The 461,373-nt window shown below is 59.7% G+C and carries 387 protein-coding genes, 1 tRNA gene, 2 other RNA genes and 3 pseudogenes (2 of these 393 cut by a window edge); 196 read left to right on the top strand and 197 right to left on the bottom strand.

Annotated features, from left to right (window positions below; translation table 11 throughout):
• From OHL14_RS19435 to OHL14_RS19415, 5 genes are all read right to left on the bottom strand, one after another.
• Positions 1-1,338: the 5' portion of an Nramp family divalent metal transporter gene (locus OHL14_RS19435; RefSeq protein ID WP_263381031.1), read on the bottom strand. The gene continues 84 nt to the left of window position 1, outside the view; only the first 1,338 of its 1,422 coding nucleotides appear in the window; the start codon lies at positions 1,336-1,338; its stop codon lies off the left edge, out of view.
• A gap of 134 nt (positions 1,339-1,472) precedes the next feature.
• Positions 1,473-1,811, bottom strand: coding sequence for a hypothetical protein (locus OHL14_RS19430; RefSeq protein ID WP_263381030.1), 339 nt, complete (start codon positions 1,809-1,811; stop codon positions 1,473-1,475).
• A gap of 151 nt (positions 1,812-1,962) precedes the next feature.
• Positions 1,963-2,415 carry a dUTP diphosphatase gene (dut, locus tag OHL14_RS19425; RefSeq protein WP_263381029.1) on the bottom strand — a complete coding sequence of 151 codons (453 nt, stop codon included), beginning with the start codon at positions 2,413-2,415 and terminating at the stop codon, positions 1,963-1,965.
• A 25-nt stretch (positions 2,416-2,440) separates the two neighbouring features.
• Positions 2,441-3,487, bottom strand: a complete 1,047-nt coding sequence (locus tag OHL14_RS19420) for an NAD-dependent epimerase/dehydratase family protein (protein WP_263381028.1) — start codon at positions 3,485-3,487, stop codon at positions 2,441-2,443.
• Between the two features lie 52 nt (positions 3,488-3,539).
• Entirely contained in the window at positions 3,540-4,895 is a 1,356-nt protein-coding gene (locus tag OHL14_RS19415) for a hypothetical protein (RefSeq protein ID WP_263381027.1), read from the bottom strand.
• Positions 4,896-5,191: 296 nt separating this feature from the next.
• Between OHL14_RS19415 and rplU the strand changes: the two genes are divergently transcribed.
• Both rplU and rpmA read left to right on the top strand, forming a co-directional pair.
• Complete coding sequence (rplU, locus tag OHL14_RS19410; RefSeq protein WP_263381026.1) at positions 5,192-5,515, top strand: 50S ribosomal protein L21; 324 nt, start codon at positions 5,192-5,194, stop codon at positions 5,513-5,515.
• A 119-nt stretch (positions 5,516-5,634) separates the two neighbouring features.
• Positions 5,635-5,904: a 50S ribosomal protein L27 gene (gene rpmA, locus OHL14_RS19405; RefSeq protein WP_263381025.1), complete on the top strand. Its 270-nt coding sequence runs from the start codon at positions 5,635-5,637 to the stop codon at positions 5,902-5,904.
• Positions 5,905-5,995: 91 nt separating this feature from the next.
• Here the strand turns inward: rpmA and OHL14_RS19400 are convergent, their stop codons facing one another.
• A complete protein-coding gene (locus OHL14_RS19400) occupies positions 5,996-6,469 on the bottom strand; it encodes a ferritin-like domain-containing protein (protein WP_263381024.1) in 474 nt (157 codons plus the stop codon).
• Positions 6,470-6,672: 203 nt separating this feature from the next.
• On the opposite strand from OHL14_RS19400, the gene OHL14_RS19395 reads away from it, so the two are divergent.
• On the top strand, positions 6,673-6,987 hold the full coding sequence (locus OHL14_RS19395) for a hypothetical protein (protein WP_263381023.1): 315 nt from the start codon (positions 6,673-6,675) through the stop codon (positions 6,985-6,987).
• Between the two features lie 149 nt (positions 6,988-7,136).
• On the opposite strand, the gene OHL14_RS19390 is transcribed toward OHL14_RS19395, so the two are convergent.
• Entirely contained in the window at positions 7,137-7,655 is a 519-nt protein-coding gene (locus OHL14_RS19390; RefSeq protein ID WP_263381022.1) for a gamma carbonic anhydrase family protein, read from the bottom strand.
• A gap of 232 nt (positions 7,656-7,887) precedes the next feature.
• Between OHL14_RS19390 and rpsU the strand changes: the two genes are divergently transcribed.
• The 5 genes and pseudogenes from rpsU to OHL14_RS19365 all read left to right on the top strand — a co-directional run bounded on the left by rpsU (position 7,888) and on the right by OHL14_RS19365 (position 11,243).
• Positions 7,888-8,085 (top strand): 30S ribosomal protein S21, encoded by a 198-nt coding sequence (gene rpsU, locus OHL14_RS19385; protein ID WP_014267628.1) that lies wholly within the window; start codon positions 7,888-7,890, stop codon positions 8,083-8,085.
• A gap of 367 nt (positions 8,086-8,452) precedes the next feature.
• A pseudogene (locus OHL14_RS19380) lies at positions 8,453-8,743 on the top strand (zinc-ribbon domain containing protein); the annotation flags it as partial.
• Positions 8,744-8,951: 208 nt separating this feature from the next.
• Positions 8,952-9,914 (top strand): MBL fold metallo-hydrolase, encoded by a 963-nt coding sequence (locus tag OHL14_RS19375; RefSeq protein WP_263381021.1) that lies wholly within the window; start codon positions 8,952-8,954, stop codon positions 9,912-9,914.
• A gap of 15 nt (positions 9,915-9,929) precedes the next feature.
• Positions 9,930-10,580 carry a flavin reductase family protein gene (locus OHL14_RS19370; protein ID WP_263381020.1) on the top strand — a complete coding sequence of 217 codons (651 nt, stop codon included), beginning with the start codon at positions 9,930-9,932 and terminating at the stop codon, positions 10,578-10,580.
• Between the two features lie 66 nt (positions 10,581-10,646).
• Positions 10,647-11,243: a hypothetical protein gene (locus OHL14_RS19365; RefSeq protein ID WP_263381019.1), complete on the top strand. Its 597-nt coding sequence runs from the start codon at positions 10,647-10,649 to the stop codon at positions 11,241-11,243.
• 31 nt (positions 11,244-11,274) lie between these two features.
• Here OHL14_RS19365 and OHL14_RS19360 read toward each other — a convergent pair whose 3' ends face one another.
• Complete coding sequence (locus tag OHL14_RS19360; RefSeq protein ID WP_263381018.1) at positions 11,275-11,595, bottom strand: hypothetical protein; 321 nt, start codon at positions 11,593-11,595, stop codon at positions 11,275-11,277.
• Positions 11,595-12,251 (bottom strand): RNA polymerase sigma factor, encoded by a 657-nt coding sequence (locus tag OHL14_RS19355; protein WP_263381017.1) that lies wholly within the window; start codon positions 12,249-12,251, stop codon positions 11,595-11,597. Before OHL14_RS19355 ends, OHL14_RS19360 begins: the two co-directional genes overlap by 1 nt.
• A 221-nt stretch (positions 12,252-12,472) precedes the next feature.
• Between OHL14_RS19355 and OHL14_RS19350 the strand changes: the two genes are divergently transcribed.
• Positions 12,473-12,943 carry a DUF6249 domain-containing protein gene (locus OHL14_RS19350; protein WP_263381016.1) on the top strand — a complete coding sequence of 157 codons (471 nt, stop codon included), beginning with the start codon at positions 12,473-12,475 and terminating at the stop codon, positions 12,941-12,943.
• A gap of 194 nt (positions 12,944-13,137) precedes the next feature.
• Positions 13,138-14,850, top strand: coding sequence for a histidine--tRNA ligase (gene hisS / locus OHL14_RS19345; RefSeq protein ID WP_263381015.1), 1,713 nt, complete (start codon positions 13,138-13,140; stop codon positions 14,848-14,850).
• Positions 14,851-14,906: 56 nt separating this feature from the next.
• Here hisS and OHL14_RS19340 read toward each other — a convergent pair whose 3' ends face one another.
• Positions 14,907-15,488 carry a hypothetical protein gene (locus OHL14_RS19340; RefSeq protein WP_263381014.1) on the bottom strand — a complete coding sequence of 194 codons (582 nt, stop codon included), beginning with the start codon at positions 15,486-15,488 and terminating at the stop codon, positions 14,907-14,909.
• Positions 15,489-15,626: 138 nt separating this feature from the next.
• Here OHL14_RS19340 and OHL14_RS19335 point away from each other — a divergent pair, with 138 nt between their 5' ends.
• Together OHL14_RS19335 and aspS are read left to right on the top strand one after the other, a co-directional pair.
• Complete coding sequence (locus OHL14_RS19335) at positions 15,627-16,799, top strand: FUSC family protein (protein WP_263381013.1); 1,173 nt, start codon at positions 15,627-15,629, stop codon at positions 16,797-16,799.
• A 7-nt stretch (positions 16,800-16,806) separates the two neighbouring features.
• The gene (gene aspS, locus OHL14_RS19330; protein WP_263381012.1) at positions 16,807-18,666 is read left to right on the top strand and encodes an aspartate--tRNA ligase; all 1,860 of its coding nucleotides are present in this window, start codon (positions 16,807-16,809) and stop codon (positions 18,664-18,666) included.
• A 71-nt stretch (positions 18,667-18,737) separates the two neighbouring features.
• On the opposite strand, the gene OHL14_RS19325 is transcribed toward aspS, so the two are convergent.
• On the bottom strand, positions 18,738-19,685 hold the full coding sequence (locus OHL14_RS19325; RefSeq protein ID WP_263381011.1) for an aldo/keto reductase: 948 nt from the start codon (positions 19,683-19,685) through the stop codon (positions 18,738-18,740).
• On the opposite strand from OHL14_RS19325, the gene OHL14_RS19320 reads away from it, so the two are divergent.
• Positions 19,684-21,060 carry an MFS transporter gene (locus OHL14_RS19320; RefSeq protein ID WP_263381010.1) on the top strand — a complete coding sequence of 459 codons (1,377 nt, stop codon included), beginning with the start codon at positions 19,684-19,686 and terminating at the stop codon, positions 21,058-21,060. The two genes, OHL14_RS19325 and OHL14_RS19320, sit on opposite strands and share 2 nt — an antisense overlap.
• 7 nt (positions 21,061-21,067) lie before the next feature.
• Here the strand turns inward: OHL14_RS19320 and OHL14_RS19315 are convergent, their stop codons facing one another.
• On the bottom strand, positions 21,068-21,907 hold the full coding sequence (locus tag OHL14_RS19315; RefSeq protein ID WP_263381009.1) for a rhomboid family intramembrane serine protease: 840 nt from the start codon (positions 21,905-21,907) through the stop codon (positions 21,068-21,070).
• Between the two features lie 20 nt (positions 21,908-21,927).
• A complete protein-coding gene (locus OHL14_RS19310; protein WP_263381008.1) occupies positions 21,928-23,487 on the bottom strand; it encodes a M20/M25/M40 family metallo-hydrolase in 1,560 nt (519 codons plus the stop codon).
• 203 nt (positions 23,488-23,690) lie between these two features.
• Here OHL14_RS19310 and OHL14_RS19305 point away from each other — a divergent pair, with 203 nt between their 5' ends.
• The 5 genes from OHL14_RS19305 to OHL14_RS19285 all read left to right on the top strand — a co-directional run bounded on the left by OHL14_RS19305 (position 23,691) and on the right by OHL14_RS19285 (position 28,724).
• Positions 23,691-23,900 carry a hypothetical protein gene (locus tag OHL14_RS19305; RefSeq protein ID WP_263381007.1) on the top strand — a complete coding sequence of 70 codons (210 nt, stop codon included), beginning with the start codon at positions 23,691-23,693 and terminating at the stop codon, positions 23,898-23,900.
• Positions 23,848-24,273 carry a carboxypeptidase regulatory-like domain-containing protein gene (locus OHL14_RS19300; protein ID WP_263381006.1) on the top strand — a complete coding sequence of 142 codons (426 nt, stop codon included), beginning with the start codon at positions 23,848-23,850 and terminating at the stop codon, positions 24,271-24,273. Before OHL14_RS19305 ends, OHL14_RS19300 begins: the two co-directional genes overlap by 53 nt.
• Positions 24,274-24,385: 112 nt before the next feature.
• Positions 24,386-25,762, top strand: a complete 1,377-nt coding sequence (locus tag OHL14_RS19295) for a DNA polymerase Y family protein (RefSeq protein WP_263381005.1) — start codon at positions 24,386-24,388, stop codon at positions 25,760-25,762.
• A gap of 157 nt (positions 25,763-25,919) precedes the next feature.
• Positions 25,920-27,266, top strand: a complete 1,347-nt coding sequence (locus OHL14_RS19290) for an amidohydrolase family protein (RefSeq protein WP_263381004.1) — start codon at positions 25,920-25,922, stop codon at positions 27,264-27,266.
• Positions 27,267-28,724 carry an amidohydrolase family protein gene (locus OHL14_RS19285; protein ID WP_263381003.1) on the top strand — a complete coding sequence of 486 codons (1,458 nt, stop codon included), beginning with the start codon at positions 27,267-27,269 and terminating at the stop codon, positions 28,722-28,724. It begins immediately after the preceding gene.
• Between the two features lie 106 nt (positions 28,725-28,830).
• Here the strand turns inward: OHL14_RS19285 and OHL14_RS19280 are convergent, their stop codons facing one another.
• Positions 28,831-29,379 carry an RDD family protein gene (locus OHL14_RS19280; protein WP_263381002.1) on the bottom strand — a complete coding sequence of 183 codons (549 nt, stop codon included), beginning with the start codon at positions 29,377-29,379 and terminating at the stop codon, positions 28,831-28,833.
• A gap of 143 nt (positions 29,380-29,522) precedes the next feature.
• Here OHL14_RS19280 and OHL14_RS19275 point away from each other — a divergent pair, with 143 nt between their 5' ends.
• The 5 genes from OHL14_RS19275 to lipA all read left to right on the top strand — a co-directional run bounded on the left by OHL14_RS19275 (position 29,523) and on the right by lipA (position 34,675).
• Positions 29,523-30,452, top strand: a complete 930-nt coding sequence (locus tag OHL14_RS19275; RefSeq protein WP_263381001.1) for an ABC transporter ATP-binding protein — start codon at positions 29,523-29,525, stop codon at positions 30,450-30,452.
• 72 nt (positions 30,453-30,524) lie between these two features.
• Complete coding sequence (locus OHL14_RS19270; protein WP_263381000.1) at positions 30,525-31,331, top strand: ABC transporter permease; 807 nt, start codon at positions 30,525-30,527, stop codon at positions 31,329-31,331.
• Positions 31,332-31,525: 194 nt separating this feature from the next.
• A complete protein-coding gene (locus tag OHL14_RS19265) occupies positions 31,526-32,713 on the top strand; it encodes a sensor histidine kinase (RefSeq protein WP_263380999.1) in 1,188 nt (395 codons plus the stop codon).
• A gap of 241 nt (positions 32,714-32,954) precedes the next feature.
• Entirely contained in the window at positions 32,955-33,572 is a 618-nt protein-coding gene (locus OHL14_RS19260) for a response regulator transcription factor (RefSeq protein ID WP_263380998.1), read from the top strand.
• A 170-nt stretch (positions 33,573-33,742) separates the two neighbouring features.
• The gene (gene lipA, locus OHL14_RS19255) at positions 33,743-34,675 is read left to right on the top strand and encodes a lipoyl synthase (protein ID WP_263380997.1); all 933 of its coding nucleotides are present in this window, start codon (positions 33,743-33,745) and stop codon (positions 34,673-34,675) included.
• On the opposite strand, the gene OHL14_RS19250 is transcribed toward lipA, so the two are convergent.
• Positions 34,672-35,571 (bottom strand): SDR family oxidoreductase, encoded by a 900-nt coding sequence (locus OHL14_RS19250; RefSeq protein ID WP_317890440.1) that lies wholly within the window; start codon positions 35,569-35,571, stop codon positions 34,672-34,674. The two genes, lipA and OHL14_RS19250, sit on opposite strands and share 4 nt — an antisense overlap.
• A 52-nt stretch (positions 35,572-35,623) precedes the next feature.
• Complete coding sequence (locus OHL14_RS19245; RefSeq protein WP_263380996.1) at positions 35,624-37,795, bottom strand: molybdopterin-containing oxidoreductase family protein; 2,172 nt, start codon at positions 37,793-37,795, stop codon at positions 35,624-35,626.
• 49 nt (positions 37,796-37,844) lie between these two features.
• On the opposite strand from OHL14_RS19245, the gene OHL14_RS19240 reads away from it, so the two are divergent.
• The 3 genes from OHL14_RS19240 to OHL14_RS19230 all read left to right on the top strand — a co-directional run bounded on the left by OHL14_RS19240 (position 37,845) and on the right by OHL14_RS19230 (position 39,610).
• The gene (locus OHL14_RS19240; protein ID WP_263380995.1) at positions 37,845-38,306 is read left to right on the top strand and encodes a YybH family protein; all 462 of its coding nucleotides are present in this window, start codon (positions 37,845-37,847) and stop codon (positions 38,304-38,306) included.
• A gap of 69 nt (positions 38,307-38,375) precedes the next feature.
• Positions 38,376-38,828, top strand: coding sequence for a YybH family protein (locus OHL14_RS19235; protein ID WP_263380994.1), 453 nt, complete (start codon positions 38,376-38,378; stop codon positions 38,826-38,828).
• Positions 38,828-39,610 (top strand): ATP-binding cassette domain-containing protein, encoded by a 783-nt coding sequence (locus tag OHL14_RS19230; RefSeq protein ID WP_263380993.1) that lies wholly within the window; start codon positions 38,828-38,830, stop codon positions 39,608-39,610. The genes OHL14_RS19235 and OHL14_RS19230 overlap by 1 nt, the downstream gene beginning before the upstream one ends.
• Positions 39,611-39,613: 3 nt before the next feature.
• Here OHL14_RS19230 and OHL14_RS19225 read toward each other — a convergent pair whose 3' ends face one another.
• The 15 genes from OHL14_RS19225 to OHL14_RS19155 form a co-directional block, all read right to left on the bottom strand.
• Complete coding sequence (locus tag OHL14_RS19225) at positions 39,614-40,039, bottom strand: DUF971 domain-containing protein (protein ID WP_263380992.1); 426 nt, start codon at positions 40,037-40,039, stop codon at positions 39,614-39,616.
• Between the two features lie 19 nt (positions 40,040-40,058).
• On the bottom strand, positions 40,059-40,847 hold the full coding sequence (locus OHL14_RS19220; protein WP_263380991.1) for a sulfite exporter TauE/SafE family protein: 789 nt from the start codon (positions 40,845-40,847) through the stop codon (positions 40,059-40,061).
• A gap of 38 nt (positions 40,848-40,885) precedes the next feature.
• Positions 40,886-41,434 carry an LOG family protein gene (locus OHL14_RS19215; protein WP_263380990.1) on the bottom strand — a complete coding sequence of 183 codons (549 nt, stop codon included), beginning with the start codon at positions 41,432-41,434 and terminating at the stop codon, positions 40,886-40,888.
• A 72-nt stretch (positions 41,435-41,506) separates the two neighbouring features.
• Positions 41,507-41,854: a cytochrome C oxidase subunit IV family protein gene (locus tag OHL14_RS19210; protein ID WP_263380989.1), complete on the bottom strand. Its 348-nt coding sequence runs from the start codon at positions 41,852-41,854 to the stop codon at positions 41,507-41,509.
• A 45-nt stretch (positions 41,855-41,899) separates the two neighbouring features.
• A complete protein-coding gene (locus tag OHL14_RS19205; protein ID WP_263380988.1) occupies positions 41,900-42,670 on the bottom strand; it encodes a cytochrome c oxidase subunit 3 family protein in 771 nt (256 codons plus the stop codon).
• Positions 42,663-44,330 (bottom strand): cytochrome c oxidase subunit I, encoded by a 1,668-nt coding sequence (locus OHL14_RS19200; protein ID WP_263380987.1) that lies wholly within the window; start codon positions 44,328-44,330, stop codon positions 42,663-42,665. The genes OHL14_RS19205 and OHL14_RS19200 overlap by 8 nt, the downstream gene beginning before the upstream one ends.
• On the bottom strand, positions 44,327-45,388 hold the full coding sequence (gene coxB, locus OHL14_RS19195; RefSeq protein ID WP_263380986.1) for a cytochrome c oxidase subunit II: 1,062 nt from the start codon (positions 45,386-45,388) through the stop codon (positions 44,327-44,329). The genes OHL14_RS19200 and coxB overlap by 4 nt, the downstream gene beginning before the upstream one ends.
• A 9-nt stretch (positions 45,389-45,397) precedes the next feature.
• On the bottom strand, positions 45,398-46,321 hold the full coding sequence (locus OHL14_RS19190; protein WP_317890439.1) for an SCO family protein: 924 nt from the start codon (positions 46,319-46,321) through the stop codon (positions 45,398-45,400).
• 74 nt (positions 46,322-46,395) lie between these two features.
• A complete protein-coding gene (locus tag OHL14_RS19185) occupies positions 46,396-47,058 on the bottom strand; it encodes a hypothetical protein (protein ID WP_263380985.1) in 663 nt (220 codons plus the stop codon).
• Complete coding sequence (locus OHL14_RS19180; RefSeq protein WP_263380984.1) at positions 47,048-48,403, bottom strand: hypothetical protein; 1,356 nt, start codon at positions 48,401-48,403, stop codon at positions 47,048-47,050. The genes OHL14_RS19185 and OHL14_RS19180 overlap by 11 nt, the downstream gene beginning before the upstream one ends.
• A 54-nt stretch (positions 48,404-48,457) precedes the next feature.
• A complete protein-coding gene (locus OHL14_RS19175) occupies positions 48,458-49,234 on the bottom strand; it encodes a c-type cytochrome (protein ID WP_263380983.1) in 777 nt (258 codons plus the stop codon).
• A 14-nt stretch (positions 49,235-49,248) separates the two neighbouring features.
• On the bottom strand, positions 49,249-49,791 hold the full coding sequence (locus tag OHL14_RS19170) for a DUF3341 domain-containing protein (protein WP_263380982.1): 543 nt from the start codon (positions 49,789-49,791) through the stop codon (positions 49,249-49,251).
• Positions 49,791-51,239 carry an NrfD/PsrC family molybdoenzyme membrane anchor subunit gene (gene nrfD, locus OHL14_RS19165; protein WP_263380981.1) on the bottom strand — a complete coding sequence of 483 codons (1,449 nt, stop codon included), beginning with the start codon at positions 51,237-51,239 and terminating at the stop codon, positions 49,791-49,793. The genes OHL14_RS19170 and nrfD overlap by 1 nt, the downstream gene beginning before the upstream one ends.
• Positions 51,239-54,412 carry a TAT-variant-translocated molybdopterin oxidoreductase gene (locus OHL14_RS19160; protein WP_263380980.1) on the bottom strand — a complete coding sequence of 1,058 codons (3,174 nt, stop codon included), beginning with the start codon at positions 54,410-54,412 and terminating at the stop codon, positions 51,239-51,241. The genes nrfD and OHL14_RS19160 overlap by 1 nt, the downstream gene beginning before the upstream one ends.
• Complete coding sequence (locus OHL14_RS19155) at positions 54,409-55,314, bottom strand: cytochrome c3 family protein (RefSeq protein WP_263380979.1); 906 nt, start codon at positions 55,312-55,314, stop codon at positions 54,409-54,411. Before OHL14_RS19155 ends, OHL14_RS19160 begins: the two co-directional genes overlap by 4 nt.
• A 474-nt stretch (positions 55,315-55,788) precedes the next feature.
• On the opposite strand from OHL14_RS19155, the gene OHL14_RS19150 reads away from it, so the two are divergent.
• Both OHL14_RS19150 and OHL14_RS19145 read left to right on the top strand, forming a co-directional pair.
• Positions 55,789-56,529, top strand: a complete 741-nt coding sequence (locus OHL14_RS19150; RefSeq protein WP_263380978.1) for a DNA-3-methyladenine glycosylase family protein — start codon at positions 55,789-55,791, stop codon at positions 56,527-56,529.
• Positions 56,530-56,695: 166 nt separating this feature from the next.
• Positions 56,696-59,338, top strand: a complete 2,643-nt coding sequence (locus OHL14_RS19145; protein ID WP_263380977.1) for a DUF3536 domain-containing protein — start codon at positions 56,696-56,698, stop codon at positions 59,336-59,338.
• A gap of 33 nt (positions 59,339-59,371) precedes the next feature.
• On the opposite strand, the gene OHL14_RS19140 is transcribed toward OHL14_RS19145, so the two are convergent.
• The 3 genes from OHL14_RS19140 to OHL14_RS19130 form a co-directional block, all read right to left on the bottom strand.
• Entirely contained in the window at positions 59,372-59,965 is a 594-nt protein-coding gene (locus OHL14_RS19140) for a porin family protein (RefSeq protein ID WP_263380976.1), read from the bottom strand.
• A complete protein-coding gene (locus OHL14_RS19135; RefSeq protein ID WP_263380975.1) occupies positions 59,962-65,391 on the bottom strand; it encodes an Ig-like domain repeat protein in 5,430 nt (1,809 codons plus the stop codon). Before OHL14_RS19135 ends, OHL14_RS19140 begins: the two co-directional genes overlap by 4 nt.
• 120 nt (positions 65,392-65,511) lie before the next feature.
• Positions 65,512-69,051 carry a TonB-dependent receptor gene (locus OHL14_RS19130; RefSeq protein WP_263380974.1) on the bottom strand — a complete coding sequence of 1,180 codons (3,540 nt, stop codon included), beginning with the start codon at positions 69,049-69,051 and terminating at the stop codon, positions 65,512-65,514.
• 131 nt (positions 69,052-69,182) lie between these two features.
• On the opposite strand from OHL14_RS19130, the gene OHL14_RS19125 reads away from it, so the two are divergent.
• Positions 69,183-70,547 (top strand): alkaline phosphatase family protein, encoded by a 1,365-nt coding sequence (locus tag OHL14_RS19125; protein WP_263380973.1) that lies wholly within the window; start codon positions 69,183-69,185, stop codon positions 70,545-70,547.
• Here OHL14_RS19125 and OHL14_RS19120 read toward each other — a convergent pair.
• Positions 70,544-71,707, bottom strand: coding sequence for a GntR family transcriptional regulator (locus tag OHL14_RS19120; RefSeq protein ID WP_263380972.1), 1,164 nt, complete (start codon positions 71,705-71,707; stop codon positions 70,544-70,546). The two genes, OHL14_RS19125 and OHL14_RS19120, sit on opposite strands and share 4 nt — an antisense overlap.
• 309 nt (positions 71,708-72,016) lie before the next feature.
• Between OHL14_RS19120 and OHL14_RS19115 the strand changes: the two genes are divergently transcribed.
• The 4 genes and pseudogenes from OHL14_RS19115 to OHL14_RS19100 all read left to right on the top strand — a co-directional run bounded on the left by OHL14_RS19115 (position 72,017) and on the right by OHL14_RS19100 (position 76,740).
• Positions 72,017-73,912, top strand: a complete 1,896-nt coding sequence (locus tag OHL14_RS19115; protein ID WP_263380971.1) for a CRTAC1 family protein — start codon at positions 72,017-72,019, stop codon at positions 73,910-73,912.
• A gap of 30 nt (positions 73,913-73,942) precedes the next feature.
• Positions 73,943-75,838, top strand: a pseudogene (locus tag OHL14_RS19110) (multiheme c-type cytochrome); the annotation flags it as partial.
• A 128-nt stretch (positions 75,839-75,966) separates the two neighbouring features.
• A pseudogene (locus OHL14_RS19105) lies at positions 75,967-76,284 on the top strand (tetratricopeptide repeat protein); the annotation flags it as partial.
• 9 nt (positions 76,285-76,293) lie between these two features.
• Positions 76,294-76,740, top strand: a complete 447-nt coding sequence (locus OHL14_RS19100; protein WP_263380970.1) for a c-type cytochrome — start codon at positions 76,294-76,296, stop codon at positions 76,738-76,740.
• A 77-nt stretch (positions 76,741-76,817) separates the two neighbouring features.
• Here OHL14_RS19100 and OHL14_RS19095 read toward each other — a convergent pair whose 3' ends face one another.
• From OHL14_RS19095 to OHL14_RS19075, 5 genes are all read right to left on the bottom strand, one after another.
• Positions 76,818-78,533, bottom strand: coding sequence for a CRTAC1 family protein (locus OHL14_RS19095; protein ID WP_263380969.1), 1,716 nt, complete (start codon positions 78,531-78,533; stop codon positions 76,818-76,820).
• On the bottom strand, positions 78,530-80,413 hold the full coding sequence (locus tag OHL14_RS19090; protein ID WP_263380968.1) for a CRTAC1 family protein: 1,884 nt from the start codon (positions 80,411-80,413) through the stop codon (positions 78,530-78,532). The genes OHL14_RS19095 and OHL14_RS19090 overlap by 4 nt, the downstream gene beginning before the upstream one ends.
• A 56-nt stretch (positions 80,414-80,469) precedes the next feature.
• Positions 80,470-82,767, bottom strand: coding sequence for a CRTAC1 family protein (locus OHL14_RS19085; RefSeq protein ID WP_263380967.1), 2,298 nt, complete (start codon positions 82,765-82,767; stop codon positions 80,470-80,472).
• 115 nt (positions 82,768-82,882) lie between these two features.
• Positions 82,883-83,947: a tetratricopeptide repeat protein gene (locus OHL14_RS19080; protein WP_263380966.1), complete on the bottom strand. Its 1,065-nt coding sequence runs from the start codon at positions 83,945-83,947 to the stop codon at positions 82,883-82,885.
• A 100-nt stretch (positions 83,948-84,047) separates the two neighbouring features.
• Positions 84,048-87,794: a TonB-dependent receptor gene (locus OHL14_RS19075; RefSeq protein ID WP_263380965.1), complete on the bottom strand. Its 3,747-nt coding sequence runs from the start codon at positions 87,792-87,794 to the stop codon at positions 84,048-84,050.
• 467 nt (positions 87,795-88,261) lie between these two features.
• Between OHL14_RS19075 and OHL14_RS19070 the strand changes: the two genes are divergently transcribed.
• Together OHL14_RS19070 and OHL14_RS19065 are read left to right on the top strand one after the other, a co-directional pair.
• The gene (locus tag OHL14_RS19070; RefSeq protein ID WP_263380964.1) at positions 88,262-90,061 is read left to right on the top strand and encodes a glycoside hydrolase family 13 protein; all 1,800 of its coding nucleotides are present in this window, start codon (positions 88,262-88,264) and stop codon (positions 90,059-90,061) included.
• 324 nt (positions 90,062-90,385) lie between these two features.
• Positions 90,386-92,164: a glycoside hydrolase family 13 protein gene (locus OHL14_RS19065; protein WP_263380963.1), complete on the top strand. Its 1,779-nt coding sequence runs from the start codon at positions 90,386-90,388 to the stop codon at positions 92,162-92,164.
• A 185-nt stretch (positions 92,165-92,349) separates the two neighbouring features.
• On the opposite strand, the gene OHL14_RS19060 is transcribed toward OHL14_RS19065, so the two are convergent.
• The 3 genes from OHL14_RS19060 to OHL14_RS19050 form a co-directional block, all read right to left on the bottom strand.
• Positions 92,350-93,930, bottom strand: a complete 1,581-nt coding sequence (locus tag OHL14_RS19060; protein ID WP_263380962.1) for an alpha-L-fucosidase — start codon at positions 93,928-93,930, stop codon at positions 92,350-92,352.
• A 189-nt stretch (positions 93,931-94,119) separates the two neighbouring features.
• Positions 94,120-96,282, bottom strand: a complete 2,163-nt coding sequence (locus OHL14_RS19055; protein WP_263380961.1) for a tRNA uridine-5-carboxymethylaminomethyl modification enzyme MnmG/GidA — start codon at positions 96,280-96,282, stop codon at positions 94,120-94,122.
• Positions 96,283-96,740: 458 nt separating this feature from the next.
• Positions 96,741-98,762: a lysophospholipase gene (locus tag OHL14_RS19050; protein ID WP_263380960.1), complete on the bottom strand. Its 2,022-nt coding sequence runs from the start codon at positions 98,760-98,762 to the stop codon at positions 96,741-96,743.
• A 360-nt stretch (positions 98,763-99,122) separates the two neighbouring features.
• Between OHL14_RS19050 and OHL14_RS19045 the strand changes: the two genes are divergently transcribed.
• The 3 genes from OHL14_RS19045 to OHL14_RS19035 all read left to right on the top strand — a co-directional run bounded on the left by OHL14_RS19045 (position 99,123) and on the right by OHL14_RS19035 (position 104,113).
• Positions 99,123-99,842, top strand: a complete 720-nt coding sequence (locus OHL14_RS19045) for a YceH family protein (protein WP_263380959.1) — start codon at positions 99,123-99,125, stop codon at positions 99,840-99,842.
• A 280-nt stretch (positions 99,843-100,122) separates the two neighbouring features.
• Positions 100,123-102,966 carry a M16 family metallopeptidase gene (locus OHL14_RS19040; protein WP_263380958.1) on the top strand — a complete coding sequence of 948 codons (2,844 nt, stop codon included), beginning with the start codon at positions 100,123-100,125 and terminating at the stop codon, positions 102,964-102,966.
• Between the two features lie 121 nt (positions 102,967-103,087).
• Positions 103,088-104,113 (top strand): SDR family oxidoreductase, encoded by a 1,026-nt coding sequence (locus tag OHL14_RS19035; protein WP_263380957.1) that lies wholly within the window; start codon positions 103,088-103,090, stop codon positions 104,111-104,113.
• A 51-nt stretch (positions 104,114-104,164) separates the two neighbouring features.
• Here the strand turns inward: OHL14_RS19035 and OHL14_RS19030 are convergent, their stop codons facing one another.
• The 9 genes from OHL14_RS19030 to OHL14_RS18990 all read right to left on the bottom strand — a co-directional run bounded on the left by OHL14_RS19030 (position 104,165) and on the right by OHL14_RS18990 (position 122,341).
• Complete coding sequence (locus OHL14_RS19030) at positions 104,165-106,921, bottom strand: TonB-dependent receptor (protein WP_263380956.1); 2,757 nt, start codon at positions 106,919-106,921, stop codon at positions 104,165-104,167.
• A 379-nt stretch (positions 106,922-107,300) separates the two neighbouring features.
• Positions 107,301-108,890: a GMC family oxidoreductase gene (locus OHL14_RS19025; protein ID WP_263380955.1), complete on the bottom strand. Its 1,590-nt coding sequence runs from the start codon at positions 108,888-108,890 to the stop codon at positions 107,301-107,303.
• Positions 108,890-110,290 carry an alpha/beta hydrolase gene (locus OHL14_RS19020; RefSeq protein WP_263380954.1) on the bottom strand — a complete coding sequence of 467 codons (1,401 nt, stop codon included), beginning with the start codon at positions 110,288-110,290 and terminating at the stop codon, positions 108,890-108,892. The genes OHL14_RS19025 and OHL14_RS19020 overlap by 1 nt, the downstream gene beginning before the upstream one ends.
• A 133-nt stretch (positions 110,291-110,423) precedes the next feature.
• A complete protein-coding gene (locus OHL14_RS19015) occupies positions 110,424-110,561 on the bottom strand; it encodes a hypothetical protein (RefSeq protein WP_263380953.1) in 138 nt (45 codons plus the stop codon).
• Positions 110,562-110,694: 133 nt separating this feature from the next.
• On the bottom strand, positions 110,695-111,792 hold the full coding sequence (locus OHL14_RS19010) for an ACP S-malonyltransferase (protein ID WP_263380952.1): 1,098 nt from the start codon (positions 111,790-111,792) through the stop codon (positions 110,695-110,697).
• A 503-nt stretch (positions 111,793-112,295) separates the two neighbouring features.
• Positions 112,296-113,765 (bottom strand): hypothetical protein, encoded by a 1,470-nt coding sequence (locus tag OHL14_RS19005; protein WP_263380951.1) that lies wholly within the window; start codon positions 113,763-113,765, stop codon positions 112,296-112,298.
• A 545-nt stretch (positions 113,766-114,310) separates the two neighbouring features.
• Positions 114,311-117,787, bottom strand: coding sequence for an efflux RND transporter permease subunit (locus OHL14_RS19000; protein ID WP_263380950.1), 3,477 nt, complete (start codon positions 117,785-117,787; stop codon positions 114,311-114,313).
• Positions 117,784-121,002 carry an efflux RND transporter permease subunit gene (locus tag OHL14_RS18995; RefSeq protein ID WP_263380949.1) on the bottom strand — a complete coding sequence of 1,073 codons (3,219 nt, stop codon included), beginning with the start codon at positions 121,000-121,002 and terminating at the stop codon, positions 117,784-117,786. Before OHL14_RS18995 ends, OHL14_RS19000 begins: the two co-directional genes overlap by 4 nt.
• A 7-nt stretch (positions 121,003-121,009) precedes the next feature.
• Positions 121,010-122,341 carry an efflux RND transporter periplasmic adaptor subunit gene (locus OHL14_RS18990; RefSeq protein WP_263380948.1) on the bottom strand — a complete coding sequence of 444 codons (1,332 nt, stop codon included), beginning with the start codon at positions 122,339-122,341 and terminating at the stop codon, positions 121,010-121,012.
• A gap of 235 nt (positions 122,342-122,576) precedes the next feature.
• Here OHL14_RS18990 and OHL14_RS18985 point away from each other — a divergent pair, with 235 nt between their 5' ends.
• The 16 genes from OHL14_RS18985 to OHL14_RS18910 all read left to right on the top strand — a co-directional run bounded on the left by OHL14_RS18985 (position 122,577) and on the right by OHL14_RS18910 (position 137,134).
• Positions 122,577-124,109, top strand: coding sequence for a UbiA family prenyltransferase (locus tag OHL14_RS18985; RefSeq protein WP_263380947.1), 1,533 nt, complete (start codon positions 122,577-122,579; stop codon positions 124,107-124,109).
• A gap of 26 nt (positions 124,110-124,135) precedes the next feature.
• Positions 124,136-124,330: a type II toxin-antitoxin system HicA family toxin gene (locus OHL14_RS18980; protein ID WP_263380946.1), complete on the top strand. Its 195-nt coding sequence runs from the start codon at positions 124,136-124,138 to the stop codon at positions 124,328-124,330.
• A complete protein-coding gene (locus tag OHL14_RS18975) occupies positions 124,327-124,569 on the top strand; it encodes a type II toxin-antitoxin system HicB family antitoxin (RefSeq protein WP_263380945.1) in 243 nt (80 codons plus the stop codon). The genes OHL14_RS18980 and OHL14_RS18975 overlap by 4 nt, the downstream gene beginning before the upstream one ends.
• A 9-nt stretch (positions 124,570-124,578) precedes the next feature.
• The gene (gene pheS, locus OHL14_RS18970) at positions 124,579-125,679 is read left to right on the top strand and encodes a phenylalanine--tRNA ligase subunit alpha (protein ID WP_263380944.1); all 1,101 of its coding nucleotides are present in this window, start codon (positions 124,579-124,581) and stop codon (positions 125,677-125,679) included.
• 68 nt (positions 125,680-125,747) lie between these two features.
• Complete coding sequence (locus tag OHL14_RS18965; protein ID WP_263380943.1) at positions 125,748-126,080, top strand: hypothetical protein; 333 nt, start codon at positions 125,748-125,750, stop codon at positions 126,078-126,080.
• Positions 126,081-126,114: 34 nt separating this feature from the next.
• On the top strand, positions 126,115-127,704 hold the full coding sequence (locus OHL14_RS18960) for a M28 family peptidase (RefSeq protein WP_263380942.1): 1,590 nt from the start codon (positions 126,115-126,117) through the stop codon (positions 127,702-127,704).
• A 74-nt stretch (positions 127,705-127,778) separates the two neighbouring features.
• Entirely contained in the window at positions 127,779-128,996 is a 1,218-nt protein-coding gene (locus OHL14_RS18955) for an ATP-binding protein (protein ID WP_263380941.1), read from the top strand.
• Between the two features lie 17 nt (positions 128,997-129,013).
• Positions 129,014-131,086, top strand: a complete 2,073-nt coding sequence (gene pheT, locus OHL14_RS18950; protein WP_263380940.1) for a phenylalanine--tRNA ligase subunit beta — start codon at positions 129,014-129,016, stop codon at positions 131,084-131,086.
• A 191-nt stretch (positions 131,087-131,277) separates the two neighbouring features.
• On the top strand, positions 131,278-131,631 hold the full coding sequence (locus tag OHL14_RS18945) for a hypothetical protein (protein ID WP_263380939.1): 354 nt from the start codon (positions 131,278-131,280) through the stop codon (positions 131,629-131,631).
• An 83-nt stretch (positions 131,632-131,714) separates the two neighbouring features.
• Positions 131,715-132,125: a cell division protein ZapA gene (locus OHL14_RS18940; protein ID WP_263380938.1), complete on the top strand. Its 411-nt coding sequence runs from the start codon at positions 131,715-131,717 to the stop codon at positions 132,123-132,125.
• A gap of 132 nt (positions 132,126-132,257) precedes the next feature.
• Positions 132,258-132,446: non-coding RNA, 6S RNA (gene ssrS / locus OHL14_RS18935), on the top strand.
• A 248-nt stretch (positions 132,447-132,694) separates the two neighbouring features.
• Positions 132,695-133,498, top strand: coding sequence for a prolipoprotein diacylglyceryl transferase (locus OHL14_RS18930; protein ID WP_263380937.1), 804 nt, complete (start codon positions 132,695-132,697; stop codon positions 133,496-133,498).
• Positions 133,499-134,926, top strand: coding sequence for an RluA family pseudouridine synthase (locus OHL14_RS18925; protein ID WP_317890438.1), 1,428 nt, complete (start codon positions 133,499-133,501; stop codon positions 134,924-134,926).
• A gap of 84 nt (positions 134,927-135,010) precedes the next feature.
• A complete protein-coding gene (locus OHL14_RS18920; protein ID WP_263380936.1) occupies positions 135,011-135,223 on the top strand; it encodes a YgaP family membrane protein in 213 nt (70 codons plus the stop codon).
• A 149-nt stretch (positions 135,224-135,372) separates the two neighbouring features.
• Positions 135,373-136,380: a VWA domain-containing protein gene (locus OHL14_RS18915; RefSeq protein WP_263380935.1), complete on the top strand. Its 1,008-nt coding sequence runs from the start codon at positions 135,373-135,375 to the stop codon at positions 136,378-136,380.
• Positions 136,381-136,489: 109 nt separating this feature from the next.
• Complete coding sequence (locus tag OHL14_RS18910; RefSeq protein ID WP_263380934.1) at positions 136,490-137,134, top strand: hypothetical protein; 645 nt, start codon at positions 136,490-136,492, stop codon at positions 137,132-137,134.
• 195 nt (positions 137,135-137,329) lie between these two features.
• Here OHL14_RS18910 and OHL14_RS18905 read toward each other — a convergent pair whose 3' ends face one another.
• Both OHL14_RS18905 and OHL14_RS18900 read right to left on the bottom strand, forming a co-directional pair.
• On the bottom strand, positions 137,330-137,872 hold the full coding sequence (locus OHL14_RS18905; protein ID WP_263380933.1) for an ImmA/IrrE family metallo-endopeptidase: 543 nt from the start codon (positions 137,870-137,872) through the stop codon (positions 137,330-137,332).
• Positions 137,869-138,273, bottom strand: coding sequence for a helix-turn-helix domain-containing protein (locus OHL14_RS18900; RefSeq protein ID WP_263380932.1), 405 nt, complete (start codon positions 138,271-138,273; stop codon positions 137,869-137,871). The genes OHL14_RS18905 and OHL14_RS18900 overlap by 4 nt, the downstream gene beginning before the upstream one ends.
• A 277-nt stretch (positions 138,274-138,550) precedes the next feature.
• Here OHL14_RS18900 and OHL14_RS18895 point away from each other — a divergent pair, with 277 nt between their 5' ends.
• Complete coding sequence (locus OHL14_RS18895) at positions 138,551-138,913, top strand: DUF3892 domain-containing protein (RefSeq protein WP_263380931.1); 363 nt, start codon at positions 138,551-138,553, stop codon at positions 138,911-138,913.
• Between the two features lie 1,343 nt (positions 138,914-140,256).
• Positions 140,257-140,346 (top strand) — tRNA-Ser (locus OHL14_RS18890).
• A gap of 110 nt (positions 140,347-140,456) precedes the next feature.
• Here OHL14_RS18890 and OHL14_RS18885 read toward each other — a convergent pair.
• Together OHL14_RS18885 and OHL14_RS18880 are read right to left on the bottom strand one after the other, a co-directional pair.
• Positions 140,457-142,478: a glutaminase family protein gene (locus tag OHL14_RS18885; protein WP_263380930.1), complete on the bottom strand. Its 2,022-nt coding sequence runs from the start codon at positions 142,476-142,478 to the stop codon at positions 140,457-140,459.
• A 155-nt stretch (positions 142,479-142,633) separates the two neighbouring features.
• Positions 142,634-145,780 (bottom strand): TonB-dependent receptor, encoded by a 3,147-nt coding sequence (locus tag OHL14_RS18880; RefSeq protein ID WP_263380929.1) that lies wholly within the window; start codon positions 145,778-145,780, stop codon positions 142,634-142,636.
• Positions 145,781-146,063: 283 nt separating this feature from the next.
• Between OHL14_RS18880 and OHL14_RS18875 the strand changes: the two genes are divergently transcribed.
• Positions 146,064-146,702, top strand: a complete 639-nt coding sequence (locus OHL14_RS18875) for a response regulator transcription factor (protein WP_263380928.1) — start codon at positions 146,064-146,066, stop codon at positions 146,700-146,702.
• Positions 146,703-146,711: 9 nt separating this feature from the next.
• Here OHL14_RS18875 and OHL14_RS18870 read toward each other — a convergent pair whose 3' ends face one another.
• Together OHL14_RS18870 and OHL14_RS18865 are read right to left on the bottom strand one after the other, a co-directional pair.
• Positions 146,712-148,250 carry a family 16 glycoside hydrolase gene (locus tag OHL14_RS18870; RefSeq protein WP_263380927.1) on the bottom strand — a complete coding sequence of 513 codons (1,539 nt, stop codon included), beginning with the start codon at positions 148,248-148,250 and terminating at the stop codon, positions 146,712-146,714.
• A gap of 271 nt (positions 148,251-148,521) precedes the next feature.
• The gene (locus OHL14_RS18865) at positions 148,522-150,894 is read right to left on the bottom strand and encodes a winged helix-turn-helix domain-containing protein (RefSeq protein ID WP_263380926.1); all 2,373 of its coding nucleotides are present in this window, start codon (positions 150,892-150,894) and stop codon (positions 148,522-148,524) included.
• Positions 150,895-151,550: 656 nt separating this feature from the next.
• On the opposite strand from OHL14_RS18865, the gene OHL14_RS18860 reads away from it, so the two are divergent.
• Both OHL14_RS18860 and OHL14_RS18855 read left to right on the top strand, forming a co-directional pair.
• Positions 151,551-151,679: a hypothetical protein gene (locus OHL14_RS18860; RefSeq protein ID WP_263380925.1), complete on the top strand. Its 129-nt coding sequence runs from the start codon at positions 151,551-151,553 to the stop codon at positions 151,677-151,679.
• 75 nt (positions 151,680-151,754) lie between these two features.
• Positions 151,755-156,242: a choice-of-anchor D domain-containing protein gene (locus OHL14_RS18855; protein ID WP_263380924.1), complete on the top strand. Its 4,488-nt coding sequence runs from the start codon at positions 151,755-151,757 to the stop codon at positions 156,240-156,242.
• Between the two features lie 73 nt (positions 156,243-156,315).
• On the opposite strand, the gene OHL14_RS18850 is transcribed toward OHL14_RS18855, so the two are convergent.
• Positions 156,316-156,483 (bottom strand): hypothetical protein, encoded by a 168-nt coding sequence (locus OHL14_RS18850; RefSeq protein ID WP_263381166.1) that lies wholly within the window; start codon positions 156,481-156,483, stop codon positions 156,316-156,318.
• Here OHL14_RS18850 and lnt point away from each other — a divergent pair.
• Entirely contained in the window at positions 156,464-157,945 is a 1,482-nt protein-coding gene (gene lnt / locus OHL14_RS18845) for an apolipoprotein N-acyltransferase (protein ID WP_263381159.1), read from the top strand. The genes OHL14_RS18850 and lnt overlap by 20 nt on opposite strands.
• 195 nt (positions 157,946-158,140) lie before the next feature.
• Positions 158,141-158,302, top strand: a complete 162-nt coding sequence (locus tag OHL14_RS18840; protein WP_263380923.1) for a DUF3309 domain-containing protein — start codon at positions 158,141-158,143, stop codon at positions 158,300-158,302.
• Between the two features lie 51 nt (positions 158,303-158,353).
• Here the strand turns inward: OHL14_RS18840 and add are convergent, their stop codons facing one another.
• Entirely contained in the window at positions 158,354-159,397 is a 1,044-nt protein-coding gene (add, locus tag OHL14_RS18835; protein WP_263380922.1) for an adenosine deaminase, read from the bottom strand.
• A 119-nt stretch (positions 159,398-159,516) separates the two neighbouring features.
• On the opposite strand from add, the gene OHL14_RS18830 reads away from it, so the two are divergent.
• Complete coding sequence (locus OHL14_RS18830; RefSeq protein ID WP_263380921.1) at positions 159,517-160,479, top strand: FAD:protein FMN transferase; 963 nt, start codon at positions 159,517-159,519, stop codon at positions 160,477-160,479.
• Positions 160,480-160,511: 32 nt separating this feature from the next.
• Entirely contained in the window at positions 160,512-161,765 is a 1,254-nt protein-coding gene (locus tag OHL14_RS18825; RefSeq protein ID WP_263380920.1) for a Gfo/Idh/MocA family protein, read from the top strand.
• Positions 161,766-162,092: 327 nt separating this feature from the next.
• On the opposite strand, the gene OHL14_RS18820 is transcribed toward OHL14_RS18825, so the two are convergent.
• The 3 genes from OHL14_RS18820 to OHL14_RS18810 form a co-directional block, all read right to left on the bottom strand.
• Positions 162,093-162,839 carry a YqjF family protein gene (locus tag OHL14_RS18820; protein WP_263380919.1) on the bottom strand — a complete coding sequence of 249 codons (747 nt, stop codon included), beginning with the start codon at positions 162,837-162,839 and terminating at the stop codon, positions 162,093-162,095.
• Between the two features lie 152 nt (positions 162,840-162,991).
• Positions 162,992-163,822: a tRNA glutamyl-Q(34) synthetase GluQRS gene (gene gluQRS / locus OHL14_RS18815; RefSeq protein ID WP_263380918.1), complete on the bottom strand. Its 831-nt coding sequence runs from the start codon at positions 163,820-163,822 to the stop codon at positions 162,992-162,994.
• A gap of 75 nt (positions 163,823-163,897) precedes the next feature.
• On the bottom strand, positions 163,898-164,239 hold the full coding sequence (locus OHL14_RS18810) for a hypothetical protein (protein ID WP_263380917.1): 342 nt from the start codon (positions 164,237-164,239) through the stop codon (positions 163,898-163,900).
• A gap of 234 nt (positions 164,240-164,473) precedes the next feature.
• Here OHL14_RS18810 and OHL14_RS18805 point away from each other — a divergent pair, with 234 nt between their 5' ends.
• Positions 164,474-167,380, top strand: coding sequence for an ATP-dependent helicase (locus OHL14_RS18805; RefSeq protein WP_396271420.1), 2,907 nt, complete (start codon positions 164,474-164,476; stop codon positions 167,378-167,380).
• Positions 167,381-167,418: 38 nt separating this feature from the next.
• Positions 167,419-167,574 carry a hypothetical protein gene (locus OHL14_RS18800; protein WP_263380916.1) on the top strand — a complete coding sequence of 52 codons (156 nt, stop codon included), beginning with the start codon at positions 167,419-167,421 and terminating at the stop codon, positions 167,572-167,574.
• Between the two features lie 81 nt (positions 167,575-167,655).
• Here the strand turns inward: OHL14_RS18800 and OHL14_RS18795 are convergent, their stop codons facing one another.
• On the bottom strand, positions 167,656-167,913 hold the full coding sequence (locus OHL14_RS18795) for a hypothetical protein (RefSeq protein ID WP_263380915.1): 258 nt from the start codon (positions 167,911-167,913) through the stop codon (positions 167,656-167,658).
• 172 nt (positions 167,914-168,085) lie between these two features.
• Between OHL14_RS18795 and OHL14_RS18790 the strand changes: the two genes are divergently transcribed.
• The gene (locus OHL14_RS18790) at positions 168,086-169,594 is read left to right on the top strand and encodes an amino acid permease (protein WP_263381157.1); all 1,509 of its coding nucleotides are present in this window, start codon (positions 168,086-168,088) and stop codon (positions 169,592-169,594) included.
• A gap of 150 nt (positions 169,595-169,744) precedes the next feature.
• Here OHL14_RS18790 and OHL14_RS18785 read toward each other — a convergent pair whose 3' ends face one another.
• On the bottom strand, positions 169,745-169,945 hold the full coding sequence (locus OHL14_RS18785; RefSeq protein WP_263380914.1) for a hypothetical protein: 201 nt from the start codon (positions 169,943-169,945) through the stop codon (positions 169,745-169,747).
• 229 nt (positions 169,946-170,174) lie between these two features.
• Here OHL14_RS18785 and OHL14_RS18780 point away from each other — a divergent pair, with 229 nt between their 5' ends.
• Positions 170,175-171,161 carry a transaldolase gene (locus OHL14_RS18780; RefSeq protein ID WP_263380913.1) on the top strand — a complete coding sequence of 329 codons (987 nt, stop codon included), beginning with the start codon at positions 170,175-170,177 and terminating at the stop codon, positions 171,159-171,161.
• Between the two features lie 66 nt (positions 171,162-171,227).
• On the opposite strand, the gene OHL14_RS18775 is transcribed toward OHL14_RS18780, so the two are convergent.
• Genes OHL14_RS18775 through hslV form a run of 4 tightly spaced genes read right to left on the bottom strand, consistent with a single transcriptional unit; the run spans position 171,228 to position 175,245 of the window.
• Positions 171,228-172,787 (bottom strand): glycosyltransferase 87 family protein, encoded by a 1,560-nt coding sequence (locus tag OHL14_RS18775; protein WP_263380912.1) that lies wholly within the window; start codon positions 172,785-172,787, stop codon positions 171,228-171,230.
• 30 nt (positions 172,788-172,817) lie between these two features.
• Entirely contained in the window at positions 172,818-172,943 is a 126-nt protein-coding gene (locus OHL14_RS18770) for a TetR family transcriptional regulator C-terminal domain-containing protein (RefSeq protein ID WP_263380911.1), read from the bottom strand.
• Between the two features lie 31 nt (positions 172,944-172,974).
• Positions 172,975-174,618 carry an ATP-dependent protease ATPase subunit HslU gene (hslU, locus tag OHL14_RS18765; protein ID WP_263380910.1) on the bottom strand — a complete coding sequence of 548 codons (1,644 nt, stop codon included), beginning with the start codon at positions 174,616-174,618 and terminating at the stop codon, positions 172,975-172,977.
• On the bottom strand, positions 174,619-175,245 hold the full coding sequence (gene hslV / locus OHL14_RS18760) for an ATP-dependent protease subunit HslV (RefSeq protein ID WP_263380909.1): 627 nt from the start codon (positions 175,243-175,245) through the stop codon (positions 174,619-174,621).
• Positions 175,246-175,392: 147 nt separating this feature from the next.
• Here hslV and OHL14_RS18755 point away from each other — a divergent pair, with 147 nt between their 5' ends.
• Complete coding sequence (locus OHL14_RS18755) at positions 175,393-175,827, top strand: DUF3592 domain-containing protein (protein ID WP_263380908.1); 435 nt, start codon at positions 175,393-175,395, stop codon at positions 175,825-175,827.
• A 63-nt stretch (positions 175,828-175,890) separates the two neighbouring features.
• On the opposite strand, the gene OHL14_RS18750 is transcribed toward OHL14_RS18755, so the two are convergent.
• A complete protein-coding gene (locus tag OHL14_RS18750; protein WP_263380907.1) occupies positions 175,891-176,286 on the bottom strand; it encodes a hypothetical protein in 396 nt (131 codons plus the stop codon).
• A 26-nt stretch (positions 176,287-176,312) separates the two neighbouring features.
• Positions 176,313-176,693, bottom strand: coding sequence for a hypothetical protein (locus OHL14_RS18745; protein ID WP_263380906.1), 381 nt, complete (start codon positions 176,691-176,693; stop codon positions 176,313-176,315).
• A 205-nt stretch (positions 176,694-176,898) separates the two neighbouring features.
• Between OHL14_RS18745 and OHL14_RS18740 the strand changes: the two genes are divergently transcribed.
• The 8 genes from OHL14_RS18740 to OHL14_RS18705 all read left to right on the top strand — a co-directional run bounded on the left by OHL14_RS18740 (position 176,899) and on the right by OHL14_RS18705 (position 187,340).
• Complete coding sequence (locus tag OHL14_RS18740; RefSeq protein ID WP_317890437.1) at positions 176,899-177,924, top strand: aldo/keto reductase; 1,026 nt, start codon at positions 176,899-176,901, stop codon at positions 177,922-177,924.
• An 81-nt stretch (positions 177,925-178,005) separates the two neighbouring features.
• Positions 178,006-178,383 carry a carboxypeptidase-like regulatory domain-containing protein gene (locus OHL14_RS18735; RefSeq protein WP_263380905.1) on the top strand — a complete coding sequence of 126 codons (378 nt, stop codon included), beginning with the start codon at positions 178,006-178,008 and terminating at the stop codon, positions 178,381-178,383.
• Positions 178,384-178,461: 78 nt separating this feature from the next.
• Positions 178,462-179,388 (top strand): intradiol ring-cleavage dioxygenase, encoded by a 927-nt coding sequence (locus tag OHL14_RS18730; protein ID WP_263380904.1) that lies wholly within the window; start codon positions 178,462-178,464, stop codon positions 179,386-179,388.
• A gap of 35 nt (positions 179,389-179,423) precedes the next feature.
• Positions 179,424-180,386: an NAD-dependent epimerase/dehydratase family protein gene (locus OHL14_RS18725; protein WP_263380903.1), complete on the top strand. Its 963-nt coding sequence runs from the start codon at positions 179,424-179,426 to the stop codon at positions 180,384-180,386.
• On the top strand, positions 180,383-181,741 hold the full coding sequence (locus OHL14_RS18720; protein WP_263380902.1) for a nucleotide sugar dehydrogenase: 1,359 nt from the start codon (positions 180,383-180,385) through the stop codon (positions 181,739-181,741). Before OHL14_RS18725 ends, OHL14_RS18720 begins: the two co-directional genes overlap by 4 nt.
• 57 nt (positions 181,742-181,798) lie before the next feature.
• Positions 181,799-182,242 (top strand): DUF1772 domain-containing protein, encoded by a 444-nt coding sequence (locus tag OHL14_RS18715; protein ID WP_263380901.1) that lies wholly within the window; start codon positions 181,799-181,801, stop codon positions 182,240-182,242.
• A 121-nt stretch (positions 182,243-182,363) separates the two neighbouring features.
• Positions 182,364-186,812, top strand: a complete 4,449-nt coding sequence (locus OHL14_RS18710; protein ID WP_263380900.1) for a choice-of-anchor D domain-containing protein — start codon at positions 182,364-182,366, stop codon at positions 186,810-186,812.
• Positions 186,813-186,833: 21 nt separating this feature from the next.
• Positions 186,834-187,340 carry an MgtC/SapB family protein gene (locus OHL14_RS18705; RefSeq protein WP_263380899.1) on the top strand — a complete coding sequence of 169 codons (507 nt, stop codon included), beginning with the start codon at positions 186,834-186,836 and terminating at the stop codon, positions 187,338-187,340.
• A gap of 9 nt (positions 187,341-187,349) precedes the next feature.
• Here OHL14_RS18705 and OHL14_RS18700 read toward each other — a convergent pair whose 3' ends face one another.
• Positions 187,350-188,567 carry a BaiN/RdsA family NAD(P)/FAD-dependent oxidoreductase gene (locus OHL14_RS18700; RefSeq protein ID WP_263380898.1) on the bottom strand — a complete coding sequence of 406 codons (1,218 nt, stop codon included), beginning with the start codon at positions 188,565-188,567 and terminating at the stop codon, positions 187,350-187,352.
• 86 nt (positions 188,568-188,653) lie between these two features.
• On the opposite strand from OHL14_RS18700, the gene OHL14_RS18695 reads away from it, so the two are divergent.
• Together OHL14_RS18695 and OHL14_RS18690 are read left to right on the top strand one after the other, a co-directional pair.
• Positions 188,654-188,980 (top strand): CsbD family protein, encoded by a 327-nt coding sequence (locus OHL14_RS18695; RefSeq protein ID WP_263380897.1) that lies wholly within the window; start codon positions 188,654-188,656, stop codon positions 188,978-188,980.
• 45 nt (positions 188,981-189,025) lie between these two features.
• Entirely contained in the window at positions 189,026-190,792 is a 1,767-nt protein-coding gene (locus tag OHL14_RS18690) for a glycoside hydrolase family 13 protein (protein ID WP_263380896.1), read from the top strand.
• Between the two features lie 34 nt (positions 190,793-190,826).
• On the opposite strand, the gene OHL14_RS18685 is transcribed toward OHL14_RS18690, so the two are convergent.
• Positions 190,827-192,542 (bottom strand): NAD-dependent malic enzyme, encoded by a 1,716-nt coding sequence (locus OHL14_RS18685; protein WP_263380895.1) that lies wholly within the window; start codon positions 192,540-192,542, stop codon positions 190,827-190,829.
• 54 nt (positions 192,543-192,596) lie between these two features.
• Positions 192,597-193,553: an alpha/beta fold hydrolase gene (locus OHL14_RS18680; RefSeq protein ID WP_263380894.1), complete on the bottom strand. Its 957-nt coding sequence runs from the start codon at positions 193,551-193,553 to the stop codon at positions 192,597-192,599.
• Between the two features lie 134 nt (positions 193,554-193,687).
• Here OHL14_RS18680 and OHL14_RS18675 point away from each other — a divergent pair, with 134 nt between their 5' ends.
• Genes OHL14_RS18675 through OHL14_RS18660 form a run of 4 tightly spaced genes read left to right on the top strand, consistent with a single transcriptional unit; the run spans position 193,688 to position 196,575 of the window.
• Positions 193,688-194,248 carry a CGNR zinc finger domain-containing protein gene (locus OHL14_RS18675; protein WP_263380893.1) on the top strand — a complete coding sequence of 187 codons (561 nt, stop codon included), beginning with the start codon at positions 193,688-193,690 and terminating at the stop codon, positions 194,246-194,248.
• A 46-nt stretch (positions 194,249-194,294) separates the two neighbouring features.
• Positions 194,295-194,795, top strand: coding sequence for a heme-degrading domain-containing protein (locus OHL14_RS18670; RefSeq protein WP_263380892.1), 501 nt, complete (start codon positions 194,295-194,297; stop codon positions 194,793-194,795).
• A 37-nt stretch (positions 194,796-194,832) separates the two neighbouring features.
• Positions 194,833-196,083 carry a class I SAM-dependent rRNA methyltransferase gene (locus OHL14_RS18665; RefSeq protein WP_263380891.1) on the top strand — a complete coding sequence of 417 codons (1,251 nt, stop codon included), beginning with the start codon at positions 194,833-194,835 and terminating at the stop codon, positions 196,081-196,083.
• Between the two features lie 54 nt (positions 196,084-196,137).
• A complete protein-coding gene (locus OHL14_RS18660) occupies positions 196,138-196,575 on the top strand; it encodes a DUF2147 domain-containing protein (RefSeq protein ID WP_263381155.1) in 438 nt (145 codons plus the stop codon).
• Between the two features lie 10 nt (positions 196,576-196,585).
• On the opposite strand, the gene OHL14_RS18655 is transcribed toward OHL14_RS18660, so the two are convergent.
• Together OHL14_RS18655 and OHL14_RS18650 are read right to left on the bottom strand one after the other, a co-directional pair.
• Positions 196,586-197,728 (bottom strand): alpha/beta hydrolase family protein, encoded by a 1,143-nt coding sequence (locus OHL14_RS18655; RefSeq protein ID WP_263380890.1) that lies wholly within the window; start codon positions 197,726-197,728, stop codon positions 196,586-196,588.
• A gap of 10 nt (positions 197,729-197,738) precedes the next feature.
• Positions 197,739-199,214, bottom strand: a complete 1,476-nt coding sequence (locus OHL14_RS18650) for a deoxyribodipyrimidine photo-lyase (RefSeq protein ID WP_263380889.1) — start codon at positions 199,212-199,214, stop codon at positions 197,739-197,741.
• Positions 199,215-199,286: 72 nt separating this feature from the next.
• Here OHL14_RS18650 and OHL14_RS18645 point away from each other — a divergent pair, with 72 nt between their 5' ends.
• The 3 genes from OHL14_RS18645 (at position 199,287) to rpoD (ending at position 202,266) form a co-directional block, all read left to right on the top strand.
• The gene (locus OHL14_RS18645) at positions 199,287-199,898 is read left to right on the top strand and encodes a GNAT family N-acetyltransferase (protein WP_263380888.1); all 612 of its coding nucleotides are present in this window, start codon (positions 199,287-199,289) and stop codon (positions 199,896-199,898) included.
• A gap of 24 nt (positions 199,899-199,922) precedes the next feature.
• On the top strand, positions 199,923-200,213 hold the full coding sequence (locus tag OHL14_RS18640) for a hypothetical protein (protein ID WP_263380887.1): 291 nt from the start codon (positions 199,923-199,925) through the stop codon (positions 200,211-200,213).
• 337 nt (positions 200,214-200,550) lie between these two features.
• Entirely contained in the window at positions 200,551-202,266 is a 1,716-nt protein-coding gene (rpoD, locus tag OHL14_RS18635; RefSeq protein WP_263380886.1) for an RNA polymerase sigma factor RpoD, read from the top strand.
• A 77-nt stretch (positions 202,267-202,343) separates the two neighbouring features.
• Here rpoD and OHL14_RS18630 read toward each other — a convergent pair whose 3' ends face one another.
• Genes OHL14_RS18630 through OHL14_RS18620 form a run of 3 tightly spaced genes read right to left on the bottom strand, consistent with a single transcriptional unit; the run spans position 202,344 to position 207,219 of the window.
• A complete protein-coding gene (locus OHL14_RS18630) occupies positions 202,344-204,095 on the bottom strand; it encodes a M20/M25/M40 family metallo-hydrolase (protein ID WP_263380885.1) in 1,752 nt (583 codons plus the stop codon).
• A gap of 21 nt (positions 204,096-204,116) precedes the next feature.
• On the bottom strand, positions 204,117-206,075 hold the full coding sequence (locus OHL14_RS18625) for a pyrroloquinoline quinone-dependent dehydrogenase (protein WP_263380884.1): 1,959 nt from the start codon (positions 206,073-206,075) through the stop codon (positions 204,117-204,119).
• A gap of 1 nt (position 206,076) precedes the next feature.
• A complete protein-coding gene (locus OHL14_RS18620; protein WP_396271416.1) occupies positions 206,077-207,219 on the bottom strand; it encodes a Rieske 2Fe-2S domain-containing protein in 1,143 nt (380 codons plus the stop codon).
• A gap of 94 nt (positions 207,220-207,313) precedes the next feature.
• Here OHL14_RS18620 and OHL14_RS18615 point away from each other — a divergent pair, with 94 nt between their 5' ends.
• The gene (locus OHL14_RS18615; protein WP_263380883.1) at positions 207,314-209,251 is read left to right on the top strand and encodes an ArnT family glycosyltransferase; all 1,938 of its coding nucleotides are present in this window, start codon (positions 207,314-207,316) and stop codon (positions 209,249-209,251) included.
• Between the two features lie 53 nt (positions 209,252-209,304).
• Positions 209,305-210,165 carry a DUF1003 domain-containing protein gene (locus tag OHL14_RS18610; RefSeq protein ID WP_263380882.1) on the top strand — a complete coding sequence of 287 codons (861 nt, stop codon included), beginning with the start codon at positions 209,305-209,307 and terminating at the stop codon, positions 210,163-210,165.
• Positions 210,166-210,172: 7 nt separating this feature from the next.
• Here the strand turns inward: OHL14_RS18610 and hpnI are convergent, their stop codons facing one another.
• From hpnI to OHL14_RS18595, 3 genes are read right to left on the bottom strand one after another with little or no spacing between them, the layout of a single operon-like run.
• Entirely contained in the window at positions 210,173-211,372 is a 1,200-nt protein-coding gene (gene hpnI, locus OHL14_RS18605; protein ID WP_263380881.1) for a bacteriohopanetetrol glucosamine biosynthesis glycosyltransferase HpnI, read from the bottom strand.
• 26 nt (positions 211,373-211,398) lie between these two features.
• Entirely contained in the window at positions 211,399-212,649 is a 1,251-nt protein-coding gene (locus tag OHL14_RS18600; RefSeq protein WP_317890436.1) for an ABC transporter permease, read from the bottom strand.
• A gap of 2 nt (positions 212,650-212,651) precedes the next feature.
• On the bottom strand, positions 212,652-213,854 hold the full coding sequence (locus tag OHL14_RS18595) for an ABC transporter permease (RefSeq protein ID WP_317890435.1): 1,203 nt from the start codon (positions 213,852-213,854) through the stop codon (positions 212,652-212,654).
• Between the two features lie 174 nt (positions 213,855-214,028).
• Here OHL14_RS18595 and rnpB point away from each other — a divergent pair.
• The 4 genes from rnpB to OHL14_RS18575 all read left to right on the top strand — a co-directional run bounded on the left by rnpB (position 214,029) and on the right by OHL14_RS18575 (position 218,793).
• An RNA gene (gene rnpB, locus OHL14_RS18590) (RNase P RNA component class A) lies at positions 214,029-214,453 on the top strand.
• A 113-nt stretch (positions 214,454-214,566) separates the two neighbouring features.
• On the top strand, positions 214,567-216,615 hold the full coding sequence (locus tag OHL14_RS18585) for an NHL repeat-containing protein (RefSeq protein WP_263380879.1): 2,049 nt from the start codon (positions 214,567-214,569) through the stop codon (positions 216,613-216,615).
• Positions 216,616-216,781: 166 nt separating this feature from the next.
• On the top strand, positions 216,782-217,495 hold the full coding sequence (locus OHL14_RS18580) for a glycoside hydrolase family 75 protein (RefSeq protein ID WP_263380878.1): 714 nt from the start codon (positions 216,782-216,784) through the stop codon (positions 217,493-217,495).
• Between the two features lie 242 nt (positions 217,496-217,737).
• On the top strand, positions 217,738-218,793 hold the full coding sequence (locus OHL14_RS18575; RefSeq protein ID WP_263380877.1) for an aldo/keto reductase: 1,056 nt from the start codon (positions 217,738-217,740) through the stop codon (positions 218,791-218,793).
• 68 nt (positions 218,794-218,861) lie between these two features.
• Here OHL14_RS18575 and OHL14_RS18570 read toward each other — a convergent pair whose 3' ends face one another.
• Positions 218,862-219,449 carry a type 1 glutamine amidotransferase domain-containing protein gene (locus tag OHL14_RS18570; protein ID WP_263380876.1) on the bottom strand — a complete coding sequence of 196 codons (588 nt, stop codon included), beginning with the start codon at positions 219,447-219,449 and terminating at the stop codon, positions 218,862-218,864.
• Positions 219,450-219,646: 197 nt separating this feature from the next.
• On the opposite strand from OHL14_RS18570, the gene OHL14_RS18565 reads away from it, so the two are divergent.
• Entirely contained in the window at positions 219,647-220,381 is a 735-nt protein-coding gene (locus OHL14_RS18565; RefSeq protein WP_263380875.1) for a DUF72 domain-containing protein, read from the top strand.
• 86 nt (positions 220,382-220,467) lie between these two features.
• On the opposite strand, the gene OHL14_RS18560 is transcribed toward OHL14_RS18565, so the two are convergent.
• The 3 genes from OHL14_RS18560 to OHL14_RS18550 form a co-directional block, all read right to left on the bottom strand.
• Positions 220,468-222,129 (bottom strand): DHA2 family efflux MFS transporter permease subunit, encoded by a 1,662-nt coding sequence (locus OHL14_RS18560; protein ID WP_317890434.1) that lies wholly within the window; start codon positions 222,127-222,129, stop codon positions 220,468-220,470.
• A gap of 262 nt (positions 222,130-222,391) precedes the next feature.
• Positions 222,392-222,715 (bottom strand): hypothetical protein, encoded by a 324-nt coding sequence (locus OHL14_RS18555; RefSeq protein ID WP_263380874.1) that lies wholly within the window; start codon positions 222,713-222,715, stop codon positions 222,392-222,394.
• 33 nt (positions 222,716-222,748) lie between these two features.
• Positions 222,749-223,918 (bottom strand): sialidase family protein, encoded by a 1,170-nt coding sequence (locus OHL14_RS18550; protein WP_263380873.1) that lies wholly within the window; start codon positions 223,916-223,918, stop codon positions 222,749-222,751.
• A 103-nt stretch (positions 223,919-224,021) separates the two neighbouring features.
• Here OHL14_RS18550 and OHL14_RS18545 point away from each other — a divergent pair, with 103 nt between their 5' ends.
• Positions 224,022-224,816, top strand: a complete 795-nt coding sequence (locus tag OHL14_RS18545) for a zinc ribbon domain-containing protein (RefSeq protein ID WP_263380872.1) — start codon at positions 224,022-224,024, stop codon at positions 224,814-224,816.
• 66 nt (positions 224,817-224,882) lie between these two features.
• Here OHL14_RS18545 and OHL14_RS18540 read toward each other — a convergent pair whose 3' ends face one another.
• Entirely contained in the window at positions 224,883-225,683 is an 801-nt protein-coding gene (locus tag OHL14_RS18540; RefSeq protein ID WP_263380871.1) for a helix-turn-helix domain-containing protein, read from the bottom strand.
• A gap of 369 nt (positions 225,684-226,052) precedes the next feature.
• Between OHL14_RS18540 and OHL14_RS18535 the strand changes: the two genes are divergently transcribed.
• Complete coding sequence (locus OHL14_RS18535; protein ID WP_263380870.1) at positions 226,053-227,099, top strand: fibronectin type III domain-containing protein; 1,047 nt, start codon at positions 226,053-226,055, stop codon at positions 227,097-227,099.
• An 88-nt stretch (positions 227,100-227,187) separates the two neighbouring features.
• On the opposite strand, the gene OHL14_RS18530 is transcribed toward OHL14_RS18535, so the two are convergent.
• Both OHL14_RS18530 and OHL14_RS18525 read right to left on the bottom strand, forming a co-directional pair.
• A complete protein-coding gene (locus tag OHL14_RS18530; RefSeq protein ID WP_263380869.1) occupies positions 227,188-228,852 on the bottom strand; it encodes a M28 family peptidase in 1,665 nt (554 codons plus the stop codon).
• 44 nt (positions 228,853-228,896) lie between these two features.
• Positions 228,897-229,955 (bottom strand): A/G-specific adenine glycosylase, encoded by a 1,059-nt coding sequence (locus OHL14_RS18525; RefSeq protein WP_263380868.1) that lies wholly within the window; start codon positions 229,953-229,955, stop codon positions 228,897-228,899.
• A gap of 126 nt (positions 229,956-230,081) precedes the next feature.
• Between OHL14_RS18525 and OHL14_RS18520 the strand changes: the two genes are divergently transcribed.
• The gene (locus OHL14_RS18520) at positions 230,082-231,935 is read left to right on the top strand and encodes a PAS domain-containing protein (protein WP_263380867.1); all 1,854 of its coding nucleotides are present in this window, start codon (positions 230,082-230,084) and stop codon (positions 231,933-231,935) included.
• Here OHL14_RS18520 and OHL14_RS18515 read toward each other — a convergent pair.
• On the bottom strand, positions 231,932-232,306 hold the full coding sequence (locus OHL14_RS18515; protein ID WP_263380866.1) for a hypothetical protein: 375 nt from the start codon (positions 232,304-232,306) through the stop codon (positions 231,932-231,934). The genes OHL14_RS18520 and OHL14_RS18515 overlap by 4 nt on opposite strands.
• A gap of 195 nt (positions 232,307-232,501) precedes the next feature.
• On the opposite strand from OHL14_RS18515, the gene OHL14_RS18510 reads away from it, so the two are divergent.
• Positions 232,502-233,200, top strand: coding sequence for a Crp/Fnr family transcriptional regulator (locus tag OHL14_RS18510; protein ID WP_263380865.1), 699 nt, complete (start codon positions 232,502-232,504; stop codon positions 233,198-233,200).
• A 28-nt stretch (positions 233,201-233,228) separates the two neighbouring features.
• On the opposite strand, the gene OHL14_RS18505 is transcribed toward OHL14_RS18510, so the two are convergent.
• Genes OHL14_RS18505 through OHL14_RS18495 form a run of 3 tightly spaced genes read right to left on the bottom strand, consistent with a single transcriptional unit; the run spans position 233,229 to position 235,559 of the window.
• Positions 233,229-233,960: a DUF5995 family protein gene (locus OHL14_RS18505; protein WP_263380864.1), complete on the bottom strand. Its 732-nt coding sequence runs from the start codon at positions 233,958-233,960 to the stop codon at positions 233,229-233,231.
• Between the two features lie 56 nt (positions 233,961-234,016).
• Positions 234,017-235,084, bottom strand: coding sequence for a glycoside hydrolase family 43 protein (locus OHL14_RS18500; protein ID WP_263380863.1), 1,068 nt, complete (start codon positions 235,082-235,084; stop codon positions 234,017-234,019).
• A gap of 46 nt (positions 235,085-235,130) precedes the next feature.
• The gene (locus OHL14_RS18495) at positions 235,131-235,559 is read right to left on the bottom strand and encodes a winged helix-turn-helix transcriptional regulator (RefSeq protein WP_263380862.1); all 429 of its coding nucleotides are present in this window, start codon (positions 235,557-235,559) and stop codon (positions 235,131-235,133) included.
• 107 nt (positions 235,560-235,666) lie between these two features.
• On the opposite strand from OHL14_RS18495, the gene OHL14_RS18490 reads away from it, so the two are divergent.
• On the top strand, positions 235,667-236,524 hold the full coding sequence (locus OHL14_RS18490; protein WP_263380861.1) for an SDR family oxidoreductase: 858 nt from the start codon (positions 235,667-235,669) through the stop codon (positions 236,522-236,524).
• Between the two features lie 49 nt (positions 236,525-236,573).
• On the opposite strand, the gene OHL14_RS18485 is transcribed toward OHL14_RS18490, so the two are convergent.
• The 6 genes from OHL14_RS18485 to OHL14_RS18460 form a co-directional block, all read right to left on the bottom strand.
• Positions 236,574-237,209, bottom strand: a complete 636-nt coding sequence (locus OHL14_RS18485; RefSeq protein ID WP_263380860.1) for a YdeI/OmpD-associated family protein — start codon at positions 237,207-237,209, stop codon at positions 236,574-236,576.
• Between the two features lie 60 nt (positions 237,210-237,269).
• Positions 237,270-238,376, bottom strand: a complete 1,107-nt coding sequence (locus OHL14_RS18480; protein ID WP_263380859.1) for an NAD(P)/FAD-dependent oxidoreductase — start codon at positions 238,374-238,376, stop codon at positions 237,270-237,272.
• Between the two features lie 4 nt (positions 238,377-238,380).
• Positions 238,381-239,112, bottom strand: a complete 732-nt coding sequence (locus tag OHL14_RS18475) for a methyltransferase domain-containing protein (RefSeq protein ID WP_263380858.1) — start codon at positions 239,110-239,112, stop codon at positions 238,381-238,383.
• The gene (locus tag OHL14_RS18470; protein ID WP_263380857.1) at positions 239,102-240,172 is read right to left on the bottom strand and encodes a type III polyketide synthase; all 1,071 of its coding nucleotides are present in this window, start codon (positions 240,170-240,172) and stop codon (positions 239,102-239,104) included. The genes OHL14_RS18475 and OHL14_RS18470 overlap by 11 nt, the downstream gene beginning before the upstream one ends.
• A 224-nt stretch (positions 240,173-240,396) precedes the next feature.
• Positions 240,397-241,551, bottom strand: a complete 1,155-nt coding sequence (locus tag OHL14_RS18465; RefSeq protein ID WP_263380856.1) for an MFS transporter — start codon at positions 241,549-241,551, stop codon at positions 240,397-240,399.
• A 91-nt stretch (positions 241,552-241,642) separates the two neighbouring features.
• A complete protein-coding gene (locus tag OHL14_RS18460; protein WP_263380855.1) occupies positions 241,643-243,754 on the bottom strand; it encodes a radical SAM protein in 2,112 nt (703 codons plus the stop codon).
• A 378-nt stretch (positions 243,755-244,132) separates the two neighbouring features.
• On the opposite strand from OHL14_RS18460, the gene OHL14_RS18455 reads away from it, so the two are divergent.
• Positions 244,133-244,654, top strand: coding sequence for a hypothetical protein (locus OHL14_RS18455; protein ID WP_263380854.1), 522 nt, complete (start codon positions 244,133-244,135; stop codon positions 244,652-244,654).
• Between the two features lie 153 nt (positions 244,655-244,807).
• Here OHL14_RS18455 and OHL14_RS18450 read toward each other — a convergent pair whose 3' ends face one another.
• Positions 244,808-247,261: an endonuclease MutS2 gene (locus OHL14_RS18450; protein ID WP_263380853.1), complete on the bottom strand. Its 2,454-nt coding sequence runs from the start codon at positions 247,259-247,261 to the stop codon at positions 244,808-244,810.
• A 90-nt stretch (positions 247,262-247,351) separates the two neighbouring features.
• On the opposite strand from OHL14_RS18450, the gene OHL14_RS18445 reads away from it, so the two are divergent.
• The gene (locus tag OHL14_RS18445; protein WP_263380852.1) at positions 247,352-247,876 is read left to right on the top strand and encodes a zinc ribbon domain-containing protein; all 525 of its coding nucleotides are present in this window, start codon (positions 247,352-247,354) and stop codon (positions 247,874-247,876) included.
• A 35-nt stretch (positions 247,877-247,911) separates the two neighbouring features.
• A complete protein-coding gene (hemB, locus tag OHL14_RS18440) occupies positions 247,912-248,898 on the top strand; it encodes a porphobilinogen synthase (protein WP_263380851.1) in 987 nt (328 codons plus the stop codon).
• 198 nt (positions 248,899-249,096) lie between these two features.
• Here hemB and OHL14_RS18435 read toward each other — a convergent pair whose 3' ends face one another.
• The 3 genes from OHL14_RS18435 to OHL14_RS18425 all read right to left on the bottom strand — a co-directional run bounded on the left by OHL14_RS18435 (position 249,097) and on the right by OHL14_RS18425 (position 253,364).
• The gene (locus OHL14_RS18435; protein WP_263380850.1) at positions 249,097-250,062 is read right to left on the bottom strand and encodes a nucleoside hydrolase; all 966 of its coding nucleotides are present in this window, start codon (positions 250,060-250,062) and stop codon (positions 249,097-249,099) included.
• A 25-nt stretch (positions 250,063-250,087) separates the two neighbouring features.
• On the bottom strand, positions 250,088-252,751 hold the full coding sequence (locus tag OHL14_RS18430) for a hypothetical protein (protein ID WP_263380849.1): 2,664 nt from the start codon (positions 252,749-252,751) through the stop codon (positions 250,088-250,090).
• 91 nt (positions 252,752-252,842) lie between these two features.
• Positions 252,843-253,364 (bottom strand): Uma2 family endonuclease, encoded by a 522-nt coding sequence (locus tag OHL14_RS18425; protein WP_263380848.1) that lies wholly within the window; start codon positions 253,362-253,364, stop codon positions 252,843-252,845.
• Positions 253,365-253,567: 203 nt separating this feature from the next.
• Here OHL14_RS18425 and lpdA point away from each other — a divergent pair, with 203 nt between their 5' ends.
• From lpdA to OHL14_RS18400, 5 genes are all read left to right on the top strand, one after another.
• Positions 253,568-255,031, top strand: a complete 1,464-nt coding sequence (gene lpdA, locus OHL14_RS18420) for a dihydrolipoyl dehydrogenase (protein ID WP_263380847.1) — start codon at positions 253,568-253,570, stop codon at positions 255,029-255,031.
• A gap of 100 nt (positions 255,032-255,131) precedes the next feature.
• Positions 255,132-255,329, top strand: a complete 198-nt coding sequence (locus OHL14_RS18415) for a type II toxin-antitoxin system HicB family antitoxin (RefSeq protein ID WP_263380846.1) — start codon at positions 255,132-255,134, stop codon at positions 255,327-255,329.
• Between the two features lie 211 nt (positions 255,330-255,540).
• Positions 255,541-256,272, top strand: coding sequence for a lipoyl(octanoyl) transferase LipB (lipB, locus tag OHL14_RS18410; RefSeq protein WP_263380845.1), 732 nt, complete (start codon positions 255,541-255,543; stop codon positions 256,270-256,272).
• A gap of 121 nt (positions 256,273-256,393) precedes the next feature.
• Positions 256,394-258,034, top strand: coding sequence for a 2-oxo acid dehydrogenase subunit E2 (locus OHL14_RS18405; RefSeq protein ID WP_263380844.1), 1,641 nt, complete (start codon positions 256,394-256,396; stop codon positions 258,032-258,034).
• A 164-nt stretch (positions 258,035-258,198) separates the two neighbouring features.
• Entirely contained in the window at positions 258,199-259,530 is a 1,332-nt protein-coding gene (locus OHL14_RS18400) for an alpha-amylase domain-containing protein (protein WP_317890433.1), read from the top strand.
• A gap of 26 nt (positions 259,531-259,556) precedes the next feature.
• On the opposite strand, the gene OHL14_RS18395 is transcribed toward OHL14_RS18400, so the two are convergent.
• Positions 259,557-259,724, bottom strand: coding sequence for a hypothetical protein (locus tag OHL14_RS18395; RefSeq protein WP_263380843.1), 168 nt, complete (start codon positions 259,722-259,724; stop codon positions 259,557-259,559).
• Positions 259,725-260,044: 320 nt separating this feature from the next.
• Here OHL14_RS18395 and OHL14_RS18390 point away from each other — a divergent pair, with 320 nt between their 5' ends.
• Together OHL14_RS18390 and OHL14_RS18385 are read left to right on the top strand one after the other, a co-directional pair.
• A complete protein-coding gene (locus OHL14_RS18390; RefSeq protein ID WP_263380842.1) occupies positions 260,045-260,401 on the top strand; it encodes a hypothetical protein in 357 nt (118 codons plus the stop codon).
• A gap of 3 nt (positions 260,402-260,404) precedes the next feature.
• The gene (locus tag OHL14_RS18385; protein ID WP_263380841.1) at positions 260,405-260,599 is read left to right on the top strand and encodes a hypothetical protein; all 195 of its coding nucleotides are present in this window, start codon (positions 260,405-260,407) and stop codon (positions 260,597-260,599) included.
• 570 nt (positions 260,600-261,169) lie between these two features.
• Here OHL14_RS18385 and OHL14_RS18380 read toward each other — a convergent pair.
• Positions 261,170-261,388, bottom strand: a complete 219-nt coding sequence (locus tag OHL14_RS18380; protein WP_263380840.1) for a hypothetical protein — start codon at positions 261,386-261,388, stop codon at positions 261,170-261,172.
• A 160-nt stretch (positions 261,389-261,548) separates the two neighbouring features.
• On the opposite strand from OHL14_RS18380, the gene OHL14_RS18375 reads away from it, so the two are divergent.
• Positions 261,549-261,761: a hypothetical protein gene (locus tag OHL14_RS18375; RefSeq protein WP_263380839.1), complete on the top strand. Its 213-nt coding sequence runs from the start codon at positions 261,549-261,551 to the stop codon at positions 261,759-261,761.
• Between the two features lie 2 nt (positions 261,762-261,763).
• A complete protein-coding gene (locus tag OHL14_RS18370) occupies positions 261,764-262,834 on the top strand; it encodes a Gfo/Idh/MocA family protein (RefSeq protein ID WP_263380838.1) in 1,071 nt (356 codons plus the stop codon).
• A 69-nt stretch (positions 262,835-262,903) separates the two neighbouring features.
• Here OHL14_RS18370 and OHL14_RS18365 read toward each other — a convergent pair whose 3' ends face one another.
• From OHL14_RS18365 to mltG, 3 genes are all read right to left on the bottom strand, one after another.
• Positions 262,904-263,797: a DUF4292 domain-containing protein gene (locus tag OHL14_RS18365; protein ID WP_263380837.1), complete on the bottom strand. Its 894-nt coding sequence runs from the start codon at positions 263,795-263,797 to the stop codon at positions 262,904-262,906.
• Positions 263,798-264,072: 275 nt separating this feature from the next.
• Entirely contained in the window at positions 264,073-264,690 is a 618-nt protein-coding gene (locus OHL14_RS18360; protein WP_263380836.1) for a sigma-70 region 4 domain-containing protein, read from the bottom strand.
• 696 nt (positions 264,691-265,386) lie between these two features.
• The gene (gene mltG / locus OHL14_RS18355; protein ID WP_263380835.1) at positions 265,387-266,373 is read right to left on the bottom strand and encodes an endolytic transglycosylase MltG; all 987 of its coding nucleotides are present in this window, start codon (positions 266,371-266,373) and stop codon (positions 265,387-265,389) included.
• 50 nt (positions 266,374-266,423) lie between these two features.
• On the opposite strand from mltG, the gene ruvX reads away from it, so the two are divergent.
• From ruvX to OHL14_RS18330, 5 genes are all read left to right on the top strand, one after another.
• Positions 266,424-266,912 (top strand): Holliday junction resolvase RuvX, encoded by a 489-nt coding sequence (ruvX, locus tag OHL14_RS18350; RefSeq protein WP_263380834.1) that lies wholly within the window; start codon positions 266,424-266,426, stop codon positions 266,910-266,912.
• 47 nt (positions 266,913-266,959) lie between these two features.
• Positions 266,960-267,436, top strand: a complete 477-nt coding sequence (locus tag OHL14_RS18345; RefSeq protein WP_263380833.1) for a GreA/GreB family elongation factor — start codon at positions 266,960-266,962, stop codon at positions 267,434-267,436.
• Between the two features lie 61 nt (positions 267,437-267,497).
• Positions 267,498-268,085 (top strand): hypothetical protein, encoded by a 588-nt coding sequence (locus OHL14_RS18340; RefSeq protein WP_263380832.1) that lies wholly within the window; start codon positions 267,498-267,500, stop codon positions 268,083-268,085.
• A gap of 54 nt (positions 268,086-268,139) precedes the next feature.
• On the top strand, positions 268,140-268,775 hold the full coding sequence (locus OHL14_RS18335; RefSeq protein WP_263380831.1) for a CDP-alcohol phosphatidyltransferase family protein: 636 nt from the start codon (positions 268,140-268,142) through the stop codon (positions 268,773-268,775).
• A gap of 120 nt (positions 268,776-268,895) precedes the next feature.
• Positions 268,896-269,663: an endonuclease III domain-containing protein gene (locus OHL14_RS18330; protein ID WP_263380830.1), complete on the top strand. Its 768-nt coding sequence runs from the start codon at positions 268,896-268,898 to the stop codon at positions 269,661-269,663.
• A gap of 112 nt (positions 269,664-269,775) precedes the next feature.
• On the opposite strand, the gene OHL14_RS18325 is transcribed toward OHL14_RS18330, so the two are convergent.
• A complete protein-coding gene (locus OHL14_RS18325; RefSeq protein ID WP_263380829.1) occupies positions 269,776-270,525 on the bottom strand; it encodes a hypothetical protein in 750 nt (249 codons plus the stop codon).
• Between the two features lie 86 nt (positions 270,526-270,611).
• On the opposite strand from OHL14_RS18325, the gene OHL14_RS18320 reads away from it, so the two are divergent.
• The 4 genes from OHL14_RS18320 (at position 270,612) to OHL14_RS20310 (ending at position 273,442) form a co-directional block, all read left to right on the top strand.
• On the top strand, positions 270,612-271,532 hold the full coding sequence (locus tag OHL14_RS18320; protein ID WP_263380828.1) for a D-hexose-6-phosphate mutarotase: 921 nt from the start codon (positions 270,612-270,614) through the stop codon (positions 271,530-271,532).
• A 228-nt stretch (positions 271,533-271,760) separates the two neighbouring features.
• Entirely contained in the window at positions 271,761-272,321 is a 561-nt protein-coding gene (locus OHL14_RS18315) for a Maf family protein (protein WP_263380827.1), read from the top strand.
• A 179-nt stretch (positions 272,322-272,500) separates the two neighbouring features.
• Positions 272,501-272,803, top strand: a complete 303-nt coding sequence (locus tag OHL14_RS18310) for a hypothetical protein (RefSeq protein WP_263380826.1) — start codon at positions 272,501-272,503, stop codon at positions 272,801-272,803.
• A gap of 189 nt (positions 272,804-272,992) precedes the next feature.
• Positions 272,993-273,442 carry a DUF3592 domain-containing protein gene (locus OHL14_RS20310; RefSeq protein ID WP_449727811.1) on the top strand — a complete coding sequence of 150 codons (450 nt, stop codon included), beginning with the start codon at positions 272,993-272,995 and terminating at the stop codon, positions 273,440-273,442.
• A 95-nt stretch (positions 273,443-273,537) separates the two neighbouring features.
• Here the strand turns inward: OHL14_RS20310 and OHL14_RS18305 are convergent, their stop codons facing one another.
• Positions 273,538-274,665, bottom strand: coding sequence for a M20 family metallopeptidase (locus OHL14_RS18305; protein WP_263380825.1), 1,128 nt, complete (start codon positions 274,663-274,665; stop codon positions 273,538-273,540).
• A gap of 145 nt (positions 274,666-274,810) precedes the next feature.
• Here OHL14_RS18305 and lpxC point away from each other — a divergent pair, with 145 nt between their 5' ends.
• Positions 274,811-275,761, top strand: coding sequence for a UDP-3-O-acyl-N-acetylglucosamine deacetylase (gene lpxC / locus OHL14_RS18300; RefSeq protein ID WP_263381150.1), 951 nt, complete (start codon positions 274,811-274,813; stop codon positions 275,759-275,761).
• Positions 275,754-276,230: a 2-amino-4-hydroxy-6-hydroxymethyldihydropteridine diphosphokinase gene (gene folK / locus OHL14_RS18295; RefSeq protein WP_263380824.1), complete on the top strand. Its 477-nt coding sequence runs from the start codon at positions 275,754-275,756 to the stop codon at positions 276,228-276,230. The genes lpxC and folK overlap by 8 nt, the downstream gene beginning before the upstream one ends.
• A 60-nt stretch (positions 276,231-276,290) precedes the next feature.
• Here the strand turns inward: folK and OHL14_RS18290 are convergent, their stop codons facing one another.
• The 4 genes from OHL14_RS18290 to OHL14_RS18275 form a co-directional block, all read right to left on the bottom strand.
• Positions 276,291-276,674, bottom strand: a complete 384-nt coding sequence (locus OHL14_RS18290; protein WP_263380823.1) for a hypothetical protein — start codon at positions 276,672-276,674, stop codon at positions 276,291-276,293.
• A 146-nt stretch (positions 276,675-276,820) separates the two neighbouring features.
• Positions 276,821-278,554 (bottom strand): NAD(P)/FAD-dependent oxidoreductase, encoded by a 1,734-nt coding sequence (locus OHL14_RS18285; protein WP_263381149.1) that lies wholly within the window; start codon positions 278,552-278,554, stop codon positions 276,821-276,823.
• Between the two features lie 146 nt (positions 278,555-278,700).
• Positions 278,701-281,346, bottom strand: a complete 2,646-nt coding sequence (gene clpB / locus OHL14_RS18280; protein WP_263380822.1) for an ATP-dependent chaperone ClpB — start codon at positions 281,344-281,346, stop codon at positions 278,701-278,703.
• A gap of 213 nt (positions 281,347-281,559) precedes the next feature.
• Positions 281,560-282,063, bottom strand: a complete 504-nt coding sequence (locus tag OHL14_RS18275; RefSeq protein ID WP_263380821.1) for an Hsp20/alpha crystallin family protein — start codon at positions 282,061-282,063, stop codon at positions 281,560-281,562.
• Positions 282,064-282,451: 388 nt separating this feature from the next.
• Between OHL14_RS18275 and OHL14_RS18270 the strand changes: the two genes are divergently transcribed.
• Positions 282,452-283,198 (top strand): hypothetical protein, encoded by a 747-nt coding sequence (locus OHL14_RS18270; RefSeq protein WP_263380820.1) that lies wholly within the window; start codon positions 282,452-282,454, stop codon positions 283,196-283,198.
• A gap of 83 nt (positions 283,199-283,281) precedes the next feature.
• On the opposite strand, the gene asnS is transcribed toward OHL14_RS18270, so the two are convergent.
• Positions 283,282-284,619 carry an asparagine--tRNA ligase gene (gene asnS, locus OHL14_RS18265; RefSeq protein WP_263380819.1) on the bottom strand — a complete coding sequence of 446 codons (1,338 nt, stop codon included), beginning with the start codon at positions 284,617-284,619 and terminating at the stop codon, positions 283,282-283,284.
• A gap of 251 nt (positions 284,620-284,870) precedes the next feature.
• Here asnS and OHL14_RS18260 point away from each other — a divergent pair, with 251 nt between their 5' ends.
• On the top strand, positions 284,871-285,086 hold the full coding sequence (locus tag OHL14_RS18260; RefSeq protein ID WP_263380818.1) for a hypothetical protein: 216 nt from the start codon (positions 284,871-284,873) through the stop codon (positions 285,084-285,086).
• 92 nt (positions 285,087-285,178) lie between these two features.
• Here the strand turns inward: OHL14_RS18260 and OHL14_RS18255 are convergent, their stop codons facing one another.
• Together OHL14_RS18255 and relB are read right to left on the bottom strand one after the other, a co-directional pair.
• Positions 285,179-285,448, bottom strand: a complete 270-nt coding sequence (locus OHL14_RS18255) for a type II toxin-antitoxin system RelE family toxin (protein ID WP_263380817.1) — start codon at positions 285,446-285,448, stop codon at positions 285,179-285,181.
• Positions 285,432-285,644, bottom strand: a complete 213-nt coding sequence (gene relB / locus OHL14_RS18250) for a type II toxin-antitoxin system RelB family antitoxin (protein WP_263380816.1) — start codon at positions 285,642-285,644, stop codon at positions 285,432-285,434. The genes OHL14_RS18255 and relB overlap by 17 nt, the downstream gene beginning before the upstream one ends.
• A 119-nt stretch (positions 285,645-285,763) precedes the next feature.
• On the opposite strand from relB, the gene dcp reads away from it, so the two are divergent.
• A complete protein-coding gene (dcp, locus tag OHL14_RS18245; RefSeq protein WP_263380815.1) occupies positions 285,764-287,893 on the top strand; it encodes a peptidyl-dipeptidase Dcp in 2,130 nt (709 codons plus the stop codon).
• A gap of 83 nt (positions 287,894-287,976) precedes the next feature.
• On the opposite strand, the gene OHL14_RS18240 is transcribed toward dcp, so the two are convergent.
• Entirely contained in the window at positions 287,977-288,858 is an 882-nt protein-coding gene (locus OHL14_RS18240; RefSeq protein WP_263380814.1) for a sugar phosphate isomerase/epimerase family protein, read from the bottom strand.
• A 141-nt stretch (positions 288,859-288,999) separates the two neighbouring features.
• Between OHL14_RS18240 and OHL14_RS18235 the strand changes: the two genes are divergently transcribed.
• Complete coding sequence (locus OHL14_RS18235; protein WP_263380813.1) at positions 289,000-289,743, top strand: SGNH/GDSL hydrolase family protein; 744 nt, start codon at positions 289,000-289,002, stop codon at positions 289,741-289,743.
• Between the two features lie 44 nt (positions 289,744-289,787).
• On the opposite strand, the gene ggt is transcribed toward OHL14_RS18235, so the two are convergent.
• The gene (gene ggt / locus OHL14_RS18230) at positions 289,788-291,584 is read right to left on the bottom strand and encodes a gamma-glutamyltransferase (RefSeq protein WP_263380812.1); all 1,797 of its coding nucleotides are present in this window, start codon (positions 291,582-291,584) and stop codon (positions 289,788-289,790) included.
• A 109-nt stretch (positions 291,585-291,693) separates the two neighbouring features.
• Positions 291,694-292,173, bottom strand: a complete 480-nt coding sequence (locus OHL14_RS18225; RefSeq protein WP_317890432.1) for a response regulator — start codon at positions 292,171-292,173, stop codon at positions 291,694-291,696.
• A 237-nt stretch (positions 292,174-292,410) separates the two neighbouring features.
• Between OHL14_RS18225 and OHL14_RS18220 the strand changes: the two genes are divergently transcribed.
• On the top strand, positions 292,411-292,704 hold the full coding sequence (locus OHL14_RS18220) for a hypothetical protein (protein ID WP_263380811.1): 294 nt from the start codon (positions 292,411-292,413) through the stop codon (positions 292,702-292,704).
• Positions 292,705-292,950: 246 nt separating this feature from the next.
• Complete coding sequence (locus OHL14_RS18215) at positions 292,951-293,871, top strand: YHYH protein (protein ID WP_263380810.1); 921 nt, start codon at positions 292,951-292,953, stop codon at positions 293,869-293,871.
• Between the two features lie 9 nt (positions 293,872-293,880).
• Here OHL14_RS18215 and ilvA read toward each other — a convergent pair whose 3' ends face one another.
• From ilvA to ychF, 3 genes are all read right to left on the bottom strand, one after another.
• Positions 293,881-295,116, bottom strand: coding sequence for a threonine ammonia-lyase (gene ilvA / locus OHL14_RS18210; RefSeq protein ID WP_317890431.1), 1,236 nt, complete (start codon positions 295,114-295,116; stop codon positions 293,881-293,883).
• An 18-nt stretch (positions 295,117-295,134) separates the two neighbouring features.
• Positions 295,135-296,244, bottom strand: a complete 1,110-nt coding sequence (locus OHL14_RS18205) for a D-alanine--D-alanine ligase family protein (RefSeq protein WP_263380809.1) — start codon at positions 296,242-296,244, stop codon at positions 295,135-295,137.
• Positions 296,245-296,345: 101 nt separating this feature from the next.
• Positions 296,346-297,446: a redox-regulated ATPase YchF gene (gene ychF / locus OHL14_RS18200; RefSeq protein WP_263380808.1), complete on the bottom strand. Its 1,101-nt coding sequence runs from the start codon at positions 297,444-297,446 to the stop codon at positions 296,346-296,348.
• A 127-nt stretch (positions 297,447-297,573) separates the two neighbouring features.
• Here ychF and OHL14_RS18195 point away from each other — a divergent pair, with 127 nt between their 5' ends.
• A complete protein-coding gene (locus OHL14_RS18195) occupies positions 297,574-298,599 on the top strand; it encodes an LLM class flavin-dependent oxidoreductase (RefSeq protein ID WP_263380807.1) in 1,026 nt (341 codons plus the stop codon).
• 157 nt (positions 298,600-298,756) lie between these two features.
• Here OHL14_RS18195 and dnaN read toward each other — a convergent pair whose 3' ends face one another.
• The 5 genes from dnaN to rpmH form a co-directional block, all read right to left on the bottom strand.
• The gene (gene dnaN, locus OHL14_RS18190) at positions 298,757-299,926 is read right to left on the bottom strand and encodes a DNA polymerase III subunit beta (RefSeq protein WP_263380806.1); all 1,170 of its coding nucleotides are present in this window, start codon (positions 299,924-299,926) and stop codon (positions 298,757-298,759) included.
• Positions 299,927-300,772: 846 nt separating this feature from the next.
• Complete coding sequence (gene yidC / locus OHL14_RS18185) at positions 300,773-302,629, bottom strand: membrane protein insertase YidC (RefSeq protein WP_263380805.1); 1,857 nt, start codon at positions 302,627-302,629, stop codon at positions 300,773-300,775.
• Between the two features lie 166 nt (positions 302,630-302,795).
• The gene (gene yidD / locus OHL14_RS18180; protein ID WP_263380804.1) at positions 302,796-303,068 is read right to left on the bottom strand and encodes a membrane protein insertion efficiency factor YidD; all 273 of its coding nucleotides are present in this window, start codon (positions 303,066-303,068) and stop codon (positions 302,796-302,798) included.
• A gap of 11 nt (positions 303,069-303,079) precedes the next feature.
• Positions 303,080-303,475 (bottom strand): ribonuclease P protein component, encoded by a 396-nt coding sequence (gene rnpA, locus OHL14_RS18175; RefSeq protein WP_263380803.1) that lies wholly within the window; start codon positions 303,473-303,475, stop codon positions 303,080-303,082.
• A 111-nt stretch (positions 303,476-303,586) separates the two neighbouring features.
• Positions 303,587-303,742 carry a 50S ribosomal protein L34 gene (gene rpmH / locus OHL14_RS18170; RefSeq protein WP_263380802.1) on the bottom strand — a complete coding sequence of 52 codons (156 nt, stop codon included), beginning with the start codon at positions 303,740-303,742 and terminating at the stop codon, positions 303,587-303,589.
• Positions 303,743-304,369: 627 nt separating this feature from the next.
• Between rpmH and dnaA the strand changes: the two genes are divergently transcribed.
• A complete protein-coding gene (gene dnaA, locus OHL14_RS18165; protein WP_263380801.1) occupies positions 304,370-305,773 on the top strand; it encodes a chromosomal replication initiator protein DnaA in 1,404 nt (467 codons plus the stop codon).
• Positions 305,774-305,865: 92 nt separating this feature from the next.
• Here dnaA and OHL14_RS18160 read toward each other — a convergent pair whose 3' ends face one another.
• Positions 305,866-306,789: an NADP-dependent oxidoreductase gene (locus tag OHL14_RS18160; protein WP_263380800.1), complete on the bottom strand. Its 924-nt coding sequence runs from the start codon at positions 306,787-306,789 to the stop codon at positions 305,866-305,868.
• Between the two features lie 89 nt (positions 306,790-306,878).
• Here OHL14_RS18160 and OHL14_RS18155 point away from each other — a divergent pair, with 89 nt between their 5' ends.
• Positions 306,879-307,457 carry a hypothetical protein gene (locus OHL14_RS18155; protein ID WP_263380799.1) on the top strand — a complete coding sequence of 193 codons (579 nt, stop codon included), beginning with the start codon at positions 306,879-306,881 and terminating at the stop codon, positions 307,455-307,457.
• Here the strand turns inward: OHL14_RS18155 and OHL14_RS18150 are convergent.
• Positions 307,454-307,999 carry an SRPBCC family protein gene (locus OHL14_RS18150; RefSeq protein ID WP_263380798.1) on the bottom strand — a complete coding sequence of 182 codons (546 nt, stop codon included), beginning with the start codon at positions 307,997-307,999 and terminating at the stop codon, positions 307,454-307,456. The two genes, OHL14_RS18155 and OHL14_RS18150, sit on opposite strands and share 4 nt — an antisense overlap.
• A 70-nt stretch (positions 308,000-308,069) precedes the next feature.
• Between OHL14_RS18150 and OHL14_RS18145 the strand changes: the two genes are divergently transcribed.
• Positions 308,070-309,182 (top strand): Gfo/Idh/MocA family protein, encoded by a 1,113-nt coding sequence (locus tag OHL14_RS18145; protein WP_263380797.1) that lies wholly within the window; start codon positions 308,070-308,072, stop codon positions 309,180-309,182.
• 46 nt (positions 309,183-309,228) lie between these two features.
• Here the strand turns inward: OHL14_RS18145 and OHL14_RS18140 are convergent, their stop codons facing one another.
• Genes OHL14_RS18140 through OHL14_RS18120 form a run of 5 tightly spaced genes read right to left on the bottom strand, consistent with a single transcriptional unit; the run spans position 309,229 to position 313,674 of the window.
• Positions 309,229-309,753 (bottom strand): DsbA family protein, encoded by a 525-nt coding sequence (locus OHL14_RS18140; RefSeq protein WP_263380796.1) that lies wholly within the window; start codon positions 309,751-309,753, stop codon positions 309,229-309,231.
• Entirely contained in the window at positions 309,746-310,258 is a 513-nt protein-coding gene (locus tag OHL14_RS18135) for an SRPBCC family protein (RefSeq protein ID WP_263380795.1), read from the bottom strand. Before OHL14_RS18135 ends, OHL14_RS18140 begins: the two co-directional genes overlap by 8 nt.
• On the bottom strand, positions 310,258-312,297 hold the full coding sequence (gene thrS / locus OHL14_RS18130; RefSeq protein ID WP_263380794.1) for a threonine--tRNA ligase: 2,040 nt from the start codon (positions 312,295-312,297) through the stop codon (positions 310,258-310,260). Before thrS ends, OHL14_RS18135 begins: the two co-directional genes overlap by 1 nt.
• Before the next feature lie 17 nt (positions 312,298-312,314).
• On the bottom strand, positions 312,315-312,833 hold the full coding sequence (locus OHL14_RS18125; RefSeq protein WP_263380793.1) for a hypothetical protein: 519 nt from the start codon (positions 312,831-312,833) through the stop codon (positions 312,315-312,317).
• Positions 312,826-313,674: a hypothetical protein gene (locus tag OHL14_RS18120; RefSeq protein ID WP_263380792.1), complete on the bottom strand. Its 849-nt coding sequence runs from the start codon at positions 313,672-313,674 to the stop codon at positions 312,826-312,828. Before OHL14_RS18120 ends, OHL14_RS18125 begins: the two co-directional genes overlap by 8 nt.
• A gap of 347 nt (positions 313,675-314,021) precedes the next feature.
• Between OHL14_RS18120 and OHL14_RS18115 the strand changes: the two genes are divergently transcribed.
• The 7 genes from OHL14_RS18115 (at position 314,022) to ruvA (ending at position 319,718) form a co-directional block, all read left to right on the top strand.
• Complete coding sequence (locus OHL14_RS18115; RefSeq protein ID WP_263380791.1) at positions 314,022-314,402, top strand: DUF3291 domain-containing protein; 381 nt, start codon at positions 314,022-314,024, stop codon at positions 314,400-314,402.
• A gap of 81 nt (positions 314,403-314,483) precedes the next feature.
• Complete coding sequence (gene accD, locus OHL14_RS18110) at positions 314,484-315,329, top strand: acetyl-CoA carboxylase, carboxyltransferase subunit beta (RefSeq protein ID WP_263380790.1); 846 nt, start codon at positions 314,484-314,486, stop codon at positions 315,327-315,329.
• A gap of 59 nt (positions 315,330-315,388) precedes the next feature.
• Positions 315,389-316,249, top strand: a complete 861-nt coding sequence (locus OHL14_RS18105) for a class I SAM-dependent methyltransferase (protein ID WP_263380789.1) — start codon at positions 315,389-315,391, stop codon at positions 316,247-316,249.
• Positions 316,250-316,296: 47 nt separating this feature from the next.
• Entirely contained in the window at positions 316,297-317,697 is a 1,401-nt protein-coding gene (locus tag OHL14_RS18100; RefSeq protein ID WP_263380788.1) for a bifunctional folylpolyglutamate synthase/dihydrofolate synthase, read from the top strand.
• 285 nt (positions 317,698-317,982) lie between these two features.
• Positions 317,983-318,252, top strand: coding sequence for a hypothetical protein (locus tag OHL14_RS18095; protein ID WP_263380787.1), 270 nt, complete (start codon positions 317,983-317,985; stop codon positions 318,250-318,252).
• Positions 318,253-318,280: 28 nt separating this feature from the next.
• On the top strand, positions 318,281-319,093 hold the full coding sequence (locus OHL14_RS18090; protein ID WP_263380786.1) for a lysophospholipid acyltransferase family protein: 813 nt from the start codon (positions 318,281-318,283) through the stop codon (positions 319,091-319,093).
• A gap of 28 nt (positions 319,094-319,121) precedes the next feature.
• Positions 319,122-319,718, top strand: a complete 597-nt coding sequence (ruvA, locus tag OHL14_RS18085; protein WP_263380785.1) for a Holliday junction branch migration protein RuvA — start codon at positions 319,122-319,124, stop codon at positions 319,716-319,718.
• Between the two features lie 112 nt (positions 319,719-319,830).
• Here the strand turns inward: ruvA and OHL14_RS18080 are convergent, their stop codons facing one another.
• A complete protein-coding gene (locus OHL14_RS18080) occupies positions 319,831-320,745 on the bottom strand; it encodes a hypothetical protein (protein WP_263380784.1) in 915 nt (304 codons plus the stop codon).
• Between the two features lie 56 nt (positions 320,746-320,801).
• Here OHL14_RS18080 and OHL14_RS18075 point away from each other — a divergent pair, with 56 nt between their 5' ends.
• The 7 genes from OHL14_RS18075 to OHL14_RS18050 all read left to right on the top strand — a co-directional run bounded on the left by OHL14_RS18075 (position 320,802) and on the right by OHL14_RS18050 (position 326,183).
• Complete coding sequence (locus tag OHL14_RS18075) at positions 320,802-321,113, top strand: hypothetical protein (protein ID WP_263380783.1); 312 nt, start codon at positions 320,802-320,804, stop codon at positions 321,111-321,113.
• 174 nt (positions 321,114-321,287) lie between these two features.
• Positions 321,288-323,063: a M20/M25/M40 family metallo-hydrolase gene (locus OHL14_RS18070; RefSeq protein ID WP_263380782.1), complete on the top strand. Its 1,776-nt coding sequence runs from the start codon at positions 321,288-321,290 to the stop codon at positions 323,061-323,063.
• A 233-nt stretch (positions 323,064-323,296) separates the two neighbouring features.
• Positions 323,297-324,064, top strand: coding sequence for a carboxypeptidase-like regulatory domain-containing protein (locus OHL14_RS18065; protein WP_263380781.1), 768 nt, complete (start codon positions 323,297-323,299; stop codon positions 324,062-324,064).
• Positions 324,065-324,249: 185 nt separating this feature from the next.
• Complete coding sequence (locus tag OHL14_RS18060; RefSeq protein WP_263380780.1) at positions 324,250-324,966, top strand: DUF2461 domain-containing protein; 717 nt, start codon at positions 324,250-324,252, stop codon at positions 324,964-324,966.
• 291 nt (positions 324,967-325,257) lie between these two features.
• Positions 325,258-325,554, top strand: a complete 297-nt coding sequence (locus OHL14_RS18055) for an HU family DNA-binding protein (RefSeq protein ID WP_263380779.1) — start codon at positions 325,258-325,260, stop codon at positions 325,552-325,554.
• 118 nt (positions 325,555-325,672) lie between these two features.
• Complete coding sequence (locus OHL14_RS20275; protein ID WP_396271403.1) at positions 325,673-325,897, top strand: DUF4160 domain-containing protein; 225 nt, start codon at positions 325,673-325,675, stop codon at positions 325,895-325,897.
• Entirely contained in the window at positions 325,848-326,183 is a 336-nt protein-coding gene (locus OHL14_RS18050) for a DUF2442 domain-containing protein (protein ID WP_263380778.1), read from the top strand. The genes OHL14_RS20275 and OHL14_RS18050 overlap by 50 nt, the downstream gene beginning before the upstream one ends.
• On the opposite strand, the gene OHL14_RS18045 is transcribed toward OHL14_RS18050, so the two are convergent.
• Positions 326,180-326,944 (bottom strand): methyltransferase family protein, encoded by a 765-nt coding sequence (locus OHL14_RS18045; RefSeq protein WP_263380777.1) that lies wholly within the window; start codon positions 326,942-326,944, stop codon positions 326,180-326,182. The two genes, OHL14_RS18050 and OHL14_RS18045, sit on opposite strands and share 4 nt — an antisense overlap.
• Positions 326,944-328,335 carry a metal-dependent hydrolase family protein gene (locus OHL14_RS18040; protein WP_263380776.1) on the bottom strand — a complete coding sequence of 464 codons (1,392 nt, stop codon included), beginning with the start codon at positions 328,333-328,335 and terminating at the stop codon, positions 326,944-326,946. The genes OHL14_RS18045 and OHL14_RS18040 overlap by 1 nt, the downstream gene beginning before the upstream one ends.
• A gap of 62 nt (positions 328,336-328,397) precedes the next feature.
• Between OHL14_RS18040 and OHL14_RS18035 the strand changes: the two genes are divergently transcribed.
• Entirely contained in the window at positions 328,398-329,033 is a 636-nt protein-coding gene (locus OHL14_RS18035; RefSeq protein WP_263380775.1) for a DNA-3-methyladenine glycosylase I, read from the top strand.
• A gap of 212 nt (positions 329,034-329,245) precedes the next feature.
• Here OHL14_RS18035 and OHL14_RS18030 read toward each other — a convergent pair whose 3' ends face one another.
• The 13 genes from OHL14_RS18030 to OHL14_RS17970 form a co-directional block, all read right to left on the bottom strand.
• Complete coding sequence (locus OHL14_RS18030) at positions 329,246-329,665, bottom strand: type II toxin-antitoxin system VapC family toxin (protein ID WP_263380774.1); 420 nt, start codon at positions 329,663-329,665, stop codon at positions 329,246-329,248.
• The gene (locus OHL14_RS18025) at positions 329,662-329,901 is read right to left on the bottom strand and encodes a FitA-like ribbon-helix-helix domain-containing protein (protein ID WP_263380773.1); all 240 of its coding nucleotides are present in this window, start codon (positions 329,899-329,901) and stop codon (positions 329,662-329,664) included. Before OHL14_RS18025 ends, OHL14_RS18030 begins: the two co-directional genes overlap by 4 nt.
• Positions 329,902-329,960: 59 nt before the next feature.
• Positions 329,961-330,893 (bottom strand): ParB/RepB/Spo0J family partition protein, encoded by a 933-nt coding sequence (locus tag OHL14_RS18020; RefSeq protein WP_263380772.1) that lies wholly within the window; start codon positions 330,891-330,893, stop codon positions 329,961-329,963.
• A gap of 154 nt (positions 330,894-331,047) precedes the next feature.
• Positions 331,048-331,947, bottom strand: coding sequence for a ParA family protein (locus tag OHL14_RS18015; protein ID WP_263380771.1), 900 nt, complete (start codon positions 331,945-331,947; stop codon positions 331,048-331,050).
• Positions 331,948-332,245: 298 nt separating this feature from the next.
• The gene (rsmG, locus tag OHL14_RS18010) at positions 332,246-332,854 is read right to left on the bottom strand and encodes a 16S rRNA (guanine(527)-N(7))-methyltransferase RsmG (RefSeq protein WP_263380770.1); all 609 of its coding nucleotides are present in this window, start codon (positions 332,852-332,854) and stop codon (positions 332,246-332,248) included.
• A 62-nt stretch (positions 332,855-332,916) separates the two neighbouring features.
• The gene (locus OHL14_RS18005; RefSeq protein WP_263380769.1) at positions 332,917-333,702 is read right to left on the bottom strand and encodes a gamma-glutamyl-gamma-aminobutyrate hydrolase family protein; all 786 of its coding nucleotides are present in this window, start codon (positions 333,700-333,702) and stop codon (positions 332,917-332,919) included.
• A gap of 289 nt (positions 333,703-333,991) precedes the next feature.
• Positions 333,992-334,495: a hypothetical protein gene (locus tag OHL14_RS18000; protein WP_263380768.1), complete on the bottom strand. Its 504-nt coding sequence runs from the start codon at positions 334,493-334,495 to the stop codon at positions 333,992-333,994.
• A gap of 335 nt (positions 334,496-334,830) precedes the next feature.
• Complete coding sequence (locus OHL14_RS17995) at positions 334,831-335,172, bottom strand: helix-turn-helix domain-containing protein (protein WP_263380767.1); 342 nt, start codon at positions 335,170-335,172, stop codon at positions 334,831-334,833.
• A gap of 450 nt (positions 335,173-335,622) precedes the next feature.
• The gene (locus tag OHL14_RS17990) at positions 335,623-338,199 is read right to left on the bottom strand and encodes a zinc-dependent metalloprotease (RefSeq protein ID WP_263380766.1); all 2,577 of its coding nucleotides are present in this window, start codon (positions 338,197-338,199) and stop codon (positions 335,623-335,625) included.
• 83 nt (positions 338,200-338,282) lie between these two features.
• Entirely contained in the window at positions 338,283-340,544 is a 2,262-nt protein-coding gene (locus OHL14_RS17985; protein WP_263380765.1) for a hypothetical protein, read from the bottom strand.
• Between the two features lie 168 nt (positions 340,545-340,712).
• A complete protein-coding gene (locus OHL14_RS17980; protein WP_263380764.1) occupies positions 340,713-340,841 on the bottom strand; it encodes a hypothetical protein in 129 nt (42 codons plus the stop codon).
• Positions 340,842-340,941: 100 nt separating this feature from the next.
• Positions 340,942-341,112 (bottom strand): hypothetical protein, encoded by a 171-nt coding sequence (locus OHL14_RS17975; protein ID WP_263380763.1) that lies wholly within the window; start codon positions 341,110-341,112, stop codon positions 340,942-340,944.
• A gap of 115 nt (positions 341,113-341,227) precedes the next feature.
• Positions 341,228-343,924 carry a TonB-dependent receptor gene (locus tag OHL14_RS17970; RefSeq protein WP_263380762.1) on the bottom strand — a complete coding sequence of 899 codons (2,697 nt, stop codon included), beginning with the start codon at positions 343,922-343,924 and terminating at the stop codon, positions 341,228-341,230.
• A 193-nt stretch (positions 343,925-344,117) separates the two neighbouring features.
• Here OHL14_RS17970 and OHL14_RS17965 point away from each other — a divergent pair, with 193 nt between their 5' ends.
• Complete coding sequence (locus OHL14_RS17965; RefSeq protein WP_263380761.1) at positions 344,118-346,157, top strand: ArnT family glycosyltransferase; 2,040 nt, start codon at positions 344,118-344,120, stop codon at positions 346,155-346,157.
• Here the strand turns inward: OHL14_RS17965 and OHL14_RS17960 are convergent.
• From OHL14_RS17960 to OHL14_RS17940, 5 genes are all read right to left on the bottom strand, one after another.
• Positions 346,154-349,375 carry a DNA polymerase III subunit alpha gene (locus tag OHL14_RS17960; protein ID WP_263380760.1) on the bottom strand — a complete coding sequence of 1,074 codons (3,222 nt, stop codon included), beginning with the start codon at positions 349,373-349,375 and terminating at the stop codon, positions 346,154-346,156. The two genes, OHL14_RS17965 and OHL14_RS17960, sit on opposite strands and share 4 nt — an antisense overlap.
• On the bottom strand, positions 349,368-350,894 hold the full coding sequence (locus OHL14_RS17955; protein ID WP_263380759.1) for a DNA polymerase Y family protein: 1,527 nt from the start codon (positions 350,892-350,894) through the stop codon (positions 349,368-349,370). Before OHL14_RS17955 ends, OHL14_RS17960 begins: the two co-directional genes overlap by 8 nt.
• On the bottom strand, positions 350,864-352,033 hold the full coding sequence (locus OHL14_RS17950; RefSeq protein WP_263380758.1) for a recombinase RecA: 1,170 nt from the start codon (positions 352,031-352,033) through the stop codon (positions 350,864-350,866). Before OHL14_RS17950 ends, OHL14_RS17955 begins: the two co-directional genes overlap by 31 nt.
• Before the next feature lie 263 nt (positions 352,034-352,296).
• Positions 352,297-353,703: a sigma-54-dependent transcriptional regulator gene (locus OHL14_RS17945; RefSeq protein WP_263380757.1), complete on the bottom strand. Its 1,407-nt coding sequence runs from the start codon at positions 353,701-353,703 to the stop codon at positions 352,297-352,299.
• The gene (locus tag OHL14_RS17940) at positions 353,696-355,363 is read right to left on the bottom strand and encodes a sensor histidine kinase (protein WP_263380756.1); all 1,668 of its coding nucleotides are present in this window, start codon (positions 355,361-355,363) and stop codon (positions 353,696-353,698) included. Before OHL14_RS17940 ends, OHL14_RS17945 begins: the two co-directional genes overlap by 8 nt.
• Before the next feature lie 1,172 nt (positions 355,364-356,535).
• Between OHL14_RS17940 and OHL14_RS17935 the strand changes: the two genes are divergently transcribed.
• From OHL14_RS17935 to OHL14_RS17920, 4 genes are read left to right on the top strand one after another with little or no spacing between them, the layout of a single operon-like run.
• Complete coding sequence (locus OHL14_RS17935; protein WP_263380755.1) at positions 356,536-357,816, top strand: MFS transporter; 1,281 nt, start codon at positions 356,536-356,538, stop codon at positions 357,814-357,816.
• The gene (locus tag OHL14_RS17930; protein WP_263380754.1) at positions 357,813-358,955 is read left to right on the top strand and encodes a metallophosphoesterase family protein; all 1,143 of its coding nucleotides are present in this window, start codon (positions 357,813-357,815) and stop codon (positions 358,953-358,955) included. The genes OHL14_RS17935 and OHL14_RS17930 overlap by 4 nt, the downstream gene beginning before the upstream one ends.
• Positions 358,955-360,259 (top strand): arsenic transporter, encoded by a 1,305-nt coding sequence (locus tag OHL14_RS17925; protein ID WP_263380753.1) that lies wholly within the window; start codon positions 358,955-358,957, stop codon positions 360,257-360,259. Before OHL14_RS17930 ends, OHL14_RS17925 begins: the two co-directional genes overlap by 1 nt.
• Positions 360,260-360,273: 14 nt before the next feature.
• On the top strand, positions 360,274-360,726 hold the full coding sequence (locus OHL14_RS17920) for a DMT family transporter (protein WP_263380752.1): 453 nt from the start codon (positions 360,274-360,276) through the stop codon (positions 360,724-360,726).
• Positions 360,727-361,102: 376 nt separating this feature from the next.
• Here the strand turns inward: OHL14_RS17920 and OHL14_RS17915 are convergent, their stop codons facing one another.
• The 4 genes from OHL14_RS17915 to OHL14_RS17900 form a co-directional block, all read right to left on the bottom strand.
• Positions 361,103-361,732, bottom strand: a complete 630-nt coding sequence (locus tag OHL14_RS17915; protein ID WP_263380751.1) for a hypothetical protein — start codon at positions 361,730-361,732, stop codon at positions 361,103-361,105.
• A gap of 311 nt (positions 361,733-362,043) precedes the next feature.
• Positions 362,044-362,751 carry a glycosyltransferase gene (locus OHL14_RS17910; RefSeq protein WP_263380750.1) on the bottom strand — a complete coding sequence of 236 codons (708 nt, stop codon included), beginning with the start codon at positions 362,749-362,751 and terminating at the stop codon, positions 362,044-362,046.
• Positions 362,748-363,326: a nodulation S family protein gene (locus OHL14_RS17905; protein WP_263380749.1), complete on the bottom strand. Its 579-nt coding sequence runs from the start codon at positions 363,324-363,326 to the stop codon at positions 362,748-362,750. The genes OHL14_RS17910 and OHL14_RS17905 overlap by 4 nt, the downstream gene beginning before the upstream one ends.
• Entirely contained in the window at positions 363,323-364,012 is a 690-nt protein-coding gene (locus tag OHL14_RS17900; RefSeq protein ID WP_263380748.1) for a PIG-L deacetylase family protein, read from the bottom strand. The genes OHL14_RS17905 and OHL14_RS17900 overlap by 4 nt, the downstream gene beginning before the upstream one ends.
• Before the next feature lie 300 nt (positions 364,013-364,312).
• Between OHL14_RS17900 and OHL14_RS17895 the strand changes: the two genes are divergently transcribed.
• A complete protein-coding gene (locus tag OHL14_RS17895; RefSeq protein ID WP_263380747.1) occupies positions 364,313-364,879 on the top strand; it encodes a hypothetical protein in 567 nt (188 codons plus the stop codon).
• Between the two features lie 479 nt (positions 364,880-365,358).
• Here OHL14_RS17895 and OHL14_RS17890 read toward each other — a convergent pair whose 3' ends face one another.
• The 3 genes from OHL14_RS17890 to OHL14_RS17880 all read right to left on the bottom strand — a co-directional run bounded on the left by OHL14_RS17890 (position 365,359) and on the right by OHL14_RS17880 (position 368,376).
• A complete protein-coding gene (locus OHL14_RS17890; RefSeq protein WP_263380746.1) occupies positions 365,359-366,126 on the bottom strand; it encodes a TIGR03435 family protein in 768 nt (255 codons plus the stop codon).
• 287 nt (positions 366,127-366,413) lie between these two features.
• Positions 366,414-367,847 carry a tRNA uridine-5-carboxymethylaminomethyl(34) synthesis GTPase MnmE gene (gene mnmE / locus OHL14_RS17885; protein ID WP_263380745.1) on the bottom strand — a complete coding sequence of 478 codons (1,434 nt, stop codon included), beginning with the start codon at positions 367,845-367,847 and terminating at the stop codon, positions 366,414-366,416.
• 76 nt (positions 367,848-367,923) lie between these two features.
• Positions 367,924-368,376, bottom strand: a complete 453-nt coding sequence (locus tag OHL14_RS17880) for a 23S rRNA (pseudouridine(1915)-N(3))-methyltransferase RlmH (RefSeq protein WP_263380744.1) — start codon at positions 368,374-368,376, stop codon at positions 367,924-367,926.
• Between the two features lie 248 nt (positions 368,377-368,624).
• Between OHL14_RS17880 and OHL14_RS17875 the strand changes: the two genes are divergently transcribed.
• Positions 368,625-372,380 (top strand): TonB-dependent receptor, encoded by a 3,756-nt coding sequence (locus OHL14_RS17875; RefSeq protein ID WP_263380743.1) that lies wholly within the window; start codon positions 368,625-368,627, stop codon positions 372,378-372,380.
• Between the two features lie 89 nt (positions 372,381-372,469).
• On the opposite strand, the gene rsfS is transcribed toward OHL14_RS17875, so the two are convergent.
• From rsfS to OHL14_RS17860, 3 genes are all read right to left on the bottom strand, one after another.
• Positions 372,470-373,090, bottom strand: a complete 621-nt coding sequence (rsfS, locus tag OHL14_RS17870) for a ribosome silencing factor (protein WP_263380742.1) — start codon at positions 373,088-373,090, stop codon at positions 372,470-372,472.
• A 94-nt stretch (positions 373,091-373,184) separates the two neighbouring features.
• The gene (nadD, locus tag OHL14_RS17865) at positions 373,185-373,784 is read right to left on the bottom strand and encodes a nicotinate (nicotinamide) nucleotide adenylyltransferase (protein WP_263380741.1); all 600 of its coding nucleotides are present in this window, start codon (positions 373,782-373,784) and stop codon (positions 373,185-373,187) included.
• A gap of 88 nt (positions 373,785-373,872) precedes the next feature.
• Positions 373,873-374,754: a hypothetical protein gene (locus tag OHL14_RS17860; RefSeq protein WP_263380740.1), complete on the bottom strand. Its 882-nt coding sequence runs from the start codon at positions 374,752-374,754 to the stop codon at positions 373,873-373,875.
• A gap of 303 nt (positions 374,755-375,057) precedes the next feature.
• Between OHL14_RS17860 and OHL14_RS17855 the strand changes: the two genes are divergently transcribed.
• The gene (locus OHL14_RS17855; RefSeq protein WP_263380739.1) at positions 375,058-378,690 is read left to right on the top strand and encodes a carboxypeptidase-like regulatory domain-containing protein; all 3,633 of its coding nucleotides are present in this window, start codon (positions 375,058-375,060) and stop codon (positions 378,688-378,690) included.
• Positions 378,691-378,760: 70 nt separating this feature from the next.
• Here OHL14_RS17855 and OHL14_RS17850 read toward each other — a convergent pair whose 3' ends face one another.
• The 4 genes from OHL14_RS17850 to OHL14_RS17835 all read right to left on the bottom strand — a co-directional run bounded on the left by OHL14_RS17850 (position 378,761) and on the right by OHL14_RS17835 (position 381,501).
• Positions 378,761-379,471: a lipocalin family protein gene (locus OHL14_RS17850; protein ID WP_263380738.1), complete on the bottom strand. Its 711-nt coding sequence runs from the start codon at positions 379,469-379,471 to the stop codon at positions 378,761-378,763.
• A gap of 41 nt (positions 379,472-379,512) precedes the next feature.
• Positions 379,513-379,758: a DUF3606 domain-containing protein gene (locus OHL14_RS17845; RefSeq protein WP_263380737.1), complete on the bottom strand. Its 246-nt coding sequence runs from the start codon at positions 379,756-379,758 to the stop codon at positions 379,513-379,515.
• A gap of 166 nt (positions 379,759-379,924) precedes the next feature.
• Positions 379,925-380,410 (bottom strand): hypothetical protein, encoded by a 486-nt coding sequence (locus OHL14_RS17840; protein WP_263380736.1) that lies wholly within the window; start codon positions 380,408-380,410, stop codon positions 379,925-379,927.
• 53 nt (positions 380,411-380,463) lie between these two features.
• Positions 380,464-381,501, bottom strand: a complete 1,038-nt coding sequence (locus tag OHL14_RS17835) for an arabinofuranosidase catalytic domain-containing protein (protein WP_263380735.1) — start codon at positions 381,499-381,501, stop codon at positions 380,464-380,466.
• Positions 381,502-381,649: 148 nt separating this feature from the next.
• Here OHL14_RS17835 and OHL14_RS17830 point away from each other — a divergent pair, with 148 nt between their 5' ends.
• The 3 genes from OHL14_RS17830 to OHL14_RS17820 are packed head-to-tail and all read left to right on the top strand — an operon-like array spanning position 381,650 to position 382,777.
• On the top strand, positions 381,650-382,051 hold the full coding sequence (locus OHL14_RS17830) for a DUF4258 domain-containing protein (protein WP_263380734.1): 402 nt from the start codon (positions 381,650-381,652) through the stop codon (positions 382,049-382,051).
• 38 nt (positions 382,052-382,089) lie between these two features.
• Entirely contained in the window at positions 382,090-382,593 is a 504-nt protein-coding gene (locus OHL14_RS17825; RefSeq protein ID WP_263380733.1) for a helix-turn-helix domain-containing protein, read from the top strand.
• Between the two features lie 37 nt (positions 382,594-382,630).
• Entirely contained in the window at positions 382,631-382,777 is a 147-nt protein-coding gene (locus tag OHL14_RS17820; protein ID WP_263380732.1) for a hypothetical protein, read from the top strand.
• 148 nt (positions 382,778-382,925) lie between these two features.
• On the opposite strand, the gene gyrA is transcribed toward OHL14_RS17820, so the two are convergent.
• The gene (gene gyrA, locus OHL14_RS17815; protein WP_263380731.1) at positions 382,926-385,862 is read right to left on the bottom strand and encodes a DNA gyrase subunit A; all 2,937 of its coding nucleotides are present in this window, start codon (positions 385,860-385,862) and stop codon (positions 382,926-382,928) included.
• Positions 385,863-386,235: 373 nt separating this feature from the next.
• On the opposite strand from gyrA, the gene OHL14_RS17810 reads away from it, so the two are divergent.
• From OHL14_RS17810 to prmC, 4 genes are all read left to right on the top strand, one after another.
• Positions 386,236-386,709 carry a hypothetical protein gene (locus OHL14_RS17810; RefSeq protein WP_263380730.1) on the top strand — a complete coding sequence of 158 codons (474 nt, stop codon included), beginning with the start codon at positions 386,236-386,238 and terminating at the stop codon, positions 386,707-386,709.
• Between the two features lie 384 nt (positions 386,710-387,093).
• Positions 387,094-388,341, top strand: a complete 1,248-nt coding sequence (locus OHL14_RS17805) for a hypothetical protein (protein WP_263380729.1) — start codon at positions 387,094-387,096, stop codon at positions 388,339-388,341.
• A gap of 329 nt (positions 388,342-388,670) precedes the next feature.
• Entirely contained in the window at positions 388,671-389,300 is a 630-nt protein-coding gene (locus OHL14_RS17800; protein WP_263380728.1) for a porin family protein, read from the top strand.
• A 181-nt stretch (positions 389,301-389,481) separates the two neighbouring features.
• Positions 389,482-390,303, top strand: coding sequence for a peptide chain release factor N(5)-glutamine methyltransferase (gene prmC / locus OHL14_RS17795; protein ID WP_263380727.1), 822 nt, complete (start codon positions 389,482-389,484; stop codon positions 390,301-390,303).
• Between the two features lie 103 nt (positions 390,304-390,406).
• Here the strand turns inward: prmC and OHL14_RS17790 are convergent, their stop codons facing one another.
• From OHL14_RS17790 to OHL14_RS17765, 6 genes are all read right to left on the bottom strand, one after another.
• Positions 390,407-390,901 (bottom strand): hypothetical protein, encoded by a 495-nt coding sequence (locus tag OHL14_RS17790; RefSeq protein ID WP_263380726.1) that lies wholly within the window; start codon positions 390,899-390,901, stop codon positions 390,407-390,409.
• Positions 390,902-390,930: 29 nt separating this feature from the next.
• Positions 390,931-393,213: a M20/M25/M40 family metallo-hydrolase gene (locus OHL14_RS17785; protein WP_263380725.1), complete on the bottom strand. Its 2,283-nt coding sequence runs from the start codon at positions 393,211-393,213 to the stop codon at positions 390,931-390,933.
• 137 nt (positions 393,214-393,350) lie between these two features.
• Positions 393,351-394,859: a S10 family peptidase gene (locus OHL14_RS17780; protein WP_263380724.1), complete on the bottom strand. Its 1,509-nt coding sequence runs from the start codon at positions 394,857-394,859 to the stop codon at positions 393,351-393,353.
• Positions 394,860-394,908: 49 nt separating this feature from the next.
• Positions 394,909-395,286 carry a VOC family protein gene (locus OHL14_RS17775; RefSeq protein ID WP_263380723.1) on the bottom strand — a complete coding sequence of 126 codons (378 nt, stop codon included), beginning with the start codon at positions 395,284-395,286 and terminating at the stop codon, positions 394,909-394,911.
• 245 nt (positions 395,287-395,531) lie between these two features.
• Positions 395,532-396,038 (bottom strand): AAA family ATPase, encoded by a 507-nt coding sequence (locus OHL14_RS17770; protein WP_263380722.1) that lies wholly within the window; start codon positions 396,036-396,038, stop codon positions 395,532-395,534.
• Between the two features lie 129 nt (positions 396,039-396,167).
• Entirely contained in the window at positions 396,168-398,741 is a 2,574-nt protein-coding gene (locus OHL14_RS17765; protein ID WP_263380721.1) for a beta strand repeat-containing protein, read from the bottom strand.
• Between the two features lie 142 nt (positions 398,742-398,883).
• Between OHL14_RS17765 and OHL14_RS17760 the strand changes: the two genes are divergently transcribed.
• A complete protein-coding gene (locus OHL14_RS17760) occupies positions 398,884-399,267 on the top strand; it encodes a nuclear transport factor 2 family protein (protein ID WP_263380720.1) in 384 nt (127 codons plus the stop codon).
• A gap of 111 nt (positions 399,268-399,378) precedes the next feature.
• Here the strand turns inward: OHL14_RS17760 and glyA are convergent, their stop codons facing one another.
• From glyA to OHL14_RS17725, 7 genes are all read right to left on the bottom strand, one after another.
• Positions 399,379-400,641: a serine hydroxymethyltransferase gene (gene glyA / locus OHL14_RS17755; RefSeq protein WP_263380719.1), complete on the bottom strand. Its 1,263-nt coding sequence runs from the start codon at positions 400,639-400,641 to the stop codon at positions 399,379-399,381.
• 13 nt (positions 400,642-400,654) lie between these two features.
• Positions 400,655-401,251, bottom strand: a complete 597-nt coding sequence (locus tag OHL14_RS17750; protein ID WP_263380718.1) for a TMEM175 family protein — start codon at positions 401,249-401,251, stop codon at positions 400,655-400,657.
• Positions 401,252-401,260: 9 nt separating this feature from the next.
• Positions 401,261-402,460 carry an alpha/beta hydrolase family protein gene (locus OHL14_RS17745; protein ID WP_263380717.1) on the bottom strand — a complete coding sequence of 400 codons (1,200 nt, stop codon included), beginning with the start codon at positions 402,458-402,460 and terminating at the stop codon, positions 401,261-401,263.
• 53 nt (positions 402,461-402,513) lie between these two features.
• The gene (locus OHL14_RS17740) at positions 402,514-403,266 is read right to left on the bottom strand and encodes a TIGR03435 family protein (RefSeq protein WP_263380716.1); all 753 of its coding nucleotides are present in this window, start codon (positions 403,264-403,266) and stop codon (positions 402,514-402,516) included.
• Positions 403,267-403,933: 667 nt separating this feature from the next.
• Positions 403,934-405,094 (bottom strand): alanine racemase, encoded by a 1,161-nt coding sequence (alr, locus tag OHL14_RS17735; RefSeq protein WP_263380715.1) that lies wholly within the window; start codon positions 405,092-405,094, stop codon positions 403,934-403,936.
• 134 nt (positions 405,095-405,228) lie between these two features.
• Positions 405,229-405,846 carry a DUF882 domain-containing protein gene (locus OHL14_RS17730; RefSeq protein ID WP_263380714.1) on the bottom strand — a complete coding sequence of 206 codons (618 nt, stop codon included), beginning with the start codon at positions 405,844-405,846 and terminating at the stop codon, positions 405,229-405,231.
• Between the two features lie 404 nt (positions 405,847-406,250).
• The gene (locus OHL14_RS17725; protein ID WP_263380713.1) at positions 406,251-408,056 is read right to left on the bottom strand and encodes an ATP-dependent DNA ligase; all 1,806 of its coding nucleotides are present in this window, start codon (positions 408,054-408,056) and stop codon (positions 406,251-406,253) included.
• An 84-nt stretch (positions 408,057-408,140) separates the two neighbouring features.
• Here OHL14_RS17725 and OHL14_RS17720 point away from each other — a divergent pair, with 84 nt between their 5' ends.
• The 3 genes from OHL14_RS17720 to prfA all read left to right on the top strand — a co-directional run bounded on the left by OHL14_RS17720 (position 408,141) and on the right by prfA (position 411,431).
• Positions 408,141-408,890 carry a hypothetical protein gene (locus OHL14_RS17720; protein WP_263380712.1) on the top strand — a complete coding sequence of 250 codons (750 nt, stop codon included), beginning with the start codon at positions 408,141-408,143 and terminating at the stop codon, positions 408,888-408,890.
• Positions 408,891-408,992: 102 nt separating this feature from the next.
• Positions 408,993-410,162 (top strand): carboxypeptidase-like regulatory domain-containing protein, encoded by a 1,170-nt coding sequence (locus tag OHL14_RS17715; protein ID WP_263380711.1) that lies wholly within the window; start codon positions 408,993-408,995, stop codon positions 410,160-410,162.
• Between the two features lie 201 nt (positions 410,163-410,363).
• A complete protein-coding gene (gene prfA, locus OHL14_RS17710) occupies positions 410,364-411,431 on the top strand; it encodes a peptide chain release factor 1 (RefSeq protein ID WP_263380710.1) in 1,068 nt (355 codons plus the stop codon).
• Positions 411,432-411,505: 74 nt separating this feature from the next.
• Here prfA and OHL14_RS17705 read toward each other — a convergent pair whose 3' ends face one another.
• A complete protein-coding gene (locus OHL14_RS17705) occupies positions 411,506-412,009 on the bottom strand; it encodes a DUF1003 domain-containing protein (protein WP_263380709.1) in 504 nt (167 codons plus the stop codon).
• Positions 412,010-412,089: 80 nt separating this feature from the next.
• Here OHL14_RS17705 and OHL14_RS17700 point away from each other — a divergent pair, with 80 nt between their 5' ends.
• Together OHL14_RS17700 and OHL14_RS17695 are read left to right on the top strand one after the other, a co-directional pair.
• Positions 412,090-414,480, top strand: coding sequence for a prolyl oligopeptidase family serine peptidase (locus OHL14_RS17700; RefSeq protein ID WP_263380708.1), 2,391 nt, complete (start codon positions 412,090-412,092; stop codon positions 414,478-414,480).
• 81 nt (positions 414,481-414,561) lie between these two features.
• A complete protein-coding gene (locus tag OHL14_RS17695) occupies positions 414,562-415,503 on the top strand; it encodes a hypothetical protein (protein ID WP_263380707.1) in 942 nt (313 codons plus the stop codon).
• 62 nt (positions 415,504-415,565) lie between these two features.
• Here the strand turns inward: OHL14_RS17695 and yiaK are convergent, their stop codons facing one another.
• The gene (gene yiaK / locus OHL14_RS17690; RefSeq protein ID WP_263380706.1) at positions 415,566-416,615 is read right to left on the bottom strand and encodes a 3-dehydro-L-gulonate 2-dehydrogenase; all 1,050 of its coding nucleotides are present in this window, start codon (positions 416,613-416,615) and stop codon (positions 415,566-415,568) included.
• A 104-nt stretch (positions 416,616-416,719) separates the two neighbouring features.
• On the opposite strand from yiaK, the gene OHL14_RS17685 reads away from it, so the two are divergent.
• A complete protein-coding gene (locus OHL14_RS17685; protein ID WP_263380705.1) occupies positions 416,720-418,162 on the top strand; it encodes a metallophosphoesterase in 1,443 nt (480 codons plus the stop codon).
• Between the two features lie 10 nt (positions 418,163-418,172).
• Here OHL14_RS17685 and OHL14_RS17680 read toward each other — a convergent pair whose 3' ends face one another.
• A complete protein-coding gene (locus OHL14_RS17680; protein ID WP_263380704.1) occupies positions 418,173-418,889 on the bottom strand; it encodes an MBL fold metallo-hydrolase in 717 nt (238 codons plus the stop codon).
• An 81-nt stretch (positions 418,890-418,970) separates the two neighbouring features.
• Here OHL14_RS17680 and OHL14_RS17675 point away from each other — a divergent pair, with 81 nt between their 5' ends.
• A complete protein-coding gene (locus OHL14_RS17675) occupies positions 418,971-419,933 on the top strand; it encodes a cation diffusion facilitator family transporter (RefSeq protein WP_317890430.1) in 963 nt (320 codons plus the stop codon).
• 73 nt (positions 419,934-420,006) lie between these two features.
• Positions 420,007-420,402, top strand: coding sequence for a hypothetical protein (locus tag OHL14_RS17670; protein WP_263380702.1), 396 nt, complete (start codon positions 420,007-420,009; stop codon positions 420,400-420,402).
• A gap of 186 nt (positions 420,403-420,588) precedes the next feature.
• Here the strand turns inward: OHL14_RS17670 and OHL14_RS17665 are convergent, their stop codons facing one another.
• Both OHL14_RS17665 and OHL14_RS17660 read right to left on the bottom strand, forming a co-directional pair.
• Positions 420,589-421,017 (bottom strand): OsmC family protein, encoded by a 429-nt coding sequence (locus OHL14_RS17665; RefSeq protein WP_263380701.1) that lies wholly within the window; start codon positions 421,015-421,017, stop codon positions 420,589-420,591.
• An 87-nt stretch (positions 421,018-421,104) separates the two neighbouring features.
• Complete coding sequence (locus tag OHL14_RS17660) at positions 421,105-422,412, bottom strand: NCS2 family permease (RefSeq protein ID WP_263380700.1); 1,308 nt, start codon at positions 422,410-422,412, stop codon at positions 421,105-421,107.
• Between the two features lie 74 nt (positions 422,413-422,486).
• Between OHL14_RS17660 and OHL14_RS17655 the strand changes: the two genes are divergently transcribed.
• The gene (locus OHL14_RS17655) at positions 422,487-423,047 is read left to right on the top strand and encodes a cupin domain-containing protein (RefSeq protein ID WP_263380699.1); all 561 of its coding nucleotides are present in this window, start codon (positions 422,487-422,489) and stop codon (positions 423,045-423,047) included.
• On the opposite strand, the gene OHL14_RS17650 is transcribed toward OHL14_RS17655, so the two are convergent.
• Positions 423,044-423,505: a nucleoside deaminase gene (locus OHL14_RS17650; protein WP_263380698.1), complete on the bottom strand. Its 462-nt coding sequence runs from the start codon at positions 423,503-423,505 to the stop codon at positions 423,044-423,046. The two genes, OHL14_RS17655 and OHL14_RS17650, sit on opposite strands and share 4 nt — an antisense overlap.
• Positions 423,506-423,600: 95 nt before the next feature.
• On the opposite strand from OHL14_RS17650, the gene OHL14_RS17645 reads away from it, so the two are divergent.
• Positions 423,601-425,781, top strand: coding sequence for an alpha-L-arabinofuranosidase A (locus OHL14_RS17645; RefSeq protein WP_263380697.1), 2,181 nt, complete (start codon positions 423,601-423,603; stop codon positions 425,779-425,781).
• 163 nt (positions 425,782-425,944) lie between these two features.
• Here OHL14_RS17645 and OHL14_RS17640 read toward each other — a convergent pair whose 3' ends face one another.
• Entirely contained in the window at positions 425,945-427,774 is a 1,830-nt protein-coding gene (locus tag OHL14_RS17640; RefSeq protein WP_263380696.1) for a thiamine pyrophosphate-binding protein, read from the bottom strand.
• Positions 427,775-427,912: 138 nt separating this feature from the next.
• Here OHL14_RS17640 and OHL14_RS17635 point away from each other — a divergent pair, with 138 nt between their 5' ends.
• From OHL14_RS17635 to OHL14_RS17595, 9 genes are all read left to right on the top strand, one after another.
• Entirely contained in the window at positions 427,913-428,695 is a 783-nt protein-coding gene (locus tag OHL14_RS17635) for a glycosyltransferase family 2 protein (RefSeq protein ID WP_263380695.1), read from the top strand.
• A 107-nt stretch (positions 428,696-428,802) separates the two neighbouring features.
• Positions 428,803-429,660, top strand: a complete 858-nt coding sequence (locus OHL14_RS17630) for a hypothetical protein (protein ID WP_263380694.1) — start codon at positions 428,803-428,805, stop codon at positions 429,658-429,660.
• A gap of 179 nt (positions 429,661-429,839) precedes the next feature.
• The gene (locus OHL14_RS17625) at positions 429,840-430,619 is read left to right on the top strand and encodes a hypothetical protein (protein WP_263380693.1); all 780 of its coding nucleotides are present in this window, start codon (positions 429,840-429,842) and stop codon (positions 430,617-430,619) included.
• Between the two features lie 116 nt (positions 430,620-430,735).
• Positions 430,736-431,263: an RNA polymerase sigma factor gene (locus OHL14_RS17620; RefSeq protein WP_263380692.1), complete on the top strand. Its 528-nt coding sequence runs from the start codon at positions 430,736-430,738 to the stop codon at positions 431,261-431,263.
• On the top strand, positions 431,260-431,664 hold the full coding sequence (locus OHL14_RS17615) for a hypothetical protein (RefSeq protein ID WP_263380691.1): 405 nt from the start codon (positions 431,260-431,262) through the stop codon (positions 431,662-431,664). The genes OHL14_RS17620 and OHL14_RS17615 overlap by 4 nt, the downstream gene beginning before the upstream one ends.
• A gap of 28 nt (positions 431,665-431,692) precedes the next feature.
• On the top strand, positions 431,693-432,457 hold the full coding sequence (locus tag OHL14_RS17610; protein ID WP_263380690.1) for a hypothetical protein: 765 nt from the start codon (positions 431,693-431,695) through the stop codon (positions 432,455-432,457).
• A 50-nt stretch (positions 432,458-432,507) separates the two neighbouring features.
• A complete protein-coding gene (locus OHL14_RS17605; protein WP_263380689.1) occupies positions 432,508-433,116 on the top strand; it encodes a hypothetical protein in 609 nt (202 codons plus the stop codon).
• 39 nt (positions 433,117-433,155) lie between these two features.
• The gene (locus OHL14_RS17600) at positions 433,156-434,319 is read left to right on the top strand and encodes a tRNA guanosine(34) transglycosylase Tgt (RefSeq protein ID WP_263380688.1); all 1,164 of its coding nucleotides are present in this window, start codon (positions 433,156-433,158) and stop codon (positions 434,317-434,319) included.
• Between the two features lie 156 nt (positions 434,320-434,475).
• Positions 434,476-435,696 carry a carboxypeptidase-like regulatory domain-containing protein gene (locus OHL14_RS17595; protein ID WP_263380687.1) on the top strand — a complete coding sequence of 407 codons (1,221 nt, stop codon included), beginning with the start codon at positions 434,476-434,478 and terminating at the stop codon, positions 435,694-435,696.
• Here the strand turns inward: OHL14_RS17595 and OHL14_RS17590 are convergent.
• Positions 435,693-436,304 carry a TetR/AcrR family transcriptional regulator gene (locus OHL14_RS17590; RefSeq protein ID WP_263380686.1) on the bottom strand — a complete coding sequence of 204 codons (612 nt, stop codon included), beginning with the start codon at positions 436,302-436,304 and terminating at the stop codon, positions 435,693-435,695. The two genes, OHL14_RS17595 and OHL14_RS17590, sit on opposite strands and share 4 nt — an antisense overlap.
• 112 nt (positions 436,305-436,416) lie before the next feature.
• On the opposite strand from OHL14_RS17590, the gene OHL14_RS17585 reads away from it, so the two are divergent.
• The 3 genes from OHL14_RS17585 to OHL14_RS17575 all read left to right on the top strand — a co-directional run bounded on the left by OHL14_RS17585 (position 436,417) and on the right by OHL14_RS17575 (position 438,234).
• Complete coding sequence (locus tag OHL14_RS17585) at positions 436,417-437,043, top strand: FMN-dependent NADH-azoreductase (protein WP_263380685.1); 627 nt, start codon at positions 436,417-436,419, stop codon at positions 437,041-437,043.
• A gap of 49 nt (positions 437,044-437,092) precedes the next feature.
• On the top strand, positions 437,093-437,470 hold the full coding sequence (locus OHL14_RS17580; RefSeq protein WP_263380684.1) for a hypothetical protein: 378 nt from the start codon (positions 437,093-437,095) through the stop codon (positions 437,468-437,470).
• Between the two features lie 95 nt (positions 437,471-437,565).
• Positions 437,566-438,234, top strand: coding sequence for a putative signal transducing protein (locus OHL14_RS17575; RefSeq protein WP_263380683.1), 669 nt, complete (start codon positions 437,566-437,568; stop codon positions 438,232-438,234).
• A gap of 25 nt (positions 438,235-438,259) precedes the next feature.
• Here the strand turns inward: OHL14_RS17575 and OHL14_RS17570 are convergent, their stop codons facing one another.
• The 3 genes from OHL14_RS17570 to OHL14_RS17560 form a co-directional block, all read right to left on the bottom strand.
• Positions 438,260-439,837, bottom strand: a complete 1,578-nt coding sequence (locus OHL14_RS17570; protein ID WP_263380682.1) for a two-component system sensor histidine kinase NtrB — start codon at positions 439,835-439,837, stop codon at positions 438,260-438,262.
• A 131-nt stretch (positions 439,838-439,968) separates the two neighbouring features.
• Complete coding sequence (locus OHL14_RS17565; RefSeq protein ID WP_263380681.1) at positions 439,969-441,387, bottom strand: MATE family efflux transporter; 1,419 nt, start codon at positions 441,385-441,387, stop codon at positions 439,969-439,971.
• A gap of 79 nt (positions 441,388-441,466) precedes the next feature.
• Positions 441,467-441,949: a DUF427 domain-containing protein gene (locus OHL14_RS17560; RefSeq protein WP_263380680.1), complete on the bottom strand. Its 483-nt coding sequence runs from the start codon at positions 441,947-441,949 to the stop codon at positions 441,467-441,469.
• Between the two features lie 64 nt (positions 441,950-442,013).
• Between OHL14_RS17560 and OHL14_RS17555 the strand changes: the two genes are divergently transcribed.
• From OHL14_RS17555 to OHL14_RS17510, 10 genes are all read left to right on the top strand, one after another.
• Positions 442,014-442,487 carry a hypothetical protein gene (locus tag OHL14_RS17555; RefSeq protein WP_263380679.1) on the top strand — a complete coding sequence of 158 codons (474 nt, stop codon included), beginning with the start codon at positions 442,014-442,016 and terminating at the stop codon, positions 442,485-442,487.
• Between the two features lie 301 nt (positions 442,488-442,788).
• Positions 442,789-443,082, top strand: a complete 294-nt coding sequence (gene yajC, locus OHL14_RS17550; protein WP_263380678.1) for a preprotein translocase subunit YajC — start codon at positions 442,789-442,791, stop codon at positions 443,080-443,082.
• 41 nt (positions 443,083-443,123) lie between these two features.
• Positions 443,124-444,704: a protein translocase subunit SecD gene (secD, locus tag OHL14_RS17545; protein WP_263380677.1), complete on the top strand. Its 1,581-nt coding sequence runs from the start codon at positions 443,124-443,126 to the stop codon at positions 444,702-444,704.
• 105 nt (positions 444,705-444,809) lie between these two features.
• Positions 444,810-445,769: a protein translocase subunit SecF gene (secF, locus tag OHL14_RS17540; RefSeq protein ID WP_263380676.1), complete on the top strand. Its 960-nt coding sequence runs from the start codon at positions 444,810-444,812 to the stop codon at positions 445,767-445,769.
• 426 nt (positions 445,770-446,195) lie between these two features.
• Positions 446,196-446,933 carry an energy transducer TonB gene (locus tag OHL14_RS17535; protein ID WP_263380675.1) on the top strand — a complete coding sequence of 246 codons (738 nt, stop codon included), beginning with the start codon at positions 446,196-446,198 and terminating at the stop codon, positions 446,931-446,933.
• A gap of 229 nt (positions 446,934-447,162) precedes the next feature.
• Positions 447,163-447,897 carry a MotA/TolQ/ExbB proton channel family protein gene (locus tag OHL14_RS17530; RefSeq protein WP_263380674.1) on the top strand — a complete coding sequence of 245 codons (735 nt, stop codon included), beginning with the start codon at positions 447,163-447,165 and terminating at the stop codon, positions 447,895-447,897.
• A gap of 139 nt (positions 447,898-448,036) precedes the next feature.
• Entirely contained in the window at positions 448,037-448,471 is a 435-nt protein-coding gene (locus tag OHL14_RS17525; RefSeq protein WP_263380673.1) for an ExbD/TolR family protein, read from the top strand.
• 87 nt (positions 448,472-448,558) lie between these two features.
• Positions 448,559-448,993, top strand: a complete 435-nt coding sequence (locus OHL14_RS17520; protein WP_263380672.1) for an ExbD/TolR family protein — start codon at positions 448,559-448,561, stop codon at positions 448,991-448,993.
• Between the two features lie 140 nt (positions 448,994-449,133).
• Positions 449,134-450,057 (top strand): cobalamin-binding protein, encoded by a 924-nt coding sequence (locus OHL14_RS17515; protein WP_263380671.1) that lies wholly within the window; start codon positions 449,134-449,136, stop codon positions 450,055-450,057.
• Between the two features lie 170 nt (positions 450,058-450,227).
• Positions 450,228-450,647 (top strand): ExbD/TolR family protein, encoded by a 420-nt coding sequence (locus OHL14_RS17510; protein ID WP_263380670.1) that lies wholly within the window; start codon positions 450,228-450,230, stop codon positions 450,645-450,647.
• 94 nt (positions 450,648-450,741) lie between these two features.
• On the opposite strand, the gene OHL14_RS17505 is transcribed toward OHL14_RS17510, so the two are convergent.
• Complete coding sequence (locus tag OHL14_RS17505; protein ID WP_263380669.1) at positions 450,742-451,563, bottom strand: tetratricopeptide repeat protein; 822 nt, start codon at positions 451,561-451,563, stop codon at positions 450,742-450,744.
• Positions 451,564-451,901: 338 nt separating this feature from the next.
• On the opposite strand from OHL14_RS17505, the gene OHL14_RS17500 reads away from it, so the two are divergent.
• Positions 451,902-452,831 (top strand): oxidoreductase, encoded by a 930-nt coding sequence (locus OHL14_RS17500; RefSeq protein ID WP_263380668.1) that lies wholly within the window; start codon positions 451,902-451,904, stop codon positions 452,829-452,831.
• Between the two features lie 95 nt (positions 452,832-452,926).
• On the opposite strand, the gene OHL14_RS17495 is transcribed toward OHL14_RS17500, so the two are convergent.
• The gene (locus OHL14_RS17495) at positions 452,927-453,559 is read right to left on the bottom strand and encodes a response regulator (protein WP_263380667.1); all 633 of its coding nucleotides are present in this window, start codon (positions 453,557-453,559) and stop codon (positions 452,927-452,929) included.
• Between the two features lie 289 nt (positions 453,560-453,848).
• Between OHL14_RS17495 and OHL14_RS17490 the strand changes: the two genes are divergently transcribed.
• Both OHL14_RS17490 and OHL14_RS17485 read left to right on the top strand, forming a co-directional pair.
• Positions 453,849-457,871: a carboxypeptidase-like regulatory domain-containing protein gene (locus OHL14_RS17490; protein WP_263380666.1), complete on the top strand. Its 4,023-nt coding sequence runs from the start codon at positions 453,849-453,851 to the stop codon at positions 457,869-457,871.
• Between the two features lie 242 nt (positions 457,872-458,113).
• On the top strand, positions 458,114-461,373 hold the 5' portion of the coding sequence (locus OHL14_RS17485; protein WP_263380665.1) for a TonB-dependent receptor. The gene runs 721 nt beyond the window's last position; the window shows 3,260 of its 3,981 coding nt (coding positions 1-3,260); its start codon is at positions 458,114-458,116; the stop codon falls past the right edge of the window.

Here is a 461,373-nt window from a genome sequence, read left to right as displayed (position 1 = left end):
GCTCACAAAGTCGCCCATCACGTCGTGTCTGTTCGTCAAGATCAGCAACGGAATCAGCGCAGCCGGCAGCGTAAAGCTCAGAAGCACCTGTGAATCGATCAGGATCTTCAGCGGATCGGCCCCCACCCCAATCACGATCAGCGCAGGCACCACCGTAATAAACCGCCGCAGAAAGATAGGAAACTTGATCTCGAGAAATCCCTCGATGATTACCTGCCCCGCCATCACGCCCACCGTCGAGCTCGACAGCCCTGAGCACAGCAGCGCCACCGCAAATACCACCGCCGCTCCCTTACCCAGCAGCGGCCCCAGCGTGTGGAACGCGTCCTCGATCGTCGGTGCGAAGTCCGGCCCCTTGCCATACCCCGCACCCAGAGCCACCGCCGCCATCACGATCATGGCGCTATTGATCAGCCACGCTCCATTCATCGCCACGAACACATCGACCAGCTCAAATCGCAGATACTGCTCCAGCATCCACCGCTTCGGCTTCTTCGCGACAGGCGACATCTCCCTCAGCCGCGGCTGCACCAGCGCCGAATGCAGATAGATCACATGCGGCATCACCGTCGCACCCAGCATGCCCACCGCAGCAAACACGCTGCCGCTCATCGCCTTATGGCTGCGCAGGTCGAACGTCGGCAGGATCGTCGAGATAAACGTCTGGTGCCAGTCCGGATGCACCAGGAACACCTCAAACCCGTAGCACAGCCCAATCACCCCGACGAACGCCATGATGCCACGCTCCAGCCACTGAAACCCCGCAAGATCCAACGCCAGGATGCCAAACACCGCCACCGTCGCGATCATTGCCGAGAAGAACATCGCTCCCGTCGCCGAGAACCCATGCGCCAGCAGGGCTGGCCCGATCAGCAGATCCAAACCCAGCGCCGCTCCCAGGAACTCCGCCAGGTCCGTAGCCACAGCCGAGATTTCGGCACACACCCACAACAGAATCGTGACTGGCCGCGAAAAATGTTTGCGGCAGCTCTGCGGAAGCGTGCACCCCGTCACGATTCCCAGTTTGGCCGATAGGTACTGGATCAGGATCGCCATCGCATTCGACCACAGCAGCACCCACAGCAGCCGATAGCCGAACTGGCTTCCACCCAGAATGTTTGTCGCAAAATTACCCGGATCGATGTATGCCACCGAAGCCACAAACGCCGGTCCGAAGTAGCTCCACACCTGGTCGCTGCGAAAAGCTCCGCGCTTGACCGCTGCAGCTACAGGCAGCTCCGACAATCCGGCCGCCTCTGCCGCTGGCGAAAGCAGCGCCTCATGCTGCGCATCACTCCCCGGGGTAGCATCTCCGCATGGTTCGTACTCACTGGGCATCTAAAACAAGTATAGGTCGAACCACGCGCTTAAAGAAAAACGCCCGCATCATCGTCAGCGGGCCACTTCCATCCGCGGCGGGCCCGTCACATCGGTCCGCCGCCAGTGTTCTATTCCCTACTTCCTGTTCTTGCTTACTTCAGCTCGATGCTCTTGTTCTGATCGTCAGCCGACACTTGCATCAGCTCCTGGCCATTCACCTTCGAGTTCGTCTGGCTGTACACCTTCAGCGAGCTACCCACGGGAACAAGAAGATTCAGCTTGCTGTTGTAGTTCAGCTTGTATACATCGTTGCCTATCTTGACTTCGCGATCCTGCGAGGTGCGGTTGACCAGCGTGAGGAATACTTGCTGTGGCTTCGCATCGTGCGAACGGAGCGAGTGAACATCGGGCGTCGTGAAGGTGGTGTTGGGGGTGGCGGCAACTGCGCTCAAAGGCGCAACGAGGGCGAGGGCAAGAACGATAGAACGCATAGTAGAGTCTCCGGTATATCCAATTTTCTGGAGTCTCTCTGCCATGGTTCAGAGCAACTCGCGATGTGTAGGGATACGGCAGCTCTTCTGCATCGGTTCCATCTTTTTCATTGCAATTCGATAAATCGCAAAAATACTCTTGCGCGAACCACTACCGCCCCGTCGACCCGAACCCACCCTCACCGCGCTCCGTCTCCGCGATCGTGTCCGTCTCTTCGAAGATCGCCTCGATCCGCTCCACGATCCGCAGCTGCGCTATCCGATGTCCCGGAGCGATCACCTGCGCCGTCGGCGTCAGGTTCGTCAACACAATCTTCAGCTCGCCGCGATACCCCGGGTCGATCACCCCAGCCAGCGTAGTAATCCCCCGCACCGCCAGCCCGGAGCGGTCCTCCACCAACGCTCCATGCGTCGAGGGCAACTCCATCGCCAGCCCTGTTCGCACCATTACGGTCGCTCCAGGCTCTCCAATTGGAGCCAGCGTTGCCGCCTCCGCCGCGAACAAGTCCGCAGCCAGATCGCCATACAGCCCCACATGCGCGTAACGCGGCATCTGCGCCCCCGCCACTAACCGCTGCACCAGAATCTTCGGAAAACTCTTCATCTGTCCCTACTCCCAATCCCTGCTCTCAAGACATCCATTTCAACAGCCGAATCACGCCCATCGGCGCAGCCTTGCTATGAGCCGACACATCCGTGCGCTCATGGATCGCCCGCTTGTTCTGGTGATAGTAGTCGAACGCCCGCACCATCATCTCCGTATTCGTCAGCGTCGGCGCCCACCCTAGCTCCCTGCGAATCCGGGCCGTATCGAACACAAAGCTCTCCGCAATCATCTTGTAGTGATACGGTCCCAGCGGAGATATCTTTAACGTATGCGCCAGCTTCATCGCCGCAAGCGTCGGCGCCTTCGGCAGTGAAGCCACACGCGCCTTAGTCCCAGCCTCCAAAATCACCGCCTCATACATTCCGCGCATCGTCGGTACATCATCGCTGCCAATGTGAAACAGATTTGACTTGTCGTAGTTCAAACACTGCAGGCACGCTGTTGCTAGGTCCTGCGCATAGATGAACTGATACCGATTGCTTCCATCGCCAACGACCCACACCTTCTTGCCGTCCTCTATAAACTCGAACAGGATTGCCAGCAGTCCCAAACGCCCGCCGTCGATGATCGTCGGACACCGCAGCGTCACCACCTGCAGGGCAGGGTTGTCCTGCTGTAACGCCGCCAGCACATGCTCGGCCTCCAGCTTCGACTTCCCATACAGCTCCACCGGCGCAGGCGCATCCGCCTCGGTCACCGGCCTGCCAAATCCCTCGGCCCACAGGCAGTTCGAAGAGATGTTCACCATCTTCATCACCCCGGCATCCACCGCAGCCTGCGCCACCAGCCGAGTCCCCTCCACGTTGCTCGTCCACAGCATCGACTCGTCCTTAACGTCATGCGCCAGCATCGCCGCACAGTGAAACACCGCAACAAACTTGTGCTCGCCAAACACCCGCTTCAGCAACGCCGCATCGCGAATGTCGCCCTGAATCGAAGTCAGTGCCTCATGCGCATCTACATCCCGCACCAGGTCGATGTTCGTCACAGCGAACCCTTCAGCCAGCAGCCGACGCTTCAGCAATCCGCCAAAGAACCCCGAAGCTCCCGTTACCAATACCTCGTACATCGTCGTTGCCTCTAATCCTTTTCTTTGTCATCCCCGAAGGGGATCTGCTTCACTAGCCCGCTACCGCTTTATCCCGTGGCTTCTCCGTCGACCGGAACAGATACACCGCCAGCACCGCAATCAGCGGCTCCATCGGATGCCGGAACCGCGGCTGCACCGTGATCAGGTAATACGGCAGCGGCAGCAGCACAAACACAATCGCCATCAGCCCCGCTGCCACAACACGTCGCCGCAGCATCAAGGCCAAGCCCAGCAGCCCGCAGGCACTAATGAACGCATAGCTCAGCTGCCGTCCAAACTCGGCTCCGGGATGCTTCTCCGGAGGATGTGGCGTCCCATCCCAGAAGAACAGGAACCTCTGCAGATACCACTTCGCCATCTGCCCCGGCATCGCCTTTCGGTTCTCGGCAGCCTTCGCCGCCTGCTCCTTGCCCATCTGTATCTCGCCGACCTGCACATAGTGCCTGAACTGCGGATCACCCGGCCACAGCGGCAGCGTCGTGCCCCACTGGAAGCCGTCGTTCACCTGCCGCGTCGACTCATACAGCTCAAACCCAAGATTCGACCGCGTCGGCACAAACGCATGCAGCGCGCGCTCATTCCGAACCCACCAAGGCGCCATCACCACACACATCACCACGCCCGCCAGCATAGCCCCGCCAAAACTGCGCCAGATCACCGGCCAGTCCAGCCGCTTCAACTCCGGCCAGCCAATCCAGATCATCATCGCGGGCAGGCAAAGCAGCAACGAAGCATTTGAAAGATTCAGCAGCCCCCACAACACCCCAAACCATATCCATGGCTGGAACCTGGGTGCCCCGTCTTCGCCGACAGCCTTATCGTCGCCTAAGGTGGGAAGCGAACTGTCCCCAACTCCCCTGATCCGCAGCGCCAGCACAATAATCCACGTAAACAGGAACGCCGAAACCGACATCTCCCATATCCAGTGGATCGCATACTGTAGCGCCGCCGGATATACCGCCCACAACCACCCCGACCAGAGCGCCACCGGCTCCGCATGCTTCGACCGACGCCGGGCGACCCCCTTCGCATCGAAGCACCGCGCCGCAATCTCATACACTCCCGGTGCAATCCCGGCAGAAAAGACGCTGTTCACCACCAGCAAAAACAACGCCGCCCCATTCGAGTACACCCCGAACAGCTTGAAACTCAGCGCCATCAACAGCGGATAGATCGGGGGGCACCACGCCGTCGGTCCCGAAACCCCATTGAAGGGATTCGCAAACCCCTGCCCCGTAGCTACCGATCGGGCGATCCTCCCCATCTCCCAGCCAAAGTTGAAGTGCCCCTGGTCCACCCGTATGCGATACGTATGTCCAATCAAAATAACGGCCACACGCAGCCCAAACCCCACCCAGAAAATCATCCAGGGGACACGAAACTTCACTCGATTTTTAGCGAAATCACTCACAGCAACGTCCTATTCTACCGGGCAGCCTCTCCCTGCTCCCGATTCCCCACTCCCGATTCCCTGTCCTTCTTGACCCGAAACCCCATTTCCCGGTACACTCGTAGAGTTTGGCGAAGTAGACGCGTCTCTTCATGGGACTCTCTGCAGGGCCGGAATGCTGGCAGCCCGGAACATCGGCAGCCGCCACCCCCGCCTCCTTACAAGACATCTATATAGCTCGTGGAAAAGCAGGCGTATCCTTCTGCGCTCTACTGAAATTGAGGTTTCATCCTATGTACGCAGTTATCAAGACCGGTGGTAAGCAGTACCGTGTAACTCCCGGCGACACGCTCCGCATCGAAAAGGCCGCGCACGACAACGGCACCATCGAGTTCTCCGAAGTCGTTGCCGTCTCCATGCAGGAAGGTAAGTTCGAGTCCAACCTCACCGACGCCAAGGTTACTGCCGAAGTCGTCTCCGAGGGCCGTGGCGACAAGATCCTCGTCTTCCATTACAAGCGCAAGAAGCAGTACAAGAAGATGCAGGGTCACCGCCAGAGCTTCGTTGAAGTGAAGATCAAAGAGATCTTCGTCGGCGGCTTCAGCTACGACGCCTAAGATTTGAATAGGTCTGGACTTTAGTCCGGACATCATGGCATCCAGTTTTGAAGGGGCTTTAGCCCCTGGGGTCAGCCCCACAAAATTCCGCCGGGCACCCCGGCCATAAGAGGCACAGAATGGCACATAAAAAAGGTCTAGGCAGTTCTAAGAACGGTCGCGATTCAAACGCACAGCGACTTGGCATCAAGCGTGGCGATGGTCAACTCGTCTCTGGCGGCAGCATCCTCGTACGCCAGCGCGGCACACCGCACAAGCCCGGCCTTAACGTCGGCCGCGGCTCCGACGACACCCTCTACGCGAAGGTCACCGGCATCGTCAAGTTCCAGAACAAGGGCACCAAGGGCCGCTTCGTGAACATCATCGCGAGCGAAGTAGCCACCGCCTAAGCACTCTCCAGCTACGCAAAAGACCCCGCCTTGGCGGGGTCTTTTGCATTTCTATCGCTTACCGTAATGAAAAGTGAATGCGGGTGATGGATTATTCAGGAGCAATGCCGGGGTCGGGAGTATCTTCGCCAAGGGCCGTGGCAAGCGCGTTAAGGTGGTCAGCCTCATCGCGAAGAATCTCGCGAAGATCTTCAGAGAGGGCGAACTGGTCGAGAGCGTCGGCTTGCTTGACGCGACGGCGGTAATTAGCGATGGTTTCCTTCTCAGCCTCGAGATCGAAGCGGAGCATGTCCGTCGCCTTATCGCTGGTCTTGACGGTCTTGGCTGTAACGGCGGGCATGCCGCCGAGGAGATCGATCCAGTAGCTCAGCTTGAGAGCGTGGCCGAGCTCTTCCTTGGCATGAACCTCGAGCTCACCAGCTATGTTCATGTACTGCGCGCCCTTCAGCACCTGCGAGTAGTTGACGTAGGCAATGGTGGCCTGGAACTCGCGCTCGAGGTCCTGGTTGAGAAGTTCGATGAGCTTTTCCTTGGTGATTGCGGGAGCGGTATTTGTGTCTGCCATGGGCGTGCCTTTCGCTTGCGTTACGTGGGGGATAGTACGAGTGCCTTGTTCGAGAGTGTGATGCGCGGGTGCGAGATTGCGTGGTCTGCGACGAGAGAAGACATCGTATGTCGATGGACGAGCATCCAACTTTCGACAGCGATTTTGACGGGTCTTCACTGCGACCGCGTGACAATAAATCGCTTTCCAAGAGGAGATGAACGATGACAAGCAAGAAGTTCTATGCAGCCCTTCTGGGCGCGACTTTGGTTTTGCCGATGGGCGTCATGATGGCTCAGGACGCTGCTCCGGCAGCGCAGAGCACGACGGCTCCGGCCAGCGATGCGATGACGAAGGATCAGGCCAAGGCTCAGAAGAAACAGCAGAAAGCGCAGGAGAAGGCCGCAAAGGACAATGCCAAGGCAGCGAAAGAGCAGGAAAAGCTGGTGAAGCAGCAGGACAAGGCGACAAACTCGGCTGAGAAGGCAAAGGCAAGCCAGATGGCTGCTCCGGCAGCAACAACCCCTCCACAAGAGTAGTTTGGATTGTTTATAAACAGAAAGGGGCCGCAGGGCCCCTTTTTTGTGCCTGAAGAATATGGGAGCCGTTGTGCCTTAGGGCTGACTAACCCTGGCCGAGAGAAACCTAGGGCGAAGATGATTTTCCCATCGTCAGAGGTAACTGAAGGCTAAATCGACGGTTCGGCGAGGTAGGTGCGGGTGTAATCGAGGTAGTTCGAGGCGTAGTGCCGAATGAGTGCGAGATCTTCGTCCGTGGTGGCCCGGCGTATCTTGCCAGGGAGTCCGGCGACGAGGGACCGTGGAGGGATCTGGGTGCCTTCAGGGATGAGGGCCCCAGCCGCTATGATGCTGCCCTGACCTATATGCGCTCCGTTCAGGATGATGGCGCCCATACCGACGAGGACATCGTCTTCGAGAGTGCAGCCATGAACAGTGGCGTTGTGGCCGATGGTGCAGCCGTTGCCGATGTGGACGGGGTGCAGGTTGCGCATGCCATGAAGGACGGCGCAGTCCTGAATGTTGGTGCCGTTGCCGATGCGGATGGAGTGGACGTCCCCGCGGACAACGGCGTTCATCCAGATGGAGGCGTGGTCGCCGAGGACGACATCACCGAGGACCTGGGCGGAGGGGTCGACGTAGCAGGTGGCCGGCACGGTGGGGGTAATGCCTCGGAAGGAACGAACCATGAGGCTAGTGTAGGCGAGAGAGCGGCTTTGGGTTCTATTGGCTTTTATGGGTAGCTTTGGGGGAGTCTTCGTGGCGGATGTAGGAAGAGCTAACATTCTGTCCTGCAACGAGATATGTTTTCTGGGCGATTGGATTAAAGTAGTGGTCGCAGACGTTTTGGTTATGGTAAAACGCTTGTGTCACCCGTAAGATATTAGAAGCCACGTGGGCGAGTTTGGAGGTGTATTTCCATTGGCAGAAGTTCGAGTACAAGAAGGTGAGCCTCTTGAGAATGCGTTGCGCCGCTTCAAGCGCAAAGTGCAGACCGAGGACATCATCAAGGAAGTAAAGCGTCACTCGTTTTACCTGAAGCCGGGCGAGAAGAAGCGTGTGAAGGAAGCATTGGCACGCAAGCGTAACCGGAAGAAGGTCCGCAAGGAACAAGATTAGTTTTAGCCGTAAGGCATAGAACTTGATCACGAACACCGCGAAGGACCCTCCTGATCGGAGCTCTGCAATTGCAGGCTGCAGGAGGGTCCGGGACGGCAACCAGGTTTGCGGCGAGCTCGATGATACGAGTGAGCGGAGTCTGTCGGAGGCTGAAACAAGCCTTTACCGGACAAACAATTGCAGGGCTGAGAGACTGGATCCCCTCCATCTCTTTTTGATCTTGGTTTATGAAGTTGCAAGTCAGGATTGTGCGTTCTTCGGGCTCCTAGCAGAGATGTAACTACAGGCTTGAACGTGACCCCGGGAAAGATCAAAACGACGACCAAGGCTACTGTTCAGCCTTATCCCGCTCGATGGGAGAAGGCAGATGCAATTTGTAGACAGGTTTTTGAAGTGCACCGACTGTGGTAATGATTTTGTATTCACTGCCGGAGAGCAACTCTTTTTTTTCGACAAGCAGTTCAAGAACGATCCGAAGCGTTGCAAGCTTTGTAAAGCGAAGCGAGCAGGGCTAGGTCGTTCAGCGAACCCCAACGCACCGTCCGTATTGCCGTACAGTCGTACGGAGACCCGAACGGAGTGCTCGGCCTGCGGGATCGAGACGACGGTGCCGTTTAAGCCGACGCAAGGGCGTCCGGTGCTTTGTCGATCGTGCTTCCAGGAGAAGCGAGTCCCCCTAACAGATGGCATGGCAGCTATGAAGGCTGCGCTGGATACCTCGGTGGCGAATGCAGCTATCGTGGATGCGGCGTCGCGGATGGAGCCGCAGGCTATTTTGCGTGAGCACTAAGGTAAGGTGTGGCGGTCTGCTGCGGTTGCAGGCTGATCGATGTGCCGCGAGGGCAGAGTAGACTCGGTGCATGGAGATGGCTGCACCTGTAGTAGAGGCGACGCTGGTGCGTGGGCGTCAGCTCGTAGGACACTACGAGCTGACGGTCTGCACGGATGGCAGTTTTCTGCTGGATGGCGGGGCGATGTTCGGGGTGGTGCCGAAGACGCTGTGGCAGCGAAAGATGTCTGCCGATGCGGAGAATCGGGTGCTGCTGGGCACGAACTGCGTGGTCGTGCGCACGGGGACGGCGGTGGTGCTGATCGAGACCGGCGTGGGCAATAAGCAGACCGCGAAGATGCGCGGAATCCTCGAGAACAAGCAGCTGCTACCGAAGAGCCTGACCGCCGCAGGGGTGCATCCGGATGAAGTCACGCATGTGGTGAACACGCATCTGCACTTCGACCACTGCGGATGGAACACGACCTTGCATGAGGATGGCAGCGTGTCCCCGACGTTCAGAAATGCGCGGTACTTTGCGGCTGCGGGTGAGATGGCGAGTGCGCGGCTGCAGCGGGATCGCGACAAGGTGAGTTATCTCGCTCAAAACTACGATCCGTTGATCGCGAACAGGCAGATGACGTTGATCGACCTGGAGGGCGCAGGTAGATTTGCCACGGAGGACGCGCGCCTTCGCGGGACAGAGGAACTGCCATCGGTGAACATCCAAAAGTCTGCGGAGATCGTGCCAGGAGTGTGGGTGGAGACCCTGCCAGGACATACTCCGGATGTGCTGGGCGTGCATATTGAGGGTGTGGCACATGGCGGAGCCAGGGAACACGCGTGCTTTGTGAGCGATCTGATTCCGACGAGCCGACACCTTGAGGCGACTTGGGTGATGGGGTATGACCTCGATCCGCTGCGGTGTATCGAGGAGCGGAAGAAATTTCTGCGGCGGGCGATCGACGGGAAGTGGCTGGTGCTGTTTCCGCATGATCACGAGGTGCCGATGGGCGTGCTGGGCCCAGACGATAGGGGCAAAGTTGTTGTTTGTGACTAGGAAGAGGAGATTGGGATGTCGGATGGATTTGCTGGGTTCGATTTAGGGACAATGTCGAAAGGGGATAGCTATAAACTGCTGGCGAGCGTGATTCTGCCTCGACCGATTGCGTGGGTGGTGAGTCGGGATGAGGCGGGGCGTGTGAATGCGGCTCCGTTCTCGTTCTTCAATATTGTGTCGAGCGATCCGCCGCTGGTGGCGATCAGCATCTCGGGCGCTCCCGATCGGCAGTACAAAGACACACTGGCGAATATCCGCGCGCGGAAGCAGTTTGTGGTGAACATGGTGCCGGAAGAGCTGGCAGAAGCCATGAACGTGACGGCAACGAATGCTCCGGTGGGGACGGACGAGACTGTGCTGGCGGGACTGGAGCTGGCAGAGGGTACGGCGGTGACTATACCGCGCATTGTGGGATCTCCGGTGGCGCTGGAATGCGAGGTTTTCGAGGTGCTGGAGCCGGGCGGGGCGAGTACGATTGTGCTGGGCAAAATTGTGTATGTCCATGTGCGTGAGAACGTCTTTGAAGGGCCCGACGGGTTGGCTCGGCTGCACGTCGATCCGACGCAGATGCGGCTGATCGGCAGAATGCACGGCGGTGGCGGCTATTGCACAACGCGGGATGTATTTACGATCGAACGTAAAAACTGGCCGTTGGACGGCCGATAAGAGTAGAAGAGTGGCAGGCAGTTTTGAGGGCGATGGATGGTTTGGAGTCGCACAGGACGAACCTGGATGGCAGGATGCGCGATGCTGCTGCTGTGTGGCACACCGGTGCTGCGCGCAGCCGTGACTCGCAGCGTGACGATTGGCGACCTGTTTACGCAGGCTGACCAGGTTGCATTAGTGCGGATTGTGGCTGGTGATACGGAGCACTATGGCACCGTGGTGTACAAGGCTGTGGTGGAGGTTCCGTACAAGGGATCGAAGGCTACTGAGGTTGTGTACTTTGGGCCGTACGCGGGGCTGGGTGTCGGAGCAGAGTACGTAGTGTTTCTGCAGGCAGGTGCCGGCGTTAAAGTGCAGACGACAGGTGGGCTCGCGTTTGGCGACGTGGCTGAGCTGGGCAAAATTATGTCCGCAGGGTATGCGGCACTGCCGGTGGGGTATGAGTGCGTCTTCGATGAGTCATCGCTGGTGCGGCGGTGCGATGACAGCGTGGAGCTGAACCCGGAGCAAATTGTTCTGCCGAAGACGATGCGGACGTATCCGCGGCATGAGGCAGGGTCGGTGTCGAGCTATAAAATCTGGGTGCGGCGAAGCGACTTTCTTCCGCGACTGCAGATGCTGAGTGAGCGAGAGGCCAACCGCGGTGGGAGTGTGGGGCGGTAGGTGCGGCGGATCCTAGTAGGCGCGGCGAATCCTAGACGCTGCCCTTCCGCATAACGCCAAACCCCAGCCCTGCCAGCTGCGCCAGCAGCACCATCTCCAGCGCAAACGGCCAGCTCTGCACCTTCGTCCCTGCCATCGGAGCCACCACAAACAAAGCCACCAGCACCACCACCATCGCCCCTAAAGTCATCGCGTGCCCCAGCGAGATCCGCCTCCGTACGCGCACCCTCACCACCGGCTGCGCCGCAGCAGCAGCCGCAACCTTCGCCGCAAAACCTTCAGGGATCCGCACTACCGGAGCCTGCTCCAGTGCGCGCTCTACCCTCGCATCCAGTTCGACATTCTGATCCATCACGCTCGCCTCCCGGCCGCCAGCCCATTCGGAATCGCCGAACGCATCCCCGCCCGCGACGTACCTTCATTTTCACTCACAACTGCCTGTCCCTGCACCGCTCGCAATCGCTCGCCCAGCTTCTTGCGCCCGCGATGCAGATGCGTCCTCACTGTATTGATCGGCATCTCTAGCGCCGCTGCAATGCCCTCATAGCTACACTCTTCCTGGTGATACAGCACCAGCACCGCCCGCTCCACCTCACTCAGCGTTCCCAGCGCCGCATCGACCGACTCCCGCAGCTCAGCCTCCACCATATGATCCTCAGGAGACCGTGCATGCTGCCCCGCGAACCCATCCCCGGCAAAGTTCTCCAGCCACGCCTCACCCTCGTCCTCCGCGAACGCAGGTTCCGACGCCACATAGGTCCGCTCGCGCCGACGACGCTTCCACTCATCCTGCGCCACGTTGTACGTAATCCGGTAGAGGTAGGTCGACACCGTCGCATCGCCACGGAAGTACGGCAACGCCCGGTAAAGCCGCAGAAAGACCTCCTGCGCTAAGTCATCGACATGCCCGCCCGCCCCCGTAAACCGCGTGAGCGTACGAAACACCAGCCCCTGATGCTCCCGCACCAAAGCCTCAAACATCTCCGGACTGGTCAAATCCTGCCGCATCGGCTCCTTGCAAAACTACTTTCTAACTTTGTCATCCTGAGCGGAAACCGCAGGTCGCAGTCGAAGGACCCTGTCTTCTCACGCCTGTCTTCTCGCTGCTCTTCGCCCTCAGACTGCATCCTCCTCCAAAAGTTTCACGCACGCCACTGAAACTTTCACTAGCCCTCTCAGTCGAAGCACCCATCACATTTGCTGCGCACCTCGCAGCCCAGGAGCCCCACATGGCACTCGCAACCTTCGCCCTCTTCTTCCACGACTACTCCCAGGTCACCGACAGCCCCTTCATCGTTCCCGTCGCCGGCTGCCTCATGATCCTCGGTATCGTCGTCGCCAACGCCTGGTCCGGCATCCGCAATCGCGAGGTCCAGTCCAACGAGCGCCTCGCCGCCATCGCCAAGGGCGTGCCCATCCCTCCCACCCCCCAGGAGCTAGCCATCCTCCACGGCAAGCCCACCGCCGATCTCACCCGCCGCCGCGCCAACAGCCGCCTCGCCGGCATCATTCTGGTCTGCTCTTCCATTGGCCTGATGGCCTTCTTCGCCGTCCTCGCCGCCATCCTGCAGGAGCGCGACGTCCTCTCCGGCCTCGCCGTCGGCCTCATCCCCCTCGGCATCGGAGCGGGCTTCCTCATTGACGTCCGCATCCAGACCAAAGAGATCGAAGAGAGCATTACCCCCTCCCCCCTCGCCTAACCTCATCCGCCCGGTGTCCGGGTCCGGCTTCTCGGACCCGTCGGTTTGGCCTTAACCCAAGGGATTACCTAGACCTTGTCATCTCGACCGGAGCGGATAGTCTTATCATCCGCGTGGTGGACAGACCCCTGTATTGGCTGTAGCGAGAGCCGAAGGCGCGAGCATACCCTCCACTCCGCTAAACTGTTACTTGCATGAGCGATAGCAAAAAGACAGCACCGAAGCCCACCATCAAAGCCGTCCGCGGCACCCGCGACCTACTTCCCGACCAGACACCCCTCTGGAATCACGTGGAAACCACCGCCCGCGCCGTCTTCGCCCGCTACGGCTTCGGCGAAATCCGCACCCCCATCTTCGAGTCCACGGAACTCTTCGCCCGCGGCGTCGGCGAGGAAACCGACATCGTCTCCAAAGAGATGTTCACGTGGAAAGATGGCGAAAGATTCGACAAAGATGCGCTAAGGGACTGGTGGCTTCGTAAGCACAGCCAGCGGCTGGGATCTTGGAGCACAATTGACGCACCTTTCGCACTCACTATCGAGGTTCGCGATCGCCCGCATGAACATGAGATCGTGGCTTTCGCTGGCGAAATATCTCCTGCGCTCATTGCGACTTTAGTTGCATTTGGTGCTCCTTCATATGTGCGTCAAAAAGATTTTGACGAATGGCTCGCGCAGGACGAGCCCAGAGACTCCAGTCAAATCAATGACCAGAGCAGAACAATTAAAGCCGTCAAAAGACTCGTCGTCCCAACTGCAGTCCCCGATAAGGGCGAAGAGTGGTTGCGAGATGATCTAGTGGTAGAGTTTGCGTCGGAAAACTTCACAAAATCGTCGCAATCCCTCACCCTTCGCCCCGAGTCCACCGCAGGCGTCGTCCGCGCCTACATCGAGCACAAGCTCGGCGAGACTGGCAATCTGCAGAAGCTCTACTACATCGGCCCGCAGTTCCGCCGCGAACGCCCCCAGCGTGGCCGCTATCGCCAGTTCTGGCAGATCGGTGCCGAGGTCATCGGCCCCCAATCCTCCGGCGCAGAGTCCCCGCTCCGTGACGCCGAGGTCCTCGAGATGCTCGCCACCCTGCTCGACGAGCTCGGCATCCGCGACTGGAAGCTCGAACTCAACTCCGTCGGCAGCAGCGAAGACCGCGTCCGCTACAACGCCGCTCTGCGCGACGCTCTGCAGCCCGTGAAGCACCTCATGTGCGAAGACAATCAGCGCCGGGCCGACACCAACCCCCTGCGCGTACTCGACAGCAAGGACGAAGCCGATCAGGAGATCATCAACAACCTCCCCAAGATCGCCGACTACCTCAGCGAAGACTCCGCTGCTCACTTCGAGCAGGTGCTTGCCGCGCTCGAAGCCTGCGGCGTGAAGTATCACCTGAACCCGCGCCTCGTCCGCGGCCTCGACTACTACACACGCACCACCTTCGAGTTCACCGTCACCACCGGCCTTGGCACGCAAAACGCCATGCTCGGCGGCGGTCGCTACGACGGCCTCTCCGAGATGCTCGGTGGCCCGCGCGCCCCCGGCATCGGCTTCGCTATCGGCGAAGACCGCCTCATCCTGACGCTGCAAGCCCAGGCCGAAGCCGACGCTGCTGCTTCAGGCGAGACTGTCGCAGCCCCCAAGCTCGACGCCTACATCGCTCCCCTCGGTATCACGCAAAACCCCGCCGCTCTCGCACTCGCCCGCGAACTCCGCGCCGCCGGTCTCAAGGTCGAAGTTGGCGAAGGTAGCTTCAAAATCGGCAAGTCCTTTGGTTTCGCTGACGCCCTCGCTCGCCACGTCATCCTCCTCGGAGAAGACGAAGCCGCCACCGGCACCTACACAGTCAAGACCTTCACCACCGGCGAACAGGTCAAGATCCCGCGCGCCGAGTTGGCCGCGAAACTCCAGAACTAACAGCAGCGGGCGAAGAGGCCAGACCTCCGGCCTATTCGCCCGCCCCTGCAAGCCTCTTAGTGATTGCGATGCGGCGGTGCCGCCGGCCGCTTAGGCGTTTGGGATGGAAGCGTCGACGTCTGCGGCCGCGGTGACTGCGGAGCGCTCTGAGCAAACGCCCGTTGCGACCCGCTCGACTGGATCAGCCCCGATTGTGGTCGCACCTGATTCCCCATCACCGGGGGCTGCGGACGGCTGCTCTGCTGCTGTAGCAGCCCCTGGGTCTGCTGCGTAATGTTGCTCCGCTGCGCATTATTCTGTTGCTGCACCAGTCCCGACATAGTGCTCGGCTGGGAACCAGTGCCTTTGTTGCTCTTGACGTCCCAACCATTCGTCGTGGGCGGACTCGGCGGCTGCGGACGACTCGTGCTCCCGCTGACATTCGACACCCGGTTCCAGCCTCCGCTGGTAGCCTGGGTCGGAGGTTGGGGACGGTTGATGCTCGGCGGTTGAGGACGGCTCGTGTTGATCGTGCCCGTCCGGGGCTGGCTGTTCACCAGCAGTCCCCCGATCGGAGCGTACTGAGCATGCGCTTGGATCGTACCGGCCACCATGGCCACTGCAAAGAATGTTGCCAGGACAGACATGCGTGTCTGCATCGGATCACCTCTGAGATACATGAATTTGAAAAGCGTTGACTCGAACTTGCGCCGAAACATCGACGGCTCCCTCACCATGCCGCCCCAGCCCTGCCAGTGTCCTCAAGTCCGCCTGAAATACCCATCAATCGCTCTCAATTGAACAAAATCCACCCTGCTCCCAACTTCGCCAAGTCGCTGCACGACTCGCCGAGCATCTATCCTGCAAGAGCCGTGCTGAACGTCCTCACCATCTCGACCGACACCACCCTCTTCCCGTGGGCAAAGCGAACGCCCCTCGCAGGCCTCCGGGCCGTCCTCGCCATCGTCCTAGCTCTCGTTCTCGGCCAGCGCACCGGCCACGCCAGCGCCGGAGCCATCGCAGCTGGCGCAGCCTTCACCATCGGCTTCGCCATCTTTCACGAGGCCCTCGCCTCCGCCCTGCTCAGCATGGGCCTGCTCACCCTCGGCATCGCCTCAGCTACGCTCGTCGGCTCGCTCGGCGCGCAGTACGACTGGCTCGTGCTGCTGCTCGTCGTCATCGCCGCCATCAACTACGGCGTGCTCTCCGACCTCAGCCCCACCGCCGGTTGGATGGGCATGCAATGCGCGACCTTCCTCATCATCGCCAGCTACTTCCCCCGCGGCCTGCACTTCGCCATCGGCCGCACCGCCATGGTCGTCGCCGGAGGCATCCTGCAGATGCTGATCTTCACCGGCTTCCACTTCCTGCGCCACGCCCGCAGTGAGTCCATCGCCCCGCCACTCACCCAGCGCCTCCGGCTCCGCGCCGGCCAGCTCTGGACTCGCCTCCGCGACGAACTCCACCCCACACACGAGACAGCCTCCTACACGCTCCGCCTCGCCCTCACGCTCCTCCTCTGCACCGCCATCTATCGCCACTTCCACATCCGCAACGGCTACTGGTGCCCCATGACCGCGCTGCTCGTAATGAAACCCAAGTGGAACGCCACCCTCAGCCGCAGCATTGCGCGCCTTCTCGGCACGATCGGCGGCGCAGCCATCGCCCTCTTGCTCGCACGCTTCGTCAACTTCTCGCTACCGGTCATCCTCATCTGCGTGGTCGTCTTTGCCTGGGCCGCCTTTGCACTGCAGGCCGTCAACTACGCCGTCTTCTCGCTTTTCGTCACCTTGTACGTTGTCTTCTTGTTCCGCTCCGGCGGCTTCTCGCAGACCTCCGCCGCGCACATCCGGCTCTTCAACACCGCGCTCGGCGGAGGCATCGCCCTGCTCATCGACGCTGCCGGAAAACTGATCGCCCTGCAAAGAACGCCCCATCCCGCCGGTCCGGCTCAGAACTTCGTACAATAGAAGGATTGTGACACTCGACTTTCTAGGCACCCTCCAGCGCTCCCACTACTGTGGCGATCTGCGCAGTTCGAACTCCGGCGAAACCGTAACCTTGATGGGCTGGGTCAATGGCCGCCGAGACCACGGCGGTCTCATCTTCCTCGACCTCCGCGACCGCACTGGCATCACCCAGGTGGTCATCGATCAGGAATCCTCACCCGAAGCCCACGCCAAGGCCGAGGCCGCGCGCCCAGAGTTCGTCGTCGCCGTTACCGGCAAGATTCGCGAACGCGGCGAAGGCCTCAAGAATCCCAAGATGCCTACCGGCGACATCGAGCTCGTCGCGACCTCGCTCCTGCTGCTCAACGATGCGAAAACCCCGCCATTCCCCATCGCCGACGACGGTCCCATCACCAACGAAGAGATTCGACTGAAGTATCGCTACCTCGATCTGCGCCGTCCCGAGTTGCAGAAGAACTTCCTGCTGCGCCACAAGGTCACCCGCGCCATCCGCGACTTCCTCTCAGACAACGGCTTTCTCGAGATCGAGACCCCGCTCCTCACCCGCTCTACCCCAGAAGGCGCTCGCGACTACCTTGTTCCCAGCCGCGTGCATCCCGGCCACTTCTTCGCGCTTCCGCAGTCGCCGCAGATCTTCAAGCAGCTGCTGATGGTCTCCGGCTTCGACCGCTACTTCCAGATCGCCCGCTGCTTCCGCGACGAAGATCTCCGCGCCGACCGCCAGCCCGACTTCACCCAGATCGATCTCGAAGTCAGCTTCCCGCAGATGGCGACCATCTTCGCCACCGCCGAAGGCTTCCTGCATGCCGCCTTCTCCGCTGCGGGCATCACGCTTCCCGCCGAGCCCTTCATCCAGATGACCTACGACCAGGCCATCGTAAAGTACGGCATCGACAAGCCCGACATGCGCCTCCCCGCCATGGTCGACCTCACCGAAACCCTCACACCCGAGCTCCGCGAGACCCTCAAGATCGAAGCCGCTCTCCCCGTACTTGGCTTCACCATCCCGCAGGTTGGCGAGATGAGCGGCACCGCCCGCAAGGCCCTGCTCGCCGAGATCCGCGCCACCTTCGGCGACAGCGGTCTCGACATGCTCGACGTCGCTCGCCTCCGCACCAACGCCACCTTCGTTCCCCTCGCAGAAGCCATTGACGGCAAGCTCAGCCTGGAGATGTCCATCTTCAACGGCAGCTCGCACTCCACCGAAGACCTCGGCATCGTCATCACACCCAAGCTCGGCACACCCGCCATGTGGAACTACGATCCCCAGTGGATCTACAAGCGCGTCGGTGCCCTGCGCCTTGAGCTCGCCAAGAAGTACGCGGACAAACACAAGCTCTTTGAACAGACCGGCACCGCTGCCGACTTCAAGTTCCTCTGGGTTACGGACTTCCCCATGTACGAGTGGAACGAGGAAGCCAAGACCTGGGACGCAGCCCATCATCCCTTCACCTCGCCGCACGAAGAGGACATCAAAAGCGGCGCGCTCGTCAACGACAAGGGCTCCGTCCGCGCGCTCGCCTACGACGTCGTCCTCAATGGCACCGAGCTCGGCTCCGGCAGCATCCGTATCCATCGCAAGGACGTGCAGGCAGAGATCTTCCGCTCGCTCGGCATGGGCGACGAGGAAGCTCACCAGCGCTTCGGCTTCTTCCTCGACGCACTCGAGTACGGCACGCCCCCGCACGGCGGCATCGCGCTCGGCCTCGATCGCATCGTGATGATCCTCGCCGGCGCCTCCTCACTCCGCGAAGTCATCGCCTTTCCGAAGACCGCCAAGGCCATCGACCTCATGGTCGACGCTCCCACTACCGTCAGCGACGAACAACTCCGCGCGCTCAGCTTGAAGACCGTCGTCCGCAGCTAGTCGATCACCACGACTGAACAAAAGCGCGTGTCGCAGAATCTACGTGCGACACGCGCTTTCCTTCCTGCCGGCTAGTACGCGCTGGCGTCCGTCAGCGTCGACACCTGCGCCGCACTCAACTCCAACTCCACAGCTGCAAACAACGCATCCAGCTGCTTCGTGCTCGTCGCACTCGCAATCGGAGCCGTGATCGTCGGCTGCGCCAGCAGCCATGCCAGCGAGATCGCAGCCTGCTCCGCGCCGGTCTCCTCACTTACCTGTTTCAGCGCCTTAAGGATCTTCATGCCGCGCTCATCGAAATACTTCTCCACGCGCGACGAGCGGTTCTTGCCCTGGCTGTCCTCAAGCGTCTGATACTTGCCCGTCAGAAATCCCGAGGCCAGCGAGAAATACGGAATCACTCCCAAACCTAGCTCCTCTGCCACCGGCGCAAGGTCCTTCTCGTAGTCCTGACGATCATGCAGGTTGTACTCCGGCTGCAGTGTCACATACTTCGGCAGCTTCTTCGCATCGGCCACCTTCGCCGCCTCCCGCAGCCTGTCGCCCTTGTAGTTCGAAGCCCCGATGAACCGCACCTTGCCCTGATCCATCAACTGCGCATACGCATCCAGCGTCTCTTCCAGCGGCGTCGCCTCATCATCCTTGTGCGACTGGTACAGATCGATGTAGTCCGTCTGCAGCCGCTTCAGCGAGTTCTCCACCTCTTCGAAGATCCACTTCTTCGACAGGCCCTCGCCATTCGGCATCTTCATGCCGACCTTTGTCAGCAGCGTCACCTTGTCGCGCTTGCCGCTCTGCTTCAGCCACTTGCCGATGATCGTCTCCGACTCGCCACCCTTGTTCCCCGGCACCCACACCGAGTACACATCCGCCGTGTCGATGCAGTTGAACCCGCGGTCCACAAACGCATCCAGAATTCCGAACGAGGTCGCCTCATCGATCGTCCATCCAAACACGTTGCCGCCGAATACCAACGGCACAATCTCCAACTCGCTCTTGCCCAGTGTGCGCTTCTGCATGATTCTCCTTTTCACTTCGTTGGAGTGCCCCCAACCCCCGCAGGATGCCAACCACCAGCCGATCACCGCCCAATCCGCAGGAAAACCTGCGTCGGCAGCTTGCCCCAGCCATCCAATCTCCATGTCGTCTGTTGCAGTTACGTCAGCGACGAACTCCGCCCAGCCCTCCGAAATTTCTTCGACTCCCAGCGGCCTTCGTCCCTACAGCCACGTCCTCGCCGTCTTCTTCTGCGGCACCTTCGCCTTTCTCGATCTCTACTGCACGCAGCCACTCCTGCCGCTGCTCGCGCATGTCTTCCATGCGTCTGAGGTCCACGTAGGCCTCACTATCAGCGCCTCCACCGTCGGCGTCGCCGTCTCCTCCGCGCTGCTGGCCCTCTTCGGCGAACGCTTCCCCCGCAAGCGAGTCATCCTTGCCTCCATGCTCGCGCTTGCGACCGCCACGCTGCTCACCGCGACCGCCACCAGCCTCAATGTGCTCGCCTTCTGGCGTCTTATTCAAGGCCTCGTCACCCCCGGCATCTTCATCCTCACCATCGCCTACGTCACCGAAGAGTGGCCCGCCCTGCTTGTCCCCCGCGTCATGAGCGCCTACGTCGCCGGCACCGTCTTCGGCGGCTTCACCGGCCGCTTCCTCGGAGGCACCATCGCCGCACACCTCGGCTGGCGTCCCGTCTTCCTCGTGCTCGGCATTGGAGGTCTCATCGGCGCCGCTGTCACCCTGCGCCTCCTTAAGCCCCCGGCCATGAAGCACAAGCGCGGCACCGCGGCTTCGCGCTTCACCCCGGTTCTGAACAACCTCCGCAACCCGCGCCTCGCTGCCACCTTTGGCATCGGCTTCTGCATGCTGTTCACGCTGATCTCCATCTTCAGCTTCATCACCTTCTACCTGAGCGAGTCACCCTTCAACCTCACCACCCAGCAGCTGAGCTATCTCTTCGCCGTCTACCTCTTTGGTCTCGCCGCCACCCTCGCCGCCGGCACCATCCTCGCAAAGATCGGCCTGCGCCACGGCATGCTCGGCGCGATCGCTCTCTGCATCACTGGCTCTCTGCTCACACTCGTTCCGTCGCTCTTTGTGGTCGCACTCGGCCTGTCGCTCGCCAGCTCCGGCATCTTCATCTCGCAGACCTGTGCCAACAGCTTTCTCCGCGACGCCGCTCCCGCCGGGGCCCGCGTCTCCGCTGCTGGTATGTATATCTGCAGCTACTACATCGGTGGCACCGCCGGTGGCATCCTCCCCGGGATCGCCTACAGGCTCGCCGGTTGGCCCGGCTGCGTCGCTCTTACCTGCACCATGCTGATCGTCGCAGGTCTGCTGGCCATCGTCTTCTGGCCCTCACACTCCACTCACACCGACCCCATTCCGCTCTAACTCGCGGTCAGTTCATCCACTTCTTATCGCTCAGATCGCGCGGCGTCCCGTTCGGATCGATATACCGCCCATCTTTATCGAGGCTCACGTCCTTGCCCTGCTTTCGCATGTACACCGTGAACTTCTTCGCCGCTCTCCGACGCTTCGCACGGTAGTACGCATTACGAATTCCGAACCACCACTCGCTCACCGCCACCCGGACCCCGCGCCGCGGTGCAAAGTGCAGGAACACAAACCCGCATAGCGCCGCCAGCACGGCCACCGCCGAACCGAAACGGTCCCCACCCACCAGTGCCAGCGCCAGGTACACCAGCACATAAATCACCGCCAGGTACTTTGCCTTCACGCTCAGGATGAACTGGAACCGAACCTCTTGCTCCGGATTCGCATACGCAAACGCCACCACAGCAGCCAGCACAAACGGCCATAGCCCCATTGTCTGCGCGAACGGCACCCAGCGGTTCCCCGGTCCGAGTGCCACCGCGATCAGCGATGCCAGCAGACCACCACCAATGGTCGTCAGCAGAAAGTACTCCATCAGCCAGCGGCCGCCGCGCTCTTCCTCCAGCGCCGACGCAAAGAACCACACCGACAGCAGCGCAAACAGCAGGTTCAGCAGACCTTCTGTCACAAACGGATACGACAAAAACTGCCACACCGCACCATGCAGCGCAATATCCGGCACCAGTCCCGCAAGGTTATGTAGCCGGATATCCATCTCCGGCGATAGCAGGCCAATGATCGCCAGCCCAAAGTACGCAATCAGCGCAGTCAGAATGATGCGCCGCGTCACACCGCGGAACGGAGGCAGCGCCAGCATCACCGGCCCGTTGGAACGAAACGCCATCAGAACTCCTGAGTTTTAGTCTACTGTGCCTTGCGCGGTGCCGAAGGCGACATCGTCGCTCGCCGCGCCGGGTACGGCACGACCGCCGGGCTGCGATGCCCTGCCGCGTCCACACTCCGCACGCCAAACACAACGTTGTCCTTTGAGATGCCGAGCTTCAGCGTCAAAGCTGTACCCGCCGATTGAACATTCGTCCACGTCGGCGCCGCCGTCGGCCGCCACACCACCTCGTACGTCGTGCCCGCTGGCGCGCCCGCGGGTGCTTTCCAGCTGATCACCGAGAAGTTGTCGTTGAAACCATTGGTGATCTTCACATCCGGAAACGTCACGTCCGTCGGCTCGCCCGGAGCCAGCGCAAACGTCGCCAGGCTCGCCGAGTTCATCCGCGCCACGTTCGCCACGTACTTCGTGTCCACAAACTTCAGGTAGTCGCCAAACTCAACCGGCCCATCCGTCCCGTCCGGCAGCTCGCCCGTCTCGGTGCGCAGGTCCTGGTGCTGATGGTTGAAGTTCTCCTGCCACTCCGTGATGCGCACCGCGGCAAATCCCTCGGCATTGAAGCTGGAGTGATCGCCGCCCCGGCCGAAACGGTCGCGACGGAACTCCAGCACCGGATGAAACGCAGGCAGCATCCGCACCAGGTGGCTCCGCATGTGCCCCGGAGCCGCCGGCGGTGCCGCAGCCTCGCCCGAGCGGAAATACGTCGCGCTCACCTCTGCAATCGCTCGCGCAACCTCGCGCGAAGGCGAATCTGATTCATACCCATATGTCTGCAGCGTGTGCAGTTCTTCCAACGTTGCCGGGCTCGGTACGCCTTCGCTGAACACCCGCACCTGCGACTTGTCCCACGGCGCGCCCTCGGTCGTATCGCCGCCGACGATGTCGTTATTCAACACCGCCTCCAGCTCCCAGCCCTCGGCCTTCGCCAGCCTGGCCAAGTGGCGGCTGCCGTTCAATCCCTGCTCCTCACCCGCCACCGCCACAAACACGATCGTCGACGGAAACTTCAATCCCGCCTTCCACGCCGCCGCCAGCGTTCGCGCTGATTCAATCGAAACCGCCGTGCCGCTGGCATCGTCGTTCGCTCCCGGCGCCGCATCATGCGTATTGAAGTTATCGGAGTTGCGCGAGTCGTAGTGTCCGGTTACCAGCACGCGCCGCGCAGCCTGTGCCGGATCCGAACCCTTCAACACCGCGTAGATGTTCTGCAGCCGCGTATCGCGCGTTATCCGCGAGCCAGCCTTCGCAGCCTCCACAAAGTCGTCGCGCTTCACCTCCAGGCAGCCATCACAGCTCTCGCTGATACGCGTGTACTCGCTGAAGATCCAGTCCGCTGCCGCGTTGATGCCCGTACCCGCCGGCAAGTCCTTGTCCATGCTCGAAAGCGTCGAACGGTTTTTGAACGACACCAGCTTTTCAATATCCGCATGAATGTTGTCAGGAGAGATCTGCGCAATCGCCGCCGCAATCTTTGGGTCCACCCGCGACGTCGGCAGGGCCGTATACGCCTGCTGCGTCACACCCGCAGCCGAAGCTGTCATCGCCAGAACACATACCGCCATATACCGCTTACGATTCATCTGCTCTCTCCAAATACTGATTTGAGGCAACCGTATAGCCCAATCCGGCAACACAAGGTTGACGTGTGTTCACTCTCCCGCTAGAACTAGGAAAGCGGCTTCATCTGGGACGGTGAGTACTAACTTGTTTCATCGTACTCGTCTCATCTCGTAGCGCGAAACCTTAACCGCACGCTAAGCCGTGCCACCACAGGAGAAACCGTATGTCCGTAGTTTGCCCTGAATGCGATAACCCTTTGGACATCGACGTCGACGACGTAGATGCTGGTGAAGTAGTCACCTGCGACGAATGCGGCACCGATCTCGAGATCGTCTCCGTCGATCCGCTTGAGATAGCACCCGTCGAAGAAGAAGGATACGATGATGAAGATGATGACCTTCTCGCTGACGACGAAGATGAAGAAGATGAATAAGCGTGCGTCCCGCACGGCCCTGCTGCTCGCTGTCGCAACGCTGATGGTTCCGGGAGCGCTTTGCATCACCGTCGGCACGCCTTCTCTGCTCGCCCAGTCGACACAGAAAGACCGCACGGTCGACGGCAAGGTCGTCAATAAAACCGAAGCGATCCTTCCTGGCTCGGTCGTCTACCTCAAGGACACCAAGAGCCTCAGCGTGAAAACCTACATCTGCGACGAAGAGGGCAAGTACCACTTCGGCGCTCTCTCGCAGAACACCGACTACGAGCTTTGGGCCACCTCCAACGGCGTCAAGTCCAACACCAAGAGCATCAGCTCCTTCGACTCCAAGAGCAGCTACTACTTCGTTCTGACCGTCTCCGGCAAATAACGAAGCTCTGCACGGAATAAGAAGAGGGGTCGCCACTAGCGGCCCTTTTCCTGCGTCCAGCGTAGCGAAGAAGCGGCGAATATAATCTCTCTTGCAGCACTGGTGCGAGACCATGGCCGAACCCCTCCAATCCGATGACCTCTTCGGCTTCCTCCACGTCGATCTGAACTCCTTCTTCGCCTCGGTCGAACAGGAGCTCCACCCCGAGTACCGCAACCGGCCCCTCGGCGTTACCGCCACCATGGCCGACACCGGCACCCTCATCGCTGCCAGCTACGAAGCCAAAGCCCTCAAGATCCGCACCGGCACGAAGGTCGCCGAAGCCCGTCAGCTCTGCCCGGACATCGTCCTCGTCTCCAGCGACCACTCCGTCTACGCCAAGTTCTCCCACAACATCACTAAGGCCGTCGAGCGCATCTGCCCCGTCGCCCACAATCCCTCCATCGACGAGATGGTCTGCCAGCTCATGGGCCGCGAGCGCCAGCCACCCAACGCCCGCCGCATCGCCCTCGACATCAAGCAGGCCATCAAGGACGACGTCGGCAGCACCCTGCGCTGCTCCATCGGCATGGCGCCCAATCGCTACCTCGCCAAGATCGCCAGCGACATGCAGAAGCCCGACGGCCTCATCGGCCTCCTGCCCTCACAGCTTCCCCGCGCCCTCGCCCACCTCGAGCTCCGCGACCTCCCCGGCGTCGGCGCCAGGACCGAAGCCCGCCTCAACGCCAAGGGCATCACCACCATGCCCCAGCTCCTCGCGCTAGACCGCGCAGGTATGCACAAGCTCATGGACTCCGTTTGGGGCGACCGTATGTACCACTGGCTCCGCGGCCACGATACCGGCGACGACGGCGCCCCCGTCCCCAGCGAGATCCAGAAGTCTCTCGGCCACTCCCACGTCCTCGCCCCCGAACACCGCACCCCCGAAGGCGCCTGGGCGGTCGCCCATAAGCTCCTCCACAAAGCTGCCATGCGCCTCCGCATGGAGCATTTCTACACCGCCTCCCTCGCCGTCACCATCAAGTACTCCCTCAGTCGCGATCAGGCTAGATCCCTGGGTGATTGTCATCCCGAGCGCAGCGAAGGACCTGCTCCTGCCCCCGCCCAGGCCCGCGTCCGCAAACACACCTCCGGCATCACCCAGACCGGCTGGGGCATGGAGGCCCGCTTCCAGCCCGCGCAGGACACACTTTCACTGCTCGCCGCCCTGCAAGGCTGCTGGAAACAAGCGCCCAACGGCCCCGAGCACCAGAAGCCGTTCTTCGTCGGCGTCACCATGACTAAGCTCATCCCCGAAGCCGAATACCAGGCGGGCCTCTTCGAAGAACCCGGCAACCGCAATCAGCTCTCCCACACCATGGACAAGCTGAATCTCAAGTACGGCCACTCCACGCTGCACTTCGCCGGCATGCTCCCCGCCCGAGACTCCGCCCCGACCCGCATCGCCTTCACCCAGATCCCCGTCCAGTACGGCAACGACTGGATGTAGAACCTCCTGCTGCCAACTGTTCGTCAACTGCTGACAAATCGTCACGAGTTGCAGTTTGAAACTGCAGATTGGGCAGCCTCACCGTGCTAGCATCGACCTACCGCAACTCAATCCAGAGGTCTCTCCGATGCCCGCAACCACTCCGCATCCAGTCAGAGTGTCCCCACTCCTCTACTGCGCCTTCGCCTTCAGCGCAGTCAGCCTCTTCGCCACCTCGGCCCATGCGCAGACCATCCCCGACCTCGTCATCAAGAACGCCACCGTCATGACCGCCTCGCACGGCACCATCGAGCACGGCGCCGTATGGCTCCACAACGGCAAGATCGCCGGCGTCGGCGCTACCGTCAACGCTCCCCCCGGAGCCACCATCATCGACGCCGCAGGCAAGTACGTCACCCCCGGCATCGTCGACCCGCACTCCCACTCCGCCCTAGGCAATGATGTCAACGAAGCCACCAGCCCCGTCACCCCCAGCATGATGATGATCGACGCCTTCGACAACAACGATCGCGCCCTCTACTTCGCCCTCGCTGGCGGCGTCACTACCGAACTCCTCCTGCACGGCTCCGCCAACATGATCGGCGGCCAGAACATCAGCATCAAAAACCGCTTCGGCCGCAGCCGCGACGAGATGCTCTTCGCCGGCGCGCCACGCACCATCAAGTTCGCCTCTGGTGAAAACCCCAAGCGCGTCTACGGCTCCAAGGGCCAGCTCCCCTCCACCCGCATGGGCAACTTCGAGGTCATGCGCCAGTCCTTCGAAGACGCCAAGGTTTACAAAGCCGGTTGGGACTCCTACAACGCGAAAGTCGCCAAGGGTGACAAGGACGCCGTCGCTCCTCATCGCGACCTCAAGCTCGAAGCCCTCTCCGACGTCCTCAGCGGCAAGCTACTCGTCGAAATCCACTGCTATCGCGCCGACGAGTTCCTCACCGAAGAAGCCATCGCCAAGGAGTACGGCTACAAGATCCGCGCCTTCCATCACGCCCTCGAGATGTACAAAGTCGGCGGCGAGATAGCCAAGGACGGCACCGGCATCGCCACCTTCGCCGACTGGTGGGGCTTCAAGGACGAAGCCTGGGACGCGATCCCGTGGAACGCCGTCATGTCCATGCGCGAAGGCGTTAAGGTCGCGCTCAAGTCCGACTCCAACGACTTCGTTCGCCGCCTCAACCAGGAGGCCGGCAAGATGGTCCACTACGGCGGAGCCACTGAAGACGAAGCCATCCGCATGATTACCCTCAACGCCGCATGGATCATGGGCGTCGACGACAAGGTTGGCTCCCTCGACATAGGCAAGGACGGCGACGTCGTCATCTGGAACACCGACCCGCTCAGCAGTTACGCCCGCGCCGAGAAAGTCTTCATCGACGGCGACCTCTACTTCGACTCCTCGCTCCCCGGCTACGGCACCACCCACTTCACCGGAGTCATGCACGGCGGCGGCTTTGGCGGCAGCGACGACGAGAGCGCAGAAGATGCCCAAGTAGGAGGTGGCAACTAAATGAATAAGAATTACTCTGTCATTCTGAGCGAAGCCTCCAAGCGAGCGCAGCGAGTCGAAGGGGCGCAGCCGAAGAACCCCGAAGGTGCTCGCGCGCGCCATACAGCCACGCTTCTTTTCAACCTCTGCACCCTCGCTGCTATCTCGATGGTGGCTACCGCAGCCCACGCCCAGGCCATCATGGTCGACACCACCATCAAGCCCGGCATCACCGCCATAGTCGGCGGCAAGCTCCTCACCGTCACCCACGGCACCATCGAAAACGGCGTCCTCCTCATGGAGAACGGCAAGATCACCGCCGCCGGTCCCGCCGCCTCCGTCAAAGTCCCGAAGAACGCCACCATCATCGACGCCAAGGGCATGACCGTCTACCCTGGCCTCATCGACGCCGAGACCAACCTCGGCCTCACCGAGGTTGCCTCCGATCAGGTCAACAACGATCTCGTCGAGACCTCCGAAGAAATCTTCCCCAACATGCACGTCTACGACGCCTTCCACGCCGAGACCGAGCACATCCCAATCGACCGCTACAACGGGATCACCAACGCCGTCGTCGCTCCCCGCGCCTCCGACACCATGCCCGGCCAGGACAGCTTCATCCAGCTCGCGGGCCGCGACCGCGACCAGATGCTCCTCAACCGCGACGTCTCCCTCGCCATGAACTTCGGCAACGGCCCCAAGCGCGGCGGTCGTGGCGAAGGCGCTGGCGGAGGTCGCTATCCCTCCACCCGCATGGGCGAGATCACGCAACTCCGCCAGGCCCTCATCGACGCGCAGGAGTACATGAAGGCACGCGCTTCAGGCACTTCCAAGTCCGACGACACCGCCTCCGGTAAGGAAGGCAAAGGCGGCAAGCCCGGCAGCAAGTTCGACCTCAAGAACGAAGCCCTCATCCCCTACCTCAAGGGCGAGCGCCCCGTCATCATCGGCGTCGAAGAAGGTCACGATGTCGAAGCCATCATGGAGCTCGCGCAGGAGTTCCACCTGAAGGTCGTGCTCTCGCGCCTCACCCACGCGCAGGGCGTGCTCGATAAGATCGCCAGCTACCACGTCCCCGTCATCGTCGGCCCCATCTACGAGCTGCCCGAAGCTGGCGAGCGTTACGACGCCGTTTACTCGCTCCCCGCAGAACTGCAGAAGCGCGGCGTCAAGGTCACCATCGCCTCCTACGACAACGAGTTCCTACGTAACCTCCCCTACGCCGCCGGATACGCCGTTGCCTACGGCCTGCCCTACGACGAAGCCCTCAAGTCCATCACCCTCTACCCCGCCGAGATCTTCGGCGTCGCCGACAAGCTCGGTTCCCTCGATGCAGGCAAAACAGCCAACGTCGTCATCGCCAACGGCGACCCCCTCGACGTCCGCACCAACGTCAAGCAGGTCTACATCGACGGCATCGCCATCCCCATGGTCACCCGCCAGACCCGCCTCCGCGACGAGTACACGCCCAAACAATAACGCCTCCCCGCAGACAGCAAAGCCCCACTCAACTCGAGTGGGGCTTTGCTATCTTTTCATTTGTCATTCCCGCAGGGAATCTGCTTCTTAATCGGACCAGCAACGACTACAACTCATCCCGCTCATCGTCCACGCTCACCGCATCCGCATCCGCCACCACATCCACCACAATCGTCTCCGCAATCCGATCATGCACCGTCATCCGGTTCCGATTGATGTAGTACTGCAGAAATCCAAACCCGCCTTCCAGGATCGAAGCGCCATACCCCAGCCCGCGCTCGATCGACTGCCACCACCCAATCTCGTGATGCGTCAACGACAGCACCTTGATCTTCATCAGCCACTTCCCCGGCGTCTGCCCCTTGCCAAACTTCAGCGCCACCGCAAAGTAGAACGTGCTCTCCACCAGCTCCAGCACCGTCTCCTTCGCCTCCATCAGCATCCACGCAAAGCTGCCCTTCGGCACCTCGATCTCTTCTTTATGCCCATGCATGCCGAAGATCAGCTTCAGAGCCGCGATGATCGCGAAGTCGATCGCAATCGCGATCCCGCGCCGTTTGAAGCTCGCAAGCGGCAGCCCGTTCAGCTCATCCATGCGGTGCGTCTCATGCGCGCGAAACTCCCGCTTCCCCGTCAGCTTCTCAAGTTTCAGCATGACCCTACTTTATCCGAACGCGCTAAGCACCAAATGACAAACGTCACCCCACTTTCCTGACTCCCCTCACTAACGCCCGCACCGCCCGGCTCGCATACTCAATCCTGTCCTCGCACTTCACCGCGTCTCTCAGGAGCACCTCAATGCCCACCACCTTCGCACCGACCACCACCGACACCGTAGCCGCCCTCACCAACATCACCAAGCGCTACGTCAACGGAGTCACCGCTCTCGACAATCTCTCCCTCACCCTCAAGCGTGGCGAGATCGTCGCACTTTTAGGCCCGAATGGTGCCGGCAAATCAACGGCCGTCAAGCTCATGATGGGCCTCAGCTCTCCCACCTCCGGCCAGGTCCGCATCTTCAACAAAGACCCGCGCAACACCCACGCCCGCCTCCGCACCGGTGTCATGCTGCAGGTCGGCCGCGCGCCCGAGATGCTGCGCGTCCGCGAACAGGTCAATATCTTCCGCGGCTATTATCCCGCGCCCATGCCTTACGCCGACCTCGTCAAAGCCGCCGCGCTCGAAGGCATCGAAGAGCGCATGTTCGGCCAGCTCTCCGGCGGCCAGAAGCAGCGCATGCTCTTCGCCCTCGCCCTCGCCGGCGACCCCGACCTCATCTTCCTCGACGAGCCCACCGTCGGCCTCGACATCGAAGCCCGTCGCGCCATGTGGGCCGAGATCCGCTCCCTCGCCGCCCGCGGCAAGACCGTCCTCCTCACCACGCACTACCTCGAAGAAGCCGACGCCCTCGCCCACCGCATCGTCGTCATCAATAAGGGTCGCGTCATCTGCTCCGGCACCCCCGCCGAGGTCAAATCCCTCGGCTCCAGCACCGACGCCGCCGCCACCCTCAAGATCATCCGCTGCGTCACCACCCTCCCAGCAGAGACACTGCACAACCTCATCGGTGTCACCGCAGCCGACACCCTCAACGGCCTCACCACTCTCACCAGCGCGCAGACCGAAGCCACCCTGCGCGAACTCCTCGCGCTCGATCAATCTCTGCACTCGCTCGAAGTCGCCAGCCCCGCCCTCGAAGACGCCTTCCTAGCCCTCACCTCGAACTAGTTCTCAGTTCTCAGTTCTCAGTTTGTGCCTTTTACGGACAACTGAGAACGCACAACTCCAAGGAGACCTCCCATGTCCACCACCGCCATCCCCATGCCCACTACCACCGCCCTCAAGCCGCCCAGCGTCCTCCGCATCTTCATCACCGAAATCCGCTACGAGATCCTCCGCAGCCTGCGCACCCGCGCCTACTCGCTCGCCGCCATCGGCTTCCCCGTTATGTTCTACTGCCTCTTCGGCCTGCTCCTCAATCGCAACGAGATCATCGGCAGCGTCTCCGTCGCCAAATATCTACTCGGCGGCTACGCTGTCTTCGGCTCCCTGGGAGCCGCCATCTTCGGCATCGGCGTTGGCGTCGCTCTCGACCGCTCCGCTGGCTGGCTCGATCTCAAGCACGCCAGTCCCATGCCTCCGCTCGCGTACATCCTCTCCAAATGCAGCATGGCCGTGGTCTATTCCTTCCTCATCGTCTGCGTCCTCACCGCACTCGGCATCGCCCTGGGCCACGTCCACATCACCGCAATCGAGTTCGCGCGCATCGCCCTCATCGCCGCCATCGGAGCCATCCCGTTCTCCTGCCTCGGACTCGCCATGGCCTTCACCGTTCCCCCCGCTGCTGCTGGCGGCATCGCGAACCTCGTCTACCTGCCTATGAGCTTTCTCTCTGGCCTCTGGGTGCCCCTGCAGTTCCTTCCAAAGATCCTGCAGCAGATTGCGCCCGTCCTCCCCACCTACCATCTCGCTCAGATGATGTACGCCGCACTCGGCGCTCCCTCGCACGGAACGCTCACCCAGCACCTCCTCGGTCTCACAGGCTTTTCCATCCTCATGATCGGCATCACCTGGTTCGCCATCTACCACCGCGAACAAAACTCCTGACAAGGTGATGAGGTTTCATCCAAAGATGCGTATTGAGATTGTCATCCCGAGCGCAGCGAAGGACCTGCTATTTGCCCATAGCAGCGCAACGATCCCGAGCTCATGAGCACAGTCCAGCTCATCCCACCAACAACCAACAACTGATAACTGGCAACTGGCAACTTCCCTGTCTCCATTACACTTCTCCCAAAGCCATGTCGACGACTCCCTCCAACATCCCGCCCAACCGCCGCAACGTCGCATGGCTTTGGTTCGCCTACGTGGGCTTCATCTTCATCGATCCCATCTTCGATCCAAGTCTCGCCCTCTGGACCATCACCCTCGCAGCCGTCGCCGTCTTCGCTCTCATCTTCACCCTCTACATGCGGTGCGACGAAAACGAAGCCTCCCCCCGCCGCTATTGGCTCATCGCCGCCACCTTCGTCCTTGGTCTTCTCGTCTTCCCCTTCAACGGAGGCGGTTCGACCTTCTTCATCTACACTGCCGCCTTCCTTCCCTTCACCATCAGCTCCACCCGTCGCGTCCTTCTGCTCTTCCTTGCCGAAAGCCTCATTATCCTCGGGGAAGGCCAGCTCGTCCGTCAGCACCTCGTCTTCGTAGGCGCAGGGATGCACGTGGGCTGGCCCAACATCTTCATCGCCAGCCTCCTGCTGCTCATCATCGGCGTAGCCAATATCTTCTTCGCCGAGCAGAAACGCTTCACCCAGGCGCAGCTCCGGGCCTCCCACGCCCTGCGCGACGCCCAGGACCAGAACCTCGCTCTCGCCGCCGTCGCCGAGCGCGAACGCATCGCTCGCGACCTTCACGACGTCCTCGGCCACACCCTCTCCGTCATCACCCTCAAAGCCGAACTCGCCGGCCGTCTCATCGAACGCGACCCCGCCCGCGCCGCCGCCGAGATCGCCGACGTCGAACGCCTCGCCCGCACCTCCCTCTCCGAAGTCCGCGAAGCCATCACCGGCTACCGCGCCCGAGGCCTCGCCGCCGAGATCGAAGCCGCCCGCCGCACCCTCGACGCCGCCGGTGTCACCCTTCTACTTACGGAGGAACAGGGTGCCCCAGGTCCGGATTCTCGGACCTGGGATGGACCCACGAAGAACCTCACCCCCACCGAAGAAACCGTCCTCTCCCTCGCCCTCCGCGAAGCCGTCACCAACATCGTGCGCCACGCCCACGCCACCACCTGCACGCTACACTTCGTTGCCCCCGCAGACACCACCCTCCGCCGCCTCATCATCGAAGACAACGGCCTATCCCCCACACCGCCCCGCGAAGGCAATGGCCTCCGCGGCATGCGCGCCCGCATCGAATCCATCGGCGGCAACCTCGCCCTCGAATCCGGCCCAGGCACCCGCCTCCTCATTACTTTGCCCCAATCTTGATCCCTGTAAGTCTTGGCCCCTGCATGTCTTGTTCCCTGCACGGTCCGGTACCCAGATGCTTTAGCATCGGATCTCATATCCCACTAACAAGAACGGGGGCTTCAACCCCGGAGCGAACGCATAATCCTTTAAACTCTGTCATTCTGAGCCAAGGACGCAGCCCGTAGCCGAAGAACCCCGACACCCCCAACTCACCACGACCGTCCGGAACCCTCTCAACCAATAACTTCTGGAGCTTGGCATGGCCACCCCCAAAATCCGCGTCCTCCTCGCCGAAGACCAGACCATGCTCCGCGGAGCCCTAGCCGCCCTGCTCTCTCTCGAACCCGACATCACCGTCGTAGCAGAGGCCACCAACGGCAACGAGGCCCTCAAGCTCATCCAGCAGCACGCCCCCGACATCGTCGTCACCGACATCGAAATGCCCCAACGCACCGGCCTCGAGCTCGCCGCCGCTCTCAACGAAGCCGAGAGCAAATCCCGCGTCATCATCCTCACCACCTTCGCCCGCCCCGGCTACCTGCGCCGAGCGCTCGACGCAGGCGCGCGCGGCTATCTCCTCAAAGAACGTCCCGCCTCCGAACTCGCCGAAGCCATCCGCAAGGTCCACGCCGGTCTGCGCGCCATCGATCCCACCCTCGCCGCCGAAGCCTGGGCTGCCGATCCCGACCCGCTCTCCGACCGCGAACGCCAGATCCTCCAGCGCGCCGGCGATGGCCGCTCTTCCGCCGAAATAGCCACCGACCTCCACCTTTCCGAAGGCACCGTCCGCAACTACCTCTCCGAAGCCATCGCCAAGCTAGGCGCTACCAACCGCACGGACGCCGCCCGCATCGCCCGCTCCAAGGGTTGGCTCTAGGCTTTTGCGAGTGCACCCTCCGTGCGCTCTACCCTCTTCGAATCAAGAGTTTGCCCGATTTTGCCCTCATTCGCCCCGTCCAGAGACACCTAAACGACTCAATATCAATACTTTGAGCTAGAAAGTATGGGGGGGTAGGGGGTATATCGCCCAACAAGTACAATAAAAGCGTGGCACCCCTCGTCCAATCCGACGCACTCATCCAGATCGATCTGACGCCGCGCAAGCCCGCTCCGAAGCCTGAATGGCTCAAAGCGCGCGCTCCCATGGGTGAGACATTTCATTCACTAAAGAAACTCGCCCGCGAGCTCAATCTTCACACCGTCTGCGAATCCGCACATTGCCCAAACATCGGCGAATGCTGGAACCACAAGACCGCAACGTTCATGATGCTTGGCAACCTCTGCACGCGTCGCTGCGGCTTCTGCGCAGTTCCCAAAGGCAAACCTGAACCGATTGATCACGAAGAGCCTTCACGCGTCGCATACGCTGTTGCGCAGCTCGGTCTGAAACACGCAGTCATCACCAGCGTGAATCGCGATGACGACAATCTCGGCGCAGCACGCGCCTTCGTCAATGTCATTCAGGAAATCCGCCGCCAGTCGCCAGGAACGCAGGTGGAAGTTCTCACTCCCGATTTTCAAGGAGTCGATGAAGCTCGTCGTTTGGTTGTCGCTGCTCGCCCCGAGATTCTGAACCACAACATCGAAACCGTTCCTCGCCTCTATCGCGTCGCCAAATCCGGCGGTCGCTACGAGAAGTCGCTGCACTTTCTAGACAGCGCGAAGAAGGAATCAAGCGAGCACGAACTCGGCCCAATCGTGACCAAAACCGGCATCATCGTCGGCATGGGCGAAGAGATGCACGAGCTCATCGCCGTCTTCCGCGATCTCGCCGATCGCAAGGTCGACATCCTCACCATCGGTCAATATCTGCGCCCATCACGCGATCATCTCCCAATGTCGCGCTTCTACACTCCGGATGAATTCGCTTTCCTCAAGCACGAAGCCATGCAGATGGGATTCAAACACGTAGAGTCAGGCCCGCTCGTGCGCTCCAGCTACCACGCACACGAACAGGCCCAATCGACAGGTTTGGCTTAGCCGACTTCGAGTCCGCCAGTCGCTCCGTACACTTCGCCAGTCACGTAACTCGATTCCTGGCTCGCCAGCAGCACATACAACGGCGACATCTCAACAGGCTGTCCGGGGCGCTTCATCGGCGTCTCCGAGCCGAACGCGGGAATCTTCTTCGCAGGCTGTCCTCCGCTCGATTGCAGCGGCGTCCACACAGGTCCAGGCGCAACGCAGTTCACTCGAATCCCATCTTCTGCAACCTGTCTCGCCAAAGCTCGCGTGAACGCCAGAATCGCGGCCTTTGTCGGCGCATAGTCCAGCAAACTCGGGCTAGGATGCGTAGCCTGAATCGACGCGGTCGTAATGATCGAACCACCCTTCGGCATCACGGCAAGCGCCTCTTGACACATCCAGAACAGCGCAAACACATTCACCCGATACGTCTCTTCCATCTGCTTGGTCGTCACATCGGCAATCTTTTCTACCGCATGCTGCTTGCCCGCAACTGCGGCAAAGATGTCGAGACCACCAAGCTTCTTGTACGCATCCTTCACCACCTTGCGAGCGAACCTCTCGTTGCTGATGTCGCCAGGAAACGCAAATGCCTTGCGTCCTTCAGCCTCGATGAGTGCGATCACTTCCTTCGCATCCGACTCTTCGCTCGGCAGATAGCTGATCGCAACATCCGCGCCTTCGCGGGCAAATGCGATTGCTGCAGCGCGGCCAATCCCGGAATCGCCACCCGTAACAAGCGCCTTGCGGTTCGGCAGACGACCGCTTCCGCGATAACTCGTTTCGCCGTGATCTGCCTTCGGCGTCATCTTGCTGTCGAGCCCAGGAACAGACTGCTTCTGGCTGCGGAACTTCGGTTGCGGATACTGTTTTGTCGGGTCCTGCAGTGTGTACAAATCCTTGACGGCCACGTTCACTCCTCTGCTCGCGTCGCGGGCATGAAAACTGAGATGCAGTCACGCGTCAGTCTGCTGCTATCGCCGTATCAGATCGTGTTTGCGGGACTTCCACGAGCTTCGCAACTTCAACCATCGTCGAGTAGAACGTTGCGCCGCCGCCGATATCCGTGATGCGTTCGCTCGTCAGCGCGTTCACGTTGGAACCATCGGGTGAGAGCTTCTGCCAGTCCAGCCGCGCCGCCACAACGCCGGCGGCAATGGATTCACCGACACGCGCAGTTAGAGTAACGCGACCTCGCGCATTCCGGACCTCAACGGCATCTCCCGACTGTAACCCGCGCGCAGCCGCGTCGCTCGTATGCATCTCCAGCACGCCTGCGGTCTTCTGCTCCATTTTCTGGTGAACGGCCAAGTTGGCGAACGTCGTGTTCATGAAATTATCTGCCTTCCGTGGCAAAAACTCGAGCGGATACTGTTCGCTGCGTTCGGCACCGTTGCGCGATTCGCTGGCAGCGATCCATATCGGCACGGGCGTAAGTTCACCGCGTCCGCTGGTTGTGCCGAACCAATCGGCTGTACTGAACGGCAAAGCCTCGCCTTGCGCATTCACGGGCAATTGCAGCGCAATGTGACCTTCCTCTTCCAGCCGCTCCTTCGTAATACCCGCAAACCACGGGTGATCGGTACCGAGCGCCTGCGCGATCAGTTCGTCTTCATCCACAGCGAACAGCGACTCTTCAAAGCCCATACGCAGACCAAGCTTTCCAAAGAGCGCCACGTTGCTGCGAGCTTCTCCGAGCGGAGCAATCGCAGGCATCGACATCTGCGCCTGCAGATGTCCGTAGGCTCCCATCAAGTCCTTATGCTCCAGGAACGTCGTCGCTGGCAGCACGATATCTGCGTAGTCCGTCGTATCGGTGAAGAACTGTTCATGGACGACGGTGAATAGATCGTCGCGGCGCAGACCTTCCAACACGCTCGCCGAGTTCGGCGCAACTGCGGCTGCGTTGCAGTTGTAGACAAACAACGCCTTCACGGCAGGCTCATCCAGCTCGGTCAGCGCCTCCCCGAGTTGACTCATATTCACGACGCGCGACGCACGCTTCAGCGGGCTTTGCAGCATCAGCTCTGGCATTTGCAAACTAGCCGAGTCAAAAGGAAACGAGCCGCTGGTCGACAGCAGCATACCACCACCGCGCTTCTGCCAGCTGCCTGTAATTAGTGGCAACATCGCAACGGCACGTGCAGCAGTTCCACCATTCTCACTGCGCTGAATTCCGTAGTTCATCCGAATCACGGCTGGCCGACGACCTTGCCTGCCAGCTTCGCCGTAAGCCCGCGCAAGTGCCTCGATCCTCTCCGCCGCGATGCCGGTGATCTCCGCAGCTCGCTCCGGCGCGTGCTCCGGCTTCAATGCGTGTGCGCGCAGCTCCTCCGCTCCAGTAGTGCAGTCAGCGAGATAGGCCGCATCTTCAAGCCCCTCGCGAAAGAGCACATGCATGATTGAAAGAGCCAGCAAGCCATCGGTTCCAGGACGAATGGCGAGGTGCTGATCCGCAAGCGCGGCTGTACGTGTCTTATAAGGATCGATCACCACAAGCTTTGCACCGGTCCGTCGAGCCTCCTCAATGAACGGCCACAGGTGGATATTGTTGCCGTGGATGTTCGCGCCCCACGCGATGATGAGCCCTGCGAACGCGAAGTCCTGCGGGACCGTCCCAAGCTTCATGCCATACACGCTCGCCAGCGCAGCAGCTCCAGCGCTGGCGCAGATTGTCCGGTCCAGCTGCGACGCGCCGAGCCGATGAAAGAAGCGGCGGTCCATCGAACCGTAACCCAGCTGTCCGATGGTTCCTGCGTAGCTGTAGGGCAAAATGCTCTCTGGTCCAAACTCTCCGGCAGTCGCTTCCAGCTTGCGCGCAATGCTGTCGAGCGCCTCATCCCAGCTGATGCGGTCGAAGGCCTCCGCTTCGCGTCCTTTGGGCAGCGGGCCTTTCGCTACACCTGGCTTACGGCGCATCGGATATAACAGCCGCTCCGGCGAATACACGCGATCGAGATAGCGTGCGACCTTGCCACAGAGGAATCCGCGCGTCACCGGATGCGTGGGATCACCCTGCACCTTCGTCGCTCGCCCCGTGAGCTGATCGACCGTGACAAGCACACCGCACGAGTCCGGGCAGTCGTGTGTGCACACGGCATGAATAGTCTTCAGCTTGGACTCGAGCGCGGACATAGGTATATTGTAGGCGTTCCGCTTCAACGATTTTCAAGGGAGACCACCCATGCGTTTGCTTCGTCTGCTGCTTGTCGCCTCTGCACTTGCCTGCCCTCTCATTGCTGCCGCGCAGAGCCCGGCAGACACGACTGCCATCCTTGCCATGATGAATAAGTCTTCGGACGACTGGAACAAAGGCGACATGGACGCCTTTGCGACTGCGTACAAAAACTCGCCCGATATTCTCTTCATCGGTCGCAAGACCAGTCGTGGCTACGACCAGATGGTCGCTACCTACAAGAAGAGTTACGCAACACGTGAGGCGATGGGCCAGTTGACGTTCTCGCAGCTTGAGGTGCAGCCGCTCGACGCGCACTTCGCGACCGTCACCGGCCACTTCCACCTGGAGCGCAAAGCAACAGGCGGAGGCAACGCCGATGGCTACTATCTGCTTGTAGTTGAGAAGACTGCGGCGGGCTGGAAGATCGTGCGCGATGACAGCACATCCTTAGCGCCATCCCAACATTAGAGCCACGCTGCAACGCGCGGAGACTTGCACTCGTCCTAGAACGATGTAGCCTAGGAGTGGAGCTTCCTCATGCGTAGTTTTCGTAACATCCTTCTCGCCGCAACCTTTTTCACCGCACCTCTTTTTGCTCAGCAGCCAGCCCACCTACCGACGCCTGCTGAGGCTGAACTCAATACCGTTCTGAGCGCGCAGGCTGCAGCGTGGAACAAGGGCGACCTTGCTGCCTACCTGGGTTTCTATAAGGACGCACGCGACACGCAAGCCATGTTCACCAGCCCCATTCGCGGCTTGGCGAGCATTCGGAATGCGTATCTCCTGAGCTTCCCAAATGCAGAAGCTATGGGCACCATCGACGAGAGTGAAATTACGGTCCGACCGATGGGTGAGAACTTTGCTCTGGTGACCGGTGTCTATCATTTGACCCGCAACAAAAAGGCCGGTGGTACGGCAGATGGTCTCTTCACCGACATCCTCGAGAAGACATCGCGCGGCTGGAAGATCGTCTACAGCGCAACCACCTAATGCAGCCCTCGCCCATCATCGAAGCCCGCAATCTCGTGAAGCAGTATGGTGCTGCGCGCGTCGTGGACGACATCTCGCTGCAGTTGTTTCGTGGCGAGACGCTGGGGCTGGTGGGCGAGTCAGGATCAGGCAAGAGCACGGTTGCGCGCATGATCCTGCGGTTGATTGAGCCAACCAGCGGCAGTGTGATCTTCACTGATAGCAACGGTGTTCAACAAAATATCGTTGCGATGAAGACGCGTGAGCTGCGTCGACTTCGGCGAAAGATATCTATCGTGTTTCAGGACCCTTATGCTGCTTTGAACCCGCGACTCTCCGTACAGCAGATTCTGGCGGAACCGTTTGCGATTCATAAGGAACAGCCGAGCGAAGGCTTGCAGGCACGCTTGCTTTCGCTACTGGAGGAAGTGGGGCTGCCTGAGAGCGCTCTGACGCGCTATCCGCATGAGTTCTCTGGCGGGCAGCGGCAGCGCGTAAACATCGCACGCGCGCTTGCGCTTCGGCCCGAATTGCTGGTGCTCGATGAACCTGTAAGTGCGCTCGATGTCTCCGTCGCTGCACAGGTCATCAATCTGCTACGCGATCTGCAGACGCGCTATGGGTTAACGTTATTGTTCATCTCGCACTCCATGCCGCTAGTGCGGTACCTGTGCCAGCGTGTGGTCGTGATGCAACGTGGGCGAGTCGTGGAGACAGGTACATGGAGCGAGGTCTGCGAAAGCCCGAAGGAGGCGTACACGCAGCAGCTTCTCGCTGCGACACCAGAACTGCCATTGAGTTAGTCACTATTGCGCTTGTTTGCGGTACTCGACGTCGCAGACATTGCGCAGATAGTCCCACGAGTACAGACCTGCCTCATGCCCATCGTTCCACTTGAAGCGAATTGCATATTTCCCTACGGGCGTGACCTCTACTGGCCGTGATGGAGCTTCATACAGTGGCAATAGAGCTACTGGCTTTGGCTTCGCCACACCGGGAGCTCGCTCGACGGCATCCCGCTCCTCATGGCAGGTCGCGCACGGGCACGCCGCGCGGAGCCACGCGAAGTTCCAATTACTGGTGTGGCCATCGGCCCAGTCGATGCTCATGCCTGTGCCGCCGGTCTTATCGACGCGCACCTTCAGAGGCTTGATCGCGTCACCCGTAAGTTTGGGGCCGTCATCTTTTCCGGCTTCTTTTGCGCTGACAAAACGTATTCCTTCGTGACTCACTTCGTGCCTTTCGTCTGTCTCATGCTGTGTGGGCCTGGCGCCAGAAGAAGTATCCCGCAATGACGCAGCCTGTGACGACAACAACTCCGCGCAGGATATGTCCCGGCACACGTTTGGCAAACTTTGCGCCGAACCAGCCTCCGGCTGCGGCGAAGACCATCGAGGCCAGGCAGTAATGCCAGATGATCGCGCCTTTCAGGATGAAGGTGACGATGGCGCAGAAGTTACTCGCGAGCGCTGCAAAGACCTTCATTGCGTTCAAGCGATGCATGTCGTCCATACCGAAGAGCGCGAGGATCGTCATGACCAGGAAGCCGCCACCTGCCCCGAAATACCCGATATAAAAACAGACGGGAAAGAGCGCCAACATCAGTTGGAACGGCGGGATACTTCGTTCACCCGTGTGGTACGCTGCACGCCGTCGTAACCAGCGCGAGACAGGACCACTGATGCCGAACAGCAATGTCCCTCCCAGGATCAGCCAGGGAATCATGTGCAGGAATGTCTTCTGTTCCGTGTGAAGCAGCGTCTCTGCCCCCGTAACGCCACCGATGACACAAGTGAAACCGACAATGGGCAGAAGGTCACGGCGTACATCGCGATGGAGCGCCGCAAGCGAGGCCAACTGCCCCGGCCAGAGGGCAACGGTGTTCGTCGCGTTAGCCTCCACGGGGGGAACGCCCATGCCAAGCATTGCTGGAAAGGAGATGAACGAACCTCCACCGGCCATCGCGTTCATCACACCGGCGATCGCCGAAGCTGCGACCAGCCAGATGAAGTGTAGATGGGGGATTGCGGAGAGATTCATGCTCTGCTTATTGTATGCGCCGGAGCAACCCGGTCTGGCTAGGCAACACCGGCCGATGTAAGAGCTTCATCTACTGTCTTCGCTACGAGCAGTATTTTTCGATTGCCCCGCAACATCCCTTCCGCGTCGCAGTGATCGAGGAACGTCAACATCGTGTCGTAGAAGCCTTCGGTGTTTAGCAGCACTACGGGCTTGGAGTGAATCTTCAACGTCTGCCACGCAAGCACTTCGAACATCTCTTCAAAGGTGCCAAATCCTCCAGGAAGAATCACAAAGGCATTCGCGCGCTCCGCCATCATCGCTTTACGCGTGTGCATTGTTTCGGTGACATGCAATTCGGTGACGCCGTCATGGGCGACTTCCTTGTCGACGAGAACATGAGGGATCACGCCCACCACGTAACCACCTGCCTTCACCGTGGCATCGGCCACCGCACCCATCAGACCGACTTTGGCGCCACCATAGATGAGTCCGATGCCACGTCGAGCCAGCGTAGCTCCAAGCTCCTCAGCTGTATCTCGGTATTGGGGACGCGCGCCATCTGCGGCCGCGCAAAAAACGGCGATGCTCTTCTCTGGAATTCTCATAACTCAAGAATACAAGCGCCGACCCGACGCAGAAAGGCCGCCCTCGCAGGCGGCCTTCATTGCAGTTGGAAATTACCAGAGACCCCAAGTGCGGCTCAAGTAGTCGGTCATGGTCATGGCGATCAGCACCAGGAAGACGAAGAAGCCTGATGCAATCGTGATCTTGATGAGGCGGCTTTGATAAGCAGCGTGCATGAAGAACAGGATCACGATGCTCGCCTTGAAGCAGGCGATAGCCAAAGCGACGATGGGGTTGAGCACGCCCATATCGACGTAGGCAGCCCCTACTGTGATGCCCGTGCCGACGAGCAACGTCACGAAGACGTAGACGTATTGCAGCGGCGTCACAATGTGATGCTCGGCGTGCTCCGGGTTCGTGACGTTGCTCGGATCGTGCGCGTCGGTGTGTGCGTGGCTCATTGCAATTTCCTTCGTGGTGCCAGTGTCAAAAACCTAGGTCGAAACTTAGTGCAGTGGATGGCGATTGATCAGGTACAGCAGGGGAAACAGGAATAGCCATACGATATCGACAAAATGCCAGTACAGCCCGAAGTTTTCAATCGGAGCTACGTAGCCGTTGGTGAAGTCACCTCGTTGAGCACGGATGATGAGCCACACTAGCAACCCAATGCCAATGATCATGTGCAACGCATGCATCCCTGTCATCGCGAAGTACAGAAAGAAGAAGATCTGAGTCTTCTGAGCCATGTCTGGAGCGAGCGGCTTCTCCGCGTAAGTATCCGGATACTGCGGGTAATTCTGCGGATTTACAAACATCGCGATACTGAAGTTATTCCCGGGGATGTGATGCAGTTCGTACTTTTCTTTGTACTCAAAGTACTTAACACCTAGGAAGGCGCAGCCGAAGATCGTAGTCAACAACAGCATGATCACGAGCGTCTTCTTCTTGCGAACCTCGGAAGCCCAAACACCAAGCGCCATGAAGAAGCCCGAGCTGATGAGGATAACCGTGTTTGTTGCGCCCATGGGCACGTTGAGCTGATTCGAAGCCGCCGCAAAAGCTGGGTAGTACCAGTTGCGGTACAGCAGGTAGGCAAAGAACATGCCACCAAAAAACATGATTTCAGTGAGCAGGAAGAGCCACATGCCGAAGCTGCCCGCCTCACGCTGCTGCTCCTCCGTCTCAAAGTGGTGACGATGCTGCGGGAGCGAGATATGCTCATGCTCGTGGGCGTGGGCCTCGTGCGTGTGCGGAGTTGTGAGCGCGCTATCCAACGGTCGTCACCTCATGCTTGGTCTTGTTTTCGAGCCACTCGTAGTCATAGGCCTCATGGTCCATGATCGGGGTCTCAATGAAGTTTTCGGTCAGAGGCGGCGATTGGATCTGCCACTCAAGGCCGGTTGCCTGCCACGGATTCGCGCCAGCGATCGCACCATACTTCAAGCTCCAGCCAAGGTAAAGCAGAGGAAGCATGAAGCCGACGCCCAGCACCGTAGCACCCGCGGTCGAGAGCACGTTCAGAACCTGGAACTCAGCCGGGTAGGAAGCATAGCGGCGCGGCATACCGAGGTAGCCCAGGATGAACTGCGGCATGAAGGTCAGGTTGAAACCGATGAAGCTGGTCACAGCAGAGAGCTTCGATAGCGACTCCGGATACATGCGCCCGGTCATCTTCGGCCACCAGAAGTGGATGCCAGCAAGGAAAGCCATCAGCATACCGCCTACCATTACATAGTGGAAGTGCGCCACGATGAAATAGGTTTCGGTGAGGTGAATATCCATGCCCAAAGCGCCCAGGAAGACGCCCGTGAGGCCGCCGATGGTGAACAGGCCGATGAACGCGAACGCGTACAGCATCGGGGTCTCGAAAGTGATGGAACCCTTCTGCAACGTGAAGGCCCAGTTGAACACTTTGATCGCCGAAGGTACGGCTACAAGCATCGTCAGGAGCGAGAACACCAGCGCCGAGTAGTTCGATACACCCATGATGAACATGTGGTGTTCCCAGACGAAGAAGCCGAACAAAGCGATCGCTACTGAGCTGAATGCGACGGCAGAGTAACCAAAGACACGCTTGCGGCTAAACGTGGAGATGACCTCGGAGATCACACCCATGCCGGGCAGAATCATGATGTATACAGCCGGGTGTGAGTAGAACCAGAAGAGATGCTGGAAGAGCAGTGGATCGCCACCCTTGGTCGGATCGAATACGCCGATGCCGATCAGGCGCTCGAGAGCGACGAGGACGATAGCGATGGCGAGAACCGGCGTCCCGAGCACCATCAGCAGCGAGGCGGCATAGTGCGACCACACAAAGAGAGGCATGCGGAACCAGGTCATGCCCGGAGCGCGCATACGGTGGATCGTCACAATGAAGTTCAATCCAGTAAAGATCGAGCTGAAGCCGGCCACAAAAATAGCCGTAGCAGCGGTGACGACGTGCGTGTTGAGGTAGTGCGTCGAGAGCGGCGTCGTGAACGTCCAGCCCGTATCGACACCACCCAGAACCAGCGCAGCGAGGGTCAGCGTGCCGCCGATCATGTACAGGTACCAGCTCAGAAGGTTGATCTTCGGAAACGCGAGATCTTTGGCTCCCAGCATGATGGGAATCAGGAAGTTGCCCAGCGTTGCAGGTACCGACGGCACGAGGAACAGGAAGATCATCACGATGCCGTGCATGGTGAAGAACTTGTTGTACGTGTCCGCCGCCACCAGATCAGACTGAGGCGTCAGCAGTTCCAGACGGATGAGGCCTGCGAAGGCGCCGCCGATAAAGAAGAAGAACGTAATCGAGATCAGGTACAGGATCGCGATGCGTTTGTGGTCAGCCGTCAGCAACCAGCTCAGCAAGCCGTGCTCGTTGTTGATGTAGTGCCGCTTCGGCATCGTTGCCGTGCTCTGGTCAGGCAGAGAGACTATGCTCGTTGCGCTCATGGCTTCACCATCTCCGTTGTTGTGCCCGCTGCGGGCGTTGGGGGCGCAGCCTCGTCAGAGCTGGCGGTCACCAGCGTCTGCTGCACCCGGTAGTTCGTCTGCAAACCCTTGATATACTCCACTAGATCGATCAGGCCATCCTCACTGATTTGTCCCTGGTAGGTCGGCATGATGGGTGAGAAACCCGCCGTGACGTGCTGTGAAGGATTGAGGATCGCATCACGCAGGTAAGCATCGTTCACCAGAACCTTGCTTCCGTCGTTCAACGTCAGCTTCGAGCCGTAAACTCCGGCGAGGTTCGGTCCGCGTGCTGCAGCGTTTCCGCTGTGGCACTGGTTGCAACCCATGCTGGCGAAGAGGCGCTCGCCGTTCTGAGCAAGGCTCATGCCGCTGGTCGACTCATGCAGCCACTTCTTGTAATCTTCCGGCGTAAGAACCGTAATCTCACCGATCATGCCTGAATGTTGCGTGCCGCAGTACTGCGTGCAGAAGAGGTGGTAAGTACCTGGCGTGGTGGCATTGAACCACACTGTCGTGTAGCGGCCCGGGATGACCTCACGCTTCACTCGGAAGGCGGGGATCGAGAAGCTGTGGAACACGTCCTGAGAGATCATCGTCAACTGGACCGGCTGGCCTGTGGGAACGTGCAGAGCATTGATCTCGTGCTGCCCGCCGGGATGCTCGGCCTTCCACATCCACTGCTTACCGACGACATAGATGTTCATCGCGTTGGTGGGCGGGTTGTAGATGCGGAAGTACAGCAGCGCGCCCCACACAAACATCAAAAGGAAGACGGCAAGCGGGATGATGGTCCACGTTGCTTCCAGCAGCGTGGAGCCTTCGATCTGTGTCGCGACCGGGCTCTTTTCGCGGCGGTAGCGGATTGCGAACACCGTCAGCAATACGCCCACGACTACCAAGCCGAAGATGGTCATCAGCAGCAGGGAGAAATACAGCGCGTCGACCCACGGCGAAATGGTGGAGGCCTCGGCTGGGAACAGTGCCGAGCCGTGCATCCACTTCGTCAAAAACTGCCATAGTACTGGACTAATACCCATCGTTCGCCCTTATCCGTTTCGCCGGTTGTTGTCCGGTTGAGGTGATTCCTTGTCATCTGCGCGGCCGAGTTGCACATCGCGTCTGAACATCAAAAACATGAAGCTGCCAAGCGACGCCACGGTAACGATGCCGCCCAGCTGCACCACACGCGCTACGACCAGCGAGTGCTTGTTATTCTGCGGATCGTAGTGGTAGCAGTAAGTCAGAATATTCGCTACCGGCGATCCAATCTTATTGCCCGAGGCGTCGATCAATCCCAGGAGAACGTCCTTCGGCGAGTACTCCACGCCGAGGTAGTATTGCGCCAGCTTACCTTGTGGGGTAGCGATCTGGATGGAGCTGGCATGTGCGAATTGCGTGAGACGCCCATCCGGGCCCGGAACGCGCACATAACCAAAACCAATTGCCTGCGTAACTGCATCGATCGCCGGACGCTGGCCTGTCAGAAAGTGCCAGCCATCCGCCGTCTCCGGATGACCGTAGCGCTTGAGGTAAAACGCCTTCTTCTTTGCTGCGAGCTGTGGGGTCTCGTTGGGGTCGATGCTCAGGATGACAACCTGGAAGTCCTTACCCGGAACCAGATGTACCATCTCGAGCGAACTTGTGAGACCGTCCATCTCCTCCGAACAGAGCATTGGGCAGTCATAGTAGACAGCGGTGATGATTGCCGGATGCTTGCCATCGAAGTACTGACCGAGTGTCACCGTCTTGCCGGTGTCGTCGACAAACTGCGCATTCAGCGGTAGCTGCTGGTTCAGGTGCTGCGTGACCTGCACCTTTTGCAGCACGTTCGGCAACTCGTCGCCGGTGTTCTCTCCAGCCTGCTTGTCGCCGTAGCTGGAGACCTGCGCTGCAGCAAGGGTCGGGGTAAAAAACGCGACCATCGTCAGCCCAAGTACGGTCGCGAGCGTGGCTGCGGCCACTCTCTTCATTCCGCGCGTTGTCTGTTCGTTCGTCACGTTTGTACCTATTTCTTGCTGCTGGTTGGCGTCACTTTTCTGGGCAGTTACTGCTTGGCTTCAGCCTTCTCGTACTCGTTCTTCTGCTCGCGTGCCTGAATCGTCTGCAACTCGTAGCCGGTGCGTGCAAAGCCACTGGTTAGCGGAACTGTGATAACCGGCTTCGTCTCGCCTGCCATCAAGGGAGCTGCCGCGCCGGCGTTGGAGGGCTTCGGAAGGCCACGAGATACGATGAGCTCCATCGCACGATCAATCGGGATACGCACCGCACCTGCGGGGATATCATTTGCGGTGCTGTAGTTGTCGAGCAGCAGATCTTCCTTGGCGTGCAGATCGGCGGTGTCCTGATTGCCGTCGTCCGTCTGCAGCTGCGGCATCGGAAAGTTCTTTGCTACCTGTCCTAGCTGACGCTGCTCGAACTCGTAGTTTGAGGTCAGATCTTCGCGCTTCTCGCCGTGAGGTGTGGCTCCCAGAGAGTTCGCAGCCGTGTGCCACTGATCCACAGGACCATCCTGCCGAATCAGCTCATGGTTGATGACCTTACCCATAAAGAAGCAGAAGAAGTAAAAGATCAACACAAAGCCAGACAGGCCAGCGACGAAGGTGGCGATGCCGCCTACGTTGACGTCCTGAAGCTCATAGCCCGGGTTCTCCGGGGTCGCCGGACCCTGGAAGGTCTTCAGTCCTGGATCGAAGTCATTAGTGGGCATGTTCAGGCTCCAAAAGCTCCGCGGTGTGCGGATCGTTCACGTTCAACAGCGGACGCTTGCTGAGCTGCGTGAGATAGTAGGCGGCCCATAGGGCGATCATCGCGACCGGCACCGTGATGTAGGCGAGGATGCCGTAGTTGCCGATGAGATGTAGCGTGTCGCCCGTCTTGTTCCACGCGGGTTCAATAAGCCAGAAAATGTCGATCATGCGGGCGCCGATCATAAACGTGGCGACCCAGATCATCTTGTTCTTCGAGCGCTTGATGTCACGCGAGAGCAGGATCGAGAAGGGGATCACCCAGTGGCAGATCACGTCGAGCGTACAGATCGTCCACCATCCACCCTGGATGCGGTGAATGTAGTACGTGATCTCGTCCGGGATGTTACCCGACCAGATGATGAGGAACTCGGCGAACGTGAGATAGATGTTCAGCATGGTGAAGGCGAACATCAGCTTGCCGAGATCGTGCTGCTCGGTGGTGCGGAAGAGCGACTTCATTGGCTCATAACGCGATAGCAGAATGAGTGTCAGGATACCGACAGCGAGGGTCCCGTAGCCTTGGGCTACAAGGAACTGCAGACCATACACCGACGAGGCCCAGATGATATCGAGCGACTTGACGAAGATGATGACAAAGTCGGTGAGTGCGATAACGTAAAAGACGATTGCGGGGCCGGAGACGTTCTCAAACCGGACGCGCCACTTGTCAAAGCTGCCCAGCGTGCCGGCGGCTTCGTCCTGATCGCGCTTGAGCGACCAGCGGTTTAACAACCAGATCATGAAGCTGATAAAGCCGAAGACCAGTACCGTCTGTACGATGACCGGAGTCGGTGCCAGCATCACGTGGCGATAGTCGATATCCAGGTGCTGCTCGTTGGTGATGAGCCCCTTATGATAAGCGTCCAGCGTCTCCGCCTTGGTGGTGTAAGCGGCCCACAGATACAGCTTTTTCATCAGAAAAAGAATCGGCAGGATGCCCACGAGAATGAGCGGAAACGTGCGCGTCATCGCCTCCAGAGGGCGGCGCAGAATCAAGCCCCACTTGCCTCCGGAGACATACTGCACCATCAACAGCGCAAGCGAGCCGCCCACGAAGTTGAAGCACGTCATGTATCCCGCCAGGTACGCGCGCAGCAGGTGAGTGCGGCCGTCTTCCGTCAGGAGGAAGAGCGCCGAGATAGCTGCGAAGACTACCGCGACGACCAGCGCACGCAGGCGCCACGTCTTGACTACCTCCGGTGCCGTCAGCACACTGGGCAGCACCGCTGGGCCATGGTGCCCATGCCCCGCATGAGCCGCGTTGCCCGCCAGCTCCATTCCGTGATTGTCGTGTTCGAGTGCCATGCGTTCCGTCGCCTTCAAAGTTCCTAAAGTGTCTTCGTACTGCCTGCGTCAGTCTTACTTGGTCGGTGCCGGTGCGGCCATCTTAGCCGGAGCGCTGGGCGCCGCAGTCTTCATTGCTGCTCCCGGCTCACCGGGGATACCGTTGTCTTCGTTATTAGGAGTACCGTACACCGCAGTTGGCGGGAGCTTGTTACCCCAGTCGTCCGCGAAGCCTGCAGGCATACCCTGCTTTTTCGCAATCTCGTGCAGTTCAGTCGTCGACTTGCCACTAGGCACATCGCTCGACTTCGCATCCTGGCTCAACTGCAACGCGCGAACATACGCTGCAATTGCCCAGCGATCTTCCGGCGTGACCTGTGCCGAGTAGTCTGGCATCGCACCATAACCGTTTGTGATCACGCTGAAAAAGTGTCCCAGCGGTGCGTTACGCAGGCGGTCCGTGTGGAAGTTGCCAGCTTGGCGATAGCCACGCTGCACGATCATGCCCGCACCATTACCCACGCGCGAGTGGCACGGCGTGCAGTAGATGTTGTACCGCTCCTGACCACGCTCCATCACGGCTGGCGTGAGTGGAATCGGAAGGCCGTCACCCTCTTTACCAGCCACCAGGCCGGTGTAGAAGTATGAGTCCGCATGGAGCTGGTCCCGGCCAACCGTATCTTCGACCTGTGGACGCACGGAACGACCGTCTGCAAAAAAAGAAGTCCCGCGCTGCGGTACGAACTTCGGCTGATCCTGCATGTCCTGACGGCAACCGGCCAGGACCAGCACCGAAAGCATCGCCGCGCCCGTAATCGCTCGCTTCGCCATCTCGTATCTCGAATCTTGCATCTCGAATCCCAGCATTAGTGGTCTACCTCCACCACCGAAACCGGCGAGAACTGCTCCAGGAACGTCCGCGTCTCGGTGACCGAAAAGCGCGGGTCGTTGGCCTCTAGGCAAAGGAAGAACTTATCGTTCAGCGCGCCGTTCGCAAAGTTCGGAGCGTTGAACAGCGGGTGGTACAGCTGTGGCAAACCGTTCTGCGCGATCATGCCGAACGCGGTCGACAGACCGGCGAACAAAATCGTGAGCTCATACTCCGGAATCACAAACGCGGCCCAGCTGAACAGTGGTGTACCACGAATGTTGAGCGGGTAGCCCCAGACGTTGATCCACATCTCGAGCAGAAACCCGGTCGTCAAACCCATGATGCCGCCCATCAGGCACATCAACGGTATGCGGGTCTTGTGGAAGCGCAGCGCCTCGGCTGCCTCTTCTACTGGGTACGGGGTATAGCACTCCATGCGGCGATAGCCGGCACGGTGCGCATGCTCCGTGGCGTGCACCAACTCACTGGGCGTATTGAACTCGGCCAGCAGGCCGTAAACTCCCTCGCGCGGCGGCATTAGAGCGCCTCCTGTGTAACTTCTTCAGCGTTGCTGCCGCCGGGATGGATCTTGGTGCCGGGCAACATCATCTTGATTTCGGACATAGGAATCATCGGTGCCAGTCGAGCAAAGAGCAGGAACAGGCAGGTAAACATGCCCCAAGTGCCAATAAACAGCATGTAATCCCACTTGGTGGCCCGGTACGTTCCCCAGCTCGAAGGGAGGTAATCGCGGTACAGCGTCGTAACGACAATGACGAAGCGCTCGAACCACATGCCAATGTTCACGATAAAGCTCAGAATGAACAGATACAGCACGTTGACGCGCAGTTTGCGGAACCACAGAGTCGAGAGCGGGATCGCAATGTTGGTCAGGATGAGCATCCAGTAGCCCCAGCCCATCGGACCAAACATTCGGTTCCACATCATGAAGAATTCCCAGTGGCTCGCCGAGTACCAGCTCATGAAGACTTCCATGCCGTAGCCGTAGGCCACGATCGAACCCGTCGCCAGCATGACCTTCGCCATGTTATCGAGGTGACGCTCTGTTACGAGGTCTTCGAGGTGGTAGAACTTGCGGATCGGGATGGCCAGCGTCAACACCATCGCGAAGCCGGAATACACGGCGCCGGCGACGAAGTATGGCGGGAAGATCGTTGTGTGCCAGCCAGCCATCGCAGCGACCGCGAAGTCGAAGGAGATGGTGGTGTGCACCGAGAGCACCAGCGGTGTGGAGAGACCGGCGAGAAGCAGCGATGCCGACTCATAACGGATCCAGTGTCGGGTAGAACCGCGCCAGCCCAGCGACAGGATGCCGTAGATGTACTTCGCCAGTGGCAGCTTGGCGCGATCGCGCAGCGTACCGAAGTCAGGGATCATGCCGATGTACCAGAACACCACCGAGATCGTCGCGTAGGTCGACACAGCAAACACGTCCCAAGCCAGCGGCGAACGGAACTGCGGCCAGACGTTCATCGTGTTCGGGTACGGCATCAGCCAGTATGCCAGCCACGGACGACCGACGTGCAGCAGAGGATAAATACCCGCACAGCACACAGCGAAGATCGTCATCGCTTCTGCGAATCGGTTGATCGAGTTACGCCAGGTCTGCTTGAACAGCAGCAGAATCGCGGAGATCAGCGTGCCGGCGTGGCCGATACCGATCCACCACACGAAGTTGATGATGGCGAAGCCCCAGGCGCCAGGGATGGTGACACCCCAGATACCGACGCCCTTCAGCACCAGCCAGGTGATACCGATAACAACGCCGGTAGCGACGGTGGCCGCGAGGAAGAGGCCGCCGAACCACGCCCAGGGCGTGTTCGGAGTCAGCACAATGCCTGCGATCTTCTGCGTCACGCTTTTGAACGTGTGACCCGGCGCGATAACAAGGTATTCGCCGGTGCGCGGATCCAGCATCGGATCGAGCACTTCATTCTGATCGTGAATGGGTCCCTGAGTAGCCATTATGCAAGCTCCGCATTCGGGTTGATGACCCCGGCCGTGTAACTGGTACGCGGACGGTAGTTCAAGTCGGCCAGCACCTGGTAGTCACGCTCCTCAGCCTTGCGCTTGGTCACGCGGGCTTTGGGATCGTTCAGGTTGCCGAAGATAATGGCATCGGTCGGGCAGGCCTGCTGGCAGGCCGTCAGGATCTCACCATCTTCAATTGCTCGGTTGCTCTTATCGGCTTCGATCTTCACGGCCTCGATGCGCTGGATGCAGTAGCTGCACTTTTCCATCACACCACGCGAGCGAACCGAAACATCCGGGTTGCGCTGGAGCTTGAGGCTCTCCGTCTCGTAGTCCGAGTACAGCAGGAAGTTGAAGCGACGAACCTTGTAGGGGCAGTTGTTGGAGCAGTAACGGGTGCCCACGCAGCGGTTGTACACCATCGTGTTGATGCCTTCAGGTGTGTGGACCGTCGCGCCGACCGGGCAGACCTGCTCACAACCGGCGCTCTCGCAGTGCTGACAGAGCATCGGCTGGAAATGCGCCTTGGGTGCGTGGAGATCGCCCTCGAAGTAGGTATCGATACGCAGCCATTGCATATTGCGTCCGACCTTCACCTGCTCGCGGCCGACGACTGCAATGTTGTTCTCCGCATAACAGCTGACGATACAGGCGTTGCAACCGACGCAGCTGTTCAGATCGATCGACATGCCCCACTTGTTCTGGAGCACCTTGGTCGAAGCGTCCTGGTGATCATAACGCCACGCGTCGGGATAGAAGCTATCGTCGTGCTCAGGAGCCTCACCCTGTGGGTTGTAGCCCACCTTGTTGATGAACGTGCCGCTCGCACCTTCGCTCGCATACTTGGGGTTGGCGGTAGCCTCGGCTACGGTTGCGTAGCGGATGATGCTGCGCTCCATCGCTTCGTGACCCGCCAGCGAGTACGTACCCTCTGTATCGAACTCTTTCTTCTCGAGGTCCTGCTGCGCAAACTTGCCGCGGTGCTCGATGTTGTGCACCTTCGTGACGCAAAGATCGTACGTGCCCTTACCCTTCGCAATGTTCAGACCTGCAGCCGACAGAAGAGCATCGGAGGTGCGGAGCGTGTAGGCATCGAAGCCCACGCCCGCAGCAACCCGGCCACCTTCTGCACGACGTCCAAAGCCAAGATGAACCGTTACCGCATCGTTCGGATGGCCAGGGCTCATCAGAACCGGAGTGATGACCTTGCGGCCGTTGAGGCTAAGCTCAATCGCATCATTCTCTTCAATGCCGAGCTTGCCCATCAGGTCCATGTTCATCAGAGCTGCGTTGTCCCAGCTCATGTTTGTCACTTGCTTGGGAAGCTCCTGCAGCCATCCGTTGTTACCGTAGCGACCGTCATAGAGCGACGGATCTGCCTTGAATGCGATTTCGATGCCACCGGAGGAAGCCATTGCCACAGCGGGAGCGCCCTTCGGAGCACCCAGCGACTTCGGCTCAAACGCGGTGTCTGCAACCCAGCCATCGTGCAGGGCCTTGCGCCATGCGGTGGCAAAGTCGCCGCCCTTGATGTAGGTTTTCGCATTCGCCACGACCGCGTCATAGGCGCTGATGGAAGGATCAAGCAAAGCCTGCAGAACATCGTGCGCACTCTTGCCGCCGTACAGCGGATCAATCATTGGCTGCACGATCGAGATTGTGCCGTCGTACGCGCGGGCGTCCGACCAGCTCTCGAGATAGTGGGCCTTCGGCAGATGCCAGGTCGAGTAGAAGCCTGTCTCGTCGCGCAGCAGGCCGAGGTGAGCTGTCACCGGCACTTTGGCAAACGCGGTCGCAAACTCCAGATCGGCAGGAGCGGAGTAAAGCGGGTTCGCACCCAGAACCACCAGCCACTGAACCTTGCCTGCGTTCATATCGCTAACCAGCGACTTGAGGTCAGCAACCTGCTCACTCGGAACTGGATTTACAGTTTCGGTATAGACAACAGTCTTGCCGATAGCGCCGCTGCTCGCGTTTGCCGCGATTGCAGCTGCATTGCACGCTACGGAGCTCTGCGGTCCGGCGATCACCACGCAGCGGCCTGCGCTCTTCTTCAGGTCATTCTGAACAGCGGTCAGGAACTTCTGCGCATCCGGGCTTAGCGAAGCGCTTCCGCCCGCAAGTGCTGTTGCGAACGCATCGATATCGCTTGGCTTCAGCGCGAGGCGATGATCGGCCTTGAAGCCCGTCACGCTCGGAGTGGTCTCGACGACATACAGACGGTTCATCGTCTTGCCCGCTTCGAAGCGATGACGCTCGGCGTAGGCCGCGGCTACCGGCAGGAAGCCCGGGAAAGCAATACCGCCTAGGAAGTCAGCATCGAGCGAAACGATGACATCGGCATCTTCCAGCTTGTACTGTGCGTCGAGATAGTCGCCGAAGGCAGCCTTCGACGCAGCCATACCCGAGTCATTGTTGATCGGGTCGTACTGCACCATCTTCGCCTGCGGATACTTCACCTGCACCTGCTTCCACTGGGAAGCCAGCGTCGGCGAGGTAATAGTTTCCGAGAGGAAGTAGATGCCCTGTCCGCCATTGGTCTTCTTGGCAGCTGCTGCAAATTCCTGCTGGAAGGATCCGAAATCAGATTTTTCGCCGCGATAGATGGTCGACTTCGAGCGGTCCGGATCGTACAAATCCAGCAGCGAAGCCTGAGTGAAAGCATCCGAACGGCCCTTCGACATCGGGTGCTCAGGATTGCCCTCGAGCTTGATCGGGCGGAACGCATCCGACTTCACGAGCACAGGAACGGCGCCCGTCGAGAACGGATGAGCGGTCGCGAAGAACATCGGCTTGCCGAGAACGAGGTCCTCAGGCTGCTTGACGTAGGGGAAGATCGGCTCGTCGGGCTGCTTGGTGCAGCCGGCAAGTCCCGCCAGTGCAAAGCTTGCGCCCATCACCTTCAGGAAGCCGCGACGGCTGACGGGATCGACCCATTCGCCTGCGCCTGCCTGCCGGGGAAACTCCTCCTGCATCAGTTCCTGAAATGCGGGCGTCTCTGCCAGCTCATCCAGATTTTTCCAGTAGCGGCGACCGGTCTGGCCGTCGAGCTTGGCACGCACCTCAGCCAGCGTCATCTTCGCAGGTGCGATCGTTGTTACAACCTGCGCAGAGACGGGCTGAACTTGCTGCATCTTCTCTTGCATATCCATAGGTGTCTCGTTCATCGGTGGCACACCTCGCAGCTCGAAAGCTCGTTGGCCGTCCGAATGTGATACTGCGCCGTCAGGTACTTGCCAAGATCCATCTGGCTCGTGAACTTCTGGTAGCTCGCAGGCAGAGCAACAACCGGCATGTCCGAAGAGGTCGTTCCTACGCTGGCTCCCGGAGTCGCTGCGACCCCATCGTTCACGATCGGACCAGCATTTGGCTTTTCCATCTGCGCGAGCTGCGGATTGTTGTCGTTCGGGTCCTTCGTCACACAGCTCACACCCTGCGCGGTGGGAACATTCGTACCGTTCGTGTTCACCGTCGCCGTGCACCATACCGGCTTCTGCGAGCTGGGACCTTCCCAGGCCATGTTGTAAATTTCGCTGGTCGGGCGGAGGTTGACGGCAGGATTGCGATGGCAGTTCAGGCACCACTCCATCTGCAGAGTGCTCTCCTGATACATCAGTGGCATCTGATCGACGCGGCCATGACAGCTTGCGCAGCCAATGCCCTTGTTTACGTGGATCTCGTGGTTGAAGTACACGTAATCCGGAAGATCGTGGACGCGAATCCACTGGATCGATTCCCCTGTTGCCCAGCTCTGACGAACTGGCTCGAGCAACTGAGCGTTGGTCCAGATCTGCGAGTGACAGTTGATACAAGTCTTCGTCGGGGGGATGCCAGCGTAGGCGCTCTTCTCCACGGACGTGTGACAGTACTGGCACTGAAGACCAAGTCCTTCGACGTGGTGCTTGTGACTGAACGGTACGGGCTGGTCTGGCCGCTGTCCCTGCTTAGTCACCCACGGTGACCTCTGCAACTGGTCGAGCGCCACACCGAGCGCGATGACGATCAAGCCCGTCAACACGAGGCTCGCGCGAGCCAGTGCATTCGAACTGCGGTCAAATACTTGCGCCATGAGTGCGTTCCTGCTTCCTCTGCGTCAAAAAAAACACTGTGGAGGTTAAACTTCTAACGAAAATCGTTGAGTGGCTCTCGGATTCGCACTCGCTTGATAGCACTCAAACAGCGACGTATGTCTCCATACGAATCCGACACATCCATCTCTTTGTGCTGAGTATAGCAGCGACATTTGACTGCCATTGCGCGCTATCCGACCGCTGAAACCTTGATGCATGGGACGACTTTCGATTATCGTCCCTCGTCTTCGCTACTGCCCGAATGCATCTCAATAAATACCGTGAAAAATTCCCGAAAACGGGCAAAAGTAGCATTTTTCCTGTTTACTAATTCCGTCCACATTAGTCCGAGTTCTTCTGAGGATTTTTATTGGAAATCCTGCATAGGCGATTGATAACCGGAGCGTTCGCTTGTAAAGGGTACGCGTCGCAACACAGCTATCTCGGCAGGCACACCCTTTACACTTCCTGCTATGCCAAGTCCTCACACCACACGCACCCAGGCTCCGCCTTACGATGTCGCAGCCGCGATGGCTCATCTACGGGCTGGCGATCCCAAGCTGGGAAGGCTGATCGATAAGGTCGGGCCCTTCACTATGCGCATTTCTCCAAAACAGACTCCCTTCGAGGCACTAACTGAGGCCATCATCTATCAACAGCTGCATGGCAAGGCCGCCGCCGCGATTCATGGTCGGCTGCTGGCTGGCTTTTCGGACCTGGCCCATATGGCCGACCCCCGCGAACCATTGCGGCACCGGCATCCCACGCCTGAGGATCTGCTGGATTGCCCGAACGAGCAGCTTCGTGCCGCAGGTCTCTCCGCAGCAAAGGCACTCGCGCTCCGCGACCTGGCCGCAAAAACCATTGACGGCACCGTGCCCACCCTAGCGAAGATTCGCAAAATGTCCGATGAGGCAATCATCGAGCACCTCACCCAGGTGCGCGGCATCGGGAGGTGGACCGTGGAGATGATGCTGATGTTCCGGCTGGGCAGGCCAAACGTTCTTCCCACCGCTGACTATGGCGTACGCAAGGGCTTCGCACTGACGTTCCAGGGACTGAAGCCGACCACCAAAGTCACCCCGGATCTTTTGCCCAAACCCGATGTCATGGAGCGGCGCGCGAAAAAGTGGCAGCCCTTTTGCTCCGTCGCGACCTGGTACTTGTGGCGAGCCTGCGATCTGGCTGCGGGCAGGATCACTCAACCTGAGTAGATATCTGAATCGTCTTCGGATGAGTCGTTTTGGCCCACGCGTTACTCTAGTTTTAGTGATTGTTCGAACAAAAGGTGGATGCATCTCCGTCACCCGAACATGAAATCCATCGCTCTAGCTGACTTTCACTGCTGCGATGCCATCCAACCATCATTCGGGGAAATGCATGCCTGCACAGAAATCTGAGAAAAATACGTCGACTTCACCTATTCCGCAGCACTACGTCTGTGTGCATGGTCATTTCTATCAGCCACCACGCGAAAATCCGTGGCTTGAAACCGTTGAGGTGCAGGACTCCGCCGCTCCGTTCCATGATTGGAATGAGCGCATTACCTCCGAGTGCTATGCGCCGAACGGAGCCTCGCGCATCCAGAACAAGCAGAATCAGATCGTACGCATCGTCAACAACTATGCTCAGATGAGCTTCAACTTTGGCCCGACGCTGTTGAGTTGGCTGCAGGACTTTGCGCCCCGTACCTATCGCATGATTCTCGATGCAGACCACGCTTCGGCAGAACGGTTCAGCGGGCACGGTTCGGCGATTGCGCAGGTGTACAACCACATCATCATGCCGCTCGCGTCCGAACGCGACGCTCGTACGCAAATTCGCTGGGGCATCACCGACTTCGAGTTCCGCTTCGGTCGCAAGCCTGAGGGTATGTGGCTCGCCGAGACCGCTGTCTCGCGCAAGGTGCTCGATCTGCTGGCGCAGGAGGGCATTAAGTACACGATCCTGGCGCCGCATCAGTGCGCACGTGTTCGCAAGATGGCCGAAGTTCAGCCTGCAGGTCCCGTGAAGCACCGGGGCACGAAGGCTAAGGAGGCCGAAGCAGCGAAGCTCGCCGCCGACGCTGCAAAACTTGCGGCCGAAGAGCAGGCGTCCACACCGTGGACCGAGACACCTAACGCTTCTGTCGACCCCACTCACCCCTACCGAGTGAAGTTGGATGAAGGTCGCAGCATCGACATCTTCTTCTACGACGGGCCCGGCTCACGCGCGATTGCCTTTGAGGGCGTGTTGAACAACGGCGAGGACTTTGGCCGCCGCCTGGTGGCTGGCATTCATGCAGACAAGGCCCCAGAAGTTCCGCAGCTCTCGCATGTAGCCACCGATGGCGAAAGCTATGGTCATCACCATCGCCATGGGGAGATGGCCTTGAGCTACGCGCTGCATTGGATTGAAGAGAACCATCTTGCAAAGCTCACGAACTATGGTGAATTTCTCGAGAAGTTCCCGCCGCAGTTTGAAGCCGAGGTCGTCGAAGACAGCAGCTGGAGCTGCGCGCACGGCGTCGAACGCTGGCGCTCGAACTGCGGCTGCAACGGCGGCAAGGTAGGTTGGCAGCAGAACTGGCGCGGACCTCTACGTGCCGCGTTAGATTTGCTCCGCGATAAGACCGCCCCCTTGGCAGAAACCCTCGCCTCAACGCTGCTGAAAGATCTGTGGGTGGCACGCGATGCCTACATTAACGTGGTGCTGGATCGCGGCGCAGACAACGAACAGAACTTCCTCAACGAGCATGCGACTCACTCTCTAACCTCGGAAGAACGCGTTACGCTCTTCGAACTCCTGGAGCTTGAGCGCCACACGCAGTTGATGTACACCAGTTGCGGCTGGTTCTTCGACGAGATCTCCGGCATCGAAACCGTACAAATCATCGCTTACGCAGGCCGCGTGCTGCAGCTTGCGGAGCAGCTCTTCGGCGAGCCAGGCAAGGCGCTCGAAGCCGAGTTCCTCGCAGTGCTTGCACAGGCACCCAGCAATTTGCCCGAGATCGGCAACGGCGCGGAGGTCTACAAGCGCTACGTTCTTGGCAGCCGCCTCGACCTAGAGCACGTTGGCGCACACTACGCAATTAGTTCGATGTTCCGCAGCTATCCCGACTCTGGCCAGATCTTCTGCTTCGACGTGCATCGCCATAGCTATGACGTTCTGAGTTCGGGTCACGGCCGTTTCGCCTTCGGTCGCGCGCTGCTTCAATCGCGCATCACCGAGGAAAGCGAAGAGATCTGCTTCGCCGTTCTGCATCTCGGCGACCAGAACCTTACCGCGGCCGTAAAACGCTTCAACAGCAGCAACGGCGAGAACCCCGGAATGACCTCCGAAGTATGGGAGCAGTTCACCGAGGCTGCTCGCGATTGCGTGCGTCGCGCAAACCTACCCGAGTTGATTCGTCTCATCGATCGCCACTTCGATGGCACGCTCTATTCGCTCAACTCCTTGTTCGCCGATGAGCAGCACCGCATCCTGCAAAGCATCCTGAACCAGACCCTCGCAGAAGTAGAAAGTTCTCTGATGCGCATCTACGAGGAGCACGCGACGCTGCTGGACTTCATCAGCCAGGCAAAGATTCCCTCGCCCCCCGCGTTGGCCGTCACCGCAGGATTTGCCATCAACGCAAGCCTGCGCCATGCGCTCGATGCCGAGGTCTTCGATGCCACCGAGATCTCCCGTCTGTTGAATCGTGCGGAGACGGACAACGTCAAGCTTGATACTCCGCTGCTCAGCTTCACCGCCGACAAGCGAATCAAGCGCGCGATGGTGAAGCTGGAAATGGCCGCCCAGCAGCAGCCGTCGCAGCACAGCCTGAACGCCATCAACGAAACACTCACCATCGCGGAAGGCCTCAAGCTGCTGCCGATGGATGTGAATCTGTGGCAGGCGCAGAACATCTGGAACGATCTGCTGCGGCGTAACGACAGTGCACTCTGGACGCGTGAATGGCGCGAAGGCTTCCGCAAGATCGGCCTCGCCCTGAACATCTGCGTCGACGAACTCGTCGTCGACAAAGCTGTACGCGCCTTCTAGTTGAAGGTTTCACAACACGCAGATGCGGCATCGTCAGTGACGGTGCCGCATCTTTTTTGGAAACAGCTCAATGCCGTTCAGCCGAAATCGCAAGCCACTGCTCACGCTGTATGGCTGCATGCTGCCATACGTGAATCCCGTCCAGTCCTGGTATTCGACATCGAGGATGCGGGCAGTCCAGCGATTGCTGAGAGCGTAGTCCAGCCCCGCACCTGGAGCGATGACGAAGTACGACCCCGTCGCATAGTGAAACGGGAACGTCATCCGCCCCAGTCCAGCCATCACCTTCACATAAGGTTGTGTGCGACCGCGCCAGAAGACTACGCGAGCCCCGGCGAGGTAGCTGCTCAACGACACATCCTCATCGAGGTTGTAGCGCAGAAACCGCCCTTCGTACTCCAGCCCCACACGCGGCGACATGTTGCTGTCGACATACGCAGCTCCCCCAAACCCGGTGCTATCTCCATAAGGAACATGCGTAGCTGTCAACGCCCCGCCTACAGCAAGATAACTGCCGCCCCCCGAGGCCGTAGTTAGCGCCTGCGCATGAAGTTCGTGTACGACGAAGGTGCCGAGTAGCAACATCGCCAACAAGAGCCAAAGATGCATCACAAGTCGAAGCATCATGGCGTCACCGTCATCGTCATCGTCTGCGACTGCGTAATCCCGGTTCCCTTGCCCGAGGCTGTGACCTTGAAGTTATAAGTACCCGCCGGAGTGCTGCTCTCCTGCAGCCCGGCACAGCCGGTAGCGGAGAGCGTGATGAACGCCGCGAACAGAGCCAATGCCAGTGTTGCTATCGGCCGCGCACCTCGGCGTCTTAAGTTAAGGCTAAGCAGCAATGCGGCAGGCAGCAGGCACAGCGCTATCTGCGAGTCGGCCGTTCTGCGCTGCGCCAACGCACCAGCGCCAAGCGGATCGCCTGTGTCGACAGTGAGCTGTACCTGAACACTCGCTCCCGCGTTCAGCCCTTCCGTAGATTTGCTGAACGTGCAGGTAGCGGCAAACGGCAGACCAAGGCAGCCGAACTCCAACGTATCGGTGAAGCTTCCCAGCGACGTGACAGTGAGTGTCGAGACCCCATGCTGCTTCGTGACCATCGTCAACGTCGGCGGCGCGAGCTGCATCGCAAACTGCGTGGCCGGTCCGCCCGTGATGCCTGTAATCTGCGAGCTGGAGCTCGCATAAACACTGTCTCCGCTGTAGGTTGCGGTGATGTTAATAGTGCCTGCAGGCAGCACCACCGATAGTGTCGCAACCCCGGTAGCATCCACGCTCGAGGAGCCGAGCGTCTGGCTGCCGATCGTGAACGTGATGCTACCCGTAGGCGCCGTTGTGGTCGCTGCATGCACCACAGCAATCAGCAACACAGACTGTGCATTGGTCGGATCGTTGGCCGCGCTCGTCATCGTGGTGGTAGTCGGTTGCAGATTGACAATCTCAGTAAGCGCAGGGGACGTCGCCGGGAAGTCGTCGACATCGCCCGTGTAGGTGGCTACGAGCCCATGCGAGCCAGCAGCCAACGAAGGGAGCGTCAACGAAGCAGTACCTGCTGCATCGAGTGGTGTAGTACCCAGCGTGACAGCCCCATCGGTGAAGGTGATGCTCCCCGTCGGCACGCCCACCTGGCTGTTGCTAACGGCCGCAGTCAGCGTAATTGGCGCGAGCGTCGCCGTAGGATTGACACTGGAGCTGAGCGCGACGGTCGCCATTTCCAGCACAGTCTCCGTCAGTGCCGCAGAAGTAGCTGCACCTGCGCGACCATCTCCGGCATAGTTCGCCACGACTACATGGCTGCCAGGTTGAAGCGATGCCGTGGTGAACGTGGCCACGCCACCCGTGTTCAGCAGACCTGAGCCAAGCACCTTGCCATCAACGGTGAAGTCCACACTGCCCGTCGCCGTGCCGCCGTTGCTACCCAGCGTGGCTGTAAGGCTCAGCGGCTTGCCATATATCGTAGGGTTCGCACTTGTGTTCAGCACAATCTGTGTCGTGGCGCTCTGCACGATCTGCAGCAGCGTGCCCGTGGCAGCATAGTAGTTGTTGTCACCTGCATAGTTCACCGTAATCGTGTGCGATCCCACAGAGAGCGTGGCACTCTGCACTGTGGCGGCACCCGTCGCATCCAGCGGCGCCGAGCCCAGCAGCACAGACCCGTCCGTAAAGGTGAGACTGCCCGTCGGCACGTTGTTCCCCGAGCCGACAACCTTCGCTGTGAATGCCACCGTGTTTCCGGCAATCGAGGGATTGACGCTGGAGCTGACCACCAGCTGCGACGGCTGTACAATCAGCTGACTAAGCGACGCTACATTCGAAGCCGCGTGATTGCTATCGCCGCCGTATGCCGCGGTAATCGTGTGTGTCCCAAGCACCAGGCTGCTGCTGGCGTAGGTCGCCACTCCTGCTGCGTTCACTGGAACAGCCGCCAGCAACGTCGCGCCATCCATAAAGCTGATTGCGCCGGAAACATTGGGGCTCACGCTGCTCACCGTTGCCGTGACCACGACGCTCTGTCCCAATGGCGCAGGGTTCAGGCTTGAGATGAGTGTCTCCGTCGAAACTCCCTGCTGCACCACCAAAATCAGCGCAGTGCTTGTAGCAGGTGCATTATTCGCATCGCCCGGGTAACTCACGACCAGAGAATGCGTCCCTACACCGAGCCCAAGCCCCGCAAACGTCAGCGTGGCCGACGCGACCTGAGAAGCAATCGTCTTGCCGCCATCCAGCAGCGAGACCGTGCCCGTAGGTGTCACTCCGCTTGTGCTGAGCGTAGAACTCACTGCAAACGTAAGGCCGGCATTGACCGGGGCAGTTGGGCCAGAGATCGTCAGCGCCGTAGTCGCCAGCGAGATCGTCTCCTGCAGCGCGTTGGAGGTGCTCGTGAGGTATTGGTTGTCGCCGCTGTAAGCAGCTGTCAGCGTATGCACACCGACAGCCAATGTGCTGAGCGATACAGTCGCTACGCCCTGTGCGTTGAGCACGCCGGAGCCAACGGTCGCAAGCCCATCGTGGATCGCAACCGTTCCCGTGGGCGTTCCGGTGGAGCTCGACACGTTGATGCTGAGATTGACTGGCTCTCCCGCAAGTGTGCTGCTGGCCGAGGCATTCAGAGTCGTGGTCGTCGATGTCACCTGCACAACCAATTGCAGACTGCTGGACACACTGCCCACATAGTTAGTGCTGCCGCTGTACGTCGCCACAATCGTATGTGTCGCGACAGTCAGCGTATTGATGCTCAGCACCGCGTTTCCATAGGCATCGACTGCCACCTGCCCCAACGCATTCGCTCCATCCGTAAAGGTGACGGAGCCACCCAGCGAGCCACCATTGTTTCCACTCGCCGCGGTGACGTGCACAGAGAGTTGCAACGTCGCTCCGGCGCTGAGCGGATTCGCGCTGGCGCTCAGCGCTGTGGTCGTCGTGATTTGTTGCACGGTCTGCGTGAGCGCTGGCGATTGACTGCCCTGATTCCCTGCATCGCCGCTATAGATTGCAGTGATGCTATGCACGCCTGGCGCCAACGTGTTGAGTGAAAGCCCAGCCACTCCACTGCCATTGAGCGCCACACTACCCAGTGAGATCGAGCCATCATTGAATCGCACACTTCCGGTCGGCACCGTCGCGGTTCCGTTGGTCACCGTCGCGCTGAAACTCACCGCACTTCCCACCATCACACTCGCCGTACTCAGCGAGAGCAGTGTGGTCGTAGACTGCGGCTGCACTATTTCAGGGATCACATTCGAGGTGCCACCAAGGTTCGTCGCATCGCCCGACGCAACACCGACAAGCTGATGCGTACCGACCGTAAGCGAGCTGGTAACGAATGTCGCTGTTCCATTTATCAGAGGCGCATTTCCGAGTGCCGTGGGCCCGTCATAGAAAACAACGGTCCCCGTCACAGGCTGCGCTCCCTGCGCCAGTACGGGCGCATTGAAGGCCATCGTAATCGTCTGCCCAACGAGCGCCGGGTTAGGCGAAACCGTCATCAGATAATCAGGCTGTTGCTTCACCACCTCCACCAGCTTCGGAGACGTGCACGCCGCATCCTGTGCATCGCCGGAGTAAACGGCAGTGATGCTGTCGCTACCCAGCGGCAGCGTAGATGTCACACACGAAGCACTTAGGCCAGCCAGTGCCATCTGGCATAGCTGTGTAGCGCCATTGAAAAAAGTAACAGTGCCTGTAAGCGAGACGGCGCCCGTGACGGTTGCGTTGAAAGTAACACTGTTGCTGAAGGCAACAGGATTCAGACTGGACGTTAGGGAAATGGCCGTGGGGTTGACGCTTAGCACCGTGCCGCTGAGATTAATCGTGGGTGCCGGGCTAATCGGTGTTGATTGCGCGCTGTTCTCAGCCACAATTATTCCCGCAACAGGATCACCCACCACCGTCGGCGCAAACTCCGCTCCCAGGACGCAGTCGCTGCCCGCCGTGAGCGTGCTCCCAGCCACACAGGTCGTCGTGGCGGGATCGAGCGCCGCATTATTGCTGAAGAACTGCGTCAGCTGGAGGTCAGCGTTGCCGTCATTTGCTAGCGGCACAGACACCGGCGACGAGACCTTTCCAACGCGCATGGTCGCATACAGTTCGTCGATATGCATCGCATAGATCTCGCGAATGCGGTTGTGAAAGAGGTCGGCGACGAACAGGTCCCCCGCGCTATCGAGAGAAAGCGCATAAGGTCCATACATCGTGGCCGCGATCGCAGGTCCCAGGTCGCCCGAAAACTCCTCGCTGTTCGCTCCGCTGATCGTGCTGATGTTGCCGGTGTTCGCGAAGATCTTGCGCACACGGTTATTGCCGGAGTCAGCGATATAAAGATTGCCCGCAGGGTCGATAGCAACCGCTGCTGGAGCCTTTACCAGTGCTGCGCTGGCAGGACCTCCATCCCCGCCGAAGTCGCCTACACCCGTACCAACCACAGTGGAGATTACCCCGGTAGCATTCACCTTGCGAACCCTGTTGTTCGTCAGATCGGCGATATACAGCGACCCATCCAGCGAGGACGCCAGCCCCCACGGACTGTTCAGTTGTGCCGTCGATGCCGCTATGCCGTCACCGTTATAGCCCTCAACGCCGGTACCCGCGAACGTGCTGATCTTTCCATTCGCTCCGACAACCCGCACAACGTTGTTGCCCGTGTCGGCGATATACATATTCCCCGCAAGATCGAAGACGACAGCCTCAGGGAACGAGAGGTTCGCCGCGGTAGCAGGCCCGCCGTCACCTTCATACCCTTCCACACCACCCTGCCCGGCAACCGTCGTGATGATCCCCGTCAGCGCGTCGATCCGGCGAATCGCATGGTTGCCGGTGTCCGCAAAATAGATATTGCCCGCACCATCCATCGTCAGCCCCGCAGGCGTACTCACCTCTGCAAGAACCGCAGGCAGCCCATCGCCATAAAAGCCAAGCAACCCGTTGCCCGCAACCGTGGTGATAACGCCCGTCAGAGCATCGACGCGCCGAATGCGATTGTTGTTCGAGTCCGACAGATAGATATTTCCCAACGCATCGACAATCACCCCGGTCGGTAGAAAGATCGGTGAGAACGTAGCGAGGGCGCCATCACCGTGATACAACCAGTCACCATCACCCGCTACCGTGTTAATGTCTCCGGGATCGAGCACAGGCAAAGGGCCTTTGCCCACGCCGGAAAGCATCACCTCACCCAGCAGCTTGCCGCTCAAGTCCAGGATCATCACCGCGCCCTGTCGCAGCCCTGGAGCCGAAGGCGTAAACGTCACCTGCACCGAGCACTGCTGTCCCGTCAGCACACTCAAACCAGCCACGCAGCTTCCACCAAGAGAGAGCGTGAACTCTCCCTGCAACACGTTCTGCGAGGTCAGCACAGGCAGCGCCGCAATGCCCGCATTTTTGAGCGGTACCAGCACCGTGACCGGCGCGGAGCTTTGTCCAAGGTCGGTCATGGGGAACGTGAGCTGCGCGTGTCCCGTGTTCGCGAAAAAAAAGAGAAGCACAGCAGCAAGAGCAAGACCGAACGGCTTGCAAACGACGAAGGCAGCGCGGGAGCGGATACGAAGGACTCGCATGGGCACGTTATCGGCGTCGCCGCGAGTGGCCTAGTAAGTGCTCCAAAATTCGACAGTAACGCAAAAGACAAAGGGCGTCGCGGCCCATAAGCCGCAACGCCCTCGTTTACCTTTCGGTGCTTAGTAGAGGATCTTCACGCCGAACTGAATGATGCGCGGCTCGAAGGTGCTGGTGATCTGTCCACCAGCGCTAGGAACGCCAGTGCCGGAGACAAGCTGATTGAGTGCAGCCGTTCCGCCGGTGCCGATCGGTGGGCCGGTCTGTACAGTGGCCTGTGTGCCGCTGATCGTGCTGGGCAGGTACAGATTGGTGTGGTTGAAGATGTTGTAGAACTCGGTGCGGAACTCCACCTTGAGACCTTCTATCGGCGTGGAGAACTTCTTGTTTAGAGAGAGGTCCGTCTGGTAGAAGGCGGGTGTGCGACCGGGGTTGCGGCTTGCGGTGCCGAAAGGACTAAGAACGTTGTTAGCTGAGTCCCTGATTGGGGGCAAAATGAACGCCGCCAGGTTCACATAGTTCACGTATCCCGTATTCGCCGCCCGATTGTTACGGCCCTGCGTGACTGGCACGCCGGGAACGCGCAGCGGGCGATACTCGTTCGCTCCGCGATACGTCGCCGAGATCTGCGGACTCACAGCCTGCGCCGAGTTCGGCGAGTACGTAATGTTGAACGGTGTGCCTGCCTGCGCCGTATTGATCGCGCTGATCTGCCAGCCACCCAGCACCGCATCGACAAAGCCGTTGGAGCTGCTGCCGAAGTGACGACCGCGGCCGAACGGCAGTTCATACAGCAGGCTCGTGATGTTGGCGATCGGCAGGTTGTAGTCCGATTGCCCATAATCCGCCTGTATGTTGTTCGCATCCTGCGGTGAAGGCGTATTGGCCTCAAGCGAAGCCGCCGCGTTATCCAGCGAGTGCTCCCACGTGAAAGCGTTCAGCAACGTCAGGCCGCCCGTAAAGCGCTGCTCATACTTCGCCTGCAGCGAGTCAAAGTGCGAATAAAACTCGTTGCGCCCTTCTGTGATATCGCTCGGCCAGTTCGCAAAGGGACGAGCGAAGCCGAGGCTGGGGTTCTTCTGGTTCGTGTTGAGAAAACCTTCCAGCTTCACGCCGTGGTTGCCAACATACGCGATGTCAATAAGCGAATTCTTCAACAACTGGCGCTGGATGCTGAGGTAATAGCTCTGAACGTAGCTGTCCTTGCGATCCTTGTTGACGTACGTGATGTTGTCCGTCGCTTTATTGAAACTTGTAACGAGACCCGAGGGGAAACCCTGATCGGCCGTCGCATAGCAGCTCGGCGTCGTGCTTCCGGTCGCGATGATCTGCGCAGGCAGCGGCGAAGCACACTTGTTCGCCGTGGTGGGTGTAATCTGCGTCACTGAAGCAAACTGCGCCTGCGGAGCATTGATGCCGAGGATGTCGCCCGAACCAGCGCGCGTGTAGTGAGCGTAGCTGATACCGTATCCGCCACGGACAGAGGTCTTCGGGTCGATCGCATACGCGAAGCCCACACGCGGCCCGAAGTCCTTCAGGTCAGGATTGATAAGCGTCTTGCCATAGACCCCACCGCCTGAGAAAGCAGTGATCCCGTTGCCGGCCGCACCCGTCGCGACTGCACCGGGCGTCGTGGTCAGCAGAGTCTGCGTAGCTGGGTCGAAGTTCGAAATATTGTTGTTCTGCTCTGAATACGGCGAGCCATACTCCCAGCGCAGACCAAGGTTCAGCGTCAGCTTCGGCGTCACCTTCCAGTCATCCTGCACATAGGCGCTATCGTCGGTCTGCCGGAGATGCGTTACATAAAAGTTCGCCAGCGAATACGCGTTCGTTGTACCGAAAAGGAAATCAGCCCAATACGTATCCGAGACGGTGCTACCTCCAGCGTTGCTGTAGCCGCCGCCGTAGGTCCATGAGCCATAAAGCGGATTATTATCGTTGACCGCCATCCACACATGCTCATACTCGTAGCCGAGCTTGATCGTGTGCCTGCCCTTCACCCAAGTAAAGTTCACCTTCGGGTCCAGCAGCGAGGGGTTCTGCCACTGCGGGTTCGTGCTCTGGCGACCGAAACCTGTAAAGCCCGTGATGCCGAGACTCGGCAGTCCACCAGCCACAATCGGGTTGCTCGGCAAACCGGGGATAGAGAACGAATTATTTCCAATCGAGTAGTTGTACTTGCCCGCCTTGGTCTTCGAAAGACCCACGCGCGCATCGAGCACCTTGTTCGATCCGAAAAGCTGCGTGTGTCCCAGTGCAATCTGCTGGTCGAGCACATAGATCCGGCCGTTGGTCTGCCCATCGAGAGGCACCGGAATCGCCGGATAGTTCTTGCCGTCTTCCTTGCGATCGCTGATGCGCAGGAACCAGCTGGAGCTGGCATTCTGTTGATAGTCAAGGCGCAGATCGCCCTTATCCGCATTGTCCGTAAACGGCACTTGCACCGCATAGTCATTCGAAGCTAGGCCCGTGCTGGCAAGGCCACTCACCGGCAGCCCGGGAATCTGCTTGAAGTAGTTGATGATCTGCAGCGAAAGCGGATTAATCGCGTTGGTCGGAATCGCCGTGTTCGCTGCATACACTGTGCCGGTCGTCGCATTCTTAACCGGCACCACCAGAATTCCATTCAACTCATTCTGCGTGGGCAGCGTTAGGACGCTCAATGGCTTTAGCACCTGGCGGAAGCCCTCGTAATCGACGAAGAAGAACAGCTTGTCCTTCAGGATCGGTCCACCGAAGTTGAAACCGAACTGATTACGATTGAACGTCGGCTTCTTGAAAGGCGTAGCGCCGCCGGTGTTGCTGATCAGGGTCGGCTTGAAGAAGCCCGCAGCATTCAGGTCCGTATTACGTATGAATTCGTAAAGCGTCGCATGGAACTTGTTCGTTCCGCTCTGGGTTGCCACGTTCACGGTCGCGCCCGCACTGCGGCCATACTCTGCGCTCTCATTGTTCGTCACCACGCTGAACTGAGCGACCGAATCCGGCGGTACAGCGATGATCTGGTTATCGAAGCCCTGGTTCGATTCACCGTACGCGTTGTTATCCAGACCGTCGAGCAGGAAGTTATTGAACATGCTGCGCAGCCCGTTCACGTTGTACGAGCCCGCGCGCACCAGCGAGTTGATCGAGCTCGTCGTCGCGGCGGTTGGTGCCTGGCGCGATCCCGGAATGAGTCCAAGAAGGTCGGAGTAATTACGGCTCACCAGCGGCAGGCCTTCCGTCTGATAGTTCGTCACCGTCTGATCGCGCTGGCTGTTCTCTGTCTCCACCTGCAGCGCCACATCGCTCACTTCGACCGAAGTCGTCGTTCCACCCACGGCAAGCGTCAGATCGATGCGTTGGCGTCCACCGACGCTAATCGTAATGTTCTTCGCAATCGCATCCGAGAAACCAGCTGCCGAAGCCGCCACGTTGTACGTGCCCACCTTCAGCGACGGCACCTCGTAGTCACCAGTGGCCGTCGACTTCGTTTGCGTCGCAATTGCCGTCCCCGTATTCGTAATCGTCACGTTTGCGCCTGCAATAGCCGCGCCAGACGCATCTTTGATCGTGCCGACGACACTACCGTTATCGAACTGCGCATAGCTTGCCGTGGCGATCACACAAAAGAGCAGCGCGACGCAGACCTTCGTCAGAGAGAACAAAATCTTTTTGGACATGATGTTTACCTTAGGGTCGGGAACATTACGCCCGGGTTACAGCACTGTCAACGGTCGATTGAAACTGACTGGACCGATGGATCATTCTTCATTCCATCGAACGTTCTTGCCTTTCGATTTACAGTGAGGTCATGCTTCTGCGTTCTCTCCGCCTCGCCGTCGTGTTCGCCGCCGCCACACCTGCTCTTTTCGCGCAGACCACGCATCAGCCCGTGTTGCTGATCTCCGTGGACGGCATGAGGCCTGACTACGTGACCCAAGCCGACCAGCATCACCTGCTGATTCCAACGCTGCGGCGCATCCTCGCGAGTGGGACCCACGCCACCGGCGTCAACGGCGTGTTGCCGACAATCACCTATCCCAGCCACACCACGCTCGTCACCGGCGTGCCCCCCGCACAACACGGCATCCTTTCCAACAGCCGCTTCGATCCCGACCACAACCTCGATGGCGCCTGGTACTGGTACGCCGATCGCGTCAAGGTCCCCACGTTGTGGTCCGCAGCGAAAGACGCAGGCCTGCACACCGCAAGCGTCTCCTGGCCTGTGACCGTCGACTCCACGGTGATCGACTACAACCTGCCCGAGTACTGGCGTGGGAACCTCGGCGACACCGCCAACGAAGATGACCAGTTGCTGGACAACGCCATCTCCCGCCCCGACGGCGAGGTGAGGCGCATCGCTGAACGCACCGGCAGGCCGTATATGAACGGCAACGATACCTCGCTCGATGGCGACGAGACGCGCACCGTCTATTCGCTCGACATCCTTAAGCAGCATCGGCCCGAGTTCATGTCCATTCACCTCAGCTCGCTAGATGAAGAAGAACACCTGCACGGACCATTCAGCGCAGAAGCCAATAAGGACCTCGAAGGCATCGATGCCATGATCGACCGCCTGATCAAGCAGGAGCTGGCGAACTATCCAAACGCAGTTGTGGCCGTCGTCTCGGATCACGGCTTCGCGCACGTAGAGCACGCGGTGAATCTCTACATCCCCTTCGTCAAGGCAGGCCTCATCAAGACTGAAAACGATAAGATCGTCAGCTGGCAGGCACAACCGTGGGCCACAGGCTGCGTGATGCCCGTGCTGCTGCACGACCCCACCGATGAAGCTACCAAAGCCAAAGTAAAGGCCTTACTGGATAAGCTCGCAGCCGATCCAAAGAATGGCATCGAGACAATCCTCGATCACCAGCAGATCGCCGCCGCCGGAGGCTTTCCGGATGCCGCCTATCTCGTCTCCTTCCGCATAGGCTACTGCAGCGGCACCAACCTCAGTGGACAACTCGTCGTCGACTCGCCATTGAAGGGAGCGCACGGCTACAACATCGCAAAGGTGCCGGAGATGCGCTCGTCGCTCTTCCTCACAGGCGTGGGCATCGCACAAGGTAAAGATCTCGGGCTCGTTGATATGCTGCAGATCGCTCCGACCATTGCAAAAATCCTTGGCGTCTCGCTATCCACAGCCAAGCAGTCGGCACTCGACATTCACTAGCCAGTGCTGCTCGATTCGCGCACCACGAGCTCACACTTCACCATCACATCGCGCACCGGCAGGTCCGGCTGCTGCAGCCGTTGCAACATCGTCTCCATCGCAACCACCCCGATCTCCGTGCAGTTCTGTCGCAGCGTCGTCAACGGCGTGGGCAGAAATCTGGCGTAGCTAACATCGTCAAGGCCGGCCATCCGCATATCGCTTGGAACCTTGATCCCCAGTGAGACAAGCGTCTTCATCAGCCGCGCCGCCGTCACGTCGTTCGCGCACACGATGCCATCCGGCTTGTGCTTGCTCAGCATCTGCTGAACGAACTTAGCGTCCTCGAAGTCGCCGCTCATCACCACGCCCTCCGCCGAGCTGCGAGGCTGCACGCCACCCCGATAAAGCGCCTCACGGTATCCCGCCATCCGTGCCTCCGTCGTCGCAGCCGAGTTCTCGCGCACAGCAAAGATCACGCGCTTCGCTCCCGCCTGCAGCAGGTGCTGCGTCAACACAAACCCCGCGCGATGATTATCAATACCAACCAGATCAAAGTTCGACCGCTCTGGGTATCGCTCGAAGTCGCGGTCCAGCAGTACGATCGGTATCCCCGCACGCTGCAGCATCGAAGCGAGCCTGTGGTTTGCTTCATCGCGTTTATCGACAAACTCCGTTGGCGCAAAAAAGACTCCGTCGACCTTCTGGGCGATGTACTGTTGGCAAAGCTGCTCAGTAGCGCGCAGCTTGTCTGCCTCATCCACGTTGTGGTGTCCCCACGTCAGCGAGTGCGAACGCGCAGCCTGTGAACGCATGATGCCCTGGCAGATCGGCTCGAAGATTTCCGTAGTGCCAAGGTCCGGGATGAGCAGGCCGAACTTCAGCGCGTTCTGCACATCGGGCCGCTCGACATAGGTTCCAGAGCCGGGTCGCCGCGTCACCAGATTGTCGCGCTGCAGTGTTTGAAACGCCTTCGCCACCGTAATTCTCGAGGCCTGAAAGCGCTCGCAAAGCGCAGCCTCGCTCGGCAACCGGTCGCCCGGGCTGTAGATACCGCTTTCGATCTCTTCCAGCAGCTTCTGGTAGATATGCCGATGAAGCGGTATGTCACCCTTTTCTGTGGAACCCTTGCCGCGACTTCGACCCGTGGCAGTGTTTTGTTTCTTGGATAGCGGACTCATCCAGCTAACTTCCTTCATTCTTCGTCGGTTATCACCAGTGTCGGGCCCCAGAATCCATCACGGCTTGCCATCGAAACGCCGTCAGAACCGCAACGCAAAAAATCTCTTACCGCGATAAGGTTAACCATCACAGCTTGGCGAATCAGCGATAACAGCCCCTTCAACCTAACGCTATCCGCATACGGTTGGCTATAGTTTTCTTGCCTCTTTACGACCCGCCTACGCCGCAGCGTATGATGGCGAATGTTTTTTGGCCTCTGCCGCCTCGGCGGCCCAACCAGGTTCTCTCCATCGGAAGCCCCAACGCCCATGACGAAGTTTTCGCTCCCGCAGGTTCTCATTCTCGCTCTCGCCATCGCCTCCACCCAGGCGACCTGCTCATTCGCGCAGTCGCCGCTTGAGTCTCAGAAGGAACGCCCGCAGGAGGGTGCTCAATCGCCCGCCAAAGGCGGCTCCGCCGACTCCGGCGTCTTTCCTCCTGTCCACGATGCGCAGAACCGCCCCATCACTGCGGGTGGCACCGTGAAGACTGGCCCCCTCGTCTTCCAGAACATCGCCCAGAAGGCAGGCATCACCACCTGGCACCACACCATGGGCTCACCGGAGAAACGTTACATCCTCGAGTCCATCGGCTCCGGCGTGGCGTTGCTGGACTATGACAACGACGGCTGGCTCGACATCTACCTCGTCAACGGCAGCACGCAGGCCGCACTCGACGGCAAAGCCATGGCTCCGCATGCCGTGCTCTTCCACAACAATCACGATGGAACCTTCACCGACGTCACCGAGAAAGCCGGCGTCGCCAACGACCGTTGGGGCTTCGGCGCCGCCGTCGCCGACTTCGACAACGACGGCTTCCCCGATATCTACGTCACCAACTTCGGCAAGAACCGGCTGTATCACAACAACCACGACGGCACCTTCACCGATGTAGCCGAAAAAGCCGGCGTCACCCTCGGCAACTGGTCCACCGGTGCCACCTGGGGCGACTACGATGGCGACGGCAACCTCGACCTCTTCGTCCCCGGCTACGTTCACTACGACATCAAGAACCAGCCCTCCGACACCGACGGCCTACCCCTCGCCTTCTGCAGCTATCGCGGCGTGCGCACCATCTGCGGCCCCCGCGGCCTGCCCGGCGAGCAGGACCACCTCTTCCACAACAACGGCAACGGCACCTTCACCGACGTCAGCGAAAAAGCTGGTGTCAACGATAAACCCGGCTACTACGGACTATCTTCCGTCTTCGTCGACGTAAACAACGACGGCCGTGTCGATCTACTCGTCGCCAACGACTCCACACCGAATTACCTGTACATCAACAAAGGCGACGGCACCTTCGAAGACCAGAGCTATCCCTCCGGCTACGCCCTCAACAAGAACGGAGCCGAGACCGCCAGCATGGGCATCGCCATCGGCGACTACCGCAACAACGGTCAGCTTGACATCTTCAACACCACCTTCTCCGACGACTACAAGGTGCTCTATCGCAACGACGGCGACGCTAACTTCACCGACGTCTCCGACGACATGCACATCGCCGCCATGACCATCCCCTTCCTCGGCTGGGGCACGCAGTTTCTCGACTACGACAACGATGGCTGGAAGGATCTCCTCGAAGTCAACGGCCACATCTACCGCAACGCCGACGCCAACAACTGGGGCACCAGCTGGGCACAGCGCCCGCTCGTCTTTCATAGTGAGCTCGGCAAAAAGCTCGAGCCCGTCCCCGCCGTCGAAGGTACAGCTCTCGCCGAACCCATGACCTCCCGCGGTCTCGCCATCGGCGATCTCTTCAACGACGGCCGACTCGGCGCAGTCATCAACAACCTCGACGCCACGCCCGCACTCTTGAGCAACATCGACCCCAACAAGAATCACTGGGTCGAATTCAAACTGACCGGCAGCGTCACCCCTGGCCCCAGCGGCCTCAAGTCCTCGCGCGACGCCATCGGCGCCACGCTCTACCTCACCGCCGGCGGCATCCGGCAGCGCGCCGACATCATCTCCGGCGGCAGCTTCGCCTCCACCTCCGATCCCCGTGCCCACTTCGGCCTCGGTTCCGGCACCACGGTGGACTCCCTCGAAGTCCACTGGCCCTCCGGTCGCATCGAAACCTTCCCCGTGCCGACCGTCGATCGCATCGTGCCGCTGGTCGAAGGCAAAGGCACATCAATAGCGCCCGCAACTCAACCAAAAGGTTGAGGACAATCTCCTCGCTTTCCCTCTAACATCATGGCCGCAGCCCAACGACTACAAATCATGCGCCAGTTCAATCGCCTAACTCGCTCGCAGCTTGTCACACTCTCTCTCGCAGGGCTCGCCCTGGCTGGAACGGCCGCCTTCCTGCCAGCCCACCGCGTCCACGCCAGCACGGACACTGAGGCACATGAGACCGCGCGCGCTGCGTACAACCAGAAGACAGCGGCGACCTACAACTATCGCTTCGGGCAGCAGAGTCCGTTCCTTCCCTCCAACGCCACCACCGACACCGGCGCATTCATCGACCCCAAAGACTTCCCCACCGCAGCCTACTGCGGTCACTGCCATCAGGAGTCGCACGCGCAGTGGCGCCAGTCCGTCCACTCGAACTCCAACCGCGTCCCTTACTACCTGCGCAACGTGAACCTGCTCGCCGCCGAAAAGGGCATCGCTTTCACGCGCCACTGCGAAGGCTGCCACGATCCCATCGCGCTCGTCTCCGGTGCGCTCACCGAAAAGTCTCCCCGCACGCGCCCCTACGATCAGGACGGCGTCACCTGCATGGTCTGCCACTCCATCCAGAAGGGCGACACCCGCGGCACCGGCAGCTACGTCATGGGCATCCCCGCCGTCCTCATGGACGAGAACGGTCAGCCGATCCACCGCGCCGTAACCGACGCCGAGATCCTCGCGCACCTCGACCGCCACTCCGCCGCGGTCATGAAGCCCTTCTACAAGACCAGCGAGTTCTGCTCCTCCTGCCACAAGGCAGCGCTGCCCAAAAGCTTGAACGATTACAAATGGCAACGCGCGATCTCACTCTATGACGAATGGCAGAACGCCTCCTTCGCCAAGGAGTCACCACTGCCCTTCTACAAGAAGGACGTAGTCTCTACCTGCCAGACCTGCCACATGCAGCGCGAAGCCCTCGCTGCCCTCCCCGACCCCGGCGCGAAGAAAGGTCAGCTCGTCAGCCATCGCTGGCTCGGTGCCAACACCTCGATCCCGCAGATTTATCATTTCGACGAGCAGGCGAAGCGCATCGTCGCCTTCCTACAGAACGCTGTCTTCAACGTTGATCTCTTCGCCGTTCAGGCAGACGCACCTGACTCTAAGCTCAGCGCTCCACTCGGCCTTGTGCCCTTCGATCTCACCGCCGGCCAACGCGTCGTCGTCTCCGTCGTGATTCAGAACAAGGGCATTGCTCACTCGCATGTGCCAGAGCAGCGCGACATGTACGAGAGCTGGGTGGACTTCACCGTGAAGAACGCCGCAGGCAAGACGCTGTATGAGTCCGGCGCGATCCAGCCGAAAGATCGCGAGCTCGACCCCGCTGCCCACAGCTTCACCAACCGCCTCATTAACAAGCAGGGCACCACCAACGCGCTGCATCAGGTCTGGGACAACCGTGTCGTTGCCTACAACAACACCATCCAGTCCGGTCGCTCGCAGCTCATCCGCTATGGCTTCACGATGCCGAAGAACGGCGGTCCCGTCACCGTCACAGCGACCGTGCGCTACCGCCGCTTCGATCAGCACTTCATGGACTTCGGCATGAGCCAACCGATCGGCACCCACTATAACCAGCCCATCGTCGACATGGTCTCCACCAGCCGCACCTTCGTCGCAGGCAACAATTCCGTGCCGCCCGCGGTGAAGCCCGATCCTTCGGCCAAACCCGACATCAACGCGCCCAACCCGGAGTGGCAGCGCTGGAACAACTACGGCATCGCCCTGCTCGACGCGCAGCAGTACGCCGCCTCCGTCGCCGCCTTCCAGCGCGTAGCCGCCCTCCGCGCCGACTATGCGGACGCTCCCACCAACATCGCCATCACCTACATCGCCTGGGAAAAGTACGACGAGGCCCTGCCCTATCTCGAGAAGTCTCTCTCGCTCGCCAAGGACAACGCCCGCGCGCTCTACTACCTCGCACTCGTACAGCGCAACGAAGGTCAGGTCGATGAGGCCATCGCGAATCTGAAAAGGTCTCCGTCGCCTTCCCTCGTTCCCGTGACGCCCATCGCGAGCTCGGCTTCAGCTACTACCAGCTCCATCGCTACGCGGAAGCCCGCGCCGAGTACGAAGCCGTCCAGTCCATCGATCCCGACGACCTCGCCGCGCACTATAACCTCGCCATCCTCTATCGCCGCCTCGGCGTCAAAGACAAAGCCGCCAAGGAAGCCGCCTACTTCGCCGACCAGAAAGACGACCCCACCGCCAGCACCTACGCCCTCGAATACCTCCGCAAGCATCACGAGATCGCGCAGGAGTCCGTGCCCTGGCACATCCACGATCTCGATCGCAAAGGCGCAGACGAAGTAGACCCCATGCTGCCCGCCAGCGAAACCTCCCTGCCCGGTGGCGGAGGCCGCTAAAATAGCATCGTGCTCAGTCTTCCAGCGAATCCACGCTCCCGTCTCACCCTTCGCATAAGCATCTTCGCGTTTGCCTTTGCTCTCCTCTTTGTCGTCCCCCTGAGCTTGCCGAAGGGGAACCTGCTTCTCTGCCCACCACCAGCGCTGGCCTCCTCCAATGCCTACCTTCACGGCAAAGAACTCTTCGCCACCAAAGGCTGCGCACATTGCCACGGCGCCGAAGGCATCAACGGAGACCAGGGTCCCGATCTGCAGCAGATCCGCAAGCGCATGTCAGTCGTTCAGGTCGCCACGCAGATTCGCGATGGCAGCAAGAGCATGCCCGCCTTCGCAGATAGTCTCTCCGCCCCGGAGATCGACGATCTCGTTATATACCTCCGCACCAAGCGTAAGAAGATCGTAAAGCCGCCACCCCCGCCGCCTGCTCCCCCCGCACCAAAACCCGACCCCGACTGAGCTGGCACTCCCAGCTCACACTACCAGCTCACACTCCAAGCTCCACGCCGAAGCAGACCCGGCCATGCAGCAATTCTCTACGGAGCCACAGGCTTCCCCTTGCCTTCCGTCAGCGTCAGCATCCTGTCCACACCCTCCACAACAAATACCTCGCGCTCCCCCTTCGGCCAGCGCACCTCGATGTTCGTCAGCTTCGTCTCCGCACCCAGACCGAAGTGCACCCGCAGATCGCTGCTGCTCGAATAACTCGACCCACTGCGAACCTCATCCACCCAGCTCCGCTTCTGTCCGTGCAGCGTCACCCGCGCGCCAATCGCATCGCGGTTCGAGCTCGTCCCCACCAGCTTCACGCCCAACCAGTGATTGCCATTCGCCGCTTCATTCACCAGCAACATCGGTCGATCGCTCAGGTTGTTCACCACCGCCTCAATCCGCCCATCGTTCCAAAGATCGGCCACCGCCAGCCCACGCCCCGATAGCCGCTCCGTCAGCCCCGGTCCCCCGCTCTTCGACTCATCCTTGAACTTCCCGTTCCCCTGGTTCCAGTAAAGAAAACGCGGCTCCTTGAACGTCGCTCCAAGCTTCGCCGTATCCACCTCGGGATACACATGCCCATTCGCCACCAGCAGATCGGGATACCCATCGTTGTCCACGTCCGCAAACATCGCACCCCATCCCAGCGCGTCGAGATTGATCCCCAGCCCCGCCGCGAGCGTCACATCCGTAAACGTGCCATCCCCATTCGCGTGATACAGCGTCGACGTGTCGTCCGAAAAATTTGTCTTGAAGATATCCAGGTGTCCGTCGCCATCATAGTCAGCGGCAGTTGACCCCATGCCTGCCTGCTCACGACCATCCTCATTGAACGCTACACCCGCATCCGGCCCGACATCCGTAAACGTACCGTTGTGATTATTGCGATACAGAATCGCTGGCGTAGAATCGCACGCCACATAAACATCCGGCCAGCCATCTTCGTTGTAGTCCAACGTCGTTACGGAGAAGCAATAATGCGCGTCCGTCTTCTCGATGCCGCTTTTCGTGCTCACGTCCGTGAACTTGCCGCCACCCTCATTGTGAAAAAGAATGTTCTTCGCGCCCGGCAAACCACGCGGCCCGCACATCACCGGCGCGCCCTTCCACATGCAGCCCGCCTCGCCTCCAGGCGCAGGCGTCTTACTCAAGTCGAAGTGCACATAGTTCGCCACCATCAGATCGAGCTTGCCATCGCGGTCGTAATCGACAAACGCGCAGCCCGTTCCCCACTCCTTACCGCTGCCCGCAACCCCTGCCTGCTCGGCTACCTCTTTGAACGTGCCGTTGCCCTGATTATGAAAGAGTCGGTTCTTTCCGTAGTCCGTCACATACAGATCATCGAACCCATCGTTGTCGTAATCACCGACACAAGTCCCCTGACCCCACCCCGTCGAAACCAGCCCCGCCTTCTCCGTCACATCCGTAAACGTACCGTCGTGATTGTTATGGAACAGGTGGTTCGTCGGCGCCTTCTGCGTCTTGTCCTGCTCCAGCTCCTGCCCGTTCACCAGAAAGATGTCCGGCCATCCGTCGTTGTCGTAGTCCACAATCGCAACGCCTGATCCAGTCGCCTCCACAATGTACCGCTTGTTCGTCGCGCTGCCATTTACATTGCGCACGGTGATGCCTGCCTTCGCAGCCACATCCACAAACCATGCTGGCGTCGGATGCTCTGCCGTCGCTTGATACACCTGCTGCTGCGTCTGCGCATGCATCGCGCTCGCAGCCAGCAGCAGCATCGCTGAAACCAGCTTCACTTGGCTGCTCCCGCGACGGGGCTCCCCATCGCCACCGTCTTCAGAATCTTCCCACCCTCTTCAATCACGTACAGATGGTTCGCCGCCAAATCCCTCAGCGCATCCTTCGCGCCCGAAGGCCACGCAATCTCCACCACGTCCGCCTTCACCGCCTGGTCCAGCCCGAAGTGAATCCGCAGATCGTTCTGCGAGTAGTAACTACCCCCACTGCGCACCTCGTCTATCTGTTTCATCGGCTGCGTCACACTGCCACTCATCGCCTGCGGAGCCGTCGTCGCCGTCACTGTAATCCGTGCACCGATTCCCGTCCGATTACTCTTCTTCCCCACCAGCCGTACCTTGATCCAGTTGCGCTGCACCGTCGAATCGCATCGCAGCAGCTGCGGAGTAGAGTTCACGCAGTTCACCACGATATCCATATCGCCATCATTGTCGTAATCCCCGATCGCACAGCCACGCGCAGGCACCGCATCGGTCATGCCGCTGCCCGCCTTGCTCGTCACCTCTTCAAACTGCCCGTTGCGCAGGTTGCGATACAGATACTTGTGCTCCGCATACGGCGCATCCAGGTGCGAGCCATCCACCTCCGGATACACATGCCCGTTGCTGATGAAGATGTCCAGCCACCCGTCGTTATCGACATCCACAAAGCTCACGCCCCACCCCAGATACCGCGTGTTGATGCCCAACCCCGAGAGATACGTGTGGTCTTCGAACGTGCCATCGCCAAGGTTCTGATACAGCGAGTCCGTGTCCCCCGCGAAGTTCGTCTTCACAATATCCAGTAGGCCATCGCGGTTATAGTCACCCACCGCGACACCCATGCCTGCCTGCGGTTTCCCGTCCGGCGAGTATGCTATCCCCGCCTCGATAGCCAGGTCCTTGAACGTCCCGTCCTTCTGGTTCTCGTAGTACGTTGCCGCCGTCGAGTCGTTCGCAACATAGATATCCGGCCATCCATCGTTGTTGAAGTCCGCAACCGTCACGCTCAGCCCATACGTCCCAATCGTGTCCAGCATCCCGGCCTTCTCACTCACATCCGTGAACGTGCCATCGCCGTTGTTGTGATACAGAATATTCTTCCCGCCATCCAGCCCCGGCGGCCCGCACGCTACCTGCATGCCCTTGTACGCGCAGCCCGCAGCCTCAGGCAGCGGAGCCGTCTTGATATCGAAGTCGATATAGTTCGCGACAAACAAATCAAGATGTCCGTCCTTGTCGTAGTCAAGAAACGCGCAGCCCGAGTTCCACCGCTGCTTCTTCTGCGTCAGCCCCGCCTTCGCCGTCACGTCCGTAAACGTGCCATCACCGTGGTTCTTATAAAGAATTGGTTGACCGTAGTAACTGACGAACAAATCGTCGAGTCCGTCGTTGTCATAGTCCCCGACGCAGCAGCCTTGTCCCCATCCCGAGCGCGTCATGCCCGTCTTCGCCGTGATGTCCGTAAACGTGCCATCGCGATTGTTCTTGAACAGCCTGCTGATCGGCTCCTGCCCCTTCGCAAAACCTTCCAGCCGTGTTCCATTCACCAGAAAGATATCGAGCCAGTCATCGTGATCGAAGTCATAAAACGCCACGCCGCAGCCCGTCGTCTCTAACAGGAAACGGTTCTTGTGCTCGCCCCCATAGATTGTCTTCGCGTTAAGCCCGCTCTGCTTCGCCACATCCACAAAGCTGTACCCCAGTGGAGTCCCTGTCACCGGCGATGGCAATGACTTCGGCGCAGGCTTCGGCTTCGCATCGTAGCTCGGTCGCGCTCCGATCTGCGGAGCCTGTTGCTGCTGCCGCGAAGGCGCAGCCAGCTTCAGCACATCCTCAAACGGAAGTACCAGCGCCGTGCTCGACAGTGAAGTAATAAACCCGCGTCGCGTCCAGATCATCTCTGTTCTCTCTTCCTGCAGAAGTATAGTGACCCGCAATTACCGTCGGCAAAGAATCACCGCAGCGGCAGCGGCTTCAAGCGGCCTTCACCCTCGCGCAACGCATACGTCTTATCCACCGCAACATCCTTGATGCGATCCACCACCCCCGTCGCAGGCCACATTACCACCACCTCGCTCACCCGTCGCGCGGCTCCAACCCCGATGTGCTGCCGCAGCGGATTTCCGCCAAAGCTCGACCCAAATCCCACCGTCCGATAGAGGTGCCGCACCCTGCCATCCGTCCCCTTCAACACCACATCGATCTTTGCTCCAAACGCCGCCCGATTCGATCGCACGCCCTCCAGCACCAGCGTCACCGAGTGATTGCCGTTGCCCGGATTGCGATACAGCGCACTCTGAAATCCATCCCCCGGCTGCGCTCCACCCATCTCTTCAAACACATCCTCAAAACCTGTCCCGCGCAGATCAGCAAATGCGACACCGTGCCCCTTCTGCAGATGTCCGAAGTCTCCCGCCGTAGTCACATCTTGAAATCCTTTACCCGCATCGTTGCGAAACATCCGGTTCGGTAGCAACGCCTGGTACGTGGAATCCCCCGTGCCGAGATACACATCCAGCCAGCCATCGTTATCCAGATCGCCGAAGCTCGCTCCCATCGTCAGGATCGTCCGGTCCAGATGCATCTTCGCCGTCACGTCCTTGAACGTCCCGTCGTGCATATTGCGGTACAGCTTTGGCAACTCCGCGTGGCTTGGCCTGCCCATCTCGAACGCCCCCACATCACTCGATGCCTCGAGCGAATATCCCGACACGTAAAGATCAGGCCAGCCATCGTTGTCATAGTCGAAGAACCACGTCGCAAAGCTGTTGCTCTGCTTATCGACACCCGCTTCCGCAGCCACATCGGTAAACCGCCAGCCCTTGCTCGCGTTCTTCGCATCGCGCGGACCATCATTACGCAGCAGCTTGTTCTTCCCATACATCACCGACACATACAGATCAGGCCGGCCATCGTTGTTGTAATCCCCCCACGCCACACCCTTCACAAACCCCAGATCACTTAACCCACTCGCCGCACCCACCTCCGTAAACGTCCCATCATGGTTGTTCCGAAACAGCTGCGAAGGCTGCGGGTCGTCCTTCGAGCTCTCATGCCCCACAAACAGATCGAGCCACCCATCTCCATCGAAGTCCGCCCACGCCGCCGTGTTCGTCGGATGCTCCGACATCAGTCCCGCCTGCACCGTCACATCGTCAAACGTGCCATCGCCATTGTTCTTCAGCAGCGACATCGGATACCGGCCCTGCTTGCCCCACCATCCGCCGCGCAGCACCAGCACATCCACATGGCCGTCGTTGTTGTAGTCGGTCATCACGAGATTCAACCCACCAGTCTCCCCCATCAACCCGCTCTTCTTCGTCACATCCGTGAACGTGCCATCGCCGTTGTTATGGAACAGTCGCATCTGATCGAGTGGCCCCGACGACGTCACCATCACATCCAGCCGCCCATCCCCATCGAAGTCCTCCACCGCAACCCCTCCGGCGTGTCCCATCACATCGATCCCCGCCGCCGCTGCAATCTGCGGAAACTCAGGCAGTGGATACTCCGATGCAAACCGGCTCTCCGGAATCAGCCATCGCGCTGGCACCTCCAGCGAATACCGCCCCAGCTGCATGTACGCCACATTCAGCAGCCACTGCGACTGCGCATCATTCGGGTCAGCCTCCAGCAACGCCGTCAGCTCCCGCACCGCGCCCTCGGCGCCGCGAGGCATCGCATGAACCGCACTCCTCTGCAACGGAAATAGGCAAGCCCTTCGCCCTCCGGTCATCGCCGCACAGTTCTCCTGCTCCCCCACCCGCAGATACGCCACCGCGAGCCACTGCCCCAGCTCCTTCACCCCTGCGGCTGGCATGAACTCATGCGCTCGCAACCACCGTCGACGCACCTCTTCCAGCTGCCGCACGGCACTCTCGCTGTCGCCTGCGTACAACATCTCCTTCGCCAGCTGCTCTCGCACCGTCGTGTCATCGTGCAGAGACAGCCCGCCCTTCGCCAGCAGCTCACTGTAGTACTGCACCCGCATCTGAGGTTTATTTGGATCGAGCCGCCAGTCCGTCGTCGCAAACACCGCACGCAGCCGCTCCGCCATCTGCTTCGTGCCAGCAGACTGATACATAGGCCCATCATCCGACTTCCCCATCGGCGACGACACTGTCCCAATCGCCGGAGGACCCATCACCATTGCAGGCATCTGCTGAGCACTCAATACACGCCCCTGCACCGCAATAATCAGCAGCAGTGTCGTCACACATCCCCAACGCGACGGCTTCCAGATTCTCGACATGCACTTCGCTTTGTAGGTGCGGCGCTTTAGCCCCGCCGCAGATACCCAGGCAAAACATAGGGCTTCAGCCCCGGAGGGAAAGTTTATTCGGAAACGGCAATTCGCGCACATCACCCTAATGCATTGTCTCAATCTTGGGTTCACTGGCTGCTTGGATCTTCTGCGCCGTCGCTGTCTCACGCGACGCGTCTTCGCTGCGCCCCATCGCGCGATACGCTTGGCCCATCAGGCTGTGCGTCATAAAGTTCGCCGGATCCAGCTGGTTCGCATGCTCCAGATACGTCGCCGCTGCCACAGCATCACCCTTCTTCAGCATCGTCTTACCCAGCAGAATATACGGCCCCGTCGAGTTCGGCTCCAGCAGAATCGCCCGCTGCAGATTTCGCTGCGCCTCGTCGTACTTCGCCGCGCGTCCATACGCATCGCCCAGCCGGTCATATACACTCGGCTCCAGCGGATTCCGAGCCTTCTCTTTCTCCAACTCCGCAATCGCCTCATCCAGATGATTCCCCGCCAGCGCGATCTCCCCCAGCAACTCATGCGCCAGCGGCAACGCCGGATCGATCTCCAGTGCCTTCGTCGCGAACCCCTGCGCCACCGGCAGATACTCGCGCCTCAACAACAAACGCGCCGACACCAGGTACGCCGCCGCACTCTCCGGCGCAAATCCATACTGCGCAGCGAATGCTCCCCGGGCATCGTCATACCGCCGCGTATCCATATAGCAGAGCGCCAGAATGTAGTTCGGATCCGCCTTCCCTAACGCCCCTTGCTTACTCGCACCCTGCAGCAAAGGGATCGCATCCGCAGGCCGTCCCAGCCGGAACAGCACCAGCCCGCGCATCTCGGCTGCCTCTGCATCCTTCGGATCGCTCTTCAGCGCCACTGCAAACGCTGCATCTGCCGCTCGCAGATCACTCTTCGCATAGTCCGCCAGACCTTCGATCCGATCCAGTCCCGGCATCTCCGTATGCGCCGCACGCAGCTCTGCAATCTTCCGCAACGCGTCATCCGGATGCCCCGAATCCACGCTGTGCTGCAGTGACTTCATCGTTGCAGACGCATCTCCACGCGAAGCCGTTTCACTCTGCGCCCAACCTACCGAGCACACCGTCAACGCCACCGGCAACAGCCACCAGCTACCCCAACCCTTACGCGCCACTCTGTATCCAGTCGTCATACATCCCTGAAGCTACTACACAGGCCCGACTTCCCTGCTTTGCAAATGAAAAAGGTGGAAGGAGAAGCGACTCTCCTTCCACCCTGTTCAGCCGTTACGTTTAGAACTGCAGATGCAGCGTGAACTGCAACTGGCGGGGGTTGGTGGTACCGCTCAGGCTGGCCGGGTAAGGACCGCTGCCGATACCGCCGCCCGTCTGGACCGAGCCTGCAGGGTTGCCATAGTTGATGTGGTTGAAGGCGTTGAAAGCATCCATGCGGAACTGCACCGTATAGTGCTCGTGGAAGGTTACGTTCTTCATGATCGACATGTCGGCATTGAAGAAGCGTGGACCCCATGCAGTGTTACGACCCACATTACCAATCGTGTCCAGAGTAGGAGCCGTGAAGTTGCTTCCCAGGCCAGGAGGCGTGAAGTACGTTGCGCTGGTACCGAAGCCCTTCAAACCGGTCTTCAGGTTTCCTGCATTGCCATTGGCTTGGCAAGGCGCGGAACCAGGGACCTGAGAAGCGCAGCTGTCATAGCTGATGGTGAACGGGAGACCGCTCTGCCAGGCAATGACAGGGCTGTACTCCCAGCCGCCAATGATGTAGTTCACAATGCCGCCTTGGTTTGCAAACATCTGGTCCTTACCGAAGGGCAGATGGTACAGACCGTATGCCGTAAACGCGCTGCGACGGATCGCCGAGTCGTTTCCGATGACAGCCTGTTTGTTCCAGGTAGCAAAGCCGCTCGCGTTATCCTTACCGACTTGGTAAGCATAGTTAAGGTTGACGCTCAGCCCCTTGGTGTAGGCCTTCGTTACCTTCACCTGCAGAGCGTTGTAGTGCGTGTCCTGATCATCACCGTAGTAGCTGATGCCCTGCGTCCAGCTGCAAGCTCCGCCATAGGGAGAGCCCGAGCAGGCAGCGAGACCGCCAGCTACATAGCGCTGCAATAGCGTCGTGTTGGAGGTCGCACCGCTTGCGCCGATCGGCACTCCGCCAGCACCGCACTGTGCCACAGGAAGCAGCGAGTTGGTTACGCAGTTACCGCCCGCCGGATCGTAGTGCAACGCCGAACCGGTAGCGCTGTACTGAGCAGGAAGAACGATGGCTGCTTCGTTCGGGTTGGTGTTGTTTCCATCACCGTCGCTTAGTGTGTGCGAGCCCTTGTTACCGACATACGCGATTTCGACGGACAGCGTTGGCGTGATGGAGCGCTGTACCGCTGCGTTCCATGCATCCAGGGTCGGCAGCCGTTCGGTGAACGGACGTGCCTTCACATTGACCGACTCACCAATGGTCTGACCCGTACCAGGCACAATGGCCGTGATCGGAATCTGGCCCTGAGCGTTTGTGGCAGGGGGCGTGAAGTTAGCCAGCGCACTGGTCGCTCCGCCGCCCGTTGCACCCGGGTTAGAGAGGTTGAAGGCGTAGCTGGTGTTGCCACCGGTCGCGCCCAGAGACTGATTCGCCAGCACAGGAATGTTCTGCGTGACTACGTGGCCGAAGTCGGAACCGAACACACCAAGGTCGAAGCTGCGACCGTAGCCTGCGCGAATGACTGTCTTCGAGTTCATCTGGTACGCAGCGCCGAGACGCGGGTTCCAGGTGTTCTTCGCAGCAGCAACACCCATGTTCAGTGGGATACCGCCTTCACCGGCTACATTGATGTAGCCCGTCTGCAGGTTCAGCAGAGCGCCGTTGCCGTTACCGTTCACACGTTCCGGAGCATAGTACTCATAGCGTGCGCCAAGGTTAAGGGTCAACTTCGGCGTAACGCGCCAGGTGTCCTGCCCGTAGAAGAAGTCGCGGGGCTGGAACTCTTTCGCATTTGTCGAGGTGCTGGTGTAGCGGTTGAAAGAAGTAACATCACCCAGGGCGAAGGTCGCGAAACCGAGGCCGCCGGTGGTGCCGTTCGAAGTCGGACCGTTGCCGAAGTTGTTCACACCGGTACGGTCAGCATCGCTAGGTACACGCAGGTTGCGGGCATACCGCAGATCGACGCCGAATTTGATGGAGTGATTGCCGATCGTCTTCGTCCAGTTGTTGACAATCTGGAACTGGTCTTCCTTCTCCTTCAGCGGGCAGTTGCAGTGGTTCATGTTCAAACCCGTACCAAACTGCGGACCCTGGTTTTGGGTAGTAGAAGCGCCCGTGCTCAGGTTGGTCTGGTTCGTATCTGCAATCTGAATATCCGGTGTACCAAAGTCGGTTCCAATCGTGAGAGAAGGAGTTGCTCCGCTCACGTTTTCACCGATGAAGGGCAGGTTCGTATTGCCGGGGTCGTTCTTGCTCGTGATGATGTTGTAGCGGAAGTAGCCGAGTCGAACGTCGGTCACCAGCTTGGAGTTGATAACGATGTCCGTACCCAGAGCGAGAGAATCGTTCGCTCCGTGCGACACACCACCGTAACCGGCGATGCCGAGGCCAGGTCCACCTGCGGGTCCGAAGAGGCTCGCGCCGCTCAGGATGTCAGTAAAGCGGCTGAAGCGTCCGAAAACATGGACCTTCTGGCTGATGACCGCGTCACCGCGCACATCCCACTGGTTGCTGTTGAAGATACCCGTACCGTTGCCTACGTAGTTGTTGCGCAGACCGTAGCCGCCCACACCCGAAGAGTTAGGCGCCTTACCGCTGGCAAGCAACAGCTTGAACAGGTTGAGCGCCTGTGGCGAAAGCGCACTTAGCGGGACGATATTGCCCGCGAATGCGGCGCCGTTGGCCGTCGTTCCAACCGTCGCTCCAGTGTTGTTGTACAGCTGATGGTTGCCTTCAGCAGCCGTCGCGTTCAAATAGTCACTGAAATCGCAACCGCCGGCAATAGCTCCCGTGCAGCTCTGCAAAGCCTTGAGAGTCGGGACCGTACCAATACCTACACCCGACGACTTCTGCCGTACACCCTGGTAATCGCCAAAGAAGAAGACTTTGTCCTTGATGATCGGTCCGCCGATCGATCCGCCGAACTGGTTCTTCAAACCGGTTCCCAGCGGATTGACGTGGCCCGGAACAGCCGGCAGAGTGCCCGTCGCCGGTGTAGCTGCCGTATAGCCCGTAAACGGATCGCGCGCCAGTCCAGCGTTCGACTCGCGGTTATCAAACAATGTCCCATGGAATTTGTTCGTACCCGACTTCGTCTGCACCGTCTCGACCGACGCTACAGCCTTGCCGAACTCCGCATCAAAGTTCTGCGTCGCCAGCTTGGCTTCCGACATCGACTCCGAGTTTGGGTTAATGACGATGATGCCCAGGATCGCGTCCTGGTTATCGGTACCGTCCAGGGTGTAGTTCACACCGCCGAACGCCTGTCCGTCGATCTGGATCTGCTTGGAACCCTGCGGGTTCTCCGAAGCAGCATGCGCCCAGCCGAGCTGTACTGCGCCCGGCAGCAACAGCTGCAGGTTCGCAAAGTTATGGTCGGGAATCGGTAGCTCCGTCAGCTCCTGCGCGCTGAAATTGACCGCCACGTCGGCACGGTCCGTCTTCAGCTGAGGAATCGCGTCGGCATCGACCGTTACCGTCTGGTCCGAACCGCCCACCGTCAGAGCCGCAGACACCGCCACCGATCCGTCGGCGAACACCTGCAACCCCTTCTGCTCGTACCCCTTGAATCCGGCCGCCGTGATCTTCACGTTGTACGTATCAGGAATAAGATGGTCAGCCGTAAACTCGCCCGCACCGTTGCTGGTCAACGTTGCCGACGTGCCCTTGGCCGGGTCCGTCACCACAACCGTTGCGTTCGGAACAGCCGCGCCTGTCGCGTCCGTCACCGTACCTAGAATCTGGCCATAGACGGCCTGCGCCATTGCGCTGGGCCCCGATGCCAGGAGAGCTGCCACTGCACCCACAAACAGTGGCAGTCTCATCCACTTCCTACAATTGCTATTCATTGCTAGTCCTCCAAAAGGTCTTGCTCGTTACTTCGTCTGCAACTGACCGCGGTATCCGCTCTAAATCGCGCGTTGTCCGACGCACGATCCGTCAGCTTCTTGTCTGGGAACGCATACGTACACGTCCACCAATCGCCCTGCTTTTGAATCCCGCAAACCATACGCACCCCATCTGGAGGTTGTCAACAAAATCTTTACACCTGAAACCCGAAAAAGCACACCGGTTGTTATGACAGCTCCCGAAGTGCCGTTTTGCCCCCTTCCCATCGCAACCCGATCGACTAAATAAACGCGTGTTTACTGCACTTCCCCACCTCGAGTCCTTTTCCCGTTCCGCTCCTGCCCCCGCCCGTCACCCTCCCCCTTCAGGTCAAATGTCATGACAGCTTCGCAGCCGTTAGGGCCGAATGTTATAGTTCTCCCGTTTGTCACGGAGGAATTTCATGGCTTCACATTTCAAAATGCGCCCCGGTCTTTTCCGCGCGGCTTTACCCCTCATCACCGCCGCTTTCGCCCTTTCGACCGCGCTCCCCACCCTCGCTCAAACTTCAAAATCCACCGCCAGTGACGCCCCCTGGTGGAAGCACGCCGTCGTCTACGAAATCTACCCCCGCTCCTATCAGGACTCCAACGGCGACGGCGTCGGCGACCTCAACGGCATCACCCAGCGCATGGGCTACATCGAGCACCTCGGCGTCGACGCCATCTGGATCGCTCCCATGTATCCCTCGCCCCAGGTCGACTTCGGCTACGACATCTCCGACTACGAAAGCGTTGATCCCCAGTACGGCACCGTGGCCGACATGGAAAAGCTCATCGCCGCCGGCAAAGAACACCACGTCCGCGTCCTGCTCGACATGGTTCTTAACCACACCTCCGACAAGCACCAGTGGTTCATCGACGCCGCCAGCTCCCGCAACAACCCAAAGCACAACTGGTACGTCTGGAACGACGGCATCAACGCCAACGCCCCCGGCGTCACCGCCTACCAGAAGCGCTTCGAGCACGAAGGTAAAGTCCCGCCAAACAACTGGGTCTCCGGCTTCGGCGGCTCCGCGTGGGAGTGGGTTCCCTCCGTCCACCAGTTCTATTACCACATGTTCTACAAGCAGCAGCCCGACCTGAACTGGCGCAATCCCGAGGTCGAAAAGGCCTGCTTCGACGCTATGCGTTTCTGGCTCGATAAGGGCGTCGCCGGCTTCCGGCTCGATGCCATCCCAACCCTCTTCGAAGACCCGCAACTCCGCAATAACCCCGAAAAAGGTGGCATCAACGCGCAGGGCGATCCCAACCTCAGCGACGAATACGTCAGCAATCTCCCTGAAGTCCACGACGTCATCCGCCGCATGCGCTCTATGGTTGAAAAATATCCCGGCAACCGCGTCCTCATCGGCGAAACCTACCTGCCTAACACCGCCGAACTCGACAAGTGGTACGGCGGGACCGCGCAGAACGAACTTCAGCTCCCCATGGACATGCTCCTCGGTTTCCACGGTGACCACGACAAGCTCGACGTCTCCGGCTTCCGCGATCACATCACCGAGGCCCTCACCCAGACCCATGGCGGCCAGCCGCTCTTCGTCTTCGACAATCACGACAACGTTCGCGCCATCAACCGCTACGGCGACGTCGATCCCGCACACGCTGGCCTCATCAACAAGGCGCTCGACACCGTCCTTTTCACCCTCCCCGCCACCGCTCTCACCTACTACGGTGAAGAGCTCGGCATGGTCACCACCACGCCCACCCGCAAAGAGGACGTGAAGGACCCCATCGGCATCACCGGCTGGCCCAAGGAAAAGGGTCGCGACGGCGAACGCACCCCCATGCAGTGGACTCCCGGCCCGCAGGCAGGCTTCTCCACCAACCCCCACACCTGGCTCCCCCTCGCCCCCGACTATAAGACCGTCAACGTCGAGGTCGAATCCAAAGAGCCCAACTCGCAGCTCGAGTGGTTCAAGAAACTCACCATGCTCCGCCGCGAAAATCCCGCCCTCCACAGCGGCAAGCTCACCATGCTCGACACCGCAAGCACCAGCGTCCTGTCGTACGTCCGCTCCACCGGCTCCGACTCAGTCGTCGTCGCCATCAACTTCACCGCACAGCCGCAGACCATCTCCTTGGACGTGAAATCCGGCAAGGCCCACACCCTCGCCACCACCGACCCGTCCCTCACCTCCACCTCCTCCACCAAAAACCTGACCCTGCCCCCCTACACAAGCTGGGTCGCCAGCGTACAGTAATCCTGTCCCGCAACCCCGGGACGGCAGGAGCCACCAACAACTCCTGCCGTCCTTTGCTTTTGCTACTGCTGTTGCGTCTTTGGCTCGCCATTCCGCAGCGCAGCGGAGGAATCTGTAGTTGCTGTTGCTGTTGCCGTTTCGGCTTGTCATTCCCGCAGGGAATCTGCTTCTGTAGTTACTTCTGCTTCTGTATTTTGCCTTTGCCTTTGCTTCTGCTCTAGCATCACTGTCACCTCTGCCTTGCTTTGTAGGGGCGGGACTTCAGTCCCGCCATAAAATCTCCCACCAAGGATGGGGCTTCAGCCCCTGAGGGAAAGCCGCCACATGATCCGCCGCACTCTCCTCGCGCTCGCTCTCGCCGTCACCGCCGCTCTCCCCGCACAGGTCGCCGTCAAATCCCACCCCGCCGCGACCCAGCTCGCCTCCCACGACCCCTGGTGGAAGCACGGCATCCTCTACGAGATCTACCCCCGCTCCTTCCAGGACACCAACGGCGACGGCATCGGCGACATCAACGGCATCACCTCCCGCCTCGACTACATCCAGAACCTCGGCATCGACGCCATCTGGATCACCCCCATGTACCCGTCCCCCCAGATCGACTTCGGCTACGACATCGCCGACTACACCGCCATCGATCCACAGTACGGCACCATGGCCGACTTCGAGCACCTCACCGCCGAAGCAAAGAAGCGACACATCCGCGTCATCATGGACTACGTCCCCAATCACACCTCCGACCAGCACGCCTGGTTCAAGGAGTCGCGCTCCTCCCGCACCAACCCCAAGCGCAACTGGTACATCTGGAACGACGGCATACCCGCCAGTTCACCCAACCTCACCAAGCTCCAGCAGGACAACGAGCACGTCGGTCTGCACGGCAAGGTCGTCCCGCCCAACAACTGGCAGAGCTGGTTCGGCCACTCCGCCTGGGAGTGGGACGCGAAGACGCAGCAGTTCTACTACCACCACTTCTACGTTCAGCAGCCCGACCTCAACTGGCGCAACCCTGAGGTCGTCAAGGCCATGCTCGACGTCCTCCGCTTCTGGATGGACAAGGGAGTCTCCGGCTTCCGCATCGACGCCGTCTCCCGCCTCTTCGAAGACCCCAACCTCCACGATGACCCGAACCTCCCGGGCCTCAACGCCTTTGGCGATCCCAACATCGTCCACAAGTACACCGACAACCTGCCCGAGGTTCACGACATGCTCCGCAGGATGCGCGCCGTCGTCGACAAGTACCCCGGCGATCCCGTTCTCATCTCCGAAGCCGACGAGCCCAACATCTTCGAACTCGCCAAAATGTATGGCCAGCACAACGACGAGATCCAGCTTCCCATGGACTTCCAGGTCGCCGACATCAACGATCTCTCCGTGCCCAAGTTCCGCAAACTCATCGACGAGGTCGAACACAACCCCGCCAACGGCCAGCCCTACTTCTTCTTCGGCAACCACGATCAGGACCGCATCTGGGACCGCTACAGCGTTGGTGTTAGTGACCCCGCGATGAAGGAGCGCATCGCCCGCATCATGGCCACGCTGCTCCTCACCTCACGCTCCACCCCGCAGATGTACTACGGCGACGAGATCGGCATGGTCACCAGCACCCCCACCCGCATCGAAGACGTCAAAGACCCCGTCGGCATCACCGGCTGGCCCAAAGAAAAAGGTCGCGACGGCGAACGCACGCCCATGCAGTGGGACAGCGGCAAGGACGCAGGCTTCTCCACCGCCGCCAAGACCTGGCTCCCCATCCCGACCACCTACACCACCACCAACGTCAAGGCCGAATCCACCGAACCCGACTCACTCCTCAACTGGTACAAGCGCCTGATCGCCCTGCGCCGCACCAACCCCGCCCTCATCTCCGGCGACATGAAGATGATCGACACCACCAACGACAACATCCTCGCCTACACCCGCACTGCCCCCGCGGGCGAATCCGTCCTCGTCGCCCTCAACTTCACGGACAAGCCGCAGACCCTGAGTGTCCCAGTCATCCTTAGCACTCTTCAAACCGACGACCCCCGCCTGATTCACGCATCCAAATCCAAATTCATCACATTAGCGCCCTACGCAACGTTCATCGCGGAACTCAAATAAGGCCGCCGGCCTTGCTCTTGTTTTTGTTTGTCATTCCCGAAGGGAATCTGCTTCTGCCTTTGCTTTCGACGTGCCATTCTCGATCAGAACATCTACACCAGACACCACAAAGGTCGCCACGAATCCCGCGGCGACCTTTGCGTTTTTCCCTCTGTACTCAAACACCTGCTTTGCCTATCTCCCCTTCAAACGAACCGCACGCGCAGCCCAATCCCCACATCCGCCGTCGCAGGCTTCGCTCCCGGCATCGTCACCCGCAGCCCCTTCGCATCATGCGTGAACCGCAGCGCCTCATCGCGCCCGAGTAGCCGCACATCAACAGCCTTCATAGGCCTCTGCGGCCCCTCCAACGCCAGCGACTCGATCACTAGTTCGCCCTCCGGCCAGCCCTGCACAAACGCATACAGCGTCTCGCCCTTGGTCGTAAAGCGGATGTCCTTCGCGCCAAGATCAGGCTTCTTGCCCTCATTCGGATCGAACTCCTGCCCATTCGACTTCACCACCACCTTCGTCGCTGGCCCTTCGCCGAAGATCTTCCAAGGCCGCGTCGAAAACACGCCTTCGCCATTAACCGCCATCCATTCCGTAATGCCCGCCAGCGTCTTCTGCTCCTCTGCATCGAGCTCACCAGATGCAGGCAGCGGAAAGTTCAGCAGCAGATTCCCGTTCTTGCTGACGATGTCCACCAGCAGGTCGATCACCTTCTTCGCCGATTTGTACTTCGCCCCCACCTTGTAGTGCCACTCGCCGATGCAAGTGTCGGTCTGCCATGGTACAGGCGAGATGTCGTTCAAGACGCCACGCTCACGGTCGAGCAGGCACGTTCCCACCTCGCAATCCGTGCGCGTCTTGCTGAAGTACACCGCCGCGGTCTTGCCCTCTGGCGTCAGCGGCCCCACGTTATATAACTCCGCAACCGTCCCCTCGCCGAACGCCTCGAACGGAATGCCCCCATCGGTATACAGCAGATCCGGCTGGTGCTGGTCCACGAGGTCCTTCACCCGGTTGAAGTACTGCAGCTTCCACCAGTCCGGCGCTTCATTCCGCCCCATCGGATTGTCCTTGATGCTCTCCGCATAGCCAGCAGGCTCCTTCGAGTAGTCGTGATACAGATCGGCAAACGCCGGATTCTGCCCATCGTAAGGAACACCCGCATACGGCCCCTTCGTATCCGCCAGATGCGACGGCGCAAGCCACTCGAAGCTGTTTGAAAGGTGCTCGCTCACACCGAACCGCATCCCGCGCTTACGCGCCGCGGCCGCCCACTCGCCCACAACATCGCGTTTCGGCCCACTCGCCACCGCATTCCAGCGCGGCTGATACTTCGAGTTCCATAGATCGAACCCGTCATGATGGACACCCATGGAAAAGAAATACTTCGCCCCGGCCTTCTGATATTGGTCCATCAGGTGCTCAGGGTCCCACTTGTCCGCCGTATAAAGCTTGATCAGGTCCTTGTAACCCACCTTCGATTGCGGCCCGAACCGCTTCACGTGATACTCGTACTGGTCCGACCCCTCGCGATACATGTTGCGCGCATACCAGTCGCCGTCTCCCACCGCCGACTGCGGTCCCCAGTGTGACCAGATGCCAAACTTCGCATCGCCAAACCAATCGGGAGTCACATAACTCTTCAGCGACTCACGCGACGCGCTGTACTTGCCCGCCGTCACCTGCTGCGCTATGCCTCGTGTCGCCATCGCCGCCGTTGCGCTGCCCAACAGCATCAGCGCCTCTCGACGCGTCATCGCCTTCATCCTGGCCATTACGATCTCCTCCTCGGAAAGTCTTCGCGACCACTATAAAGAGTTTGAAATCCAGTTGTCGCTATGCACGGAGGAACCGCTGCACAAGTCTGCTTTGTAGGGTACGGGCTTCAGCCCGTACGTGGAAAGCGCTAGGAATTGGGGCTTTAGCCCCTGAGGGAAGGCCGGATGGAACTTAATCAGAGTGCCCTAAGCACTCTTCCCGCGCACCTGGATCTCCAGCAAACACTGAATCAGACTCACCGCAGCCGGCGTCACTCCCGCCATCCGCGAAGCCTGCCCCAGCGTCGCTGGCCGCACGCGGTCCAGCTTCTCCACCATCTCGCGCGAAAGCCCACTGCACGCCCGATAGTCGAACCACTCCGGAATCGTCCGCATCTCATCGCGCTTCAGCCGGTCCATCGCCCGCTGCTGCTGCGCCAGATAGCCCGCAAACTTGATGCCCGTCTCCACCGTCTTCATCTCGTTGCGGACCCACGCAGGCACCCGCGCAAACTGCACCGCCTCCATCGCAGCGATCCACGGAGCAAGCTCAACCACCCCGCGCATCCGTTCCGTCAGCGCAGGCAGCAGGGTCTCAATCGTCACCTCAGGCCGCTTCAACACCTGCCCAAACCGCTCACCCTTCTCAAAGCCAAGTGACGCCACGTCCGCATCATTCACCTTCGCCGCCTCAATCAGCGCAGCAAACGCTGCGAGCCGCGCCTGCTTCGCCTCAAACGCAGCCCAAGCCGCGTCTTCAATCAGTCCCAGCTTCCGTCCATGCCCAGTCAGCCGCGCATCTGCATTATCGATCCGCAGATGCAGCCGGAACTCCGCCCGCGACGTAAACATGCGATACGGCTCATCGGTCCCCTTAGAGATCAGATCGTCGATCATGATCCCGATATAGCTCTCCGTCCGATCCAGCGTAAAACCCTGCGACACGCTGGATGCCCCATTTCCCGCTTCTGGGACGTGGGCGTTCTGCGAGAGTCCCTTCGCATGGAGCGCCGCATTGATTCCCGCAACAATCCCCTGCCCCGCAGCCTCTTCATACCCGCTGGTCCCATTGATCTGCCCGGCAAGATACAGCCCCTCAAACTTCTTCACCCGCAGCGTGCGATCCAGCTCCGTCGGATCGATCGCGTCATACTCAATCGCATATCCCGGCCGCAGCATCTCTGCGTTCTCAAGCCCTGGGATTGAGCGCACCATCGCGCTCTGCACCTCCATCGGCAGGCTCGTGCTCATGCCATTGATGTAGACCTCATGCGTGTTGAGCCCTTCCGGCTCAAGAAAGAACTGGTGCGACGTCTTATCCGGGAACCGCACAATCTTGTCCTCAATCGAAGGACAGTACCGCGGCCCAATGCCCTCAATCTGCCCCGTATACATGGGCGAGCGATGCACATTATCGCGAATCAACTGCAGCGTCTCCGGCGTCGTCGTTGCAATGTAGCAACTGATCTGCCGCAGCGGCGGAGTCCATGTCGCATTGACTGACGCAGTATTGGTTGACGCAGTATTGAAGGGGACGGGCTTCAGCCTGTCCATTAGCTCAGTCTCTGAAGAAGGGGCTTTAGCCCCTGAGGGACCCTCCACAACCGCCATCAAACTCCGAAAGCTGAACGGCGTCGGATCGCCGTCTCCCGGCTGCTCTTCAAACTTGTCCCAATCGATCGTGCGTCCATCCAGTCGCGGCGGAGTCCCCGTCTTCAACCGCGACTCACGCAGCCCCAGCCGCTTCAAACTCTCACCCAGCAAAACACTCGCAGGCTCACCCGAACGTCCCGCCGTGTACTGCTGCTCCCCGCAATGAATCAACCCATTCAAGAACGTGCCGGTCGTCACCACAACCGCCTTCGCGCCAACCGTCCGTCCATCGCGCAGCAACACGCCGGTAATCCGCAACCTCTCACCTTGATTATTGTCATCCTGAGCGGAGCGAAGGACCTGCTTCTCGAACCCGGCAACGCTCTCCATCACAAAGTCCACGACCTCTGCCTGCTTGATAAACAGGTTTGGAATCGACTCCAGCTTCTCGCGCATCTTCGTGCGATAAAGCGCCTTGTCGCACTGCGCTCGCGGAGACCACACCGCAGGCCCGCGCGACGTATTCAGCAGCCGAAACTGAATGCCGCAGCTATCCGCCACCTCGCCCATCACGCCACCCAGCGCATCCACCTCACGCACCAGATGCCCCTTGGCCACGCCGCCAATCGCAGGGTTGCAAGACATCTGCGCAATCAGGTCGAGGTTCAGCGTAAACATCGCCGTCCGCAGCCCCATGCGCGCAGCCGCAGCCGCAGCCTCGCACCCCGCATGACCCGCACCGACTACCAGCACATCGAACTGTTCTGCAAACGCCATCCCAATGATTTTAGCGGTTTCCAGAAAAAATCCCCCGCTTTTCGGCTAGGAGCCTCACGGCAGGCCTTCCTGGATGACCACAAGAGTGTTTATCAGGAGTAATCCAGACTCAATGAGTGCTTCGGCCTGTTCACACCAACCGAGTCATCCTCTTTCGGCCTCTCCTACTACGCCTTTCCCGTTTACGACCTGCGACGCTTGGACCTAGGCAGGGATTGCGATTCACAGCTAACTCGCTGATACGCTGCTGGTCAACCGTGATCCACGCAATGACATTTGTCCTTAGTTTTTATGTAGCCTTGTTGCTCCTGCCAACGTCATGCGGCTCCCACAAAGCCAGCAGCAGGAACCTCACCCATACCATCCGGCTGTCGCTGACCGCCCGAACCAGGCTGATGCGAGGCTCCAATTGACCGCCCTGTGACGGCACCGGCTGAGGGAGGAGCGTGGCTGCGCCCTCAGGCAACGTCGGCTGACGCGTGTGGTTTTGTGGAATACCGTGACACGGAGGTCGCCCTTATGTCTCGGAGCTTCTCTGCGTCACGAAAACGATGAGAGAAGCGGTCGACAAACCCGAACAGTGCCGCGAGAGGGCGGAAGAAAATAGGAGCTAGGAGCATCTGCACCCAGAAGATTCCGGAGGCTATCACAACAGGGACCACGACAATACAGAAAAGAGTTCCAAAGATGATCCAGAAAATGCGATCCGCCTTGCTAATTGGAGCCTGATTGTCCTGTTCTGCGTGCTCGAAATCCGGCAGCGTAAACACTCTTGGATCGGTTTGCGCATAGCGAACCCGGGTGTTCATACACAGAGCCTGGTGGCCATCGACCCAACAATCAGTTCCCTTGAATGACTGCGCAACATTCTGGTCCTCATTCCGAAACTCAGGGGGGGATTCCGTCATGTGTATTGGTACTGCTGTTGCAGTGGTGTAGCGAACGTCCAAGTGAGTACTTTCATCGAGGTGTTCAGAGGTCTCGTCGCGAGTTTTCCAGTAGGCGATCACAGCAGGTACTTCGGTGCTAGTTCGAAGCAACAAATCCGTATCGACTGCTGGCTTGCTCGTAAACGTCCGAACAGCAAAAACGGGAAGTCCAACAGCCGCAGTAATGGCGACGGCCAGAGAAACTTTTCGGATGACGGAGGCTACTTCGTAATAGGCGTTCACTTCACTGCGGTCTTGATCGCATGGATCGCTGGCACCCAACGGCTGAGTTCGTTCGAGCCAGGAGACTACAAGATCGTAAGGAACTGGGTCGCTCCAGTAATTTCCGTGGGCGCTGAGGAACGTTTTGCTCCATTGACGAGTAGAAATATCGCATCCTTTGGGTAGTCCCAGCGACGCACCGATGGGATCGAGCGGTCGAAAAACATTGACCCAGCGAAACCGCGGATATCGGGAACAAAACTGCTGGTGTAGAGCCTTCGGAGGAGGGTACGCGGCTGGGAAAAACCGGCCAAACATACGAGCCATGGGGGATCCCGACGTAACAAAGACAATCTCCTCGAAGCGATTCGGCGCGAATTGCCGAAGTGTGTCCGCTGCAATCACGGTCCCAAGGCTGTGGCTTACGAGAACTACCGAAGTATGTTTCTCCGCGATCGAGTTCAGGAGCGAGTCCAAGTCTCCGATCAGCATTTGGCGATATTTCTCGTCTCCGAGATAGAGTGAGACGTCCGCGAGAATCTTAGTCACTAGATAGAGCGTTGATCTGACAAGGTAAGCGAGTGCGGCGGTCACGACACCCCAAACGGCGATTCCCGCCATCCAATAGAGGATTGAAAGCCAATGCCAACTCGTAATCTCAACCATTCCCTCGAAATGTGCCCTCCATGGCTGGAGACTGTCCGGTAGATGGCCGGTTACCAGTAGAACCAAGCCAAAGACGGCTATTCCTGTGACGGCGCCCAAGCTAATGTTCCCGGGCAGCAGAAATACAAAGGCAATAGACCAGATGCAAGGGATGAGAACAGTACGCAAGCATTCCACTGTAGCTTGCATCCGTCCTGTCATGAGGCCGAGCAAACCCTGAAGAGCAAAGATCGCCAAATACGTTGTAAGGATTCCTCGTAAGAACGCGTGAGCGGGAATTAGCAGGCAAAGCGGAACCAAGACGACGGCTATCGGAAGCGTCTGGAAGATCAGCGCGAGCCGCTCGCAGAGCATGGTCAAAGCACGTTGCCATTTCGTTCGGCCAAGAGCGAAGGGGTAGACCGCAGCATTAAGAATGCTCGACCCTATGCGGGCGATATAGACATCGTTCATCCAGGTCCCAATCGTCTCCGAATTGGGTGCGGACTCAAACGGATGGAATACGGCCAAATTCCAGTTAAACTCATACAGGTTTTGTATTGGTATGCCCAATCGCTGAAACGAAAGATGCGAGGCAAAAAGGAGTTCTTGATCTGCGGGATCACCAACGCCGTGAATCAGGACAAATGCGGTCGATGCACCCTTGGACGTCTCAATAGGCATGGGCTTCCCCTAAATAGCTTGAAGGAATGTGGCTTTATTGTATCGCTACTGTTTGCTCAGTCTATGAGCGTCATCACACGCATGCCTTTGACCGTCCTCAGAGTTTCTGTAAGAACACCTTTCAAATAGCCACGGCCATTGGCGTTGGACATGGCATTGTCGCCGCGCAAACATCGAATCCAGCGTTGTCGCGAACTAAATGAGAGCAAAATCGTCAATTCGCTCACCGACACGGTATTAGTAACGACAAGTCGGCTTATCGTCATCAACTTCCCTTGCTCCCGAAAACTGGCGTTATCGACAACTTCGATTCTCCCAACACGCCGCCATCCCTTACACCCTCTCCGCTACCATATCCCCATGCACCTCTCCCCCGTCGAAGCCCGCGTCCTCGGCTGCCTCATCGAAAAAGAGATCAACACGCCCGAGTACTATCCGCTCACCCTCAACGCCACCGTCAACGCCTGCAACCAGAAGTCCAGCCGCGAACCCGTCATGGAACTCACCGAGTCCGACGTCCGCACCGCGCTCTTCGACCTCGAAGGCCTCGGCCTCGTCAAGACACGCCCCGACAGCCGTGCCACCAAGTACGAGCACACCGTCCGCGACGTCCTCAACCTTCGCCGCGACGAGACCGCGCTCCTCTGCCTCCTGCTCCTGCGCGGCCCGCAAACCTCCGCCGAACTCCGCACCCGCGCCGAGCGCATGTTCACCTTCGACGACAACGCCGCCGCCACCGCCACGCTCGAACGCCTCGCCCAGCGCCAAAGTCCGTTAGACCCTCTCACCTTCCTGATGCAGCGCCAGCCCGGCGCCCGCGAAGCCCGCTGGATGCACCTCCTCTCCGGAGCCAGCACCGAAGCCCCCCTGGGGGGAAACGTCATCTCGACCGAAGCGCATAACTATAAAGCTGTCATCTCGACCGAAGCGCAGCGAAGTGGAGAGACCCCTGTATTTCGCGTTGCTTATGCAGCCCCGGCCGCTCATCCCGCCGCCCCCACCGATCTCGAAGCCCGCATCCGCGCCCTCGAAGCCCGCGTCGCCGCCCTCGAAGCCTTCCCGCACAACACCCCCGACTAACGGAACACCAGGAAAACCCTGCACAAGTCCGCTTTGAAGCGGTACGGGCTCCAGCCCGTACATCGAACGCCCAAATAGAATGGGGGCTTCAGCCCCGGAGGTTGCGAAGTTTGGGCCTGAATGGACTTCATCCGAGCTTCCCTAAGCCTTTTCATACCACCAGCGTCTATCCAGAAAGTCTCCCGCACGGCGCACATGCGCTTTATTCTGTTTGCGACACTATCGTTAGTCATTTTTCCGTTTTCTGTTCCACCCCTCTCACAACATAGGAGCACCCCTCTTGAAGAGCCCTCGACTGAACACCCGGCACGCAGCCATCGCAGCTACGCTTTTGCTGACCGCTGCCACTTCGCTCGCGCAGACCGCCGCCAAGCCTGCAGGCAAGTCCAAGCTGCCCACCATCGCCTACGAGACCTACACGATGCCCAACGGCCTCAAGGTCATCACGCATGAAGATCATCGCCTGCCTCTGGTCTCCGTCGATCTCTGGTACCACGTTGGTCCGCTCAACGAGCGTGCTGGCCGCACCGGCTTCGCCCACCTCTTTGAACACATGATGTTCGAAGGCTCCGAGCACGTCGGCGAGAAGGCCCATATCAAGTACGTGCAGGGCGCTGGCGCCACCGACGTCAACGGCACCACCGACTTCGATCGCACCAACTACTTCGAGACCCTGCCCGCCAACCAGCTCGAACTCGGCCTCTGGCTCGAGTCCGACCGCATGGGCTTCCTCATGGAAGGCCTCGACCGCAAGCTCCTCGCCAACCAGCGCGACGTCGTCCGCAACGAGCGCCGCCAGGGCGAAGGTCGCCCCTACGATGTAGCCGACGAAGAGATGTTCCACCAGCTCTTTCCCAAGAGCCATCCCTACTACGGCGTCGTCATCGGCTCCCACGCGGACGTCGAAGCCGCCCGCATCGCTGATATCCGCGACTTCCACCAGCAGTTCTACACCCCCAACAACGCCTCCATCGCCATCGCTGGCGACTTCGATCCGAAGCAGCTGAAGGAGCTGCTCACGAAGTACTTCGGCCCCATCCCGCAAGGCCCCAAGGTCGAGCCGGTCAATACGCCCACTCCACCGATCACCGCGCAGAAGCGTGTCACCGTCACCGACACCGTCAAGCTCCCGCGCGTCTCCATCGCCTGGCTCACGCCTGCTGCCTTTACACCTGAGTCCTATGCTCTCAGCGCCGACATCTTCGCTCTCGGCGGAGCCAAAGCCAGCCGCCTGGATGAAGCCCTAGTCCTCAAGACCCAGGTCGCGCAGTCCGTCACCTGCCAGTCCGACGGCCTCAAGCTCACCGGCATCACCGACTGCGAAATCACCGCCAAGCCCGGCGTCAAACTCGAAGACCTAGAGAAGACCTTCTGGGATGAACTCGCCAAGCTCCAGGCCACCGGCCCCACCGAAGCTGAAGTGGAAGCAGCCAAGGCAGGAGCACTCACTGGCAAGATCGCCGGTCTGCAGCGCCTCGGCGGCTTCGGCGGCGTAGCCGACACCCTCGACCGTTACAACCAGTACACCGGCGACCCCGGCTACCTCCCCAAGGACGTCGCTGCGGAAGAAGCCGTCACCGTCGCCAGCGCCAAGGCCGCCCTCAACAAGTACCTCACCAAGGACTCCGCCGTCGTCGTCTACTGCGTCCCCGGCAAGAAGATTCTCGACGACGTACCGCGCAGCCCGGACAACACCGACGCCGACGTAAAGATCACCAATCCCTATACGCCGGAGTTTGAAGAGGCGCAGAGCTGGCGTAAGACAGCTCCCAAGGCTGGCCCGCCCGTCACCGTTCACCTCCCCGTGCCGGAGACCTTCACTCTAGCCAACGGCCTCAAGGTCTACGTCGTACCAGAGCACTCGCTCCCCATCGTCTCCGCCGTCGTCGTCACCCGCGCCGGCAGCGAGAATAATCCCGCCGACAAAGCCGGCCTCGCCAACATCACCGCGCAGGTAATGGGCGAGGCCACCACTACGCGCAACCTCTCCGAGTTCGCCTCCGCACAGGAGCGCCTCGGCACCAGCATTCGCGTCGGTGCCAGCATGGACGGCGCCACCACCTCCATGACCCTGCTCACCAACAACGTCGGCAAAGGCATGGACCTCTTCGCCGATGTCCTCCAGCATCCGGCCTTCTCTCCCGATGACCTCGATCGCATCCGCAAGCAGCGGCTCGTCGGCATCCAGCAGGAGACCGACAACGTCAGCGCCATGGCCTACCGCGTCGGCCCTAAGCTCGTCTACGGCGACACGCCCTACGGCACCTCACCCTCCGGCACCACCGCCAGCATCACCTCCATCACCCGCGACGATGTGACCGGTTTCTACAGCAGCCACTTCTCGCCCTCGGACTCCGCTCTGGTTCTCGTCGGCGATGTGTCCGTTGCTGAGGCCCGCGAACTCGCCGAAAAGCACCTCGGCAAGTGGACAGGTAAGCCCGCTTCGGCCATCACCATCCCGGCCGCTCCGGAACTCCCCGCAACCCACGTCGTCATCGTCGATAAGCCCGGTGCTCCGCAGACCGCGCTCTTCGCCTTCGGCACAGGTGTCGCTGGCAACTCCCCCGATCTGCAGACCCTGCAGGTGATGAACTATACCCTCGGCGGAGCCTTCGCCAGCCGCATCAACATGAACCTCCGCGAAGTCCACGGCTACACCTACGGCGCGCAGTCCGGCTACTCGTTCTACCGCGACGGCGGTCCCTTCCAGGCTGGCGGTCTCGTCCGCACGGACGTCACCGGCCCCGCTGCGAAGGAGCTCATGAGCGAGATCACCCGCTTCCCCGACAACCCACCCACCGAGACCGAGCTGAAGGAGGCCAAGGACGCGCGTATTCAATCGCTGCCCGGTGCCTTCGAAACCACGGGAGCCATCGCCGGCTCCATGGGCTCGATCTTCCTCTACAACCGTCCGCTGGACTACTACGCCACCTTGCCTGAGAAGTACCGCTCGGTCACCTCGGCTGACGTAGCCCGCGTCGCAAAGGCAGACCTCCACCCCGGCCACCTGATCATCGTCGCAGCCGGCGATCGCGCAAAGATCGAGACCCAGCTGAAGGACGCAAACCTCGGCCCCGTCGAAGTCCGCGACATCAACGGAGCCGTAGTCACCGACAAGAAATAACCCAACCCGCAGCAAGCAGAAGAGGCGCAGCCACAAGCTGCGCCTCTTCTGCTTTTCCAGTGCAACTTGCGTAAGTAGCGATGTCACCTGAAACGAGAGTCCTACAAGCTAGAATCCACGCATGAGCAAAGTTCTCGTCACCGGCGGTTCCGGTTTCATCGGCAGTCATTGCATCCTCGAGCTTCTCAAAGCTGGTCATCAGGTCCACACAACAGTCCGCAACCTCAAGCGCGAGCCTGAGCTTCGGGCTCTGCTCGGCGTTGGCGACACGAACGACCTCACCTTCTTTGCAGCCGACCTTGAAGCCGACGCGGGCTGGTCGTCTGCCGTAGCCGGTTGCGACTACATACTGCATGTCGCCTCTCCATTCCCGGCCAGCGTCCCCAAGGACGAAAACGAACTCATCATCCCTGCCCGCGAAGGTGCACTCCGCGTCCTCCGCGCTGCTCGCGATGCAGGCGTCAAGCGCGTCGTCCTCACCTCGTCGTTTGCCGCCATCGGCTACGGCCATCCGCCGCAGACCGCTCCCTTTACAGAAGAATCCTGGACGGACCTCAGCGGCACAATTCCCGTAGCTCCCTACCAGAAGTCGAAAACCCTCGCAGAGCGCGCTGCATGGGACTTCATCGCCAGCGAAGGCAACGGCCTCGAGCTCTCCGTCGTCAATCCCGTCGGCGTCTTCGGCCCCGTCTTCGGTCCCGACTACGCCACCTCCATCCTCATCGTCGAGCGACTCCTCAAAGGCAACATCCCGGGCTGCCCCAACCTCGCCTTCGGCATCGTCGACGTGCGCGACGTCGTCAGTTTGCATCTCCTCGCCATGACACACCCCGCTGCTGCAGGCGAGCGCTTTCTCGCCGTCGCCGGAGACAACATGTCCTTCCTCGAGATCGCGAAGCTGCTCAAGACCAGCCTCGGCACCGCCGCAAAACGCGTGCCCCTTCGCTCCATTCCTGACTGGGTACTCCGCGTCTTTGCTCTCGTCGATCGCCAGGCCCGCGGCGTCCTCCCCGAACTCGGCAACAGTAAGAGCTGCTCGCACGAGAAGGCCTCCCACGTCCTCGGCTGGTCGCCGCGCTCAAAGGAAGAAGCGATCCTCGCCACGGCAGAAAGCCTCATCCGCCTCGGTCTCGTCGGCAATAAGTAGGGCGTCCATCTCTGGACGCCCTGCAATCACCTGCTGTCAATGCTCATCGAGTTAGAAGCTGTACCGCGCCCCAATCTCGATACGCCGTCCATGGTCCGCCGCATACGCCTGACCGAAGTTCGGCGATCCCAGCACACCGCCCACCGTCGTCACATTCTCGTGGTTCAGCACATTCGCCGAGCGCACATTCACCATCAGCGACTGCGGATGGTTCGCCTTCGGATTCCGCGTCAGCGCAAACGTCCGCTGCACGTTCATGTTCAGGTAGATCTGCCACGGCAGCACGCCGACGTTGCGGTTCAGCACACCCACTCCACCCGATGACGTCAGCTTGCCATACGGCGTCGCGTAGTAGCACGGCGTCGCCGTCGGCTGCGCAGCGCACGATGGCGTTGCCGCCGTCGCAAACTGCGGCCGATCGTTGAAGTCGCCATCGCCATTGTTATCGAAGCCCGTCGTGATGTTGTAGTGCGCATCGCCGCCGCCGTTGAAGTCCATGCTCAACTGCACCTTCTCCGGCAGCTTCACCGTAGCGTTTGCAAACACGTTCCACACCGGTTGCCCAGTCCGATGCGCAAACTCACCCGTCTCGACGCCCGTCGTCTGCGGTGTACTTAACTCGCTGTCATCCGTATCGTCCACCTCTTCCACCCGCGCGCTACCCAGAAAGAACTGCACCCGCTTCAGTTGGTGGTTCTCCACCCCGGCGAACACCACCGTCGCCTGTCCTTGCCCACTATTGTTCATCTCCAGGATGTTTGTGTTCGCTGGCCCCGGCCGTGGCCCCGTAGGCAAACCGTTCGTCGGCGAGTTGATGTTCTCCGACCGCGTGTAATTCCAGATTCGCGCAAAGATGTAGTCAACTGAAAGGTTGAACCCACCCGGCAGCGTCTTCGTGCCGCCAATGTTGCCAGCGCCCCACGTCAGGTTCGAAATATGCGGCGAGAAGTGACGCTCGCTATAGATCGGCGTCGCCCCCTGGAGAGGACTGCCATACACCGGGTTATAGATCGTCTGCGTCACACGCGCCCTACCGTCCTCGCGCAGCACCTCCGAGATATCGCTCTTGCCGTAGCGCCCGGAGAACATGCCGCCATGCGCATGCAACGTCCATGTGCCCTTCTTCGTCGGCGACCACAGCAGCCCCGCGCGCGGCGTAGCCGAATTCAAAATTGTCGGATCGTTCTGCCAGAAGTACCGCATACCTGTCGCAATATGCAGCCCATGCCCCACGTTCCAGTCGTCCTGAATGTACAGCGCGTTCGTCCATAGCGTGAAGTCCACATTCGGCGTTCCCGTCACGCCGGTATACGCCGTCGCGGAGCCGCCAGGCAGGCCTGCCAGAGCTCGCTGATACTGCTGCACACCCGTGATCGTCGTGGTCTGTCCCGTCGGATTGCCATTCGCATCCAGCACCGGGGCCGTGCCACCACCGAACGTATACGTCCCGTTGAAGCTCGTCGGCAACTGCTGATGGTCCGCGTACGTCAGCATCTGCGTGCCGAACTTCAGCGTGTGGTTCTTCGGCGTCAGCACCATGTCGTCATCGAACTCGACGCTAAACTCCCGCTGCCGCTGCTCTCCATATGTGCTGCCGCCGCTGGTAAACGCTCCCGCCACCGCCACCTGCGGAGCTGTCGAACTCGGCGTCTCCGTCACACCATCCCACTTGAAGCTCACCCGCGCCTCGTGCATCGCCTTCGGAGAGATCAGCGTCACGTCGCTCAGCCGCAGCATGTGCTCATATACCGTGTTGCCGTAGCCAGTCTCCGCCAGCGACGTGCCGCCCACGCCCACATTCGCCTGGCTGTTTACATTTGCGCTGTAGCTGGCGATCGCCGTGTTCTTCGCTCCCAGCTGCCAGTCGACACGCGCCAGTCCCTCCCACAACGCCTGCGGCTGCGGCACATTCTGGAATGTCTCCACCGTGTTGCCATTCGCATCGATCGTCGCTGCATCCACCGCAGCAAATTCGTTGATCGCGCGATGCTCCAGGTTCAACGCAAAGTCGCTGCCCTTCTTCCGAATCGGTCCCGTCAACTCAAATCCATACCGCTGCTTGCCGATCGCCGCCTTGCTCGTCGAAAACGGATCGCGCGCGTTCTCCCACGGGCTGCCGTTCGTCATGAACAACGCTCCGTGATACGTGCTCTGCCCCGGCTTCGTAAACACATTCACGCGGCCACCTTCGAACGGAGGTTCACGGTACTCTGCCGAAAACTGGTCCGGGTTCACCTCGATATACGCAATCGAACTCTTCGGAGGCAGCTTGCTCGAATCCTGAAAGCCATCCACCGAAATCGTCGTGTTCGAAGGATTGCCACCCGCGGCTGCGGCCAACTGCTGCAACTGCTGCTGCAGATCATCTGGGTCATCGGCCAGCGACGCCAGCCTATCGCCCGAAATCTTCTCCGTCGGCCCGCTCGCGTTCACACTGGTCACGCCCTCGGGGTCCGCGCTCACATCCACATTCGTCTCAACCTCTGCAGGCAGCAACACCACATCCACTGATCCATGAGAGGCCGCCACCGGAACATCCTTCTCCGTAAAGCCGTCCATCCTCACCATCAACGTGTGCGATCCATTCTTCACACACCCAAAGTGATAGCGGCCATCCGACCCACTCTCCGCCGTCTCGCCACTATCCAGCTTCAACAACGCTCCCGGAATCAGCGCCTGCGTCGTATCGCGCACCGTCCCACTCAGCGCGGAGCACTTCGACGCGGAATCCGTCTCCGTTGAAATACGTTCCGCAAAGGCATGGGGGATCACAAGCGTCGCTACGGCGACGGCAGCATAAAACTTCATCTTTTCCTCTCAATCGGTGACACAGTCCTCGATGGCAAACGCACACCGAACGGCGTCTCTACCCAAAGCTATGTACGCAGAGCGACAGACCGAAGTTCCCCGCAAAAGTTTCACCCACCTCTTCGCAAGGACAACTTCTTTAACTCTCTAATTAGGGCCCAAAGCTCTGCCATCCGCCAACGGCTTCGCTTTCAGGCATAACGACTCTGCTTTCAGAAAGAAAGACTCGGTCGTCAGAGCCAACGCTTCACTTTCAGGGCCAAAGGCCCGTCCTATAACAGCCTAGGCCGAAGGCCTAGGTATCCATGCCACAAAAACTTGAGGGCTGAAAGCCCGACACAACTGCCCGAACCAAATCCTCACTTCACACCTCGCACCTTCACTCAACTTCACGTAGAAACCGCTTCGCCGACCGCAACGCCAGCGCGATAATCGTCAACGCAGGATTCGCCGCTAACGCACTCGGGAACACCGAGTTATCGCATATCCACAGGTTTCCCACCTCATGCGATCGCCCAAATGCATCTACCACCGAGTCCTTCGCGTCCTCCCCCATCCGGCATGTCCCGATCACATGCGCCATCCGCGGCAGCGTCCAGCAGTCGCTCGCTCCCGCCGCATGCCATGCCTCCGTCATCACCCGCGAAGCATGCTCATTCATCTTCGTCTCATCGTCATTCAAATTGAAATGCACGCGCGGCTTCGCAACGCCATGAGCATCCTTCTCATCCGACAGCTCCAGAAAATTATTCTTCGCTGGCAGGCAGTCGCCATTCACGCCAATGCCCGCCACATAGTTGTACTGGTCCAGATAGCTCGTCAGCGCCGACCCAAACAATCCTCGCCCACGCGCTACACTCTGCGCCCAGGTCACCGGCACAACACCAAGACTTTGCACGATGTATCCACCCGCAAAATCCGCATCCTTCGGCCGCAGGAGGTCCTCCGAGATCACCGTCGCCGGAAACCCTCGGTTCATCCGCACCGGCTCGCCAAACGTGCCCCACACCTGCGTCGCCACATGGGCCATGAAGTTCCTGCCCACCTGCCCGCTCTCATTCCCAATCCCCGCATGCAGCAGCAACCTCGGCGTCTCCACCGCCCCCGCACACAGGAACACCGCCTTGCACCGCTGCCGACGCTCCACCGCGACCCCGCTCGAGCTGTCGCGATACAGCACCGCCCGAATATCGCCCTGCTCATCGCGCTCAAAACCATGCACGAAACAATGCGGCCGAATCTCCGCTCCCTCGCGTACCGCCCACGGCAGGTACGTCACATCCATGCTCGCCTTCGCGCCATTGCGACATCCCTGGTGACAAAACCCGCGATTCACGCAGGCATTTCGCTCGCCATACTCGTCGCGAAAATACGCCTCACTCAGCGCAGCGATCGGAGCCTCGCTCGTCCTCAGTCCCAGCGCCTCAAATCCACGCTGCATCAACTGCCCCGGCGCATTCACCGGCACTGGCCCCGTCGGATACCGCCGCGTCGCATCCCACGGATACACCGCAGGCCCGCTCACCCCAAGAAAGCTCTCCGCCTCTTCGTAATACGGCAGCAGTTCGTCATAGCTCAGCGGCCAGTCCTCACCCCGCCCAAACTCGCTCCCGATCCTCAAATCCCGCGGATCGGCGCGCGGCACAAACGCTCCCCAATGCAGCATGCTGCCGCCCACACCCGTCCCGCTGTTGTTCGCTCCAAACACGATCGGCGTATCACCCGCACTCAACCGCTCGTCGGTCCAATAGATCTTCGCAGCCGCCACCTCATCCGTCGCAAACTCATCCTCCGGCGATTCGAACCACGGCCCTGCCTCCAGCGCCACCACCCGCAATCCCGCCTCCGCCAGCTTCGCCAGGGTCGGCGCGCCACCGGCACCCGTGCCGATCACCACGGCATCCACTGCATCGTCATCGGAGTAGCCGCGCATCTGCGACCGCAGCCTGCCTAAAAGATTCTTCGCCATTACTCTCCCAACCTGATCTTCGTAAACCCTGCCTCGTCCGCGAACCCTTCAAACCCAATGCGCTCCATCGTCCGCGGATCGGCGACATACAACTTCGCTGCCTCCCCCCGCACATCCTCAAACCAATCGCGCATCTGCTCCTCATCGAACAGCCCTTCGTGCCCGAACACATCCAGCGTCGCCAGCAATCCGCGCCCCAGCTCCCCCGCCTGCGCCCGCTTCAACAACGCATCCTGCTGCTCCGCATGCAGCGCCACAAACGGCACTTTGAACTCTCGCCGCGCCGCCGCATCCAGCGTCATCAACCCCGTCCGCCACGCCTTCGCATCCTCCGGCAACACGCTGAACCGCCACCCATCACCCTTACCCTGACCCAGCATCGCCTCCAGCCGCTCCGCCAGATCGAACCGTCCGCGCGGCACCACGCGAGCCACCAACGCCCGCAGCATCCGCCGCCCTTCAACATCCAGAGTCACCGCCAGCTCCACCGGCTCCTGCAGCCGCTCAAGCAGCACCGCGCGAGTCTGTGGTGACGTCTTGTCCGACGAAATCAGCGTCCGCATCTCCGCGCCCAGCTCTGCACTCTTCGCACCCAGACCCAGCGCCCGAAAGAACTCCAGCATCCGATCGCTCAACTCCCACGGCCGCTCCAGCGGCGAAAGATGTCCACTCCCCTCAATCGCCACCACGGTCGCCTTTGCAAAATGAGGCAGCGTCACCTCCGTCTGCACCTTCGGCCCCAGCGCAGGCTCCTCCGTCCCTGCCAGCACCAGCGCAGGCACAGCCAGCACTCCTACCGTGGCCGCGCAGTCCACCTTGCTGCCCGTGTTCATCCACGCAGCCAGAGCCTCCGGCTGCATCCGCAACACATCCTCAACCGACCGCGCACGCACCGCCTCGAGCAGCGGCAGCTTCCCTGTGTTGTCATCAACGAACGCTTCAGCATTCTTCCGCCGCTCATCCACATCGACCGTCTCCGGTCCTAGCGATTGCAGCGCCTTCTCGCGCTTGCTCTCCGTCATCGGCTCAGGGCTAGGCGGCGACGGCGACACCAGCACCATCCCTCGCAAATTTTCCAGCCCCGCCTCGCCTTGTTCCGCACGCCGCGCAATCAACGCCGACAGCTTGCCACCCATCGAGTGCCCAGCCAGCACCCACGGCTCAGACTCGCCCCCCGCGCGCACCGCACGGATCGTCTCGATCACCGCCGCAACCATCTCCTCAACCGAGTACCCACCCTCAGCCTGCGACCGCCCAAACCCCGGTAGATCCACACCTACGCACCGAAACCCCACTTCACCCAGCTGCCCAGCAACCTCGGTCCACGTCCGACCGCTGCCACCCAGCCAGTGCAGCATCACTACAAGCGTTCCCGAACCCGTCTCTTCATAAGCCAGCATCTACCCTTGGATGCTGGCGAGAAGCCACTCAGCCTGAACCTCACCCTTCTTGGTTTTCATTCCACTTCGTTTGTCATTCCTTTTTGTTTGGGGCGGCCTTTTTGTCTTGCGGACTCTTACGTCTCGCGGACTCTTACGTCTCGCGCCCCTTTTGTTTGTCATTCCCGAAGGGAATCTGCTTTTTGCCTTTCTCTTTGTCATCACGTAACAAAGCGAAGAAATCTGCATTTACTCTTGCTTTTTGTTTGTCATTCCCGAAGGGAATCTGCATTTGCACTTGCTCTTAGATAGGTCCGGACATCAGTCCGGACCTCCTGGCAGCCACGAAAAGCGGGCTTCAGCCCCCGGGACTTGCTCTCAATCCCCTACAGAGGCGCCCATCTCTCACCGTCACTCGCCACAATCTAGCTCGCAAACCCGGCCAGCAGCTTTTCCAGACTCGCCGGATCTTCCACGTTCGTCGTCACCAACGCCCGATCAATTTGGCGATTCAGCCCGCACAGCACCTTGCCCGGGCCCACCTCGATAAACTGCGTCGCCCCACTCTGCGCCAGCAGCCGAATGCACTCCACCCAGCGCACCGCTCCCGTCACCTGCCGCACTAGCGCATCGCGAACCGCCGGCCCGCGCGTCAGCAGCATCGCATCCACATTCGCCGCCACCGGGTACGCTGGGTCATGGAACGCCACGCTCTCCAGCTGCTGCTGCAGCTTCTCCTGCGCCGGCTGCATCAGCGCGCAATGGAAAGGAGCACTCACCGGCAGCATCACCGTGCGCTTCGCTCCAGCCTCCTTGCACAGCTCCGACGCCCGTTCAACAGCTTCCTTCTTTCCGCTGATCACCGTCTGTTCCGGCGAGTTCATGTTCGCCGGCGACACCACCGCATTCACCCGCGACGCCGCCTCAACCAACGAGCCCGCTGGATTCGCAGGATCAGTCACCGCATCGATCGCCGCAAACGCCTGCGTGCTCGGATTCCCCGGATCGCTCGGCGGCTCCTGCGTCAGCTCATCCGAAACCTGCGCGCAGATGTCGTTGATCCGCAACACATCCAGCCCCAGGATCGCTGCCATACCGCCCTCACCCGGAGGCACCGCACTCTGCATAAACTGCCCGCGCAGACGCACCGTCTTCACCGCATCCGCAAAGCTGAACGTCCCCGCCGCCACATGCGCCGAGTATTCACCCAGCGAGTGCCCCGCCGCAAACGCCACCTTCAGCCCACGCGAAGCAAGCTCCGGCTCCAGCACCCGCAGCGCCGCAATCGACATCGTCAGGATCGCCGGCTGCGTATGCTCGGTCAGCTTCAACTGATCCTCAGGGCCTTCAAAGATCAGCTTCGACAGCGCAAAACCCAGCGCATCGTCCGCCTCCTCGAACACCGCCCGCGCAGCAGGCGAGGCATCATAAAACGCCTTGCCCATGCCCACACTCTGTGAACCTTGTCCGGGAAAAAGAAGCGCAATCGTCGAAGCCGTAGGTGCCTGTGTCTCTGTACTCATCGCCTACCAGTGTAGATGACACCTGCTTCTCGACCAACGCTGGGCAAAACGAACAACGCTGAGCAAAACGATCTGTCATCCTGAGCGGAGTTTGGCGCGGCTTTTCGCGACAAACGCAGTCGAAGGACCCCGAAGAAGCTTGCCCCACCCAGGCTCTCAGCCCCTTTTCAGCCAGCACCTGCCGGGTGCCCCACAGCCCGCCCTCAGCTCAGCAAAACAGCCTGTCATCCTGAGCGGAGTTTGGCGCAGCTTTTCGCGACAAACGCAGTCGAAGGACCCGAAGAAGCTTGCACGGCCCAGGCTCTCAGCCCCTTTTCAACCAGCATCTGCCGGGTACCCCACAGCCTTCCCTCAGCTCAGCAAAACAGCCCGTCATCCTGAGCGGAGTTTGGCGCGGCCTTTCGCGACAAACGCAGTCGAAGGACCCCGAAGAAGCTTGCCTCACCCAGGCTCTCAGCCCCTTTTCAACCAAGCACCTGCCGGGTTTCCCCTGCTCCCTGCCCTCAATCCAGCACTCCCGTCACAAACTCCTGCTCCGCCTTCGCCGTCACCAGCCGATACAGCGCAAACTGTCGGCTCGATTGCGCGCGCAGCTCCATCAAAAAGCTCCCCCGATGGCTCGCATCCGGGTCCACCACATCCACCAGCCGCAGCCAAGGCGTGCGGTTCAGATGCGTCGCATCCGTCACGTTGCTCAACGCCACCTGCAACTCCCCCGAAGGCAGCCGCTGCGCCACCAGCGTCACATACACCGGCCCGCTCGTAGCCACCGGCACCTCCGCCGTATACACAAACGTCGGCAGCCCTCCATACGTCAGCTCGTAGCCCTTCAACTCTTCACTCGTAAACGCAGCCACCACCGGCGCAGGTGCAGCCACCTTCCGTCGCCCTGCCGCTGTCGTCGCAGGCTTCGCCGCCGCAGCCTTCGGAGTACTCGCAAACGAAGGCCCCGCCTTCGCCGCCGGAGCACTCACAGTCGCAACTACCGCCACCGCCTGCAGCTTGTTCTTCGCCAGGTACGCCACAACGATCGGCCGCGCCAGCGCCTGCATCGCCTTCAGCGTCTCCGCCCGCTCATCGCTTGACTCCCAATCGCGCGTAAATACATGCGCCTCATCCTTCGAGTTATCCGAGACCGCCACCGCCTGGTGCAGGTTTGGTGGCAACCCAGCCAGCGCCTTCGGCACGAACTGCTCCGCCGGAACTCCGCGTCGCATCGTCGGCCGTTCCGGATCGTCATTCAGCGACGTCCCCATCGGGATCACCTCGCCCCCAGCCTTCTGCTTCTTGCCCTTCGTCTCCGGCTTCAGATCGCGATGCCGCAGCGTCGGCCTGTCCGGATCATCCGGAGGCGCCGGGCTCTCGCCCGCATCCGTCGTCGGCGAAGCATCCCCGCGCCGCCCCAACGTTGGCCCGCCGCTCTTCGCATCACTCTTGCTTGAACTAGCAGCGGGACTCTTCCCATCATCCTCAGCGCCCGCGCGCCGCGTCAGATGTGGCTGATCGTCGTCCGACGCCGCGCTGTCCACCACCACGCCGTTCACCTTCGAAGCCTTCAGATCGCTCTTCTTCGGTGGCTTCGGCACCTCGAACGTGCCATACCCATACCACGCACCCGTTACATCCTCATCCGCAGCCGATCGCCGCGTGACCACCTTGCGCGCATACTCCACCGCAAACAGCCCATGGCTCTGCCCCGCCGTCTCAATCGAGTACTCGTCACCCGACTCCAGCGTCCACGGCACCGGCCGCGCCAGGTACAACCCCCCATCCTCGAAATGTCCCTCGATAAACAGCGACACAGGAATCAGCCGCGCCGCCTCCGGCTTCTTCAACTCGCCAGTCCACTCATACACGCCGATCGACCGCGTCACCTGCTCCGGCTTCTCTACCTTGTGCATCTGCGCATGGGCGGTTACCCCCATCAGCATCGCCGCGCCCACCCAGCTTCGTCCCCAAACCCGCTGCCACATAGAAGGCCATACCCTTGAGCTTTATTTAGCCTACAGAATTGTCATCTCGACCGGAGTTCGCGTTCTCTGCGGACGCAGCGGAGAGACCTGCAGTTGCGGAGACGGCAACTTCAACATCCCCTGTGAAGTTTAGACGTCCTCTGCCCACCACACGACTACTTGAAACGCTGTCAAGCCCACCAAAGGCTCCGCACGGCCTCAAACCCCTATAAACACTGGCGATTTCAGTCAAAAAAGAATTGCATGTTCTCTGGCTGGACTTGATATCCTGAATATAGAGAGTTAGTTCTCCCACAGTCACCGGACCGACCGACCCGCCAGGATCCATCATTCACCCGTGGCATCACCCCTTTGCCACCCATGGCACCACCCTTTGTCATTCCACAGCACCACACTTTTTTGTCATTCCGTAGCGCAGCGGAGGAATCTGCATTTACCCCTGCAACAACCTCCGGCTCATCGGCTACAAACGCACTCCTGGCCCAGATCTAACTCCATCCTTTTGAAGACTTTGAGACTTAAGTACAGGGGGGAGGGGGGAGGGGTCAATCTGCAGGCAAATGCCGCGGCTGCGGTCGCCTGAATCCCGCCGCTTCCAGCGCCGCCCGCCGCCACCGAGGCAGAGCCACCCGCAGTCGATCGAAGACCAGGTAAATCACTGGCGTCGTAAACAGCGTCAGGCACTGGCTCACAATCAGTCCGCCCACAATCGCCACACCCAGCGGCCGTCGCAGCTCCGCTCCAGTTCCCGTACCGATCGCCAGCGGCACGCCGCCCAGCAGCGCCGCCATCGTCGTCATCATGATCGGCCGGAAGCGCATCAGGCAAGCTTCATAGATAGCCTCTCGCGGCGTCATCCCCTGCTCGCGCTCGCACACCAGCGCGAAGTCGATCATCATGATCGCGTTCTTCTTCACAATGCCGATCAGCAGAATAATCCCGATGATCGCAATCACCGTCAGGTCGATATGACACAGAATCAACGCCAGCAGCGCACCTACACCCGCAGAAGGCAGCGTCGAAAGAATCGTCAGGGGATGAATGAAGCTCTCGTACAGAATCCCCAGCACGATATACACCGTCAGAATCGCCAGCAGCACCAGCAGCGGCTCGCTCGCAAAGCTCTTCTTCGCCTCTTCCGCCGTCCCCTGAAAGCCGCCCGCAATCGTGCTCGGCATGCCAATCTCGGTACGCGCACGCTCGATCGCCACCGTTGCTTCCGACAGCGAAACATCGGGAGCTAGATTGAACGACAGCGTCGCCGCCGGGCTCAACGACTGGTGATTCACCGCCAGCGGAATTCGCCGCTCTTCCAGGTGCGTAAACGCCGCCAGCGGCACCTCGGCCCCTGTATTCGACTTCACATAGATCTTCGTTAGCGCATCCGGATCGTTCTGGTAAGGCTGATCGACCTCTTCCACCACGTGATATTGATTCAACGATTTGTACGTCGTCGAAACCTGCCGCTGTCCAAACGCATCCGACAGCGTCGCATCGATCGCCAGCGCCGAAACACCCAGCCTCGAAGCCGTATCGCGGTCGATCACCAGGTGCGCTTCCAGGCCTTGGCTCTGCTGATCGCTGGCTACGTCCTTCAGCTCCTTCAGCGCCTGCATCTTCAGCATCATGCGCGGAGCCCACAGGTTCAGCTCATCGCTCGAATCCGCCGTCAGCGTGTATTGATACTGCGTCGCCGTCGGCCTTCCACCGATGTTCAACTCCGGCGCCGATTGCAGATACAGCGTCACACCCGGAACGCTCGTCGTCTGCGGTCGCAACCTGTCGATGATCTTCTCCGGCGTGTCGCCCAGCTTCTGCCGCTCTGCCGCCGACTTCAGAATTACAAACAGATTCGCCTGGTTCGAAGCACTTCCTCCGGGTCCGCCACCGCCCAGAAAACTCAGCGCCGAATCGACAGACCGATCGCTCATCACCATGCCCATCATCTGCTGCATCTTCGACTGCATGTTGTAAAAGCTGGTGTCCTGCTGCGCTCGAATCTGTCCACCTAAACGCCCCGTGTCCTGGTCCGGGAAGAAGCCCTTCGGGATCATCACGAACAACACGATATTCAGCACAAACGTCAGGAAAAATACGATTATCGTCAGCGCTTGGTGATTCAGCACCCAGCGCAGACCGCGCGCATATTCCTCCGTCACGCGCTTCAAATGCTTCTCGCCAGTGCGGTAAAACCAGCCCTTCGATACCTCGCTGTGTGGCTGCAGGAACTTTGCGGCCAGCATCGGCGTCGTCGTCAGGCTCACCACCAGCGACACCGTGATCGCCACCGAAAGCGTCACCGCAAACTCGCGGAACAGCCGACCCACGATGCCGCCCATCATCAGGATCGGAATGAACACCGCCACCAGCGAGATTGACATCGAGACCACCGTGAATCCAATCTCGCGTGCTCCCTTCATCGCTGCCTCAAACGGCTGCATGCCAGCTTCGAGATGCCGCGAGATGTTCTCGATCACCACGATCGCATCGTCCACCACGAAGCCCGTAGAGATCGTCAGCGCCATCAGGCTCAGGTTGTCCAGCGAGTAGTGCAGCATGTACATCACGCCGAACGTTCCCATCAGCGACAGCGGCACCGACACCGAAGGAATCAGCGTCGACCGCGTCTCCCGCAGGAACAGGAACACCACCATCACCACCAGCAGTGTGCTCAAAACCAGCGACCGCGTCACGTCCTTAACACTGGCGCGGATCATCGTTGTGCGGTCCAGCACCACGTGAATCTTCATGCTCGGCGGAATCGAGGCCTGCAGCTGCGGCAGGATCTTCAACACGTTGTCCACCGTCTCGATCACGTTCGCGCCCGATGCCTTGAACACCACCACCAGGATCGTCGGCTTCGTGTTCCAGTAACCTCCGGTGTGGATGTCCTCGACGCTATCCACCACGCGCGCCACATCGCTCACACGGACGATGCCGTGTTCGTTCGCCGCGCCGGTTGTCGATACGGTCGAATTCGCAAAGTTCTTTACCGTCGCCGCTGCCGCCGCGCTGCTCTGCCCGTTCACCGCCGTCGAAGCCGTGTTCGTCGTCGTGCTGCTCAGCGTTGAAGTCGAAGGCGAAGCCGGAACGTTGACGTTATTACTGTTGCTCGAGGAACTCGAACTCGATGTCAGTGAACTCACCGCCGACTGCTGGCTCTTCGGCAGCGCATTCGAAGCCGTCGCACTCGATACAGGCCCCTTATCCGTCGCTATGATCAGCGGAGCATACGCCGCCGCGCCACTCAATTGGTCTGTCGTATACAGCGCAATCCGGTTCGAGTCCTTGCCCACGCCGTTGATGTAGCCGACCGGCTGCTCAACATTGTTGCCCGTGATCGCCGCCCGCAAAGCTTCGAGCCCAATGCCCGCGTGTACCAGCGCGGTCGGATTCGCCTCGATGCGCACCGCAGGCTTCGAAGTCCCACCCGTAAACGTCTGTCCAACACCCGGAACCTGCGCAATCTTCTGCGCAAGGATCGAATCCGACGCGTCATACATCTGCTGGCGCGTCGCCGTGTCCGAGGTAATCGTCAAAATCAGAATCGGCGCATCTGCCGGATTCAGCTTGCGATATGTCGGGTTCGTCGGCATGTTCGCCGGCAGCTGCGCCCTAGCCGCGTTGATCGCCGCCTGCACATCACGAGCCGCTCCATCGATGTCACGGGTGAGATCAAACTGCATTGTGATGGATGTCACTCCCAGCGAGCTCGCCGAGGTCATCTGATTCACGCCAGCAATGCGCGAAAACTGCCGCTCCAGCGGCGTAGCCACCGACGACGCCATCGTACTCGGATCAGCCCCAGGCAGCGCAGCACCCACCGAGATCACTGGAAACTCCACCTGCGGCAGCGAAGCCACAGGCAGCAGCGTATATGCCACTGTCCCCGCAATCAGCAGCGCAATCGATAGCAGGAACGTAGCCACCGGCCGCTTGATAAAGGGTGCAGAGAAATTAACAGCGAACTCGCCAGTCATATCGGCGTCATGCTTCTCGGGTTTTGGCTCCTCACGCATCATGACTGTTGCGTTGCCTCTTCCACTCTGCCATGCCCATGCGTGTGCTCGTAGTACTCCGCATCCGCCTTCGCCGTCCCGAGATACTTCCGGCCAATGCGATCAAAGAACAGGTACACCACGGGCGTCGTGAACAACGTCAGCACCTGCGACACAATCAGACCGCCGATGATCGAGATACCCAGCGGTCGCCGCAGCTCCGAGCCCGTGCCCGTGCCCATCGCCAGCGGCACAGCGCCCAACAGCGCCGCCATCGTCGTCATCATGATCGGGCGGAAGCGCAGCAGGCACGCCTGATAGATCGCCTCCGTCGGAGCCATGCCCTGCTCACGCTCGGCTTCCAGCGCAAAGTCGATCATCATGATCGCGTTCTTCTTCACAATACCGATCAGCAGGATGATGCCAATCAACGCAATCACAGAGAGATCAATCCGGAACAGCAGCAGCGCCAGAATCGCGCCGACACCCGCAGAAGGCAGCGTCGATAGAATCGTCACCGGATGGATGTAGCTCTCGTACAAAACTCCAAGCACGATATACACCGTGATCAGCGCAGCAAGAATCAGGATCGGCTCATTCGACAGCGATGCCACGAACGCAGCAGCCGTGCCTTGAAACGCCGTGTTCACACTCACCGGAAAATGCTCATCTGCAACGGCCTTGTTCACCGCACTCACGGCATCGCCAATCGAGTAGCCATGCGCAAGATTGAACGAGATCGTCGTGGTTGGAAACTGTCCCTGATGTCCAATCGAAAGCGATGAGGACCGCGGCTGCACATGCGTGAAGGCGCTCAAAGGAACCTGTGTTCCGTTCGAGCTCTTCACGTACAGATTGTTCAGCGCATCCAGCGTACGCTGGAAGTCGGGCGCAACCTCCATCACTACGTGGTATTGGTTCAACTGCGTAAAGATGGTCGAAACCTGTCGCTGACCGAACGCATCGTCCAGTGTGTCGTCGATGTTCTGCGGCGTAATTCCCAGTCGTGACGCAGTATCGCGATCAATCACGACGGTCGCGCCGAGACCGTTGTTCTGCAGATCGCTCGCCACATCCGTCAGCTGCGGCAACGTCCGTAGCTTCTTCACAATCACGTCGGTAGACCGTGCCAGCTCTGCCTGATTCGCGTCCTCCACCGTGTACTGATACTGCGTACGCGACACGCGATCCTCGACCGTCAGGTCCTGGCTCGGCTGCAGATACGTTTGAATACCGCTGATCCGCGCCAGCTTCGGCTGCAGCCTTGCGATCACCGTCTGCACATCGTCGCTGCGCTCTTCGCGGCTTTTCAGATTGATCTGAATGCGTCCTGAGTTGAGCGTCGAGTTCGTTCCATCGATACCAATAAAGCTTGCCAGCGAGACCACATCCGGATCGTCCAGCAGCGCCTTCGCTACCTCCTGCTGCCGCTCTGCCATAGACGAGAACGAGATGCTCTGATCGGCTTCCGTAATCGCCAGCAGCACGCCTGTGTCCTGCACCGGGAAGAAGCCTTTCGGCACGATGACGTACAGCACCAGCGTCAACACCAGCGTTCCCGCAGTCACAAACAGCGTCAGCGTCTGGTGGTCCAGTACCCACTTCACGCCGCGACCGTACTTCGCAATCACCAGCTCGAACCACTCTTCACTCTTGCGATAGAACGCGCTCTGCTCGCCCTTCGACTTGTGCTTTAACAACTTCGCCGCCATCATCGGCGTCAACGTCAACGACACGAACGCCGACACCAGGATCGTCACCGACAGCGTCACCGCAAACTCGCGAAACAGGCGACCGACAATGTCTCCCATGAACAGCAGCGGAATCAATACGGCAATCAGCGACACGGTCAGCGACAGAATCGTAAAGCCGATCTGCTCCGACCCCTTCAGTGCAGCCTCAAGCGGCGAGTCGCCCATCTCGAGATAGCGGTCGATGTTCTCGATCATCACGATCGCATCGTCAACCACAAAACCTGTCGAGATTGTCAGCGCCATCAGGCTCAAATTGTTCAGCGAGTAGCCCAGCAGGTACATCACACCGAACGTGCCCACAATCGAAAGCGGCACAGCCACCGCAGGAATCACCGTCGCCGCGATAGAGCGTAGGAACAGGAATATCACCATCACGACCAGCGCGATGGTCAGCAGCAACTCGAATTGCACGTCCTTCACGCTGGCGCGAATCGTGCCCGTTCGATCCGTCAGCACCTGCAACTGCACGCCAGTCGGCAGCGACAATTGCAGCTTCGGCAGCAGTGCCTGCACGCTGTCCACAACGCTGATGATGTTTGCGCCCGGCTGCCGCTGGATGTTTAGAATGACCGCTGGATTCAGCTCAGCCTTTGTCGGCGGAATCGCCACATCCCGCCCGGCTCCGTCCTTCTCCACCCGAGCAGGCGCGGGGGCAATGCCCATCCACGCGGCCTGGTAGATGTTCTCCGACGCATCAATCGCATTCGCCACATCCGAAAGCCGCACTGGCGCGCCGTTGCGGTACGCGATGACGACCTTGTTGTAGTCGGCGCTCGAAAGCAGCTGATCGTTATCGCCGATGGTGTAGGCCTGTCGCGGCCCATTGATCGAGCCCTTCGCCTGATCGACGTTCGCGGAACCCAGAGCACTACGCAGGTCTTCCAGCGACAATCCATAATTCGCCAGCGCCGTTGGGTTCGCCTGGATACGCACCGCAGGCTTCTGCCCACCCGCGATCGACACAAGCCCAACGCCCGAGAGCTGCGAAATCTTCTGCGCCAGCACCGTGTCCGCAACGTCCTCCACCTTGGCCAGTGGCAACGAGGTCGACGTCAACGCAAGCGTGAGGATCGGCGCGTCCGCAGGGTTCACCTTCGCGTAAACCGGTGGATTCGGCAGATCGGCAGGCAGGTAGTTATAGGCCGCGTTGATCGCCGCCTGCACATCCTGCTGTGCCACATCGATTGACTCCGACAGCGTGAACTCCAGCGTCACCACCGAGCCGCCACCCGACGAGGTCGAGGTCATCTGTTGCAGACCCGGTATCTGTCCAAACTGGCGTTCCAATGGGGCCGTCACCGTGTTCGCCATCACCTCCGGGCTCGCACCCGGATAGAACGTCGTCACCTGGATGATCGGATAATCCACCTGCGGCAGCGCCGAAACCGGCAACTGCTTGTACGCCACGAAGCCAGCAAGCAGAATGGCCACCATCAACAATATGGTAGCAACAGGGCGCAGGATGAACGGTTTCGATGGGCTCATGCTAGCCTCACTTCGTTCCGCTTGCTGAAACGCTTTGCTGCATCTGCGGTGACACCACACTGCCGTCGATCAACTTTTCTTGCCCATCGACCACCAGCTGCTGTCCGTCCTTCAGTACGCCATCGGTCAGCACCGAGTTGCCGCCGAGCGGATAATCGACATGCACCGAAACACTATCCACGTGAAACTGATTACCGCTAGTGGAAACTCCCGGTTGGCCCGGCTGCATCGACTGCGGAAAGTTCTTCAGTTTGCTCGCAGGCGTCGGTCCCGGACTCACGACAAACACAAACGCACCCTGCGTTCCATTCGATATGGCCGACGTTGGCACCACCGTCGCATTCGGCCGCTGGCTCAGCACCAGGCGCACGTTTACAAACTGGTTCGCAAACAGAGAGTTGTCACCGTTGTCGAACACAGCCTTCAGTTTCGCTGTTCCGGTTGTGGTATCGATCTGGTTGTCGATCGTCAGCAGTGTTCCCGTCGCCAGAAGATGCGAGTTCGCGCGATCGTACGCCTCCACCACCAGCGGATGTCCCTGCGAACGCATCGCCCTTTGCACCTGCGGCAGCTGATCTTCTGGCAGCGTAAAGATGACCGCGATCGGATGCACTTGCGTAATCACCACCAACCCCGTGCTCTGCCCCGCGTTCACGATGTTGCCGGGATCAACCTGCCTCAGACCCACCACGCCATCAATCGGCGAAGAGATGCTGCAGTAGGCGAGATTCACCTTCGCCGCCTCAATCGAAGCTTTATCGCCAGCAATCGAACCCTGCGCCTGTCCGGCATTCGACTCCTGCAGTTGCTGCGATTCTTTGCTCACCACGCCAGCCTGATACAGCGACGTATAGCGCTGCGCCTCGGCCTGCATATTCTTCAGGTTCGCTTCGTCTTTCGCCAGCTGTCCTACAGCCTGGTCGAGAGCCGCTTGATACGGCCGCGGATCGATCTGCAGCAGCAGCTCACCCTTGCGCACATTCTGCCCTTCGCGGAAGTTCACGTTGAGGATCTGTCCGCTCACGCGGCTGTTCAATGTGACGGTGTTGTAGGCAGTAACGGTCCCCAGCGCAGTGAGCGCCACAGGGACAGTCTGCTGCTTCACCAGCGCTACCTGCACCGGAACCGGCTGGTTGGCCTGCGCCGCCGCCTGGTCCAGAAGCGACTGCTGCTCAGCGCGGCCGCCCTTGAGCCGCCAGACAATGACAGCAGCAACGATCACCAGCACCGCTAGGACGATGAACTTACGCACACCCGAACCGGAGGAACCCTCAGTCGTGAAATCGTTTGCGTGGTTGGCGGTGCTAGTGGAAGGTTCTACCTTCTTCGCGTCGGACATAAAAACGTATGGACTCCTGGAATATCTCCGCGCCTTCGCGCGTCTTATGATCTGAGGTCGGCAGTGTGCTTCCAAACAAGGGCAGACTTCGGCTCAAACCTGTGCTACGACTAGAAGATCATCATACTGACGGTATAGTGACTGGGATAGTTTCTGTCGCCGAAACATATCCCCGATATAGAAGCTACTTCGCTCGAACAACCTCTGTAACACGAGATACTTACAACAGATGTTCATGGCTGACCCAGCGGTTCAAAACCTCGATTCGACAGGCATCGTACTGTTGCCACCCGCGGTGCCTCCGCTCGCGCCTGGTTGCATACTCTGTGTCGACCTCGATGGCACTCTGGTGAAGTCGGATACTCTCGTCGATTCCGTTCTCTACATCGCTCGGCATCGCCCGAAAGATCTGCTCCGTATCCCCGGCTGGATCGCCCAGGGCAAGGCTGCCTTCAAGCGTCACGTCACCTCTTCTGTCACACTCGATGTCGAGCACCTGCCCTACAACCAGCCGCTGCTCGCCTATCTGCGCCAGCAGCACGCGGAAGGCCGCCAGATCTACCTCGCCACTGCCGCCGACGGTGCCCTCGCCGAACGTGTCGCCGCCTATCTCGGCCTCTTCAATGGCGTGCTTGCCTCCGACGGCGCAAAGAACCTCGCCGGTGGCAACAAGCTGGCCGCCTTCCAGGAGCACTTCGGCGAAAACTTCAGCTACATTGGCAACGCTCGCCCCGACGTTCCGATTCTTACCGTCTGCCAGTCCCCGATGGTCGCCAATCCTGACGCGGCTCTTACCAGTGGCCTTCGCAGCGCCAGTATCAAGCCGGTCGCCACCTTCACCGACCGCTCCGCAACGCTGAAGAGCTGCTTACGCGCCGTCCGCCTACACCAGTGGGCCAAAAACACCCTGATCTTCGTGCCATTGCTTCTCGCCCATCACTGGACGGCAGGTGCCATAACCGGCGGCATCACCGGCTTTCTCAGCTTCGGCCTCTGCGCCTCCGCCACCTACATCATCAACGACCTGCTGGACATCGACGCTGACCGCAAGCATCCGCGCAAACGCCGCCGCCCTTTCGCCGCGGGCGATCTCTCAGCTATCGCCGGTGTCATCGCCGTCGCGGTACTGCTACTCGCCGCGTTCACGCTGGCGTTCGCGCTGCCGAACATCGTCACAGCCATCGGCGGCTTCGACCCCGCCCTGCGCCCCTACTTCTTCGCCGAATGGCTGGCCTTTTACACCGTCACCACGCTGAGTTACTCGCTCTACCTCAAGCGCATGGTGCTGCTCGATGTTTTTGTACTGAGCGGTCTCTATACCGTGCGCATCCTCGCGGGCAGCGCCGCGACCATCGTCACCGTCTCCACCTGGCTGGGCGGCTTCAGCGTCTTCTTCTTCCTTTCGCTGGCCTTCGTCAAGCGTTTCAGTGAGCTCGAAGGCCTCCGCGAGCGCGGCGGCATCACCACCTCCGGCCGCGGCTACAAGGTGCCCGATCTCGAACAGCTCCGCGCACTCGGCACCGGCGCAGCCTACGCTGCCGTCGTCATCATGACGATGTATATCTCGAACTCCGAGGTCAGCCAGCTCTACGCTCACCCGATCCGCCTCTGGCTGGTGATCCCGGTGTTGCTGCTCTGGCTCTCCCAGATCTGGATGCTCGCCAGCCGTGGCGAAATGCACGATGACCCCGTCGTCTTCGCCATCACCGACAAGCGCAGCCTGCTACTTGGCGTACTGATGGCCGGCATCGTCTGGTCCGCGCTGTAGCCTGTAAGCAGGTTTACAATCAGGCAATGCCTCCTAAATTCAGGGATATCGTGCGGCGCCTTGAAGAGGACGGCTGGCTACTCAAGACCCAGAAGGGCAGCCATCGTCAGTACGTGCATGCGACGAAGCCAGGTAAGGTAACTCTTGCCGGACATCCTTCAAAAGACGCCGATGATGGCACGTATAAGAGTATTCTTAGACAAGCGGGGTTGAAGCCATGAGAGAGTACGCCGTCGTATTCGGCCAAACGAGCACGGGTTGGAGTGCCTACGTGCCGGATCTTCCAGGTCTGGCCGCTGCTGGGTCAACCTACGAAGAAACGGAACAACTCATGCGCGAGGCCATGGAACTTCACCTGACCAGCATGAAAGAGGATGGTGACCCCATCCCCGAACCCACCACCCGTATCGGCGTGGTCGGATTTGAAATCTCTGAACGGCAATTCGCCAAGTCAGCCTAAGGAAAGCCGTTGAACATTCCGCAACTTACAGATTTCTCTGAAGCATCTCTTGATGCAGCATTCGCAGAGGTTCGCGCGCTCGCTGAGACCGCTATCACCGCTGCCTCGTTCGACAAAGAGCAGTTTCGACTGGAATGGCTCGGTCGCAAGCAGGGCTATCTCGGCCAGATCAGCGATACATGGTTGAAGGCCGCGCCCGTCGAGGCGAAGAAGCTCATCGGTCAGCGCTTTAATGCGCTCAAGCAGACCATCGAAGAAAAACTTGCTGCTGAGACGCTGTTGGATTCAGGCATCGAAATCTCCGGCCTCGACATCACCCTCCCCGGCACCGCCCAACGCCTCGGCGTCGAGCACCCCCTCGTGAAGACCATGGCGGAGATCGTCTCGGTCTTCCAGCGCATGGGCTACTCCGTCGGGCTCGGTCCCGAGGTCGAAACCGACTTCTACAACTTCGAGGCGCTGAACTTCCCGCCCAACCACCCCGCCCGCGACACGCAGGACACCCTCGTCGTCGACGCTCAGGACGGCAAACCCCTGCGCGACCGGCTATTGATGCGCACGCACACGTCGCCCGTGCAGATCCGCTCCATGCTCGAGCAAGCCCCCCCGCTGCGCCTCGTCATCCCCGGCAAGGTGCACCGCAACGACGCAGCCGACGCTACGCATTCGCCGGTCTTCCACCAGGTCGAAGGCCTCTGCGTCGACACCAACATCACTTTCTCAGACCTCAAGGGCACGCTCGACCACGCCATGAAGGCCTTCTTCGGCTCGGCGGTCAAAACGCGCTTCTTCCCCAGCTTCTTCCCGTTTACCGAGCCCAGCGCCGATGTCCAGATCAGCTGCATCTTCTGCGGCGGCAAGGGCTGCCGCAAGTGCAAGCACTCCGGCTGGATCGAGTTGCTCGGCTGCGGCATGGTCGACCCGGCCGTCTTCGCTTCCGTCAACCAGCGCCGCATCGAACTCGGCCGCGAACCCGTTTACGACACAGCTAGGATCAGCGGCTTCGCCTTCGGCATGGGTGTCGATCGCATCGCCATGATGAAGTACGGCATCAGCGACATCGGCCTGCTCTACTCCGGCGACATGCGCTTCCTGGAACAGTTCGCCTGAGACCCTACACCCAACCCGAGCCAATCAAGACGGGCTACAACCGTGCCGCCCTCGGTCTGCTTTTCCTGTTGAGCGCCGCAGCCTTCGCTCTCTCGCTGCTGCTGCCTGAGAGCACAAAGCGCGAGCTGCATACGGCCGGCAGGTTCCATCTCACAGTCCACTTCGCGCTCTTCGTCTTGTTCGGCGCGCTCTGCACGGCAGCGTCCCCGGAGACGCGCAAACGCCTGCCCCTGCTGCTAGCCGCCGTGCTGCTCGGAGTCGCCATCGAACTGACCGAAGCCGTCCACTTCCAGATCAAGGTGGAGATATGGGACGTGCTGATGGACATCTGCGGCGTACTGGTCGGTGCCTTCATCGGATACCTGCTCCTCGGATACCTGCTGCTCGGCAGAAAACGCTAAGCCCTCCCCGCCGGGTTTGCTACCATCGCCACACATGCGAAACCTAGCCTGCGCCACGCTGCTTTTCAGCCTCGTTTCTTCGCTCACTGCTCCATCGCTTTACTCTCAGATCGCCCACCCCCGCGATAGCGAGATCCACAACGCCGACACCCTCGCCTGGTGGTACACCACCGAAGCTCTCTCCAACGACAGCACGGAAGGCCGCGACACCGGCACCGCCGCCTACCAGCGCGCCGCAGACTACGTCGCCGAACGCTTCAGGTCCGCAGGATTGAAGGCCGCCGGAGACAACGGCACCTACTTCCAGACCGTGCCTATGCACCAGATCGACATCGACGCAAAGTCGGCCTGGATTGATGTCAGCGAAGGCGAGAAAAGTACCCACAGCTTCAACCTGCGCTTCCTTCAAGACATTACGGTAGCCGTCACCGAAAATCTGCCGCGTGACACGGGCGGTGCTCTTGTCTTTCGCGGCTATTGCGGCAAAGACCAGATGAAGGAAGTGTCCGGCAAGTTCGTCGTCTGCTTCGGCACGCAGCGGGCCGGTCTGCCCAATGGTGGAGAGCGCGCAAACAACGTGCGTACCGCTGGTGGCGTCGGCATCCTCAACGTCGACGATCCTTACTTCACCATCGAGCCTCCACGCTGGCCGTTCGCTTACGCTCGCTCGGTTAGCCTCGTCACGGGCACCGCAAAAAAGCCTGCAGGCAAGCCGTTCCTGTCTCTCCGCATCAGCGCAGACGCCTTCACGCACCTTCTCCAGTACACGGGGCATGACGCTGCGGCGATCCTGAAGAACGGAGGTGCGAAGCAGTCGCTCGACAGCTTCAACTTCCCCGATGCGTTCAGGCTGGCCGTCCATCTGGAAACCACCGAAAAGGACATCTCCAGCCCCAACGTCCTAGCCGTCCTGCCCGGCACCGATCCCACCCTCGCACCCGAGTTCGTCGTCGCCTCCGCGCACCTCGACGGCTATGGCTTCGGCACGCCCGTCAACGGCGACAAGCTCTACAACGGCACGCTCGACGACGCGGCCTACGTCGCCCTGCTCATCCAGATGGCCGACGACCTCAAATCCGGCATGTTGGCCGCTCCCAAGCGCAGCATCCTCTTCAGCGCCTTCACCGGCGAAGAAAAAGGCCTTCTCGGCTCCAACTGGTTTGTCCAACACCCCACTATTCCGCTCAAGCAGCTCGCCGCCGATGTGAACCTCGACCAGCTCCGCCCGCTCTTTCCGCTCACCATCCTCACCGCCGAGGCCGTCAACGACACCACCCTCGGTGAAACCGCCCGCTCCGTGGCCAAGACGATGCACGTCGACGTCCGCACCGACGCTGAACCCGAGCGCGGTCTGCTCCGCCGCGCCGACCAGTATCCCTTCCTCGCCGCCCACGTCCCCGCCATCAGCTTCATCTTCGGCTACGACCCCAACACCGACGCCGAACGCCGCTATCGCGAGTGGTACCAGGTCCGCTACCACCGCCCTCAGGACGACCTCACCCAGCCCATGAACTTCGAAGCCGCCCTCAGCTTCAACGTCTTCTTCTACCGCCTAGTCGAAGCCATCGCCAACGACCCCAAACGCCCCGCCATCCTGCCCGGCAGCCAGTTTGAAGCGAGATGAGCAAGAAGTTATAGGGACTTTATATGTTTTACGAAATTTCCTTAATTTCCCTAAACTTCCTATAGACTCTCTCTATGGACCCTGTCCACAACCCATATGCTCCGGGAGCTGGCTATCCGCCGCCCGAACTAGCTGGCCGCGACAAGCTGCGAGAAGAAGCACGCATATCGCTTGCTCGACTCCGAGCAAAACGAGCAGCCAAGAGTCTCATTCTGGTAGGTTTACGTGGTGTTGGGAAGACCGTCCTTCTGGATCAGTTGCGCGCGGATGCAGAGGCTGAGGGCATCTGTACCGTTCGATCGGAAACCCCGGAGAATCGTTCTCTTCCTGCCCTGCTGGCCCCCCAACTCCGACTTGCTCTCCTCCATCTGAATCGCACCGAAGCTGCTCGCGAGGCCGTCCTCAAAGGATTGAGAGCCCTGGCTGGCTTCGCCCGCGCCCTGAAGATCAAATATGGGGATCTCGAAGTAGGGCTGGACGCTGAACCTGAAGCTGGTCTAGCCGATAACGGCGATCTCGAGATCGACCTCACCACCCTGCTTGAACAGACAGGTCGCGCCGCCCAAAGCGCCGGAACCGCGGTGGTCCTCTTCATCGATGAACTGCAATACGTGAAGCAGGAGCAGTTTGCCGCATTGATCGCCGCGCTGCATCGCTGTGCGCAGGCAAAACTTCCCGTGACCATCATCGGCGCAGGCTTGCCGCAACTGCGCGCACTCGCAGGCGAGGCCAAATCCTACGCGGAGCGCCTCTTCGACTTCGCCACCATCGGCCCTCTCAGCATCACTCCCGGTCCTAACGGAGAGATGCCCGACGCCGAACGCGCACTGCGCAAGCCCGCCGAGGATGCAGGAGTGCAGATCACCGCCGAAGCCGTCGCCGAAATCCTCCGCCAGACCCGAGGCTACCCCTACTTCCTGCAGGAGTGGGGCAAGTCCTCCTGGGATGTCGCAAAGACCTCGCCCATCACTGAAGCCGACGTTCGCCAGGCCTCCATCGAGGCTGTCGCCGCGCTCGATGAAAGCTTCTTCCGGGTACGCTTCGACCGCCTGACGCCCAAGGAAAAACGCTATCTCCGCGCCATGTCCGAGCTCGGCGAAGGTCCGCACCGTTCGGGCGACATCGCCGCCGTTCTCGGCAAAGCGGCCAACTCCTTCGGCACCATCCGGCAGGAACTAATCGACAAGGGCATGATCTGGAGCCCGCAACATGGCGAAACGGCCTTTACCGTTCCGCTGTTCGACCAATTTATGAAGCGCATCCTGCCTGGCGAAGGCTGGCGCAACGATTAAGCTAGTAGAGAGAACTTATGGATATCCTTACCCCCTGGCTGCGCTCGTACCTGCCCGCGCTCTCCGTCACCGACGAACAACTCGCTGAAGACCTTACCCTGCGCGGCATCGCCGTTGAAGGCACCTTTGCCATTGCCAACGGCACACGCTACGAGATGGACATCACCACCAACCGCGTGGACGCGATGAACCACTACGGCGTCGCCCGCGAGGCAGCCGCCATCTACAACGTGCCGCTCGCTCCACTGCCCGCCACAGCACCCCTCGCCGCAGACAAGCCCGGCGACAGCTTCCCCGTCACCATTGAGGCGCGGGACCTCTGCGGCCGCTTCACCGCCCGTATCGTCCGTGGTGTCAACGTCAAACCCGCCAGCGGACTCATCGCCGAATACTTTGCAGCTCTGGGCCAGAAGCCGATCTCCGGCCCCGTCGACGTCACCAACTTCGGCTGGCTCAGCATGGGTCAGCCCACCCACGTCTTCGACCTCGACACCCTCGAAGGCGGCATCATTGTCCGCCGCGCCAAGCCGGGCGAAAAGCTCCGCCTCCTCGATGGTACCGAGAAGACCCTCGTCGCCGAAGACCTCGTCGTCGCCGACGAAAAGAAAGCGCTCGGTCTTGCGGGCGTCATGGGCGGCTGGGATTCGCGCGTCACCGAAACCACCAAAAACATCCTCGTCGAGGCTGCCTGGTTCGATCCCGCAGCCATTCGCGCCAGCTCTCGCCGCCACGGCCTGCACACCGATGCCAGCCACCGCTTCGAGCGCGGTGCGGACTTCGCAGCCGCTCCCCTCGCCAACAACCTTGTCACCCGCCTCGTCGTCGAGCAGGCTGGCGGCGAAGTCATCGGTGAGATGACCGACATCATCATCCCGGCACTTGCCGCGAAGACCGCTGACCGCCCCACCATCGCGCTGCGCGTCAGCGAGGTGCAGCGCCACCTCGGCACCACCGCTGACGGCCTCGGCATCAGCGAAAGCATCGTCGCACAATACCTCACCGCACTCGGCTGTACCCTGACGCAAACCGCCGCTGGCGAATACGCTGTCAAGCTGCCCAGCTGGCGTCTCGACCTCGAACGCGAGATCGACCTCATCGAAGAGATCGCCCGCGTCTACGGCTATAACAAGTTCGCGAACACATTGCCGACCTTCATCGGCACCGTCATCGAACTCCCGCACGCCGAGCAGGAACACACGATCCGCACTACCCTGCGTGGCCTCGGTTTCTCCGAAGCCATCTCCAGCACCTTCTGCTCCGCCGAAGAAGCCACTCTCTTCACCACGGCGTCTGCCGTCGCCATCGGCAACCCGCTCTCCGCCGAAGCTGGCATGCTGCGCCCCGCGCTGACACCCGGTATGGCAACGATGATCGCCAACAACCTGCACCGCGACGTCTCCACCGTCCGCCTCTTCGAGATGGGCACGGTATTCAACGGCTCCACGGCAGAGGTCATCGAGCACACCGGCCTATCGCTCGGCCTCACGGGCTCCGCCATCGCCAACTCGCTCTATAGAGCCGAGGATGCACTCTTCTACGAGCTGAAAGGCGCACTTGAAGCCCTGCTTGCGAAGTTCACCGGCGCTGTCACCTTCGACACCAACGAGCTGCCCGCATGGATCGCCCTCGGTCGCGGCGCACGCGTTCTGTTCAACGGCCAGCCAATCGCGGTCTTCGGCGAGCTCTCCGCCACCGAGCAGCAGCGCCGCAAGCTGCGCCAGACCGTCGCTCTCGCTGAGGTCAACGCTGCCGTACTCCTGGCCGCCCCGCTGCGCCAGCCCGTCTCGCGCGAGATCTCGCGTTTCCAGGCCGTCGAGCGCGACTTCTCCTTCCTCTTCCCGGACACCGTTCGCTGGGCCGATATCGACAGCAGTCTGCGCGCGCTGAAGATACCGGAATTACAGTCCATCGGTCCGGTCGAGATCTTCCGCGATCCAAAAGGCAAAGCCGTCGCCGCAGGCACTTACTCGCTACTCGTCCGTGTTGTCTTCCAATCCACCGAGCGCACGCTCGCCGACGAAGACCTCACCGGCAACTCCTCCCGCATCATTGCAGCACTCACGGCGCTCGGCGGCGTACAGCGCGCCTAAGGCTCGCGTCAACGTCTTCCGCCAAGGGGAACCCACATGGGTTCCCCTTTAGCACTCTCCCCACAGACTTATCCGCCGAACCGCTCGGTATACTTCGCATGAATGTGCGATCTCAAATCGAGATTCGCAATGTCCATTTCAGCAGCGCACTGCATCGCTTTGCCTTGCACCAACTTTCCAGGAGACGGCCGATGTCAGCAGCTACCGTGAGCGTAGATGAGTTCCAGGCGCTAGAACAAAAGGTCCTACAGACCGTCGAGCTCATCAAGATGGAGCGTGCCTCCCGCGCTGCGTTCGAGGCCGAAGCCGTGGCCGCGCGCGCCGAAGTCGCTGCCGCTCAAGCCCGCATCACCGAGGCGCAAACCAAGGTCGACGAACTTGTCTCTCAACTCGCCGACAAGGACTTCCAGATCAACGGCCTGCAACAGCAGATCGCCAGTCTCGGCAGCACCAGTCAGCAGGAACTTGAAGCTCTGCACCGCGAACGCGAAGCCACCCGCAGCCGCGTCGAGAAGATGCTCGCCAACCTCGACGAACTTCTCTAGTCAACACGGAACACGCACCGGGAGCGTCCAAAGCCAGAGAGCGCAAAGTCGCCGAAGAGCTAACACCCGAGCAGGAGCAGCACTTGTCACAACAGGAAAATACCGGCACCCCCCAGACCAAGCAGCTGACAGCCGCTGAACGCTCGCGCGCCGAACTCGCCGCCAGCAACTCCGGCGCCGTCGTCGTCGAAATCTACGATCAGGTCTACCAACTCAGTGGCACCGACTCCGCCTACATCGAGCGTCTCGCTTCACTCGTCGACTCCCGCATGCGCGCTATCTCGGCCCACGGCGCCACCGTGGACTCGCTCCGCGTCGCCGTGCTCGCCGCGCTCAACATCGCCGACGAGATGCTCTCCACGCAGGCCCGCCACGACCAGCTCGCCGCCACCATGAACCACGCCACCTCCACGGTTGATGCCTCCGTGCAGGCCCGCACCGGCTCGCTGATGAACATGCTCGATGACCTGCTGCAGGATCGCAAGGTCGGCTGAGAGCTCAGGTTCCGACGAATCCAGGATATTGTCATCCTGAGCGCAGCGAAGGACCTGCTTTTTTGCCGACGCCAACATACACCCCGTGTCAAGTTGCGCTCCAAAGCCCTTCGCGATAGCATCCAAGCAAAGACCGGCCTGCAAAGCAGGTGGGATGAACTACGCAGGTTGAACCAATATTCTTTGAACAGGGTCCTGGCTCGTATAAATGGCTCGGTGTGCTATGTCCGCCAGTCCGGAAAGCCTAAAGAGCCACGGCTAGGGCCCACCGCTTATATGCGGGTTCACCTGCGCCTCATGTCACGGCCCCGTGGGTCGGTCTTTTTATATCTTTGCCACGCTTCATCCCATCTCACGCTTTCAGACATTGTCGTCCTGACCCCTGAGCAAAGCCGAAGGGGAAGGCGCGAGCTCGCTTCTACTCTTAGCTCATTCACTCTTAGCTCTAAGCTGAACAGTAACCCCCTCATCTTCACCAACACCTTTCTCGGAAGGCCATTCTTCTAGCAGTAGCGCAGTTTGGACCTTCGCCCATAGCAATACTCCGCACAGCGTATCCTGAAGGTTGAATGTTTTCGCTGCTCACCTTCGCGCTGGTTCCCGGCATCGTCCGCATCGGACACCTCCGGTTCTCCGTCTTCGGCCTCATCGCCGCCGTCGGTCTGATCGCCGCCATCGCGATGAGTCAGCGCACCGCAAAGCTCTCAGGCATTCCGGCCCAGCATCTTTGGGACGCAGGCATCTTCACCGTCGTCGCCGCCCTGGTGATCTCCCGCCTGCTGCTCGTCGCGGAAGACCCGCAAGCCTTCCTGCGCTACCCTTTGATCGTCCTAAGCCTACCCTCGCTCACCTACGCGGGCATCGGCCTCACGCTCGCGGCCACGCTGATCTACCTCCGCCTCAAGCACCTGCCGATGCTGGCAACGCTCGATGCCTGGACACCCTGCGCTGCCCTTCTCGCCGCAGCTCTTTCGCTGGCTCACTTCATCGAAGGCACCGACGCTGGCATGCCCAGCTCGCTGCCCTGGGGCGTCCTTACCCCCGGCGACACCATACTCGGCCGCGTCCATCCCGTGCAGATTTACCTGCTGCTCGCCGCAATCTACCTCTTCTTCGACACGCTGCGACTGCTGCGCCGCCCACACCTCGCAGGCGTCGTCGCCGCCCACGGTCTCTACCTTGGCGGCGCGCTCTTCTTCCTGCTCGACATGCTCGCACAGCCAGCCGACGTGCACAGCGCCAACATTCTCGATCCCGGCCAATACATCGCGATTGCCTGCGTGGCAGTCGGCCTGTTCCTTCGCAGCCGCTGGTTCATCGCCGACCAATCCGAGCCTCCACTACGGCCACACCCCCTTCAGGAGTCCTTCTAAATGCCATCCAAAAACATGCTGCCCAAGGGTAAGCGCCGCCAGTCCGTCAAGGGCGACTACCGCGAACTGCGCACACAGATTCTGGATCAGGCGAAGGCCCGCGCGGAAGCTGGCGATCTCGGCGAAGAAACTGAAGCCACCTACGACACTGCCGATCTCATGCGCGTTCAGGTCTTCGAATCGAAGTCTCCCTTCGCACACGTCCCCGGCCTCGTCACCAGTGGCCCCAATGGCGGCAAGCACCCGCAAGAGGAGCACACACTCGCCAAGCCACGCTACGATCGGCCGAAGCTCGCCGCCGCTCCCGCTCCTGAGATTCACACGCTCGAAGATCTGCAAGCCGAAAACGGTGTGCGCAAGCTGACAGCGGAGCCCGCAGCTGCAGGCATGCGCATCGACGCTTACCTCGCCAAGGTCATGCCCGATATCAGTCGCGCCCGCGTCGTTCTTCTCATCGACGAAGGCCAGGTCACCATCGACGGCAAGGCCGTCAAGGCCAGCCTCAAGCTCAAGGGGGGCGAGGCCATCGAGATCGAAGGCGAGCCGCGTCTCGCGCCGCTCAACGCCACACCCGAAGACATTCCTCTCGAGGTCATCTACGAAGACGACGACATGGCCGTCATCAACAAGCCCGCAGGCATGATGGTCCACGCAGGTTCAGGTTCAGCCGAACACAATAGTGGCACCCTCGTAAACGCCCTGCTCTATCGCTTCGGCGGCAACCTCAGCTCCGGCTCACAGCCTGTCGCCGAGGACGAAGAAGCCGAGCCGGACGCAGAGCTCGAAGACGAGCACGAAGCGATCGAAGCTGCACCCGCTCCTTCGCCAGCGCCAGGCCTGCGCCCCGGCATCGTCCACCGCTTGGATAAGCAGACCAGCGGCCTCATCGTCGTCGCCAAGAACGACAGCATGCACCGCAAGCTCAGCGAGATGTTCGCCAGCCGCAACCTTCGCAAGGTCTACCTCGCGCTCGTCCACGGTGATATTGCCGAAGACGAAGGCACAGTGCAGCTGCCCATCTCCCGCGACCTCGTGCGCCGCATCCGCATGACCACCAAGCGCTCCGGCGGCCGCTCCGCTGTCTCGCACTGGCGCGTCCTCGACCGCCTCGATACCGCCTACGGCAAGTTCACCCTCGTCGAAGTCCACATCGAAACCGGCCGCACCCACCAGATCCGCGTCCACATGCAGTCCATCGGTCACCCCGTCGTCGGCGACTTCCTCTACGGCGCGCCGCATCGCATCCCGCTCGCCGTAAAACCCGGCAAGAAGAGCTCGGACGAATCCCGCACCCTCGAACTGGAGCGCAACTTCCTCCACGCAGCCGAGCTCGATCTCACCCACCCACGAACCGGCGAAGAACTCGAACTCCGCTCCGACCTCCCCGACGAACTCACCTCGTTCCTCGACCAGCTTCGCCGGCCATAATTTTCACGCACGTTGTGACGGCAATCACGGCAGCCCCTTGGCCGCTCGTCGCAGAATTCCTCTAGATACAACGGAGGTGCGACGATGAGACGTAATCTCAGCGAAGCAGATCAGGTTATCCGGGTGATGGCCGCCAGTGCGTTTGTCTTGCTTGCCTTTGGCATGCACGGGCTCGCCTGGTGGTTGCTGCTGATACCCGCATGGGCGCTCTACCATACCGCCGCGCGACGCTTCTGCCCGGTCTACGCCAGACTCGGCATCAGCACGCAACGGTCGCGGCATCGCTCCAAAGCCTGACCTCCAGCTCTTGTGTCCCTGCTGTCTTTCTGCCTTAAACTCCCTTGCATTCCCTCGCCGTCCGACAGGCTTTTAGCGCTGTCGGGCGGCGGGTACACAATCCCACACTGCCCCCGCCAGGGATGCCCACAAGTTGATACGATAAGTCCATGAATCTCGGCACCACGGCGCGATGGGCAACCCTCGCTTTTCTCAGCACCATCTCCGCTTCCTTGGCCATCGCCCAGGCTCCCTCGCAACCGGCTCAGGATCAGCCAGCCCAACAGGCGCCCGCTCTGCAGCCTCCGACGAACCAGACCGGCCAGGCCGAACCCAGCGTTCCCGGCCTCACCGTCTACTCTCGCGAAGTCGATCTCATCTTCACCGTCACCGACAAGCGCGGCGGCTTCGTCACCGGCCTGCAGCAGCAGAACTTCGGCCTGCTCGATGACGGTCGCCCGCCTGAGCGCGTCGTGCAGTTCAAGCAGCAGACCAACCTGCCGCTCCGCGTCGGCATCATGCTCGACACCTCCAGCTCCATTCGCCAGCGCTTCCAATTCGAGCAGCAGGCCGCCACCGACTTCCTCCTGCAAGTCCTGCACCCCGCCGACCGCGCCTTCGTCGAAGGCTTCGACGTGCAGACCGACATCACCCAGGACTTCACCAACCGTATCGACCTCCTCGACGGCGGCATCCGCAAGCTCCGCCCCGGCGGCGGCACCGCGATGTTCAACTCCCTCTACAAAACCTGCCGCGATCAGATGCTCACCCTGCGCCAGGACATCAACGTCCGCAAGGCCATCGTCCTCGTCTCCGATGGCGACGACGACTACAGCACCGCCACCGTCTCGGACGCCATCAAGATGTGCCAACGCGCCGAGACCATCGTTTACACCATCAGCACCAACACCGGCCCCAGCAAGGACAAAGGCGACGACGTCCTCCTCCAGATCGCCAGCGCCACCGGCGGCCAGGCCTTCTTCCCCACCCGCATGGAGGACGTCGCCATCGGCTTCCACAACATCGAAGTCGAACTCCGCAGCCAATATTCGCTCGTCTACATCCCCGCCAATTTCAAGCAGGATGGCAGCTTCCGCACCATCTACCTGCAATCCCAGGATCCCCGCTATAGCGTCCGCGCCAAGAAAGGCTACTTCGCCCCTAAGCCCCCCGAATAGCGCATCTGCCTGAAAAGGTGCTACCTCCCATCCCTCGGGGCAGACTTCATGTCTGCCCCGCAACTTTTGCCCCCAGATCCCTGTCATACCTGTTAGCGAGGAACCACCGATGAACCTGTCCGCCTGCCGTTCTGCCCTGGCCACGACCACCCTGGCCCTGTCCGCCCTCAGCGCAACAGGCGCACACGCCCAGCAATACGCCCCACCGCCGCCCGGCCCCGTGAACTCGCAGGTCCAATCTGCTCCGGCTCCCATCGAGCGCCTCAGCGCCCAGCCCCAGGGCGTCGCCGATATCCTCCTGTCCCTTGCCTCCACCCCCGCCACCCGCTCCGCCTTCACCTTCGACCGCGACATGCTCCAATCCATGGACGGCGTCATCGGCGGCGGCACCGGAGCCCTCAACAGCGTCACCGTAGAGAACTACAGCTACCACGAGCCCGCCTTCTACATCCCTGAAAACATGGCGGCCCTTAGCGCAGCCTACAACGCCGCCGGCTGGAAGCACCTCGTCGACCCGCGCCCCAGCCCCCGCGACGGCGCCGCCCCGTCACGCCCCCTCACCGACCTCTGGCTGCACTTCGCCAACACCGAAATCGACCACGTCACCGTCATCATCCGCGCTCCCCGCCGCATGAGCGTCATCGAAGTCTCCGGCGTCCTCCGCCCCCTCGACCTCGTCCACCTCAGCGGCCGCTTCGGCATCCCCAAAGTAGACCCCGGCGCCGTCATGGAACCCGCCACCCCCGGCAGGTAAGCCACACCTCACAGCAACAAAAAGGCCTCAGCCGTAAACGAGGCTTAAGGCCATTTTTCGCGCGCAACGGTACTGCTGATTGAGCGTGCGGTTTCAGCCGTACGTATAGTCGCTTACTTCAAATCGGATATAAGTCTTCAGGCACTACACCTAGCCAAAAGAACAAGCGTTCTAATTCAGTTAGATCAAGAAGGCCTAATAGGGCGGTAAGTATCCGAGATTGATCAGTCTGAATGTCATGGCTGCGTTGCTGACTCGGTATTTGGACGCGAGGACAGATATTCGTTCATCTGTTAGCTTCACTTTTCTGCCGGGATCAATGAATAGAGAAACGTCCTTATCGATAAATGAACGTGGCATTAGTAAATTAGCGGCAAACATATTTGCCTCGATCTCGCGCACATCAGAAGCACGTGAAGAATTGGAATCTCTTCTAATGATAGAAAATTCCCAATCTACGTGGTCTTCATCGTCTGTATGCCCAAGCAAATAGTGGGCTAGTTCGTGCGCGATGGTGAATCTGATTCTGCTCGTCGATTGGCGTTCGTTGAAAGCAATTGCCGCCGCCCCACCGCCGTACCGGACAAGGGCACCAGATACGTCACCGGAGAAGTCCTGCCCAAGAACCGCCAAACCCTCTTCAGTTGCAATCTTTTGTACGTCAACTGGAGAGTTAGCAATAGCGTGCTTATCCAATAATTCTTTGACGCGAGTCTCAATCTCTCTTCTCGTTCTCATTGCTTAGCTCCTTGAGCGGCAATCTCACCGAGTTGTGCTTTGACCGATTGGATGAAGGCGGCCCCAGATGAAGACGCCTCAAAACCTCGAATGGCCCGATCATCAGGAATCAGTTCATCAACACTCGCGCTGATTGCATCAGCCAGTTGAAACACTTGGCTAAGTTGCACGCTAGCCCGCCCACTCTCAATGTTCGCAATCGATACTCTTGATCGATTCATACGCCGACCAAGTTCACTTTGCGAAATCTTACGCCCCCGCCGGGCGGCGGCGAGCCGTTGACCAAATAGACGGTTAATCGTTTGCGGCCTAGTCAAAGGTCCTACGGCATCCCACTTTTTCACATGTAAAGTGTAAAGAAATGTTGGATAAATTGTCAAGTGCCGCAATGCTTTCTGCAAAGCGATACTTTACATTACCTAAGTTGACACTTTGCACTTGACGATTAATTTACGAGGGGGGACTATTGAACCAGCGGTTCAGATTCATTGCGAGGTGTTTTGAAGGAGACAAAAGATGAAGCCGACTGCGGTGGCGACCACAGTCGGCTGGGGGCGCAACTTCTGCCCGCTACCCGATCTTGCCGGATAGGATCCCAGACCGATTATGTCCCACATAGTCAGTATCGGCAAGAACCATCTCGAATAGGCGGATTCCTACTATATTGGGAGTCCTTTTATGGCCCGCTTTCGCGTCACGTGCGTTGTCAAGCACGCAAAGTATGAGCGCATCAGTAGTCTCGGCTGCTACTCGCCAGACAATGTGTTTCGGTCCTTCACAGAAGACGAAGTGATTGATCGGATCGAGAACCACAATGACAGCTTTTATGTCGAACGTCCAACCGGGCACGTCATTGATCTCGAAGTTGTCACCGAGAAGAATGGCAACAAGTACGTCAAGACAATTCCCGACGGTGAGAGGCCCGACAATCTGCTCAGCCTCCCTTCCTGCACCGTTTCTTCCTCGGTGAAGACTGGTGTTCTTAGCTCGGTTGGTACTGTTGTTGCCGCAGCTAGCCATGGACCTTCGGTATGGTGGTAGCCACAATAAACGCCCTGTCGACGGTGGCACCGGAAAACCCGGTGCCACCAATCCCTCAGTACTCTCAATTCTTTGAGATTATTCTCCCTCCAAGCACCCAAGCGATTCGCGCTTACCGTGGTTACCTCCGTCCATTTTCGGATGACGCCACAGCTCGCCGCGTACTTCGTACGCTTGTTGCAGACTTACCTCTCCAAGTCTTTGAGGGACGATTGGACAGTGACGCGGCCGGTCTTGCAGAGCATCCGCTTGAACCCTTTTTAAAGGATATGGCGGAGCCATGTACTGTAGTCATACTTGAATTCGCTGGTAAGGAACACCCTCGCGCCTATCTCGTTGACCCACTACCTAATGGCAGGGCGTCAAACAACCATCACACTTGGTGGCAGAGAAAACTCTCGATCGACGGTAAGGCTACGCCCCAACTCTGCATCTATTCAGCGAACCAATTCTCCTATGACCCTTCGTCTGATCTATTACCGCAGTTTCTCGACCAAGTGTCGACTTATCTCGCAAAGCATTTGATCTTCCTTCGAACAAGGATGCTACACATGCGACGAGACGATGGCACTCTCAGAAAAGTGAATAGCCGCAAGCCGTGGCAGCCCGTCAATACTAACCAACTCAAGTATTCGAAGAAGTTGTATTTGTACGGGACATGGGTAGGCCCGGTAGCTCCGCATGGGCCTGCAGCGCATCTTCTCGCTGACGATCCGGATAGCGAATGTCACTGCAACAGTGGTGAACTATATCGCGATTGCCATATGCAGTCAGATCAGCTTTTGACTAAAAACAATACTGGAGGAACTCAATGAAGAACGATACGGCAGTGCTATGGGCTGTAGCTGTTTTCGCGATTCTTATGTGGATATTACTGAAAGATCGAGACGAGATATTTCTAACGTTTGCGTTACCAGCTATCGGGACTGTAGCAGCAGGTGGTAGAAATCGAGATTCGAACTCGTCTACGTTCGCAACACCTAAGTTCAAGACCGCTTACTCACTTAGTCGCAAAACCCTTGTCAAGCCCCCAACCCACCTAACCCCTACAATCCAAACGAAATAAAACTTGCATGTTTACCCTCTCCAACTAGCTATAATTAAATAAGAGAGAAAGAAAAGGCTGCACCGGCACCCGCCGCTGCAGCCTTTTCTGTTGCGAGCCAGTGGGGGACCGACACCAGGTCCAGACTACCTGAACGGAAGTCTCGACCCAACTCCAACCCTTTCAAGACTTTGCCCCCAAAGTATGGGGGGGGGAGGGGAGGTACCCTGCACGGGCACCGGCCAGCCAGCCAACCACGCCGAGGTCCCTAGTACAATAAGAACTCGACACCCCCTGCGGAGGGATGTGTGAGTGGTTGAAACAGGCGGTCTTGAAAACCGCTTAGCCCTAACAGGCTACGGGGGTTCGAATCCCTCTCCCTCCGCCACTCCATTGGAATCAAGAAGATAGCAATAGAGCTATTCGCGAGTCCGATCACGCGCAAAAAAGACCTGCGCAAAACGCAGGCCTTTTCCCGCTACATCTTGCCGTTACGATTTACTCATGGATATCTTTACGTCGCCATTTCGCGGTCAGCTGTTTGTCTGACAGCACCTTGATATAAACACCTCCAACGACGCTTCGAGCCTGGAAACCTATCTGCTTTCCCGTCTTCGTGTCGTACCAATCGGTGAGCGGAACGCGGCTTGGTGTTTCGTTCGTCCATTTGTAAATTGGGTCGACGATTTGATCGAATTGCTCGCGGTTCGAAGCGAGTGTCGCCGTCCAAATCGACCAGTCGAGTTTGGTGTAATCCTTGCGGCTATCGAGCGGCAGGCCATACTTGTTGATCTTCGTCAGGTAATACGCGACTTCTTTTTCGCGCACGCTGGGCGGGAACAACTTGTAGTCCAGCAGCTCGTCCCACACGAGGTTGTATTTCTGGCTCCAGGTATCAGGGCTGTTGAAAGCCAGCTTGTAGTGATCGCCTTCCGCAGCCATTCCGAGCCACTTCGACGCCATCTCCTTCGCCGTCTTGCTGTAATCCTTTGCGACATTCTCTTCGCCGATCATGTGCGCAAGGTCCGCGTAAGCGGCCAGCGCTTCGATTGCCTTGATCGACAGATTCGCATTGTGCGCGACGTGGCCTGCAAAGTCATCTGTAGTGAGCTGATTTTCAGGGTCGAGTCCTTTATGTCGCAGATACTCCGCCCACTTCGTCAGCTCTGGCCAATAACGCTTCGATAGCTGTGGTGTGCCTTGCGCACGAGCGAGGGCGTCCAGCAGGATCAGCATATTGCCGCTCTCTTCGACAGGCATCTGATCTTCTTCCGTCTGTTCGCCGCCTCCGTAGACTTGCCCATTTGCGAGTGGATACTGACCCAGATCGTGTGGCGAGAACGGAAATTTCCAACGCGCTAACGACGCATACTCGAGCACCGGAAGCAACTCTGCTTCCAACAGCTTCGGTTGCAGGAAGAGAAAGAGCGGTGCAGAGGGATATAAAACATCAACCGTGTCGATGCAGCCGTTGGAAAAGTTCTCCTTGCCGAAGAACATGGGATCGCCATTGGCATCGGCGACCAGCTTATGAGCCGCGATGGCCTGCCGATAGGCCAACACTGCGATTGCGGCGTAATGCGCGCCACCGGCCTTCGTCAGGTCCGCTGTAAGCTCTTCGTCGAACTTTGTGCCACGCTGTTCCAGCGAAGCGTACTGGGCCTCGGCCGTGTTCAGCATCTCCTCGACCGGCATGTTGTTGCGCTGCCAATACGACCGCAGGTTGCGTTGCAGATACTGAATGCCGTAGCCATCGCTATAAGCCAATAACAGGTGCCGAGTCGTCGGTTGGCTCGTCACGTTCGGTAGATCAAACTCCACGTCCAGGTGCGACGCAGAGCGGCCCGGCATTTCAATCGCGTCGGATGCTGGCAGATGACCAGAGGCGATAAAGGTATCAATCGCACGATGGGCGATGGCAGAAGACGACGGCTCGTCGTGTGGCACGGCTAGGTGGAAATAACCCCAATCGATGCGCAGATTATCGCCTGAACGATTGAGCACATCCTGGTTGCGCGAACCTACAGAAAGCACGTCCAGTGCCTCAGTGCGATGGCGACCGCTGACGACCTCCTCGCTACGGTCATTGACCGCGATCACCGAATCGACATCCAGCAACAGAGAGACGTTGTGTGTCGCACCGTCGTTTGCTGTCGCAGTCCATGTCAGATAGGTTACCGGGCGCGAGATCAGGTCGAGATCATCGGGCAGGAGGGGTGTGAAGAAGGTCAGCTGCAGCGTTACGCCGCTCTGCTTGAACTCATAACGTGTATGCGTAGGTGTGATCGCATGGGCTGTCTGCTCCATAGCAGGAACGGCGTCAGGACTGGCGCCCATAAAGCGATATGCCTTACCGTCGATGCGAGCGATGCCCGCAATCGGTTGTGCGCTGCCTGTCCAATGGGACGTATCAGAGTCCGTAAGACGATCGGTCATCGACCAGATACTGAAGTACGGGTCATGCGTGATGAGCGGCGTTGCCGGCGGTCTCTCTTGAGACTGCGCTGATCCAAGACTCATTCCCAAAAGACCGCACAATGCAAACACCGATGGAGCTACCTTCATATTGAACCTTTCTCATTTTGAGAGGCCATGCCTTTGAAAAATACCTCTACCTTGTTCGGCATCGGTCAATTTGCGATCGATGCCGAACAGCTAGAAGTAGAGGCGCGCGTCTAGTAATTGAGACGCAAGCTAAATTGAATTTCGCGTGCCGCATTGGCGCCGGTGAGATTGCCAAAGTTCGTGTCATTCACTCCCGTATCCAATCCGGTAAAGTTTACGCGATTGAAAGCATTGAAGAAATCAGCACGGAACGTGAGGCCGTAGCGCTGCGCGAGTTGCCAGCTCTTGAAGGCCGAAAGATCCCACGTTGCGCTGCCGGGTTCCTGCACGTTGCTGACACCAGCGTTGCCTTGCACGCCTACCGCAGTAATCGCCTGTACGTTCTGCGTGTTGAAGTAGGGGCCAAGCTTGCCGCTCTTGCCCAGACCGCCATGCAGTGACTTATTCGTAACCGCTCCAGTTACATTCGGCAGTGCGTTCACAAACGCGCCAAGGTTCTGGCTGCTGCCCAACGTAAGCCACGGACCCGTGTAGAAAGTTGCGATTGCGCTGGCTTGCCAGCCGCCGACAACTGCATTCATAAGGCCGCCGCGATCAAGAAGCATCTTGCCCTTGCCAAACGGAAGCTCGTACACCGAGTTCACACTGAGGCGCTGGTTCTGATCGTAGGTGCAATGTCCGTAGTCCTGCCTCAGGTTAAGCGGGTGCCAGGCAAATTGGTCTTGCCATGGTGTACCCAGGCACTTCGAATATGTATAGGTACCCAGCAGCGAAAAACCGGAGGTGTAGTGCTTTTCCACGCGGGCTGCGAGAGCGTTGTAGTTTGACGTGCCTGCGTTCAGGTTTTCCTGAATGGCGCCAGCGTAGTTGGCATAGCCAGTCTGGCCATTTGTGTTTAGAGGATTGATAACAATACGCGTCTCATAATGACGCGATTGCGAGCCAAAGTAGGAGACCTCGAGTAGCCAGTTCTTGAGGAAGTTCCGCTGCACCGCCAACGAGTACTCGTAGGTGACCGGCGTCTTGTTGTTCGCATTGATGAACGACACAGACTGTCCCGCACCTGGCAGGCTCAGACCAAAGAGCTGATCCAGTGTGAAGTTCAACTGGCCAGTGGTTGTGTTGCGGGCATTGTTGTAGTTCTGCACGGAGTAGTACTTCGGTGTATCCACCATCACCTCAAGCTGGTTGATGTTCGGTGACAGGAAGTAGATACCGAAGCCGCCTTTTACAATTGTGGCGCCGTTCTTGAAAGGCGAGTAGTTGAAGCCGAGTCGCGGCGAGAAATCTACGTAGGATGGGTGCACCATCTGCCGTCCGAGGCCGAGCGCCTTTGTATCCGGATAGGTAAGCAGTGTACCCGTCGCGAAATCGAAGCTGCCTACGTGGTTTGCTGTGTCCCACGGCTGTTGGTAGTACTCATAGCGAACGCCACCGTTGATCGTAAGGCGTTTGTTGACCTGCATGGTGTCCTGACCGTAATAGGACTGATACCAGCGGCGCAGATTAAGCGTCGGATCGCCGGTAGAGGTTGCCGCGGAAGAGGTTGCTCCGACGAGTGCGTCTGCGAGAGCATCCCCCGGTTGAGTCGAGGGAACATTGGGCCCCTTGGTAAAGTTGCCGTTGAATGTGAGGTTTGAGCCCTGCCAGTCTTCATAGAGGTAGATCGGATCGTAGCGAATGTCTGCGCCCGTGGTGATCGTGTGCTGCTTATGCTGGATCGACAACGACTCCGTGCCCATAAAGAGGTTCTCGCGTACGACCTCTGTGCCTCCTGCCGAGCCGGGGTTGCCATAACCCCCACTAATGTTGATTGACGGAGGACCATAAGAGCCCGGCTGCAGACCGATGTTGTTCAGGCCGAGCGGGTTCGCTTTACTCGTGTCGTAACCGTCTGCACGGTTCTGGCCGGTCTCTGTGTGGTTCCAGCCGAAGCGAACATTGTTAACGATGTTGGGGTTGAAAATGTGCGTCCAACCCACGGCAACATTTTTTGGGTTCGAAGGGAAGATGCGCGCAGCGTCTGGAGTAATGCCAGGTTCGACGCTCGTCTGATCCATCATGGTATAACGCCCGAAGATAGTGTTCTTGTCGTTGATGGTGTAGTCGACGCGAGCACTGCCTTGATCCCAGTTCACCGTCTGGCGTTCCACCACGACGAAGTTGTTCCCACCCGAGAAACTGCCATTAGGCGCCGGATAGTAAGCAAGCATCTTCAAAGCCGCCGGCGAGAACTGCGAAGTCGGAATCTGATTGTTTGTGTAGGGTGCCTGCGTTACAGGATTGACCAGCGGGAAGTTGTCCGAGCTGAAATCACCAGAGAGCTGCGCTGCGGTCGGTACGCGTGTATACACCGTCGTGGGCTGAATCTGGCGGTAGCCTTCGTAATTTGTAAAGAAGAACATCTTGTTCTTCTTGATCGGACCACCGAAGCTCGCGCCGAACTGGTTCTGGTGGAAAGCGGGAGCAGACCCTACGTCAAAGTAGTTCTTCGCGTCGAGAGCGTTATTACGCAGAAACTCGAAGACGCTGCCATGAAACTGATTTGTACCCGACTTGGTAACGATGTTGACGAAGGTTCCACCTGCGCCGTAGGCGGCGGACGAACCCGTCTGCTCGATCTTGAACTCCTGAATATTATCGATCGAGGGGAGAATGCCGATGGCGCCGTACCACGCATTGCGCACCTCAATACCATCGAAGAGATAGCTTGTATCGTCTTCGCGCAGGCCCGCGACGGAGATACTCACCGTCTGTGGTCCTGTCCACGAGGAGGCGGGAGAGCTCATGCCAGGCGTATCCGCCGGTGTGACGCCAGCAGACAGCTGTGCCAGTTGAAGAAAGTTTCTACCGTTGAGCGGAAGGTCCTGGATCTGTTTATTCTCAATGACCTGTCCCTCGTTTGAACCGATGGTATCGAGCAATGGCTCGCCGCCACTTACGGTCACCGACTCTGATGTCTCACCCACGCCGAGTTGAACGTCTTGCCGAGCCTGCTGATCAACAAGCAAGGTGAACGCCTGCAACTGCTGAGTTTTAAAACCCTTGCTTGTGACTCGTAAGGTATAACTTCCGGGGGGCAACTGTGTGATGCGGTAATTACCCTGATTGTCAGCCTTGGCCTTGTACTCGACTCCGGTCGCTGTATTCAGCGCGAGAACATCAGCAGTGGCGACGAACGCACCCGATCCGTCCGTGATGGTGCCCGTAAGTGTGCTCGTCGTGCTCTGCGCCATCATCGGAGTCACTGCCATCATCGAAACGAAGCTAGCCAGCAAGACAAGCAGAGCCAAGTGTCCGCAAACTTTCATACCCAAAAACCGTTTCATCTATTCCTTACCTCTCAGCATGTAATCGTTATCATGCAACCCGCTTCAGCACCGGGGTTTTGCTTAATACTGACCACGCGTGAAAATACGGATCGCGACATACGTTTGCCAAGATGGCATCGGCACCAATCGCGCATAGTACAAATGAACCATGAGGTTCTGGGTGCTCCAACAGCTTCCGCGTGTGGGTCGCGTGGCCTAGGATAAGTCCATGACAGAACCAGCGCAGCGCATCAAGGTACTCATCGTGGATGATCATCCGGTCGTCAGGTTTGGGCTGCGTACGATGTTTGAGAGTGAGACCAATATTCTGGTCACAGGTATGGCGGGTTCAGCACGAGAAGCTTTTGCAGAGTTCGATCGCGAGCCACCCGATGTCGTGCTGATGGACCTCCGTATGCCGGAGATGCAAGGCACTGATGCAATTGCCGAGCTAAGGCGCCTGCATCCGGGTGCGCGCGTACTTGTTCTCACCAACTATGAGGGCGACGAATACATAGTCCGTGCGTTGCAGGCTGGAGCCATGGGTTACCTGCTTAAGAACACACCGCAGGAAGAAATCGTCCGCGGCGTGGAGATGGTCGCAAATAACCAGCGCTGCGTGCCTCCCTTTATTGCACAGCGTCTTGTAGAAACCGTGGGGCGCGACGAGCTTAGCCAGCGCGAGATCGAGGTTCTGACTCTGGTCGCAGCGGGTAAGTCAAATAAAGAGATTGCTCAGCGTCTCTTCATCAGCGACAAGACAGCGCGCAACCATGTTGTCAGCTGCCTCACTAAACTTGGCGCCGACGATCGCACGGAAGCCGTAACCATCGCGATACGCCGCGGTCTCATCCACCTCGACGAATAGCAGCTGACTCTACACGGACCCTCTGCCATTCCATAACAGTTCACGCAACCAGCTTAAAATACGGGCGGGCAAGCGCTGGATTCGACACTCCGCACGCACACGTATTTCGGTCCCTTCGCCAGGCACGCTTAAGATCTCCAGCACTGCCGCCACATTGCGTGCGCGCTTCTGCATACCCATGATGCCGAGGCCTGTGGTATGCGGAGACATCTCAAAGCCCTGGCCATCGTCGGACACCGACAGCTCCACGGCGTCTTCCTCATAGCGGAGCTTGATCGTCAACATGGAAGGATTCCCGTGACCGACGGCGTTAGCAATCGCTTCCTGTCCGATATGCAGCAACGCATCCGCGAGGCTTAGACTTATCGTCGTGGCATGGCCCTCAAGCGCGGTGTGTGTCTTGATCTTGTCGCCACCGATGCGATCTGCCGTCTCTCGCAGAGTCTCCAACAGCCCACGCTGTTCCGAAGCCGAGGACAATCCGAGCATGGCAATGGTTCCACTTGCCTCCTGGTGGCAACGCCGGATGAGTTGATAGGCGACGGCCAGTTGATCGGCTATGTGCTGTCGATCTAGCTGGTCACCGCGCACCACGCTGCTGCGAATGCCCTGAATCTGATATCCAACACCTGCGAAGCTCTGCGCCATCGTGTCATGGATCTCATGGGCCATGCGTTCGCGTTCCTGAATGATCGTGTCACTCTTCCACCGCGCGGCACGAAAGTAAGCAAATTGAATGAGCAAAGCCGTGGCCAACACGCCAACGAACAACATGCCCACATGCCAAGGTGTCCACCATGGAGGACCATTAAGCACGACCGGTTGTTCGATCGATCCTGCATGCTGCTCAAGCGCGAGATAGTCCTCACGTGAAGCGGATCGGAGACTGATATTGCGCCATACCCCGTTGTTGTCCACCGACCGCAAACCGATACGCCCGGACTTCAAACACGAGCGTTCGTGAAACGCGATCCACGCCGTTTGCAACGTCGACATGTTCTGCACGGAAGCTGCAATGTCGCAGCCATAAGCAACTACTGTGAGGCGCAGCCAAGCTCCCGGATGGACGCCCCCTGGCACTGGTACTGGTCTCGCCTCACTCCACCCATAGTTGGAGCGGCCGACCATAAGGCTACCGCCGCCGCCATCCATGCGAACGCCCACGTAGTAGCCGTTATACGCATCCAGCCCGACCGCTTCATCCCTGGACCTTACGACTACTCCAAGATCACCGAAGTCTCCGTCGAAGCGCATATCCGTGCTGAGTGTGTAATTCGTCCAACGCTCAGATCCCGTGACAAGCTTGGCACCACGATCCTGCCGCTCATGAGTGCTGTAGATGACATGATCGATGCTTGTCCAGTGGCCACCATACGGTGTCCATGCGGCGAGTGAGCCATCACCAGCCGGATACAGGCGTGTTGGAACCGCCTCCGGCTTGAACGATTGCCAACTATATCCTGCCGCCAGGAGCAGAAGGCCGATCGCTATTCCCCAAAACAGCCGGGAAGTTTTAGTCTTCTCATTCCAAGTTTGCGGAGAGGGCATCGGCTTCCAACTCTACTCCATTATGACCGCCCGGAAATGCAGCGATCCACCCGTAATTAAAGACTGCGAAAGTCCGCCTCAGATGAAACGGAGAAGCCTGGGCAGCTTCATCGTGCAAGAATCCGATCCGGTCGGTAGGGTGGACTTGGTCGGACAAATCATGCGATTGATAGCGATGATGCGTTTGTAGGCTGGGCGTATATTGTGCGCTAAGCGGGATCTCGTCCACTGAAAGTTTCGAAGGGGCGTCCTGATGCTTGCGGACAATGAATTATTGAATTGAGCGAGAGTTTTGTAGGGCACCAAGCTCACTCTTAGCTTCAAGTAGATGAGCGCTGTTCGCGTCTGCATGTGCCCAGAGGGATAGAAAGCGCCCATACGCTTTTATAGCAGCCTCGCGGTTACCTTCCGCTGCGTAGGCGCGTCCCAGTCCTAGCCATGACAGAGGCACCTCCTCAGCTTCGGGTTCCTGATCGGGGCCGTCGAGGACCTTACGATACGCGGCCTCAGCCAGACCCGGTTGTCCAGCGGCCAGATAGGCGTTCCCGCGCAACATGCTGATGACTGGATCGCGGCCTTCCAGTGGTCGCGCTCGTTCAAGGGCTTGAATTGCATCCTTCGGTCTGTGTGTAGCTAGAGCCACGATTGCTTTAATTTCAGGTCCTCGATAGTCGTTCCAAAGAGTGCCTTGAGGAAACTCTGCCTGCATGGAGTGAACGGCATTTTCAGCGGCCGCGTAATCTCCAGCCCATGCCAATCCAAGAACGCTGGCATCGTCTTTCGCGTCGACCGGGACACTCCGCAGTAAGCTAATTCCCTCAGCAACGTCACCACTTTCGACCAGATTGCTGCCGATATCCCGGATAAAGCCGTTCGCCGGTTCTAGCAGGCCTTGCCGTCGCATGATCCCATCCAATGGTGGCGTGAGGCGATGGGCATCGGAGAATCGCCCTTCTGCAATAGCGACACTGATCTCGTCAAACCGAATGTAAATAGCATCGGGATGCGTGTCGGCCCAGGTCCGCTGCTTCTGGACCTGCGCAGCGTCGTGTAGGGCATAGGCGGCCTGGAAGCAATGTTCGCGGACGTAGTCGACGTCGATGCCCTTCGAGATGGCCTGATTGCAGGTTGCGAGAGCCCCTCTGGGATCGCCTGTGTGTATCTGCTCATACGAGAGATTCGCGTAAAGACCTGCTACGCTTGGCCTCAGTTCGAGAGCGTGTTCTGCAGCAGTCCGAGCATCCTGGTGGTGACCGAGCTCCCTTTCTACAATCGATAAGCCGTTCCATGCCTGAGCCGAACGTGGATAAAGCTCTGTCCAATTGCGGTAGTTGCGTTCGGCTTCATACAAATCCAACGTGATGGCCGAATGATAGAGCGCGACGATCGCAAGACGGGTGGGCTCGTTAGCTGTGTCGCGCAGATTGTAAGCCTTCAAAAGCGCTTCACGCTCGTTGTTGCGGTCAAGGACGCTTCCGGAATAAGCTGCCAAGTCGTAATACGCTTCTGCAAACTCCGGATCAGCCGCGACAGCTTTCTTCATCAGCCCAATCGCGTCGACGTATTTACCCTGATTGGATTGAACCTGCGCCTGTGTGAAGGCCTTGAGAGCTTCCAGCGAAGCAGTCTTTCCTGCGAAAAGGGGTACGTCGAAACGTGCGATGCTCCGGCGTGATTCGCCCAGTTCGCGCCGCACATTTTCAGCGAGCTTATCGATGCCGTGCGGAAGACCTTCGAGCGTGGACACCTCCTGCTTTGCCTCGGCGAGCATCGAGCCGTTCACGCAACTTGTCGCCTCCTCGGTGAGGAGGTAATGCTGACCAACGCGAGCGATCCCACCGTGAAGAACCGCCTGACTATTCGTCCGTTCGCAAACCTCTGTCGCGGTGGTCAGATTCATCGCGGCGTTGGGGTCTTGCTTCATTTCGGTAAGCGTCGCGCGGACCCTGGCGGCCGTAACCGGGGAAACGTAAGGGCTCTGCGAAAGGTCCATGCGTAGCGCGTCGACCAGCGCGCTATCGAGAATGGCATCACCGGTGCTACCCGCCAGGGGAGCGATCACTACGTCGACCGGTGCGCCCGCAGACTTGTCGAGCCAATGCTGCCAGCCGAACCACGCAGCAATCGCCAGAACGATGACAACTAGAGAGCCAACGGCAACCCAAAGCGGTCGCCTGCTTCGCGCGCCCCCCTCCCGGAGGAGGTAGGACGGCGCATCAACGCCCATCTCTTCGTCTTCAATCGTTATTTCGGTGACGGATGCGCTGGCATGAACAAGAATCTGCGATGAAGTCGAGCTTCGATTTTCGGACTTCGACTCTACCTCTAACGGCGCGGCGAATCGATACCCACGTCCCGGCACCGTCTCGATGATTTTCTGTTCCGAGGCATGGCGGGAGAGCGCTTTGCGAAGTAGGAAGACATGCTGGCTGAGATTGCTCTCTTCGACGAACTGATCACGCCAGAGTGATTGCAACAGCTCATCCTTGGGCACGACACGATCACGATGGTCGATGAGGTAGAGCAACAGATCGAAGGTCTTACGATTCAGCGTGATCGTTTCGCCCTGCCACTGCAATTGCCAGGCGGGACGGTCGATGAGGTAGCCCTCAAATCGGATTCGGGGTGGCGTTTCCAGCAGCATGAGTAGTGTAGGCAGCAATTCGCGATCAGTCAGATTTTTTGAAGACTGGAGAGACTCGCTTGTACGTTGACAGGCGGTGCTTCCACATCACGCCAAACAGTTTGCGTTTGAGGAGAAGCATATCAAAGGCTATCCACCCACACGACATAAATAGATCGCGTTGAAAACGCGACGCTGCAAGCCCTGTTCCGGAGAGACCTTCATGCCGCAACCCCCTTACTTGCAGCACTTAAGCAGATTGATACCGAATTGAGCATCCGTTGAGTGCGGATTTAGGACGGTCCGCCGTGGCGCGTGGGACAACAAACCTATGCAACGGAAGCGGATCTCGATACGAATCGAACACACAGAAGTAACCCTCTCGATCACAGAGGTCTCTCCGCGGGAGTTGGACGGGCGCGGCACAACTCCAGGGCAGACTTTACCCCCCAGACGCTGTCCCGTGTGCGGATCGCCGTGGCTGCCAGACCTTCGCGCTGTACTTGGAGCACTGCGCCTGACAGCAGCGCAACTGAAGCTAGCCGCGAGCGAAGGCAAGCTACATCTCTTCTGTTCCCCCGAGAACGAGGTATGGGTCTGCGAGCGCTCCATTCAAGAGATGAGAGGCGACTTCCTCTCTTCGCAATTTCCCAAATAACTGCTTTAGGAGAAGTGACATGTCTGATGAACTGTTCGCCGTTTCAGTCACCGTAGGCTTTCTGACGGCCCTCTTGCTCTGGGTTCCGGCTCTCAACCTGATTCAGCGCTTTATCAGGGACGTCGGCAAGCACACGCACAAGGGCTGAGTTCCTTGTCGCCGACAAAGCTCGCCAATCTTCATGGACTCAGCTCCCACATCCACCCTCTTCAGGAGACTTCTCATGATTCATTTTGCCGCTGCCAAGATCCGCCTCTTAGCTTCCAAGCTCTATCGTGCTACTCCAAAATTCATCATCAATTCGCTCATCGCCACTCTCTCGGCAATCCCCAGCACGATTCTGTCGGCTCAAACACCTTCGCCAGATCGCGCGGCCAGCCTTCTGGCCTCTCAGCCGCTGCGCTTCGAGCCCACCACAGAAGGACGTATGGTCAGCCGCTCCGCAGGTCGCATTCTCCAGATCGGTAAAGGCGGAACCGTCGGCTTATCCGCCTCCGGCCAGAGCCCTGTTGCCATGTATCTCGGCGGGGCCGACCCGAATGCCGCTCCCATTGGAGAATCCCAGCTCCCCGGTCACAGCAACTATTTTCTGGGCAATGATCCGACGAAATACCGCACTCATGTCAACCAATACAGCCGCGCCCGTCTCAACGACATTTATCGCAACATCGATCTCGTTTACTACGGGAATGACGACCGTCTGGAGTATGACTACATGGTCGCTCCTCAGGCCGATCCCGATCAAATCCGTATGAGCTTCCAGGGAGCGCAGCCAACACTCGACCCGAAGACTGGCAGCCTAATCCTTAAAACTGCTGACCATCGCACACTGGAGTTGCGTCAGCCTGTCGCATATCAGCGGCGCGACGACGGCAGCCATGCAGTAGTTGCTGCCATGTATCACGCTCTGCCTGATCATCAGTTCGCCTTCTCGCTTGGACCATACGACCACGCAAGACCGTTGATCATCGACCCCGTCATCACCTACTCCACCTATTTTGGAGGATCCAACCTCGACGGGATCGTGGATATGCGCGTTGATAAGGCCGGCAATATGTATCTCCTGATGCAGACCGATTCGACGGATCTTCCCCAACTGGGTGGACCTGGATCCGTGTGCGGGACAGGATGCGGATCCAAGAACCCTGATCCACCCTTCGCTCAAAATCCCGGCAGCAAATATGACTTTTATGTCGCCGCGCTCGACTCAACGGGAACGACTCTCAAGTTTGCCACTTACATTGGCGGAAGTGATCGGGACATCGCCACCTCGCTCGCGTATGACCCTGCCGGATACCTGTATATCGCTGGGGGAAGCCTCAGTACCGACTTCCCGACCCTTAACGGCTACTCCACGCAGCCACCGAAGAACGGCAGTGGCACAGTGATTCTTGGCGGCACACTCACCAAGATCACTGCGGATGGATCGTATCTGCTCTACTCCACCTTCTTCGGCAACGGACCGCTTAGCCTGGGTTCTCCCGTTCAGGACATCGGCACGGTATCGACTGGGAGCGCCGATGGCCTCGCCGCCTATTACAACGGTGTTGTTTATATGATCGGCTACGCCGGTGGCGGGACCTTGCCAACGAAGAATCCACTCTTCAAGGAGGGAAATGACTTTGTTGCCAAGTTCGATACTTCAAAGTCCGGCGTCAATTCGCTACTGTTTTCTACTCTTGTTGGCGACGATCAGAACCCGGCCAACGGCCCGAGCCTATCCTCCATCGCTCTAGACTCTGGCGGCAATCTCTGGCTCTATGGAGAGACGCATAGCAATACCTTTCCTGCAACCAGTGCCAGTTCGCTACAACCAGCCTGTGCGATCGCAAGCTGCAACACAAGCTTCCTGATGCAACTCAATGCGGACGACACTGCCGTATCCTATGCCACGTACCTTGGCGGATCCGTCAATAGCTTCGGGGCGTCTGCTGGCAACCTTCCGCAGGACCTCATCGTCGACGCGTCCGACAACCTGTACGTCACCGGCATTACCAACCAAGTGGACTACCCCCTCAAGAACCAGGCCTACGGATATAGTGACCTTGCCGCTTATGGGACCACTCTCGGTTACATCACCAAGGTGACAGCAGGTGGCCAGGCGATTGCCTATTCAACCCTTTTCAGCGGAGAGACAAACACCCTTGCCGCTACATCCAGTGGGCAGGTTGCGGTTGCGATCTCCGCAGGATCGGGTTATCCGACCAAGAGTACTCTTACGACACCAGCCCTCTCAGGTGCGAACCGCGACGCAGTTTTTCTTACCTTCGACACGACCGCATCTGGAAATGCGTCTCTACTTGTCTCGTCGTACCTGGGATCGAGCACGGGTACAACGACTCCGGTACGGGTAGCATACGACGCCAACAATCTTCTCTACATCTCGGGCTACACCACGGCGAGTGACTACCCCACGGACAGCCCATACCAGCTCGCGTGCAATAGCTGTTCCGGTGCGAATGTGGCTCCCGAGGGCTTTCTGACGCGCGTTCAGCCCGCGCCCGGGTTTGGCGCTTCTCCCTCGTCCATTACGTTCCCTGACATTCCTGTGGGTCAACAGAGTGGCACCATGGCGGCCACTCTCTCAAATCCAACGACTAAAGGCATTTACCTCAGCGCACCCAAGCTATCCGATGCAGCGGACTTCACCACTTCGAATAACTGCAACGGATTTCTTCAGCCAGGCTTGAACTGCACTATCACTTTCACCTTTACACCTCAATCAAGCGGCCAAATAACAGCGACTCTTTCTATTGCAGACCTGGATAATCAGCAAAATCCGGTCGTCATTGCGCTATCAGGTCAAGGCACATCTACACAGACTTCGCTCTCGCTCTCGCCGACCACACTCAACTTCGGTAGCCTCAGCGTCGGCGCAACGAGCACCATGACGATCGCGCTGCAAAACTCAAGCGCGTCTGCGGTACCCATCCAGGGCGCTACAGTCAGCGGGACGGGCTTCACCCTAAGTAGTGATGGCTGCGGTGCGAGCATCGCCGCTTCATCCACATGCCAGTACGGCATCACGGCGGCTCCTGCGGTCACCGGTCAACTCAGTGGCAGTCTCACGGTTGCCTCTGGCACGCCAAATGTCACCGCGGTTCATCCATTTGTGATCACAAATCTGAGTGCCCAGTTAACAGCCATAGCCACTGGCGGCACAGGTACAGAGACGCTTACTCCAGCTTCCGTCAACTTTGGGAACGTCTATCTATCGTCTGTAGGAACCCAGGTTGTAACCTTCACCAACAACGGATCACAGCCTGTCACGATCAGCGGTACGACGATTATGCCGTCAGACTTCAAAGTCGTCGGCACTACTTGCGGTACCCAGGTAGCAGCGAAGGGGAGCTGCACCTATACGCTGACCTTTCAGAGCATCGCGTACATTACACAGGTTGGGACTTTCACGGTGCAGGACGGCTCATCGAATCCCAGCGTAGCCTTGACTGCAACCGGAGTTCAGGACCCGACTGGTGCGGTAACACTGCTGCCGAACTCTCTCATCTTCTCGGACCAGGTCGCGGGTGCTCCTTCAAGTACGCAGCGCCTGAATATTACGAACAGTTCTACGGCGAGTATCCAGATCCTGTCCACGGACATTAGTGCCGTCAATACAAACGCTTCTTCCTTCTCCATCATCCCACTCACCGCTGGCTGCCTTTCGCCCGGTGGATGCACGTACTCTATTGCGAGTGGCACGGGCGTTATCACATACACGATCGTGCCAGGAGGCGGACTAGTGCTGCTCGCGAGCATGACGGGGACAGGTCCGGTCGACCAGACACTTGTTGCGAGTGCGCAAGTCTATTGGACTCTCGTTGGTGATCCGACGCCACAGCCGGTACGCCATGTCTTACTCACTGCACTTACCGGAAATCTCATCACTCCCGCAGCACCTTCCGTAAGCCCGACTTCCATCAGTTTTCCTGTTACAGCCAATGGAAAGACCAGTGCAGCGCAGGTGGTCACCGTTGGAAACTCTGGAGATCAGGCGCTGGGCTTTGGGGGCGTAACTTTCGCGGGTGCCAATCCAGGGTCATTCACTCAGACAAATAACTGCCCCGCGAGCCTGACCAAAGGGATGCAGTGCACGATTAACGTGTTGTTTGCTCCTGGCGCCACCGGGCAAGACTTTACCGCAACGATGAATGTCAGCCTCACGACACCGAGTGGAGACGCTTCGGCTGTGGTTGCGCTTACAGGCTATACCAGCAATAGTGATTTCACCTTTACCTCGAACTCCGGCGACATGTACATTGGCTCGGGCAATGGAGATTCGTCTACCTACACGTTTCAAATTGCTCCCATCGATCCATCCGTAGGTTTCAATTCCCCAATTACCTTTAGTATCGCTGGTCTGCAAGGGAATACCGCTTCTTACACCTTCTCGCCCTCTACAGTAACGCCGAGAAAGAGCACGGTGACCGTCAAGCTTAACTTTGGCTCGCCCTCTGTAGCGCTCCAGATACGGCACAGGCGCATGGGCGATAAGGCACTTCCTTTTCTCGCCTGCGGAGTTTTCTCCCTCCTTATGTGGCGTAAACGACTCCGTATGCGCCCACGATTCTTGAGCCTGATTCTGTTCGCGCTTCTCAGTGCCGGATTGCTCTCCACTGCAGGCTGCACTCTCGACTACGACTTCGTCGTAACCGCCACAAGTGGCTCCATCTCGCATTCGGTACAACTCGAAGGCTGGATCCATCAGTAGCCCTAGGGAAATTGCCCACGAATATGTTGAGCTCGCCCTAAGCGAGACCTTCACTTGTACGAAGGCCTTCGCCTTAGGCGAGCGGGATGCTCTTCCTGAGATACATCATGACGAAACCGATTTTGAAGCGCGAGAGGGACCTCATGATCCTCTTCCACTTCGCATTCGCCACAGCAAGTGGTTGTCTATGGGCTCTGGGTGATCCAGCTTTGCCGCTTTCAGTGGTGGGCTGGGTTGCCATGGTCCCACTCCTCATTGTCATTAACTCCACATCGTCTTTCCTCAGCGCCGTTTTGTGGTGCGGTTGGGCTGGATTCGTCGCAAACATCGGAGGTTGTTACTGGCTCCTCACCACGATCAAGAGATTTACAAACTTTTCCTGGCCGACTTCAATCGCACTTTTCTTTGCCGTCTGCGCCTACCAAGGCCTTCTCTTCGTTTTATTCGGAGCAGCGGTTCGTCTCATTCGGCATAGGAAGGATGTACCTATGGCCCTGATAGCTCCGCTGGCAATCGTGGCCTCGGAGCTGATTCTTCCCATGGTCTTTCCATACAGCCTCGGAATCACGCAGGCGTGGCATCCATTGCTGATTCAAATAGCCGACATCACAGGCCCTGCCGGAGTGAGTGCGCTCCTATTGATGGTCAACGGAGGCTTGTACGATCTCCTTTCGCGCCGTTATCAAGCGCTACGATGCGCTATTGCGGTATTGCTCGTTTTCTTCGCCTCTCTGATCTATGGCGGCTTGCGAATGCAGCATTTCGATGCGGTCGCCGCCTCCGCTTCTAAGCTTCGCGTTGGTATTGTTCAGGCGAATGCCGGTCTCAGGCATCGCGGAGTTTCTTCGACGCAGGATGAGATGCAGCGTCTTATTGCGCTTCAGGAGCAATCGCGTGAGTTGGAGGCAGAGGGCGCGCAGTTGATCGTATGGAGTGAAGCCAGTTATCCCTACCTTCTCCGTCGGGACGCCTCCACCGATGCATCGCCAGGCGTACTGGAGAGAGTCCTGCGCGGTTTCGCTACGCCCGTAGTGATCGGGGCCCAGACCTTCGACGTCGCAAATGGACAGCGTTTCAATTCGGCTCTACTAGTTGATCGCACAGGTGCCTTTGTTGGCATTTATGACAAGATCAGGTTGTTGAACTTTGGTGAACGAGTTCCGGCAGGAGAACTATTGCCGTGGCTCACGGAACTGATGCCGCATGAGTATGCGCGCTTTACTCCGGGGACACAGGCAAATCCTCTAATATTGCGGACCGGCGACGGCAGGGCCTGGCGCCTGGGTACCTTCATCTGCTTCGAAGATACATTGCCTGAAATCTTGCGAAGTGTCGGGAAGCATCACCCGGATCTGCTGGTTAATCTGACGAACGATACCTGGTTCGGAGACACGTCCGAACCGATGGAACATCTGGCTCTTAGTGTGTTTGACTCCATCGAAGAGCGATCTGCCCTGGTTCGCAGCGTGAATTCGGGGGTTTCTGCCTTCGTTGATGCGAATGGCAGGGTCATTCAGAAGACTTTCACGGTGGATACCTATTCACATCCAGTACCAGCCAGCCATAGCCTGAAGTCAATGCCACTGATCGAGGGCGGCCACACACCCTACGCTCACATAGGCGATCTGTTCTCCTACCTGTGTTGCCTTTGGTTAGCCCTCCTTCTGATCTGGAGAAACCCCTCATCACTGCCGGTGCGCTGACCTTGCCATCCTGCCGAAGTTCACCTTTGCCTGCGAGTAGTTGGGCATCAGCGTCGATTACAGTTTGGCGAGTTCGTTCATGCCGTTGAAAGACTCATCTCCGGCACAGTCCTATCTCGAGCGCTTCTTGCGCAGCATGCAACCCGGCTCCGGACTCTCGACCGGAACTGGATTTCCCGTGCTAGACTCTCGCCTATGCCTCTTATTCTTATTCTCGTTATTCTGCTGCTCGTGTTCGGCGGTGGCGGCTACTACATGGGTCCTGGCGTCGGTTACTACGGCGGAAGCATCGTGGACCTTATCCTTGTGCTCGTGATCCTTTACCTGCTCTTCGGGCGCGGTCGCAAGCGGCTCTAGATCGGACTCACCTATCGAGGTGTCCCGTATCTGGTACCTGCACAAGCGCTGTCACCAACCGTAGCGTTCCACTTCGCCGAGCAACGCGAGCTTGCGCTCCGGCGGCAGAAAGCTTGCCTCAACCGAGTTGGCAGCCAACTCCCGCAGCTGCTCGAAGGTGAACTCGAACTCGCGGTAGGCCAGCAGGTATTCCTCGAGGAGGTTCGCTCCGAAGAACGGCGGGTCGTCGGAGTTTATCGTCACCATCAAACCCTCTTCGAAGTAGCGCTTCACCGGATGTTCAAAGAGCGAGGGGCAACAACCGGTGCGCAGGTTACTGGTGATGTTAAGCTCCAGTGGAATCTGCCGCTCAGCGAGGATAGCAATCAGGTCATCATCCTGCTGCGCCGTCAGTGCATGGCCGATGCGTTCGGCGCCGATGTTTACTGCCGCCCATACGCTCTGCGGGCCGGTGGACTCGCCGGCGTGGCAGGTAAGGCGGAGACCGTTCTCTTTGGCTTCGGCATAGAGCTCACGAAAGTCCTGAGCAGGCCCGCGCGCCTCATCGCCACCGATGCCGATGCCCACCACGCTGGGGTACTTCTGTTTCAGCTCCGACGCCTTGCGGAAGACGCGGGCACATTCTTCAAGGCCGAAGTGGCGCACTGCGTCTACGATCCAGAGCAGCGTCACGCCGAACTCCCTCTCGCCCCGCTCGCGACCTCGCTCAACGGCTGCCATCACCTCATCAACATCGAGCCGGGCAAAGCGATACAGGATACCGATGGAGATGTAGACCTCAGCATGACGAACTCCCTGTGCTGACAGGTCGCGAAGCATATTGTAGGTAATGGTTTCGTAGTCCGCCGGTGCGTGCAGCCGCTCGGTCACGGCCTTGAAGCTCATCAGAAAACTGGGGAAGTCCGTATAGCTATAGACATTCCTCGCGGCTTCAAGCGTGAGAGGCTGGGCGTCGTTGCGATGAGACAGCTCAACCAACGTCTCCGGCGTGATAGAACCTTCGAGGTGGAGATGAAGCTCGGCCTTAGGTAGATTGCGGAGCCAGACTTCGGGGTCAACTTTGATCCGAGCGTCAGAGGATGCGTTACGCGGCATCGTTCCAGTGTAGTCAATCGGCAGCGAAGGCGTCGGAGTGGTTCAATGAATAGGAACGAAGAGGGCTTGTTGTGGGCGGTGCTGTTTCGAGCCTGAAAACTGTAGCGACACTCTGCCTGTTGGCGCTGAGCACGTCAGCCTATGCCCAAAGCAAGTTCGTCCAGAGCCATTCCGCGATGGGGACGATCTACAGCATCGAGCTGTACGCCAACGATGCTGCCAGCGCCGACCATGCGATGCAGGATGCGTTCGACGAGATTGACCGCGTAGACGATCTGCTGAGCAACTATAAGCCGTCGAGCGAACTATCGCGCATCAATCGCGAAGCTCCTCTTACGCCGGTGACTACCGATCCTGAGACCTTCGCCTTCCTGCAACGGTCGATGGATTGGAGCCGCGCCTCTGAAGGCGCATTCGATATCACCGTGGGCCCGCTGCTGCGCGCGTGGGGGTTCTTTTTCCACGCCGGCCATGTTCCCGATGAATCAAGACTTGCCACTGAGCGTGAGCGTGTCGGCTGGCAGCATGTGATGCTCGACGCACGCGTTCGTTCCGTTGCGTTCGCTGACCACCGAGAGATGGAGCTGGACCCGGGCAGCATCGGCAAAGGCTTTGCCGTGGATCGCGTGGTGACGCTGCTGCGCGCAGACGGCGTGATGGCAGCGCTGATCTCCGCTGGCGGAAGCACGGTATATGCGCTCGGGGCGCCGCCGGGAACCGATGGCTGGCCTGTCATCGTGCGCGATCCGCGTGATGGCCGCGGCAAGGCGGAAACACTTCTACTGAAGGACACGTCGCTATCGACCGGAGCCTGCACTGAGAAGTACTTCATCCAGAATGGCCATCGTTACTGCCACATCTTCAATCCGAAGACCGGACGACCGATGGAGGATGTGCTGCAGTCAAGCGTGATCGACCCGAGCGCGACCGACAGCGATGCGCTTTCGACCGTCGTCTTCGTCATGGAGCCGAAGGCGGCGAAGCGGCTGCTCGCGGACCGCCCTCAGACCGAGTTTCTCGTTCTGCGTGCCAGCGGAGCGTGCGACAGCTTACACTGGCGTGGCGCAATTTGTCGCAAGTAAGAACGAAATCAAACCGGGAAGGTTTCACACTCATGGATCGTCGTCTTTTCTTGCAGGGTTTGTCAGCCAGCGCGGTGGCCGCTGGTGTTCTTCCCGTTACGGCAGCGGCAGCCGAAGCGCAGGAGCGTTCCGAGGCCGATGTGGCGAAGCAGATCGCGGCTAGCAAGGACAGTTCGCCTGTACGTATAGGCATCATCGGTCCGGGCAGCCGCGGCAAGGAGCTGGTGCGCAACCTGCTGCGCGTTCCGGGAGTCAAGATCGCCGCGGCGGCGGATGTGTACGAGCCGCGGTTCGCGCAGCTCAACGAGCTTTGCGGCTACGAAGTCGCGGCTCACAAGGACTTCCGCGCTCTGATCGATCGCAAAGACCTGGATGCCATCGTGGTGGCTACTCCGCTGGGACTTCATGCCACGCAGGTGCTGCCTGCGCTGAAGAGCGGCCGGCATGTCTATGGCGAAAAAACGATGGCCTATACCGTTGAAGAGGCGCGGGCGATTCGCGAAGCTTCTGGCAGCAAGGCGCTGTATCAGGTTGGGCATCAGTATCGCTATTCGCCGTGGATACGCGCTGCCATTGCGCGCGTGCAGGCGGGCGAGATTGGCGATGTAACGCATATTGCGGGCTACTGGTTCCGCAACAACGACTGGCGCAGGCCTGTTCCGGCCGATGATCCTGGCGGCAAGCTCGAGCACCTGATCAATTGGCGGCTTTACAACCAGTGGTCGCTTGGATTGATTGCTGAGCTTGGCTCGCATCACATGGATATTGCGAACTGGATCTTTGGCGCGAATCCGACCGCGGCGATGGGCAGCGGTTCGATCTGCCGTTATCACGATGGGCGCGAAACCGACGACAATGTGCAGGTCGTACTTTCGTATCCGCAGGGCAAGAGATTCATCTTCACCTCAACGACGGACAACGCGAAGATGGGCGATCAACTTTGGGTTTACGGCTCGAAGGGGTCGTTGAACCTGACGCTGGAGGACGCGACGTTCTTCTACGAACCAGCGAAGGTGAAACGTGTTGCAACCGGCGTCGAAAAGGGCGTGACGACGAGTGCTTCGTATCAGGCTGGCGGTGAGATGCCGTATCGCGGACCGGGAAAACCGGTGGAGTTGAAAGACCCGGAGGATGCGACGACGATTGCGATTCGTGCGTTTATCCATTGCGTTCGTACAGGCGATCGGCCGATTGCGGACGCGGAGGTCGGTTATGGATCGGCGCTCTGCGTGGTGCAAGCGGACAAGGCGCGGCGGGAGCGGCGTGAGGTGGAGGTTCCTGCCTAGCCCCCCTCCCCCCCATACTTTGGATCCAAAGTATTCAAAGATTGGGAGTTAAGTCTGCTTTTTGTGTTGCGAAGTCTGGTCGGTATAAGAAAGGCTGCAACGGCTGGTGCAGATGCAGCTTTTTTGTCATCTCTTATTTAATTATAGCGAGTTGGAGAGGGCAAACATGCAAGATTTATCTCTCATAGAATGATAGGCTTACGCGGTTATGGGGCTTGACAGGTTTTCGCGTTTGGAGGGGCGATCCCTCAGGGGCTAAAGCCCGGTTTCATGGCGATTCGCAGTGTCTGGGCTGAAGCAAAGACCAAGACGACAGCCAATCCGCCTTCAGGCCGGGATCGGGTTGCCTTTGCGGACGGCGATGGGGGACCCTTCGGCGAGTAAGACGTTGTCGGGTTGGCGCTGGCTGAGTCCGGCGAAGGCCTTGCCGTAGAGGGCGGCGAAGTCTGCCGCGACCTGCACGGCATGGATGGGGTAGAGCTGCCAGCGGGGGTGCTCGACGCCGTACTCGCTGGTGCTGCCGTTCGCCTGTTTGGTGTATCCCCAATAGTGCTCGGTGAGGAACTCTTCGACGCTGCCTGGTGCGATGGGTTCTGTCTGCGGCGCAGCCTGCACGGCCAGGTGTTGCCATTTTCTTTTGCTTGCCCCGGTGTGGGGCAGTCGCCAACTATAGCTGATGTCGAGATCGCGGCCGGAGGCTTCGGGGACGCGCCAAATATGGCTGGTGGCGGCAGTCTCGTAGCTTTCGCCGTAGAAGGTGCGAGCGATGAAGGTGATGGCTGGCTTGGGGACAATCTCGCTGATGAAGACGACGCCGCGGCGAAGCGCGCCATCGGGCATGATGCGGCGGACGTAGAAGCGGAGGTTGACCTCTTCAAACCGGGTATGAAACGGGATGGGCACACCCTTCAGCCGGACGCGGTCGAAGAGAAATCCGACGAGCGAGACATAGCATTGACCTTCAAAGAGATCGAGCTCGACCCCGCGCGGAAGCCATGGGGTGAGGACCGCGGGTTCAACGGCGTATTGCGCCATGATGAGCTTGCGCCATTCGGCGGTGAGGAAGGTAGACATAAGCGTAAGGATGCCGCTGAGAGGAGTATGGGCTGTGGGTAGGGGAATTGCAAAGTTGCAGAGGCGAGAGTCCCCGGGGCTGAGTGGGAATGTCTGGGCTGAAGCCCAGACCTATCCAGAAGCAACGGCAACAGCAATGGCGACAGCTGCAGCTATAGCTCCAGTCGCGCGCGTAGCTCGGCTACGGAGATACCGCTGAGGCGCAGGGTGCGCAGACTCAGTGCGTCGTGGCGCTTGGCTAGGCGGATGCCGTTGTCGTCGCGCATGAGTTCGCAATGAAAGTATTGCGGCGTGGTAAGGCCGAGGGCACGCTGCAGCAGGAGCTGTCGCGCGGTCGACTTCAAGAGGTCGCGGCCACGCACGACCTCGGTGATATGCATGGCTGCATCGTCGACAACGCAGGCGAGCTGGTAGCTGGGCAGGCCATCCTTGCGCCAGACGAGGAAGTCACCGAAGTCACTGCGCTCTACCGCACAGCCACAGATGAACCGCTGTGGTCCGGCGGCGAGATCCACGAACTCCACGGGTTCGTCATCGTTCACGCGGAAGCGATAGTTAGCGTTCTCTTCGAGGAGGTGCGCTGGATCGGCGACGCGGCAGCGACCGTTGTAGACGGGCTCATCGTCGGAGTCCTCATGCGGAGCGGCCATCGCCGAGAGTAGATCTTTGCGGCTGCAGGAGCACTTATACACGCGACCCGCAGCGACCAGCTGCTGCATCGCAGTACGGTACGCGGGCAGGCGATCGCTCTGGCGCATCTCCTGCTGCCAGGTGATGCCGAGCCAATGCAGGTCTTCTCGCATGGCGACAGCGTACTCGGCACGCGCGCGCTGCAGGTCGAGGTCCTCATCGCGCAACCAGAGTTTGCCGCCGGCTGCATGGGCGCGTTGCTGAGCAATAAGGAAGGTGCGCGCATGGCCGAGATGCAGCAGCCCCGTGGGAGAGGGAGCAAGTCTGCCAACGTATTTGGAAGAGGTAGTCAACGTAAGAAGGAACACAACGGAGACATCCGTTGTGTTCCTTTTACATTATCGAGTGCGCTGTCGGCTGCGAAGGATTTACTTGAGGCCGAGTGTTCCCTGGTCCATCATCGGATCGACAGTGGAAAGCACTTCGCCTTCGCTGTGGCCTGCGCACTGCGCGGTGGCGACGATCTTATCGCCAGCGGCGAGCTTGACGGTCTGCGGCTTGCCGGGGAGCAGGGTGAGTTCCTTATCGCCAGCCTTTACGGTGATGTTGGCTGAGGTGTCGTTGCGCAGGTTGAGGGTCACCATGTGTACCTTGCCGAAGAAGGCATGGACAGGCAAATGCACGGATGCGGCGGGTGCTGCGAAGACGGTTGTTGGAACACAGATCGAGGCTGCCATGGCGAGGGTGGTCACTACCGAATGAAATTTCATCACGTTCTCCTATATCGATACATCTGATTTGGAACTTGCTCTCCGCCATGGATTCAGAGAACTCGTTGCAATGATGTCTACGCGAGCGTGATCGGATTGGTTCCGTGAATCGAGAAGTTTTTTTGCAAAGAGTTGCGAAAAGTTTGCGCGTGAATTTCTCTTCAACAAAGCTCACCCTTAGCAATCCACATCGTCGTTCGGCATGCCATGTGCATGCGCGGATAGAATAGAGAGGTGCCTGATCTTCTCGCCAACATGAACCCGCAGCAGCGCGAAGGCATTGTGTCCGTCGATGGCGCTGTACTGTTGCTTGCAGGCGCAGGCTCCGGCAAGACCCGGGTGATTACGCATCGCATTGCCTACCTGATTGAAGAGCGCGGCGTCTCTGCCGACAGTATTCTCGCGGTGACCTTTACCAATAAGGCTGCGAAGGAGATGGGCGAGCGCGTGGAGAAGATCCTCGGCCATGGCTCACTCGCTCGGCCGACCATCGCGACCTTCCACAGCTTCTGCGTGCGCTCGCTGCGTCGCGACATTGAGACGCTGCGCGTGGGCAACGTTGGGCTGACACGGACCTTCGCGATCTATGACGAGAACGACCAGCAGGCTGTCGTAAAGACAGCGCTGAAGCGACTCGGCATCGATGACAAGAGCCTGAAGCCGCGCGTCGCGCTGGGCAGGATCAGCTGGGCGAAGAACCACATGATCGATCCGCAGGAGTACTTCCTGGCTTCGACGAATCCGATGGAAGAGAAGATCGCGCACATCTTCGAGATCTACAAGAAGGAGCTTGCGAAGGCGAACGCTCTCGACTTTGACGATCTCTTGCTGGAGACGGTGCGGCTACTGAAGTCCTCCGCTGAAGTGCGCGAGCGGTATAACCGCAAGTACAAGTACCTGCTGATCGACGAGTATCAGGACACGAACCGGCCGCAGTACGAGCTGATGAAGCTGCTCGGCAAGCATGGCAATGTGTGTGTGGTGGGCGATGAAGATCAGTCGATCTATAGCTGGCGCGGGGCGGACATCAAGAACATTCTCGACTTCGAGAACGACTTCCAGAACGCGAAAACGATCCGGCTGGAACAGAACTATCGCAGCACGCAGATCATTCTCGAAGGCGCGAGCGCGGTGGTGGCGCAGAATACGCAGCGCAAGGGCAAGAACCTGTGGACAGCGCGCGAGGGTGGATCACTCATTGGTTTTTATGAAGGCGCTGATGGCGAGAGCGAGGCGCTGTTTATTGCCGACCGCGTGCAGCAGTATCTGCGTGAGGCTGCGGCGGGCACGGATAATCCTGTTGAGTCGCCGCGGTGCGCTGTGCTGTATCGCACGAACTCGCAGTCGCGATTGGTGGAAGAGGCGCTGCGGCGATATCACATTCAGTACCACATGGTGGGCGGGTTCAGCTTCTACGACCGCGCTGAGGTGAAGGATATGCTCAGCTACCTGAAGCTGGTGCAGAATCCGCATGACTCGGTTGCGCTGGGACGGGTGGTGAACTCGCCGCCGCGTGGCATCGGCAAGACGACGATGGATACGTTGGAGCGCATGGCGCTGACCACAGGGCTAAGCACCTGGGACGTGATCGAGCGCGCGATTGCAGACAAGTTGCTGCCGACCCGCACGCTGACGGCGCTGGGGAACTTCCGCAAGCTGATCTCCGATGCTCGCGCCATGCTAGGCACGCAGCTGGGCGAGCAGGACTTTGCTGCGAAGCTGGCGGCGGATGTGGCTGCGGAGAATCTGGTGGAGTTTTCGGGGGCTTCAGACGCGGATGAGGGTGGCTATCTTGATTCGCTGGCTGCTTCGGCGGAGGAAGCTACCAACTTCGACTTCGGCTTTGCGACGGAAGAGCCTGCGGCACCTGCCACCGCCAACGACGCGAACTCGAGCTTCGATACAAGCTTCAACTTCGGCTTCGACTTTGGGCCGAGTGAGGAGATCAGCACGATTGCTGCGGAGAATGCCGCCGCCGAAACGGAGCCGGACGCGGCGAGCTTCAATCCTTTCGCGCCGGTTCCGCTGAAACAATCTGCGGCGGACAAGATTCGCGAGCAGAACGAGGCGAAGCTGAAGCGCATTGTTGCGGCGCAGGATGGTGGTCACGAAACAGCGAATGAGGTGGACGCTACGGCGTTTCGCAAGCCGGGTGATCCGGCGACGCTGCCTGAGCTGATCAAATTTTTGAACGACCGCTCGGGGTACATCCGCGCGCTCGAAGACGAGGCTACGCCTGAGTCTTTTTCGCGCATCGAGAACTTGAAGGAACTTGCGAACGCGGCGCAGGATGCGACGTCGCGGGGAGAGACGCTGGCGGAGTTTCTGGACCACGCCGCACTGGTGTCGGATGCGGACAGCTATTCGGCTGAGGCGCGGGTGACGCTGATGACGCTTCATGCGGCGAAGGGGCTGGAGTTTCCGCTGGTTTTCCTCGCGGGCATGGAGGAGGGGCTGTTTCCGCACTCCCGCTCCATCCAGGATCCCACGCAGATGGAGGAGGAGCGGCGGCTCTGCTATGTGGGGATGACGCGCGCGATGGATACGCTGGTGATGACACGGGCTCGCTATCGTCGACGCTACGGCAATGATATGCCGGAGGCTTCGGTCGCGTCACGGTTCTTGGAAGAGGTGCCGAGCCGGCTGATCGAGGACCTGACGCCGCCGGGCTATGGGGGCAGCAGCTTCAGCGGCAGCTCGTATTCCACACCTTACCCACAGCGGGGTGGTTTCCGTGGAAAGAGCGGCGGCGACGAGTATTCGAACGACTCCGGGTATGACTATTCCAGCGAGAGCCAGGACTCTTCTTCCAGTTCCAGCCGGAGTTATGCCGCGCAGCGGTATGGCAGCTCGAAGCCGCTATCGGGTATCCGGTCCGGCTCTGGACCGCTCGATAACACCGCTGCATTCTTCGGAAAAGGCGGTTCCGGTGGCTTCAAGGGGCGTCCTCGCATGGACATATCCGCACCTACGGGCAAGACCGGCATGGGCAAAGGAATCCGGGTTCGGCATCCCAAATACGGCGAAGGGATCATCTTCGCTCGCGAAGGGGACGGCGACGATGCCAAGATTACAGTACAATTTAGTAGTCACGGGATGAAGAAGCTGGTGGAGAAGTTCGCCCAGCTCGAGCGCCTGTAGGCGCATCCCCAACCCAAGTTTTGAAAGAGAACAACATCATGGCAAACACCAAGAGCATCACGGACAAGGCAGAGCGCAAGGCAGTGAAGCGCACAGCACGCAAGAAGGCAGCTCCCAAGGCTCCCCGCACCGGCGCACGCGGCGAGAACAAGCAGAAGCTCAAGAAGGCAGTGCGCGGTCAGTCGAAGCGCTAGTTCTTCAGTTCCAAATAGAAAGCCGGCGGGTTATCCTGCCGGCTTTCGAACGTCTAAACCACTCGAGCATCGCGCCAAGGTTTACTTCGTCTTGCGTTGTCGTGTCCCGGGACTGAAGACAATTACCAGCGAGTATCCCAGCGAAACCCCAACGCAGTTCAGCCAGAAGGCCTCTGACGTAAACGGCCTCTCCAAAGCGAAGCTCCACCCGAAATGATGGGCCAGCACATGCAACAGCGGTTGTACGATCGCCATCACCAGGAACATAAATACAAAGTTCTTCGTGTAGCGCGCGGGAAAGCTGCCACGCATCAGCCACTGGACTAGCTTTGGGTTCATCGCTCGACTCCTCTGACAAATCTAGTGCAGACGACCAGTCCCTGAACAGTGCTCTCTGCGCTGACCTTACCCGACGACCCAAGGCCTTACAATCATCACAAACCGGTAAATCCCCGACGAGGACCCAGCCCTGGCCCGCCAAATCTTTGCCACCAAGTCCATCGACAAGCTCATCTCTGACTCCGAGCGTCCTGAGCATGCGCTCAAAAAGACCCTCGGTCCTGTTTCGCTCACCGCCCTCGGCATTGGAGCCGTCATCGGTTCGGGCATCTTCACCGTCATCGGCACGGCAATAGGCGGAAATCCGTCGAAGACGGCGTCATGGGCAGCCTCGCCCATCATCGACCTCATCCTGCACCATGGCGCCGTCGCGGGCCGTCCGGGAGCGGGTCCGGCTCTCGCGCTGTCGCTCGTCCTCGTCGCCATCGTCTGCGGGCTCACAGGCCTCTGTTATGCCGAGCTCTCCAGCATGATCCCCATCGCCGGCTCGGCTTACACGTACACCTACGCCACCATGGGCGAGCTGATCGCCTGGATTATCGGCTGGGATCTCATCCTCGAGTACGCGTTCTCCAACATGAGCGTCAGCGTGGGATTTGCGGCGCATATTGTGGATCTGCTGGATTGGCTCAATATCCACCTTGATCCCAAGTGGCTGTCTCCCGCGTATCTGCCGCTCGGATTGCAGGACCTTTCGGGCAAGGTCGACATCTTTCCCGCGGGCTGGCACTTCGGCTTCGACATCCCGGCGTTCATCATCGTGTTGCTGTTGACAGTGGTTCTGGTGCGAGGCATTCGGGAGTCGGCGCGGACGAACAACATCATGGTGCTGGTGAAGATCGCGGCGATCCTGGTCTTCATCTTCTTCGGGCTCAGCTTTATTCATCCAGGCAATTACCATCCGTTCTCGCCGAATGGCTTTTCGGGAGTTCTCGCGGGCGGAAGCATCATCTTCTTCACGTATATCGGCTTCGATTCGGTCTCGACGGCAAGCGAGGAGTGCAAGAACCCCCGGCGCGATGTGCCGATCGGGATCATTGCCACGCTGGTGGTATGCACAATCCTCTACATTGGCGTGGCGGCAGTGCTGACGGGCATGGTTCCGTGGCAGTCGATTGCGGGCGATGGGGCGCCTGTTGTAGATGCACTGAAGCGGGTATCGCTGCAGCCGGGAGCGCATCGGCTGCACTATGTGCGGCTGTTCGTGCTGCTGGGAGCGATCGTCGGGATGATCTCGTCGATCCTGGTGTTTCAGCTGGGACAGGCGCGGGTATGGTTCTCGATGTCGAGAGACCGTCTGCTGCCGGATGTGTTCAGCAAGGTGCATCCGAAGTTTCGGACGCCCGCGTTTGCGACGTGGGTTGCGGGAGTTCTGGTGGCGATACCTTCGGGGTTGTTCGATGTCGGAACGTTTGCGGAGATGTCGAACATCGGAACGCTGTTTGCGTTCGTGCTGGTTTCGATCGGCGTGATTGTGCTGCGGGTGAAGGACCCGAAGCGGCATCGCGGCTTCCGCGTTCCCGGCGGGCCGGTAATTCCGGTGCTCAGCACGTTCTTCTGCGTGCTGCTGATGGCGGGGCTGCCGGCGATCACGTGGGTCCGGTTCTTTGTGTGGCTGGTGATCGGTCTATTCGTGTACTACTTCTATTCGAGGAAGCGGAGCGAGTTTTATAAGGGGTAGTCTGACGACATCGGTCGCGACGCCGATTCTGGATCGCTTTCCTGAGTAAGGAAGGTATCTCCCGGAGGGCGGAAGCCCGATCTCGAGATGGATTGGAAGTGTCTGGGCTACAGCCCAGACCTATCCAGAGGCAACAGCAGAAGCGACAGCCTAGGTCTGTGGGTGCGGTACCGACGATAGATCGAGCGAGAGCACGTATACCGTCAGAGCGACCGCGATGCAGATCACGCCTACCCAGAACTTCCAGTCCTTGTGTGCACGCTTCCAGTAGGGCTGCTGTTGTTCATGGGGAGCCACGGGCCCGGTCTGGGCGTGGCTGTGGGTGGGTGAATGTCCTTCGTGCTCTGCCATGGTGCGTAGTCTCCTGTGGTTGCGACTTCTCGGTTGGATGCAAACCACGCTCGCGCGCGTCGATCTCTCTTTGTTTTCGAGCAGATAGAAAGAAGACAGGACAGCTCATCTCGTGAGGCAGCGGAGGCGCATCCGATCTTTAACGGCCAAAAACCGGGCGCGACTATAATAATGATCGTCGCGTCTAGTTCGCGCCCATTCAGCCTCAGACAAAGTTTAGGAGCCTCCCATGGCGAATCTTCTCGATCAGCTCAAGTCCTTCACGACCGTCGTCTCCGATACCGGCGACATTAATGCCATTAAGCAGTACAAGCCCACGGACGCGACGACCAACCCGTCTCTGATCGCCGCAGCAGCCCAGATGCCCGAGTATCAGCAGATCGTCGATGACTGCCTGAAGACAGCGCGCGAAGAGGTGGGAGCCGCCGCCAGCGACGAACAGGTCGCTGCAGCCGCCTTCAAGACGCTGGCAGTGGCCTTCGGCAGGAAGATCCTCGAGATCGTCCCCGGTCGTGTGTCCACCGAGGTCGATGCTCGCCTTAGCTTCGACACCGACAAGAGCCTCGAAGCCGCACGCGACATCATCAAGCAGTACAACGCTGCTGGCATCTCGAACGACCGCGTTCTGATCAAGCTGGCTTCCACCTGGGAGGGCATCAAGGCTGCCGAGATCCTGGAGAAGGAAGGCATCCACTGCAACCTGACCCTGTTGTTCGGTCTGCACCAGGCGATTGCCTGCGCCGAGGCGAAGGTCACGCTGATCTCGCCGTTCGTCGGTCGTATTCTAGACTGGTACAAGAAGGACACGGGCAAGGATTACGAAGGCGCAGAAGATCCTGGCGTGCAGTCGGTAACGCAGATCTTCTACTACTACAAGAAGTTCGGTTACAAGACGCAGGTAATGGGAGCGAGCTTCCGCAATACTGGAGAGATCAAGGAGCTTGCCGGCTGCGACCTGCTGACCATCGCTCCCAAGCTGCTCTCTGAGCTGCAGACGACCGAGGGCACTCTTGAGCTGAAGCTCGACAAGAGCAAGGCGGCCGCCCTGGACATCCAGAAGATTCCCATGGACAAGGCCACCTTCGACGACATGCATGCCAAGGACAAGATGGCGAAGGACAAGCTGCAGGAAGGCATCGACGGCTTCTCCAAGGCGCTCGAAGACCTCGAGAAGCTACTTGCGAAGCGAGTGGCTGACCTCAATGTTCCTGCCTAAGAACAAGTCATACGAGGAAAGCGAAACGGCGAGCCACATCGGCTCGCCGTTTCGCTTTCGATGAAGCTACTTCTCGCAGCCTGTACGCGACTCCACGCTATCTTCGCGCATGACTGTCTTGACCTCGGCTGAACCACAGGGCAGCAGAAACCACTGCGGCTCGCTGGTCAGATAGCGATAGTTCGCCAGCCCTGTCGAGATCTGCAGCGGGTATTGCTTTTCAAAGCCCCAGCTCGTGTCCTTCGTCTCCAGCGCGTCGACGACCACGGCGGAGTAGCGATGGGAGGCCATTGCAGCATTCAGCTGTGCGCGGAGATCAGCGCTCGTGCTTCCCAGTTTTGCGTCGAGCACCGCGCCCAGAGCCTCGCCTTCGGCATGAGGCTGCTTGCCTGCGAGGATTGCGTCGTAACTATGGTTGAGCACGTAGACGTCGCCCGACAAGGCGCGCACGCGCTGCACAAACGCCTGCGATCGCTGTACGGCGTCGGCAGGAGGAACGAGCCGGCCGGGGTTGTAGATCATCGCCACCAGTTGCACGGCCACTGCAAGCAGGACAGCCAGATGCAGCCGCGGTTGGGCTGCGGAAACATCCATGAGCCGCGCGATAGCAATACCGAAGAGCACAGCGGTCCAAGCGTACACCGGCATCACGGAGTTCATGCTGGCGCCGCGGTGTGCCTCGACAAACCAGATGCCGACGAACAACGCAAACGACACGAAGAGAAAGAACATCGCCCGCTCCAGCCGTATACGAGTCGTTACTACCGCGGCCACAATCAGCGCCCAGGCCGCCGCCATCGGCCCGAGCAGCAGCAGCGGCACGAACAATACGGCCTGCCGGAGGACAAGTGGCAGACCGCGCACCACGCCGAAGATATAAAAGCCATACCAGCCGCCGGTAGCATGGTTCAGCCACGCTACGCTGGCCGCCAGGACGATGCCAAAGGTGAGCATGGCCGCGAACATGCGCTTCGGTCGCGGCCACTCCGCCAGCAGAATGAGAAACGCCAGCGGGAGGACTGTCTGCTTGGTCTGGAACACAAGCACCCACACGAGTGCCGCCACCACCGGATAGCCACGGCGCTGCAGCAGCAAAGCCAACAGCAGCAGGAAGACGAAGAGCGAATCGACGCGGCCGATATCGAAGAAGCCACCGACAGCCGCGTAGCTTGCAAGGTACAGGCCAACTGCAGCCACTGCGGCGATGCGCCGCGGCGTCTCCGACCGCACCAGAGCATAGATAGCGCCGCCACTACCCAGCGTACTGAGCGTCGAGACGAGCCTCATCGCGAGATAGCCATGCTCCGCAACGCCAACCAGCTTTGTGATGGCAGCCGATACATACAGATACAACGGCGCGTAGAGGTACGGCACATAGTCCAACGTAGGTGCGACATACAGCGCCTGCCCATGAACGATTCGCAGTACCGAAACCAGGATGCCGCTTTCTATCCATTCCAGCTCAAAGGGATACAGCATTCGCTTGACCGCCGCCCACAGAAAGAGGCCCGCAAAGAGGATTGCCAGAGCGGCGACCAGTGCCTTCGCGGCACGCAACGTGCGCGGCGCTGCCGTCGCTGCCCACAGACGCTCCTGTCCCTGCTGCAAGTACTGCCTCAACTGCATCGTAACCTCTCGAAGCAGTGTAGTCGCTCTCTACTGCGGATCATCCTCGTAGACCACTTTCAGCAGCTCGGCGGCCAGCTTGTGCATGGGCCGCAGCATCTTCGTCCGGCGCGACCCCTCAGAACGGTCGTATACCCAGAACAGGATGATCCCCATCTGATACAGGGCTACTCCCCTGTTCCCTGTCTCACAGAATGTAGCGGCTCAGATCCTGGTTCTTTACGATGCTCGCGACCTGTTTTTCTACGTAGGCGCGATCCACAATCAGCACCCGCTCGGTGGATAGCTCGCCGCCCACGGTGGTGATTTCACGCTCTGTGAGAGCGGGGACACCTTCAAATATTGCGCCCTGAGCCGGGGACTTGCCCATTTCAGGAGCGACGAAGCTTATCTCGTCGAGCACGCGCTCCATGATGGTATGGAGGCGACGTGCGCCGATATTTTCGGTCGTCTCATTGACTTCGAAGGCGAAGCGGGCCATCTCAGACAAGGCTTCCGGAGCGAACTCAAGGCGGAAGCCCTCGGTTTCGAGTAGAGCGACGGCCTGCTTGACCAGCGAGGCGCGGGGCTCGGTGAGGATGCGCAGGAAGTCGTCGACGGTGAGTGCCTTGAGCTCGACGCGGATGGGAAAACGTCCCTGCAGCTCCGGGATGAGATCGCTCGGTTTGGAGACGTGGAAGGCGCCTGCCGCGACAAAGAGGATGTGATCGGTCGCGACCATGCCGTACTTGGTGCTGACGGTGGTGCCTTCGACGATAGGCAGGATATCGCGCTGCACGCCTTCGCGGCTGATGTCCGGACCATGGCCGCCTTCGCGACCGGCGATCTTGTCGATCTCGTCGAGGAAGACGATACCGGAGTCCTGGACGCGCTCCACGGCGAGGCGGGTGACCTGGTCCATGTCCAGCAGGCGCGCCTCTTCCTCCTGCACGAGGTGGTCAAAGGCGTCGGCAACCTTCATCGGGCGACGGCGCATGCGCTGGCCGAACATGCCGGCGAGCATCTCCCGCAGACCGCCTTCGCGGCTGCCGTCTTTATCGCCGTCCCTGCCAGTGTCCTTACCGTTTTCCCGCCCACCGAAGTCCATGTCCTCCGGCACGTTGCTGATGATCTCGACCTGCGTCTGGCTGCGGTCGCGCGTTTCGAGTTCGACCATGCGATCGTCCAGCTTGCCTTCGCGAAACTGTACCAGCAGGCGCTCGCGCTCTTTCTGACGTTCGATATCGTTTGCCACTTTAGGAGCAGCGTCAATGGCGATAACTTTTTCGACCTCAAGTGGCGAGTCGACGGTCGATCCTTCGCTACTGCTTCCTGTTGCTTCGCCAGCGCTAACGGTCTTATCGTTCGCGATGCTGGGCTGCAAGGTTGCACCCTGCGCGAGCAGCAGCTCGATCAGCCGCTCTTCGGCCGCAAACTCGGCGCGGTCTTCGACTTCGTCCAGCTTTTCTTCGCGCACCATATCGATGGCGATCTCCACGAGGTCCCGGACGATGGATTCGACGTCGCGACCGACGTAGCCGACCTCGGTGAACTTCGACGCTTCGACCTTGAGGAACGGCGAGTTCGTGAGCTTGGCCAGCCGTCGCGCGATCTCGGTCTTGCCTACGCCGGTTGAGCCGATCATGAGGATGTTCTTGGGCATGATCTCGTCGGCCATCTCAGGCGGAAGGCGCTGGCGGCGGGTGCGATTGCGCAGCGCGATCGCGACGGCGCGCTTGGCCGCAGCCTGACCTACGACGTACTTATCCAGCTCTGCTACGATCTGGCGCGGCGTCATCTCTTCAAGCGCCAGCGCCTGGTCTTCAGCCGTTCCCGGCAGGTAAATCGCCATCTATACACTCACCTTCGGCTCTTCGCCGCGCAGCTCTTCCACCGTTATATGGGTGTTGGAGTAGATGCAAATTTCAGCAGCGATCTTCATACTGCGCTCCACGATTTCGCGCGCGGTAAATTGCGTGTTCTCGATAAGTGCTGTCGCTGCCGCCAGCGCATAGCTGCCGCCAGAACCGATCGTTGCCACGGCGCTGTCGCCAACGGCATCTGGCTCGATTACATCGCCATCGCCGCTCAGCAGGAACATCCGCTTTGTGTCAGCAACGATGAGCAAAGCCTGCAACTGGCGCAGAAGCTTATCGGTGCGCCACTCCTTGGCGAGTTCAACGGCAGACCGCTCGAGGTTGCCGCCATACTGCTCCAGCTTGGATTCGAACCGTGTAAACAGACTGAAGGCATCGGCGGTGGAGCCAGCGAATCCGGCAAGGATCTTCTCGTTGTACAGCCTGCGAATCTTCCTTGCAGAGTGTTTCATGACGGTCGCGCCCAGCGTAACCTGCCCATCGGCGGCCATGACCACGCTGTCTCCGCGCTTGACGCAGATGACTGTCGTCGACCGCACACGACGGCCATCGCTTAGATCCAAAGGGTGACCACCCGGCGCTCCAGCGCCCCTGTTCTTCATCGTTTTCTCCACGTATCTCTCCCTACAGCCGCAAAGCGAAGTATAAGCCCCGGGGGGATACTGTTGAACCAAGCAAGGCTCACGGCAGCAGCTCTTCATCACCGGAAGACGATGGCTGCGCTATGCTAGACGCAACACCACACGCCCGTGAACTCGACCGTAGACCATCTGAAGCAGCTTCTGCACGACAGGGACCCCCGACTCTTCGCGGCCATCCTGATTGCCGTCGTGTTGGCAGGCCTGTGTGTGTGGCTTTTCATCCGTTGGCGGACGCCGTCGGCGGAGGAGATCGAACGGCGGCGACGCGAAAGAGTTGCCACGATGGGCCGCATCTGCGATGGTGTCATCGTCGATGCGCGTACCCTGAACGGCGAGGACAGCGTCTCTCCCACGCCAGAGGTACTGGTATACAGCTACCGGCTCGCAGGCGTTACCTACAATTGCGCCCAGGATGTATCGCGGCTGGCCGACCGTGTGGTGGGATTCCGCATCGACCAGCCCATCCAGATTCGTTATGACCCACGCAATCCCGGCAACAGCATCCTGGTGTCGGAGAGCTGGTCGGGCCTGTGGCAGAAATAAGCATTCATTTTTTCCAAGCGAAAGGGACCGCCGAGGCGGTCCCTTTCGCTTGCTTGCCAAACATTACATTCCCGCTGGGGCGGCAGTCCCCACCTTACGTACGGCGGCATCAACGATGGCGTAAAGCAGTTGATCTGTGTCTTTCTTGGCCATCATTTTGATCATCTCGCCGACCTTGCGACCAGCCTCTGCTGACTCGGGCAGAGACAGGTTACGATTCTTCGCAGAGAGCTCGGCCATCTGCGTCACAATCTCGAAGAACTTGCCTTCATCCTTGCCGCTCATCAGCCAGGCCTGATGCACCGTCAACGGCAGAATCTGCTCTGCCGTGTAGTTAGTGGAGGTCATGACTGCGTCCGCAGACTTCGGTGCAATCGTAGCGTCTTGCGCGCGTGCTCCTGCAGTCACCAAAAGCCCAGCCGCAATCGCGCATCCTGCCAACATCATTTTGATCTTCATCTCTATCTCCTTATGCCTTCCGAAGGCTAGTAGCGTCGTCCGCCGTAATAGTAGTCACGCCGCTGGTTGTCCTGGTGCGCCTTGCCCGCGATGGCGCCAACGCCAGCACCTGCGGCACCACCAATCACAGCGCCCTTAAGTCCACCACCGAAGAGGGCACCGAGCACCGCTCCACCGGCTGCTCCGATAGCTGCGCCTTTACCCGGCCCGATACCACCGGAATGATAATTGCGGTCATCACGACGGTCGCGGCCACCGTAACCACCGCCGCGCCCCCCGTCCCGGGCACCGTTGTAGAAGTTTTGATGATCGTAGTGCTGTGCCTGTATGGGTAGTGCATTCACCCCCAGTAGCGGGAGCGCTAACAATCCTGCAGCCAGCTTCTTTTTCCAAATCTGCTTTTGCATGTCATGTCCTTTAGGTTGGGGAGACGCCCCGCGGATATTGGCTCAACAGGGAAATCGATGTGGGCGTCTCCCTTCTACTGCGATGCCGTCGGCCTTATGTACGCCGCCCAACACAGAGAAAATACAGGAGATATTCCCAAAAAGAGGGACGTGACACGATGCATTCAGCGAACCTTATTTCCTAAACCTGCGTCCAATGCTGCATATGAGTTTCGTACCCGCCCCTCTGCCTGAAACTGCGATGACCTCCGTGCGTCTGGGGCATACCGGAATGCGTGTTTCGCCGCTTTGCCTGGGCATGATGACCTACGGCAGCAAGAAGTGGCGCGAGTGGGTTCTAGAGGAGGACGAGGCTCGGCCTATCGTTCGCCGCGCTATTGAGGTAGGAATCAGCTTCTTCGATACCGCCGACATGTACTCCTCTGGAGAGAGTGAGGTATTGACGGGCAAGTTGCTGCGCGAGTTCCAGCCGCGTCGCGAAGAGCTGGAGATAGCGACCAAGGTCTTTAACCCAATGTCTGATGCTGCAAATGACCGGGGACTTTCGCGCAAGCACATCATGGCTTCCATCGACGCCAGCCTGAAGCGGCTCGGCGTGGACTACGTCGATCTTTACCAGATTCACCGCTTCGATCCGAATACGCCTATTGAGGAGACCTGCGAGGCGCTGCACGACGTGGTGAAGGCGGGCAAGGCTCTGTACCTCGGTGCGAGCAGTATGTATGCGTGGCAGTTTCTGAAGATGCTGAACTTTCAGTCAGCGAACGGGCTAGCTCGCTTTGCGACGATGCAGAACCATTACAACCTCGTCTATCGCGAAGAAGAACGCGAAATGATGCCGCTCTGCCTCGATCAGAACGTGGGATGTATTCCCTGGTCGCCACTGGCGCGCGGTTTTCTGACCGGCAGCCGCAAGCGCGGCGATGGCAAGAGCGAGACGGTACGCGCCAAGACGGATGACTTCGCTCACGGCCTTTATTATCGTGACTCCGACTTCACTGTAGTCGACCGCGTTGTCGAGATCGCGACTCAGCGCAATGTGAAGCCGGCGCAGGTCGCACTGGCGTGGATGCTATCCAAGCCGGCCGTCACCGCACCGATTATCGGCGCCAGCAAGCTGTACCAGTTGGAAGACGCCATCGGGGCGCTCGCCGTGAAGTTGACAGTGGAAGAGATCAAGAGCCTGGAAGAGCCTTACGAGCCGCACCCGATTCTGGGACACAGTTACTGAGGCACACAGTAGACCGTAGCCACTTCTTACGCGTCCCGGTGTTTGAACTGATGGTTGTGTTGATTGCACGAGAGGAACGATATGCGTACGCTGAAGCATCATCCGAAGACACCCCGCCTGGCACTAGGGCTGTTGCTCAGCTTATTGCCGATGTCAGCGACGCCCGCACAGCCTTTGCAGATGGGCGGGCATAGCGTCCGCACTCTAACGGGTACCGTAACCGATCCTCATCACGAGCCTTTGAAGGGCGCAGTCATTAAGCTGCAGGTCGGCGATACTTCTAATATCACCACCTACATCACCGGCCCGGACGGTCGTTATATCTTCAAGCGTCTCGACGGCAATGTTGACTACAAGGTATGGGCCACCTTCCGTGAACGTACCTCGAAGGCACGCGAAATTAGCAAGTTCGACACCAACATGGATAAAGAAGTCGACTTTACGCTCGAGACCTTCTAGCTGCCTGTAGTACTTCCGTAGGAACCGACCGTCCCATGCCTTCAGAGGTTTGCTCCCCCAACCTCTGTAAGGAGTTTCATGTCAGCACCTGCATCGCTTGACCGGAGGCGATTTCTCGCTCGTTCCGTGGCACTTGCCTCCACTTTTCAGCTGCAACGCGCGGCTTTCGCGCTGGGCTTTGCTCCCTCCACTGAGGTCTGCAAGCTGAACCCCGAGCAGGAAGTAGGCCCCTTCTACGTCAAGGACGAGGCGATCCGCTCAAACATCGCCGAAGACAAACCCGGCTTTCCTCTGACGTTACGCGTTGCCGTACTGGATGCGCGCACCTGCAAACCCCTACCCAACGCGGCTATTGACCTCTGGCATTGCGATGCCCTGGGGCTCTACTCCGGCTTTACCGCACAGAACGGCATGGGCGGCTTTCCTGGAGGTCTTGGCGACCAGCATGGGCCGCCGCCGCCCGACTTCGACCCTGAGCATGCCGGGCCGCCGCCGGATGGCTTTCCAGGCGGAGGGCCTGGCGGCGAGAATACGCCGACCGACAAGTTGACCTTCCTGCGCGGTGTGCAGCTGACCGACGCGAACGGCGCGGTGCTCTTCCACACGATCTTCCCCGGCTTCTACCAGGGTCGCGTCAACCACATCCACTTCAAAGTGCGTGTCGGCGGCATGGCCAACGAACATACCTATGCAGCGGGCCACATCTCGCACGTCGGGCAGATCTTTTTTCCTGAGGAAGAGACGGTTCGCCTGATGTCGATGGAGCCATACGTCAGCCACAAGATCCATCGCACGCTGCCGAAGGAAGATCAGGTCTTCACCCATCAGCACGGTGACCTCTTTGTTGCTTCGCTGCGCTTCAAGGACCACGCCAATCCACAGGCTGGCTTATCCGCTGAACTGATCGCTGCCGTCGACCCAACGGCCTCGCCAGCAGTCCTTGGTCCCGGTGGCTTCGGCGGACCACGCGGACCTCGTCCGGGGAATGGCGTCTCGCCCGAATAAGATTCTCAGCGGCGCCGCACGGTAAACTAGTCTTCTTGGCTACTTATCTCATCACCGGCGTCGCTGGCTTCATCGGCTCACATCTCGCAGAGGCCTTGCTCGCGCAGGGCCACGCCGTCCGTGGCTTTGACAGTCTCGCGACCGGCAAGCTCTCGAATATTCCCTCAGGCGTGGATTTCATCGAGGCCAATCTGGCCGACGCTTCCGCCGTCGTCAGTGCCTGCCGCGGCGTGGACGCCATCCTGCACCAAGGCGCGCTGCCCAGCGTGCCACGCAGCGTGAAGGAACCGCGCCCCTCGCATAACGCAAATATCGAGGGCACCTTCAACGTGCTTGAGGGTGCGCGTGCAGCCGGTATAAAGCGTGTGCTCTACGCGGCGTCAAGCTCCGCCTACGGTAATCAGCCCGGCTTTCCACGTGTAGAGACGATGAAGCCCGAACCCATCGCGCCGTACCCCGTGCAGAAGCTCACCGGCGAGCTGTACATGCAGAGCTACGCACGGGTGTATGGCATGGAGACGGTGTGCCTGCGCTACTTCAACATCTTCGGACCGCGGCAGGCACCGGACTCGCCTTACTCCGGCGTCATTGCGAAGTGGGCACTGAACATGCTGCGGAACGAACCCTGCGTGATGCAGGGCGACGGCACACAATCGCGTGACTTCACCTACATCGCGAACGCCGTCTCCGCGAACCTGCTCGCATTGAATGCTCCTGCAGCAAATGTCGCGGGCCGCGTCTTCAACGTCGCGTGCGGCGAACGCTTCTCGCTGAACCACACCTACGAGGTGCTTGCCAGGCTGACCGGGCAGACGGCTCCGCCTGTCAACACGGAACGTCGCAGCGGGGACATCGACACGTCCCTGGCCGACATCTCTGCAGCGAAGGAGGCATTTGGCTACGAGCCGCTCGTGTCCTTTGAAGATGGCCTCGCACGGACCGTCGCATGGCACCGCGAGCAGCTGGCCGCTCAACTTCAGGAATCGCGAGTACGATGAAGCGTTTGCATACACTCGCTGAATGGACAGCCCGCGTCGATGCCCGCGAAACCCGCCTCGGCATCATCGGCCTCGGTTATGTCGGCCTGCCGCTCACGCTGCTCTTCGTGGAAGCAGGTTTCACCGTCACTGGCTTCGACATCGATCAAGCCAAGGTCGACAGCCTGCAAGACGGCATCAGTTATATCCACCGCATTCCTTCAGCGGACATCGCCGCCGCGCGAGCTGCAGGATTCAGCGCGACCAGTGATTTTTCTCTGCTCCGCGAGTGTGACGCTGTGCTCATCTGCGTTCCCACCCCGCTGGGCGCAGGACACGAGCCAGACCTTAGCTATGTTCAACACACGGTCGAAGCCGTCGCTCCCCACAGCTTCCCTGGGCAGTTGATTGTGCTCGAGAGCACCACGTATCCCGGCACCACGCGTGAACTTGTCGTGCCGGCGCTGCAACAACATGGCCCGGTCGGCTTGCGGCCGCACACCGACGACGATTCAGTCACCGAAGCCGAGCCCTCCACGATCCTTCTCGGCAACCTTGTCGCCTTCAGTCCGGAGCGCGAAGACCCCGGGAACACAACCACTCCCCGCCGCGAGATCCCGAAGGTCATCGGTGGCACCAGTGCGACGGCGACCGCTGCAGCCTGCGCGCTCTATGGAGCCATCTTTGACCGCACGATTCCCATGTCCTCGCCCGACGCGGCGGAGATGACCAAACTGCTTGAAAACATCTACCGCGGAGTCAACATCGCGCTGGTCAACGAGCTGAAGCAGCTGTGCCTCGCGATGGGCATAGACATCTGGGAGGTTATCGATGCGGCATCTACCAAGCCCTTCGGCTTCCAACCGTTCTACCCCGGCCCTGGAATTGGCGGTCACTGCATTCCGGTCGATCCGTTCTACCTGAGCTGGCGTGCCCGGCAGTTCAATCAACCGACGCGCTTCATCGAACTCGCCGGCGAGGTCAATGAAGCGATGCCCGCCTTTGTCGTCGATACTGCGCGCCGCGCGCTCGGTACGCTTCAAGGCAAGCGCGTGCTCCTGCTTGGCATTGCCTACAAGCGCGATATCGACGACCTGCGCGAATCCCCTGCACTTACGCTCTTCTCCCTGTTTCAGCAGGCCGGAGCGCACGTCGCCTATAACGATCCTTACTTCCCGTCAGTCGATGCAGGACGTCACTACTCTTTGAAGACCACGTCCACGCCACTCGAGCAGATACCTGAGTTTGACTGCGTCCTGCTTGCGACCAATCACAGCGCATATGACATCCCAGCACTCGTCACTGCGAGTCGCCTATTCATCGATACGCGTAACGCCACGCGCGGGCTAAAGTCGACGAACATTGTTCGCTGCTAGTTGACGGCGCCAGGAACCATCCTTTCAGGACAACGTATCTTAGGCGAGAGGACACCCATGCTCATCCTTGACCTCGTCACAACACTCTCCCTCGCCCTGATGATCGGGATCGAGCTCTGCGTCGCAGTCTTCATCGATCCCATCCTCAACCGACTTGATCCACTCACCCAGGCGGAGGTTCTCCGTCACTTCGCGAGGCGACTCGGCAATGCCATGCCCTTCTGGTATGGCGCTAATCTGCTGCTTCTGATCGCAGAGAGTATTCTGCGCCGCGGCCAGCTCGATTCTGTCCTGCTTTATTGCGCGACGGCCCTGTGGGCAATGGCGATTCTTATGACTTTGCTTTTTCTCGTGCCCATCAACAACCGGATGATGCGACTCAAAGGCGCAATGTCCGACGCGGATCGGCGCGAGCACCAAAAGTGGGACACCCTGCACCGCTCACGGATCATCGTGCTGACTGTGGCCGCGCTCTGCAGCCTGATAGCCATGAGCCTGTAACTTCCACGCTCGATCACTACTTGCAGTAGAATCCTCGGCAGGCCCCTCATCTTCTCGGCGCATTCTTCCGATAACCCCTGTTATGGGTTTGGCAGCTGCGTTCGAACCATCAGGATCTCGCTTGCCGCAGAGTTGTTTCGCAGGCTTTCACCTTCGTGTGTTCACGCTGCTATCGCTTCTGGCGACGGCCCCACCTGCGCTGTTTTCGCAACAGCCCTTAGCGCAACGAACGCAGCGCTTCCTGCAACAACGCCAAACCAAAGATAAGTCACTGCTGCCTGCGGCCTCGCTGCTCAAAGCGCGTTCGCAAAGCATCGCTCTTCCGCTGACGGCGAACCTCGCGAACGCCTGGCAGCCGCTCGGGCCCGTCGCCATCACCTCGCCGACCTTCGGTAACCTCACTGGTCGCATCACCGCGCTCGCGGCTGATCCCAACGATGCCACAGGAAATACCGTATATCTGGGAACCACCGGCGGCGGAGTCTGGAAATCTTCCAATGCAGCAGGCCCACTCACCGCCATCAGATTCGCACCGCTGACGGACGCGCAGGCATCCCTTTCCATCGGCGCGGTTGCCGTGCAGCCCAAGGCCAATCCGGTACTGCTCGCAGGCACCGGCGACTCCAACGATTCGACCGACTCTTATTATGGGCTGGGCATCCTTCGCTCAACCGATAACGGCGTCAGCTGGACGCTTATCTCCGGCTCGCACGATGGCGTGAACGGCAATCATTCCTTTACAGGACTAGCAACAGCGGCCCTGGCCTTCAGCACGGCGACACCGACGCTCGCGGTTGCTGCCTTCAGCCTCTCGCCACAGGCTGCCTTTGTGGCGGCTCCCAACACCACTTCGATCCCCGGACTGTACTACTCCAACGATAGCGGCGCGACGTGGCAGATGGCGACTCTCTACGACGGCGCAACGATTGTGCAGGAGCCTGAACCGCTGGGGACCGGACAGGTCGGCAATGCTGCCACCTCTGTTGTGTGGAACGCGCAGAGACAGCGCTTCTTTGCTGCCATTCGCAGTCACGGGTACTACAGTTCAACCGATGGCATTACATGGACGCGCCTCACCGCGCAACCCGGCACCACGCTCACGACCGCAAACTGCCCCGTCGGCGTGAATGGTGTTGGCTCAAGCAACTGTCCCCTCTTCAGGGGTGTCATCACAGCCCAGCCTGCCACAGGCGACCTCTACGCTCTGACGGTCGACGCCAACAACAACGACCTCGGCCTCTGGCAGGACCTCTGCCTCGCAACCTCCAGCACCTGCGCAGCGTCGGCGCCTACCTTCGCCACGCGTATCGACAACAACGTGCTCGACACCACCGGAACCTCGCAGATAGCTCAGGGCAGCTACGACCTTGCACTTGCGGCAGCGCCTGTGGCAGCCAATGGCACGTTACTTTTTGCCGGAACCGTCGACCTCTACCGTTGCGCCATGACCGCCGGCGGCAGTAGCTGCACGCTACGCAACACCACGAATGCTCTCGATGGCTGCAATGCCCCTGCAGCTGTTGCACCAGCGCAACACACACTCGCGGCTGTCGCCCAGTCGAGCGGCGTACCCATTCTCTATCTTGGCAACGATGGCGGCCTCTGGCGCTCGCTCGATGGCGTTGCCGAAACCGGCCCTACGTGCTCAGCGTCGGACATCACACACTTCGACAATCTCAACGCGGGCTTCAGCGGTTCACTCGCTGAGGTCGTCAACTTTGCACAACATCCTTCTGATCCCAACACATTGCTCGCAGGTCTCGGCGCAAACGGCTCTGCGGCCACCAGCACCGCCTCTGCGCTTACGGTATGGCCGCAGTTATCTGCGGGCGAAGGTGGCTATCCGCTGCTCGACCCCAATACGCCGAATAACTGGCTGCTCACCATCGGAGCAGGCGTGAACCTTGCCCTTTGCCCAATGGGTTCGGCTTGCACAGCGGCCAGCTTCCTACCTCCCGCAACCATCGGCGCACCACAGACTGCCTACGACGCCAGCCTGCTCGATGCACCGTCACTTCTGGACCCCGCACTTACGACGAACCTGCTCGTCGCCACCTGCCGCATCTGGAGAGGGCCGGCAGCTACCGGCACGACCTGGTCCACCGCCAACGCCATCAGCCCCTCACTGAACAATAGCGGCACGCCGTGCACCTCCACCAGCCCCTTCATCCGCTCACTCGCCGCCGCCGGCCCCAGCACCGTCAGCAGCAATCCGCAGTTCTCTGGCTCATCCGTTCTCTATTCGGGACTGAGCGGTGCGCTCGACGGCGGCAGCACCCTTGCCGGACATCTCTTCGTCACCACCACCGCCAACACTGCGCCCATCTGGCGGGACATCGCCACGTCGCCCGTCACCAACGATCTAGCGGACGCGAACCTCTTCAATCCGGCGGCCTTCGACATCTCTTCCCTCGCCGCTGACCCTCACGACGCGAGCGGCGCGACGGTGTATGCCACGATCATGGGGTTCGGCTATCCGCACCTCTACCGCTCCACCGACTTCGGCGCGCACTGGATTAACCTTTCTGCAAACCTGCCCGACGCCCCGGCAAACGCCGTTGCCGTCGACCCCAACGACGCCAACACTGTCTACCTCGCGCTCGACACCGGCGTCTACGTGACGCAGACCGTCAATACCTGCCCCACTACGAACTGCTGGTCACTGCTCGGAACCGGACTACCCAACGCGCCGGTGATCGCCATGCAAACCGCAGCCAACATGGCTACCGGTACCGGCCTTACCGGCATGTTGCGCGCAGCAACCTATGGCCGAGGGCTCTGGCAGACGCCACTCCTCACCGCCAGCAGCCCCACGCTACCCGCCCTCACGCTCTCAGCTTCGACACTGACCTTCCCTGCCACGCAGGTCTCCACTCAGTCTGCGGCGCAGACCCTCACTTTAACCAGTAGTGGCAATGCACCCGCCGTCTTTGCCACGCTCACGATCTCTGGTGATTTTGCCATCGCCAGCGACACGTGCTCGCAGCAGACACTTCCCGTAAACGCGACGTGCGCGGTGCAGATCACCTTCAACCCAACGACGACAGGCAACCGTCTCGGACGGCTCAACATCTACGCGAACATTCCCACGGGGCAGGACCTCGTTCCACTCAGCGGCACAGGTACGAGCGCTCCGAGTGTCGTCTTCACGCCCACCTCGCTCACCTTCGCAGCCGTTGTCGTCAATCAGTCCGACCCTTCGCAGATCATCAGCATTGCTAATAACGGCGGCACAACCGCAAATCTGCAAGCGCCAACCATCACCGGCACGAACGCAAGCGACTTCACCTTCGTAGCCAATACGTGCACCAGCACGCTAGCTCCCCAGACCGCTTGCGCAGTCTCCATCAGCTTTACGCCCTCCGCGGCGGGTGCCCGCAATGCCGTGCTCTCCCTGACTGACTCAGCAGGCATGCAAACGGCAACGCTGACAGGTACCGGCAACGCCCCGGCAACGGATACCCTCTCCAGCAGCGCGCTCACCTTTCCGGCGCAACAACTCAACATCAGCGGCGCAGCGCAGCAGGTTACGCTCACCAACGCGGGAGGCGTGGCTCTTACCCTGATTAACGCCAGCATTACACCCGGCGACTTCGCTCTCACAAGCAGTTGCGGCAACTCCCTCTCAGCAGGCACTACCTGCGCGTTGAGTATCGTGTTCACACCCACAGCGGTTGGCACGCGCTCGGCGACCGTTACCCTAACCGATCAGTTTCGTTCGCAGACGATAACAGTCACCGGGACTGGCGTGGCGCCTCCTGGTGTGTCCCTCTCTCCGAGTGCGCTATCTTTCTCAGACACCGGCGTTTCGCTCGCCTCGCCAGCACAGACCGTTACGCTGACTAATAATGGCGGCCTGCCGCTCGCGATCTCCAACACCGCACTTTCGGTGAACTTTACCCTTGCCTCTACCACCTGCAACTCAACCCTGGCCGCCGGAGCCACTTGCACCTACACCCTCGTCTTCACGCCAACAACAAGCGGCCCACTCGATGGGGCTCTCACCCTCAGCACCAACGCGGCTATCGCAACACAGACCGTTGCGCTCAGCGGTACTGGCATCGACTTCGTGCTCGTCTCCACAGGCTCTGCCGCGGCCACTCTCAAGGCCGGTGCTACTACCACCTATACCCTGCAGCTAAGCTCCCTTGCCAGCCTCACTGGCAATATCGCTCTCACCTGCACCGGAGCGCCCACCTACAGCACCTGCACGATTACACCGCCCGCGGCTTCACTCGGCAACACCACGCCCCTTACCGTCACCGTCGTCACGACGGCAGCAACAGCCTCGCTCCACACTCCGCGCACCTTCTACCTGGCACTGCTATTCCTGACGCTACCGTTTACACTGCGACGTCGGAGCCTCGCTCGGTGCAAATTCGTCCTCCTGACTCCCTGCTCTCTGGTCCTCGTTCTTCTTGCTGGCTGCACCGGTACCCGCATCATTCCGCCGACGAGCGGCCCGTCCAATCCCACCAAGCCCACGCCCACCGGCAGCTACAACCTCAGCATCAGCGCGACGGCAGACGGCCTGACGCACAGCGTTCCCCTTACTCTCACCGTGCAGTAGTCGCAGGTCTACAATCTCTCCATGCATCTTTGGGGTAGCGCGGGCAATAGCAACGGGCAGGGTCTTCTTCAGATTGCGGAGCTCGCTGCAGCGTTCGTGCTCTCGGCCATCATCGGAATTGAACGTGAAATCCGCCACAAGAGCGCAGGCCTGCGCACCTACACCGTCGTCGGCACCTCCGCCGCTCTCTTCGTGCTTATCTCCAAGTACGGCTTCAGCGATGTCCTTGTTGATGGCCGCGTCGTCCTCGATCCCTCGCGCGTCGCCGCACAGATTGTCACCGGCATCGGCTTCATCGGCGCGGGACTGATCTTCGTCCACGACGACCGCGTCAAAGGACTTACCACAGCGGCTACGATCTGGCTCGTGACGGGTATCGGCATGGCTTGCGGAGCGGGACTTCCGCTACTCGCGCTCGAAGCCGTTGTCGCGTACTTTGTACTCGTCTTCATCTCGCGATGGATCATGCCTCGTTTGCCCGGCGCGCCCATCCCCGCAGAGCAGGCGAAAGACTCTGTTCACGACTAGCCCTCGCCTCTATAGGCTTCGTCCAGCAGCCACGGCACTCGCCCAGGCCCACTGGAAGTTGTAACCACCAAGCCAGCCCGTCACATCCACTACCTCGCCGATGAGGTAGAGCCCCTTCACACGCTTGCTCTCCATGGTCTGCGAGTTCAGCTCATCTGTGTTCACTCCGCCCACCGTGACCTCGGCTTTCGCGAAGCCCTCGCTCCCGTCCGGTCGCAGCGTCCAGGCATGTAGCTCGCTTTCCAGCCGCGCGAGCCCGGCGTTCGTCCAGTCATGTTCCGGCAGAGTCGCCACCCAGCGCTCTGCCATCCGCTGCGGCAACACCCCTCGTAACGCAGCAAACAAACTTGCCTCGTCGCGACGCGCATTCTTATCAAGCAGGGGTCGGAACACCTCGCGGCCCGGCGCCACATCGAAGGTCACGGTCCCTCCCGGCCGCCAGTACGAAGAAGCCTGCAATACTGCTGGCCCGCTCACGCCACGATGGGTCACCAACAATGCCTCGCGGAACTCCGGCGTCCTCAGCTTTTTCTTGGGCTTGTCGTCCTTGGTTGGACTTTCTCCCCGCGCCACCACTTCAAACGCCACCCCTGCCAGATCGCACCAGCGCTCGCGGTCCTCCACTCCGAACACGAGCGGCACCAGTCCGGCACGCGGGTCGATGACGCTATGCCCGAACTGCTTAGCCAGCTCATACCCAAAGGCCGTCGCACCCATCTTGGGGATCGACAATCCGCCCGTCGCCACGACTACAGCCCCGCAATGAAGCTCGCCCGCATCGGTCGTCAACTTGAATCCGATTGCTTCGCGAGTGACCGTTCCCACATTCACCCCGCACCGCGTAACCACTCCAGCCTCTTTACACTCCGTTTCCAGAAGTACGACGACCTGCCGTGCCGAGTCATCGCAGAACAGCTGCCCTAACGTTTTCTCGTGATACCTGATCCCGTGTTTTTGCACCAGCGCGACCATGTCTGCTGGAGTAAACCGCGCCATCGCCGACCGCGCGAAGTGGGGATTTTCGCTCAGGTAGTTCTCCGGCTTCGCATGGATATTCGTGAAGTTGCAGCGGCCTCCTCCCGAGATCAGAATCTTTCGCCCGACCTTGTCGCCGTTGTCCAGCAGCAGCACCCGCCGGCCACGCCTCCCGGCTTCGAAGGCGCACATCATTCCCGCCGCGCCTGCGCCCAGCACCACCACATCAAACTCGTTCGTTCTATCCGCCATAAGACTCAATTCTAGGCTTGAATCCCATAGACCCAGCCCAACGCGGAGACCACACCGTGCATCTCAAACAGCTGGAGACAACTTTTATGAAGCTTCCCTGGATTCTTGCTATCGCCTCCGGCGCTGCCGTCGCCGCTTACATCGTCCTGAATACGCCCGGCCCCGAATACGCCACCGGCAATGACACCCTCGAAGACGCAGCCCGCGGCACCGCCCGCTGGGGTGTAGACAAGCGCGTCAGCAGTATCGGCGATACGATCTCCGGCAAGGTGAAGCAGACCGCTGGCAAGCTCACCGGCGATCAGGACCTACATGATGATGGCGTTGTCGATGAGGCTACCGGCTTCGTGAAGGACGCGGCAGGTAAAGTGGCTCAGGCTGCGGGTCAGGCCATTCACGACCTCAATCGCTAAGAGACATTTCACCATTCATGCGAGCGAGATGTACCATCGGCAGCGATGAAAACTCTTGCTGCCGCCGTACTCTCGCTCGCATCTGCTTTACCCCTTCTTTGCCACGCTCAGACCGTGACTGCACCCACCACCCTTATCAACGGCTATCGCACCGCCTGGTGGAAGGACGCTGTCGTTTATCAGGTCTATCCCCGTTCCTTTAATGATTCCAACGGCGACGGTGTCGGCGACCTCAACGGGATCACTGCCAAGCTCGACTATCTGCAGCAGCTGGGGATCAACGTTGTCTGGCTGTCTCCGCATTATGACTCGCCCAACGCCGACAACGGCTACGACATTCGTGACTATCGCAAGGTAATGAAAGAGTTCGGCACTATGGCCGACTTCGACCGCCTGCTCGCCGGTATCCACAAGCGCCACATGCGCCTCATCATCGACCTTGTGGTGAACCATACCTCTGACGAGCATGAGTGGTTCAAGCAATCACGCCTCTCCAAGGACAACCCCCATCGCGACTTCTACTTCTGGCGCGATGGCAAGCCGAATCCCGCCGACCCTTCCCATCCGCTCCCACCGAACAACTGGCCCAGCTTCTTCTCCGGCTCGGCGTGGCAGCTCGATCCCACCACTAACCAGTTTTATTTGCATCTGTTCGCCGCCAAGCAGCCTGACCTGAACTGGGATAATCCGAAGGTCCGCCAGGAGGTTTATTCGCTTATGCGCTTCTGGCTCGACAAGGGTGTCGATGGCTTCCGCATGGATGTGATCCCACTTATTTCCAAGCCCGTCGGCCTTCCCGACCTGCCCCTCGATCAGAACTACGTGCCTACCCTAGCCAACGGCCCGCACCGCGATGAGTACCTGCAGGAGATGAATCGCGAGGCCCTCTCAAAGTACGACACCATGACCGTGGGCGAAGCTTTAGGGATAGATCTCGCCGGAACCCCGAAGATCGTAGATGAACGCCGACATGAGCTCAACATGATCTTCAACTTCGATGCTGTCCGCATCAACCGCGACGGGCACGAATACAAGACGTGGACGCTGCCTGCGTTCAAAGCCATCTACGCCGACCACGCGAAGGCGCTGGACGCCCATAGCTGGGACACGGTGTTCCTCTCAAACCACGACAACCCGCGCCTCGTCTCCAGCTTCGGCGACGACTCACCCCAGTTCCGCGTTCCCTCCGCCAAGCTCATAGCCACACTGCTGCTCACCATGCGCGGAACGCCGTTTCTTTATCAAGGCGACGAACTCGGTATGACCAACTACCCCTTCACCGACATCAGCCAATTCGACGACATCGAAGTGAAGAACGCGTATAAGGCCGATGTACTAACTGGCCATGTTCCTGTTGACTCTTTCATCAAGAACCTGCGGCACACCAGCCGCGACAATGCGCGTACGCCGATGCAGTGGAACGCCTCCGCGAATGCGGGCTTCACGACGGCAGCGAAGCCATGGCTCGCTGTGAACCCGAACTACGTGGAGATCAACGCCGCACAAGAACTCGCCGACAAAAACTCGATTTACCACTACACGCAGCAGATGATTGCTCTGCGCCATAAGTCTCCGGCGCTGGTCTATGGTGATTACAAAGACTTGGACCCCGCGCACGCGCAGGTCTTCGCCTATACGCGCACACTGAACAACGACCATTATCTTGTCGTACTCAATATGTCGAAGACGCCTGTGACGTACACGTTGCCGATGGCGAGCGGAAGGCTTCTGCTGGCAAACAGTGTAACCACCGAGGCGGACACGACGACGCTACACCTGGCCGCGTGGGAGGCCCGCGTCTACAAGTATTGAGAGAAGCGGGCGCGTGGAGAGCGGGTGCTTCGCCCTAACGACGTTTATAGGGACGATATATCGGCTCCCACACGCTTGCTCTTAAGGCTTCCACAAAGCTTTCGCCCTTTACGGCAGCGAGCCCTTCCAGTGCCGCCTGGCGCCCCACTGCCACCGCCACACTGGTTGAAACCTTCCGCAACGACTCCAGCGGCGGTAACAGACCCCCCGCGCTATCCGTGCGGGTCGGCGACAGACGAGCGAGCGCCTCGGCAGCAGCCATCATCATGCCGTCGCTTACCCGCCTGGCCTTGGAGCACACGATGCCGAGCGCGAGTCCCGGGAAGATGTAGGAGTTATTCGTCTGCGCGATCCGCATCTCGCGCCCTGCGAATTTCACGGGGGGGAAAGGGCTGCCCGTACCCACAATCGCCCGGCCTTCGCTCCAACGGATCAAGTCGTCTGGCGCAGCTTCGCACTTACTTGTCGGGTTCGACAGTGGCAGAATCGCAGGCCGCGACACTCCACCAGCCATCGCCCGCACCACATCCTCACTGAACGCTCCCGGCTGCCCCGAAACCCCCAGCAGCACGGTCGGTTTGACACGCTGCACTACCTCCAGCAGACTGATACGTCCGTCGCCATCGCGGACCCAGCCCTCCACCTCGGCCTGGGTTCGCGTATACGCTCCCTGCTCCGGCCGAACTCCCTGCGCCCACTCCACCAGCAGACCATCTTTATCGACAGCCCAGAAGCAGCGTCGCGCCTCGACCTCGTTCAACCCCGCCTTCATCAGCGCCTGCGTCAGCAGTGCCGCAATACCAAGCCCAGCCGAGCCGAATCCAAACACCACAAAGCGTTGCTGCGGCAAGGGCACGCCGGTGACATTCACCGCTGCCAGCACGGTCGCGACCGCCACCGCTGCCGTGCCCTGAATATCGTCATTAAAACTCGGCAGCGTGTCGCGATATCGACCCAGCAGCTTTGCCGCGTTCGCTCCAGCAAAGTCTTCCCACTGCAGCAGCACATGCGGCCAACGACGCTTCACCACCTTTACGAAACGGTCAACGAAAGCGTCATACTCCGCGCCACGGACGCGGCGCTCCTTCCAACCGAGGTACAGCGGGTCGGTGATGCGGTCGATGTTGTCCGTACCTACATCCAGAAATACCGGCAGGCACTGCAGCGGATGAATCCCCGCCAGTGCGGTATAAAGCGCCAGCTTGCCGATCGGGATACCCATGCCGCCCGCGCCCTGATCGCCGAGACCAAGAATGCGCTCGCCGTCCGACACTACGATACAGCGCACGCCGTCGTAGCGCGGATGGCCCAGGATGCGCTCGATGCGGTCCATGTTCGGATAGCTCAGGAACACGCCGCGCGGCTTCCGCCAGATCTCCGAAAACCGCTCGCAGCCAACGCCCACTGAGGGCGTGTAGACCACCGGCAGCATCTCTGCCACGTTCTGCGTAATCAGCGCATAGAAAAGCGTCTCGTTCACGTCCTGCAGATCGCGCATAAACGTGTAGCGAGCAAACTGTGCTTCCGTGCTTTGGTCATCTGCCGGCGCAATGGCATGGAACGCCTTCAACCGTCGCGCCACCTGCTGCTCGAGTGTCCCTACCTGTGGAGGCAGCAGCCCGTGGAGACTAAAGGCATCGCGCTCGCTCTCAGGGAACGCCGTGCCTTTGTTGAAGATCGGCGTACCCAACAGGCCAAGCCCCGTCAATGACGTCTCAACAACATCCGGATTCGCTTTCGTCCGCGCCATCCGTCCATTTTACCTACTACGGCTGTGCGAGCACCTCGCACAGCCGTATCACCCTTACTTCAGAAACCGCCGCATCGCCTCCGCAATCTCCACAACATGCGTCTCCGTCGCAAAGTGCCCAGTATCCAGAAATTGCACGGTCGCCTTCGGATTATCGCGCTGGAACGCCTTCGCTCCCGCTGGAATAAAGAAAGGGTCATGCTCACCCCAGATCGCCAGGGTAGGCGGCTGATGCTTGCGGAAGTACTGCTGGAACTCTGGATACAGCTTCACGTTATTCGCATAATCAAGGAACAGGTCTAGCTGGATTTCCATGTTTCCCGGGCGCTGGATCATCGCCGCATCGAGCGTGTAGCCTTCCGGCGCAATCCGCTCCGGACGCGGCACGCCGTAAACGTATTGCTCCTTCAACCCCTCACCGCTCAAGGCCTGCCGCACGATCTCACGATTCGCCGATGTCGGTTCCTGCCAATATTTTTGAATCGGTGCCCACGCGCCCCCCAGACCCTCTTCGTACGCGTTGCCGTTCTGCGATACGATCGCCGTCACTCGCTCCGGGTGCGCCATCGCCAGTCGCAACCCTGTCGGCGCGCCGTAGTCGAACACATACAGCGCATACTGCTTCAACTGCAGCACCTCCGTAAATGCCTCTATCGTCTTTGCGAGGGCATCGAACGTGTACCGATAGCCACGTTCCGTCGGCACCTCCGTAAAACCAAATCCCGGCAGGTCCGGAGCAATCACGCGAAACTTGTCAGCAAGTCGCGGCATCAGTTCTCGGTACATAAACGACGACGTCGGGAACCCGTGTAATAGCAGGATCACCGGCGCCTCCACTGGCCCAGCCTCCCGATAGAACACTGTCACGCCATCCGCCTTCACGCGCTTCACGACGACATGCGGCACGGTCGTCCGACTCACGCCATCCGCCTCTTGAGCTTTCGCCTTTGCATCCAGCGCAGCCGCGGCCGCCAACCCTGTACCCTGCTCTAAAAAGCTTCTGCGTGTCATACCGTCATCTCCTGTGGAGGCGCTTTGATCTGCGACACCTTGAAAATTACTCTTCTGCAGTTACAGATGTCTATGTAACCGGCAAAAATTCGTTTCTTCGGTATAATTATCTGGTCTGCCCTTGAGGACTCACCATGGAACCGATCTTCCTTGCCGATCATCCCGCCTTAGACCTGCTCAACACTACGTCTAGGATTGGTGGCCAACTCGTCGATCAACTGCAGTCTGACGCCGATGTTCTTCGCTGGCTGGCTCTTGCTGACATTCCTGTTCCGGCCCGGGCTCCCAGTCCCGCCGGCTCACTCCTCGCCGATACGCGTCTGCTTCGCGAGACGCTCCGCACGCTCGTCGAAAAACGCAAGGCCCACAAGCACGGCAATCCCGACCTCCTCAACGAATTCCTGGCTCGCTCCAAGAGCCATCCGCATCTCGTCTGGGACAAGGCTTCCGAGCCGCGCCTCGAACACCGTCGCAAGCAGGAAACGCCACGCCAGATCCTCGGACCGCTCGCCAACGCCGCCGCTGAACTCCTTGTCGACGGCGACTTCAACCTCATCCGCACCTGTGAAGACCCTACGTGCGTTCTTTGGTTCTACGACCACACCAAGTCCCACCACCGCCGCTGGTGCAGCATGGCTACCTGCGGCAACCGCCACAAAGTAGCGGCCTATCGTCAGCGCCAAGCCCAGGCCTGAGCTTTTTTCTTCTCTCCTCTACCGCGACTGCTCTACACTCTGCTTCATGTCCAACCCCGCCGCCGACCTCGCCCTCATTACGCAGCAAGAGAACCTTCTGCGTTTTCCTTCCTTCAACGCGGATGTCGCCTGGCAACTTGGTTCGCTGCTGCGCTCGAAACTCACCGCTCTCAACGCGGGCGGCACCGTCGAAGTCGACCTCGCCGGCCACATCCTTTTCACTGCCGTCACGCTCGGGCCCAACGGTCTTGCTACCCCAGGACAGGCCGACTGGGTGCGCCGCAAGCGGAACGTTGTCCGTCGATTCGGCACCAGTAGCTACGCTGTCGGTCGCAAACTCGAGCTCAATAACCAGACGCTTGAAGCCCGACACGGCCTCTTTCTCTCTGACTACGCTACCGATGGCGGCGGTTTTCCGATTGTCATCGCAGGCTCAGGCCTTGTCGGCTCCGTCATCGTCAGCGGTCTTGTGCAGCGCGAGGACCACAGCCTCGCCGTCACCGCTATCTCGGAGCTACTCAACATCCCCGTACCAACACTGCCGTAGCGCGAGCTTCACCGGCCACCGCTACACTGGTAGAGAGATGTCTACCCTTCGCATCACCCTCCGCGCCGCTGACCGCCTTCGTGCGGGCCACCTTTGGATCTATCGCTCCGATGTCGAAAGCAAAACCGACGGCCTGGAAGCCGGATCGCTCGTCACGATAAGCGACCGCCGCGAGCTTCCCCTCGGTACCGCACTTTACTCGAACGCCTCGCAGATTGCTGGACGTCTCGTCTCGCATACGCCTGCGCTCACTCGCGAGCAGTACCTCGCGGACCTGCGCCAGCGGATTGACGCCGCCATCGCTCTGCGCCAAGCCGTCGCACCCAACACCACCGCGCACCGCCTCATCTTTTCCGAGGCCGATAATCTTCCCGGCATCATTGCTGACCGCTACAACGATCTCGTGCTTGCGCAGCTCCTCACACAAGGCACTGCGCAGGATGACGTGCGCAAGGTCCTGGTCGAAGCCCTTCGCGCGGGCCTGGCTCCGAACGGTGAGCCACTGACGATCTGGGAGCGTCCCGACCCTCGCATCCGCGAGCTCGAACAGCTTCCCGCACCTTCAAGTGAACCGCTCTTCGCCAGTAACGAGCTTGCACCCACGACGACCACCTTTACACTCAACGATCTGCATTTCCAGTACGACGCGGCCAGCGGCCAGAAGACCGGCGCCTTCCTCGACCAGCGACTGAACTACGCAGCCGCCGCGCGCATCGTTGCGGCCTCAGGTCGCACGGAGAAAGCTCTCGACATCTGCACGTATCAAGGCGGTTTCGCGCTTCACCTCGCCAAGATCTGTTCCAGCGTGACCGGCGTTGACGCCAGCCGTTCCGCTCTGGAAGCCGCCGACCGCAATCTGCTGCTGAACCCAGAACTCGCCGCTCGCTGCGAGACCGACTGGGTGGAAGCCGACGCGTTCGAATACCTTCGCCACCTGGACGACATCGCCCAGAAATCCAACGCAGAGGCCGACCGATTCGACGCCATCGTGCTCGATCCTCCAGCCTTCGCCAAGAGCAAGCGCGCCACTGAGGGCGCCCTGCGAGGGTATAAAGAGCTCAACCTGCGCGCCATGCGTCTGCTCAACCCCGGCGGAACGCTCATCACCAACTCCTGCTCGCACCATGTCTCGCTCGAGGAGTTCACCGCGATCGTCGCAGCCGCTGCCACCGATGCCGGTCGTCGCGTACAGCTGCTGGAGACGCACGCTGCCGCTCCCGATCACCCAGAGATTCTCACTCTGCCCGAGACACGCTATCTCAAGTGCCTCATTTGCCGCGTCGACTAAATCTCGATTGCCTGACCGATGACCTTCCCGGAAAAAAGCATCCAACCCATCGTGATGAAGCTTTCTAGTCTTTTGGCTCTTCTGTTTGTGGTAACCGCAGCGCATGCGACATCGCCTGTGACCGCGTCCCTGGGCGACTGGCGCACTCCCATCGGAGCCATCGTCCGCATCGAACCGTGTGGCAATGCGGTTTGCCTGCGCGTGGTTAAGCTCTCTCCGAACCCACCGCAGACAGTCGACGTCCACAACCCCGACCCCAGACTGCGCAATCGGCCCGCCTGCAACCTCGTGATCGGCTCCGGCTTCACGCCTGCCGATGACAAGCGCCTCGGCGGCGGCCATCTCTATGACCCGCTTAGTGGCCACACCTATCGTGGCTACATCACCCCCGAAGGCAATCAGCTGAAGCTGCGCGGCTACATTCTCTTCACTCTCTTCGGCCGGACAGAGACCTGGCAACGCATTCCAACGATCCAATCCGGCTGCCACTAAACCTAAGGCCTTAGCGCCATCGCAGTTCGCGATCGAAGAATGTCACCGCCGTTGCCGCTACCCTGGCATGAACCGCGTCCCGCTCAATCCCTGGGGCCTCGGTGCAGTACATTGGCAGCGCGCTCACACCAGCCGGAGTGCAGGTATCTAGAAACGTGTAGTGGCTAACGCCCGGCAGCGTCGTCTCGCGCCCGGCCTTCAGGTTGGCTCGCAGATAATCCGCATTCTCATTCGCAGGCGCGATGCGATCTTCCGTCCCCACCACCATCTCCACCGGCAGGCGAATGGCATGCAAGCTCTCAGGGGTTTCCGTGAATCCTAGCGCAGGAGCAATCGCAAACACCGCCTTTACCCGGGGATCGCGATAGCTCTCCCCCGATCGCGCCAGGCTCTCGCGACTCGTCTTCCTCACGGCTTGGAGAATGTCGTCGACACTACCCATCCCACGCATCTCCGGCACATGGCACACCGCAGCATCGTCGGTCGGCTTCCCCGCTTTGTCTTCGGGATGGGGTCGGCAGCGATCGAAGAACTGCGCAATATCCGTCTGCGCCCCGGCGAGTTCCAGCACCGTGTAGCCGCCCAGCGAGTAACCCGCAGCCGCAATGCGCGTCGAGTCTATCCGCACCCCAAACGTCTCGTCCTTTAGCAACGCGTCGAGCACGTTGGACAAATCCGTCGCCCGCTCCCACCACAGCGCAAAGCCTTCCGGCGTGAGCTTGCCATTCGCGTTATTGCCGGGATGATCGACGGCCACCGCGATATACCCGGCCCGCGCCAGCGCCGTACCCAGCCATGCCATCTGCAAAGCACTGCCGCCTGTTCCATGCGAGATCAGGATCAGCGGCAGACGCTCCAGGTGAGGAGCAAAGTCTGCATGGGGCATCGCGCTGCCGGCAACAAACAGCGGATGCTCCGCATCACCCACAAACTGCTTCGTCTCAATCGCGGTATCGCTCGCCGGATACCAGATCACCGCATCCAGCTCCTGCACAGCGGCACCACGCCAGTTGCGAGCTGCCGCGGGATGAAAGACCCGCGTCACCACACCGACACGAGCATTCGCATCGACGATCCGCAACTTCGGCTTCTTCTCCGCCTGCGCCACGCCCACCAACAACAGCAACACCGCCGCTAACCGGACTCGCTTCATACCCACCAGCTTATCCGAGGTTCTGGACCTGCCGTATGTACGCCTTCGAATCGAACTTCTTCCCTGTGCTTGCGCCGGACATGTAGCGAATCTTGCCGAAGATGGGGCGGTCGAACCATGTCCTGTCGAACTTACCCAGCATGGACCATGCCACCCCCGCGTAACCGCCCGGATCGCGCCCATCCAGCTCGTAGCGATCGTTCAGCCAGATCGCATACTCCATCGCGGTCGCTACATTCGGCGTCCACTCCAGAATCTTTTTGGCCCAGTACATCCGCAGATAGTTGTGCATCCATCCGTAGCGAACCATCTGCATCTGCGCGGCGTTCCATAACTCGTCGTAGGTCTCGCCGTTCTCCAGCTGCTTGCGCGTATAAAGCACCTCGCGCTCGTCCTTTTCATGCTGGGCGATGGTTAGCTTTGCCCAGTTGTCGGCACAGGCAGGCGAGTCGTACTCGGGTTGGTAGCGTACGAAGTTCACTGACAGCTCGCGCCATGCAATCAACTCATTGAAGTAGCTTTCCTTCGCGGCCTTCAGCTTCGGGTGTTTCTTCGCGGCCGCTTCCACTGCCAATGCAATTGTCTGCGGCCCAAGGTGCCCAAAATGAAGATACGGACTCATCTTGCTCGAACCATCGACCTCCGGATGATTGCGGTCGTGGTCGTACCGCTCCAGCAGCATGTCGCAAAAGTGATGCAGCCGCTTCAGCCCGGCATGATGCCCGCCCTTCCACGCCTCAACCGGCGGCACGCTACGGTCAAAGTCTTCCCAGTCCACCGTCATATCCGCGCGGACATCGTCGGCATGCAGGTCCCGGCGCTTCTTCCACGCGACCTCCGCCTTCGGATTGTCGTATGGCACGAGGAACTGCTCCAGTGCACGATACAGCCGAGGCCGCGCCACCGCTGCCGAAAACTGCGCCTTCTCCAGCAGCTTCGACGGTACGATTACATCCGCATCCACCGTCCAGTAAGGCACCTTCAGCGTCTGCGCCATGTGGACGCGCCAACGCTCCGGCTCGCGCATAGGGTTTTCGTCACCAATCACCATCACCGCGCCGACGTCTTCCAGAAACGGCTCCAGCTTCTGGTGCGGATGCTTCCGCATGACAAAGCCCACGCCGCGCTCTTCGCAGTCTTCTTCGATGTCCGGCAGGCCCTGGTTGAGGAACGCGTAGTGTCGTGCGTTCGCATGGATGAAGTTCCGGATCCCGGCGAAGTACGCCACCACTGGCAGACCTAGCGCGTTACCGCACTCAATCGCCTTATCGAGCGCATGGTTGTCACGTCCCCGCTGCGATCGCTGCATCCAGTACACGACGCATTTTCCTTCGACAGGCGCTCCACCTCGTCGCACGGTCACGCGCGGATCATCAGTCAGCAGCTTCAAAGCCTCGGGCACGTTCGGGTCGGCTGCAAACTCCTTACCCACCTTAGCGTACTGCGCGTCCCGTTCCTGTGTCGTCATCTTTTGCTCGTTACTCATAGGCATCTCTACCGTACGCGACCACGCCCTGTCCATGCCGGCTGGCTTACCATCATCAGTAAAGGAAGCTCGATGACGCTCGATCCCACCAAAACAACTCCGACAAAAGTGCCGCCACCCCCTGAGGTTGAACCCGTCACGCTTCGCCCTGCCACCGTAGCGGACGCAGCAGCCCTCGCGCTCATCGGCGCAGCCACCTTCCTCGAAGCCTTTACCTGGATGCTGCCCGGCAGCGACATTGTCGCCCACTGCGCGAAGCACCATACCGCCGCAGCCTATGAAGGCTATCTCGCCAAACCAAACACCCGCGTCACACTCGCCACTGCGGGCTCCTTCGCCGACGATCTTTCCGCGGTCGGCTACACGCTGCTCAGCGATCCCGAACTTCCGACCATCAACATTCTGTCCGGCGACATCGAGCTGAAGCGCATCTATCTCCTATCCCGCTTCCGAGCGGTGCCCGTCATGGGCCACCCGGGCATTCGCCCGGCGCAGGCACTGCTAGATACCGCCATAACCGACGCCCTCGCACTCGGACGTACGCGCCTGCTGCTCGGCGTCAACGACGGCAACCAGCGCGCCCTCAACTTCTACTACCGCAACGGCTTCATCGAGGCCGGAACCCGCACCTTCCAGGTCGGCAGCCTCACCTGCTCCGATCTGATCCTCGCCAAAGCGCTGTAGCGCCTCTCAAACAGAAAGCTGCGCATGAAACTCTCTGCACCCGCCCGTCGCGGCGGCCTTATCGCCTCCAAGGGCCTGTCCCCGACGACCGCACCTGGCTACAAGAACCCCAACGGGCAAACCGTCATACGCGATACCGGCGCCGCCTCCACGACCCGCGACCGCCAGACCATCTACCAGCTACGCTGCGGCAGATGCAGCTTCGATTACGGCTGCAACGGCATGGATATCAAGGCTCGACTCTGCCCCAACTGCCAGTCGGGTGCGCCCGGAGAACCCCTGCGTGAACCCGCCCCGATGCTCAACTTCGGCTGAAATCCTGTCTGGCAGGGTCGATCGTGTTCAAAGTGACACACTTGCATCTTTTCCACGCCAAAACCGTCTAACTGAGTGATAGACTAGTCTCGCTGGAGTTCGTGCGCCTCCGAGTTGCCGAAGACTTCCCTGACAGCCTTGAGCCTGACCACTCAAGCGTCACATGCCTCTTCCGCCTGCGCCCGCGGCCTTGACCGCAACCTCCGTACCCAGCGACCCGAACCAACCAAGGGAGTCCTCTAACCGCCGTCGTCTGCTGACCCGGTATAGACAGGAAACTTCCAAAATATTTTTCTGAGGCGCCGCTATGCGTGCGGCCTCAACCAGGAGCGCCACCGTGGCTGAAGAACTCGACAAGTACGAAGAAGACGTAGACCGGATCATCGACACCGGCAAAGAAAAGGGCTACCTCACCTATGGCGAGGTCAACGACCTGCTGCCCGGCGACATCACCTCGCCTGACGAACTTGATGACCTGATGACCACCATCAACACCCAGGGCATCGACGTTCTCTCCGAGGGCCGTCGCGGCTCCAAGGGTATGGACGAGGACGGCGACAACGAGAGCGGTGAGGACGGCGATGACGTCGAACTGGACCTTTCGCCCGGCACCCTTGAGAAGACCAACGATCCTGTCCGCATGTATCTGCGCGAGATGGGTACCGTACCGCTGCTCACCCGCGAGGGCGAGGTCGAAATCGCCAAGCGCATCGAGCGCGGCCAGCTCCGCGTGATGAAGGCCATCTCGCGTTCGAGCATCGTGATTCGCGAGATCGTCGGCCTGGGTGAAGACCTCAAGCGCGGAGTCCGCAATATCAAGGAAGTCGTCACCTTCGATGAGGAAGAGCTCACCGAAGAGATTCTCGCCGCGCGCGTGAAGGCCACCGTGGCCCGCACCGACGAGATCGTCAAGCACCAGAAGAAGGCAGCTGACTATCTCGCCAAGAGCGAAGACCCGCAGGGCAAAGACGCCAAGCTGAAGGCCAAGTACGCCCGCAAGCACCGCTGGCTTATGGGCCGCGAGAACGTGCTCGTCTCCCGCGTGGTTCGCGAGTTCAAGTACACCAACGGTGAGAAGAAGCGCCTGCTCGACAAGGTCAATAAGACTGTGGACTCGATGCGCACGCTCGAGCGCCAGATCAAGTCGCTTGACGCCAAGTACGAGGCTTCGCGCTCGGAAGAGCTGAAGAAGGAGTACAAGCGCCAGCAGAAGAACTGCCGCGTCGATCTCGAGCGCGTCGAAGCCGATGCCGGTATCTCTCTCGATGATCTCAAGCGGACGCAGCGCGAGATCATCCAGGGCGATATGGACGCCGAGCGCGCCAAGCGCGAGCTCATCGAGGCGAACCTTCGTCTTGTGGTCTCCATCGCGAAGAAGTACACGAACCGCGGTCTGCAGTTCCTGGATCTGATCCAGGAAGGCAACATCGGCCTGATGAAGGCCGTGGACAAGTTCGAGTACCGTCGTGGCTACAAGTTCTCGACCTACGCTACCTGGTGGATTCGTCAGGCCATCACACGCGCGATCGCCGATCAGGCCCGCACCATCCGTATCCCGGTGCACATGATCGAGACGATCAACAAGCTCATCCGTACCTCGCGTCAGCTGGTGCAAGAGCTTGGTCGCGAGGCATCGTCGGAAGAGATCGCCAAACGCATGGATATCCCCGTCGCAAAGGTCCGCAAGGTCCTCAAGATCGCGCAGGAGCCCATCTCGCTCGAAACGCCGATTGGTGAAGAGGAGGATTCGCACCTTGGCGATTTCATCGAAGACCGCATGGCTGTCAGCCCGAGCGACGCCGTGATCTCGGTAAACCTGAAGGAGTACACCTCGCAGGTGCTGCGTACCCTGACCCCACGCGAAGAGCGTGTGATCAAGATGCGCTTCGGCCTCGAAGACGGCTCCGAGCACACGCTCGAAGAGGTCGGCCAGTCCTTCCAGGTTACCCGCGAGCGCATCCGCCAGATAGAAGCCAAGGCTCTTCGGAAGCTCCGTCACCCGAGCCGCAGCCGCAAGCTGAAGGCCTTTGTCGACGGCGTCAAGGAAATCTAAAGACAGACAAAAGAGGAGAGGGGGTAGAGGAGAGATGCATTCTCCTCTACCCCCTTTCCTCTTTTGTCTGACTTCCGCTACTTCAACGCATCGGGAAACAGCCCCTCAATCTGCTTATCCTTCAGATTGAGCGGCAGCTGCGGGCGCGGCAGCATCTGATCGCGCTGCGCCGTGTTGTAGAGGAAGATCGCTTCAATCACGGCCGCCTGCTTCAGGTCATCGGGGCTCAGGTGGTCATACACATCGAGCGAAGTGTGATGTGTGCGGCTGTCATAGTCGCGCGGGTCCTGGATGAACTGGAAGCCCGGCAGTCCGGCCTGTTGGAACCACACATGGTCGGTCGAACCCGTATTGCGCTCGGAGACTGTGGTCATCCCGAGATCCGACAGCGGCTCCATCCACTGCTTGAAGATCGGCGCGATCGCGGAGTTGCCCTCTGCAAACACACCCAGCAGCTTGCCAGTGCCGTTGTCCATATTGAAGTAAGCATCGAACTTCGCCGCCTCGGGCTTCAATGTAGGAGGAGCCGTCATTACGCGCACGAAGACCGGTATGCTCGCATCCTCCTTCGCCTGCGAAAAATGCAAGGTCGCGTAGTGGCTCTGCACGTACCCATACGAGCCGAAGACGCCCTGCTCCTCACCGCTCCACAACGCAATGCGGATGGTGCGCCGCGGCTTCACATCCAGCGACTTCAAAATCCGCATGGCCTCCATCGCCACCACCGAGCCAGCGCCGTTATCCGTCGCGCCTGTGCCGCTGGCCCAGCTATCGAGATGGCCGCCCACCATCACCACCTCGTCCTTCAGCTTCGGATCGGTGCCAGGAATCTCGGCAATCGTGTTGTAGCCCTGCTCGTGATCGCCGCTGAACTGCGTGTTCACCTGCGCAGTCACCGTCACTGGGACCTTCTGCTCCAGGAGCCGCGACATACGGTTCCAGGCTTCCGTTGCGATCACCTCTTCGGGAATCGGCTGCTTGTGCTCAGGTGAGTACACGAACCATCCGAACGAGCTGTTCGTGTCGTCGCTCAGCACTCCATCCGCGCCACCCGGCTCCAGCACCAATAGCGCGCCTTCGTCGCTGAAAAACTTCGCCACCCTCTCTTGGAAAGCCCAGCCGTTCGTGACCTTGCGGATCGCATCCACGTTGTTGACGGGAATTACGTCTTTCATGTCGTCGTTCAACGGATACTGTTCGATCTCTGCCAGCTTCTTCGCATCGTAATGCTCCATGGCAGGCACCTTGTTCGGATCGATCTCCGGAGACGAAGCAGCGTGCCCGTAGAGGATCACTTTGCCCTTTAGCTTGCCTTTGTAGGCAGCGAAATCGCTCTCCTCCGTTAGTCCATGAACAGCCACAACATCAGCCGTAATGACGCCATTCGTAGCGGGCGACCACGGCGTGGCTTGCGCCACGATGACGCCGTGGGATGGCTTCTCCAGAAAGAGCGACGAACCAAGCTGCGTCCAGCCCATGCCGAAGTCGCCCCAGCTCTCCAGATGCGCATTGCTCAGCCCCATCGCCGCCAGTTGCATGCGCGTCCACTCGTTCGCGCGAGCCATCGCAGGCGAACCCGTGAGCCGTGGACCAATGTCATCAAAGAGCGCGCTCGAGTACTCCATCACATGCGAGTGGCGAAAGCCCTCCTCGCGTATCCGCGCATACATATCGAGATCGAGCGATTCGACCGCAGGCTGCGTAGACGTCGCCGTTACAGGTGCAGGGGATGCCTTCTTCTGCCCCACAGCGACCGTGTTGGAAACGAGTGTGAACGCAATAACAGGGAGACTAACTATAGATAAGGTGAGAAGGCGGTGAACTCGCATGTCCATCAGATTACTCTCAAATTAGTTGTGGCTCGGTGGCAGCGCAAACACAACTACGGTATCGCTCTCGTCACCTACTCCCAGCCGATGGCCACCTACGGCGATAGCCACATACTGCCGCCCGCCCACAGCGTAGGTCATGGGCGTGGCATTCGCCGTCGCCGGTAGTTTGCCCTTCCACAGCACGCGGCCATTGGCAGCGTCATACGCATACAGGTAGGGATCGTTCGTCGAAGCTGCAAACAGCAGACCGCCCGCAGTGGCAATGGTCCCGCCTACTCCAATCGATCCATGCACGCCTGGCTTTAGCTCTCCATGCGGCACTGACCATAGCTGCTTGCCGGTATTCAAGTTCGTCGCCACGATGCGGCCGTACGGCGTCGGCCCACAGGGCAGGCCGTCGGGACTGACCAGCGCCCGCAGGTCCATCTTGTATGGAACTCCGTTCATCTCGCTCATGTCCTCGTTACCCATGCCCAGGTCCGGCGGTCGAAACGCCTGCGAAGCGCCGGTTTCCATGCCGGTCGGCGCAATCTGATTCCATTTCTTCACCGCGCGGTCCCACAGCGCGGGCTTTACCTTCTTCACCAGATGGATCTGGAAGGGCAGCACGTTTACGCGCGTGTACATTACGCCGCTGGCGGCGTCGAATGCAGAGGAGCCCCAGTTCGGACCGCCCAGCGCCGAAGGATAGATGAGAGAGCCCTCCAACGACGGAGGCGTAAAAAGGCCGTCGTTGCGTAGCTTGCTGAGTTGCGCGCGGCAGAAGCTGCGGTCCGCCTCCGTGCCTCCGTTCACGTCCGCAGCCGAATAGCTGAGTGGGATCAGCGGTGGCAGCGTGGAGAACGGCTGCGTCGGCCACGTCACTTCGCCAGGCACCGTCGACTGCACCACAGGCCGCTCCTCAATCGGGTACAGAGGCTTGCCCGTCAGCCGGTTGAAGACATAAATCATGCCCGTCTTGTTTGTCACGGCCACGGCCGGAACCTTGCCGTGCAGGTCGAAGAGCAGCGGCTGCGACGCCACATCGTAGTCCCACAGATCGTGATGCACCAGCTGATAGGCCCACACGCGTTCACCCGTGGAGGCCCGCAGCGCAACAATCGAATCCGCATCGCGATTGTCGCCAACGCGCGTGGCTCCGTAATAGTCCAGCGACGGGCTGCTGGTCGGTAGAAATACCAGATCATGCTCCGCATCGGCCGCCATCGTAGTCCACACATTGCCGCTGCCGCTCTGCTTCGGATGCTGCTGTGCCGTCCATCGCACCGCGTCCCACGACCAGCGCTGCTGGCCTGTCCGCGCATCGAAGCCGCGCACTGCACCGGATCCCGCGAAGACCTGCTGATTGTCAGCAACCGACGAGCCGAGCACAATCGTGTCTCCCACCACAATCGGCGGCGAGGTGAAGAAGTACAGGTCAGGTCGCGCTATCTCGACGCCTTGCGTGAGGTCGATCGTGCCTGCATTGCCAAACGCTTTGCAAGCTGCTCCCGTTCGCGCATCCAGCGCCATCAGTCGACGGTCCAGCGTCGCCAAAAGGACGATATCTGCACCGCAGGCGCCCGGTTGGGGGTGGGCTGCGTGCCACAGCGCTACACCACGCGAGGTGACGATAAACAGGTGCTCGCGCTTTACACCCGGATCGAATCTCCACCGCAGCTTGCCCGTCTGCGAATCGACCGCGAATACCTCATCGAAGGGGCTGTCAAAGTACAGCGTTCCATTCCACAACACAGGCGTGGCTTCAAAGGATGCTGCGCGGGTCACATTCGAACTCGGGCCGTCCATCGCGTGTGTATGAAACGTCCACGCCACCGCAAGCTGACCGACATTGGTCTTGTTGATCTGCTTTGCCGAAGAGTACCTTTGCCCCGCCAGGTCTCCACCATACTCCGGCCAACCTGCACCCTTATCCACCTGCGCGTGCAGACAGAGCGAGAGAGTCATCGTCAACAACAGGAAATATTTGGATCTCATCTCAACTCCGCCAATGCAGTTCCACTGGCCCGCTCAGTGGATGCTCGCCCGTGCCCTTCAAACGACGTTGCTTTAGCGCGAAGTACCACTTGGCAGGCTTGTCCGCATCGTCAATCAGCATCAGCCCCGGATTCGAGCGCAGGCCACGCGCTTGCTCCACCATCGTCTGCTGGTCCTGCGCGACGAACTTCGCTCCGAAGTACTTGGCTACCGGCGTCACGAATGGCACGTAGTAGGCAATATCCCATGCAGCCATCACGTCGATACGACAGGTCGTCGCCGTCACCGGAGTCACCGTTGTCAGCGATGCGAACCAGCGCGTCTTTCCATCCTTCTCGGCGACGATCGTCTCGTAGCGCCTATTCGGCAGCACGAAGTCGATTGTCGTCACCGGCTTGCCCAGCAGCTTATACGGTGCCGAGTTTGACGATGGCGTATGGGCACTCATGCGAAAGCCGGCGTTTCTTCCCCCGTGATCGCTATCTTCCAATGGCTCAAATTTCTTCGTCTTCTCATGAATGCTGCCCGCGCTGCGCCACCACCACGCACGATGCACGAACGGCCCATGCGCCGGGTCCATCAGCCCGATGATGCCGTGATCCACGTTGCAGGGAAGATCCGCCTGCAGATGCGCCGAGCGATAGCGACCTGAAAACTTCGGCAGCTCCGGCACCGGCGGCAGTTCGCTCTCCAACGTCAAACGGCCTGCCCCCGGCTCGGGTACATACACCCACGCATAGCCATCGCGCTCCGCTGCCGGGAAGGAGTTCGCATAGATCTTCGTCGGCTCCAGGTTGTCGAAGCTCGTAAGCGAAGGTATCTCCTCGCACCGGCCACTACAAGGCTCAAACCGCCAGCCGTGATACTTGCATTGCACCGTCTCGCCGTCGAACCACCCTGCCGACAGTGGGATTCCGCGGTGTGGACACAAATCGCGCATAGCAAACAGCGTGCCATCGCTCTTGCGTCCCAGCAGCATGGGAATGCCCAGCAGCGTTGTGATTGCGGTGCCCTTGCGCTCGAGCGTGTCCGCACGCAGCGCGGGATACCACTCCCCAAAGATCATCTCCGCGGGCGGCCCCTGCGGCGCTAGCGCATCGAGCTGCACCAACTCTGGCGCGCGCCCTGCCTTTATTGGCTTCATGTGATCTCTTCCAGCCATCTGCAACAGTCTACGCGACATCGCTATCGTCGCTCGGACCTCGCGAGATCAACGCGTCTTGCATACACTAAGACCGTTGACTTCCATCATTCCATCCCGCCCGCGTTCGACGCTCGCAGCCATCGTCCTGCTGTGGCTCGCCTTCTACGCCAGCGTCTCGTTGTTCACGCCGCCATTGCTCGACGACGCCGACTCCGTCCACGCCGAAGTCGCCCGCGAGATGCTGCTGCGCCACGACTACGTCACGCTCTACGCGAACGGTATCCGCTATCTCGAAAAAGCACCGCTCTTCTACTGGTCGATGGCGCTCAGCATGAAGCTCTCCATGCTCGTCGGCGCGGTTTCGCCGCGAGCCCTGGCAGCCGCAGCTCGCATACCGCTTGCACTGTCGATCCTTGGCCTCGCACTCCTCGTTGAAGCCTTCGCTCGTCGCGTCTTCAAATCCGCACGAGCGGGGTTATATGCCGCGCTCATCATGCTTTCCAGCTTCGGCATGTACCTGTTCACACGCATGCTGATCCCCGACGCCGCCGTCTGCCTATGGATCACACTTGCCATGTATGCGCTATGGCGCAGCGAAGAGGAAGCGGAGCCGGATCGTAAATTCTGCTATCTCTTTGTTCTCGCCTGCGCCCTGAATGTCCTTACCAAAGGCCTTATCGGCGTCGTCTTCCCCGTGGCGATCGCCTTGCTCTACTTCCTCGCGACACGTGGCCTGAGCGGCACCCTCACGCGCATACGACAGCTGCATCCGCTCAGTTCTCTCGCCCTTTTCCTGATCCTCGCCGCGCCCTGGCACATCCTCGCGGGCCTGGCGAACCCCGGCCACGGCCATCCAACGGCTTTCCACTTCGTGAACGGCCACTGGCAGGTGCCGCTACCCACCGACGGCAACGTCCGCGGCTGGTTCTGGTTCTATTTTATGAACGAGCACCTGCTGCGCTACCTCAGCCTGCGTGTACCGCACGACTATGACACCGCTCCGCTTTGGCTCTACTTAGGGCTCTGCTTGCTTTGGCTGATGCCCTTCAGCGCCTTCCTCTTCAAAGCCGCCGCCTGGGCAACACCTTTACGCAATCGCGACTGGCGCACCCGTTTTCGCACTCGAACCCTCACGTCAGATCAGCGCAGCCTGCTCCTTGTCTCCGTCTGGGCTGCGTTCGTGCTGCTCTTTTTCTCGCTCTCCTCGCGGCAGGAGTACTACGTCCTTCCTGCGCTCCCGGGCCTCGCCATCCTCATCGCTGGCTGGCTAACGATAAGGGTTACCGACAAAGCAGCCGCTGAGAGACGAAGAGTCGCGGCTCGACGCTGTTTGTATCTACCCTTGATTTTTGGCGCAATCTTCCTCATCTTCAGTATCGTCTTTCTTATCAAGTCCCCGTCCCCTGTTCCCAACACTGACCTAGCCAGCCTTCTTACCCAAAACCCCGACGACTACGCGCTCTCACTCGGCCACTTCATGGACCTTACCGGTCCAGCCATCGCGCTCTTCCGCTTTCCGCTGATGATCGCTGCACTCAGCCTTTTCCTGGGTCCACTCACAGCGTTGCTCCTTCGTAGAAAAGACAAACCACATCCTGCGAACCTCGCCCTCGCCGCTGGTTCCTTCGGATTTCTCCTCGCCGTTCTGCTGGGTCTGCGCATCTTCTCTCCCGTACTCACCAGCGCCCAGCTCGCCTCTGCCATCGCAACCCAGCTCCAGCCAGAGGACCTCGTCTGCATCCACGGCGAGTACGAATCCGGAAGCACCCTTGGCTTCTATCTGCAGCGCAACAACATACACATCCTCGAAGGCCGCAGCAGTAACCTCTGGTATGGCAGCTTCTTCCCCGACGCGCCACCCATCTTCGAAACCCCCACAACTATCGCGCAGAAGTGGGCTGGCCCGCAGCGCATCTTTATGTGGCAGTCGCTTACCGATCCGCCCAACCAGTTGCCGATTCTTCCCAGCCCGGTTTACATTCTCGTGAAAAACGGGGGCAAGGAGATCGTCAGCAACCAGCCAAACCGCTAATCTGAAGCTGTTCTGCATCTCACTCCCAGCACCCAACAAACGGAAGTTGCCTCATGCCCTGCCACACCGACGAACTCCGCCAAGTCCCGCTTTTCTCGCTTCTCGACGACGATGAGCTCGCTGTGCTCTCGCAGCAGGTCGAACTTCGTTCCTTTGCCGCCAAGCAGCGTATCTATAAAGCCGGTGACACCAATGGCCCAGCCTACGTCATGCTCGACGGCGAAGTTTCCGTCACGCTCATCGACGAAGACGGCCAGGAGGTTCTTTTCTCTGAGCCCAAGCATGGCGACCTCTTCGGCTTCGCCTCCATGCTGCAGGAGCTACCGCATCACACCACCGCCGTGGCCGTCGAACCCACCACCTGCATTGAGATCGATCGCAACGACATCAACGTGCTGATCGCCGCCAAACCGCAGGCCGGTCTCGACATGCTTACCGTCATGGCGGGTGAGATCCACAACGCGCAGAAGGTCATCTCCGGCCGCGCTGCCCGCAATCCCAACGAAATCATCGACGAGCAGGAGACCTTCGGCGAACGGATCGCCGACAAGGTCGCCAGCTTCGGCGGCTCGTGGAGTTTCATCATCCTCTTCGCGGTCACGCTCGTGTCCTACACCATCCTGAGCAATCTGCTGCATAACAAGAGCTGGGACCCATATCCCTACATCCTGCTCAACTTGTTCCTCTCGATGCTCGCCGCTATCCAGGCACCCGTCATTATGATGAGCCAGAACCGACAGGACCATAAGGACCGCGTACGCAGTGAGCTCGACTTCGAGGTTAACCGCCGCGCCGAATCCGAGATTCAGGCCCTCAGCCGCAAGCTCCATTACCTCACTGACCTGGTCGGCGACATTCAGGAGCAGGTGCAAGGGCCCAACCCGCCTCGCCGCGACGACGACCTGCGGAGCTAGCAGGTTGTCACGCTTCCACGCGCTGCAGCGTTCCGTCCTTCAACCGGAAGCGTAGCCCGCGCCACACCACGGTGTTGTCGGCGAAGCTCCACACCCAGAAGAACAGTGCAAAGCAGTCTCGCAACGGCAGTAACAGCAGATATCGCAGCACCTGCACATCGTTAAGAATGCCCACACCGACCGTCAGCGCCACAGCCATACGCACCAGCAGCGCCAGGCTCAGCAGCGACCAGCTCCACAGCGCGCCCGCACTCGCCACCACCGCCAATAGAGCCCACGGCACCATGTACGTCACGCCCAAGCCGAGATACCCGGCCTTGCGTGAGTCCCGCACACCACGGGACCATCGCAGTTGGTGTTCGCAGAATCCGCGCAGCGAGTAGGACGGCACGCTGGTCTCCACTACCTCCGGGATTAGCTCCACCGCGTAGCCCGCAGCACTCAACCGAACACCCAGCTCGTAGTCATCTGCTAGCTTTTGCGTCAGCGGTTCCACCTCACCGTTGAATCCGCCGATGTACGCCAACGCGGTCCTCGTCGTCGCGAGCGTCGACCCCAGTCCGAACCGTACACCCCCCTCGAGCTTCCTAGCTGTGAAGACACCCGCCATAAACTCCGTCGAGATCCCCAGCGCCTCCAGCTTCGACCACACGCCACCCACAGCGCGCCCGACATACGGCACTGTCACAAGGCCCACTGATTTGCCTTCGCTCCGCGCCGCGAACGGCGCAATCACGCTCGTTAGGTACTGAGGCGATACGCGGATATCGCTGTCATTGATGACCAAGTATTCGTATCGAGCGTGCGGCACCATCTGCGCCAGGTTCGACACCTTGCCATTGGGCCCGAGCTGTTGCGGACAATCCACCAGGCGTATGTCCACCTGCGGATACTCCACGCGCAGCCGGGCAATCTCCGCCACCGCCGGATCCTCCAGTGTGCTCACTCCGAACAGGAGTTCCACCTCACCCGGATAGCGCTGCACACAGTGGCTCACCAGCCCTGCATACATCCGCGCGTCGACACCCTTCATCGGCTTGAGGACCGTGACGCCGGGCCACTCGCCTTTGGGAAAACCACGCCCATCCGGTGTCTTTAACTGCCGCTCAAAGTCACGCGCCGCCCAGAGCGCGATCAGACCGTACGCCATGCCACAAACCGCCAGCAAAGCCGCCGCGATCTCGATACTTAACGCCAGGGTATCCATCCCACCAGTTTAGCTTCGCCGTAACGCTATTCGTACCGCAACGCTTCAATGGGATTCAAACTGGCGGCCTTGTAAGCAGGGTAGATCCCGAAGACAAGCCCGATCGCGCACGAACAAGCGAACGCGGTCAGAATCCACATCAAGCTCACTTCGCTCGAGATCAACAGCTTCAGCCCAAACGCGAACATCGAGCCCAGCGCAATCCCGATGATGCCGCCCACAGCGCACAACACTACAGCCTCAATCGTGAATTGCATCAGGATGATGCCCTTCGTCGCGCCAATGGCCTTGCGCACGCCGATCTCTCGCGTTCGCTCCGTTACGCTGACCAGCATGATGTTCATCACGCCCACGCCGCCCACCATCAGGCCGACCGCGCTTAAGCCAAACATCAGCAAGAACAGGCTACCCGTGATCTGGTTCCACAACTTCGTGATCGAGTCCGAACTGAACACCGCAAAGTTATCGTCCTGATTGTTACGCACTTTGCGACGACGCCGCAGCAGTTCGCGAATCTCGTCTGTCACCAAGCCCTTGTTCTTCTGGTCGTCGAACTTCGCACTCAACCAGTAGTCCAGAATCTCCGGATGCAGCTTATGGAACGTTGAGATCGGGAAATACGCGTAGCTGTCATTCGGATTCTTGCCGCCACCAAACGCCGTCTTTTGCTTCTCAAATACGCCGATCACCGTGAACGTGCGACCCGAAATAATTACCTGCTGCCCGATCGGATCAACAGGCCCAAAGAGCGCCCGCTCCGTATCATGCCCCAGCACCGTCACATCGGCCGCACGCTCCTGGTCGGTATCCGTAAAAAACCGGCCCTCGGAGATCACCTTGTCGTAAACCTGCGCATTGGAAGGCGTGTCCCCTTCGAGGGAGACGTTGTCGACTTTGCGCTGCCCAAACTTCGCAGTCGCCGATCCCTCGTTGAACTGGTAGTTCGTATACTGCAGCGACGCACTTGTCGCAGTCACATGAGGAAGTTGCGAGATCGCCAACATGTCGTCATAGGTGAGTTGTTTCCGCGCCAGCATCTCCGCCGTGGGAGGTGCGATGAAGGGAAACCGGAAAACCCACAATACATTTGTGCCGAACGACGAAACCAGATCGGATACTGAATTATTCAGCCCGTTAATCACCGACGAGATCGTGATGACCGTCATCACACCGATCACGATACCCAGGATCGTCAACGCAGAGCGCATCTTGTTCGCGCGCAGTGTGTCGAGCGCCATCTTCACCGATTCACGTTGATCACTCGCTCGCATCGCCATCGCTAAAACTCGCTCCTCAGCGCCACAATCGGATCGAGATCGGCCGCTTTACGTGCTGGATAGACCCCAAAGAAGATCCCTGTCGATAGCGCCACGAACAACCCTACAAATACACTCCACAGAGCGATGGCAGCCGGGAATCCGCCATAGTGGGCGACCAGCTTCGCAATCACCACACCAAGCCCCACACCCAATATTCCGCCAAAGAGCGATAGCAGCCCGGACTCCATCAGGAATTGCATCAGCATGTCGCCGCGCTTCGCTCCCAGGGCCTTGCGCACACCAATCTCGCGGGTCCGCTCTGTCACGCTCACCAGCATGATGTTCATGATGACCACGCCGCCCACAACCAGCGACAGCGCCGCAATTGCAACAGCTACACCGCCGATGCTGTTGCTGATCTGCGAAAACAATCCGGCCAGCGCATCGCTCGTCGCCAGCGTGAAGCTGTCCGGCTGATCCGGTCGATCGTGCCGCAGCTCCCGCATAATCAGCCGCGCCTGATCGCTCGCCAGCTCCATCGCATCCGCGCCACTGCCAGCCTTGGCATAGATCGTCAGCGTCTTCGATCCGCCATAGGTCCGCTGGAACGTCGTCAGCGGCACCGCTACCCAGTTATCCTGGCTTTGCCCCAAGGTCTTACCCTGTTTTTCGCCCATCCCGATCACTGTGTACGGCACGCCGTCCACGCGGATCTCTTTGCCGATCGGATCTTCGAACTTCAGCAGGTTGTCATAGATGTCATAGCCCACCAGCGCTACGTGCGCTCCGTGCTCATCGTCAGCCTGGGTAAACCCGCGGCCCTCGACAATGTTCAGGTTTTGCATCTCCGGCATCAGCGTTGTGTAGCCTCGGATCTGCGTGTCCGTGCTGGACTGCGCTTTGAACTTGACCCGGCCCACCGACGACTGCAGTGCCCCCACCTGCAGGCAGCTCGTGCACTCCTGTTGCAGCGTCAGGTACTGCTCCATCGAGATAATCTTGCGCTTCTGGTACTGCAAATACTCCTTGTAGCTGGTCGTAAACGCAGGTTGCTGCGAGATCGTAAATACGTCCGCGCCCTGGTTGTTGATCCTCGTTGCAATGTAATTGTTCGCGCCATTGATCAATGTCACCACCGCGATCACGCTCGCGACGGCGATCACCACCCCTAGCATCGTCAGTATGCTGCGCAGCTTATTCGCCCACAGCGACTGAAGTGCCATGACAAGTGCTTCTTTTTTCTCCATGGAGATACCAGACACAGTCTACGCCGCAATCTACCGGCGTTCTTCGATACCCGACAACATCCTTCATGCGGAACACTTGGAATTACTATATTTTGTCACCCCATACTTAGGAGCCTGGCTGCGCGCCCTGCACTGCTACACTTAACGTGTGCAGGCGACCGGATGATCGCTGCCAGCCGGACGTGCAAGCGCCTCGGCTGGGGGAGGAAAGTCCGAACTCCATAGGGCAGTGTGCCGGATAACGTCCGGGATTCCAGCGTCAAGGCTGGAAGACGGCCAGTGCAACAGAAAAGAAACCGCCTTTGAGCAATCAGAGGTAAGGGTGAAACGGTGGGGTAAGAGCCCACCGCACTGCTGGTAACAGCAGCGGCACGGTAAACCCCACACGGAGCAAGACCAAATAGGCAGGGAGAGCGTTGTCCATACGGGGATGGCGCCGCGTAACGGCCCGTTGCGCACAGGACCGTGTCAGTTCGTCCGAAACCTGCGGGTAGGTTGCTTGAGCGGCGCAGTAATGCTCCGCCTAGAGGAATGATCGTCTAAAACAAAATTCGGCTTACGGGTCGCCTGCACATATTGCCCTCCCATTTTGGGTCCTTCACAATCCGCCCAAATACTACGAAAGTGTCACGAGAGCCCACATAAATAAGGGCTTCCGTGCTCATCATGCGAGTAGACTAACGGCATTATGCGCCGCTGCTCTGGGTTTCTCGCTCTCTCATTGTCGTCCTTGCTCCTCCTCGCCGGCCTCACCGGCTGCGGCGGATTTGTAACGCAAACCGTGATTCCACCCACGACCGGCAACACCCAGATGGAGGGCACCGTTTATAGCGGCAAGACCCCCGTCTCCGGCGCGCAGGTCCGGCTTTATGTCGCAGGCAGTACTGGCAACGCATCTGCCGCAACAGACCTGTCCGGCACAGGCTCGACCAGCACCGCCGCCTACACCACCACCGCCGCTGACGGTACCTTCTCCCTCGCGGGCAGCTTTACCTGCCCCACGGCGACCTCCAGCTTCACGCCCGAGGTATATCTTGTTGCTACAGGCGGCAATCCCGGCCTCAGCAGCAGCGTCAACAACACCTCGCTCGTGCTCGTCGACGCTCTCGGCCCCTGTGCCAGCCTGGCCTCCACCACCAAGACCAGCATTAACGAGCTCACCACAGTCGCTGCGGCCTGGGCTCTCTCCGGTTTCATGAGCTCGGCCACCAGTGTCGGCGCCTCAGCCACCAACTCCACCGGTCTCGCCAACGCGTTTCTCAATGCACAACTCATCGCCGACCCTGCGCTAGGGACCACCCCCGGCTCGGCGCTGGCGTCTACCAACACCATCGAAACCGGTAAGGTTGCGGCCCTCGCAAACGCCATTGCCACCTGCTCCGGCTCGGACGGCTCCACTGCCTGCCAGACCCTGTTTACCACCACCGGCCAGTGCTCCAGCACCTGCACCTCGGACACTCTCTCCGCCGCGCTTTACGCCGTCAAGCATCCCGCGAAGAACGTCGCCGCCCTCTATGCCCTCGGCAGCAAGACCGCTCCCTTCACCTCCAGCCTGACCGCCGCGCCCAATGACTGGACGCTCAGCATGACGCTCACCGGCGGCGGCATTACATACCCCACTGAGCTTGCTGTCGACTCCGTTGGCAACGTGTGGGTCGCAGGCTATTATGGGGCCGTCTATGCCTATACCCCGCAGGGCAACACACTGAGCGGTGCCAGTGGCTTCGGCAAGGGCACGCTCGGCTCTGAGATCTTTGGTCTCGCCATCGACACCCACAATAATGTCTGGGTCACCGTTGAGGAGCATCCCAGCAGCATCTCCGGCCTCAACGGCATCTCCTCCGGCAATACCCTGGGTTCCCTCATCAACATCAGCGGCCTGACCTATGTCAGCAGCAACTACCTCTACTTCCCTGAGTCCGCGTCCACAGCTCAGAATGGCAATATTATCGTCGGCAATTACGGCGATGCCACCTACACCGTCTTCAATTACACTCCGGCCGCGGGCTTCGTCTACGGTGTCTCCAATGGCGGCATCGGCTATGTTTCCGGCGTCACCGATGAGACCGGAGACGCCAGCGGTGGGGTCTGGACCGCCAACAGCGGCAACGACACTGTCGCTCACTTCGACAGTGCCGGCAACGTTCTCTCCAATCCCACGTGCTGTAACATCGCGAACGGAATCGCCACGGACAGCATCGGTAACGCCTGGGTTTCCAACTACTACACCAACTCACTGAGCGAGATTCTTCCCGGCTGCGACAGTAACTCCTCATCAAGCGCCTCCTGCCACGGCAACCCGCAGAACGTGATTCTTTTTGGCGACAGTGCTGGCTGCACCTCTACGCTCACGCCCACCGCCGGTACCTGCGGCCTTATTGGGGGCGGCCTTTCCTATCCCTCCAAGATTATTGTGGACGCCGCGCAGAACGTTTGGGTAGCCAACTACCAGCCCGCGGACGTCGGCCTCAACGCCACCGTGAGCGAATTCGCCGGCAATACCTCCACGACGCCCGGTACCGCTCTCTCGCCATCCACCGTCCGCAATAGCAGCGGCACCGTCACTGCCGCCGGCGGCTACGGCCTCGACGCCAAACTTCTGGACCCCTTCGATCTCGCACCCGACGCCAGTGGAAACCTCTGGGTTTCGAACAACGGCTACAACAACGTTGTGATGTTCTTCGGCCTAACAGCCCCCACCGCAACCCCACGCCTGCCGACACCCGCCGCCCCCTAAACGAACGGAGCAAGAAAGAGGCCATCCCGCGGGATGGCCTCTTTTCGCTCTTTCCTGTTTTCTGTCATCCAAGCAGAAACGCTTTCCAACAATCGAAACCACTTTCGTCCTCAACCAGGAAATCCGCGTCTAACAACCAGACGCTATCTGGCTGAAAGGAGAACCATTGCGCACAGCTGCTCTGACCTTGGCTCTCCTCGTCAGCTCTACCGCCTATCCCCTATCCCTTGCTCCTTCGTCCTTCGAGCTCCTCACCCACCGCATGGATGTTGACGTGGACGGCGCGCCCAATGCCTATGGCCCTGCTGGCAGCCGCACCCTCGACGTCCTCAGCAACGCACACTACCGCGCCCGTCCCAAAGCCGAGATCGTCGGCTACCTCACCGACGACGACAACCCCAAGCTCCCCATCCTGCAAGGCCCACACGACCCCTTCCCCGGCCTCTATATCTCGCAGACCGCCTTCACTGACCCGCATCTCACCGACCCCCGCAACGTCCGTCGCTACGTCGACGCCACGAAGATCAACTACATCGTCCGCGGCAACGCCGCTAAGCGCCATGGCGTGCAGCTTGGAGATTTTGTCGCCGTCTACTCAAAACGCACCCATCGAGCCGTTTTCGGCATCGTCGCTGACGATGGCAACCCTTCCGGCGATGAAGGCTCACTCCACCTGCTTCAATCCCTTGGTTATCCCTTCCGCAATGGCACTGACGACGCCGTCGAAGGCCGCGAGATCATCATCCGCTTCTATCCCCACTCCAACCCGCAGCAACTCTTTTTCCGCACCCAGGCAGCACTTGACGAGGCCGCCCTCAAACTTGGCGTCAGCCGTGACTTCGATAAGAGTACGGACGGTAAGTCGCGGCTTCATCCGTGACAAAAAGCATCGGCAAACATTCCGGCTTCAGTCGCTGCGGTGCGCCTTGAGGTATCCAATCGAGCTTCACGTGGAGACCGGAAACGCCTCAGCTGCCAAATTCCTGTCTAGTCCGCTCATCGCTCCTTCAACCCGTACGCCTGCGACCACCCACAGCAAGCGATCATCCAACCTATCGCGAACTATATTGTCGGCTCTCTACTCCTTATGCATCATTCCTTACTCAACTGACAGGAGACACCATGAACTTCCGCTCCCTCGGCCGCTCCGGCCTCAAAGTCCCTGAACTCTGCTTCGGCACCGGCACCTTCGGCGGCACTAACGACTTCTTCAAGTCCTGGGGCTCCACACAGGACAAGGAAGCAGAGCACCTGCTCGACATCTGCATGGAAGAAGGCTGCAACTTCTTCGACACCGCCGATATCTACTCCGACGGTCACTCCGAAGAGGTCCTCGGCCGCGCCATGGCGCACCTTAAGCGCGAAGACATCCTCATCTCCACCAAGGCCACCTTCCGCGGCTCGAACATCGGCGCCAATAACGTGGGCAGCTCGCGCTACCACCTTACACAGGCCCTCGAAGCCTCATTGAAACGTCTCAAAACCGACTACGTCGACGTCTACCATATGCATGCGTTCGACGCGACTACGCCCGTCGAAGAGACTCTCAAGACCCTCGACAACTTCATCACCAGCGGCAAGGTGCGCTACATCGCTGCCTCGAACTTCTCCGGTTGGCACCTGATGAAGTCGCTCTCCGCCTCGGAGCGTTACGGCTGGTCGAAGTACGTCGGCCACCAGGTTTACTACTCGCTCGTCGGCCGCGACTACGAGTGGGAGCTGATGCCCCTCGCCGTCGATCAGGGTGTCGGCGCGCTTGTCTGGAGTCCGCTTGGCTGGGGCCGCCTCACCGGCAAGATCCGTCGCGGCCAGCCGCTGCCTGAGAACTCCCGCCTGCAGAACAAGACCGTCGTCGACGCCGGCCCGAACCCCGACTGGGAGCACGTCTACAAGGTCGTCGACGCCCTCGATCTAATCGCCACCGAAACCGGCAAGACCGTTCCGCAGATCTCCCTCAACTGGCTACTGCAGCGCCCCACCATCAGCACGCTCATCATTGGTGCGCGCGACGAGAAGCAGCTCCGCGCCAACCTCGCTTCCACTGGCTGGAACCTTACCCCCGAGCAGGTAGCCAAGCTCGACGCGGCCAGCGCGATCGACCCTGCCTACCCCTACTGGCACCAGGTTCAGTTCACCGAGCGCAATCCGTTCCCCACGAACGTTACTTACCTCGGCTAACTAACCCGGCCACTACAGAACGAAGGGCCACCGTTGAGGTGGCCCTTCGCTCTTGCCCCGCAACCTGCCTACGCGGCTTTAGAGTTCGAGTGTCCCGCTAACAGCGCGGTCGAAATCGCCTTCGAAAAAGCGGGAATGTCATCCGGCTTGCGGCTGGTTATTAGGTTGCCATCGACCGCAACCTCTTTGTCGACCCACTTCGCTCCCGCATTCTTCAGGTCCGTACTCACCGACGGCCAGGAGGTCAACGTCTTGCCCCTGACCACGTCCGCTTCCACCAGCATCCAGGGACCATGGCAGATCGCCGCCACCGGCTTGCCGCTTTCTACAAAGGACTTCACAAACGCGACAGCCTGCTTATCCACGCGCAGCTTGTCCGGGTTGATTTGACCACCCGGCAGCACCAGCGCATCGAAGTCTTCCGTCTTCGCGTCATAGACCAGGCCATCGACCTTCACAGACTTGCCCCAGTCCGTCTTGTCCCAGCCCTTGATCTCGCCTTCCTTGCCGCCCTCACTCGGCTTGATAGAAAGCACCGTTACGGTCGCTCCCTCAGCCTCGAGGTTCTTCTTCGGGTCTGTCAGCTCTGTCTGCTCAAACCCATCGGTCGCCAGAATGGCGATCTTCTTTCCCGTAAGTTGTTTCGTGCTGCTCATCGAATTCTCCCTCGGGCCTTTCTCTTTCAAGGCACATCACGCTGCTGGTTGCAGCACTTAGTACGATGCCGATGCTCCGGGCTGCGGAACGCTTCGCCCTACCCTCGTGTTCATCGCGTCAGAGACCTTGCGACCGTTTCGCAAGTGGCTGATCCTCAGCCCTACGCCCCGCCCGCATCGCGGTTACAGTAACTCCTGTGGCTAAAGCATCGACCGCTCCCCTGATTCGTATCGGCACCGCAGGCTGGGTCATTCCCAAGATCCACGCCGCTGTCTGCGCTCCGACCGGCACACACCTCGAGAAGTACTCCGGCGTTCTCAACGCCGTCGAGATCAACTCCACGTTCTACCGCCCGCATCAGGCAAAGACCTTCGAACGCTGGGCCACCACCACGCCCGAGGACTTTCGCTTTGTGGTGAAGCTCGCCAAGTCCATCACCCACGAAGCAAAGCTCGTCCGCGCTGGCGCTCTCCTCGCCTCCTTTTTTGACAACGTTCGTCCACTCGGCGAAAAGCTCGGCCCAGTGCTGGTTCAGCTTCCGCCGAAGCTAGCCTTCGACCTCGGCACCGCTCGCGAGTTCTTCGAGACTGTCCGCGAGCTCCACTCCGGACCACTTGTACTCGAACCGCGCCATGCCTCCTGGTTTACCTTGCCGGTGGACCGCCTTCTCCGCGAGTTCGAAGTGGCGCGCGCCATGGCCGATCCGCCCGCAGGCTCCCCGGCAGCCGCCGAACCGGGGGGCTGGCCGGGCCTGCGCTACTATCGCCTGCACGGATCTCCGCGGAAATATTGGTCGCCCTATGAACCGGCGGTTCTCGAAACTCTCGCCACCCGTATTCGTAAACATCCCACCAACAATTGGGTCATCTTCGACAACACCGCCCAGAACCATGCCTTCGCGGATGCGATCACTCTCAAGAACCTTCTGTAAGTCACCTCATGACCGCTTCACCCGCAAACGAAAAAGGCGGCCAGAGCATCCAGCTCTGAACCGCCTTTCTCTTCCCTGCTCCTGCCTTAGTGTCCTGCATTCTGCGCCGCGTTCTTCGGCGGCTTCGGAATGAAGAACAATAGTGGCAGCATGCAGGCGCAGAAGATCGTCAGGTACCGGATGATGTCCACGTACGCCAGTGCCGCCGACTGCCGCAGCATCTGGTTGTACATATAGCCCATCGCCTGGTGCGTCGCGCCGAGGGAAGGCCCGCTCGTCGCGCTCGTGCCATTGCCCGCCTTGAACCCCCGCGCCAGCGAGTTCAACTGATCACGGAACGCCGGGTTCGAGTACGTCAGCGCCCGAATCATTGAGGTCTGGTGCGCCAGGGAACGCCTCGTCAGCATTGTTGCCATGAACGCCGTACCGCACGAGCCGCCAATATTTCTTGCCAGATTCGTCAGGCCCGAAACGTCGTTGCTCTCGTTCTGCGCCACGCCGATATAAGCGATCGTGTTGATCGGGATGAACAGGAACGCCAGTCCCGAAGCCTGGAAGCAGCGCATAAACACCAGCTGTCCATAGCTAAGGTTCAGGTCAAGGTTCGCCATCCACACCAGGCTCAGCGTCAGGTTCAGAAATCCGAAACCGATCAGCTTGCGTGGATCGACCTTGCCCGAAAGCACGCCGACCACCGGCATCATGCACATCATCATCAGGCCCGCAGGTGACAGCACCAGTCCCGCCAGCTCTGCCGTATACCCCAGCAGCGTTTGCACAAACTGCGGAATCAGAATCGTCGTCGCATACAGCGAGAAACCCAGCACAAACATCAGCACAAAACTGATCGCAAACTGAGGCCTGGTAAACAGCGTCAGGTTCAGTAGCGGCTTCTTTTTCTCGCGCATCAGCTTCAGCTCCCACCAGAGCAGGCCGATGAACGCCACGATCATCGTAGCCACGAAGAACACGATGATCTTCGAGCCGAACCAGTCATCCTCCTGGCCTTTATCCAGCACAAACTCCAGCGAACCGAAGGTCAGCGCCACCAGCCCGAAGCCCAGCAGATCCAGACGCACACCGCCCTTCTGGTTCTCCTTCACTTCCTTAGAAACCCACGGTGGATCTTCCACGATGCGGTGCGTCAGGAACAGGCTCAGCAGGCAAATTGGCACGTTGAGATAGAAGATCCAGCGCCAGTCAAAGTTATCGGTGATGTAGCCGCCCAGCGTCGGTCCGATCGCCGGAGCGCACACCACGGCGAGGCCGTACATCGCAAACGCCTGTCCGCGCTTCTCCGGCGGGAACGTGTCGGCCAGGATCGCCTGCTCCGAGGGAGCCAGACCACCGCCGCCAATACCTTGCAGAATCCGGAAGAACACCAGCAGAGGCAGCGTCGGCGCAATGCCGCATAACGCGCTCGAGATACCGAACAGCGCCACGCAGATCATGTAGAACTTCTTGCGACCGATAAAGGTCGTCATGTACGCGCCCGCCGGCAAGATCACGGCGTTTGCCACCAGATAGGCCGTCAGCACCCAGGTCGCCTCGTCCTGGGTCGCACCCAGGCCGCCGGCGATATGCGGCAGCGCCACGTTCGCAATGGAGCTGTCGAGCACCTCCATGAATGTCGCCAACGTCACCGTCATTGCAACGATCCACGGGTTGATGCTGGGTCGCCATGGCGCATGCGCCTCAGCTACAGGTTTGCTCTCGGGAATGTCAGATAGTGAAGTAGCAGTAGCCATTTGATCTCAATACAGATTCTACGGAGCGATCGTTTGATTCACGAATACCGCCCCTAAATTAGCCAACAAAGGCAACCAATTGCCAGTCGCCAGCAAAACCCGACAAAACCCAGGGTCAGCCCCCACTCTGGCCCTCGGGTGCCCCATCCTTTGCGCAGTTTCATTGGCGCTCAGGTGGGCATCGCACGTCAAGACGCGCGACCGCCCCCAGGCCATCTCCACGCTTAAAACGTCTCACCCCACCAAATATTGCCCCTACCGCTTACTTCCACACGTAAACAACCAGCCCACCCACCACGATCAGGCAGCCACCCACTAACACCCCCAAACTCGGTGCCGCTTTGAAAAACACGTAGTTCGTGATCTGGAACACCACAAACAGCGTCGCCACGTACAGCCCCGTCACCGTCGCGAACTCTACCGGCGTCAGGTTCAGCGACGTTCCATACAGAGTCAGCAGCACCGCGCCCACCAGAAACAGCCCCACCCGCACCGGCATGGACGGTTGATGCAGCGCGATCCTCACCACGGCATCACCACAGGCCTCCAGCACTGTAGCCGCCAGCACAAACAGGAAAATCTTCATCCACCTATTGTCTCAGCATTCGATTGCTGCTCGTCACTTCCCTACCCATCTCTCGTAGAACGACACCACCTTGATCGTCTTCCGCCGGTACGTAAACGCTGCCCACAACCGTCCATCCTTCGCCTGCAGCACCGAAGGGTAAGAGTACTCGTCATACTCCGAATCCGCCTTCACATGCGCCGCATACGAGACCGGATCCTCCCCAGCTCGCCGCCCCGCCTCCAGCACCCGCTGCTCCAGCCAGCTCTTACCCTCGTCGTCTGAAATCGCCACCACCAGGGGTACCCGGGGGCCCGTCCCAGGCTTACCCGTCACTGGCTCCGCGTGGGCCCGGTTGAACACCATCGCAATCCGCCCATCCTTCAACGCCACCGCCTGGATCGACGCATTGTTGTTCGGCAGCGACGTCGCCAGAGGAGCCGTCCACGCACAGCCATCGACCGATGTGCTGCGAAAGATCGAATCCGCAAACCGGCTGCGGAAGAACGCCACATAGTGGTCGCCCTGTTTCACCACGCTCGGCTGCACATAGCCATTCGACCCCGGAATCCGGCACTCCTGCCACGTCTTGCCTGCGTCCTTTGACACCTTCACCACCGAGTAGTGGCTCTCCGCCCCCGTCGTAATGGCCGAGGTGGGCGTGTAGTACATCGGCAGCAGCCACGCTCCGTCCTTCCGCACCAGCAGCGGATCACGCACAAACGCTCCCGGCTCGTTGAACAACACCGCTGGTGCTCCCCACGTCCGTCCACTATCGGAGGACTTCACCACCAGCACCTGCGCCTTCGCCTGTCCCTCTTTCACCGGCTGCGAGGTATGGAGCAGCCAGAGCTCGCCCGACGGTGTCTCGAACGGCACGGGATTCTGATAGCTCACTCCCGGCTCTCGGTCCACCACCTGTGCCGTGGACCACTGCTTTGACCCCCGCGCCAACCGCGACTCCAGAATCGCCACACCCGACTGCCCTTCCGCCACGCCCCCAAACCAGAAGCACAGCAGGTCACCATTCTTCAGCTGTACAAGGTTCGCCGCATGGTTCGAGTGAGCCACCGTCGGCAGATACGCCTCCTCATAGCCCATCGCAGAAGACCGCATCAACCCATCCATCGTCAGTGCCTGCTGACCCTTTGCATGGATCGCAAGTCCTACCAGCAAAAAAGTAGCCGAAAACGTCACAAGAGACAACAAACGAGGGATTCTCATACTCCCCAGTCTTACATCCCTATCCACCCCACCTCAAACCGAGCGCGCAGGTGTACTCTAACCATCAACCTGTTTTCTAATTTTTGTTATCTACGCCTGCCTTATGAATCCAATCCTCGAAGACCTCATCATCCTGCAGGCGCAAGACCTCGAGCTCAAGCTTCTCCGCGAAGAGTTGGCCGAGGCACCGCGTCGCGTCGCTGCCGCCGAAGCCGCCGTCAAAAAGTCTGAGACCGCCCTCTCCAGCGCGAAGCAGTCGCTCGCCAAAGAGGAGTCGCTCCGCAAGGGACACGAGCTCGACATCGCCGATCGTAAAGGCAAGATCACCCGCCTTCGCAAACAGATGGAGTCCGCCGCCAACGCCGCCCAGATCGCCGCACTCGAGCACGAGATCACCTTCTCCGAGCAGTCCATCAGCCAGCACGAGGACGAAGAGCTCGCCTCCATGGAGCGCACTGAAGGCTTTGAGGCCGACCTCGCCAAGGCGACTGACTCCCTCGCCACCACCACCGCATCCCTGGCAGCCGAGCGTGTCCGCGCCGCTGACGTGCTCGCAAAGAACACCGCCAGCGTCGAAGGCATCAGCCTCGAACGCTCCACGCTCCGCAAAAAAATCGGCTCAACTGACGAAGGCGAAGCGACTCTCAGCAGCTACGACCGAATCGCCAAAGCAAAGGGTACAGCCGTCTCTGAAGCGGTCGACCACAAGTGCTCCGCCTGTCAGATGATGATCCGCCCGCAGCGCTGGAACGACCTCGCCGAACGCTCCCCCAACTCCGAGTTCGCCAACACCATCTTCTCCTGCGAGACGTGCGGTCGCATGCTCTTCCACGACCCTCGGCGCGACGCCCCCGTCCGCTGGACCCCAGGCGAACGCCTAACCTCCGCGACACGTTAAGCACGAAAAAGGAAGAGGGCCAGCGGATGGTAGCTGGCCCTCTAACTTTGCTTACGCCCTGAGGCGCTACTTCTTTGTTGGCTTGCTTACCGGTACTCGTGAACCGGACATTACTCCGCGCAGCGGTTCAGGCATCGTCAAAATAAGCGCCTTGCAGTCTTCCGTACCCGTCCGCGCGTAGCTATGAATCGCCTCGGCGTTGAAAAAGACCGCGTCGCCCTCCTCAATTACGTCCACCCGCGCATCGTGCTCAAGCTTCAAGGAGCCTGAAAGTACATACAAAAACTCGTTGCCGCTATGGCGGTGGGCCTTCGGCGTGCGCTTGTCATCCAGAGGCAGAAACTCGGCCACGTAGGATGAAATCGACTGTTCAGCCGGAACCTGCCCGAGGCTCTCGAAGTAGTAGCCCGGGTCTTCCACGCCACTTTGAGGGAGGCGCACCCTGTCAGTCGCACGTTGAATACGAAAAAGCTCTGGACGCTCCGGCTCGAAGAAATAGCTCATATCCTTCGAAAACACCATTGCGATACGCGCCAGATTGCGGAGCGTAGGCACTACGCGGCCAGTCTCCAGCTGTGACAGAAAGCTTGCGGAAAGCCCCGTGTGCCGACCCAACTCCACCAGACCCATCGACTTGCGCTGGCGCAGATATTTGATGCGGTCGCCAATCCTCTTACTCTCGATGAATTGCTCGGCAGCCTCGGCGCTCACACCTTGCTCGTCGGCCAGTACATCCTCTTCGCCTGCCTGTAGCGGAGGCAGCGTGGTCGCCTCGACACCTTCAGCGGCGTCAATCGTCTTCTGTATTCGTCCACGTTTCATCGGTGGTGCAACATCCTTGTTGATCGTGCCGGCATAAACACCCATGGGGCAAACCCTCCAGTGCAACTCTGCTGCTATCTTCCACCAACATGCTGCTTCTTATAAAAGGACGTTTACGGGCTGCGAATAGATGTATCAGGGTCTAAAAATCCAGACTTTGCCGCGTTGCCCGCACCCATACAAAAAAATCCGTTTGTTCCTTGCGCCCGAAAACCCGATGTCTCCGTCGCTGAAAGTCATTCAGATTGACATGGTTGAAATGCTACGCTCAATTCCATGGACTTTTTCTGCCAGAAGCAGCGATTGGCGCGCGCTTTCGCTCCCCATCAAAGCCCAAGCAAATTTCTTTATACTTTTCTGGCGTTCACGGCGATATTCGGCTGCGCCAGTCCGGGTCCACCGCGTTCACCCTCGTTGAACCTGCCACAACCGGTCACCGATCTCACTGTCAGCCGCACCGGCGACCTCATCGAACTCAGCTTCACCGTGCCGCACCTGTCCACAGACAAGCTTCCGCTCTCCGACCCTCGCCATCACAAGCCGATGTTTCTGAACGGCACCGTCTGTCGCGAGATAAGACCGGCGCCCTGCACCATCATCGCCACCCTGGCGCCGCCGCTCACCGAGGCTGACCATGCAACTTTCACCTGGCATGAGACGCTTCCAGAAGCACTGGCCAGCGGCTCGCCTCGCCTGCTTACTTACCGTGTCGAGTTCCTGAACAAGGCAGGCAAGTCCGCCGGCCAGTCAAACCCGGCCTTTACCGCCGCCGGTACAGCCCCCGCGCCCATTGCCGACCTGCACGCAGACGGCACGCGCAGCGGCATCTGGTTGCAGTGGACCCGCGATCCTTCCACGAGCGATATCCTTCTGCACCGCGTCGCCCTTGCGACAAAGCCTGCCACGACAACGGCGAGATCCAAAGGTCCACTTCCGTCCGTGCCAAAGTCGGACGACCTCTGGCTCAACGCCAATTCCAAAGAAGGGCGTACGCTCGACAGCTCCGTAACCTCAGGTACACCCTACCGCTACACAGCGATACGCCGTATCCTTCTGGCGTTCGATAAACGGACCGTAGAGATACGCAGCGATCTGTCTACAGCCATCGACTTCACCTTACAGCCGAAGTACGCACCCTCGGCACCGACCGGCGTCGAAGCAACAGGTTTTGCACCTCCCGACGGCTCCCACTTTGCCGTCGACCTGATCTGGCAACCCGTTAGCGATGCCGGCATCACTGCCTCGCTGGCTGCGCCACTAAGCGGTTATAACGTCTACCGCGAAATGCTCAGCGGTGATGATGTAAAAACTCGCCTGACCGCTAAACCGGTATCCGAACCGGGCTTTCATGACGCTACCGCCGAACCCTCCGCTCGTTATCGCTACGGCATTACGGCGGTGGATGCCAACGGCAACGAAAGCAAAGCTGCGACATTCACACTGGAGCCGTCACCGCAGTAGAGGTTCAAGCTTGGATTCCATCCTGCGCGGAGCGAAGGACTGGCGTTGAGGGTCGGAAACCTATTCCTCCACGTTAGCTGACAGGCCACTACCGCTCGCTCTTCAACCGAGCCGCCTCGAACTCATCGCCGTGCTTCCACTCCACGGTCTTCGGCAGATGGATCACCTGCCAGCCGAGGTCCATGCCAAACTTCACCAGCTTTGCATCTCCGGTGAAGTCCCAGTCGTCGTGAAAGTTGTCGGAGAAGTTGTGATAGTCGTTGTCGTTGAACGCCTTCTCCTGCGCGACACCCCAGGCGCGGTCATGGCCCTCATAGAGCGATCCCGAGTCCACACTGAAGGATGGGATGCCCACACGCGACAGAGAGAAGTGATCGCTGCGGTAGTAGCTTCCAGCTGAGGGGCGCGGGTCAGGCACGATGGCCAGACCGAAGCGCTTCGCCGTAGCCTCTACCTCAGGGAAGAAGGTGGTGCGTTGCGCGCCGTTGACGTTTATCTCCTGCTGCACGCCGATGGGCAGCAGCATGTCGTAGTTGATGTCGAGCGCGATCTGGCTTGCCGGGATCGGCGGATGCTGCCCGAGGTACTCCGAGCCGAGCAGGCCCTGCTCCTCCGCCGTAACCGCGCCGAAGATGACGCTGTGCGGCAGCTTGAGTTCTCCGCTATGTACGGCATCGGACCAAACGCGCGCCATCTCCAGCAACATCGCCACACCCGTTCCGTTATCAGCAGCGCCGTTATAGATGTTGTCGCCCTTCATGCCGGGAACGATGCCGAGGTGATCGTAGTGCCCCGAGAACAGCACCGCCTGATCGTGACCATCCGCATTCGCGCCCGGCAGCATCGCGACCACATTCGGACTCTGAAACGGACGCACCGTGCTCGTCACCGTCGCCTTCAGCTTCACCGGCAATTCCACGGCCTTGAAGCCGCGCTGACCTGCTGCTTCAAACTCCTTGTCGAGATCGAGACCGCTCATCGCGAAGAGCTTCTTCGCTACGTCGAGCTGAATCCAGCTCGCGGCCTGCAGGCGTGGATTCGCGTCGTCGCGTAGATAGGTCTTCTCGCTGGTGTTGGAGTTCTGCACCACGTTCCAGCCATAGCTTGCGAGGTCGGTGCGATGGATGATGAGCGCGCCGACCGCTCCTTTACGCGCCGCCTCTTCGAACTTGTACGTCCAGCGACCGTAGTAGGTCAGCGCATCGCCGCCGAAGAACTTCGGGTCCTTGCTCGGCGGGTCGCCGACGATGCACAGGATCACCTTGCCCTTCACATCGACGCCCGCATAGTCGTTCCACTGGAACTCGGGCGCATCGGCACCGTAACCCACGAAGACAATCGGAGCATCGAGCATCGTCTCAGGCGTCAGCGTCTGGTTGCTCACGGTGTAATCGGAGCCGAAGGTGAGCTTTTCGTTCTTCCCATCAGCGCCTATAAGCTTCATAGCCGTCTGCTCGGGGATCGCCTTCATGCCGACGAAGTTCACCTGTTGCAGGAATGAGCCGTTATCTCCTGCTGGTTTTAGCCCATACATCGCAAACTGGCTGGCGATGTACTTCGCCGCAAGCTCGCCTCCGCGGAGACCGGGATAGCGGCCCTCAAACAGATCGTCCGAGATGAACTTGTCCTGCTCTCGGATTCGAGCCGCGCTCACCTTCGCCGCAGCTTTTGCAATCGGACTCGTGGGAGCCTGTGCCAGAACGCCTGTCGTCACCAGCGCCATTGCAGGCGCAACCAACCATCGCTTTGTCATCGATACCTCGCTTCGCAGTCAGTATAAGTCGCGATACCCGAATTTCAACGCTTTGCCAGCACCCCAACCTTCACCAAGACCTTGCGTGCGAGCCCGGTGATCGGCACCTCGTTCAACTCCTTCACGCCCACCCACAACAGTGCACTCTTCGCCGCCGGAATTTCCTTGCGCAGCACCTTACCCGAGAAGACATCCACCTGGTAGTTCGTGTTCGTGATGGAGTGCTTGACCTGCACGACCGGCTCCATCGCATCCACCGCATCGAGCGACAGCGGCGGCAGCTCCAACATGCCTGCCATCAGGCTGGCGTCGGCTGCTCGGCGCTCCAGCAGCACCTCGGTCGCCCCATGCCGCGTCCGCGTCTCCAGCAGATGCGCGACTCGCTTCTGCCGCATGGTCTCCCGCTTGGCGGTGGGATGTTCGCCGCGCGTGCGGCATAGTTCCATCACGGGACACTGCAGGCACAGCGGCCCGCGCGGCAGGCAGATCGTCGCACCCAGCTCCATCATGGCCTGGTTGTGGTCGCCAGCAGTGTTTCTCCCCTTGTCCCCCCGCAACGGCATCAGGCTTTGCGCCGTCGCCGTTAGTCGCTTCTTTGCCGCTCCACTTTTGTCTTCGGCCTCACCCAAGATGCGAAGTAGTACGCGCTCAACGTTTCCATCGAGCACAGCCACGCTTTCGCCGAAGGCAATGCTCGCAATCGCCGCAGAGGTGTAATCACCGACACCCGGTAAAGCCAGTAGTTCAGCGGCCGTCCGAGGCATCACGCCCCCAAGCTTCTGCACCACGTATTGCGCTCCCTTGTGCAGCATCCGGGCGCGCCGGTAGTAGCCAAGGCCACTCCAAAGCGCTAGCACGTCGCTCTCCTCCCCGGCAGCTAGAGTCTGCACAGTGGGGAACTTCTCCATGAACTCCGTGTAGCGCTCGATGACCGTCGCTACGCGCGTTTGCTGCAGCATCACCTCGCTGAGCCAGGTCGCATAGGGATCATTCACACCGCGCCACGGCAGCTTGCGGGCGCTCTCTCCATACCATCGTCCCAATCGCTCGCGGAAGGTCTCCGGATCGAGGTGCGGCTGCGTCTGTTTCACTGCTTTCGACATACATCAGTCAGTGTATTCGCCGCATCCAAAGAACTCTGCGCACAGCAATGATTTGGCTTATTCTGCAAGTGCCGCCTTTAAGCAGCCCGAAGAAACGAGAACTGCAAGTACGTGCATTCCACCGAGATGAATTCGCAGAAGACTGGCCAGGGGACGGCCACTCAGCAAGATGTCGGTTACCTTGCGAGCATCTTCTCGGACGGGCTGATCCTGATTGATCGCGAATGGCGGATCACGTATGCCAACGCTGCGGCCCGGGAAATCAGCCGCATCGACGACAGCCACATCAACGGGGCTACGCACTGGGAGATGTATCCGGCGACCGTCGGCACCGAGCAGGAGCGCATCTACCGCCGGTCGATGGAAGAGCGTATCTCGCTGGATCACGAGTTCTATTACGCGCCCTTCGAGGTCTGGATTACGCTCCGCACCTATCCCGTGCCCAGCGGCATCGCCGTACATTATCGCGACAGCACTCGGATGAAAGAGGCAGAGCGGAATCGGGACGACAACGCCCGACGCCTGCAGCAGGTCTTCGACACCACAACGGATGCGATCATCGTGCTCGATCCGGATTACCGCATCACCTTTATGAACCGTCGCGCGGTGGAGCTTCTATCGCCGATTGGAGAGGTGATGGGGCGGGTTCTGTTCGAAGCATTTCCCGGCATCGTTTACCAGGATTCGCCGTACATTGCCAACTATCGCCGGGCCATGGAAGACCGCATCCACGGACGATTCGAGGCCTATTATCCTGAGCCATTGAACGTCTGGTTCTCGGTAGAAGCCCGCCCCGCAGACCACACTGGAATCATCGTCTTCTTCCGCGACATCACCCAGCAACGCCTCGATGCCGAGGAGTTGTGGCTGAAGACCGCCGAGACTGAGCGGCAGGCGGCTGAGATTGAAACGCTCTACAGGACTGCGCCGATTGGCCTGGCACTATTCGACACGACCGACTTCCGCTATCTGCGGCTGAACGATCGGCAGGCCCAATTCTTCGGCCTGAAGCCCGAAGAGGTCGTTGGTCGGATCGTCACGGAGATGGCTCCAATCGAAGGCTTACGCGAACTCTTCGAGCAGGTGCGCGATGGACATCCGGTGATTAACTATCCGCTTGAAGGCGAACTCGTAGGCAGCCCGGGCGAGCATCGCTATTGGACAGTAAACTACTTCCCTCTTTACGGAACAGACGGCTCAGTCCAGGCGATTGCAGCGGCCTCTCTGGAGGTGACCGCGCAAAAGAAAGCGGAGATGGCCCTGATCCAGAGCGAGAAGCTGGCGGCGGTGGGGCGACTGGCTTCCTCTATCTCGCATGAGATCAACAACCCGTTGGAATCGGTGACAAATCTGCTGTACCTGATCGCATCGCGTGAGGACTTGTCACTCCCGACACGCGAGTACGTAGACATTGCGCAGGCTGAGCTCGAACGCGTGTCGCAGATCACGACGCAAACGCTGCGGTTCCATCGTCAGGCAGCGCGGTCGACATGGGTCTCTGCTGAACAGCTCCTCAAGCCGGTGATAAACCTGTTCCGCGGCCGCCTGACGAACTCCGACATCGAGCTGGAAGCGCAGTTCAATAGCCAGACGGAGGCGCTCTGCCTGGAGAATGAGATACGCCAGGTGCTGAGCAACCTGATCGCCAACGCCATCGATGCCATGCGCGCAGGCGGCAGGCTGCTGATCCGCTCACATGATGCGTTTCATCCCGTGACCGGTGTGAAGGGAATCCGCATCACGATCGCAGACACTGGACACGGCATGGACCCGGCGACACAGGCACGCATCTTCGAACCCTTTTTTACCACCAAAGACCTGAACGGAACCGGGCTTGGGCTCTGGATCTCGGCTGAGATTCTGGAACGTCATCAGGGCCAGCTCGCGGTGCGGAGCAGCCAGCATCCGCTGCACCACGGCACGGTCTTTGGTCTGTTTCTGCCCATCACTCCTGCGAGAACTGACAGCAGCGAAGACTAATTTTCTATCGCGGCGATCCGCTGAAACGACCGAAGAGCGACACGATAAAACTCATCGGGGCCACCACGCACGGGGATGACGTCGCGGGGCAGAGACTCGGGCATATTCTGATAGCGATGTCCGACCCAAAGCTTCGCCACACCTGGCCATAGGACATCGACCTTCGCGAGAAGCAGCAGACACTCCTCATCGCTTGTGCTGTAACAGAGCACAACAAGATCCGCATCCCACTCATGTTCGAGTAAGTGATCTACATCCGGGAGTCGTTGTGCTGTGAGCACGACAAATCCAGCACGTTCCAGAATCCAGCGCCGCGTGAGATTGAGCATCTCGTCGCCGCCAAACAGAACTGCATGTGGAATCAAGGACATATAGGTTTACTGCCGTTGGGGGCGTAAACGTGACAGTATAGGTTTGTCGCTTGGATTTTTGTCCGCTACCAGACAGACCTGCATTATTTTGATGTCTAACGTAAGAAGCAGCTAAGGAAACGACTTAACGTGGATCAGCCGACCTGATCCGCTGCATAAGCAAACCTATGCGTACGCCAGCAAAAGAGGTTGCCTATGGAGCTCTTCGAGTCAAACACCCTGATCGCTGCTATGCCCGACGAAGCGCGCGCGGTGCTTTTGAAGCGCTGCCAGACCGTCAACCTTCCCCAGCGATTCATCTGCTACGAGGCTGAAGAGCGCCCCACCTTCTGCTACTTCCTCGAAACAGGCTTTGCCTCCGTCGTTGCTACTATGCAGAACGGCGAGACAGCCGAGGTGGAGATGATCGGTCGCGAAGGGATAGTAGGCGGATCTATCCTGCTCGGTTCTCCATCCATTCCCACGCCCACTCGCTGCTTTATCCAGGTAGCTGCACAGGCACTGCGTATTTCTTCCGCAGACATGCTTGAGGTCTTCCAACAGCATCCGGAGATACATAACGCGATCCTGTCGTTCTTCCAGATGGAGATTGCAGCGCTCGGCCAGATCGCAGGCTGCCATCGCATCCATGACGCAGAGCAGCGCCTGTCTCGATGGCTGCTGATGGCGCAGGACCGCGTGGGTAATACCGCGCTGCACCTGACACAGGAGTTCCTGGCAGAGATGCTGGGCACGCGCCGCACCACCGTCACCGAGGTCGCCGGTTCGCTGCAGCGCCGCGGCATGATCGAGTACCAGCGAGGCACCGTCGTGATCGTGAACCGCGCCGCACTTGAAGAGGCTGCCTGCGAGTGCTACGGGATTCTTCGACGCATCTATAGCGTCGCGCAGTAACACTACCTGACTGCACCGCTACTGGGCTTCATACCATCGTCAGAATCGCCCGGCCGAGCGCACCGGTAAGGCCGTCCTGCGCGCCGAGAGCGGCGGTTCGGCTGAGGCCACCCAATCCACGAAGATGGTTGGAGAAGTCCCAGGCTAGATTGCGCGCCTTCACAATATCCCAGAAAGAGAGCAGTCGGCCTACCTTGCCGGTGTCCTGCGCGAGCACGCCAAGGGTATCCGTTGCGAGCAGGGTCAGGGTCGGCGGCGTAAGTGCGCTGAGCAGCGCATTCACCGAGAGATAATCAGTGTGCTCGGGACCGCCCGACGCAGGCATCAGATTGAGTGCCGCATCGGTAGCAATGAGCGCCAGTGCGAGATCATGGTTGATATGCGCATTGAAGCCTGCCAGAGCAAACTGGATGCGATCGATGTTCGGCTCATATCGCGCCTGGAACAATGCGGTCCATGAAGAGGGAACCGCAGCTCCGCCAAGAAAATCACGTAGAGCTGTAAAGTAAAAGCCCGCAAACACCACATCGAGTCGATCGAGCCAGACCGGATTCCGCCAGGCGCCACCGGGCGGGTTGAGGTCGACCCGCTGCGTGACGGAGAGATAGACCTGGTTAAACCACTTAAGGCCGTCGGTCACAGGCAACAAAGCATCAATGGCCTGCAGCTGCGCGATGACGTCGGCAATGGTGGAAGGTTCGGGCCCGCTGAGGAGAGTGTAAAGCGCCTGATCGGCTGGCAATACAGCGGCTGCGGACATGCGAAGGCCTCCGGGAAAGTGCGCTCAGTATAGGTCACTCCAGAGCTCCGCCAGAATTACTTCTTCACACGAAGCATCCGCTCTCCGACACCTTCCGCGGTCATCTTCACCGGCAGGATATTTCCATCCGCGTCGAACTCCATACGGTCGATCGCTAAAACGCGCTCATTGATGCCTGTCGTGCCGAGCGGATGCCGGTGATAGACGATGTACCACTCATCCGTGCCGGGAATCTGCAGCACCGAATGATGACCTGGACCATTCGCCATTGCTGGGTCCCTCTGCAGGATCTTCCCGACACGCACGAACGGGCCAGTCGGGCTGGAGCTCTTCGCATACGCCACACCATAGCTTGAGCCACCCCAATCACCCTCAGACCACATGAAGTAATAGACGCCTTTGCGTTTGAGCACGAACGGACCTTCGACGTAGTGCTCCGGTGTAATCTCCTTGTACATCGAACCGTCCTTCATCGGAATCACGCTCTTCAGATCCGGCGCGAGGCGCGCGACGTTACAGTGCCCCTGGCCGCCGTAGTAGAAGTACAGCGTGCCATCGTCATCCTTGAAGACCATGGGATCGATGGGCTGCGCTCCATTGTGAAACTCGCCGATCAGCGGCTTTCCAAGCGCGTCGATGAACGGGCCTTCCGGCCTGTCGCTGACAGCGACACCGATGCCGCCAGGCTCCTTATCGTTCTTCTGTATGTCGTTCGCTGCAAAGAAGAGATAGTACTTGCCATTAAGATGAATCGCCGTCGGCGCCCAGATGGCATACGAGGCCCACGAAACGTTCCTCACATCCAGCACATTAGGATGCTTCGTCCAATGCACAAGGTCGGTCGAAAAGAGCGCATCGAGCGAGGTCTGCAACAGGTACACGGGATGAATGACCGCGCGACTTCGCAGATGCTGCTGCAAAGGATTGAACGTCGTCTGCTTCGGTGCCTCACTACCAGGATCAGAGGTTGTGGGATAAATCCAGTATTGGTCGCCGTAGACATGCACCTCGGGGTCCGCATACCAGCCTTGATTCGCGAGGTTCGCAGTGGCCTGAGACCAGGCCGTTGTTGCAAGAGGAGCGGAGACGAAGAGCACAGCGATGACGCGCAGAAGACGGTTCATGATCTTCTATTTTATGCACGTTCGGTGGGCTCGATTTGAATGAGCCTTATGCCTGCATGGGTTGCGGCTTCGCTGACTTATTGGCCTCAACCCGCGAGCGATTACGCATGACCTCAGAGATGCTGTCCTCTACCCAATCCGTCAGCGTGCGTAGGTGCACAGCGACCTCGCTGCCCATCTTCGTAAGGCTATACTCCACTTTTGGAGGCACGGTGGGGTAGACTCGACGCGCAACGAGACCATCTGCTTCAAGCGCCTTGAGCGACTGCGCAAGCATTTTCTCGCTGACACCACCAATACCGCGAACCAACTCGCTGAAGCGCTGTGTGCCCTCAAGTAATACAAGCAGCACAAGCGATCCCCAGCGCGAGGTCACATGTTCCAGCACAGCTCTGGAGGGACAGTTCACGTCGTACACATTGCCTTTGCGGAACTTCTGCCTGCCGGAGATGAGTTTTGCAGTAGGCCGCTTCATAAGCGCTAGCTTACCTCAAGGTACGTACTTACGGAAAGTTAGCTTCGGAGCTATGCTTGTTTTTGTGAGGCGGCTTCTGACGTGGCCGCCCGAAAAGGAGAATCGAAATGATCGTAGTTACAGGAGCAACTGGCAAGCTGGGTCAACACGTAATCGAGGGTCTTTTGAAGAAGGTTCCCGCCGCACAGATCGTCGCTGCGGTCCGCAGCCCGGAAAAGGCTGCGAACCTCGCAGTGCTCGGCGTTCAGTTACGCAAGGCAGACTACTCCGACCCACAAACGCTGGCGTCAGCCTTCGCAGGCGCAGAGAAAGTACTGCTCATCTCATCGAGCGAGGTGGGTGTCCGCGTAGCGCAGCACCAGTCTGTGATCGACGCGGCGAAGGCTGCAGGTGTGAAGTTGCTGGCCTACACGAGCATTCTGCGCGCGGACACTTCGACGCTCGCACTCGCAGTCGAGCATCTCGCGACAGAGAAGGCTCTCAAGGCTTCCGGCATCCCGTACACACTGCTGCGCAACGGCTGGTACCTGGAGAACCACACCGAATCACTCGGCGCTGCGTTGCAGCATGGTGCGATCCTTGGTGCTGCCCAGGACGGTAAGTTTGCGGCAGCCTCGCGTAAGGATTACGCTCTGGCTGCGGTCGCGGTGCTCACCACAGAAGGCCACGCAGATAAGACGTATGAACTCGCAGGCGATGCGGCATTCACGCTGACGGAGCTTGCAGCGGAAGTATCGCATGCGGCGAACAAGCCCGTGGTCTACAAGAACTTGCCAGAGGCCGACTATGAGACGGCGCTGAAGGGCTTCGGTCTACCCGCTGAGATTGCGCATATTCTCGCGGACTCCGATGCGGGTGCGGCGAAGGGCGAGCTCGATAGTAACTCGCGCGATCTGCACAATCTGCTCGGCCATGCGACGACAACGTTGACTGCAGCAGTTGCGGCAGCAGTTTCAAAGAGCTAAGTTCGCGTTCAACGAAAGGGCGAGACCTGCAGATGCGGGTCTCGCTTTCTTATTTGCTCTCGTACTTCCAGTTGCGGTTCTTGCCTTCAGCGATCCAGTCCACAGCCTGCGCAGCGCGGCGCTCCCGCGTAGCATCCTGCTTTGCCTCAGCAATCCACTGGCAGTACTCACGACGGCAGCCTGGTGTCATCTTCTCGAACTTCTTGGCTGCCACCTTGTTCTTCTTGAGAGCAGCTGCGAGTGCCTCTGGTACTTCGGCTTCCGCCTTAGCCACCTTTGGTCGCGACCACGCCTTCGTCCGTTCGCCCGTCGCAATCTTCCTAGCTGCGTCCTTCACATACGCCACCAACTTACTGCGCGAGGGCAGCTCGTCGATAGAGATGATCTTGCCAAAGCTACCCATGCCTTCGCTTGAAGCAACACCGTCGGCACGCAGTCGCGTCGCTATGTCCTCTCCCCAGAGACCAAAGCTGCAATGGGCCTTGAAGCTTGAGAGGTTGGCGAGGATAACGCCTTGATAGACGAAGAACGGTCGCGACCACTTCATCTCCTCCGTCACTCCAGGCGCACCCTCATGGATGACCTCCCGCAACTCCGTGAGGATAGGCTGTGCAAACGGTGCCGACTTCGCGATATAGGCGTCTACCAGTGCGATCCGTGTACCCGCCACCTTTTTCGTTGCCATGCCGAGCTCCGTGGTAAAGGGATTGGGCAAAAGTATATCGCCGACTTTGTCGGTCACCTTCTAAAGCAGTGCATCGGCAGGAATCCGCGTCCAGCGCGCGATCATGCCCATCGTCTTGGGACGTAGCCGGACCGTTGCTGCCATTATCCCCCGCACGGCAGGCGAAACCATGCCGCGCGAGACGAGCGTCGCCAAAGCCACCTGTCGCGAGAGTTGCGCATGCAGGCGCCGCTGGTACGCCTGCGCGGTTTCGCCTGCCAGATACATCGACGCCGCAAGTCTGCCGGAGTGCAGCGCTATCGCCATGCCGTCGCCTGTAAACGAAGGGATGACGGCCGCCTGATCGCCGAGCGACCACAGGCCATCCTCTGCGTCGCGACGCACGTACCCGTACGGTATGGAAGATACCGCCAGCGGCCGCTGCAACAGCGGCGTTGCGTTGGAGAGTCGGGCCGTCAGATGCGGGCAATCCAGCTTCATCACCGCAAGCATGTTTTGCCAGTAGCCGCCCAGGCTCTGCAGCTGCGACTTGCGCATGATCCAGCCAAGGTTGGCGCTGCCGTCTTCAACCAGCTGCAGGCCCGCATATCCGCCACGAAAGAGCAGCAGCTCGATGTATCCGCCAAGCTCGGCCGCCTGACGCGGATCGAGGTCAAAGTACATCTTGAACCCGACCATATCGCGCTGCACGCCTTGAGGACGAGAGCGGCCTGTAAGGTCATGCTTGCCGGAGGCGGCAAAGACCGTCTCCACATCAAGCGAGGGTTGCGAGTCCAAGTGAATCGTCCATCCGTCGCCATGCCGCTTCAGCTGGAGAACGCGTGTTCCACGTGAAACATGTACGCCGCAACGCACGACCTCTTGCAGCAGAGCTTCATCCAGCAGTCTGCGGGTAAGCGACATCGCCTGGAACGGCAGGCGCGATGCCTTGACCCGGCGAGCATCCGCAAGGCGGACGCCCGTAATATTGCGCGCTCCAAGCCCCGCCGCATCGATGCCCAAAGCTTGAAGAGATTGCAGTGCCTCCTGACTGAGGAACTCGCCGCAGACCTTATGCTGCGGCTGCGTCTCGCGCTCCAGCAGCGTCACCTGTCGCCCTGCGTGAGCCAGCGTAATCGCCGCAGCCGACCCCGCAAGTCCACCGCCAATGATGACGATTTCTGCCATACGCCTACTTCACTCTTCCTACACAGAGCCGTCCGGGCGTCCAGCGGTGCAGCGCAACCACTGACGCATCGATGCTTGCAGCACTCAACATGCGCAGCCAGTCGTCCTCGCGAAACGCGCGGCGAAACGAGACAGGTCCATCGTGCTGCACCATCTTGTGCCAGCGCAATACCTTGGCAGCGAGACTGAAGAGTCTGTACGGTGTCTCCTCTCGCACAAGATCGTTTACATACCAGCCCAGGCTCGCGGTCTCTTCCATCCACGCAAGCAACTGCACCACCTCAGTCTCCTCAAGATGATGCGTGAGCAGCGCACTCAGCACGATATCGACAGGCTCTTCATACGCAAAGGCATTGCCTGCAATCCACTCGATGCGCGAACCCTTCACCGCCTCTTTACGTGTCCAGTCGCGAGCGATCGCAATCGTCTCCGCATTTAGATCGATTCCCGTCAGCTTCAGTTCAACGCCTCGCCGTGTTGCCCAGCGCTCGATGCGCCGCAGCATATCGCCGCTGCCACATCCGACATCGACGATGCGCAAAGTCCTGCCCTTGGCGCTTTGCACCAAAGGCCCTAGCCAACTCAAGGTAGGCCGGGCAGAGAGAGTAAGGGTGTTTACCTGTTCTAGCGAACGCATGTACGCGCAAAGCTCTTCATAACTGCGAGGTTCGTCGAGCCACTCGGGCAGCTCGGCCGGAGGTACGCGGCTCGTAAAGTCTGGCACGCTAGACGGCATGGAAGAGCATCGTCTCCGCAGTGAGGCCCGGACCAAACGACATCGCACAGCCCAGGTCTCCGGGTCTCGCCTGCTGCATGAGCTTCTCCATCACAAACATCACCGTCGCCGAGCTCATATTTCCAAAGCAGTCCAGCACCTCGCGCGACGACCTAAGCGCCTCCTTTGGAAGGTCCAGCCCCCGCTCCACCGCGTCGAGAATCGTCTTGCCGCCAGGATGCACACCCCACAGCGCAATATCGTCCTTATGAAGCTTTCCGAGGACTTCTCTGCCGCCGTCGGTAAGCGCTTTGCCTATCTGCCCCGGCACCTTCCCCGAGAGCAGCATATCGAAGCCGACGCCGCGAATCTTCCAGGTAATCAGGTCGCGTGTCTCGGGAATCAGAACGGAACGGAAGCTGTCCATCGCAAAGCCTACTGGCTCCGTAGAGATGAGGCTCGCCGCGCAGCCGTCGCTGAATACCAGAAACGACAGCACCTGCTCCAGCTCCTGCGTCTCCTGCATGTGCAGCGTGCACAGCTCAAGATTCAAGAGAAGCACCTTCGCCGTCGGTTCGGAGCGAACAATGTGCCGCGCCTGCTTCAGGCCGTTGATCGCCGCATAGCAGCCCATAAAGCCGATCATCGTGCGTTCGACTGTGGTCTCAAGGCCAAGGTGGTCCAGAATATCGAAATCGAGGCCAGGAGCATAAAGGCCAGTACATGAGGTGACCAGAACGTGCGTGATCCCGCGACGTTCCTCTTCGCTTAACTTCAGCTTATCTAGCGTGCTCTGCGCCAGCTTTGGAGCGAACCGTTCGAAGATCTGCATACGCTTGGCAGTGTCAGGGAATCTGCCCCGCGTATAGAAGTCGTGGGCATTGACGTGGAAGCCGTTGTTGACTTCATGCGGCGTCAGCACTGAATAGCGGCGGCTTATCTCCGCCCTCTGCGCCATGCGGCGAAAAACGGGCTGCACCCGTGGATCTTCCAGCATGTCGTACGCAAACTCGACGAAGGCGTTATGAACATCGTCACGCGGAACATCGGTGGCGATTCGGTTAATGTAGGCCTGAGTCAAGGCTCCTCCGGTATTGGTTAGGATGCACGATCTTCGCGAAAGCTGTGCCAGTCGATTGTCCCTTACTTGTATCAGACGAACGCAAAGTCTGGATTTTAGGACGTTGCCGGAGTACGAGTCTTAAATGAGCATTTTGTCATCGACCGTTCCCTTATCGCACCTGGAGCAAGGGCGCAGACCCAACACCTCCAGCCTTTCCTCCCGTTCGTCTCATCTACGCCACATCAGATGGCCTCAGCCACTTCATTGCGATCGACATGTCGCGCAGTAAAGGCTACGCAGAGCGCGAGTGTCGCGATGCCCGCGCTGACATACGGCAGATGGCGATAGGTCAACCCATGCGTGAGAGCGATGCCGCCGAGACTTGCTCCAATGGCGTTGCCGAAGTTGAAGGCACTCTGGTTGAGCACCGAGGCTAAGTTCGGACTGTTCGCCTTCTCCACGATGCGTGCCTGGAAAGGGGCTGCGGCCGCGAAGTGAATGAAGCCCCACAGAAAGACCGAGGCGATCGCTGGGATACGGAATGGCGCAGCCGTCGGCATCAGCAGGAAGGTGAGAATCAGCAGGCCCATGCCGACGAGGATCACGGCCATCTGGTTGCGGTCGCTCAGCCAGCCGCCAAGCAGGTTGCCAAAGGTAATACCGATGCCAAAAATCACCAGCACCCACGTCACGACGCTAGGTGAAAGATGCGTAACAAACTCCAGAATCGGCGCGATGTACGTGAGCACGCAGAACATCGCCACGGAGGAGAGCGTACTCAACGCCAGTACCAGTTGCACCGGTAGCTTCATCACATCGCGCAACTCTTGTAGCAGGTGAGTAGGCTCTGGTATCTGGGACGGAACGAGGGCGATGAGCAGCGTAATGGCAATCACCCCGATGGGAACCAGCGCCCAGAAAGCCGCTCGCCAGCCGAACGCAAGACCGAGCGCGGTGCCTGCGGGAACGCCGAGAATGTTCGCCAGCGTAAGCCCGGAGAACATCAGGGCGATAGCCTGCGCGCGCTCGTTCTTCGGAACAAGATTTGCAGCCAACACGCTGGCGATGCCAAAGAACGATCCATGACAGAGCGCGGTAAGGATACGCGCCCCCAGCAGCAGCCCGAAGCCTGGGGCCAGCGCACAGAGCGCGTTGCCTCCGGTGAAAAGCGACATCAGGATCAGCAGCGCCTTGCGACGGTCCATCTTGCCGAGCGCCACAGCCACCAATGGCGATCCAATCGTGACGCTTAGCGCATATCCCGACACCAGCGTGCCCGCTTTCGGAATGCTGACATGGAAGTCCTCAGCCAACTGGGGCAACAACCCCATGATAATGAACTCGGTGGTGCCGATGCCAAAGGCGGCAGCCGTCAATGCGAGAAGGGATTTGCGCATACATACCAGTATGAGGGATCAGTGGAAGAAGACAGAAACGACAAAGGCCGCCATCGCTGGCGGCCTTTGTGTCATGAGTCAGTACAAGCGATTAGTCGCCAGCAACCAGCTCGTCGTTCTTCACTTCAACCGTGGAGGTAGCCGACGGAGCAGCAGCCTTGATCTCGCCCAGACCGACGAAGCCAGCAATCTCCGGCTCCTTCAGCACTTCCTTGCGGTATAGCTTAGCCATGCGAGCATTCTCGGCATCCTGCTTCAGCTTGGCGTCGCGCGCGCGGATCTTCTCTTCGCGAGCGTTCTTGGCGATACCGCTCTTCTCGAACGTGTCGTTAGCAGCCGAATCAACATGCTCCTGGTTGAGAACGAGGTCATACTTCGCCTCGCGCTCCAGGCCGACCTTCTTACCACCGGCGAAGATCTCGTGACGGCCATGCTCCTCATACCACTTGGTGAGCGACGACGTCATGTGCATCTTCTCGATGATGTTGCGCCAGCCGACGCCGGTGTTGTAAGCGCAGAAGGAAATCTCGCCTTCCTGCGTGGCGTACGGGATAATGCACTGCTCGGTACGACGGAAGTCGTAGTTGAAGAGGTCCTGGAACCACATGCCGGCGATGAACAGGAAGTTCCAGCGATCGGCGCGGCGCTTCTCGATGTCTTCCATCGTGCGGTCAGCAGTCACCTTGCCATACTTGCGGCCCGTTGCGCCAAAGCACTTATCGAACTTGGTCAGCAGCGAGAAGATGCTGAAGTGCGTGGGAGCATTCGAAGGCTCGTAGTTGCGAATCAGGGCCAAGCCAGCACCAGCAATGGTGAGGAACTTACCGCGAGCGGCATCATTCACCTTCGCGATGTCCTTTGCCAGCTGCACTGCGTTCAGGAACGCCGTGACGGGCACAGCTTCCTTCGTTTCCTTGTCGATCATCAGCGCCATACCGATACCGCAGTTCGGGTGGCAACCGCAGGAGAGCTGGCCCCAGTCGTGCTCGGGTCCGTGTACCAGATCGGCCCAGTCAGAAAAGGTCGACATGAAGCTGATCGGGAACCAGTCGCGAGTGCTCTCGCCGAGACCCGTCTGGCTGCGAACATCGTGTGCAAGATGCGACAGCGTGTAACGCTGTGCCATGCGGCGCTCATCGGAGACGGCCTCGTCGCGGCCCGTGAACGAAACCGGCTGGAACGAGAGGAAGTTGATCTTCTTCGGGTTGTCGAGCGCGAACTCGATGATGCGGCCAACCTGCTCGTTGTTAATGCCGTTGATGATGCAGGTGACGGGAACGATGTCCACACCGGCCTCGTGCAGGTTGTGGATGGCCTGGAGCTTTACGTCGAACGCGTTGCCGACCTTACGGTGCGAGTTCGGCGCGTTGCCGATGCCATCGAACTGGAGGTAAGCGTAGCGCAGACCAGCCTCGGCAGCAGCCTTGGCAAACTCCTTGGACTTCGCGAACTCGATGCCGTTGGTCGCAGCCTGCACAGAGTTGTAGCCCACCTTGCGGGCGTAAGCGACAGCGTCGAGGAAGTAGGGGCTGAGCGTGGGCTCGCCGCCGGAGAACTGGACCGACATCTGGCGCTTGGGCTTGATGGTGATCGCATTGTCCAGCATGGTCTTGATCTCGTCCCACGTAAGTTCGTGAACGAAGCCGACCTGGTTCGCATCCATGAAGCAGGGATCGCACATCATGTTGCAGCGGTTCGTCAGATCGATCGTCAGAACCGACCCACGACCGTGCGTCACGGTCGAAGTGCCGTGGTTGTGCAGGTCCTTATCGTTGTGCGCGCGGATGTCGCGGCCCGGGAACACGTCCTCGAGGTGCTTCATCATCGGCGGATCGATCGACATCACGTCTTCGAAGTGGCCGTGGATGGGGCAGTCCTTCACCATCAGGATCTGGCCGTCGCGCTCGATGATCTGCGCCTTGATCTCGCCGACCTTCTCGTTCAAGAGGATCTCGTGCGGCAGCTTGCCGTCCACGATCTGCTGGCGGATCTCGGGGATACAGCGGGGGCAGAGGGAGTCGGTCGTACGGGGCCAGCCGAGGGGCGGCTTCTCCTTCTGGTAGCTCTTCAGCAGAGGCTTATCGGACCACTTCGGCGTAAAGCTCTTGTTGGGGCTGATGCCGTTCAGCTTCTCGAATACGCTCCACGTTGCCCGTGCGCCGTATACGACACCTGTCTCAAGGACCTTCGTTAGTTTTCCCATGTTCCTTCTCCGTCTCCTGAATGGCCGCCGCAGGTGTCCTGCGACGATCCCTGATGAATCTTTACTTACTTGCTGACTGGTGGCTTCCGGGGAATGTCACGGCCAGCGACAAGATTGCACTTTTGAGCCTAGAGGACTCTCCGGGCAAAGTCGCTCAAGAAACAGCGAACGGCGATATGCAGCAGCGAGTGGATAGAAATCCGCAGCCAATGGGAACGACCGACGGGTGCCGAAGCCACTCTATGTACTTGAAGGCAAAGGGAGTCGGCGGCTGAGCCCTCTCTCAGAAGCGAAAATGAGAGGTTTCTGAGAAGGCTCGGGCTTCCTTTATATATAGAGTGACGACCATTGAGAAGCGTGAGGCGTAAGCGAAGGATTATGGCTGTAGAGAAGAGTGTCTTGCTAAGGCTGAAGCCGATCGTGATCTGCGCATCTTTGGCCTTTGCCCTGCAAAGCCACGCGGAGCCTTTGCCCGCCCAGTTGAAAGGAACGTGGCGCATTACAAAGTTGCTGCCAACAACCAATATTGGCTGCTGGACTGCGGACCAGGCTGCCTCGCTGGTTGGAAGCTCGCTGGTGTATGGGCCGAGGTCGATGACGTGGAAGGGCGGCACTGTTCCCCTGCTGGGCGTGAGCACTCGACTGGTCGATACCGACGACGTAAAGAGCGAGTCCGGCGGTGGCGCGAAGGCGGCAGACTTTACCCAGCTAAAGATCGGTAAAGATAACGTGCTCGAAGTGAATCTCCAACACGATGATGCTGACATCACCGGGGCCAGCACAGAAGTCCCCGGCGACTCTGTCTTGTTAGCTGCACCGAACCGCATCGTAGCCAGCGCGTGCGGCGTCTACTTTGAGGCGACGCGAGTCGTTACTCCGAAGCCAAAGGCAAAGCACTAGCATTCAGCTCGCGAATCTTCGCCTCCTCGGCAGAGCGGTCGCTGTGAGCCTTGCAGCCTGCGAGACATCTCAAGGCGGAGAAGAGAGCGACGGGAGCGAAGGACATAAACGTTATCCGATCGGGAGTGAAGTGCTCTCACTAGACAACCGGATTCATTGCCGAAACTCCACGATCGTCGCCCCCTGGCCGCCTTCGTTATACGGCGGTTCCGTCACTGCAACCACATGCGGATGCTTGCGCAGGTAGTCCCGAAGCGTGCGGCGGAGAATGCCCATACCGACGCCGTGCACCACGCGCACTCGCTGCAACCCAGCGAGAAACGCCTGCTCGATGAACCGTGATACATCGCTCTCCGCTTCGTCAGCAGTCTTGCCGATCACGTTGATCTCCGACGTGATGTAGCCGCTATCATCATTCGCATTCGCAACCGTCACGCCTCCGCTACGTCGCGATGGAGCAGTCTTGGCAAGCGCCACCACCTCCGCAACATCCGTCCGAGGTACGCGCGTCTTCATCGGACCGACCTGCACCTCGAGTGTCTTCGTATCAACCACGCGCAGTACGCGGCCCTCGCGGTTCAACGACTTCAGCCGCACCGTGTCGCCCACCTGCGGGTCGCGCTTCCGCTCGGCGGCCTTCGCCGCCTGCTGCTCTGGGGTCGTGTTGTGCGCGGTGACGGTCGACTGAAATTGTGCTGAGAACTCACGTTTCAACTGCGCGATCCGCAGCGCCGAGTCCTTCGCAATCTTCTGCGCAACAGTCTTGTCATCGATCGCCTTGACCGTGTCTCGCAGCTGCGACTCGAAGTCTTCGATCAACTGCTTCAGCTGCTGCTCTAGTTCACGTGTACGCTTCTGCTGCTCGACCCGGCCCTCCTGCTCCAGCCGCGTGCGTTCACGTATGAGCTCCCGCTGACTTGCGGCAAGCTGCTCGCGCTCATTGTTTGCAGCGGTGAGTTGAGCATGAAGCTCATCGAGGAATCGACCGATGTCCACCTGCTGCGTGCTCATCTGCGATCGCGCATTTGCCACAATAGCCGGATCAAGGCCCAGTCGTGCAGCGATGTTCAAACCCGCCGAAGCTCCCGGCACACCAAGCCGCAGCTCGTATGTCGGTGCCAGTGCGACCTCATCAAAGCCGACAGCCGCGTTCAGCACTGCATCGTGCTTCGCCGCATACACCTTCAGCGACGTAAGGTGCGTCGTGATAATGCTCCATACGTGGCGCAGCAGAAAGTGCTCAGCAACCGCGACAGCGAGCGCTGCGCCTTCTTCGGGATCGGTCGCGGAACCAAGCTCATCAAGTAAAACCAACGAGCGATCATCCGCCTCACGCGAAATCCTATCAACGTTCACTACGTGCGCGGAGAAGGTTGACAGGTTCTGCTCAATCGACTGTGCATCACCGATATCCGCGTACAGCGCCGTAAAGATCGGCAGCTGCGCCGTCGTTGCAGGCACCGGCAGACCGCTCTGCGCCATCACCGCGAGCAAGCCAGCGGTCTTCAGCGCGACCGTCTTGCCGCCGGTGTTCGGGCCGCTGATGATCATCTGCCGCTTACCTTCGGTCAACGCTAGATTCAGCGGAACGATGCTCGCTCCCTGTTCGCGTAGGCGCGATTCCAGCAGCGGATGCCGCGCTGCCAGCAGCTCCAAACCTGCGTCTCCCGCCTGCGTAAACTTCGGGCGAACGCAGTTCATATCGAGCGAGAACCGCGCCACGCCTTGATGTGCATCGACCTCCGCCAGAATCCCAGCGCCGAGCAGTAGCGGCTGTGCATTCGCCGCCACAGCGCGCGTCATCGCGACAAGGATGCGATGCACCTCGGCCTGCTCTTCATCCAGCAGCCGCGCCATCTCGTTGTTCTGCTCAATGGTCTCCATCGGCTCGACGAACACCGTCTGCCCGGTTGAACTCGATCCATGAATCACACCGCCGACCTTACGTTTGTACTCGGCCTTTACGGGAATCACGAAGCGTTCGCCGCGCACGGTAATCACTGCGTCCTGCGTCGAGCCGTCTTCCGACAGCTTCGCGAGAGCGCGCCGCAGGCTCGCTTCAATCGCACGATGCTGCTGCCCGAGTGCCTTGCGAATCCGCCGCAACTCAGGCGAGGCAGCGTCGCTGAGTGTTCCATCCGGCTCGATCTTTCCGCTGAGCTGCCGCAGCATCTCACCAAGATCGTGAGGCAGTAGCGGAGCTGACAGCGCCTCGGTCGCGGGCCATTGATCGCGCACAGCCTCCGGCGGCGAGAGCACCGTCATTCGCCACGCTTCGACGCGCTCGGCGTGTTCAATCACCGAGCGCAGCTCCAGAGCCTCCAGCGCAGACCCTTCGATGCGTGCCTTGTCCAGCAACTCCGAAACGTCCAGAATGCCGCGCAGGTCGAAGCTCGCACCGCCCAGCACCAGCAGCCGCATCTCCGCATTTAACTGCTGCTGCGTTTCGATCCAGGCAGCATCGGCGCTGGGTTCCAGCGCGAGCAGCCAGTTGCGGCCAAGCTGCGAAAAGGTGCGTCCGGCAAGGCGCTCGCGAAACGACTCCCATTGCAGGGAGGAGCTGCCACGCTCAAGCAAAACTTCGGGGATTTCAGGAACAAACGTCATCTCTTCCATTCTAGGCTCGGGAACCGAACACCAACGAAACGCGTATTCTCTTAGGTCGAGGCGGGTTTGCAGCCTCGCGGAGGTATCTCCATGAACTGCTCCAACTGTGGCAACCCGCTCGCACCCGATGCTCACTTCTGTACCCACTGCGGCGCTCGCATCGTCGGAACTCCCATTGCGGCTCCTCAGCCTGTCGCCTACTACGGCACACCGGCTGGCTTCCCCTACAACCGTGTTGAGAGGAACCTGCAGGCGCTCGGCGTTCTCTGGCTCGTCTTCGCCGGTCTGCGTCTCCTCACGGGCATCGCCGGTGTGTTCTTCCTGCGCGGTATCTTCGGCCATCATCATGACTTTAGCCTCGGCTGGACGCCGTTCGGCTTCGGCCTTGGGGCGCTCTGGCCGATGGCGCTTTTCTCCATGATGATCAGTGTCGGCTGCGCCTTTCTTACCGGCTATGGTCTGCTCACGCGGCAGCCGTGGGGACGTATCCTCGCCATCGTCTTCGGGATTTTCGCGCTGATCCACATTCCGTTCGGCACGGCGCTGGGCGTATATACGCTGTGGGTGCTCGCTTCACGGCTCAGTGGTGATGAATACGCCTCTTTGAGCCACTAAAAATCTGACGTCGGCGCAGTCGTAAGATAGAGGCTATGGAATTCCCGGCTACACGACTGCGCCGTCTTCGCTCGACTCCTGCCATGCGCTCGCTGGTGCGCGAAACTCACCTGCAGCCCGGCGCGCTGATCTATCCGCTGTTCATCTGCGAAGGTGAGGGCGTTCGCCGCCCGATCAGCTCCATGCCCGGCGTCTTCAACCTCTCCATCGACGAGGCGCTGAAAGAGGTGGAAGAGTGCGCGTCACTTGGCGTTGGCGGCGTGCTGCTCTTCGGCATTCCAGACAGCAAGGATGAACTTGGAACGGGCGCGTACGCGACCGACGGAATAGTGCAGCGCGCGATCAAGGCCATCAAGGCAACGAAGGCGGCGCAATCTCTTGTGACCATTGCCGATGTCTGCCTCTGCGAGTACACATCACATGGACACTGCGGGGTTGTAGCTCGCGACGGCGAACATTACTCCGTGGAGAACGACAGCAGCGTCGCGCTGATCGCCAAGGCCGCAGCTTCGCTCGCCGTTGCCGGAGCAGACATTGTCGCCCCAAGCGACATGATGGACGGCCGCATCGCTGCCATCCGTCTGGCGCTCGATGATGCAGGCAAGCAGAACACGCCGATCATGAGCTACGCCTCGAAGTTCGCTTCAGCCTTCTACGGACCGTTCCGAGAGGCAGCAGGTTCCACACCGCAGTTCGGTGACCGCCGCACCTACCAGATGGACGGCGCGAACCTCCGCGAGGCGATGCGCGAGATCGAGCAGGATGTCGCTGAAGGGGCAGATATGCTGCTGATGAAGCCTGCAATGCCGTATCTCGATGTGGTGCGCGAGGCGCGCAACCGCTTTGACCTGCCGATGGGCGCGTATCAGGTTTCAGGCGAGTATTCGATGCTGCATGCGGCGTTCGAGCGCGGCTGGCTTGAGCCGGAGCGCGCCATGCTCGAATCGCTGTTGGGCATTCGGCGAGCGGGCGCGGACTTTATTGTGACGTACTTTGCAAAGGATGCGGCCAAGCTGCTGTAGACCCCCCTCCCCCGTACTTTGGTCTCAAAGTCCTGAGAGCGGGTGGGTTAGGTCGACATATACACTTCGCTAATCCAACGGGTTCTGCGGGAAGTCTTCTAGTCGGTACTTTTGCGCTTCGCGCCCTAGTCCTAATACTGGAATCGGGTGGTCGCCATCGCCATGGGAACCTCGTGGGAATGGCTTACGCCGGGCTTGCTATTGCAACGACTTGAAAAGCAGGTTTTTCCAACCGGAAACATCCAACTCCCAGATGATCCTTGCCTGCTTCGTATGCTGCCAGTTGGCAGCGTTGCGTTCGTCGCCGGTGACGTCGAGCTTATCCACGACGGTCATGCCCCGGGTGAGTTCGCTTTGCGTCTCAATCAAGATACGGTGCTCGCTCGCCTCAAGCGCCAGCGACGGATCAAGCAGCAGCGCCATCGCGATTGGGTCGGGCAGTGAGAGGCCGACCTCACCTGTCTGCTCGAAGTAGGCTTCGCGGGCGCGACTATTGCAGCGAATAGCGAAGTCGGCCAGCGGCGTGTTATGCGCGAGGATCTTTGCGATGTCCTGTTCCTGGACGACGGCGTCGTAGCGCGAGAGCTGCCAGCCGACCAACTCGATGGGCAGGCCCGACTGCATCACAGTCTGCGCTGCCTCGGGATCGACCCAGATGTTGAACTCGGCGGCCGGCGTGACGTTGCCTTCGCAGCACGGAGCACCGCCCATTACCACGCAGCGGCTAATGTCTGCGACGATGCCGGGATCTTGTTCGATAGCCAACGCGAGGTTCGTGAGTGGGCCGAGGGTGACGATCTCAAGGCCGGGGTTTGCCCGCGCGGTCGCGATGATCGCGTCGACTGCGTGTAGTGCCTCCGCAGTGCGTCCAGTTGGCGCGAAGCCGTGATCGCCGAGGCCATCCTGGCCGTGAAACCAGGTGGCTGCTTCGAGAGGTCGCGTGAGTGGCTGTGACGCTCCTGCGTAGACGGGAACATCAGAGCCGCAAAGCTCAACGGTGTAAAGCGCGTTGCGGGTCGCCTGTTCGACTGGAACGTTGCCAGCGACGACGGTGATGGCGAGGACCTTTACTTGCGGGGAGCGCAGCGCCATGATGAGCGCAACGGCGTCGTCAGACGCTGTATCAGTGTCGATGAGGAGGACGCGTGGGGATAGGGAAGACATCGCTGGCTTCATTATCCCCTGCGGGTCAGGACTGCGGCTTGGCCGGGACCGCAGCTGCCACGGGCTGAGGTGTGGCGGTCGCCGCCGGAGCTGGCTGCTGTGCAACGGCGGGCTGCGGAGTTGAAGCCGCTGCCGAGGCAGGCTGCGGTGCTGGAGCCTGCGTGGATGGAGCCTTCGCAGCTGGGGCTGCAGCGGGTGCAGGCTTTGGCAGTGGCATGGGCAACCTCAGTTTGGCTACGGCGTTCGGATCGTCACGAAGCTTGAGGTAGAGCGTCGCTCCGTCCGTCGGCGTAGGCACGGTAAAGCTGCTCTCAGCAAAGCCCGTCGGCACATTGGTCGGTTTTGCAAAATCCTGTGCAGCATCGAAGGCCTGCACCAGGAAGAAGTTATTGCCATCGACGCTGCAGGTTGGCGCTTCCTGCGTGGTGCAGTGGACTGCGGTGATCTGCGGCGTGCGGACGAGCTTGCCCAGACGGGTCCAATCGCCGGGTGTGCCATCGGCGCTGACTGGACGCATGGCGAGGACACCAAAGGCGGACTGCCCAAAGGCCTTGAGAGGATCTAGTTTTGCGACTGCCGTGTGATCATCCTGCAGAACGAGGTTGTTGTCCGCGAGCGAGAGCGTCGTGTGCACACTGCCATCGGCGGTGGCTACTTCTATCGTCTGGTTGCGCGGGAAGACTTCCTTGGTCTGCACAACAAACGTCAGTTGCCCATTGAGCGGAATATCATCCGTTGCTCCCAGCGTGACGAGGATCGCGCCTGTCTGCTGCACAGGTGTGGTGTGGAACGAAAGAAGTTGCAGTGTGGGCCTCGGCGCTGCCGTGGACACCTTGACCTCCATCGTGCGACCGTCTTTCAACTTGACCGTTGCCTTGGACCCGTCCGCGGGCGAGACGCCGGACTTGGCTTCCAGGTGGACCTCGGTATCGGTCGGCTTGCCTTGCGGCGTAAAGGTCTGGTCGGCGACCTGGACGGAGACGACGTTGGCGAGACCGGCACCGCTAAGATCGGCACGGTTATCGCCTGCATGGAGCTTCAGCGTGTTCACATGAATATCGGCACTATAGGCAGTCAGCGGCACGCGGTCCTGCTTATCGTCGCCATATTGCTTAATACCGAGTGAATAGCCGCCAGGGTGCACAGTCTTTAGAGGCACGTCGAGCGCCAGGGTGTTCTTTGTAAGCTTTGCGTCTTTATCCTTGTCGTCCTGACCTGCGGGTTTGAAGGAGACCTCGACATCCTTGTTCTTGTCGTCGGCAAGCGCGATGTGCTGCACGCAGCCTGTGCCTTCGCCGGTGAGCGTAAGGTGGTTATCCTGCCCCGCCATCAACTGCGTATCGCCTACGACCTTGAAGTTTTTGCCAGCGACCTGTTGCAGGGTAAGGGTGGGACCTTCAAACGGATCGAAGCCCCAATAGCCGCGCACGGTGCCGGTGATGGTGAGATCGGTTGTATTGCCCAGCTTCACATTCGACTTCGCGCCATCGGCCTTCTGTTCCGCGTTGGCGATGGAAAGCTCTTTGCGCGGCTCATCCTTAGTGATGACGAGACCGCCTTCAAACGCATCGGGAGTAAGCGGGATATTAGTAGCAGCACCGGTGCGATTGAGGTGCAGGATCATGTCATGCGCGAAGCTGGTGGAAAAGACCAGCGGAGCGCCTTCCAGCAGCAGCGGCATCTTGGGCTGCAGCAGGCAGGAGACCTGGTCGGGGTTATGCGGCTTGAGCGGCGGCAGAATCGCCTTCTGAATGGCGGGCAGACCGACGACTATGACCGTCTTGGGATTGATGAAGGAGGGAGGCGCGTTGAGGCGCAGATTGATGGTGTCTCCCTGCGGGAAGGCCAGGCCCGGAATGTATTGATACTGCGCAGTCTTGAGCAGGCTGACGATGTGAACGAGATCCACGATCGTTCCCACATAGGCCGAATAGAGACCGCCGCCCATGGTCTGCGTGTACGAGGCGCTGTTGATGAAGTCAGAGGACGGGCCGGTGGAGACGGCTTCGGCGACGGTGACGCTATGGCCGTCGTTCAGAAGGATGGGAGCGGAGGTCTGCGTGAGGCAGTCCACCTGCTGCTCCACCGGCTTCTTGAAGCAGTCTGCGTTGGGCTTGAGCGCGAGGGTGGAAGCAAGCTTTGCCGAGTGATCAGAGATGGCCTTCTGGTCGTTGGGGTCGAGGGCTTTCATCGCGGCGAGGTAGCGCTCGATGCGCTGCTGCTCGAAGGAAGCCTCGTTGAGATCGGAGTCGGCGCGAATGAAGAGGCCGGGGCGGCCCTTCACGGCTCCGCGCAACGTTTTGAAGTCGCCACCGGTTTCGGGGGCTATGAAGACGAGCGCCTGCTGCGCTTCAGCGGGTACGACGACCGTGGTGCCTTCCTGGGTTTTCTTCTTATCCCAGGTATCAATCTCAGTGAACCAGTTGTCTGGCGGCTCGTTGGTGGTGCCGCGCAGGAAGGCGACGACGAGGACGAGATGGTTGGACTGCGTCTTCGGCAGATCGGCCTTGATCCAAAGCTTGTCGCCGGGCTGGAGATTTGGGACCTGCGCGATGGGCAGCGTCGAGTTGCCACGCGTGACACGGACGGTGATCTTCGGGCCTATGAGATCGAAGCGGGCATTATCGGCATGGAGAGCAGCCGCGAAGGTGACGGCGAGCAGGCTGGCGGCAAGTTTAGGTAAACACATCACGTTCGATTAGACGCCAGAGTGAGGTGTGGTGTTGTGGTCGGCGGAGCCGGTATTTCGCAGACCGACCTAACTTGCTGTTTTTATGGGTCTACTCTTCGTCTAGTTCAGCAAACAGTGCTGTTAGCGAAAGCTCAATTGGCGTTCCCTGAACGCGCAACAGGTCGTCGGTTACACGCTGAAAGCCATTGGAAGAGGCGTAATACGCGACGCGTTTCCACGGATCGATGACCCATATGTCTCGCGTGCCGAGCGCTTCGAACTCATTGACCTTGGTTTGCATCTCCTGCAGCCGGTCTTCTTCGGAAAGTACCTCGATGCAAAGCAGCGGCGCCCAGTTGACGATGCGGTCTTTGGGGTCGGAGCGACGGAGGATACAGATGTCCGGGATGCGGTAGCGCGTCTTCGAAATCTGCACACGCTGCTCGGGGAGAACGCGAATGTCCCATTCAATGCGTCGAGTGCCGAAGATGCGGGCAATCATCCCCTGAATCGCGGCGTGCGGCTGTTCGCCCATGTTTCTCTCCTTTAGCTCACCGTCGACATAGTCCCGATCGGGCTCATAGATGGTGGCTAGATATTCATGGAGAGGAACAAGCACCGAACTTGCCATCACAGACCTCCGTGGAGCTATCCTACGCCGCTTTTCGGGCTTTTCTGCAACTTTACCTTGTGTGACCCGGCTGCACCTTTAGCCGGTACTCGCACATCGAATCCAGTTGGCTGCGCCTCAGCGATACACTGGGTTGTCAACAAAATGGCGTTGAGCGTGGCCCCGACGTCCTGATTACAGACTTTTGAATGGAGCGAACTCCCTTGGCAGATACGATTTATGACCTCGTGATCCTCGGCGGCGGACCCGCCGGCTATACCTGCGGCATCCGTGCCGCGCAGCTCGGCCTGAAGGTCGCGATTATCGAGAAGACGGATAAGCTGGGCGGCACGTGCCTGCACTGGGGCTGCATCCCGACCAAGTCGATGCTGTTTTCGGCCGAGGTGTGGGACCACCTGAAGCATGCGGAGAGCTACGGCATCGATGGCGTGAGCGCACCTAAGCTCAACTGGGACAACCTGTTGAAGCGCAAGAACGACATCACGGCAAAGCACACCAAGGGTCTGGACTTCCTGATGAAGAAGAACAAGATCACCGTGGTGCGTGGACATGGTCGCCTGACCGGACCGGCGAAGGACGAGGTCTTTACGATCTCCGTCACCGACGAGGACAAGGGCAAGGGCCGCGATCTGCAGGCGGAAGGTTTTACGCAGCAGGTAGTGAGCGAGGTGAAGGCGAAGAAGGTCGTGCTGGCGATGGGCTCGGATGCTCGGATGCTGCCGGGGTACCAGGCGGACGACTCGATCCTGACGAACATGCAGATTCTGACGCTGCCCGCCATGCCGAAGTCGCTGGTAGTGATCGGCTCAGGTGCGGTGGGCGTCGAGTTTGCCAGCGTCTTCAAGAGCTTTGGGGCGGATGTGTCGATCATCGAGGCGCTGCCGCGCATTGTGCCGGTAGAGGACGAAGAGGTTTCGAAGGAATTGACGCGCGCTTACAAGAAGCGTGGCATTGAAGTGAACACGAGCTGCAAGGTCGAGAAGATCGAGAAGACGGGTGCCGGGGTGAAGGTGAGCTACACCGACGCTGCGGGTAAGCCTCAGGTGAAGGAGGCCGAAAAGGTCCTCGTCGCTGTGGGTCGCGGACCGCGGACGTACGATGCGGGTCTCGATAAGGTGAACATTCAGCTGGACCGCGCCTTTGTGCCGGTGAACCAGTGGATGGAGACGACCGAGCCAGGCATCTACGCCATCGGCGACATCGTTGCCGGGCTGCCGCAGCTTGCGCACGTCGGAGCGATGAGCGGCGTCGTGGTGGCAAGCAAGCTGGCTGGAAAATACGCGCGCGCTGTTCGCAAAGACCGCGTCCCGGGCTGCACGTACTGCGATCCGCAGATCGGCAGCGCAGGCCTTACCGAGGCCCAGGCCAAGGAGAAGGGCTACCAGGTGAAGGTCGGCAAGTTTCCGTTCGTCGGCAATTCGAAGGCGACTATTCTCGATTCGCACGACGGCTTTGTGAAGATCGTCAGCGATGCAAAGTACGGCGAGGTGCTGGGCGTCCACATCATCGGACCGAACGCAACCGAGCTGATCGCCGAGTGCGTCACCGCCATGGAGCTGGAGGCGACCGTCGAAGAGATGATGTTCGTGATCCATGCTCACCCAACGTTGAGCGAAAGCCTGCTGGATGCTTTCAGCAGCGTCGAGGGTATGGCGATCAACGTGTAGCTTGCTGCAAGTGTGTACGCGAGGCCCGGCGACTATGCCGGGCTTCGCTGTCTGGTGAAATATCGATGCATAGTAAACTGGATGAGCCAAGGAGTTCGCGATGACATACAAAGTCGAACTGATCCACTCCGAAGAAGGCTACGCAGTCGGCTGTCCCGATCTCCCGGGATGCTGGTCGCAGGGCGCGACCGAGGAAGAGGCCCTCGCCAATATCAAAGATGCCATCAAGGACTACCTTGAGGTGAAGGCCGAAATGGAGAAGCTGCGTGAAGTACGCTATGTAGAAGTAGCTTCCTGATGGGCAAACTGCCCGGTATTTCTCATCAGCAAGCGATCAAGGCCTTATAGCGTGCAGGTTTCCAAATCGTTCGCCAGAGTGGCCACATCATCCTGTCCGATGGTTCCAGAACAATGGTCATCCCAAGAGCCAACCCTATCAACGCCTTCACTATGTTTGGGATCGTGAAGGACGCTGGCCTTAGCGTAGATCAGTTCCGCGAGCTTCTCTAATGCACATGCACCTCCTTCAACTCGGCCGCATCCCCTACGCTGAAGGCATACGCGTGATGAACGAGGTCGTTGCGGCGCGTAAGGCTGGCACTATTGGCGATACGCTGCTGCTGCTCGAGCATGAACCGGTGCTGACGCTGGGTCGCAATGCCACGCGGGCGAACATCCTCGCCAGCGATGAAGCTCTCGCAGCTAAGGGCGTTGAGGTCCACGAGATCAACCGAGGCGGCGACGTGACGTATCACGGGCCGGGGCAGCTGGTGGGCTACCCGATCTTCGACCTACGCGGCGATCTCCCAGGCAAAAAGGGCCCTCACCTCGGCCCAGTCGACTTCGTTCGTCTGATGGAAGAGGCGTTGATTCTTACCTGCAAGGACTTCGGCGTTCCGGCCCAGCGTATCTGCAAGCTGACCGGCGTATGGACCTATGCGGGCGGGTCCGTGCCGGAGAAGAAGATTGCTGCCATTGGCATCCATGTATCGCAGGCGGTGACCTCCCACGGTTTCGCTTTGAACGTGACGACCGACCTGCGCGACTTCCAGTGGATCGTGCCCTGCGGGATCGCGGACAAGCCGGTGACCTCGCTGGAGCTGGAGACGCCGCTTGATCCGCCGCCGACACTTGCCGAGGTGGCAAACCACGTCGCTGCGAAGTTCGGACACGTGTTCCAGCGGCAGGTACTGGCGGTCGAATCGCTCGAAGATCTGCTGGACCTGGGCGTGACCGCTTAGCAAGCCTTTCCTTACCGACTGGTACAGAGTGCAGCGATTTCTCAGCCAAGGCTTGTTTTGCCACCGTATAATCCGAGAGTTGCGCCTGAGCGCCTCACTTATTTCCGGAGAGTTTATTTCTATGGCAACCGATGTCGTAATGCCCCAGATGGGCGAGTCCATCACCGAAGGTACGCTGACCAAGTGGCTGAAGAAGCCGGGTGATACGGTTGCTCGCGACGAACCCCTGTTCGAAATCTCTACCGACAAGGTGGATGCAGAGATTCCCTCCCCCGCTGCCGGTATTCTGGGCGCGATCAAGGTGGAAGAGGGCGCGACTGTTACTGTCGGTACAGTTGTCTGCGCGATCGAGGAGGCTGGCTCTTCTCCTGCGGCCCCTGCACCTGCCGCTCCTGCGAAGGCTGAGAGCGTCACTCCTGCTGCGACGACGACGGCTGCGAACGATGCGGCTGCTCCGGCGCCTGCTCCTGAGGCACCCGCTGCTGCGGCAGGCCCCGGTACGGAAGTGCCGATGCCTCAGATGGGTGAGTCCATCACCGAAGGCACACTGACCAAGTGGCTGAAGAAGGTCGGCGACAAGGTAGAGCGCGACGAGCCGATCTTCGAGATCTCGACCGACAAGGTGGATGCAGAAATTCCTTCGCCCGCTGCTGGCACGCTCACCGAAATCAAGGTGCAGGAAGGCCAGACCGTCACCGTTGGTTCGATCGTAGCTGTGATCGGCGGCGGCGCGGCGGCTCCGGTGGCGGCTCCGAAGGCTGCTGCTCCCGCCCCTGCGGCTGCACCGGCTGCTGCGCCGGTCGCTTCTGCTTCTGCTGGCGAGACGCCACGCTCTTCGCCGCTGGTCCGCAAAATCGCCTCGGAGAACAATGTCGATCTCTCCGGCGTTGCCGGTAGCGGTGCCTCGGGTCGCATCACCAAGCAGGACATCCTGGGCCACCTTGAAGGAGCGCCCTCAGCTCCTTCGGCTGCTCCCGCGCCAGTCGTCGCTGCGCCTGCAACGACTCCGACCCCGGCAGCTCCGAAGGCCGCACCGGCTCCGGCCTACTCCCCCGCACCGGGCGAGCTCGTACCGCTGTCGAAGATGCGTTCCATCATTGCGAAGCGCATGGTCGAAAGCAAGGCGACCAGCCCGCATGTCCACACGGTATTCAAGGTGGACATGACACGCATCGTGAAGTTGCGCGAGAAGGAAAAGAACAAGTACGAGCAGCGCAACGGGGTGAAGCTGACATACATGCCGTTCATCACGCGCGCTGCAATCAACGCGCTGCGCAAGCACCCGATCGTGAACGCGGCGATGCAGGGCGATGCGATTCTGTACAACAAGAACATCAACATTGGCATCGCCGTCGCGCTGGACTGGGGCCTGATCGTCCCGGTCATCAAGCAGACGGAGGAGAAGAACTTCCTCGGCATCACGCGCGCGATCGTGGACGTTGCGGACCGCGCTCGCAACAAGAAGCTCGCTCCCGATGAAGTGTCTGGCGGCACGTTTACGCTGACCAACTCCGGCATCTTCGGCGAGCAGTTTGGAACGCCGATCATTGCTCAGCCGCAGTCGGCGATTCTCGGCATCGGCGGATTGAACAAGGAGCCGATGGTGCTGACTGACAAGGACGGTAACGACTCGATCGCGATCCGCTGGATACAGCGCTTCACGCTCGGATTCGACCACCGAACGATCGACGGGGCGGATGCGGGCAAGTTCATGACGGACTTCAAGCAGTACCTGGAGAACTGGACCGAGGACATCGGCTAGGCTTCAACGATACGAACGGATCAACAACGGCGGGCTCTTTTTGAGTCCGCCGTTATCTTTTGAGCCTGCATAGTGAGCTGCTCCAAAGTGGCAAGCTGCTATTTTCGGCCCATCGCGCATCCTAATCGCTGTTACTGAAATAAGAGCGAAAGTAGGCAAGCACAATGGCCGTGATGATGCAGGCGTTTTACTGGGATGCCGCAGCGAAGGAAAACAAGGTGGGCGAGTGGTGGAACAACGTGGCCGAGAAGGTGCCGCAGCTCAAGGCTTCTGGCTTCGATTCTCTGTGGCTGCCGCCGATTTCAAAATGCCCCACCCAGAGCTCCAACGGCTACGACCCTTACGATTACTTCGACCTCGGCGACATCGACCAGAAGGGCGCCGTGAAGACTGCCTATGGCAATCGCGCCGAGTTGGAGAAGCTGATCAAGGCGATCCACGATAACGGCATGGGCGCTATCGCCGACATGGTCATCAACCACAACTCCGGCGCCGACGAAGAAGAGGTGAACCCGATCGATGGCGAAAAGCGTTGGACGAAATTCAATCCAAAGAGCGGCAAGTTCCCGCGCGATTGGAACTGCTTTCATCCGAGCCGCTACGAAAAGGTGATGATGGAAGGCGAGAATTTTGCTGGCTTTCCGCATCTTTGCCATCGCAATCCTCGCGTGTATGAAGCGATGTATGAATATGCGCGGATGGTCATCGAAGAGCTGGGCTTTGATGGCTTCCGCTTCGATTTCGTCAAGGGCTTTGGCGCATGGATGATCGGCCTACTCGCAAAGTATCAGTATCAGAAAGACGGCAAAGACTTTACCCCTTTCGTTGTTGGAGAATACTGGTCCGGGCCGGAGGATATCGAAGGCTGGCTGGATCGCATAAACCGGGTGACCGATCAGCAGATCGCAGCATTCGACTTTCCACTGCGTTACAAGCTGAAGGATGTATGCGATAAGCCCGGCTATGGCTTGACGAATCTTGCCAACAGCAACTCCGTCGTGGCATCGCGGCCGTTCAATGCTGTGACCTTCGTCGAGAACCACGATATGGGCGGCAACGAAATTGTGAACGACAAGATGCTCGCGTACTCGTTCATCCTGACGAATGACGGCTATCCGTGCGTGTTCTGGTACGACTACTACAACTGCGAGTTGGCACGTCCGGGTACGCCGGGTGGTATCGATGCGCTGATTGCGGCTCACCACGCGCACGCTGGCGGCGAGAGCTGCGTTCTGCATGTGGACAACGATCTGTACATCATGCAGCGCGGCGGCAACGAAGGGCAGACGGGCCTGATCTACGTGCTGAATAATCTGGGCGACAAATGGAGTGGCACCTCCGTTAAGACAAAGTGGGCGAATCAACGGTTCAAGCCGGTGGCGTGGGATGGGCACGATATTGCCCATCCCGATGAGCGCACGACTGATGGCGACGGCAATGCGGAGTTCCCAGCGCCGCCGCGTGGATACTGCGTATACGCCCCTGTGTTTGAGTAACAGGCGATCCTGTGGAGCGGGCGGCCTCAGTGTCGCCCGCTCCAGTAAGCGATGGCTACATGGATCACGGTGAGTAGGCCACCGAAGGCTCCGGCGAGTCCTTTCAGCTGCTGGACACTGCGTTCGTGGGCTTCGACGCGTGCCTCTAACTGATTGAGCCGCCCTGGCTGGCCAATTCCCAGAAGCTGCTTCATCCGCATTGTCTCGATACCCGCCCGACGACAGGATGAACTGGCTGCCCGCAAGGCAGTCACCCACGCCAAAGCAGTTGATCGAGCTGCCCATCTGCACATGCTGACCCTGCGTGTTGTACGTGCCCGTCATTTGCAGCACGCCATACGTGCTCTTGAAGTATGGCGGCGTCTCGATCGTCTCGGGGTACAGGTTCGATCCCCCAGCCGGTGCCGCCAATTCCAGCGCCTCCGTATACTGCGCCACACCGACAGCCCCAGGCCGCAGCGCCTGCAGGCCCTGCTCGCTCAGCGTCGCCTCCTGATGGATCGCCTCACTCACATTGGCATTCCCCGTCTTCGGCAACGGATCGAGCGTCGTGATCGCCTCACCGCCGCCCCGCTGGTCGATCACATTTGTCTGCCCCGGCATGTACGCCAGGTTTGCCACATCGCTGCCGACATACTTCGGATCGACCTTTACATCGCAGCCGCTCGTGCAATCTGGCGTCGCCAGCGCATTCGCTATGCCGTTGTTGCCGAAGCCGCTGAGATACTCATTCGCATACACCTCGCCGTTCAGCAGATTGGTCTCCAGCTGCGTGCCGCTCGGCTGCGTGACCACCTGCGTTGCTGCTGGCAGCAGACTCACCTTGCCACCCACGCCGCTTGCGATCGCCGTCACATTCTCGTCGACATAGTTCTTGTCAGCCGCCTGCAGAGGACTCACCGGATCAGCGGGCAGCAGGAGCGGCCCCGTCATCGTATCGCCGGTCTTCAGCACATACAGCGAGGACGTATCCGCAGGCGTGCCTGTGACTGCCTTCGCAATCGCCGTATCCACATATGCCTTCGATACCGTCTGCATCGCCACGCTGGTCGGCAGTACAGAGTTTTGAATCGCCGCCAGCTTCGCCGGACCTCCACCGGCCACGGTCTGCGGCAACACCCAGAACTGTCGGCTCGTTGTGCCGTCGCTCAGGTGAAACGTCGCCGTGTAATAACTGCCCAGCGGCGAAGCCTCCGCATTTGGTGCCAGCGTAATCGATAAAAGCCCGTTCGCTCCGATCGTCGCCGACGTACTCCCTGCCGGAACGGAGGCGCCGGTGGCCGTCGTAAAGGCTCCCCAGCTCACCACCACAGTTCCACTGGTGGGCGCGCCGCTTGCGTTATAGACCGTGTCCTGCACCGTCGTCGTCGGCAGCGGCGTCTGCGCTACCGTTCCGAATACTGCCAGTAAAAAGCTCACCAGCATCACACCTGGTCGCAATCTCTTCATTGTTCCCTCCAATCCCCACCTCCCGCCAAAATTAGCCGCCATATTCTTTGTCACCCGGGGCGCAGCCTAAGGACCGGCCTCCGGGCTCATCCCTCCGATGGGCGGTGGGCGTGGCTTCAGCCCCGGAGGCACTCAAAGAGTTCCTCCCAAGAGGCGAAAGCCATGCCCATCGATCCCACCCAACAGACCTCTAGCTGGTGATGGCGACAGGCGCCGCAACGCTCGCCACCGTTGGCGCAGCCGTCACTGCCGGCGAAATCGCATTCAGCAGCAGGCCGTTCACGGTCTGCGCCAGTTGCAGAAAGTCCGTATCGCCAAAGTGGCCCACCGATACACCTGCGCTATGCGCGATTGCCAGGCCAAGGTTCAGGTATCCCAGAATCGTCTGCAGTTCGTTCTTGCTCATCATTGTTCTCTCCCCGCATTCGCGGTCCTTCTCGTGGTGCAACCCCATCCCCACCAAACTCCCGGCATTCGTCCTTATGTGCGCTCGTCGGCTGCCCATTGCACCTGACTCCACTCACCCGCTAACATCGCGTTAGCGCCTTATCGCGCACGAAAGGTACTTCATGGACTCCAGCAACAACGCAGGCCGCCGCTCCGAAGACATCGCTCTCGATCTGCTCAAGTTCGTCGCTCCTCACGCCAACCTCAGCGGTAAGCCTGCCGCCTCCACAGGTTTCGGCATTCCCAGTGCTCCCAAGTCCGAAGACCAGATCACGCAGATCTTCGAGCTCTACGCCCGCTGCCGCGCCGCCGTCGAAGCCCCGGCAGACAAGTAGCCATGCCCGCACTGCGCGTCGCCGTCATCGGCACGGGCGCCTTCGGGCGCAACCATCTCCGCGTCTACCGTGAACTGGAGACAGTGCACCCCGAGCTGGTTCAGCTCGTCGCGTTTGTCGATGCCAGCGAGCCGCGCCGTGCCGAGTACGCCGCACAGTGCGACCTCCCTGCCTTCGAGACTGTTGGACAGCTCATCGCAGCCACGCCCATCGACGCCGCCAGCGTTTGCGTGCCTACGATCCACCACGCCGAAGTCGCCGAACAGCTTCTCTACGCAGGCATCGACGTGCTCATCGAAAAGCCTTTTGCCGCGTCCCTCGCTGAGGCCGACCATCTGCTCGACCTCGCGCAACAGCATAAGCGCATCGTTGCCGTCGGCCACTTGGAACGCTTCAACCCGGCCGTCACCGCGACGCTAGCCGCGTTGAACAAGCCGATGTTCTTCGAGTCACACCGGCTCAGCATCTTCACGCCGCGCTCGCTCGACGTCGACGTCGTGCTCGACCTGATGATCCACGACCTCGACATCGTGCTCTCGCTCACCAACTCACCGGTGCGCGAGGTCCGCGCCGTCGGGCTGCCCATCCTGTCGCGCAAGGTCGACATCGCCAATGTGCGCCTGGAGTTCGAATCCGGCTGCATTGCGAACTTCACTGCCAGCCGCGTCTCCACCGAGCAGGTGCGAAAGCTGCGACTCTTCCAGCCGCACCAGTACCTGTCGCTCGACTTCGCGCGACAGGAGTTGCTGACGATCGCCGTCGATCCTGCGGTTGTAGCCGCGGCCATGGCTGGCGTCACCCTTTCGCCAGCCACAGTCGCAACTTCCATGGGGGGCGCCAGCGGGACACCCCATCCCGCGGCAGCCGCACACCCCACAGCCGGCCTCGATCTCTCGAAGGCCGACATCGTGAAAGGCGAACCCCTTCGCCTTGAAATTGAAGACTTCCTGCAATCGGTACGCGACCGCACGCCGCCACGCGTTCCCGGCACAGCAGGCCGCGCTGCGCTCGCCCTCGCTCTTGAGATCAACGGCCAGATCGCCTCTCATGCGAAGCGGGCCGGGCTGATCTAGCTTGACATCAGCACAAACGAAAAGACCTCACGGCTATCGTGAGGTCTCTTCGTTGTTGCGTTCCTGCTGCTAATCCATCTTCTTTACTACCGCGTCCGGCGGAATCTTCAGATCGAATTGATCGGCCTCGAAAGGCTCATTCAGCGTCAACTTCGTCACTTCGATCTTCAGCGAGTACTCATCGAGTGGCCGCCGAATATTGATCAGCATCGGGAAATCCTGATCCCCGAACTTCTGATACTTGTCATACGTCGCCTGCGTAACTACCCGGCCTTGCTCGTCGTAGATGTCCTGCTGAAACGGCAGCATCGTGACACGGCTGATGTGGATCACCCGCGCGGGCCGCATGACGTGGCCTTCTACCAGCGTGTAGATCATCAGGTCGTAATCCGGTTCGTCGATCGCATCCTGGTGCTTCGTCGCAGGCTGAACTACACGGCTCGATTCCGTCAGGCTGACGTAGTCCTCGTCCTTCACACCCGGCAGCAACATCGAATCCAGAAACACCGGCGGCCGCAGATTCTCCAGCCCGTTCTTCGATGGCTTCGTCACCACATTCGTGCCCTGCATCCAGACATCGCTGCCTGAACTCGTCGCGTGGACCATCGTGAAGCTGCCGTTGCCGCTCACCATGTCCAGCGCCCGCGAGCCGAGGAACGGGATCAACATCACGACCCTCAACTGATCCGGCTTCTGCACGAAGATGTACCCCTTGAACGAGGTGTACTGCGTGACCTTGCCTTCCTTCGAGCCACCGACGCTCGCGGTGATCAGCACCTGGGCGTTCATCGTCTTTATCGCCGCGTCGCGATCCGAGACTTCCTTCTCGAGCGTCTGCACCGAAGCCGTCCGGTAGATGTCCGGCGCCTGCGTCTTCTGCACTGCGCGGGTCGTCGAAAGGCAACCGGTAAGCCCGGCCACCATCGGAAACAACAAAACGAACATCGAACAGCGTTTCAACATGCAGACAGTCTCTAAGTATATCGACTCAGCAACGACACCGTTCGATTCATAACATCGCGTCACGTTGCTTTCTGCCCTGTATGGCTCCCAGCCATTCCAAAAGCAACGGGAGACCCCTGAAGGTCTCCCGCGCTTTTCTTCTATGTATTCAGAATAGCAGGTTGAACATAGTGAACATGCAAAAACATTTTCACCTCCATCCCACTTCTTATCTGTTATTTACGAGGAGCCTGACCGACCTGCCCCCTTGACAACAATTTGCTGGGCCATCGATTTCAGAGCTTCCCCATGTCCAGCAGCCCGACCTCGAGCAACATCGCAGTCACCCGGTCAATCGCTTGGCCGTAGTACGTATGCATACTGCGCAGGCTCACGCCCAGGATGCACGCCGTCTCGCTCAACGAGTATCGCTGCAGCACCACCCGCTTGATGATCTGCCGGTCCGTCTCGTTCAGCCGGTCCAGCCGCCGCTCGACATCATGGCAGAAGATCACCACCTCCTCGAAGCCGCGCACGCTGTACCGCGTCACCTGACCTCGAAACAGGTCTTTGCTCAGCAGTGATGGCACCCGCCCTGACTGCATCGAAAGCCGCAGATAACGCCGTAGCAGCGCCTCTGTGTATTTGCGATAGAAGGCCAGTTCCACTGTGGGCTTGGTCTCCGACTGCGAGTTATCCGGCAAAACCGGCACGACCTCCGGCTCCGCCACGGCCCATACCTGCGGCAGCAGCAGCGGAGACGGCAGGTCCTGCGGCAAAATCACCATCACCCTGCCGGTGCTGCCCTCGCGCAGACCCGCCGCATACTCTGCCCGACGCACAGGCTTCTTCACCAGATGGAGCCCGGCGGCACAGCTATCCCTTACGATCACCACGTTTGGCTTCTCGTTCATTGAGCACCTCCATGGCACGCCACCGCCCGCATGCCCCTGCGCTTACGAGGACTCCGCAGACTGGCTGGCTTCACCGGGCAGCCCGACATCCAGCTCGCGCAACTCTGGCAGTACTTCTCTTGGCTCACAGCGCGCAACCAAAGCGTGCCGCACCCTTCGCAGACTTTCAATTCAACGCAGAAGTCCTTCATTGTCTTTCTCCAGGCACTGCTGTCCCGGCGGGCCTCGGTGTTTTTCAACGGTCGGATGGGCCACGCTCAGGTCTAGAGGTCTGCCGGTCGCGCTCCGCTGTCTTTGCAACGGATCGGCGCCGCCATAGCAGCCTGTTGTTGGGGGCCCTTTGTAGCCAGGCAGGCCTCTGGGATGACCGCCTCGCCACACGTCATTTCTCAGTGGAGGTTCCCACAGCAACTCCTTTCAGACCTTGCTGTGATCGCCGCGTCCTTCGAAGTTTCGTGTTTATAGACCCGGCTTGGGACGCTGTCAACGAGATTTTTCAGTGATCCCAAAAACGCCGCTAAATCCTGTTTTTACAATTATTTAGGTGTATTTTGGGTGAGCTTTACTTTCACGAATTCGCCTTATCTTCGCCACAGCAAGAACATGCCATCCGCAGTCGGCAGAAGCGACCGTCACCACCCCAACCGCTAGGGTCTTTTCCCATCCGACCCCAAGACGAACCGCCCGCTCATCTCTCTATCGCGACGCCCCGCGGTATGCCGCCACATTGCCGTTATGCTCTTCCAGACTGGATGCAAAACGCGTCCGCCCGTTTGCCCCGGCCACAAAATACAGATAGTCCGTCTTCGCCGGATGGAGCGTCGCTTTCAAGGCCGCAAGGCCAGGATTGCAGATCGGCCCTGGAGGTAAACCTTTATGCATGTATGTGTTATAGGGAGAATCCGAGTGCAGCTCGCTCTGGTGGATCACTCCTGTCCACGTTCCTCGTAGCTGCGAGGCATAGATCACCGCCGGGTCCGTCTGCAGCGGCATCCCGGCCGCCATCCTGTTCTGGAACACACTTGCCACCTCCGTACGCTCGTCATCGAACCGAACTTCTTTCTCGACAAGCGAGGCCATCGTAATCACCGCCGGAATATCTGTACCGCTCAGTCCAAGTTGGTGAACCTGCTGCCCGAACCGCTTCACCATCATCCCCAGCATCTGCTCCGGAGTCGCCCGGCGGCTGAATCTGTATGTGTCTGGGAACAAGTAGCCTTCCAAAGATTTCGCCTGAGGGCTCCATTGCGCGATCAACTCGGTGTCGCTCATCTCTGCTTTGAGAAAGTCAGCCCGCGTCGTCAGTCCTCCCGCCTGCATGGCGTCAGCGATATCGAAGATGCTGTATCCCTCGGGAATGACCACGGTGATCGTAAAGACGTCGCCGCGCCGGATGCGGTCATAGACCGTGAGCAGTGGCGAGCCGCCTTGGAAGCGATACTCGCCGGCTTTGAGCGAGCCGCCGCTGCCCGAAAGCTCCCTCGCTATTCTCAATGCTTCGAACGCGTACCGGCTGCGGATGACGCCAGCGTCCTGCAGACGCGCGGCAATGCCTTCGGTGCCGATTCCAGGAGCAATTTCCACGAACGTCTCTCCCACTGGCCCATACGGCAGAAGCACGTAAAAACCCACCACGCCCGCGACCAGCAGCACCACAATCAGCAAGAACTTCAAAGCCCGCACAGAGACCACCTCACGCTTGCATTTTATGTGCGCGCCGTACACTGAGTCCTATGGCGCACCCTCGAACCCTCGCATTAGATGTCGGCGACAAACGGATCGGCATCGCCATCACCGACGAGCTCGGCCTTACAGCCCAGCCACTCTTCACCCTGCATCGCGAGGGGGGCAAATCCGGCCTGCGCGCCGATTTGAAGGCCGTCTCCCGCTTTATCCGTCAGCATAAGGTCGCGATCGTGATCGTCGGCAACCCGCTGCACGCCGATGGCTCCCCCAGCCCGCAGTCCGCGAAAGCCCTGGCCTTCGCCGCGGAAGTTCGCGCCGCACACCCCACGCTGGAGCACCATCTGCTCGACGAGCGCCTGACCACCCGCGAAGCCCACGCGCTGCTCGATGAGGCCGGCCACCTGGCCCGCTCTACCGGCCATGCCGCCCGCATCGAGCGGCAGCACCTCATCGACCAGGTCGCCGCCGTCCTGATTCTCGAAAGCTACCTCTCCAAAGACGGCCCGGCTCTGCTGCCCGACCCCGATCAAATCTAGCTTTGCGTCGGGTCACCCTCGCCAAAGCTCGTATAATCAACCGCAGCATGGAAGATATTAAAAAAGCTATCGCAGAGCAGATCAAGGCTCTCGAATATGAACTGACCACTGAGCTGCCCGCCGAGATCAAGAAAGCCGTCGCGCTCGGCGATCTCAGCGAAAACGCCGAGTACCACTCCGCCAAGCAGCGCCAGGAGTTCGTGAACGCACGCCTCGGCCAGCTGAAAAAGCGCATGGGCGAGCTCGCCATGGTGAACCTCGACAACATCCCGCGCGACAAGGTCGGCTTCGGCTCGACCGTCGTCGTTCACGACAACACCAAGGACGAAGAGTTCACCTACAAGCTCGTCACCAGCGAAGAGTCAGACGTCACCAAGGGCCTGATCTCCACGACCTCGCCCATCGGCCGTGCTCTGCTCGGCAAGGAAGTCGGCGACGAAGCGACGGTGGTGACCCCGAACGGCAAGCGCGAGTTCGAAATCCTCAAGCTCCAGACGATCCACGACACGGCCCCTGCGAAGTAAACGCCACAAAATAAACTCTCAAACAGCAGAACTGCGAGACCCCGGGAGCCGTATCCCTCCCATGCGATCTCTCTTTCTGCTGTTTGTCGTTTTATTGCCCTGCTGCCTGCCACCCCGCACGGCCTCCGCGCAGACCACCGCCATCGCCACTGCTCAACAAACCGGTACAGAACTGCAGCAAGCGATGGCCGGCGCATGGACGGGCGTGCTGGAGTATCGCGACTACAGCGAGCCTGATACCTCCACCAAGCGTGTGAAGTTGCCGACCTGGCTCTCCGTTGGCTCCAGCGACAACAAGCTCACCTTCCACTACATCTACGACGATGGCCCCAACAAGGTCGTCGACGAGACGATCACCCTGAGCTTCGACGTTGCGGGCTCTACTCTCCAGATCACCAACGACAAGGGCCGCGTCGAAACCTACAAGGTCGACGGCTACAACGGACTACGCAACGGTCGCGGTGATATCACCCTGCTCGGCCCCACCATCGACAACAATCGCCCTGCAGAGTGCCGCATCGTGATCGGCGTTCGCCGCAACTTGCTCACCTGGGTAGAAGAGGTGCGCCCTACTTCGCTGATCCCCTTCGCCTTTCGCCACAGCTACACCTTCACTCGCTCCCAGACACCTCAGGTCATCACCCACTAACTCGCCACCTCTATCCGCGTCTGCCTCTATCCGCGCTAAACTTGTTAAGACGAAATGACCTGGACAAGCACATTTGGCAAAGGCAGCGGTTGGCTGCTTCAAAAGATCGTGAACGGGCTTGCGCTGTCGCGCATCTCGCCTAATACGCTCACCTTCATCGGACTCATCATCAACGTGGTGGCGGCCTTCTTCTTCGGTTACGCCCGCGCTGAAAACTACATTCGCATGTTCCTCTATGCGGGTCTGGTCATCATAGGCGCCGGCCTTTTCGACATGGTCGATGGCCGCGTAGCTCGCCAGACGAACCAGGTCTCCGTCTTCGGAGCCTTCTTTGACTCCGTACTCGACCGCTACTCCGACGTCGCTCTCTTCTTCGGCCTGCTGGTGTTTTACGCTCGCGGAAACCGTTACTTCTACGTATTCCTGGTCGCCTTCGTGATGACCGCATCCTTAATGGTCAGCTACACCCGCGCCCGCGCCGAAGCCCTCATCGGCTCCTGCAAGGTCGGCTTTATGGAACGCCCCGAGCGCATCGTGCTCGTCATCCTCGGCGCTCTCTTCGAGAAGTGGGGAGCGATGGCGCCAGCCCTCTGGGTACTTGCCGTGTTCTCCACCATCACCGTTATCCATCGTATGCGCTTCACCTATACGGAGACGGAGCGCATGAAGGCCGGAATCGTCTCGCAATAACCTCTCCTGCCGCTCGGCAGATCGCGTAACCAGCCCGTCCTTCCAAAAACTTTGAACGCTTTGGCGTAGCCGATACTTCTCCGGGAACACATACCCCTGCGATAGCATCGAACTAACTGCATGGCGACGACTGAACTCTTCACCGATCCTGCCGATCTCGAAAAGCTGCGCAAGCCGCTGACGCCGGAGCAGGCCGACAAGCTGCCGCACATCCATCGGCTGCTGCTCGGCTATTACGGACAGCCCAAGCCACGCGAGCTATGGGACCCGCTCACGCAGCTGATCTATTCGCTGCTCAGCTCTCGCACCAAAACACCCGTATCGCACCAGGTCATGCGCGACCTCGAGCGAGCTTTCCACGCCGGGCCCAGCAACTGGGAGCCTGTCCGCGATGCCTCCGTTGCCGAGATAGAACGCGCCATCGCCATCGTCACCTTCCCAGAGCAGAAGGCACCGCAGCTGAAAGAAACTCTGATGGGCATCACCGCTCGGTACGGCTCGCTCACGCTAGACTTCCTCGCCAAGTACCGCACCGACAAGATCCGGCAGTGGCTGGAGCAGTTCCCCGGCGTCGGCTCCAAGACCAGCGGCGCGGTCGTGAACTTCTCCGTGCTGCGCCGCCGTGCCCTCTGCGTCGACAGCCATCATCTGCGTGTAGCGCAAAGGCTCTGCCTTGTGCCGCGCGCAGACGCCGCCACTACGGAAGAGCGCCTGATGCGCCTCGTCCCCGAAACCTGGGACGCCGCCATGCTGGACGAGCACCATTCGCTCATCAAGCTCCACGCACAGACCCTCTGCACCTTCGCTGAACCGAAGTGCGGCATCTGCCCCCTGCTGAACATCTGCCCCACCGGACAGCGCGACGTCGCGACACTAAAGCTTACGTAAATAATCAGTCCATTCGCTGTATCCGTTGTCATCTCGACCGGAGCGAAGCGAAGAGACCCCTGTATTTGCAAGTTGCGAGAGCCGAAGGCGAGCGTACCTTTATTCAACAGACCTACCGTACAGCCTCCGCACAAGCCACCTTGCCCTTCGCATCCAGCGAACAAGCACAGCCCTTCCAGCCAGGATGCGCCTCGCTACATGTGGTCTCAGCGAGCTTGCGGTCAGATAGACGGTTCGCAGTCACAATTAGATACTCGCGGTCTGTGAGGAGGTCTTGCTTCTCGTCGGCGACTTCATCCTCGTCGTCATCTGCATCCGGTGCAGCGAGTTGCCTCTTCTCCACGTCAATCGCCGCCTCAAATCCTGCGCGTGCATCATATGCCTTACCGCAAAGCAATGCCGCACGTCCCATACGCTCGGTGTAGCCATAGCTACCTGAACTTGAAGCTTTACTTGCGGCCTCTGTATAAGCATCTTCAGCAGCGCAGTTGTCCCCGGCTCGCTCCTGTGCAACTCCAAGACCATTGTAGTTTCCCGCTGTGGGATCGAGAGTAACAGCCTTCTGGCAAGTCTGGACATCAGCGCTCCTCTCAGGACCACCGAAATAGCTCTCGCAAAGCCCAGTCCACGCACTGGCATTTTGAGGATCGATCCGGATGACTCGCTCCAGCTTTGGCTTAGCACCCTTTCCCCATCCCATCTCACCGGCCGCTGCATTCGCAACAATCGACCGCACACTCATCGGCATCTGCATCGTCAGCGCATCCATCTTCGGTAAGCGCACGGCCAGCAGCAGCCAGATCACAAACAGCAGCGGGAAACTCAACACGCCAACGCCCAGCACCACCAGCACCTTGCGCAAACAATCACCTCGCAGACATCTGAGTAAGAGTGCGCCCAGTATATCCAGCGCCGCTCTCGACCCATTCACCATCTACACTGTTCTTGATGGAACTCCAGACACTTTCCGACAACTTCGCTATCCCCGGCGCGCTCACCTTCTCTGAAGGCAACGGCGGCCTCCTCCGCGCCAGCATCTCCACGCCCGCCTGCACTGCAGAGGTCTACCTGCACGGCGCACACCTGACAGCGTGGCAGCCCACCGGCCAGCAGCCCGTCATCTTCCTCAGTGAGACCTCGCTCTTCGCCTCAGACAAAGCCATCCGTGGCGGTGTGCCAGTGATCTTCCCGTGGTTCGGCGCCCGTGCCGCGACCCCAGCCAGCGACCGCAGCGACGGCCCAGCACACGGCTTCGCGCGCACCTCGCCTTGGGACGTGGCCTTCGCTGCCGTCGCAGGCGACGACCTGCATCTCACCCTTACGCTCGGTCCCAGCGACGTCAGCCGCGCGCTTGGCTACGACCACTTCAAGGTCGCCATCGAGTTCATCTTCGGCAGCGAACTCCGCATACGGCTCACCGTTGCAAACCAGGGCACAGAGACCCTCTACTTCGAAGAGGCCTTGCACACGTACTTCAGCGTCGGCGACGCAGAGAAGGTCGCCATCCATGGCCTCGTCGACGCCCAGTATCTCGACAAGACCGACAGCTTTAAGCGCAAGACGCAGACCGAGCCCGTGATCCACCTCACCGGCGAAACGGACCGCCTCTTCCTTAACACCGCAGCAACCGCTACGCTCGACGACACGAACCTCAATCGCCGCATTACTGTCGCCAAGACGAACTCACTCTCCACCATCGTCTGGAACCCATGGGCAGCAGGGAGCGCCAAGATGGCTGACATGACCCCCGAGAACTGGCGCCATATGGCCTGCATCGAGACCGCCAACGCAAACGAAAACATCCTCGCACTCGCTCCCTCACAAGCCCACACGATGGAAGCCCACGTCATCGTCGAGCCACTGGCTTAGGGAAGCTCTCAAACATTGTTCTTCTGCAACACTTCTTCGCGTTGTCATCCTGAGCGCAGAACACTTTTGAAATTGTCATCCTGACCCTGAGCTCGCCGAAGGGGAAGGACCTGCTTTTCGAACCACCCCTACTGCTTGGCATCTCGACCCTGAGCGTAGTCGAAGGGCCTCGCTTTTGCGCCGCAGCGGAGAGACCCGCATTTCGCGATCTATTCAAGGCAAAACACCATGACCCCAGCCCGCCTCATCCTCGCCTCCGCCTCACCACGCCGACGTGGATTGCTCACGCAGGCGGGCTACACCTTCGACGTCCTCCCCGCAGACATCGACGAATCTCTCCACCCCAACGAAACCCCCGCAGACTATGTGCAACGGCTCGCGCTCGAAAAAGCGCAGGCCCTGCACGCAGCCCACCCCAGCGCCATCATCCTCGGCGCCGACACAACAGTGGTCCTCAACGGCAACGTCCTCGGCAAGCCCGCCGACCGCGCGGAAGCAGAGCACATGCTGCGCGCGCTCGCCAACAACGTGCACCAGGTTCACACCGGCATCGCCGTCGTCGCAGGCGACACTCACCGCCAGCACGTCGAAACCACCAGCGTCTTCTTCTCCGCCATTCCTGAACCCGATCTCGCCTACTACCTCGCCACCGGCGACTCACTCGACAAGGCCGGAGCCTACGGCATCCAGGGCTACGCCGCCCGCTGGATCACCCGCATCGAAGGCGACTTCTTCAACGTGATGGGCCTGCCCATCGCCGCTACCGTGAAGCTACTCAGAAGAAACTAGCTGTCAACACCGAAGAGACCAATCTCACAGCACGACGCGTAGTTGCCGATAACGCCGTTTGCAGGAGTGACTGATTACTGACGATATGCCGACTTATGAGGACTTATCTGATCGTTTTTCGGAAACACAGTTTTGCGGGAATCACTCGGGCATCTATTCAATGCATTAGCATGGCTCGCATGCTGAAGATTGCAAAATGTCTTGGGTTAGGTCTGGCCGCTACGCTCTTTTTATGGGGTTGCGGTCAACTTGGGTATCGCTATCTGGGCTACTGCGTATACCTGACCTCGCCAGCAGCGTGCCTCGGAAAGATGATTTGCTGGGGAGGAGTATTTGGAACTCTCATTGGCACAGCTTTGCTAGCAGAAATTCTATGGATGAGGAAGGTTCGCGACCCTGGATACCTGATCGCCTGCGCAGTCTCCTTTTTTTCTCTTGCGGCACTAAGGCTTACCCATCTGGTCATCGTCTTCTGCTCGTAACGCGCTTTCGCAGCCGGTCGGATTCCTCCTGATAAACGCCCTTCTGTGTACCAACGGCTGGTTCTCCCGAAAAGGCGCATTTTCGGCAACTACGGCGGACCTTCCAGTAACGCCGTTTTTCGGGAAGTGCGATTCGCACATCGGGCTATATTCTGAAAGGCACACCATCGAGGCAGGTACAAGCAAGACGTGGATGATTTTTGGAACAGGCTGGTCAAGCAGTGGAATCCGCCGTCATGGTGGAATCTGGTCATTACTCTACCGTGGGTGATCGGATTGGCGTGGTTTCTGTACTCAGGTAGCGTGGATCGAAGGATAGCCGCCAGAGAAAAGAAGACATCGGGAACCATCCGCGTTCGCGATATTCCAAACCACGACCGCTATGGGTATGACTATTCTGTGAACGGTGCAACCCTAACCGCTTGGCAGATACCCGAAAGAGACTATCAAATTGGCGAGAGTGTTCGGGTCTATTACGACCCTCTTGACCCGGCGAATAGCTCACTATCTAACTTCGCTGCCAACGCTGACGCTAGCATTGGGCCGTCTGTGTTCTGTTCCGTTAGCACTCTCATAGTGGCATTGGTGATTGTCTTCCTCAAAAAGCGAACGGGCACAGCAAGACCCTACAAATCGTGATTCCCGAAAAGTCGCATTTTCGGCAACTTCGGACTCTAGTTGCAAGGTGCCACGTTCATGACAGCCCTAGCAGCATGAGCGGCGTTCGCGCTGCCCTAAACCCCCGCCACCATGCCCGCCAGCAGCGCCGTCCGCTCCACTACATGCGCCGCCACGATATGCTCATGCGCCGCATGGGCACCCGCTCCGACAGCGCCCATGCCATCGAGCGTAGCCACGCCTAACGCAGCCGTAAAGTTGCCATCCGAGCCGCCCCCGGTCGCAGCCTCGTCCAGCACAAACCCCATTTCGGCTGCCAGTTTGCGAGCCTGCTTGAACAACGCAATCGTCCCTGCCTTACGCTCCATCGGAGGCCGGTTGATCCCTCCCGACACCGTCAGCCGGCAAGCCTTGTCCGCCGTCTTCAGCGCATAGAACATCTTCTCAACGCGAGCGGCATCACTTGCCTTCACGATCCGTACATCAACCTCAGCCGAGCACTCTGAAGCCACCACGTTCGACCGCGTGCCACCATGTACGACGCCGACATTCACCGTCAACCCACGCTTCAGGTCCGTCATCGCCGACACGCGCTGCACCAGCCCTGCCATCTCCAGTACCGCCGAATGCCCTCGCTCAAAATCGACGCCCGCATGCGAGCCAACACCCTCCACCTTCAGCTCGAAATGCCCCACTCCTTTACGCGCCGTCTTGTAAGCCAATCCCTGCGCAGGCTCCATCACAAACACGGCTGCGCACTCCTTCGCCACGCGCTCCGTGATCGCCCGCGACACAGGGCTGCCCACCTCTTCGTCGCTGTTCAGCAGTAACGTAACGGGCCGATCCATCCCCAGCGCCTGCACCGCCGCGATCGCCTCCAGCGCCATCACCACCCCGACCTTCATATCCAGCACGCCCGGCCCGAAGATCTTTCCCTCGGCCTCGCGCCACGGCATCTTCGCCAGCGTGCCCATCGGCCATACCGTATCCAGATGCCCCAGCAACAGCACCCTCGCCTTCTTCGACCGCGCCGGTCCGAACCGAATCTCCAGCACGTCGCCGAACGCCTTCTGCCTGTGCCGCTTCACCTTGCCACCCAGATCTCCGACCCAACTCTCGACGAGCGCATTCGCCCGGTCTACCGCCGCCTTGTCCTCGCTCGGCGACTCCACCTCCACCAGCTCACGCAGCCGCGCTTTGAGACGGCCCGCATTGCCCTCGACAACCCGCTCTAACTCGTTCATCACCATGCCTCTACGCTATCGTGTTCCTCAGATTTTTACAGTTTCCTTAGGAACCAAGATCGAAACTGTGTCTGTTTTGCCACATGTCAGACAGCGTGCTCCGGGTATACGCTGACTTTCGTCCATAAGCAGGCGAGTTTACTTTCTGGCAAACGATCCCCAACTCGAGCACACCATCCTCCATCCACTGGAGTTCCACGGTGTGGGTCTGCACTCCGGCGTCGATGTCTCGGTGCGGCTGATTCCCGCACCCGCAGGCTCGGGCATCGTCTTCCGCCGCTCCGACCTCGATAACTACGAGATACCCGCCACAGGCCGCAACGTCGCCAAGGTCAGCTACGCGACCTCGCTGATGCGCCAGGGCGTGCTCATCTCCACCACCGAGCACCTGCTCTCCGCGCTCATTGGCCTCGGCGTCGACAACATCATCGTCGAAATCGACAACCTCGAGGTACCCATCCTCGACGGCAGCTCTCTGCCCTACGTCGAAGCCATCCTCGCCAGCGGGCTGAAGGGTCAGCGTCGCAAGCGCGAGTATCTCAAGATCCTCAAGCCCGTCGAAGTGCGCGATGGCAGCAAATTCATCGGCGTCTACCCCTTTGCGGAGGCAGGCCACGGCGAAGGCTATTCGATTCACTACTCCATCGACTTCCCTTCACCTATCGGCCGAGACACCTTCATCGGCGACTTAGAAGCCGGTGACTACGCCAACCTGATCGCCCCGGCCCGCACCTTTGGCTTCCGCGAGGACGAGGCGATGCTACGCGATATGGGGCTCATCCGCGGTGCCACCGACCAGTGCGCCATCATCATCGGCGGCGGACAGATCCAGAACGGCGCACTCCGCTTCCAGGATGAGTTTGTCCGCCACAAAGTCCTGGACCTTATCGGCGATCTAGCCCTCGCAGGCCGCCGCATCTGGGGCCGCGTCGTAGCCGAACGCGCGGGCCACGCCATGCACACTGCACTCGTGCAACGTCTGCTGCAGGACCGCTCGGCCTGGGAGCTCGCCCACCGCTACGAAGGTGCGGAGCCCAGCACCCAGACCGAAGAACATACCAAAGTGTCCTCGCTGCTGCAGCCCTCTCATGCCTGAGAGACAAACCGCAGCCATCGCTCTCGGCTCGAACCTTTCCTCCACGCTTGGCGATCCCACAGCGAATCTTCACGAGGCCGTTCGCCAACTCGACGCTCTTGGCCGCGTCACTGCCGTCTCCAGCTTCCATGCGACAGACCCGGTAGGCTACCTCGACCAGCCACGCTTCGTTAATGCAGCAGCGCTACTCGAAACCCAGCTTGCCCCACTCGATCTGCTGCGAAGCCTTCTAGCCATCGAGCACGCTATGGGCCGAGATCGCACAAACGCTCCGCCGAAAGGTCCCCGTGTGATCGACCTCGATCTGGTGCTTTACGCAGATATCGAGATGAGCACGCCAGAACTCACACTTCCTCACCCTGCGATGCATCAGCGGGCCTTTGTTCTCGCGCCACTGGCAGAGATCGCCCCCACGATGCAGCACCCTAAACTGCATCACTCGATTACAGAACTACTTGCACTCCTCTGAACCATGCGAAATGAAAAGGCCACCTCGCAAGGTGGCCTTTCTCGATAGGCTCATCTCGGTTTAGTGAAACTTCACCACCGCCGTCTTGCCGCTCCAGTCCCGATACTCCGCACCATTCGGAGTCATCGAAACCAGCTTCGCTCCGTCATCCATACCTGCCGCGATGCCATCTTCGCCCTTCGCATAGCAGATAAAAAAGTGAATGCAGTTCAGCTGCTTCGGTACCAGCACCGGACGATCGTGCTGCAGCAGTGTGATGTAGGCAGGCGGGTTATCGTTCTCGAGCAGAATGTCGTCGTTCATGCTAAAGAACACCTGTGCTCCATCTTCCACCGCGCCATCGCGAGTTACCGTGGCGCGGAAGTCGCGCACATAAATCTGCTGCCGGTAGTAGAACCCAGCCAGCGCCACAATCAACAGCAAGAGCAGAACAAATCGTTTCAACGTCAATCCTCCGAAATTTTTGGTACGTCTAACCTGCCCCACGCCTGTCATCTCGACCGAAGCGTGACAGTTTCATCCTCATGCGCAGTGGAGAGACCCCTGTATTTGCAGTAGCGATGTGCGAAGCACGAGCCCGTCCACAAAATTTACTTCTTCTCTTCGTGGTACTCCTGCTCTGTGTTGATATTCCACACCGAGCTCTTGTCCACATGGCCAGCGGCCACACCATCCACAACCGCCATCGCCGTCAGCATCGAGTGGTCCTGATTGTTGTACTTGTGCATTCCATTGCGACCCACAAGATACAGGTTCTCAAAGCTGTCCGTCCACGAGCGCAACTCCTCGAAGCGATCATACGTTCCGAAGTATGCGGGATACGTCTTCGGCACCCGCACCACATGTGCATCCAGCACCTCGGCCGTTTTCAGGATGCCAATCTTCTCCAACTCGCCCGCCGCAAACGCCTTCAACGCCTCATCCGGCATCGACCACAGCGGATCGGTCTCATAACAAAAATACTCCAGCCCAATCCATATCTTCGTCGGGTCGGCGAGCATATACGGGCTCCAGTTATTGAAGATCTGCAAGCGCCCGATCTGCACATCCGGCTCTTGGATATAGATCCACGTGTCCTTGATCAAGCTGCCGTCGTCTTCCTTCACATCGAGCTTATTCGCCAGTACGCCCACCGTGATGAAGTCCCGATACTCCAACCCCTCGGCCACCTCACGCACATTCGCCGGTACATCCGCTCGCAGCGCCCGCACGAGATCGCGCATCGGCATCGTCGAAAGAAAATAATCACCTTCGAAGCGTTGGCGTTTACCCGCTTCATCCACCGCTTCCACCGCGACAACACGCTGGCCTTCGGTGATGATCGCGTCCACCTTCAACCCCATGTGGATCTTGCCACCCTTGGCGATGACCAGCTCTGCGACATGCTCCCATAGCTGGCCCGGCCCAAACTTCGGATACAGGAACCGCTCAATCAGCGACGTGTCTGTACCTTTTTGCGCGATGTCTTTCTTTCCGCCGGTTTCCTTCGGGGCTGCAGAAAAAGCCTTCTTCACAAAGTGCTTCAGAGCCGTCGTCAGCGACAGTCCCTTGATCCTCTGCGCTCCCCACTCAGCAGAAATCTTGTCGCACGGCGTGCCCCACACCTTTTCCGTATAGCTCTTGAAGAACGTCAGGTACAGCTCGCGCCCGAAGCGATTGATGAGGAAGTCCTCAAGGCTCTTCTCTTCCTTGATCGGTCGCACACGGCTCATCACATAACTCACGCCGATCTTAAACATGCGCACGGGACCTAGATTGTCGATCGTGTTCTTGCTCAGCTTGATCGGATAGTCGAAGAACTTGCGGAGGTAATAAATGCGGCTCTTGCGAGGCCGCACCAGCATCACAAGATCTTCGCTCTCCGGTTCATGCGTCACCACGACCGCCGCGACTTCATCGGCAACGGAAGCCTCTTCCGCGTCGAGCGGATCGTCTTCTATCTCCGGCTCATGCGACAGCGGCCCCAGCCCGCGTAGCGGCGGCTCCTCCTGCAGATGCGCGGGCACGGACACCGCCTTCATGCCCTGCGGCGGAATAACGCGCTGCTTGCCCTGGTAGCTGATGCGCACGCCCGTCGGAGCAGCAGCCGCATCCTCCGGTGGCATCAGGTCCATCCACCACTGCATCACGCGATCGCTCTTGGAGAAGAAGCGATGACCGCCAATATCCATGCGGTTGCCCTTGTAGCGGATCGTCCGCGAGATCCCGCCAATCTCCTGCGACGCCTCCAGAACAATCGGCTGCACGCCTGTCTTGCGCAGAAACTCCAGCGCAGCCGTCAGTCCAGCCGGTCCCGCTCCAATGATGATTGCCTGCTTGCCCATTCCGCCCTTCGCGCGTGTCATCGCATGGCCGTAGCTGCGTTCGCCCGCTCGTCAAGCCTCTGTCAGCTTATCGCAAAGCGACCGCTCTTCGAGAAAGAGAAAGACCGGAGATAGGCATCTCCGGCCTTGTAGAAAGTGCCATGCTTTTAAGCGTTCGTCTTTTCACGGTCCGCGACAACGAAGTCAAGCTTGCCATCCTTCGCCGCCTCAATCTGCACCGTATCACCATGCAGCACGCTGCCATCGAGAATCTTCATCGCCAATGGATCCTGCACCAGGCGCTGGATCGCCCTCTTTAGAGGTCGAGCTCCATACGCGCGATCGTATCCGGCTTTGAAGATCGCCGCGCGCGCGCCTGCCGTCAGCTCCAGCACAATCTTGCGATCGGCAAGCATCGCCTGCAGATCCTTCAGCCGCAGGTCGACGATGTGCGTCAGCTGGTTTTCGCCCAGCGGATGGAAGACAACGATGTCGTCCACGCGGTTCAGGAACTCCGGCCGGAAGTGCTGCTTCAGGCTGTCGATCACACGCGCCTTCGCGTCCTCGAAGCCATCCTCGCCCTCGGCCCACGCAGTCGTCAGGTTCGACGCGCCAATGTTCGAGGTCATGATCAACACCGTGTTCTTGAAGTCCACCGTGCGGCCCTTCGAGTCTGTCAGTCTGCCGTCATCGAGCACCTGCAGCAGCACGTTGAACACATCCGGATGAGCCTTCTCAATCTCATCGAAGAGCACCACCGCGTACGGCCTGCGACGAATCGCCTCCGTCAGCTGGCCGCCCTCATCGAAGCCGACGTATCCCGGAGGCGCGCCGATTAAGCGCGCCACGGCGTGCTTCTCCATGTACTCGCTCATGTCGATACGCACCATCGCCTGCTCATCATCGAACAGGAACTCCGCCAGCGCGCGCGCCGTCTCCGTCTTACCCACACCCGTAGGTCCCAGGAAGATGAAGCTGCCAATCGGCCGCTTCGGATCAGACAGGCCCGCACGTGAGCGGCGAATCGCATTCGCAACGACCGTCAAAGCCTCATCCTGCCCGACCACACGCTCCCGAAGACGATTCTCCATCTGCGTAAGCTTCTGCACCTCGCCCTCAAGCATCTTCGAGATCGGAATACCCGTCCATTTGGAGACGATCTTCGCAATGTCCTCCTCATCGACCTCTTCTTTCAGCAGCCGGCTCGCGCTATCGCCAGACTTCGCATCGGCAACACCAGCGTCTTGCGTCGCTGTCAGCTCTGCCAGTTCCCTCTCAGCCTTTGGAATCTCGCCGTACTGCAGCTCCGCCGCGCGCTGCAGATCACCCTTGCGGGTTGCCTCGGTCATCTGGAAACGCAGCGCCTCCAACCTCTCCTTCAGCGCAGCAATCTCGCCAATCGCCCCGCGCTCCTTCTGCCACCGCGCCCGAAGACCCGACGCCTGCTCCTGCACCTCAGCGAGCTCGCGCTCTACCGTCTGCAGACGCTCCTGCGAATTGGCATCGTCCTCACGGCTCAGCGCAGCCTTCTCAATTTCCAGCGACATCGCGCGCCGCTCTAGATCATCGATCTCGACGGGCACCGAGCCAATTTGGATCGCCAGCGCAGCTGCAGCCTCATCGACCAGATCGATCGCCTTGTCCGGCAGAAAGCGATCTGAGATATACCTGTGCGACAGCTCCGCCGCCGCCACAATCGCCGAGTCCTTGATCCGCACCTTGTGGTGCGTCTCATAGCGTTCCCGCAGACCGCGCAAAATCGCAATCGTGTCCTCGACGTTTGGCTCGCCGACGTACACAATCTGGAACCGCCGCTCCAGCGCTGCATCCTTCTCGATGTACTTGCGATACTCCGCGAGCGTCGTTGCACCGATGGCGCGCAACTCGCCGCGAGCCAGTGCAGGCTTCAACATGTTGCTCGCGTCGATAGCCCCTTCTGCGGCGCCCGCGCCTACAAGCGTGTGCAACTCGTCAATGAACAGAATGATCTGCCCGTTCGACTCGTCGATCTCGGCCAGCACCGCCTTCAAACGCTCCTCGAACTCGCCGCGGAACTTCGCGCCCGCCAGCATCGAACCCAGGTCCAGAGACACAACGCGCTTGTCGCGCAGAATCTCGGGAACATCGCCCTGAAAAATGCGCCGCGCCAGACCCTCGACGATCGCGGTCTTACCCACGCCCGGCTCGCCGATCAGCACCGGATTATTCTTCGTACGGCGGCTCAGCACCTGGATCACGCGACGAATCTCCTCATCGCGCCCGATTACCGGGTCCAGCTTGCCGCGTCGCGCCTGGTCTGTCAGGTCCTTGGCGTACTTCTCCAGCGCCTGAAACTTGCCCTCAGGGTTCTGGTCCGTCACCCGCTGCGATCCGCGCACCGCCTGCAACGCCTTCAGGATCGCGTCATGTGTAGCGCCCTGGGCAGCCAGTGCCAGCTGCACCGGCTCGTCCTTCTGCCGCGCCAGCGATAGCAGCAGATGCTCGGTCGAAACATAGTCGTCCTTGAAGGTTTCAGCCTCCTTGAACGCCCCATCCAGCACCTTCGTCAGCGCCTGCCCCATCCCCGGCTGTGCGCTCGCGCCCTGCACCTTCGGCAGCTTCTCGATCGCAGCATTCACCGTGGCCAGCAACTGCTGCACCGGCACACCCACCTTCTCCAGCACCGGCAGCACAACGCCTTCCTTGTCCTCCAGCAGCGCCGCCATCATATGCAGCGGCAGTACCTCAGGATTGCCGTTCTCCGCGGCATGACCCTGCGCAGCCTGCAATGCCTGCTGCGACTTCACCGTAAATTTGTCCCACTTGATTGCCATATCGTCTCCTCACTCCTTGCAACTCACCCACCGTACCTCTGTCATCTCGACCCGAAGCGCGCTTTCACCCTTAGCATTTGTCATCTCGACCGAAGGCCTGGAGGGCCGTAGCGGAGAGCCCCTGTATTTGCCCCGCCCGAATCTTCCCCTTCCAACAACAAGGGCGGGCCATAACCGGCCCGCCCACGCTTTCCTTCAAACGTCAGGACCTACTTAGGCCGTTACCGCCTCCACCTGCTTTGGAGCCTCCGTAGCCGGAGCGGCCTTCACCTGGATCTGTTTCGGAGCAGCCTCGGCCTTCTTCGCCAGGCTGAGTGTCAACACACCATGCTCAGTCGTTGCCTGCACATTGTCTGTACTCACCGTCACCGGCAGTGTAAAGCTCCGGACAAAGCTGCCGTAACGGCGCTCCACACGTCGGTAGTTCTCTTCCTTCACCTCGGTCGAAAGCTTACGCTCTCCCTTCACCGTCAGCGTACGCCCATCGATCTTGATGTCCAGCTCCTCCGGCCTGATTCCCGGAACCTCGACCTTCAGCACCAGGTTCTGTGCATCCTCATAAACATCGACCGCCGGCACGAAGTTTCCCGCCGCCAGCGTCTCAGAGGTCTCGCGTTCCGGAGAAGTAAAGTCATGAAATATCGAATTCAAACGGTTCTGCAGCACAGCTACATCGTTCAAACCTGAACGGAACGGTACAAATCGCGTCGTCGTCATCACTCAATCTCCTTCAGAATCAATCACTACGATGTGCGAGCCTGAGTTTACCCCTTAGGCTCACGTACTTTTAGACGCAGATATTAAGAAAAAGTTGCAGATTACTTTATAGAAACTCACTCACATGCGACATCGCTTTTCCGTACGCATCCCATGCCAAATCGGGAACCTGCCTCAACTTTTGGTGTTATTTCTGCAATACCTTCGTACTCTCCGTCTATGCTACGAAGCATGAAACACGGCTCCACCTCTCTGCGAAGGTAAACAGGCAGAAGGCTTTCCAGCCTCGACGACATATCCCCTCATCACATCTTTCGGGTAGTTCGCGGACCCGGATCTCCATCTCAGCGTCGGTCGCAGCTCCATGGCTGCGACGGAGGGTACTCTCATGCATTTTTCGCCCAGTCAACGCTCCTTCATCCTGTTTGCGGTAGCCGTCGCCTGCTCAGCCCTTTCCCTGCGCGCGCAGGCCCCGGCCATCGAAGCAGTCCACGGAAAGAAGCAGCCTAAGCACGAGTTGAAAGTCCCGCACGATAAACAGATCAACGAACAGATCAACGACGGCATGTTGAGCGTCGACGGCCTCGTCACGAAGGTGCAGCTCAACTACGAGATTCATCACGCCTCCCGGCTTTACTTCTTTGCGCCAGGCATCGGTACGGTGGTCCTGTCGCGGGTAAATATGCCAGGCTCCAAACTGGCAAAGGACGCCTTCAACGGCTCCGAGATCAACTTCACCGCGGACGGGCACAGCTTCAACCTCAGCGGCGAGGTCGAACCCGAACTGATCGCCGGACAGCCCCAGCCCAAGAGCACACTGAAGAAGCTCGCCAAGCTCAAGCTGCCAGCCAAAACACTCAAGGCCGACGGCTACTACATCGTGGACTATGCTTCCGCCGATCTCGACCGGTACCCGATGTTCGGCTACGGCAATACGATGGCTGCACCTTACAACTGGCCGCTCTCCAAGCCCGCTCCAAAGGACACCTACGCCCACTTCGTAACGCCGCCGCCCCCACCAGCCAACATGCTGCCGCGCACCAAGGCGTCGCCTGCGCCAACGCCAGCCTCGGTGGTTGCTGCCGCCCCTGTGACAACGGCTGCGCCCCTTACGACGCTTGCCTCTGTAAATTAGCACCCACAAAAGAGAACGAGGTGCGTATCCGCAAGGGGTACGCACCTCGTTCTCTTTAAGCTCTCGTGCAGATCCGTCAGAACCTACGGATAGATTCGGTTCAGCGTGCGCGGGAACGGAATCGTCTCCCGCACATGCTCCAGCCCGCACACCCAGGCCACGCAGCGCTCAATCCCCATGCCAAACCCCGAGTGCGGCACGCTGCCATACTTCCGCAAGTCGAGATACCACTGGAACGCCTCCATCGGCAGATTATGTGCCTCGATGCGGCTCTTCAGCAGGTCATAGCTGTCCACGCGCTGACTGCCGCCGATGATCTCGCCATAGCCCTCCGGCGCCAGCACGTCCACGCACAGCGCCTTGGTCGGATCCTTCGGGTCGGGCTGCATGTAGAACGCCTTCACCTCCGCAGGATAGCGATGCACCATCACTGGCTTGTCGAACTGATTGCTGATGTACGTCTCATCCGGAGAGCCGAAGTCGTCGCCGTACGTGTGCGCGTTCTCGATCAGCCCCTTGGCGTGCGCATCGACGAGCATCTGGTGCGCCTCGTCGTAGCTCAGGCGAGGGAAGTGGCCCGGCGCCACCACCGCCTCGAGCTTCTCGACATCCTTACCAATCACCTTCAGATCATTGCGATGCGCTTCCAGCACGCGCGTAACGATGTGCGTCAGGAAACCTTCCGCCAGTTCCATCAGCCCGTCGAGATCGAGATACGCGACCTCCGGCTCGATCATCCAGAACTCCGTCAGATGTCGCCGTGTCTTCGACTTCTCCGCACGGAAGGTTGGGCCAAAGCTGTAGACCTTTCCTAGCGCCAGTGCCGTGGCCTCGATATAAAGCTGGCCGCTCTGCGTCAGATAGGCCATATCGTCATCGAAGTACTTCATCTCGAACAGCTCGCTGGTCCCTTCGCAGGCGTTCGGTGTAAGGATAGGCGGATCGGTGCGGACAAAGTCGCGTGTATCGAAGAACTCAGCCGCTGCGCGCTGAATCGTCGCACGCACGCGCAGAATGGCCGACTGCCGCGGCGTCCGCAGCCATAGGTGACGGTGCTCCATCAGGAAGTCGACGCCAGCTTCTTTCAGCTGAATCGGGTACGGCGTCTCGTCAGAGACGCGCTGCGTGATGGTGACGTCTTCTACCTGGATCTCGAAGGTGTCAGGCTGCTTGGGGTGTGCGGCAACTTTGCCGGTAACCACAACCGAAGACTCCAGCGTAAGGTTCTTGAGCGCCTCGAACAGCTCTTCAGACACGGCAGCCTTGGGCACGATGCCCTGAATGGTGCCGCTGCCGTCGCGAAAGGTAGGGAACAGCAGCTTGCCGCTCGAACGCATGTTGTAAAGCCAGCCGCGAAGAGTAACAGCCTCTCCGACGTGCTGGCCGATCGTAGCAATATTGGTAATAGGAGCAGTAGACATACGGATTAAAGTGTACGCCGGGGGCGGGGATAGACCATAGAGGATAGACCACGACTAGCTACTTCAACCAAAGAACATCAGTCCGCAAACTCTTGGTGTAGATAAAGCCGCTGTTTATCCGCACTGAGGATGTACAGGACATACCCATACGGCCCTCTACCCGCACTATCGATGAAGTACGTACAGGAAGGGCAGTCGGTGAACGGAGCTTCGTAAATTCTGCCTCCCAAACGGCTGCGAGAGAAGCCCTGTTGGAATGGATATCTCTGAAGAAGCGTACTGCCGTCGTGGCTGGAGATGCTGAAGATACCGTACCAATATCCTCGAGTGACTTGTTTCTGGAGGAGCTTGTAGCTGGTGATACTGGTATATGCGGAGATGTCGTGCTCAGGTACGTGTGCATCAAGCCAGTTCAGATAAAGATAAGCCGTGACGATGAGGAGTGCGACAAAACCGACAAAGACTAGGGCAGTCTTTCTGAAGAGGCGTCGCATCATGAAGAAAGCTTAACGTCCGCCCGCTGCAACCGCAACGTACATATCAGACCAATACTCTGTAGCTACCTATACACCTCTCGCCGGTTCCCCACGCGCACAATCAAAATGCGGAGCCTTCCATCCTGAATATCGGCGATGAGGCGGTAATCACCCACGCGATACTTCCAAAGGTGCCTCAGCGTGGAACCATGAAGCGCTTCGCCAAGACTCCGGGGGTCCTCCAGCGGAGCCAGCCTTGTGTGCAGAAACTGAAGCAGACGGCGCGCAATCTGCGGATCAAGCTTGTCTAACTCCCGCTTCGCTACAGGATCGAACTCAATCTGCCAGGCCATACTGCTTCATCACTTCCTCGAGTGGAATAGCAGTCTTGTTCCGAGCCAGTCGACGTTCGGCGAGATAGAGGTCTTCAAGATCATCGAGATGCTCAAGCACCGCCTCACGCACATAGAAAGTCTTCGTGCGGCCGGTCTTCGCTGCGAGCTCATTCAAACGCTCTTCAATACTGGCTGGAAACCTGACAGCAATCATAGGCACCTCGTTGCTATACAAGTATAGCAACGAGAAACAGTGAGGATGACAAGACTTTTTTCAAAGCGTAGCTTCAAACTGTCGCATTTTTCTCAGCAATCTCAGCAGGAGCACCCCGCATGACCCTCACAAGGACGGCCCATTTGGCACTCGCAGCAACCCTTCTCACCGCATCCGCGCACGCGCAAAGCTTCGGCCCCTCCAACCCCTTCTATGTCAAAAGCGATCTGCCCTTCCAGGCCCCGCCGTTCGACCGCATCAAGGACGCTGACTATCAGCCCGCCATCGAAGCCGGTATCGCTGAGCAAAAGCGCGAGATCGAGGTCATCGCCGACAGCGCCGCCGCGCCCACCTTCGATAACACCATCGTCGCGATGGAAAAAACCGGCCAGCTCCTCACCCGCGTCTCTCAGGTCTTCGACGGCATCGCGCAGGCCAACACCAACCCCACACTACAAAAGGTGCAGGAGATCGTAACCCCCGAGCGCACCGCTCTGCAGGACGCAATCACGCTGAACACGAAACTCTTCAAGCGCATCGAAACCCTCTACAACCAGCGCGCCTCCCTCCACCTCGACCCAGAGCAACTGCGATTACTCGAAGTCGACTACCAGCAGTTTGTCAAAGCCGGAGCCAGGCTCAGCGAAGCCGACAAGGAGAAGCTCAAGGCGTTGAACTCCGAAGAGAGCACGCTCTCGAACAAGTTCACCAACCAACTGCTCGCAGCCACCAAAGCAGCGGCCTACAAAACCACCGATAAGGCGGCTCTCGCTGGATTGAGCGAGGCTCAAATAAGCGCCGCCGGCGAGGCGGCCAAGGGTCGCGGCGAGCAGGGTTACGTCCTCCCCTTACAGAACACTACACAGCAGCCTTTGCTCACCTTCATGACCAATCGTGACGCTCGCAAGCAGCTCTTCGACGACTCCTGGACACGCACAGAACGCGGAGGAGACAACGACACTCGCGCCACCATCGCCCGCATCGCACAGATACGTGCCGAGAAGGCGAAGCTGCTCGGCTATCCCAACTACGCAGCCTGGGCGCTGCAGGATCAGATGGCCAAGACCCCCGAAGCCGCGACCCAGTTCATGAACGATCTAGTCGGGCCCTCAACCGCGAAGGCGCGCAGCGAGGAGGCCGACATTCAGCAAGTGATCGACGCGCAGAAAGGCGGTTTCAAGGCCGAGCCCTGGGACTGGGAGTTCTACTCCGAGCAGGTGCGCAAAGCGAAGTACGATCTGGACGAGAGCGCAGTAAAGCCGTACTTCGAGATCCATCGCGTACTGACCGACGGCGTCTTCTATGCGGCGAACCAGCTATACGGGCTCACCTTCAAAGAACGCAAAGACATCCCGGTCTATCAACCGGATGTGATCGTCTACGAGGTTTTCGACGAGCACAACAAGCCGATGGCACTGTTCTACTTCGACTACTTCAAGCGCGATAACAAGGACGGCGGCGCATGGATGAGCAACTTCGTTGGCCAGTCGAAGCTGCTGGGAACGCTTCCGGTCATCTACAACGTGGCGAACTTTCAGAAACCGGCGCCCGGTCAGCCCGCACTCATCAGCTTCGACGACGCCATCACGATGTTCCACGAGTTCGGTCACGGCCTGCACGGCGCGCTTGCGGACACCGTCTATCCAAGCCTTTCCGGCACCGCGACGCCGCGCGACTTCGTGGAGTTTCCCTCGCAGTTCAACGAGCATTGGGCCACCTACCCCAGCGTCTTCGCGCATTATGCGAAGCACTACCAGACCGGCGCTCCCATGCCCGAAGAACTCGTAGCGAAGATCAAGAAGGCAGAGAGCTTCAACGAAGGTTACAAGGTGACTGAAGCCCTCGCCGCAGCTCAGCTCGACATGCAGTGGCACCTGCTACCCGCCGATGCTCCGAAGCAGGATGTGGACGCATTCGAGACAGCAGCCCTGAAGAAGGTTGACATGGACCTCTCCGCCGTGCCACCGCGCTACCGTTCCAGCTACTTCCTGCACATCTGGTCGAACGGCTACGCCGCAGGCTACTACGCCTACGACTGGACACAGATGCTCGACGACGCAGCCTACGCCTGGTTCGAAGAAAACGGTGGCCTCACCCGTGCCAACGGCGACCGCTTCCGCAAGATGGTTCTGTCACGCGGCAACACCGAGGACCTGGAGACGATGTACGAACGCTGGCTCGGCAAAAAGCCTACTGTCGCTCCTATGCTGAAAGACCTGGGCCTCTCCGCCAACAGCGTCGCGAAGTAGATCAGTCACTTCCATTCTTTTAATAGAACGGAAACGGGAGAGCGATATCGCTCTCCCGTTTGATTTGTTTCTATCTCCGGCATTTACGCGTCGAGCAGCTTCCAGGCCTCAAGAGCATCCTGCACCACCTGCCCCGCATCGTCGCCCAGCTCATGCGCCAGTTCCAGCGACAAAATCGTTTCGGGGCGAAGCGACCTCAGCAACTTCTTCACCTGCGCCCAGTCGATATATCCCTTCTCCACGTCCTGCTGTGGCCACAGGTGTTCGTCACGCACGCTGTTGTTGTCGTGCACATGCACGCTGGCAATCTTGTCGACCGCAGGCGCAAAGGCCTCAAACGCCAGCTCGAGAGCCGACTTCGCTGCCAGGTCCGCCGTCGCAGGAACGCCCTGCCCCATGTGTGCGTGGCCCAGATCGAACGCATAGCCCACCGTGCTGAAGTGGCCGACCTTCACAATCTCGATCAGGTGCGCAGGCGTGGCAACATCATTCGAAAGGTTTTCCAGCAGCAGCTTCACGCCGAGTGGCCCCGCAAACGCCTTCAGGTGTTCGATCGCCGTCAGCGAGTCGTCCAGCGCCCGTGTGTCCCACTGCTCATCCTTCAGCCCAAGGTGCAGCGAGCACGTATTGAACGCCACCTGCTCCGCCGCTTCTAACGCCCGCTTCACCTCATCCATGCTGGCGATGCGCGTTCCCTTGTTCGTGCTAATGAGGTTGAGCGTCGGCGCCGTGTGGCGCGTCCAGTGTGTTTCATCCGCGAACAACGGCATATGCATCGAAGCCGCCACATCGTTCGAGCGGAACCAGTTCGCCAGCTCCATCACGCTGCCGTGATCGTTGTAGTCGAAGTGGTGCCGCGCCGCAAAAACCTCAATCGCCGCCGCACCTCCGCGGACTAGCGTATCAAGAAGAGAGGGAGTCAATCGCTGCTGGAGAAAAACGTGGGTCGCAATGCCATGACGCATGCTTTTAGGCTACGGCAACCGTGTGCGAAGGTCTGTGAATCGCGCGTGGGAAACCTGTTGGCACTCGGATAGCTTATGGCTGCGAACCAAAGTCGTTATCCGACGTCATACAATTTCTGTGACAGGAACTCGGAGGTTCCCTTGCAGCCAGTCCGCGCTCTCGCTCTCTCACTCATGCTCAGCCCCTCTCTGCTGGCACAGCAGCCCTCTGCGGCTGTGCAGTCGACGCCCTCCCCGGACGCTGTCGCGCTCGCGCAGCTCAAGGAGCGTTTCAACGACTTCGGCGGCCTCAACCGGTATCGCGACGACAATGCCAAGCTACCTGCCACCGAAAAAGGTCGCGTCGTCTTCCTCGGTGACTCCATCACCGACGCCTGGGGCAGACTGCCCGGTACCGGTGAGTTCTTTCCCAACAAGCCATATATCAATCGCGGCATCAGCGGCCAGACCACCCCGCAAATGCTGATTCGCTTACGACAGGATGTACTCGCTCTGCGTCCGGAGGCCGTCGTCATCCTCGCCGGCACGAATGACATCGCCGGCAACACCGGCCCCTCCACACTAGCCATGATCGAAGACAACTACACCTCTATGGTGCAGCTCGCGAAGGCCGAACACATCCGCCCGATCATGGCCTCCGTGCTACCCGCCATCGACTACGGCTGGCATCACGGCGTTGAACCTGCTCAAAAGATCCGCGACTTGAATACGTGGCTCCGCGAGTTCTGCAAGCAGCAGCACATCACTTATCTCGACTACTACTCGTCGATGGCGGACTCAAACGGCGGCATGAAGCCAGGTCTCAGCAAGGACGGCGTTCACCCGACTGCTGAAGGTTACGCAATCATGGCCCCGCTCGCAGAGAAGGCAATAGAGACGAAGTAGAGACCAAGCGAACCCTTAACCTCCATTCCTTAGCCCATGCCTCGTCAGTACCCGGCAGCCTTCCCAAATGTATGCCGGAAGTCGTGCCCGCCGATCAGCATCCCCGTATTCGGATCGCGCTCGATGTTCTCGCAATCACCCCACACCCCTGGCGCCTTCTCATCGAACGTGCTCTGCTGCTGTGTTTTATATCCGACCGCTTTCAGCGCATTAATCGTCGCCGCATCCGCAAAGTACTTGTCGAACTGCAGCACATCCGGCAGAAACTGGTGGTGAAAACGCGGGGCGTCTGCCGCCTGCTGAATGTTCAGCCCGTTATCGACCACTGAGATCAGCACATTTGCCACCGTCGTCGTAATCGTTGACCCACCCGGCGTACCCAGCACCAGCCGGAGCTTGCCAGGCTTATGTACCCACAGAAAGTGATGATCGGGCTCGCTCACGATCGTCGGCGTCATCGAACTGAGCGGACGCTTGCCCGGCGCAATGGCATTCGCTGGGCCCTGAATCAGCCCGAAGCCGTTGGGAACACCGATCTTGCTGGTGAAGTCATCCATCTCATCGTTCAGCAGGAAGCCCAGCGGCTCTACCGTCACACCGGAACCGAAGAAAAAGTTTAGCGTTGTCGTCACACTCACCGCATTGCCGTCCGCATCCACCACGGAGTACTGCGTCGTCTGCGGAGACTCATGCCCCGTCGCCGTCACCTTCGGAGGCTCCGGCATAAAGCCCGCAGGCCGCACCAGCGTTGCGCTCGGCGAAGGCCTTGTCGCATCGATCGTCGCGCGCCACGCGGCAGCATACCTCGGATCGGCCATCTGCTTCAACGGCATCTTGTTGAAGTCGGGATCACCCAGATAATCGCCGCGATCCATATACGAACGGCGAAAGGCCTCCGTGATCGTATGAATCTGTCCAACGCTGCGATCCCCACCCAGCTTCGGCAGATCGTAGCCACTTAAAATATTGAGCGTCTCCAGCAGCACAATGCCGCCTGAGCTTGGCGGAGGCGACGTCACTACCTGCAGGCCTCGATAATGCCCCTCCAGAGGCTCGCGTTCCTTCACCTCATAAGCAGCCAAATCGGCCTTGGTGATCTGTCCGTTATTCGCTGCCTCAAATTCAGCAATCTGGTCAGCCATCTTGCCTTTGTAAAAGTCGTCCGGGTCCGCCGCGATGCGCTCTAGCGTTGCAGCCAGCTCCGGCTGCTTGAAGACCTCACCTGCCTTGTAAAAGTCGCCATCACGCTGGAAGATGCGGTGCGAGGCAGGCATCAGCGTCAGTTGGTTGGAGTGCATGACCTTTGCGAACTCCTCTTCGAGCACAAAGCCATCTTTCGCCAGCCGGATCGCCGGAGCCATGACCTTCGCCAGCCCCAGCCGACCATAGTGCCGCTCCGCAAACGTCAGCCCAGCTACCGATCCCGGTACCCCCGACGCCTTGCCACCAGCCGTCGACATCTTCGGGATCACCTTACCCTCGGCATCCAGATACATGTTCGCACTCGCCGACGCTGGAGCCTTCTCACGGTAGTCGAGGAACTTTGCCTTGCCATGAGCGAGCTTGCCGCTACCAGGCCGAATCAACATGAAGCCGCCGCCACCAATATTTCCCGCGGCCGGATACACCACAGCCAGCGCAAACCCCACAGCCACGGCCGCATCGACGGCGTTGCCACCTTCGCGCAGAATTTCTACCCCAGCATCGGTCGCGTCGTGATCGATCGACACCACCATTGCATGCCTCGAGGTGACAGGTGTTGAATTCGACTGCGCGTAGCCGCTGAGCGGACCGGTTGTAAGGACAGAAAGACCAACTGCCGCAGAGAGCAACTGCTTCATAATTCACCTCAAACAGGATGACTCATGATAACGGCTGCAGACGGGGCTTATGAACAGAGGATTAGGGCGAAGGGAAGCGATCTACTCGGATTACTTATGCAAAGAGTGCCTAAGCCTGCTGGCGCGCGATTTCGCTGCGCTGCACAACTGTCGCAGTCACTCGCTTTTCCGGGATACGCAGCTCTGGCAACTCAAGGGTTCGCGCCACATGGAGAAGAAGTTCGGTCGGGTGCATCGGCTTGGTCAGCAGCGGAAACTCATACCCCGCATCAACCGCAGGCAGAAGGTCCGCGCTGGTCGCGTGGCCCGAAAAGAGGAGTACCTTGCATTGCGGCTGGTCCGAGATCAGCGAAATCGCTAGTTCCACGCCGTTCATCTGAGGCATCGACACATCCGTAATCAGCAGCTCCGGCACAAACTTCGACGCCAGATCCAGCGCCGACGAACCGCTGTAGGCAGCGCTGACATGGAGTCCTGCACGCCGCAGGATCGCCGACAGCGTGTCCGCAACCAGAGGCTCATCATCCACCACCAGTACCTTGGGCTGCGCGACGCAACCGCTCTCGTCTGCCACATCACTCAACGGCACATCTTCAAGTGGAATAACTTTAAATTTGTATGTTGGCGACATGGCTTTGAACCCTCTACAAAAAGCCTAAAATAACCGTCCGGATACGGGTTAACTCTTTACCATCTTCGGCTTACACGATAGAAACAGAACAGGCCCGGGCAGGCATTTTTCGTGTCATAAAAAGTTTTCGATAGGACAACGTTTACGTCAGGTTAGCGCGTCGTTTAGATTAGTAAGTGCTGCAGAAAAGGCTTCATGGACGATAACCACGAAAAATCGCCGGGATCGATGCGGTTCAAATCGGTCCTTCAGGTCGACGTTCCTAAGGGACGGGATGGCAAACACAAGCAGATCATTACTCAGTTGTTGAGCGATCTCGAGCAGCTGGACAAGGGCTCGGCTCTGCAGGTTCCGCTGACCGAACTCCCGGACACCAAGGAGAACATCCGCTCCGCGCTGAGCCGTGCCGCCAGCCAGCGGAAGCTCTCGATCGCGACCTCCAGCAACGACGAGTTCCTCTTCGTTTGGAAGACCGGCGAAGCCAGCTAAGCCTTTCGAATATCCGCAGCTATAGATGCATTCGTACAAAACCATAGCCCTTCCAAGACGGTAGGGCTTTTCGCTTTTGCGGACGTGCTCACTAATAAATCGCGCTCTCCCGTACTCCTGCTTTCGGTTCCGCCCGTCTACGCGAGACAGGCCCCGCTACAAGCAGATCGACGAGACAAGAAAGCGAGCACGACCATGGAGCTTTTCTCGATTCGCAAACTTTACAGGACAGCACTTTCTCTCGGAATGATCTCCTTCCTACCGATGCTGTCGAGTTGCAGCAGCTCTCTGGCCAATGAGGCGACCTCGGCTTCCACCACAAACACCACCACCAATGCCTACACTGCGGTCTACAAGGCGATGACGTGGGGACCGGCCGTAACGGTGACCTATCCCAGCTCTTGCACCATGAAGATCACCTCAACCGGTGTTCCCCCGTATCACGACCCGTACTACCTGGGACCGGTCAGTACGGCGAACCCGACGCAGGTAGCGACAACGCCGAGTGGCCTGAAACTGGCCGTAGTGCCCTACGCACCTGCGAGCATCACGGGAGGCTCGGCGACCTTCAATATCTGTCCGACCAAGGCTGCCAGCACTACGGCTTCAAATCTGGGACCGATCGGCTACATCTCCTCCGGGGAGTTTCTCTACAACGCCTTCGAGGCCACAAGCACACCGGCGTTGGCAGATAACGTCAGCTACACGTTTACCAGCGGCGGCACGAGCTACACCGCCTACTTCATTGACAACTGCAACTCCCACTCCACGCCGGCGTCTATGGGCTATACGTGGCATCTGCATGGTGTGCCGACATGTGTGACAGCAGCAACGGACGGAGCCAGCGGACCTTCACACATCATCGGCATCGCGCTCGATGGATTTCCCGTCTATGGCGGACGCGACATTAACGGCAACGTCATCACGGTGTCGCAACTGGATGCGTGCAACGGGATCACCAGCGCGACCCCGGAGTTTCCAAATGGCGCGTACCACTATGTGCTTCCCATCGGGGTGGCGAACAGCCAGTCGTCCTTGAACTGCTACACCGGCACCGTCAGCGCGACCGTCGTGGCGCAGATGGAGAAACTGGCCTGCAAGATGCGGAACCGCCAGACCGTCGACGCAAAAAAAGAACGCGAGTGGATGGCGAAGATGGCTATGTAGACCGCTTGATTACAGCACACGCGTATGTTTGTAGCCCGCCTCGGTAAGCGCAGTCAGCAACTCCGCCACCTGCGCGGGCCCACGCGTCTCCATGGTGAGATCGATCGACGTATCCCCAAGGTTCACACCGTAATACGCGCGGTTATACAGCGTATCCACAATGTTGATGCGGTGGCTGGCAATCAGCGTCGACAGGTCCACCAGAGCGCCGGGCTTGTCCAGCAGATGAATGCGCAGGCGGATCATACGGCCGTCCTGCACCAGGCCGCGCTCAATGATGCGGCTCAGCAGCGTCACATCGATATTGCCGCCACACACTAGCACTGCCGTCTTCGTGCCCTTCGGCAACCCCGTGCGCTGTTGCAGTACAGCGGCTAGTGCCGTAGCTCCCGCACCTTCGGCGAGCGTCTTCTCGCGCTCCAGCAGCGTCAGAATCGCGCTCGCGATCTCGTCTTCCTCAACGGTCACGATCTCGTCGACATATTTCTGAACGACAGGGAAGGTGACATCGCCGGCACGCCGCACGGCAATGCCGTCCGCAATGGTAGTCGAGGGCTCAAGCGTAACCGGATGGCCCGCTTCTATGGCCTCCTTCATGCTCGGTAGCCGCCCCGTCTGCACGCCGATCACCCGGATCTTCGGGTTCGACTCCTTCACCGCACACGCAATGCCGCCGATCAGGCCACCACCGCCAATGGGAACAATCACCGCTTCGAGACCTTCGACCTGCTCCAGCATCTCCAGCCCGATGGTGCCCTGGCCCGCCATCACCATCGCATCGTCGAAGGGATGAATGAAGGTCATGCCCTCTGCCTCGCAGAGTCGCGTGGCCTCTGTGCAGGCCTCGTCATAGTTCGCGCCGTGCAGCACCACCTCCGCGCCGAAGTTGCGCGTAGCCGTCACCTTCACCAGCGGCGTGGTCAGCGGCATCACGATCACCGCAGGAATGCCACGCTGTGTCGCGTGGTACGCCACGCCCTGTGCATGATTGCCAGCCGAAGCCGCCACCACACCGCGCTTCGCCTGCTCCGGCGTAAGTGCGAGAATGCGGTTCAGCGCGCCGCGTTCCTTGAAGCTGCCGGTCATCTGCAGGTTTTCGAGCTTCAAATAAATATCAAGCCCGGTGACACCAGACAGCATCTGCGAGTGGTTGCAGGGCGAAAGATAGACGGAGCTGCGGATGCGCTCGCGTGCGGCGAGGACGTCGTCGAGGGAGATAAGGGCTTGCGTGGCGGTGCTCATCATCTTCTATGTTAGACCTTGCTAGCGCGAGAAATGGGTTTGCTGCTTTTCGGCGTGGCGTTCAAGCGCCAGCGCAATGAGCTTGTCGATCAGCTTCTTGTACGTCACTCCGCTTGCAGCCCACAGCTTCGGATACATGCTGATCGACGTGAATCCCGGCATCGTGTTGATCTCGTTCAATACGATCGCCGCAGGCTTGCCCTTCTTACCCGGCGACATCAGAAAGTCAACGCGCGCCAGACCACTGCAATCGCACGCGCGGAAGGCCTCAATCGCCATCGCCCGAATCTTCTTGCTCTCCGCAGCGGTCAGCTTCGCAGGAAGGATGCTGATACTTTCATCTTTGCCGTTGAGTTCGTACTTTGCCTCGTAGTCGTAGAACTCCTTCGCAGGCACAATCTCGCCGACGATCGAAGCCTCAGGCTCGTCATTACCAAGCACGGCCACCTCAAGCTCACGGGGCTTCACACCGGGCCCGCCGACGCCCTGCTCGATGACAATCTTGCGATCGAAGCTCGCAGCCAGGTCCATCGCCGCGGCGAGGTCCTTGCGCGACTTCACCTTGCTGATGCCCACAGAACTACCAAGGTTCGCAGGCTTCACAAACACCGGATACTGCAGCGACTTTTCCATCAGCCGCACGCACTTCTTCGGATCAACCTTCCATTGACTGCGCAGCAGCGTCACATGCGGCGTCAGCGGCAATCCGGCCGCGAAGAACATCCGCTTCATCGCGTCCTTGTCCATGCCCGCCGATGAACCCAGCACACCCGAGCCAACATAGGCGATATCGGCCAGCTCAAACAGCCCCTGGATCGTGCCGTCCTCACCAAACGTGCCATGCAGCACAGGGAAGACCACATCAAGCCCTGTATCGAGCGCAGGCTCCGCCGCCGCGGCAGCGATGCTCAACCCAGTCTCTGCCACCGGAGCCGCCGCGCTCTCACCCAGCAGCTGTTGTGCCTCACCACTCTGCAGCCAGCGGCCTTCCTTTGTAATGCCGAGTTCAACCACGTCATACTTCTTGCGATCAATTGCCGAAAGGATAGAGCGCGCCGATCGCAGTGAGACTTCATGCTCTCCACTGCGACCACCGAATACGATGCCTACACGTAATTTTTTCTTTGCCATGTCTCTTTCAGGGTACCGTCTCTAACGAGGGGAAGGGCGTAGCGACGAGGTATAGGAACCATCATCGCTACGCCCTCAGAGTTTTTGAAGATGCGCTTCAACTACACGTTGAACTTGAAGAACAGAATGTCGCCATCCTTCACGACATACTCTTTACCTTCCGAACGCAGCAGGCCAGCTTCCTTCACCGCCTGCTCGCTGCCCAACCGGAAGAGGTCTTCGCAAGCATAGCAATCGGCCTTGATGAAGCCGCGCTCGAAGTCAGAGTGAATTACGCCCGCAGCGCCAGGAGCCTTCGTGCCGCGCTTGATCGTCCACGCACGCACCTCCTGCACGCCCGATGTGAAATACGTGTAAAGCCCCAGCAGCTTGTACGCCGCGTGAATCAGACGGTTGAGGCCCGGCTCTTCCAGCCCAACAGACGCCAGAAACTCCATGCGCTCGGCAGGCTCAAGCTGCGAGATCTCCGCCTCCAGCGCGCCGCAGATGCTCACCATCTCTGCGCCTTCTTCCTTGGCGCGCTGTGCGACGAGCGCGGTGTACTCGTTGCCGTTCGCGATGCCTGCCTCGTCGACGTTCGCCACATAGAGTTGCGGCTTCATTGTGATCAGGAACAGGTCGCGCGCAATCGGCTTCTCGTCATCGGCAAGCTCCGCCGTACGAGCAGGCTTGCCTGCGCTCAGCACGGCCTGCAGCTTCTGCACCGTGCTCAGCTCAGACTTCTGCAGAGCCGTGGCCGCGTTCGACTTAGCGGCCTTCTCGGCCTTAGGCAGGCGCTTCTCGACCGTCTCCAGATCGGCAAGCAACAACTCCGTGTTGATGATGTCCATGTCGTGCAGTGGGTTCACACCACCTGCGACGTGGATCACTTCAGGGTCGGCGAAGCAGCGCACGACGTGCAGGATCGCGTCGGTCTGGCGAATGTGCGAGAGGAACTGATTGCCCAGGCCTTCACCCTTGCTCGCGCCTTCGACGATGCCCGCGATGTCGACAAACTCCATAGTCGTCGGCACGATCGAGTTCGGCTTCACCATCGTCACGATGCGGTCCATGCGCGCATCGGGAACAGGCACGATCCCGACGTTCGGGTCGATCGTGCAGAACGGATAGTTCGCAGCCTGCGCTTCCGCAGCTGTAAGAGCGTTGAAGATGGTGGACTTGCCGACGTTCGGCAGACCGACGATTCCGCAATTAAGAGGCATGGTTCTGAGGGATTCCTTCGTGTTCTGGGTGACTCTACCCTTCTATTGGAACACGCGACGGCTGTGACCGCGAGTCTTCCTAGCGGATGCATCATCTACTTGGAGAGAGATTTCAGGGAGATATGACATGCAGGTAGGAATCGACAGCTTTGTAGGCGCCATCGCCGGACCGGAGGAAAAAGCAGGTGAACTTGGCGCGCTGCGGGTACAGCAGATGCTCGAAGAGGTAGAACTCGCCGACCGCACCGGCGTCGATGTCTACGGCATCGGCGAGCACCACCGCGTCGAATACATCGCATCCTCACCAGCTATCTTGCTAGCAGCAGCAGCCGCGCACACCGAGAAAATCCGCCTCACCAGCGCCGTTACCGTCCTGAGCTCCGACGATCCGGTGCGTGTCTTCCAGCAGTTCGCCACACTCGATCTCATCTCCAAGGGCCGCGCCGAGATCGTCGTCGGCCGCGGCTCCTTCACGGAAAGCTACCCTCTCTTCGGCTTCGACCTGCGCCACTACGACGAGCTCTTCTCGGAAAAACTTGATCTATTGCTGAAGCTGCGCGAAGAGACCCTCGTCACCTGGCAGGGCAAGCACCGAGCCTCGCTCACGGGCCAGGGTGTCTGGCCGCGACCTCTGCAGGCGAAACTCCCCATTCGTCTCGGCGTGGGCGGTACGCCTGAATCCTTCGCCCGCGCCGGCATCCTCGGCCTTCCACTTACCGTCGCCATCATCGGCGGCGAGCCGCACCGCTTCCGACCCCTGGTCGATCTCTACCGCGAGGCAGCGAAGCGCGCCGGCCACGATCCCGCCACCCTCGACGTCGCAGTCCACGGCATCGGCTTCTTGGCAGACACCGATAAGGAGGCCTCCGACACCCTCTATCCCGCCCACAAAGAGACCTTCGATCGCATCGGTCGTGAACGCGGCTGGGGGCCGCAGTCTCGCGCGCAGTTCGACGCTCAGGTAAGCCCTCGCGGCAGCTTCTTCGTAGGCGCACCTACAACCGTCGCCGAAAAAATCTGGGCCACCAGCGACGCCTTGGGAGGCGTTTCCCGGATCACGCTCATGATCAGCGGCGGAACCATCCCTCACGAAAAACAGCTACGCTCCATCGAGCTTCTAGGCTCTGAGGTTCGACCGAGGGTGAACGCATAGGTCATCCCGCACACGCGAGCTCTCGTTCGTAGTTATGTAATCGCTCAATCAGAAGAGGCCGCTCAGAGAGCGGCCCCGCGATTTTTTTTGCTTGTGTAGATAGTGGATAAAACCTACGAACCCTTGCGCAGAGCGCATCCCGCCGTCCGCGCAGGACTCAGATCCGCATAGGCATCAGGATGTAGCGATACTTCACATCGTCCGAGCCGTCTTCCGGGCGCATCTGGCCCGCAGACTGCGCATCCTTGAACTCCAGACGGACCTCGCCGGTCTCGCCCGTTGCTCGCAGGTAGTCGATCAGGTAGCTTGAGTTAAAACCCACCACGATCGGATCGTAGTTATAGGGCGTCTCGATGATGTCCTCCGACTCACCCGCATCGGTCGACTGCGCGGAGATCTTCAGCTCATTCTGCTCCAGGCGCAGCTTGATCGCACCCGAACGCTCGTCCGCAAACTGCGCAACGCGCTGGATGCTCTTCATCAAATCTTCCGAGCGCACAATCACAAACTTCGTATTGTCGCGTGGCAGCACAGCCTCGTAGTTGGGGAACTGACCGGTGAGCTTGCGGCTGGTCAACACGCGGTTGCCGATCTTGAAGAACAGCGTCTGCTCGTCATCGGAGAACTCGATGTGCTCCGCATCGGAGCCGCCCAGCAGGCTCGAAATTTCTGCAAGGGCCTTGCGCGGGATCAGCGTCTTCTTTTCACCGGAGATGCCCTCCAGTATCTCGCCAAGCTTTTCGATGTGCGCCAGGCGGTGACCATCGGTTGCCACCATCGCCATCGACTCCGACTTCAGCACCAGCAGCGCGCCGTTCAGCGTGTAGCGTGACTCCTCGTTCGAGATCGCAAAGATCGTCTTCGAGATCATGTTGCGCAGCGCAGGCGCCGCAATCTTGAAAGCACCGATTGCAGGGAACTCAGGCACCTGCGGGAAGTTCGCGCGCGCCATGCCCACCATCTTCGTGTTCGAGCGGCCAGCGCGGATCTGCACCCAGTGGTTGTCCATCAGCTTCAGCGAGATGTCGCCTTCAGGAAGCAGCTTGATGTAGTCGTACAGCTTGCGCGCCGGGATCGTGCACGCACCGGATGTCTTCACCTTCGCGATGCAGGACGTCCGCAGCGAGAGGTCGAGATCGGTCGCCGTGATCGTCAGCCGGTCGTCGGCTGCCTCGAACAGAAAGTTCGAAAGGATCGGGATCGTGGTCTTGCGCTCAACGACGGACTGAGCCGCTGTGAGCTCGCGCAGAAGCTCGGCGCGGGAGACGGTGATCTCGAGGTTGCCGGTGGGGGCTGCGGTGTCGGTTGTAACGGCTGTGGTGGACACGGTAATAGGCTCTCCCTGAATGGTTTGATTCTAGGGCGTGGCGCGGGTTTCTGCCAGTTCCGGGAGGCTGTGAATATCACGCCTGAATGTTGGATACGTGGATGTCTGGACATCCGGTGCCACAGGTCTCAGGTCTGACTTTGCGATGAGTTTGGGGTGGGGAGAATGCTTCTAAGAAAACACCCTGAGAGGAGAGATAGTTCTAGAAGTACTAGTCGTTGTGGGTGGAAAGGTGGATTTAAGGCTTAAAACCGCATGGGCAGCGGGGAGGATGCGCGTACGAGCTTTCCATAACTCGGTGGGTTTAAACGAGGAAGTCGGAAAGTCGGTGTGCACCTCTCGGTTGCGTGGCGGCTTTTGCATTAACCCCACAACCCTCGTGGAAAGGTTAAGTGAGTTAAAGCTAAGTTGTGTTGGTTAAAGCGGTTAATCCCCGTGTTAATTGAATTCGAGGGGGTGCCTTAATTAACAACACTTTGTGGACCTCCTCGGAAAACGAGGCTTAAACCTTTAAAAGCCGTCAGTGTCCATAAGCCGCTTAAATGCTTAAGTTTGGGGCAGGTGTTTTAACTGGAGGGTGAGAAATTTAAGTCATTCTGCCCGATACAGGTGCATTCCGACCGCTATTCACGAGGGTTTGGGCCTCTTCACGCGTACTAGGTTTACACACACAAGGGCACATTTCCTCTCCCGCTCGCTTACTCCTCGGACATTGTCATCCTGACCCTCAGCGTAGCCGAAGGGGCAGGATGTGCTCTACCGGTCGAGATCACAGCTGCTGGGAACGTAGACGCAGCAAAGCCCGCTCACAAGGAGCGGGCTTTGCCTGATGCACCACAGGATGCTTTAGCGGCGTCCTTGGATCGTCTTGGGTGGGATAGGCCCCGTCCCACCGCCCTGCCGCTGCTGCGGAGGCAGCGTGCGCTTGGTAGCGGCAGCAGCACGCCTGGCTGCGATCTCCTTGATCTCCTTGCCCAGCGACGTATTGTTCATCACCGTCTGCTGGATGATCATGATCAGGTTGCCGACGTTCCAGTACAGCGCCAGTCCCGAAGCGTAGTTCCACGTCATATAGCCCGAGAATGCCGGCATCATGAACGCCATCATCTTCTGCTGCTGAGGATCCACACCCGGCGACGGCGTGTAGAACTGAACCAGGAACGACGTGACTACCATCAGGATAGGCAGGATATGGTACGGGTCCGCCGACGAGAGATCCGGCAGCCAGAAGAAGTGTGCGTGCCGCAACTCGACCACACGCGTCATCATCGTAAAGAAGGCGAACAGCAGTGGTAGCTGGATCAACGACGGAACGCAGCCACCGAACATGCTGACGCCCTGCTCCTTCTGGTACGCCATCACCTCGGAGTTCATCTCCGCGGCCTTGGGGTCGGTCGGCTTGGGGTTGCCGTACTTTGCCTTGATCTTGTCGATGCCCGGCTGAATGCGCTGCATCTTCAGCATCGACTTCATGCCCTTGATACGCAGCGGCAGCAGCACCAGATTGATGAGGATGGTAAACAGCACGATCGCCCAGCCCCATGAGAAGTTCTTCAGGTTGCTGGGATCGCTCGGCAGCAGCGCGTGAACCGCGTGCAGGCCGATGAACAGGTACTTGCCAATAGGCCCGAAGAAGCCGAAGTCCAGTACCGGCTCCAGGTTTCCGCCGGAGGAAGTCTTCACCGACTTCAGAACGTCGATCGCCTTCGGTCCAACAAAAAGGCGCACCTGGTTGTGGCCGTTCAGGTCGCCTACCGTGGTGCCGAGGATCGGCAGGTCCGCCTTGCTGCTGCCGAATAGGCTTGGACGGCCAGGCCCCGCGGGGATCGATGCTGCAGGAATCTCGTGGTGCAGCGTGACCATCGTCGAGTCCGTCGGAGCATCAGGCAGGAAGATCGCCGCAAAGTACTGGTCGCTGAGGCCAGCGAAGTCGAAGGGGCCGCCGACCGTGGCACCGCCAATGACCTTCTTGAAAGCGACGTGGTCGTCGTGGCCGTTGGTGCTGGAGTCGACGTTCACGCTCGCATAGGCGGTGAGGGTATCCATATCGCCAAACGAGGCGGGCCAGCTCAGCAGCGCGCGTACAGGCGCGCCGTTGCGGAGAACGACCGTGTCGGCATGAACGACGTAATCGGCGCCGAAGGTGAAGGTCTTCGTCACATCGAGATCGCCCTGCGCGTATTTGAAGGTCAGCGTGGCTGGCGACTGCAGCGTGCCGGTGGCAGAAGGTACGTACAGCGCATTCGCCAGTTGCGCGGTCAGCCCAGCGTCATACGTGTAAAGCGAGAGCGGGTACCCGAACTGCTTTGCAGAGTGCTCCTGCACCAGATCGAGAGGCGACTTATTGTCGCTGCCCGTATAGCGCTTCAGAATCCATGAAGTGACCTGTCCACCTTTATTCGAAAAAGTGATCTTGTACAACTCGTTCTCGACGGTGGTGATGGACTCAGCTGCAGCAGCGACGGCCGGAACAGCGCTGGCTGCAGTCGGCGTGGAAGCTGCCTGTGCTGCAACCGGGGCGCTCTGGGTCGGACTGGAGCTCTGCTGCTGTGTGGCAGCTGCGGGAGCTGGCTCAGTCGCATGCTGCGAGCGCCAATACTGCACGCCGAAGAGGACGCCGATCATGACAACCATCATGATGAGGAGCGAGCGATTGTCCGAGCCGGATCCGCCGGCCTGATTGGGATTACGAAACTCTGGCAAAGGGTGGTTCCTACACTTTCATGAGGCCGCGTACGAGCGCAGCCTGCGCACCTTCGATGATAAATGGTGGCGCAGCCTCGTTTTGTGGCGTCCGCGACAAATTACCGTTGCTCCACAAGGGGATGACGGCGGAGAGGCGGAGATATTGTTAGGGTCTGGGCCCTCGTTAGGGAACCGGATCGAACCCACCTTTGGCAAACGGATGGCACCGCCCCACCCTTCGCATCGCCAGCCAGCCACCTTTGATCCAGCCATGCCGGACAACCGCCGTATACGCATAGTCGCTGCATGTCGGCAGGTACTTGCACTGTGACGTTACAAAGACGTGAAAAAGCGGGGAAAGCACCCGTTTGTAGACGCCGTGCAGGCGAAGGACCCACCGCTGGCGGCGCTCTTGTGCGGGATCGGGTCGGTCTTCAGCGTTCTTCGGATCGGCCAATCGCGACTCCTCTACGCCAGCGGTGCCGCAGCCTTTTGCGTAGCCCGGTCACAAGCCGCCTGAACGCTGCGGAATATCTGCGCAACCTCGCGCTTCAGCTGCTGGAAGTCCATTTCGATCACCGACCGCCGTGGATGCAGGATCACATCCACCGGCGACGTAAGCAGAGCCAGGTTCGCTCGCACGGCCTCGCGCATGCGCCGCTTGATGCGGTTGCGATCAACAGCCTTGCCCAGCGCCTTGGGCACGGTAAGCCCGATGCGTGGCCCAGGGGTATCGCTTCTGCGCTCCGCAGGTCGCAGCGTATGGAAGTACGCGATCTGCTTTGCAAACTGCTTGCGGCCAGCCTTGTACGTGAACTGGTAGTCAGCGTGTTTGCGCAGGCGATGCGGAGTGAGAGAGGCCATGAAGAGCAATACCTGGGGGGCAAGGGAAGAGAGGAAGTCGTAAAAAACGCGCTCGCGGGAGGATGTCCCGTGAGCGCGTTCTTTGAAACGTTTCTGCGAAGTCTCTAAAAACTAGTCGCGGAAGCCGGCAGATACAGCGATCTTGTGGCGGCCCTTGGCGCGGCGGCGGCTGAGGACAGCTGCACCGGCCTTGGAGGCCATGCGAACGAGAAAGCCGTGCACTTTGGCGCGGCGGCGACGGTTGGGCTGGAAAGTACGCTTCGGCATGATAGGTTCCTGTTCGAAAAAGTGTCTGCTTGATGAGATTGCCAGACGTGTCCGCATCAATGAAGCGAGGCGAGAACACTGGAACCGGCAGAACACTGAGGTGATGCAAATCAGGCTTGGCCGGAGTCTCCTGTACGAGGGCTGAAACACCCGTACGGCAGCAAGATTTGAGTATAGCAGCGCTGAGGAAAACCCGCAATCAATATCGTGCCGTGACGTGAGATTCACCCTGCCTGCTACTCAGGTTACTGCCGTCTCGCCGATTCTTCACAACGTTTGGTGCAACCCTGAAATTCTTTCAGGGTTAACGCAATTTGAGGTGGCGAAGGGAGGGGTTTCGGGTGTTAGTATCGACTCCGTTCCGTGATGATGCTTCCTATCTACGTTCAGAGTTTTTGAAGCATGGAAATCAAGATTTTTTGTTCGACTCAGTCCCCTGCCGGTCTTAGACATCTAAACTAGAAGACGGTGGGTGAACTTCAGAAGCAAACCAGGGCTCTATAACTGCTCCGCAGCGCATAGCTGCGAGGACAGGAGACCTGTGCGTAAAATTTCCCTCCCTGCCAAGGGTTTGTACGTTTTGCTGCCTAAGAAACTCAAGAAAACAAGAAGAAGGAAGATCGAAGCATGTCATTTGTCCCCGTGCCAGCTACTGTTTTGAACCCGTGGGTCCGGATTCTGGGCGCGCTCGAAAAGAAGATCAATCGCCAGAGCTATGAGACTTGGTTGAAGCCTACCCGATTCAGCCATGTGGATGGCAAGACACTGCACGTGCGCATTCCGACCGAAGAGTTCTCCCACATCGGAGAGATGTACGGTGATCACATCGCGGAGGCCATGGATAATCTTGGTCTCGAGCTCGAACAGGTCACCTTCGACGTACCGCCGCCAGAGGCGATGCCCCGCCTCCGCGAAGACGGCGGCTTTGCCCCTCAGTCCAGCCATAGCCAGAATGCCCCCCGCCGCAACTACACTCCCGGCGGCCCGGAGCAGTCGCGCTTCGACTGGAACTCCGCAGCGCAGCTAAACCCGCGTTATCAGTTCGATAGCTTCGTCGTCGGAGCTGGAAATCAGTTCGCCTCAGCCGCCGCGCAGGCCGTCGCCGAGCGCCCCTCCAAGGCCTACAACCCGCTCTTTCTCTACGGCGGCGTAGGCCTAGGCAAGACCCATCTCATGCAGGCCATCGGTCACATGGTGAAGGCGCGCAACCCGCTCGCTGCGGTCAGCTACGTCTCCGGCGAGAAGTTCACGAACGAGATGATCAACTCCGTTCGTTACGACAAGATGACCGGCTTCCGCGATCGCTATCGCACGGTCGATGTCCTGCTGATCGACGATATCCAGTTCCTCGCAGGCAAAGAACGCACGCAGGAGGAGTTCTTCCATACCTTCAACGCGCTGCACGAGACCAACAAGCAGATCGTCGTAGCCAGCGATCGCCCGCCCAAAGAGCTAGCCGACTTCGAAGACCGCCTCCGCTCCCGCTTTGAGTGGGGCCTGGTCGTCGACGTACAGCCGCCCGATCTTGAAACCAAGGTAGCCATCCTGCAGAAGAAGGCAGAGATGGAGCAGACCACCCTGCCCACCGACGTCGCCCTCTTCATCGCCGGCAACGTGCGTACGAACGTCCGAGAGCTCGAAGGCGCTCTCGTCCGCCTCATCGCCTGGTGCTCGCTGCACGGCGTGGAAATCACGCTGCCCACGGCGCAGCAGTGCCTGAAGCAGTTCATCGACACGCAGGTCCGCAAGATCACCATCGAAGCCATCCAGCGTGCCGTAGCCGAGCAGTTCGGTATGCGCGTGGCCGAGCTGAAGCAAAAGAACAACTCCCGCCAGATCGTGGTGCCGCGCCAGATCGCCATGTACCTGGCCAAGCAGCTCACGGAAGCGAGCCTGCCTGAGATCGGCCGCCAGTTCGGCGGTAAGCACCACACCACGGTGATGCACTCGATCAGCAAGATCGATGAACAGCGCCGCAACGACAAGGACCTGAACCGCACCGTCAACAAACTCATGGAGACGCTCGGCTAACATCAGGGCATTAGAACCAACGAAGGCCGCCAGCAATGGCGGCCTTCGTGGTTTCTAACGTGTACTGGCTTCCGTCGACTGCCAGCCCTGATCTACGTCGTCAGCACGACCTTGCCGATACCGCCCTTTTCAGCCGCTGCCTGTCCTTCACCGGCATCCCTCAAAGGAATGATCCTGTCCACCGGAATCACCAGCTTGCCATCACGAACAGCCTCGCCATAGTGCGTAATCGTGGCTGCATCGGGATGCGCCATAAATGCATTCACCTGCACCAGGGGGTGCAGCGCTGCATCTTTCGGCGGCCCAACGACCGAGCCAAAGTTTCCACCCGGCTTTACCTTCGCAAGCAGCGTATTGCCCAGTGCTCCACCGATGGTGTCGCCCACCGCATCGACAAAGCCCAGGCTCGCCAGCACATCTTCATCCCCAAGATCGATCGCTGCGGTCGCTCCCAGCTTTAGCGCCTCGTCGATCTGCTTCTTGCGCACGCCCGCGATGACCTTCACACCCATCTCAAGCGCGCAGTACAGTGCCACACGTCCGACGCTGCCCAGCGCGCCCGTCAGCAGAATCGTTTGTCCCTTTTCCGCGCGCGCCCCAATATGAATCAGCTGATCGCCTGTAACCGCAACCAGCGGGAGCGTCGCCGCTGTCGTCATTCCAAGCACGTGGTCTCCCTTCGGAGCCGGGATTCGCGCTAGGTCGGAAGCCTTCACGATACAAAGTTGGGCATAGGTGGCCCAGGCCAGTGCAAACACCGCCTCGCCAACCTTGAAATCCTTCACACCTTCGCCCAGTTCCTTGATGGATCCAGCCAGGTCACGTCCCAGGATCGCAGGCAGCGTCAGCGGGAAACGTTCCTTAGCCTCGCCAGATCGCATCTTCCAATCAATCGGGTTGATGCTGATCGCCATCACTTCGACAAGCACCTCCCCTGGCCCCGGTTTCGGGTCAGGAAAGTCTTCGTACTTCAGCTTTCCAGTGCTTCCGTACTCATGCAGAACGACTGCCTTCATGATTCACCTCGGTGTAGTGAGATGCAGGCGGGCGAGGAGTAGCATTTTGGCATCAGACTGGGTTGAAGTTCTACGAAAGAGGAGAGCGCATGGCACCGAAAAAGGGCATTAAGCACGCGGCAAAGAAGGCAGCGAAGAAAGCAGCGAAAAAGGCGGGTCACAAGCACGATCATCATGACGTGGAGAAGGACCTCCGTCGTGCCTACGAGCACCTTGGTCGCCTCGACGCGCTCGAACCCGGCCTGCCGAAGCAGGTGCTGGCGGAGGTGCATACACTTTCGGAGATGGCCCGCGTAAGCCTTCTCTCCGGCGATACGAAGAGTTCTGCCGATCTGCTGCGTGGTTGTGAGCATCTCGCCTTTGGCGCTCTCGCGGCCAACACGGCTGAAACCGTAGGCGACGCTCTACAGGATGCCATCGTCGCTCAATACGAGCGTCTGCTTGAAAAAGCTGCCGATCATTGGGACGAGCATGACGAGAAGCCCGGCAAGGAACTTACCGCGATCTACGAAAAAACCCTGGCTGCCGCCGAGTCGGCCTACACGAAGGGTGCCTATCGTAAAGCGTTAGAGCTGGTCCGCGCAGCCGAGGCAATCTCGCACGTTACCGAATCCAGTGCTCCACAACTCGAAGACGGCAAGAAGAGTAAGAAGAAGCTCAAGGGTTAGAGTAACGCCGGGTCAACAAACTCGCGCCAACCGTCCGATTCGGCAAGTTGCTTCAGACGAGCAAACCGCTGACGGCAGAGCTTTCGGACGTGTGGCGCAAGCAGAAGTCTGGTGGCAAGCTGCCCCAGGGGACCAAAAGGCAACGTGAAGTTCACTTCATCGAAAAGGTGAGTGATGGGACGTTGCGTAAGCGGATCGGCCGATTGCTTGAAGTGATGATCATGGCGGAAGGTCGCGAAGCGGCCCTTCGCCTGCGAGTCCTGAAACCAGGCGCTCGTCGAGCCGTCCATATCTTTAAAGGGTGCCTGGTAGCCCGTGATCAAGGTGTGATGATGCGTTGGCAAGCCGAACTTCCAGCCATGCCAGTGCACACGGCTGTTCGCAACGATGTGACCGGAGGAGATATACCCGGGGGCGGGATCGGCAACAAGATCCATCCCCAAAGTCTCGCGAACCAGATCGACTCGCGTGGAAAGATAGAAGACGCGCTCTAGTGGAGCGTTGACGGTGGCGGACTCGCGAACGGTGTACGGCGTGCTCATTCTCTGTATACGATGACACGTCAGCGACGGTTGTTGATTGGCGTAGTGAATGAAGATGAAGGAGACTTTGATGCGACGGATGATCTTAAGCGTGATGCGGCTTGCGGGCCTGTGTATGGTGTTGGGCACTGCCCTGGCGTGGGCACAAAAGCCCGTAACGGTAGCAGTGGTAGGCCTGGAGCATGGTCATGCCTATGGCGTCTTCGACGCCATCGCCACTCATCCCGATGTAAAGCTGATCGCCGTCGTCGAGGCCGATAAGGAACTGCGCGGCAGGTACGCCAAACGCTATCACCTCGATCCCGCGCTCTTCGTCGACACCATGGACGAGATGTTTGCCAAGGGCAAGCCCGACGCCGTCCTGGTCTACACCTCCATTGCGCGCCACCGCGCCGTCGTGGAGCAGGCCGCTGCTCACGGCGTCAGCGCCATGGTCGAAAAGCCTCTCGCCACCACGCTCGCCGACGCCATCGCCATGCGCGCCGCCGCTCATAAGAACCACACGCAACTGTTGGTGAACTACGAAACCACCTGGTACGCCAGCAACTCGGAGGTGCTGCAGGATGTCGCCGCAGGCAAGCTCGGCACCGTCCGCAAGGTCATCGTCCGCGACGGTCACCAGGGTCCCAAGGACATAGGCGTCACGCCCGAGTTCATGAAGTGGCTTATCACTCCTGAAGGCAACGGTGCCGGCGCCATGTTCGACTTCGGCTGCTACGGCGCCGACCTGATGACCGTCATGATGCACGGCCAGGTCCCTGAAAGCGTTACGGCCATTGCGCAGACCGATCAACCCGACAAGTATCCTCGCGTCGACGACGATGCCACCATCATCCTGAAATACAAGGGGGCACAGGCCATCCTTCTGCCTTCCTGGAACTGGACGACTGGCGTGAAAAACCTCGAGGTCTATGGCACCAAGGAGCAGGCCATTACAGTTAAGTCCACAGGCATTAACTGGCTCACCGTCGACGGCAAGGAAAGCTCCACCACCGCGCCCGAACTACCCGCGGACGAAGCCACTGCCCTGGGCTACCTTGTTGGCGTCATGCGCGGCCAGGTGAAACCCGAAGGCGACCTCACCGCCCTCGACACCAACATGGTCGTGATGCAGATCCTCGACGCCGCCAAACGCAGTGCTCAGACCGGACGTACGGTAACGGTCACGCCATTGGGCAAGTAACAACGGCGGGAGCGGGCTCATACCCTGCTCCCGCTATCCGTAAGTCTTAGTCGTTGCCCGCCGCCGTGATCGCCTCAACCAGCGTATTGAAGTCGTAGTCCTCTTCATACAGCTTGCCGTTGATGTAAAACATCGGCGTGCCGGTCACCCCTGATCTCTCGCCGCTCTCAAGATCAGCCTGCACACGGGGTTTGTACGTGCCCGCAGCAAGCGACTTTGTCAGCTCATAGCTGGGCAGCCCAAGCTGCGCGACGAGCTTGAGCAGATGTTCATCCGACAGGTTCGCCTGGTGCCTGTAAAGAAGGTCGTGCATCGGCCAGAACTTGTCATGCGCTGCAGCAAATTCAGCAGCCTCAGCAGCATGCTCCGCATACGGATGCATCGGTAGAGGGAAGTTGCGGAACACAAACCGCAGCTTGTCGCCAAAGTGCTTCTGCAGCTTCTGCACGAGAGGGAAGACATCCCCACACGAGGGACATTGATAATCGCCATACTCGACAAGGGTGACGAGTGCGGTAGCAGAGCCTGCGATGTGGTCTTTTTCGGTGACGGGAACAGCGAGTTTACTCATCCATGCTTGGATGCGCGGAGTAGGAAGGTTCGGTGTACCGTACCCAGAGGTGAGATGAGTCTTCGGCGACCTGCTTGATGAGAGTGTTGCGCTCCATAAGAAATCCAGTGAGATAGCGCCTCAGTACAAGCGTTTCCGCTAGCCAGCCTAAAGGGCCAAGTGGCGCGGCAAAGCGCAGTACATCGCGCATCAAAGTGCCGCCGTCTGTCGCCTCGAAGTAGTGGTCATGCGCGAAGCACTTGAACATCCCGCGCAGCATAATGTCTTGAAAATGATGCGGTCGTTCATACACCGAGATCAACGTTTCGTGCGTAAGCATAAGACCGAGGTGTCGACCGCACCATGTCACCGTTTCGTTGGCTCCAATAAGGCCGCTCGTGACACCGGCGATCGCCCGCTCACTTGTCTGCGATGTGCTCTCTTTATGGAGATCAATATTGAGGGACAAAAGAAAGCAGCGCTCTGGAGGCGCTGCGATCTTTGTCTCAAGTTGTATGGTCTGCACTACAGCTCCATCGCATGTTCCGCGCTGAGCTTCTTCGCGCGCTCGATAAACGTCTCCACCGTCACCGAGCCTTCATCGCCCTTCGCGCGCACCCGGACGCTCACACTGTCCGTCGCCGCTTCCTTGTCGCCGAGAATCAAGATAAACGGCAGCTTCTGCAACCCGAAGTCGCGGATCTTTGCATTCATCTTCTGGTTGCTCTGGTCGAGCTCCACGCGCAGCCCTGCCGCCTCCAGCCTCGCCTTCACACCCGTTGCATACTCCAGATGCTTTTCACTGATGGGCACCAAGCCCACCTGCACCGGCGCCAGCCACAGCGGGAACGCGCCCGCATAGTGCTCGATCAGCACGCCGAAGAACCGCTCCACCGAACCGAACAGTGCGCGATGTACCATCACCGGCTGGTGCGGGGCACCGTCCTCGCCAATGTACTCCAACTCAAATCGAGCAGGCAGGTTGAAGTCGAACTGCACCGTGCTCAACTGCCACAAACGCCCCAGCACATCGACCAGCTTTACATCGATCTTCGGCCCGTAGAACGCAGCCTCGCCGGGGATTTCGGTGAAAGGAATATTCTTGCGGTTCAGCGCGGTCTTCAGCGAGTTCACCGCCGTCACCCAGTTCTCTGGCGAGCCCGTGTAATCCGCCGGCTTCGACGGGTCCCACGTCGACAGCTCCACCTTGAACGACTGGAAGCCAAAGGTGTGCAGCACGCTCTCTGCAAACTCGATGCACGCCACGACCTCGTCTTCGATCTGCGAGGGAGTGCAGAAGATGTGCGCATCGTCCTGCGTAAAGCCACGCACGCGCAGCAGTCCATGCATCGTGCCGCTGCGCTCATAGCGATACACATTGCCCAGCTCCGCATAACGCTGCGGCAGGTCGCGATAGCTGCGCGGCGACGACTTGTAGATCAGAATATGGCCGGGGCAGTTCATCGGCTTCAGCCGGTACTCGGCATCGTCCAGCGTCATCGCCGGGTACATGTTCTCCGAGTAGTAGCCCTCATGTCCCGAGATCTTCCAAAGCTCGCGACGCATGATGTGCGGTGTATAGACCAGGTGATACCCGCGGCGAATGCACTCGTCGCGCATCCAGTCTTCCATCGTCTTGCGGATCAGGCCGCCCTTCGGATGCCAGAAGATCAACCCCGCACCCGCAACCTCCTGAATGCTGAACAGATCGAGCTGCTTGCCCAGCACGCGATGGTCGCGCGCCTTGATCTCTTCCAGATGTTTGAAGTGCGCTTCAAGGTCCTTGGGGTTGAAGAACGCCGTGCCATAGATGCGCTGCAGCTGCTGGTTCTTCTCATCGCCGAGCCAGTATGCACCCGCGATCGACATGATCTTGAACGCCTTCACCCGCGCCGTCGATGGCACATGCGGCCCGCGGCAGAAGTCTGTGAACCCGCCGTTCTTATACAGCGAAATCTCATCGCCAAGCTTCGTGAACCGCTCGATGAAGTGGACCTTCATGAACTCGCCCTGAGCTGAGTAATCCGTAAGGCCCTTCTCGCGAGACTCTTCCACGCGCACGAACTTCTCATCGCGCGCAACCACCTCCGCCATGCGCGCTTCAATCGCAGCGAGGTCAGCCTCGGTGAACGGCACCTCGCGATACACGTCATAGAAGAAGCCGTTGTCCGTAGCCGGGCCGTGGCCGAGCTTCGTCTCAGGGAACAGCTCCAGGATCGCCGTAGCCATCACATGCGCAGCCGAGTGGCGCACCACGCGCAGCGCCGCCGGATCATTCTCCTTCAGCAGCTCAAGCGACACATCCTCGGTCAGTGGCTGGGTCAGGTCGACGATGCGCGCCTCACTCGACGGCGTCGCCGCATACATCGCTTCTTCGGAAGCCTCCAGCGCTGCTTCGCCTGCGCTGGCAGCGACAGGCATCAGCGGCTTGATGCGCGCGACGACAACGGCGGCAGCAAGACGTGGCGAAATAGCATTGGCGATATCGAGCGGCGTTGTTCCACGTGGAACTTCGCGCTCGGAGCCGTCAGGGAGCTGGACTTTAATCTGTGTACTCACGTCCATAAGGATAGTGCATTCCGCTACCGCACGTGTCCGGCATCATCCAGCGTAAGCGTTACATCCGGCGATTTCTGCCCTGCAGGCGTAGCCAGCCAGTGAATCCCAAGTTGATGCACACTCGCATCCCACTTCACCCCATCCAGCGCGAGTTCGACATTCTGTACGCAGCTCTCCAGCTTCACAGAATACGTAACCACCGGCCCTGTCCGCGCGAACGACAGCACCCGTAAAAAGCTCTCCGTCCCCGCCTGGCACTCCATCGCACCCCCCGGCGCGGACGAGTACGAGTCAATCAAAATCGCCGCCGCAGGCAGAGCCACCACCAGCTTCAACGTGGCTGTATCGTGCGGCAGCACCGCTGCATCGCGAGCCAGCGTCACCACCCGCAGCCGCCCCTTATCGCGCAGAACACAGTGCTCCGAGCGGGACGGACAGCGAAGGCTGCGACCTGGGGCGATAGCGAGGCGCTGCTGAGCTCTCAGTGCCGTTGGCACAGTAAGGGTAGCCACTCCCAGCACGACAGCAACAAATCTATTCACCCAGCAGATGGTCCGCATAGCAGATACCAAAATACCTCCACGGCACAGGGCGCGGCTTGATCGTGGGTGACGGCGGGTTCCGATACGACGCCGCGTCCCGAGCGTGCAGCGCAGCGACGGTCTGCCCCGTATTACGCGGGTCTGTCATATCCCAACCGATATTACCTGCCTGCGGATCACAAACCACCTTCGGATCGCGCACCCAGGCATCGTTCACCAGCACATAGTAATGCCCGCCGTTCCACTGACACACCGCATCGCGCAACTGCTGGTCAGGCGTATAGCTGCGTCCGCCCTGTCCAAGGTACACCGCTGCAGCATTGAGCTTGGCCTGGAACAGCGCCAGCCCGCCCAGAACATTCTGCTGCCAGTTCCACACCTGCAGAAAGTTCGGCACCGGCGTCGTAAGTTGGCAGAGCCCATAGCCCTTGTCGAACGAGACAATCGGCTGGCCGTTGCTATGAAAGTTGGCTGCCCCTGACTCCGCAGCGAAGATCTTCGCCAGCACACCGGCAATCGCTGGCGTCACATTCGGCAACGTCATCAGATAAGCCTGCAACTGCGCCGGCTGCGGATTCGTTCCCGTAATGCTGAGGCTGGCGGAAGCGCTGTCCCCTCCGGCGGCCGCAGTCACGGCCAGCGTACCGCCGCCCTGGCAGGCTGCCTCCGCTGCGTCCCAGTTGTTGTCATCGGTCTGCGCTGTCCCGTTTGCCGAAAAGGTGGCCCACGTCAGCTTCCACGTCCAGGTGTGCGGCCCGCTGGCATCGGTCGAAAGAGGGATGGAAGGCACCGTGGCGTCGGGGGTCCACGCGACGGTCGGCGAAGGGACAAGAATCTGCATGGCTGCTCTCCAAAGGCTAATTTCTGAAGGGGCCCGATTCACTTCTGTATTGTTCTTTGCAAAACAAGAGTACAGCGTGGTTTGCGGGTGTCAACAAAGCCAGTCGCAGAAAGTATTGGCTCATACAGAGGGGCAGTCTGACCAACCTGATGAATCAAGCCGCACCCTGGAGCGAGTTTCATGAATAACTAATCGCCGAAATTGTCATCCTGAGCGCAGCGAAGGACCTGCTGTTTGCCGATACCAGCAAAACTCTTCAAGGCGTATGAAACTCGCACTAGAATCTCTCCATCGAGGCTTCTATGTTCGTCAGTCTTACGCGCTTGAGAATCCGTTCCCTCCGCTTCATGCCTCTCTTCGGCATTCATACCCTGCGCTCCATCAGCCAGGTGAAGCGAGCTCCAGGCTTCCGCATCGGCGCATTACTGCCGGACCGCAGCCTCACCTTCTGGACGCTCACCGGCTGGGACTCGCAGGAGGCCATGCGCAGCTACATGACGACTGGCTCGCACAAGCAGGCCATGTCGCACCTGATGCACTGGTGCGACGAGGCCTCCGTCGCCCACTGGACGCAGGAAGAAGAGGCGTTGCCTAGCTGGAGCGAGGCCGACCGCCGCATGAGGACCGAAGGCCGCGCCTCCAAAGTCAACCATCCCAGCCCTCACCACGCCGATCTCACCTACCAAGAGCCACGCACCACCGGGGGCGGCCCTATCCATCCCGCCTGAATGCCCCGCCGGTATTCGATACAATGACGGAGGTCCTCGCAGACCGAACTTCGGCGCTGCGGGACAGGAGAGCTTTCGGCAATGACCTGGTTCAAACGCGACGATAACGAGATTCAGCCCAACGACGACCATGAGGTGAAAACCGAGGGCCTCTGGGTGAAATGTCCCGGCTGCCGCAAGACCATCTGGAAGGCCGACATCGACGCGAACCTGCAGGTCTGCCCCAACTGCGGCCACCACTTCAAGTTCAGCGCCCGCGAACGCATCGAAAACCTCCTCGAACCCGGCTTTGAACTCGTGGACCTCGACCTCGTCTCGACCGACCCGCTCGAGTTCACCGACCTCAAGCCCTACAAGTCGCGCCTCGCGCAGACGCAGAAGAAGACCGGCCTTAACGACGCCATCATCAACGCTGTAGGCAGGATGGGTGATCTCGACGTCATCCTCTCCGTCATGGAGTATGGCTTCATCGGTGGCAGCATGGGAGCGGTCGTCGGTGAGACGATCACCCGCGCCGCGGACCGTGCGCTGGAGTCACGGCGACCGCTGATTGTCGTCTCCGCAAGCGGCGGCGCGCGGATGCAGGAAGGTATTGCCAGCCTGATGCAGTTGGCGAAGGTTTCGTCGGTGCTCGCGAAGCTGGACGACGCGAAGATTCCTTACATTTCGCTGATTACGGACCCGACCTACGGCGGCGTCACCGCAAGCTTTGCAATGCTTGGCGACCTGAACATAGCCGAGCCCGGCGCGCTCATTGGCTTCGCCGGTCCCCGCGTGATCGAGCAGACCATCCGCCAGAAGCTCCCCGAGGGCTTCCAGCGCAGCGAATTCCTCTTAGAGCACGGCTTCCTCGATGCCATCGTCGAGCGCAAGGACCTGAAGTCCTACCTCGCACAGTCGTTGAAGTGGATGACCGAGAAGGCCTAGTCAGCAAGGCTTTTGTACGCTAACCCGCACGAAAAACTGAAAGACAGGAGGTCAGCAGCGTGATTGAGGCGACTCCATCGCGAACCGCTCTGCGCGTAGCTCTCCGCCGCGCCGCGCATCAGGTGCACGACGCCTACCCTCTGGTCTTCGACGATCCTCTAGCCGTCCGTATCCTCGGCCCCGACCACGCCGAAGAGATCGCCCGAACCCCCGACAGCATCAAACGCCCCTTCTCCGCCGCGCTGCGCTCGTTCATGGTCGCCCGCGCGCGCCTTGCTGAAGACACTCTCGCCGCCGCTTTCGCCGAGCGTGGAGCCAGGCAGTACGTCGTCCTGGGCGCAGGCCTCGATACCTTCGCCTGCCGCAACCCCTATCCTGGCCTCCGCGTCTTTGAAGTCGATTTCCCTGCTACGCAGGCCTGGAAGTTGGAGATGCTGCAGAAAGCAGGTATCGAGCCATCTCCCGGTGCGGCCTTTGTCCCCGTTGACTTCGAAACCGACTCCCTTCGCGCAAAGCTGCAGGAGGCAGGCGTGATCTTCGGCCAGCCGACCGTCACCGCCTGGCTTGGCGTCGTCCCCTATCTCACCAACGAAGCCTTTCAGGCCACGATGCGCGTGCTCGCCCGCTTCGGCGCAGGCAGCGAGGTCGTCTTCGATTACGCTCAGCCCCGCCACGTCCTCCCGCCCACCGAACAGCTCATGCTGGACTCCCTCAGCGCCCGCGTCGCTCAGGCCGGCGAGCCCTTCCAGCTCTTCTTCACCCCCGAGCAGCTCGCCGAAGAGCTCGACTGGTTCGCCATGCGCGTCGTCAACGACTGGGACAGCACCGCCCTCACAGCCCAATACTTCGCCAACCGCACCGATGGCCTCGGCCTCCGCGGTCGCGGCGGAAGAATCTGCGTCGCCGAAGTGCGAGACTAATCAAAGACACAGCAGTTGGATTCCCAAACACAAGACACGAGATAGAGATGACGTACGAGCAGGCGATGGATCGACTCGCGGCCCTGGGCCCCGAGATGCGCACCGTGCAGGTGAACGGCGCAACAGTGGCACGCAAGTTTTCGTTGGACCATATCAAGGCGCTGCTGCACGAGCTCGGCGACCCGCAGAAGCAGTTCGGCTCCGTGCTGATCGCAGGCACCAACGGCAAGGGCTCGACCGCCGCCACGCTTGCCTCCATCATCAACGCTGCAGGCATCAGGACTGGCCTTTACACCTCGCCTCACCTCGAACGCCTCAACGAGCGCATCAAGACCTCGGAACAGGGAACGCTTTCGGACATTCCCGACGCAGCCTTTGGCGCCTGCTTTGCTCGCGTCGATGCCGCCGCCACATCCCTCGTCCAGCAGGGCATCCTTCCACATCCACCCAGCTACTTCGAGGTCGTCACTGCCGTAGCCTTCTGCTTCTTCGCTCAGGCCGGCGTGCAGCTTGCCGTGCTCGAAGTAGGGCTTGGTGGCCGTCTCGACGCCACCAACTCGGTCGAGCCGCTCGTCAGCGTCATCACTGATATCGGTATGGATCACATGGAGTACCTCGGCAACACACTGCGCGAGATTGCCACCGAAAAAGCCGGCATCCTTCGGCAGGATGGCGTCCTCGTCACGCTCAGCCAGCACCCTGAGGCCAACGCTGCCATAGGCGATCTCGCTATGTCACTCAACGTGCGCGGTGTCGACGCCGCCCGCTGTCTTCCGCCGAGGCAGGAAGCAGGGAACAGGCATTCAGAAAGCACCTTGCTGGAGCGCAACACGTATCCGCTCTCGCTTGAAGGTCAAGTCCTCCACGTCGATTCACCGCTTTTCGGCCAGCATCAACAGCGCAACCTCGCACTGGCCATCGCCGCCGCCATCGAATTACGCTCCAACCACGGCTTCAGTATCCCGAATGACGCCATCGAAAAAGGTATCCGCGACACTCGCTGGCCCGGTCGCCTGGAGTTGTTCCGCCGCGGCGACAAGAACGCCCCGCTGCTGCTCGATGTAGCTCACAACCCTGCCGGTGCCTGGACGCTGCGTGCCGCGCTCGCCCAGCTACCCGAGTCCATGCCCCGCACCCTTATCTTCAGCTGCCTCCGCGACAAGCAGCTTACTGAGCTCGCTCAGGTACTGCTGCCGCTCTTCGACGCCAGCTCCGGAGATCCAGATCGCGCCCGCGACCACGTCATCCTCGCCCCCATGAATAATGCCCGGGCCATGCCGCTCGAAGCTCTGCTGGCCTCAGCGACAAAGCTCGACGTACCCGCCCGCCCCGCCGCCACGCTCGCCGAAGCCCTGCAGCTGGCAGCCGAGCTGACTCCGCAGGACGGTATCATCGTCGCCACCGGCTCCGTCTTTCTCGTCGCCGAACTCCTCCCCTTGCTACGCTGAGTCCGCTACGCTGAGTCCGCTACGCTGAGTCCGCAGCGATGAGTCCGCTACGCTGATCCCCGCAGCTACCCCCGGCCGCCGTGCCTCAATATTTGTCGCCTCAGGACGGATCAGCGCGTCAGCCCCTACAATTTAGTCCGAGCACAAAGACCCGTTTCAGACGCAAAGAACCCCTCCATAACACTGTCCGATAGCGTACATTAGGCGACAGCACGCTCCCTGTGCCTTTATTTACTGGTGGATGGCACACCCACCCTGCCTTGTACCGCTGGCAGGAGTGACGGCTTGTCTCGAATGTTTCGCTGCGGTTCCTGCACCTCCTTCCAGATGTCTGGCTGGCAATTCAATAAACGTTTATCTATGACACCTTCTGTTCAAATCGCAGCCTTTCGCAGAAAGATTCGCCGGCTGGAAGAGCACCGTCCCCTGATGATGGAGCGTTTGCAGGGAATGAGTCAGGCGGACCGCGAGGTCATCGTTCGTTGGCTGGATGAAACCCTGCTCCGGGCCAAAGAGGCTCTCGAGAACCTGCAACAGGAGCTCGGGCGCAAATAAGCGCGCCGGGCGCGATAGCATAGGGTGGATGCCTGTTGCCGATCCGAGTCTGAACCCCGCGGCCGCCCCGAATCCGACCGCCGCGCACATCCCTCCTGCGCCGCGACCGCCTGTCCCTTTCCTCTGGCGAGCCTTCACCTACCTCTTCGTCTACCCGTTGCTGGCCGCGGCAACGGTATTCTTCGGCACCCTTTCGCTCATCTGCGGCCTGTGGGACCAGAACGGCAGCCAGCAGCACTTCATTGCCAGGCTCTGGGCCCGTGTTCTGCTCGTAATTGCGTTCTCCCCGGTGAAGCTGGAACACGGCGGAAGGCTCGACGGCCTGTCGAACCCGGTCTACGCCTGCAACCACCTCAGCTACTACGACACCCCTGCGCTCTTCGCCAAGCTACCCTTCCAGTTCCGCATCCTCGCCAAGGCACCGCTCTGGAAGATCCCCTTCATCGGCTGGTATCTGCAGCGCAGCGGCCAGGTCCCCATCGACCAGAGCTCCACCCGTGCCGGCGTCGCCAGCCTCGCCCGCGGTGTAAAGACCATTCAGTCCGGCTTACCCATGCTCATCTTCCCCGAAGGTGGTCGAGCCTTCAACGGTCAGCTACAGCCTATGCTCGCTGGAGCCGCCTACATCGCCATCAAGGCCCAGGTGCCACTCGTTCCGCTCACTCTGATCGGCACCTATGAGCTACTGCCCATCCACGTCTACGCTCTGCAGCCACGCCCGCTGAAGCTCATCGTCGGCGAGCCGATCTCCACCGAGGGCCTTACCGGCAAAGATGCTGAAGCCCTCACCGATCGCCTGATGCAGGTCATCAGTGAAACCTATATGGCCCACCACAAGTAGACGTTCCGTGAACCGTTAGAATCATTCTGTGATCGCGCACCTACGTGGACAAATCCTTACAAAGACCCCGAACGCTGTAGTCCTCGACTGCAACGGAGTCGGTTACGAACTTGCCATCTCGGTCGCCACCTACACCGAACTGGGCACCGAAGGCGCCGAAGCGCGTCTGCACGTCCACACGCACGTCCGCGAAGACGCCCTTCAGCTCTTCGGCTTCCACGAGGCTACTGAAAAACGCCTCTTCGAAAAGCTTCTCACCATCAGCGGCATCGGGCCCAAGCTGGCCATCACCGTGCTCAGTGGTATCAGCGCCGAACGCCTCGTAGGAGCTATCCGTGGGGGCGATCACGCCACCCTGACGAAGATCCCGGGCATTGGCAAAAAGACCGCCGAGCGTGTCGTGCTCGAATTGAAGGACAAGCTGGACGACATGGCTGGCTACACCCCAGCGACAGATGCGAAGCCCTCACTCGGCGCAGTCGCCGAAGATGTGCTGAGCGCTCTGGTCAACCTCGGCTACCCCCGCCCCATAGCGCAGAAGGCCGTCGAGAGCGCGCAGAAGGATGCGACCGTTGCAGGCGATTTCGAGCGACTCTTCCGCGCCGCCATGAACGCTGTGCGCTAGATTCACTTGCTGAAATATCGAATTGCAACCCCGGCTCTCAAATTTTGTCATCCTGAGCGCAGCGAGGGACCTGCTTCTTGCTCGTACCACCCAAAACTCTCAGCGCATCCGCTTACGCCCGCTTCCGATACTTCACCGCAAACTCATACCCCGGGTTCGCTGGAAACAGCTCAGCCACTGCCCGCAGCCGTTCTGCCAGGGCCACCGGAGCAATCAGCGGATAATCCCTCTCGCGCAGATCGCTGTAGTTGAAGTCCAGCGCCAGCGAAAGCAGATAGATCGCTACAGCATCCGTGAACGCCGCCGTCACATAATGGCCACGCTCTTTCTCGTCGATCGCCGCCTGCTCCCCGCCAGCCGAGGCCGAGAGCGAACGCAGCACCGGCGCAAAGGCCCGTGTCCGCCGAGCAGGCGCCAGTGGCTCTGCCGGCATAGCATTCGCAGCGCGCCCAAACGCCAGGTTCCGCGCCTCCCAGGCATCGAGCGACGTCTCGCCTTTCACGTTCTCCACCGCCTGCTTCCACACCATCTCGCTGAAGCTCTGCGGCACCCCTGCCTTATCGACAAACGCATGGGCCACGTTGATAAAGAACTCGAAGCTCAGCGCAAACCTGTCCGCCAGCAGCCGCGTCGAGATGAATACACCCTGGTGCCCGCTCGCCAGCTCCACATTGCGATGGCAGATTGCCGCATCCGATAGCTCATCCGACCACACACTCGCCACCATCGCCGGCTCAGCCACTCGTGCCATCTCTTCTGCAGCCGGCGCCGTTTCATCGCGAGTTGCGCGCAGCGCCAGCGGCACAAAGTAATACGTATTCCCCTGTAGCGCTGCAACGATCCCCGCAGGCACCGCTTCCAGAATCCGGTCCAGCTCCACGTTCGCGATGCCTGTCTCACCATACGTGGCAAACCGCACGCCATTCGAAGACCGCCGCTCCTCCACATCGTGGGCGACCTGTTTCGCCCCAATCAGCGTTTGTTGAATCGACGTCTGTTGAGGCCCGTTCTGTACACTCTCTGCCATCTCCTTAGTTTACGCGCGTTTAGCTGGATCGCCGCCGCGGGCGTAAACTGGAGACTATGACGACGCAGAACAACGTGGCACAGGCGAGGCGTGATGGCGTACTGTTCGGTATCCCGCTCGGCGATCTCGGTTGGTTTCAATCCCTCCTGATGGGTCTTGCCGCCGCCTTCGCGGCCTTCTTCCTCGCTACCTTCTTGGCGATCGTTGGCTTCATGGCCTACCTGATGGTGACGGGTAAAACCCCCGACTTCGCGCTGACCTATCGCATCGTAGGTCTGCCTGTGGGCATCCTCGTTGGCGTCTTCGCTCTCGGCTTCCTGGGCGTGCAATACGCCAAGCGCCTCGCTCGCAAGGGCCGCGCAGCTTAGCTCCTCCACCCTCCAAATAACTTGTCCTCTCAACCGAAGGCTCACTCTTGCGCCGCAATTGAGAGACCTGCATCTACTCCTGCCCGGATCGTGAGACTATTCCCGGCCTCCCGGCGTATCTTTAGCTATCCAGACTTAATCAAGGCGCCCGCGCGTCTTTAGGAGTTCCTTTCAATGGCTAAGCTTGTATACATGCCTGTTGCAGCACGCACAATTCGTTGCGTTGCAATTGTTGCCGTCATGGCGGCAGTAGTCTCCACCGGCGCCTTCGCGCAGAAGAAGAAGTCCGAACCGGCAGAGAAGCCTGTCCCTTCGTACTACGGCCCGCAGCCCGCAACTGAAGCCATCGATACCGCCATGTATCAGCGCATCCGCGAAGAGGGAACTCAGCACAGCAAGGTCATGGACCTCGCCGGCGCTCTCACCGACGACATCGGCCCGCGCCTCACCGGCTCGCCGAACCTCAGCCGCGCCTACGACTGGGCCATCGACACCCTCACCAAGATCGGTCTTTCCAACGCCCACAAGGAAGACTGGGGCGAGTTCGGCATGGGCTGGCAGCAGATCAACACCTGGGCACGCATGATCACGCCTGAGCCCGAGCCGCTCTGGATGCAGGCCGCTCCCTTTTCCTTCTCCACCCCCGGACCCGTCAAGGGCGACATCGTCTACATCGATCCCACCAGCACCACCGCCGACTCCATCAAGGGTAAGCTCGCTGGAAAGATCATCCTCTTCGGCGCGATGCGTCCCACCGGCGACATCACCGAGCCTCTCTTCCATCGCTACACCGACGCCGAGCTGAAGGAGATGGAAGGCCCCGAAGCCCCCCGCGTAGGCCGTGGTCCCACTATCTCCATCGCCGACCGCCTCAAGGCACGCGCAGCGCAGCAGGCGCTTGCGAAGGCCATTACTGCCGAAGGCCCGGCAGCCATCATCCTTCCCACACGCGACATGGGCGACAGCGGTGGAACCGGCATCATCGCCGACGACAATGGCTCCTACCTCGTCCGCGACGCCCAGAAGGCCGACGGCGCGAATAAGATTCCCACCGCTGTCATGATGATCGAGCACTACAACCGCCTCGCTCGCCTCTCCATGCACCACGTCCCCGTGCAGCTAGAGGTCAACATCGAGACGAAGATCACTGGCGACCACGAGCACGGTTATAACGTCGTCGCCGAGATCCCCGGCACCGATCCCAAACTCAAGGACCAGGTCGTCATGGTCGGCGGCCACTACGATAGCTGGATCTCCGGCACCGGAGCCACTGACAACGGCGCAGGCGCAGTCGCCGCGATAGAAGCCGTTCGCATCCTCAAGGCGCTCGACGTTCACCCCAAGCGCACCATCCGCGTCGCTCTCTGGACTGGCGAAGAGGAAGGAGAGTTCGGCTCCGCAGGCTACGTGAAGACGCACTTCGGTGCCTTCGCTCCGGCACCCAACAGCGATGGCATGCCCAGCTTCATGAGTCGCACCCGCGGCCCGCTCACCACCACCAAGGAGTGGGAGACCCTCGACGCCTACTACAACCTCGACAACGGCACCGGCAAGGTACGCGGCGTCTACGTCGAAGGCAACTACGCTATCGCTCCCATCTTCGCGCAATGGATCGCTCCGTTGAAGGACCTCGGCGTCACCACCATCACCATGCGCAACACCGGCGGCACCGATCACCAGTCCTTCGACGCTGTAGGCCTTCCTGGCTTCCAATACATCCAGGACCCGATGGACTACGACACCCGCACCCACCACACCGACATGGACACCTTCGATCGCCTGCATGCTGCTGACCTCGAGCAGTCTGCCATCGTAGAAGCCATCTTCCTCTGGAACACCAGCGAGCGCGAAACCATGATGCCCCGCAAGCCGTTCCCGCACCCCGAAAACGACAAGCAGCGCGACACTGCGATCCCTGGCCTCTACCCCGGTGCCACTGATAGCAAGTAACCCACGTTTCAGCATCAACACAAAGGGCACGAGCAAGAGCTCGTGCCCTTCGCAATTCCTGATCGGACCCTACTCTCCAACATTGTCATCCTGACCCTGAGCGAAGTCGAAGGGGAAGGACCTGCTTCATTCGAACCACCACGACCTTAACCACACCACAGTACATAAGATCACCCACTGCCAACACCTCCGCCTCCACCGTGTGCATTATCCTGAACGCTGAGGACCTATCCATGCGTCGTTGGCTCATCTGCTGTTCTGCCCTACTGCTGCTCGTCTCCACAAAGTCCGTACATGCCGCACAGGATGGCCCGCACGGCACCGTCACGGGCAAGCTCACCGGTGCCGACGGCAAGCCCATCGCCAGCGCCTGGGTCACCGCCATCGCCTCCGAAGGCGAGATCGACGCTACCAATCCAGAGCAGCTCACCAACGACGACGGCGAGTTTTCACTCGACGTCCCTCCCGGCAAGTACTTCATCGTCGCCAACTACGACTGGCCCGCCACCGAAAGCGCTCCCGTACTCTCCACCTACTACGCTGGCAGCGGACCTGGCAGCGAAGCTGAGACCGGCGCAAAGGCCGTTGAGGTCAAGAACAACGCCAAGGTAAAGAACATCGACATCAAAGTCAGCCGCGTTCTTACTCCGAAGTACATCGAAGTCCTCGTCACCGGCCCGGACGGCAAGCCACTGCCCAGCGGCGACGCCTACCTCACGCAGATCAACCAGCCCGGCATTGCAGGCAGCGACAGCGGTGCTACCTACGCCGACAAGTCCGGCCACGTAAAGCTCCTCGCCTTCGAAGGCATCGACTACCAGCTATGGGCAGAGAACGGCATCGGCAAAGCCAAGACCTGCGCCGTGATGATGAAGCTCGACAAGACCCACATGCCCACCGGCGTCGTCACCATGCAGGTAGACCAGCAGCAGCCCACCTGCAGCAAACAGGAAGACGCCGCCCGCAACGCCGCCTACGCCATGCAGCCCCGCGCAAGCTGATCCTCGCCTGAAACCTTCAGACATTGTCATCCTGAGGCGAAGCCGAAGGACCTGCTGTGCTGAACCACCTGCAAACCCTTATCATCTCGACCAAAGGCGCGCTTTTGCGCCGGAGTGGAGAGATCCCTGTATTTGCAGCAGCGATGTGCAAAGCACGAGCGTACCCCGCAGCTTACGATAGACACATGTCCACGCACTTTACCCCCGAGACCATGAAGTTCCTCCGCGGCCTCAAGAAAAACAACGACCGCGAGTGGTTCGAAGCTCGTCGCGACATCTTCGAGCGCAGCGTCAAAGCTCCCATGCTCGCGCTCATCGAAGAGATCAACGCGAAGCTCGAAGACTTCGCTCCCGACCACGTTCGTCCCGCGAACAAGGTCGCCATGCGCATCTACCGCGACATCCGCTTCAGCAAGAACAAGAATCCTTACAAGACGCAGGCAGGCGCATGGTGGGCGCGTCGCGGTATGGAGAAGACCTCCGGCGGCGGCTTTTACATGCACGTCAACCCCAACGAGGTCCTGATAGCAGCTGGCGTGTACATGCCCGAGCGCGAACAGCTGCTCAAGATCCGCACCTGGATGTCAGAGAACCACATCGAGTACCGCAAGCTGCTGAAGAAGGCGATGAGCGGCACCGCAGGCTTCACCGGCATCGAAGCCGAGGCGCTCACCCGCATGCCCAAAGGCTTCGCCGCAGATGACCCGGCCGACGAATTGTTGCGAGCGAAGAACTGGGGCGTCCACGTCTCACTGCCCGCAGATCTCGCTCTGCAACCCACACTCGCAACTGAACTGGTGAAGCGCATCAAGCTCGCAACGCCTCTCGTCGATGCCTTGAATGGTGCCATCCTGGCAGGCACAGACCAACGCGATGAGCGCCTACGCAGACCTATCTTTTAGCCCCGACATGCAGAAAAACAGCCCGAAATCGGCCTAAAAAGAAGAAAATCCACAAAAACCCTATAAATATCTGAAAAAACCGAAGAATTGCCGTTGACAAAGCGTTCAGGAAGGTTGAAGGTGAAACACGGCGCGGTTCTCCGCACCCGCATGAATACTGGTGTTTCTTCTTATCGCCGGGTTGGATCGCACGTAGAACCAACAGGACAGCGGAGAGGCAATCAGCTCAAGGTGCGGGCGATGGGTTCGAAACCCATGCTCAACTAAATCGAATACGAAGGAGTACACACAATGGCAAAGGGAATGACAAAGACAGCTCTGGTTCGCCACCTCGCAGAGAAGCTCGAGCTCACCAACAAGCAGACCTCCACGTTCCTGGAACTGCTCGCTGAAACCGCTGTTAAGGAAACGAAGAAGAACGGCGAGTTCACGATCCCCGGCATCGGCAAGCTGGTCAAGGCAGAGCGCAAGGCGCGCATCGGCCGCAACCCCCAGACCGGCGAAGCTATCAAGATCAAGGCGAAGACCGTTGTGAAGTTCCGCGTGGCTAAGGTCGCGAAGGACACCATCGCTCCCCCCAAGAAGTAGTTCACTCCTTGCGCACGAAACGGGCCGAAGCTTCATGCTTCGGCCCGTTCTGCATGTGAACCTGAGTGAGGACGTCGCGATGCCCACGTTGAGCTTCTTCTATGGGATCAAGATTTAAATGTATTGGGGCGATCACGCTCCGCCGCACTTTCATGCAACAGCAGAGGGCATTTGGGTGGTGATCGCGATCCGGACCCTTGAGACCTTGGAAGGTGGTCTGTCGCCCAGGCACATGGAGCTCGTTTTACAATGGCAGGTATGCATCAGACGGAGATCATGGAGGCATGGGAGCTATGCTCAACACACAAGCATCCAGCGAAAATTACACCTCTACCTTAGCTAGCGGTGAGGTTGTGCGCTCGAATGTTCCATGGATCGTGACTTCTGTAGAGGCAAGGCCTGACTATCGTCTCTTCGTGAAGTTCATCGACGGTCTCGCGGGTGAAGTGCAGATGCGAGAACTTATTTTCAGTGACCACGCCGGCGTCTTTGCCTCGTTGCGAGACCCTGATGTATTCAGCGATCTAGGTTGCGGTGAGGGCTTTGTGGAATGGGCGAACGGCTTGGACATTGCGCCCGATGCCACTCCTGTGGAGATTCAGCAGTGCGGTTTACAGGTACTGCGTTAGTGGACCTGCGATTCCTGCGCAGCCTGCGGTAGAAAAGCTCGCGCCACAATCCCCGCACCCAGCGAAATCAGGATCCCGCGAAACATCGGATCGGCGTTGAAGTTCCAGCCGAACACCGCCATCGTCACGAACACTCCGATGAAGTAAAGCTCACCCAGCACCGCCTGCCCCCAATGCGCTTGTGCTCCACTCGCCGCAACCTGCGGCGTAGGTGCAGGCAGAAACCGCGGCACGGCATTCTTGTACTCGACATACGCCTGCCCAAACTTCGCTGTAAGGAACGGCTCCTCTGCGAGCGCAAGCCGTATCTGGAAGATCCACACCAATGCAATCGCCAGCGCTGCTCCCACCGGCGGCATTAGGATCGCCAGCCCGATCGTATGCAGCAGCGTTCCAAGATAGAGCGGATTGCGCGTACGCCGATACGGCCCATCGGCCAGCATCCGTTCGCCATGCATCTCGCTCGACTTCACCACTCGCGCACCCACATACGCCGCACCCCACAGTCGGAACCACGCTCCCAAACCAGTGAATACCAGAGCTACGATAAGCAGCACCACGGTAGCGGTCGAGAACGTCAGCAGATGTTGTCGCGCGAGGATCGACGCTGCAATCAGCCACGTCGAACGCGTCGCGATAGACAGGGCCTGCACGATGCCGGGGGTGAAGCGGTCAAGCAGTGGCACCAGCCCGAAGCCGAGCACATAGATCAGAACGTGGATAGCGAAGCGGAAGCGGTACTCAAAGCGTGTGGCCTGCATTAGAAACTGTTCTCCGTGCCAATGGTGTTAGGTGTGGATGGCGCCGCTGCGACCAGCTTGTCGACGGCAGTGGGATGCGCTTCGTCCTTGAAGACGATGCCGGATCGCATCACAAATGGAACGTGTTGCAGCAGCTTCACATCACTCAGCGGATCGCCCTGGATCGCAATGATGTCGGCCCACTTGCCAGCCTCGAGCGAACCCACCTTGTCCGACCAACCCATCAGGTCTGCCGCATTGACGGTTCCTGTCTGAATCGCAGCCAGCGGAGTCATGCCGAACTGATTCACATACACATCCAGCTCATGCGCATTGAGACCATGCGGATACACCGCCGCATCCGTGCCGAGCGCGACCTTCACGCCAGCCTTGATGGCTTTGATTGCATTCTGCTTTTCGACCGCACTCACGTCCTTCATCTTCTGCTGATAGAACGGCGGCAGCTTGCCATACTGCTGCACCCAGTCGATCAGGTAAGCCGTCGGCACAAGGTATGTGCCGTGCTTCTTCATCATCGCGATGCCGGCATCGTCGAGATAGCTGCCGTGCTCGATCGAATCGACACCCGCCTCCGACGCCCACAGGATCGCCTGCGCTCCATGCGCGTGCGCCGCCACCTTGCGCCCCAGCCGATGCGCGTCCGCCACGATGGCCTGCATCTCTTCCAGCGTGTACTGCGAAGCCTGCGGATCATCTCCCTTGGAGAGCACACCGCCGGAGGCGCCAATCTTGATCAGGTCAGCGCCGTACTTGATGTTCTGCCGCACCATATGCTGCACTGCAGGGATGCCATCGGCCACACCTTCACCGACAACGTGATACTGCTCCGGCAGCAGGTTCTCATCCATGTGTCCGCCGGTGATGCCGAGCGCGGGCCCCGACACCTGCATGTGCGGCCCTGGAATGTGGCCTTCATCGATCTCATCGCGCAGCGCAACATCCGTGAACCCGTTGGCGCCAACATTACGCACAGTCGTGAACCCGGCCTCGAGCGTAGTCTTCGCGTTCTCCACGCCAAGGATCGCCTCCTTCGCAGGCGTCATCGAAAGCTCGAAGTAGGGATCGAAGTTCGTCGCCATCGTCAGGTGCGTATGCACGTCGATCAACCCGGGCATCACCGTGTAGCCGCTGAGGTCGATCTCACGATCGCCCGCCTGCGCAGGCGTGGACGCCGTAGGAGCAAGCGCAGTGATCTTGTCGCCAGTGATGATGATCGTCTCTGCAGCAGCTTCCTTGCCGGTGTGGACGTCGAGCACATGCCCGGCGCGGATCAGCGTACGCGCCGCCGCCGGCCTGTAAGCCTGCTGAGCATCCGCCATGAGAGCAGTGGAAAGAGCAGTGAAGGACCCGATAGTCGCAAACGCGAGGAGGTGCCGCTGAATGTTCTTCATAGCTCTAGCTTACGTGGTGTTTGCGGCTGCGCGAAGAGTGGAACTGCGGTTGAATGGAGAGTATGACAACGAAGCGCGAGAAGTTGGCAGACAGCAAACAACGTTGCGCCTGGGCGCAGTACGAAGACCTCATGTCGAAGTATCACGACGAAGAATGGGGCGTGCCGCAGCACGACAGCCGTATGCTCTGGGAGATGCTCATGCTCGAAGGCTTCCAGGCAGGCCTCTCCTGGGCCATCATCCTGCGCAAGCGCGAAGGCTTCCGCAGGGCCTTCAAGAACTTCGACCCGAAGAAGGTCGCCAAGTTCACTGCACTCGATGTCGAAGACCTGATGCAAAACGAAGGCATCGTCCGTGCCAGAGCAAAGATCGAAGCCACCATCCTCGGCGCGAAGATCTATCTCGACCTGCAAAAGAACGGCGAAGACCTCGCCACCTGGCTATGGGCCGTCGTCGACAACAAACCCATCCAGAACTCCGGCCCCATTCCCGTGCAGACCGACCTTTCTGTCCGCGTCTCAAAAGAGCTGAAGAAACGAGGCTTCAAGTTCTGCGGCCCAACCATCGTCTACGCCTGGCTACAGGCCGTAGGCATCGTCAACGACCACGCCCCCGACTGCTTCCGCCGTAAGGCAGTGACAAGGCTCCAATGTCCTGTCTCTAAAGTTCATGGAAAAACATTGTCATCCTTCGCGTAGCGAAGGATCTGCTATTTGTTCGAGTTGGCAACACTTTTGGTTTGGAGCATCCGTAAAGAACTTCTGAGACACCACACGAGGGAGCCTCTGATTAGGTCCCGCTTTGAAGCGGTACGGGCTTCAGCCCGTGCATAGAAAACTCAGTGGAATCCGAGGCTTTAGCCCCGAAGGGAGTGGGTGTCTAATCCCAAATGGATTCGATGAGAGGTTCTTTACGCCTCCCAGGGATCGATCACCCGTACGCCCATCGCCAGAAACGGCCCCGTATCGCGCGTCGCCACCGTCAGATCATGCAGCTTCGCCACCGCCGCAATCTGGCAATCCGCAAAGGACACCGTCACACCCTTCGCGCCAGCTTCGGCCATCAGCTTCGCATGAATCTCAGCAGCGACCCGGTCAAAACTGAGCACCCGCGGGCCAATCAACTCCTGTAGCATCTGGTGAATTAGCTCCTCCATCTCGCGTCGACGCCGACCTTGCGGCAGCTTCTCCACGCCCGTCAGCCACTCGGCTAAAACCGTACTCGAAACATAGAGCGATTCCACCGTCTGCGCATCGATCCAGCGCATCACCCGTGCATCGGGAAGTGGCTTCGCCGGCTCCGAGATCACGTTCGTATCGAGCAGGATCATTCGAAGTCCGGAGCGTCCGTCGGCGTTGGATCACGCCGTATATCTAGTTCCACCCCGCCGAAGGCACGGCTGCGTTCATAGAGCCACGTCCCCAGCTTCACGCGCTCCGCAGGCCTTACAGCCTCTTCCAGAATCTGGCGAATCTCCGCCTCGGCGCTGACGCCGTGCATCTTCGCCCGCTGCTTGATCGCGCGATGCGTCTCTTCAGGAATATTGCGAACCGTCACTGCTGGCATGACATCACCTCGATGCATATGATATCACTTATGCTGATATCAGCGAACAGTTTTTGCTATCAGTGTGCCGACTGTCCAAGCGCCGTCAAGATGGCATCGAAGTCCTCGATCCCGCTGTACTCGATGACGACCTTTCCTTTGCCGTTCTTGTCATCGATCGTTACCTTCAGCCCCAGCGACCGCCGCAGGTTGTCCTGGGCCTCGCGCACATTGGCATCCATCACCGGAACCTGCTTTGCCTCCGGCTTCAGCTTCGACTCCGGATTGATCAGCCCCTGGATGTAGGTCTCAGTCCCACGCACCGACATGTTCAGCGCCAGCACCTTCTGCGCCGCTGCCGTGATCGACTCAGGCGTATCCAGCGCCAGCAGCGCGCGTGCGTGCCCAAAGCTCAGGTCGCCGACCTCCACCATCTTTTGCACCGCCTCCGGCAGCTTCAGCAACCGCAGAAAGTTCGCCACCGATGCGCGGTCCTTACCGGTCCGCTCGGCCATCTGCTCCTGCGTCATGTGGAAGTCCTTGCTGAGCCGATGGTAGGCATGAGCTTGCTCGATCGGGTTCAGGTCGGCGCGTTGCAGGTTTTCGACGATGGTCATCTCCATCGCCTGTACATTCGAAACCTCGCGCACGATCGACGGGATCGTCGTCTTGCCAGCCTTCTTGCTCGCAATCAGGCGACGCTCGCCGGTAATGAGCGTAAAACGGCTCGCCGCCTCTGGTGTGGTACCCGTTCCACCTTTGCGGACGACAATCGGCTGCACCACGCCCGAAGCCGCAATGGACTTTGCCAGCTCTTCTATCTTCACTTCATCGAAGTGGGTGCGCGTCTGGAATGGGTTGCGGTCGATAAGCTCAACGGGGATCTCCAGTGGCTTGCCGGTAGAAGGCACCTCAACCGCGACAGCCTGGACGGTAGGAACGACAGCAGGGCGGGAAGGCAGAAGAGACTCGAGGCCTTTGCCAAGAGCAGAGCGTTTTACGGATGTAGACATAGTTGATTCCTTCTAAACAGATACGAGATACGAAAGTACGAAATGCTGCCCCACCACCTGTCTGTCATTGCGACCGGAGCAGGACAGCTTATCGTCCTGCGAAGTGGAGAAACCCCTGTATTTGTGTAGCGACGTGCAAAGCACGAGCGTATTTCTAGCTCTTCCCGAACCAGCGCTTCTTCTGCCCTGCCGCCTCGAGCGTGGCAAAGCTGGAAGGAGGCGCTTGCTTGATTGGTTTAGGCTTATAGCCGTTTCGCGCCATCAGCTCGAGGGCAAGATCGCGATAGGCCTCAGCGCCGCGCGACTTCGGATCGTACAGCAGCACCGGTTTGCCGTGGCTGGGAGCCTCTGCGAGGCGAATGTTTCGGGGGATCGTCGTCTTGAAGAGCTTGTCCTCAAAATACCCCTTCAGGTTGTCGCGGACGGCCTGCGAGAGGTTCGTGCGGTCGTCGAACATAGTCAGCAGCACACCTTCGACCGACAGTCCCGGGTTGAAGCTGCCTGCGACGCGCTCCAGCGTCGAGATCAACTCCGAAATCCCTTCCAGCGCAAAATACTCCGCCTGCATCGGTACCAGCAGGGTATCGGCAGCGACCAGCGCATTGAGCGTCAGCAGATCCAGAGCAGGCGGGCAGTCGAGCAAAATGAACGGGTAGTCAGCACGGATGGGTGCGAGAGCTTCGCGCAGGCGGGTCTCCCGCCCTTCGACACCGACCAGCTCGATGTTAGCGCCGATCATGTTGCGCGTACCCGGAATCAGCGAAAGGTAAGCGACCTCGGTCTGGATAATGGCTTCGACTGCAGACTTTTCCCCGAGCATCAGGTCATACACCGTCGGCCGTGAGGCTTCCAGCTCGGGATCGCGGCGAAAACCAAGTCCGCCGGTGGAGTTCGCCTGGGGGTCGATATCGATCAGCAGAGTCTGAATGCCTTCGAGCGCGAGCGCAGCCGAAAGGTTGATGGCCGTCGTGGTCTTCCCAACGCCACCCTTCTGGTTGACGACGGCGATGACTTTTGACTTGGGCACGGGAGTGGTTTCTTTGGTGTCGGACATGGTGACGGAATCCAAGCGTAGCAGGTAAGGAAGGGAGAGAGTGTTCCACGTGGAACATTAGTGGTGGAGAAGGTGTGGAGCAGCTGTGGGGAACGGGAATGCGCCAAGAGCTGCCAGAGATTCGAGGACAGGAAGCCGAGACTCCGGTAGACAAAGGGAGTGTTCCACGTGGAACACTCCATCCGAGACGCTTAGGCTTGACCTTCCCGCACTGCCTCCTTGGAGAAGTGCGCCCCATCTTCCCTGGGATATCTGTTCTGAAACAGATGTTCCACGTGGAACATTCCCAGTCCACGAGCTAAAGCTGCTCGAAGGTCACGCTCAGGCTCCCGGGACCCTTTACCTGTTCCTGCGTCGACTCTCCAGTAAAGGTCGCGTCTGACAGCGTTATCAGGTAGCCACCGGAAGCAACACGCGGGCGGGCAGCCGCCAGAGCGGCCTGCATATTGTCCACGGCGCGCAGCGTCACTGCCTGAAACGTAGTGCTGGCCGGAAGGTCTTCGACGCGTTTCGCCCATATCTCGGTGTGCGGCAGCACAAGGCTGCGGGTAGCCTCGCGAAGAAAAGTTGCTTTCTTGTTCTGTGACTCGCCCAAAGTCACCTTTAACTCCGGCAGCAGCAGCTGGATGGGAATACCCGGAAACCCAGCACCCGACCCAAAGTCCAACACAGTCGCGTCGGAAGCTACACGCCTGGCGAGCTGGAGGCCGCAGAACAAACTCTCGCCAAAATGGCGAACGACCATCTGCTCGGGGTCACGGATTGCAGTGAGATTTGTCCGGGCGTTCCACTTCACGAGCAGATCCAGATAGCTCGACAGCTGTATGTAGAGGTTCGCCGGAATAGCGGCGTCGCCGAGGTAGGGAGAAAGCAAGGACTTAAGGCGGGGTTCTAAGAGAGTCGACATGCGTTCCCTCATTGTAGGTCCCTGCAGATCGCAAAGGACACGTACTCTGCCTTCGTTCGTGGCTATTGCCGGTCGGCTGCCTCAGTTACAAGCTTCGCAAAGAGATTGCGGCTGGTAGCGCTGATGTCATAGCTGCGTTCGGGGTGCCACTGCACGCCGAGCAGGAATTGCGACGGAGCGTGTCCTGTTGCAGATTCCACCGAATGTTCCACGTGGAACATTGTGGGGTCGAGTTCCACGGCTTCGATTACACCATCGTCTGGACACCGCGCCACAATCCGTAAGCCATCTCCAGGGGCAGAGACGGCCTGATGGTGACTGGTATTGATGGGCAGGCGCAGAAAGTTGTCGGCCTCGGTTGCTTCATCCGGATCGACCAGACTGCCAAGCAGAGACTCCTTCGCAATGAGGGCCGTGTGCGCTACAGCGACGCTGGCTCCCGCCGAATGGTTTACTGGCAGCGGCATCAGGTCCTGCACCAGCGAGCCACCGCGCCAGGTGTTCATCGACTGCACCCCAAAACAAATCCCGAGCACCGGCTTGCCATGGCGGAGGGCGTCGTCGAGCAAGTCGAAGTCGGTTAGCTCCCGGGCCGGATCTGCCGGGCTTGTGGCGGGATCGACCTGCGGTGTGTACCGGGTAGGGTTGATGTCCGCAGGAGAGCCAGGCAGAACGACGCCGTCGAGGGTCACCATCAGTTCGCGGCGCTCGGCTGCTGTCAGCGTCAGTGGTATCACCACCGGATCGCCGCCGGCATGGCGGACTGCGCTCTCATACAGTGGCCATGAGCGCTGGTTATAGGTGAGGTCGAGACTGGTGGGTACTGGAATACCGATGCGCGGCTTCATGCGACTTCCTTCAAAAGGGTGAACTACCCGTGGTTATTGTAGATGCCACTGGCCCTGCTTCGATGCAAGGTGTTTGTAATGTGATGGTTGGAGGCGCAGTTGAGCTCTTCTCCGCCTCATCGCCTGTGATTCTGACCTACGCGGGCACTTGTCTGCTTCGCTTCCTGTGAGGCGTTCGTCCAGGAGATCGCTGTCCAGTGACGCAAATACGGTGCAAAGTTAGCGTGAGAAAAGATAAACGGCGAAGACAGAAAATCTGTCTTCGCCGTTTGAAGAGTTGATCGGAGCTTTAGTGATGGCCTCCGCCACCGCCATGGCCGCCGCCATGACCACCACCGCCTCCGTGGAACCCGCCTCCGCCACCACCGTGGCCTCCGCCGCCGTGAAAGCCGCCACCGCCGCCGTGGAATCCACCGCCTCCGCCGTGGTAGCCACCTCCGCCATGGTATCCGCCGCCACCGCGATAACCACCACCGCCGCGGTATCCGCCGCCGTAGCGGCCAAAGTAGCGTCCGCCACCGGGGCCACCGAAGCGATGGCCGCCCCAGCCGTGGTAGTAGCCCCAGCGATACCAGGGGCCTACTCCGAGAAAGATGCCGTTATAAAAGTAGCCAGGTCCATAGAAACCTGCAGGAGCGCAAGAGTATGGAGCGTAATCATAGTACCCATAAGGGCAACTTGGGGGGACGCCAATGCCGACGGCGAACTGTGCCTCTGCCTGCCGGGGTGTGGCGCTAACGAAGAGAAGACCTAGAGCCGCGACCGTGTAGCCGAGGAGATGTCTGAGTTTCATGGCGTACCTTTCCTTGCGTAGCGTTGCTCTTTACGGACAGATGGCATGATCGCCGTAAGTCCGCCGCAAGTATCCGCGCCAGCAGACTTCACTGAACGGCTAACAAGTTCGATGACGTTTGGAGGCAATTGTTTGTCTGCGAAAGGCCGAGCGGTACGATTGTGCTTCGCTCGTCGTCCAACAAATCCTGTAGTTCCGTTCAATTTAGCTCAGGCAAACCGCTCCATCGCGATCTCGCAACGAAGCCGCGCCACCTCGTTCAAGGTGCCGTGGCTATGGAATTGGAGCGGTCGTAAGGGAGGTACAGGTGGTCTGCGTACCCCCCGCCGTAGGAGCTAAAGTCCCCGGAAGAGGTCGGAGAGACTGACCTTCATGCCCAGGGCGATCACTTCCAGCATGTGCAGGGAGATGGATTTGCGGCCGCGCTCTACGTCGGAGATAAAGCTGCGGTCAATGCCAAAGTCGATGGCCATGCGCAACTGTGTCATATTCTGCGCGCGGCGCATCTCGCGCAGACGCAGACCGAAGCGGGAGCTGATATCGCGAGGGAGAAGATCGGAGGTGTCTTCGGGCTGAACTGCGGGCGCGGGAGTGTTGAGGGCAGAGCTATTGAACTTGTTGCTGAGAGACGAGTGGAAAGAAGAGAGGCGTGCCGGAGAGAAGGCATAGGTGTGCATGAGTGGGACTCCTGGGGTCTTTAAATCGGAACATGACATGCGAAAGGATTGGCAGCTTTGGTCGGCAAAGGCTCAAAAAGCCCCGCAAAGGTAGCTGCTCTGTCTACGCCTTTCGTACTTGCTCTGTATCTATGACGCGCGTTTTCGGGAAAAGATGGCCGAAATTGGAGGTTTTCTGGAGGATTTGCGAACTGATTTGCAAGGATTCGATCAGGTGAAAGATTCCGGGCGAATCGTAAAAATTAGACGGTACAAAAGTAATCCTTTTACGGAGTAAAAGGTCGATAAGTCATCCCCTGGCTGCGTAAAGGAAACTTGGTTACCAAGGCTGAAAGGCCGGATCAAAAGTTCTCTTCACGACATCGCCCCAGCCCACCTTCGGTCGAGAGGACCGAAGGTGAACTGGGGCGAGGAAATAGTCATTTCTGCTACGCCTCAGGATGACGAGGGTTAGAGTGGGGGTGCTGCGGGCACGTGAGGAAGTTCGAAGTCGTCTCCGTCATCGCCGATGGGCATACCCGGCGGCGCTTCGATGACCTTGGATTGGGTGAACCTCGCCGGATCGCGGTTGTACTCCTCAAGGCGGGCGATCATGGCTTTGCGATGGATGACTTCGGCGGTATCGGTCACGGAGCCGTCAGACTTCCATTGGCTCAGCAGATCCTGGAGGTGGGACAGCGCGATAGCGCGGGCCTGGCTGCTGGCCTCCTGATTCACGCTGAGGGAGAGCATCCACTCAAGGCCGCGGAACTCGACGGCGCGTTCGACCTCGGAGGAGAGCGAGTGGCCGCCTTCGGGGCGTTCGGCAGTGGTTTTTGAGAGGGCCTCAAGGACGGAGCGCAGCGAGGGACTGGCGGGTACGCGCATGTGGTATTCGATCAGTCGGGAGGCGCGTGCCGGATCGAGCAGCACCTGCAGGGTGAGGTCGGAGGCGGCCTCGGCTGTGGCGATGGGGTCGAAGGTCATCGCGGTGTGCGAGGGGAAGCTCTCCTGCGTTTTCTCGTAGCCTGGAGGCATAGGCGGGATGAGCTTCAGGATGGACTCGGGCAGGGTGAGGGTTTCGGGCGAGAGCGTCTTGAGGACGGCGGTGAGCGCGGCCTGCTGCTTGGCGGGGTCAACGATCTCGGGGCCAGGCTGCCCGTCGCCGCGCAGGTTATAGCGGTAGTCGAGGCCGCCAATCATCTTGGTGACGGCTTCGGTCTCGTAGCGATGGAAGAGGTAGAGCGGGACGAGGGTGTCGGCGAGCTGTGCCATGGGGACGCCGGGCTTGAGGTTGTTCTCACCGAACTGCTTGAGGGCGGCCGCGCGGACGGCGAGGATGCGGTCGAGCTCGGCGGGGAGATCGGAGCCGTTGTCCCAGAGATGGTCGATGGGGGAAGCTGAGCTGAAGGGGCGAGCATCCTGGTCGGTGAGGAAGACCATGCCGGTCTTGTCGGAGTCGAGGAGGATCTTATTCAAAGCCGCTGCGTCTTCTACGGGATGCTTATTGCTATCGAACTCGCGGTAGCCGTAGTTGATGGAGGTCTTGTCCCAGATGCCGATGCCTGCGGGGTAGGCGTGGGCGATGTCCACCTTGCCGGACTTGTCGAGGGTGATCCACGGATGCGGGTACTCCATCACGCTGAGAGTGTGTTCATGGTCGTTCTGCGCGTAGGTGCTAGCGGCGAAGTTGTGGGCGAGGCCGAGGGTGTGGCCGGTCTCATGCGCGGAGAGCTGGCGGATGCGCTGCAACACGAGCTCGAGCATCGGGTCGGGTGAAGGCGTCTTGCCGCTGGCGTACGGTGCGGTAAGGGCCTCGGCAATCAGGTAGTCCTGGCGACCGCGCAGGCTTCCAAGGGTGACGTTGCCTTTGAGGATCTCGCCGGTGCGTGGGTCGGAGATGGTGGCGCCGTAGCTCCAGCCGCGGGTGTAGCGGTGAACCCACTGGATGATGTTGTAGCGGACGTCCATGGGGTCGGCGTCGGCAGGCAGGATGTCGACCTTGAAGCTGCCGGGGGCCCAGCCAGCAGCTTGGAAGGCCTGGTCCCACCAGCGCGCGCCTTCGAGCAGCGCTGACCGCATGGGCTCGGCGGCGGAGTTATCGACGTAGTACTGAATGGGCTTGAGCGGCACACAAGACTTCGTACAGGTGGGGTCTTTCTTGATGAGGCGATGGCGCTCGATGAAGCGCTGCGTCATGTCGTCGCCGAGAGGGACGAGGTAATCGCGATAGGAGAAATCGAAGTAGCCAGCACGCGGGTTATAGCGGCGCGGGACGAAGGTGCCAGTCTCCGGTGTGCCTGCGAGCGGCGGCAGCTGCACGAAGCTGGTGCGGACGTGGACGGTGACGGAGTGCGGGTCGGGTGTGGTATCGCGAACCCAGTGACCCATAGGAGAGGCATCGGTGCCGTAGGTGAGGACGGCTTCAATTTCGGTGTTCTCAGGGAAGGCCTTGGTATCGGCGAGGTCGATGGCGGAGCGAGCGGCGTCGACCTTGTAGCTGCCTTGCTTCAAGCGCGTGAGCAGCTCGGAGATGCCGTAGGTGTCACGCAGCACGAGGTCGGTGGCGTCGATGAGCACGTCGTTGCCCTCTTCAGCGGCGACGGTAAAGCCCTGCAGGATGGAGCTGGGAAAGGACTGCGTGACGGCGAGGGTTTCGTGTGGATCTTTGGAGCCGGAGCGAAACGCTTCGTTCTGCTCTACCATGAGCACCTTGGGGCCGATGCGCTCGAAGTGAATGACGCTGCCACGGCCGGTCTTGCCGCGATCCAGGCCGAGGTCGTTGGAGCCGGTGCCGTAAACGAGGGTGTTGGTATAAAGCAGCTCGGGCGAGTGGCCGTTAGCGTTCAGGTGCAGCTCGAGAAAGAGGTGTCCGGACTTCGCGTCCCAGTGCAGGGGCAGGAAGCCGGGCAGATTCTTCATGCTGGCGGTCTTCTTGGCGAGGGTCGGCGTTTCAGCGGCGGCTGCTGGGCCTTGAGCGTATAGCGGACAGGAGGCCAGAGTCGCGGTGGAGGCGAGCAGCAGGGAGGCGAGAAGGTTGAGGCGCATGGCTCACTTTTATCATGCGGGCGGCGTAGCACCCAGCTGGCTGGTACGGTCGCATTGCGTTTTCTTTTCTTGCGACACGTATCTCAATACGTCATAGTGACGGCGATGGAGCTTCCTGTGGCGAGTCCTGGCGCCGGGCCGGTCGTTGCTGCGGGCGCTCCTCCGCAGAGGTTTGCGAGCGCTAGAGCCGTAGGCGGGATGAAGTCCACGTCGACATCGTTCTTGATGATCGTCTGCAGGTGCGTGATGAGCTGCTGCCAGGAATCAAGCGTCGTCGAACTGCTGGCCACGAGCGACCTCAGGTCGTCGCACAGGTTCATAAAGCTGGCTCCAACCTGGAGCGTGGCCCAGATGAGCGGCACAGCATTACCGAATCCCTGCTGGTCAAGGTATGGCGTCGCGGCGCTCGGATTGCCGATATCGCGACGACCCGGCTTCGTGCCTGCGGGCGCGTTGGAGTCGTTCGCGACGATATTCGCGTGGCTCCAGAGAGCATAGTCGAGAGCCTGAGCGTTGTAGTTGAAGTTCTGCGGCGAGTTGGCACCAAAAAGTTGCGCACTGGCGGCGGCAAAGGTGGCGTAGTTATGTTGATCGGGGAACTCGTTGTCCGGTTTGCCATGGGCATCGAGTGTGGATGCCTGCAGCCTGGTCGTGTACGTGTTGGGCGAGAAGACGAGGTGCAGCAGCGCCGTCGCACCAAGCTTCGCGGCGATGGCGGTGACGGTCTGTGTGAGAAGGTGGCCGTCCTGCCCCTGCGTGAGAAGACCGACCATGTTGGCGATGGAGCGGGCGAACTTCTGGTCGCTGGTGGCCTGCAGCGTAACGTGCAGATTGATGGTGGGCGAGGCCGGAGCGTTGTCGCTGGAGAGATCGGCTTCGGCCGCAAAGTAGATATCGATCTCGCGCTTGCTGTTGCCGATCTGCGTAAGCAGCGACTTACCTTCGTTGCAGATCAGCTGGAAGTGCTTGTTACCAGCGTAGATAAGTTTGGAGTTGTTGATGTCGCTGGTGGACCATGTGGCGTTGAGCTTGCCGAAGAGGCTGAGCTTGAGTGATGTGGTCGTAGCGAATACGCTTTCCAGGCCACTGCCGATGTCGAGCGTAACTCCTGTGTTGGGCAGGCTGAAGGCTTCGAGAAACTTGCCGTCGAGCATCAGCTTCCAGGCGGGCTGCCAGGGCTGTGTGAGGTCGATGGTGTAGTGGGTGAGGAGGAAGCGGTCCTGCGTCTTCTCGATCGCGAGGTCGAGGGTGGCTTTCTGGTTGTTACTTTTGACCATCCAGCCACTCATCTTGGCATTCATCTCGGTGACGTACTTACCAAGTTCGCTATTCGCAGGGTCAAGGACGCTCGACTTGAAGGCAGGATCGCCGAGCTTTGGTATGCGGCTTGCGAGAGCTGCCTCGATATCGGCAGGGACAATACCTGTCGTGAGCGAGGCGTTGGTTGAGGCCGACACACCGAGATCCAGACCGAGACTCTCGGTCTGCTTACTGGAGCGATACAGATGCAGATGCGCGGTCTTCGGAGCCGAGAGCCAGAGAGTCGCCTCGAAGGTGCCGGTGTAGTCGTAGGCAAACGAAAGCTTCGCCCCGGCCTGCACCTCGGGTTTGAGTGTAGCCGCGATGTTGAGCGCGGAGCCGATCTTTGGAACGTCGGACTTGTACTGGCCGCAGTAGAGAACCTTATCGATGCCGACCGTCGCGCCAAGGCCAAGCTCCAGCTTGGCGTTGAACGTGTAGTGCAGATAGTCGTTGAGGGCCAAGTGGGTGAGCGTATCCGGATGCAGCGGAAGCACCAGGCCTTCAAATGCGGCAGTGAAGGCGGCCTTCAGCGTATCGCTGACGAGGCAGTGTTTATGGAAGGTGACGGTAATGCTGCTGGAGGCGGAGCCGTCGGCTGAGACACCGTAGATCCCTGAGGTGTCGGTGACGGAAATGCCACCGCTGAGTGTGAAGTCGAGTTCAAGGCTGACATAGGCGTCAGGCGCGGAGATGTTCACCTTAGTGGAGCACTTTTTGTTCTCCGCAGGCGGCGCACCGAGCGTGACGGTGGTGGCGAAGCCATCGGTATAGGAGAGCAGGTCGCCGGAGGAGACGATGGAGATTTTGCCGCATACGCCGCCGCTGAGCGTGAACTTGAGCGAGCCGGGCGTCCAGCACTGATTGCCGCTGGTGTACTGCACGCTGGTGGAGCGCAGCGAAGCAGGCAGCGCTGAGATGGGCTGATCGAGGAAGGCGTCGAAGTCATGGCCGAGACTCAGGAGGGAGGCAGCTTCGCTCTTGAGATCGGTGAGGAGTTTTGGAGACAGGGACCCGGTATTGCCGACGGTGACAGAGATGGACACGGAGGGCTCCTTCTTGAGTACACGGCGAAGATGGGATGTAGATACAACAGGGACGATACCACCGATGCATTCAGCAGAGAAGAAAAAGACAGCAGTAGGAACGAAGGCAGCGGTCGCGAAGGAAAGCCGAAACGTCCAGACAGTCCAACTGTTCCTACCGGGGACTATCTATTGAGGTGCCTGAGCTGCTGGCGGTAGCTGGGTGACGACATGATGCCGCATCGTATGCACGATGGCGAGGATGCCGACCAGAAGGATCAGCGCGAGAGGCAGCCAGCGTTTGCGGGAGGCGTTCATAGGCAGGGAATAGGGAAGAGGAGGTAGGTAAGACGCGAAAAGTTTGAAGGGTGCCGCGAACCTGTCGCGGCACCCTTCGTATCTTCAAAAAGAGTCGACCTTACTGGCCCGGGGTCTCTTCCTTCTTCTCGAGGAGGTTCTCGATGGCTTCGACGCCACCAAAGCCGGCCACGGCTGCTGCGCCTTCAGCAAGGACGCCGCCTTCGGGGTTGAGCTTCTTTTCTGCTTCTACGGCTGCAAAGGCTCCTGCTGCTTCTTCAAGAAATCCCATGATGTGCTCCTTGTGGTGAGTTTTGCCCGCTCGGAGCGGGTGTTCGTAAGGTTAGCAGAGGAGAGGTATGAAGAGCATGAAAAGCTGCCTTGGGCTTTCACCATCGCAGTTCGGGTTAGAAGTTGTACGCCGCGGTGAACTGCAGTCGCCGGGGCTGATTGGCTGTGGTGGGCTGAAGGAAGTCGGCGGACCCTTCAACGCCGTCGTAGCTGGTGAAGTTCACGCGGTTGAGCGTGTTGAAGCTCGATACCGAGAAGGCGACTGTCTGCGGGGTGTCGGGGGTGGCGCTGGCCTTCGCCTTTTGCAGTGGAGCGAACTTGTGCGTGTAGCCGAGCCGCAGTTGCACGTCCTGATAGTCGCCGCCGTTGACGCTGTTTCTAGCTACACCTGCAGGGCGCGCGTTGAAGAGGCCGGTGTGGTAATCGTCGGTGCCGGTGGTGATGGTGTAGGGCATCGGCGTGTTGTCGTAAAAGCCGACGCCGAGCGTTACGGGTTTGTCGGGGTAGATGGTGCCGAAGAGCGAGAGACGCTGGCGCTGGTCGTAGTCGGTGCGGGACCACTCGTCGTTAGGCGCGTACTGGTTCTGCGGATAGAAGGTGGACCACTGCGTGTCGGCGTCGGCGTGGGAGTAGTCATACTGCACGAACCCACTGAAAACTTGGCCGATGCGGCCACGATAGCTGACGTTCAGATCGTCGGAGGCCTGGAAACCGCCGGAGCTGAGCTCGGTGTCCTGCGAGATTGAGGTGTTGGGTCGCGTTGCGCTGGTGAACGGCGGCAGTGGCGCGTTGATGTCGATGGAACGTAGCGCGTGCCAGCCGCGATAGCCGTTGTAGCCGATAGTGAGCGTGGAGCCCTTGGTGATCTGGCGCTCTGCGCTGAGGCCGAAGTACGCCTGCACGGGCGACTGCATGCCGGGCGCGAGATGGAACAGGCTCGGCGGCTCGGTGTTGAGCGAGGTGCAGTTGGGTGTGTTGACGATGTTGGTGGGTGTGGTCGTTGGCGGGTAGCAGAGGTTGGCGAGATTCGTGGTGACGAGCAGACTGCGCTCGGCTGCATTCTGATAGCGAGCCACCTGCTGCCCAATGTTCACACCGACATGGCGGAAGTAGATGCCACTGCCGGTGCGGATGACGAGCGCATGCTTCTGGTCGACAACGTAGGCAGCGGAAAGCCGCGGCTGGAAGCCGTCTTTCGTGGCGGAGATGGTGTTCTGGAACTCGTAACGCAGACCCGGCGTGACGGTGAGGCGCGGCGTGAGTTGAATGATGTCGAGGATGAACGCGCCGGGCTGTGCATAGAGGGTTTCAAAGCGCGACTGGCCTGTCTGCGCGCTGAAGGAAGCGAGCGTGCCATTGGCGTAATCGCTGGCGCTGGAGTAGGTGTACGTGCCCTGGCGGTTCGTCTCGTCGTCGAGGATGCGGCGGCCGAGGTTGGGCAGCTGGATGCCGAACTTCAACTGCTGCGGATGACGCGTGGCTAGCGTCCAGCTGAAGATATCGGAGATGTTGGGGTTGTGCTCGGTATTGTAGACATCGGCCTGCGCGCCACCAAAGGTAGCAACGCCTTCCACGATGACCTGCGCGGCCTGCGTGTTGCTGACGATGCGATCAAGGTTGCGCTCGAAGAGGATGTTGAACTGGTTGAGCTTGTTCGCGCCCATCGTGAGGTCGTCATGGTAGGTAAGGTCCATGTCGAACTCGTAGGAGGTCGATCCTGCGGACTGCTGAACCAGACCGCCGACATTCGAGTTGGTATTGCTCTGGTTGTTGAAGCGGTAGAGCAGGAAGCCGGAGTGGTGATCGCTGTACTGGTGGTTGACCTTCATGGTGAGCTGGGTGATGCGGCTGGGCGCGGGCACGTTTATCGCAGGCTGCACGGTGGGCAACGTGGTGGCGTTGACCTGGTCGAAGTAGTCGCGCTCATTGCGCGTGAAAGAGAAGAGGAACGGCGTGTCCTTCAGGCCGGTGGGGCCAGTGAGGAAACCCTCGTAGATGCGACGCTGCGAGGGCGGCTTCACACGCGAGAAATAGTTGGTGCCTTCGAAGACGGCGTCGCGGAAGTTGAAACTGAACTCGCCGTGGAAGACGTCGTCGGCGGCCTTGGTGACGATCTCGACCTGTCCGCGACCGGGCTGGCGATACTGCGCGGAGTAGGGGTCCTGATTGATGCTGATGCGTTCGATGGCGGAGGTTGAGACGCCGAGGGTCTTCGACTCGACACCGTCGATGACGAGCGTGGGGCCACCCTCGCCGGCGGCGCCGGTATCGAGGAAGGCGGCGAGCGTCGAAAGGATGTCGCCATCGAGCACGGGCAGGTCCTTCATGTCTTCGGCGGTGAGAGAGGCGGAATCGCCGTTGCTCGCTGGGTCGGAGAGTGCTGTGTCCTGATTGGCATTGACGGTGACGTCGGTGGCGACCGAGGCGATGTCCATGGTGAGCGTAAGCGGCGCGGGCGCGCCCCGCACGATATGCAGCGGCCGTGTGACGGTGGAGAAGCCGGAGAGGGAGACGATGAGGTTGAAGTCGCCTGCGCCGGGGCTGGGCAGCTGGAAGTGGCCGCTGTCGTCGGTGGTGGCAGTGGCGACGACGCTGCCGTCGGCGCGGGTGATCTGCACGGCGGCCCCGGAGATGATGGCCGTTGTGGCGTCCTGCACGGTGCCCGTGACGTTGCTGCGAACGGAGACCTGTGAAGGCGACTGCACGGTGATGGGGCCGGGGTGAGCGGCAAGCATAGGCGCTGTGAAGAGAGTGGCGGCGAGCACAGATAGAGCTGTGCCGAAGGCGCGATGCGTCCTGGAGGGGAAGTTCATGGGGAGGGAACCTTTGGGGAGGGTGCGACTGCGACTGCATTTAGCGTACTCCTGGAGCGGACCGTGGATGGGGTGTTTTTGCGGTGCCACTGTGTACGTTTCGGGAACCTCCCTTGCGATCTGCGGAAGGATGCACCGAAACAGGTGCAGAAGAAATGTCTTAGAGTGGTTGCGGAGTCTCTGGAGTAGGTAAATGGTCCTAGACAATCGATTGTCGGATGGCAGGATGCTGGCGAAACGAATCGTCGCGGTCAAGCGGAATCGCATATTGGTAGTTACGGGGCTGCTGCTGGTGATGGCCTTGCAACTGATGCATGTGGCGCGTGCGACCTCGGCGACGTGGGACGAGGCCCATCATCTCTTCGATGGCTACACCGTTTGGACCAAGCATGACTATCGGTTGAATGCGGAGGTGCCTCCGCTGGTGAAGATGGTCGCGGCGCTTCCGCTATTGGGGCGTTCGCTGCAGGTGCCTGAGAATCAGGGACGGTCGTCGCCGACGGAGGCGTTTCTCGATGGCCGCAGCTTTGTTTTCGGCAATGGTGTCAGTCGCACGCTGCTGCCCGCACGGCTGGCGTGCATCGTCTTCTCGCTGGGCCTCGGGTGGCTGGTTTATCTTGCGGCAGCGGAGATGTTTGGTTACGGTGCGGGGCTGTTTGCGCTGGCGCTGCTGGCGTTCGATCCAAACCTGCTGGCGCATGGTGCGCTCGTGACGACCGATGTGGCAAGCGCTTCTCTGTTTCTTGCGACGATGTATGCGTTCTATCGCTACGCCAAAGAACCAGCGCTGTTAAGACTTTTGCTGACGACGGTGGCAGCAGGGTGTCTGCTTGCTGCAAAGTTCACAGGCGTGTTTGTGTTGCCGATGCTGCTGGCGCTGATATTCGTAGAGTGTGCGTTCAAACGTAGCAGGGAGCTATTGCGGGCGCGTCTTCTCGCGCTCGTTGTGGTTTGTCTTAGCGCATGGGTGGTGTTGTGGGCGTTCTATGGATTTCGTTATAAGGCCGCGCCAGCCGGTGCTGCGATGAATCCGACGTTGAGCGTGTATCTCGAACGAATGTACGACAAGGCGGATGCACCTCGGCTGGCTGCTCTGGCGAAGCATCATGTATTTCCAGAGGCGTACCTCTGGGGTCTGGAGAACACGAAACAGACCGAGTTCGAAGACACGAGCTATCTGTGGGGCAAGGTCTATCGGCATGGCAACTGGTGGTACTTTCCAATGGCGCTGCTGGTGAAATCGACGCTGCCGTTCCTGCTGCTGATAGCACTCGGGGTGTTCGCGTATCCATGGGGCATGCGGGGAGAGTTGGAGTGGGCGTACCTGCTGATTCCCGCAGCCATCTATCTGGCTGTGGCGATGCGCTCAGACTTCGACATCGGTGTGCGCCATCTGCTGCCGGTATATGCGCTGCTTTATGTGATGGCAGGTGGCGTTGCGTTCTCGCTCGCGCGGCGGGATCCGCGCTGGCAGGTCTTGATGGTGGCACTCCTTTGCTGGCAAATTCTCACTTCAGTGCGCGTGGTCCCTGCGTATATGGCATATGGCAATGAGGCGTGGGGTGGCCCGAGCGCGGTTCACAAATATCTGAGCGATGCGAATGTGGATTGGGGACAGCAGCTGCTCGATGTGAAGAAATATATCGACGAGCATCATGTAACGGAGTGCTGGTTTGCGTATTTTCCCGATGGAGCTATACAGCCGCAGGACTACGGTGTGCCGTGCAAGCGGTTGCCGACGACCAGCACGGTATGGTGGCTCGACCTGCCAGAGGCCGTGCCGCCGATCATTCGCGGAACAGTCTTCATCAGCGATAGCGATCTCGAAGGGATCGAGTTCGGCGATGGCCCGTTGAATCCGTATGAAGGCTTTCGCGAGCGCAAGCCGGATGCGGTGATCGACTACGGCATCGATGTGTATACGGGCAGCTTCGCTGTGCCGTTGGCTTCGGCGATCGACACAGCGCATTACGCGGACAAGTTGCTGCAGGCGGGGCGTAAGAACGAAGCATTGGCCTTTGCGGAAGAAGCAGCGCGGTTCGCGCCTGAGTCTGTACCGGTGGAGACGCAGCTTGGCGACGTGTTGTCGGCGGTAGGCAGAAAGGATGAGGCCACGGCAAAGTACCGGCTGGCGCTGGCTTGGGCACAGCGCGTGAGGCCGGACTTACAGCAAGGAGCGATCGTTACTTTGCAGGAGAAGCTCAGAACGCTTGGGTTTGCTGGAAGGCTCTAGTGGAAGTCATGCGAAGACATTGAAATTGGTGCCGAGACGAGCAGTTCCAGGCGCTCTGCTTTTACATGCACGATGCCATCCTGGTTCTGCAACCGACCGAACACTTTGAGGAACTTGCCGCGAGTCACCAGCGTGCGTTGCCTCTCGTAGAGATCAGGATGTATGACGACGTTGGCAATACCTGTTTCATCCTCCATGGAGAGAAAGATAAAACCGAGGGCCGTGCCTGGGCGTTGACGTGCAATCACGGCCCCGGCTGCGATGACGAGTTGCCCATCCCGATGCTGCAGCAGTTCCTTCGCTGAAAGGACGTTCGCACGGCGAAGCTCTTCGCGGCGATACGCCATGGGATGAGGCCCGGTCGTAAGACCTGTACCCGAGTAGTCGCTGACCAGACGTTCACTTGTATCCATGCGCTTGAGAGGGGAAGATGTGGGCAGCTCATGGGCTTCGTTGCTGCGCAGCAAGGGCCCAACGCTGCGAGCAGATTGTTCGATCTGCCAGATGGCATCGCGACGATGACCTACGCCATCGAGCGAGTTCAAAGCGCCGATGCGCGCGAGCTGCGCAAGATCGCTGCGCGTCAGCATGGATACTCGGCGTGAAAGATCGTCGACGCTGGCAAACAGGCCATCGCGATTGCGCGCAGCCACCAGTTGTAATGCTGTCGTTGCCTTGAGGCCGCGCACGTAATTCAATCCCAGCCGCAGTGACGCTTTGCCATTTGGCTCGTGCTCAACGGTGCAGACGGCGTCAGACTGTTGCACATCGACATAATGCACGCGCAGGAGATGTCGTTGCGCATCTTTGACCAATACAGCGGCGGAGTAAAACCCCATCGGCTGATTGTTGAGCATGGCGCAGGTGAACGCAGCAAGGTACTTCACCTTGAAGTAGGCCGAGGCATACGCGATCAAAGCAAAGCTCGCAGCGTGAGATTCAGGGAAGCCATAGAGTGCGAAGGACTGAATACTCTGCACGATGACGTCCTGTGTCTCAAGGGCGATCTTGTTTTCTACCATGCCGTTGCGCAGCTTCACCATCAGTTCTTCCATGCGCTTCCACGAACGCCTCATACCGACGGCCTTGCGTAGCTCCTCGGCCTCAGCGCCGGTGAAGTTGCCGACGACCATCGCGATGCGCAGAAGCTGCTCCTGAAACAGCGGAACTCCAAGAGTTCTTTTCAGGACCGGCTCCAACTCCGGTAGTGGATAGGTAATCTCTTCCTTCTTCTGCCTGCGCCGCATGTAGGGATGCATCATCTTGCCGACGATGGGTCCAGGGCGAATGATGGCCACCTGCACGACGAGGTCATAGAACTTGCGCGGGGCATTGCGGGGGATCGAGGCCATCTGTGCGCGGCTCTCCACCTGGAACATACCCACCGTGTCGGCCTTGCAGAGTACGTCGTAGACCTCGAGATCGTCCTGCGGGAGTTGCGCGAGGTCGATGGGCATGTTGTAATGCTGCGGGATGAGCGTGAGGCAGTCCTTCATCACCGCCATCATGCCAAGTCCGAGCAGATCGATCTTCACCAATCCGAGATCGGCGCAATCTTCCTTGTCCCACTGTACGACGCTGCGCCCAGCCATCGATGCTCGCTCCAGCGGCACCACCTTGTTGAGCATCCCCTGGCACACCACCATGCCACCGGAGTGCTGACCAAGATGACGCGGCAGGTCCTGCAGGCGCTCGCACAAATCTACATACTTCGCGATACGCCAATGCTTTGGATCGAAGCCGGCATGGCGAAAATTATCTGTCAGCGTCTCGTCTTTTTTACGCCACTCCCAATGCCCGATGAGACCGGACAGGCGTCCAAGTGTCTCCTCGTCGAAGCCGAGAGCCTTGCCCACCTCGCGTGCGGCAGACTTGCCTCGGTAGCTGATGACGTTTGCCGTCATCGCTGCACCGAGTTGTCCATAGCGGCGATACACATATTGAATCGCCTGTTCGCGCTTGTCACCCGAGGGCAGATCGAGATCGATGTCGGGCCACTCTTTGCGATTTTCATTGAGAAATCGCTCAAACAGAAGGTCCATGCCGATGGGGTCGATCGCCGTTATCTCCAGCGCATAGCAGACCACAGAGTTCGCCGCGCTTCCTCGACCCTGCACAAGGATGTCGTTCGTCTTGCAATAACGAACGATGTCCCACACGATGAGAAAGTAACCTGCAAAGCCGAGCTTCTCAATCAACACCAGTTCATGCTCCGCCTGCTTCTTTGCGCGCTCGTGCAGGGCTGCATCGCGCTTCGGACCGTAGCGATGTTCAATTCCTTCAGCCACACGTTTGCGCAGGTATGTCGCCATGGGCTCGCCGGTCTCTGTCTCATACGCAGGAAACTCATAGCCAAGATCGTCCAGCTCAAACTCCAGCCGCTGCGACACCAGCAGCGTGTTTTCAATAGCGTCCGGTAGATCGTGAAAAAGCTTCCGCATACTCGCTGCGCTACGCACATGCCTCTGCGAGTTCACCTGCAGCAGACGTCCTGCTTCATCGAGCGGCAGGTGATGCTGGATTGCCGTAAAAACATCCATCACCTCGCGGTCGTACTGCGTGGCATATCGCACGCCATTGGTTGCGAGCAGTGGCAGTTGCAGGGATCCGGCGATATCCAGCGCCGCCTGATTGCGGGCTTCTTCTGCACGCAGACCATGGCGTTGCAACTCTACGTAGACGTTCTGGCGGCCGAAGATGCGGGTCAGCTTCTCAATGCACTGCCGACCGGCATCCATGCCTCCATTCACCAGTGTGGAGGCTAGTGGTCCCTCATCCCCGCCGGTGAGGCAGATCAGACCTTCGCTGAACCCGCGTAGATCGTCTAAGGTGGCTGCTCCCTCGACTTTGGTAGCCTCGCGCATCTTGAAGCGAGTGATGAGCTGGCAAAGGTTCTGATATCCCACACGCGAGGTACACAGCAACGACAGACGCACTGGCTGCCGGCGATGCTGATGAGGGAGTGCGAAAGATGGCATAAGGCGGAAGCCGAGATCGGCTACGGCAATCTCTGCGCCGACATGCGCCCTCATACCGATCTTCTTTGCAGCTGAGTGGAAGCGCGCGGAGCCATAGAAGCCATTGCGATCGAGCAGCGCGATGCATGGCAGCCCCTTATCGGAGGCCGCCTGCATAATGTCCTCTGGCTGCGATGCCCCTTCGAGAAAGCTGAAAGCACTGGCGGCATGCAGTTCGACGTATTCGGGCGAGTCAGTCATAGAAGGCCTCGAGCGCCCATTGATGACGGAGAAGATCATGCACAATCAGGCAGGTGATTGCGGTCTCACCTGCAATTGCGCGCACGTCCCACTCATCGCGGGACCACACACGCTGCGACCACCATTCGCCACTGCGACGCCATGGGCCGAAGGCATCCAACACGCGATAGCGACGCCCCTCGAGCGCGAAGGCGTTCGGCCTGTCAGAGCCTGCGTCGAACCACATATGCAACGTTGCAGGAGGGCGCAGGCGACGCAGAACAGCGGACACGCGCGGATGTTCTGACTTGCTCTGCGCGACCTTCACGACGAAGCGTTCTACGACGAAGTCCTGCGGATGGTGCGTGTCCAGCAGACGCGGACTTCCGACACGGCCTTCCCCCACCATCGCCTCAATCTGCGCCAGGGTCACGTCGAGCCGTGTGGGTTCAGGAAGCTGCGGGCTGAAGAGCCCCATCTGTACCTTGCCGCGTTTGCCGGGCTTGGCCGACACCCGCAGACCCACCACACCTGCAGGGGGTGGATGCGATTGGATATCGAGGTGGATAAGCTTCAGCCATACGGCGCGCTCGGCCAATGGCAGCGCGGGCTTTAGTGTACGTACATGCTCAGCTCCCCCATCGAGCGCGAGCGTCATGGTCAGCGACGCGAGCGAGTATGCATGGGCCTGAGCCCGAAGCAGCATCTGGTCGAGCATAGGGCCAACAACGAAAAGAAGCGAGTCGAGCCGATCCTCGGGGGCGTCGAACTCGGCGGCATCTTCAAAGGCAAGTCCATCCTCCTCCGGCACCATCAGGTGCTGGTGCCTGCCCATGGCAAGTTGTCGCAGCCGTTTGCCATGCTGCCCCAGCCGCACCACAAGTTCCACCTCTGGCAAGTCAGCAAGTTCGCGCAAGGTGCGCACACCCCACAACGTCATCCGCTCGGTTTGTTCAGGGGTCAGCCCCAGCGCCGAGACGGGCAGGCGTCCAAGCCACTCGCGTTCCACTCCCGCTGGAATGACTACAGGTTTGCTGCGCGCAAAGGGAGCCGCGCAAACGGCAGTATGAAAGTTGCAACTACTCGCAAGCCTGGCGACCAATCCAAGCGAGCAGATAGCCTTCGCAATCGCGGCGATGACGCGCTCTGCATCGCCAAAGATCCATTGGACACCGGCCATATCGAGCACACAGACAAAGGCCTCCTGCGAGGGCACAACTTCGACACGCGGGGTAAAAGCAGCCACCATCTGCAGCAGGGCTGCCTGCGTCGCGCGCTCTTCCACAGCAGAGCGCAGCAGCACAATCAACTCCGGAAAGGCATCCAGTTCAGCGCGCGTCATGCCTGCAGCAACGCCCATATGCTGCGCCCGCAGATTTGCGCTGCACGCGGTCTGTAGCGGACGCTCACCTTCGATCACCACGACCGCATCCTTTGACTGGTCCGGTCTCAAGCGGAGCCGGGCCTGTGCAGGAAACTCGGGTACATGCACGCAGACGTACTGAGCCGTCACACCGCCCATGACATCCTGCCTTTCCACGCGTCCGCCTGTTCTTTTTGCGGCGGCTTGCGAATGGGAACGACAGTCAGCGGTTGCTCAGAAAAGCGTTGTCGTTCGATCTCCGCTTTAAAAGAAAGACCGCTAAGCACATTGCCATCCGCCTCGACGTCGCCCATGCTCATGCGCATCACAAGCTCCGCGCTTGAACGCGCGCAGGGATGCTGCGTGAGCACCAGCAGGCTCGCGCGAGAACGCTCGCAGGCAGCACGGTAACGGAACCATGTCGACATCGGGATACGCCACGATTGCTCCACCGGAACATCGCCGAGGTCCAGCACGATCAGCCCGAAGCCACCGGACTGCAACAGCAGGTCCGTCGCTCTCAATGCGTTATCCAGAGCCGACCATGGCATAGCCGCCTTCCTCTTCGCATACGTCATCGTCGGAGTGGCCTGTGCCACACGCGGAGGCGGAGCCTTCACCTCATCCGTTTTGCGGCGATGCGGCTGCGGCTCTGCACAGCGTGGCTCGTGCGCCAGAGACCGTTCCTTGCGCGAAGGCTGTCGGTCGCTGGGCCGCTGCTCCTCGCGATCCGTTACCTTCCCGAAGGGACGATTCGGCATCCCTGGCGTGCCGATAGACTTTCGCTCGCGCCTCGTATGGTGATCGAGCAGCCCTCCATGCGACTGCAGCATGGCGTTCACCGCCTCAGGCATCCCCTTTACTTCGTTGCGAGGGTGCGGGCTGCCGCATCCCTTTACCGATGTGGGTAGGCTCTCGCCTGCAAAGGAGGTAGGCCCCACGCTCTGCGCCAGCTCTGTCTGCGACTCGCTCTCGCCTTTGCAGCGCACCCATAGCAGCCGCGATAGCTCGACGCCGTTGAGCGCGGCGCTTGCGGGGTCCAGTGTGTCGCCGGCATCGACCCACGCAAGAACACGCCCATCCCGAGCTACCGCCGCAGCATAGGCAAACGCCAAAGTCGTCCGACCTGAGCCGGCGATGCCCGCCAGTTCCGTAATAGCCCCTACAGGCAGACCGCCGCCCAGCAGTCGATCCAGCTCTTCCACGTCGCAGGCCAACCGCTCGCGCACCGTCTTAGGTCGTGGACTAAGAGCCGCGGGAATACGGCGTGCAAGCGCCGACTCGACGGCAAAGCGTGTTTGGGCGGCGGAGTTCATTCGCCTTATCTTCGCCTTAATCAGGTGCACTGTGTCAACTACAGCTGCAGCGATACTGGTGCACGTATCTTGTAAGTCTTTGATGCGCAGGCAGATAGAATGCAGAGTGTATAGGCCTCCACGGTAGGTCCAAATGTGACTTCATACCCTCGGCGGGATCGCAACGTCAGCTAGAGGCAACCATAGAAATGAGTAGGAGGAGACTTTGATGGTGTCCTGCCTGGAGCGCCGCCTGCCTGGAGATTGAAGAATGGCGGATGAGGTTAGTGAATTCCTAACTGTGCCAATTTTTCGTAGAGCAAACGCCGGTGAATTCCCAGTCTGCGTGCAGCGTCAGACTTGTTGCCGTGGGACTCCTTCAACGCTTGTTGGATGAGATAGCGTTCCCAGCTAGCGACCGCCTCATGGAAAGGCATTCCTTCGACTGCTTGAGCATCGAAGATACCGGGCGCGGCACTCTTCTCTCTGGCTAACTCTTCCTGGATGAGGTCGGGCGTTATAGCTCGCCCCCCGGCTTTGACGGCAGCTCGCTCGATCAGGTGCTCCAACTCCCGCACATTGCCTGGATAGGAGTAATTTTGCAGAGCCACGATGGCATCGGCAGAAAAGCCAGTAAAGGGGAGTCGATTTCGTTGAGCGTAGCGCGCAAGGAAATACTCCGCCAGAGGAAGGATGTCGGACTGGCGTTTTCGCAGTGGCGGGAGGCGGACCGTAAAGGCGTTCAGGCGATAAAACAGATCAGCTCGGAAGGTCTTCTGCTCGACATCCTCCTCCAGTTGTCGATTCGTCGCCGCAATCACGCGAACATCAGCATGGATGGAAGCCGTTCCGCCAACTCGCTCGAAGGTGTGCTCCTGCAGAACACGCAGAAGCTTGGGCTGAAGGGACAGCGGCAGTTCACCGATCTCATCTAAAAAGATTGTTCCGCCGTCTGCGGCTTCAAACTTGCCACGCTTCTGTGCGACTGCTCCGGTGAAGGCGCCACGTTCGTGTCCGAAGAGTTCGGACTCCAGAAGCTCCGGAGGTAAGGCGGCACAGTTGAGAATGATGAAGGATCGATGACTTCTCGCGCTGTTTTGATGGATCGCGCGGGCAACGACCTCCTTTCCCGTTCCCGATTCTCCTAATAGCAAAACGCTGACATCGGTCGTGGCAACTCTGCCAATGTTCTTGAACACTTCAATCCATGCCGGGGAGTTGCCGATGAGCTGAGGCTTCAGCCCTTCACCGGATTCAGCAGGGTCATGGAGAGAGCTGTCTCTGAACCGCTGCTGTCGTAAGACTTCGACCTCGCGCTGCAGCTCCATATGGCGGATCGCGCGCGCGACGGTGGTGAGAGCCAGGTCGATATCGAGCGGCTTGGTAATGAAGTCGTACGCGCCAAGCTGCATCGCCTGCATCGCATTGGGCCCCGTGCCGTGGGCAGTGAGGATGATGACGGGCATGGTGGTCAGCAACCCTTCGGACTGGAGGCTCTTGAGAAACTGCTCTCCGCCACCGCCAGGCATCTTCCAATCGCACAACGTGAGGTCGGGAGTCATGGCCTGAAGCATGGCGATCCCTTCTTCAGCGTTGGTTGCCATTCGAGTCTGATATCCGGCATCGGACAGCAGTTCCTGCAACGTCTCCCGGAAGTTATGATCGTCGTCCACGATGAGCACTTCAGACATCTTGTCCTGCCTCTTGTCCCGCCATGTTTAGGGTATTCCGATCGTTGCCATTCAGTGGCAATCGAAGTGAAGCGACGGCCCCGCCACCTTCGCGGTTAGCGAGAAGTAATTCTCCTCCGTGAGCCTGCACAATCTCAAACGAGATGGAAAGACCAAGCCCTGTTCCGGTGTCCTTCGTGGTGTAGAACGGGTCCAAGGCATGACGCAGAGCTGCTGGCGTAAATCCCTTTCCGTTATCCATGATGTCGATGCGGGCGAATTCGGCCTCAAGCGCCGTCCTGATCGTCACGTTTCCACCTTGCGCTGTGGCGTGCGAAGCCGAATGCACGGCGTTCTCCATCAGGTTGTCGAGCACCTGGAGGAGTCTGCCTCGGTCTGCCGTGACGACGCTGCGCGACGTTGCCTTACAGATAATCTGGATGCCTTTAGCCGCTTCTTTTTCCGCCCACGTCGACGCCGTGATCGCACATAGATCACCCAGTGAGACGGGTTGAAGTTGAAGCTGAATTGGTCTGGCGAAATAGAGGAGACGACTGATGATGGTGTCCAGCCGGTCAATCTCTTCGAGGATCACGGTGCTGCTCCGCCTGGCCGCCTCCGCGTCAGTGGATCGCTGCCACATCTGCGTCCGCATTCGGATCGTTCCAAGCGGATTGCGAAGCTCATGCGCGATCCCCGCGGCAAACTGCCCCAGCGCGGAGAGCCGTTCGTTATGGCGCATTTGAGATTCCAGCGTCCGCTCGTTCTCGATCTTTTCCTGTAAGGCGAGCGCGAGCGAGTCGATCCCATGCAGGACGCGGTCGAATTCTTCGAGCGGAGGACGGTCCTGCATCTGCTGATCTGCTGCCGGCAAGCCACCCTCCATGGAACCCAGCCGTTGGAGAACGATGTTCACGCCGCTGCGAATTTCCGTCGTAACGAATACGGCGAGCAGCGCAGTCATCAGCGCCGCAATTCCGAAGCCGACACTCCCAAATAAGAGCTCGCGGTTCTGTCCGCCCTCGATTCCGGGCAGACGCTCCATCAGCCACGCAGCTCCAGTCACTTCATCAGTAGTCTTGGCGGTTTGATCTGTCTGTGACGGCTCATGGATCGGAGCTGCTACGAAGAGGATGGCATCATGCGTCCCCTCAAAGCGATAGGTCCTTATCGCATTCGCCGCTACGGCCTCTCTCGCAAGATTTTCGATGGTGGGGCGCTCCCGCTCGGGCATACCTTTTTCCGCCCCTGGGCCTTCATGAGTCGGGAAGGCATAGCCAATCAGGGCATCCGCTCTGGCTGCGTAGAATCCGCCTTCGATGCCGTCCTCGTGCTGCAAGGTTTCTGTCGTGAGCCCCTTGAGAAGGTCAGGTTTGGGATGCGGTGGCCTTTCATGTCCGGGGCGCGGTGGCGCCGGAGGGATCGAGGGCGGTGGAGGCGGCGCTGGTGGCCCCGGTTCCATCGCCCGCAGAGAATCATTCGCAGTCCGATGGTCGGCATAGTTCCGCGCGAGACTGACAGCCACGCTGACGAGATGATGCTCGGTGAGGGACAGTGTTTCAGCATGGCGATTGCGAAGAAACGTAAACAGACTGATGGCTGCGGCTGTGAGAAAGAGCAACGTCAGAACGACGAGCAAAAGGATGCGGGAACGGAGGCTTCTCCAAAAGATCTTCGGCATTCGGCTCCTCTCTCGTCATGCTTTTTGAACTTCTATCGAGCATCTGTTGTATTCGTATGCAACCTGGCTGCCATCGGGACTTCTCCCGGGTGTTGGCGGCTTTATGGAGATTCAGATGCGAAGAACCTCAGCCATCGCAAACCATGCGTACGCAATCAGCACAGCGGGTGGGCAGATTGCGGTCAGGCAAAGAGACTCCTGAAGTCCTCGACCCCCGGAAATGCCGCGATTGCAGCACATCGACGATTTCAAGGAATGGCACGCGGCTTGCCCTACTACCGGTTAGAGGTATTGCCGATGTACATTTCAACTTCTCTAAAAATCACAGCTCTCGGATTCGCTCTTAGCTCTGTGGCGTTTGCACAGAGTCCGACTCCCACACCACCAGCACCTCCCGCGGGTATCCCGAATACCGCTCCCGCTCCTTCGCCGGAGGCACAACTCTCGGTAGTCACCCAGTCTTCTCGCGTCCTGGCTTTCAATGCAGGCCCGGGGGGAGAGGTACGCAGCCTGTATCTCCAAAATGGCAGCGTGGTTGATCTTTCACCCGAGCTCGGTGGTCAGCTGGGCCCCGCACTTCACAAGGGCGAAAAGATAACCGTGACTGGCATGAAGTCAGAGATCAACGGACAGTTACAAGTCGAAGCGGCGAGCGTCCGGCTGAAGGATCAGACATTCTCTGCAAATGCGTCGGCTCCCGGGCCACTGGCCGAAGGTGCAGCACCGCCGCCCCCGGGATCCCCGCAGCCAGCGCCGCGACGCAGAAGCAGGGGCGTGGCTCCCCCTCCTTGTGGTGCGACTCCTGATGCCCCGCTGTCAGCGGCGAGTCCTGATGTAGTTCCACCTCCGCCTCCACCGGGACTCGAGGTTGGGCCTCCGCCTACCCCTCCGAACGGAGCACCACCGCCACCACCGGACGGAATGGATCCGCCTCCTCAAGATTAAGATCGCTTGACGAGTGAACTCCTCGCTGTCACTAACCGGATGCACGGGCCTTCAAGGCTCGCGCACCCGATTAGGACATCCAGAACAACCTGGCCTCAAAAAATTAAATCTACCTGCTTGATGGGGCTGGACTTCGACTGCATCGAACGCAATGGTCCTCTCAAGCTGGAGAGCGGCCGCTAAGCTCGCAACGCAAAAGTGTCTGGTTATCCCGAAAGTCATTCTGTATGTCTAACGCTGCTGAAATCGATCCTGGCAAGCAAGAAAGTATCCACGCTCTCGAGGCGACGAACTTCTTTCTCGCCGATGTGCAAACCGGCCTAGGACCGTTTCTCGCGGCGTATCTGGCGGGAGCCGGCTGGGAGCCGGGACGCGTCGGGGTGGCGTTGACCCTCGGTGGCATCATTACAGTAATTCTGCAGACTCCGGCTGGCGCGATTGTCGATCAGGTCAGGTCGAAGAGACTCATCCTTGTTGCCGCCTCCGCGGTACTCGCGGTGGGGGCGGTGCTACTCAGCATCACGGCTGCACCGTGGGCTGTGTATACATCGCAGGTCCTTATCGGAGGAGCCGGGCCATTCCTCGGGCCAACACTTGCTGCGGTCACGATGGGAATGGTCGGCGTCACGTTCTTCGATCGTCAGTTCGGAAAAAATCAATCCTTCAATTCAGCCGGCAATGTGGCGTGCGCTTTGTTAATTGCCGGTATGAGTCATTTCTTCGGGAACCGTGCGATCTTCATCACCGCTGCCGTGCTCACCATCCCCACGGTGCTTGCGATCCGCGCGATCAAGAGCAAGGACATTGATTACGACCTTGCTCGTGGCGGAGCGATCGAGGTGGAGGGTAAGGAGGTCGCTGCGAGAGCTTCTGTGATGAAGACGCTGCTCGGGGACCGCACTCTTCTGATCTTTCTTGCGTGTGCTTTTCTCTTTCACTTCGCAAACGCTGCCATGCTGCCGCAGCTCGGCGAGATGCTTTCGCATGGCTCGCGGGCCTCGGCAGCTCCGTTCATGTCGGCCTGCATCATCGTGACGCAGGTCGTCATCATGTGCTTCGCTCCAGCGATAGGACGCTTCGCCAATCTGCATGGACGAAAGCCTCTACTGCTGGTTGGCTTCGGAGTGCTTCCCGTCCGCGCACTTCTTTATACCTTGACCCACAACACGGAGAGCCTCATCGCGATCCAGCTACTGGATGGCATCGCGAATGCGATCTTTGGTGTGGTCTCGATCCTCGTCATAGCAGACAGGACCCGCGCCACGGGACGCTTCAATCTCGTTCAGGGCAGTCTTGCAACAGCGGTCGGGCTCGGTGCGGCTCTCAGTACGACGTTCGGCGGAAAGCTGATTCAGCACTTCAGCTACCGCATCTCTTTCCTGTCGCTAGGTGCGATCGCTGCACTCGCATTCGCGGTTCTGTGGGCTGCAATTCCTGAGACGCTCACAAACCCGGATATATCAGAACACACATCGTCAACACATACTGCCCAGGAGCTTTCAGCATGAATCACCTCGCACCGAAACGTACCTTTCAACCGCAACCGCCCGACGCTGCAGGCGTGATCAGCTGGGTTCATTTTGGCGACCTCCATATGACCAGGGCCGGTGAGCAGAACCATCTCGATCTTGCAGCGATTGTGAATGAGGTCAATCGAGCCTTTGCTGATTCAGTAAGCTTTGTCTTCCTGCCGGGAGACGTGGCTGACGATGGCAGCCGCGCCGCCTACGCAGTCGTGCGAGGCGAGCTCGATCGCCTGGAGGTTCCGTGGTGTGCCATCCTCGGCGATCACGACGTGCATGAGAAGAGCTTCGCAAACTTTAAAGAGGCGATGTCGGAACAGACTCACTATGCCTTCACTGTAGGAGATACGCGCTTCGTCGCCATGAACGCCTTCGATGTTCCCGAGCCACCCTCCTTCACTGTGAACGAGGAGCAGCTGCGTTGGGTTGAAGACGAGCTGCAAGGAGCAACTCATAGAGGTCAGAAAAAAGTTCTCTTATTGCACTGCTACCCGAGCGACCTGAAGGCTGGCGGAGAGGAGGTGAGTCGTCTCGTTCGTGACTACGATGTTCGACTGATCGATATGGGTCACACGCACTACAACGAACTCGCCAACGATGGCCGCACGCTCTACTCTGCCACTCGTTCTACCGGACAGATTGAAGAAGGGCCGGTTGGCTATTCTGTCACCAGCCTCGATGGTGATGTTGTGAGCTGGCGCTTTATCGAGCTGGGTAAGCTGCCCACTGTCGTGATCACCTCGCCAAGCGATGAGCGGCTTCTGACCAGATCAAGTGAAGTTCTGCAAGAGAGTATCAAAGTGCGTGCAAAGTTTTGGAGTGAAGCGGAGGCCGTCGAAGCGACAGCACATATAGACGGTCAGACACTGCCTATGAAGCGCATCCAGAACAGTCGCGTCTGGCAGGCTGAAATCCCCAAGGTGGGCGAAGGTGTCCATACTTTGAGGGTGTCCTTCAAAGATGCGGATGGCGCGAGCGCGAACGATGAGATGCGTCTCGCGGTTGGACAGCGTACAGAGCGGAAGTCCGAGGAGCGCGATCAGGACAATGCACTCGAAGCGTGGCCGGAACATGGACTTCTCGGAACTCAGCTAGGCCCCAATAAGAACGGAAAGAAGTGGTGATGATTCCGATAGACATTGCACGTATTGTTCTGCCGCTGATCGTGGCCATCAGCATCGCTCTGATGCTGACGCGCCCGCGTGGCATCCCCGAAGTCTGGTGGATCTCCGGCGGAGCGTTGCTCCTTATCGTTCTTCGTCTCGTGCCTTTGAAGTTGGCAGGGCAGGCGGTAGCCAAGGGCAGCGACGTTTACCTGTTCCTCATCGGCATGATGCTGCTCAGCGAACTTGCGCGAGAGCAGGGTGTCTTCGACTGGGTCGCCTCTGTCGCAGTGCGCGGCGCCAACGGCAGTTGCTCGCGTCTCTTCCTGCTTGTTTATGGCGTGGGAACACTGGTCACCATCTTCATGTCGAACGACGCCACGGCCGTCGTTCTGACGCCCGCTATTCTGACGGCGGTGCGCAAGGCTAAGGTTTCGCCACTGCCCTACCTGTTCGTATGCGCGTTGATCGCGAACGCGGCAAGCTTTGTGCTGCCCATCTCGAATCCCGCAAACCTCGTCGTCTTCCACACCGGCATGCCACCCCTGGGAACGTGGCTCGCAGACTTCGGTGTTCCGTCCGTCTTCTCCATCCTCGTGACCTACTTCGTAATGCGCTTTATGTTCCGCGAGGACCTATGCAAGAGCATCGACTGCGAGGTTGAGGATGCAAAGCTGAGCAGCAATGGCAGGCTTGTTCTTGCTGGTCTCGCCCTGATGATTGCGGTGCTGTTGACGGCGTCCGCGTTCAGGAAGGACCTGGGACTGCCTACGTGCCTTGCGGCCCTGGTGATTACCGCAGTCGTTTCCATCAAGGCGAGAAGCAATCCATTTCATCTCGCAAAAGAGATTAGCTGGGCGACCTTGATCCTTGTTGCGGGGCTCTTTGTCATGGTGGATGCAGTGGAGAGTCAGGGAGCGTTGAACCTGACGCAACAGTGGCTCGCCTGGGCATCGCATCTCGGCCAGAACGTTGGCGCGCTTGTTGTTGGCTTCGTAGTCGGTATCGCAAACAACATCGTGAACAACCTGCCGCTGGGACTGATCGCGGGCGGAACGATTCAGGCTGCCCACACAAAAGGACTCATGGCGAATGCCGTTCTCATCGGTGTCGATCTCGGACCGAATCTCTCAGTCACCGGCTCGCTGGCTACCATCCTGTGGCTGCTCGCCCTTCGCAAAGACTCGGCTGAAGGCGCAGGCGGAGAGAAGCTCGATGTGAGCTTCTGGAAGTTCTTGAAAGTGGGCGCCGTCGCAATGCCGGTGGCGCTCTTCGCAGCGCTGGGCGGAGCCATTCTGATGAACATGCTGGTTGGAAAACACTAAACAAGGAGACACTCATGAACGCGAACGCCGGCTGGATCATCCCCTTCATCATCATTGGAGGTGCACTGCAAAGTTGCGGTGCAGCCATGAACGGGCAGCTAAATAAGCATGTTGTGAACCCATGGCTTGCTTCCGCGATCTCTTTCACTCTGATCACATTCTTTTTCGCCGGGGCTACGCTGATCCACCCGCATCCACTGCCAACGCAGAAGGACCTGGCGGAGCTGCCTTGGTGGGCCGTTGTCGGCGGCTTGGTAGGTGCCGTGCAGGTATATGCCGGGCTCACGCTGGTGAATAAGGTGGGTGCCGGGCCGTTTGTCGGCTTCACTGTAACGGCCGCTCTCATCACGTCTCTTCTCATCGACCACTTCGGCTGGTTCAGGATGCAGCCGCACCCGTTGAACGCTAGCCGCATCATCGGGGGCTTGTTGCTGATTGTCGGCATAGGACTCGTAGCCAGGTCGTGACGGATCGAAATCTATGTCGCTCAGCCAGTCGCTGACCGTGTCACACTCTGATCTCGTGTAGCGGCTAAGACGCGTAACGTCGCCATTAGCCGCTTTCGAAACGCCGCCAGATGGGCATACTGAGCATGTATCGGAGGTCTCACGTGCTGCTCTCTATCGCTTGTCCGCATTGCAAGTCGACTGAAATCAGGCGCTCCCAGCGGCGTTTGTGGGAGCGCCTCTTGATGATTTCTCGCGCTTATCGCTGTGACTTCTGCAGCCGCCGCTTCGTGAAGATGCGTGGTTAGCCAATAGATTCGATCGCATCTCGCCACCCCGGTCATGCGAGACGCCGTAGTGCTATCAATTGCAAATGACGCCCGCACTCCTTCACACGTCATATTGCCGTCTCCTCCTTGCCTGCGAGTGTCCTTCCCAGACCTTCGAGATCGCGCTCCCCGTGAGCTTGACGTAGATAGAGGTCTAGTTCGTGATAACGTCGTGCGATCTGTTCATCCATCGCCAACGGATGAGGTCCATAGGCACGAGGCAGGCGATGCAGTATGTCTGAGCAGGCTTGCTCGACCACGTGTCGCAGACGCAGGGCAAGGACCATCGCGTTCCCATCCGGAAGGGCATCGATCTCTGCACCTGCAGAGGCGAGCGCTGATTTCATCATCCATAGAGCCGCATCCATGGCCCCGAGGTGCGCCAATGTGTGAGGGTCCGATCGCTTCGACTTCTTGGCGTAAGAGACGAGCCCTGCCGCGCCACCAACCCAGCACGCTGCCGGGCCGCAGGCACCCTGCCAGAACCCCGGGCGGTTTAGATAGAAGTTCTCTCCGCCAACTCTCCTAAGGTGCGAGATTCTGAATGCCTCGAATGTGATGGTGCCTGTATTGGTGTCTCGAAACGCATCCGTCTGCCACGCACTCAGGTCCGCCCGCAGTTGGTCGGTTTGATCGTGCAGATCGATGTCGAAGAGGAAGCTCTTGGGGTCATTCACTGTTACCAGTGCTCGGTCCACGATTCCGAGTCCGCTGCAAAACGGCTTGCTCCCGGTCAAGAGGAAACCGTCTCCGTGCGGGCGCAGACGAAGCGCCCGTCCTGGTATCTCCGAGGCCCAAACGCCATAAATTGCGTCTGCCTTCGGCTCGATTCCAGACTCTGTAAGAATTGCCACGGCGTCCCAATGCGCTTCGGCAAGCTTAGCGAGAGAAAGATCTTCTTCACCTATCTCAAGTAGGCGTGTCAGCCTCTTCGGTGTTTCCCCACCGCCAAGTGATGGAAGGCGCTCTTTGACCACCTCTCGGAGGCGGCTTTTCAGTTCGCTCGATGTCAAACGGTCACCTCATTGTGCGCCGCCAAGGCGCCTGCGAACCCCAAAGGCGCTCTTCCAACTCGCCTTCCGCTGGTCAAAACGCGGAGCCGTGCGTCCGAGACACGATTGCATCCACTGACGCCCAAACGGCTCCACAAATCGTGATCTTCGGCTGTCTGCAGGCGTGCCCACCCTCCGGCCTCCTTGTAAGCGTCTGCTCGGATGCCGAGGTTGGCTCCATGCACGTGAGGATGTGTGCCATCTGCGTGGATAAGATACGTGGTGCGGAAGAGGTCGCGAACCCGTGGCTGATGTTCCTCGAAAGAGTCGACGTCAATCGTGCCTGCAACGGCAGCAATGCCCCTTTGCCCCATCCTGACCTGATCAAGCAGCCATGCGGCTGGTACCTCGCAGTCGGCGTCTGTGTTGGCAAGCCAACATTGGTGGAGGGGCACTTGAGATCTTCGTAAGGCGATCTCCGCAGCAGCGATACGTGCCGTGCCCACGCAACCATATCTCCCCGTCATCGCGCAGCCGCGATCTGCGAGCATCTTCTTTGCGATCTGGTAGGTCTGGTCTGTCGAAGAATCGGATACCACGATCACATCACTCGTAACATCTGAAGGCAGAAGTGCGCGAGCGCGTTCCAGGGAAAGTAGACAGCGGGGTAGAAGTTCCTCTTCGTCTCTAGCGGGGATCAGAACGGCAATATGCCACTGGTTCATATCCGTTCCCAACGTTCCAGGCGAAAGCCTGCGTGGCGCTCTCTCTGCTGAAGGCTGAGCCGTGGATCTGCCAGCAGAATTTCATGCACCAGATCTCCACTGATTTCATGATCGCTTGAAGTGCCAGTCCAATGTGCAGCAAGCAAAGTTGATCCAGACTTCATCTCAGCGACGATCTCTTGTGTGATCTGTCTCCATCGATCCTCCGCGAAGTAATAACCAATCTCGCTAAGGACGATAAGGTCAAAAGGAGCGTAAGAATCGATCTCTTCCAGACTGATACAAGCAAGTTGGACATGCGTTAGCTTCTCGCACCGCTTCGCGGCTTCCTTGAGTGCTGTGGGCGAAAAGTCGAGTGCGAAGACGTTTTCACAGATAGTTGCGAGCCCTTCGGTCAGAACACCAATGGAACATCCCGGTTCGAGTGCAGACCGATAGGTAGAGCCATCGAGCATATGAAGAATCGCGTCGTACCGTCGCAACTCGTAATCGCTGCTTTCAAAGTTCCATGGGTCCGTGCTTGCTTTGTATTTGGCCTCAAAGAAGTCGGCGCTTGAGTGGCTGTAGGCATTCATGATGGGAGATAGACCTCAAAGTTGCGCTGCATTGGATCAAGCAGATCGGCAGGCAATATGGGATGCCCGCTCGGATGATAGAGCTGTGAATCGTGACAGCGCAGTGCGTCCTGCTTTGCTGCGAGGTCGTCGTCGCTAAGAGGGAAGGAGACGAGACTCAAACCATCCAGAGTCGATGGTGTGCCTCTGTGCCAGGTCCAGAAGAAGTAAAAGGTCAGGTGCGCACCTGCCGCCTGGGCCGCGACCTGCGCTGCGCGGCCACAAACCTCATGGTCCGGGTGAAAGTCTCCGGTCCATGGAGCGATGACATGCATGCCAGGCCTCACGATGGAAGATAGCGAGTTTTCAAGCTCCGATTGGACCTGGTGCAGACCGCTATCCGGCAGCCTCAGGCGATAAACTTTGTGCTGCGGTACTCCAAGAACGGCGAGCGCCGCTTCTTGCTCGGCCACGCGAACAGGACCGAGACCGGACTCGCCTTCGTAGGCACTCTCCCCATCCGTCACCGCGACAACAGATACATCCGTGCCTGCGTGTGTGAGCGAATGAATGAGACCACCCACCGACAGGGTTTCATCATCAGGATGAGGAGAGAGGATGAGTGTCCGCGTGTTGGGAGGGTGCCAGAAGGGGAGCCCACCAAGCGCCTGCAGCCAGTCCGGCTCGCTAATAATCGACGTCACCATCTAAACTGTGATGCTGAGCTTAAGGGCTCGTTCGATTCTGAACGATACGTCCAGCTTCACTAAGTCAAAGTGTTTGTGCCTCTACGAAACCACCTGTCGTGCAGCGGACATTGCCATACAGCGGCTTTCGTCTGGCGTAAAGAGCAATTGCCTGAACGCAGTTCAGCAACCTCTCTCCCTTTGAGACCTACTTTGTAGATGACCTAGAGATACAGGCTTCCGAGAAGCCGACTTCCCGGTACTACCCCGATATAATTTTGCAATCGATCTTGCGTGCTTGCTGGCTGAACGGGAGGAAAGTTGAAGAGATTTGGCGTGCTATGCGTGATGCTATTTGTTTCATTCCTTAGTTCTTCGTTGGCGTGGGGGCAGACGCCGCTGCTGAAACAACTGGTCCAAGAGGATCAAGATTCGCGGATGGGAAAGAGTGTGACGCGCTCTGATCAAGATCGCATCAAGCTTGTACTAGAGCTGATTGCAAAGGGAAGTCTCAAAGGGCCACAAGATCAGTTCGACGCTGCTCTTGTTTTGCAGCACACTCCGCTGACCTTATGCGACGGCAAATTGGTGAGCATGAGCGCGGACAACTACCTGATGGCACACTACCTATTTATCAGTGCCTATGAAGGCGGGTATAAGGACGCCCGCTATTTGATCGCTGCCTCCATCGACCGCTATCTAAGTTTCACGGAGGGCTATCAGAAGTACGGTACGAATCGTGTGAATAATCAGGTTACGGGGAAAGAGGAGCTTGTCCCTATCGACCGGAAAACCACGGATGAAGAACGTGCGAAATACGGTGTGCCCCCGCTATCCGAACTCCTGAAACAATTTCCTGAGCAGGCTCCTGCGAAGACACCCCGATAGGGGTCAGCCTCACGGCTTATTGCACTAATAAGCATGGAGTCCAGGAAATAGCTTGGCCGTTCACAGCGCGCCCGTTTAGTCCCGATAAACGCGCTTCTTGTCAGAGATACTTCCTGATTGAAGCGAAATCTTCGTATTACCTGTCCACAAGAGAAAAGCCACCAAGCAAGATGTTTCAGTTCGCATAGTAGATGTTCGATGTGGACGACATCAGCTTGGTGAAAGGCGAGGCAGTCCATCACCTTAAACTTGAGTGGCACGCCGTACCAGGGATCAGGCAGGATCGTTCCGGCAGGAGCGATGCGTGACTTAGAAGTCAGTTGGTCGCCGACAGGTCGTCACAGAGCAACATCGTTCGAGGAAACGGCTTTCGTTCAGCACACATCTCACGGCTCCCTGAAACGTCGCACTATCAGTAACTACGGCGCAAACCTTCCGACTAATTCTTTCACCAGAAATGACAGCGATCCAGTTAGCCATCAGTTTGCACCGGGACGTTCCGCAGCCTGGATCTCGTAACGTTCCGCTACTACTTGCATGGTGACGATTTTCAGGCCTAACTGCTCCCGTAACGCCGTAAAGAGCTCCGGCCCATCCTTGTCGATAGCAGGATCGGTGACTTGATCGATTCTTAGAGGCGTCCAGTGTAGGTTTACGTCGTACAGGCCGGATAGGCCGGTCTTGTCCTCAACCACTCTTCCTGCACCAGCTGGCCACTTGAGCCATTCGGCCAATTCGCTCATGCTGATTCCGTGAGCTATTAAGGTAGGTCCTGACTTCAAATCAATGGAATGCGGCTGTCCGCTGGATGGCTTCAGACCAGGGCCGAGCTTGCCTGCGAACGCAACAGTCAAGGCGAAACCTTTTGCTGGTCGCCTCTCTGAATGAAGTTTGACGCTGAAGCGCTCATAGGCAATTGCGAGAAGCACCTCTCTGTACACATCCTCTTCGCGTTTCCCTGCCGCACTGCTATCCTGCGCGACGATATCCCAATTGTCATGCCGGACCCAATCCTCTCCGCCCGTTAACTGATTCGGAAGGATATTGAGACCTTCGCGAATCACAGTTTGAAGATTGAAGCAGGCAATCTCGACTCGACCTCCGGCCTGCACTCGTGTTTCACCACACGGCGCACCATCAGGATGCGGTTTGACGGTAGAAACCTCTAGGACGCTCTGTGCATTCAAGGAAACAAAAATGCTAAAGCTGGCTACAATGAGGAGCGCGAAGGCCGAAAGATAGCGCATTTAATACGTAAAGTATCACGATTTGCCATTCGGGATTTACCTGCATAGAAAGACGATCCCTGCGTCTTCCGCAGCCTTCATGAGCAGATTGAAGCGAGATCTTCGTATTACCTGTCTACAAGAGAAAGGCCACCAAGCAAGATGTTTCAGTTCGCATAGTAGATGTTCGATGTGGACGACATCAGCTTGGTGAAAGGCGAGGCAGTCCATCACCTTAGACTTGAGTGGCACGCCGTACCAGGGATCAGGCAGGATCGTTCCGGCAGGAGGATGCCGCCGGAAAGAATCTATTTGCCGATGCAGAAGGTGGAGAAGATGCGGCCCAGAATATCGTCGGTCGTAGTGGCACCGGTGAGTGTGTCCAGCGCCTGCAGAGCGTGGTGCAGGTCTACCAGGATGAGCTCGTGGGGCAGACCCGCTTCATTCGCCGCCTCTGCCGTGGCCAGTGCGGAGAGCGTCTCCGTCACCGCCTGCTGCTGGCGAAGGTTGTTCAGCAGACCTTCCTCTGCCAGCGAGCCGACGGCGTTGAACTGAGCGAGGATGGCTGTTCGCAGATCGTCCAGGCCCAGGCCTGTGAGGGCACTGGTGGCAAGCGAAGTTACAGACAAAAGTGGATCAGGGATAGCTTCCCCTTCCGCCAGGTCGACCTTGTTGCAGATGACGAGGTGCGGGCGTCCGCTAAGGGAATGCAGCAGAGCCTGGTCGTCTTCGGTGACGGGCTGCGTGGCGTCGAGGACGTGCAGCACCAGATCGGCATCGGCAAGGGCCTCGTAGGTGCGGGCGATGCCCTGCTGCTCCGCTGCATCGCTGGCTGCTGTGTGCAGGCCGGCCGTGTCGATCAATCGCAGCGGGATGCCGTCGAGCGAGAGCGCCTCTTCAAGCGTGTCTCGTGTCGTGCCGGCAATCGGGGTCACGATCGCGCGCTCGCGCTCCAGTAAACGATTGAAAAGAGAAGATTTTCCAGCGTTTGGGCGACCGACCAGGGCAATCGCCGCGCCATTGCGCAGCAGCTGCCCCCGCTGGAAGGTCGCAGCGAGAGCCGCCAGCGGCGTTCGAGCTCCCTCTATATATAGAGCAATCTGAGCGGGAGGCACCACCTCCACGTCGTCCAGCTCGCCAGAAGCGAAGTCCATGCCAGCCTCCAGCAGTGCGATGAGGTGGAGCAAGGAGTCTTTTGCCGGGGCCACGCGCCGGGAGAGTGCTCCCCCAAGCTGCTGTGCGGCCACCCGCGCCTGCTGCAGCGTCTGCGCGGCGATCAGGTCGTGGACGGCCTCGGCTTGGGTCAGATCGAGCCGGCCGGAGAGAAAAGCGCGCTGTGTGAACTCCCCGGGCTCGGCCAGACGCACCGGCAGGCCAGAATGAGCGCCCTGAGCAAGCGCCCCGCGCAACAGCACGCCAAGGATGACCGGAGACCCGTGGGCGGCGATCTCCACCAAAGAATCGCCGGTGTAGCTGTGCGGAGCGTGAAATGCGGTCACCAGGCAGTCGTCGATGGTGCGCTCCGGCCCACTGCTACGCAGCGAGGCTGGATCGAGGACGCGCGCGAAGGTGGCGCGGGCGTGGGCCTGCGGAGCGTCGAGGGAGTGCCGCAGTTGCAGGAGCGCGCCGGCGACGGTCAGCGCATCCGGCCCGCTGAGGCGCACAATGCCGATGCCGCCGCGGCCGGGCGGGGTCGAGATGGCGACAATCGTGTCCTGCGGAGCGAAGGGGGTCGAGTCCATGGAGGTCGTTGCGCGGGGGAACCGGGCGCACCCCTAAGCATAAGCGAGAAGGCTATGCGAGTCCGGTGCAGAGCCCTCAGTGGCCGGAGTGATAGGGGTGCCCGGCGCGGATGGTCAGCGCCCGATACAGCTGCTCGGCTGCGACGACGGCAGCAAGCTCATGCGGCAAGGTGATGCGCCCGAAGGCGACCAGCTTGTCCGCCCGCTTCCGAGCGGCAGCAGACCAGCCATCCGCCGGCCCGATGGCAAAGATCAGCGTCTGCGTCCCCGCATCGAACTGCTGCCCCAGCAACGCAGCCAGCTCCGGAGACGACAACTGCTGCCCCTGGCTATCCGCCAGAAGCAAATGTGGCCGGGTGCGGGTGGCGGATTCTTGGAGGAAGCCTAATAAATCAGCCTCTAGAGAAAACGATCGATAAGACGTTTGAGCGTACCGGGCGCTCCGCTTTACGTACTCCTCGATAAGGGGAGCAAAAGAACCCCTAGCATTAGGGCGACTCGCCGAGATGGCTGAAAGTAAAATTTTCATAGAATCTTTGTCAGTTTATCCAGAAATTCATATTTATATACTCCGGTTGGTACGCGAAGCATTAGATCAAAGATAAATTCCCGCAGGAAATTACAGGCTTTCCTCGTAATCAGATGTTTGGCAGGCTACATGCTGACATATTCACAAATATTACTGTGCGCTCGCCAGCTGTCTTTTACGAGTGCAGGAGATTCAGATTCATGAAAAAGTCCGTTGCATGCTTCATTCTTCTGGTGGCCAGTTTCTGCATGCCCTCCCTTCTCTCTGCTCAGGATCTTTCAGGCATGACGGGTACGGTAACTGACTCTACCGGTGCCGCCATCTCAGGAGCCACAGTGGTCCTGTCCAATAAGGCGACAGGCGTGAAGTTCACGCAAACGACCAACGGTAGCGGTTCCTACCGCTTTACCAGCGTGCCTCCAGGGCAGGGTTACGATGCGACGTTCACGGCTCCCAGCTTCAATCCTTTGGATATTCAGAATATCTATCTGACGGTTGCGACAACCCGGACACAGGACGCAAAGCTGCTTGCTGGCGCGAACACGGAAGTGGAAGTGACCGCTTCAAACTCGGAAGTTACGATCAATACGACGGATGCGCAGATTGGTAACACCTTTGATGTGAAGCAGTTGAATTCGCTTCCGGTACAGCAGCGGAACGATCCGACGGCGTTGTTTACGTCTCAACCTGGCGTCACGGACCAAGGTTCCACCACGGGCGCGCGCGTTGACCAGAACTACATCACACTCGATGGCCTTGATGTGAACGACTTCGCAACCGGCAACGCTTCCCAGTCAAACTCCGGTGTATCTTCGGGATTTGGTGGCGCAATCGTCGGACATGCTCCGATTGACGCTGTTGAAGAATTCCACGCCACTGTCGGCGGGTTTACATCTGTAAGCGGACTTGGTAGCGGTGGTCAGTTCCAACTGGTGACCAAGAGTGGCACCAATAAGTTTCACGGAAATATAAATGAGTACCACCGAGATCCGTCGTTGGTCGCAAATAGCTGGTTCAGCAATAACGCCTCGCCAGTAGTTCCGCGTAACCACCTTATCCAAAACCAGTTTGGCGGAAACATCGGCGGTCCAATACTTAAGGACAAGCTGTTCTTCTTCTTTAACTTTGACGACTCACGCATCATCCGCTCGGCCCTGACAGAGCGTACGGTTCCCCTTGCTTCCTTGCGTAACGGCCAAGTGAATTACATCAATAGCGCCGGCAACATTGCTACCCTAACGTCCGCCCAGATTGCTGCCCTCGATCCTGCCAGCATTGGCGCGGACTCAGCTTGGATCGCCGCGTATGCCTCTCGATTCCCCATCTCCAACGCAGCGGGGGGCGACGGAGTCAACTCCGGTGGATATAACTTCAACGCGCCTGAAAACGATTTTGCTACGAACTACACCGGCAAAGTCGACTACAACCTGACCGCTAAGCAGAAACTCTTTGCACGCTTCACCGTCTCCCATGAGAACGCAGCCGAAGCTGCGAACGAGTTCTCCGGTGACCCGCAGACTTCCCCGTTCATCGACCGCACATACGCGTTCGTTGTCGGACATAACTGGATCATCGGTTCCAACAAGACAAACGAGTTGATCCTTGGTGAGACTGTCGAGAACTATTCGTTCCCGAATACCTTCAACCCGGACGGCTCTACCTTCTTCACCTTTGGCGACGGAACCCAGGCGGCGCTAGCATCATCACTCTACCTCAACCCGAGCTCATCGAGCCGCCGCATTCCAGTCATGCAACTCGCCGATAATTTCACATGGACCAAAGGTAGCCACACTCTCCAGTTTGGTGGACTATTCGAGGATATTCGACCGGTAAATGTGACGAAGGCTGACTACAACACGGTTGAGGTTGGTCTTGGTGGTCAGACACTGGGCTTGAACTCCAGCTTGCGTCCCGGCGATATTTACCAGGCCCCCGCTGGCGCGACGGCAGCGCAAACCACGCTTCAGAACACCGCTGAGCAGACCTACGATCAGGCCTTCGCGTTCGTTCTGGGTCGCTTAGGAAATGTTCAGAGCGACTACAACTACAACGCGAGCGGCGCTGTTCTTCCCCAACTGACAGGTGATGTTCGCATCTATCAAAACTACGAGACATCGGTCTACGCTGCCGATACTTGGAAGGCGACACCGCAACTAACGATCTCCTACGGAATCAGCTATCAGCTTTACTCAGTTCCCTACGAGACCCGCGGTCTGGAGAGCGTGGAAACCACCACGTTCAACGATTACATGAAGGCGCGCGTCGCACAGAGCAACGCGGGAGCAACCGGACCCAACGCCGTGCCGATCATCAACTATGTTCTTGGCGGCAAGGCCAACAATGGTCCCGGTATCTATCAGCCGCAGCACAACCTATTCGCGCCTCGCGTGGGCTTCTCTTACAATCCCGGCTTTGATCGCAAGACGGTCTTCAACGGCAGCGCAGGCATCGTGTACGACCGCACAATCATTAATGCTATCCAGCAGATTCAAGATGCTGACTCCTACCTCTTCCAGCAAACCTCGTCTACACCCTACGGAACCCCGGGCGACCCGGTCACGTCGCTAAAGAATGATCCACGACTGTCCAGCGCAGAGCTGAGTTCTCCCGGCACCCTTGCGAAGACACTCAACATTCAGCCGCCATCGACTCCGACGCCTCCATATTCGCCTTTCGCGACTCCATCCATCTGCACTGCGTTGGGTTTCAGCACCTATCCGTGCGGGCTCCAAAACGGTTTGGCTTTCAATGCTACGATCGATCCAGCCCTGAAAACTCCATACTCGATTGCCTATAACTTTGGCATGGAGCACACCTTTGCTGGCGACATGGTGATGAAGCTGAGCTACATGGGTCGTCTTGGCCGTCGTCTTCTCGCTCAGGCGGATGCCAACCAAATTCTGGATTTCCCGGATAAGGCATCTGGTCAGACGCTCTCACAGGCTTTCGCCTCAATGACGCTCCAAAACCGTGCAGGTGTCGCCGCGGCGAATATCACCCCTCAGCCCTTCTTTGAAAACATCCTTGGGGCGGGCTACACAAGCTTCCTCGCCGAAAACTACACAGGCTTGGTTCATAATGGCGATTTTGGAGATTTCGTTCAGGCTCTTGCTGCCCTGGGCGCTCCCCTCAACCTTGGTTCGGCTGCTCAGTTCTCTGAGAACTCGTTCTACACAAGCAAGGGTTTCTCAAGTTACAACGCTCTTCTCGCTTCTCTTCAGAAGAACTTGTCGCATGGGCTGCAGTTCCAGGTGAACTACACCTTCGCTCACTCAATCGACAACACATCGGCCTTCGCGAACAGCTCTGGTGATACAGGTATCGGAGGCATTGGTTTAATCTGTGACGACATCCGCCCCCGCGAGTGCCGGGCGAATTCTGACTTCGACATCACCAACTATGTCACCGCAAACGCGACGTACCAGCTCCCTGTTGGCCGTCATCGCGCGTTCCTAAGCAACGCTCCTCTCTGGCTGGAAGAGATGGTGGGTGGCTGGGACATTAGTGGTATCACGGACTGGCACTCCGGCATCGCCTGGGGTACAAACTCGAATGCATTCGACGCAAGCTATTCGAATGACGCTCCCGGTATTCTCGTGGGCTCCAAAAACCTAGTGCAGACGCATCTCCAGAAACTCGCGGGTGGAGGAGTCAACATCTTCGCCAATCAAGCGGCCGCCCAAGGCGCTTACACGGGTCCCGTAGGCTTCACTATTGGAGCTCGTAATGGTCTGCGTGGTCCCAAGTTCTTCAACCAGGATCTTGGTCTGGCGAAGAACTTCCCAATCTACTCGGATAGGCTGAACCTCAAGTTCCGTGCCGATGCGTTCAACGCCTTCAACCATCCTAACTTCGCCCTGCCACAATCGAATGCATTCAATGGATACGACCAGCAGGACGTGACGAGCAGCACCTTCGGCAACATCACGAGCACAGTCGAGCCAGCAGGCAATCTAAACAATGGTGCTCGCGTGGTGCAGGTTGCGCTGCGCCTTGAGTTCTAAATCAACTATCACACGTACGCTAAGAAGCCTGCGACGAGGAAACTCGTCGCAGGCTTTTGACTTGTCGAACTAAAACTAGATTTTGTATCTCAGTTAGCGCGCTTCTTAGCGGAGGCCTTCCTCCCCGGCGCAACCTTCTTCGTAACGGCCTTCTTTGCTGGGGCCAACTTCTTCGCGGCCACAGCCTTCTTTGCAGGAACAGCCTTTTTCACTACCGCTTTCTTTGCCGGTGCTGCCTTTTTCGCTACGACGGGCTTCGCGACGACCGCCTTCTTTGCAGGCGCCGCCTTCTTGCGCGTAGAGCTGATCGCGGACTTGATCTCGTTGTGCAGCTCGTCGATGCTGACGACCGTGGCGGTCTTCCGCAGGCGCTCAAGCCCGTAGAAGGCGCGCTTCTCTGCGGAGAAGACGTGGACGATGAAGTCGACGTAGTCCATCAGAATCCACTCACCCTGGCGGCGGCCTTCAACCGAGTTCGGATAGGTGCCGAAGTCGCGCTTCAGGCGGATCTCGATCTCATCGGTGATCGCGACGTTCTGCCGATCGCTGTTACCGCTGCAAATCAGGAAGTAGTCGGTAAGGCCGCTCTCGGAGGGATCGAGCGCGAGGATGCGGATATCCTCGGCCTTCTTGTCTTCGGCTGCCGCTACGGCTGCGGAGAGCAGCACTTGAATGTCGGTACGTTTTTCGGTCGCGCTCTTACTTGCCATGGAACTCCTTCAAAACAGCTACCGTTCTAGCCTAATGAGATGCGGCGCAAGATGCCAGCGATAACGAAGAAAAGCTCGTAATAACTCGCCGTCTCTAGCGATACAAATGGTGTTCGCGGATGTAGGCAAGCAGCTCTGACGAGAGCATCCCAGCGCAGTCGCCTCCGCTTGCGAGCTCCGCGCGGATGGCAGTTGCAGAGGCAGGGTGATCGAGTGTGCTCAAGGTATGCACACGGTTGCGTTGCGCCGTCGTCAATGGAGGCAGACTCAGCTCATCGTTCGCGGCGTGCGGGCGTGTCACCACGATCCATTCCGCGATCGCCAGCAGGCTTCCGGGCTCACGCCACAGCAGTAACTGATGGAAGGCGTCGGCCCCCACCACCACAAACAACTCCGTATCGAGCCCTTCCGCCTTCAACCGCCGTAGCGTGTCGATGGTGTAGTTTGGCCTGGGCGGATCCGTCGGTGCTTCAATCGCCGAGGCCTGCAGGCGCGGATCGCCTTCACACAACAACCTCACCATCGCGAATCGATCGGAGTAAGAAGCCGTCGCGCCATTTGGTTTCAATGGCTGATTGCCTGTTGGCACCATCAATATGCGATCTAACGCGTATGTATCCGCGACCGCTCGCGCTACGGCAAGGTGGCCGAGATGAGGTGGATCGAAGGAGCCGCCAAAGTACCCGAGACGCATATCCGATTGTAGCCAGTGACTACGCTTGCAACAGAAAAGGCCCGCGCATCGCGAGGACGCACGGGCCTGGTGCTACAGGAAACCTCTTCTAGCGACGTCCACGGAAGCCGCCGCCCCATCCGCCGCCATAGAACCCGCCGCCGAAGCCGTAACCAAAGCCGACGCCAAGTCCGAACGGATAACCGAAGTAGGGATCGCCCCAACCCCATGGCCCGCCCCAACCATAGCCATACGGTGCATATCCGCCGTAGAAGCCAGAATACGGTTCATATCCATAGCCTGGACCACCCGCGACACGTTCTTCGCCCTGGCGATAGGGCATGGGGATCACGTCGGTCCGCGCTTCCATCGGGTAGAACTCGATGGAGCGCAACTTGCCCGCCGCTGCGGTGAAGGTCACTGCGTGGTCTTCCTTCACCTTCACAGGCTTGGTATCCGGCCCCGCGTTGTTAGCGAAGGCGTTCGCCTCCCCCTTCAGCACGCGAGCCGTATTCGTGGTCGCGTTGAAGGTGTACAGGCCATTCTTCAGCATCTGCACCTGTCCATTCGGCAGGTCGACGAGCAGCAGCATGCCATCGGAAGGCGCATGAACACTGATGTTGGCAAGCCCACGCTCTACACGGAACTCGGTGTGCTTCGCATCGGAGGCGATCTCGCGTACGGTGCTGTCCGGCGCAACCCGGAGGTACACCCCCGGCAAAGGTACAGCATTGGCGGTGCCGCCGGAGGTCGCGAGTACGCCGCCTGCGCTCAGACGAGCGTCGTAGCTCTGATTGGGACCGCGTTGCAAACCGTGCTGGCGCTCGTACTGCTCCGGGCTGGGAGCATGGCGCTCAATCGGCGCTGCTGTGTCCTGCGTGCTTGTTACTTGCGAAGAAGGTGTCTGACCGGCTGGGTCCGCCTGCGCTAACAATGCAGTTGCGGACAGAGTGGCCAGGGCAAGAGGGAGAAAGCGTGTGAGCCGTGGCATTTGAAAACCTCTACTACTTTAGATGCGTCGTAATCCGAAAAGTTTACGAATCTGACTAGCCGGGATTTCACTAAGACCTACGTTGCAGCAACAGATTTCCCAGAAAATCCCTCGAGTGCAGCGCTAATGCGAACCATTTCTTGCATTACCACTTGACAAGCCTTGTCTAACAGGTTCATTGTTCCGTCCGCGATCAAAGCAATACAAAAAAAGTGGCGCAACAAGCCACGATCCTTCGACTTTCTAAACGGATCTTGTAATGCGTTGTGAAATCGACTTCTTCTTGAAGGCCCAATAACTCGTATGCGGAAATCCTTTTCCAGCCTTACCTTTCAGCTCGTCCGAACCCTTCCGGTCGTGCTGCTCTTATGTCTTCTCCCGGCTTCCCTATTCGCGCAGATCGCAGGCTCTGGTTCCATCCAGGGCTCGGTGACGGACTCCACCGGCGCGGTCGTTCCCGGCGCAACGGTCGTCCTGGTAGAGAACTCCACACAGACCAAGCGCACGGCAACCACAGATTCCGGCGGCGTCTATAGCTTCCCCAACATCACCGTTAGCACCTATACACTCACCGTTTCCATGGCAGGCTTCAAGACCTTCCAGCAAAACAACATCGTGCTTGAAGTTGGTAGCAGTATCGCCATCAATGCCGGTCTTCAGGTGGGCTCCACCGATCAGAAGATCGAAGTCACGACCGACCAACTCGCGCTGCAGACCGAAGACGTTGCCTTCAAGCAGACCATCGATCAGAAGGCCGTCACCGAGATGCCCCTCAACGGTCGCCAGATGACCGGCCTCATCGCGCTCTCCGGCGGTTCTGCTCCCGCACCGGGCGGCGACTTCACCGGCAGCAAGTATTCGTACCAGACCGTCTCCGTCTCCATCGCCGGCGGTAACGGCAACAGCACAGAGTGGCTGCTCGACGGCGGCAACAACAACGACTTCATGGGCGGCGGCAACCTGCCCTTCCCCTTTCCCGACGCCGTCAGCCAGTTCAGCGTAGAGTCGACAGCACTCGGCGCGCAGAGCGGCACGCACAGCGGTGGACAGGTCAACGTCGTCACGCGCTCCGGCACCAACACATACCACGGCTCCGGCTTTGAGTTCATCCGTAACAACTATCTCGATGCCACCAACTTCTTCGCTGCAGGCAAGGACACGCTCCACCAGAACCAGTACGGTGGCACCTTCGGCGGCCCTGTCCGCATCCCCAAGCTCTACAACGGCAAAGACAGACTCTTCTTCTTCGTTGGCTACCAGTTTGAGAAAGCAGTCCAGTCCACCGCAACCACCACACAGTACATCCCGACCGCGGCCAACCTCGCAGGCGACTGGTCCACAACCGATCCGGCTCCACTCGCCTCGGGTGGAACAGGTGTGGCGAACAACTGCGGCAGCGTCCAGCAGCTCTATGACCCCATCACCGGCGTCGCTCTGCCCGGCAACAAGTACGGTCAGCCCGGTGGACCTGCTCTGCCTACCTACAACGCCCAGGCACTTGCGCTTTACAAGTACCTGCCCAAGATCGATCCTTCAGTGGACGTGAGCAATTGCGGCCTGGTGAAGTTCGCCATCCCGTACCAGCTCTTCGACAAGCAGTTCGTCACGCGCGAGGACTACACCATCAACGCGAAGAACCACCTCTATGGTCGTTACCTCCTCGATGGCTACCAGTTCCCCAGCTTCTTCTCGCCGACCAACATCCTCATCACGCAGAATGCTCCCGGCAACTACGAGCGCGTTCAGAGCGGCACCATCGGTGAGGACTACGCGCTGAGCAGCACCACGGTGAACTCCGCGCACATCACGATCAATCGGCGCGTGGATGTTCGCTCGTCCGCCCCGGGTATTAACGCCTGCGACATCGGCATCACCCAGTACTGCGCCGTAGCCACCGGCTTGCAACTCGCCGTCGGTAGCTCGTCAGTCAAAAACCACTACTGGAACACCTACTGCGGCACCTGCGCTCCAGGGCACTATAACGACAACACGCTCACGATTGACGATGATGTGAACCTCGTCCGCGGCAAGCATCAGATCGTCTTCGGTGGAGAGTACGTCCGCAACCAGCTCAACATCGTGGGTGCGTACGAATCCAACGGCAACTTCACAGACAGCGGCATCTATAGCGGCAACGGACCTACCGGACTCCTGCCCGGAGCCACCAAGGCCGCTACCGCTGGCGATGCGAACCTGGACTTCCTGATGGGCTCCATGAGTGCCTACCAGCAGAGCAAGCAGCAGCAGAACGCTCTGCGTGGCAACGTGCCCAGCCTCTACGCGCAGGACACCTGGCATGCGGACAAGAAGCTCACCATGGTGGCCGGTCTCCGCTGGTCTCCGACCTACATGCCGGTCGACGTCTTCAACCGCGGCTCCATCTTCAATATGGCTGCCTTCCTCGCGAATCAGGTCAGCTCCGTCTATCCGACCGCACCCGCTGGTTCGTTCTTCTATGGCGATCCCGGCGTAACGCGCGAGTTCACACAGAACTCTCCCTGGCAGTTCTCTCCAAACGTCGGCCTCTCCTACGATCCCGGCGGCAATGGCAAGACTGTCATCCGTGCCGGCGCAGAGTTTGTCTACGACCAGCCCAACTACTTCACCGCTCAGCGCGTCAATCAGAACCCACCCTTCGCCACAGCCAGCAGCCCGAACACCTCGCAGCAGCTTTGCTTCAGCACCCCGTGGCTGATCGGAGGCACAGGTTACGGCTGCTCTCAAGTCGGCGGCACAAATACGTCACCCTTCCCGCAGCCAGTCGTGCCCACCAAGGCACAGGCTGTCTTCCCGGCGCAGGGTCAGTTCATTGTCCTCCCCAAGCACTTCCTGCCTTCCGACACGTTCCAATGGACGGCCAGCATTCAGCATGAGTTTTCGCATGGCTGGGAGCTGCAACTCGACTACATCGGTAACAAGACCAGCCACTCTCCCATCGGCACACCCTTCAACCCGGCTGTCTACATCCCAGGAAACTGGGGCGCTGGTGGAACAGGTTGTGCGGGCATCGTGACCACGGGACCGGCGGCGGTTACGCCGGGTGCTGCAGGTACTCCCTGCTCCACGACGGCGAACCAGAAGTCGCGCTTCGCTCTCGCCATTGCCAACCCCTTGCAGGGCAACCAGTACCTTGGCGGCGGCGGCGGCTCGGTCGTCATCAACGACTTCGGTACGGCCAACTACAACGGCCTCGTCACCACCGTGCAGCATCGTCTCTCCTCCACCTTCAGCTTGCTCGCAAACTGGACGTGGTCGAAGTGCCTCAACGAAGCCGACGGCATGGGCGATCTCGCTGGCACCAGCATCGAGAATCCAGCCAACCCGGCGCTGGACTACGGCCCCTGTGGCTCGGACTACCGCCACATCGAAAACGTAGTGATCGTGGCTAAGAGCGAGTTCGGCCTCTCCAACAGGCTCGTCAAGCTGCTGGTCAACAACTGGGAACTTGCTCCGCTGGTCCACATCCAGAGCGGCGCTCCGTTCACCGTTACGCAGGGTTCGGATATCTCTCTGACCGATGTCGGCAACGATCGTCCGAACCTGGTTCCGGGTGTGCCGATCTATCTGCACCAGAACATCGAGAAGGTCGCAAGCGAAGCGACGCATGGCTATCTGAACCAGGCAGCCTTCGCGCCGAACCTGATTCCGGGAACCTACGGCAACATCGGTCGCAACTCCTTCCGCGGTATTCCTTCCTATCAGGTGGATGCGCAGATCTCGCGTATCTTCGTCATCCACGGCCTCGTCAACCTCGACTTCCGTCTGGAGGCGTTCAACGCCCTCAACCACCCGAACTTCAGCAACCCCAGCGCCAGCACAGGCGCGGGTCCTGCAGTCTCGGGAACCTTCGGACAGATCTCGGCCACCACCAACGAACCCGGACCGGGCGCCTCCAGCGCGCGTGTCTTCCAGGGAGGCTTCAAGGTCTCCTTCTAATCCACCTCATCACCAACAGAGAGAGGGTGCAGCTTAGCTGCACCCTCTCTCTGTTGCTTGTCTTCTTCTACTATTTCGATTGCGGCCCAGATATCAACTTGGATACATCGAAGCCCATCGCCGCGGCCTGGGCTCTGATCGAGGCAAGCTCTTCATCCGATGGCTTCAGCTCGCGCGTGTAGATCCAGAGGGACTTATGATTCGGCGTGCCAATCAAAGTCCACGCATAGCCTGTCGACGGGGGTGGGGGCGGCGGAGCGATGTGGGGCATCACGGCTCCATTGGCCGCTGTCGCGGCAGGCATTCCGCCTGCTGAAGCGTCGGGCGTTGTTGCTGTAGTACTGCTGCTAGCAGGGTTTGCGGATACCGCAGTTGGATCTTCCTTCTTCGCCGCAGGTGTCGCTGTTACCGGAACGATCGGTCCGACTGCGACCACCCAGTATTTGCGGGTGAGCGGAAAGTAGGTCCGCACCTTCAGCGCGCCGGAACCGTTGTCCTTCACCGTGGTGAAGTTCCAGGAGTCTTTGTAGCCTTTGACATCTGTGCAGGCGTCGACCAGCTGCAACTGCGTAGGCTTATCCCCGAGGGCGATCAACTCGATTGCGTCGGCTGCGCAGTGCTTCTCGCGCTTATTGGGCAGGCGAGCTGCTTCGTACCAGCTGCCGACGAGACTTGCCTTATCAAGCTTCGGGATTGGAGAGACGGATTGTGCGCGCGCGCAAGCCGGTAGCAGAAGCAAAACGCCTGCTAAGTTCACTGTCTTTCGTGGACGACTTGTCACGCTACGCACTCTCCGCAGGTTTTCGAACTGTAGCCAGAGTACTAGGCTGTCTTTACTGGATGCAGCGCGGCACGAACCTTATCGACGTGCGTTCCGTGCGAGCGAATGGCTTCGTGCAGCTCCTGGCTGGTCACGTTGAATTCCTTCGACCAGTAAGCGATATCGGATGCGATCTTCGGATTGATTTCCTTCGGATCGTGGGGACCTTTTGCATGCTCTTCGTGCGGAGCGTGAGCTTCGTGCTGCTTTGACTTCTGCTCGTGTTCTACAACTTCATGTTTGGACATTGTTTTGCTTCCTCTCTTTTCAGTTAGAGGGATGTTCAAAAGGGGCTTTGAGGATGTCTGAGGGTCCCGCTGCCTCTCCCGAAGGTCTGGGTCAAAGTCCTGAGAGCGCAAGGCTTAGAGGTTGCCTCCGGACGTCGCAAAATCGCACCACCTCGGGGCAGCGGTTTCAAAGCTTCGGCAGCACCTGCGTGACGAGCACCTTCTCGGCGCCCTCGTTATCGGCCTTCGAGGCCTTCTCGCCATCCACCGTCACGAGGATGAGGTGCTTGGCCTTCAGCGCATACAGCGCGGCACTGGAGCCGGAGCTCGCAATATAGAAAGCATCCTCAGCCAGCCCGGTCACAGGAACCATCTTGCCCGTTGCCTGCATCTGGTCGCGGAACGCTTTGTACTCGATGCCGGCGTCCTTCACGGAGAGGTACACGCGGGTTTCGCCCTTGGCGTCCTTCCAGGTACATTCGTTCGGTCCCGCCTGCCCGGGCTGCACCGGCGAGCCGAGCACGGCCTTCACCTGCGCATCGCTCAGGAGTGCACACGGAGCAGCGGCCTTCACGGCCGTACGAGCCTGAGCCTGCAAACATACATTGGCCGAAAAGAAAGCAGCAGCGGCGAAGGTAGCGAAGGTAGCGAAACGGTTCGTGCGCAGGAGCATGGTGGGTTCTCTCTTCCTTAGATGCAGCCGCGCAGTCTCGAGCCATCCCCAAGCTACGGCCGCAGCGTCCCTGCATACTTTGCGGCGACAACATTATCCTGCACCCGCTGCATCGCCGCCGCGTCGGGCTCGCCCTGCGTCATCACGCCTTCAAAAAAGTACCCCGTCGCCGAGTTGCTGTTATCGCCCCCGATCCCCAGGATGATCGCGCCCTCCTGCTTCATCGGCTGATAGTGGTCCAGCAGCGGCACCTTGCCAGTCGAGCTCAGCTTGCCGCCGTTCAGCCTCCCCTGCGCATCGCCCTGATACATCGCGTAGGTATGCTGGCCGTCGTTCGCGCCCATATCAGTGACGAACATGGTCCCGGCAGGCACCGCCAGCCCACCCGGTATGCCGTCCTCCATATCGAGCCCCACATCCGGAGCATTCAACTTCGCCCGATACATAATGTTGATCGCGTCCATGTGGCCATACTTGTTGTCCTTGCTGTCCACCTCGGCATTGCCAAAGTCGAAGCAGCACCTCTCGTTCAGGTGCAGCGCGGAGGTCACCATATACACGCCCTCGGGCTCCCCATGCACCGCCGTCTTCTTCGGCTGGTTGTTGCGATACCCCTGGCCCGGCTCGATCGCGATCCCATACACCCTATGCCCGCCCACCATCGCCGGCAGCGCCGTAGCCACCGCCGGCACGTCATAGCCCTCCGGCCCGGTCCCATGCGCATACCCGCCCGGAGGCGCAGGCGTCAGGTCGTTATGGTTCGGCGACTGATCGTACAGCCTCGTGATCACGCACGTCGTATCCCGGCAAAACGTATCCTGCGCAGCCGCATCGGCGACGCCATCCGGCAGCACCCCAACGTCAGCAGCCTTCCCATCATGCAGCCGCGTCACCTGATACAGCGACCCGGCATAGCTGCGATAAAGCGCCCGCGTCGTACTGATGGCCGCAACACAAGGCGTCTTCGCCGCAAGCAGATCGCAGGGGTGCTCTGTCAGTTTTTGTGCTGCGGCGGAGTGCGCTCCTAGAGCAAGTGCAAACGAGGCAAGGGCGAGAAGCTTAAGGCAGCGTGACGGTGAGAGGTGAGCCATGGTGTCTGCGAGTGTCCTTTATAGGAAAGATTCTGGAGCGCCAGGTAATGTCGCGTTCCCACGAGGGAATTGTCTCAGAGTCAGACCCGTGTTGTGGAGCTAGCGGTTTGTTACACTTGGCGGATTCCAGGCCGCTGAGAGGTTCGCTGTGGGACAGAAGAAGTCGAAAGTGCTCCCTTTCCCCAGGAAAGGGCTTGCGCAAAGCCGGGCCTCTGCATCTAAAATTGATATAAACGCAAGTTCTGGCGAGCGGCCTCCAAGTCTGGCTGAGCCCGATCTGCGTCTAGCGATCACGAGGATCGTCCACTATGGCACTGTTTGGCAGACGCGGCATGCCGGACAAGACCGCAGCTACCGCAATGTCAGCGACGACGATATCCAGCACATGCTGCTGGGACCCTGGGCGCTGGAACGAACTCCGGAGTGGAGCGAGGAGCATCGCAACTGGAAGTACCGGGTACGTGGTGCCGATATAGAAGGGGATGAGTTGACGCTCATCGTCTCCGTGAACACAGAAGGACAAAAGCTCAGCGTGATCACAAAGTTTTAGTGCGCGTCTAGAGCGCAGAGCAACAAGGGGAACAGGACATGGCGCGTAAAGCAGAAGTGAAGGTATCGACGAAGCAGAAGCCGTATCACTACCCGGGAGCCGGGTTGCCGAACGTGTATCTGGTGGGTGTGGAGTGCACGGCCGATGCCGACACCGGCGAGGAGTCCGTCGGCATTCCCTGCCTGCCCGAATTGCTGAACGCGCTTGCCGTCGCGGTGGTCACCAAAGACTCGACGCTGACCGGCGATGAGTTGCGCTTTCTCCGTAAGCGCCTGGGCAGGTCATCCAAGGACTTTGCCGCCATGGTCGGTCTCACCAGCGAGCAGTACTCGCGCATCGAAAACGGGGCAGTCCTCACGGCCCCCAACGACAAGCTCATCCGCCTGATGTTTATCGGCCTGGGCCTGCTGAAGTCGACCTTCCCCAAAGACCTGATGGAAAAAGTCGCCGAAGCCAACTGGGCGGCGATCAACCACAAGCAGAAAATCATAGCGACGCATGACGCAGGCCGGAGCTGGGTTGTGCAGTCAAAGGCAGCGTAACTTCAGGGTCAAGGCGGGATGGGCGAAGACGATCTTCGTGTCTCCGAACCCCCATGCCGAGGCCAGCGTGACGGTGAAAGACGCGCAGAGCGGCAATCTGGTCTTCGCCTACAACGTGGACAAGTCGAACGCAGTCCGCGCCCTGTTTCTTTTTATGGGGTCTTTGTTGGCTGATTTAAGTTAGGCCCTTCCGGGGTGCTTTTCTGGGGAGAGTAGTGGTGGTCCGGGTGAAGCAGGTCCTCCGCTCAGGATGACAATGCAAAAAAGTGCGCGGGCAAACATAAAGGGTCGAGGCAGAAGCCTCGACCCTTTATGTTTGCGGCTACTTCCGGTTACTGGAGGAGTGGGCCGCCTTCGTTGCCGTATTTGGAGTCGTCGGGGGGGATGACGGTGGCGGAGGCTACCTTGTCGTCCTGCTCGAGGTTTAGGAGGCGGACGCCGGAGGTGCTGCGGCCGGCGGCGCGGACGGATTTGGTGTCGATGCGGATGATCTTGCCGAACTGGCTGATGACCATCATCTCGGTGGTGTCGTCGACGAGCTGAATCGTCGTGACCTTGCCGATCTTCGAGCCGGTCTTCATGTTGATGACGCCCTTGCCGCCGCGAGACTGCAAGCGGTAAGCATCAACATCGGTGCGCTTACCGTAGCCGTTGTCGGAGACGGAGAGGATGAGGCAGGGCGTAAGGCCGAGCTTTTCATCCAGCTTGGCGAGCTTCGCGGCGACCTCCTCCGAAACGACAGGCGCGGCTGGGGTGTCGTCGGATTCGGCGAGAGCTAGAGGTTGTGAGGAAGCGGAGTCCTGTGCCTCGTCGATCACCGAAGCGACCTGATCCGTAAGGCCTGCGGCGGCTGCGCGTTCGAGGCGCTGCTTGTTGCGGGCCTCGGGCGATGGAGTTACAGCCGCGCCGATGACGTAGTCGTCCTTCTTCAGCGTGATGCCCTTGTTGCCGAAAGCGGGACGTCCCATGCTGCGCAGGTCCTGCTCGTTGAAGCGGATGGCCATGCCGTCGTGGGTGGCGAGGAAGATGATCTGCTCGCCGTCGGTGATCTTGGCGGTGATGAGCTCGTCTTCCTTGTCGATGCCGATGGCGATGATGCCGCGGGCCATGACGTTGGAGAAGTCCTTGAGGGCGGTCTTCTTGACGACGCCGTTGCGCGTGGCGAAGAGGACGTACTTGGAGTCTTCTTCGAGGTTGCGGACGGGCAGGATGGTGACCACCTTTTCGCCGGGCTGGAGGTCGATGAGCGAGGCCATCGCCTTACCCTTGCCGGCGGCGCCGACGTCGGGGATCTCGTAGACCTTGAGCCAGTAGACGCGGCCGCTATTGGTGAAGCAGAGCAGGTAGGCGTGGGTGGAGTCGATGATGAGCTGCGAGATGAAGTCTTCCTCGCGGGTCTTCATGCCGATGCGACCGGTGCCGCCGCGCTTCTGCTGGCGGTAGGTGGCGATGGGCGTGCGCTTGAGGTAGCCGGTGTTGGAGACGGTGACGGCGACCTGCTCGTCCTGGATGAGGTCTTCGAGGGTGAGCTCGGTGGACTCGTCGAGGATGATGGTGCGGCGTTCGTCGCCGTACTTGTCGCGGATGTCTTCGAGCTCCTTGCGGATGACGCCGCGGAGCTTCTTCTCGCTGCCGAGGATGGACTCGTATTCGGTGATGTTGTCGCGGACGGCGCGGAGCTCGTTGAGGAGCTCGTCGATGGAGAGCTGCGTGAGGCGGTAGAGCTGCAGTTCGAGGATGGCATCGATCTGCTTGTAGCTGAGGATCAGCGTGCCGGCCGAGGCGTTGGCCAGCTGGGCGCTGACGCTGCCGCCGAGCAGGTTGATGTTGTACTTCGTCGGGTCGAGCGTGATGCCGTCGAGCTCGGCTCCGTTGAGCGTGATGCGCTTGTTGGAGAAGTAGCTATAGAGGTTTTCACGTGCGTTGGCGCGGCTGCTGGACTGGCGAATGATCTTGATGACCGTGTCGAGGTGATCGAGCGCGATCTGGTAACCGAGCAGAACGTGTTCGCGGTCGCGTGCCTTGTTGAGCAGGAAGGCGGTACGGCGGCGGACGACGTCGATGCGGTGGTCGATAAAGGCGTGGATCGCCTTGTCGAGCGGGAGTTCCTTCGGCTGGCCGTTGTGCACGGCGAGGAAGATCATGCTGAAGCTTTCCTGCATGGATGTGTGCTTGTAGAGCTGATTGAGCACGATCTCCATCTGGGCTCCGCGCTTGAGTTCGATGACGATGCGCATGCCGTCGCGGTCGGACTCGTCGCGTACGTCGGAGATGTCGTCGATGATCTTTTCGGTGACGAGCTCGGCGATGCGCTTGATGAGCGTGGACTTGTTGACCTGGTAGGGGATCTCGGTGACGATGATAGCTTCGCGGCCACCGGAGATGGCTTCCTTACCGCACTTGGCGCGCATCATGAATCGGCCGCGACCGGTGGAGTAGGTCTGCTTGATGTTGCTCTTGCCGTGGATGAAACCACCGGTGGGGAAGTCCGGGCCCTGGACGAATTCGAGAGCGAGTTCTAGGTCGGTGCGGGTCTCGTCCTTGGCGCGGGTGAGCAGCGCGATGGTGGCGTTCAGAACCTCGGTGAGGTTGTGCGGTGGGATGTTGGTCGCCATGCCGACGGCGATGCCGGTGCTGCCGTTGATGATGAGGTTGGGGATGCGCGCGGGCAGGACGGCGGGCTCGGTCGTGGATTCGTCGTAGTTGGGGACGAAGTCGACGGTGTCGGAGTCGATGTCGGCGAGCATCTCACCGGCGAGGCGCGTCATACGGCTTTCTGTGTAACGCATGGCGGCCGGTGGATCGCCGTCGACGGAGCCGAAGTTACCCTGGCCGTCGATGAGTGGGTAGCGCAGCGAGAAGGGCTGGGCGAGGCGCACCATGGTGTCGTAGATGGCGGAGTCGCCGTGCGGGTGGTAGTTGCCCATCACGTGGCCGGTCACCTTGGCGGACTTGGTGTACTTCTTGTTGAACTGGAGGCCCATCTCCTGCATGCCATAAAGGATGCGGCGATGCACGGGCTTGAGGCCGTCGCGGACGTCGGGCAGGGCGCGGCCGATGATGACCGACATCGAGTAGTCGAGATAGCTGCGACGCATCTCCTCCTCGATGTTGATGGACAACATCTGGAGGGCACCGGGGCCGGTGGGCGCAGTGGGACCGTCACCGCCGCTACCGCCAGCGGGCGGGTTGTTGGAATTTGCATCCTGCGAGGTGGGGTTTATGTTGTCGTCACTGCCGAGGGGGAGCTGGTTCTGATCGTCTGCCATCACCCTTGATTATAGCGGGTTTCATGCCCGGAATTGCACAGCGAAACGCGCTGCAAAAGATCGTGAAAGGGTTGTATTCCGGCACTTTAGGCGCGGTTCCTGTGCTGCATTTCCGGAGCTGCGGATAGGAAGGAATCAAGGAGCGCAACGGAGGTGGTTGCAAGGTACTTGTGGCAGATGTGCGATGCAGCCTCCTTGCGACTGCAAGAGGGAACGCAGCTTCAATTCTCGCAGTGATTCATCGGATAACGATTCTAAAGATCACGAAATGGGCCACAACTAATCATTGCAGCGCGGTTTGAAGATTGCGTGTGACAGAGAGGCCGAAGGCCTCTAACATAGCGACCTTACAAGCAGCATGAAAGGGAACGACATGAAGAAGATGATGCAGTTTGCAATGGCAGTGGCAGCGCTGGTGGTAGTGACGGCACCGGCAACGATGAAGGCACAGGGCTGGCAGCAGGTTCCGGGACCGCATCCTGCGTATCTGCATGCGTTGAGCGATCTGCGCGCGGCGCGGCACTACCTGAACGACGGCTGGAGCTGGGGCGCGGTGCGGCATGAGGACGATGCCGCTGTGCATGAGATCGATGCTGCGATCAACGAGATCAAGCACGCGGCGATCGACGATGGCAAAGGCCTGAATGATCCGTTCCCGATCGATGAGCACCTGGCGCCTCGCGACCGATTTGGGAAGGCGAATGAGCTTCTGTTCAAGGCCATGCACGATCTGGATCGTGCCGAGGACGTGCCGCAGTCACGCGGTCTGCGCGATCGCGCGATGATGCACATCTCGCAAGCGCACCAGACGGTCGATGCAGCTTGGCGCAGCTCTCACTGGCGGTAGGTTGGAGAGTTTCTAGGGGGCACGGCTTTATGCCGTGCCCCTTTTGTTATTTGGAGGCTCGCGCTTTCAGCTCTCGCTGCGATAGATACAGGGGTTCCATTCGACTTCGCTCAGGGCAGGCTTCTCCACGGCGGCGCAAAAGACGCGGCCCTTCGGCTGCGCTCAGGGTCGAGATGACAGAGAGTTGTGATGAGTCGGGGAAGCAGGTCCTTCGCCTGCGGCTCAGGATGACAATGTTTGGAACCTGGGGAGGGGGTATCTGGCTGGGGACGGGGTGAAATTAAGCTTCTATTCTTCTTACGGTCACGGTTTGTTTGCGTTGCCTGTCGAGAATCGTTCCCAGCAGGAGTTGCTACGGCGAGCTCTTGCGGAGGACAACCGGCTATGCAGACTGTCAGCTCAGCAGCATCCCTCAGGACTTCGACGACGCGTCGGACGCAGATTACGACCAACTGGCAGCAAGCCGATGCCGTTGAGCCGTATGTCACGGGTGTCAGCCTGCACAGTCATACCAGCATCTCCGAGGAGACATTGGGGTTCATCCACGCGATGTTCGTTGCGTTTCCGGCAATGAAGAACCTCTTCGAGCACTATCAGCGCCGATCGGACAGGCATGGGATCAAGCTGGACTTTGAGCGGGCGAACTGGCGTCCACCGCTGCAGCCGCGCATGGCGTACGACCTGGAGTCGAAGCAGATTCAGCGGCTCAATCTGAACTCGCTCGTGTCGATCACGGATCACGATACGGTCGAGGCGCCGATGCTGCTGCGCACGGTGCCCAGTTCGCGACATATTCCGGTGAGTGTGGAGTGGTCCGCGCCGTTTGGGCGAACGACGTTCCACCTGGGCATTCACAATTTGAAGAGCGCGGATGGCATGGCGTGGATGAAGCGGTTTGAGGCGTTCACGGCCCAGGCTCGGCCAACGCTGGCGATCGGGGAAGGACATCCGCCGTGCTCGGAGCAGAGCGACGCGCAGCTGCTGAACATGCTGAAGGAGTTGCACGCGGAGCCGCAGGTACTGGTGGTGATGAACCATCCTCTGTGGGACCTGCACAAGACGGGCCCGGTGCATGTTTCGGAGCTGCGCCGTTTTCTGGAGCTGGCAGGCAGCACGATCCATGCGCTGGAACTGAACGGCCTGCGCCATGCGCGCGAGAACCGCGAGGTGATCCAGCTAACAAAGGAGACCGGGCACCTCGCGATCTCCGGCGGCGACCGCCATGGGCTGGAGCCGAATGCGAACATCAACCTGACAACGGCAGCTAGCTTTACCGAGTTTGTCGAAGAGATCCGCGTCGAGCGCCGCAGCCATGTGCATTTCATGGACCAGTATGCGCAGCGCTGGGAGCAGCGGATCGTGGCCTCGACGCTGAATGCAATTACGGACTTTCCGGACTTCATGCCAGGATGGCAGCGCTGGGATGAGCGCGCATTCCATCCCGACCGCGACGGTCAGATGAAGTCGTTTGCGGAGCTTTGGCCGGATGGCCATCCGCCGAAGCTGCTGCAGGGCTGCATCAACGTGATCCGTACGTGCGGCGTACGTGGGCTGGGCGCGCCGCTGCGGTTGGCGTTTCCCAAGGTGAACGACCTCACGGATCGTCTCAATGCAGGCGTGGAGCTGGTTTAGCCGGGGGCTGAGGGGCCGAAGCGCCTCCGTCATAGAAGCGCCTCCGTCATAAAAGAGTGTGTCTGAAAGTTGGGTGGGCGTAACCCTCGTGGTGGCCTGTGGGCGTCAGACGACAGAACGCGGCCTACAGAATGCGGAGAGTCTTCGGCGAAGACGCACTGCATTGCTACAATCGGCGTGGGGCCCTGCCACCGGGAAGCGTACGGCGGCGCAGTTGCAGCAACCCTGTCCAACGACACCGGAGCGACACATTGCAAGACCTATCGATTGAGGTTCGACGCAGCCTCGCGGCAATTCTTTTTACAGCGTGCCTCAGCCTTCTACCAGGCTTGAGTTCTGGCAGCTTGGCCTGTGCGCAGTCGTTGACGACGGCGAGCCGTGCGGGTGATCTGCAGGCAGGTGGCGGCTTCAGCGTGGCGGAGTCCGACTATAACGGCTTTCGGCTGAAGGGCGCGACTCTTTACAGCAGCTTCGATTTCACGAAGCACTTTGGCGTGGAGGTGGACTTCCACGAGATGACCCATGGGCAGGACAAGTTTTACGAGCGCACCTATGAGGCGGGCGGGCGGTACATCCCGAAGCATTATGGTCTGTTTACGCCGTATGCGAAGGGCATGTATGGCCGTGGGGTCCTGAACTACAACTCGGGCTATCGATACTCGGATGGCACGATTTTTTACAACAACATTGCGTACAACATCCTTACCGGCGGCGCGGGCGGCGAGTATGAGATCAAGCCGTGGCTGAAGGCGCGCGTGGACTTCGAATACCAGTACTGGCTCTCGGGGCTGGGGATTCCTCACGGACTTACGCCGATGGTGGGGACGGTGGGCGTGGCGTACCGATTCGGCAGCGGGCGACCCAAAGGGCTGCAATGGGGCTTTCCGAAGCAGGCGCCGGTGAAGGCGGCTCCGCCATCGCGGCAACCCCTGCCACAGGCAGCCGAGCCTCCTCAGTAAAGCTGCCCCGAAAGGGGTAGAGACGCCTGGAAATTTTGCCTGTGTACTGTCTCTAGCAACTAATAAATAAACCGGTATTGGGTCGCCCTCTTCGAGGGCGGCCACTTTTTTGCCCGCACCGTCTTCGCGGGCAGACTGCACTCAATGGCTACAGTTTGCGCAGCGGCTATGCTTAGAAGCTGTGACCGTTCAACAGGCCATCTCCGCAGCTTCGCCGCCGATCGCTCGTCGTGATGCAGAGACACTGCTGTTGCATCTGCTGCAGCAGGGGCGCGCATGGCTGTTTACGCATGCGGATGAGGAGCTCGGGGAGGAGCTGCGGGTAGAGTTCTTTGAGCTGGTGGCGCGTCGGGCGGCACGTGAACCGTTGCAGTATCTGACGGGCACGCAGGAGTTCTATGGGCTCGAGCTGAAAGTGACGCCAGCGACGCTGATTCCGCGTCCGGAGACCGAGCTGCTGGTGGAGGCCGTGCTGGCGTGGGCCGCACAACAGGCCCCGCCGGTGGCGGTGATCGACGTAGGCACGGGGACAGGGGCCATTGCGCTGGCAATCGCCACGCATCTACCTCAGGCGCAGGTGGTGGCGTGTGATTTTTCTGCTGCGGCGCTGGCCGTGGCGCAACAGAACGCGACGCGGCTGGGGTTGAGCGGTCGGGTGCAATTTGCGGAGTCGGACCTGCTGGCAGCCTATGGTAGCGTTCGCTTCGACGTGGTGGTGTCGAACCCGCCGTATATTCCCGCAGGAGATGCCGCCGAGATGCAGCCGGAGGTGCGCGATTTCGAGCCGCACACGGCGCTATTCGCCGGGAGTGATGGCTTGGAGGTGTATCGGCGGCTCATCCCGCAGGCGAAGGCGGCGTTGCGGCTGGGGGGACTGCTGGCGATGGAGTTCGGATATGGTCAGCGGGAGGCGCTTGCGGAGCTGCTGACGGGGTGGGAGGAAGTGCGGTTTCTGGACGACTATGCGGGGATTCCGCGGGTAGTGCTGGCAACCTCAGGGTGACAAGGTCTGAGCCGGGTGTAGAGCATCTGTGCCTGAAGCCGGCTTGAAGCCTTGGCGACCGACTCAAGAGCAGCGCTGTTCAGAAGCTAGACCGACCCCTGCCTCATGGCATCAACGGGACATCGGTCGGCGGCAGGTTGCTTACATGCAGCATCCAGGCGCTCAGCAGGGCCAGGCCGAGGGCCAGGGCAGACTCGCATAGGCCGGCGGCCGTGTTGCTGTTGAGTTTGCGAGAGAGCCAGAGGCGAACGCGGAGTCCACCGAAGGCGCCGATCAGCACGCCGACCCAGGCGAAGAGGACGCCACCGATGATGGGCTCGGCCATGCTCTGCGCGGCGAGCGCGCCAGCCAGTCCGCCAAAGGCCAGCCGCGCCAGGAGCTGCGGCGGATCGGTGCGGTTGCCAATGTTGGATCGGGTATCGCCGAAGTACTCGCCAACGGCGCAGAGGGTGAAGATGATCACCGAGATGAGGTTGCCTGTCCAGAAAGCCCAGCCAGGCTCAGGAAACAGGCGAAGCCAGCTGAACCAGCACAACACCGCCACGGGGGTCATGGTGCGCATTCCGTTCGAGATACCGAGAAGTAGATACCACGCCATTGCTTCGAACCTCAGATCGTGGACCGCGGCTAATTCGGCGGCCCGTTTTCTTGATCGTACTCGTCCTGGCCGGCTTGTTTTCCACCCAGTTTGACAGGGGTGACGGCGGGTTTAGCGTTGCCAGCCTGCGAAGCGGCGTTGGGCGCGAGTGCGACGGGTGCAACGGCGGGCTTGACGTTGCCGTTGGGGTCGGCCGTGATGCCGGTGGAGACAGGAGCGACGGGCGGAGGCGCGTCGGCAACGGAGTCGTCGACCGGCACAATGCTGGTGGTGTCCTTGATCTGCACCGGAGCGACGGGGCGATGGTGCCGCGGTTCCGCGGCGGCGGCGTTGCCTGTGGCGGCTACCGGCGCGATGGGCGCATGCGAGGTCGGTGCAGCCTCGTCGGAGGAAACCGCAGTGGTCGTGCTGGGGATGGAGACGGTCGTCATCGGTGGTGGCAGCACCAGCGAGGCCGGTTCTTCCTCTTTCTCCTTGACCTGCGCATTGCCAAGGTTCACAGCCGTCACCGGGCGATGATGACGCGGCTTTTCGGGGACAGCGTCCGGTACAGTAGCGGAGTCAGCCGTGACGGGGGCTTCAGGCGCGGGCGTCGGGGGCGGTCCGGGGTTGACGACGAAGGCGGGAACGCTGTCGTCGCTGCCGAAACGCCAGGCCGAGAGGTACGCCAGTTGCAGGATCTTCGTCATCTTGGCGTAGTCGATCTTCTCAGCGGTGTCAGTGATGTGGTGGTAGTCGGGATGGAAGCCGGTAAACCACCACATGGCCGGGATGTTGTGTAGCAGGAAAGGGAACTGGTCCGAACGGAAGAGGACGTTGAGGGCGTTCTCATGATCGAAGCGGTCGTCGATGACAAGTCCGACGCTCTTGTCCTCATCGGTGACGATGCGGGCGTAGTCGGGGGAGTACTCGGCACCGACGAGGTTGAGACGGTTGGAGGTGTCGGCGGGAATCTTGATGAGACCGTCGGTCTGGGGGCTGGCCTTCTCATCGCGGCCGATCATATCGAAGTTGATCTGGGCGCGGGTGAGTTGAAGAGGGCGCAGCGGATGAGCCGCCATCCAATACGCGCCGAGCAGGCCGCGCTCTTCTCCGGCAAAGACGACGAAGAGGATGGAGCGTTTGGGCTTCACTCCGTTGGCGGCAAAGGCGCGTGCAAGGGCGATGACGCCAGCGGTGCCGGAGGCGTTATCGTCGGCACCATGCCAGATCGCCTTGCAGTCGGCGCCGGCGGTGGTGGTCTGCCCGAGCTGGTCGACTCCGCCTGTACCAGCGGGGCAGTCGGAGATGCCGTCGTGGTCATGGTGCGCGCTGATGATGATCGTCTCGGGCCGCAGACGGGGATCGCTGCCGCGCAGCAGGCCGACGACGTTGCTGATGCGGCCTTCGTTCGCGGAAAGGTTACGCAGATGCAGGGTGAGGGTGGTGTCCGGCAGGGTGCGGCTCTGCGGAGTGAGGGTCGCCTCGATCTTTGTCTGGAGATCACTGCCGAGCATATCGCTGGTGGCGAGCAGGGCCTTGGCGACGTCGTCGTTGACGGTGATGGAGGGGATCGTCACTTCGTCGTCCGCGATGGCCTGGACGGGTAGCGGATTGCTGCGCGTGATGCTGCCGCCGATGCGGGCGGCGCGCTCTGCATTGGTGGGATGCTTGCGGTTCGGCTCGGCGACGATGATGACGCCGACGGCGCCATGCTGCTGCGCGTTGAGCACCTTCACGCGGGTGGTGGCGTAGCGCGTATTCCCGGTGCCGTAGAAGACGGACTGCGGGTTGTCTTCCTGCGGTTCGTGGTCGAAGATAAGCACGATCTTGCCGGTGGCATCGAGGCCTGCGTAGTCGTCGTACTTGAGTTCGGGCGCAGTGATGCCAAAGCCAGCGAAGACGACCGGCGCGGTGAGGTCGATGGGCTCTTTGTAGGCTCCGAAAGCTTCAGGCGCATGCCAGACCTCGGTAGGCTTGCCCTTGCGCAGCAGGGTGATGGCAGTGTTGGCGCGGTCTGGCCGGTACTCGATGATCTTGAAGCTCTGCTCATAGCCCGGCATGCCGCTGGCCTTCACGGCGATGGGGTCAAGATTGGCTTTGGCGAACTGGCCGACGATCCACTGCACGGCGAGATCGTCCCCCGGCTGCATGCTCATACGACCCTGGAGGTGGTCGGAGGCGAGGAAAGAGACATCATGGCGCAGGTCGTCCTGCACGAGGGTCGTAAATCCCTTCCGCTCGTCGTCAGGAACGTTCGGCGACTGGGCGAAGATCCGCGCGCTGATGCACGAGGTTACCAGCAGAAGTGGGACGGACAGATAGCGGCGCATGGTGCCATGCTAATCGCTCCTGTGGATTTGCCGCGCGTTACTTTAGTCCCAAATTCGATATTTCTACGAGTGTCATTTCGGTGGCTTCCATAAAAAGAGGGACCTTTCGGCCCCTCTTTCATTTGCTTCGGATCAAGCTAATGGGTGGCCACCATCGTTTCAGCCAGCTTATGTAGGCCGTCGCCGTTGGCGGGGCGGGTGTAAAACATGTGGCCGCCGGGGAATTCGTGGACGGAGACGCGGCCTGGATCGCCGAGGAGGGGCATCTGGTCTACCGTCAGTACCGAGCCCATGAACGGGCAGGAGAGATCGTTCCAACCATGCACGATCAGCACCCGCAGCTTGGGGTCCGACGCCACGGCCTGGCGCAGCTCGTGCACCGAGCCGTCACGCAGGTTGGTCGAGCGATCCCACTGCTGGTTCACGGTCATCGACAGAGCATAGTAGCGGTCGTCGGTCTTCCAGCCGACGGTGTGGGTAATGAAGTCGACCATCGCGGTCGTCGTCGGAGCGATGATGCTGTCGAGCAGGGGATCGTTCGCCTCCTGGTAGGGTGAGTAAGGGAACGGATCGAGCGCCGTCACGTTCGAGTCATACACGGAGCCGAGTAGCCCCTGCGAACGATGCACCTCGCGCAGGTAGGAACCCGTATCCAGCCGTCCACCTGCATACTTCACATAGACGGGATCAAGCCCGGTCATCTGCGTGACCTTGTCGATCATGGCCTGGCGAGCGGCGGGGTCGCTGTTGCCCTTGATGAGAGCGCTGGCGTAGTCGCCCTTGGTGTAGGCAATCACCTGCTGCATGGCGTCGTCGGTGAGCTTGTGTTCGGCTTCGAGGTGCGCGGCGGTGATGGAGGGCAGCGTGGTCATCCACGGGATGGGCGAGAGGTTGCTGTCGCCGAACTCGGGGTTGAGGTAGGGGCTGACAAGCACGAGGCCGTTGAGTGCGACGCCGAGCTGCGATTCGAGCTCATAGGTCACACGCGGGCCACGGTAGCCACCGTAGCTCTCTCCGATGAGGTACTTCTTGTCGAGCAGGCGATCGTTCTTGACGAGCCACTTGTAGATGACCAGCGAGAGGTACTGGATGTCCGTGTTCGGGGTGTAGAAGGTCTTTTTGGTGGTAGCTTCATCGACGAGCGATTTGGAGAAGCCTGTGCCGATGGGGTCAATGAATACCAGGTCAGTGAAGTCGAGCCACGTGCCGGGATTGTCGGTCAGTGTGGCGGCGTCGGAGGGCGAATCGCCCGCGTTGCCAAACTTCACATGCTTCGGTCCGATGGCTCCGAGGTTCAGATAGACGGACGAGGCTCCAGGGCCACCGTTGAGGGCGAAGGTAACGGGACGGTCCTTCGCTCCGTCGAGAGTGTAGGCGGTGTAGACGACCTGGCCGGTGGGCTTGTCTTCTGCGTTCTTCAGTGTGATGGTGCCGACGGTGGCGGTGTAGTGCAGCGTCTTGCCGTTGACGGTGATGGTCTGCGTGACAGACTTGTCTGCGGGCAGCATCTCGGGCTTGGTCTCAGGCTTGGTCTCAGGCTTGGCATCCGCCTTCGCGGCATCGGGCTTGGGCGCGGCATCGGGTTTCTGCGCGAACGCAGGAAGGGCGAAGAGGAGGAGAGCTGGAGCGAGGCGGCGCAGATTCATAGCCATACTGTATCGCCTTCGCCCCAGCTTTCGTCTATTCGTCATTCAGCTATTCAGCGGGGCAGCTTACTTCAACGACCACTCCGCCGGGAGGCGTGTAGTAGAAGCCAAAGGTCTTCGGGCCACCGCGGTGGATGACGGCGGGTTCAGGTGCTGCGAATCCAGCCTGCACCATGCGCTGGTGGCGACGCACCACGGAGCCTTCGTTCTGCTCTAGAAATCCGATGTGGAACATGCGAGGGTAGGTGTCGGGCGTGACGGTCTTGTCGTACATCAGCGTCAGGACGGCACCGTCTTCCCCGTGCATAACAACCAGCTTGTCCTCGCCGATACGATCGGTAGTTTCGAAGCCGAAACAGGCTTCGAAAAAGCGGCAGACCTCTGTGACGTTTGAAACGGAAAGGTTGCAGTGATTGAGTTTTGTCATTGGTAGCGATCTCCTTCGGTTTCAGAAGCAGTCGCATGGGTGGGACGGGACCGAACTCTGTCAAAAACCCATGCGACGGTTTGGCAGTGCATACATGCACTACCGCCATCGCCGTGGGTCACTCCCGTATGCGGGTGAGACAGACCTGCAGAAGAGCTTCTGCAGGAGGCCGTGTTTACCATTCCGGCCATACTTTTTTCGGCTATTTATGTGATTGTCGCGATCCTTCAGCGGATGCAGAAAAACTATCGCGCGCTTGTCTCGAAGGAGGCTGACTCGACTGCGTCTGGAGCTTCCCAGCGCTGCTCCATCATGTCGAACATCTCGCGAGTCACTTCAAAGGAGTGGGTCGCACTTTCGCCGCGGTTGCGGTCCTGCACGCGCTTCCATCGTTCGTCCGCAGGCAGGTCGAGCACTTCCAGTTCTACTGAAACCGCCGCTGCCTTTGCGCGCGCAAGCCATGCCTGCCGATGCTCCCGCTGCGTGAACCCGAGGTCCAGCACCGCAGAGACGCCTGTCGCTGCGAGTTGTGCGGCCACCGCTGCAATCTGCGCCTCGCATCGGGCGATCCGGTCCAAAGCCCAAGGCAGGTCGTTCTTCTGCGGACAGTCTATCCAGAAGAGATTGTTCATCCACTCGTCGATGGAGAACACGACTCCGCCGAAGCGTGCCGCGATAGCTCGCGCAGCGGTGGTCTTGCCTGCGCCGGTGGGCCCAGCAACCAGAATCCAGCAGACACTTGTTATCGGCATCTTCGAACTCCTCGCATCAACAGTTCAGCGCAACAAAAGTTCAGCGCAACAAACATTTTAGGACGTCGCGGGTCCTTTCAAGGTTTGTTGCGCTGGCTGATTCTTACGGTAAAGACTTCGCTGACGTTGTTACGGCTGCACCGTAAGTGTCACGGTAGCGGAGTGCGAGACCGTGCCGCTGGTCGCGGTGACAACCACGCCATAGTTGATCGGGGACTGCGTGGGAGCTTTGTTGTTGCCGGAGCAGCCGCTGAGAGCGGTGGAGGCTCCCAGAACACCGACTGCGAAGAAGGCGATGGAGAGCGAGCGCATGACCCCGCCGCGGAGACGGCGGCGGAAGCAGAGCGGCAGAACCAGGAAGGAGGCGAAGATCGCTCCCGGCGCGAGGCCGAAGGGTGACAGTGGAGCGTTCTTCCGCGAGAGCAGCGTGGAGTTCAGCACGGTGAGGGTGATGGTCTGCGCTCCGCCTGTAGCTGTGACCGACGTCGGCGAGATCGTATAGGTGGCGTTGGGTGGGACTACGGCGGCAAAGGTCACCGTGGCCGGGAAGCTGGGCTGTGTGAGGCCGAGCGCGAAGGTGAAGGTCGCGCTGTTGCTGCCAGAGTTGACCGTCTGCGTGGTTGTGCCTGTGGCCGTGAAGCTGAAGTCAGTAGCTGCGGTGACGGTGAGGCTGCTGGAGTTGGTGCTGGCCGCGGGGTAGGCCGTCGAGGCTGCGCTGGTGGCGACGATCGGATAGCTGCCAAGCGCGAGCGTGGAGGAGGCGAAGGTGGCCGTGCATACGATCGGCGAGGTCGTGCCGGTGCAGGTTGTCGCGCCAACGCCGGTGGAGCTGCCGTTCACGGTGAAGGTGATGCCCGAGGCCACCGGAGCGGCTGCGCCCGTATAGGCGACCTTCGTCGTGAGCGTTGTGCTGGCGGTGCCGAGGATCACCGAGTTGGAACTGGTCGTGAGACTGGCTGAGGCGACGGCAAAGGTAGCGGTATACCTGGCCGAGGTGCTCGGTGCAATCACCATGTCGGTTGTCGAGGTGGTGTTGTCATTCCACTGCGCGAAGACATCAGGCGTGGTGCCGTTGGCCTGGAATGCCGTCGTGGTGAGCGAGCAGGTGCTGCCGGGTGTCCAGACGAGCGTGACCGGCGTGACGTAGGTGCCGGGAACGCAGCCTGTGCCTGCGGTGGTGATGGTGAGGCCCGAGGGGACTGTGGTCAGCGTGGCGCTTCCGGCGGGATAGCTGGGAGCGAAGGAGACGCCCTTGAAGTTGGAGTCCGCGGGGGCGGTGGCGAGAACGGTGAAGCTGGTGCTGGGTTTCGTCGTGGCGGCGAGGACGTCGGTGAAGCCGTAGAGGTAGCGCTGGTCGAGGTCGCCGACGGTGTAGTTGGTGGCGTAGAGGTAGACGTTGGAGCCGGAGACGGTGCCCGTCAGCGCATACAGGCCGGTGGTACCTGCGGTCGCCGTGTTGGCTACGAGGTTCAGACCGGCGGCGATGGTGTACTCAAAGACCCAGGTGCCCGAGCCGTCCGCCTTGGAGTTGACCCACTTCTGCAAGCCGCCGTCGCCAAGCGAGCTGGTGGCAGCGGTCTGCTTGCCGAGGCCGGTGTCGGCTACGTAGAGCACGGAGGGGCTGGCGAAGTAGAAGCCGGAGGGGCTGAGATTCACCTGAAGCCCTGTGCTGTTGATGCCGTTCGTCTCGGGCGCGGTGAGAGTGATCTTGCTGGTGCTGGTGATGGATCCGCCAGAGCTGCTGGTCTCAGTCAGCTGCGTGGGACCGGCGTTGTTGGCGTAAAGGCTGGTGGCCGGGGGCGTGCCGAGTGTGCCGACGTAGGAGCGCGCTGCCCCGGAGCCTTCCTTGCTATCCACCGAGACGTAGAGCGTGCCGTTGTAGACCTGCACGTTGCGGGTGTCCTGTGTTGCGGTGTTAGTGCTGGTATCGAGGCCGGTGATGGATACGGGCGCGTTGTTCACGGCGCCGAGCGGGGTGTAGAAGACGCCGCCTGTTTTATCCGGGCTGTTGCCCTGGCCGGAGATCCAGGCATTCACACCGTCGAGCGTGTAAACGCTGCGCGGATTGTTGTTGTTGAACACGTTGAAGACGGCGGTGGAGGAGTTGACGTTGCCGGCAGGATCGATCATCACCACGGTTCGCGGGATCGGCGTGTAGGTGCTCTGCGTGGTGAGCGAGCCGGACTGTGCGAGCGCGAGTGACGGAGCTGCGCCGTAGGTTGTCGGGTTCGCGTTGAACGTGGCTGCGTTGATGCCGTAGGCCCCGAAGACCAGGTACTGGCCCGCGCCGGAGAGTGAGAGCGAACCTTCGGATGAGGAGCCGTATTCTCCCGAGATCGGCAGGTTCGCACCGGAGGCCGTCTGCGGCAACACGAACGAGTTCACAAACTGTACGGATGTGGTGCCGTTGGGCGTGTATTGGAACAGCGTGACTGGCGCGCCCTGGTTGTCGCCGTAGCCGCCGACAGAGCTGTTGCCTGCGCCCGTCCCTGTGCCATTGGGAGTAGAGGTGCAGGTGCCGCCGTTAACGCCGCAGCCTTCGACTACCACTACGAGGTTTCCTGGCGTGAATTTCGGCGCCCCGTCGTTGGTGCCGGACTGCGCCTGCGCATGTGGGCACAGCACGGAGGTTGCAAACAGGAGGCCCGCGAGGGTCAGGGCAGCAGCAGATAGGGCAGATTTACGCGAAAACGCCAACGGCATCGGGGAGTCCTATGTTTGGTGCAAGTAAGTTGAGAAGCGACTTTGAAGATAGTGACTGGATATGACGGTACTGTGAATTTTTTCTGAGACGGCTCGCGAGCGCACAATAGTGATCGAGATCGTTATGGGAGAGGGGACGACGATGCGAGATGAGGAGATACGAGCAGCACTCGATGCACATTGGCAGGCCTCCGCCGCAGGGGATGCAGAGGCAGAACATGACATCTACGCAGACGATGCCATCTGCGACTACCCGCAATCGGGCGAGCGCATTCTGGGGCGAAGAAACCTGCAGGCCTTGCGCAGCCATCATCCCGGTAAGCCGTCTGGCTTCAAGGTCAGACGGATTGTTGGGGGAGGCGATCTCTGGATTACGGAGTATGTCATCGACTATCAGGGAAGGCCGGCATACACCGTGAGCATGATGGAATTCAACAATGACAAAGTCGTGCACGAGACTCAGTACTTCGCCGATCCCTTCGAAGCGCCCGCGTGGCGGAGCCAGTGGGTTCAGAAGATTCCGTAGAGATAGAAGTCACTCGCTCGTGAAGAGAGTCGCTAAAAACCAAGTGCCCCGTGTTCGAGAACTCTCGAACACGGGGCACTTGGTTTTGCTGAAGCTACTCGCGCAGAAAAGCTATCCGCGTAGGTAGCCGTAGAGCGGGAACTGCTCGGCCAGCTCGCCAACCTGGCCGCGAATCTGTGCGAGCTTCGCTTCGTCGTTGCGGTGTTCGAGAGCTTCGGCGATCCACCTGGCGATGGTGCGCATCTCGGATTCCTTCATGCCGCGCGTCGTCAGCGCGGGGGAGCCGATGCGGATACCGGAAGGCTTCATCGGCGGATTTTTGTCATAGGGGATGGCGTTTTTGTTGACCGTGATGCCCGCGGCTCCGAGAGCCGCTTCAGCCTCACTGCCGTAGATACCCTTAGCAAAGACATCGACCAGAATCAGGTGCGTGTCCGTACCGCCCGAGATCACGCGATAGCCTTCGGCCTGCATCGCGTCGCCGAGCACCTTCGCGTTGGCGATGGTCTGCGCGGCGTAGGTCTTGAACTCGGGCTGCAGGGCTTCGTTGAAGGCGACGGCCTTGGCCGCGATGATGTGGACGAGTGGGCCGCCCTGCTGGCCGGGGAAGACGCTGCGGTCGATGCTGGCTGCGTACTCCTGCTTGCACAGGATCAGACCCGAGCGCGGTCCACGCAACGTTTTGTGCGTCGTCGTAGTGACCACGTCCGCGTATGGAACCGGCGAGGGATGCGCGCCACCGGCGACGAGGCCAGCGAAGTGCGCCATATCGATGAACAGCTTCGCGCCGACCTTGTCCGCGATCTGCCGCATGCGCGCGAAGTCGAACTGCCTCGGGTACGCTGAACCGCCGCCAATGATCATCTTCGGCTTCACTTCGACCGCCTGCTCCTCGAGCTGGTCGTAGTCGATGACTTCGGTATCCTCGCGGACCTTGTAGCCGGCGATCTTGTAGAGCTTGCCGGAGAAGTTCAGCTTGTGACCGTGTGTGAGATGTCCGCCGTTGGCGAGATCGAGGCCGAGGACGGTATCGCCTGGCTCCACCATCGTCATATAGGCCGCCGCATTGGCCTGTGAGCCCGCGTGGGGCTGCACGTTCGCGTGCTCCGCGCCGAAGAGCTCCTTGGCGCGATCGCGTGCCAGGTTTTCGACCACATCGGCGTACTCGCAGCCGCCGTAGTAGCGCTTGCCGGGGTAGCCCTCGGCGTACTTGTTCGTGAAGACCGTGCCTGCAGCTTCCAGCACAGCGCGCGATACGAAGTTTTCGCTGGCGATCATCTCCAGCCCTTCATGCTGGCGATGAATCTCGTTCTGAATCTGCTGATAGATGAGCGGGTCGGAGGCGGCGAGCGTGGCGTTCAGGTCGATGGACATATCAGCCCTAATTTTACGCTGACTTTCCCTGGCTCCTGCGGCGGATCCAATCCGACAGCGCATACAGTGTTGCGCCCCCCACAATCAAAGCCAATGCCAGCCAGCCGGATAAAAACGCGCACGGAATGGCACCACCGAAGATCAGCAGCGCCAGCAGACTGCGCCTGATCGTAGCCTGCTTCACACCGGCGTGCTCGCCGCTCTGTGCTGCGACGAACAATTCCATCACGATATAGGCCAGCGTGGAAACCAGAAAGATGAACGCATAGAGCGCTACCGTGAAGGGGGCCATGTTCTGCTCCGCCATATACGCCGTGCCAAACGGAAGGAGCGATAGCCCAAATAGAAAACCGAGGTTGCTCCACATCAGGCAGGGCTGCACGTGCTTCACGTCGCGCACGAGCTGGTGATGGTTGATCCAGGCAATGCTCAGGAAAAGGAAGCTTAACGCATAGCTAAGAAACGTAAGCCGCATGGGCCACAAAGCAGCCAGCCCCAACGCATGGGGCGGTCGCAAATCGAGCACCATGATCGTGATCAGAATCGCGATCACGCCATCAGAGAAAGCTGCCAGTCTCTCCGGTCCATTTTGTGCCTCCGGCTCCGCCATGCAGACAGTCTAGCTCCTCACCAAAGCACCTTCTTCCGCCAGCCGCTTGAAGGACTGATACACAAAGGAGCCCATCCACCAGCCGTCCAGATACTTATAGGGGAACTCGCCGGTCGTGTAGTGGCCGCAGGGCAGTACCTTTGAGACGTAATCGATCTTGTGGCTATCAAAGTTCTTCAGAACATCGAGCGAGTACTCTTGGATGAAGGTGAGGTCGTAGGTCGCGTGGATAACCAGTACGCGGCGCGGGTTGGCCGCGAAGGCCTCCATAAACTTCGCGGGGCTAAGTCCGGCAAAGATCGTGCGCACCTCATCCTGCGTCAGGCCGGCGTGCTCGAACGCCGCTTTTACGTGCCGTGTGCTCTGGCCCGTCCAGACCACGTCGCCAAACTCGGTGGACGCGTGGTTGAAGGCGCAGACGCGGATGCGGGGGTCCATCGCTGCAGCGAGAAACGCATAGCAGCTGCCAAGACTCGTACCGAGCACGCCGAACTGCTCGTAGCCCTGCGATTCAAGCCAGTCGATACAGCTGCGGACATCCGCGACGGCTTGGCGACAGGCCGCGAGGGTGCGGCCAACGTTCGAACTCACCGCGTAGTCTGACCGCTCCAGCTCAGCCGGGCGACGCACATCGTGGTACGGCTTCGAGAGCCTCAGGCACGACACGCCAAATTTGTTGAAGATATCGCACAGCGCATTGTGGCTGAACGCATCCGCATTCCACTGCGGCATGATGATCATGGCCTGCTTCGGCTTGCTCTTGTCCTTATGCTCAGCGGTATACCAGCGCGCATTGACCTGATCGTTCTCGGGATACGGTGTACGCACGGCGGAGGTAAAGCGCAGGAAAGGCTCTTTGCGCAACTCGCCTGCTTCAGCTTGGCGCTTCCACTCGCGGTCCTGGGACAGGGTTTCGGGGCGGACATTGGTGGGGTACAGCTCGGGGTGGCGCTGCTCGATGCGGAAGTCTGTCGGTGTGGCGTAGTCGAAGAACGCGTGAGGATCGGACACGATGCGCTGGTTCAACGCTGCCATGGCTGCCAGTGGAGTCGTTTCACCACGCTCCACCCGCGCGGCTGCTTCGGTGCCTCCAAAGTCGGCGAGGTGATCGAAGCCCCACTCCAGTGGGCGCTCGACCCGGTTGCTGTCCCTCGTTGTGAGCGCGTATTCCCACGCGTACATCCACTTGGCGTAAAGCTTCGAAACCATTTCTTCAGTTTACCGTTTCGTCCTTAAGAGAGGGGGGAAAGGTCAAACCGGTATCAGTTCTCCGTCGGTCTCTGAACTTGTTCCACAACGAGGACGTTTGTCGGCACCTTCGCTGACTCCAGCTTCAAGCCCAGCTGAGTGCGAATGGCCTCGAACAGATCTGGTGCAGGTTCTCCCGTCACTTGTGAGGACGTAACCGGTGGATGCCCATCGAACTGGCTTTCATTCGGCATGAATACCAGCAGGAAGTCGAATCTGCCGGCGAGTCCGGTTTTGTCTATGACGGGACGGTCGAGAACCACCTGTTGCATCATCTGGCAGAACTGGCTGAGGGCGGCGTTCCTGGCAGGTAAAACTAGACCGTTAGCCACGCGGTTGAATTCAAGGCTCGGATAAGGAGCAGTACTTTTCGCAGGAATAAGGTTCTTCGGTCCGTTTTTATCCGTTGTCAATACATACGAAGCCAAGTCACGTTGTTCACGGCGAATTTTTAGACCAAAGCGATCCGTGAGCAGGTTGCGAATCATTGCCAGCCACTGCGTTCCGCTGGGCTCGTCTTCACCCGGCTGCGTGCCGACCAGATCGAACTTCTCCGTTCTTACCCAGGCTGGAGCGTCGATGATCTGACTGGGATGAACACCGTAGCAGAGGTCGATCAAATCTGCGAGAGAGGTGTCATGGGTGTAATACTTGCGGCCCGCAACGCGAAAATATCTGCCTGGATGCGCCGGGTCGGTTGGCTTCAGGGTCGCCACCTCAAACGATGGATTCGGATCCGTCATCGCTTTTCGCACGGTCGCCGGCATCGGCTTCGAATTATCTTGTGCTACTGCAGAGACACAAAGGCCTGCAGTCAGGCAAACGATGACTAGAGTTAGGGTCCTTAACTTTGTTGGATGGACGATCAACTTGAACTCCTTCGCTCTCACAGCATGACGACGCTGGAGGTCACATACGGAAGACGCATGCACATCAAATCCGCTCGGAATATCTTGAGGTTGGCAGCGACCTTTTGCTTCTCATCACACTGAAGACTGCCGCTCGCTGAGGCAAGGAAAGGGCTTACGCGCTACGACTTTCGCTACTTTCGCTTTTTATTTGCCAATGCGATACTGATCCTGCCTTTACAGAGCTGGCTCGCACAGGGAGCCGCCGACTGAGAAGTTCGCCCTGAAAGCGAATGCCCCGAAGTAAGAGCTTCGGGGCGATCTGTAAAGGAGGTGATGCCTTATGCGAGCCGTTCGGGTTCGCTGCGGGCGGTTTTCGATGCAGGTGCCGGGAGAAGTAATTCTCTTCCTGCTCTCGAAGATTGCTGTGGCGCTGTACTTACTACATCGCTGATCACGAAAAACCCCTCTGGGTGCTGCCAGGCGCTCAGAGGCTTTTTACGTTCCACAAGCGGTCGCGTAGGCAAAGCCGTCCACGTCCATATGCAGTTATAGCGATTCGGATAAAAAAGTCAACAAAGTAGAGCTATATGAGGCGACCCTGCGCACGGATTCCGCAAAGGATCTCGTAGGGAATCGTGCCACACCAACGGGCATGGTCGTCTGCGGAGACGCCTTCGCCTAGAAGGGTGGCGTCGTCTTGTAGCGTGACGGCGATGTGCGTGACGTCCACCACGAGAAGGTTCATCGAGATCCGGCCAACCACGACGGCGCGCTGGCCTGCGATCACGACCCAGCCATTGCCGACTCCACTGGAGGCCTCACGGCGGAAACCATCTGCGTAGCCGACAGCGAGCAGTGCCAGGCGCATGGGGTGGGGCGCGGTGAAGGTGGCTCCGTAGCCGACAGTGGTTCCAGCAGCGATCTCGCGCAGGCCGAGGATGCGGGTCTTCCACGTCAGCACTGGCTTCAAGTGTGGATGCAGCGCGGCGGAGGCATTGCCCTCAAGGGGCAGCGCATCGCCGTAGAGGGCGAGCCCGGTGCGGACCATGGCATGCGCCCCGAAGGAGGCGGCGACCGCACGAATCCATGGCATGGTGGAGCCTTCATCGAGCGCGGAGGTGTTGCCCATGTGGATGTAAGCGGGCTTGATTCCTGCCGCCTTCACCTGCTTGAGCGCTTGGTGAAACTGATCGCCCTGGCGCTCGGTGACGGAGGCGCCGCGTGTACCGTCGCTAGCCTCTGCGCAGGCGAGGTGCGTCATGACGCCTTCGCAAAAGAGGGTGGGCGAGGAGGCAAAATGCCGGAGCATCGCATCGAGATCCGGGCCCGGAGTGACGCCCTGCCGCGACATGCCGGTGTCGATTTCAAGGTGCACGGCGAAGCGTTCGGCGGTGCCCTGCGCGGCATGCTCGAGGGTGTGCAGGTGCTCGAGTGTCCAGACCACAGGTGTGAGTTTGTACTCGATCAGCGAGGGCGCATCCGCAGGTTCGCTACCGCACATAACGAGGATTCTGGGCTTGGACCAGCCGACCGCCGACCGGACACGGACGCCTTCCTCCGCATCGGTGACGCCGAGCCACGGTGCTCCTGCTTCGGCGAGCACCTGCGCGACGAGCGTGGCGTCGTGGCCGTAGCCGTCTGCCTTGATGACGGCAAGGGTTTCTACGGCGGGTCCTGCAAGCGTCTGCACAGCGCGCAGATTATGACCAAGGTTTGCGCGCGAGATTTCGATCCAGCTCTTCATGCAAGAACCATTATCTACGGCAGACAGGAGTGAGTAGTGAGTAGACAGGAGTGAAAGACACCAGCAGACGCAGAAAGGGGCGACTCAGTTGGCCGCCCCTTTACTTGTCTATCCACCAGTCACTACTGTCTGGCTTAGCTTCTGTGCCGGCGTACTGCGCGATGTCCGTTGCGCGAGCGCTTGCCCTTGACGCTGTGGACGCCGCCGCCAAAGGTCCAGGTGCGGACCGGGCCTACGTCTACGTGAACGAACTGGCTCTTGGGGTAGTAGCCGACGCCGCCTGCTTCAAGACTGAGGGCCGCATTACGTATCTGAGTGGTGGCGACGCCGGGGACGCGGATGTCGATCGCGTGGCCTTCGATGTGCTGCGACCTCTTGGCAACGCCCGTCGCGGGGTCGTTTTCGCGGAGGAGCTCGTTGGTTTCAGCGGTGCGGTAGCCGCAGACTACGTCGACTGTGCCGTTCGGCTTGCCCAACCGAGTCATCAGGTTGTGCAGCAGGTCGAACTCCTTGGGATCGTAGTGCGTGACTTCATTGGTACGGTGATCGCGAAGAAACGTATTCAACTTCTCCAGCGCCTCGGGGATGTAGGTATCGCCGATGCGGTAGACGATGTCGATGCTTTCGCCGGTGTGCAGCGCGGCCAGACGCAGCGAGTAAGGCTTGCCGTCAGCCGGAACATCAGCCTCCGTCTCCGGCAGAATGCCCGGTGTCAGCGCCGGCAGCATCATCAGGCTGGAGAGCGAGCGCATGGAGGGCAGGGAATGAGAGCTGCGCGCATGAATGCGAGCATGGTGGGCGCTGGCAGTTCCGTTGGCGCAAAGAAGAAGACCTGCACACAGAAGGGAGGCGACAGCCTTGGACGAAAAGAGGCCGGAAGTAAGAGAGGTACGCACTGAAAGGTTCAAAGGTCTGAATCTCCAAGAAAAAAAGTGCAACATTGAAAAGAAAATCAGTCGTTCGGATCGCTCTTCGTAATGAGTGCGCGAAATGGCTGACACAAATCAAAATCGCCATTCTTCATTCCGCTGTCGCGATTCTACCCCAGCCTTCCCGGGTTGCCTAACCGTCAAGAAAAAGGTGGCCTCACGCTGGTAACGGCATACTTTCCGCTTTTGCTGGGGTCTACTGGGTTTTACAGCGCAAGATAGGCAGTTCACGGTGGAGATACTTCACTCTCATCAACATCTTTATCGGGCTGTGATTGAAAAATCGCTTCCACAGCTTCCAGGGTATCGATCTGCTCCACTGGTTTGTCGTCCCTGATTTTCAAGATCCTCGGAAACCGCAGCGCGAACCCGCTGGCGTGGCGGTCGGACCGCATGACGTTATTGAACGCGACCTCCAGCACGCGCAACGGCTCGACTGTGCGGAAATGACCGTGATCCTCCAGCGTGTGTTCTTTCAGCCACTCTGTCAGCTCAGCAATCTCGGCATCGGTCACGCCGGAGTAGGCCTTACCGACGTTGAGCGGCTCGCCGCCATCGCCGCGTACGGCGAAGGTGTAGTCGCTCAGCAGCCCGGCACGCCGGCCGTGGCCAAACTCAGCGCCGGTGATCACCACATCCAGTGTCGCGAGTTCGCGTTTGAGTTTCACCCAGGCGAGGCCTCGGCGTCCCGGTTGATAGGTTGACCCCGCCGCCTTCAGCATGACGCCTTCATTCGCCCGGCCGCGTGCTTCGGCATAGGCCAGATCGATCTGCTCGGCACTTTCCACCATCTGCGCTCGCGAAAGCTGCAGTCTCGGCAGAGAAGCTCCTGGTGGTTCAGCTGCCGCAAACAGGTTGCCTTGCGAAACGGTCTTTACTGCTTCGAGCGGAGCGACGGCACTTGCCCCGAGTCGCGCAAATACTTGCTCCAGACGGGCGCGGCGATCGCGCAGAGGGAGGGGAATCAGAAGTTGGTCTCCCTCGAACAGCAGGTCGAAGGCCATCAGCACCACCGGAATCTGCCGCCGCATGGCGTCATCGACGCGCTTGCGGCCGATGCGCTGCCCCAGCCGCGCGAACGGCAAAGCCTTATCCGTTGCAAAGTCCCAGCCAAGGATCTCGCCGTCCAGAATCATGGGCGTGGGGGCGTGGCGCAGCGCTTCGACGATCTCGGGGTAGCTCTCGGTGATGTCCTCACGGTTGCGCGAGTAGATCGCGACGCGCCCCGGCTGTGATGGATCGCCGCAGTGGACTTGCGCACGCATGCCGTCGAACTTGTCCTCCAGCAGCGCGTGGACTACGGCAGACTCGTCCAGCTCGGGCTTGCCCGTGAACCGCGCCACAGCTTCTTCCGGTGACTCTACCGGCGACGCCAGCATGAACCCCAAGGGATGAAACAGCCTCATCCGCGCCTCATCCAGCGTGCCTGCAAAGGCCATGCGTACGGCCTGCGCCAGGTCTGCCTGCAGCATCACGGCATTGCGAACGGCCGTCAGCTCCGCCGTCGCAGCGACGGCAATCGCCTCTTCAATCAAGCTCTGCTTCACACCGATGCGCATGTCACCGAGCATCAGCTTCAGCAGATACTTCGCCTCCAGTGCTGTGGCGCGACGCAGCAAACCCTCTACCAGCGCGGCACGGGCGGCTGTGCTCCGCGCCACCGCCATGGCCGCAAAAGCTTCATCCACCTCGACCAGCGTCAACTGCCCGTGCATCTTCTCAGGCCACAAATCAGCGGCAGCCGCACCCAGATCCCCGTGGCGTCGGTACGCCGCTGTAAGTAACGAGTCGCTGGCACCGGAGACCTCTTTCACCGCCTTCGATAGCAGCGCACCACCCGCGTTTAGCCTGCGCGGATCGGCCTCCGCAAACGGCTGGCCGGCAAGATACAGACAAAACTGACCGGCGTCTTCGCTTCCGCTTTCGGCATGTACCGTCGCGATGGCCTCTGCGATGGCCGCGCGCTTCTTCAGCCGTCCCGGTTCCTTCGCCAGCATCTCCGCCAGCTTCGCGACCTCTGCAAATCCTGCCATCTCTCTAGCATCGCGCACGATTCGCCGCCGCTCAACGTGTCCTGCAACTCCGCGCTCATACAATCAACATTCAGGAGTTTCCGGTTGCGACTGTCACAGGTTATCCCGATTACGCTGCTCGCGGTTGCAGGCCTTGGCCATGCGCAGCAGCCGACGCTGGAGACACTTCTCGCTCGACTTGGCGAGCAGGCTGCCGCCTTCGATCGTTCTCTTCCGAACTTCAGCTGCCTGCAGACAGCGAGCAGCGATGAGTTGCTCCCCGGCAAAAAGAACGAACCGCCCCGGGTGTTGCGCCACGTGACTTTCACAGCCAATCTGCGCGTGCGGCGCGGTGCGGACGGCCAGTTGACCGAGGCGGCGGAGTTCCTGACGGTGAACGGGCAGCCCTTCACGGGCGGCGGCTTCACCATGCCCGCCTATGCGCAGGGAGGTTTTCGCCAGGCACTGGCCTATTTTCTGCCCGGTCAGCAGGCTTGCTATCGATACACGCTCTCGACTGACCGCATCGATTTCGAAGGCGCCCCGGATGCAGCTAAGCTCCCCGGCTGCCGCAGCGTTGGTGTCCGCGGCTTTGTCACGCTCGACCCCACTGGCAATATTCAGCACCTCGAGCGCCGCGTCACCGCGCAGGGAACTGCGCTGTATGCGTTGATCCCCTTCGCGCAGGTTGATCTCGCGCCCGTAACGCTGAACGATGTGACCTACCAGCTCTCCAGTCACATGGTGTCCGAGCGCCCCAACGGTAAGTTCCTCGACCGCTTCGAATCAACCTACACCAACTGCAAGCTCTTCACCGCGAGCGTCACGCTCGGCCCTGCAAGCGATGCTCCGTGAAGGCGTCCCTGCGACGGTGTCGCTACCCGATGTGAATGTTTTTGTTCTCGCAACGTTCCGCTGTCGCCCAATCTGTCATGCTGTGAACTAGAACTCACTTCCATGACCACGTCTCACACGTCTTTTTTCAGGGCCCCGCGCGTCTCTATCGCCATCGCAGCGATTGCCTTTCCGCTGGCTTTTACCGCAGCAGCGCAGAACCTCGCAAGTGCCTCTCTGCCGGACGCACCGAGCTTTCTGCAGGCCGCCACGGCGCAAACCGTGCCGTCAGCCGAAGCGCATGCTCGCATCCGCGGGCTAGTCAGCGATGTCGCCGGAGCTCTTGTTCCCGGCGCTACGATCAAGCTGGAGGAAGACGGCAAAGCAGTCCATCTGACGGAGAAGCCGACCTCGGGCGAGCTCGCCAGCCAGCACAAGCCGCTGCGCGAGACCACCTCGGACTCCGCTGGAGAGTTTGAGTTCCTCGATCTGCCCGCAGGAAGCTATCGTGCCCGCATCACGGCCAAGGGCCTTGAGCCCTTCCTGACGGAGCGTATCGAGCTCGCAGCAGGCCAGCACTTTGAGCTGCCCAATGTGGCCTTGCTCGTCGCCACGGCTGGCACGGCCATCGACGTCTATGCCACCAGCGCGCAGGTCGCGGATGCCGAGTTGAAGTTGGAGACGCACCAGCGCGTGCTGGGTCTTGCGCCCAATTTTTACGAGAGCTTTGTCTGGAATGCCGCGCCGCTGAACACGCGGCAGAAATTCTATCTCGCTACGAAGTCGCGCACTGATCCCTTCATCCTCGTCCCAACTGCCATCATTGCCGGGGTAGAGACTGCCCACGATACCTTTCCAGGCTGGGGACAGGACGCTCCCAGCTATGGCAAACGGTTTGCCGCCGCCTACGGAGACGCCCTCTTTGGCCGCTTTCTTGGCTACGCCATCTTCCCCTCGATCTTCCACCAGGACCCACGCTACTTCTATATGGGGCCGGCTCAGCCGATGAAGTCCCGTATATGGCACGCGATCTCGTCGGGCATCATCACGCGCGGCGACAACGGGCATTTGCAGCCTGCGTATTCACATATCCTTGGCAACGGCGCCGCCGGAGCTCTTTCAACGCTATACCACCCGGCGGGAAACTCCGCTGGCTCCCTCGCGGGCAGAAACATGGGCATTGGCATCGGCGGCAACGCGGTGGAGGGCCTCTTCCGAGAGTTCGTACTGGACCACCTGACCCACAACGTGCCCGGTTATGCCAAGGGCAAGCCCGCGGACGAGCCGAAGTAGCCACTTCAGAATCCCGAATCCTCGCGTTATCATCTAAAGAGCGATGAAGTTTTCCAGCGCAAATCCGGTGTTGACCTCCCGCGTGACTCTCCGTCACGACTTTGCCTAGCTGCGCCTAACTCGCAGCCGCGTGGATCCGCGCCTTTCTCATCCCTAATTCCTGTTCCCTAATCCCTGCCGTTATCGCAGGAGGAGTCCCAAATGTTCGAACGTCTCGATCAACTCGAAGCCCGCTATGAAGAACTCGGCGCGCAGCTCGGCGACCCCACCCTCGTCAACGACCAGGAAAACTTCCGCAAGGTCGCCAAGCAGCACCGCGACCTGGAGCCCACGGTCGAAAAGTTCCGGCAGTATCGCAAACTCACCAACTCCATTGCCGACGCGAAGGCGATGCTCGCCGATGCCGACATGCGCGAGATGGCGGAGATGGAGCTCGCCGAGCTCGAACCGCAGCTACCTGTCGTGGAAGACGAGCTAAAGGTTCTGCTGCTGCCCAAGGACCCGAACGACGATAAGAACGTCGTCATCGAGCTCCGCGCCGGCACCGGCGGCGACGAAGCCTCTCTCTTCGTGGCGGAGGTCTTCCGCATGTACCTTCGCTACGCTGAGCAGCATCGCTGGAAGGTCGAAGTCCTTTCGCAGACTGACTCTGACGTAGGCGGCCTGAAAGACATCACTGCGATCTTTGAAGGCGACAAGGTCTATTCGCTGATGAAGTACGAGTCTGGCACGCACCGCGTGCAGCGCGTTCCTGCGACCGAAACGCAAGGTCGTGTCCACACCTCCGCCATCACGGTGGCCGTGCTGCCGGAGGCGGAAGAGGTCGACATCAAGATCGAAAAGAAGGACCTGCGCATCGACACCTTCTGCTCCTCAGGCCCTGGCGGACAGTCGGTGAATACGACGTACTCGGCGATCCGCATCACGCATCTGCCGACGAACACCGTTGTCAGCTGCCAGGACGAGAAGTCGCAGATCAAGAACCGCGAGAAAGCTATGCGCGTTCTCCGTTCGCGTTTGTATGAGGTCGAAGCCGAGCGCATTCACCAGCTACAGGCGAAGGACCGCAAGAGCCAGATCGGCTCGGGCGACCGCAGCGACAAGATCCGCACCTACAACTTCCCGCAGAACCGCCTTACGGACCACCGCATCGGCCTGACGAACCACAATCTGCAGATGGTGATGGAAGGCCTGCTGCAGCCGACGATCGACGCCCTGATCGCGCACGAGACGGCAGAGAAGTTGAAGGCGCAATCAGAAGCAGCTTAAGACAGCGGCAAGTGAGAAGACCAGAATGAGAAGGGAAGCGAAGTTCCTCTTTTCACGCTTATCTTCTCGCTGTTTTAGCCATTCCCCGGCAGCTTCTCCGCAATGGTCTGCGCCACGTCGTCAATCGAAGTGGGCTCGCTTAGCGCGCGGACCTCATCTTCATTAGCCATATCGCTTACGCCGACCTCATTGGCAATCTCGCGGTTCACACCCAGCAGTGCCGTAATTTCTTTCTCGCTCAGGATCAGGATCTGCAGCATCAGATGATCGCGCTCGTCTGCGCGCCGTCCCAGGCGTCCCTGCCGCATCAGGATAAAGCTGGCTGCGAGGATCGACTCCATGGCCACTAGTGTCTGCAGCAACGAGAAGGGACGCGTGTCGAAGTGGCGGGTATGCGGCAGCACATTCCACACGATCCACAGGGCAAAGAAGATGATGTGGACAACCACGAACGTAAGACTACCGATGTACCCTGCGACCGCATCGATGATGCGTTCGGCGCGTGTGCGGTTCGCAAGAAACTCCAGCTCATGCTTCGCGATCAGGTCGACGTGGTCTTGAATGTGCGTCCGTGGCAAGGCTTACCTCTGCTTACTGAGATGCATATATCGTACCGACTCAGACCTTACGGGGAGCGACCTCGGTTATCCTCAACCGCATGAGACATCTTCGGCCTCTCGTCCTGCTCGCGCTCGCTACAGCCTCCTCGCTCATCGCGCAGACATCGAAACCATTCACGCTGCAACAGGCGCTGAGTGCACCGTACGCGACCGACCTGACGGCAGCGCCCGTGGGCAATCTCTTTGCGTGGGTAGAAGATGCCGAAGGCCGCCACAACCTTTATGTCGGCGGCAAGGAGGTTGCGGCGCGGCAGCTCACGAGCAACACCGAAGACGATGCGCAGGACATCTCGCAGCTTGCGTGGTCGCCGGATGCAAAACTTATCGCCTACACCTACGGCGCTCCGAATGGAGCCGATGGGAAACCTGCGAACCCCGCGCATCTGCAACGGTCGACGCCCGTGCAGGTTATCGTGCAGCCGCTCGATGCGAATGCAAAGTCTCTCATCGTCGGCGAAGGCCGCGCCCCGCTCTTCTCCCGCGACGGCAAGAGCCTCTTCTTCCTGCGCGCAGGCCAGATTTTCACTGCCTGCCTTAGCGATTGTCATCCTGAGCGGAGCGCGCAGCGCGAAGTCGAAGGAACTGCTTTACCGGAACCACCGCAGTCCCCCACTCACCAGCTTGTCTTCGACCGCGGCACCGCCTCGGCCCTCACGCTCTCGCCCGACGGCAATACGCTCGCTTTCATCAGCCGCCGCCGCGAGGTCAATCAGCCCTCGCACAGCTTCCTCGCGTTGCTCGATCTGAAGACGCACACGTTGAGCTTCCCCGCCCCGAGCACCGGCGACGACTCCGCACCAGCATTCTCACCCGACGGCAAACAACTCGCCTGGATACGCACCCCTTTCACCGACATCCCCGAGTTCGCCAACCCCCGAACCAGCGCAACACCATGGTCGATTCAGTTGCTGGATATCACGTCCGCAAACTTGCCGAAGCATGTCGAAGGGGGCAGCGTAAACCCTGAATTTGTGCCCTGCATTCCCTCTTTTACCTGTCATCCTGAACTCAGCGAACGACCTGCGTTATCTCCCGGAAGCCGCACAATTTACCAGCCCACTCCTAACAAACCCGGCAGCGTCCTCCCCGATCCTGGCGGCCACGACCCCTATCTAGTTTGGACAGCAGATCATCGAGTGATCTTTGCCGGAAACATGGATGGCTGGACACATCTCTACGCCGCCGATACGCGCAGTGGCAAGGGTGCTGCACCACTAACCCCAGGCGAGTTCGATGTCACCGAGTTCCGCGTGACTCCCGACGGCTTTAACGTGCTCTATGTTTCCAATGAGATCGAAGCAGATGAAGCAGATGCAGATCGAAGCCACGTGAGGCTCGCGACGTTCGTACACAGGGATGACATCCGGGGAACCATACCGCTGACGATCGGTTCCGGAATCGAAACGCATCTGTATGCCATCTCTGCCATCACGGAGAATATGCCTGCTTCAGAAGACGCACAGAAGGAATATCCTCTTGCGTTCTATCACCTGAATCTCGCGACACTCGCAGCAGACTCCAGGGAACCGATGCATCCTGTCCTTATCGATGGCGCCCGCAGAATGAAAAATCTTCACCCTGTCGATCATTCCAGTCTCTCGGAGACGGCCTTCGTTACACCGCAGCAAGTTCTCTTCCCGTCCACCGACAGCCTGCAAATTCACGGACAACTCTTCCTCCCGAAGAATCTCGACCCAAAGACCAAGCACCCCGCCATCCTCTTCTTCCACGGAGGCCCCATGCGGCAGATGCTGCTCGGCTACCCGGCCATGGGCTATTACTCCAACGCCTACGCGATGAACCAGTACCTCACCTCGCGCGGCTTCATCGTCCTCTCCGTCAACTATCGCTGCGGCATCGGCTATGGGCTCGACTTCCACCAGTGCGAGGGCGAAGGTGCAACGGGTGCGAAGGAATACAACGACGTTCTCGCGGCGCAGAAGTATCTTGCCTCGCGCCCGGATGTCGACGTGAAACGCATCGGGGTCTGGGGGGGCAGTTATGGCGGGTACCTCACCGCGCTTGCGCTCGCCCGCAACTCCGACCTCTTCGCCGCCGGTGTCGACTTCCACGGCGTCCACGACTGGAACCTCGAAGACAACGCCTCCGACTGGAAGCGCGGTAGCTTTGCCCAGCAGGACGCGATCGCCGCCAAAGCCCTGCAAAGCTCGCCGCTCGCAGACCTCAGCAAATGGCACTCGCCCATCCTGCTGATCCACGGCGACAACGACGGCAACGTAGCCTACGCGCAGACTCCGCTGCTGGCGGACGCCCTCCGCGCCCGCAACGCAAGCCTTCCGGCCGACCAGAAGGTCGACGTGGAGGAGCTCATCTTCCCCGACGAGATCCACGAGTTCCTTCTGCACAGCACCTGGCTCAAGGCCTACACCGCCGCCGCGGAGTTCTTCGAACGCACATTGAAGCCTTAAAACCGCTAAAATGGAGAGCGATGACAGCGGAGGGCATTTTTCTACTCCCTGCTCCCTACTCCCTGTTCCCTGAAGGTAAAGATGTCCACCATCGCCGCACCCGCACCCGCGCTTGAAGCCGCCGCCAAGGCCGCCGGCCTCACCATCCTCTCCATCGAGAACGGCACCGACTACAACGGCGCTACCACGACCCGCGCTACAGTTGCGCTTGCCGCCGATCCGTCGAAGACCCAGACCCTTGAGCTCTCCTCGGACTTCGACGCGTCCAATCCCGAGTTCGTCAAGCAGTTTACGGCCTTCTTCACTGAGGCTGGCAAGCGCCTGCGCAATCCGCACCCGGACCAGTACATCACTCTGCATGGTCTGCCGCTGGTCTTCGGCAACTTCGCATGGCCCTTCCACTTCTCGACCTCCGGCGCGGACACCTTCGTCGTCCACGGCACGGTCACCCTCAACGACGGCGGCGAGATCGCCTCAGGCGCGCAGCCTCTGCACGCCAAGGTCGCGGCTGCGCTGACGCAGACCTTCTCCGAGACTCTCGTCTCGCGCGAGCAGCCCTTCGCTGAGGGCTTCATCTACAACGCCGTTCGCAAGACCTTCGACCAGGGGCAGCTCGAGCTCGTGAAGTCCGGCAACCGCCAGCCGGTGCCTGTCACCACGCGCTACTACTCGCCGTGGAAGAAGACCTTCAGCTTCAACGACACCAAGGAACAGCAGCGCCACGACTACCTGCAGGCGAAGGTCTTCTGGCTGTCGCACGTGCTCGGCGGCGGCGCTCCCGTCTGGATCGCTGATCCCCGCGATGCGCAGTACCTCAACACGACCGTGGAAGAGCTGAAGCTGCAGGCAGCGGCGCTCGCGAAGGAAGGCCTCGTCCTCCTCGAAGGCGATGGTGAATGGGCCACCGCAACCGACACGCTCCGCAATCAGGACGACAAGTACCGCGCCGAACTCGCCGAAGCCCTCAACTTCCTGAAGCCCACCTTCAACGAAGATATGCGCGCCGGCAACGCGAATATGTAAGAACAGAGAAGTGTGTGTAGAGGAGCGAGGAGCGGGACGATAACGTATTCTTCCTCCCTTCTCTACACCTTGCTTTCTTCCAGCTTCACAAACCCTTCCCAGGCAGCATCCTCCACAGGCACGCCTAATCGCAGACTCTCCTCCCGCAACCGCAGCGCTCCCTCACCGGGATAGCGCGCAGGCTTCCCGGCTTCAACCGGTGTGGCTTCGTGCACAGCGGCGATCGCACCCTCAGCTACGCTGCGCATCTCTCCGAGCGCACTCACGCTCTGAGGAGCGATCGCGAGGAATACCTGCGACTGCCCAACCTCTTCCAGTGCATTCGCAGAAAATTGATGCGTAGCCTTGCCGCCGCTCAACATGGCGCCTAGCACATCCAGAACAAAGCTCAGCCCCGACCCCTTCCAGAAGCCGATTGGCAGAGCACGCTGCGAGCGCTCGATCGCCGCTGCATCCGTCGTCAGCACGCCCTCGCTGTCATATCCGCCCGGCACCGGTAGCGCCTCACCCTTCGCCGCATAGCTTGCCAGTGAGCCGTAGCTGAACTGGCTCATCGCGATGTCCAGCACCATATGCTCGGCTATGACCTCCGGATCTTGTCCGTCTTTTTTATACCGGGGCACCGCAATCACCAGCGGATTGTTCCCCAGCGCAGGCGAACTCGCTCCCCATGGCGGCAGATTCGGCAGTGTATTGCTCCAGCACATCGCCGCGAACCCAGCCTCTGCTGCCTGCCAGCCATAGCTGCCCGCGCGCATCCAGTGCGAGGTGTCGCCCAGAGCCACGCATCCCAGCCCATACTCCTTCGCTAGATCCATGGCACGAGCCATCGCTGCATGGGCAGCGAGGTTCCCCGGCCCACGATGCCCTGCCCATCGCTCGATCGCACCAAATCTTGCCACGCATTCCGGCACCGCCTCCGGCACCACCACACCTGCGCGCACCTGCGCCGCAAATCGTGGCAATCGCGCAATGCCATGCGTCTTTACGCCGTCGCGATCGGTTTCTGCGGTAAGCCTTGCACCGAGAGCGGCACGTTGCGCCGGGACACCGAGCGCGATGAGCACCTGCTCGATGCGCGCCTGCAAGTCTTCAAAAGGAATTCGCCTCATACGACCCATTAGATAACAGGCGTCGGGGTTGGGCGGAGGTGTGGGTTCGCTCTGTTCTCTGGGGCGTCAGGCTGTCCTTGCGCTTCGCCAGCTACACTACCTGCATGCGCCGCCTTCTGCCCAGCCTGCTCCTTCTTTCCGTCACGCTGACTGCATACTCGCAGAAGCCGAAGCCCGAGCCTGTCCTGATGCTTTCGGACATTCACTTCGATCCCTTCCAGAACCCGACACTCGTTCCAAAGCTTGTCGCCGCGAAGGTGGAAGACTGGCCCTCAATCCTCGCCACGCCCACGACGCCCATGGATGAGCAGGCCTACGAACAACTGCAGTCCACCTGCAACGCGCGCGGCTCCGACACAAGCTATACGTTGCTCAGCAGTTCGCTCGCCGCCGAACAGAAGCAGCTACCTGCACCACTGTTTATCACCGTCTCCGGCGACCTGATGGCCCATCAGTTTGACTGCCGCTATAAAGCTCTCGTCCCCAAGGGCTCGGAGCGTGACTACTCCGATTTTGCAGCGAAGACTGTAGCATTCGTCGCGCAGCAACTGCATGTCAGCTTTCCCAAGACCCCTATCTATCTCTCCTTGGGCAATAATGACTCAGGATGCAAGGATTATCGCGAAGACTCCAGCAGCAGTTACCTCTCCAAGGATGGCAAGACCTTCGCGGCCGTTGCGCTCGACAAAGCCAACTCCGCGAGCATCTCTGCTGAGTTCTCCACCTACGGCGACTACAGTGTGAAGCTTCCCGCACCGTTCAAAAACACGCTCTTGCTGGTGATGCAGGATATCTTCGAGGCGAAGAAGTACGTCGCCTGCGATGGAAGGTCCGCTCCAGAGGCAGGTGCGGCTCAAACTGCCTGGCTGCGCCGGCAGCTCGACGAAGCCCGCTCTAAACATCAGCGCATCTGGATTATGGCGCACATCCCTCCGGGTATCGACGCCTACTCCACTTTCACGAAGAAGCAGTCTGCAGGCGCCTGCCCCTACACCGATCCCGCACTCTTTCTCAACTCCGAGCTCTTTGCCGATACGCTTGCGGATTACGCGGATGTGATCTCCCTCGTTCTGCTGGGGCATACCCACATGGACGAGATGAAGCTCTACACGGCGAGGTCAGGCACAGGTGGGGCACCCGGTAAGCTCGTTCCGTCGATCTCGCCAGTCAATGGGAATCATCCGGCGTTTACGATCGGCTCGGTCGATCCGGCGAAAGCCGTGTTGCTCGACTACACGGTGTATGTGGCGACCAACCTTACCGGCATCGCAAGCAAGTGGTCACCCGAATACACTTACTCCACCACCTACAAGCAGCCGGACTATTCTGCAGCGTCGCTTAAGGCCATCATGGATGGCTTCCTCGCCGACCGCACCAGCCAGAGCCCGCAGACGCAGGCTTATGAGAGCTTCTACTTCCCCAGCGGCAACGCCGGTGGCCTGAACCTGCGGGCGGCGGCGCTGGGCATCGTATGGCCTGCGTATGCGTGCTCGCTGACGAACGATACGACGAAGAGCTTTGTCGAATGCTCCTGCCCCACGAAGTAAGGCCCGCTATCTATGCCTTTACTTCGAGGAGCGCCGCTTCAAGAAGGTTACGGCCACCCTCAAGCACCGGACCGTGCCCAGGAGCGAGGCGGGCGATCGCAATGAGAGGCGGATCGCTAATCAGACGCTGGATGACGGCCACGGACGTGGGTCTATCCCACGTCGCGAATTTGGGTAGCGGGAAAAACCAGGGGCCGTAGCCGGGAACGTGTGGCTTGCCGCCGACCGTGACCATCGCATCGCCGGTGTACAGAGTGCCGTCGCGCTCGTCGAGGAAGCTCATGTGGCCGGGTGTGTGGCCTTCGGTGGCGAGGCAGCGCAGCGATCCGAACAGCTCCTGTGCGGAGATCAGATGCGTTGCTGGCGTGTTTGCGCCGGGGTAGCCGCCTTTGAGCTTGCAGGGCGGTTCGCCGGGTAACGGATTGAGGTTCTGCTTCGGCGGCTTGGGCAGCATCAGCGATTCGCGGTCTCCGATGGCGACCTGCACACCCGGGAGTTTGGTGGCTAGTTCGTCGAGGGCGCCGATGTGGTCCACATGTGCGTGGGTGAGAAGTATGCGGCGAATGGGAGCGTCCAGGCTGCGGGCCGCAGCGAGAATCTGGTCGCCGGAGCCACCGATCGTGGTGTCGATCAGGGTGAAGCCATCGCTTTCGCGTACGAGATAGCAGTTCATCAGGCCGAAGCGTGTGAGCTGCATGCCGTGCTGCGATATGGGTTTGATCTTCATTGGCGACTCTCCCAAAACTGATTTGCTTTTGGATGCGGCGCAGGCGGCTGGGGACGCTCAGACTACAATCGGAATATGCACATGGTGGCCAAACCGAGTGGCGGGATGCAGCGAATCCTCAAATTTTCGCTGTTGCTGACGGCGCTGTATATCGCTGCAACGCTGTTCTTCGGCCTGCGCGCGCACTCGCTCGCGCTGATCTCTGAGGCGGGACACAATGTGTCGGACTTCGCGGCTCTGGGGCTGAGCTTTGTGGCGGTCTGGCTGCAGACGCGGCCGGCCACCGACACGCGCACATTTGGGTATCAGCGCGCGGGCGTTCTGGCAGGGTTTGTGAATGCACTGAGCCTGATGGTGCTGGCAGCGTGGATTTTGATTGCAGCGATCGGACGGTTCTTCCATCCGGTGACGGTGGAACCGCACCTGATGATGATCGTTGCGGCGGCAGGCGTGCTGATGAACGGAGCGATTGCCGCGCTGCTCTATAAGTTCTCCGGCGATGTAAACATACGGAGCGTGTTCCTGCACATGCTGGGCGATACGATTTCGACCGCGGCCGTGATCGTGGGCGGGTTCCTGATTCAGCTGACCCACCTGCAGTGGATCGATCCGGTGCTGTCCGTGATCATCTCGGGCATGATCCTGCTGAGCAGCTGGGGCATCGTGAAGGAGACGCTGCATATTCTGCTGGAAGGTACGCCGAAGTCGCTGGACCTGGGTGAGATTCGCGCGGCGATGCAGTCGATCGAAGGCGTGGTGAATGTGCATGACCTGCACATCTGGAGCTTGACTTCGCAGAGCCACGCGCTCGCATGTCACGTCCAGGTGATCGAGATGCAGCTGGCGGACAGCGAGACGGTGCTGGAGCGGCTGAACCACGAGCTGCGCGATCACCACGGCATTCATCACACGACGATCCAGATCGAAGTCACGGACTGTCCGACGGTCGACGGTTGCAGCTCGCCGCCGGTGCCGGATGTGATCGACGGGCACTCGCACCATCATCATGGGGCGGGCGGCCACTCGCACAGCCACGCCCACTAAAGATGTCTTATACTTTCGCGAGCAACCCCAGCGCCACAGGAAATCCTTCCAGCCGTCGGTTCAAGGAGAAGCCTTGCTCAAGAAAATAGTTCCGCTCGCGCTCGCCATAGGTGTAGCCACACCCGCCCTCGCAAAAACGCACAAGTTCAACTATTCCCAGCCGTGCAATGTTTTGTGGCCTGCGGTCAAGGACACGCTTCGCAACTCCGGCAAGTACGGCATCATCGGAATTTCGAACGAAGAACTGACAGCGTCCTATAACATTGGCGGCTTCCTCACCGGAAAGCGCATCAATTCGCTGGTGCTGAATACAATTCCTACCGGATGCGAGCTTCAGGTCCAAACCTCATACAGTGGCCTCGTGAATGACGATGTAGACGCATTAAAAAAGCGTGTCGATGAATCGCTGACGAAGCTTGGCTCCGCTGCCCAGCCGCCTGCGAAACCCGTTGAATCACCGCAACCGTAGATAGGGCAGCAATCTGGTGAATAAGCAAGGAGGCTGGATCTGGATAACACTGGCAGCTGCACTAGGTGTAATCGCAAAAGCCCGCCGATATGGCGGGCTTTTGCGTTTGTAGTGATGAGACCTGTGTCAGTTCGGTAAAGCACTTCCTCCGCCTGCGGGTCAGGATGACAAGGTTGAAAGAAGTTTTTAGACGAGGGTGGCGTCGAGAGTGATCTCTGCGGCTTTGAGAACCTTCGAAACCGGACAGCCTGCCTTGGCGGCAGCAGCGATCTCGTCGAACTTGGCCTTGTCGATGCCGGGAACCTCAGACTTGTTGATGAGGTGGATCTTGGTGATGGTCGGGCCGCCTTCCGCTGCAGGGTTCAGCGTGACGATAGCGGTGGTTTCGACGGAGATGGCGACGTGACCCGCTTCGGCGAGCGCGTTGGCGAAGGCCATGGAGTAGCAGCCGGAGTGCGCGGCTGCAATGAGCTCTTCGGGGTTCGTACCCACGCCCTCTTCGAAGCGGCTCTTGAAGCTGTACTGCGTTTCGTTGAGAGTGGTGCTCTGCGTAGTGATGCTGCCCTTGCCGGCCTTGAGGTCGCCGTTCCAGATGGCTGTTGCTTTGCGGTCCATGTATTTCTCCTTGCTGAGTGAGATGCGACTGACGAGAGGTGAGATGCGAAGGTCGCCGAGTAGCGATCGACCTTCTGGATTTTAGACCTAGCTGGCGTGCAGGTAGATGAATCGGCCCAGGAAAAGCAGCGCCAGCAAATACAGCATCCAGTGTTCGCGGCGCCCCTTGCCGGTGGCGAGCTCAAGAATCGCGAAGCTGATGAGGCCGAAGCTGAGGCCCGTCGCAATGGAGTAGGTGAGCGGGATGGTGATGAGGGTGAGAAAGCTGGGGATGGCGATGGTGGGCTCGTCCCAGTTGATGCGCGCGGCCCCGGCGACCATGAGCGCGCCGACGAGGATGAGCGCGGGCGCGGTAGCGAAGTCTGGGATCGCTCCGACGACGGGCGCGACAAAGATGGCAATGAAGAAGAGGATGCCGGTGGTGATGGCTGTGACGCCGGTGCGGCCTCCGGCGGCGACGCCTGCGGAAGACTCGATATAGCTGGTGACCGTGCTGGTACCGGCGAGCGAGCCGATGACCGTGGAGGTGGCGTCGGCGAAGAAGATCTTGTCGAGGCGCGGGATGGTGTGATCCTCCGCGATCAGCCCGGCGCGCTCGGTCACGGCCACCAGCGTTCCGATGTTGTCGAAGAGGTCGACGAAGAGGAAGACGAAGATGATCTCAAGGGCGTTCATCTTGAGTGCGCCGCGGATGTCGAGATGGAAGGCGGTGTCGCGAATCGCCATGGGATTGAAGGTGCTGGGCTGGTACTTTACCTGATGCAACGCGATGCCTAGCGCGAGGGTGGCGAGGACTCCGATGAGCATGGAGGCCTTGACGCGATAGGCCTGCAGGATGGCGATGAGCACGATACCGAAGATGGCGAGCAGCACGGCGGGAGAGTGCATGTTGCCGAGCGTGACGACCGTCGCTGCGCTGGGTACGATAATGCCTGCATTGTGCAGGCCGATGAAGGCGATGAAGAGGCCGATGCCTCCGGCAACGGAGGCGTGCAGCTGATGCGGAATCGCGCCGACGAGGCGCTGACGGATGCCTCCGAAGGTGAGCAGCAGAAAGATAACTCCGGACAGAAAGACAGCGCCGAGGGCGGTCTGCCAGCTGACGCCCATGCCCTTGACGACGGTGTACGTGAAGTAGGCGTTGAGGCCCATGCCAGGAGCGAGGGCGAGCGGGTAGTTCGCGATGACGCCCATAAGAATGCTGCCAAGGGCTGCACAGAGGCACGTGGAGGTGGTGACCGCCGCGAGGGGCATCCCGGTCTGCGAGAGAATGGCCGGATTCACGAAGATAATGTAGGCCATCGTGATGAAGGTGGTGAGGCCTGCGAGGATTTCGGTGCGCCAGGTGGCCTGGTGCTCTGCGAACTTGAAGTAGGTTTCGAGACGAGTGCGCATAGCGGGCGGTAGGTCCTCGCGGCAGAGAGTGGTTGTTGCGAACAGTTTCGTAAAGAATAGCGTAGAGGAGTGCTATGGCCGAGATGACAGCTAACGAGGTGAAGACACTACTGGGGTTGCAGCCGCATCCGCAAGAGGGCGGTTGGTATGTGCGGACGTGGGAGTCGGCCGAGTTTCTAGCGGCGGAGGCGTTTGGTGGCGGGAATTCCGCGTCCAAGAATCGGGACATGGGGCACCCAGAGCGTTCGCGTTATGACGGACCTCGTCGGACGTCGACAGCGATCTATTACCTGCTGGAGCCGCATACCTTCAGCGAGATGCACCTGCTGCAGAGCGACGAAATCTTCCATCACTATCTAGGGGATGCGGTGGAGTTGCTGCAGCTGTTCGAGGACGGCTCCACACAGGTGACGTTGATAGGCAAGGACATTGCCGCCGGACAGAAGCTGCAGCATGTGGTGCCGCGCGGAGTGTGGCAGGGTTCGCGATTGCTCGAAGGCGAGTGGGCTCTATTGGGGTGTACGGTGAGTCCGGGGTTTGAGTTCGTGGACTATCAGGATGCGACGGCGGAGGAGCTGATCGCGAAGTGGCCGCATGAGTCGGAACGGATTCGAGCCTTGACGAAGAAGATCTAGTCGACGCCGATATCTTCGTTCCACAGCGCCGGGTGGTCGGCGATGAAGGTGCGCATCATGTCGATGCAGGCGGGATCGGCGAGGTCGATGATGTTGATGCCGAGTTCACGGAGCCAATGCTCGCCGCCGGAAAAGTTCTGGCTCTCGCCGACGACCACAGTCTGAAAGCCGAACTGCTTAATAAGGCCGGAGCAATACCAGCAGGGCGCGAGCGTAGTCACCATGATGAGATCGCGGTAGCTCTTCTGGCGGCCGGCGTTGCGGAAGGCGTCGGTTTCACCGTGGATGCTAGGGTCGGACTGTTGCACGCGGCGGTTGTGGCCGCGGCTGATGAGCGTGCCGTCCGTATGGAAGATCGCGGCGCCGATGGGGAGTCCGCCCTCGGCTAGGCCTGCGTGGGCTTCTTCGAGTGCGACAAGGAGCATGGCGGAGTAATCAGGAGCAAAAGGGGTCGACATCTTGGTTCAAGCATACAAGCGAGCGAGTCAGCGGCAAGGTTGGTCGGGTAGAATGCATTCGAGCCTGAAACCGATTTCAACGGAGATTGTGCGCAATGATGTTTTCTGACGTGGTGAAGAGCCGTCTTTCCTTAGGTCTGTGTGTGGCGGCGGTTCTCTGTGCCGGCAGTGCTGCTCAGTCTGTGCATCCGATTACGCTGACAGATCCGGATGCTCTTGCAGCTTCCACTGCGTCCACCAAGCCCGCGCACGTCGCAAAGACGCCTAAGCCCATCACGCTTGCAGAGCCAGTGGCCGCTGCACCTTCGACCAAGGCTGCGACGGTACATGTGGCGAAGACACCCCGACCCATTGTTCTCGATGGTCAACACTTAGAGACACAGCGGGTTACACCTCTGCTCAAAGGGACACGCGCGATTCAGCTTGGTGGCGGTGCTGTGGGCACAGCTACGTTGACCATCGATGCCCAGGATGCTGGCAAGCCGGTGAGTTCGATGCTCTATGGCCTTATGACCGAGGAGATCAACCACTCATATGACGGTGGTCTCTACGCCCAGCTGTTGAGCAACCACACCTTCCGCAATAACTGGGCGGGCGTGGAGGGCTGGGGACTGATCCGCAATGGCGATGCGAAGGCCGAGGCCAAGATAGACAAGGAAGCAGGGCCGAGTAAGGCGCTGCCGACGAGCTTGAAGCTGAAGATCGACGAGGCTTCGGAGGGCAACGAGGCGGGGCTGAGCAATGTCGGCTACTGGGGAATTCCAGTGCGTTCGCATACCCGATACGAGGGAGGCTTTTATGCGAAGGCGGAGGGTCTCGACGTTCTAACGGCGAAGCTGGTAAGCGACGCGACAGGTGCAGTCCTGGCTTCAACCCAGGTCACGCTGTATGGCGGCGACTGGCAAAAATACAAGTACTCGCTCGAAACCGGATCGGTGGGCGCGACGAGCGATAAGAACCATCTTGAACTGACGATGGCAAAGCCGGGAACGTTCTGGATTCAGCTGGCGACGCTCTTTCCGCCGACGTTCAACAATCGCGAGAATGGTCTGCGTGTCGATTTGATGGAGAAGATGGCAGCGATGCATCCGCACTTCGTGCGCCTGCCCGGCGGCAACTACCTTGAAGGCGATGAGATGAAGGATTGGTACAACTTCAAGGAGACGATCGGACCGCTGGTCGACCGCCCCGGCCATCAGGCTCCCTGGACTTACTGGTCGACCGACGGCATGGGTCTTCTGGAGTTTCTGGAGTGGACCGAAGACCTGAAGGTAGAACCGGTGCTTGCGGTCTATGCCGGCTATGCGCTGAAGCATGACTACGCAAAGCCGGGAAAAGATCTGGAGCCGTATGTGCAGGCGGCGCTCGATGAAGTGGAGTACGTCACCGGCGACGTGAGCACGAAGTGGGGCGCCGAGCGTGCGAAGGACGGGCATCCCGCACCGTTCCCGCTCCATTACATCGAGATCGGTAATGAAGATGAGTTCGACAAGAGCGGCAGTTACGATGCTCGGTTTGCGCAGTTTGCAGAGGCGCTGCGAAAGAAGTATCCGCAGTACAAGCTGATTGCGACGACCCCGGTGAAGGAAGCCGCAGGCAAAGAACCGGACGTCATCGACGACCACTATTACAAGAGCCCGGCGGACATGTTCGACCTGGTACACCACTACGATGCAGCGCCGCGCACAGGACCGAAGGTATTCGTCGGTGAGTGGGCCACGCGGTCAGGTTCGCCGACTCCGAACATGGGCGACGCGTTGGGCGATGCTGCCTGGATGACAAGCATGGAGCGCAACAGCGACCTGATCGTGATGGCGAGCTATGCTCCGCTGCTGGTGAATGTGAACCCCGGCGGCATGCAGTGGTCGACCGACCTGATCGGCTATGACGCGGTAAAGAGCTATGGTTCGCCGAGCTACTGGGCGCAGGTGATGTTCGGCGGCAAGATCGGCGACAGCACTCCGCACAGCGAAATCACGGGCGCGCAGGAACGGTTCTTCTATTCGGTCACAAAGGGCAACGGCAAGCTATACGTGAAGCTGGTGAACGCTTCGAACCTGCCGCAGCCGCTATCCGTTGAACTGAAGGGGCTGAGCGCGGGAGCGCATGTGGCGAAGGTCACCTCGCTGCATGCAGGTAGCTTCCAGGCGACCAACTCGATCACCGAACCCGAGGTGATTCATCCGGTGGAATCGGTACGCAGCTTTGCGGGAAGCATGTTGAAGCAGACGCTCGCACCGTACACGATCGAGGTCGTCGAGGTAGCGGTGAAGTAAGGCGCGTGAAAAGTCGCGAAGTACCTGTCCCATCAGGTTCTTCGCGACTTCTGAGTTCACCTCTATGAAGGTTGTCATCTCGATCGCAGCGCGGCGGAGGGGAGAGCCCTGCCCTGGAATTCGCGCGGGTCCGGATGGCAAGATCGATAGGGTAACTCGGGTGCTACTCCTCCAGCGGCTTCACGATCATGTTTGCCAGGAACTCCTCGCGTTCGAGGAACGGGAACAGGTCCTCCAGCGGCTTCGATACGAAGCTTCCATCCGGTTTCTGATAGCTGGAAAGCCGCGGCGCGCGTACCTCGTCCGGCAGCACGTTCGTGTCGCACAGCACGGGGCCCTTCATCGCCAGAACCTTGCGGACCTCGTCGCGCAGGTTCGTCTGGTCTTCGATGACGTACGTGCTCAGGCCGAAGCTCGCGCCTACTTTGGACAGGTTTGGAATCGTGATGCCGGTGTTTTTGTCTGCTCCGATCGTCGGCGCTCCAAAGTACGCCGTCTGCGAGGCACGAATCGAGGAGTAGCCGTCGTTGTTCAGCACGAAGAACTTGATCGGCAGTTGTAGTCGATGAATCGTTTCCATCTCCTGGATGTTGAACATGAAGCCCCCATCGCCATCGACGGCGATCACCTCGCGGCCGGGGTTGGCGATCGCGACGGCAATGGCCATCGGCACCGCATAGCCCATGGAGCCGAGCCCCGCCGTGTGGTACAGCCGCTGCGAGTGCAGTGTCGGTACCGCGAGCAGATAGATCTCAATAGCCGAGCCGGAACTGCCGACGACGAGACGGTCTTCCTTGCTGACCTCGGTCCCCAGCACCTCGGCCAGGTTGAAGATCGACACGCGGCCTTCGGGCTTGCGGTGCTCGTCGGTGACCACCGGATAGCGCGTCTTCCAATCGGCACAGCGCGCCAGCCAGGGAGCGAAGCCGCGCGGCTTCAGCTTGTCCTTGTGCTTCAGCAGCTCGGTAAGGAACGCCTTCGCGTCGGCGCAGACGGGCTGCTGCATGTGCGGCGCGAGCTTGCCCAGCTCCGCTGCATCGATATCGACGACCACCTTATGTGCCTCGCGCGCAAGGTTGTGCGGCGCATACCCGGTGATTGCCATGTCCAGGCGCACGCCGACGGAGAGCAGGTAGTCGCAGTTCTGCAGCGCAAAGTTGGCTCCGCGCGCGGCGACCGTGCCGGGGCGGCCTACGAAAGTCGGATCGTCTGAAGGCACGAGGTCCGCAGCACACCACGTCGCCACGGTCGGTACGCCGAGCAGGGTGCGCAGCTCTTCAAACTCCTTCTCCGCGTGCGCCAACCGGATGCCGTTACCGGCGAAGAGTAAGGGGCGCTCGCAGGCGTTGAAGGCTTCGATGGCACGTGCGACCTCGTCGGGAACGTGGGAGCTGCCGAAGAGGCTGACATCGCCGGCAAACTCTGCCGGGTCGAAGCCGCGCAGCTGCGTCTCGTCAATGGGCGAGGCCTGCACATCGAGCGGCACATCGATCCAGACCGGGCCGGGGCGACCGTGCAGCGCGAGATAGACGGCCTTTTCCAGTTGGTAGCGAATGTCGTTAGGCTCGAGGATCGTGACAGCGTACTTGGTGATCGGCTTCACAATGGAGACAATGTCGACCTCCTGCACGCCGAGCTGCCTCATGCCGAGCGGCTTGCCGGTCGCGGCATCGAACATGCGGTCCGGTCGCTTCACCTGTCCGGAGATAAAGAGTGTCGGCGTGGAGTCGAGCCAGGCGCCGGCCACGCCGGTGACAGCATTCGTGCCGCCCGGGCCGGTGGTCACCAGGCAGACGCCCAGGCCATTGGTGGCCTTGGCGTAGCTTTCAGCGCAGATCGCCGAGGCTTGCTCATGCGAGTTGCAGATGGCCGTCAGCCGCTTTTCTGCGGCCAGCGAAGCGTTCAGGTGCATGGCACCGCCGCCGGTTACGAGGAAGACATGCTGCACGCCAAGGTCGGCTACGAACTGGAAGATGTAATCGGACAACTTCATATCGCTCTATCGTAAACACTCGTGCGAAAGAATGGGTTGCAGGAGGCAACAGGCGTTATGGAACCCGCCGCAATCCCCATCTCATGAATCCTGCATAAATTCAGCGGATTGAAACATGTCATCACTAGCATCGGCAGTATGAGACTTAGCTTCGTGGTCCCCGCCTACAACGAAGAAGCCTACCTTCCGGCCTGTCTGGAATCGATCCTCGACCAGACCCGTGCCCTCCCTGCCGGAACCACTGAGATCATCGTCGTCAACAACGCCAGCAACGACCGCACCCGAGAGGTCGCGCTGAGCTACCCCGGTGTCACCGTTGTCGACGAACCGCGCAAGGGACTCACCTTCGCCCGTCAGGCAGGCTTCGCCGCCAGCAGCGGCGACCTCATCGCCAACGTCGACTCCGACTCGCGCCTTACGCCCGGTTGGGTTGAACAGGTGCTCGCCACCTTCAGCAGCCACGCAGAGAAAGCGAAGCTCGACCCTGCGAAACAATCCCTCGCAGCGCTCTCCGGTCCGGTGCTCTATTACGACCTCAACGCGCGTCAGCGGCTCTTCGTGCACGCCTTCTACCTCATCGGCTGGGCCACCTACGCCATGAACCGATACGTGCTGCGTGTCGGCTCCATGGTGCAAGGCGGCAACTTTGTCACCAGCCGCAGCGCGCTCGCGGAGATCGGCGGCTTCAACACCGATATCAGCTTCTATGGCGAGGACACTGACATCGCCCGGCGCCTCAACGCCGTCGGCGAGGTCCGCTTTACCTTCGATCTGAAGATGTTCTCCTCCGCGCGCCGCTTAAAGAACGAAGGCATGCTGACCATGGCCGCGCGCTACTCCATCAACTATCTCTGGACGACCTTCTTCAAGCGCCCCTTCACCAACACGTACGTGGACATCCGCGAACAGCCCGAAGGCTGATCCCGCTGGTCCGAACCGGGGATTGGTGGGCGATAAGCATCCTGCACGGAAGACTCGGCCTCACCCGCAGACTCTGTTCCGGCTAGACTGACTGCGTGGAGGTCGTTGTGGCTGCGCCCTTTCTCTCGAATCGGATGCTTCTCGCGTCGGCGCTGCTGGCTGCAGGTTTGCCTGCGTTTGCAGCTCCACCCGTCGTGCCGCAGAGTCCGCGAGAGCTTGTCGCCGCGATGATTCGTAACGAAAATGAGGCGGCCGCACGGCATGACCGCTACGAATATCTCTCGAATGAGCGGTCCGATCGCACTGGCGGACATCTGTGGACCGAGCGTGTCGTGGAAACCGCTCCAGGCCGCGTGCGACTGCTGCTGGCTGTCGATGGCCGCACGCTCACCCCGGAGGAGATGCAGAAAGAGCACAGCCGCCTGCAGACGGTCCACGACCACCCGGAGACCTTCGTAAAGCATGAGCTGAACGCGCGCACCGAAGAGAAGCGCATCCGCCAGGTGATGGACGTTCTGCCGCACGATTACCTGTTTGAGGATGTCGTGCTCGACAACGGTCAGTGGAAGATGAACTTCCGGCCAGATCCCAGCTATACGCCGGGGCATCTCGAGGAGAAGGTGCTGCACAACATGGCCGGACGGCTGGTAATCGACGCAAAGGACTTGCGGCTGGTCCACATGGATTTTCACCTCGTCCAGGATGTCAGTATCGGCTTCGGTCTGCTGGCGGACATCCACATGGGCAGCAGCTTCATCACCGACCGGCAGCAAACCGATGGACGCTGGCACACCATGCACGTGGCGACGGTGGTGCGGGCGAAGGCGATGCTCTTCAAGTCAGTGGATCTGAACCTCGATCTATACCGCTCGGAGTTCCAACCGCTGGACCGCGAACTCTCCGTTCCCGAGGCTGCAGAACTGCTGTTGCGCAATCCAGGCACCCTTCCAGTTGCGTCTAAATAGCAGCGGTCTTTTGTGGCGACACCTTCATCCAGCCATAAGAATCGTCTTCTAGACTCGAATCAGCTTTTCTGCGTCTCATAGAAGTGTTCCACTGGAGATTTCTCATTCAAACCCTCAGCGTTCGTGCCGTTCGTGTCGTCGCTCTTTCGATCCTTGGGATGATGCCGTGCGCGTTTGCCATGGCACAGACGGAGGTTCCGCACACTCCGCTGGAACTCCTGAAGCCGCTGATCGAGAACGAGAACGAGGCGGCGGCGCATCGCGAATGCTACGAGTACCTGTCGAATGAGCGGTCCGAGCGCACCGGCGGACATCTCTGGAACGAGCGCATCGTGGAGAACTCGGATGGCCGTATCGCCATGCTGCTGGCCGTCGATGGCAAGCCATTGACGCCAGCGCAGGCGCAGCAGGAGCACGCCCGGCTGAACGCCATCGCCGCCGACCCTGCAGACTTCATCCGCAAGGGGCAGGCTACCCGCAATGACGAGTTGCACGCACGGCACATGCTGGAGTTGCTCCCCAGAGACTTCCTCTTCGATAACGTGAGGCTGGAAGACGGCGTATGGAAGATGAACTTCCACCCGAATCCGGAAGTGTCACCCAGCGCGATTGAAGACCAGGTGCTCCACGGGATGAACGGCTGGCTCGCCATCGACGCCTCGCAGATGCGGCTGATGCACATCGAAGGCAAGCTGGACCAGCCGGTAACGATTGGCATGGGCCTGCTGGCCAACATCCATGCGGGGAGTCATTTTTCCAGCGACAGGCATTTGGAAGACGGGCACTGGCGGACGGTGCATGTGGTGACGCAGATCGGCGGCAAGGCCGCGCTCTTCAAGACCGTAGCGAAGAACAGCGAGCTTACCCGCACGCAGTTCCATTACTTCGACCACAGCCTATCGGTCCCCGAGGCCGTGCAAGTCCTTCTGCAGCAACAGATGACGGCAAGCCTCCACTAAATCACCAAAACATTCTGAAAGAAAAAGCACGCCCCTGAAAGATTTTGCATTCGGGGGCGCATACCTCGTCGTATAGGTGAGTGAGCGGGTAAGTGCACACCCCCTGAAAGCAGACGATGGCCATCGAATCGACCGATTTTCGCAGACTCGTGGAGACACACCAGCGCATGGTGTTCTCTCTGGCGCTGCGCGTCACGGGGGAGCACGGCTCCGCCGAAGAGGTGGCCCAGGATGCGTTCCTGGAGCTGCACCGCGAGCTCATAAGTGCCCAGGCGCGGCTGGAGAGCGAAGATCACGTGAAGTTCTGGCTGCGCCGCGTCACGGTACACCGCGCCACGGACTCGCTGCGGAAGCGTTCCCGGCAGCCGGAGGCAGGCGCCGAGGAGTGGCTGGAAGAACAGTTTGTCGAGGACAACAGCGAGGCACTGAACGCCAAGGTGCTGGCGCTGCTCGAAGAGTTGTTGAGAACGATCCCTGAGCAGCAGCGCGTAGCCATCGTGCTGCGGTACCAGGAAGAGATGACGCCGGATGAGATTGCGACACTGCTGAACCAGCCTGTCGCCACGGTGAAAAGCAATCTGCAGCGCGGCCTACAGCTGCTGCGCAGGAAGGCCGCAGTAACGATGAAGGAGTACGTACGATGAGCGATGACATTTTGAATACAGAATCTGTGCAGAAAGCTTTTGAAGCGAATGATTTTGAAACGAAGTTGACGCAGGCGATGCAGCGCGTCGATGCACCGGAAGGCTTCGCGGCAAGGATCATGGACCGAGTCGCGAAGCCTGCCGAAGCGGTTGCTGTCCCCCCCGCGCCGACTACCGGGAAGGTGATTGCCTTCCGCTCCCGTGTGCAGCGATACGCCGCGTTGGGACTGGCAGCCATGCTGGCCCTGGGTGTCTTCGGGCTGGAAGAGATTCATCAGCGGCATGAGCGCGAGGCAGCGACCCAGCAGTTTGAGACGGCGACGCGCATCACCGATCAGGCACTCGCACACACGCGCCAGCAGCTGGCCAAGGCGGGTGTGCAGCTGGATTCAATCGAATAGAGATACGAGATCGGACAGGAGACACGAGATGAATATGAAGCAAATGGCAGGGATGATGGTGTTGGCAATGGCAGCTGGAACATTCGCACACGCGCAGACGAGCGCGCCGATGAAGGATGACCTCTTTGCAGGGACGGAGGTCTTTGCCAAGGGTGCGAGCGACGTCACCGAGGTGACGATGGACCCAGATACGCTGGGCATGGTCGGTGGCCGCGACAAGGCGAAGGCCCGCACCATGGTGTTGAACGTGGTTCGCACCTATGAGTATGACAAGCCGGGCATGTACAACATCGCGGACGTCGATGCCTTCCGCAACAAGCTCAACACAGGCGATTGGCACTGCTCGGTACACACGCGCAGCCTGAAGTCCGGCGAATCCACCGATGTCTGCAGCAAGCGCCGCAGCGACGACATGGTGGAGACCGCCATCATCACCGTGGAACCGAAGGAGCTGACCTTCATCCACACCATCCGCAAGCGCGGCACAGGGGAAGGCGGTGGTCCCATGGGTCCGGGCGATGCCTTCATGATGATCCCCGGTCTGGGCGCTCTGCCGCAGATGGCGATGCTGAATGTGCAGCCGCAGATCGACATGGCTCTGAGCCGCCTCGACTCGATGGACTTCAGCACGATGCAGGCCGAGATAGCAGCAAAGGCGCAAAGCATGAAGGCACTCAACAGCGCCGAGATGCAGCGTCGCATGGCCGAAGCTCGCGAGGCTCTGCGCGAATCGCAGAAGGCCTTCCAGGACGACAAGGGCTCGGACAGGCACAGCGAGAAAGCGCCGGAGTAACCGCCTTTGCTGGACATTCCCAACAGAGAGCTCGAAACAGGAGAGAGATCATGCTTGCAAAGTATGTAAGGACGGCACTATCGCGAGGCCTTTGCCTTGGCCTGATGCTTCCGTTGTCGATCACTGCACAGACAGCGAAACCCGCGACAGTGAGTGAAGAGTTTCATGGCGACGGTCACCCGTTCTTACTGCATCTCGAAGGCCAGGAACCGTCACAGCATGGCGGCTGGGAAGAAGGTAACAGCCTGCGCGCGTATGCTGACGCACATCCCGGCAACTACATCGTCTTCTCCTCCAACGGCGCTCTCTATCGGATCGACCAGCCAGGCAGCCTCCATGAAGTGGAAGAGATGTATTCGCCCATGCATGAGCTGAGCCGCCAGCAGAAGGCGCTCTCCGATCAGCAGAAGCCGTTGAGCGCGCAGCAGCGGGCGCTAAGCGCCGAGATGCGAGCCGCCTCAAGCCCAGCGGAGATGTCTCGCATCGGCGCGGAGCAGGGAAGCATCGGCCGCGCTCAGGGTGAAATCGGACGCCAGCAGGGCATCATCGGCAAGCAGCAGGGCGTGATCGGAAAACAGGTCTTCGCCAGGGTGCAGACACTGATCGATGCCTGCCTGCAAAGCTCGAGCTGTCCGGTGGTGGAAGCAACGAAGCTGTAGCGCCTTCGCTTCATTCGCGACTTCACTACAATCGAAGGAATGTCGTTAGAGTTTCAGGTTCAACACACAACGGAGTCGGGAGGTCGCCGCGCGCAGCTAAGCCTGCCGCATGGCGATGTCCAGACTCCCGTTTTTATGCCCGTTGGCACGGCGGCCACGGTGAAAGCCGTGCCGCAGAACGTAGTCGAGGAGCTCAATGCTGAGATCATCCTCGCCAACACCTATCACCTCTACCTGCGGCCTGGGCACGAGTTGATCGCGCGGGCCGGTGGTGTCCATCGGTTCATGAGCTGGCGGCGGTCGATGCTCACTGACTCTGGCGGCTTCCAGGTATTCTCGCTGGCGAAGCTCCGCAAGATCTCGGCAGATGGCGTGGAGTTCCGCTCGCACCTCGACGGATCCAAGCACTTCTTCTCGCCTGAACATTCCATGGCCGTTCAGATCGCGCTCGGCGCCGACATCATGATGGTCTTCGACGAGTGCGTAGAGACCCCCGCAAGCTGGGAGCGTACGCGCGATTCGATGGCGCTCACACACGCGTGGGCCGCGCGGTCGAAGAAGTACTGGGAAGAGCATCGCCACGAGGTGCCATGGACGCATCCATTGGCGCGCGACGCGGAGCACGGCTACGATCCAGCAAAGTTTGCAGGCAAGCACCAGGCTCTCTTCGGCATCGTGCAGGGGGGCATGTACCCGGACCTGCGGCGGGAATCAGCGGAGCGGCTCGTGGAGATGGATTTGCCCGGCTACGCGATCGGCGGCCTCGCCGTGGGCGAACCCCGCGAGGTCACCCGCGAGATGATCGCGCTCGCACTCGAGGTGCTGCCCAAAGACAAGCCGCGTTACGTCATGGGCGTCGGCTACCCGGACGAGATCGAAGAGTACGCGAAGATGGGCGTCGACATGATGGACTGCGTGCTGCCTACTCGAGCCGGTCGCCACGGCCTGCTCTTCACGCGCCAGGATCCGCAGGATCGTCGCAGCGCTGTCGTTCGCCTGAACATCAAGAAGCAGGACAACGCAGAGGATCAGCGCCCCATCGACGAGGGTTGCCAGTGCATGGTCTGCCAGCGCTACACGCGGGCCTATCTGCGGCACCTGTTCGCGAGCGGCGAACCACTGGGCGCAACGTTGAACTCCATCCACAACCTTGCGTTCTACTTGGAGACGATGGAGAGAGTGCGTCGTGAACTCGGCAACTAGTATCCTGAATTGAAAGCCCCTGACAAAATAAATCTGTCCATCTTGAGCGAAGTTTGGCGCGGCCCTTTACGACAAACGCAGTCGCCTTTTCAAACAAGACTTCTGTAACGAACTCCCAAGACACCACACTGGCTGTTTGCCCATAAAGTAGTGACTATGATGTCCTCGACTGCTCGCGTCTCTCTCCGCTTCGCACAGCATCTCGTTCTCATCCTGCCGTTGCTTGCCGCCGCGAATCTATCCGCGCAGGGCGCGCCGATGGTGCAGGTGCAGCCTGCAAACTCAGCACCAGCAGGCACGGTCACTGGCACGGTCACTGGCACGGTCTACGCGCAGGACACGCGACGCCCCATCCGTTTTGCTCAGGTGCAACTAGTAAGCGTCACCTCCGTTACGAACCCTTCGGGAGGCGGTCGCTTCGGTGGTAGCAACTTCGGCGCAAGCGGTGCCCGGACTGAAGTCGACGGCACCTTCACCGCCACAAACGTGGCTCCGGGTGATTACTACGTGACGGCCTCCGCGCTTGGCTATGTGTCGGAGCGCGCTCTGCTCACCGTTGCCGCAGCCAACGGGGCAGACCCCGCGCAACTCGTAGCCGCGCTGCCAACGGTGCATGTCGATGCGGGAACCGCAAACTCTGTCGCCGTGACCCTGCAACGCGGAGGCACTGTCGGAGGGAAGCTCCTATGGGAGGATGGTAGCCCGGCTGCTGGCATCTCGATCACCGCGGTGAATCCCGCAGCGCCGCCCGGCTCGCAAATCTCCCCGCTCATTCTCGCTCTCCCGCAGGGCAGCTTCGGTCTGTCCACGACGACCGACGACCGCGGCGAGTTCCGCATCGCGGGGCTGCCCGGCAGCGACTATCAAATCCAGGCGCTACTTCCTGCCAGTCGCCAGAATGGTTTCGGCGCAGCGCGCGGAGGTGTGGTGTCTGTGCTGCGGGTCTATGCGCCGGGAGTCTTCCGCAAGAGCGCGGCGAAAAGTTATACGGTGCGCGCTGGCGACGAGCGCACCGATGTGCGCATCGTGATCGACCTGCGTTCGCTGCGCACCGTGAGCGGCCAGGTGAACAGCTCGGACGCGACCCAGAATGTAGCCTCCGGTGGCGTCACGATCACGGATGCCAGTGACTCTTCGCTTGTCCTGCGGGGAACCATCGCGGCGGACGGCAGCTTCAATGTGCGCTATGTGCCGCCGGGCAACTACGTGCTGGCTATCAACGGAGCCAGCACCCGGGCGTCCGTTGGCTTTCGCGGCGGAGGCACTTCAACGGAACCCGTCGTGAGCTTCCAACCGCTCTCGCAGCCCATTGTTGTAACCGACACGGACCTCTCCGGTTTTACCGCCTCGCTCGTACCTGTGCAGGCACAGCACTAATGCATCAACGGGCCGACGAGCGATGTGATGATGTCGGCGATCTCATCCGAACTCAGTCGGTTTTGCGTGCGAACCCACTCTTTCGCCGCTCCAAAGATCGCCCAGCTGATCGTAGCTGAACGCAGCTCGGGCGAGGCCGTTGACGAGGGGTCGATGTGGTTCCTCATCCCCTCCAGCAGCATGCCGCGCACCACCGCAACCACAGCAGACTCCATGTGCGGCTCCATCGGTCGACCCGGCTCGCAATCGACACCCGGGCTACGAGCCAGAAAGTCGCAGACACCCAGTACAAAAGCGCGCAGAGCACTGGAACAACTACCGTTGAAGCTGACTCCCCGCTCGTCGAGCAGCGCGTGGAACTGACCCGCGACCAGGCACTCCAGCAGCGCAAACTTATCAGGATAATGGGCATAGAAGGTAGCGCGATTTACTGTGGCCGCCCCTGTAATGTCATTCACCGAAATCTTGTCGAAGTCTTTCTCTTCCATCAGCTTAGCCAAGGCCTGCTGCAGCAGCTCGCGGGTGCGGCGGCTGCGTGGGTCCTGACGCATACACGGCTCGGTTGGCTCGACCTGCGGTGCCTCGACGGATTGAAAGACTTCATTCATCGCAAATTTAGTGTAACAAATACTCGACAGCTGTTGCCTAAACGACATTTGTTGTGTTCTCCTGAATCAACAACTGTTGCCTAAGCATCAGTTGTCGTGAAGGAGAAACACCATGCCCACACTTTTGCATCTCGATTCCAGCCCTGCCGGCGACCGTTCGGTCAGCCGCGCTCTCACCGCTGAGTTCGTAAAGAACTGGCAGGCCGCCAATCCGGGTGGCACGGTCATTACCCGCGATCTTACGACGACCCCCCTCACTGCGCTGAACGGTGAGTGGATCGGCGCTGCCTTTACCCCTGAGGACAAGCGCAGCGCAGAGCAGAAGGCCACCCTTGCGCTCTCCGACACGCTCACTGCCGAGCTCTTCAGCGCAGACGAGTACGTCTTCGGCATCCCTATGCATAACTTCAGCGTTCCCGGCACCTTCAAGCTCTGGATCGATCAGATTGCCCGCGCGGGTGTGACATTCGCGTACGTCGATGGCAAGCCCCAGGGCCTGCTCAAGGGCAAGAAGGCCCACTTCCTCATCGCCACCGGCGGCGAGTACGGCCCCGGCACTGCAGCAGAGAGCTTCAATTTCACTGAGCCCTATCTGCGCACGCTGTTCTTCTTCCTCGGCGTCACGGACACCTCGTTCCAGACAGCCGGCGGCGCCGCTGCTCTGAACTACGGTGCTGACCGGGCTGAGTTCCTCGCTCCGCAGCTGAAAGCGATCCAGTCGAAGTTCGCAACTGCGTAAGCCATCCGGTTACGGCCTGGCCTCCAACCCTCTTGAAAGGAACACATCTATGCGTATCGCCTCTCTGATTGCACGTTATCTTTTGGGCCTTATCTTCGTGATCTTCGGCGCCAATGGCTTTCTGCAGTTCATCCACATGCCTCCGCCGACGGGGCTGGCAGGACAGTTCATGGGCGCGATCTTCATGTCGCACTACTATGTGGCGATCTTCCTTCTTCAACTGGTTGGGGGCCTCTTGCTGCTGGCAGGCCGTTACGTTCCACTGGCGCTCGTTCTGCTGGGCCCGGTGATCGTCAACATCTTCCTCTTCCACGTCTTCCTCGCTCCGGCGGGCCTGCCGATGGCTACGGTGGTCGTCACTCTCTGGCTGCTGACCTTCGCTGGCGTGCGTTCCGCGTTTGCGGGCATCTTCCAGGCGAAGGCGTAATCAAAAGCAAGTTGCTCTACGATTCGCGGGTCGCTGTATTCAGACAGCGGCCCATTTTTTTTGCGCTGAAGCGCGACGGTGATAGCCTCTCCGAGATGGCACTCGATCGCGAACTCGCAAACTTCCTCGACGTCTACAACGACCGCAGTGATGCAGAACTGCTGGCCCTCCACGAGCACCGCGACGATCTCACCGACCTCGCGCAGCAGGCGCTCGCTCAGGTGATCAAAGAGCGCGGTCTCAGCGTGACGGGCGTGCCGGTTACACAGCCGCTCCCCGACCACTCGGCGATTGCGGATGAGGCGCTCGACGCCGACGAGGTCGAGCTCCAGACCTTCGACGACGCCTTCCGTCTGAACGAAGCGCTGCGTCTGCTTACCCAGGCTGAAATCCCGCACCGTGTCGTCAACTGGGATGCAATCGAACCCCGGTCAACAGGATCACGTGGACTGTTGCAGCTCGGCCTCATCGTGGGTAGAGAGGACGAAGCGCAGGCTCGCAAACTGCTGCAGGCAGCCATGAAGCTCTTTCCCCAGGCAGAAGGCAACGACCCCGCCGAAGATCCCAAGGGAATGACTCTTCTCGGCGTGATGAGCCGAATCAATGCTCTCATCGTCGCTCACGCGCTTGGAAGCTCTGGCATCTCCTATGCCTGGACGGATGGCCGCGATGACATGACACTTGAAGAGCAGGAGATTCGCCTTGAAGTCCACGCGCAGCGGCTCGAAGAAGCGCAAATCCTCACCGAGCAGACGCTGGCATAACGGCTGAACATCCTTCGCGCAGCCCTTACTGGATCCCGGTCTTCAGCGCCTCGGGCAACGGCTTCAACTGACCGTTGTAGGGGAGGAAAAGTTGAAACACCGTTCCACTCCCCTTCGCCGATCGCCGGCTCTTCACCTTCAGGCGTCCACTGTGGCGGTCAACGATACCGCTGCTGATCCACAAGCCCAGCCCGGTCCCGTTTGCTCCCTTGGTGGTGAAGAACGGACGGTAAATGCTCGAAAGGTTCTCGGAATCGATGCCGCTGCCGGTGTCTGCGAAGGTGAAAAGCACGCCTCGCTGCCCGCCTCGTGGCTCCGTCGCTTCGCGTGTCCGAATGAGGAGGCGACCTCCACCGGTTGTTTGCATGGCGTCGATCGCATTTCCCACGAGATTATTCATCACCTGCCGGATCTCGCTCTCCATGCAGGTCAACTTTCCTGAGCGCCGGTCTCTGCGTTCAATGGCCACATTCGCATTGATCAACCGAGATCCGTAGAGATCGAGCACCGAATTCAACAACTCCGAACTTTGCACCGACTGAGGCTTGGTCGACTGCTTGAAGAAGCGCAAGGACTGCGCCGTAATCAGCTTGACTCGCTGGAGCTCAGCATCAGCCATCGCCAGATATTTCTTAGTGTCGTCGGTCTTTTCGGAGTTCGCAGCGATATAGACCAGGTTCATCACCGATTCGAGGGGATTGTTGATCTCGTGCGCAATCGTGCTGGCGAGTCTGCCGACCGCAGCCAGCTTTTCACTCTCGCGCAGCGCCGCCTCGAACTCCACCCGGGCCGTCACATCGGTTTGGATGCCCACAAAGTGGGTCACTTCACCTTCGCGATTGCGAATCGGAGAAAGCGACAGCTCATTCCAGAATGGCGTTCCATCCTTGCGATAATTCTTCAGGATGACGACGACCTCACGCCGCTCGCGAATGGCCGTGCGCACAGAGTCCACCCCCACCTGGTCGGTATCTTTCCCTTGCAGAAATCGGCAGTTCTTCCCCATCACTTCTTCGAGCGAATATCCCGTCATCACCTCGAACGCCGGATTGACGTACGTCAAGGGAACGTCCGGTTCCGTTGCGTCCGCAACGCTGATGCCACTCGTTACGGAGCGAAAGATGCGCCGATTCAAATGCAGCTCTTCAATCGCATTGTGATAGCGCCGCGCAAAAGCTCGATGGGAGTACAGCATCAGGCTTAGCTGCGCTGCAATCTGCGCAGGAGTCTGAGGCAGGCACAACATACCGTCATAGGGATGGGAATTGGCGACCGGTTGCGACTCGCAGTCATCGCGAACCGCGACGGAAATAAGCGCAGGGTTCAGACCCTCGCCCTTCGCCTCGTGGCCGGTCAAAATGGATTGAACCATCTCGGCATTGGCAGCGTCTGTGACGATCATTTCAAGCGGCGTCAACGTATCGAGTGACAGCAGCTCATTCTTCAAAACAACGCACTGCAGATCCAGATGGGACGAAGCGCTCTCAATCAACCGCCGGTTCATCGGATCTTGAATCAAAAGTCCGATGCCGCTACCCGGGCCCTCTAGAGTGTGAACAGCCTGCAGGCCAGCCTGAAGTTCAGATGTCAGTGTTGAAGTCATGTATCCCTATGCGGGCCTATAGTCGTGTGGCCAAGGTCAGCGAGTTAGATTTATATCTACCCGCGATATTGTTTTCTCAACATATTGAGATGCTCTTACACCCCTGCGGGTTTGCTGCTTTCAGGTCCTCGCTACATGCTGTGTGCCCTCTGAGGCAGCCCCGCAGCAACCTCCCGCAGAGTCTTCCGCCAAGCCGCCAGAAGCACCACCGCGGCCCCCGTCAGCGCGATCAGCAGACCCCACCATAGTCCGGCTGCCCCCATCTTTTCGTGGAAACCCAGCAGCGCTCCCAGCGGCATCCCGACTAGCCAGTAGCAAACCAGTTGTGTCCACAATCCGGTAGTCGTATTGCCCGCGCCTCGCAGAGCACCAGTGGCATTAATCTGGATGCCATCGAAGAACTGAAAGCCTGCTGCGATCAGCATCAGCGGCACCGCAGCCGCGATCACACCCGGGTCCGGCGTAAATACATGCGCGATGCGCGCCGGAACCGTCAGCATCACCACCGAGGCCGCCAGCATAAAGCCTGCACCCGCACCAATGCCGCTCCAGCCGGCCGCAGCGACGTTCGCAACGGTGGCTGCTCCCGTTCTCATTCTCCCAATAGCGTGTCCCACGCGCACCGAAGTGGCCGATGAGATCGCAAAGGGCACCATGAACGTTGTGCTCGCACACTGCAGCGCAACCTCGTGCCCAGCCAGAGCATTTCTTCCAAAGCTCGCGATCAACGAGGTCACCAGCGCAAAAATTCCGATCTCTACAAAAATCGAAGCTCCTGCGGGAGCTCCCAGCACAAACAGCTTCCGCAAATGCTGATACTCAATCTCACGCGATACCCCTCGCAGCCCATAGCGGTGCTTGCGATCCAGCCAATACACCACGATCGCCAGCACCAGAAAAAGATAGAACCGCGCAAAGCTCGTCGCCCAGGAAGACCCCACCACACCGTAGGCACGAACCGTCAGGCTATATCCGCTTACATGAAATCTGTGCCCGTAGATCAGCAGCCAATCAGCTGCGGCATTCACGAGGTTGGCGCTGATCAGTGCAAACGCGATCGGCTTGCCGTGTCCGGTAGCCTGCACATAGCGGCGTAGCGTGAAGTACAGCAGCAGCGGCAGCGTACCGTAGTTCAGCCCCTGCATCGCGGGGATGGCGATGTCGAGCACGGCGACCTCCACCGGCATAAGCCGCATCAGGTGCGGGCCGAAGCCAAAGAGCAGCAGCAACACGCCACTGAGCGCGCACGCCATCACCAGTCCATGCAGCAGCCAGCGATTGGCCTGCGTCTGCTCTCGTGCTCCCAGCGCCTGCGAGATCAGGGAATCGAGCCCCAGCAACACCCCGCCGACCCCGAAGCACAGCGTATTGAACAACACCTGCGCCAGAGCCGCCGCAGCCATAGCTAGCGAGGAGTTCGGCAGGTGGCCCAGCATGATGGTGTCGACCAGCGACATAGCCATCCATCCCAACTCCCCGGCGATCAGTGGCACGGCGAGCGAGATCAGCGCAGGCAGTTCGCTGCGGACATCCTTCAATCGAAAGAGCATAAACAAGGGTAACGCGAGAGGTTGCGTTCTTCGTTCTCAGGTTTTCCAACCGATAACGAAGAACTGGAGCTTTCAGCTCTTACCAGCCACGCGTACCTGCCGCTCCCTTGAACGGTCCAGAGACATGCGAGGTAATCCAGCCGCCATAAAAATCCCCCTCCTGCGGCACTACGACTTCGCCGTCCACGGAGCACTCTTCCACCTTGCTCGCATAAAAGGCCAGGTGGTCTCGCAAGGCAACATACTCCGTCGAAGGCTCGGCATAACTCCATGCAGCATCGAGCGAGACGTGTCCCGGTATCTCAATATTCCAGTAGGTCGCCATGCCTTTGAACTCGCAGAAACTCTGTCGACGCGTGGACGGCCGCAGGTATTGCATGGCGAGATCCTGCGGCGGCAGATAGTAGACCGGAGGATGGCTGGTCTCAAGGATGCGCAGCGCGTTGGTCGTATCCGCCAGCACAATCCCACCTTGGACGATCCTGATCCGGCGCTTCGCTGGCTCCAGACGAGGCGGTCGCGGATAGTCCCATACCGATTCGATGGCAAGCTCGTTGACCATATCGAAGACCCCCTTTCTCTTCAGCGTAAACTTCTTTCCTGCACCCACCCCTGCGAGGCCCCGCATGAATGAGATACGCCACGACACCACCGCATCTTCGGCAAAAAAGTTGAACCAGATGAACAGGCTCAGCGATATGGGCCACTTCCCGCCGCAGGTGAACGCGGGGGCTACGCTCAACGTGCTGATGACCGTCGCAATCACCTGGCTGATTGAGCCGCACTTTGGGCAGCCGTTCGCTCCGGTCCTATGGGTCGCGCTCGTGTTGGCTCTCAACCTGCTGCCCGTGATCCTTCTGCGGCTTACGATCACCCCCACCACGACGTACCCTTCTCTGGCGGAGATGGATTTCGTTCGCGACCAGCACAAGTTCTCTGACTGGGTATATGTGGCGGCCTCGGCGAACATGGCTTTCTGGGTGCTTTCGGCGTGGGCGGTGTTCTCCGTGAACCGGACACCGCTGGCTCTGGGTGGGCTGCTTCTAGTGGCGTTCCTGGCGACATTTTCGCCGGTGCTGCTGCGGCGCCGGTCGGCCTGAGATCCACGAACCACCCGATTTCCCCCGATTTCCTTGACAGCACCCCATTGTTCCGCGATGCTTAATGCTCAGGTGTGATTGCGCTGTTGCTGGCCGACGTGCGTCTGGTGTGTACCTTCATCCAGGCACGGTCCATCAACGCGCTTGCCCGCTTCTGGTGCAGGCAACCGAAATCCCCTACATCTTGATTAAGGAAGACTCCATCCGGCGGGGTCGACTGCAGAGAGTTTAACCTCTGCGTGCCGCGATGTGAGATGCAGGCAAAGCCGTCTTGAGCATCCTGACGTTAGGTTTTCTCGCAATGCCCGGATTCCTGGGCCAGCTGGGCGGTCTCCCGCTCCTGCTGCTGATGTTTGTCGTGATGTACTTTCTTCTGATTGCTCCCAACCAGAAGAAGCAGAAGACCTGGCAGGCGATGCTCTCGCAGCTCAAGGCCGGCGACAAGGTCACCACCAACGGCGGCATTCGCGGCGTCATCGTGTCAGTCAAGGACGACGTCCTTGTCCTCCGCACGCAGCCCGACAACGTCAAAATCGAGTTCGTGAAGAGCTCCGTGGCTGCCGTCACCACTGACGACACCTCCACCACCGCATAAAAGTTCAAGACGTACCGTTCTCTACTTAAGGATCTATACAGATGGGCAACAAACTGGCCGGCAGAATTGGCTTTATCGTGGCAGTCCTGGTGATCTTCGTCTACGGAATCTTCGGGATTCCACATGGCGGGTTCAAGCAGTCTATTACCGATCGCATCCACCTCGGACTCGACCTGCAGGGCGGCACGCGCCTGGTGCTCCAGGTGCATGTGGCCGAGGCGATCAACTCCAGCACCGACCGCGATGTGCAGACGCTTAACACCGCACTCGCTTCGACCGGAGCCACGGCGACCAAGCTCGACCTCCTGCACCCCGAGGTCATCACCATCAACGGTGTGACCCCGACTCAGCAGTCGGCTGTGCATGACATCATCACCGGCAACGTGTACGCGGCGTACTCCATCGCGAACGTCAGCGGCAACTACACGATGACCATGACGCCCAGCGCGATCACTCAGTTGGAGAGCCGCACGCTCGACCAGTCGATCGAGACTATCCGCGAGCGCATCGACAAGCTCGGAGTCTCTGAGCCCCATGTTGAGCCCTACGGCGTCGGCGACAACCAGATCCTCGTAGAGCTCCCCGGCGTCACCGATCAGGACCGCGTCGAGAGCATCATTCAGTCCACCGCCAAGCTCGAGATTCATGGCGTCATCAACGCCTACGGCAGCGAGCAGGAAGCTATGACCGCGCTGAACAACGTGATCCCGGCCGACCAGGAGCTCGTCAAGGGTTCGAACGGCATCGGCGGTCCCGATGAGTTCTTCCTTCTCAAGCGCGTGGCTGTCGTCGAGGGCACCGACTTCCGCGATGCGCAGGCCTCGACCGACGAGAACGGTCGCCCCGACATCACCTTCAACCTCACGACCGAAGCCGGTGATCGCTTCTACAAGTTCACCGACTCCATCAAGGGCACCGGCCAGATGGCCATCGTGCTCGACAACAAGGTCCGCGAAGTTGCAGGCGTGCAGGAGCCAATCCACGATCAAGGCCGCATCACCGGTGGCTTCACGCAGGAGCAGGCACAGGATCTCAGCCTGATGCTCCGCACCGGTTCGCTGCCAGCGTCCATCTCGTACCTCGAGACCCGCTCCGTCGGCCCGTCGCTCGGCGCTGCCAGCATCCATCAGGGTGTCGTCGCAGCCATCGCCGGCATGCTCGCGGTGATGGTCTTCATGCTCATCTACTACCGTGGCGCTGGCATCAACGCCGACCTCGCTCTGGTGCTCAACCTCGTCATCCTGCTCGGCTTCATGGGCTTCGCTGGCGCGACACTCACGCTTCCTGGCATCGCGGGCGTCATCCTCACCATCGGTATGGGTGTTGACTCCAACGTGCTGATCTTCGAGCGTGTACGTGAAGAGCTTCGCCTCGGCAAGACCGCAGCAGCGGCCATCGAAGACGGCTTCGGTCACGCCTGGGTCACCATCGTCGATACGCACATCACGACGATCGTCTCCGCTGGCATCCTGTTTATCTTCGGGACCGGTCCGGTCAAGGGCTTCGCTGTCACGCTGACCTTCGGTTTGCTGGCGAACATCTTCACCGCCGTCTTCGTATCGCGCACCATCTTCGACTACCTGCTCAGCAAGAAGGGCCGCGGCGCAGCGCTGTCGATCTAGTTGTCAGTTCTCCGTTGTCAGTTCTTAGTGGATCAGGTACTTCCTGCCAACTGAGAACTGACAACTCCGAACATTCGCACCATCGCACCCCTCAAGAGGTTTCTCGTGGAACTGTTTCGCAGCTCAAATATCGACTGGCTTGGGAAGAAGTGGTACTTCCTCGGCTTCTCACTCATCTTCTCCGTCGCCGGCGTCATCAGCATGTTGGCGTGGCACGGCATCCCGCAGGGCATTGACTTCAAGGGCGGTACTCAGATCACCGTCCACTTTGATACCGTGCCCAACGAAGACCACATCCGCACCGCGATGGACCAGGCTGGCGTCCACGGCGCCACCATCCAGCGCGTTTCGGGCGCAGGCGGCGCAGCAGCCGACGATGTGATCGTCTCCCTGCCGCAGTCCTCGGCCACCGATGCAGCGCATGACCAAGGCCGCACAGCGGTAGAGAAGGCCCTCCAGGCTGGCTACCATGACTCCGGCTTCACCATCCAGCAGGTCGACATCGTCGGCCCTACGGCAGGCAAGCAGCTCAAGAATCAGGCCTTCCTCGCCACCATCTACTCGCTGATTGGCATGTTGATCTACCTCTGGTTCCGCTTCGAGCTGATCTATGGCGTCGCGGCCGTCGTAGCGGTATTCCACGACACGCTCATCACCATCGGCTTCTTCTCGCTGACGAACAAGGAGATCACCCTCACCGTGATCGCCGCGATCCTCACGCTGGTCGGCTACTCGATGAACGACACTATCGTCGTCTTCGACCGTATCCGCGAGAACCTCGCGCTCAACCGGCGCGAAAAGCTTGCCGACGTGGTCAACCGCTCCATCAACCAGACGCTGAGCCGAACCGTCATTGCTTCGGGCCTCACCTTCCTCACCGTGCTGTGCCTCTACATCTTCGGTGGCGAGGTCCTCAACGGCTTCTCCTTCGCCCTCGTGGTCGGCATCCTGATCGGAACCTACTCGTCGATCGCGGTCGCCGCACCCATGCTGGTGGCCTACCAGGACTGGCGCGCAAGCAAGGGCAAGCAGGCCGCCCTTCCTGCAGCCAAGGGTCGTCGCTAAGAGCAGTTTTATCCTCAGCGTTACCCACACGCGTTCCACACAAACAAGCGGCATCCGAGCCTTCGGATGCCGCTCTTACTTTCTCGCATATAAAGAAATCCCATACTTCGGGGTTTCATGAGCCTCGCGCCCCATGCGATTGCACCATCTATGGTGCAATCTCTCCGCGCAGGCCGCGCTCCTGCCTAGACAGCCATCCAATCAAGGCGCTGCACCACTTGACGACGATCAACTGTCTTCATGTAGGATGAGCCTCAAGCCGCTGACGCCCAAGGATGCCGTACAAACCCCATAGAGGGTGCGGACAGGTTTCCACCCAAAACAACCTCTCAGATTTTTTGAATCCGATCGGGTTTCGCGGGAACAATTGGGAATCACGCGGTGTCTAATGCCGGTAGCTATTCCCTACGGGGAACGAGGTTGCATATGTTTGAAGATTCGATGCTCGAGTCCGGTGGCAGGATCAAGTCGAAGTCCAGATACTGGATGATCGCGACCTTTGGCTTCAATGGTCTGATCCTGGCTGCATTGATTATCTATCCGTTGATCAATCCGGAGGCCCTCCCGAAGGGCATGATGGTGGCATCGCTTTCCGCGCCGCCGCCGCCTCCGCCGCCCCCTCCTCCTCCTCCTCCTCCGACTCCGGTGAAGGTTATCCCCCACGTCTCGGAGATCGATCAGGGCCTGCACGCGCCCACCAAGATCCCCAAGGACATCAAAATGATTAAGGAAGACGCGGCACCGCCGCCTCCGACCGCTGGCGTTGCTGGTATGGGCGCTATGGGTGGAAGCAGTGGCGGCGCAGGTGGCGTCTTCGGCGGCATGGGTCTCGGCACTGCCGCTCCCGTGGTCGTCAAGGCCAAGCCCGCTGGTCCGGCCCGCATCTCGGGCGGCGTTATCGCAGGTAACATTCTGACGAAGACCACGCCGGTGTACCCCCCGATCGCCAAAGCAGCTCACGTAGGCGGAACGGTCGTTCTCCACGCCATCATCGGCAAGGACGGCAGCATCCAGCAGCTCTCGGCCGTAAGCGGTCCTGACATGCTCAAGGGCGCTGCCACCGACGCGGTTCGCCAGTGGCGCTACAAGCCCTATCTCCTCAACGGTGAGCCGACCGAGGTCGACACCACCATCACCGTCAACTTCAACCTGAACGGCGGTTGATCCATCTCTGCTATCCTCCCCGGGTGCGGGTTTCAAAAGCATCCGGCGGAGAGTAGCCGTGGTCTGCACTCAGTACCCTGCATGTCATTCCATCTCTGCCTGATTCGTCAGACATCCGGACTGGACACTGCGGAGCTGCTAGCTCAGGGCTCTTTCATTCAACGTCGCACTTGTACCACTCGATCTACTTTGCAGTTCACGCAGGTCTAATTCAGGAGGAAAGAATTCCGTGATTCTCGCTCACATCGCAACTTCGTCCGCTCACGCTCTCGCCATGTTCCAGGATGCACCCGCTGTCGGCTTCAGCCCCGTTCAGCTCTGGGGCAACATGGGCGGCTTCGCTAAGGTCATCGTCATCATCCTGTTCATCATGTCCATCTGGTCGTTGGCCGTCATGATCGACCGCTTCCTCTACTTCTCGGCAGCCCGCAAGCAGTCGCGTGAGTTCGCTCCCAAGGTTGCCGGCGCTCTGAAGGAAGGCCGTCTGGACGAGGCGATCAAGGTTGCCGACCGTTCGAAGAAGTCGCACCTCGCTGAAGTCGTCACTGCTGGTCTCACCGAGTTCCGTTCGTTCGGTTCGGGTGGTTCCATCACTGCAGAGCAGGTTGAGAGCTCGCAGCGCGCTCTCGAGCGTACCGAAGCTATCGTTCACGCGAAGCTCAAGAAGGGCCTCGGCGGTCTCGCAACGATCGGTTCCACCGCTCCCTTTATCGGCCTGCTCGGCACCGTAACCGGTATTCTCAACGCCTTCCAACAGATCGCCACCTCCAAGGCAACCGGTATTGGCGCAGTCGCCGGCGGTATCTCCGAAGCTCTCGTAACGACCGCTTTCGGTCTGCTCGTAGCTATCCCGGCCGTTATGACCTTCAACTACTTCACGAACAAGGTTGAAGCGTTCGACGTCGAGATGGACAACAGCTCGTCCGAGCTCGTCGACTACTTCATCAAGCAGTCGCACCGCTAAGCCACCCTTGCGAGCGTCATCTGGAAAGCCCCGGCCGCACAACGCGCCGGGGCGACTCCTCCAAAGAAACGCCGCATCGACTACGAGCTCAAAGCTACGAGCTGGCAGCTAAAAGCCAGCCATACCGGAGTCAACTGCTATGGGAATCAATAAGCGGGACGAAGGCAAGAAGGTAAACTCGAACATCAACGTGACCCCCATGGTGGACGTCATGCTGGTGCTCCTGATCATCTTCATGGTCATCACGCCCATGCTCAACAACAAGGTGAACGTCGACCTGCCTCAGGTCAGCGCCTCCACCGTGATGGAAAACGCCAACAAGGAAGATGCGATCACTGTCGCCGTAACGCGCGACGGTAAGACCTTCCTCGGCGGCGACCAGACCTCGCTCGGCGATCTTGGCACCAAGATCAACGACCTCGAAGCCAAGAAGACCAACCCGTCGGACGACAAGTCGGTCTATCTCCGCGCCGACCAGCGCGCGAACTACGGCAAGGTCATGGACACCATCGACGCTATCCGCACCGCCGGCGTAAGCCAGCTCAACCTCCTCACAGATATGAACGCAAAGTAGTTCTTTCGACGTATTCGTGACGGAAGCAAAGATCTGATTCGTCCTTCATAGGACAGGCTCCAGCGAGGGCCGAAGGGAGTAACAGTTATGGGAATGGGTGGAGGAGGCGGTACTAATACAGCGGTCTCCGAGATCAACGTTACCCCGTTGATCGACGTGCTGCTGGTACTTCTCATCATCTTCATGGTCATCGTGCCCACGACCCCCAAGGGTCTCGAGGCGCTGGTGCCCCAACCGCCGAAGAACAAGTCGCAGGACAATCCCAACGACCGTACCATCGTCGTCCAGGTATTGGCTGGTGGCTCGCTCCCGGTCTACAAGATCAACGACAACACCTTTGCCAAGGCCGACATCGAACCCGAGCTTCAGCGGATCTTCGAGACACGCCAGGAGAAGGTTATGTTCGTCAAAGGTGATGCAGGTCTCGACTTCGGCTCGGTTGCCGAGGTCATCGGATTCGGCCACCAGGCGGACGTCACGAACATCGGCATCATGACTCCTCAAATCCTCGCCGGTCACTAAAGACGGGCAGTAGGAAACAGGGAGTAGAGAACAGCCCCACCGCTCGTCAACTCGAGCAGTGGGGCTTTCTCATCTCCGCTCTACTGCTTTAGCTTTGTCTACCCCTACTCCCTACCCCCTACTCCCTACTCCCTACATTTATGCGCATCGCTTCCTTCCTCCCGTCTGCCACCGAGATCCTCTTCGCCATCGGCGCGGGCGATGATGTATGCGCGGTCACCTTTGAGTGCGACTACCCACCCGAAGCCCGCACCAAACCGCAGGTAGTCTTCTCGCATATGCCCCCGGGACTTACGCCCGCCGAGATTGACCGCATCGTCTCGGCTGAAGGCGCCCAAGGCCGTAGCCTCTACTTCGTCGACTACAACCGTCTCCAGTCGCTCTCCCCCACACTGGTTGTTCTGCAAGACCTCTGCCGCGTCTGCGCCATCGACAGCCCGACGCTGGCCCGCGACATGAGCCAGCTACTCTCGGCCCCCCAAATCATCTCCCACAACGCCCACACGCTTGAAGCTATCTTCGCGGAGATAGAGCAGCTGGGAGCCGCCACCGGCCATAGCAAGGCCGCCATAGCGCTCACCAGCAGCCTCAGAGCACGCGTCCGTCGGGTTCGCGAAGCAACGCCTCGTTCCAATACGCCGAAGCGCGTCCTGTGCCTCGAGTGGCTCGATCCGCCTTTCCTCGGCGGCCACTGGGTGCCGGAGATGATCCAGCTCGCCGGTGGCGACCCCGTCCTCGCGCACCCCGGCGAAAAGAGTGTCCGCATCACCTGGCCGGAGATCGCAGCCGCCAAGCCAGACGTCATCATCCTCATGCCGTGCGGTTACAACCTCGCCCAGACGCTGGAGCAGTTCCAATCGCTCGCGCTCCCGCAGGAGTGGGCGACCCTGCCCGCTGTGCAGCATAGTGAACTCTACGCCGTCGACGGCTCCGCCTATTTCTCGCGCCCCGGCCCCCGCCTCGCCGCAGGCCTCGAGATCATTGCAGCTATTCTCGAACTTCCCGCCGATCCGGCCACCCGCTTCGCCCATCTACCGCCCAATAGTGTCGCCCGTCTCGGCTGAAGGCCCGCAATCCCAGGCTCAAACCGAGTCCCCACGGTGTCTAAAGCATCAGGGCCGCGGCGCTCGTGCTGCACAACTCGCCGCCAGCCCTCTCTCCGCAGCTCAATCCCGCACGTCTACGGACCGCAAGCACCGAGCACTCGCTCACCGATCTTCCTTCGAGGTGCCTCATGTCCTTCAGCGCAAACTCCGCATCGTCACAGCAGTCCGAAATCAACGTTACCCCGCTCATCGACGTCCTTCTCGTGCTGCTGATCATCTTTATGGTCATCGTGCCCAGCCACCAGCAGGGAGTCGACAGCTCCATCCCCCAGGGAAAAGCGACCACCGCAACCGCGCTGCCCCCCGTTACGGTGCAGGTCGTCCATCCTATGGCGGGCCTGCCAGCGCAATACCTCGTCAACCAGCACGTCGTGGCCTCTTCAGAGCTACAGCCGCTCCTTCAATCCATGTTCGCCACGCGGGAAGATCACACGCTTATCGTGCAGGCGGACCGCAACCTCAGCTATCAACAGGTCGCCTCTGTCGTCGACCTTGGCAAGCAGGCCGGTGCTGAAAGGATCTCGCTAGCGGGCCTGCCCAATCTCTAAGCTCAACAAAACTCCCCCCCACGACAACGGCCTCCCCGAAGGGAGGCCGCTCTCGCTAATACAACCGGGAAAAAATGTAGCCAGTAGTACCAGTTTACTTGCTCATGTCGATTCCGCCGCCAGCCTTCTTTTCCTTGGCAGCTTCATTCGCCTTGCGAGCGCCCAGAGCCTTCTGCACCCACTCGTCCGCAGAAGCCAGGTCAGCCTTACGGGCCGCATCGTCGCCGCAATCCTGATCAGCCTTGCGGCGGTAGTTCAACTGCAGATACTCCATCGCCGCGTCATAGTTCGGATCGATCGCGATCGCCTGCTCCAGATACTTCTGGGCCTCAGCCGTCAGCGCGCTGTTCGCGGCTACCAGCTTGGCGCAGACATCCTTGCTCTTCTTGGCATTGCCCTGGCCGTCATCGGTCAGGCCATTCGCGCCCAGGATCGTGGTCGCGTTCTTGTAGGACAGATTCCAGTCGATGGAGCCAATCGTGTAGTTTGCCTCGGCATCCTTGGGATCAAGAGCGATGATCTTCTCTTCATCGGCCTTTGCCTGGTCGTACTGCTTGATGTTGCGATGGATCGACGCCACCTGCTTCAGCGCGTTCAGGTCGTTGGGGTCCTTCGCCAGCACGGCGTTGAAGCCATCCAGAGCCTTCTGCGCGACCTTCAAGTTGTCTGGAGTATCAAGGCCGGGAACCACCTGGTAGCTGTACGCCGTCGCCAGATACAGCTTCGCTGTATCGTAATCGGGATCGAGCTGGATGGAGTTCTGGAAGAAGCCTACGGCTGGTTCATACTGCCCGGCCTTGAACGCCTGTACGCCCTTCACCAGCTGATCGCGTGCGCGCAGCTTGGTGCAGCCAACCGTGCTCGCCAGTACCAGCAGAAGTGCCGCGCTTGCCGGAATTCGTGCGCTAAGTTTCATGTTCGGAAAATCCTTCCCCTTCAACAGAATCGCCATCGGCCAAAGAACCTGGCGGTTAACCCCTTGTGATTACTTGGCCGTTCGGTGTGATTGTACTGGTAGAGTACAAAACTTTGCCAGCGGCTGTTTACAAATCCGCCTATGCAGCCAAAAACCAGTAACTATGCCTTACGACATTCAACACTACGAATCACTCAACGGTATACGCAACGACGGATAAAAACGACGAAAAGACGCACTTCGTTACACAATTTCATTGGACGCCATCCATTCGCCAAGCGATAGTATCCAATTGGTAGGCAGGGTCGCCAGTTTCGACCCGCACGGAGGCAGTACCCATGGCAGCACAGCAGTGGACCGCAGCGCAAATTCCAGCGCTCGACGGTAAAAAAGTTCTCATCACCGGAGCCAACAGCGGCATCGGCTACCAGGCCGCCGTGCAGCTTGCCCGCCACGGCGCGCACGTCGTTCTGGCCTGCCGCAGCGCAGAAAAAGGCGAGCTGGCGATCCGCAGCCTGCAAAAAGAGCTTCCAGGCGCCAAGGTAGAGCTTTCGTTGCTCGATGTCTCTTCGATTGCCGACGTACATCGCTTCGCGGCAGAGTTCCTCAAGCGCGGCATCTTCCTCGACATCCTCATCAACAACGCTGGCGTCATGGCGCTCAATCCGCGCCAGGTCACACCCGAAGGCTTCGAGCGACAGTTCGCTACCAACCACCTCGGGCACTTCGCGCTCACCGGCCTCTTGTTGCCTTCCATCATGGCTGCGCCTGCACCACGAGTCGTTACCGTGGCCTCGCTCGCCCATCGCGGCGGCAAAATCCATTTCGACGATCTGCAGCTCGCGAAGGACTACAAGCCCTGGACCGCCTACAACCAGTCCAAGCTTGCCAACATCCTCTTCGCTCGCGAACTCGCTCGCCGCGCCATTGGCTCGCCGCTCATCAGTATTCCCGTGCATCCAGGCGTCTCGCAGACCAGCATCGTCGCCAATGGCCCCGGCAGCAGCGACCTCAAGACTCGCGTGCTGTTTACCTTCGCGAAGTTCCTCACCCAGTCCGACGAAGCCGGCGCATTACCGACCCTCTACGCAGCCACCAGCCCCAACGCCAAACCAGCCGAATACATCGGCCCGGATGGCTTTATGGAAATGAAGGGTGCACCCGTGGTCGTCAAACCCCGCGCCAATGCGCTAGACGAAGCCGTCGGCCAACGCCTCTGGAGGGTCAGCGAAGAACTCACCGGCGTCGTCTACCCGCCGCTCAGCTAAAGAGCGCGGTGAAAAGACGAAAGTGAGAAGACGGTAGGATTCATTCTCCTCTGTCTTCTCACTTTCGTCTTCTCACAATGTCTTCTCATTTGTAGCTACTTCTTCCGCTTTGTCGCAACCTTCTTGCGAGCCACCGGCTTCTTCGCGACGACCTTCTTCACGACAGCCTTCTTCGCAGTCACCTTCTTTGCGACGACCTTCTTGGCAGCAGTCTTCTTCGCAGGCGCAGAGGTCTTCTTGTTCACGATCTTCTTCGCAGGCAGCTTCTTGCTCGCCAGCCGCTTTGCAGCAGACTTCTTCACCTTCGGCTTCTTCTCAGCCTTCGCAGCAGGGCCGGCAGCCGCGCTCGAAAGCCGCGCCAGCTTCGCTGCATGGCTCACCAGCAACTCTTCAATCTGCTCCACCAGGATCGCCGTCTGCATCGGCTTTACCAGCATTTGGTCCGCGCCCATCTCGGACCAGTCGTCCTCAGGGAAGGCCGTCAGCAATGCGACAGCTGGATGATACGCAGCGGTCCGCGCTGCCTGAATCACCTCGCGCCCGGCGGCATCGCTCTCCATGCGCATATCCGTCATCACCATCTGGTACTCGTTCAAACGGATCTTGGAGCGGGCCTCGCGCGCGCTCGCAGCGGTCTCAACATCGAAACCATTCATCTCCAGGACGGCCTTCATCGTCAGAAGGATCGTTACCTCATCGTCCACCAGCAGTACACGGCGCTTCGCCACAAATACCTCACTTGATAGGGCCCGTAGTTCCATTCGCAAGCCCACTCATAAGAGTGTACTAACCCAGCGCACTTCGCAACTTATCGTGCCCGTCTGTCGCCTATCTCCAGAGTCCCGCAAAAACGCGAAAACCCTTGATCCATCGGGGTGCGAGGCAATTCCTCCCTGAAAAAGCAGCGGCAAAATATCGCATGCAGTTGGAATCATTTTCCTATTGACAGTGGTATCTCCCGTGCCTAATGTCTAGGTCGCTTCCCAAGTTCAGAAGTGACCGTTTCCGGAGGAATACATGTTCGCAAGTTGCACCCCTAAAACCAACGTCCGCAGAGACGTCTCAAGCCGCACTCGTACGCTCGGCCATCTTCTCTCGCTCGTCTGTCTCTTCGCCCTCACCCTGTTCGCTTCCTCTACCGCCGCGCTTGCACAATCCGGCGGTGAAGCTGGCATCACCGGCACCGTCACAGACGGCACCGGCGCAGCCGTCCCCAAGGCGACCGTCACCGCTACCAATGACGCCACGGGCGTCGCCACGGTCCGCGAAACCTCAGGCAGCGGCCTCTACAACATCTCGCCCATCATTCCCGGCAAGTACACCGTCTCCGTCAAAGCCCCCGGCTTCCAGGAGTTTGTCCAGAAAAACCTCACTGCGAATGCCGCCAACCTCACTGGCCTCGACGTAGCCCTCACCATCGGCTCCGAGACCATGTCCGTCGAAGTGACCTCCGCTCCCCCGGCTCTTGAGACCACCAACGCCAGCCTCGCTCTCACCATGGAGAACGAGACCTACTCCAATCTTCCGATTATCGTGAACGCAGCCATGCGCGACGCCACGGCGTTCGCTGCTCTCGCTCCCGGCGTTCAGTCCGGTTCCCGCCTCCCCGTCGTTGGCGGCACCGGAAACTACCTCGGCCAGCTCTATCTCGACGGTCTCCCAGCCGAGACGATCAATCAGCAGGCTGACAACCGCGTCGTATCGCAGGCCGTCAGCGTCGATGCCATCGACCAGTTCCAGGAAGTTACCTCGACGCCTCCCGTACAGTTTTCCGGTGCTGGCGCCACAAACTTCACGGTGAAATCCGGAGGCCTCAAGTATCACGGTCAGGTCTCCGACTTCATCCGTAACACAGCCTTCGACCTCAACGGCTTCGCAAACAAGGCAACGATCGTCACCACCGCCTCGGGCAAGGCCTTCGCGCCCAAGCCGGTCGATCATCAGAACGAGTTCTCCGCCACCTTCGGCGGCCACGTTCCGGGAACCAAGCGCATCTTCTTCTTCGTTGCCTACGACCGCTTCCACAACCGCAGCGCGACTAACCCGGCGCAGTACACCATCCCCACCGCTCAGGAGCGCACCGGCGACTTCTCGCAGCTCGCCTGCCTCTCCATCACCAACGCGACCGACCAGGCCAACTGCATCTCCGCTGGCGGGCCGACCGGCAACACCGCTCAGACCTTCGGCGGTTCGACGGTGACCAACACGGCCTTCCTCTTCGATCCCACCTCGAACACCTGCGCAGGCGCCACCTGCACCCGCACAGCCTTCTCCGGGCTCAAGAACGGAACCGCGACCAACAACGTGATTCCCACCGCCTACCTTTCGCCCTTCGCTCTGGCCGCTCAGAAGTATCTGCCCGCCGTCAGCGCCACCAACACCCTCACCAACAACTACACCGGCCTCATCAACAACGGTTTCGATAACCACGCCATCGACTGGCGCGTAGACTTCGACATCACGCCGACGCAGCGCATCTCCACCATCGGCGCGATGGGTGCGGTCCACTACCTCAACAACTACGGCGCTCCCTACCTGCCCCAGCCCTACACCGGCGGTGACCTCGCAGCCATCTTCCCCAAGGTCTACGACATCGAGCACAACTGGACCATCTCCAACTCGATGGTCAACCAGCTGAAGTTCGGCTACGTCCGCTTCTTCATGAACATTCAGGACTCCACCGATGGTGTTGCAGCTTACTCGCCCACCACGCTCGGCCTCACCAATCTTCCGGCAGGACAGGCAGGACGCGAGTTCCCCGGCATGAGCTTCGCTGCCAGCAAGCAGTTTGCCACCCCGGTCACCACCTGGACCGGCAACAGCGCAGCTGTCTCCACGCAGATCACCACACCCAACAACTTCACCTTGCTGGATGACTTCCAGTACACCAAGGGCAGGCACAACATCAACGCGGGTATCACCATCCAGTGGCAGGAGATCAACAACGCCAACCCCGCAACGCAGACTGGCTTCCTCTCGCTACCTTTCACCGCGGTCTCTACGGCGCAGTTCAGCGGTACAAGCCTCCCGCAGGCCTCCGCAGCCACCACCGGCTACGCCTATGCCAGCTACCTGCTTGGCGCAGTCAGCCAGACCTCACTCTCCGTGCAGCCGCTCGCTGAAACCGGCGGTCGCTACATGCCCATCGCTCCCTTCATTCAGGACACCTGGAAGGCCACTTCGAAACTCACCGTGGATGCTGGTCTCCGCTGGGACTACCTGCCGCCGTTCCATGAAGTGCTCGATCGTTGGAGCTTCCTGAACCCCACCGAAATCAACCCTGCAACCGGAACCCCGGGCGCTTTGCAGTTCGCCGGCAACTACGGTGGAGCAGGCGTAAGCTGCGGCTGCCGCACTCCTGTCCAGACCTACTGGAAGAACTTCGGTCCCCGTCTCGGCATCACCTACTCCACCGATCCCAACACCGTCTGGCGCGCGGGCATCGGTCACGTCTTCTCGCAAGGTGGCGGTGTCGGTGGACGCGTCGGCGCTGCCAACGGAACCGGTGGCCTCGGCTTCAACACCACGGCTACCAGCCCCCTCGATGTCTTCACCGGAGCTGCTGCAGGCCCGTCTTTCTATCTGAATAACGGAGCTCAGTTCCAGGCCAACGGCAGAGCCAACACGGCGCTCTTCGCGGGCAACAGCTATCCTGCTGCCCCCGTTCCGGGAGCGGCCTCCGTCATCCTCAACACCGGTAACTACGTGGGCGGTCCTACTGCAGGCGCGGCACCCGGTTACGCCGACCCCTACTTCTCCAGCCGCGCACCTGATTTCACCTTCTTCAACGCAGGCGTGCAGCATGCCTTCACCAGCAGCCTGACCCTCGCCATCAACTATGCCGGCAACGAGAGCCACCATCTCTACAACTCCACCGTCGGTGGCGGCAATATCCGTGGCTACTGGGCCAACCAGCTCAACCCCACCTACCTCGCTGCACTGGCTGGCACAACGGCAAGCGACGGCAAAACACCCATCCTTTCCGCTCCAGCTACGGCAGCCAACATCGCCATCGCGGCGACAAAAGTTCCTGGCATCAACATTCCCAACTTCTACCAGCAATTTGCCGCCAATGGCGGTACCACCACCATCACGCAGGGCCTGGTCGCGTTCCCGCAATACTCAAGTGTGGCCGACACCTGGGGCGTCAACACGGCCAACTTCAGCTACAACTCCCTGCAGGTCACCGTCGATCAGCGCAACTGGAAGGGTCTTACCTACAACTTCAACTACACCTGGTCCAAGAACGTAGGCGACGACGGGACCTTCCGTTCTGGCTTCGATGTCCCGCAGAATGCCATCTCCGGCGGCACTCGCAGCTATCACATGGATCGCATCGAACGCTCCGACACCACGCTCAGCCAACGTCATATCATCCATGCCTACGGTGTCTACAACCTGCCGTTTGGCACGGGAAGACTCGGCGGTCAGAATGTGATCGCGCGTCAGGTCCTCGGCGGATGGCAGCTCGGCGGCATCTTCACCTTCGGTACAGGTTCGCCCCTTGCCGTCACCGCCGCTACCTGCTCCTCCCCAGGACAGGGCCAATGCATGCCTGACCTCAACGCCGCCTACACCGGCAACCCCCGCATCGGCGGCGGCTTCGGGCGTGGCTCCGACGGTCGCCGCACGGCCTGCAGCATCGGCCTTGGTACCGTGGACGGCACCCTCACCGGCACCGCCTGCAGTTCCACCACCACGGCTACCAAATACATCGACAGCAACGCCTTCTCCGCAGCAAAGAGCGTTGGCGGCGCAGCTGTCACCTCTGCCACCAATCAACTCCTGGGTAACGCCCCACGCGTCGGCCCAGACCATCTCACTGGCCCCAACTCCACTGACCTCGACATGAACATCAAGCGCACCTTCAAGATTCGCAGCGCTATGAACCTGCAGATCGAAGCGGATTGTGTGAATGTGGCGAACCACACCATCTTCTCCGCTCCTAACGTCAGCTACGGCAACGCTGCCTTCGGCACAGTCGGTGGCGTCTCCAACAAACCACGCAGCTTCCAGGTCGCCGGCCACTTCAACTTCTAACCAACCAACCCAACCCCCTCCACCCGCACCCCTTACAAGGCAAAGCCTTGTAAGGGGTGTGTTTTGTGTGTCAGGCAGATTTCAGCCAGAACGCATCACCGTCTTCCGGAAAGCCTACGCCCGCTCGACATTATCTGTCTGACTGGAATGATTTTCCTATTGACAATGTCGTGTCGCGCAACCTAGTGTCTATTTCGCAACTTAGATAGACATTTCAAGCACGCCTTTCTGGAGGAAGTACCATGACCGCAAGTTCCGCGACGAACGCCGCCGGCCGTGCAGATACCCATCGCCGCCGCCCGTTCCGCTCCACCCTCACTCTCTGGCTTGCCTGCCTGACGGCCCTCATGTTCTGCGCTGTAACCGCTTTCGCGCAAAGCGCGGGTGAAGGTGCCATTCAGGGAACCGTCACCGATCCTACGGGCGCAGTCGTCCCCAACGCCGCTGTGACCGCTACCAACGTCGCCACCGGCGTCAAGGTCTCGCACCCTACCTCGTCCAGCGGACTTTACGTCATGACGCCGCTCCTACCCGGCATCTACACCATCGACGTCAAAGCCGCAGGCTTCCAGGCCTACCGCCAGCAGAACATCCAGGTGGATGCGCTCAACAGTGTCGGCCTCAACATCACGCTCAAGATCGGCGATACGGGCGAGACCGTCGACGTCTCGACCGCTCCTCCGCAGTTGGATACCACCAACGGCACTCTCGGCGGCACGATTCAAGGCACCGAGTACATGGAACTCCCCCTGCTCGTATCCGGCAACCAGCAGCGCGATATCACGCAGTTCTCGAACCTGCAGCCCGGCGCGCAGCCCGGCACTCGTTCCTCCGTCATCGGCGGCACCGGCACCCGCCTCGGCGAACTCTATGTTGACGGCCTGCCGCTTACCAGCATCTCGCAGCAAGGCGACAATCGCCCCGTCTTCAACGTCATCCCTCTTGAAGCCATCGACCAGATCAAGGTCGTCACAAGCGGCTTCTCCGCTGAGTACCAAGGTGCAGGCCTGGAAAACTACAACCTCAAGTCCGGCACCAACAAGTATCACGGCACCGTCGCCGACTTCGTCCGTAACACCATCTTCGACACCTGGGGCTTCTCCGCTCCTTATGTGTCCTACACCAATGCTCAGGGTGTGACCGGACCTCGTAACCAGACCGGCAGTAAGCCAGCCGACCACCAGAACGAGCTCTCCATCAGCTTTGGCGGTCCTGTCCGTATCCCGCATCTCTTCGACGGCCGCGACAAGCTCTTCTTCCAGTTGACGCTGGACAAAGTCAACTCCACCGCCGCGCCTACCTATGGCAACGACACCCTGCCTACCACGCTCATGCGTGCGGGCGACTTCACTGAATTGCTGCCCAGCACCAGCCCCTATCACTCCGGTACGGCCAACATTGGCTACACCATCTACGATCCCACCACACAGACCTGCCCCACCGCCACCACCTGCACCCGCCAGCCGTTCATGGGCATGAAGAACGGCATCCCGACGCCGAACGTCATCCCTGCGTCGGAGATCTCGCCGATCGCGCAAAAGCTGCAGAGCTTCCTGCCACCCGTAGTGAACGGAAACGTTACGAACAACTATGTTGGCGGCATCCCCGGTGGATACCGCAATCTGCTCTTCTCGGGCAAGGTGGACTACGATATCTCGTCGAACCAGCGCCTCTCCGTGGCCTATGCCGATGGGCGCCGTCATGCTGTTCCGTACACCTCCGGTTCAGCTAATCTGCCGGTGCCGTACCTCGCGTCGACTCTTTCGACCGTCGCTGGCAACTTTGCCGAACTTGAACACACGATCACGATCCGCCCCAACCTGGTCAACCAGTTCAAGGTGGGTTACCAGTACTTCGGCGGACCGCCGGTCCAGAACATCACCGAGGGCAACCCGCTTTATGAGGCAACCAGCCTTGGCATCACCAACCTGCCCGCTGGCCAGGCCTCGGACGAGTTCCCCGGCGCTACCTTCGCTGGCAGCAACGCACAGACCGCTTGGGCCCAGCCAGCCATCACCAACAAGACCGTCACGCACACCTTTGATGTCGTCGATAACGTGGAGTGGGTCATCGGTCGTCATGCCCTCAACTTCGGTATCCAGCTGCAGGACCTGATGGAAAACTTCAGCTCCTTCAATAGCCCGTCTTCACCGATCACGCTGGCCTACAGCAATAACGACACCGCTCAGGTGAACGGTACCGCGTACTCTACCGCGGCTCCTGGCTATGCCTACGCGAGCTTCCTTCTGGGTGCTGTCAGCAGCACCAGTACAACCCTGCAGCCCTTTTCCGATATAGGCGACCGCTACCACCCCATCTCGCCCTACTTCCAGGACGACTTCAAGGTCACGCCCAAGCTCACCCTCAATCTCGGTCTCCGTTGGGACTACCTGCCTGGCTTCCGCGAAACTGCCGATCGCTGGTCCTTCCTCAACGCCACGCAGACCAATCCCTACACTGGAAATCTTGGATCGTTCCAGTTTGCTGGTAATTATGGCGGGCCCTCCGCAAGTTGCGGCTGCAGCACGCCGGTCAACACCTACTGGAAGAACTTTGGTCCTCGCCTCGGTTTTGCTTACTCCGTGGATGACAAGACCGTCTTCCGTGGTGGCGCAGCCATCCTCTACTCCCACGGTGGCGGCACCGGTGGCGCAGCTGCAAACGCCACAGGTCAGACTGGATTTAGCCAGCCAGTCAGCTTGCCTGCCAACACCGTGGCTGGCCCCACAGGCCTGCCGGAGTTCTATCTCAACACCAGTGGTTACAACGCGCAGCTGAATAACTCCAGGTTTGGCGGCCCCACATTCACGCTGCCGGCCATCACGCCTCCGTCGGCTACCAGTCAGCTCTCCACCGGCCTCGTCGGTAACTTCGTAAACGGCGCAGGTGCCTTCGTTCGCTCCACGGCTGGTGTCAGCTACGCCGACCCGTACTACGGCGACCGCACCCCGACCTTCTACTTCTATAACTTCGGTATTCAGCGCTCCATTACGTCGAACATCACCGTTACGGCGAACTACGCCGGTAGCATTACGCATTTCATCGCCGGCGCCTCCAACCTTCGGGGGCTTCAGTCCGGTCAGATCAATCCGAAGTACCTGGTTTTGGCTACCACCAACGCCACCACCGGCGTCAAGACGACTCTGTTGAACAATGCTGCCACTCCCGCGAACGTGGCTGCCGCACAAACCATCCTTCCCGGATGCTGCGGTGCGCCGTACGCCGGGTTTACAGCCGCAGCGCAGACCGCCGCCGGTGCTGCTTACGCCACCATCGGTCAGGGACTTAAGTGGATGCCGCAGTACTCCAGCACCGCCGATCCCTGGGGCTCCTATTCCGCAAACGCCGTTTACAACGCCTTTGAGTTCACTCTCGCCATCCGTCCCACGCATGGCCTGACGCTCAATATCAACTACACCTACAACAAGGAACTCGACGATACCGGCACGCAACGCTCGGGATACGCCATTCCTGGCTCTGCGTTGCTTAGCGGTCAGTCTTA

The organism is Granulicella paludicola (genome assembly GCF_025685545.1).
In the GTDB taxonomy this organism is placed as follows: domain Bacteria; phylum Acidobacteriota; class Terriglobia; order Terriglobales; family Acidobacteriaceae; genus Granulicella; species Granulicella paludicola.
Note: the sequence above shows the minus strand (reverse complement) of the source record. Positions and strands in the feature narration are given on the sequence as shown.

Coding starts and splice junctions, on each gene's coding strand:
- OHL14_RS18465 (WP_263380856.1), bottom strand. CDS start 241,551: ATGCGCAAATCCCTTCTCGCATTGACGGCTGCCGCCTTTGGCATCGGC.
- OHL14_RS18365 (WP_263380837.1), bottom strand. CDS start 263,797: ATGTTGAAACGCTGTTCGATGTTCGTTTTGTTGTTTCCGATGGTGGCC.
- OHL14_RS17510 (WP_263380670.1), top strand. CDS start 450,228: ATGTCCTTCAGCGCAAACTCCGCATCGTCACAGCAGTCCGAAATCAAC.
- OHL14_RS18850 (WP_263381166.1), bottom strand. CDS start 156,483: ATGGCAACCCAGCCCACCACTGAAAGCGGCAAAGCTGGATCACCCAGA.
- OHL14_RS18770 (WP_263380911.1), bottom strand. CDS start 172,943: ATGGGGATCATCCTGTTCTGGGTATACGACCGTTCTGAGGGGTCGCGC.
- OHL14_RS17835 (WP_263380735.1), bottom strand. CDS start 381,501: ATGGCTCACCTCTCACCGTCACGCTGCCTTAAGCTTCTCGCCCTTGCC.
- OHL14_RS17695 (WP_263380707.1), top strand. CDS start 414,562: ATGTCCACCATCGCCGCACCCGCACCCGCGCTTGAAGCCGCCGCCAAG.
- OHL14_RS19270 (WP_263381000.1), top strand. CDS start 30,525: ATGTCCACCACCGCCATCCCCATGCCCACTACCACCGCCCTCAAGCCG.
- OHL14_RS18525 (WP_263380868.1), bottom strand. CDS start 229,955: ATGTCGAAAGCAGTGAAACAGACGCAGCCGCACCTCGATCCGGAGACC.
- OHL14_RS18100 (WP_263380788.1), top strand. CDS start 316,297: ATGACGTACGAGCAGGCGATGGATCGACTCGCGGCCCTGGGCCCCGAG.
- OHL14_RS19185 (WP_263380985.1), bottom strand. CDS start 47,058: ATGCCCACTAATGACTTCGATCCAGGACTGAAGACCTTCCAGGGTCCG.
- rplU (WP_263381026.1), top strand. CDS start 5,192: ATGTACGCAGTTATCAAGACCGGTGGTAAGCAGTACCGTGTAACTCCC.
- OHL14_RS18310 (WP_263380826.1), top strand. CDS start 272,501: ATGCTGAAGATTGCAAAATGTCTTGGGTTAGGTCTGGCCGCTACGCTC.
- OHL14_RS19070 (WP_263380964.1), top strand. CDS start 88,262: ATGGCTTCACATTTCAAAATGCGCCCCGGTCTTTTCCGCGCGGCTTTA.
- OHL14_RS19400 (WP_263381024.1), bottom strand. CDS start 6,469: ATGGCAGACACAAATACCGCTCCCGCAATCACCAAGGAAAAGCTCATC.
- OHL14_RS17970 (WP_263380762.1), bottom strand. CDS start 343,924: ATGAACTTCCCCTCCAGGACGCATCGCGCCTTCGGCACAGCTCTATCT.
- OHL14_RS18450 (WP_263380853.1), bottom strand. CDS start 247,261: ATGACGTTTGTTCCTGAAATCCCCGAAGTTTTGCTTGAGCGTGGCAGC.
- OHL14_RS17610 (WP_263380690.1), top strand. CDS start 431,693: ATGAATATGAAGCAAATGGCAGGGATGATGGTGTTGGCAATGGCAGCT.
- OHL14_RS18120 (WP_263380792.1), bottom strand. CDS start 313,674: ATGCAGATTCTTGTCCCTTCGCCGACCGTCGCGTGGACCCCCGACGCC.
- OHL14_RS18320 (WP_263380828.1), top strand. CDS start 270,612: ATGGAACTCCAGACACTTTCCGACAACTTCGCTATCCCCGGCGCGCTC.
- OHL14_RS18070 (WP_263380782.1), top strand. CDS start 321,288: ATGGCTAAGCTTGTATACATGCCTGTTGCAGCACGCACAATTCGTTGC.
- hslV (WP_263380909.1), bottom strand. CDS start 175,245: ATGAAGAACAGGGGCGCTGGAGCGCCGGGTGGTCACCCTTTGGATCTA.
- OHL14_RS19085 (WP_263380967.1), bottom strand. CDS start 82,767: ATGTCGAGAATCTGGAAGCCGTCGCGTTGGGGATGTGTGACGACACTG.
- OHL14_RS19300 (WP_263381006.1), top strand. CDS start 23,848: ATGATGAAGATGATGACCTTCTCGCTGACGACGAAGATGAAGAAGATG.
- dut (WP_263381029.1), bottom strand. CDS start 2,415: ATGAAGAGTTTTCCGAAGATTCTGGTGCAGCGGTTAGTGGCGGGGGCG.
- OHL14_RS18985 (WP_263380947.1), top strand. CDS start 122,577: ATGGCTGACCCAGCGGTTCAAAACCTCGATTCGACAGGCATCGTACTG.
- OHL14_RS18655 (WP_263380890.1), bottom strand. CDS start 197,728: ATGAAGCGAGTCCGGTTAGCGGCGGTGTTGCTGTTGTTGGTGGGCGTG.
- OHL14_RS17620 (WP_263380692.1), top strand. CDS start 430,736: ATGGCCATCGAATCGACCGATTTTCGCAGACTCGTGGAGACACACCAG.
- OHL14_RS18730 (WP_263380904.1), top strand. CDS start 178,462: ATGTCAGCACCTGCATCGCTTGACCGGAGGCGATTTCTCGCTCGTTCC.
- OHL14_RS17990 (WP_263380766.1), bottom strand. CDS start 338,199: ATGCGCCTCAACCTTCTCGCCTCCCTGCTGCTCGCCTCCACCGCGACT.
- OHL14_RS19390 (WP_263381022.1), bottom strand. CDS start 7,655: ATGGTTCGTTCCTTCCGAGGCATTACCCCCACCGTGCCGGCCACCTGC.
- OHL14_RS17715 (WP_263380711.1), top strand. CDS start 408,993: ATGACCACGTCTCACACGTCTTTTTTCAGGGCCCCGCGCGTCTCTATC.
- hisS (WP_263381015.1), top strand. CDS start 13,138: ATGAGCGATAGCAAAAAGACAGCACCGAAGCCCACCATCAAAGCCGTC.
- OHL14_RS18885 (WP_263380930.1), bottom strand. CDS start 142,478: ATGAGTCTTGGATCAGCGCAGTCTCAAGAGAGACCGCCGGCAACGCCG.
- OHL14_RS18480 (WP_263380859.1), bottom strand. CDS start 238,376: ATGGCAGAAATCGTCATCATTGGCGGTGGACTTGCGGGGTCGGCTGCG.
- ggt (WP_263380812.1), bottom strand. CDS start 291,584: ATGAAGCAGTTGCTCTCTGCGGCAGTTGGTCTTTCTGTCCTTACAACC.
- OHL14_RS18705 (WP_263380899.1), top strand. CDS start 186,834: ATGCATCTTTGGGGTAGCGCGGGCAATAGCAACGGGCAGGGTCTTCTT.
- OHL14_RS17875 (WP_263380743.1), top strand. CDS start 368,625: ATGCCCTCCCTTCTCTCTGCTCAGGATCTTTCAGGCATGACGGGTACG.
- OHL14_RS18610 (WP_263380882.1), top strand. CDS start 209,305: ATGCCCTGCCACACCGACGAACTCCGCCAAGTCCCGCTTTTCTCGCTT.
- OHL14_RS18775 (WP_263380912.1), bottom strand. CDS start 172,787: ATGCAGTTGAGGCAGTACTTGCAGCAGGGACAGGAGCGTCTGTGGGCA.
- OHL14_RS17650 (WP_263380698.1), bottom strand. CDS start 423,505: ATGTCGACCCCTTTTGCTCCTGATTACTCCGCCATGCTCCTTGTCGCA.
- OHL14_RS18485 (WP_263380860.1), bottom strand. CDS start 237,209: ATGGCAACGAAAAAGGTGGCGGGTACACGGATCGCACTGGTAGACGCC.
- OHL14_RS19350 (WP_263381016.1), top strand. CDS start 12,473: ATGGCACTCGCAACCTTCGCCCTCTTCTTCCACGACTACTCCCAGGTC.
- OHL14_RS18820 (WP_263380919.1), bottom strand. CDS start 162,839: ATGTCTACCTTCCTCACCGCCGAATGGCGCAAGCTCATCATGGCGCAA.
- OHL14_RS18750 (WP_263380907.1), bottom strand. CDS start 176,286: ATGAAGATCAAAATGATGTTGGCAGGATGCGCGATTGCGGCTGGGCTT.
- OHL14_RS19055 (WP_263380961.1), bottom strand. CDS start 96,282: ATGGCGTTTGCAGAACAGTTCGATGTGCTGGTAGTCGGTGCGGGTCAT.
- OHL14_RS17975 (WP_263380763.1), bottom strand. CDS start 341,112: ATGGGATTTCTTGAAGAAGCAGCAGGAGCCTTTGCAGCCGTAGAAGCA.
- OHL14_RS18495 (WP_263380862.1), bottom strand. CDS start 235,559: ATGAAGCGGCCTACTGCAAAACTCATCTCCGGCAGGCAGAAGTTCCGC.
- OHL14_RS18995 (WP_263380949.1), bottom strand. CDS start 121,002: ATGAGCCCATCGAAACCGTTCATCCTGCGCCCTGTTGCTACCATATTG.
- OHL14_RS19375 (WP_263381021.1), top strand. CDS start 8,952: ATGGCTGCACCTGTAGTAGAGGCGACGCTGGTGCGTGGGCGTCAGCTC.
- OHL14_RS18550 (WP_263380873.1), bottom strand. CDS start 223,918: ATGAGAATCCCTCGTTTGTTGTCTCTTGTGACGTTTTCGGCTACTTTT.
- OHL14_RS18045 (WP_263380777.1), bottom strand. CDS start 326,944: ATGCAGGCCACACGCTTTGAGTACCGCTTCCGCTTCGCTATCCACGTT.
- OHL14_RS18090 (WP_263380786.1), top strand. CDS start 318,281: ATGCCTGTTGCCGATCCGAGTCTGAACCCCGCGGCCGCCCCGAATCCG.
- OHL14_RS17960 (WP_263380760.1), bottom strand. CDS start 349,375: ATGACTGACTCGCCCGAATACGTCGAACTGCATGCCGCCAGTGCTTTC.
- OHL14_RS17580 (WP_263380684.1), top strand. CDS start 437,093: ATGCGTATCGCCTCTCTGATTGCACGTTATCTTTTGGGCCTTATCTTC.
- OHL14_RS18145 (WP_263380797.1), top strand. CDS start 308,070: ATGCGACGGATGATCTTAAGCGTGATGCGGCTTGCGGGCCTGTGTATG.
- alr (WP_263380715.1), bottom strand. CDS start 405,094: ATGAAGAGCTGGATCGAAATCTCGCGCGCAAACCTTGGTCATAATCTG.
- OHL14_RS18700 (WP_263380898.1), bottom strand. CDS start 188,567: ATGGCGGATAGAACGAACGAGTTTGATGTGGTGGTGCTGGGCGCAGGC.
- rsfS (WP_263380742.1), bottom strand. CDS start 373,090: ATGGCAAGTAAGAGCGCGACCGAAAAACGTACCGACATTCAAGTGCTG.
- dcp (WP_263380815.1), top strand. CDS start 285,764: ATGACCCTCACAAGGACGGCCCATTTGGCACTCGCAGCAACCCTTCTC.
- OHL14_RS18650 (WP_263380889.1), bottom strand. CDS start 199,214: ATGAGTAACGAGCAAAAGATGACGACACAGGAACGGGACGCGCAGTAC.
- OHL14_RS18575 (WP_263380877.1), top strand. CDS start 217,738: ATGAACTTCCGCTCCCTCGGCCGCTCCGGCCTCAAAGTCCCTGAACTC.
- OHL14_RS17730 (WP_263380714.1), bottom strand. CDS start 405,846: ATGCGCTCGCTCTCCAGCCTGATGATGCTGCCGGCGCTGACACCGGGC.
- OHL14_RS18945 (WP_263380939.1), top strand. CDS start 131,278: ATGTCAGCAGCTACCGTGAGCGTAGATGAGTTCCAGGCGCTAGAACAA.
- OHL14_RS17515 (WP_263380671.1), top strand. CDS start 449,134: ATGCGCATCGCTTCCTTCCTCCCGTCTGCCACCGAGATCCTCTTCGCC.
- OHL14_RS18520 (WP_263380867.1), top strand. CDS start 230,082: ATGAATTCGCAGAAGACTGGCCAGGGGACGGCCACTCAGCAAGATGTC.
- OHL14_RS18930 (WP_263380937.1), top strand. CDS start 132,695: ATGTTTTCGCTGCTCACCTTCGCGCTGGTTCCCGGCATCGTCCGCATC.
- OHL14_RS18150 (WP_263380798.1), bottom strand. CDS start 307,999: ATGAGCACGCCGTACACCGTTCGCGAGTCCGCCACCGTCAACGCTCCA.
- OHL14_RS17760 (WP_263380720.1), top strand. CDS start 398,884: ATGCGAGATGAGGAGATACGAGCAGCACTCGATGCACATTGGCAGGCC.
- OHL14_RS18195 (WP_263380807.1), top strand. CDS start 297,574: ATGCAGGTAGGAATCGACAGCTTTGTAGGCGCCATCGCCGGACCGGAG.
- OHL14_RS18625 (WP_263380884.1), bottom strand. CDS start 206,075: ATGAGATCCAAATATTTCCTGTTGTTGACGATGACTCTCTCGCTCTGT.
- OHL14_RS17665 (WP_263380701.1), bottom strand. CDS start 421,017: ATGGACCGCAAAGCAACAGCCATCTGGAACGGCGACCTCAAGGCCGGC.
- OHL14_RS18780 (WP_263380913.1), top strand. CDS start 170,175: ATGGCGAATCTTCTCGATCAGCTCAAGTCCTTCACGACCGTCGTCTCC.
- OHL14_RS18160 (WP_263380800.1), bottom strand. CDS start 306,789: ATGAAGGCAGTCGTTCTGCATGAGTACGGAAGCACTGGAAAGCTGAAG.
- OHL14_RS17860 (WP_263380740.1), bottom strand. CDS start 374,754: ATGCCACGGCTCACACGCTTTCTCCCTCTTGCCCTGGCCACTCTGTCC.
- OHL14_RS18905 (WP_263380933.1), bottom strand. CDS start 137,872: ATGAGAACGAGAAGAGAGATTGAGACTCGCGTCAAAGAATTATTGGAT.
- OHL14_RS17855 (WP_263380739.1), top strand. CDS start 375,058: ATGCGGAAATCCTTTTCCAGCCTTACCTTTCAGCTCGTCCGAACCCTT.
- OHL14_RS18870 (WP_263380927.1), bottom strand. CDS start 148,250: ATGCCCTCTCCGCAAACTTGGAATGAGAAGACTAAAACTTCCCGGCTG.
- OHL14_RS17675 (WP_317890430.1), top strand. CDS start 418,971: ATGGTGGCCAAACCGAGTGGCGGGATGCAGCGAATCCTCAAATTTTCG.
- OHL14_RS18795 (WP_263380915.1), bottom strand. CDS start 167,913: ATGAACCCAAAGCTAGTCCAGTGGCTGATGCGTGGCAGCTTTCCCGCG.
- OHL14_RS19260 (WP_263380998.1), top strand. CDS start 32,955: ATGGCCACCCCCAAAATCCGCGTCCTCCTCGCCGAAGACCAGACCATG.
- OHL14_RS18960 (WP_263380942.1), top strand. CDS start 126,115: ATGCGAAACCTAGCCTGCGCCACGCTGCTTTTCAGCCTCGTTTCTTCG.
- OHL14_RS19355 (WP_263381017.1), bottom strand. CDS start 12,251: ATGCGGCAGGATTTGACCAGTCCGGAGATGTTTGAGGCTTTGGTGCGG.
- OHL14_RS18475 (WP_263380858.1), bottom strand. CDS start 239,112: ATGCCGTCTAGCGTGCCAGACTTTACGAGCCGCGTACCTCCGGCCGAG.
- OHL14_RS19285 (WP_263381003.1), top strand. CDS start 27,267: ATGAATAAGAATTACTCTGTCATTCTGAGCGAAGCCTCCAAGCGAGCG.
- OHL14_RS18065 (WP_263380781.1), top strand. CDS start 323,297: ATGCGTCGTTGGCTCATCTGCTGTTCTGCCCTACTGCTGCTCGTCTCC.
- OHL14_RS18920 (WP_263380936.1), top strand. CDS start 135,011: ATGAGACGTAATCTCAGCGAAGCAGATCAGGTTATCCGGGTGATGGCC.
- OHL14_RS18630 (WP_263380885.1), bottom strand. CDS start 204,095: ATGCGAGTTCACCGCCTTCTCACCTTATCTATAGTTAGTCTCCCTGTT.
- OHL14_RS18505 (WP_263380864.1), bottom strand. CDS start 233,960: ATGTCCGCAGCCGCTGTATTGCCAGCCGATCAGGCGCTTTACACTCTC.
- OHL14_RS18840 (WP_263380923.1), top strand. CDS start 158,141: ATGCCTCTTATTCTTATTCTCGTTATTCTGCTGCTCGTGTTCGGCGGT.
- OHL14_RS19170 (WP_263380982.1), bottom strand. CDS start 49,791: ATGCCGCCGCGCGAGGGAGTTTACGGCCTGCTGGCCGAGTTCAATACG.
- OHL14_RS18670 (WP_263380892.1), top strand. CDS start 194,295: ATGTCCAACCCCGCCGCCGACCTCGCCCTCATTACGCAGCAAGAGAAC.
- OHL14_RS19275 (WP_263381001.1), top strand. CDS start 29,523: ATGCCCACCACCTTCGCACCGACCACCACCGACACCGTAGCCGCCCTC.
- ruvX (WP_263380834.1), top strand. CDS start 266,424: ATGGCGCACCCTCGAACCCTCGCATTAGATGTCGGCGACAAACGGATC.
- OHL14_RS19090 (WP_263380968.1), bottom strand. CDS start 80,413: ATGATCTGGACGCGACGCGGGTTTATTACTTCACTGTCGAGCACGGCG.
- OHL14_RS19120 (WP_263380972.1), bottom strand. CDS start 71,707: ATGAGTCCGCTATCCAAGAAACAAAACACTGCCACGGGTCGAAGTCGC.
- OHL14_RS19130 (WP_263380974.1), bottom strand. CDS start 69,051: ATGTCCAAAAAGATTTTGTTCTCTCTGACGAAGGTCTGCGTCGCGCTG.
- OHL14_RS18415 (WP_263380846.1), top strand. CDS start 255,132: ATGACATACAAAGTCGAACTGATCCACTCCGAAGAAGGCTACGCAGTC.
- OHL14_RS17640 (WP_263380696.1), bottom strand. CDS start 427,774: ATGAAGTTGTCCGATTACATCTTCCAGTTCGTAGCCGACCTTGGCGTG.
- OHL14_RS19280 (WP_263381002.1), bottom strand. CDS start 29,379: ATGCTGAAACTTGAGAAGCTGACGGGGAAGCGGGAGTTTCGCGCGCAT.
- OHL14_RS19160 (WP_263380980.1), bottom strand. CDS start 54,412: ATGAACGAGACACCTATGGATATGCAAGAGAAGATGCAGCAAGTTCAG.
- OHL14_RS19075 (WP_263380965.1), bottom strand. CDS start 87,794: ATGAGACTGCCACTGTTTGTGGGTGCAGTGGCAGCTCTCCTGGCATCG.
- yajC (WP_263380678.1), top strand. CDS start 442,789: ATGCCCGGATTCCTGGGCCAGCTGGGCGGTCTCCCGCTCCTGCTGCTG.
- OHL14_RS18975 (WP_263380945.1), top strand. CDS start 124,327: ATGAGAGAGTACGCCGTCGTATTCGGCCAAACGAGCACGGGTTGGAGT.
- OHL14_RS17945 (WP_263380757.1), bottom strand. CDS start 353,703: ATGTCTGAAGTGCTCATCGTGGACGACGATCATAACTTCCGGGAGACG.
- clpB (WP_263380822.1), bottom strand. CDS start 281,346: ATGGCAATCAAGTGGGACAAATTTACGGTGAAGTCGCAGCAGGCATTG.
- OHL14_RS18060 (WP_263380780.1), top strand. CDS start 324,250: ATGTCCACGCACTTTACCCCCGAGACCATGAAGTTCCTCCGCGGCCTC.
- OHL14_RS17655 (WP_263380699.1), top strand. CDS start 422,487: ATGGCCGAGATGACAGCTAACGAGGTGAAGACACTACTGGGGTTGCAG.
- OHL14_RS19010 (WP_263380952.1), bottom strand. CDS start 111,792: ATGAGTACAGAGACACAGGCACCTACGGCTTCGACGATTGCGCTTCTT.
- OHL14_RS18910 (WP_263380934.1), top strand. CDS start 136,490: ATGAACCTGTCCGCCTGCCGTTCTGCCCTGGCCACGACCACCCTGGCC.
- OHL14_RS17770 (WP_263380722.1), bottom strand. CDS start 396,038: ATGCCGATAACAAGTGTCTGCTGGATTCTGGTTGCTGGGCCCACCGGC.
- OHL14_RS17940 (WP_263380756.1), bottom strand. CDS start 355,363: ATGCCGAAGATCTTTTGGAGAAGCCTCCGTTCCCGCATCCTTTTGCTC.
- OHL14_RS18620 (WP_396271416.1), bottom strand. CDS start 207,219: ATGAAGCCAATAAAGGCAGGGCGCGCGCCAGAGTTGGTGCAGCTCGAT.
- OHL14_RS18540 (WP_263380871.1), bottom strand. CDS start 225,683: ATGGGTGTTTATGCCGGCACGATCAACAAGGATGTTGCACCACCGATG.
- OHL14_RS18005 (WP_263380769.1), bottom strand. CDS start 333,702: ATGAAGCCGCGCATCGGTATTCCAGTACCCACCAGTCTCGACCTCACC.
- OHL14_RS18000 (WP_263380768.1), bottom strand. CDS start 334,495: ATGAAACTCAGACATCTCCTCGGCTACACGGTCGCGGCTCTAGGTCTT.
- OHL14_RS19020 (WP_263380954.1), bottom strand. CDS start 110,290: ATGCTGGCTTATGAAGAGACGGGTTCGGGAACGCTTGTAGTGATGCTG.
- pheT (WP_263380940.1), top strand. CDS start 129,014: ATGGATATCCTTACCCCCTGGCTGCGCTCGTACCTGCCCGCGCTCTCC.
- OHL14_RS17700 (WP_263380708.1), top strand. CDS start 412,090: ATGAGACATCTTCGGCCTCTCGTCCTGCTCGCGCTCGCTACAGCCTCC.
- OHL14_RS18285 (WP_263381149.1), bottom strand. CDS start 278,554: ATGGGCAAGCAGGCAATCATCATTGGAGCGGGACCGGCTGGACTGACG.
- nrfD (WP_263380981.1), bottom strand. CDS start 51,239: ATGGCTACTCAGGGACCCATTCACGATCAGAATGAAGTGCTCGATCCG.
- OHL14_RS18115 (WP_263380791.1), top strand. CDS start 314,022: ATGCCTCTCTTCGGCATTCATACCCTGCGCTCCATCAGCCAGGTGAAG.
- OHL14_RS18740 (WP_317890437.1), top strand. CDS start 176,899: ATGAGTTTCGTACCCGCCCCTCTGCCTGAAACTGCGATGACCTCCGTG.
- OHL14_RS18745 (WP_263380906.1), bottom strand. CDS start 176,693: ATGCAAAAGCAGATTTGGAAAAAGAAGCTGGCTGCAGGATTGTTAGCG.
- OHL14_RS18080 (WP_263380784.1), bottom strand. CDS start 320,745: ATGGCAGAGAGTGTACAGAACGGGCCTCAACAGACGTCGATTCAACAA.
- OHL14_RS17765 (WP_263380721.1), bottom strand. CDS start 398,741: ATGCCGTTGGCGTTTTCGCGTAAATCTGCCCTATCTGCTGCTGCCCTG.
- OHL14_RS18685 (WP_263380895.1), bottom strand. CDS start 192,542: ATGGCGCGGACGAAAGCGAATCCGGATGTTGTTGAGACGTCATTGACG.
- OHL14_RS19150 (WP_263380978.1), top strand. CDS start 55,789: ATGCCAAGTCCTCACACCACACGCACCCAGGCTCCGCCTTACGATGTC.
- OHL14_RS17740 (WP_263380716.1), bottom strand. CDS start 403,266: ATGCCGGCGACCGTGCGAAAAGCGATGACGGATCCGAATCCATCGTTT.
- OHL14_RS18680 (WP_263380894.1), bottom strand. CDS start 193,553: ATGACACGCAGAAGCTTTTTAGAGCAGGGTACAGGGTTGGCGGCCGCG.
- hemB (WP_263380851.1), top strand. CDS start 247,912: ATGGAATTCCCGGCTACACGACTGCGCCGTCTTCGCTCGACTCCTGCC.
- OHL14_RS18585 (WP_263380879.1), top strand. CDS start 214,567: ATGCGCCGCTGCTCTGGGTTTCTCGCTCTCTCATTGTCGTCCTTGCTC.
- OHL14_RS19045 (WP_263380959.1), top strand. CDS start 99,123: ATGCACCTCTCCCCCGTCGAAGCCCGCGTCCTCGGCTGCCTCATCGAA.
- OHL14_RS19310 (WP_263381008.1), bottom strand. CDS start 23,487: ATGAATCGTAAGCGGTATATGGCGGTATGTGTTCTGGCGATGACAGCT.
- OHL14_RS17600 (WP_263380688.1), top strand. CDS start 433,156: ATGTCGTTAGAGTTTCAGGTTCAACACACAACGGAGTCGGGAGGTCGC.
- OHL14_RS18865 (WP_263380926.1), bottom strand. CDS start 150,894: ATGCTGCTGGAAACGCCACCCCGAATCCGATTTGAGGGCTACCTCATC.
- OHL14_RS17965 (WP_263380761.1), top strand. CDS start 344,118: ATGGTCCTAGACAATCGATTGTCGGATGGCAGGATGCTGGCGAAACGA.
- OHL14_RS18990 (WP_263380948.1), bottom strand. CDS start 122,341: ATGTCCGACGCGAAGAAGGTAGAACCTTCCACTAGCACCGCCAACCAC.
- nadD (WP_263380741.1), bottom strand. CDS start 373,784: ATGCGTCTCGGGTACTTTGGCGGCTCCTTCGATCCACCTCATCTCGGC.
- OHL14_RS19235 (WP_263380994.1), top strand. CDS start 38,376: ATGCGTAGTTTTCGTAACATCCTTCTCGCCGCAACCTTTTTCACCGCA.
- OHL14_RS18050 (WP_263380778.1), top strand. CDS start 325,848: ATGCTCAACACACAAGCATCCAGCGAAAATTACACCTCTACCTTAGCT.
- yiaK (WP_263380706.1), bottom strand. CDS start 416,615: ATGAGGCGAATTCCTTTTGAAGACTTGCAGGCGCGCATCGAGCAGGTG.
- OHL14_RS19005 (WP_263380951.1), bottom strand. CDS start 113,765: ATGTGGCAGCGGGTTTGGGGACGAAGCTGGGTGGGCGCGGCGATGCTG.
- OHL14_RS18980 (WP_263380946.1), top strand. CDS start 124,136: ATGCCTCCTAAATTCAGGGATATCGTGCGGCGCCTTGAAGAGGACGGC.
- OHL14_RS18020 (WP_263380772.1), bottom strand. CDS start 330,893: ATGTCTACATCCGTAAAACGCTCTGCTCTTGGCAAAGGCCTCGAGTCT.
- OHL14_RS19320 (WP_263381010.1), top strand. CDS start 19,684: ATGATTCTCCTTTTCACTTCGTTGGAGTGCCCCCAACCCCCGCAGGAT.
- OHL14_RS18855 (WP_263380924.1), top strand. CDS start 151,755: ATGATTCATTTTGCCGCTGCCAAGATCCGCCTCTTAGCTTCCAAGCTC.
- rpmA (WP_263381025.1), top strand. CDS start 5,635: ATGGCACATAAAAAAGGTCTAGGCAGTTCTAAGAACGGTCGCGATTCA.
- rsmG (WP_263380770.1), bottom strand. CDS start 332,854: ATGTCGACTCTCTTAGAACCCCGCCTTAAGTCCTTGCTTTCTCCCTAC.
- OHL14_RS18345 (WP_263380833.1), top strand. CDS start 266,960: ATGGAAGATATTAAAAAAGCTATCGCAGAGCAGATCAAGGCTCTCGAA.
- OHL14_RS17950 (WP_263380758.1), bottom strand. CDS start 352,033: ATGAACTCCGCCGCCCAAACACGCTTTGCCGTCGAGTCGGCGCTTGCA.
- OHL14_RS19175 (WP_263380983.1), bottom strand. CDS start 49,234: ATGCAAGATTCGAGATACGAGATGGCGAAGCGAGCGATTACGGGCGCG.
- OHL14_RS17685 (WP_263380705.1), top strand. CDS start 416,720: ATGCGCCGCCTTCTGCCCAGCCTGCTCCTTCTTTCCGTCACGCTGACT.
- OHL14_RS17880 (WP_263380744.1), bottom strand. CDS start 368,376: ATGAAAATTTTACTTTCAGCCATCTCGGCGAGTCGCCCTAATGCTAGG.
- OHL14_RS18215 (WP_263380810.1), top strand. CDS start 292,951: ATGATCTCCTTCCTACCGATGCTGTCGAGTTGCAGCAGCTCTCTGGCC.
- OHL14_RS17925 (WP_263380753.1), top strand. CDS start 358,955: ATGATTCCGATAGACATTGCACGTATTGTTCTGCCGCTGATCGTGGCC.
- OHL14_RS18500 (WP_263380863.1), bottom strand. CDS start 235,084: ATGAACCGTCTTCTGCGCGTCATCGCTGTGCTCTTCGTCTCCGCTCCT.
- OHL14_RS18240 (WP_263380814.1), bottom strand. CDS start 288,858: ATGCGTCATGGCATTGCGACCCACGTTTTTCTCCAGCAGCGATTGACT.
- OHL14_RS18055 (WP_263380779.1), top strand. CDS start 325,258: ATGGCAAAGGGAATGACAAAGACAGCTCTGGTTCGCCACCTCGCAGAG.
- OHL14_RS17500 (WP_263380668.1), top strand. CDS start 451,902: ATGGCAGCACAGCAGTGGACCGCAGCGCAAATTCCAGCGCTCGACGGT.
- OHL14_RS17725 (WP_263380713.1), bottom strand. CDS start 408,056: ATGGCAGGATTTGCAGAGGTCGCGAAGCTGGCGGAGATGCTGGCGAAG.
- add (WP_263380922.1), bottom strand. CDS start 159,397: ATGCCGCGTAACGCATCCTCTGACGCTCGGATCAAAGTTGACCCCGAA.
- OHL14_RS18675 (WP_263380893.1), top strand. CDS start 193,688: ATGGAACCGATCTTCCTTGCCGATCATCCCGCCTTAGACCTGCTCAAC.
- OHL14_RS18445 (WP_263380852.1), top strand. CDS start 247,352: ATGAACTGCTCCAACTGTGGCAACCCGCTCGCACCCGATGCTCACTTC.
- OHL14_RS19230 (WP_263380993.1), top strand. CDS start 38,828: ATGCAGCCCTCGCCCATCATCGAAGCCCGCAATCTCGTGAAGCAGTAT.
- gyrA (WP_263380731.1), bottom strand. CDS start 385,862: ATGGCAGACGATCAGAACCAGCTCCCCCTCGGCAGTGACGACAACATA.
- OHL14_RS17780 (WP_263380724.1), bottom strand. CDS start 394,859: ATGAATCTGCGCCGCCTCGCTCCAGCTCTCCTCCTCTTCGCCCTTCCT.
- ychF (WP_263380808.1), bottom strand. CDS start 297,446: ATGCCTCTTAATTGCGGAATCGTCGGTCTGCCGAACGTCGGCAAGTCC.
- mnmE (WP_263380745.1), bottom strand. CDS start 367,847: ATGGACTCGACCCCCTTCGCTCCGCAGGACACGATTGTCGCCATCTCG.
- asnS (WP_263380819.1), bottom strand. CDS start 284,619: ATGTCTACTGCTCCTATTACCAATATTGCTACGATCGGCCAGCACGTC.
- secD (WP_263380677.1), top strand. CDS start 443,124: ATGGGCAACAAACTGGCCGGCAGAATTGGCTTTATCGTGGCAGTCCTG.
- OHL14_RS19395 (WP_263381023.1), top strand. CDS start 6,673: ATGACAAGCAAGAAGTTCTATGCAGCCCTTCTGGGCGCGACTTTGGTT.
- dnaA (WP_263380801.1), top strand. CDS start 304,370: ATGTCATTTGTCCCCGTGCCAGCTACTGTTTTGAACCCGTGGGTCCGG.
- OHL14_RS17910 (WP_263380750.1), bottom strand. CDS start 362,751: ATGAACCAGTGGCATATTGCCGTTCTGATCCCCGCTAGAGACGAAGAG.
- OHL14_RS18690 (WP_263380896.1), top strand. CDS start 189,026: ATGAAAACTCTTGCTGCCGCCGTACTCTCGCTCGCATCTGCTTTACCC.
- coxB (WP_263380986.1), bottom strand. CDS start 45,388: ATGGGTATTAGTCCAGTACTATGGCAGTTTTTGACGAAGTGGATGCAC.
- thrS (WP_263380794.1), bottom strand. CDS start 312,297: ATGGACGTGAGTACACAGATTAAAGTCCAGCTCCCTGACGGCTCCGAG.
- OHL14_RS18400 (WP_317890433.1), top strand. CDS start 258,199: ATGGCCGTGATGATGCAGGCGTTTTACTGGGATGCCGCAGCGAAGGAA.
- OHL14_RS18330 (WP_263380830.1), top strand. CDS start 268,896: ATGGCGACGACTGAACTCTTCACCGATCCTGCCGATCTCGAAAAGCTG.
- OHL14_RS18425 (WP_263380848.1), bottom strand. CDS start 253,364: ATGGCAAGTTCGGTGCTTGTTCCTCTCCATGAATATCTAGCCACCATC.
- OHL14_RS19015 (WP_263380953.1), bottom strand. CDS start 110,561: ATGCAGATTCCCTTCGGGAATGACAAACAAAAAGCAAGAGTAAATGCA.
- OHL14_RS18305 (WP_263380825.1), bottom strand. CDS start 274,665: ATGAACGAGTTAGAGCGGGTTGTCGAGGGCAATGCGGGCCGTCTCAAA.
- OHL14_RS19245 (WP_263380996.1), bottom strand. CDS start 37,795: ATGTCCGCGCTCGAGTCCAAGCTGAAGACTATTCATGCCGTGTGCACA.
- OHL14_RS17615 (WP_263380691.1), top strand. CDS start 431,260: ATGAGCGATGACATTTTGAATACAGAATCTGTGCAGAAAGCTTTTGAA.
- OHL14_RS18595 (WP_317890435.1), bottom strand. CDS start 213,854: ATGGCACTTCAGTCGCTGTGGGCGAATAAGCTGCGCAGCATACTGACG.
- OHL14_RS18530 (WP_263380869.1), bottom strand. CDS start 228,852: ATGACAAAGCGATGGTTGGTTGCGCCTGCAATGGCGCTGGTGACGACA.
- hpnI (WP_263380881.1), bottom strand. CDS start 211,372: ATGGATACCCTGGCGTTAAGTATCGAGATCGCGGCGGCTTTGCTGGCG.
- OHL14_RS17995 (WP_263380767.1), bottom strand. CDS start 335,172: ATGCACACCTATGCCTTCTCTCCGGCACGCCTCTCTTCTTTCCACTCG.
- OHL14_RS17775 (WP_263380723.1), bottom strand. CDS start 395,286: ATGACAAAACTCAATCACTGCAACCTTTCCGTTTCAAACGTCACAGAG.
- OHL14_RS18955 (WP_263380941.1), top strand. CDS start 127,779: ATGGACCCTGTCCACAACCCATATGCTCCGGGAGCTGGCTATCCGCCG.
- OHL14_RS17590 (WP_263380686.1), bottom strand. CDS start 436,304: ATGAATGAAGTCTTTCAATCCGTCGAGGCACCGCAGGTCGAGCCAACC.
- OHL14_RS19145 (WP_263380977.1), top strand. CDS start 56,696: ATGCCTGCACAGAAATCTGAGAAAAATACGTCGACTTCACCTATTCCG.
- OHL14_RS18880 (WP_263380929.1), bottom strand. CDS start 145,780: ATGATGGCAGTGACTCCGATGATGGCGCAGAGCACGACGAGCACACTT.
- OHL14_RS17930 (WP_263380754.1), top strand. CDS start 357,813: ATGAATCACCTCGCACCGAAACGTACCTTTCAACCGCAACCGCCCGAC.
- OHL14_RS18340 (WP_263380832.1), top strand. CDS start 267,498: ATGCGATCTCTCTTTCTGCTGTTTGTCGTTTTATTGCCCTGCTGCCTG.
- OHL14_RS17825 (WP_263380733.1), top strand. CDS start 382,090: ATGGCGCGTAAAGCAGAAGTGAAGGTATCGACGAAGCAGAAGCCGTAT.
- OHL14_RS18720 (WP_263380902.1), top strand. CDS start 180,383: ATGAAGCGTTTGCATACACTCGCTGAATGGACAGCCCGCGTCGATGCC.
- OHL14_RS18380 (WP_263380840.1), bottom strand. CDS start 261,388: ATGATGAGCAAGAACGAACTGCAGACGATTCTGGGATACCTGAACCTT.
- OHL14_RS17490 (WP_263380666.1), top strand. CDS start 453,849: ATGTTCGCAAGTTGCACCCCTAAAACCAACGTCCGCAGAGACGTCTCA.
- OHL14_RS18515 (WP_263380866.1), bottom strand. CDS start 232,306: ATGTCCTTGATTCCACATGCAGTTCTGTTTGGCGGCGACGAGATGCTC.
- OHL14_RS18435 (WP_263380850.1), bottom strand. CDS start 250,062: ATGTCTTCCCTATCCCCACGCGTCCTCCTCATCGACACTGATACAGCG.
- OHL14_RS18460 (WP_263380855.1), bottom strand. CDS start 243,754: ATGGGAAAACTAACGAAGGTCCTTGAGACAGGTGTCGTATACGGCGCA.
- OHL14_RS18430 (WP_263380849.1), bottom strand. CDS start 252,751: ATGTGTTTACCTAAACTTGCCGCCAGCCTGCTCGCCGTCACCTTCGCG.
- OHL14_RS18895 (WP_263380931.1), top strand. CDS start 138,551: ATGGCCCGCTTTCGCGTCACGTGCGTTGTCAAGCACGCAAAGTATGAG.
- OHL14_RS17805 (WP_263380729.1), top strand. CDS start 387,094: ATGCAGACTGTCAGCTCAGCAGCATCCCTCAGGACTTCGACGACGCGT.
- OHL14_RS18640 (WP_263380887.1), top strand. CDS start 199,923: ATGAAACTCTCTGCACCCGCCCGTCGCGGCGGCCTTATCGCCTCCAAG.
- OHL14_RS19200 (WP_263380987.1), bottom strand. CDS start 44,330: ATGAGCGCAACGAGCATAGTCTCTCTGCCTGACCAGAGCACGGCAACG.
- OHL14_RS19115 (WP_263380971.1), top strand. CDS start 72,017: ATGACGAAGTTTTCGCTCCCGCAGGTTCTCATTCTCGCTCTCGCCATC.
- OHL14_RS18030 (WP_263380774.1), bottom strand. CDS start 329,665: ATGATCCTGCTCGATACGAACGTGATCTCGGAGCCGGCGAAGCCACTT.
- OHL14_RS19220 (WP_263380991.1), bottom strand. CDS start 40,847: ATGAATCTCTCCGCAATCCCCCATCTACACTTCATCTGGCTGGTCGCA.
- OHL14_RS18545 (WP_263380872.1), top strand. CDS start 224,022: ATGAATCCAATCCTCGAAGACCTCATCATCCTGCAGGCGCAAGACCTC.
- hslU (WP_263380910.1), bottom strand. CDS start 174,618: ATGGCGATTTACCTGCCGGGAACGGCTGAAGACCAGGCGCTGGCGCTT.
- prfA (WP_263380710.1), top strand. CDS start 410,364: ATGTTCGAACGTCTCGATCAACTCGAAGCCCGCTATGAAGAACTCGGC.
- OHL14_RS18810 (WP_263380917.1), bottom strand. CDS start 164,239: ATGAAATTTCATTCGGTAGTGACCACCCTCGCCATGGCAGCCTCGATC.
- OHL14_RS17645 (WP_263380697.1), top strand. CDS start 423,601: ATGATGTTTTCTGACGTGGTGAAGAGCCGTCTTTCCTTAGGTCTGTGT.
- OHL14_RS18490 (WP_263380861.1), top strand. CDS start 235,667: ATGATCGTAGTTACAGGAGCAACTGGCAAGCTGGGTCAACACGTAATC.
- OHL14_RS17790 (WP_263380726.1), bottom strand. CDS start 390,901: ATGGCGTGGTATCTACTTCTCGGTATCTCGAACGGAATGCGCACCATG.
- OHL14_RS19180 (WP_263380984.1), bottom strand. CDS start 48,403: ATGGCACTCGAACACGACAATCACGGAATGGAGCTGGCGGGCAACGCG.
- OHL14_RS17980 (WP_263380764.1), bottom strand. CDS start 340,841: ATGAACGCCTCCCGCAAACGCTGGCTGCCTCTCGCGCTGATCCTTCTG.
- OHL14_RS19030 (WP_263380956.1), bottom strand. CDS start 106,921: ATGAAGTTTTATGCTGCCGTCGCCGTAGCGACGCTTGTGATCCCCCAT.
- OHL14_RS18025 (WP_263380773.1), bottom strand. CDS start 329,901: ATGCCAGCAGTGACGGTTCGCAATATTCCTGAAGAGACGCATCGCGCG.
- OHL14_RS18205 (WP_263380809.1), bottom strand. CDS start 296,244: ATGGCAAAGAAAAAATTACGTGTAGGCATCGTATTCGGTGGTCGCAGT.
- OHL14_RS17745 (WP_263380717.1), bottom strand. CDS start 402,460: ATGGTTTCGAAGCTTTACGCCAAGTGGATGTACGCGTGGGAATACGCG.
- relB (WP_263380816.1), bottom strand. CDS start 285,644: ATGATTGCTGTCAGGTTTCCAGCCAGTATTGAAGAGCGTTTGAATGAG.
- OHL14_RS17575 (WP_263380683.1), top strand. CDS start 437,566: ATGGCACTCGATCGCGAACTCGCAAACTTCCTCGACGTCTACAACGAC.
- OHL14_RS17905 (WP_263380749.1), bottom strand. CDS start 363,326: ATGAATGCCTACAGCCACTCAAGCGCCGACTTCTTTGAGGCCAAATAC.
- OHL14_RS17625 (WP_263380693.1), top strand. CDS start 429,840: ATGGCACAGACGGAGGTTCCGCACACTCCGCTGGAACTCCTGAAGCCG.
- OHL14_RS19265 (WP_263380999.1), top strand. CDS start 31,526: ATGTCGACGACTCCCTCCAACATCCCGCCCAACCGCCGCAACGTCGCA.
- OHL14_RS18375 (WP_263380839.1), top strand. CDS start 261,549: ATGGACTCCAGCAACAACGCAGGCCGCCGCTCCGAAGACATCGCTCTC.
- OHL14_RS19325 (WP_263381011.1), bottom strand. CDS start 19,685: ATGCAGAAGCGCACACTGGGCAAGAGCGAGTTGGAGATTGTGCCGTTG.
- OHL14_RS17595 (WP_263380687.1), top strand. CDS start 434,476: ATGATGTCCTCGACTGCTCGCGTCTCTCTCCGCTTCGCACAGCATCTC.
- OHL14_RS19430 (WP_263381030.1), bottom strand. CDS start 1,811: ATGCGTTCTATCGTTCTTGCCCTCGCCCTCGTTGCGCCTTTGAGCGCA.
- OHL14_RS18660 (WP_263381155.1), top strand. CDS start 196,138: ATGAAGCTTTCTAGTCTTTTGGCTCTTCTGTTTGTGGTAACCGCAGCG.
- OHL14_RS17605 (WP_263380689.1), top strand. CDS start 432,508: ATGCTTGCAAAGTATGTAAGGACGGCACTATCGCGAGGCCTTTGCCTT.
- ilvA (WP_317890431.1), bottom strand. CDS start 295,116: ATGATGAGCACCGCCACGCAAGCCCTTATCTCCCTCGACGACGTCCTC.
- OHL14_RS18455 (WP_263380854.1), top strand. CDS start 244,133: ATGGCTGTAGAGAAGAGTGTCTTGCTAAGGCTGAAGCCGATCGTGATC.
- OHL14_RS18860 (WP_263380925.1), top strand. CDS start 151,551: ATGTCTGATGAACTGTTCGCCGTTTCAGTCACCGTAGGCTTTCTGACG.
- glyA (WP_263380719.1), bottom strand. CDS start 400,641: ATGTCCATCGACCTGAACGCCACGCTCGCCGCCTCCGACCCGCTCATC.
- OHL14_RS18785 (WP_263380914.1), bottom strand. CDS start 169,945: ATGGCAGAGCACGAAGGACATTCACCCACCCACAGCCACGCCCAGACC.
- OHL14_RS18315 (WP_263380827.1), top strand. CDS start 271,761: ATGACCCCAGCCCGCCTCATCCTCGCCTCCGCCTCACCACGCCGACGT.
- OHL14_RS18735 (WP_263380905.1), top strand. CDS start 178,006: ATGCGTACGCTGAAGCATCATCCGAAGACACCCCGCCTGGCACTAGGG.
- OHL14_RS17520 (WP_263380672.1), top strand. CDS start 448,559: ATGGGAATGGGTGGAGGAGGCGGTACTAATACAGCGGTCTCCGAGATC.
- OHL14_RS19050 (WP_263380960.1), bottom strand. CDS start 98,762: ATGCCTATTGAGACGTCCAAGGGTGCATCGACCGCATTTGTCCTGATT.
- OHL14_RS19060 (WP_263380962.1), bottom strand. CDS start 93,930: ATGGCCAGGATGAAGGCGATGACGCGTCGAGAGGCGCTGATGCTGTTG.
- OHL14_RS18075 (WP_263380783.1), top strand. CDS start 320,802: ATGACGACGCAGAACAACGTGGCACAGGCGAGGCGTGATGGCGTACTG.
- OHL14_RS17635 (WP_263380695.1), top strand. CDS start 427,913: ATGAGACTTAGCTTCGTGGTCCCCGCCTACAACGAAGAAGCCTACCTT.
- OHL14_RS20275 (WP_396271403.1), top strand. CDS start 325,673: ATGTATTGGGGCGATCACGCTCCGCCGCACTTTCATGCAACAGCAGAG.
- OHL14_RS17560 (WP_263380680.1), bottom strand. CDS start 441,949: ATGGTCAACGAGCTTGCCATCGAATCGGTATGGGACTATCCGCGACCG.
- OHL14_RS19125 (WP_263380973.1), top strand. CDS start 69,183: ATGCTTCTGCGTTCTCTCCGCCTCGCCGTCGTGTTCGCCGCCGCCACA.
- OHL14_RS19035 (WP_263380957.1), top strand. CDS start 103,088: ATGAGCAAAGTTCTCGTCACCGGCGGTTCCGGTTTCATCGGCAGTCAT.
- OHL14_RS17570 (WP_263380682.1), bottom strand. CDS start 439,837: ATGACTTCAACACTGACATCTGAACTTCAGGCTGGCCTGCAGGCTGTT.
- OHL14_RS17680 (WP_263380704.1), bottom strand. CDS start 418,889: ATGAAGATCAAACCCATATCGCAGCACGGCATGCAGCTCACACGCTTC.
- OHL14_RS17890 (WP_263380746.1), bottom strand. CDS start 366,126: ATGCGCTATCTTTCGGCCTTCGCGCTCCTCATTGTAGCCAGCTTTAGC.
- OHL14_RS18800 (WP_263380916.1), top strand. CDS start 167,419: ATGGCAAACACCAAGAGCATCACGGACAAGGCAGAGCGCAAGGCAGTG.
- OHL14_RS17840 (WP_263380736.1), bottom strand. CDS start 380,410: ATGCTCCTGCGCACGAACCGTTTCGCTACCTTCGCTACCTTCGCCGCT.
- OHL14_RS19140 (WP_263380976.1), bottom strand. CDS start 59,965: ATGATGCTTCGACTTGTGATGCATCTTTGGCTCTTGTTGGCGATGTTG.
- OHL14_RS19065 (WP_263380963.1), top strand. CDS start 90,386: ATGATCCGCCGCACTCTCCTCGCGCTCGCTCTCGCCGTCACCGCCGCT.
- OHL14_RS19295 (WP_263381005.1), top strand. CDS start 24,386: ATGGCCGAACCCCTCCAATCCGATGACCTCTTCGGCTTCCTCCACGTC.
- OHL14_RS18555 (WP_263380874.1), bottom strand. CDS start 222,715: ATGAAGATTTTCCTGTTTGTGCTGGCGGCTACAGTGCTGGAGGCCTGT.
- OHL14_RS19215 (WP_263380990.1), bottom strand. CDS start 41,434: ATGAGAATTCCAGAGAAGAGCATCGCCGTTTTTTGCGCGGCCGCAGAT.
- OHL14_RS18570 (WP_263380876.1), bottom strand. CDS start 219,449: ATGAGCAGCACGAAACAACTTACGGGAAAGAAGATCGCCATTCTGGCG.
- lipB (WP_263380845.1), top strand. CDS start 255,541: ATGCACATGCACCTCCTTCAACTCGGCCGCATCCCCTACGCTGAAGGC.
- OHL14_RS18665 (WP_263380891.1), top strand. CDS start 194,833: ATGTCTACCCTTCGCATCACCCTCCGCGCCGCTGACCGCCTTCGTGCG.
- OHL14_RS18370 (WP_263380838.1), top strand. CDS start 261,764: ATGCCCGCACTGCGCGTCGCCGTCATCGGCACGGGCGCCTTCGGGCGC.
- OHL14_RS19340 (WP_263381014.1), bottom strand. CDS start 15,488: ATGCAGACACGCATGTCTGTCCTGGCAACATTCTTTGCAGTGGCCATG.
- OHL14_RS18255 (WP_263380817.1), bottom strand. CDS start 285,448: ATGGCCTGGCAGATTGAGTTCGATCCTGTAGCGAAGCGGGAGTTAGAC.
- OHL14_RS19365 (WP_263381019.1), top strand. CDS start 10,647: ATGGCAGGATGCGCGATGCTGCTGCTGTGTGGCACACCGGTGCTGCGC.
- OHL14_RS19210 (WP_263380989.1), bottom strand. CDS start 41,854: ATGAGCCACGCACACACCGACGCGCACGATCCGAGCAACGTCACGAAC.
- OHL14_RS18335 (WP_263380831.1), top strand. CDS start 268,140: ATGACCTGGACAAGCACATTTGGCAAAGGCAGCGGTTGGCTGCTTCAA.
- OHL14_RS18715 (WP_263380901.1), top strand. CDS start 181,799: ATGCTCATCCTTGACCTCGTCACAACACTCTCCCTCGCCCTGATGATC.
- OHL14_RS18155 (WP_263380799.1), top strand. CDS start 306,879: ATGGCACCGAAAAAGGGCATTAAGCACGCGGCAAAGAAGGCAGCGAAG.
- OHL14_RS19315 (WP_263381009.1), bottom strand. CDS start 21,907: ATGGCGTTTCGTTCCAACGGGCCGGTGATGCTGGCGCTGCCTCCGTTC.
- OHL14_RS17525 (WP_263380673.1), top strand. CDS start 448,037: ATGGGAATCAATAAGCGGGACGAAGGCAAGAAGGTAAACTCGAACATC.
- OHL14_RS18360 (WP_263380836.1), bottom strand. CDS start 264,690: ATGAACGAGAAGCCAAACGTGGTGATCGTAAGGGATAGCTGTGCCGCC.
- OHL14_RS17585 (WP_263380685.1), top strand. CDS start 436,417: ATGCCCACACTTTTGCATCTCGATTCCAGCCCTGCCGGCGACCGTTCG.
- OHL14_RS17900 (WP_263380748.1), bottom strand. CDS start 364,012: ATGGTGACGTCGATTATTAGCGAGCCGGACTGGCTGCAGGCGCTTGGT.
- OHL14_RS18035 (WP_263380775.1), top strand. CDS start 328,398: ATGACAACGAAGCGCGAGAAGTTGGCAGACAGCAAACAACGTTGCGCC.
- OHL14_RS18510 (WP_263380865.1), top strand. CDS start 232,502: ATGGAGCTCTTCGAGTCAAACACCCTGATCGCTGCTATGCCCGACGAA.
- OHL14_RS17555 (WP_263380679.1), top strand. CDS start 442,014: ATGAATGAGATACGCCACGACACCACCGCATCTTCGGCAAAAAAGTTG.
- OHL14_RS18695 (WP_263380897.1), top strand. CDS start 188,654: ATGAAGCTTCCCTGGATTCTTGCTATCGCCTCCGGCGCTGCCGTCGCC.
- OHL14_RS17565 (WP_263380681.1), bottom strand. CDS start 441,387: ATGCTCTTTCGATTGAAGGATGTCCGCAGCGAACTGCCTGCGCTGATC.
- OHL14_RS18560 (WP_317890434.1), bottom strand. CDS start 222,129: ATGGCTACTGCTACTTCACTATCTGACATTCCCGAGAGCAAACCTGTA.
- OHL14_RS19305 (WP_263381007.1), top strand. CDS start 23,691: ATGTCCGTAGTTTGCCCTGAATGCGATAACCCTTTGGACATCGACGTC.
- OHL14_RS18040 (WP_263380776.1), bottom strand. CDS start 328,335: ATGAAGAACATTCAGCGGCACCTCCTCGCGTTTGCGACTATCGGGTCC.
- OHL14_RS17845 (WP_263380737.1), bottom strand. CDS start 379,758: ATGTCCAAACATGAAGTTGTAGAACACGAGCAGAAGTCAAAGCAGCAC.
- OHL14_RS19370 (WP_263381020.1), top strand. CDS start 9,930: ATGTCGGATGGATTTGCTGGGTTCGATTTAGGGACAATGTCGAAAGGG.
- OHL14_RS18140 (WP_263380796.1), bottom strand. CDS start 309,753: ATGAGTAAACTCGCTGTTCCCGTCACCGAAAAAGACCACATCGCAGGC.
- OHL14_RS18645 (WP_263380888.1), top strand. CDS start 199,287: ATGACGCTCGATCCCACCAAAACAACTCCGACAAAAGTGCCGCCACCC.
- OHL14_RS18875 (WP_263380928.1), top strand. CDS start 146,064: ATGACAGAACCAGCGCAGCGCATCAAGGTACTCATCGTGGATGATCAT.
- OHL14_RS19135 (WP_263380975.1), bottom strand. CDS start 65,391: ATGCGAGTCCTTCGTATCCGCTCCCGCGCTGCCTTCGTCGTTTGCAAG.
- OHL14_RS17660 (WP_263380700.1), bottom strand. CDS start 422,412: ATGCGCACTCGTCTCGAAACCTACTTCAAGTTCGCAGAGCACCAGGCC.
- OHL14_RS18220 (WP_263380811.1), top strand. CDS start 292,411: ATGGACGATAACCACGAAAAATCGCCGGGATCGATGCGGTTCAAATCG.
- OHL14_RS18915 (WP_263380935.1), top strand. CDS start 135,373: ATGAATCTCGGCACCACGGCGCGATGGGCAACCCTCGCTTTTCTCAGC.
- OHL14_RS19025 (WP_263380955.1), bottom strand. CDS start 108,890: ATGGCGAAGAATCTTTTAGGCAGGCTGCGGTCGCAGATGCGCGGCTAC.
- OHL14_RS19360 (WP_263381018.1), bottom strand. CDS start 11,595: ATGGATCAGAATGTCGAACTGGATGCGAGGGTAGAGCGCGCACTGGAG.
- folK (WP_263380824.1), top strand. CDS start 275,754: ATGCCTGAGAGACAAACCGCAGCCATCGCTCTCGGCTCGAACCTTTCC.
- OHL14_RS19420 (WP_263381028.1), bottom strand. CDS start 3,487: ATGTACGAGGTATTGGTAACGGGAGCTTCGGGGTTCTTTGGCGGATTG.
- rnpA (WP_263380803.1), bottom strand. CDS start 303,475: ATGGCCTCTCTCACTCCGCATCGCCTGCGCAAACACGCTGACTACCAG.
- OHL14_RS19000 (WP_263380950.1), bottom strand. CDS start 117,787: ATGATGCGTGAGGAGCCAAAACCCGAGAAGCATGACGCCGATATGACT.
- OHL14_RS19080 (WP_263380966.1), bottom strand. CDS start 83,947: ATGACGACTGGATACAGAGTGGCGCGTAAGGGTTGGGGTAGCTGGTGG.
- OHL14_RS18600 (WP_317890436.1), bottom strand. CDS start 212,649: ATGGCGATGCGAGCGAGTGATCAACGTGAATCGGTGAAGATGGCGCTC.
- OHL14_RS17810 (WP_263380730.1), top strand. CDS start 386,236: ATGAAGAAGATGATGCAGTTTGCAATGGCAGTGGCAGCGCTGGTGGTA.
- OHL14_RS18825 (WP_263380920.1), top strand. CDS start 160,512: ATGGATCGTCGTCTTTTCTTGCAGGGTTTGTCAGCCAGCGCGGTGGCC.
- OHL14_RS17935 (WP_263380755.1), top strand. CDS start 356,536: ATGTCTAACGCTGCTGAAATCGATCCTGGCAAGCAAGAAAGTATCCAC.
- OHL14_RS19155 (WP_263380979.1), bottom strand. CDS start 55,314: ATGGCGCAAGTATTTGACCGCAGTTCGAATGCACTGGCTCGCGCGAGC.
- rpmH (WP_263380802.1), bottom strand. CDS start 303,742: ATGCCGAAGCGTACTTTCCAGCCCAACCGTCGCCGCCGCGCCAAAGTG.
- OHL14_RS18275 (WP_263380821.1), bottom strand. CDS start 282,063: ATGACGACGACGCGATTTGTACCGTTCCGTTCAGGTTTGAACGATGTA.
- OHL14_RS18015 (WP_263380771.1), bottom strand. CDS start 331,947: ATGTCCGACACCAAAGAAACCACTCCCGTGCCCAAGTCAAAAGTCATC.
- OHL14_RS18405 (WP_263380844.1), top strand. CDS start 256,394: ATGGCAACCGATGTCGTAATGCCCCAGATGGGCGAGTCCATCACCGAA.
- OHL14_RS18395 (WP_263380843.1), bottom strand. CDS start 259,724: ATGAAGCAGCTTCTGGGAATTGGCCAGCCAGGGCGGCTCAATCAGTTA.
- OHL14_RS18270 (WP_263380820.1), top strand. CDS start 282,452: ATGCATTTTTCGCCCAGTCAACGCTCCTTCATCCTGTTTGCGGTAGCC.
- OHL14_RS19240 (WP_263380995.1), top strand. CDS start 37,845: ATGCGTTTGCTTCGTCTGCTGCTTGTCGCCTCTGCACTTGCCTGCCCT.
- OHL14_RS17535 (WP_263380675.1), top strand. CDS start 446,196: ATGTTTGAAGATTCGATGCTCGAGTCCGGTGGCAGGATCAAGTCGAAG.
- OHL14_RS18925 (WP_317890438.1), top strand. CDS start 133,499: ATGCCATCCAAAAACATGCTGCCCAAGGGTAAGCGCCGCCAGTCCGTC.
- OHL14_RS17505 (WP_263380669.1), bottom strand. CDS start 451,563: ATGAAACTTAGCGCACGAATTCCGGCAAGCGCGGCACTTCTGCTGGTA.
- OHL14_RS19190 (WP_317890439.1), bottom strand. CDS start 46,321: ATGAAGAGAGTGGCCGCAGCCACGCTCGCGACCGTACTTGGGCTGACG.
- accD (WP_263380790.1), top strand. CDS start 314,484: ATGACCTGGTTCAAACGCGACGATAACGAGATTCAGCCCAACGACGAC.
- OHL14_RS17785 (WP_263380725.1), bottom strand. CDS start 393,213: ATGCGCCGCTATCTGTCCGTCCCACTTCTGCTGGTAACCTCGTGCATC.
- OHL14_RS17750 (WP_263380718.1), bottom strand. CDS start 401,251: ATGGCGGAGCCGGAGGCACAAAATGGACCGGAGAGACTGGCAGCTTTC.
- OHL14_RS17920 (WP_263380752.1), top strand. CDS start 360,274: ATGAACGCGAACGCCGGCTGGATCATCCCCTTCATCATCATTGGAGGT.